This is a genomic window from Gracilibacillus xinjiangensis (genome assembly GCF_042651765.1).
GTDB lineage: Bacteria > Bacillota > Bacilli > Bacillales > Amphibacillaceae > Gracilibacillus > Gracilibacillus xinjiangensis.
This window is the reverse complement of record NZ_JBHSDT010000004.1, coordinates 1-461,373: the sequence shown is the minus strand read 5'-3', so window position 1 is coordinate 461,373 and position 461,373 is coordinate 1. Positions and strand designations below refer to the sequence as shown.

Here is a 461,373-nt window from a genome sequence, read left to right as displayed (position 1 = left end):
CTAACTCATCCTTGCCTGCTTCTCTTCTTATTAATTGGATATACGAAAGGTTATCTTCCAATATAACTTCCATCCGGATCTGATAATCATGGTTTTGCAATAAAACAAGTCCTGCTGTTTCGTTTTCTTCTTTCGGTACAAATTCCATCACGGTTTGGGCCATAAAATCAATGTGTTGTTGTCTTCTTCCAACAAATGCCGGATTCTCTTCTTCTGTCATTGTCTCTTTCTTCGCTTTTAACCTTAAGTAACCTGGTCTTTCTGTCAGTGACCAAAAATCTCCGCGTGGTGTTCTTAAGAAATTCCATCTGTCTTCAAGCACCTCAGATTCAAATGGGTCATGGGCTGGTAATGCCGGCCACTTATGTTCCTTTAATTTAGGAAAAGCCATCTCTTCTTCAATAAACCCTTTACCAGGATTCACAATTGGCCAGCCATCTTCCCAAATGAATGGAACAAGGAAAGTTTCCCGGCCTAAATTACGGTAATAACCACCATAAGGGCGAGATGCAAGACAAACCATCCACCAATCACCATCAGGTGTCTCCACAATATCAGCATGACCAACATTTACAATTGGATGATTGTTACCTAAATGGCGGTGGGTCAAAATAGGGTTGGTTTCCGTCATTTCATATGGCCCTGTTACATTTTTACTTCGGGCGATTGTCACTGCATGCGTATGGCCTGTGCCCCCCTCCGCAATGATTAAATAATACCAGCCATTGATTTTATATAAATGTGGTGCTTCCTGAGCATGGGCATTCTTTAGTGCTCCATCCCACAAGCTGTACTTCGGTCCAACTAACTGTCTCTTTTCGAGATCCAGCTCTTGCAACCAAATTTCGTTATGTTTTTTATACTTAGGTCCTTGAGGCGGTTTGCGATTTCCTGTGTAATATACCTTCCCATCATCATCAAATAATAAGGATGGATCTATTCCTGGTGCATCTTCTAACCAATTAGGGTCAGACCATGGGCCAGCAGGATCTGTCGCTGTTACATAAAAATTACGTCTTGCTCCAGTTTGACTCACAACAAATGTAGTAATCATATAGAAAATACCATCATTGTAACGAATCGTTGGTGCATAAATTCCACGTGAATTCGGTGTTTGATCTAAATTTAATTGCTCAGGTCTGTCGAGAACATGTCCTATTTGTTTCCAATTCACTAGGTCTTTACTATGAAAAATAGGTACACCTGGAAAATATTCAAAACTTGATGTGACCAAGTAATAATCTTCTCCCACTCTACATATTGACGGATCCGGATAAAAACCGGGAATAATCGGATTTTTATATGTTTTCATTTTTATTTAAGCATCCCTTCATACCTCGATAGATAACGATCCCCTAATTGTTCATATTGTGATCCGCTAATTTCTAAGTTTTCCGTATCTTTACTTGATACAACAGGTGTATCGACTGTTTCATTTTTTAATGAAAATTGATCCAGTACGATGTTTTTAGACTCTTCTACCGCTAAAGCGGGTCCCTTTCTGGTCAATACCTTTACATGATGAAGGTGCAAATCATCGACATATTTTGCAAAAATCCCTTCACCTGCCATTTCAATAACTTCCCTTACCATATCCGGTTCGCCACCTGGCACTTGTTCATCTTGGGTCATTTCGATTGTGACATGATCAATATCTACTTCTTTAACAGGCATTTCTGGAAGACCGTAAATGAATCCGGCTGCTGCACGACAGTTTCTCGCTGTAATGTTGCTGATTCGTATTTTTTCTACAACAGGAGTTTTTTCACTGACTGGAATGGCTTGCGAATCTAGTAATTCCGGATTGCTTTTACTCACACCGTGACGATAGAAGGAGTTAATTGCAATGGGACATAACACATCATCCATCCAGATGTTATTCACTAAAATATTTCGAATGTAACTGCCTCTCTCACGATTCGTTTTGATTCTGATTCCTCTATCTGTACCGTCAAATACACAGTTAGATACTGTAACATTTTCTATTCCACCTGAATTCTCACTCCCGAATACCACACCACCATGACCATGATGCATCGTACAATTGGTTACAGTAACATTTTTTGTAGGCACCCCATATTTTCGCCCATCTGCATTAATGCCTGACTTCAATACAACACAATCATCACCTACATCAAAGTGGCAATCTGAAATCCGGACATTTAAACAGGATTCAATGTCTAATCCATCACCATTCGGTGTATCAGAAGGATTTTGGAAATGAACTTGATGGATGGATACATCCTTACAGAAAACAAGATGGGTATTCCAGAATGGTGAGTTCCTAACAGTCACACCATTTATCGTTACATGTTCTGCTTCAAAAAATTGAATTAACGGCGGACGTAAAAACTGTGAGGGCCACTCAACTAAATTCGTATCAGCCGGTTCTGTGAAATCAGCATTAGCTTGTGCAATTTCTTTTGTTTTGGCAGATTCATAATGTTCTCCATTACGTAAGCGACGGTTTACCTTCCACCATTCTCGCCCATTACCATCAATAATTCCTTCCCCTTTAATTGCTACATTGGAAACATTTTGACCAAAAATTAATGGCATAAAACCATGGCAGACATAGCCTGACCATCTTGTTTTCACTACAGGATATGCCTCGAAATCATCCGTAAATGAAAGAACTGCTCCTGCATCTAAATGTAAAGTCATATTACTCTTTAATTGAATAGGCCCTGTCTGGAATGTCCCTGCTGGTACATAAACAGTTCCGCCGCCGGCAGAGGCACATGCCTCAATGGCATCTTGAATTGCTTTTGTACTATCCCCGCTTTCATCTTTACGTGCTCCATATGTTGTTATATCGAAAAAGCTCATTTTCTCACTCCTAACTTAATAAATCTTCTCTTAATGGTGTGAACACATCTAACAAACGACTTGGTATAAGTGCTTTTACCCCATGAACTGCATCTGACGGGATATGCAGGGATTCACCCTGGTTTAATAAAACTTCTTTCCCATCAATATGAAAAGCTAGTTTACCTTCTAAGCAATACGTCATCTGTTCATGCGGGTGACTGTGACTTGACCCTTCAGCACCTTCTTCAAATACCACTTCCATCATCATTATTTCTTTACCTGGACGATGAATTTTTCTTTTGACACCAGGCTCTGCTTGTTCCCATTGGTTAATAGCTCCCATCTCAATTCCTCCTTATTTTTTAATTAGTAACGGCAATAGTAATTGGATAACCATTGCTCCTACAATTACGTAAGCTACCGTCCCTGTATCAATCCCATCTGCAAACAACATAAAGCAGATTATACCGAGACCACGCCCCATATTAATAATCGTTTCCCTTAAAACAACAGACTCGACTCGGAATTCCGATTTCAATGGTATTCGATCAATCCATTGAAAATAGTATGCAGCATATGCGTTGGCTTGTAATGGTTTAAACATGTTTTGAGTAATCATGAAAATAACTACACTCCATGTTGCAATCTCCCAAGTTAAGAAAGTTCCCGAAAGTACAAAGCCAATTGCAGCAATCCATAGATAGCGCTTTGTATGCTCAATATTCGCAAACCTAGAAAAAATAAAACTGACAATGATAGAAACCGCTAAAAAACTAGCATTTAAATAACCAACAATACCTTCATTTTCAAAAATGCTGTAAATTAGTATTGGTGGAACATACATTAATATCCCTTGGGGGAAACCGATAACAAACCAACCAAACAAAGCATTTTTAAAGGCTTTTTTACGCTTAGTTATTAAAGGTAAATACTTCATATAATAATTTCGATGTCTGATAGATTCTTTCTTAATTCGAAAACTGCCAATTGTACAAACAAAAAACATTAGAAAAGCAATCGAAAAAACAATCATATATCCGGTTAATCCAGTAAAAAAACCGATAATTGCACCGGCCAATGCTGGAGCAACCAAATTACTCGTACCCATTACTACTTGATTCCATCCTAAGTACCGATGGCGATTTGTGTTAGACGATACTTCATGAACAATCGTAAAATAAGCTACCCAGTATAGTCCTTGGGCAATCCCTCTCAGTAAAGCAAACCAATAAAAATGGGTTACTATCTCATCCTGGACAATAACAATCAGCAAATAAAATAAGGCGGTCATAAATATCCCATAACGGTATATTGTTGTCCTGCCTTTTCGTTTTGACATTTTCCCAATCAAAAAAGTAGTAGCAGCTTGTGCTAAAATAGCCACTAAATTATACATTCCATTAACCCAAATACTATTCGTCAGACGCCATAAATATAAATTGACAAATATGATGGATAAAGACCCGCCAAATTGAAAGATAGCATGGTTTATCAGAATGTTCACAGCATGTTTAGACAAGCGCTTTTCTTTCTCTCCTTGTTCTGGTTGCATGAATGTTCTACACTTCTTTCTGTTCTAATTCCTGTCCCCATTCCTGCCAAAAATCATCTGCATCTACTAAGGTACTGGGTTCACACTCTAACAAATGATAGAGTTGCTTTCGTATTAATGTTGCCTGTGTTGTTGCATTCATATCCCCTTCATGCAAACCGAGCCCTATTTCTACAGGTTCAGGCATATCCGGATAATATTCATCCCCTTTAACTTGGGCGACATTAGGTGCTTTAGGAGAATGATCTAATTCACGAGAAAAGCCACCATCTGCTCTTTTAAGCTTTGTCATATTTCTGATTGTAATTTCCATAATTTCTTGCGATTCATAATCAGGTATCTCTAATGCCAAATATGAAAGCAAATCAATCGGATTCCGGATATAACACATATCTATTGCTTCTTCGTTTCTCAGACAATATAAAATGCTTTGATAAATCTTTTGCTGGTTCGGCATAGGGATTTGGAATCTCCGATAAAAAGTATGCAATTTAAACGTACCTGAAATTCTTACATATAAAGAGCCTTCTCCCCATAATCCGGTCTCTTTGTCTTGAATTTCTGCTAAATATTCTGCACATGCTTTAACAAGTGCTGCTTGTTTATCTTGAGGCATTTGCCCGATATATACTGTGGAGGATGCTAACAAGTCACATCCCCGCCAGCTATTTCTCAAATCAATACTTTCCCATTTCTTGCGATATGACGCTAACGACTTTGTATATTCGGGAGCAACATCCAAAGTAATTGGCAATGGATATAAACAGTCAGCCCCCAAGCGTTTTAATGAATTAACGGAATAGGCCATTGCACGATGAACCATAACTTCATCTTCTTTCATCGCCGGATGCTCGTCATAGAAATATCCTGTAGTTTTGTCTTGCTTTCCCTGAAAGAAGCTGACCATTTGTTGTTTAATTGGATTGGGCATCTTCTCTGCGAGCTGATGCCTTATCAGTATATTTAATGCTTGGGCTGTTGATTCGATATCAGGGGAAAACTGTTCATTATCAACGGAACTTTTCGCATAATAATAACCACCTGTTGCCGAATCATATTGATTTCTTAACCAATCAAACATCCCGCTATATAAATCATCTAATTGAGCTAAACTTTCTTCCTTCCACCCCACACTATCAAGCTTCCTCTCCCCTGCTTTTTATCCTTTAACAGAACCAAGCAATGCACCTTTTGCAAAGTACTTCTGTAAGAACGGGTAAACTAGTAATACCGGAACTGTTGCCACTACTATCGTTGCCATTTTAATTGTTGTTTCTGGCGGTGGAACATCCGTAAATGATTCACTGTCATAATTCATCCCGCTAGCAAGTACAACAATTTGTCTAAGTAACACTTGTACCGGCCATTTATCTGCATCACTCAAATATAGAATTGCGTGCATATACGTGTTCCAGTACGTAACGGCATAGAATAAAGAAATTGTTGCAATTGCCGGTAAAGAGATCGGAAGAACAATCCGGAATAAAATACTAAAATCATTCGCTCCATCAATCTTTGCTGATTCTTCTAAGCTTTCTGGTATGTTCATAAAGAAACTTCGTAAAATAATCATGTTAAATGCATTAATCGTAACAGGGACTACTAATGCCCACAGTGAGTTTAATAAACCCGTTTGCTGAACAACTAAGAATGTCGGGATCATCCCTCCATTAAATAGTAATGTGAATACAATCATAAAGTTAATGGCACGACGACCAACAAGATCTCTTCTCGATAAACCATATGCTGTCAAAGTGGAAAAAAGCATACTCCATAATGTACCACCGACAGTTACAATAATAGATACACCAAGTGCACGGAAAATAGTATCTGTCGAGAAAATATATTCATAGGCACTTAATGAAAATTCAGTTGGGAACAACAGAAATTTTGTTCTTGCTATTTCTGCACTTGTTGCAAAGGAACTACCAACAACATGAATGAATGGTAGTATTGTTATCACTGCAATTAATGTTAGTAAAAAGTAATTAAAGAAATCGAATACTCTGCTGCCTGCAGATACTTTTTGTAATTTAGCCATTTTATTCACCTCATTCGTGTTTAATAAATACCTTCTTCGTTAAATCGCTTCGCAAGCCAGTTTGCAAACATAACCATTATAAGTCCAACTATCCCTTTAAAGAATCCGACAGCTGTACTGTAACTAAACTGACCCTGCTGTAAACCAGCTACGTATACATACGTATCAAATATTTCTGCAACATTTCTATTAGATGAGTTTAGCAATAAGTAAACGTGTTCAAAACCCAGCTCTAACACATCGCCGATTTTCAAGATTAATAGAACGATAATTACACTTCTAATTGCAGGTAATGTAATATGCCACATCTGACGGAACCTGTTAGCTCCATCCATTCTTGCTGCTTCGTATAAACTTGGATCAACAGCTGTTATTGCAGCCAGAAAGATAATGGTACCCCAACCTGCTTCTCGCCATATTACTTGGAGAATATACATTGGTCTAAACCACTCATCATTTAATAAGAAGTTTATTGGCTGAAACCCTAACGTTTCTAATACAGCGTTTACAATACCGCCATCAAGCGTTAGCATAACGTAACTAATTGATACAATAACAACCCATGACATAAAGTGCGGAATATACACTAATGTTTGAACACTGCGCTTGAAAAAGTTATGTCTAACTTCATTTAGCATTAATGAAAGAATAATCGGAATCGGGAAAAATACAAATACCTGTAATCCGAATAACATTAACGTATTCTTGAAAATCATCCAGAATTCAGAACTTGTAAATAATCTTTCAAAATGGGCAAATCCTACCCACTCACTCCCGGCTATCCCTTTATATGGTTTATAGTCTTGAAATGAAATAATCAAACCATACATAGGTAAGTATTTATAAATAAGGAAATAAATTAATCCTGGTAGAATCATTAAGTAAATCAGTTTATTCTTTTTAACTTTGCGCCATGTTTCTGATCTTTTAATTTTTCTTAATTGCTTTGCTTCTTCACGTGCTGTCATTGTAGACGTTTCCATATACAGTTTCCTTTCTCTAATTTAATATTTTTCATAACTCAAATCTAAGGTATACAAGCTGTAACGTAAATAATCATTATCTTACGAGTTACTAATCTCTTCAGCTATCTAGCGGTTTCACTCATTTTATATACAGTTAATGTAACTAACATAACATAATGATCATCTCCAATTATCCCCGCGTTTTTATAGGTTGGGCTCTTATAACGTTTCCGTTTAAGAGCCCACTGATATTACATATTAGTTCGATGAATTAAATTCCTCAATGATCGCCTCTCCACCTTGGGATTTCCAATCTTCAATTGCAGCTTCAAAGCCGTCTTTATCAATTTGACCTAAAATGTATTTATAGGTTGCATCTGTAATAATTTGCTGAAGACGCGAGCCGTCTTGTGAATATGTTTCAGAATAAAGTGGCACAGTCGGGTCTTCAATCAAATAATTCTCATTATCAATATATAACTCTTCAGATTTAGCTTTAGGTTCATAATCAAAGAAACCAGTGTAGCGGCCATTTGTTTCTGGTTCACCAATTTCGAGCGCTTGGAATGGCTTTACTTCACGTTCGAATAATGCAGAATCATCTGTTACTTTGGCAGTACCGTCTACAACTTCATGGTGCTCACCTTCGATACCCCAATAAGCGTAATTTGCCACTTCTGGTGTCATCATTTTATCGAAAAATCCTAAGATTTTTTTCAAGTCTTCTTCTGATTCTACAGAACTTTTAGGGAACATCACTAAGTTACCATATCCAGGAATCGCCCAAACACCGAACTCACCATCCGGGCCTTCTACATAGTTGTGTACCTCAAATTCTGCATCAGGGTTAATAGCTACCGCATCATCTCTTAAGCTTCCAACATCCCCCATTGAACCAACATAGATACCCGCAGTACCATTTTTAATAAATTCCTGTTGATCTGTTTTACTTGTTACAGGGAAGTCTTGATTGATGTATCCGTTTTCATGCATTTCCTTGAAGAAATCCATTGTATCTACATACTCATCAAACATAAATTCTGGCAATAACTGTCCATCTTTTTCGCCCCAATAGTTTGGCGTTCCAAACCATGAAGCAACTGTTTTGAATGCTCCGTAAACTAAATCGCTACGGTCAGTTACACCAAATGTATCATCCTGGCCATTTCCATCCGGATCATCTTCTGTAAATGCTCTGGCCATTTCCATAAACTCTTCTGTATTTGTTGGAGCTTCCAATCCTAGATTATCCGCCCAGTCTTTTCTATAGATAATTCCTTGACGTGATAACGGACGGCCTGAATATAATGTATATAAATTCCCATTAATCATTGTGTTTTCTAAAACATTATCTTTCAGTTTAGACAGGTTTTCAAACTCCTCTAAGTATTGACCGATTTCCCAGAATTGCCCATCCTCAATTGCGTCACGGAATTGTACAAATGTTGTTTGATTCTTTAAGAATACGGCATCTGGTAATGAGTTAGTTGCAAAAGCTGTATTTAGTCTGTCTTCATAGTTGTTATCAGGAACCCATTGAATTTCAACCTCTGTATTTGTTGCCTCTTCAATCTTCTCTAATACTTTATCAGCAGGAACCTCTGGTGTGTGTAAGTTTGCCATCATAGAGAAAGCAAATGGTTCACCTGAATCGGATGATTCTCCTTCATTTGATCCTCCATCATCTGAAGAACTTGACCCGCTACTTTCAGATGAATTGTCGCTGCATGCTGCTGCTACTAATAATAGGAACATTAGCATCATAAATCCGAGTAATTTTTTCCAGTTACTCATATTAACCACCCTCCAAAAAATTATATTTTTTTTTACAGCTTTTGCTGCCTACATTCATATTAAATGAAATGAGGCAACTCTGTATATAATCACTTTTTCACAGTTGATGGAAACGCTTACTTAGTAAAGGTTTCTTTTGAGTATATTTTACAAAAGTAATCACTATAACTTCTTTGGTCATTTTTCATTATCTAATGATTATTTTTCTGTTACAAAAAGATTACAATCCTTACTATCACTCGGTTTCTGCCACCTTAGATAATGATCATCATATGTAAACGCTTTATAATTATTCTTTACTTATCAAGCATAAAGGGATATTCTATTTAATGAAACATAATTACTAAATAAGATAGGTGATTAAACATGGAATTCTCAGGTATATGGTCAGGTTTATATAAAGCAAGTTTATGGGTAACTCGCCTTGCATGGTTAAATATTTTATGGTTGCTGTCTACATTAATCGGCTTGATATTATTTGGGTTAATGCCTGCAACAATTGCTATGTTTACCGTTGTGCGTAAATGGATTCAGAAGGATTACGATCTGAATATTTTCTCAACTTTTCTAAAAGCTTACAAAGAAAGCTTTATACGTGCTAACCTTTTTGGTATAATTATTTATGTGGTTGGGTATATTTTGTCTATTTTCTTAAAATATACAGGATTAATGAATGAAAGTGGAATGTATCCAATACTTTTCGGTATATTTTTATTAGCAGCATTCTTTTATGCCATGTTAATTATATATATTGCCCCAGTGTATGTTCATTTTAATTTGAAGTTCTGGCAATATATCAGATATGCGGTAACAATCGGTGCGGTAAATTTACACTACTCCATTTGTATGTTAACTTTACTTGCAGGTATTTACTATTTATCATTCAGATATCCTGGATTCGGTTTATTTTTCAGCATAAGTTTAAGCGCATACATTGTTATGTTCCTTGCTAATCTCGGTTTTAACCAACTACTAAAAAAGCAGCAGGAACAAACAGATCAACAATCTGAAACCGTTTCCGCAACATGAGGTATCTTTACATTCTCCAGACAATTTAATACAAGGAAGTTGCCTATGAAAAAATTTTCAACAAAACACTATTTTAAATTAATTGCGTTTCTTATTATTTTAAGTACTGTACCGGTTATCATAACAGGCGGACTTTCTTATTGGCAGTCGTCCAAAGCAATAGTAGATTATTCCAATGATGAGAAGAAACAAAATATCTATCAAATCCAGACAAATGTGGAACAAGTACTTAAATACGTAGATTTATCAACTACCTATTTTGTCCGTTCTACCCAAACCCAGCAGTTTTTGAAGGAAAATATGAATGCAGCTTCTTTTTCCGATTTTAATAAATTAAGACGTGACCTCAATCATCTTCAGACAATTGAAACCGGAATTGAGGATATTATCTTTGTCAGCTTTGAAGAGAAATGGCTTATAAACAATGATGGCTTAGTTCGTTTGGATAACAGCACATATGAAAAGATTAACACGAGTTATATGAATATTCCTGAAACGTCTAGCTGGATTTTAGAGGAAGCGGAGAAAATTAGTTTTCCTAACGCCACGAAAAAGAGCTGTTCACACTATATAAACCTTGTAAAAAAGCTGCCAATTTTATCATCAAAATCTACTGGTATTATCGGTGTTTTAATTCCGACATGTGAATTAACCGAAATCATGGCAGGCAACAATAACAGTGAATCATTTCTTATTTTAGATGAAAATAATCAGACAATTGCCCATAGCAATACAGCATATATTGGGGAAGATAATTATATTCCTTCTTCTCTCTTTAATCAAATTGACACAGATGCAGAAGAAGGACAGTTTGAATACACAATAAATGACATCGCATATAAAATTACTTACCATACTTCTAACTACAATAATTGGACTTATTTATCATTTGTTAAGATAAGTGATTTGCATATGCGTTCAAGTTCCATCGGCTGGATTACTATGTTAATTGTTAGTATTCTGTTGATTATCTCTACTATATTTGCTGTTATTGGGAGCAGAGTGCTTTATAAGCCTGTAAAAAGATTAAAGAATGCAATCAACTCCAATCAGGGCGAGACTGATGGAAAAACGGTAAATGAGTTTGATTTAATTGAAACACATATTCAGAAACTATTAAATCAAAATAACCAATTAGAACAAAGAGTACAAAGCCAAGTAACGCAATTAAAGCAATTATTTATGATGCGATTAGTGCAAGGAAAAATAAAAAATGATGAGATTCCGTTAAAACTTCAATCATTCCATTATCAGACAAGTTGGACATGGTTAACCATATTTTCACTGAAATTTGATGCAATTGATCAAGAGAAGTTCGATAAGAATGATCAGGACTTAATCTTGTTTGCTATTAATAATTTGCTGGAAGATATTATCCCAGCAACTGAAAGGTTAACACCAGTAGTTATCAATGATACGCAAACAACCATTATTATTACAGAATGCGAAACCGATGCAGAATATACCCGTAGTATCAATGAAAAAGTACAACTTATTCAGGAGAAGGTAAAAGAACTATTCCATTTAAGTATAAGTATTGGAATTAGCCAGCGCTTCAAACACTTATATCAAGCCGATATTGCTTTTAGAGAAAGTAAAGAGGCTTTAAAATATCGTCTGAAAATGGGTGAATCCTCCATTATTTATTATGAAAATTTAAACAGACGGTACTCAAATATCGCACCATATCCTTCCGCCATCAAGAATAAGCTATTTGATGCCATTAAAGTAAGTGATAAAGAGAAAGCGAAAACAGATTTATTCAAATTATTTGAATATATTAATCGAAATGACATTCACCATCAACAATTAGAAATCATTTTATCACGCTTTCTATACGAACTTTTTGAATTAAAAGAATTGCTAGGTATTGACGTAGAAGATTTCCATTCAACTGAAATGATCACACATTATCAGAATTTAAGTTCATTAGAGGAAATAAGAGATTGGATTCTAATCAGTATTATCCATCCACTTATTGATAAGTTAGATGCGAAAGATGATAGTAAGAATAAACGGATTTCTGATAAGATGATTCGAATGATTCAAGAAAGTTTCAATCGTGACATTTCCCTTGATTTAATTGCTGCGGAACTGCATTATAATCCAAATTATTTAAGCAGTATTTTCCAGAAAGAAACTGGATATTCCTTTAGTGAGTATTTATTAAAATATCGCTTAAATAAGGCAAAGGATTGGCTAACTTCAACAAATAAATCAGTTAAAGAAATAGCAGAAGAATTACAATATAACAATTCCCAAAATTTCATTCGTTCTTTTCGAAAAATGGAAGGAATTACTCCAGGGAAATATCGTGCCCAATATAAAAGTAAAGAAGCATAAAGAAAGATCCACCAAGCACGGTGGATCTTTTCCATTAAAATTTCTTATAAATCATTATATCGATCAACTTATAAAGAAAATAAGCTACAATAAACCCACTTGCATAAGAGAAGCATGTGGCCTCGAGTACTGTAATGAAAGGGGAACTTATTATTGTATTTCCAATCCATAACCATAACACAAATAAAACTGTAGCCACAAATGCGTAACCTATTAAATAATGATGGGCAGGCAAATGGAAAATAGTTGAGTCTTTTGAAAGGCGATCAAATTCATTGATTTTAAACTGATTAATTGCCACAGCTGTTGCTTCTTTATAAGATCTGCCTTGATGAACTAAGTCTTGGGCATAGTCCTCCATGTAAGCCAGCAATTCTGTCTTTTCTTCTTTATCAAGTACCAACCTTTCCACGAATGAAGAAAGATCCTTACTTTTTCTGTATAAAACATTTACTTTTATATGTCCAATATAATTAAAAATGGCCCATACCCCGCCGATAATAATCGCAATCCCATATCCAACAAGTACATTGAATGGGGTATGTGCCGGATTATCATAATAATCTATTAATAATGTTACAACAAACACAGCGATGGAAACAAGGAGAATCCAAAAATACTTAATATCAGTAAGACTAGTTATTTTCTTTAGAAGATTCATAACATTATCTCAACCCCTTCTACTTACATAAACAGAATTACTAATATACCTACAATCACACAATAATAGGAAAAGTATTTTAAGTTACCTTTTGCCATAATGTTCATTAACCATTTAAGCGCAAAGTAAGTCGCAATAAACGATGTGAGGAATGCAATAATATATGGGATTAACAATGTATCTATGTTTGGATCTGATATAATCTCAGGTATTTCTAATAAACCTGTACCAAGACTTACTGGAATATATAATAAGAATGAGAATCTTAGTGCTGTTTCCTGTTTCATCCCAACAAGCATTGAACCAACAATGGTTGCACCTGACCTGCTAATACCAGGAGTAACAGCTACTGTTTGCGCTAGCCCAACAATAATGGCATCTTTTATGGACAAGTCACCATCATTCTTTCTGCCGCGAAGGTTGCGAATCACCCATACAGCAATAGCTGTGATCAAGAGCGTGATACCTACAACCTTTGTGTTACTCAGTGCATCGCCAATCTCATCCCCAAACAATACGCCGATAACCCCTACAGGAATTGTTGCGATAATTAAGTAGATGATAAAGTTAAAATCACTCTTGGCTTCTGTATCTTTTTTTCCAATATATTTAGCACCATTTATTACAAGTCTAACGATGTCATTCCGGTAAATAACTAAAACAGCAAGTAATGAGGCAAAGTTAACGAATATCTCAAAAGACAGCCCCTCTGCCTTAATACCAAACAGTTCTCTAAAAATTACTAAATGTCCACTAGATGATATAGGTATTGGTTCCGTAATACCTTGAACTAGTCCTAAAACAAAATACTTAATTAATATTATTAATTCTTCCATTCTCAAGCTCCTTTTTAACATTTCATTTTTAAGGGATGAATTTATTTACTATTAGTACGACATTTTTCCAGTCATTTGCAAACTGATTTAATTGTCTCCTGCCTTCTTCCGTAATAGCATAATATTTTCTCCTTCCACCTTGGCTTTTTACACCCCAATAGGAAGTTATTGCTTGATTATTCTCCAACCGCTTTAAAGATAAATACAGGGTTCCTTCCTGAATAAGAAATGTTCCTTCTGTCTTATCTTTTATTTTTTTAGAGATTTCGTAACCATAACTGTCTTCTTTTTCTAATAGGGAAAGTATGAGAAGATCTATCGTACCTTTTAACATTTCTTTATTCAATAACTCAACCCCCTATATTACTTAATAACATTAAGTAGTTTATATTAAATTACTTAATAATGCAAGGTATTTTTTTAATAATATCTGGAAATCTGGGAGTTAGGAAAAACAGGACGCCATTAAGAAAAAGCATCAGCTGTGATCCTCGCAGGATGATGTTTTTTTAAGTGCAGGCCGCGATGCCCATTAGTAAGTATGACACTGCGGAAGTGAAGCCATCTGAAGAAAAAAACTTTGAAGTGCTGTGATGATTCTCCCAAGAGAACATAGATCTGGTGAGACTGTTTAGTAACAATATCTAAAGTCCCTAAATTAGTTTATTCTAAACATTAATAACCTTACTTATAAAAAAGTAAGGCTATTATTTACATATTATATTATCCGAGAATTATACGCAGAACATTGGGGTGGTCTTTAAAAGTTTTAGTCCCTGCACCGTAACCAATTTGATTCACTGTTATATTTGGTATGGATTCCGAAAATTCTTCTGCAAGAACCTTTACAATTGCAGCTCCTGTTGGCGTCGTCAATTCGCCTTTTATATCTGTACTCTTTAATGGTACATCTTTTAATATTTCTAACGTGGCAGGAGCTGGAACAGGATAAATACCATGGTCAATTTTAATTCGTCCTGATCCAACAGGAACAGGTGATGAAATGACCTCTTCAATCTCTAGCTTATCAATTAAAATGGCGGTACCAACAATATCTACAATAGAGTCAATTGCGCCAACTTCATGAAAATGGACTTTTTCCAAATCCATACCATGAATTTTCGCTTCTGCTTCACCAATTACTTTGAATACTTTTAATGATAATTCTTTAACAGTCGCATTTAGATCACTATTTTCTATTAAAGTAACGATATCCTTGTATGTACGATGATGGTGGTCATGACCATGGCTATGGTTATGATGATGGTGATGGTGGTGATGCTGGTCATGAGTGTGCTCATGTTCGTGAGAATGCGCATGAGTATGTACATGATGATGTGGGCGTTCGTCGAATATTACATCAAATTTCAAACTTGATATCCCATTCTTATTTACCCGCTTCAATTGTAATTGATACGCTTCTTCCAGCTGTAATTTTTTTAATTCTTTCTCCAAGTATTCCATATTAATGCCTGTATCCAAAAGTGCAGCTATTGTCATATCCCCACTTATTCCTGAAAAACAATCTAAATATAGTGTCTTTCCCATCAAAAAAACTCCCTCTCTATAACTACTATACTCACATATTAAGCCTATTGTTTAATAAATGTAAAGGGAAAAGGAACCGCTTTAATTTCTATGACCAGGGCAATTAAAGGTCTGAAATTTTAGATGTTTTCTGTAACATTTTAATCTGCATTGCTCCATCTCCTATCCATCTACCAGTTGATTTCCACCTTCATTTTCTGATCGACTGAAGGCTACAGTTGTTTTCTATATAGCAAAAGCCGACAAGTTACACTCATCGGCTTTGATTCTATATTATTTTATCGAAATGGCAACAACAGATTTTGCAGGTAACTTTAAAGAAAGCTCTGTCCCATTGACTTGAAAATCTGTGTAATTAACAGGTTTTACATTATCAGGATTATCAAACGTGTTATGCGCATCTAATTCATTTGCTGTTAATACACGGGCATTAACGTCAGAAAGATTAGCACCTCTTAGGTCAATGTTAACTTCTGCCTCATTGTCTTTATCAATATTACATAATGTTATATTGATCGTACCATCTTTCGCTTTTGATGCAGATGCCGTTACTTGTGGTATTTCTTTGTCAGAGATTTTCTTAACAGCTGATTGAATATCTAAAGCAAGTTTTTCAGCATCCTGGTGCACTTTATACATCTCAAACACATGATAGGTTGGTGTCAAAATCATTTTTTCTTTATCAGTTAATACCACCGCTTGTAAGACATTAACTGTTTGAGCGATATTAGTCATTTGGACACGGTCATTATGGTCATTGAAGATGTTTAAAGAAACTCCAGCAACTAACGCATCACGGATCGTATTCTGCTGGTAAAGGAAACCAGGGTTCGTGCCTTCTTCTACATCAAACCATGTTCCCCATTCATCGATAATTAACGCAACACGTTTTTCCGGATCATATTTATCCATGATTGTACTATGTTTTTCAATTAATTCTTTAATGTGGTATGCTTTTTGCATCGTAATATCCCATTCGTCTTCAGGGAAGTTCGTTGCAGATCCTTTCCCTAACCAGAAATCACCTGGAATCGTGTAATAGTGTAAGCTTAATCCATCCATTAGATGGTGAGCTTCACGCATTAATACTTCTGTCCAATTATAGTCATCTATATTCGGACCACCTGCAATACGGTAAATTTTATTGTCACCATAGTTTCTAACATATGTTTGGAATCTGCGGTATAAATCTGCATAATATTGTGGCCGCATATTACCTCCACAACCCCAGTTTTCGTTACCAACACCAAAGTATGTTAATGGCCATGGCTCTTCCCGTCCATTTTCAATACGTAAATTAGCCATTGGTGATTCACCATCAAAGGTCATGTATTCTACCCATTCGGACATCTCTTGAACCGTTCCACTACCGACATTCCCACAAATATATGGTTCTGTTTCCAACATGTCGCATAACATCATAAATTCATGTGTTCCAAAATGGTTATTCTCAATCACACCACCCCAGTGCGTATTTACCATACGTTTCCGGTTTTCACGCGGCCCAATTCCATCTTTCCAATGATATTCATCTGCAAAACAGCCGCCAGGCCAGCGAAGAACTGGAATGTTAATATTTTTCAATGCTTCTACAACGTCATTACGGATACCATTTGTGTTTGGGATATTAGAGTCTTCACCAACCCAGATCCCTTCGTAAATACAACGGCCTAAATGCTCGGCAAAATGGCCATAAATATTCTTATTAATCGTTCCTTTTGTGACATCTGCGTTAATAACAACTTTATTACTCATTTTTCCACCTCATTTTAATTAATTATAAATTTAAACGTGTGATTCTTTGGCAATACTGTTCAGACAAATTGGTCAATTTTAAAAATTTTGCCCCATGTGGTGATATGTCAAAAGATAGTTCATGAGAAACATCATCAATATTTTCTTTGTTCCACAGGTCTCTAATCTCTATCTCCTCACCGTTTATTCCCAATTGGTCAAATGTTACAGTAATCTTGCTTGCATTATCGGTTAAGTTAAACAGAGCTACATATATGGTTTGTTTATCCCCACTAGATGTCCATACCACCTTATCATTTTCACGGTATACTTGCCTTGCGCCAAACCCATTTCGATGGGCCTCAAGCACTTCTTCATTTGTGATAAGGGATAGCGTCCAATCATCGTTATCTCTTAATTCACCACCAAACATTAATGGTGATCGGAAGATGGACCAAAGTGTCATCATTAATATCTGTTCATCTTTCGTAAACCTTGTATACCTGTCGCTAGCACCACCATCAACCGATCGAATACCAATATGCCCTAATGGCAACATGTCTGCATCAGGCCAATACCCTGGGCCAATATTCTTGCTCCATTTATAGCAACGATCAAACATGTCGTAGAGTGGCGGCCATAAATCCCAAAAGTCATCAGTCATACGCCACATATTGGCATTCTCTTCTAATAAACTTGCATGGTCGATCGGAGCAGGACCAGGTGATAAACTTAGAACCATTGGCCTGCCACATTGATCGATTGCCTTTCTAATCATTTTTATTTCCTCAGCATGGATACCATACAGTTTCGAATCTGCAATATCATCGACTTTAACAAAATCCACGCCCCATTCTGCATATAGATCAAATAATGAGTTGTAATATGCTTGGGCGCCTTCTTTCGTATGGTCAACCCCATACATATCGGTATTCCAAGGACATATTGAATTAGGCTTCGCAATATCTCTAGCACGTACATTACTGCCCAGAATTTTGGTATTCTGATGGACAGCTTGTCTGGGAATTCCTCGCATAATATGGATCCCGAATTTCAATCCTTTACCATGCACATAATCTGCCAATGGTTTAAATCCTTGGCCATCAGCTGCTGAGGGAAAACGATTCACAGCAGGAACTAATCGGGAATACTCATCCATATCTAATGGAACAAAAGGGCGATATGCTGAGGATACTGCCCCGGGTTCAGACCATTGAATGTCAACAACGACATACTCCCATCCAAACTTCTTTAAATGTTCTGCCATATAATCAGCATTACCTATTACTTCCTCTTCCGTTACGGTTGCTCCATAGCAATCCCAGCTATTCCATCCCATCGGAGGAGTCAATGCATATTGGTGGTGTTTCAATCTTTAAACTCCCTTTCTTACGTAATATGGTATGTAAAAAGGGTAGGCAAGCTATTTTAGTTGCCTCCATCTATGTTGCATTAGTTTTTCTTTCGTAAGCGGACCATGTTCCAGGAAAATTTAGGGAAGATCCCTGCAAGCTTTCCATCATCAACATAAGATTCGCCATTTGAGTGTGGTTTTACATTCTCTTGCGTTGCTGTATTAATCGCTTTTGCATCTTCATTTTCTAATACAACATGTTCTACTACGTCATATCCTTCAAATGAACGAATATCAATATCCACTTCTAAGTCCTTCTCTAAGTGTCTATTTGTTGCAAAAACTACTAATTCATCTTTTTCCTCATTATAAACAACAGAAGGATCGAGATATGGAACATCGGTAAAATCTTTACTATCATATTTAGGTGAGCTAACAACTGGGCTAAGCGCAATTCCGCGTCCATATACTGATGTATAATAATATGGATAGAATATTGTTTGCTTCCAGGCAGCTCCGCCATTTTCTGTCATGATTGGCGCGATAACGTTTACAAGCTGTGCCATACAAGCCACTTTTACACGATCCGAATGACGTAACATAGTATTTAACATACTACCAACTAATAGCGCATCTTCAAATGTGTAAACATCTTCCAGTTGAGGCGGCGCTACTGTCCATGGCTCAATTTCTTTATCTTGTTCGTTAGAGTGGAACCAAACATTCCATTCATCAAAGCTTAAGTACATCTTCTTCTTACTGCGTTTCTTCGCTTTTATATAATCACATGTGGCAATTACTGTTTGAATAAAGTTTTCCATATCCATAGATTTAGCTAGAAAGTTTGCTGTATCGTTACTTCTATTTCCGTAATATTGGTGCAGGGAGATATAGTCTGCAACTTCATACGTATGCTCTAATGTTTCTGCTTCCCAGCTAGGGAATGTAGGCATATTGGAATTTGAACTTCCACAGCTGACTAATTCAATTGTTGGGTCTACTAATCGCATTGCTTTCGCTGTTTCAAAAGCTAACCGACCATATTCGTGTGCTGTTTTCTGACCAACTTGCCATGGTCCATCCATTTCGTTTCCTAAACACCAAACTTTAATATTATGAGGGGTCTCATAACCATGTGATTTTCGAAGGTCACTCCAGTAAGTTCCGCCTGGATGATTACAGTATTCAAGCAAGTTACGGGCAGCATCTACGCCTCTAGTACCAAGGTTAACCGCCATCATAACATCAGTATTGGCTGCTTTTGCCCAATCAACAAATTCATTCGTCCCCATCTGGTTCGTTTCTGTTACACGCCATGCTAATTCTAATCTTTTAGGCCTGTCTTCTTTTGGACCTACTCCATCTTCCCAATTATAAGCAGAGACCATGTTTCCACCTGGGTAGCGAACGATAGGAACTTGCAATTCCTTAACTAAATCGAGAACATCTTGTCTAAACCCATGTTCATCTGCAGTTGGATGTTCCGGCTCATAGATCCCGCCATATACAGCCCTGCCTAAATGTTCAATAAATGAACCGTATACCCTTGGATCGATTTCAGATATTTGGAATTCCTTGTCAATTACCATTTTTGCTTTTACTGATTCTCTCGCCATTTTCTTCATCCTCCTTATTTTAATTATTAAACGCTTACAATAGACATATATTATAACCTCAATTTCTATGTGTTCCATTCCCAGCTTATTCGTACAAATATCTCAATAATCACTATTTTTAAAAAATTGTCCGTATATAAAGAGTAAGAAAAATAACCTACTTTGTCAAGATATAATGCTATAATTCTCTGTTAATCTCCAATAGAGAAACCGAGAATTTTATCTTATTTTTCGATTCCATATCCTTTTATTTGTTTTAAAAATAATAGATTTACGTGTATCCCTAATTTGTGTATCCTATAAATCAAGGTAGAACACAAAAAAGTGAATAATCCTTCAATTATAAAAGCAGGTGAGTAAAAGATGAAAAATATATCGACATGGTATATGACATTTGGCGAATGGATGTTTAAACTGTTCATTCTCAATTTCCTTTGGGTCTTATTTACAATTGCAGGGATTGGTGTACTTGGCATATTTCCCGCTACTATTGCATTATATGCGACAATCCGAAAGGAACTGCAATCAGAGCATGATATAAAAATATTCAGTTCTTTTATAAGCTATTTTAAGAGGGAATTTCTTAAAGCAAATCTATACGGCTACAGTGTGACAATCGCAGGAGCATTATTATTTTTTAATATAAGAGTATTGGCCCAGCTGCCCTCCACTGCTTTGAATGCTGCATTAACGCTATTTACATATGCCCTAATCATTGTATTATCACTGATAGCAATCTATTTACCCCCACTTTATGTACATTTTGAACTTAAATTTCTTACCTATTTTAAATATGCTATCATTCTTATAATAGGTAAACCTCTTCAAACTTTTATGATGATAGTAGTAATACTAGTATTGTTAGTAACTTTTTATTACTTACCTGTATTATTTCCTGTACTTGGTGCGAGCACTCTTTCCTATTTCATTATGAAGATATCCTTACCATTGTTCGACACAGGAGATAAGACTAGCACATCAGCATAAAAGAATGCACATTATAACAACCACAAGCTAAACTATTTTTTGCTTGTGGTTGTTTTATATTACAGTCTCCTCTACTAACCCATTTGCTTATTTTCGTCTTATCCTTCTATCCTTTCACTGAACCAATCAGCACACCTTTTTCAAAATACTTTTGAATAAACGGATAAAGGATTAATATTGGGAGGGATGAGACAATGATTACCCCATACTTTATCTGGTCAGCATAACGTTGTGCATAACCGCCTCCAGTCCCTCCGCTTCCAGCACCCTCTGCAAACACCTGATTGGAAAGCAGTATGTCCCTTAAGACTATTTGCAGTGGTTGCAGGTCATAATTACGGATATAAATCAACCCTGTAAAAAAGTCGTTCCAGTGCCACACTAAATAATAAAGCCCTATTACTGATATGACAGCTTTAGATAAAGGAAGGACAATCTTTGAAAAAAATTTAAAATGTGTACAACCATCGATGGATGCAGCCTCATACATCTCGTTCGGTATATTACTTTCAAAGAAGGTTCTCGTGATAATTAAGTTGAAAACATTTACAGTAAGCGGGTTAAATATAAACACCCAAGGCGTATCGATCATACTTAAATCCTTTAATAATAAATAAGTAGGAATTAAACCACCATTAAAAAACATAGTAAAGATAAAGAAGAACATTAAAAACCTTCGGGCACGGAATTCTTTTCTTGATAATACATATGCTGCAGGCAGAGTAAATAATAAATTTACAAATGTGCCGAAGATAGCATAGAACAGTGTATTACGATATCCAATCCATATTCGTGAGTCTTGGAATATTTGTTCATAGCCAAAAAAGCTTATACCTTGCGGGAACAGAAAAACCTTACCTGTTGAAACTAAGGTAGAATCACTAATAGAAGCTATTACAATAAAATACAGTGGGTAAGCTATAACAAAAAAGATTAAAATGCAAAGTCCGAATATTATTACATCAAATGCTATATCTGATGGCTTCTTGTTCTTTATTCGCTCTAGGGTAAATGTGCTCATCCTGGTTCCTCCTCCTAATACTCTATAACTTTTACCAAAGACTTATTTTTGCCGCTCGTTTTGCTATTGTATTTACAATGAGTAACAATGAAAAGTTTATTAGCGTGTTGAATAAGCCGATAGCAGCTGCATAACTAAATTGGTTAGAAACAATACCTATTTTATATACGTAAGTTTCTATCACTTCAGAAATAGGCAGATTCATTGAATTTTGCATTAAGAATATTTTCTCAAAACCAGTACTAATAATTGTTCCCATGTTCAAGATTAGCAAAATGACAATTGTTGGAATGATTGCTGGTATCTCTACATTACGAATGATTTGCCAGCGGTTTGCACCATCTATTTTAGCTGCATCATATAGTTGAGGATCAACACTAGCTAGCGCCGCCAAATAAATAATACTGTTCCAGCCAACATGCTGCCAGATATCTGACAATACATACACAGGAATAAATGCAGTAACAGAAGCTAATAGATTGGTACCCTCGAATCCGAGCTTACTAATTATTAATCCAATCAAACCTGTGTTGGGTGATAATAATACATTCAACAAACCCACTAATACCACAAAAGAAATGAAATGCGGCAAATAAACCGTTGTTTGCAGTATCCTCTTGCCTCGTTTCCATCTGATTTGATTGATTAATAATGCTAGAATAATAGGAGCAGGAAACCCTATAACAATGGTAGTAATACTAATCAGTAATGTATTACGAATTAAGTCTGTAAACATATGACTGTTAATAAACTGTTCAAAATACTTTAACCCTACAAATTCACCACCAGTTAATCCTGCTGTAAAATCATATTCCCTGAATGCGAGTTGCACTCCATACATCGGTATATAGTTGAAGATAATAACACAAACTACAGCAGGTAAGACCATCAACCATAATTGGTAGTCTCTTCTGAATGTATTTAATATATTTGCTTTCTTTATTTTCCTTGTTGTATCCGTTCCGGTTAATGACTTGCTTCTTGCATCAGATACCGCCACATTTACTCCCCCTTTATTTACAAAGAGATATTAGTAAGAATAACTAATATCTCTTTATATTATTTCCAAGCAATTTATTCCTGGTTATTCTTGTATTCATCATAATAGCTTTGCATAATGTCAAGATTTGTTTGTAAACCCATCGACTCTACTTCTTGTACATAATCCTCCCATTGACTGTCAATTCCACCACTAGATACCCACTCCGCAAATTTGGACATTGCTAAGTTCATAAAATCTGTATTAATTAAGCTCATTTGGTTATTATCTTCATCAGAGTATTTCAAGAACATACCAGGAAACACGTTATTTTCCTTATCTAATGTCTCGAATACTTTATCAAATGGCGCTTGCTGACCTTTAACCGCTTGCATATCTGCTCCAAGTTCCACTTCTAAATTATCTGAAATATACATTGGCCCATTATCCGCCCAAGTGGAGGTCCATTTCCATGTTCCCGGATCCATCTCTTCATCTTGTGGAGGTAAAACCTTATAGGAGCCATCTTCAGACTTTTCAACATTTGGACCAATAGATCCAAATAATATTTGCAGACTTACTTCAGGATCATACAGTTCATTAATAAATTTCATCGCTGCCTCCTTATTGGCCGTTTGAGATGATAATGCAACGAAATTCACACCATAATTTAGATTGTCATAATCATACGACCAAGAAACGTCGCCATCGTAATCAGCTGATTGTTTCATTGGCTCAAATGATGTATATTGATCAGATATATTGAGACCAAAACGATCCGTTGATTCCCATCCAAAGGTATAACCCACTGTTGCATCTTCCCCAGTACCTCGTGCAACCGACTGGTATTTGGTATAGTCTTGTGTAAACACCTCTTGATTAATTAATCCATTAGAATATAACTTGTTTAAAAATGCAACTAGTTCTTTATACCTTTCATCTACAAAGAAGTTTTTAACCTCTCCATCTTCTAAGAAATACCCTTGTCCGCCACCGCCAGTAATTGTCATACCAGTACTGCCTAATAATACGGTTGGATGAAAAAAGCCAAAGCCAGTTGTTCCAGGCGGGGCAAAGTCCATAGGGATTTCATCATTAGGATCACCATTTCCATTTGCATCTTCTTCTTTAAAGGCCATCAGTACATCGAATAACTCATCCCAATTAGTCGGCTCTTCCAATCCTAAATTGTCCAGCCATTGTTTATTTATAAATTGCATGGTAGCTGTCTGGGGCCAAAATCTTTGGTATTTCGGCAAACCAAAAATCTGTCCATCATCTTGAGATGCTAAAGCTAGTGTAGCTGGCTGTTCATCAAACATTGTTTGAATATTAGGTCCATGTTCTTCAATTAATGGCGCTAGATCTTCGAACAAGCCAGTAAATTTAGCAAAGTCAGCATCTGTAATCGCATTCGGTCCAATAATAATATCAGGAATATCGCCACCAGCTAACATCGCACCTTTTTTCTGATCCCAATCAGCTGTAACTTCCTCCCACTTAATTTCTACACCTGCTCTATCCTCCACCTCTTGAAGCCATTCCATATCTTCTAAATCCTTAGTCAATGGATGTTTCGTAATAAGACCAGTCAATACAACTTTGCCATCTTCTGTTTGCTTTTCACCTTCAGTTGCTTCCTCATTGCTGCAAGCTGCTAACATTAATACTAAGACCAGACTTGACAAAAAAAATACTAATCTAGTTTTCATGTTTTTCCCCCCTAATAACATACAATAATAAATTCTCCCTCACTGGATAACGCTTTCAAAACAATCCGTATTATAAGACAGCGCTTACATAAAACAATATTTGTATTATTAGTTCTACCAGCACCTCCTAATAAAAGTGATACTTTTTTTGATATTGATAAGTTTTTAGAGGTAACCTGTAAGCTTGAAACAAAAACACTGTTGAACGGACAAATTTTTATCATGTTTCCCTCTAACTTGTAATTATATTCTCATAAACCGTTTACACTTTGAATAGACTATTTTTCGAATATATATCTTTTTTTTGTGTCTATTCTAATCCACTACTCCAGCGGTTGATTATTCCTCTGTTTAGAAAGGTTTTCTAAAATATGACGTTCAACTATTTATCGATACCCAAACACCAAATAAAAAAAAGTTAAGGAGGGATCTGATTACAGCTACTCCTTAACTTATTTGACTTATTAATTTCTCTGATTATTTATTATATGATATTAACTCATAATCTTTCTTCTCTATCCTAACTATACTTAACCAATTAATACCTAATATTATTAAAACATTAAACAATAATGGGATTATTACAGAGAACTCTATGCTTAATATAGTAACTACACACAGCCATAAAACCATGAATACGGTTGTAACAGGACGGGTCATTGCCATCACAAATGCCAATTTAATATACTCCATTATTTTCATTTCAAACCGTGAATATATTGGGAAAAAATTCAATAAAACACCAAGAAAAACAAAGAGTAATACAAATACACCGATTAAAAGAACTTTTGCAATCATACCTTCCATTTGAATTAAGAAAGTGATGTCAACAAATAAGAATAAACCGACAACCCAAAAGGAAAGCCCAATTATGTTAGAAGATTTGAAACTGTTTTTATAATACTTCCAGAACTCCTGAAACACATTTTCTATCTCTTCGTTCTTTATCATTTTACGAACCAAAAAACTAACAGAGGCAGTGGCTGGCATAACACCCAGCACTATTCCGCCTATTAATGTGAAAATAACCCATAAACAATTCATCCAGACTAGTTTCACTGCTTTATCCAGCATTTGCATGATTGATCCTGCCCAATTAGTATCCATTCTGTCCTATCCCCTTTTTCCATAGTTAGTTGTACAAAATAAGTTATGGAAAGCAGCCTTACTTGTATTAGACCTTTTTAGAAATTACTACATTCCCTTGATCATCCTTACCCATAAATACAATTGTCTTCTTCCATCTTTCCCAGTCCCAACTCTCCATTGCTACACCATCATACTTGTAACCATTTACTGAGACGTGATAACAATTTTCCGTCAGATGCTGCCACAAATCTTTATTTAATTGTACCATTGATGCTACATCCTGTCCGTCATTATTTTGATCGACCTGAATCCACTCCCAGTCACCATACAACCTATGTTCTTCTATTAAATTATTTTCTTCCCCTGCAAATCTCTCTGGTGATACTAGCGGCCAACCATCAGTTGTCCATCCAATCTTTCTAATATGCAAGTAATGCCATCCCTTATCTTTAGGTGCACGAATATGGTGACAAACATAATAATCGCCATTATCTGTCAATATTGAATTATGACCAGGAGCAATCCAACCTTCATCTTTGATAAAACGGTAGCCACCTAACACTTTTGTTCCGATCTCATATTGGGGTTTCTCCAGATCAGTCATTTCATTACCGCGAAAATCAATATATGGACCTTCAATATTTTTCGAACGTGCCACTCTAATATTATAATTCGAGAATAAAGAATCGTAAGATACAAATAAATAAAAATAATCAAAGGTTGGATTGTAAACAATGTAAGGACCTTCTAAAGCTCTGTCTACACTATGATTCCGCTTAGCGATCAATGTTCCTCTCCCCTGCTTTGCAAGTTTGCCTGTCACAGGATCCACTTCTGCGACAAACAGCCCCCCAAAAAATGAACCATAGACCATCCAAGGTTTCCCTTCACGATCAAAAGTTATATTAGGATCAATTGCATTTGGTCCATCAGTACCCTCTTCTGACTTATAAACTTCCCCGAGATCCTGATAAGGCCCTTCAATCTGATCACTTTTTGCCACACCGATAAATGATTGTGTTTTACCAAATTGACTTGCAGCGTAATACATAAAATAAGTATCCCCATACTTTACAATTTCAGGAGCCCAAAGTCCTTCCGCACCTGTCCATTGTTTGGCAGAATCAGGAACACCTTCTGCAAAGGCTCTCCCAACCCATTGCCAATTTATTAAATCTTTGGATTTCCTTATTTGAATGCCTGCCTTAAATTCGCCGCCATTTTGTGCATCTGTTGAGAATACGTAGTACCATTCACCATCTTTTATTATTGCAGGATCATGTACATTGTTAGTTGTCCACTTCTGTTCTTGATCAATAATTGACTTATCATAAAGTTTATCTTTCGGTATTATTTTCTGATCAATCATTCTTCCCATCCTTTACTATTTATTTTACGAAGAACACTCTACTGACATAATGCCAGTAGAGTGTTTCGATTAGCCTTTCACCCCTGATATAGCAATTGATTCGATAATCTGCTTTTGGAAAATCAAGAATATAATTAGCATCGGTAGTAAGGCGATTATTGACGCTGCCATAATTAATGGATAATCTGTTTGAATGGCATAAGTTGCATTAAAGTTTGCAATAACTAATTGTATCGTTAATTTATCTGGTGAGTTTAAGTAAATAATCGGTGCCAGGTAATCATTCCATACAGCCATAAACCACAGGATAAATTGAGCCGCGATTGCTGGCTTAATTAATGGAAAAATGATTTTAGTAAAGATACCGAAAAATGATGTTCCATCAATTTTCGCTGCTTCAATTACTGCATTCGGCACATTAATTAGATATTGTCTTAAGAAGAATACCATTACTATGTTACCAAAAATAGGCGGGATGATTAATGGCAGTAATGTATCTATCCATCCAGCTCCTGCAAACATGGAAAACTGGGGAATCATCAGACTTGGATACGGAATCATCATAGCCGATAATAGTAATAAGAATAGCGCATTTTTATTTTTCAACCTTAACTTAGCAAATGCGAATGCCGCTAAACTTGATGTGAATGAGCCAACGATAGTCACCGTTAAGGAGATTATTAAACTGTTTTGTATACCTGATAAAAGCGGACCTGCTTCCCATATTTCTGAGTACTTTGAAAAATCAAACTCACTCGGAATCCAAACTGGAGGAAGAGCGAATACTTCTGATTTTGTTTTTACGGATGTGGATATCATCCAAAGCAATGGTGCAATCATGAATACAGCACCTGCTGATAATGCAACGAATATAATGCTGTCAGCGACTTTCTTTCTTTTAACTTGTGACAATATTCTCACCTCGATTTTTCTCTAATTGCTAAAATAGTTATTTAATCAATCTCAAAGGATGATCTATCATTCAGTTTAAATTGAACTAATGTAACGATAAAGATAATAATCCCTAAAACTACGGATAATGCGGAGGCATATCCCATTTGCAGGTTATCAAATGCCTTTTCCCATATATAGAATACAACTGTTGCTGAACTATACTCAGGACCGCCAGTCGGTGTCATAATGTTTATCTCTGTAAACATTTGTGCGCCATTAATAATGTTAGTGATTACTAAGAAAAATGTTACCGGTTTTACCATTGGCCATGTAATATGTCTAAACTGCTGGAAACTGTTCGCACCGTCTAAATCAGCAGCCTCATAATACATTTTCGGCACACTTTGTAATGCCGCTAAATATAGTAACATCGAATAACCTAGCCCTTTCCATATTGTCATAATAATTAGAGCCGGTTTTACTGTTGACGTATTTTGCAGCCAGTTTGGACCATCTATTCCGATTAACGCTAAAAACTGGTTGACTAAACCATAATCACCGTTATACGCCCATTGCCACAATACGGAAATTGCTGCCAGTGATGACACTACAGGGATATAATAAATGACACGGAAGGTAGTGGTACCAGGTATCCCTCTATTTAACCCCATAGCAAGTAATAGTGAGATTAACAAACCAATCGGGATACCTATCATCATAAAGAATGTATTGAAAAGGGAACTAGTGAAATAATCATCTGATAATAACCTTGTATAGTTACTTAATCCGATAAAATTCATCGTCCCTAAACCATTCCAATTTGTAAACGAAGCGTAAATCGAAAAGATAAATGGATATAATGTGAAAATTAAATATCCCACTAATGGTGCCAGGATAAATAATAATGCTGCTTGTGACTCTTTTCGGTAAAGCTTTGACTTCTTTTTCTTCGCTATTTTTAGCGTTTCTGCTTTTGCTGTTGCCATTAGAATCCTCACCTCAAATTCATTCAATCACCATAGTTGGTGTAATTTTTACTTGGAATTAAGCAAATCTTCTTTGTATATTTTTATACATAGATGATTTGCTTAAAACCATGTAAGGAGACAAATCAATAAGATATAGGAAAGGAGATAGTACCTGACATTTAGTGAAAGGTATTACCTCCCCTTTAAAATCGGTTTACATACTGCTATATTACTGTTTTGACTGCTCTTCTAATTCTCTTGCATTATCAAGATACTCTTGCATTTTTGGTTGAACTTTTTCCACATATTCTGCCGCAGTGATGTCGCCATCCAGAACTGGTTGAATATTAGTGAAGAAGTAGTCATACCATTCTGCATTATAAGTGTTATTTGCAGGCAAGGCACGGCCATAGTCTTCTACGATCTGTAAGTATTCTTCCTTGTTTTCAGGAGCCATTGAATCATCAGCTGCCCATTCTTGTGCCATATCCTTTAAGTTAGGAATTTGAATACGGGCATCCACTAATGCTTGCTGCCCTTCCTCAGATGCTGTTAAATAGTATACCAATTCTGTTGCTAAATCAGGATGTGATGTTGTTTGAGATACACCTATTCCTAATGTTCCGATCCATGTTGCTGATTCCCCAGTTTTACCAGCCGGGTATGGAATTACATCATATTCGAAATCTAATTCTGTGTCGAAAGTCGCTAAGTCCCATGGTGCTACAGGGAAGAAGGCTAATTGACCTTGCATCCAGCGTTGATACGTGTCTAATGATTGCGCATCCTCTATAGAAGGAGTTATTTCATACACATTTTGGTGATCTGCAAACCATTGCAATGCTTCTGCAAATTCTGGAGTATTAACTGTCACTTCTGTTTGCGTTTCGTCTAGGAAATCGCCTCCATTACTCCAAACAAAAGATTGCAATACCCAGTTTACGTTAAAACCAGTTCCATACTGATCAATTTTTCCGTCACCATCAGTATCTTTTACTAAGGCTTGGTTTGCTTCGATAAATTCATCCCATGTCATTGGTACATCTTTATCTGGTAATTCCAGTCCTGCTTCTTTAAACATCGTTTTATTATAACCTAGAGAGAAAGGCCCCACATCTTTCGGCATTGCATAAATGGAACCTTGCCCTTGAGTTTCTCCATCAAAGCGAAAACTATCAATACCATATTGCCAAATGTTATCTAAATTAATTCTATCATTACCTTCAACATAATCTGTTAAATCTAATAAGATATTACTATGAACATATGATCTTAATTGACCTGGTTCAATATAGAATACATCAGGCACTTGGTTACCCGTTATTGCCGCTTTCAATTTAGTAGAGTATTGATCTCCAGAGGTTACAATCATATTAACCTCTACACCTTCATTATCAGCTTCAAATTGATCAATTGCTTTTTGATAAGCTTTCTCTTCCGCCGTTCCACCTCTGAACATAAACGTCAACTTTTTCGTTCCATCTTCTGATGCCCCACCAGAATTACTTGCCCCCCCACCTGCACAGGCACTTAATACTAATACAGCTGATAAAAGCATTATCAATAGCGCATAGGACTTTCTCATTATGTTTCAACCCCCAAAAATATATTTTTTTGTGTAATAGTCATCTCAACAATACTTAAGTAAGCGTTTTTATAAAGCGCTTTAATAAAATTTAATTAATCATTGAGTGACCTTACTTGTACTAATATATTATAGTTGTTCGGACATGTCAAGCTGATTTTGCAACTTGTAATTCAATTAATAAAAATATTTTTTTATTAGCCATGTGTTCATTTCAATGATTCCTAATCCTTTCAATAAAAGTCGATTAAAATAAGTAATAGCAGCCAATTCGATCGAGAATTGACTGCCACTACTTTAATTAACATAAATGTTAATTTATATTTAATTTTAAATGTTATATCCACTTTTTCTACAACCATTCCATTTGTAATACCCATTTTTATACAGTTATATAGCTAAATCTTTATTCAAAGGTGCCGTTGAGTGACGAATTCTCAATTCTGGTTCATACAACTTTGTTCGATTTTCACCTAGTTCTATTAGACTATTCCTTTGAATCATTTGAATAATTGCTTTTGCTGCATCTCGACCTAATTCACTCTTTGGATGGATGACCGAGGTAAGCTTCACTTCTGATAATTCCGCAAGTACGGAATCATCATAACCTACAAAAGATAAATCTTCGGGGATCTTTAGCCCTTCCCCTCTTAAGAAGTCCAACAATTTCATAACCAATTGATCGTTATAACAAACTACTGCTGTAGGGCTATTTATTTTACCTTTTAATAGTTCTTTTAAATCGTGAGTAGGTTTATGATCTTCGTTTTCTGTTTGATATGTAATTATATTTTTTGGATTTAACAGAATATTATACTCTCTATGCGCTTTAATATAGCCTTTCAGCCGATCCCGCCCTTGCGAATCATCTGTTTTGTATATACAAACGATATCCCTGTGACCTAACTCAATTAAATGTTTCGTTTGAAGAAATCCTCCTTTTACATCATCTAATGAGAAACTAATTGGCTCCAGTTCCTTATATGCTGCATTAATCATAACATAAGGAACCTTCTCTTTTTCCAGGGATAAGTAATATCCTAAATTAGGATTTGCTGTTGCACTATGTGTTGGTTCGATGATCACACCCGCATAATTACTAGATAAAATCTGACTTAATATTTTCTTTTCTTGACTATACTGGTTATTCGTATTGAAAATGCTAACATTATATCCCCATTCACTTAGGTAGCTTTCCGCTCCTCTTATTATAGATGGAAAAATATATTCTGATATGAATGTGGTAACAATGGCAATGTTTTTATCCATAAAGTTATCACCTGTGAGTTGAGCTACTCCCCTGTCTGCACAGAAGGTTCCAGCTCCTTGCTCACGATATAACCATCCTTCATTTACAAGCTCTCCTATAGCTAACCTTACAGTATGACGACTAACTTTATACTTACTCATAAGTTGACTTTCTGATTGGATTTTTTGATGAGGTGTTATTAACCCTTCCAGAATGTTAGACTTTATGGATTGTTTTATCATCTTGTATTTAGCTGCTGAATAATTCATCTCTTTCTCCCCCTTTTGTCTTTCTCTTCATTTTTCAAAGACTTTCAGATAAACTTATTAAATTAATTAAATAAACTGCACAGGCGATGATATCGTTTTCAAAAATAGATTTAAGATGATAGCTGTGCAGTCTTACTCACACGTTATCCTGGAATAAGGTTATGGAAATATGTACGTACTAATATTATATCAAATGTATATAGTTTACAAAAGATTTATCTTTCCATCCAACATTCGAAGTAAGAGTATTTAGGTGTTGTTTTAATGGAGGGTTCTTTTTCCATAGAAAGACAGCGGATAACTTATTTAACATGACGACATTTCTTGCATTCTTAGGAATAGTCCATTAAGATTCACTCTTTCCCCTTCAACTCTATAGATTCTTATTTAACATTTCAGTTAATTTAATGACTTGTTTTGGTAAAATTATTGTTTATTAGTAAACAAAAATAGCTAATAATTCGGCAAAAAGGTTATTTTCGATGCATATACGTATGAATAACTGTAAAATTTAGCTTTAGTTATTGACAAGTGGTTGTTAGCATGATAGCCTTTTACTAACATCTTAAGTATTTACCCATACTTTATTTTGTCATGCATGATAGGAAAGATTATTTTTTATTCTAAACTTGAAAGCGTTTCATAAAAATCCAAGGAGGTAATTACTATGAAAAAGGGTTTATTTATTGGTATTTTAGCATTTTTGTCGATTATTCTAGCAGCTTGCGGCGGCGGAGGAGACACGTCTGGAGAAGCTGAAGAAACAGAAGTAATTGGGGATGATATCGAGGGTGCAACAGAAATAACATTCTGGACATTTGTTGGGCAGCACGTTGATCTTTATAGTGACGCTGTAGAACAATGGAACGAAGAAAACCCTGATCGTCCAATTAAATTAGTTGCAGAGACATATCCATTTGAACAAATGCACCAAAATTTATTGTTAGCAGTTCAATCTGGCCAGGGCGGTCCGGATATTGCGGATATCGAGATTGGACAATTCCCTAACTACTTACAAGGGGATATTCAGCTTGAGCCGTTGAACGAATACATTGAGCCAGTATTGGATAAAGCTGTTACTTCACGGTTTGAAAACTACGCGAAAGATGGAAACTATTATGGTGTACCAACACACGTTGGGTCTACAGTAATGTTTTACAATACTGAAATTATGGACCAGGCTGGTGTAGATATAGATTCTATACAAACATGGGATGATTTCGTAGCAGCAGGAAAAAAAGTTGTTGAGAACACCGATTCAATGATGTGGAATGTCGGAACAGAAGATTGGTTAATGGATATGTGGCCAATGATGTCCCAACAAGATTCCGATGCTTTCGATGAAAATGGTGAGTTAATTCTTGATAACCAAACAAATATAGATACCTTACAATTTTTACAGGACGTTATATACGAACATGAAATCGCTGAAGTAACCCCAGGTGGAATGAACCAATCCGAGGAGTTCTATGGATACTTCTCTGATGGTGGATCAGCATCCATATTAGCACCACTGTGGTATATGGGTAGATTTTTGGATAGTATGCCAGAATTAGAAGGAAAAATTGCTATTCGACCAATGCCAGCATGGGAAGAAGGCGGTAAACGTTCAGCCGGTATGGGAGGAACGGGTACTGTTGTAACAAATCAAGCAGAAGATGTAGAATTAGCAAAAGAATTTTTAGCTTATGCTAAGCTTAGCGAAGAAGGAAATATTAAGTTATGGACTGTATTAGGATTCGATCCTCCTCGCTGGGATACATGGGAAAGTGAAGCAGTAAAAGAAGATAACAAATATTATCAATACTTTGGAGATGGTATCTTCGAAATGCTTCTTGAAATTAGAGATGATATCAACGCATTAAACTTTACAGAGAATACACCTGATGTAATTAGTGAGTATCATACAAATGTTACACAGCAAACCCTAAGAAGTAATTCTCAAACTCCAAAAGAAGCCCTTGAGCAAGCAGCAGAAGCTGTAAGATCACAAATGGAGTAAGAATAACTATCTGGATTACTGTAGACTTTAGGAGACAGCGTACTTAAAATACCTGTCTCCTATTAAATAAATCACAAGGAGGTATTACGGTGCCCTCTCCAAATCAAGAAACTAACACAAGTTCAACTATTCAAGACAGCAGCTACAAACAACCTAATAAACTTTTAACTTTTCTAAACTCAAAAAAGGTAGTTCCCTATATTTTTGTTTCACCATTTATTCTTTCTTTCTTAGTTTTAACCTTGTACCCTGCTATTCATGGGATTATAATGAGTTTCCAAAGCATTTTACCGGGACAAGTAGAGTTTGTTGGACTTAGAAATTATGAACGAGTACTGAACCCTAATTTCTATAAAGCATTATCCAATACGACGATTTATGTTATTTTGACTGTCTTAATCTTAACAATCATCCCTATGCTCCTGGCTATTCTATTAAACTCTAAATTTGTAAAGTTTAAGACTTTTTTTAGAGCCTCTATTTTTATACCAGCTTTAACTTCAACTATTGTTGGTGGTATGATCTTTAGGTTAATGTTTAGTGAAGCAGACTCCTCTGTATCAAATCAAATTGTTGCTTTTTTAGGTTTAGAACCAATTGATTGGCGCTATAATGCATGGTCAGCCATGTTCTTAATGGTAATTTTAGCTTCTTGGCGCTGGATCGGCGTTAATGTACTTTATTTTCTGGCTCAGCTTCAGAATATATCCAGTGAATTGTACGAAGCAGCGGATATTGATGGTGCAAATGCCTTTCAAAAACTGAGATATATTACCATTCCTCATTTGAAGCCAATCACTATTTTTGTTAGTACGATAACAATAATCAATGGTTTTAGAATGTTTGAGGAGAGTTTCGTCTTTTGGGAAACTAGCTCACCAGGTAATATCGGGTTAACCGTGGTAGGTTATATCTATCAACAAGGTATAGGACAAAATGATATGGGATTCGGATCCGCAATCGGTGTAGTCCTTATGTTGATTATTTTTGTTATTAGTATTATCAATTTACTGCTGACAGGTACATTCAAAAGAGGTGATGAATAAATGGAAGCCAATAAGAAAAACAGTGGGTTAACATGGGTAGCCAGCATCGGGTTTCTGCTCGTTTCTTTAATTATCTTATTCCCTATTATCGGGTTGATCATTTCATCCTTCAGGCCTTCATCCGAGCTGATGCGAAATGGGATTACATTTAGTATAGATTTTAGCCAATTAAACTTAGATAACTATATGTTCATTTTTCAAGAGGCAGCTTCTTACTGGAGTTGGTATGGAAATAGCTTGATTATATCTGCTCTGACGATAGTTTTGTCACTATTTTTCTCTTCTATGGTTGGCTATGCTTTAGCTGTCTATGATTTTAAAGGAAGAAATCTATTTTTTGTATTAGTATTATTAATTTTAATGATTCCGTTTGAAATACTAATGCTGCCTTTATATCAAATGATGGTAGGAGCTCAGTTAGTTGATAGTTACTTTGCAGTAGTGCTTCCATTAGTTGTAGCACCAGTCGCCGTTTTTTTCTTTAGACAGTATGCTACAGGATTACCAAAAGAACTTATGGATGCAGCTAGAATGGATGGAAGCACAGAGTATGGTGTATTTTTCAAAATTATGCTGCCATTAATGGGCCCATCGATGGCTGCAATGGCTATTTTACAAGGTTTAGCAAGTTGGAATAACTTTCTTTGGCCACTCCTTGTATTACGATCAAATGATATGTTTACACTCCCAATAGGGTTAGCAACACTATTAACACCATATGGAAATAATTATGATATCTTAATAGCAGGGTCAGTCTTGACAATTATCCCAATTGTAATCCTGTTTATCTTTTTCCAACGGTACTTTGTTGCTGGATTAACGTCCGGAGGAGTGAAAGGATAAAAGAAATTTGCATGAGCAGAAAAGCCATAGTATGATACAAAGACTATGGCTTTTCTGCCGTGCTATACTAGTAGTAAAAAACAGAGGATGGCTAGATGATGAATAATAGAAACATTACAACCATATTAGATAAAGCATTCGTATGGATAACAAAACTGGCATTTTTGAATTTTCTCTGGATAGTCTTTACCTTAATAGGGTTAGGTGCTTTTGGTATTTTCCCAGCTACATCCGCCATATTGGGAGTGGTGAGAAAATGGTTAATGGGTAATCAAACTGTACCTATTCGGGCCACTTTCATAAAGATATATAAGGAAGAATTTAAATATGCGAATACTATTGGTTGGATCCTTACTATTCTGGGCTTCATACTGTTTCTCAATTATCGCAACTTACAAACAGCACAAGGAGAACTTTTATTTGTTATACCATTTGTTTTTTATCTAATATTATTCTTATATTTGACTATTGTAATATGGGCTTTTCCGCTTGTCGTACATAATTATGCTTCCATCATTCATCAATTAAAAAACGCGTTAATAATCGGGATATCGAAAATACACATTACCATCACTATAATGTTGCTTCTGTTTTCGATTATGTATTTTTCATTGGAGTTCCCTGTACTGTTATTATTTTTTAGTTTTAGTCTGCTTGCTTTGGTATGGATGTGGCTGACATTAAGAGTGTTTAAAGGGGTATTTTAATACAACTAATTGTTAACCATACTAGTTCTCCTATCTTGGAACCTTCATTTTTATCTAATTATATTACGGCCAGTAAAAATATATAATCATTAAACTCAGATTAGCAGTATAAAAACGAGTAGTTTACCATTTAAAAAAAACTAGCATTAAGAAAAATGCTAGTTTTTTTATCATTTAACCGCTGCAGTTGAATTCCGGATCACTAACTTTGGATCAAATCTTATTAAATCATTTTCTGTAATCGGCTGTTTTTTTGAACCCCTAGATTGTTTAATCATATCTAATATTACTTTTGCAGCTAATTCTCCCATCTCACTTTGAGGGTGTTTGACTGTAGTAAGTTTAACTTCTGTAATCTCAGCCATAAATGAATCGTCAAAACCTACAATGGAAAGTTCTTCAGGGATTTTCAATTGCCCTTCTCTAATAACATCCAATAGCTTAATTGCCAGTTCATCATTATAACAAACTATTCCGGTTGGTCGGCTTTCTGTATTCTCAAACAATAGCTTTTGCAGTACTTCAACTGGTTTTGTAGATTTTTCCTCCGTTGTATATGTGACAATATTATTGGGGGAAATTTCGATATTATGCTTACGGTGTGCTTTTAAATACCCCTTCATCCTTTTGGTTCCTTGAGTATCATCATTTTTAAAGAAACCAATAATATTCCTATGTCCTAATTCAATTAAATGTTCTGTTTGAAGGAAACCACCTTTCTCTTCATCCATTACAATATGAAATGGTTCTAATTCGTCATAGAATGCATTAATCATGAGATAAGGAATATTCTGGCGTTCTAAATTCAGATAATAATTTATATTCGGATTTGAGACAGCACTTTTTGTTGGTTCAATGATTACTCCGTCAAATTGTTGGGTTAAAATTTTCTCCAGAAACTTTTTTTCATTCTCATGGTCGTTATTTGTTGAAAACAGACTAACTTGATAACCACGCTGACTTAAATAGGACTCTGCACCTCTAATAATCGAGGGGAAAATATAATCAGAGATATAGGTGGTGATAATGGCAATATTCTTATGTCCAACTTGTTGCAGATTATCTTCCTTGGACCGATCCGCACAAAACGTCCCTGCTCCTTGTTCCCGATAAAGCCATCCTTGATTGACAAGATCACCGATAGCAAGTCTTACTGTGTGACGACTTACACCAAACTGTTTCATCAATTCACTTTCAGAACTGATCTTCTGATATGGCTGGTACGTACCATCCAAAATTTGAGATTTAATTGCTTGTTTTACAATGTTATATTTTGTTTGCATTTCTTACACCTCATTAAACTGACTTATACCATCACTTACATCGTACTTTATAAGCGCTTCATATTTCTATTTTACCTCAAACAACCACAAGCAACAACAACCACTATCACACTAAAAACAGAAAGAGAGATCTACAACCAGTAGATCTCTGTCTTTCCCACCTTAACGATAAATTGCTTCATTCCATTTTAATTCATTTCTAAATTGTCTTAAGTTCGTTTCCTTATCAATGACAACACATTCGATTTTTGCCATGTTTGCAAAATCGTAAAGTTGTTCTGTTGTCACATCAAAAGAGAATACAGTATGGTGAGCCCCACCGGCATAAATCCATGCTTCTGTCGCTTCACTCAGTGAAGGCTCTGGCTTCCACACTACTTTTGCAACTGGTAACTTAGGTGTTTCTTTCTTAGGCTGTTCTGCTTTCACTTCATTAATTACAAGACGATAACGTCCACCCATTTCAATTAAAGAAGCATTTACAGCATCGCCGCCACGGCCATCAAATACTAATCGTGCAGGGTCTTCCTTCCCGCCGATTCCTAATGGATTTACGATAATTTTTGGTTTAGTCGCTGAAACAGTTGGACATACCTCCAGCATATGTGAACCTAAGATCATTTCGTTACCTGGCTCAAGGTGATACGTATAATCTTCCATAAAAGAGGTACCTTTGTTATCCGCGATAATTTTCATAAAGCGAGTTAATGCAGCAGTACGCCAGTCCCCTTCACCAGCAAAACCATATCCTTCTGCCATTAAACGTTGTGCTGCAAGACCTGGTAATTGCTTCATTCCATGCAGGTCTTCGAAGTTAGTTGTAAATGCAGTATAATTTCCTTTTTGTAAGAAAGATTTTAAACCTAATTCAATCTTCCCTTGATAGAGAATCGAATCACGAACTGGTCCAGGCTCATTAGCTTCAGCTGGTAATTCATATAGTTCTTCATATTCTTTAAAAAGTGCTTCTAGTTCTTCATCTGTAACTTTTTCTATTTCTTCTACAAGATCACCAATACCATAATAATCTACTACCCAGCCAAATTTGATCTGAGCTTCTACTTTATCACCATCAGTAACTGCAACATTACGCATGTTATCACCAAAACGGGCAACACGAATATTGGATCCTTCAGAAACAGCAACTGCTGTTTTCATCCAATCTGCAACACGTTTTGTTACGTCTTCGTTTTGCCAGTGGCCTACAACTACTTTACGGGATACATCCATACGGGTACCGATAAACCCATACTCACGGTCACCATGAGCAGCTTGATTAAGATTCATAAAGTCCATATCAATGGAATCCCAAGGAATATCACGGTTATATTGTGTATGAAAATGTAATAAAGGTTTTTGTAATGTCTTTAATCCTGAAATCCACATTTTAGCTGGTGAGAATGTGTGCATCCATGTAATAATACCAGCACAATTTTCGTCAGAATTTGCCTTTAACATTAAAGAATGAATGTCATTAGCTGTTGTTAAAACTTCTTTAAATTCTATCTCAAAAGGTAAATTACCTGAGTTATTCAAACCAGAGACTACCTCTTGTGAATTTGTCTCCACTTCTTTAATTGCATCTTCCCCATATAAGTGCTGACTACCTGTAACAAACCAAAATTTGTATGGTCTAATTTTTAACATTTTCGTTCCTCCTATTAAATACATTTTTGATTTATCTTTTATTTTTACTTATCTTGGCCATAATAAGCATTTGCCCCATGCTTACGTAAATAATGCTTATCTAATAAGTATTGATCCATGTTTTGTGCATTCGGATTTATTTGGTATGTGTGTAGAGCCATTTTAGCTACTTCTTCCAGCACTACTGCATTGTGAATTGCTTCATGTGGATCTTTCCCCCAATTAAATGGTGCATGACTGTGAACAAGCACACTTGGGACTTGTACTGGGTCAATATCTTCAAATGCTTCTACAATTACTTTGCCTGTTTCCCATTCGTAATCACCTTTTACTTCTTCTTCTGTCATTCTGCGTGTACAAGGTACTTCTCCATAAAAATAATCTGCTTGTGTCGTACCTAATGCCGGAATTCCTTTACCCGCCTGGGCCCAACTCGTAGCCCATGGTGAATGTGTATGAACAACCCCACCTATTTCAGGGAATTTCTGATAGAGATACCTGTGGGTAGGTGTATCAGAGGATGGCTTTAAGTTGCCTTCAACGATATTCCCTTCCAGATCAAGGACAACGAGATCTTCTATTTTTAATTCTTCATAAGGTACACCACTCGGTTTAATGACCATCAATCCGGACTCTTTATCGAAACCGCTTACATTGCCCCAAGTAAATGTTACTAACCCATATTTCGGTAAGTCCATATTAGCTTCTAACACCTGTTGTTTTAATGATTCTAACATGTCCTAATCACCTTCCTTTGCAGAAATATAAATACCTTTTATTCCTTGTTGTACGTATGTGTAAAATGGATTAACTTAATAATAATATAATTCGTACGTACATTCAATAAAAAAATATTAATTTTTAATAAAAATTTAGAAAAAAGGAAAGCCCAAAATAAAAACACCCTTATTAAAGAGTGCCTAATCTTAAGTATTAATGATAAATTTAACATCAGGGTGTTTATAGACTACTTCAAAATCATCATTGTCCGATAACAGGGTATACAAATCTTCTGGTGAAAACCATAAGAAATCATTCTCAAATGTATAACCTGCGCCATAATGATAACTTACCCAAACCAGCTTGGAGCAATAGATATATTCCCATATATCCTCCAAGTCTTGAGATAATTGAAAAGAAAACACCGGCTTTTTCACATTATTACTTAGATTTTCTTTATATTTTAAATAGTATTCTATGGCAAATGCTGCCGCTTTTTCACCAATTTCTTTATTCTTCGGCCGGAATTGAGCGTGTATGGGATGTTTTACCCTGAATTGTTGAATGGTATCCTTAACAATGGCTGGATGACCACCAGATGCTTCAACGAGGTGCTCCCCATCTACTACAAGTGCCGAATGCCCCACATATCCCGATAACTCCTTTTTTACATTATCACTTGCTACAAGAATATCTCCAGGCTGATAATCTCGTTCTCTGAATATACCTTGGCCAGATAAAACAAAATCTTCTCTCACAATAAACGTATCATGAAAACCAACTATCGTTAACACTGTGTCCTCGCTAGTTACTGGCAAGTATAATTCTCGGTTGTCAGTAAACTGACAGAATAATTCATAATCTTTATATATTTTAGTATAGAGTGATTGTGCTGGTTTGATCACTAGATGCTCTTCATGTTTCCAAGCAGCACTCCATGGTTTCATCGATCACCACCCCCACACCCATACTATGCAAAACCTGTTAAGATGCTACAGAATGATAGATATGTGCGAAAGGTGCAGAAATCAAAAAGTTGGAAGACTAGGTCAGATTTCCGGATTAATCATCTGCTATCCAGAATAACTACCCTCTGAATATTTATACTACCGAGAAAAAAAGAGCAGACAAATTCGGTTTAAGAATCTGTCCGCCCTTTCATTAAAATACAATCGTTTTATTACCATATACAATAATCCGGTCTTCTAATTGCCACTTTACTGCACGAGCGAGGACACTTCGTTCAACTGATTGACCAATCTTCTTCATTGCCTCAGCGTTATCACGGTGATCGACCCTGCTTATATCTTGTTCAATAATCGGACCCTCATCTAAGTCATTTGTTACGTAATGAGAGGTTGCACCAATTAACTTCACCCCTCTGTTGTACGCACGTTCATAAGGTTTAGCACCAATAAACGCAGGTAAGAAAGAGTGATGAATGTTGATGATCCGATTTTTGAATGTTTCTACAAAATTAGGTGTTAGAATTTGCATATATCGAGCGAGCACAATAAAGTCAACATCATATTGTTTGATAAGCTCAATCTGTTTCTGTTCAACCTCTTTACGAATATCCTTATTAGCCGGAATATAATAATAAGGGATCCCTAATGATTCAACGATTTCCCTTGATGTCTCATGGTTGCTAATAACAAGACTAATGTCTGCCATTAAGTCACCACTTTGCCACTCCCATAATAACTCTAATAAGCAATGGGGTTCTTTTGAAACAAAAATAGCCACTTTTTTTATTTGATCAACATATTTAAAGGTAGCTTCCATTTCAAATTGATCTTTAATTGTTTCAAAACCTGCTTCTAAAGAATCTTTTTTTTCTTTCAAATTCGGCATTTCGAATTCAATACGAATAAAGAATTCTCCACCCTTTGGATTTGTTGAATACTGATTTGACTCAATAATATTAGCATTATGCTCAGATAAAAATTGCGAAACCGCTGCAACAATTCCCGGCTGATCCGGACAATTAATTAACAAGCGAGCTCTGTTTTCATTATCCATCCGAAATGTATCTATTTTTTCCTTAATATAGCTTTTCATCTTAATCCCTCTTTATTAGTTTCATTCTTTTATACTTTATCATTTTATCGCAAATGGTCAAGTTATCCTAGTACAAAATCTTGCAACTTCTTATCATCTCTTATCCTGCACGCCTTTTAGAGTCCAGATAAGTAGCTGGTACCGAATATGGAAATGTTGATGTACATATAATATCGCCAGGGAGATACTAATTATAGCGAATAATCATTTATTAGATAGAAAAGCAAAAGACACTCACTTTGCGGGCGCCTTTTGCTTATCGCTCTTTCTATATTCAACTATGGAACAGTTGTTTTAATACCTGTAAAAAGTGATCTGCTTCATCTTTATTTGTTGTAAGGGGCGGTAAGATCCGAACAACATTTGGCCCTGCTACTATAAATAAGACATTATGTTTTTCTCTAGCCTCATTAACAAATTCGATTGCGGGTTTATCTACAACTAATCCAATAAGTAAACCTTTTCCTCTCAGTTGCTTTACTGTATCAGTTGCTTCCACTAATTCCGTTAATCCAGCCCAGATATATTCTGCCATTTCATTAGCATTATCTAGTACATTTGAGTTTACTAAATGGTTAACGGTTGCGAGACCAGCCGTTGTAGCAATAGGATTGCCTCCAAATGTACTGCCATGTGTACCTGCTGAAAAGGATTTTGCAACATGCTCTTTCGCAATAATAGCACCAATCGGTATACCAGACCCTAACCCTTTTGCCAAGCTGATAACATCAGGCTCAATGCCATATTGCTCATATGCAAATAATGTACCTGTTCTGCCCATCCCTGTCTGTATTTCATCAACCATAAACAAGATATCATTTTCCTTACAGATCACAGACAACTCAGTGATCCATTTATAATCTGCCGGTACAACACCACCTTCACCTTGGATTAACTCCAAGAGTACGGCATCAGGTTTCATATTTTTCACTTGTGTTAATGCTTCCGGATCATTATATGGCAAGAATGAAAAACCTGGGGTCAGCGGGGTAAAGCCTTGGTGGATTTTCTCCTGACCCGTCGCAGACAATGTATTCATTGTTCTTCCATGGAAAGAATTTTTAAATGTGATCACTTCCGCTTGTTCTTTTTGAAAGTTATCTTTTGCATATTTCCTTGCCAGCTTTAATGCTGCTTCATTTGCTTCAGCTCCACTATTACAAAAAAATACTTGGTCACCGCAACTGTTTTCGACTAATACCTTTGCTAGTTCTTCTTGTGAAGGGATATGAAATAAATTGGAACAATGCCATAATTTACTCAATTGCTCTTGTAATGCTTTCTCGACCACCTCAGGAACATGCCCTAAATTACATGTCGCAATCCCTGATGAATAATCTAAATATCTATTTCCCTGGTCATCCCAAACATAACTGCCTTTCCCTTCAACTAATGCTAGTGGAAACCGACCGTAAGTGTCCATTACTGGACTTAGTAATTGCTTAGGCATAATGCGTTGCCTCCTTGTCTAAAGATATTCTCGTACCTACTTCTTTTCCTTGCATAAATTGCACTAACCCGTTCGGCTCGATCCCATCCACAATCGATACTTCGGGGACATTCTTATGCAATGCACTAATTGCTGATTTCACTTTCGGAATCATTCCACCAATGATCACTTCTTTTTCAATTAATTCACTAATTTGTTTTTCGTTAAGCTGATGGAAAATATGCCTTACTCCATTCTTTTCCTCATAGATACCAGGAATATCACTGATAAAACAAAGTTTTGCGCCTAAACTCTGTGCAATTGCGGAAGCCGCCATATCTGCATTAATATTATAACGCTGGCCTGATTCATCTATACCAATTGGTGAAATAACTGGCACTAATTGCTGGTTAACTAAAGTCTCGATTAACACTGTATTAACTGAAGTTACTTCCCCAACAAAACCAAGTGCATCAGTTGTCTCAACAGGCTGTGCTTTTAATAAGTGACCATCAACCCCACTCAACCCAAACGCTTTTCCATCTGCTTCCGCTATATTTCTAACAATTTCTTTATTTAATGAACCACTTAAAGCCATTTCTACTACATCTAATACCTCATTCGTTGTCACACGTAATCCGTTCACAAATGTTGTAGATACTCCAGTTTGTTCTAATAGTTTTGAGATAAGTGGTCCCCCGCCATGAACAATAATAGGCTGCCATTCTCCCTCATTCTGAATTTTTACGATATTTTGGTAAAAAGAATGGGGCAGCTGCTCAAATACACTGCCACCACATTTTATTACAACATAATTTGTATTCACTTTCTATATCCTCCTTATGTTCGGTAAGAAGCATTAATTCTTACGTATTCATAAGACAAGTCACATCCCCATGCTGTTGCCTTTCCATTACCATCGCCGAGTTTTGCTATTATTGCCACTTCATCTTGTAATAAATATTGCTTTGCTTCATCTTCATCAAACTTATGAGGCACACCGTTTTCTACCACTAAAATATCGCCTAAGTATATGCTCACTTTGTCTGGATCTAGTGACTGACCGCTATAGCCGATTGCGGTAATAATTCTTCCCCAGTTCGCATCCGCTCCATGAATAGCTGTTTTAACAAGATTCGAGGATATAATAGATTTTGCAATAGCTGCAGCAGATTCATCAGAGAATGACCCATCTACCGTTACTTCCACTAATTTACTCGCACCTTCACCATCTCTGGCTATTTCCTTTGCAAGATATTCACAGACAAACTTTAATCCTTGGTAGAATTTATCCCAGTCTTCATGTTTAGCAGATAATTTGTCGTTCCCTGCTTTTCCATTGGCTAAGACTAATACCATATCATTTGTACTTGTATCCCCATCAACGGTAATCATATTAAACGATTTGTTTGTGATCGATTTTAAAGCTGCAGAAAGTTCACTTGATTCAATGTTTGCGTCTGTTGTCACAAATCCAAGCATTGTTGCCATATTTGGGTGAATCATCCCTGATCCTTTCGCTGCACCACCGATGACAACTGATTCTCCATCAATTTCCAATTCAATTGCAATCCCTTTTGCATGTGTATCTGTTGTCAGGATTGCTGTTTCAAATTTCTCTGCACCCTGATGTTCTGTATCATTGATTTGACTAATCCCTTTATGGATACGATCCATTGGCAATAATTCTCCAATCAATCCAGTGGAAGCAACAGCTGCTAAGTGCTCTTGTACACCGACTGCCTCAGCAAAGGATTTGCGCATATCATATGCATCAACTAATCCCTGCTTTCCTGTACACGCATTCGCAATACCTGAATTAACAACAACTGCTTGCAATTTACCTTCTGTTGCAATGCTTTCTTGTGTTACCTTTAGCGGTGCTGCCTGAAATGCATTCGTTGTATAAACCCCTGCAGCATGTGCAGGAACTTCTGAGTAAAACCAACCAAAATCTATTTTTTGCTTACGAATCCCGCAATGTAACCCTCCAGCTTTAAAGCCTTTTGCTGACCCGATATTTCCGCCTTCAATTAACTTGAATTTCTCTTGTTGCTCTCCCGTTATCATCTATTTATTCACTCCTTAAGGATAAATCGGTAACTGGTTTATTCCAGTTGCTTCGTCCCATCCGTTCATAATATTCATATTTTGAATTGCCTGGCCTGAAGCGCCTTTGACTAAATTATCAATAACCGAAACAATAATTAATTTTCCTGTCCGTTCATCAGCATATAATCCAATATCACAGAAATTACTGCCATAAACTTCTTTTGTTTGGGGAATAATGCCTTCTTCCCTAACCCTGACAAACGGTTTATCTTTATAGAACTCTTTATATAAATCTAATAGCTGCTTTGTTGATTGTCTCTCTTTTAAATTAACGTAAATTGTACTCATAATTCCACGTGTCATTGGGACAACATGTGGCGTGAAAGTTACTTGAATATCCTCATTTGCTGTATCTGATAACACTTGCTCAATCTCCGGAATATGCTTATGGATGCCTAACTTATATGCTTTGAAATTCTCTTGCATTTCTGAGAAGTGGAACCCTTGTGATAAACTTCTGCCTGCACCTGTCGTACCTGTTTTTGCATCAATAACAATATTTTGATAATCCGCTAGATTATGAGATAAAACCGGAATTAATCCTAACGTTGTTGCTGTTGGATAACAACCCGGGTTGGCAATCAATAATGCATTCTCTATTGCTTTTTTATTCACTTCACTTAATCCATACACAGCTTTTTCAATATATTTTTCCGGTGCCATCTTTTCACCATAATAATTTCTATACTGCTCACCGTCTTTTAACCTGAAATCTCCTGACAGATCAATACATTTAATTCCCTTATCAATTAATTCAGGAATATAATTTTTACTTACGTTTGATGGTGTGGCAAAGAAGACAAGGTCAACCTCTTCTGCTAATGTACTGATATCCAACGATTCCATTTCCGTATCTATAAGATTGACTAGATGCGGATACACTTCTGAAAAAGGTGTTCCACTGTTTGAATGGGAAATAATTTTCGAAACAGTTACATGTGGATGATTATATAAAAATCGGAGTAATTCAACAGCACCGTATCCTGTGCCTCCTATAATTGCTACATTCACGATATATCCTCCTAAAGATTCCGTTTATGATATTTTATAATTATACTCTATTTTGTATTTTCATGCAATATTGTTTATTAAAAATTTTAAGTTTTCTGTGAACTTATAGTTGTAAAAGCTATATATTATAACATTCTTATTAAAACACTCCTTTATGCATCAATGGTATAGGACTGCATATTTTTGTTTGATATATTTATAATTGTATAAATATCCATTTGTAATTATACATTTTCCCATAGTTAATTTCGGTATCTTTTTTTCTGATATATGTAAGAAGCCCACCTCAAACAAAGGTGGGCACATTTTTACTTTTCTATTATTTTATTTTCCATTATACCGATTCCTTCAATTTCTAGTCTTACCGTATCGCCATGTTGTAAATATTGCGGCGGATCCATAGCCATTCCTACTCCGTCCGGGGTACCTGTTAAAATGATATCGCCAGGATTTAATGTAATTAATTCAGAGATAAAGCTGACCAGGAAAGGTATATCAAAGATTAAATGTTTCGTATTAGACGATTGTCTTATCTCACCATTAACAAATGATTTAATAGCAAGATTGGATGGATCCGTTATTTCGTCTTTTGTTACCAGCCATGGTCCAATCGGTGTTGTATGATCTAAGGACTTCCCTTGCAGCCATTGCACTGTCCTTTTTTGGAGGTCTCGAGCAGAAACATCATTCCCCATTGTATATCCGGCAAGATAATCATGCACATCCGTTTTATTTACATTGGAAGTCTTTTTACCTATTACCACAGCTAATTCAACCTCATAATCTAATTTCTTCGTGGCACTTATTTTATGAATATCATCCTCTGGTCCGATTAATGCATTGCTAAACTTTGAAAACACTACAGGAAATTCAGGGATCTCACTTCCCATTTCAGCAACGTGATCAGCATAATTTATCCCAATACAAATAATTTTGGATGGATTAGGTATCGGCGGACCAAGTACAACATCCTCTCTTTTGTATTGGGTTAGGGGCTCGTTTTTCTCTATATAGGCATATACTTTTTTTGCAATTTCCATACTAGCCTCACCATTTGCATAAAAGGTATCAGGATCACTCGGTAATGGGAAGGCGCTTTCTTTCGCTCCAACATTTGCAATCATTTGTTCATATGCTTGGTGCAGATCCACGACGTTATTATTTAGCATAACCCCCATTCGGCTTAGGGCAAAATCATACTTCAACTTATAATTTACCAGTTTCAATATTATCCCTCCTATCATTTTCTTTATCTTATCACGCTTAACATGCAAAAAGGAAACAACTTGACATAGATAACTCCCTCAACTCTTAACATATGTTATTGATTTTTAGAAAGAAGCATTAAAATCATCCTTCATTTCCTGGCGGCCAGTAATTGTAAGTCAAATTTTTTGTAAGGAAATATATCAATATTCTCTCCTCTTTTAGTAAAGGGAATTTTCATTCAAAAAAAGCTGTGAACAAATATGACAACAAATCAGACGTCAGCAGAAAAACATGTAAAAATAATACTAAATTTAACCTTATTCTTTCTCTGAGGAGCGTGCAAAATGACAATTACTGATTTATTCAAATTTAAAAATGAGCGTATTAAAGTATTACATTTCACTTGGTTTGCATTTTTCGTAGCTTTTTTCGCATGGTTCAGTATGGCGCCATTAGCAACAACCATGATGGCTGATATGAATTGGTTAACATCACAACATATCGCTGCATTAGGAATTTGTAATGTTGTGTTAACAATACCAGCACGGATTATTATCGGACAATTGCTTGATAAATTCGGGCCTAGAGTAGTTTATTCTGGCCTGTTAATCATAATGTCTGTTCCATCAATTATATTTGCTTTTGGTGATAGTTGGGCACAGCTTATGATATCAAGATTAGTATTAGGTAGTATTGGTGCAAGTTTTGTTATTGGTATCCGGATGGTTGCGGAGTGGTTTCCGCCGAAAAATGTTGGTTTTGCTGAAGGAATTTATGGTGGTTGGGGTAATTTTGGTTCGGCAGCTGCTGCGATGCTGCTGCCATGGTTCGCATTAACGATGCTCGGTGGCGATAACGGATATCGTTATGCCCTAGCTTTTACTGGTGTCATTTGTTTTGTCTATGGTATTATCTATTATATTTTCGTTCGAGACACACCAGATGGCAAGAAACTGATTAAGCCTAAAAAAGCAGCAGCACTTGAAGTAAGCAGCTGGGGAGATATGGTACAACTAATCCTGTGGACAATTCCTCTGGGCGGTGCGGTCGCTGTTAGTGCATGGAGGCTAGAAGGATTAGGATTCATCTCTGCTGAAACATTATACATTGTCTATGGTATCATCGGCCTTATATTAATTTATCAAATTTATGCGATATTAAAGGTGAATGTACCGATATTAAAAAGAGGTGTGCCTGAACAGGATAAATATAAATTCAGAAATGTAGCGGCATTAAACAGTACGTACTTTGCTAATTTCGGGGCAGAACTAGCGATTGTCTCGATGCTGCCAATGTTTTTCCAACTGACTTTCTCTTTATCCCCTGCACAGGCAGGGTTAATAGCTTCATCTTTCGCTTTCGTTAATCTTGTAGCAAGACCACTTGGCGGTGTTCTGTCCGATAAAATGGGAAGCAGAAGAAAAGTAATGCTTGTTTATATGGTTGGTATTTCAATCGGACTGGTCTTAATGGGCTTAATGAATTCAAACTGGCCGTTAGTTCTGGCAGTGGCAATCACTATTCTAACATCTATTTTTATCCAAGGAGCTGAGGGGGCAACATTTGCTGTTATTCCAATGATCAAAAAGCGGGTAACAGGACAAATTGCCGGAATGTCAGGAGCATACGGAAATGTTGGCTCAACCATTTATTTGACATTGTACACGTTTGTTAACCCACAGCAATTTTTCTTTATATTAGCAGGTGGTGCCTTCCTAAGTTTTGTCATTTGTTATTTCATGTTAGAAGAACCGAAGAACTCATTTGGAGAAGAATATTATTTAACGGATGAGGAATTAGAGCAGCAAAATGGTACGACGACAAAGGTGTCATTAGAAAAACAAGCATTGTAAAAGCGGGAAATTTTATTATGTTGAGAGAGGCACCCAATATGTCATTATATTGACGATTGGATCCCTTTTTTGTTCTGCTCAAATGCCACTTAACGTCACTTTCTTATTTCTTTTGGCATTGAAACGGGGGCTTAATGCCTTTTCTTCCTTTTTATCATCCTTCTTTGGCATTGAAAGGGGTGCTTAATGCCTTTTCCTTCTTTTTTTCATCCTTCTTTGGCATTGAAAGGGGTGCTTAATGCCTTTTCTTCCTTTTTATCATACTTTTTGGCATTTAAATCAATTTTAACTTCATCCCAAAAAACGCTATCTTTCTATTAAAGTAAAATAGAATAGGAAGAAATAGTATTGACAGTGAATTCCACATAATGTAAATTTAAAATAACTGGAACAAAGGGGTTATTATGTGACCTGATCTAACTATTTTTTAATCAAGGATTACTTTAAAAATAGTTCCATGAAAAGTGAAAGGAGTATTACAATGGCTGCTGAAAACAAAAAGAAACGTAATCTGGTTTTATTTGCTGTTTTAGCTGTTATCATTATTATTGCAGTAGCAGCTTATGTGTTTAACAATCAAGATCAAACAAACCCCGATGCAGATCCAGTCGCTACTACTTTTAAAAACAGGGATTCTCTAGCAGTGGAAAAGATACCAAATGGGGAAACTCACGGTTGTTATCCCGGAGAAACTACAAATGAGGGGGCAGAAGAATTTCTAGAACTTAAATCCGGAGAAAGTAAAAGCTTTGGACCAAGTGATCTGCCAAAAGGGAGCTTACTTTCGATAAACTACTCCTCTACTTTCGAGGAACTGGACATCTATTTAGCTAATCTTGAAAATCAATCACTAGAAGAAGCTACACTTTTGCAAACTCCGATCATGAAATACCAGAGGATGGGAGCTACTACTTTTTGTTAATCAATCATTCGCAAAATGAGGAAGTTAATCGTGTGAAACTGTGTACAACCACAGTAGTAACAGACGCTGATTTTCATTAACTTGTTAATCCTCCATTCCGCGAGCCTGAATACTATGAAAATAAGGCTCTTTTTTAAAGATTTGGAAAGAAAAGAGGTTGCTCCTCTTCAGAACAACCTCCCTTCATTCAATCCCTGCAAACAAAACCCTTTACAACACCTTACTCAAAAACGCTTGTGTTCTTTCATGCTGCGGGTTTTGGAATAAGCTTTTCGGATCATTTTCTTCTACAATATAGCCTTGATCCATAAAAATTACTCGGTCGCCTACTTCACGAGCAAAGCCCATTTCGTGTGTGACAACAACCATTGTCATTCCCTCTTTCGCTAGTTGCTTCATTACTTCTAATACTTCGCCAACCATTTCTGGATCTAATGCAGATGTAGGCTCATCAAACAACATTACTTTTGGTTCCATTCCTAATGCACGAGCAATAGCAACCCTTTGTTTCTGTCCACCAGATAAAGACTCAGGATAAACGCCTGCTTTATCTGCTAACCCTACTTTTGCTAACAGCTCCAGAGCTTTTTTCTCAGCGTCTTGTTTGTTCCATTTTCTCACCGTAACCATTGGTAACGTAATATTTTGCAGAACTGTTTTATGTGGGAATAAATTAAACTGCTGAAACACCATGCCGACTTCTGCACGTATTTTATTGATATCAACTTTTTTATCTGTCAGCAAATCTCCATCAATTTCTACCGTTCCTTCTGTGATTGTTTCAATTAAATTTAAGCAACGAAGAAATGTCGATTTTCCCGAACCTGAAGGACCGATCACGACGACTACTTCTTTTTGTTTAATTTCTACATTGATATCTTTTAAAACTTCTAATTCTCCAAAGGTTTTCTTTAAATGCTTTACGGTAATCATTTGACATCAAACCTTCTTTCTAAATAATTTAGTAAATAGGTTAAGGAAAGGGTGATAATTAAATACCCCACTGCAACTGTTAAGTATGGCTCCCAAAACAGATAATACTGGCCAGCAGCAGCTCTACCCCAATATAACAATTCTGGTGCAGCAATCATTGCACCAAGTGACGAGTCTTTTAATAAAACGATAAATTCATTGCCCAGCGGCGGGATCGAACGCTTAAATGCTTGCGGCAATAGTACATAACGCATTACTTGGAACTTATTCATTCCTAACGAATGGGCAGCCTCTGCTTGACCCTTATCTATTGATTGTAACCCGGCACGGAAAATCTCTGCAACATATGCAGATGAATTCAGTGAGAGTGTGACAATAACGGAAGTAACTGCTGTTGTATCACCTAATACTGTTGGTAATATAGCATAATGAAATAAAAATAATTGAACAAGTAATGGCGTACCTCTTAAAAAATTAATGTACCATACAAAAGGAATACGAATAATAGCATGCTTCGACATCTTACCAAGGGCAATAAAAAAGCCTAGCACACACCCAACTAATACGCCAATTACGGACATTAATATTGTTAACATCATTCCTTCTAAGAAAAAAGGAAAATATTCCACAATAATATCAAATCTAAAATCCATCTCTTTAACTCCTTTCCATATCCTATACTTTGCTTTTCCATTCCCAAAAATATTCACAGCAAAACAAACAGAAAAGCGCAACGAGATACCGCTACGCTCACATTCAACTTACTTTATTGTAATACTTCAATATTTGGCTCTGTACCAAACCATTCTTCATATAATTCTGTATACGTACCATTTTCAATTAATGTTTGTAATGCGGTGTTAACATCCTCTGTAACTTCACTACCTTTAGGGAACATAATTCCATAGAACTCTGACTCAAATGTATCTGGATCTTCGATCATCTCAACATTAGCATCCGGATTATTTTTTACATATTCACTTGCAACTACATTATCTGTTACTACTGCGTCCACATCACCAGATTGTAATGACATAAATGCTAATGTGTTGGCATCATATTTTGCGATATTAGGGTGATTCGCACCTAGAATCTTTTCTGCAGCTTCTGCACCTGTTGTCCCTGACTGCACCCCAACTTTTAGATCTTTAATGTCTTCACCACTTGTAATATTCTCACCTTCACGGAATACAATTTGGTGCGTTGATTCGAAATAAGGAGATGAGAAATCGTAGGATTCTTTACGATCCTCATTAATAGTTATCCCTGCAATAGCAAGATCTGCTTCACCGTTCTGAACAGATGCAAGCATTGATTCCCAGCCAACATTTTTAATATCATAATCATAACCCGCTTCTTGCAAAACAGCATCTATCAACTCGATGTCAAAGCCAGCTAGTTCTCCTTTGTCTAAGTATGAGAAAGGCATGAAACCAGCTTCGGTTACTACAGATAGTTTCCCTTTGCTGTTCTTATCATCTTGTGCACTGTCTCCACTTTGTGCATTATCTTCTCCAGTTGAACCAGTGCCACATGCAACCAATAAAGCTACAAACAAAACTGCAGCAATTTTCATTAATAATTTATACATAAATATTCACTCCAATTGTTATTTATACATTTAGTAATCATTATAATAAAGCATAATTATTCATAAAACAATGGTTTTTATTAATTTTTTTATATTAAAACAATTCTGAAAATTATAAAAATATCGAATACCCTATACATGACCATAAGAACAGGCTCCCTGGCCTTGCTAAGAAACCAAGCCTGTCCATATGTTCAACAAAGTGTCGCCTTTTTTATCACCCTATATCAGAATGAATAAAAGAATAGGTAATGTGATGAGACTTAATATTGTTGTAATTAATGTAGCACTTGATACAAAGTTCGGTCTGGCACCAAATTGCAGTGCATACATTGTTGTATTGGCTGCTGTCGGCATAGCAGCAGTTAAAATAAGAATATCCTTCACCATTTCCTCTACAGGTAATGGTATAGTGATTAAATATGCAATAATTGGCGCAATGATCAACCGAAACAGGACCGATAAGGACAATTTACCAAACTCTAGATCATTTAACTTAATCTTCGCAAGCTGCATCCCTAAAACAATCATAATGATCGGGATCGTTGCATCTGCTACCATATCGATCGCTGTCATCATTTGTTCGTTGATCACAATACCGCTTATATTTAATATTATACCCAAAACTGCCCCATAAACAATCGGTACTTTTATAACATCTTTTAAAGGCGAGATTTTAATGTTATTACCCGCTGCACCACCTTTAGCAGCAACATATATACCAATCGTACACATGATTAATGTCTGTAAAACCATAAGTATGATAGCATAATGGAAACCCTCTTCCCCAAAAACCAACAAAACAAGGGGCGTGCCATAATTTCCATTATTCATAAACACAGAAGCTAGAATAAACCCGCTTTTTTCTGATTCATCCCATCCGCGAAAATAACCGACAAGATAGCAAAATAGCAAACTTAATAGACACAATACAAGTAAAAAACCACCTAAATAAATGTAATCCATGTTTAGGTCATTTTCAAAAAATGTCCGAAAAGCAAGAACTGGGGACATTAAATACAGTGTAACGGTCGAGATGGATTTAATGTCCACATTTAAGAATTTAATGCCGATATAACCAATCGCAAAAATACTAAAGATTGGTATTAATACCCCAATGAACTGCAAAGTTATCACCTGATTTTTATGATTTCCCATATGGGAGAATATGATATAGCAATAGTAATATCACTCCTGTTGCCGACGTTGAACCCATATAAGTATACAAACTCTCTCCACCCAAATTATCCATAATTATTCCGCCAACTAATGAACCAATTATACCAGTAACACCAAACGCCACAGAAACAAAGACCAAATGACCCGTTGCCTGGAGAAATTTCGGAATTAGACTTGTTACATAGGAAAATGCGGTAAGATAAAATACTCCATAGGTGAGACCGTGTAAAAATTGCAACCCTACAATAAGCGCTGGATCTGCTAAAATTGCATAAAGAAACCAGCGGATGGAAAAGAGCAACCCTGCTCCTATAATAAATAGTAATGGGTGAAATTTTTGAAACCACTTACCAGCAGTAGCGAATACAAGTGCTTCACTAGCTACTCCTGCAAACCAGGCGAAACCTACTAATTGCTCTGAACCGCCTAGATTGGCAATATGAATCCCGATAAAACTATCATTTGCACGATGAGTGGTTGTAATGAAAAGAATTAACCCAAGAAAGATAATAAAGGGTTTCTTTTTCATTAGTGACCCCATATCTCTAATTTGAACAGGTCGAGCTTTTACATTAGCGTCAACCAACCTTGTACTCGTTAGAAATGCAGCACCTGCTAAAACTAAATAAGGCCAGACCATATACTGAATACCTGTCATTGCAAGTACTTGACCGATAATTATAGAAGAGGTAGCAAAACCTATGGACCCCCATGTTCTTATGGTGCCAAACGAAACCCGTAATTGATCTGCTCGTCTTTGCGCTAAACTGTCCCCTAATGCCCCAATTGGAGCCGCAAAGAAATAATAAGCAGCACCTAATGTTAATAACAAAGGCAATGTAGCCATTTGCAAAAAGAACGTACTACTTATTAATACTCCGATTAAACAGAGCATCAAAATCCGTTTTACTGATTGAGATTTATCACTCATATAACCCCAGAAAGGTTGAGAGAATATAGAGACAAACGGTCCTATTGCCATTACCAAGCCAATTTCAGTTCCGTCTAGTCCTCTGAATTGTAAGTATAACGGTAAGAAAGTAACAATTACAGTATTTGCTGCATGGAAGTAAAACAACAACATCTTCAAAGGTATCGTTGATTCGCCTTGTGCCACAAAAACGGCTCCCTTCCTCTATGGTGTATATTTATTCCGTGTAACAACTAGTTTCTAATTATAAGGTGTTAACATCATAATGAAAAGGGTTAAGTTTTATTAGAAATACATACATTCGTACTGCTATGTATTGTTTTCTTTCCTCAAAAGCGAGGGAGATAAACACACAAAAAAAACCGAACAATATTGTTCGGTTTAGCCAATTATTTACTAATGAACATTTGAGTCCAGTAATTCCCATCTGAATCATAACCTACACCAATGTGTGTGACTGCCGGATCAAGCATGTTTTTTCGATGACCCTCACTGTTTAGCCATCCTTGCACAACTTCTTCTGCAGATCGCTGTCCTGCAGCAATATTTTCTGATGCTTTCGTATAATCGACACCGAATGTTCTTAACATATCAAACGGCGAACCATATGTTGGCGATGTATGGGAAAAGTAATTATTTTGAGCCATATCCTCAGATTTCTTCTGTGCAACACTTGCAAGTTCTGTATCCAGTTGAACAGGGCTTGCACCATTTGCTTGTCTCGCTTCATTGGTTAAATTAATCACTTGCCGTTTCACTTGATCAATTTGCCCTTGTCCTCCGTTTATGTTCGTATCTTGCCCTGGTGAATGTTCTGTCATATTTTGGCCCTGTTGTTGGTCATTTTGTGAATTTTGCTCATTTTGATTTCGCTGTTGGTTACCTGGTCTTAAGCTGTCTTGTTGTCTCTGTTCATTTTGCTCGGTTGTCGTCTGATTCGGATTTCCATAATCAAAATTACCATCATATTGATTGTTCTCAAATATATTTTGTTCTCTGCCTGGATTTACTGGAATTCTGAATCTGGAGTCTCCTGTTATTTCTTGGTTAGTCTCCCCTTGTTCCCCACGGTAATTAACATAATTAGGTTCAATGTTCTCTTCTTCCGTTTCTGGCATTGAAGATTGATTACAAGCAACTAACAACAAACAACTACAGAATATAGCAAAGTAAATTAATCTATTGTGCATTAAGGTTACCTCCATTTTTACTAAGATTCATCCCTTACTATGCACAAATCGTTACAATTTATTCGATATCGGTTAGCAGAACTTCTCTTCCTGATTCGATCGATTTTCTTGCCGCCATTGCTACCTTAAATGATTGAAATGCATCTTGATATGATGATAAAATTTTGGAACTATCCTTATTTATCACTGCATAAATAAATGCCGCGTTTTCCTCAATATATGGATCTTTCTTAGCTGTAAAGGACTCTTTTTCATTTCCAAACAATGCTTCAAAGTTCTGTATTTGCCATGTTAATATCCCTTTATCAGTATATGCTTTTATATCAACCTCACCAATTCCATCTGGCAATACCGATGTATTAGAAACATGAACAATTAGTCCGCTTTCCATTGTTAAAGTGTAGGAGCCAACATCAGCTACAGAAATAGAACGATCTGTTTTCGCATTACCATTTTGTGTCTCTTTCGCATATACTGACACCACTTCACCGTAAACAAAACGAATTAAATCAACCAGATGTGTTGTTTGCTCATTGAATTGGCCACCTGATGAACTTTGGTCCCTCCACCAATAAACTGGCGGCATGGAGCCCATCCATCCAGCTGTGACCATACCGGTTCTCACCCGCTTGTTATAGCGCTTCCATTTTTCCACTGTATCAGAGTAACGAAATTGATATCCGACAGAAGTCAAGTGATTTCTCTCTTCAGCTAATTGATTAATTTCTTTCACTGTCTGTATGTCGTTGCCTAACGGTTTCTCAACAAAAAAAGGAATTCCTTCTTCAATTAAAAGCTTTTCATAATGGCCGTGTCCCATTGGCGGGACACAAATATAAACAGCATCCGGCCGGTCATCCGCTATCATTTCATCTAATGATCCAAAACCTTTTGTTCCCGGATAACTTGCTGCATGGTGCTCAGCTTTCTCCTTATTAGATCCCACAAATCCTACTACCACTACTTCTTCAAATCTAGCCAGAATATTCAGATGATGCTTTGTAAACCATCCCGTTCCAATTATGCCGATCTTTATTTCCAATCTTTTCACCTACTCCCTAAATATTTGCTTAGAACGCCATTTACCAAAACGATAATATAAGTATGCAATCATACTGCTTAACATAAAGCTTACACCAATTCCATAAGCAATACCATCCTCACCAAGCCATTCGGAGAAAAGATAGGACAATGGATAACGCAATATCCAAAAGGAAAGAATATTTAGGATAAGTACTTGATACATAGCACCTGAGGCGCGAACAATCCCGTTTAAAACAAAGTTAATGCCTAAAAATGGATAGAAGAAAGCAACAATAATTAAATACTTTGCACCAAATGATACTGCCGCCTCCTGTTGGATAAATAACCGGACCCCAAATTCCGCTAAGAGCACAATTAATCCAGCGAATATTAACATAATCACGGAATTATATATCGTCGCATATGCAGCAATTTTCTTCACACGACCCCATTTTCCTATACCTATGTTCTGTCCTGCCATACTATTCACGGTAGCACTTAACGCATGTGCAGGTAATAAAAATAAACTATCCAAACGTTGTGCAGCACTATAGCCTGCCACAACAGCAGAACCGTGGGATGTTACAACACTCATAATTGCTGCAGAACCTGCTGAAATCACAGCCATTTGCAATCCAGAAGGTATACCGAGCTTTAATATTAGCTTTACTTCATGCCATTTTGGTTTCCTCGGCCAATTAAGTGGAACCAGCTGCTTTTTCATTACATATAAGACACCATATACAAAGGAGAACCCTTGTGATAAAACTGTAGCCCACGCAGCACCTTGTATACCCATTTGGAAGAGAGAAATCAAAAGAGGGTCGAGTACAATATTTAAAACAACAGCGATTGCGACAAATTTTAGTGGTGTTTTGCTATCCCCTACCGCACGAAGAACTGTACTAATAAAATTGTAACCAACTAAAAACAGAATCCCTACTGCATTAATTCGCAAATATGTTATTGCACCATTCATCATTGGCTCAGGTGTTCCCAAAAGGTTAAGGATAGGCGTCGCAAAAATAAACCCGACAATCCCCATTACAACTGCCAATGTTGTCAATGTAACAATAAATGCATTAACATAACTTGCGACACCTTTTTCATTACCTTTACCTTTTTGCTGAGATAAAACCGTCAATGTTGTGTTATTGATCCCAATAATAAAAGAAAGTACCGTAAAAATCACAGTACCTGAAACCGCCACTGCTCCTAATGCATCTGCCCCTAATAAATTCCCGACCCATAAACTATCAATAAATTGGTAAGAAACTTGTAATAAATTAGCAAACATAATCGGGGAGGAGAAATAAAACAGATCAAGCCATATGTTTCCTTTTGTAAAATCTCGTTGTCGCAATATTGTTCCTCCTTTATTAATCCCCAATATAACGGGATGGGGGCATTACACCATCCCAGATACGTTTGCTAAAGGCTTCTCTTGCCTTCACGCCAGGTTCTTCTAATAATAAAAAGAAATTCTTTACTGGAAGATAACCTAAGTGATGTTTTTCTGATAATTTATCTAAATATCGCCGCATCCCATCCATATTCTTTGATTGATTATTTCCCGAGTCAGAAAAATCATATAATACACTTGCTACAGGAACCCGTTTCACACGATAAACGTCTGCAACCCTTAAGAAGAAATCCCAATCCCAGTAATTCCGCATATTTTCATCAAATAAACCAATTTGTTTATGAATAGACGCCCGATACATACTACCTGAAGGAACATAGGTAGAGAATTTCCGCATTGCTTTCAAATCCAGTTCATAGGCGAACAACCGGTGTGATACCGGAACCCTCCCCTGTTTTGTTTTACGGTAATTCACTATTTCGACATCAGAATAAATGAGATCATATCCGTGCGCTTCCTTAAGCATTATTTCAATGTGTGTTGGTGTTATAAGATCATCGTCATCCATTAACATAATCCATTCCCCCTTCACATAGGGAAGTGCTGTATTTCTTGCACGGACATGATGGCTATTCTCTTCTAAATTGATTAACCTGCTTGTCAAATCTGGATATAGTGAAACGATAGAAGAAACATCTTGTCCAGCGTCATTTACAATAATCACCTCAAAGTTTTGAAATGTTTGTTGATGTAATGAAGCTAATAGTTCAGCTAGTGCCTCCGGGCGGTTATATGTAGGTATAATAACTGAAACAACAGGTTCTAACATTGACTCACCATTCTTTCTGCTTTGTTACATAATTGTGTAAAGTATGTAATTTCTATAAAATGTATGTAAACTTTGTTGACATGCGCCATGACATCGTTAAAATGGAAGCATATAATAGAGTTATCACTACAACAAACAACCAATCAAGCAACATACCTCTATTATATATAAAACCCATCGTGCCTGAAAATAATAAGATTTATACTTCACTTTTATTACAATATTCTAACTATACCATCACAATTCGAATTCAAAGCACATACAGCTAATTTGTTTAGCATATAACAATTCTGGTAATACTTATCTTAGCAAAGTGAAAATTGATAAGGAGGATGATAATGATGGCATTTTTACGGGAAGCTGTTGAAAAACAAAAGGTTTTTTTGATAGAACAGCTTATAGCGAGTGGAGAAGTGAGGGCAGATGACACAGAAATTTATCAAAAGCCGATTAGTGAATTAGTCCATGATTATGAAAAATTTTGTATCGAATTTGAGCAAAGAAATCCGAATAGCTTTAAGTTTACTAGATATAATCCATACCAACATGAAGAAGGGAAGCCTGGTCTTCATTAGGCTTCTCTTTTTGCGTTTTTTACCGTTCTTTTTGAATACCGAATCTTGCGTTAATTTCACCACGAAGAAGTTCACGACGCATTTTCTTTTCTTTCTTCCTCTCTGCACGAAGCATATCCTGTCTTATTTCATAGGTTTGCACACCCTCTTCACGTTTGTTAGCAATATCGATTAAAAGTTCTACATCTGCAAATGAATATTTGCGATTTCCTTTCTCAGATCTTTCAGGAAATACTAATTTCCTTTCTTCATAATAGCGAATCTGCCTTTCCGATAAACCTGTTAATTCACTTACGACACCAATAGTAATTACTTTTCTTGTCTTGTATGAAGAATTTTCGGTCAATTAGAACACCACCCAGGAATACTGACGTTTCATTCAATCTCTTATTTAAAAGTATACACTGATATTTTCATAACAAATAAAGATTTGTAAGAAAATCTTACAAACATTATGACCGACCTTCTATGTAAGGATAAATAGTGGAATCTAATAAGAAAATTCTGTTATATTGGAAGTAACAATTTATAAACAAGGAGACAGAATATATGGAAATGTCAATCACTAAACCAGCCGCTAAATGGTTTATCAACGAGCTAGACTTAGAAGAAAATGATGCTATACGTTTTTTCGCAAGGTACGGGGGATTTTGCGGAGTTCACAAGGGATTTTCCCTTGCTTTAGAAAAATCCGAGCCTAATAACCCCGGTTTAAATGTGAAAGAAGAAGGGATACTTTTCTATGTAGAACAATCTGACGTATGGTATTTTGACAATAAAAATTTCCATATTAAATATTCCCGGAAATTTGATGAAATTGAATATGTGATAAAGTAGTTTGAGAAAAGTGGATAGATCAGCCTGGAACTATCCACTTTCAAAAAACCTAGTGTTTATTAGTTAGGCGTAATGCTAACACTAATAGATAAAAAGAAAACAAAACTTTTATTGCGCATTTTTCTTATCAATCGTCTCATTTATCTTCTTATTCCCTTCATCTACATACTCTCTCCACTCAGCATTTCCGTTATCTACACTCTCACCCCATAACTCATTACCTGTATCAACAGCATACTGCCATATTTCATGTGAGTAGTCTATAACCAGGTTAAAAACATCATGAGAAGGGTGATCGTAATCTTCAAATTGATCCTCTAAATATTGTTGGGCTGCTTTCAATCTTTCTTTTTCCCTGCTTGACTTTTCCTTCATTTGCTCTTTTGTCTCATATGCTAATGCTTTTTTTTCTTGCTTTAATTCATAAGATTGGGATTTTCCCGCTTCTTTCCATTCATACCAAGCTCGCTGAATAGCTTCATATTGTTCCCGCATATATTTCTTCAATTCTCGGTCTGATCCCACATAAGTAAATTCACCATTCCCAGCAACAGCGACATCGTTTAATAACTGTTCCCCTTCATTATCCACATCAAACCCTATTATATTAACAACCGTTTGGATATCTTTATCCACAAGTTGCTTTGCTGCCTGAACAGGGTCACCACCACATGTTTCAATTCCATCGCTTACAACATAGACAACGACTTCTTCTGCAGATTCCGGTATATCCTCTTCACTTGACTGTAGTGCTAGAGCTATCGGAGTGTACCCAGAAGGATATATTCTGGCTAAAGATGATTCAAACGATTCCGAATCATAGTTTCCACTGTAAATGTTTTCTGTACTAGTGCAGGAAAGCTCTTTATCTTCATAATCACTCGTACCTTCATGTCCATATACTCTTATAGACACTGTTGCATTACCAGGAAGAGCTTCAGCAAAGGTAGTAACAGCCTCTTTTGCTGATTCCCATTTCTTTTTCCCATCTATCACTTCATGCATACTGCTGCTTGCATCAATTAATATGGCATAATGAGCTGTGTTAAGTTGTGGAGTATTTACTGTTTCGTCCGGTCGCGCAATATTAACATCTATCCCTGTCTCAAAATTTACATACGTGTTTATTTCTTCATGATAGTCTTCAGCCAGGAGGTATACCAGCTCGTGTAAATATTGTTCTGCTGTCATATCTTCTGGTAATTTATCTATCGCCTTTTGCACTGCTTCTTCATCATAATTATCACCACTGAACTCACCAGGCTTACGAAGCAGTTCTTTTTCCAATTCGGTAAGCGGACGAGCTGGATCTTCTAATTCATAATAACTAAATGGACTCTCGGCGAAAGCCTCTACACTCTCCTTTTCTTTTTCTTCATTAATCATTACTTCCTCTTCTTGTTTTTCTTGACAACCAGCTAAAATTAATGATCCTGCAATTAAAGAGAATAGAACATTTTTCATTTTTTACTTTCCTTCCCTACATATTTCCAAATCAGATTTATGATAAATCAATTTTGCCGTTAAAACAATTTCATTCATACAGCTAAGCAATCAATACGTGCTAAGTATTCTTTGTATTGCTCCACTTAACAAGCTCTTTCTTAAAATCCAATTTAAGTCTCTTTTACTAACTAAAGGAAAAAAACACTTGAGAGATATGGGCAGGAAGTCCGTAACTATCCATTCTTATTATTGCAAAAGGATTAGTTTAATTTACTTTGATATATACTTCTATAATCATTCACTACTCCTATCCTCATGGCCAATGTACCTTTTTGCTTTTATCTCAATACACACAAAAAAAGAGATGTTATAAACACCTCTTTTTCCCCTCTTTATTTAACGGTTATTTTCGCTTTTGCTTTATGATTAGAAAAGTCTAAAGTATAGCCAGGTTCACCAAAGTATGGGAAACCTTCTTTCGTCCAGAATAACCGTTGAATTCTTGCATGTCGGTTATGATCGTATAGGGGATTCTCTGTATTAAATCCTTTGTACGGCCTTGCGTGATATACTATCACTTCATAACCATTTTCATCAACAGAAAAACTGTTATGTCCCGGCCCATACTCACTATTCGCATCATTTGATACCATGACAGGTTCCTTTGTTTTCTCCCAGGAATCTGGATTTAACAAATCACTATCAGTGTCTGCATACAATAAACCTACTGCATAATTTTCATCTGTAGCACTAGCAGAAAAAGCGATAAAAATTTTCTTATCATTCTTGATCATTGCAGGCCCTTCATTCACATCAAATCCAATTGTTTCCCAATCATACTCTGGTGTTGATAAGAACACTTGTTTTTTTATTGTCCAGGGATTCTCCATTTCTGCAATATACAAGTTGGAAATGGTGTCATTCTCTACTTTTTGCGCCCAAACTAAATACCGCTTATCATTGTGCTCAAAAGTTGTTGCATCTAGAGAAAAACTTTGAAATTCAGTATTTATTTGTCCTTTTTCAACCCAATCACCTTCTAATGGATTCTCAGCATCGCACTCCAAAACATATGGGCGGATTGCCCAAATGTCATCCTTATCTCCTGCGGCCACATGAACATACCACTTTCCATCAATAAAGTGAATTTCAGGTGCCCAAATGTGTTGTGACATAATCCCTGACTCATGTTTCCACCAGATTACCTTTTCCTCTGCCTGCGGTAATTCATCAATTGTCTTTGCACGGCGTAATACGATACGGTCATATAGCGGGTAAGATCCCATAAAGTAATAATACCCGTCCGTATGTTTATATAAGTATGGGTCTGCACGTTGTTCAATAAATGGTTTAGGGTAATCTTTGTGTTGAATGCTTCCTTCTATCTCAAATGTGCCAGTAACATTTACTAAATCTTCAGCTGGTGAATCCCATTTTACATCGAACGGTGCTGTAATGTTATTATTTAAATCTACGAATACGTGGTTAGGCAATTGTGGCTTTTCCCCATTGCTAACAGTTAATTCTATATCATGAATACGCTTAATCTCCATTCCTTCCATCCTCTCTCTTCTCTATAACCATATTATAAACAATCCAACTTGTACTGACAACTATTATTTAATAGCCGTTTCTACTTAACTTATCCTAACAAGAACCCGATTCTCTCTTCTCATTAAAGCATGAAACCGCCACAGTTCATAGATTCTTTCCATTTAAAAAACCAGCCGTCAATTCTCAGACTGCTGGTTTCGATCTATTGTATGTGCTTTTCTACAAAACGGGTCATTCGTTTCATCGCTTCATCTAACTGTTTAATCGATGTTGCGTATGAACAACGAATATACCCTTCTCCACTATCACCAAACACATTACCGGGAACAACTGCGACTCTTTCTTCTTCTAAAAGCTGTTCAGCAAACTCTTCCGAAGTCATGCCTGTCGCTTTTATAGAAGGGAAGACGTAAAATGCTCCACCTGGCAAATGACAACTCAAGCCCATTTCATTTAATGCTTTTACAACAAAATTCCGACGCTGACGATAACTCGTTGTCATATCATTTACACTCTCTCTGCCATTACGAAGTGCCTCTAATGCACCATGCTGAGCCATCGTCGGGGCACACATGATTGTATATTGGTGGATTTTTGTCATTGCTTGGATAATATCTACAGGACCTGCGGCATACCCCAGGCGCCAACCTGTCATCGCAAAGGACTTCGAAAAACCGGAAATGAGTATTGTCCGTTCTTTCATTCCATCAATTGCTGATAAGCTTATTGCTTTTTCATCATAAGATAGTTCTGCATAAATTTCATCAGAGATTGCAATAATATCATGTTTGCAAAGTACTTCTGCAATTTCTGCTAATTCATTTGCATCTAAGACTGCTCCTGTTGGATTATTCGGGCTGCATAAGACGATAGCTTTTGTTCTTTCTGTGATTGCTGCTTCGATTTGTTCTGCCGTAACTTTAAAAGCATTGTCACCTGTCGCACTAACAGTAACTGGTACCCCGCCTGCTAATAGGACAGCAGAACTGTATGCCACAAAACACGGCTCTACAACAATTACTTCATCTCCAGGGTTAAGAAGAGCTCTAAGTGCAATATCAATTGCTTGACTTGCCCCTACGGTCACCAAAACCTGGTCCTCTGCATCATAGGAAACAGTGAAGTATTCTTCTAGATATTCACTGATTGCTTCTCGCAATTCTAATAATCCAGCATTTGCTGTATAGGCAGTATATCCCTGCTCTAGTGAGTGATAACTTGCCTCAATTACATTCCATGGTGTAACAAAATCAGGCTCCCCCACCCCTAGTGAAACGACATTTTCCATTTTAGAAGCTAAATCAAAGAACTTTCGGATTCCTGATGGTTTTAAATCCTGTACTTGTTTTGCTAAATAGTTTGAGCTCATGGCGACACCATCATTCGTTTATCATCATCGTCATCATCAAAAATAATTCCGTCATGTTTATATTTTTTCAAGATGAAGTGAGTTGTTGTTGAGATTACTGTGTCTAATGTTGACAATTTTTCTGATACAAACCTGCTTACTTCCATCATTGTTTTCCCTTCAACGGAAACACTTAAATCATATGCTCCAGACATTAAATAAACTGCTTTCACTTCAGGAAAACGATAGATTCTTGAGGCAATTTTGTCAAAACCTACTCCTCTGACAGGGGTTACTTTTACATCAATTAATGCAGCTACCCCTTCATATTGATAGACATTAGACCAATCCACTAACGTGGAATAACCTAAAATTGCATGATCCTTCTCTAGCTTGGCAATCATTTCTTCTACTGTTTCCGGCGCTACATCGAGCATTTTACTTATAGTATTTGTATCGAGTCTTCCGTTCTTCTCTAACAGCTTCAGTAATTCTATCTCTTTTTGTTCCAATCCATTCACCTTCTTTAGACATTGAGTATACACTAACTTATAACAATTATACTTAATCTTACTACAATTCAATCCAAATATAAACCATCACTTTTTTTGCGAAAGGACGGTTAGATTTGTGCCAAGTTACATGGAATTATTAAATCAATTAGGGATGAGTCATGCCCATCCAGGCGGGAAAACGGCAACCTCTAAATGGATGGAACTGATTTCTGTTACAAATAAGAAAAACATATTAGAAGTTGGCTGTGGAATTGGGGAAACATTGCTTACTATTCATGAGAAGTCTAAAGCTAATATTACTGGTATAGATATAAACCAGCAAATGATCAAAAAAGCCCAACAAAAAACAGAAGCGATTCCTGCTGTACATGTATTAAAAGCTGATGCAGAAACATTACCTTTTGAAAATGAGCAATTTGATCTTGTCATCTGTGAGTCTGTTCTTGCATTTACAAATCTAGCTAATAGCTTGAAAGAGGTATCACGAGTCCTCATGAAAAATGGGACAGTTGTATTGCTGGAGATGGCAGCAAACCCAAAATTAGATAATCTAGATAAAACAATTATTCAAAACTTTTATGACATACCCCAACTCTTCACTCGATTTGAGTGGTTAAAGTATTTATTAGACACTGGATTTAATAAAGTTATGATCCAAAAGGTTTGCAAACATAATGAGGACAGCCTTCCAGAAAACAAACAAATTCAATGGACCGATCAGATGCTGGAAACCTTGGGAAAACACTATCAATTAAACCAGCAGTATGGCGACTCTTTGCATGCCTGCTTATTCATCGCATCAAAGGCCAGGGATGACAAATGACGGTCCAGCCAACAAGCAAATGGTTACAAAATTACTTAGACAGTCCGTTTTCTAATATGACTGACAAGATGAAACAACATAGGGATATTCTATGTAAACCGATTGAAGCATACTTTGATGAGGTAAATGCACTATCTATTCAAAATCATTTACTTCATCATGGTTTATTTCCTCCTTCACCAAGTGATGAACATATCATTAACAAATGGTTACAAAGAAAGTACGACCAATTAGTTGAAAAGCTTTATAAAAAATATCGAAAAGCCTGGAGCGGTCCTTCTGCCAATATATTTATCTTTCCTTCCAATTATCATAGCAAGGAGCTAAACGAAAGATTCTCAGGCTGCACTGGTTTAAGCTATCCAAAGAAACTTTTCCTTTTCATTAACCATCAGGCAAAAGCAAAACAAGTTGCCGCATTATTTCTTCATGAATACAGCCATACCTGCCGCTTGAATTTCTTCAAAAAGTCGGAAGCGGACTACACTTTATTGGATGCGATTATTTTAGAAGGTGTAGCGGAATATGTTGTAAGAAGTATTCTTGGTGAAGAATTTGGGAATCAATGGATTAAACACTACTCTTATGATGAAGCAAAGTGGTATATCGAAAAATGGGTCTATCCAAACTTAACTGTTACGCGAAATCAACCCAAACACGATTTAATCATGTACGGAAATATGCATGGCATTCCTCAAAACCTCGGATACCATATTGGCTATTATCTGATTCAGCAATTTACTAAAGATAAAACCTTTTCTATCAAAGAGATTCTATATATAGACAATGGAGATGCATTTAACAGCAATGACTGGTTAAAATGATGAACTTGCCTCTGACTATATGTCCATCCCAATCCGAAGGTTACTCATAACATATAGTGGACAGTAAAACGAGTTAGAGAGGAGCATGTCATTATGTCAAGACACTACGATTTTTGTTGTAAAAATATGGGTCGGCCAGTTAAAGTAATAACAAATGATGGGCAAGTACACAAAGGTGTGATTCGCCATGTTAACCGCTCAAAAGTTTTCTTAGCACCTTTAGATGGAAATCAAATGGGTGGTTACGGGATTGGATATTATGGTTATGGTCCAGGATACTATGGCAGAAGAGGATTAGGAATCGGAATCGCATTAGGAGCTATTGCTACCATTGCCTTTCTTCCATTTTTCTTTTGGTAAGATCAGCGGGAGTACCAGTTACTAACAGGTACTCCCCCCTTTTAAAGAATTGTCCCTTTAAATTTCTGCGGTTTTTTCACATAGCTTTCAATAATATATCCACAGTCTGTGCATAAGATGTATATAACATCGCTTCCAATGCTCATTTTCCCCTCTGGATACATCACACTATAGCTACTTTGTTTACCCTTTCCCAATTCACTCCCACCGCACTTCGGACATGCTTCTATATCATTATTCTTCATGGTATCATTCCTTTTTTTATAGATGTTGTTCTTTTCTATACGAATGAATGTGATCATTTGTTTCACTATAATAAAGAGACAGTAACATTAAGCTACTGCCCCTCTAATGACTTCTCCGCGCAAAGTCGACAAAACGGAACTTGTCTGGCCTGTGACGTGATTCAGTATATTGAAATAAACTTGCGTCATCCAAATAGACATAGTTCTTGATCACAACAATGTTAGAGAATCCGTCTAAGTCTAACAATAATCGATCTTCTTCAGTCGGTTCCTCAACAATGATCTCTTTCTTAGCAAAGCTAATGGTAAGCCCTAACTCTTTCTCGAGAAAAGCATAGATAGAATCCTGTGCTATTTCCCTAGACATATAAGGCACATGTTTTTCTAACAAGTAATCCTTATCAAGGATAATTTTACTGCCAGAGAATGATCTGATCCGGTTTATTTTCCATACTTGTTCTGTTTGTTTCATCTTCAATTGTTTACAAATATCAGCGGGAGCATCCATTAACTCACATGATTGAACAATGGTTACCGGCTTTTGTCCGATTTTCTCTGCAACTTCTTTAAAACTGACTAGACCTGATACAGGAAAATCAAATTTACTTCTGTCAATTACTAAAGAACCTTTCCCTCTAATTTTTTGAATATAACCATTTTGCGCTAATAACGTTAATGCCTTACGTATAGTTTCCCGCGAAGTATTATAAATAGTTGTTAATTCATTTTCCGATGGCAAAAAGTTATTTGGTTTGTATTCCCTCTGCTCGATTTGCTTCACCATTTCCTGGTATATAACCATATACTTGTTTTCCATGCTGCTTATCCTCGTTTATTTCTTTTGGTAATAGACAAATGACTCGTATGGTCGAAGTTCTGTATGATCTATCACATCTGGCTTATCATGATAATTAGACAATAAAACATCCCCTGAGCCATCCATTATATCTATTTCAGCTGGTAATCCAAACTGGACCGCCTTATCATAAAAGTTATTCACAACAAGCATCCACTCTTCTTCATTTTCCCTTATATAGGCAAAAATTGCAAGATCATCAGGCAGAAGTAATTGATACGTTCCATCCGTAACTACTTGGTATTTTTTCCTTAATGATATTAGTTTTTGGTAATGATGAAATACTGAATCATTGTCAGAAATAGCCTTCGCGGCATTAATGTCTTGATAATTATCTGCTACACCAATCCAGGGCTTGCCTGTTGTAAATCCTGCATTTTCACTGCTGTCCCACTGTATTGGTGTTCTGGAGTTATCTCTAGATTTCTCTTTTAAAATCTCAAGTATTTCTTCCTCTGGTATCCCTTCCGATTTTTTCATTTTATACATATTCAGTGATTCAACATCACGATATTGATCGATCGTTTCAAATTTAGGATTCGTCATCCCAAACTCTTCTCCTTGATAAATATATGGTGTCCCTTGCATTAAATGAATAGTCGTTGCCAACATTTTGGCTGATTCTTTATGATAAGCCCCATCATCGCCAAATCTGGAGACAACTCTTGGTTGATCATGATTGCACCAAAACAGCGCATTCCAACCGCCGCCTTGCTGCATGCCAGTCTGCCACTTTGATAAAATCTGCTTCAGTTGTAAAAAATCAAAATCAGCTTTTGCCCATTTTTCACCATTAGGGTAGTCCACTTTTAAATGATGAAAATTAAACGTCATATCCAATTCTTCATTATTTGGATTGGAGTATTGAATACAATTTTCCAGAGTTGTTGATGACATTTCACCAACTGTCATTGTTTGCCTGCCTTTAAACACATTATGGTTCATTTCACGTAAAAATTCATGTACTCTTGGACCATCTGTATAGAATTTCCGTCCATCTCCGGGCGGGATTGATCCATCATCGTTTGGATATCTTTGATCTTTAGAAATCAGGTTAATTACATCTAACCGAAAGCCATCCACCCCTTTATCTAGCCAGAAGTTCATCATTTGATATACTTCCTCACGAACCTTTTCATTTTCCCAATTCAGATCCGCCTGCGTGACATCAAACAAATGCAAATAATATTGGCCTGTCTTCTCATCTAATTGCCAAGCCGATCCACCAAATTTTGATTGCCAGTTTGTTGGAGGCTCCCCCGCTTCTCCCTCCTTCCAAATATAGAAATCCCTATAAGGATTCTGGAGGGATGATTTTGATTGTTTAAACCATTCATGCTCTGTTGATGTATGGTTGACGACAATATCCATAATGACTTTTATATTTTTACGATGTGCTTCATCTAACAATTCTTCAAAATCTCTCATTGTTCCATATTCAGGATGAATGGAGAAATAATCAGAGATATCATAACCATTATCATTCTGTGGCGAAGCATAAATAGGTGTAAGCCAAATAACATCGATACCTAATTCATTTAAGTAATCTAATTTTTCAATAATACCTTGAATATCACCTACACCATTGCCTGTTGTATCATTAAAACTTTTCGGATAGATTTGATAAACCACTGATTTTTGCCACCATTTGTCTTCCATAATAAACACCCTTTCTTTTAGATAGCGGAAAAAGAGAGGGTTATATTATCCCCTCTCTCTATTTTTGTTTAATTGTTCTTTCCAAGTCTCTTATATGCATCCTTGCCAATTTTTGTTTTTGCTAATATTACGGTCAAAATGAATGGAACAACAATCGCTATGACCATTGCTACACAGAACATTAGCATATCTGCGACTTGGATTGACAGTACGCCAGGAATACCCCCGACACCAATTGAATTGGCCATAACACCAGATCCAACAGAGATAATCGCAGCAATACCTGACCCTATAATCCCCGCAAAGAATGGAAAAAGATATTTTAAGTTAATACCATATAATGCGGGTTCTGTCACCCCAAGATAACAGGAAATGGCTGCAGGAACAGACACTTGCTTTTCTTGCTTATCTTTACGATTCAGATAAATCATTGCAACTACCGCTGACCCTTGGGCAATATTAGATAAAGCGATCATCGGCCATAATATTGTTCCATCAAAGTCACTCATTAACTGCAAATCAATCGCATTCGTCATATGGTGAAGTCCTGTAATAACCAGCGGAGCATAGGCAAATCCAAATATTGCTGCAAATAACCAGCCAAAGCCTGAAGTTAATCCAGAATAAACGACGTTAGAAATCCATGAACCAATCTCCCAACCTATCGGACCTAAGACAACGTGCGCTACTAACACTGCAGGTATAAGTGCAAAAAACGGAACAAATATCATTGAAACAACACTTGGTATTATTTTACGTAACCAGATTTCTAAATAGGCAAGTACAAACCCGGCTAAAATCGCAGGAATTACCTGTGCTTGATAACCAATCATATCAATTTGGGCAAATCCAAAATCCCAAAACGGAATCGATTCAGCCCCTGCTACATCATAGGCATTTAAAAGTTGAGGAGACACAAGTGTAATACCTAGAACAATACCTAACACCTGGGTTGTCCCCATTTTCCTCGAAATAGCCCATGTAATGGCAACAGGTAAGAATTGGAATATTGCTTCACCTATTAACCAGAGGAAATCATATAAACCTTGTAAAAATTGAGAACTATCTGCAAATGTTTGCATACCATCTTGTGCCGAATCTACATCAATTCCCCCAATTACATTTCGAAAACCCAGTATAAGACCACCGACTACTAATGCCGGAATAATTGGTGTAAAGATTTCTGCAAGGTGTGAAACCATTCTTTGTAGAAAATTCATATTTTGTTTCGCCGCTTGTTTTGCTTCATCTTTTGAACTATCACCAACACCTGCTATTTTCGTAAACTCATTATAAAAAGATGCTACCTCATTACCAATAATAACTTGAAATTGCCCGCCGGAAGTAAAAGTACCTTTTACAAGTCCAATCTCTTCAATCGCTTCCACATCTGCTTTGTCAGAATCATTTAATACAAAGCGCATTCTTGTTGCACAATGTGTAACAACAGATATATTTTCACTACCGCCAACTTTCTCCAGTAACTCTTTAGCTGGCTCTGTATACTTACTCATCCTCGTTCCTCCTCCTCATTCAGTATCATGTATATACAAGTTATTTGTTTGCGTTTTCATCTTAACTTGTATATACATGATTGTCAACAAAAAAATATGTTAGAGACTAAGGAAGCTTTATAGTAAGCTCCCTTAATTAAACTTTTAACGTTCTATTGTTTTTCTATCAATATACCCATCACTTTCCATAATCACTTTTAAAGCAGCTTCGAAATCCTCTTCCTCTACTTCAAATTCAATCGTGTAATCTCTAGGCGAATCATCACTAACTTCTTGTCCGTTATTTTTAGTGAAAGCTGCTACAATTCCGCCACCTCCTACAGTGCTAGAATTACTGGAATTATTACCTCCATATGCTAGTGGCGTTAATAGCATGGTTTGTTGTGCATCTGGCAAGTGGTCAATTCTGATACTACTTGTTTTTAATTTTACTAGGTCTGTTTTCACTGTCTCCGCATCGTCTTCTGTTTTAAAAAAAGCTTGGATAAATCTACTCACTGAAGATCTTCCTCTCCTTTTTTATTTGTTCATTTTAATGTACCCGGTTTCAGTCCATTTAAAACAGAAAGTAAATTTTCTATTAATTTTCAAATTTTAGGGAGATCTATTTTCTGCCTTTTAGTAGAATAAAGAAAAAAGGTGGTGAATTACGGGTGAAAAGTTTTAATAAACAAGAAAAAAGTTGGATGTTGTATGATTGGGGCAGTTCTGCATTTAGTATTATTATCACGACAGCAATTTTCCCCATATATTTTAAAGCACAGGCTTCTGCGGCTGGCGTAGAAAACCATGATTCAACCGCATACTTGGGCTATACCATTGCTATATTTACATTTATTTTAGCAATGGCAGGTCCAATCCTTGGTACCATTGCAGACTATCAGGGATTAAAAAAGAGATTCTTTCTTAGCTTTATGGGGTTAGGTCTATTTTCAACAGCTGCCCTGGTATTTGTTCCAGAAGGAGAGTGGTTATTGCTGCTTGTCTTCTTCACACTAGCTTCACTCGGTTCAACAGGTGCAAATGTTTTCTATGATGCCTTTTTAGTTGATGTCACGGAAGACAAAAGAATGAATAAAGTATCTGCACGAGGATTTGGCCTAGGATACATAGGTAGTACTATTCCATTTGTTTTAAGTATTTCTATCATTCTTTTAGCACAACAAGAAATACTCCCTATTTCCAGTGTGATGGCGAGTCGGATTGCATTTCTTATTACGTGTATTTGGTGGGCAGCATTCGCAATCCCCATTATGAAGAATGTAGAACAATTGCACTTTATTAAGCGAGAACCGAAACCAGTCAGACAAAGTTTTCGCCGACTGTTTCATACAATAAAGAATATAAAACAATATAAGTATTTGTCCCTTTTCTTAATAGCTTATTTCTTTTATATCGATGGGGTCGGCACCATTATCTCTATGTCAACTGCATATGGTTCTGACGTAGGTTTGGATGCAACCCTCATGCTAGTAGTATTGTTAGTTACTCAAATAGTCGCTGCTCCATTTTCCCTGTTGTACGGGAAATTAGCAGATCGCTACTCGGCGAAAACAATGATTTTAGTCGGGTCTTCGATCTATATTGTTGTTTGTGTTTATGGGTATTTCCTTGAAACAGCAGTTGACTTTTGGGTATTAGCAATGCTTGTTGCATCATCCCAAGGGGGTATTCAGGCATTAAGCAGATCATATTTTGCGAAATTAATACCTAAACAGAATGCAAATGAATTTTTTGGCTTTTACAATATTTTCGGTAAGTTCGCATCAATCACAGGACCACTTCTTTTAGGGCTTACTACTCAAATGACAGGAAGATCGAATGTAGGCATTCTCAGTTTAATCCTCCTATTTGTTATTGGCATGATTATTCTTTCGTTTGTACCCTCAGATAAAAAAATCGAAATTCCTATGGAAATCCCTCGGCGAGCGTAAGCAAATGCCGAGGGTTTTCTTTTACCATTGACCACCTATCTCAAAAAAGCATTAATTCAATCTCGCATCAGCATTGTTTATACCAAATTGATATAATAAACTTTTCTTATCGGCGAATATTCATACTATTTTGAATAAACAGGATTGGTTACCTTTTCATCTACCGTTTATTCAAAAAAGTATAAATCAATAGTCATTTGGCAAAATAAATGAGATAGATTCAAATTGGTGTCACGCTTATGCTTAACAAATATATATAAAGAAGTAAGGAGAGAACAAATAAGATATGACTAATGCAAATCAAGTTGCGCAAAATTATGTAAATGACGTTTATGAAACAGTTAAAAAACGTAATCCCAATGAAAATGAATTTCATCAAGCAGTAAAAGAGATTTTTGATTCTTTAGTTCCTGTTTTCGAAAAACACCCAGTATACATGGAACAAGGAATCTTAGAAAGAATGGTTGAACCTGAAAGAATTATTTCTTTCCGTGTACCTTGGGTAGATGATGAAGGTAAAGTTCAAGTAAATCGCGGGTTCCGCGTCCAGTTTAATAGCGCAATTGGACCATATAAAGGCGGTCTGCGGTTCCACCCATCAGTTAATGCAAGTATTATTAAATTCTTAGGCTTTGAGCAAATCTTCAAAAACTCCTTAACTGGTCAACCAATTGGCGGCGGTAAAGGCGGGTCAGACTTTGATCCTAAAGGAAAATCTGATGGTGAGATTATGCGTTTCTGCCAAAGCTTCATGAGTGAGCTTTCTAAACATATTGGTCCGGATACTGACGTTCCTGCAGGAGATATTGGTGTTGGCGGCCGTGAAATTGGCTACTTATTCGGTCAATATAAAAAAATGCGTGGCGGTAACGAAGCTGGTGTTCTAACAGGTAAAGGACTTAACTTTGGTGGTAGTTTAGCACGTACAGAAGCAACTGGTTATGGTACTGTTTATTTTGTACAGGAAATGTTGAAAGATCAAGGAGACAGCTTTAAAGGAAAGACAGTTGTTATTTCTGGTTCTGGTAATGTTTCTACTTACGCAATTGAAAAAGCTACCGAGTTAGGTGCAAAAGTTGTGGCATGCAGTGATTCCAGCGGTTACGTTTATGACAAAAACGGTATCAACTTGGAAACTGTTAAACGTCTAAAAGAAGTTGAGAGAAAACGTATCAAGGAATATGTTAACGAGCATCCTGAAGCTGAATATACTGCAGGGTTTGAAGGTATTTGGAATATCCCATGTGATATCGCTCTTCCTTGTGCTACACAAAACGAACTAAACGAAGATGCAGCGAGAACATTAGTAGCTAATGGTGTAAAAGCTGTTGGTGAAGGTGCGAACATGCCTTCAACTCTTGAGGCAATTGATGTTTTCTTAGAAAACAAAGTATTATTCGGACCTGCCAAGGCTGCTAATGCTGGTGGTGTAGCAGTTTCAGCTCTTGAGATGGCACAAAACAGTGCACGCCTTTCTTGGAAGTTTGAAGAAGTTGATGAAAAACTTCAGGAAATTATGCAAAATATTTATAAAAACAGTGTGGCTGCTTCTGAGGAATATGGTCATCCTGGAAACTTAGTTGTTGGTGCAAACATTGCTGGTTTCTTAAAAGTAGCAGATGCAATGGTAGCACAGGGTGTAATTTAATTACAGCTAATTGTTACATCTTTCTTCAATTATCCGATTATTTAATTTCCATATATTAAAGACCCCATAATTTTTTGGGGTCTTTTTATTTTCACTTATTCAAAAGCATGAATAAGTGAAATTTCAATTTCCTTGTTTTGATAGTGTTTAGTTATGCATTTACTTCCTATGCTGCTGCTATTATTACTAAAAACTATGACAGAACGAGAGGACTTGGATTTGATACATATTAAAAAGGCCTTCCCCTATTAGAGGAAGGCTTTTTTTGTTGGAAGGAGGAAGGTCTATCTTTCGTTAACTTCTCTCTTTCTCCAGTACAAACTAATAATTCCAATAAGCAGTAATATAAAACCTGCCAGGATATAATTCATATTGTTAGTAGCTGTATCTGGTAGTAATTCTCCGTCATCATTGACTTGTTCTGTCAAATAGTTTGGATTTTTTGAATGCTCCGGATCGTTATCTCCCGACTGAGCTAAACCATTATCTTTCGGTTGCTCTGGAGTGTTATCTCCAGGCTGTTCCGGATCGTTACTTCCTGGTTGTTCTGGCTCTTCTGGCTGTTCCGGATCTCCTGGCTGTTCTGGATCTCCTGGTTGTTCCGAATCTCCTGGCTGTTCTGGATCTCCTGGCTGTTCTGGATCTCCTGGCTGTTCTGGATCTCCTGGCTGTTCCGGATCTCCTGGCTGTTCCGGATCTCCTGGCTGTTCCGGATCTCCTGGCTGTTCCGGATCTCCTGGCTGTTCCGGATCTCCTGGCTGTTCCGGATCATTACCTCCAGGTCCCCCTGGTTTTCCTGGTGGAGAAGTTTTATTTTCAATCTCGATCTCTTCTCTCGCTTGTACTGGGTCCTCGATATTATCCGCCTCTACTTGTGCCACATTTTCGATTGTCTTGCCAGCTTGGCGATTTGCCACCTTCGCTTGGAATGTCACAGTGCGCCATTCCGTATCTGCTACATCACCAAAAGTTGCGGTAATCATGCCATTTTCCACATTCCCTGTACCTTCATGACTGACTTCGAGGCTTCCTTCGACATAAGTCAATCCTTCTGGTAACTTATCGGAGATCACCAAGTTTTGAGCAAGACTCTCCCGAACCGTGTTACGTGCTCGAATCGTATATAATACGGTATCGCCTACTTCGTATACTTCTTTACCTTCTGCTGTATTTTCAGCTTTCTTTTCTGATTGTATCTTCGGTTCACGCGGATAAACTAAAATCTCTTCACTTGGTTTATCTGGCTCGTCGATATTATCGCCATCTACGGTTGCGATATTTTCAATATCTTGACCTGCTTGTCCGTCCGCTACGATGACTTGGAACGTCAACGTATGCCATTCGTTATCCGTGACATCACCGAATTCACCAATGATTTCTCTGTTAATCCGATGGCCTGCGTCCTCATCTTCTGCATCCGTTACAGCTTGACCGTCTACCGCCAAGGATCCATCCACATATTCCAATCCTTCTGGAATGGAATCACTGATCGTTAAATTTTGAATCAGGCTGTTTTCCACAGTGTTTCGGGTCTGAATCGTATAAAGCAGCGTATCGCCCACTTCTGGGTGTTCCGCATCTGTATTTCCTTCCGCTTTTTGTGCAATACTAGATGTCTTTTCCGATTCTGTGACAGCTTGTTGATATGTTAATGGCGTTGTTGTTTTGTTCGTAACTGTTTCTTCTCTTTCAGTGGTTAATAAATTATCATACGCTATGGTTGCTTGATTAGTAATTTCACTTATTGCATCATTAACTAATGCTTTTACTTTAAATTGTACAGTAACCCCATTTGGTAAATTATTGGTATTTTGCAGATCTCCTAATTCTACGATGACTTTCTCTCCATCGAAGTGACCTGCGTCACCATCTGCTTCATCGGATAAATCTCCTATGCTAGGGCCTTCCATAATTTTTAATGAACCTGGTACATATTCCGCACCTTCTGGAATAGTGTCTTTTAAGACAGTATTAGAAGCAATGTCTCCACCATTATTTTTCACTGTAATTTCATAGGTTATTTCATCACCAGCAGAGACTTCTCCTTCTGGAGAAACCGTCTTTTCTCCAACAACACATGGTTCTGTTCCCAGGAAAATGTCATCCAGGAAATTACCTGCACCTAAAATTCCACCAGCAGTACTGACTGCTTCAAAGCCAAATCGTGTCATGGTCTGCCCAGCTGGAACAATATAGGTTCCAGTATAAGTTCCCCATGCGGTGTTTCCATCAGACATTTGATCGATAATTTGAGTATCATAAGGGTTATCTGTAACTCCACCAATTCGAAGTTGCATCGTATCAACACCTTGGCGCCCCATGTGCGAGAATCTCCAATAGATAATTTGGCCTGGTGTAGTCTCTACGTCTTGATATAGCAGCCCGTTATCATATGCATTTAATTCTGCATAACGATTTCCATCAGGGGGAGCAGGGAAACTGCGTACAGCAGAAGGATAGTTTCGATTATAATCCCATATCTCAATTAATTTCTCACCCTGGGAATCATCCGTTGTTAACCAGCCTGGTACTTCTGCCTCACGAAACATAAATGAACCATTATACGAGCCTCTTGCAGGCCCACCCTCAAAACTTCCATTAATCAATGCTGCTGGTGCTGCACAAGCATTTATTTCTTCTCTTGGTAGCACTGTGTTAGTTACTTGATTGGTTTCCACTTGTTCTTCTGTATTTACTAACAAATTATCATAGGATATTTGTGCTTTATTGGTAACTTGTTTCTCTATATCAGTTTCTAGCGTTCTTACTTTAAACTGAACCGTGATACCGTCTGGTAAGTCGCTCGTATTTGGCAAATCGCCTAACTCTACAATGACTTTGTCACCGTCGAACTGGCCGGCATCATCGCCTGCTACATCGGTTATATTTCCTGCTCCAGGACCATTTGTTATTTTTAATGAACCCGGGACATATTCTGTTCCTTCTGGAATAACATCTTCTAAATTTGTGTTAGCCGCAACGTCTCCACCGTTGTTTTTAATATTTACTTCATATGTTAATTCTTGTCCGGCAAAAACTTCGCCCTCCGGAGAAACTGTTTTTTCTGCAACTATACATGGCTCGGTTCCTAGGAAGATATCGTCTAAAACATTCCCCATAAATCTAAGGCCAGATGCTGCTGAAACTGCTTCAAAACCAAAACGTGTAATTAACTGACCAGCAGGAACAGTATAGGTACCTGAATAATATTGCCATCCTGTATTGTCTGTTGTAATTGTATCAACAGTGGGCAAGTCTCCTGGTGCAGAAGTATTTGGACCTATTTTTACAGCCATCGTGTCAGAGCCTGCTACACCTCTGTGGGCTAAACGCCAATAAATTGTTTGTCCCGGTGTTGTTGTAACATCCTGATACAATTGTGCTGCTTCTCTTGCGTTTAATTCTGCAAACTGTTGCCCCTCAGCAGGATCAAATGCCCAGGGATCACCAGGTGGTGAATTTTCTCTGGAATCATCTGCTAAGCTCTTATTCATGAATTCAAACAAACCAGAAGAATCAGTTGTCTTCCATCCAGGAACATCCTCTTGTTTAACCTCAAACCAAGAAGAATTAACAGAAGTTCCTCCTCTTACAAACCTAGGATCATCAGGCGAATATAGTGGTTCCTCAAAACTTCCATTAATCAATGCTACTGGTGCTGCACAAGCATTTATTTCTTCTCTTGGCAGCACTGTGTTAGTTACTTGATTGGTTTCCACTTGTTCTTCTGTATTTACTAACAGATTATCATAGGATATTTGTGCTTTATTTGTAACTTGTTTCTCTATATCAGTTTCTAGCGTTCTTACTTTAAACTGAACCGTGATACCGTCTGGTAAGTCGCTCGTATTTGGCAAATCACCTAACGCTATAATGACTTTCTCACCATCGAACTGTCCCACGTCATCATCTGCTTCATCGGTTATGTCTGCTACTCCCGGGCCATCTATTATTTTTAATGAACCAGGGACATATTCCGTACCTTTTGGAATAACATCTTCAAAAGTAGTGTCAGCTGCAATGTCACCACCGTTATTTTTAACATTTACTTCATACGTTAATTCTTGACCGGCAAAAACCTCTTCCTCTGGGGAAACGGTCTTTTCTGCAACTACGCATGGCTCGGTTCCTAGGAAGATATCGTCTAAAACATTGCCCGCATTTTGTGCCCCAGTAGACGACGTAACAGCCTCAAACCCAAAACGTGTAACAGTCTGATTTTCTGGAACAGTATAGATACCGGAATAATACTGCCACCCACCATTATCCGTTGTAATATCTTGAACTGCCGGTAAGTCTTTTGGTGCTGTTGTATTCGGGCCAATTTTTACGGCCATTGTGTCAGTTCCAACTAAACCTCTATGGGCTAAACGCCAATAAATTGTTTGACCTGGTGTTGTTTGCACCTCTTGATATAACTGTGCAAATTCCTTTGAATTTAATTCTGCAAACTGTTTACCGTTCGCTGGGTCAAATGCCCAAGCTAACTGACCGTGCGTAGGTGGATAAGTTGCCCTAGCATCGTCAGCTAGATCCTTATTCATTATTTCCAATAAATTTGAGGAATCAGTTGTTTGCCATCCCGGGACATAATCCTGTGCTACTTCAAACCATGGATAATGAGAATACCTTGTATGGTTTGGATCATCAGCTGAATAGATTGGTTCTTCGAAACTCCCATTAATCAATGCAACAGGTGCTGCACAAGCATCTATTTCTCCTTTTGAGCCGATGGTTACTTCTGTACTTGGCTCATCTGGATTAGTAACATTATCTCCACTAACAGTTGCCGTATTTTGAATACTCTTACCAGCTTGGTCTGCATTTACGGTTACTTGGAAGGTCAACGTATGCCATTCCGTGTCAGAGATATCACCGAACCGCCCAGTTATGTCACCATCTACACTATGTCCTTTATCATCACCTTCCTCATCTGTAACAGGCTCACTATCTACCATTAACGAACCTGGAATATAAGTCAGACCTTCAGGGATAGTATCGCTAATTGAAAGGTTCTTGATTAAACTGTCTTCCACTGTATTACTTGTCTGAATAGTATAAGTTAAGGTATCACCTACTTCAGGAGTGCCAGAAGATGTATTTCCCTCTGCCTTCTGGGTAATACTTACCGATTTATTTGATTGGAGGGCTGGAGCATTTGGTTCGAATTGAGGTGTCACTTCGGATGCCAAATCAAAAACAAGCTCTCCTGACATTTCTCCAATAAAAGAAACACTTAAAGTATCGGCGTTAAGCGTATAAAATTTAGGGGTACTGCCCCTTTCTCCACCAACTATCAACATATCACCGCTAGGTAAAAAGCTTAAACCCCTGCTTCCGAACTCAATGGTATCCCCCTCAGATACAGAGATAATACGAACAACCACACCGGCGCGAGGATTTAACTGGACTAAAGTTGTACCATTATAAAACCAAATGTATCCGTCACTATCAAAGACTAGATCTCCTCCCATATCCTGATATACCGGGAGACTATAATTAGTAATTTCTATTGATTCTGTTTCCCCCGTAGTTAGATTATAGGATCCAATATATGCCTGCCCATTAAGACTGTATAAATAATAATATTTCCCTTCATAAATAACCGAATTACCCGCTATACCTGTTACATCGGCAACTGCTTGAGCTGCACCACTAGCACTTATTCTATATATCTTTGAGAGATTAGTACTATAAGAATAGGTTGCTGCATATAAAGCATTTTCTTCTAGAGTTACTGCCAATCCATTAAGCCCAGTAGTTTCAGCAATCCCTGTAATAGGAACACTTGCTTTTGTTGAAATAGGGTTATTTCCATCAAATTGATAGAGAGTATCTCCTTGGATACCATATGAATCAATATCATTAATAGTAATAGCAGCAGCCGCTTCCACTTGTTCAATTGATGGGTCAGCTGAATCAGCTTCCTGATTTTCTATTACAGGCTCCTCAGGCGTTCCCTCTGTTGACTCGACAGAATCCACTTCCTGACTTTCACCCTGTACTGTTTCATTAGTATTGATTTGCTCCTCTCCCGTTGGTTCAACCGGCGTGACGACAGCAGAGTTTGTCTCTAAAAGAGTACCGCCATTAATTAAAATCTGAGCAATATTGTCAATGTTTCCTTCAGAGCTGACATCCTCTTTTATCTTCGTTGTAATTTGCAGTGTTATATCCTTTTCTGAAAGGCTGCTTAGCTGTTCAGCAGTCAATGACAAGGAAATGGTTTGACCGTTGACAACTGCTTCATATGTATCGTCTACAACCCCATTGATAAGGATAGTTGTTCCTTGAACAGCTAATCTAGCATCTAATTCATCAGTAACAGTCATCGATTCATAACCTGTTACATCTGGCAGGATTATGTTGATACGATAATTAAAGTCTTGTCCCTTGATGATCTCTTTACTCATTTCGCCATCCACATCTTTCGATACAGTTGGCTCCACTATACTTACTCCCTCTTCCGCTATGATAAAAGGAGTGGTAGAGGGCACAGCACCTGTAAAGATTACTAACATACTCATAAACATAATAAAGAATTTTTGCAAGCTCGACTTCATTTTCTTTTTTAAGGGATTTTTAGTTTTCAAACCTTTCCCCTCCTACATTAAGATATAGAATCTATAAATCATTTCACACTCCCGGATATTTCCTGTTTTCATAGCTTAAATACCTTTTTTATTTATGTTGTCAGTAACCTCCTTTATCATTTTGTTCAGAATTAATTAAAACCCTTTCATTAACACTTCCTAAGCAACTGATCTATAATGCCAGGAAAGTATTCTATTTTAAATGACTAATTGTCACAAAATAGATAAAAAATAACACAATAATCTGAAATTAAGGTAAAAAGTAATATATTATCAGTTCGAATATATCGCTTTTTGTCATGGTATCAGAATCAACTATACAAAATCTTAACAACATTTCACTTTACAACTAGTGCCTATTTCCTTATAACACAGTTCACTAGCCAGTCCTTTTAGAATTAAAAATAATAAACGCTAACACTTCATCTGTTACACTGCTGGGCTGCCGAGGTGAAGTGAATACCCGCTTATCGATATTGATATACAGAATATAAGGGTCTAGAGGTTTGATGAAACCCTTATTGATTTAGGCATCGTTAATACTTTTTGGCCTGGCCAGGGGGTAGCGTCAGAGCTTTGATGCTTACACTGAACTTATATTATTAGTGGTGAATAATGTCGATTTTCTACTAGTTTCACTTGCTGCTTCAATAAGTTCCAGTTTGTTATTTTATTCGCCGTCTTCTTCTTTTTAATAAAGAAAAGCTAACCAATTTGATCCATTTTGCTTTCTTTATAACAAAATGAAAAAGAGTCTAGCAATTCGCTAGACTCTTTTTCATCTTCTTTCCATTAAATTAATTCCAACTCCCATACATAATACCCCCATCAACAGGAGAATGGATAATGGCTGTGTAATATCCACTAAATCTTTCCCATAAACAGTGACTGTTTTTAATGCTTCCATCCCGTATGTTACCGGGATAACCTTAGAAATTGTTAAGACAATATCATTATTCACGATCTCAATTGGCCAGTAAGCTCCCCCAAGCATTGCCATACTTACAGCAACAATTGGTACAATTGCATTTAGTTGTGATGAACGATTGACTAATCCAATTAACAACATACCAAGTGAAACAATGGCAAACGTATAAACAAAACATATCAGGAAGATTTCTAGCCAATTACCTCCAATCTCAAAACCAAAGAAGTGTTGGAACATAGCGAAAACGATTAGTATCTGGGCCATTCCAATGACAAAGGCAAAACTTAAATAACCTAAGTATACTTGCCATTTTCGGACAGGTGATAATATGAGCCGGTCCCAGCTGCCTCTTTGCTTTTCTTCTGCTACCTCACCTAGACTAAAAACAATGGTATATATCGCAAAAAATAAAGTCATTCCAAACAATGCTTGCAATTGATTATTAAATAAAAATACATCTCCTTCTGATTCACCAATTTGGCTTTCAACCACTATAGGCGGCCGCTCTAGGGATTCCTTAATTGATTGACGTAACTGTTCGTTACCAGTCTGATTAACTGCTTGATCAATCCTCAACTCTTCCCAATAAGTCGAACTGATATATTGCTCAACAATCGCTTGGTTAGGGTTCTCTGTTCCAATTATAATACGGTAATCTTCCCTTGCTAGTACAACACCGAAACTGGCGATGCCCAATGCAATATTCTCCCTGGCTTTTTCATAATTAGTTTCGATAAATTGAAAACCTTCTAATTGATTTAAGTGATCAATAAATTCTTCCCTGTCTCCTTGCGGAAAATCATCAGCAAAGCTTGTTGGGATAGAAATCTTGGATTGATTGCTAGCACCGCCAATAAATATAATAAAGACAATTGTCATAGCAACCATTGCCAGGACCATGAATGGTTTTCTGCGGAGACGTTGCCATTGTAATAGGAATATATTCATCATGAGTCAGCCCTCCTTGTCGGGAATACCATGATACTTATAACAAAAATAACGAGTGCGATGATAATAAGACGATACATGTACGGCATAATGTTTGCTAATGGCATTCCTTGATTTGCCAGCATATATGCTCGCATTGTCATTCCGTTTGGAGTCCAGCTCCCAATCGTTTGAATAACTTCCGGAAAAGCGGTAATTGGTGTAAAGCTGCCTCCAAGTAATGCCATGACACTAACAACTCCACCTGAGAAGGAGCCGGCAATAGAATTCGAGTTGAAACGAACAGTCAGAGCAATAAGTAAGCTGCCTATCGCACCAACAGCTATCGCATAAAGGAGTGTAATCGCAAGAACAGTTAATGTAATATCCCATGTAAATGGTTGAAAGGATTGCATAATCAGTGATGAAAGACCGAACAAAATCAGTATTTGGATAAATGTCATCAGAATAACTGCCAGCAGTTTGCCTAATAAAAAGTAAATTGGATGTGTTCCAGACAATATAACTCTGCCCAATACCAATTGCGAGTGCTCGGTATATGCTTTTGCAGCCATGGTGGAAGCAACGAAGAACGCAAACATTACAGCCATCCCAACAGTATAATATTCCATTGAGCTGATTGGATCCCTGCTGGTAATTGTTTCCTCAACTGCAATATTTTCTATATTAAGGCCTGCTTCTATCGTTACATCAGAACCGGCAGATTTTGCAATGGCAGCTTCTATATTCAAGGAATTAGTGAACTGTTCCATAATATTCTGGAGAATATCCCCAGCAAAATAAGCGTGTTCTCCTTTCGTGATGCTTAGTGTACTGGTTGCCGGTTGACTGAGCAATATATTAGCTAACAGTTCATAAGTAAAATCTTCCGGGATCGTTAGTATGGCATCAATTTCTTGTGAGGATAATTGTTTTTCCGCCTTCTCCGCATCCATTTCCACGACTGTCAAAAAATCTAAATCCTCTTTCAATAACTGTTGCAGTATCTGGTTTGGTTGTAATTCTTCTGTTGCTTGCGTTAATCCTGCAACTGCTTCTTCTGGAAGTGATTGATCTTCTAATTGCTGGACAAATAAAGAAGTTCCTTCCTCAGGGTTATCTTCTTCCACTAAAGCAACAGTCATATCAGATGTTACCTCTTCTCCCATCACACCTTTTAAGGCAAAACCTAAAATCATCATTAATACGAACGGCATCAGGAGAATGATTAAAAGCTCGGTGCGATCACGCCATAGCAGTTTCATATCTTTTACCAAGAAATCGAACATAATCACCCCTCCTAATCTCTTAATCTTCTTCCGGTTAGATGTAAGAAGACATCCTCTAGTGACGGGACTTCGATATTAACACTATTAATAGATATTTGCTGTTGTTCTGCTAATTGAAAAATATCTGCCAGTTTACGACTGTTTTTCGGTACGATTAACTTTAGCCCTTTCTCCCACTCTGTAACCTTCAAGACTGATGACTGCTCTTTCAGCGCTTCTTCAAAAGTTATGGATGACTGATCTGTTTCAAGATGGATCGTTTCTTCACTTGATAAAATACTTGTCAGCTCATCTTTTGTACCTGTTGCAATTACCTTCCCATGATCCATTATATATATTCTGTCACATAACCTTTCTACTTCCTCCATATAGTGTGAGGTGTAAAGAACGGTCATCCCTTGTTCTTCATTTAACGTTTTCACCATTTCTAAAATATAATGACGTGACTGTGGATCAATCCCCACTGTCGGCTCATCCATAATGATGATGTCCGGGTTATGCAACAGGGCTACAGCAATATTGATTCGTCTTTGCATCCCGCCGGAATAATTTTTTACAAGTTCCTTTTGCCGATCTTCTAGTCCAACCAGTTTTAAGACTTCTTGAATTCGCTGTTCTAATTGCTTTCCTTTTAACCGATAAATCTTGCCGAAAAATTTTACATTCTCATATGCAGATAATTCCTTATACAAAGCAATCTCTTGAGGCACAACCCCTAACGTCGGACGGATAATGTTTGGATTTTTAATTACATCTTGCCCATTCCATGTTACAATCCCCGATGTTGGCTTCATTAAAGTGGCGATCATCGAGATGAATGTCGATTTCCCTGCACCATTTGGTCCCAGTAACCCAACAGATTCTCCTTGTTTTAAATATAAACTGACATCATCCACCGCTACTTGCTTTTTATATACTTTGCGCAATGCCTCTGTTTCTAGCAAAGGGTTCACCTTCCTTTAGTTCATTAATATATTCTTAGTTTAATTGAAAAAGGACAGTGCGAACACTGCCCTCAGTCATTACTTTTCATCCAAACTGTGACTTAAGTCATTTTATACATAACCATTCCGTATCGCATAGATAGCAATTTGTGTACGGTCCCTTAATTCAAGCTTATCAAGAAGTTGACTAATATGATTTTTTACCGTACCTACAGATAAAGCCAATGCCTCTGCAATTTCTTTATTACTCTTCCCTTCTCCAAGCAAACATAATATATCTGTTTCTCTTTTCGTTAATGAAACAGGATGACCTTCATTAACAGGCGCCCTTTTTTCCAGCAAATGCGGGACGACTTTCTTCGCTACCTCACCTGGTAATTGTAATCCACCAGCTAAACAATTTTTGATTGCATGGATAAGCTGGCTTGCTTCTGCATCCTTCAGCAGGTATCCATGAACACCTATTTTCAACGCCTGAACAGCATATTCTTCATCATTAAATGTTGTCAGCATCAGTACCTTCATTTCCGGAAAGCGTCTTAGCAACTCTTTTGCCGCTTGCAATCCATCCATCTCTGGCATTCTTATATCTAATATCGCCATATCATAATAATTCTGCTCACGTAATTTTAATGCTTCCTGGCCATTTTTTGCTTCACCTGTTACATGGATGGTTGGATCAGTTTCCAACATCATTTTAATTCCCTGTCTAACAATTGCTTGGTCTTCGGCTAATAATATCTTTATCACTTAGGACCCCCCTTTATTGGAAACATGCCACGAATAACAAATTGGTTACTGTATGATTGAACCTCTAATTGACCGCCAATTTGAATCAGTCGTTCCCTCATCGCCTTTAAACCAAATCCTTCTTTTATGTCTATTTCATTTTGTAATGGATTAATCACTTCAAACCGGAAATGGGTGGCACCAGGCGCTTCCAGAATGATTGTCGCCTCTTTTCCAGAACTGTGTCTCATAACATTAGTTAGTGATTCCTGAATGGCACGATAAACAACGCTAGCCTGTTCTGGACTCAATGAAATAGACAGAGCATTTTGCCGCATCGAAAATGATATTGATATGTACTGCTCTGCCTCGAGTTTACGAATTAATTGAATAATTGCTGCAATCCCTGTAATCTTATCTTCCTTTAATGCTTTCACTGCTTTTCTCGTTTCGGATAAACTTTCTTGTGCTAAACTTTTTAGCTGGCTCCACTCCTCACGATTATCCTGCAGCCTTAATATTTCAATTTGCATTAATAAATTCGTTAATGTATGACCAACACGATCATGAATTTCTCTTCCTATATAAATACGCTCTTGTTGCCTGACATGCTCATCATTCGATATCGAATCACGTTTTACCTTGCGATACGTATGCAATAGCGCCTGATAACGTTCTTCTAAGTCTGTTACATCTTTTACGTTTTTTTGAAAATAATAAGCGAATAAAATTGTAGATATAGATACTAAAAAAAGCATGAGGAGAATTATAGGTGAAAAAAACTCCATATGTATTAAATAAATGGATCCTATCACGATGATTAACAAGCTATACATCGTTTTTCCTCTGAAAAGATAAGTAATATGGACAATTAAAAAAATAAACATCATCCAAACAAATGGATTCACTACCCCATTCAATGGGATAAGAAATGTAACAGTTAGTACAATGCATAAACCGAACCAAATGATGTAATTTCCCTTTTTTATGATAGAACGAAAGAAGAATAATGAGAAAAAAATGGCTGCCATTCCAAAAAGGTATGCCGAATGAGACTCAGCATCCATCTCGACAATTAATCCACCTGTCCATGCCAACAGCCATAATAATAACCAAAGCCACATTGACCCCCGCATATGCCCCCCCCTTTCTCAATAATATACCATAATTCAGAAGATTCGAGCTTCGGAAATATTATCGTGCAAAGCACTTGTAAGACGTTAAATGAACAGAATGACATTATTAACCTACTTAACGTTTGGCAATATTACTATATAGTAAAATACTCTCAATCTATATTCTTCGTACACTTTTTCATAAATCTCTATTGACATTGCCAAAAAATAGTTATAGTATTACATTAAATGTTCATAGAAAGCAATTCTTATCCAGAGAGGTGGAGGGGCAGGCCCGGTGAATCCTCGGCAACAGGTTCGAACTTAGAACACTGTGCCAAATCCTGCGGGACAGCATATACTACGAGTACCCGGAAGATAAGAAGTAGTGATGTCAATCAAACTTCTTATCAAACCAGATAAGAGGTTTTTTATTATAAGGTAAATTGCCATCAAGTATGAGGCAAATCACGTTCTTCCAATAGGATTGTATCAAAACAAAAGGAGGATGTTTATACATGACAGAGCAGTTAATTACGTATGAACATTATCGAGAGAGTCACTGGAATGGATTTACACCAGACGCAGAGGATCAGACAAAAGGTGCTCAAGATATTATTGACTACGCTTACGGGTCTTATGGAGATTCCTTAGTGTATGCTTGCAGCTTTGGTGCAGAAAGTATGGTTTTGATTGATTTAATTTCTAAAGTAAAACCTGATGCGAAGTTAGTTTTCCTTGATACAGACCTTCACTTTCAGGAAACATATGATTTAATTGATCAAGTGAAAGAAAAGTATCCACAATTACAAATTGAGATGAAACGACCTGAATTGACGTTAGAAGAGCAGTCAGAGCAGCATGGTTCGGCTTTATGGAAACGAAATCCTGATCAATGTTGCTATATAAGGAAAATAAAACCATTAGAAGAAGTGTTGAATGGTGCGACAGCATGGATTTCAGGCTTAAGACGCGAACAATCGCCTAGTCGTGCAAACACAGAATTTTTTAATAAAGACAATCGGTTTAAATCTGTGAAAGTTTGTCCGCTAATTTATTGGACTCATGATGATGTATGGGACTATATCCGGTCGAATAATTTACCATATAATCCTTTGCACGATCAAAATTATCCTAGTATCGGTTGTATCCCATGTACAAAACCAGTAGAGCAAGGCGGGGATGAACGATCAGGAAGATGGACAAATTTCAATAAAACAGAATGCGGATTACACACCACGTAAGTTATGGTGCTTATTTTTATGACAATATCAAAGTAAATCAATAGGTTTAATTATGTAAATGGATCCTTTATCCAAAAATCTACTTAGGGGTGAGTTTTTTGACATTACAAGTTGTCAATAGTCCTTTTGACGAAAGGCAAACAGAAATCTTAAATCAGCTGTTACCAACACTAACCAATGCACAAAAAAATTGGCTTGCAGGCTATTTAGCTGCTTCTCAAGCAACAGAAGCTCCGGCAGCTCCCGGGCAACCACAGGCACAAGCGACATCAGCACCAACAAGGACGATAACCATTCTATATGGTTCCGAAACCGGGAACAGCCAAGCACTTGCGGAAAGCCTAACAGATAAATTAAAAGCAAAAAATCTAAAAGTATCTGTATCAAGCATGGATGATTTTAAGCCAAAGAAAATTAAAGAGGTAGAAGATTTATTTATCATCACAGCTACGCATGGTGAAGGAGATCCGCCAGATAATGCCATTCAGTTCCATGAATTTTTACTTGGGCGTAAAGCTCCTAAATTAGAGAACGTCCGCTTCTCTGTTCTGGCATTAGGCGATGAGTCTTATGAGCATTTTTGTCAAACAGGTAAAGACTTTGATAACCGCTTAGAAGAATTAGGAGCAACACGAATTTACAACAGAGTAGATTGTGATGTAGATTACGATGAGTTGGCAGAAGAGTGGATGAACGGAGTGTTAGCAAAGTTAGAAGAAGACCAGGGTAATCAACAGACCGTTGACATTGCAGCACCTACACCAGCTGAACAACCCATTTACTCAAAAAGCAACCCTTTCTCTGCTGAAGTTCTGGAAAATATTAATTTAAGTGGAAAAGGTTCGAATAAGGAAACGAGACATATTGAATTATCTCTGGATGGTTCAAACTTCAGTTATGAACCGGGGGATTGTCTAGCAATCTATCCAAAAAATGACCCGGACTTAGTAAAGCAAGTTATTAAACAACTAGACTGGAATCCAGAGCAAACAGTTCCGATCAATAAACAAGGAGAAATTCGCTCCATTCACGAAGCATTAACATCCATTTTTGAAATTACCAGATTGACAAAAGGCTTGCTTGATAAGGCTGTAAGTTATTTCAAAAATGATGATTTACTAAAATTAATTGCTGACAATGAGCAAATTAAGCAATACATCGATGGCAGGGATTTACTTGATTTAATTCAAGATTATCCGCCAGCAGAACTTGATCCAACAACGATGATGCATTGGCTGCGGAAGATACCGGCACGCCAATATTCCATTTCAAGCAGTTACAAGGCAAACCCTGATGAAGTTCATTTAACTATCGCAACAGTTCGTTACAATAGCTGCGGAAGAGATCGCACGGGAGTTTGTTCCGGTGAATTTGCTGAAAGAATTAAACCTGGTGATGTTGTAGAAGTATATGTTCACCGCAATCCAAACTTTAAATTCCCATTTGATGAGTCCACACCTGTTATTATGATTGGACCAGGAACAGGGGTTGCTCCATTCAGAGGATATATTGAGGAACGTGAAGAACTCGACTTAAAAGGTGACACATGGTTATTCTTTGGTGATCAGCATTTCCGTTCTGACTTTCTATACCAAGTCGATTGGCAAAATTGGCTAAAGAAAGGCTATTTATCTAAGATGGATGTAGCTTTCTCTAGAGACACAGCGGAAAAAGTTTATGTCCAAAACCGTCTGTTAGAAAACGCAAAAGATGTATTCGCTTGGTTGGAACGCGGAGCACATCTATTCGTTTGTGGCGATGAGAAGAGAATGGCGAAGGATGTTCATCAAACTCTCATTCAGATTGTCGCTGAACAAAAGGATGTTAGTCGAGAAGAAGCAGAAGCATATATCAATCAATTAAAACAAGAAAAACGTTATCAAAGAGACGTATATTAATTAGGAGGATATCCATGGCAGGCAACGACCAGAAAAAACTAGACCCAATTGAAAAGTTAAAAGAAGACAGCCGGTTTTTAAGGGGAACAATTGTTGAGGGATTAAATGATCCAATAACTGCATCTATCTCAGATGATGACACAAAACTACTGAAATTTCATGGCAGTTACCAACAGGATGACCGTGACATTCGTGATGAGCGCCGCAGACAAAAGTTAGAACCGGCATACTCATTTATGCTGCGTGTTGCGATACCAGGTGGTGTAGCAACACCAAAACAATGGTTAGCTGTTGATGACTTATCACAAAAATATGGCGACAATACAATAAAACTTACAACAAGGCAAGCATTCCAATTGCACGGTATATTGAAATGGAATTTAAAAGAAACAATAAAAACAATCAATGATGAACTGATGACAACCATCGCTGCATGTGGTGACGTGAACCGTAATGTAATGTGTAACCCCAATCCTTACCAGTCAGAAGTCCATCAGGAAATTCAAGATTGGGCCCAAAAAATTAGTGATCATCTGTCACCAAAAACAGGCGCTTATCATGAAATATGGTTAGATAGAGAAAAAATAATCGATTCCAAAGAAGAGGAAGAACCAATTTACGGAAAGACATACTTACCAAGAAAGTTCAAAATTGGTATTGCAGCACCTCCATCTAACGATATCGATGTCTTTTCACAAGACTTAGGCTTCATTGCAATTGTTGAGGATAACGAGGTGAAAGGTTTTAATGTGGTTGTTGGCGGCGGCATGGGTTCAACACACGGGAATACCAACACTTACCCGCAACTAGGTAAAGTAGCCGGATACTGTAAAAAAGAAGATGTTATTCAAGTTGCTGAAAAAGTAGTAACTATCCAACGCGATTACGGAAACCGTTCCGATCGGAAAAATGCCCGGTTTAAATATACAATTGATCGCTACGGGCTAGACTGGTTTAAAGAAGAATTAGCAAACCGTCTTGGATTTTCATTAGAAGATGCGAAAGATTATCACTTTGATCACAATGGTGACAGATATGGCTGGATCAAAGGAAATAACAGATGGCATTTCACATTATTTGTTGAAAATGGCCGTGTAAAAGATACAGATGACTATAAACTGATGACAGCATTACGGGAAATTGCCAATGTTCACACAGGGGATTTCCGCCTGACACCAAACCAAAATCTTGTTATTGCAAATGTATCACCACAAAAAAAGAAAAAGATTCAGGAAATTATTGACGCATACGGCTTAACGGATGGAAAACATTACTCTGGTTTAAGAAGAAATTCAATTGCTTGTGTTGCCTTACCAACATGTGGTCTTGCTATGGCAGAATCAGAACGGTATTTACCATCCTTAATTGGGAAAATTGAGGGCATATTAGCAGCGGAAGGTTTACAAGAACAAGAGATTGTTATCCGTATGACAGGTTGTCCAAATGGATGTGCACGTCCAGCTTTAGCTGAAATAGCGTTTATAGGCAAAGCACCTGGTAAATATAACTTATATTTAGGTGGAAGCTTTACTGGTGATAGGTTAAACCAACTATATCGCGAAAATATTGGAGAAGAAGAAATACTGGCAACATTAAAGGAAATTATCCATATATATGCTGAAGAAAGAGAAGAAAATGAACATTTCGGCGATTTTGTTGTTCGAAAAGGCTATGTCGACCCAGTGTATGACGGCCAGAATTTCCATAGAGAAACGAAAGGAGTTTTATAATGTCAACAGTTATTGAAAAGCAACGTGAAACAATTACAGCTCATGGTGGTACACTAGTTAACAGAGAATTAACTGGTGCAGATCGGGATAAAGCAATCGAGGCTGCTAAAAATCAGCCTTCCCTTACGATCAATAAGTGGGGCATTTCCGACCTAGAATTAATCGCTATTGGTGGCTTCAGCCCGCTAACAGGTTTTTTAGGTGAAAAAGATTATCTGAATGTTGTAGAAAACGTACATCTGGCAGATGGTACGGTTTGGAGTATACCCATTACACTTGCTGTAACAGAACAAGAAGCGGATCAATTAACTATTGGTGACACTGTAGCGTTATATGGTGAAGATGGTGTACTTTATGGAACGCTTGACTTACAAGAGAAATATCGATATGACAAGGAAAAAGAAGCCCAATCTGTATATGGAACAACGGATGATAGCCATCCAGGTGTAAAAAAACTATATGAAAAAGGCGAAATTTACTTAGCTGGACCAATTCAATTAGTAAACAGACCAGGGCACGAAGGATTCGAAGATTTTTATTTAGACCCAATTGAAACACGCCAGTTATTTGCAGACCTTGGCTGGAAAACAGTTGTTGGGTTTCAAACAAGAAATCCTGTTCACCGCGCACACGAATATATTCAAAAAATCGCACTAGAATCTGTTGACGGTTTATTACTGAATCCATTAGTTGGTGAAACAAAGTCGGATGACATTCCTGCAGATATTCGTATGGAAAGCTATCAAGCAATCCTAAAGCATTACTATCCAGAAAATCGCACAAGACTAGTTATTTATCCTGCAGCGATGCGCTATGCCGGACCACGTGAAGCGGTATTACATGCCCTTGTTCGTAAAAATTACGGCTGTACACATTTCATTGTAGGGCGTGACCATGCAGGTGTTGGTGATTTTTATGGCACATATGAAGCACAGGATTTCATTTCTAAATTCGAAGATGAACTTGGCATTCAAATATTCAAATTTGAGCATGCCTTCTACTGCTCCAAATGTGAAAACATGGCAACACAAAAAACATGCCCGCATGACAAATCAGAACATGTTCACTTAAGCGGAACGAAAGTCCGCGAGAAACTGCGTAACGGGGAACCACTACCCCGTCAATTCTCTCGCCCAGAAGTGGCAGAAATTTTAATCAAAGGATTACAGAGAGGAACGAAAGCATGACAAAAGCTACAAATATCATTTGGCACGAATCAGCTGTTACTAAACAAGACCGATTGCATTTAAATGAACACCAGAGTCCTGTTTTATGGTTTACTGGCTTATCAGGATCAGGGAAATCAACATTAACTGTAGCATTGGAAAAAGCCCTTTACGATCAAGGTATTCGCACCTATCGTTTAGATGGGGACAACATAAGGCATGGTTTAAATAATAATTTAGGCTTTAGTCCTGAAGATCGAAAGGAAAATATTCGTCGTATTGGTGAAGTAGCAAAACTGATGAGCGACGCTGGCCTAATCACATTAACAGCATTTATTTCCCCATATCAGGAAGATCGTGATAATGTACGTCAGCTGTTAGCAGATGGTGATTTCATTGAGATTTATGTGAAATGCAGCTTAGAAGGCTGTGAATTGCGTGATCCTAAAGGACTTTATCAAAAAGCACGTGCTGGCGAAATCAAAGGATTTACTGGAATTGATGCACCATATGAAGAACCAGTTAATCCAGAACTAACAATCGATACAGAACAAAACACAATTGATGAGTCTGTTGAACAAATAATTGATTATTTAAAAACAAGGAAATATATATAGGAATGATAAACACAATAAACCACCCTATCTTCAATGATGAGGGTGGTTTATTGAATTATATTACTGTTTTCCCCTAAAATATTTAGCCTGCTTTTTTTCCATTCTTTAAATTTGTCTAGATCATTAGATATCTGCTTAAGCGTAAAGCCAATCACTGCGGCATCATCAAGGAATCCCAATCCCAAGAGAAAGTCTGGCACTAAATCAATCGGTGTTACAAAATAGATAACTGTTGCAATAATCATAATGATAGAGCCTTTAGGTATTTCAACATAGTCTCCTTTGATCCATGCTCGAAATACTTCAAATAGTAATTGCAGTCTATCCCACACCTCTTCCAGCCTGCCACTTTTGTTATTTGCTTTTTCTGTTGCTTCTTTTAAGAGTGCTTCCGATTTTGTTTTATTCTCTAAGTATTCTTTTGCTTTTGTTACATATTTTTTGTATCCTTGTTCATAATTTTTATCTGTTACCAATCAAGCACCTCCCCATCCACCCTTTGAAAAAATTAGGTCTTTCTGTTTAATTTAACATAATAGGACAGAAATTGCATTTGTATTGCTTAGCGCTTTCCTACCATTTTGTGTCTATTAATGTCGAAGCTATAGATTAAATGGTAGCGTCATGGTATTTTATTAGTTGTATTGATTTCTGCATCTTGTTAATTTCCAAGTGAATATCTATCAATATAGTACATTATTATTACAATTTGCAGACAGATATATAAAGTACATAGAGAACATGTTTTATTTACTTAAGGAGGGACATATGATGGAAGGATCCATTCAACAAAAAGAAAGTAAGAAAAAGAACAATAAAATAATTCCTATTGTTGTTGCAGTCGCAGTCATACTAATAGCTGGAATTATTACAGTTACAGCCTTACAGAATACTTCAGGGAAAGAAGATTATTTCCTTGCCGAAAAAAATACTGTAGAGCAATTAGAATCAGCATTTAAAGAAAGATATGAAGATGAGCTCTTATGGTTAGAACATAGTGAGGAAAATGCGATCGAATCTACGTTGGAAATTACCGGTCAGGTGAATGCACCTGAATTAGCTAGTATGGGCTATGATCAAATTATCAACAATGCGAATATTACCATTGAGTCCGCAATAGATAAAAAGGAAAAGGTTTCTTCTGCTAATATTTCTGCAGGTTTTAGTGGTATTGAGTTAAGTGGAATCGAAGGGTATATTAATGGGAATGAATTATATGTTGGGTTGCCATTTTTAAATGATATTATTCAATTAAATGGCGAGGATTTAGGAAGAATTCTGCACGAAATCGACCCTTCATCCTTTACCGGAGAAGAAAAGATAGACTTTACTGATTTCTTTACTAACAGTTCCCTTGTAACAGAGGATGTCGAATACCTCAAAGAAGAGTATGTAGATTACTTGTATAAAGAAATTCCAGAAGATGCATTTGAATCAGAGAGTGAAAAAGTTTCTATTAACAGCAATGATGTTACTACAGAAAAAATCACTTTCCATTTATCTGAAGAAGAATTAAGAACTATTCTTCAAAACTTATTTAACAAAATGGCAGAAGATGAGAGATTAAGAGAAATTATTATTGATCAAGCAACATACATGAACTTTGCCAGTGTGGAATTAGCGGAAACTGAATTGGCAACATTTGAAGAAGACTTTGTTTCTGAATTAGAATTAGCTGCAGATAGAATCCAAGATGTCGCTTTCCCGGATGGATTCACCTCCGTCATTTGGGTAAATGATGGTATCATTGTTAAAAGAGATTTATCTTTAACAGCTGAAAATGTAGATAACACGACTACAGGCGGTATAAGAATTGAAGGAACAAATGCAGTCACAGATAATGAACAACAAATCGATTATACTGTCACCGTTACAGAAGATGACACAGAAGAATCCATAAATTTCTCAGCAGATCTTTCTCACCAGGATGGTGAAACAAATGATATTATTACACTTTCTATGGATGATGTAAATATTGTGATTGAAGCTAATCAAAGCGGATTAGAAGATGGCGGCAAAAGTTTCGAGCGAATGCTGTCATTTGAAGAGGCTGGAGCGAATAACATAGCCCTTCATTGGCTAGGCGAAACTAATTATGAGGAAGACCAAATGACAGCCGACCATACATTCTTTGTTGAAGATGGCATGACAATCAATCAAGATACTATTTCCATTTTCGTTAAAGAAACTGGTTCGACAATTGATAAAGTCGAGGTTCCTAGCCCTGATCAAGTAAAGAACTTAAGTGAAATGAGCGGTGATGAGATTATCGAATACTTCGAAACAGATGTGATGAGTCAGTTGGAAGGTTGGATGATGAACTTGATGGGCCCTGGAATCTAATAAATTTTGTAAATGAAGTTGGTGCTATACATGCAGTCGATTAAACATATCGCCCTGTTTACAAAAAATAACTTTATTCAGCTCGGGAGGAAGTGGATTTCACTTCCTCTTCTTTTGCTGTTGCCAATTATTTTAATTGGTCTTATTGCATTTATGATTGTGTCATTTATTGATATTGGTGATTCAGATACAATTGAAGTTGGTTTAGTTGACTTTGATCAATCTGAGGAAACGGAAATTATTGTAGAGTTATTAGAAGAATCCTCACAGCTTGGTAACATGATTACAATGAAAAGAATGAATGAAATTGAAGCCAATTCGAGAATTGAAAATGATAAGTTAAGTGCCTACATTGTTTTCCCAGCTAATTTTATACATAAATTAATGGAGGGTGAACGCTCTCAATTATCAATTATCGGTAACCCGAAGCGTCCGCTAGAGAGTCAATTAATTAATGAATTAGTCGAAACAATTACAAGACATATTCGCGGTTCTCAAGCGAACATACTGACTATCAACCATTATGCCAAACAATTAGAGATGGATAGTAAAGAGAGAAGTGACTTCTTATTTAAACAATTCACAGAATATTTTTTCTACGTATTAGGTAGTGACCAAGTACTAACAGAGGATAAACTTACAAATAACGCTACAGCTTCCCCGATTGTGTATTTCAGTTTAGCCGGCTGGTTTGCAATTGTGACAGTATGGTTATTCGTACTCTACATTATGTTATATCGTGACAGCAGTAAAAACGTAAAGCAGAGAATGAGGCTTTATGGTGTGACTAATTTTCAACAAGCTATAGCCTCCGGGATTGTGACACTAGTCGTAACAGCAATATTAGCGGTAATTTCCTTTATTGGAATGAAACATTTTATTCCATCGTTAGAAGTTGCCACAGAAAACTATTTACGTATGGGTTTGTTAATGTTAGGTCATAGCATTATCTTTATCCAATGTTTAACTCTGTTGAGCTGGTTCATTCGTTCCCAGAAGTTAACCCTCCTGATTCAGACAGGATTTACGGCAATAACTATTCTCTTTAGTGGTGCCATTATTCCCAGAATATATTTCCCTGTCTATACGGAAAAATATTCTGAATATATTTTTTCCCATCATGCATTTTATTGGATGGAACAAATTGCTTTAAATGGACGCTTTCATGCTGAATTGCAACCATTAATTGTTACAATAATTGGTGGATTTATTTTGTTGGTTGGTGCTTCGTTTTGGAAGGAGCGTGTTCGATGATGGGTGACGTTTTTTTTACACGTTTCCTGTTAATGAAGAGGAAGAAAATCAGTTTAGTTATATGGTTATTAGCTCCACTGCTCATTACCATCGGCTTCGTTGCAACAGCTGATACCGTGCAAGATGATTTTACGGTTCCTGTAGGACTTGTATTAGAAGAAGAAACTACCTCTGCTGTTGAATTATATGAAGCAGTAAATAGTTCTTCCTTTGTCACTGTCTCACTATTGTCTGAACAAAATGCCATTCGACAAGTCGAGCAACATGAGTTAGACAGTGTATTTATTGTAAAAGAAGGATACGAAAAAGCAATCCAATCAGGAAATAGAAGAAATTTGCTCGAAAGCTATTATTCTGACAGATCCTTTGCCTATAATCCTGTTAAAGAAATGATTGTCTCGATTATCCAGCAAGAGACAGGCAGATTAAAAGCAGCCAGTACGGTAATGGCACTTGAAAAAGAATTGCGCGGGTCGCAAAGTTGGAGCGAGAACGAAATTATCGCAAAGTCAAAACAAGTTCAGGCAGAGGAAGATCTATTAAATAATGAATTCCGTTATGCGGGTGGTAAGGCAACTGGCAACAAGGTTGCAATCGAATGGAATCCATGGTTGATATGGGCGTTTCCTGCAATGCTTTTTACCATTTTCTTATTTGATTGGGTTATTAAAGAGCAAAATGCCAGTGTTGCTGTCCGATTTCCTTTTACCAGGGTGAAATATCCAATCTATATGCTTTTGAATATAAGCTTTTATATTATTTTATTATTAATAATGGATCTTTTTACAGCAGGTGTCTTTTATTGGCTCTATCAAGAGAATGTTCGTTTCATCGCATTGCTCTCTTACCGTATCATGATTGGTTTATTTGCGTTTTTAATCGTTACAATTATAAAAAAAGTGTATGTCAGTTATATTCTAGCGATTGTTCTAACCATAACGATGATTGTTTTAAGTGGAGCATTATTACCATCAGGAGGCTTCGAACTCACATATGGCTGGATCAACCTGCTTAACCCATTATCGCGCTTCTTATCAGGTGAATGGACAATCGAGTGGCTTGGCATATGCCTTGCTGGTATGGTTATCTGGTATGTTCGGGAGGAGAAAAAGTATGCTTAATATTGAGTCCATAAGTAAAAGTTTTCAGCGTAAGAGAATACTCGATCATTTATCTTTCCAAGTTGAAGCTGGTGAAATTGTCGGCTTAGTCGGCGAAAACGGAGCAGGTAAATCTACTTTGTTAAATATTCTTGCAACAACAATGAAGCCATCATCCGGAGACATTTATTTTAATGAGTGGAACTATCGCAAAGATAGAAAAACAATTCGTAAGCATATTGGGTTCGTCCCACAGGATATTGCTATCTGGGAGCAGCTTACTGTTGAAGAGAATATGGTTTTTTTCGAGAAATTAGCTTGGAAAAAGAAGTCGAAGCAACAATTGAAACAAATTTGTTTGGATATGAGGTTGGATCGATGGCATGATCCTGTCAAAAATTTATCAGGCGGAATGAAACGAAAGTTGAACCTTGCTATCAGCCTGATTCATGATCCAACTGTCCTGTTATTAGATGAACCCACTGTCGGAATTGACCTAAAATCCCGTAAAGAAATTGGAGCATATTTAAGAAAACAAGCTACAGAGAATGGAAAGATTATCATCTATACATCGCATGACATGGATGAGATAAAAGAATTATGTGATCGAGTAATTACAATTGGGGAAGATCGATTTTATACAGAACTATTAAAAGAGGCTGGCAAGAAGGTATTATCCTTCTAAGCACAGCTTTTCCATTGCCATTATCTGCCTGCGAGAACGTCGGTAAATTTAATTGCACTGGTTAATCAATGGTTATTACAGCAAATTAATGGTCTTGGTAATTTAGTGTTTCTGCGGATTCCTTTGTGATCAAAATAGGAAGGAGTTTCTTCTCAGTTTCATCCACTTTTTATTTAGTCTTTTTAAAAATGGATCTAAAAAAAAAAGACTGTGTAGAGAGTAACTCCACACAGTCTTTATGAGATTGTTTATTAGTTCGGTACCTTTACATTAATAGTAGATGTAGCAAATGCCTCATTTTCACCTTCACGTGTTACAACCGCAACGATTGTACCTTCAGCTCCAGCTGATAAAGCAGAAGCTACAACAGAACCAGCTTTAACACCTAGTGAAGTAATATCTGATGCAATACCAGAGTACTCAGCAGTTAATTGTCCTAAAGTAATATCATCAGAACTATAACCAGCAACACCATCAACATCCACAAAGATAGCTCCCGAAGCATCTAATTCAGGTGTAAATTCAGAAGAAGAAAGAGTAATTCCGCTAGCTTTTAATACTGCTTCATTTACAGCACTAGTAGATGTAATATCTTCAACTTCCTCGAAATCTACACTTGTAATTACAGGAGTTGAGTCAGTAACAGTGATAGTTGCAGTAGCTCTAGTTACTGTACCTTCCTTGATAACCACTTTTGCAGTACCTTCTTTTTGGGCTTGTACAATAATACCGCCAGTTAACGCCCCATTATCGTCAGTGGCAAGGTCAACAGTCGCAACTGAAGTATCGGATGATTCTACAGAGTAAGTTGTATCAAGAGCAGTTTCAGCACCAATCAGGTATCCATCTGCATTGTAATTATTCCAGACTAGAGTAACAGCATCATCATCAGAACCCTTAACTACATCAAGTGTTAAATCAGATGATGGAGAAACTGTTTCAATTTTTCTAGAAGCAACAACAGAGTCATCAGAAACAGACATTGTTACACTCTTCAACGTAGTTGTACCACTATTCAAATCAATAGCAGTGCTCCCGTTAGCAATAGCTTTAAGAGTAGCAGTCGCTTTTCCATCAATGAATGTCAATGATGAAGCAGTACCATCAGCGATAGCCGCATCACGTGTTACTACATCAAGCTCTCCTTCAAATTCATCACCATATTGGTCAACCACTTCAAATTCAACATCTTGTGTTTTAGCTGCAAGCAATTTCACTGAAGAAGTTGTAGCTGTAGCCGTAGTTGCTTGACGAGCACCAGAAACAACTGTTAATGGAACTTCTACAGAAGCATCATCAGCAGAAGCTGTAATAGTTACAGAGCCTGCCTTGATAGGTGTAACAGCACCAGTAGTCGCGTTGACTGTAGCAACAGCAGGGTTAGAAGATTTATAAGTAACGCTTGGATTGTTTTCAGTTGCACCGCTTAACGTAGTAGCTTTTTCAGCCACAACATCAACAGTACCGTCTTGAATGGTTACTTTACCACTCTCAACAGTGACATCACCTTGAGTTACTGATACTTCGTTGACTTCTGTAAGGTATGTGTCAAAATCTAAAACTTCAACTTGAGTTAGTTCTGACTCAACAGTTTCCTCACCATTTGAAACTACAACTTTATAAGCGAAATCTGCACCAAGCTGAGCTTTATTAAGCTCACCTGTAGCTGCATCTAAAAATACAGCATCATTAGTTGCTTGGAATTCTACTTTATAGCCAGCATTCACTAGGTAATCTAAGCTTACTGACTCTCCTCCATTTACAGTAAATTCCAGGAATTGTCCATCAGTGTCATTGTCTACACGGCTTGTAGTCGCCTCTAAAGAAGTAAGTTCAAAGTTATAAGTGAAATTAAATTCTGTTTCTGTGCCTTCCACATCTACAAAAGTAATTTTTTGTTCTTCACCAGATGCGAAAGAAGTTTCAAACTTCACCAATACTTTTCCGGTCGTTTCATTATATTCAACACTTTCAACCACATTGCCATCAATTGTGATATCTTCAGCAACAAGATTCTTAAGACCAGCACCTGTTAGTTCTACAGTGTTAGCATCAATCACATTTACACTTTCCACAATGATATTCTCGTTTGGTTTCTCTAAAGTTGTACCAATTTTCCAGTCTGTGTCTGTTAATAGTTTAGCAAAGTCCGCACGTTTCACTGGTTTATCTGGTGAGAATGTTGTTAAAGTTGTACCAGCGATTAGTTCGTTAGCATAAAGTGTTTTTACATATTTCTCATACCATGCACCTTCCTTAAGATCGGTGAATGGAACTTCTGCATTTTCATCTAATTCTATTCCATAAGCATCTACAACAAGTTTCGCAAATTGCGCACGAGTTAGTGTAGCACTTGGCGCAAATTCAGTTTCACTTACCCCATCGATAAGGTTTGCTGAGTAAAGAGCATTGATATAACCTGTATACCAAGCACCTTCTTTCACATCTGCAAAGTTAGCAGATGTTGCATTCTCCGTATCTAAACCAATAATACTAGCAATCATTTTTGCTGCTTCTGCACGTGTTACATTTCCACTCAAGTCAAATGACCCATCTGGTTTTCCATGAATAATTCCTGCTTCTGCCAATGCAGTTACATAGTCATAATAGAAATTATCTGCTTGCACATCGGTAAAATTTGATGCTGCAAAACCAGTAGTAGGTGCAACGGCAGATACTACTACAGCTGTTGCCATTGTTGAAGTGAAAAACTTTTTACTTTTCATTGATGTTTGGCCCATATCTTGGTACCCCCTTGATGTTTTTTGTGAAATTGTGTACATACCGACTAGAAATACTAGTAATCTAGCATTACCTGCTTTGTACGATTAAGAAAGATATAAAATAAGTTCCCCTTATGTAATGCTTAATATAAAGGCTAGCAGAACAGCATTGTTCTCAACCATTAGGAACTCTTTCTTAATCTTATTTACATTATAGCAGTTATATGGAAGGAAAAAAAGTGTTTAGCAAACTTTCATTTTATTACCTGTATTAAGAAAGTATCCCCGCTTTTATAGTAAAATTCTATTAGATGGATAGTTTTCCATTCCCCGAACTACAAAAAAAATGAGCACCTTATAGAATAAGGCGCTCTCGATTTCCCTGAAGATACTTTATTTCAACAATCGCTCTATCATTGCAGCTGCTTCTGCTCGCGTCACATCTTTACCTGGCTGAATTTCATCTTCTTTCACACCATAAACAAGTCCAGCTTCTATTGCCCCCGCAACTTCTTGCTTTGCCCATTCAGAAATATTACCAGCATCAATAAAATTAGCAAGAATTGATTCTTGATCAACTTCAATTTCTGTACCTTTTACATATTCATAAGCACGAGTAATCACTGCGATAATTTCCTGGCGTGACATTTCCTCATTCGGACGGAATGTATTATCATTGTAACCTACTAACAGATTAGCTTTCACTACATTTTCCACGCTATCTTTATACCATGTATCTTCTACATCTTTAAAGTTTGAAGTGTTATTTGCGTTTGAATCACTATCTAAATTAAGGGCACGGTCTATTAATCCGGCCACTTCTGCACGGGTAATGCTTTTTTCCGGTCCAAATTTAGATGCTGAATAACCGAATACAATCCCTTTTGTTGCTAATGATTCAATTGCTGCTTCTGCCCAATGACCTTGAATGTCATTAAATGTTCTCACAGCGATCGTTTCTTCCTCACCATTAAATTCATAAACAGCAACTGTTCCTGAAATTTCATGTGTTGCTGCTAATAATGCATTACCTGTTGGGCTATCCTCAGCCGTAATAAACTGAAGTCCTTCTGGAGAAACATCACCCTTTACATCTTCACTGAAATCTCGACTTGAAATAAGGGAAACAAACTCAGGTGACATTGGGTTCGATAAATCATATATCATAATACCACTGAAACGTTCAAGTGCAACAAAGGCATACGTTGTACCATCAATTTGACCAGTGATTATTGTTTCCGGTTCAGGGCCCTTACTGTCACTGCGGCCATCATATTTTAATTCATCATTATTTGTATTAAAATGTTCAGGCATCGCTTCTAATATAATTTCTTCGAAATCACTTCCACTATCGTACACAAGTTCCATCGTTTCTGCATCAAAAATAGAGAAACTGCGTCCACCATAAGAATACAATGCTTCATAGATACCTTCTTCATTTTTACCTTGCTCTAAAGTAATGTCAGTACCTTTTAAATTCTCTAATAAACCATTCTCTACAGCAGCGTCCAATTCATCTTGGGTGTATCCTTCATAGTAATCTGCATTTAAATTGATCTGATCGGCGATATCCTCCACACTGCCTTCTTCAGAGTATGCTTCATAGTCACGTGCATCTCCCTCATTCGGTGTTAAAATATATGTTTTACCTTTATATTCAATCGTATCAATGGCATCCGGCATATAAAAACCAAGTAATGGCTGTTTTTCAATAACAGCTTCTCCATTGTCTATTGCGTCAAGTTCATTTCCCGGAACAGAATGGTCTTTGACACCAAGACCCTTCACATCAATAATCTCTTCCTTTACTAAGTCTACTGTCGCAATCGCATTATTTTCCTGCAGACTAACATATGCAGTAGTGCTGTCATCTGAAACCGTAATATACTCAGGCTCAAGTTGTTGTAAAATTGTTCCTTTTGAATCTACACGTACTTGGTCATCTAGGTGTGACTCAGAAAAATTCAATGTGTTGACACTTAAACCAGAATGAATGATGGAAATGGATCCCTCTGGGTCAACAGAGTAGTCATCACTTGGCTCACCCTCATTGGCCAAAATTGCTTTGTTCCCATCTGGTGTAAATGTCACCATATCCGGTAATGCACCAACTTGAACGTGAGTTATGTACTCCCCGCTTTTATCTGTAAATATAACATACCCAGGATCTGTTTTCGGATCACTTACTGCTGTAATTGCTACAACATTCATTGTTGGATTGACAGCAATGCTTGTTATATCATCAATTCCTTCAATTCCAAAGGATGAAAGCAGGACCCGCTTCGATGATGGCACGCTTACAAATTCACCAGACTTCAAATTATCAAATTGCAGAATATCAAAGCCTTTTACTGCTCCATTTGTTACAAAAGCAGTCCTGCTAGACGCGTCATAGGCCATAATTTCCGTTCCACCTTCACCCAGACCGCTGATATACTGCCCAATTTGGGAAACTCTTAACTCTTCTTCCCCATTGTATTGAAATAATGGCGGCTTTTCTGCCCATACACTAAACGGAACAGCGGCTGTGAAAATTACAGAAGCAGCTGCTAGTCCTGTGATGAACTTCTTTTTAAAATTCATGATATAATTGCCTCCTTCATTTATATTACTTGGTCAATTATACCGATGGATATTAAATTTTCTGATAATTTTATGTTAAGTTATTGTTAACTTAGAATGAATCTTTTAAAGTTTCGGTTTTACAGAAAATGAATAGAGTTCTCTCATTACCCGAGATACAGGCAATCCTACCACATTATAATAATCACCTGTAATCCGCTTTACAAACATCGCCCCAATACTTTGAATACCGTATGCACCAGCTTTATCATAAGGTTCTTCACTAGATACATAGGAATCGATTTCTTCATTTAACAGCGGCCAAAATTCCACTTCTGTTTTTTCAACAAAAATCTCTTCTGCTTTTTCGCTTCGTATCATCACACCGGTATAAACATGGTGCACCTCTCCACTTAAGGCTGTAATCACTTCTTTTGCTTCCTGTTTACTTTTCGGTTTCTCAAAGATCTTATTTTGAAATGCAACTACTGTATCAGCGGACAAAATAACTTCATTCTCCTTTTCTATTGAAACATGCCTCCCTTTTAACATGGCTAATTGTTCCACTTTTTCATATGGATCATTTGTAATAATTTGTGATTCATCTAGATTGGGAACTCTAAGTGTAAATGGAATTCTTACCTGCCTAAGAAGTTCTTGTCTCCTCGGTGAGGACGATGCTAGAATTAATTGGTTTTCCATTGGTTGCCTTCCCCCTTCATAATAGTAAATATGGACTGATCTTATTGTGATTGGAACTATTTTTTTTAGGATATCACAATGAAAATCCCCGCTGTTCTCTTTTACTTCTTATCATTTCCTGTTATAACTAAATCATAACCTTTACCCTGGGAGGCAGGCTACTGTTTTCATCAAATGAAATTCAACAGGAGCAAATGAGGAAGGAAGTGACTGCAATCGACCTTATACTTTTCGTTACATTTCTTCTCATCACAGGTTGCCTTTTTATTGGCACATCGAAGCATGAGAAAATATGGCTAGGCGGAGTTGGAGCCTCTCTTCTTATTATCTTTCTTATTGTTGGACAAATAATCAAGTGGCAAACAGGTTTTTTTGTTGAACGAACGGAGGATAATTCGGCAGCCGTCGGAAATTGGGTTGTATCCTTTTATATTATTTTAATGATCTACCTCCTAGTATTGCTTAATTATCGGATGATTAAAATGGCAATATCTAAAAGGTCTCCAGTGAAATGGAGCTTGATTGTTTTGGACATTTTGTTAAGTATCATCATTATTTTACTAGGTTATTTTGGATTGTTTTTCGTTGCATTTATGTATTTTCCTTTTGCCCCATAGGACTTTATGGAAGATAAAAAAGCTACCTTGCACTAAGAAAGGTAGCTTTTTTCATTCTTCAATTATTTTTTCTCTAAAGGTTTCTTCCAGAAACCGATCATTAACGCAGAAACTATTGCACCAATTAAAATTGCAATAATATACATAAACCAGCTTCCTTCAACTGTTGGAATGACGAATATTCCGCCATGTGGTGCCGGTAATCCTATATTAAATAATAAGGCTAATCCACCAGCAACAGCAGATCCTACAGTTAGTGATGGAATGACTCTGCCTGGGTCAGATGCAGCGAATGGAATCGCACCTTCTGTAATAAAGAAAGCTCCAAGTGCATAGTTTGTTTTCCCTGCATCCCGTTCTTCTCTCGTAAATTTATTACGGAATATGGTTGTTGCTAACGCCAAAGCTAATGGCGGAACCATTCCACCTGCCATTACCGCAGCATGTGGACCAAAGTTGCCGGCTTCAATCATTGCAATACCAAACGTAAATGCTGTTTTATTAATTGGACCACCCATATCGATCGCCATCATACCACCTAAGATAAGTCCTAACAATAAGGCATTTGCTCCAGTGAAACCGCCTAGCCAATTTTCCAAACCATTCATAACTGCTGCAATTGGCTCAATAATTACGTAATACATTAACAAACCTGTTACAAACACACTAATTACAGGGTAAAATAAAATCGTCTTAATACCATCAAAAGCTTTCGGCAAGCCTGATAATAACTTTCTCACAAGTACAACAACATAACCGCCTAAGAATCCGGCAATTAACCCGCCAAGAAAACCTGCACCACCTATTGATGCCATAAAACCGCCGATCATCGCTGGAGCAAAACCTGGACGATCTGCAATACTCATCCCGATGAAACCTGCAAGAACAGCAACCATTAAACCGAATGCATAGTCACCGCCGATGGCTTTTAATGCTGCGGCAAACTCATTATATGTTGCATGATCTGGTTCTGCAGAATGAATGCCAAAAAAGAATGAGATAGCAATTAATACCCCACCACCAACAACGAATGGCAGCATGTTGGAAACACCGTTCATTAAGTGCTTATAAAAACCGGAACGGCTTCCGCCAGAACTGACGCTTGCGCCACTGCCGTCTCCTTCATAAACAGGTGCATCACCTTTCATTGCTGTTTCAATTAATTCTTTCGGTTTACGGATACCGTCTGTTACACCTCTTCTAATTACTTTTTTACCAGCAAATCGTTCCATTTCTACTTTTGTATCTGCTGTAATAATAATTGCTTTTGCACTTTCAATTTCTTCATCTGTTAAACGGTTCTTTACACCATCAGAGCCATTTGTTTCTACTTTAATAGAAACTCCCAGCTCTTTTGCTGTATCTTTCAGTGAATCTGCTGCCATATAAGTATGGGCAATCCCTGTAGGACAGCCGGTAACAGCTAACACTTCCGGACCAGATGTTTGCGCACTTGTTTGTGCACTTGCCTCTGCCTCTTCTTTGCCAAGCTTTTCCTTCTCTTTTTCATCTATAATCGTTAGTATTTCAGTTTCAGAACCTGCGTCCATTAGCTGCTGACGAAAATCTTCATCAATTAACAATGTAGATAATCTTGATAATGTTTGTAAATGATCATTATTTGCCCCTTCACTTGCTGCAATCATAAAAAATAAGTGGGCAGGCTGTGCATCTAATGATTCATAATCAACACCCTGTTTCGAACGTCCAAATGCAATGGAAGGAGTCTTTACAGCTTTTGTTTTGGCGTGCGGAATAGCAACTCCCTCTCCAATCCCTGTACTGCTCTGATTCTCTCTGTTCCAAATCGCCTCCGCAAACGCTTCCTTATCGTGCAACCGTCCTGCTTCATCTAATTTGTTTGCCATTTCTTTTATAACATCATCTTTAGAAGCTGCATCCAGCTCTAAAATCATAATATCTTGCTTTAATAATTCTGTTATATTCATAGCCCCTCATCCTTTCTTTAAGATGTTTAGCTCTGAGACCTACTCAGAGCTTTTTATAATTTTTTTACGTGTATATCATTTAATAAACTTTCTGCTTCTTCCTTTGTACATAGCGTTTTTGAAAAAGCTGTCGCACTTCCTGAAGCTACTGCAAACTTTGCTGCATCTTCCGCATTGCTCGTTTCTTGCAATTTATAGATAAAACCAGCAACAGAAGAATCTCCGGCCCCCACTGAGTGAATAGCCTTTCCTTTCGGTGCATTCAACTTATACACACCAGTTGCGCCGACGTAGATTGCTCCTTCTTTTGCTAACGAAACAAGCACATGGTCAATATTATTTTCTTCATGTAATCGCTTCGCAAGTCTAATAATGTCATCATCCGATTTTACCTCTTCAGAAAAAAGCTCTGCCAATTCAAAATTGTTTGGTTTGATGAATGTTGGACCAGCTTGGATTGCTTCCCCCAAAGCTTTACCACTTGTATCTAATATTGTGGAGACGCCTCTTTTGTTTAGCATCGTCACTAAGGATTTGTATGTGTCTTGCGGAAGTGAAGTTGGTAAGCTTCCTGCTAACACAACGACATCACCATGCGATAAACCTTGTAACTTCTCCAAAAGATGGTTGTACGCTTTCTCTGAAATTTCTGGTGACGTTCCATTGACCTCAGATTCTTCATCACCTGATTTTAATTTCACATTGATTCTAGTATCTTCTTCTAGTGATACAAAATCATGTGCAATATTGACTTCAGATAAGTAGTCTGTAATAAATTTACCAGTAAAGCCGCCAATAAAGCCTAATGCTGTGGATGTTGCTCCAAGACGGTTAAGTACGCGTGAAACATTGATTCCTTTACCACCAGCTTCTTTATAGTCGAATTTACTTCGATTGATTGTACCTTGTTCAAAATTATCTAACTGTATGACATAATCTACTGCCGGGTTTAATGTAACAGTATAAATCATAGTGAGATCACCTCCAATGTAGTAAGTTTGGCGATTTTTTCTTGTTGATCAGCTGAAACTCCCTCTGTTGTAATAATCGTTGCTTGTTCTATATTTGCTACATTAGCAAAAGAGACTTCACCAAATTTCGCAGGATCTGCTAATACATAGCAGCTTTGTGATTGCCTTAACGCTGTTTGCTTCACCTCAGCCTCCTCAGGATCAGGCGTAGTGAAGCCCTGGGAGGCATGTATCCCATTAATCCCTAAAAAACACTTATCGAAACGGTATTCTCTAATAGCTTCAACTGCTTTTGTACCAATTAAAGCTGCTGTACCTTTTTTTGCTTTACCTGCAATCACATATGTCTCAATACCGTATTCAATTAATAATTGAACATGTGGTATACCATTTGTTACAACAACTATTGACTTTCCGGCTAAATGCGGAATCATTTGCAATGTAGAAGTTCCTGCATCTAAATAAATCGAGTCCCCGTCTTCGACGTATAAAGCAGCTCTTTTGGCAATCAACTCTTTTTCATGTTGATGTTGTGTCGTTTTCTCAAGTAATGTCGGCTCTTCTCTTTTCTTCTTTAAAAGGGAAGCACCTCCATGTACTCTTTTGATCAGTTGCTTGTTTTCCAATTCGGTCAAATCTCTGCGAATGGTCGATTCAGAGGCACCTGTTACATCACAAATCTGATGTACTGTGACAATTTCTTTTTCTTTTAATAATGTTAATATTACTTCCTGCCGTTCAATTGTTAACATCACCATATACCTCGACTTCTTTTAATCGCTTTCAATGATTATACAGTCATTTACGATCAAAGTCAATCATTTATAGTCAATATTAATCAATACCCGGTCATTTTCAACCAATTCCTTTCATATATTATTTTTACTTGATCTGCTATCATAGTAATAACTGCATGGAAAGAAGGGTTATTGTTGAAACAGGTTTACATTTTCTTTACATTCGTTTTTTTACTGCACATCATTAACATATTATCTCCAAGTGACCGCTTACAATATGTATTAGGATTATTGGCTTTGCTTATGCTTGTTTTGAGCTTTCGGTATGCATCCAATTTATTTAAAGTTCTTGGCTTCGGTTTTTCGGTAGTTGGATTTATATTTTTCTTTACAGCGGATTTACGTATTGCTGAAGTTATTCCAATGCTTGCTAACAACTTATCCTTATTGACACTTCTTGCTGTTTTGCCATGGATGAACAGTGTGGTAACTGCTGGAAGGTTCGATATATTAATGCAGAACTTATTACGTGGAAATGTGAAAGATCTCGGATCCCTTTATCAAAGAAGCACAACAGCAATGATGTCGCTTACTGCATTCTTAAATGTGTCATCAGCAACAATAGCACAACAAGTCCTTGTCGATAATTTGAAGCCTGTACAAAGGAAGGTTGCTAACAGGTTCATTATGATGACAACATTGCGCGGCTATTCATTAGCATTACTATGGAGTCCCTTAGAAGTACTTTTAGCAATGTCTATCTTTATTACGGGAGTTAATTATGGTGAATTATTGCCATGGATGGTTGTTATCACTATTTTTATGTACTTAGTTGACAGCATTTGGGGAAAATATTATTTTGGCAAAGTGGAATATCCAGCGGAGCATAAAGTTGAACTAAAAAGTGAAAACAACCGTAATCGATCAAAAATCATTCAATTAATCACTGCTCTCATCTCCTTCCTGGCAATCGTGATTCTGTTAGGTAATCTTTTGGACATGGAATTCATTTTTATTGTCACTATTTCAGTATTTCCATTTGCAGCATTATGGGCATTTTTAATTAAAAGATGGAAAAGCTTTTGGGTGATTGGGTGGAACCGGTGGAGATCAAGTGTAAATAATATGCATAATTTTATTGTTTTATTTGTTACCCTTGCGTTTTTTACAGGGAACTTGAATGAATCACCTGCATTATTAATGTTACAAGATCCGATTCTTTTCGTTGCAGATTATCCTGTTTTACTATTAATCATGATTCAATTATTGTTTATGGTTATGAGTATGTTTGGTGTCCATCCAGTAGCCACAATGGGGATCCTTGGCGGGATAAGCTCTATGTTAGTGGATATATTAAGTCCGCTTAGTTTGGCAATTATTTTAGTTACTGCAGGTGTCTCTACAGTGCCTATAGGAACATATGGACTTGTCGTAACCATTATTTCCATGAATTTAAAACAAAGCCCATATTTGATCACCTATTATAATTTAATTTATTCTATTGTGTTTGGAACTGTTGGTATATTAGTTGCCTACTGGATGATTTGAAAAAGCAGGGGAATAAAATTCCTCTGCTTAATATAGGTTTCACATTGTATCTAACACATATCTAATCCATATATTTATCAACAAAGTTCCAAATTGTTGTCCAATATAAATCCGGATTAACTTGAACACTTTCTCCATGCCCTGCCTTCGGGATAATTAATTTCTCTTTTTCCACGTTCGCCGCATTGTACACCTTATCTATCATTTCGAACGGGACAAATCTATCCCCTTCACCGTGAATAAAAAGGATTGGTACTTTACTTTGTTTTACTTTTTCTTCCGCTGAAGCTTTATTTAAATCAAATCCTGCTTTTAGCTTGGTGATTGTGTTGGCAGCATTTATAACAGGAAACTTAGGAAGCTTGAACAAGTCTGCTAACTGATATTCAAAAATCTCATCAACAGAGGAATACCCGCAATCTTCTACAATTACCTTTACATTTGCAGGCAAGTTTTCTCCGGAGACCATCATTACAGCAGCTCCTCCCATAGAAATCCCGTATAAGGCTATATTAGCATTAGGATTCTTTTTTATTATTTCATCAATCCATAACATAAGATCCATGCGATCATGCCAGCCCATCCCAATATAATCCCCTTCACTTTCTCCATGGCCACGGAGATCCGGAACAAGCACATTAAATCCTTTTTCATAAAAACCGCGAGCCCATCTCACCATATCTGCTGCTTTCGACCCGTAACCATGAACCACTATCGCCCATTTCTGATTCTGCTCATTCTGGAGATACAGATTAGCGTGTAACTTTAATTTCAGCTTATCATCGGAAGTAATGGAGAGACTTGATGTTGGTACATGCTCTCTAAACCTGTTATCCGATTCCTTTTCTGCTTTGGCCACATCTTCCAATACTGCCTCACTTCTTGCCAAATGGGGATTATCATGAACAAATGCCTTTTCCTTACGGGCATTTAATGCGAAGTTATAAAAATAATTACCTACCCAAAAGTAAGCTCCCGCTATTCCTCCAACTATCACAATCAATAATCTGATTAATTTCATTTCTAACTAAGTCCTCCTAAATCTCTTCTTTTACAAAAAATAGTATCATAAAACCTATTCCTAGCATTACTATTATTAACATAAAAATTGTAAATTGTTATGTAAATGGCAGGACAGCTTACAATTTAAATGAAGAATGGATATTATACTATCTTCTGTTTTATCTAATGATATCGCTCTCTGATTCCTATACTGCCTTTCTAAGAGTTTAGTCGATCTAAGTAATCGGATTCAATACAAAGTGAATGTACGAGAGAATGTACCTATGGAAATCTTTTAACCAAAAAGAAAAACTAGTGAAGAAAAAGGCGTTCTCTCTTCACTAGTTTCCCCAATTTATTCAACTAAACTTTCTAATGCATCATCAATCATTTGGCTATTCGCTATAGGTCCAGTGTATAACCAGCTGGAGCTTTGATCATATTCATACACATTGCCATTTTGTACAGCAGGTATGTTTTGCCAAATAGGATCTTCTAACATTGTTGCACCGTCACCTTGACTATTAACAAGGAAAATATGTTCAGCTTCCAGTTCTGCCAGTTTCTCAAGTGAAATCTCGGACCAGTTAGAAGATGAAGCAGTAGAGATTTCTTCAACAACACTTGGTGCTGTTAAGCCTAAATCATTATATAGCAGATCTCCACTAGACAAGTTTTCACTTACAATATAGAAAGTATCTGCAAATAACCAAAGTGCCGCAACAGACTCATCACCAATCGCTGACTGAATTTGCTCTTTCGCATCTTCTGCTTTCACTTCATAATCTGCTAATACTTGTTCCGCTTGATCTTCCATTGCAAAAATTTCACCAATTGTTTTTAATTCTGTACGCCAGTCCGTGTTCTCTTCTGTACCCATAACGTATGTTGGTGCAATTTTCTTATATTGTTCGTATTTATTATCTTCTACCATTGTCGCTGAATCCATAATAATTAAATCCGGCTCAAATTCCATTACCGCTTCATATGGTAATTCACTCGGAATTGTAGGTACACCTTCTAAAGAATCTTGCAAATAATCCTGTATGTCTGCACCATCTCTTACAGACCATTGAGCAACAGGTTTAATACCTAATGCTACAAGGTAGTCTTCTAAATAGGATGCAATCACCCGCATAGGTTCTGCTGGAATTGTCACTTCATTTCCCAACGCATCTGTTAATGTTCTTGTTTCTGTATCGACTTCATTTTCTGAATTGACTTCTCCTTCAGGTGCATCATTAGATTCAGTATCCTGATTATCCCCACATGCTGCCAGAATTAATAATAATAGCGCAGAGAAGATGATTGATTTATTCATAAATGGTTTCATTACCTAAAATCCTCCTTATATTCTTTAAGAGAATAATCTCAAGAAAAATGATAACAATTTTCATTATCAATTACAAGCACTTTTAACTTCATAACTTGTCATGCTATCAATTTTTCTGTAAATATTCTATACTTATGTGATAATAGTTCTCATCACTCAAAGGAGTATAGAAAATGTCTTTACATACTACTCGACAAAAAAATTCATATAGATCCAGGCCCTTAGTTGCTAGTATGATACTAGTTATTGGAGCTATTGTGCTGATTTTATCGATTGTATCATCTATATTGTATGGGGCAGCAGATATTGACATACTAACAATATGGCATAGTCTGTCACAATTCGACCCAACGCAATCCTCACACCAAATTATTCGAAATCTCCGTATTCCACGCGGGTTGGCTGCAGCATTGATTGGAGCTGCACTTGCAGTTTCAGGTGCCATTATGCAAGGAATGACTAGGAATGCTTTAGCCTCTCCTTCTATCATGGGAGTAACAGCTGGTGCAGGTTTCACCATGGCCGTTGCAATGGCAATCAATCCTCAGCCATCATCAGTGATGATGATGGTATGGGCTTTTGCGGGGGCTGGATTGGGAGCAGGTATTGTATTTGGTGTCGGCTCTATTTCCAAGAGCGGTCTAACCCCTGTTAAACTGGCATTAGCAGGTACTGCCGTAACCTCTATGTTAAGCGCATTATCTTCTGGTATTGCGATACATTTTAATATAGCGAAAGACTTAAGTTTCTGGTATGCAGGCGGGATGGCCAGTGTACAATGGATACATGTTCAGTTACTTGCACCTGTAACAATTACAGGGTTTATAATTTCCCTCTTTCTTGGAAAATCAATTACTGTTTTAAACTTAGGTGATGATGTTGCCAAAGGCCTTGGTCAACAAACAATAGTAGTGAAAGTTATCTCCATAATTGTTGTACTGCTACTAACAGGTTCAGCAGTTTCGGTTGCTGGAACAATAGGGTTTATCGGACTTGTTATCCCACATATCACACGCTTTCTTGTTGGTATGAGCTATCGTTGGATTATACCGGCTGCAGCCATTCTCGGTGCACTATTATTAGTTCTGGCAGATACAATATCGCGAATGATCAACCCACCATTTGAGACACCTGTCGGGACAGTCACAGCATTAGTAGGCGTTCCATTCTTTCTCTATTTAGCTAGAAAAGAAGGGAGAGGATTATAATGATGTCCCATACGAAAAAAGTGCGGTTTGTTACACTAGGCTTATCACTAGCCATTATCGCTACACTTCTTATCAGCTTGAATATGGGGACAATGCGAATTGCCCCCATTGATGTGTTTCAAACATTGATTGGTAATGGCACTGGGCAAAATCAGTTAATCTTATTTGATTTTCGTTTACCTCGAATGGTTATTGCCATATTGATCGGTGCAGGAATGGCGATATCTGGAGCTATTTTACAAAGTGTGACACATAACGAACTAGCAGACCCAGGTATATTAGGCATTAATAGCGGGGCAGGCTTTGCGGTTGTATTCTTTCTATATTTGACCCAGAATAATCCCGTATCAACTGTTTTTATTTTACCTTTAACTGCACTGATTGGGGCAGTTCTTGCTGCAGTTCTGATCTATAGTATTTCCTGGAAAAATGGAGTAACCCCAATTCGATTGATATTAGTAGGAATTGGGATTAATGCAGCATTTTCTGCTCTAATCATTGTTTTTCAATTACGAATGGATCCAGATAATTTCACCCAAGCAACGATCTGGCTTTCTGGGAATATCTCTGGAACGGACTGGAGTTATACATTAGCATTATTTCCATGGATACTGATTCTGGTCCCGTTTGCTATTTACAAAGCGAGTACACTTGATACACTGAACCTTGGCGATGAAACAGCACAAGGGATAGGAACTGCTGTTGAAAAGGAAAGAATTATATTGCTGTTAGTGGCAGTTGCCCTTGCCGGTGCCAGTGTATCTGTGGGCGGAGCAATCGCCTTTCTGGGTCTTGTCACACCACATTTAGCCCGGAAATTAGTTGGTGTCCGCCACCGTCATTCTTTAGTTACTGCAGCATTATTAGGTGCTCTTCTATTACTCGCAGCAGATACAATTGGACGAACTATTCTTGCACCTTCCGAAATTCCTGTAGGCTTAGTTGTTTCATTAATAGGCGGCAGTTATTTTATATATTTATTGATGAAATCTTAATAATTATTTGTTATTTTTAGAGGAGAGAAAATAAAATTTTAGGAGATGATGAAATATGTACCGCAAAGTATCGGATTTTATTTCTGACTGGGATAATAGTGTTCAAGGAACAATCAACGTATTAGAATCACTTACGGATGATAAGTTAGACCAGGCAATTGTGGAAGATCACAGTACACTTGGCTGGTTAGGCTGGCATTTAGCTACAGCTCCAGGCTTTTTTGCTGGATTGGTTGGTTTGGATGTAAAAGGAGAGGATCCTAATCATATGCCTAACACTGCTTCAACCATTGTTCAAGCATATAAAAAGGTTGCAAAAGATATTCATGTACAAGCAGAAAAGCTGTCTGATGAGCAATTATTGGAGGAAGTCGATAGTTTTGGTGCCAAGATACCGAGAGGTGCCGTGTTACGAACAATAATCGATCACCAAACACACCACCGCGGTCAAATGACTGTGCTATTACGTCAAGCAGGACTGCCTGTTCCTGGAATTATGGGACCAACAAAAGAAGAAAGCCAACAATAACAAAACGAGCACTAAAGCCAACTGGCTAAGTGCTCGTTCTTATTTATGCCTGATATTCTCTGATTGCTTCAGTCGTTAATTCAATTCCGCCTCTAGATGTTTGATAAACAGTGACTTTAACAGCTGCCGCTTCAATCGCCCACATGATATCATCAGCGATTTGTGCGGCTAATGATTCACAAAAAGCTCCATGATCACGATAGGACCATAAATAGAACTTTAATGATTTAGATTCAATACACTTGTGTCGAGGAGTATAAGAAATTTCCACTTTCCCAAAATCAGGCTGACCTGTTTTTGGACAAACTGCTGTAAATTCCAAGGCACGAAAGGTAATGTTTTGTACATTCGGTGCATCAAAGGCTTCTTGTTTTAATACATTTCTTCCTTCTTCCACACTTTCAGGCCGCGGCATTGGGCCAGACCTTGGTAAATAATAATTTTCTGACATTGCTATTCCCCCTAGTTTTGATGAGCAGGATGGTTTCGAACTGCTTCACTATTATCTAAAATGCTTGTGCATATACAATCTTTAGTAATTTTATGCCTAAGATAGTATAACAAAACTTAATGAAAATGCAAATGTGCAATTCTAGTAAGTATCTCTATTGATCGTAATTCACCGCTGCTAGAGAGAATTCATTTTAAAAAACGATTGAAAAGCACACCGTCTGGATAGTATAGTAAATATCATAAAAAAGAAGAGGAGATCTCAAATGGGCAGAAATACTAGAAATTTTGAAGCGACAACCATGGAAGCAAAGATTATAAAGGCTGGCTGCTTGAAGATTGAATAAAGCATTATTTATTATATTAATTGTCATCACAACAAGTCTAATGGGATCTTCCTTTGCAATCGGGAAAATCGGCTTAAACTATATATCTCCACTCATGCTTGTAGGAATTCGATTCACACTGGCTGGTCTTTTGATGGGAATTATGGTTCAGCTGTTTAAGCGAAATCACCCAAGCAATATACGAGAATGGGCTCGAATTATGTTGATTGGTTTATTTCAAACTACCGGAGTGATGGGGTTAATTTTTATCAGCATGAGAACAATAACGGCTGGTGAAACATCTATCTTAACATTCACCAATCCATTGCTTGTCGTTATTTTCGGCACATTATTTTTAGGAAAGAGATATCACTGGACGCAATGGTTAGGTGTTGCCATTGGGTTTGCAGGTGTATTTATCACGTTAGGTGCTAATTTGGATGTTCAGCAAATTGGGACAATCCTAGGTTTTTTAAGTGCAGTTTCCTGGGCGATCGCAACATTATTAATGAACAGATGGGGCGCCGCACTTGATGTATGGGTAGTAACCGCCTATCAAATGTTAACTGGCGGCCTTTTGTTATTATTATCAAGTGCCTTCTTTGAAGAAGTAAAAATCACTATTACAGCAAGCTCCATCTTAATTGTATTGTGGTTAGCCATTATGGCATCGATTGTACAATTTGCCATCTGGTTCTTTCTATTACAGAAAGAGAATCCCGGAAAGGTAAGTTCTTTTTTATTTCTAGCACCACTATTTGGTGTCCTATTTGGATGGCTGCTGTTGGATGAAAAATTATATATCTCCACATTTATCGGCGGATCGATTATATTAGTTGGCATATACCTTGTAAACAGACCAAAAAGTGTATCATAACTAAAACAAAATCAGGAAGTATACTTCTGCAACTTCCTGATTGATCTTTTACTTATTCTCTTCTTCAAATTTCTTCATAAATGAAACTAGTGCTTCTACCCCTTCAACAGGCATTGCGTTGTAAATACTTGCGCGCATTCCACCTACTGAACGGTGCCCCTTTAATGTTTCTAAACCTGCCTCTTTCGCTTCTTTGACAAACTGTGTATCTAAATCACGACCTGGAATAACAAAAGGGATGTTCATAATAGAACGGCTGTCCTCTGCTACAGGTGATGCATAGAAATCAGATTGAGCGATATAGTCATATAATAAATCAGCTTTTTCTTTATTACGTTTTTGAATTGCTTCAATTCCGCCCAATTCTTTGATCCATTCAAACACCAGTTTAGCCATATAAATACCATAAGTAGGCGGAGTGTTATACAATGAGCCGCTGTCACTATGTGTTTGGTAATCCAGCATTGTTGGACAAATGTCTGAAGCATTACCGATTAAATCTTCACGGATGATGACAACCGTTAAGCCGGCTGGTCCTATATTTTTTTGTGCACCAGCATAGATGATACCAAATTTGGATACATCAATTTCTTCTGAAAGAATATTCGAAGACATGTCCGCTACCAGAGGAATATTTCCTGTATCAGGTATCTCTCGGAAAGCTGTTCCTTCAATAGTGTTATTTGTTGTAATGTGCACATAATCTGCTTCTGGATCGATCATACTTGCATTCACTTTAGGAATAAAAGTGAAATTGTCGTCTTCTGATGATGCAATCACATTTACCTGGCCATATTTCTTGGCTTCTTTTATCGCTTTTTTAGACCAAGACCCTGTATTTACATAAGCTGCTTTTCCATTCTTCATTAAGTTAAGTGGTACCATGGCAAATTGTTGTGATGCCCCGCCTTGTACAAACAAAACTTTGTAATTGTCAGGAATATTCATTAACTCCCGAAGTAAACTTTCCGCTTCTGTAATAATATCTGTAAATAAACCTGACCGGTGGCTTAGCTCCATTACAGACATACCAGAATTTTTGTAATCAGGTAATTCTTTTTGTGCTTTTTCTAAAACTGCCAAAGGCAACATAGATGGACCAGCTGAAAAATTGTACACTCTCTTCATCTACAACCAACTCCTCAATTATATTAAACAGAAAGAGGTAAGGAATAATCCTTACCTTTGCCCAGGCGAGCGGCTTCGCTACCATGTGCTCCCTTACGGTTATCCGTACCTCGCCAGTTACACACAGCCTTTTTATTTGTGATAATTTTAACAATATTTCCTTCGATTTTCAATCATAAAATAATAAAACTTTTGTAAACATTCAAATAATTTCAACATCCATTTTAATGATTATACATTCCTACATTGTATAGTGGTATGATAGAATAGAAACATTACTGGGTTGGAGCTGATTAGAAACATGGAAACAATCATATTTGATGTAGATGACACACTTTATGACCAATTATTACCTTTTAAAAATGCGGTAAAAGATAAAATCGATGATTCTTTCTCCAATGAAGAAATCACCTTACTCTATCTGAAATGTCGGAAATACAGTGATGAGGTCTTTGAAAAACATATGTCTGGGGAGATTACTGCATCACAATTGCAGACATATCGTATTATCATGGCATGCAGGGATTTTGGGATTGAGTTGTCAGAAAATGAGGCTTTAGCCTTTCAGGAAGCATATCTTTCCGAACAAAAGCAGATATCCTTAATTAATGAAATAGAAACTCTATTCAATAAACTGCACGATAGCGGTAAGCAATTAGCTGTCTTAACAAATGGAGAGCATGGTCATCAGATGATGAAGGTCAAACAGTTAGGTATAGAAAAATGGGTACCTATTGATCGTATTTTTGTATCTGGTTCAATAGGGTACTCTAAGCCAGATCTAAATGTATTCCGACATATAGAAAATAAGCTTGAACTGAGTAAAGAAAACATCATATATATTGGCGATTCATTTGAAAATGACGTTGTCGGGGCAAAAACAGCTGGTTGGCAAGCTATCTGGTTTAACCATAGGAGAAGGACCGTTAATCACACAAAATGGCAAGCGGATCATGTTGTGAATAACCCGAAAGACTTGCTAGCAATTTTTCAGTAAAGAAATCATACTTGAAATACAGTCGAAAGAAACATTCCGTTAGCCATTCAGTCAACCTGTAAACAGGTAAATAGCTATTCCATATCTCCATAGACTTAGTTCAAAACAATGAAACGTTTTTCAATGGAATTAATTTGTACCCAATGGCAAGAATATTGTTTATTTGACACTGTATGGCAGTTTAAAAAGATTTATTTAAGAAAGAACAATCAATCATAATTATTACATATTTTAGTTGGAGTGACTTCATTTTGAATTCAAAAAAAGTATTAGCAGTGCTATTTGCTGTCATGTTTCTGGTAATGGTTGGGTTTGGGATCATTATACCCGTCCTGCCATTTTATGCTGAGGAGCTTGGCGCTTCTCCCACACAGCTTGGTTTATTAATGGCAGTTTATTCACTGATGCAATTTATTTTTTCACCAATGTGGGGCCGGATTTCAGACCGCATTGGCCGCAAACCTGTCTTACTGATTGGGATTGCGGGTCTTTCTTTAAGCTTTTTCTTAATGGCATTTGCCAGCCAATTATGGATGCTATTTGCCGCCCGGATCATTGGAGGTTTCCTGTCTGCTGCTAATATGCCTACAGTTATGGCATATGTAGCGGATATTACGAGTGAAGAAAACCGCAGTAAAGGAATGGGGATCATCGGTGCATCTGTTGGACTTGGTTTTATATTTGGTCCGGCAATTGGCGGGGTTTTTTCAGAGGGAAACCTTTCCACACCGTTTATATTAGCGGGCTGTTCTTCTATTTTAACTTTCCTATTAGTAATGATTGTACTGAAAGAGTCATTATCTTCTGATAGTGAAACCGCCCAAAAGAAGCGTCCGTCATTAGTACAAGCATTAAAGGAGCCTGCCTCTCCTTTATTTCTTTTGCAATGGTTTGTTTCCATTTCACTAGCTGGTTTGGAAGCAACTTTCGCCTATTTCGCTTATGATAAAGCTGGGTTAGGCACAGTTCAACTCGGCTATATTTTTATGATTATGGGCTTTGCCGGCGCACTGGTTCAAGGTGGACTTGTTGGTAAGATGACGAAGAAGTTTGGTGAAGGTAATGTCATTCAGATTGGGATCATTACCTCGATTATTGGCTTTACCTTAATACTTTTCGTCAACAATTTTCTTACCGCTGCCGTTTTCTTATCTATCTTTGGGATTGGAAACGGCTTGATCAGACCTAGTGTCTCCTCATTATTAACAAAACAAGCCAAGTCGGGTTATGGCCAAGTAACAGGTCTGCTGTCTTCCTTTGATTCACTTGGCAGAATAATCGGGCCGCCACTTGGCGGGTTATTGTATGGATTTGCCGTACACTTGCCTTATGTTTCCGGGATTATATTGTCTGTAATAGCATTAGGAATTTATTATATCTATGTAAAGAAAACGAGGGAAACATTAACTTAATCATTCAGCTGAGACAAGAATAACTGAAAGATTTTAAAATACCGAACCATTTATTCCAAAAAACAAGCATGGTTTTATTCCATGCTTGTTTTTTAAAAGGGCGGGTAAGCCATCAGTCACTCCTTTATCAACCTTCTTAAAAACTAATTCACATCTTTGGTTAGAATTCTAAGACGATAACAGTTTTTCGCTGTTACGCCAAGCTGATCTAATAAATTATAATTTGCATATGCACCTACTACCGCACCAAGCCCTGGTATCATCTGAAACAGTTTGACCAAATCGATATAATCCCGATACTCCTGTTGAAAACTGCGCCAATCCATATCGATTAACTTATCCTTTTCCTCTTCCCAATTTCGTACTAGATGATAGGTTTCACGCCGCTTATCATCATTTGAAAAAGCGAGCTGGAATACATGAAGTATGAATAAACGTTCTTCATATTTTTGGGTATCATACCCATAGGTTGCAGCAACATCAAATAAGAATTTCATTTTAATTGATAACAGTAAGGGAAAGTCAGCCAAACCTAATAGGATACCTCCTGCCCCTGTACCTGCCCCTTCCACTGCAGCTGTTTTGCGATAAGAGGCTAATTTCGTCTGAACCAGATTCTCCTTTTCTTCTAAACTTAATCCATTCGTTTTCCCTTTGGATGTTGTGATATTAGAACCCGCCAGCGTTGCTTTGACCATTTGTTTGATCGCTTCTGTTACCACTTGATGTGCTTTTTCTGGTATATAACTATTTATTTTATTTTGTGCCTTTTTCGATAACGACTGGACAAGACTTTTATTTTTTAAAATTTTCAATTCCCAATCCAGCATCTCTTGATATGCTGTTTGTTCATATCTATTCATCGACACATCTCCCATTTTTAATCATTTCATTACTTATACGAACAAGGATGAGAAAAGTTTCTAAATAGGCAAGCATTTCAAAAAACTCATCAATATGTATGATCAATCATTATCTGCACACATTAATTATTATCTATGGTTAATGGAGGTATGCGGTATGATAGAAGAACTACTGTTAGTTATATGGAGAGTTATAACCATATTACCACTCATGTTAATTATCACACTATTCATGGGTCGGCGTGCAATTGGTGAGTTACCTGTCTTTGATTTTCTTGTTATTATCACACTAGCTTCTGTTGTTGGTGCGGATATTGCCGACCCTAGTATTCATCACTTTCCTACGGTTATTGCTATTATTGCTATTGGTCTTATCCAGAAAATTGTTTCGCACTTGAAGTTAGCAAACCATAAGTTTGGTCATAAGATAACACTTGAGCCAACTGTTGTTATCCATGAAGGTATGTTAATCAAAACCAATTTAAAGAAAATCGGATTTTCCATTGACAATATATTACAAATGCTGCGTGAGAAGAGCATTTTCGATATAAGTGAAGTGGAAACAGCAATTATAGAAGCTAATGGATCCCTGAGTGTACTGAAAAAACAACCTAAAAGAGCTGTCACATTAGGAGATCTCCAGCTTTCGGGTGATAGTTCACTCCTATCATACCCAGTTGTTGTGGAGGGAGAAATCTACAGCAATGTGCTAGAAGCACTGCAACTTGACAATATATGGTTAGAAGAACAAATACAACTTGAAAATCTAACATTATCTGATATCTTCTTCGCAAGCATTAATTCTCTCCATGAATTACATATTTGTTCTTATGATGATATTCCAGAAAAGTTACCGCCAATCTACCATTAATTTAGCTAAAGCTCAATTTTAAGCAATAGGGAAGAAATATATGTTCAAGCAATTTTTTTAACATAAAATAATAAACGATACATAAATAACAATATAGCCTAATAAGAATGGAGAGAGGAATAATGGATCCATTTCATCCACCTGAAATTGTTGTTTATGGCACTAGTGTTATTGCATTATCACCAGATCTGGTCACAATAGAATTAGGAGTTGTAAAAGAAGGGAAAAGCGCTCAAGCCGTTCAACAAGAGACTAATACAATAATGGCACAAGTATATAAAGCATTATTCACTCAAAATGTTCACAAGGATAGTATTCAAACAATAGAGATCTCCATATATCCACAATATGATTATATGGATGGTAGCCAATTGTTAAAAGGATTTATTGCAGCAAATATGATATCCCTCCAAACAACTGACCTTTCTAATATTGGGGATTTATTGGATATAGCGGTTAGAAATGGAGCAAACCGGATCTCAAATATTACCTTTCGCGTACTTAATGAAGATTATTACTATCAACACGCACTGCAGTCAGCTTTACATAATGGATACCAGAAAGCATTAACTATTGCCAATCGCTCTCTTACACCTGTTAGTATAAAAGAATTAACAGCAGCAAACTCCACACTATATAAAGCTTCTCACATGGAATATTCCACTAGTTCACCGGTTCCCATTTCTCCTGGCAAAATAGAGATAGAAGCAAAAGTAGAAATGATTTACTGCATCTCTTAAGCAGATGGATAAACACTCATAACAGATGTTTCCTTCATAAAATAATCCGTTATCCCCCTCTTTTCTCTTTGATTCAACCCTCCCCATCCACATCACATTTCATCCGAATGCCCATTTCACCAATTTTTCATTTTATTTACAAATGTTTATTTGCCGTGAAATACGGTTATGGAATCTACATAAGCAAATATAAAATTCAAATGGAGGTATCTAAATGAATGTAATGAGAGCAAAAGACATTAAAGACGATCCTGTTATGAAAGAGGTTGTTCATAATGGAAAATATGTCTACATTGTTGATGTTAATGATGAAACACAAAAAGCATTGGTAAAGTATAAAAAAGAATCAGATGATACGTTTGAAGTTGATGTAACAGAACTTAAAGAAAAAGAATAAAAACAACTTAAGGAGGATATGAATGAAACCACAAGATATGCAAAATGGATCAACACCTAAACAAACACAAAGCCGTCAGCCAGGTATTGAATCAGAAATGAATCCAACACCCCATCAGCCAACGGAATATAAGGGCTCTGATAAGTTAAAAGGGAAAGTTGCTTTAATCACTGGCGGGGATAGTGGAATAGGCAAAGCTGTAGCGATTCTATATGCAAAAGAGGGTGCAAATGTTGCTATCTCTTATCTTGATGAACATGATGATGCAGAACAAACTAAGAAGTTAGTGGAACAAGAGGGCGCCCAGTGTATTTTGCTGCCAGGCGATATTAAAGACCCGAATCATTGTGAAGAATTAGTCCAGCAAACCGTTGAGCAATTTGGAAAGCTGAATATCCTTGTTAATAATGCGGCAATTCAATATGTGAAAGAAGATTTACAGGATATTTCTAATGAACAATTAGAAGAAGTATTTCGCACCAACTTCTTCTCACAGTTCTATTTAACAAAAGCGGCAGTACCACACATGAATGCTGGTGATACCATCATCAGTACATCTTCCATCAATTCTTATAAAGGGAATGCAGTATTAATTGACTATTCTGCCACAAAAGGTGCTATTACTTCATTTATTCGAAGTATTGCACAGAATCTTGCCAAAAAAGGGATTCGCGCAAATTCTGTTGCACCAGGCCCAGTGTGGACACCATTAATCCCAGCAACATTTGATGAAGATGGTGTGGAGAAATTTGGACAAGACAGTTTAATGGAAAGACCTGGACAACCATCTGAGCATGCATGGCCATACGTAATGTTAGCCTCTGATGAATCTTCCTATATGACAGGTCAGACGATTCATATTAATGGCGGTTCATGGACCTCTTCCTAATGTAATGTTACAACAACATTACATTTGATTAGTTTAGGATTGATAGAGGATACATGGGGTATTAATTAATAACCGTTTACAATCCCTGTAATGGAGTAAGGATTATCAAAGTCGTTCTCGCCATCGTTTCGTACAACTTTTTAAAAAATTTCAAAGGAGGATTTATGATGAGGTGTACAGAGTGTGATGGGGCAGGATTAGTGCGTTGTCCAGAATGTTCAGGGGAAGGTATTGATTATGGGATCCACAAATGTGAAGAATGTGCAGGCGAAGGAGAATTTGCTTGTCACACATGTGATGGCACTGGTAAAGTAGGATTAATCGAAAAAGTAAAATCAAGGCTGTAAAATGTGAAAAAGCCAAAGACCTGGGTAAGGTCTTTGGCTTTTTCTCTGCTTGCTTAAATCTCGTTTCATCCAAGTCAGATAACTTCACGTTCCCAATGCCTGTGTGCGGTAATAGCATCGATAAACTTGGGAACAAATGATTGTACATCTTCCCCAATCACCACACCAGGGCTTTTGTCCATTTCTGCTGCATCAAGAAGCTTCCTGCCTGCTCCTGTTGCTCCAATAGGCTTATAGTGAGTGAATGCTTCATAAATAAAGTGCGTTGCTTTTTTATAGAAATTCTTATCTTCTTCTTTTCCTCCGATCACGTACACTGCATCAAATAAAACAGAGTCTGCTGTTAAAAATGTATGTTTAACTTCTAATTCAGCTTTGTCTCTTCCCGTTACTGTGCCCAATTGATCACTGACGATCTCTGTTTGAATTCCTTTTCTATTTAATTCATCTAGAATTTCATTCACTTGCAAATCTTTAAAACCATCTCCTACAATTACCGCAACTTTTCTTGTTTCCGGCAATTTTATTGTATTCTCTTGGCTAAGTGCAGGAGATTTTTTTGTAACTTGATTCGGTTTTTCTGGAGGTAATTTCGCCCCAATTGCTTTAGCGAATCCTCTGGCTAAATCTGTACTCACATTTGCAAACATATCAACAACTTGCTGCTGGACAGATTTACTTTCTACTTTACCCAATTCAAAACTAAATGCTTCAATTATATGTTCCTTCTCCGGCTTTGACATACTGTTCCAAAATAGGGTGGCCTGACTGAAATGATCTTTAAAACTTTCACTACGGGCGCGAATTTTACGCCCATCTATTTTTTCTTCATAATGCTTATAACCTCCCTCTTCTTCCGTAGAAGTTGCAGGAGTATTTTGTGCTAGTGAGTTGTTATGGTAACTTACTTGGCCGCGATTAATCGTCTGTCTGCCATATCCGTCACGTTGGTTGTTATGGAATGGGCATACGGGCCGGTTAATCGGCAATTCATGAAAATTCGGACCGCCTAAACGAATTAACTGGGTATCCGTATAGGAAAATAAACGTCCTTGCAATAATGGATCATTAGTAAAATCAATTCCGGGTACGACATGTCCCGGGTGAAAAGCAACTTGCTCTGTTTCTGCAAACACGTTATCTACGTTACGGTTCAATGTCATTTTTCCAATAATTTTGACAGGTACATCTTCTTCTGGCCATATTTTAGTCGGATCTAATATATCAAAATCAAAACGGAACTCTTCTTCTTCCGGTATTATCTGAACCCCTAACTCATACTCAGGATAGTCCCCATCTTCGATCGCTTCCCAAAGGTCACGACGATGGAAATCAGGGTCCTTGCCATTAATTTTTTGTGCTTCATCCCAAACAACGGAATGGGTGCCTAAAACTGGCTTCCAATGAAATTTCACAAAATGGGATTTCCCTTCTTCATTTATAAAACGGAAAGTGTGTACACCGAACCCTTCCATCATCCTGTAACTTCTTGGTATCGCCCGGTCTGACATCGTCCACATGACCATATGTGCGGACTCTTGATTATTTGCAACAAAATCCCAAAATGTATCATGCGCAGATGCTGCTTGGGGCATTTCATTATGTGGTTCAGGTTTTAATGCATGGACTAAATCAGGGAATTTCATCGCATCCTGAATGAAAAATACCGGAATATTGTTCCCTACTAAGTCATAATTACCTTCATCGGTATAAAATTTAGTGGCAAATCCTCGCGCATCTCTTGCAAGTTCTCCTGATCCTCTGTTACCAACAACCGTTGAAAATCGGACAAATACTGGCGTTTTTTTCTCTGGATCTTGCAGAAAGGCCGCCTTTGTAAATTCTTTCATCGATTCATATACTTGAAACTCTCCATGGGCAGCGAAACCACGAGCATGTACGATCCGTTCTGGTATTCTTTCATGATCAAAATGGGTCATTTTTTCACGGAAATGGAAATCTTCCATTAATGTAGGCCCACGTTCCCCAGCTTTTAGCGAAAATTCATCTTCAGATACTTTTACACCTTGATTTGTCGTCAATTTCTGATTTCGATCATCTGTTGTAAACTGTTCTAATTGTTCCTTTTTGCTATTGCTGCCATTTACGTTTCTTTCATTACTCATAATGCCCTTCCTCCCTTTAGGAATATTTCCCCAATTCTCCTTCCCTTCCTGCGATTAACTTAAACACCATTTTCTCTAATTTTCATCTGCCTAGTACCGCTTATCATCGCCATGTAAAAGAGAATCCAGAACTATGATAGTTCTGGATTCTCTAACTAATAACAAAGACTCTAAAACCGTCCTGATCGAAAAATAGAATAAATCATCCATGCGAACATTAACATCGCGATAACAAAGCCAATTTCAATTGCGGGAATGTCCCATAATAAAGATGTTTGTCTGCCTAAAGCGGAACCAATTATTAATCCGACCATAATTAAACTGAATGCTAACAAAACAATACTAAAGGACAGCCGGTTACTAACTCTATCAAGCTTCTTAAAAAATGAATCAGCTTCCGGAACAGATACTTGAATGGGAAGCTTTCTTTTCTTCACCAATGTTGTAATTTCTTGTACAGCTACTGGTAAGTCTTTCAATACATCCCCATATTCCTGGAACTGATCCCAAAAATCTTCCGCCAACTGTTTAGGATGATACTGTTGTTTGATTAAATCGATTGCATAAGGTTCTGCTGCTTCAGCGATATTAATATTCGGGTCTAATTGTTCGACTACGCCTTCCATTGTTAGAACTGCCTTGCCCACTAATGTTAAATCTGTCGGTATAGTAATATCATGTTTATGAGCAATAGCAAACAAATCTGTCATAGACTCTCCTAATCTCAGTTCATTTCTAGGTATGTTGTCATATTTTATTAAAAATTGATCAATATCACCATAAAGCACATGCAAATTAACATCATCCGGGACAACACCCATTTTCTGAATTGCTTTTATCATTCCATCTGATTTTTGTCGTACCAATGCAATCATTAAATGGGCTAAATGTGTCTTCATGTCATGAGATAACCTGCCTACCATCCCAAAATCCATTATCGCAATTTTCTCACCAGGTAATGCTAACAAGTTTCCTGTATGCGGATCACCATGGAAGAACCCTTCCTGGAATATCTGCTGAAAAACAACCTGCATGACTCTATCTGCTAATATGCCGATATCATAACCCTTTTCCTTTAAATCTGATTTGGCATTTAGTTTGATTCCTTCTATAAACTCCATTGTTAGAACTCTTTTCGTCGTATAATCCCAGTAAATCTCCGGAACGACGATATGATCATCGGATTCGAACTGTTTTGCCATAATATCAGCATTCCGACCTTCTCTAATAAAATCTAACTCCCTAATAATTGCATTAGAAAATTCCTCGACTAATTCGCTCAATTGATATTTCCTGGCCCAGTGAGTTCGTTTTTCTGCCCTTGCTGATAACTCTTTTAGAATCTCTATATCCGTATGTATCGACTTTTTTATGTTGGGGCGTTGCAGTTTAACTGCCACACGTTTTCCGGACTTTAATTCTGCTTCATGAACTTGGCCAATAGAAGCAACCCCGACAGGATCATGGTCAAATTTCTGGAATACTTGATCTGGATGGGCTCCTAATTCCTGTTCAATTATTTGGTTAACATCCTCCATACTCATTGGGGTGAGACCATCTTGAAGCTTTTCGAGTTCCTTTATGATATCCTTTGGAATTAAATCAGGCCGCGCACTAGCCATTTGGCCTAATTTGATAAAAGTTGGACCAAGCTCTTCTAAAAAGTATCGAATTCGTTCACCAGGAGTTTTTTGGTCTTTTTGTTGATACCTTTGTACGAATATTCTGCGTGGCAATGAAAAAACCTGGTCGAGCCCTAACTCTTTTACAAAATAACCGAATCCATTCCTTGAGAACGCCACTGCAATTTCTCTGTAACGATCCATATGCCTGATTCTGCCTTTAAAAATACTGTCCACCCCCTTTTTTAGTTATTTACCTATTCTCATTGATTGGTTTTTTGCTCTAATGCCGTTAATCGTTGTTCTATTGCTCGTAAATCTTCTTTTCTCACTACCTCGAACTCATCCAGCATGTTTTCAAGTTTTTGTTTTAATTTGGCGTCCATTTTTTGCTGGCTGTCTTCACCTTTTTGTCTTAGTTGGGTAAAGATATCGTCTGAATCTTCTTTTGATAATTCGCCTTTTTTAATTAATTCATCCATTACCTTCTCTGCTTGTTCCTTACTAGCTGCCGCTAACCCTAATCCTAATGATACACCCTTTTTGAATGTGTCTTTCATTGGTCACCCTCCTTGTTTATTAACCGTTCAAATTTATTTATTGTAGTAATCTTTACCCAAAATTGCCTGTTCGAAAACAATAATAAAGGAATTCACGAGCGTAATCGCGAATACATTGATGAAAAGGAGGATTGATGGAATGAAAAATAGCCAAACGGCCGATATAAAGCTGGGATTAAGTATTCAAGTGAGGTTAGTATCTAACTTGCAAAAATCCATTGCTTATTATCGGGACATTTTAGGTTGTACTGTGGATGATTGGGGGCATGCCCAGCGTGATGAAATGATAGTCATTCTACAACAGGCAAAGACAGGAGACGACGTTAGACCAAATCCAGCATCAAAGAAAAGACTCGATTACCCCACTGAATGGCAAGGACCTGATCATGGCTGGGATACTTTTGTACATGTGGAATGGGATGATCTGGAACCTTTGATTGAAGATATTCGAGTAAAAGGAGGATTTATTAGATTGGAGCCAATTACTGACGTTCATGGCAAGTGGGAATTTAAGAATGCATATGTTCAAGACCCGGACCGTTATACCATCGTATTTGGTGCAATGCGCGAACTATAGTTAGATAAAGGAAAAATCCATGATTGTAATAAAACCATGGATTTTTATATATATTTCTATAAAGCTGTTCCCAAAACTTCACTTAATCTATCAGGATAATTAGTAAATATCCCTGTCACTCCCCACCCCAATAATTGCCGCATATCTTTTTGTTCATTTACCGTATAAGTGTGGAGTAACAAGCCGGCTTCTCGGACATCTTTAACAAATGACTCATTAATATACCGGTAATTAACACCTAATCCTACAGCATATTTCTTTATCTCCGTTAATTCCTGACTGGATATTTCCGCAGGCTGATTAAAGCTGATTAATTGTATTATTGGTAAATCGGGTTCTATCTCATGAATTTCTTGTAAACTCTCTTTACTAAACGATTGAATAATAACTGCACCCTCCCGCTCAGTTGGTATTAGCTCATACTCTTTTAAAGTGTGGATCAATGAATCTGTCATACCCGGAGATTCATTAGATTGCTTTATTTCAATATAGTAATTGGCATCTGCTCCAAATCGTTCAAACACTTCATGAAGGGTGGGTATGGTGAGTCTCTCGAAGCTCTCTTGCGCTTTATCTGGATAAGCTTGGTTAAACCATGATCCAGCATCTAATTCTTTCATATCATTTAGTGTATATTCACTCACCAGGCCAATTTCATTTGTTGTACGATTCACTTCCGGGTCATGCATCGCCACTAACTGCCCATCTTTTGTCATTTGCAAATCAATCTCTATGTAATCTGCTCCCATTCTTTCCCCCATTTCATATGCCTCTATCGTATGTTCAGGGGCGTGACCAGAGGCGCCTCTATGGGCAATGTTAACAATTCGATCAGGAGATAAGAGTGATGCTGATGAATTAGGTAAAATTGAAACTTCCTCTATCCTATTCATTTGTGATGCAGTCCAAATGACCATATAACTTGCAAAAATAAGAAAAACAGCAGCAAAAATCAGTTTTATTTTCATTTTTATCACCTACAAAGAAAAAATTATGAAACTTTTTTGAATTAAATTTCGTCTTTAAATTTAGGACATATACTTAATAAAGGGGACATTAATTTTTGTTATTTTTGTAAATATAATGAAAATAATATCAAATTTTAGTAGAATTGAATATATCCTATCATACCTTCTAGGTTATGACATTCTATTATCAGTATATGACAAAACGCTCAGTCAATCTTTATAAACTTTTTATAATCAATTAATATAATGTTAAAATTATTCAATTATACTATTTAGGAACCATTATGCATATTGTTTTCATGAGTAAAAAACTGGGGGATTACATATGAAAATTTTAATTACGACGGAATGGTATTCTCCTGTAATTAATGGAGTCGTGACTTCTATTGTTAACCTGAAGAAAGAATTACAAAAATTGGGCCATGAAGTACGTATTCTCACATTATCAAACGAAACAAAATCTTACATAGAGAATGACATAACATATATCAGTTCATTAGGTGTTGGAAAGATTTATCCTGGTGCACGTGTTACTTTATTTAAAAATTACAAATACCTTCAACAACTAATGGAATGGCGTCCAGATATAATTCACTCGCAATGTGAGTTCAGCACCTTTCGTTTAGCAAAACACTTAGCAAAATGTCTTCGTATCCCAATTATTCACACATACCATACCGTATACGAAGATTATACGCACTACTTTTCACCAAATCAAAAGTGGGGGAAAGCGATGGTGGCTGTCTTTTCCAGGAAAGTACTTAAAAATGCTACCTACGTTATCGCACCAACCGAAAAAGTCAGCAAATTATTACAGAGCTACGGGGTGAAACAACCGATTAAAGTCATACCAACTGGAATCGACTTATCCTGCTTTCAGCAAAGCAATTCGAAACAGGCAAAAACCGATATCCGTGAACGATTAAGTATTCCAATGGACGATTATTTACTAATATTTGTTGGCCGTTTAGCGAAGGAAAAGAACTTGGAGGAAATCTTAACCTATTTCTCTAAAATTAATCATAAACATATGTCTTTACTAATTGTTGGAGACGGACCCCAAAGACAATATCTCGAAAGGTATGCAAGAAAACTAAATATAGAAGATAAAGTTATCTTTACTGGGATGGTTTCGCCAGAAGAAATCCCGTCCTATTATCAATCAGCAGATATCTTTGTGAGTGCTTCAAATAGTGAAACACAGGGATTAACCTATATCGAAGCACTGGCAAGTGGTTTGCCTGCTTTATGCAGAAAAGATCCGTGTTTAGAAAGTGTTGTGGAAGATGGGGTAAATGGCTGGTTATTTGAGAACTTTCGTGAATTTGAACGTTACATAGAAAGAATACTTTTGGACCAAAATAGATATATCAATTTATCAGCAAATGCTACAAAAAAAGCCTATGAAGACTACTCTTCTGTGTCTTTTGCGAAAAATATAGAGGATGTTTATTATGATGCAATATCTTTATACCATCAATCAAAGGATATTGTTTATATAAATCAAAGTGGAATAAATCAATGACTAGAACAGCAACAGAAAAACAAAGATTAGTAAAAATAATAACGAATACCATTACAACCATTAGCTTAATAGGTTGTATTCTCTTTTTCATTTACGGGATTCAAAGTAAGCTTTTCTACTCGGAAGAGGCATTGGAGGAATTTCTCAGTCAATTTGGTGTATGGGCACCTGTTTATTTTGTAGGATTTCAATTTATTCAAGTGATTATCCCCATTGTACCTGGAGGGATTGGCTGTCTTGGCGGTATTTTAATTTTCGGTCCTGTTATGGGTTTGATCTATAATTATATTGGTATTTGCTTAGGTTCCATCGCCGCTTTTCTTATCGCAAAAAAGTATGGCGACACCGTATTGTATTATTTGTTCAAGCCGAAGTTATGGAAGAAATACCGCCGCTGGGTTGATGACCGGAGATTCGGTCTCTTTTTTACCTTGATGATTTTTTCACCGATCGCCCCAGATGATTTTTTGTGTTATTTAGCAGGAACAACAAAAATGTCGCTAACAAAGTTAACAACCATCATTTTAATAGGAAAACCACTTCCAATTATTATTTACAGTTTTGGGTTAGAGCTAATCTTCCGTTATATATTATCGTTTTTTGCTTAGCTGCAATCAGACTTAATCCAATAGGGGGAATGGAAAGTGAAAGTATTATTGTACGCAGGATCGCTGAATCTTGTGAATAAAAGCGGGATCGGGCAAGCGATACGACATCAAAAAAAGGCATTGGAACACTTAAATATTGACCACACAACCGATAGCAAAGAGGATTTTGACATCGTACATTTAAATACGATTTTCCCAAATTCCCTTTTGATGAGCTGGTGGGCAAAACGAAAAGGCAAGAAGGTTGTCTACTACGCACATTCAACAATGGAGGATTTCCGCAATTCTTTTATTGGTTCGAATATCCTTGCACCATTATTCAAAAAGTGGATTTCTTACTGCTACAACAATGGGGATATTATTATTACACCAACAGAATATTCGAAGTCCATCTTAGACACTTATGGTTTACAACGGCCTGTTTTCAGCCTTTCGAATGGTATCGATACACACTTTTTCCATAAAAATACGGAGGCAAGAAACAGGTTCCGCAAAAAATACCAAATGGACGATAATCAGAAAGTGATCATTTCTGTTGGTCATTTTATGGAACGAAAAGGCATTGATGATTTTATTGAATTAGCGAAACAGTTGCCGGAATATGAGTTTTATTGGTTTGGACATACAAGCATGAACCTTGTTCCAGCAAAAATTAAAAAAGCAATGAAGCAGGAAATACCTAATTTGCATTTTCCGGGTTTCATTAACCGTGAAGAACTGCGGGATGCTTATTGCGGCAGTGACTTATTCCTTTTTTTAACACATGAAGAGACAGAAGGAATCGTATTACTCGAAGCATTAGCGGCAAAGATACCAGTATTAGTGCGCGATATCCCTATATATGAACAATGGTTGACGGAGAATGTCCATGTTTACAAAGCAAAGCAATTTCTTTCATTCAAGGAGAAAATAGTAAAGATAGTTGAAAAAGAAGCACCTGACTTAACAGAAAATGGGTACAAGCTTGCCTTGGAAAAGGATATTCGTAATATTAGTAAAAAATTAGTGGAATTATATTATGTTGGTGAAGAGACATTCGAAGAAGTGAACTAATACCGCCTTTTCGGTTTCGTGCTTCTTTGATTTCAAATTAAAGGCATCCAATAGTCAACTAATTATTGACTGATTGGATGTTAATATGTGCCTTCATTTATTTTCTCCTCTAGATAAGCATACACTCGCTCTATTTCTTGCGCATAATCTTCCTGAATTTCAAAGAAACAAGCATTATGCGACAAACACTTCCCCCTCCATTTTTTATGTTCATGAATAAACTGGGCAATGGGGCGCTCTTCTTCTCCTCCTCTTTCTTCGATAACATTTCGGTAAGGAATAATATGGGAATCAAAGTGATTTTGTATATAATTAGCTGAAAAGGTAAGATATAGTGAGATGATTTCATTAGAATATTGTTTTCGCAATGCCTCTATCTGTTCTGGTAACAAATAGCAGCCTTCCATAATGGCATTCTGTTTGTTTTCCATCATTGTTTTGATCATTTCTCGAATGACTGGCCATAACTTCCCTGCAATCTTCTCCTCACTATCCAGTGGAGTAAATCCGCAATTCTGATCACTTCGATAAATTCCCATCTTCAAATGGTCAATCGAGAAATAAGGGATTTGATATTTTTCTAATAATTTTTGAGCCATGTTTGTTTTCCCTGTACAACTCGGACCGCCAATCAATATAATCATTGTTCCATCCCCTCAGAAATTAGTATTCTGCCCTTTGCCGTTTAACCGATCTTATCTTTTTTTTGGCTGGTTGCGCCAAATACCAAGCAAGCTCGCGATGCTAAAATCAGTTAATAATCCCTTTTTTCTAAATAATCATTGATTCTCTCATTAAATAAATGTGGTTGATCCAATTTAACATAGATTGATTTTATGCTTTTCTTGAAACCGAATAGTTGATGAATCTCAACCGGTTCATTTAATTGAAGCACATATGGAATCGGTTCTTGCTCGATACCATGGAGGGCAAGGGAAATACTCTCACGGTCTTTCGCTGCTTCTTTTGGCGATTTGTCATTTTTTCTTATTTCGCTAATTTGACCCCATTTGATAAAACCATACTGTCTAACACCTTTTTGAAAATGGATCCCTTTTTCATCCAGTACAATAGAAGAGAGACGAATCGCCTGGTAATCTGCAATAATAAACAACAAGGCATAAACATCAAATATCGTTAGAATCCATGCCGCTACATGGCTAAATTGAGCAACTAAAATATGAACAGCCACCACTTCCAAAATCATTGCATGTACCAGCATAAAAATGATACCTTGATAACCGCCGTCTTTATGGAAAGTAAATGTGTGACCATTAGCTAAAACCGGGGCTTTCTGGCGCCAGCTGAATAAACTGTAATAGATTGCAGCAATATCCGTTACAAGGAACCTTATCACTAGCCGGAATTTGTTCAATTTTTCATTTTTAAAAGAGAATGCCCTTTCGGCAGCTGCGGATAAGCTGATTAAAAAATGATAATGGTGATTCTTTTCTTTTTTATAATTTTCCAAAAGTAGTGGCAGTCTTTTCAAAATTGCCAGAAATAAAAATAACTCCAAGCAAATTATTCCTGCCTCTAAAATGATCACCGAATAATTAAAGTATGTAAGATATCCATCCGCTTCACGAGGAATAATCCAATTAGCAAGAAGCATTCCCCAGAATATAAATGCAAACAATACTAACAAGGGAACTCTCTTCTTAAATCCAAGAAAATAAATAGCTAATGGCAGAATGATTACAAGGTCAATTGCTGTCCCGATGCCAACTAAATCATCAACCGGACCAACCAATTGTACTTGCATGATGAGATAATTCGGAATAAGAGCAAGCAGTAAAAATATAATAATGCGCTTCCAATTAATATTAGTTATTGCAAAAGAACCAACCATCTTATCCCTCTTTTCTTTTTGGTTATATTTATTATAAGCGAGTATAGGGGAATTTACTTGTTTATGAATTGATTGTTCGAAAATTTTCACAAAATGATCCTGATAATTTTTAAATCCTGTGTGAGTACTTTACTCCCTTCTTTTTGGCATTGAGACAGCCTCTCAATGCCTTCTCTCTTGCTCTTCCCTCCTCTTTTGGCATTGAAACAGCCTCTTATTGCCTTTTCTCTTGCTTTTTCCTCCTCTTTTGGCATTGAAACAGCCTCTTATTGCCTTCTCTCTTGCTTTTTCCTCCTCTTTTGGCATTGAGACTGCCTCTTAATGCCTTCTCTCTTGCTCTTCCCTCCTCTTTTAGCATTGAGACAGTCTCTTAATGCCTTCTCTCTTGCTCTTCCCTCCTCTTTTGGCATTGAGACAGCCTCTTAATGCCTTTTCACTGCTTTTTCCTCCTCTTTTGGCATTTAACCGAGCTAATTCTTTTCTTAGCTTGTCCAATTCTTTTCTCGCATGCTATTTTTCCCTTTTAAAATTAGAATATTTCTCAATCATGTTGGAAATTTCATAGATTTGTAAGTTATAATAAAGGCTAGGAGTGGATGGATATGAATAAAAAAGATATTGCTGCAATTCGCAGACAATTTAAAGTAGAAAATGATTTATTAAAAATACACGATATTTATAATGTCTATATTATGAAGGAATCGAGTGATATATATCATCAGGAATTCCAGCCTTTTTCCATGCTTGAACAAGATCAGCAAGAGCTGTTTATGACAAACTTTAAAAAAGTCCTGACAGGTAATTTGGATGAAAAGCTTTTTGAACTAAAATTCCAGTCAAATATAGAAAACTCAAGTCAGCTGATTTTACATAAAGGGCTGCTAAGCAGTGAAGTAACCGAATGGCAGACACAAATGCTTGAAATAGTGGAAAAAATGCTTCATGACAAACAATATGAAATGGATATTGTTGTTACTTTTATTCGGGCAGAATACATGAAACCTATGAAACGTAGCAATGAGGAAACAGAAGAAAGTGATAGAGATGCTGTCTACTCGCACCCTTTTATCCTTTCCAGCATTAACAAAACGCAAGATCCCAAAAAAGAGCTCCATTTTGATTATGTCGAAAAGGAATTCAAATACCATGTTGTCGTGGATCCTGTGATTAATTTAAATGCACCAGTCGGTGGGTTTCTGTTCCCATGCTTTACAGATAATGCAGCTGATGTAAATCATGTCCTCTATGCAACAGGAAAGGCGAACGAGCCTGATCCTGAATTTATTGAAAATGTCCTAAATGCAGAGGAAACCTTAACAGCAAAAGATGACAAAATCGTTTTTGAAGAAGTGGTTAGAGATGCTGTTGGGCATCAAATTAGTACCTCAAAGCTTGCAAGTGTTTATGAAGAAATCAACCGTGTGATTGAAGACAATGAAGAGGAAGATACACCAAAGCTTGATTACAAGGATGTTGAGCAAGTCTTAAGAACGAGCGGGATAGAGGATGTGACTGCGGAAAAAGTAGAATCAGCTTTTAAAAACGTTATTGATGATGAGAAATATGAGTTAAAGGCACGAAATATTGTTCCTAAGTTCACCTCTAAGTCGATAAAAATTAATACAAAGGTAGCAAACATTGCTGTCAGTCCGCAAGATTTAAAATTTGTGAAGCAAATTCAATTTGATGGAAAACGTTATTTAATGATTGAAGTCGATGAAGAAACGATCGTTGATGGTTTTACAATGATTCCAGAAGTATTTTAAAAAAATTATCTATATATTGTCACAAAAAACTTCCCTGTCTCGTCTTAATTGTAAATGAGACAGGGAGGTTTTTTTATGTGTGAAAAAATATGGGATGTTGCGATTGTTGGCGGCGGCCTGGCAGGATATATTGCAGCAAACTTTTTAGCAAAAGCGGGTTTAACAGTAACTATTTTTAGAAAAAGGGGCGCAAGTTGACGGGAGAGGAAAAACAGACTGCTAAGCCGCTCCAAACGTAAGTTATCAGAAGTTGAGAATTGAATGAAAGCCTCCACTATGAAAAAAATATATCACTGATCCAACGGTTTATCCACGCATTTGAAAAAGAAAGTACAGAAGATTTATTAAAACTGGTGTCAGACCAGGTAACTCTGTATTCGGACGGCGGCGGAAAAGTAAAAGCCGCAACACGCCCAATTATCTCTTCAGCTAAGGTTCTCGCTTTCTTGTATGGTATAAATAGTAAAATGCCGTCAGATTTCCGGTCCTTACTCGAATCAGCAAATGGTCAGCCATGCATAGTCAACAATGCAGGCAATACCCTTCGCAGCACGATTAGCTTTTATATTTTTGACGACATGATTCATGAAATTTATCTTACAATAAACCCTGAAAAATTGCCTAAAACCTTAACAGGATCGCTATATTAATTCAAACGTCGATCCATTGATCATCTTTATATCGTCCCGTAATTGCACTTGTTTCATCAGTTTAATGAGTGCCGCATCTTTTTGTTTCGCTTCAATCATACAATCGATTTGCGGTACAGTTCCATTTATTTCCTTTAAAAAATCGAAGAACATATCGATATCAATATAGTCAGCATGGTGCCGTTTCTTCTCATTACTTTTCGGACTGGAAATATGCATTTTAACAGGGAGTGGAGAATGCTTCCATGTCAGCAGGATACGCTCCCAGTTCTCCGTCCATTCCCTGTTCTGATGATGAACAAGGTGGTGATGATAATCAAATACAAGCGGGATTCCTAATTTTTCACATAAAAACAGTGTGTCCTCCAATGTAAAAGAAGTATCATCATTTTCCAGCATAATCATTTTTTGTATCGCTCTAGGTACAACCATCCAATTATCTACGAACCGCTCTAATGATTTCTCTGTTTCTTTATAGTTTCCACCCACATGCATCACGCACCTGTGCTCAGGATCTATTCCCATTCCCTTTAATAATAAGTAGTGCAATTTCAATGTCATCACTGAATTTTTCAGTATTTCTTTTTTAAGAGAGTTTAGTAAAACAAAATGATCAGGATGGAAATCTATTCGCATGTCATGTTTCTTAACAAAGTCCCCAATTTCTTTTAATTTCTCGTTAAGTGGCTTCATATAATTCCAACCAGAAAGTTCTTCGTGATTAGCCAATGGAATAAGCTTTGATGTAAGACGGTAAAAGTAGATATCTGAAGCTGCATTATGCTTTAATATTCTGGATGTATTATGTAAATTACTTAACGCAATTCTTTCTAATTTACGAATAGCTGCCTCTCTGTCATGGATTTTCTCAAATTGCTTAAATGTCATCGTTTGGGATGGAGAGGCATTCTTTATATATTTGCTCATTGCAACATAACCGAGTCGGACAATGGTCATTTTTACCTCCAGATTTTAAGAAATTTGATAATAGTTTTCCTTAAAATCTTTTATTTATGTATATTCGTGCTTACAGGTTATTTTTCTCACATAAGAAATAAATGGTAATTAGGTATACCTATCCCAAAAAGCTAACTAACACAGAAAGTCAAAAGATATTCAGAAACTGAATAAAATGACTAATCCGGCCTCTAAGAATGCATTAGCGGTCTTTTACAATAACAATCCTTCTTTATTAATAGAAATTAATAACTGATTAACTTTTTCATAATCGGAAGTTGGAGGTAAAGAGGATGTTTCCCCAGCTTTCTTTAATTGATCATTATACCATTCCACCATCTCCATCGCTTCCGCTAACGTGTACTTCCCATTTCGGCAATCAAGCAGTAATTTCCGATTCGGCCTAAATGTACTGAAATCTCCCGTTTCCAATATCTCAATCGCACTTGTTAGCAGCCGAATGCTATGCATAAAAAGTTTTGTGTCATAGTCATTGCTACTATTGTCTGCACTCTTTTTTAATTTTTGTATCTGTGAATTGGCATACCCGCTAAATTTCTTCTGAATATGTTTGGATAAAAAAAGATGCCGATGGTCAATTAATACTTGTCCTAGCTCTGTCACTTTAAGATAATCTTGGGGACGGACAAACAATAGTTCAATATTGTTGGGAACACCTTGCCTCGCATCTTTCACAAATTTATTGATATGCATAATAATCATGTCTATATCATCTTTCGTATTTTTAAAATTCTTCCCACCTGTTGTATTATATTCATTAAAGGACTGCAATCCCAGATAGTAATCCACGGGCGGGATGCAAACACCTTTATAATCTCTATCAGATGTATCAATATTTGTTCCATATGCATAACTGCCTGTTGGCGCTAACAGGATTGTCCTATCCTCCAGCCAATTAATATTTGACTTTTCTGCCACTTTCACCTAACTCAACTCCTTCCTGCTCGAATTTGGTTTCATACTATCTAACAATCCTTCTCCATCTTTCCTTAACAGGTTTTTTAAAATATCCCTTATCTTTATGGTACAAAATTAGTGCAACAAATAAAATTCCTACCGCTATCCATACCGATCTATTCCCAATATAGGTTGTTGAGATCGTTCCAATAAGGGCGCCTAATAAAAATGCGAGAATAATGGACAGAAACTTCATAGACCTTTCTTTTGCTTCCTGATCGTGTTCGGTAACTGCCGAATAGGCAGCTTGAAAGGCTGTACGGAGATTACCTGTAGTCATTGTCGAATTATATTTCCACCTATCTAAATAGGTGAAAGTTGAGATCTGTACAGATGATACGAAAGAAATACATACAGTAACAATGATGTTAGGAATACTTGTGGGCAACAGGCCGACAATGATTAATACAACACATTCTAATAGCAGTATTGTTCTTCTATAACTGTACAGCCATTCTCTTAATTGAGAACGTTTAAAAAGTTCGGCGACCACTACACCGAGGAAAAAGGCAATAATAGGCGGAATGTAAATAAGCGAATTTCTCCACTCCCCACTTCCGATATGAACTGACAGCATGACGATATTTGCGGTTTGTGCATTAGCAAACACACCATCCCTGCTAATAAAGGTATATGCATCCAAAAAACCGCCGACTAATGTTAACAAAAAAGCCAAATAAACGGAATGGGACGATAATGATGGAATTATTTTATACTTCTTTGTCATAACCTTTACTCCTTTTCATGCACTTCTACCTCTCATAATCCCCGGTTTAGCCAATTTTAAATCAACTTATTGCTTGAAATCTTTGAGGTACCGTAAGAATTACACTAAGTCTTATCAGCATGAGAGGAATACTTTTTGATATAGTAATGGAGCAAGAACGGGAGGGGTTTATGGGCACTCTTTTGCGTTACAAAAAAAATAAGTCCAAGTTCGTTTCAACCTGGACTTATTTTTATTAAATATATGACATTAACGCACCGCCAATTGCACCTGTCAGCACAACCACCCATGGTGGCAATTTCCAGAAAACTAACATACTAAATAAGATAGCAGCAAAAGCGAAATCAATTGGTGACAAAATGGTACTTGTCCAAATCGGCTGATAAAAAGCAGAGATTAATATCCCGACAACTGCCGCATTTACTCCCATTAATGCACCTTTCACTTTTGGATTGTGTCTCAGACTATCCCAAAATGGCAATGTACCGAAAATAAGTAAAAATGCGGGTAAAAAGATTGCTATTGTCGCTAACAAACCGCCAGTCCAACCATTCATCAAGGCACCTAAATAGGCAGCAAATGTAAACAACGGGCCCGGGACTGCTTGAGCAGCACCATACCCTGCAAGAAAGGCTTCTTCACTTAACCAGCCAGTTGGCACAAACTCTTGTTCAAGCAATGGTAAAACAACATGTCCGCCGCCGAACACTAAAGAGCCAGAGCGGTAAAAACTATCAAACATTGCGATCCATTGACTTGTAGTTACCTCTCTTAATATCGGCAGTAAAACCAGTAAAGCAAAGAATAATACTAGACATACGATTGCAAAACCTCTTGATATCGGGAGCTTAAAATTGGTAGCAGTTTCATCCTTTTGATTACGATAAATAATAAAACCAATAAGTGCGGCTAAAAGGATCACTGCTACTTGCGTATAAGTTGCCTGCCATAAAAGTGTTCCGACCAATGCTAATAATGCGATTGCTTTTCTTTTTAAATCGGGTGTTAACTTTTGGGCCATTCCCATAATAGCATGTGCTACAACAGCAACTGCTACGATTTTAAGTCCATGGATCCAGCCTATCTCCCCAACATCCAACCCTTCCAATATGAGCGCAAAAATAATTAATGCAAAAACCGAAGGCAGTGTGAAGCCAAGAAATGAAACAAATCCCCCTAAGACGCCTGCTCGCATTGTACCTATCCCGATCCCTACCTGACTGCTGGCCGGACCAGGCAAAAACTGGCATAATGCAACAAGGTCTGCATAGCTTTTTTCATCCATCCATCTTCTTCTGCGTATGTACTCTTCATGGAAATATCCTAAGTGTGCGACAGGACCTCCAAATGATGTAAAACCTAATCTTGTTGATATCAGTAAAATTTCTATTAATGTTTTTAATAAGCCTTGCTCCTTTTTCATTTACTCATCTCCTTTCAAACTAAAATTCCATTGCTCTAAACGGATATTATCATATCCAGCATTGTTCAACATAACAATTTACAAAAACTTAATAAAATTCACTACTATCAAAAATAACAGCCCTCAATATGTTGAGGGCTGTTAAAAATTACTGCAAGTTAAGATTTATTCTTTTGAGGGTTCCGCAACTTTCACTAACAATTTTCCAATATTATTCCCTTTAAATAAATCAAGAAAAGCATCGGGAATGTTTTCAAACCCTTCTTTGATTGTTTCCTCATAAGTTAATTTGCCTTCTTGAAGCCACTTCGCCAATGCGACGGTGCCTTCATTAAAACGATCTTTAAAATCACCGACTGTAAATCCTTGCATCAAGGCACTCTTCTTAATTAATAGAGATTGCACTCTTGGACCGATATCTTTTGTTTCCAAATTATAGCTGGATATGGCACCACAAACAGAAACTCGGGCAAATTTATTCAGCAATGTAAATACAGCATCAGATATTTCCCCGCCAACATTATCAAAATATACATCAACACCATTAGGACATGCCTCTGCTAAAGCTTTTTCCATATTTTCTGTTGTTTTGTAATTAATTGCTTCATCAAAATGGAGCTCTTCTTTTAAATACTTAATTTTTTCATCTGTACCTGCAATTCCTACTACTTTTGCCCCTTTGACTTTGGCAATTTGACCGACGACAGAACCTACCGCACCAGCAGCACCTGAAATGACAACCGTTTCTCCTTCTTTCGGTTTCCCTATCTCAAGCAATCCAAAGTATGCGGTTAACCCTGTCATCCCAAGGATACCTAAATGTGTGGAAATTGGTGCAATCTCTTTATCAATCTTTCTTACTTCATCTTCTTTAGCAGTATAGTAAGTTTGCCAGCCAAATCCACCAATTACTATATCACCTTCGTTAAAGCTGGAAGATTCTGATGTAATTACCTCACCGATTGCCCCACCTCCAATCACTTCATTCAATTTATATGGAGCTACATATGATGGTGCATCAATCATTCTCCCACGCATATATGGATCAACGGAAACATATAATGTGCGAATAAGTATTTCCCCATTCTCTGGCTGTGTTATCTCTTTTTCTGTCATTTGGAATGTAGCTTGATCTGGCATTCCTTCTGGTCTTTTCGCTAAAAGAATCTGTTTATTTTTATCCATCCCTATCACTCCTTCAATTAATCCTACTCTAAAAATAACAAATAATGGTGGATAACTAAAGGAACGTGCTCATTTTTGACTACGCTTAGTATCAGCGTCTATTTCTGAATCTTGCATCGTTCGTTTTTTGGATAAGTTGTTTTATTTATGGCTCATCCTAACAAATATTTATGAAGATACCTTGCTACCGATGTAAACTTGGTCTTCGTAAAGAAACCTGTCCCTATTGCTCATTTACTATAACAATTCTCCCCTCTAATTCTGGGTGAATACTTCCTTTTTCTTTTACATACTCTGCAAAAGCATCACGCAAGAAATGCTTTGTTCGCAATACTTCTACAGTGTCTTCCTTAAGCATTGTGAATAAATCTCCACCGCCTGTCAAGAAGTCATTAGCAGCAACCGTATAGGTTTTTTCCAGATCGATTGGTTCTCCGTCAACAAGGACTTCTACCACTCTGGAGCCTTGGTTTTGGGATGCATCGATAGTATAGTTTAATCCAGAAACTTGGAGGAAACTGCCAGATGCAGATGGGTAAGAAGCCGCCCCATGCTCTAACGCTTCCCAAATCGTTTGTCCGCTTGCTTCCACCATTACTACTGTATTATCAAACGGCAGGGCTTCATATATGTTCTCTAATGCAATCTTACCTTGGGGAATACTTGCACGAACTCCCCCACCATTTTGCAATGCAATATCTGCCCCTGTTAATGCCCTTAAACTATCCGCAATCGCGTTTGCCAGATTGGATTCTTTCAACCTTACTGTTTCACGTTCTCCATTTAACTCAACGGTTGACTCGCCAATAATTTCTTTCATTTCTTCATTAATTTGACTTTCATATTTTTCAATAATCGTTTCAACAGCTGGATCATTTTCCAGATTGTGTGTCATGAAAATATGAGCAAAATTAAATCCCAACATTTCATTACCAAGCATTTGAATGTTAATCTGGTTCAATGTTTCTGAATGCTTTCCTGGAGCGATCAACCATGAATTCCCAATTTGTTTTGGAAAATCAACAATATCTTCCCCGCCACCGATTATTAAATCAAATCCATCCACTTTATTCGGTAATACTTCGTTATCTCCATGAAGATGGGATAATGCAACAACAATATCTGCATCTTCTCTAACAGCTTGGACCGTTTTTTCTGCTGCTTCAAAATGATCCTCAAAGGTGATTCCTTCCACATTTTTCGGATGAGTGAAATGGTGACTTTGATCATCTGTTACCCCAACAATGGCAATGCTTGTCCCATTAATTTCTTTCATAATATAAGGTTGAAGAAAATCGGGGTGTTCTCCATTATAAAGCGTGTTTGCAGACAAAAACGTGAATTGAGCTAATTCTTCATTTCGCTGCATTACATCAAAAGGAAAATCAAAATCATGATTACCCAGAACCATCGCATCATAGCCCATTTCGTTCATTACTTCTATTGTTGCAGCTCCTTCTGAAAGATTGGCGATATTTGTATTATAAGGAGCATCCCCTGCATCAATTAATAGTGTATTTGGGTGGGATGCACGGAACTGTTTCACGATATGACTCATTTTAGCTAAACCACCAATTTCCTGTTCCGTACCAGATGGGAGATATGGCTGTAAATGTCCGTGGATGTCAGCCGTCGCAAAGACTGTAATTATTTGAAAATCGGGGTGTGATAGAATATCATATAAACTTTGCGCTGCCTCCTCACGAGGGATTGGTTTGTTTAGTTGAACTTTCTCCTCTGTCATGAAGCCATATTCGATCATCTTTTTACTAAAATCGATGGATTGTTGGGCACCAAAAATAATCTTCCCAACCATCTCTGTCCATTCATTATATGTTACTGACACGTTAGGATCATAGTTTTCCTCGGAAGGTTCAATTGCCCGAATTCTGAATAACCCTTCCAGCTCTTCTAATGCCCAATGATTTTGTAAGTTCTTTGCAGTTGGGATAGTAAAAGATTCATCAATAGCTGTTAATGGGTCTTGATAGGTTAGCTTCTTTTCGACATTAGGGTCAATTGGCGTTGTAGGATTAATTTCTGCCAATTGAAAACCTCTGTTTAACAATACAGCAGCTTCTGCACGTGATAAAGAACGATCAGGATAAAAATTTTGATTTGGCATCCCGTTTATTATCCCCATTGATGCCAATTGATTAATTTCCCCTTTATAAGGGGAGTTCGCAATATCCTTAAATGCATGTTTTGTTTCAGCCAAAGCTGGAAAAGCAGTGAGAATACTTAAGACTAGGATCAATACAAAAGCAATTATCTTTTTCAATGCTCATTCTCCTTTATTCCTTATTTTTTTCCTATTTACGTTAATGAAAAAGCAAAAAGGCAGCCGAGAAGTTGAAATCTAGCTGCCTTTTGCTGAAGCACTTACCATATTTCCATTCGCATCAAAATAAACTTTCTGCACATCATTATAAACACGTCGTTCTGTTCGGACTAAATCATAATTATCGTCAAGAACCGGGAAAATATAAACAGGTGATAATGTCAGTGCCGTACCTGTTTCTGTCTTTTCAAAATCCATTTGTAGATGGCCATAATGTAATCCACCATCAATCAAATGTTTCACACCATTCTCATTGGTTGCCCATAACTCAGGCTCATTGCGGGTCGCACTCCATTCAGTGTATGTGTTAAAGTTTTGCGGGACATAATTCCCATCCTCATCTTTAATCATTTTCTCACCGCGTAACCCATCTGCGGCTACACCAACATCATATACATGAAAACCTATGCCATCTTCACTCAATTGATAGAGTTAATGCAGAAAGTGCCAGCTTTCGTAAAAGTGTACTTTTTCTCATAACATCTTCCTTTCTGGCATATTATAATCTCATTCTATCAGTGCAGTATTAGACTATTGATAGATTTTTGTAAATTAAATGTTAAGTATTCTCTCCTCTTCCATTTCCTCTAATAATCATATTTTCATCTATCAGTGTAAACCGACGGAGAAACTTCCTGCTGCATCTTCCCAACAACCAAATCTTATACGCATAATTAATGTTTTAACAGTAACTAAATGTACGAATGTTATTTTAGTAGTTATGCCAAAATGCCTTACTTATTGATATATCCTCTCTCAAATTCAGTCTAGACAAGCTATATACCCCAACTGGTTCGCTTAACTCCTAAGTAATATTATCCAATAAGTTGAACAAATATTTTTTATTAGCATTTGACACTTATACGTATAAGTGTTATCCTTCTACAATGTAAGAAACATAATCATTTAAGAAGAACAACATACAGGAAAGCTATTGATAATTATGAAAAGGGTTAACTCTTTTGAATTTATCGATTAATGTCTTTCTATAAAAATGACTTAGGGGTGTATAAAAATGGCAGAAGAAATTTTAAATCCAATCGTTTTACAACGTGCTGATCCTTTCGTTTATAAACATTCGGATGGTTATTACTACTTTACAGGATCTCATCCACTGTACGATCGTATTGTACTAAGAAGAGCCAAAAAGCTAAATGAACTGCATGATGCAGAAGAAGTGGCGGTTTGGTGGAAACATGAAAGCGGTCCATTGAGTGAATTGATCTGGGCACCGGAAATTCACCGCGCGAATGATAAATGGTACATTTATTTCGCAGCGGCTCCTGACACAAACATAGATGATGATACATTTAACCACAGAATGTACGTTCTTGAAAACGCATCAGAAAATCCTATGAAAGGTAACTGGGTTGAAAAAGGGGAAGTAGAAACAGGAATGTCCACGTTCGCATTAGATGCTACTGTATTTTTCCATAAAGGTGAGCAGTACTATGTATGGGCGCAACAAGATTTAGAGATTAAAGGTCACTCGAATTTGTATATTGCAAAAATGGAAAATCCTTGGACATTGAAGACAGAACCTGTAATGCTTACAAAACCTGAGTTGTCATGGGAAATTAAAGGTTTTTGGGTAAATGAAGGACCTGCCGTTTTAATAAAGAATGGAAAAGTATTCATCACATACTCAGGCAGCGCTACTGGTGTCGATTATTGTATGGGTATTCTCACAGCAAATGAAGATGCTGATCTATTAGATCCTGACTCATGGACGAAAAGCCAGGAACCTGTATTCCAAAGTGCTCCTGAGAACGGCCAGTACGGCCCAGGACATAATAGCTTTACAGAATCTGAGGATGGTAAGGATACTATCCTAATCTATCATGCTAGAAATTATACCGAAATAGTTGGAGATCCATTGTATGATCCTAATCGCCAAGCAAGAGCACAGAAGATTGAATGGGATGAAAATGGCGATCCGGTTTTCGGCAAACCTGTCCCTGATGACAGATGGACACCAAAAACACCTGATGTTTTATAAGAAAGAAGGAGCAGACAGCAATGAATAATTTAAAACAGTTAAAATTTTGGAATTTCGGGGGCATGTATTATTTTTACTTCATGGTATGGGCATTAATATTTGCCTTCCTTCCGTTTTGGTTAAACAATGTAGCAGAGCTTAGTACAAGTGTTGCCGGTTTAGTATTTTCCGCAATGGCGGTTACGGCATTAATTCTGGAGCCAATATATGGAGTTGTCCAGGATAAACTAGGTTTAAAAAAATACTTATTCGGCTTTGTCGTACTATGTCTTTTGTTTATCGGACCATTTGTCCAATATGCCTTTATACCACTTTTGGAGATTAATGCAATTTTTGGCGCAATCATTGGTGGTGCTTACTTAAGTTTATGTTTAAATGGTGGGGTTGGTGTCGTAGAGGCATATATTGAGCGCTCCACACGTGCAAGCAATTATGAATATGGACATGTTCGTTTATTCGGTTCACTAGCTGGCGGTACTGCTGCATTTGTTGGTGGTATTATGTTTGTTCGTAATCCATACAGCATTTTCTGGGCATGTACGGTATCTGCAGTAATACTTGGCGTTCTCTTATGGACACTTCGTGTGAAAAATACAGAGAATGAACCAAATGCTTCTGCAGAAAAAGAGGAAGAGACTCCCGTTACAAAAGAAAATATCATGAATGTATTTAAGAATCGAAGCTTTTGGGGATTCTGTCTTATGATGATCGGGATTGCCACAATGTTTGACGTTTTTGACCAGCAATTCCCGAACTATTTTGCAAGCTTTTTCGATGATGCATCAAGAGGGGAGTTAGTATTTAGCCGAATTGCTTCTGTTCAAGTATTCATGGAAGCAGGCTTTATGATCCTTGCGCCATGGTTTATTAATAAAATTGGTGCGAAGAACGGTCTTATTTTAGCAGGAATTGTTTTGTTCATCCGCGTTCTAGGATCAGCCTTTTTCACAGAAATCTGGATGTTGGCTTTTTGGAGATTGTTAGCAGCTGTTGAAATGCCATTAATGCTGGTTTCTATTATGAAATATATTACTGGTGTATTTGATGTTCGTTTATCGGCAACAGTTTATATGCTTGGATTTAACTTTGCAAAACAAGTCGGAATCACCGTCTTCTCTTATGTAATGGGATTATTATATGCCAGCATCGGATTCCAGAATGGGTATGTCGCGTTATCTGTTTTCATTCTGATCTTTGTGATTGCAGGTGCACTGATTATGAGAAGCGAAAGTTATTATACGAAAAACGAAAGGGACATCGCTGCTGCCTAGTTAAGCGGAATCACAAAAAGGAACTCTTTAAAACAGGGTTCCTTTTTTTATTAGAGAAATCCTATTTAGTGAACACTTGCCTACGGATTTGCTAAAACATAATGAGGTATTAACTTACAGCTAAAGTAATATATAAACATAGAATAAAAGCAACAACAGAGATTGGTGTCATCACATACCGCTCTTTCTTACTGCGCGAAATCAGGTTAGCGATTGTGTTTATCCCAAGAAAGATAGTAATAATCCATACAAATATATTGGTAGCTATAAAATCGAAACCACTTATTATGTTCGAATGCAGCAAAAACACAAAACCGAATAACAATAAAATAATAGCATTGACTGCACTGACTATCCGCAATTTCCCTGGCAATATTTTATAGTATCCCCCCATAGCAAACTCCCCGAGAGGATATCCTAGTGCAAGGAATACTTGGAATAGTGCAACAAATAAACAAATAACGGCAACAACAATGGACAACATATAAACCAATCCCACTCTTATCATCTCCGGCCGATTTTAATGTATTTCCATAATGCTTACGTCAAAAGAAGAATATGGTTTCATTTTTTAACAGCTGGATTTGACTTGTTTTTATATTGTTGGTATAGCCCGTCCCCTCTTTTGCATACATATTAGAAAAAAGGCAAGGAGGCTAATTATGCCCAGTTATTTGTCATCTTCCCATTTAATACGCTATGCAGTTGGCTATGTTTTTATTGTTTCGGCTATTATGAAATTATTTGTTGCCGATTTAACCAGTGCATTCGCTAGTTATGGGCTGCCGTACCCTGATGTGGTTGTATTAATTGTTGGAATTACCGAATTGATCTGTGGTGTGCTGATTGCAAGTAATTATTATGTAAGGAAAGCTGCTCTGCCATTATTAGTTATTATGGCCGTTGCACTTCTGTTAACGAAGGTTCCATTGCTTCATAATGGATTATTTCAATTCGCCTTCGAAGCTCGATTGGATATTGTTATGTTAATCCTTCTTTATATTCTTTGGAAAAGATAATTTAGGTAGAACAGTAAAATTAGCAAAAAGCAATGAAAAACAACCAATAATCACGGAGAATTATTGGTTGTTTTATTCCTCTGTTCTAATCGACTGATATTACAATTTTCCCTGCTGCATGGTGTGTTTCACTCAATGCATGGGCATCATACACACCTTTTTGCGACAGTGGAAAAGTATTGCCAACAATGCTTTTCATTTTTCCATTTTCTAATAGTGCGGCCAGTTTGCTTAGTTGTTTGCCATCTGGTTCAAGCCAGATGCCTTTGGCTTCCACATTTCTTTCATTTGCTTTATCTTGATTTGGTTCACCAACAATGGAAATGAGTCTCCCGGTGTTTTCTTTCAGGACATCGAAACTATTATTTTGTGTCTCGCCACCAATCGTATCAAAGACTAGGTCAATATCTTTTAAAACATCCTTAATATCCGTTGTGTGATAATCAATCACTTCATCTGCTCCTAATGATTGAAGCAGCTCATGATTCTTTGGACTGGCAGTTGTATAAACATATGCACCAGCTTCCTTCGCTAATTGAATCGCATATGTTCCAACACCGCCAGCACCTGCATGAATAAGCACCTTTTCCCCTTTTTCTAATTTTCCATGGTCAAACAATGCTTGATATGCTGTTAATCCGGCAAGTGGAACTGCTGCTGCTTCTCCAAAAGAAATGTTCGCAGGTTTTTTCGCTAATAGGTTATCATCTACAACCGTATATTCCGCATAGGTTCCAAAGCGGGTAGTGTCAGGACGAGCAAAAACTTCATCCCCTGCTTTCCAATCCGTTACTGCTGACCCTACTTCTTCAATGATTCCGGCAACATCCCAGCCAAGAATAATCGGGAACTCCCAGTCGAACATCTGCTTTAAATATCCTTCTCGTAATTTCCAATCTATCGGGTTTATGGATGTAGCTTTTTCCCGAACTAACACTTGATTGGCTCCTAGTTCAGGTAATGTGATTGTACCTTCTTCTAAGACGTCTTTGCTGCCATATTGGTTAATGATCACTGCTTTTGTTTGCATGATGTCCTCCTCTTGTGAATTCAGTATCATAAATAGTTCAACACTATCTACTGTTATTATTACCACAAAAAGCATCAAATAAATACTGAATTGCTTTCGAGAAAGATATCATGGTTCATGAATCGAGAGAAATTTCAAGTATGCTCTTCGGTTAATTCATGTACCGATATTCCATCAATTTCTTCAACATAGTAATTTCTTCTTGCAAGTCTTTCCCGACATTTGTTTCTCCAACCTTTTTCCGTTCCAATTCCTTATCAACCACTCGTTTTACTGAAAGGACATCTGCTCCATTGTTGATCACTTCTTCTTTCGAATTAAAATGCTGGTGGGCAACGAGCTGCATACCAAAGGAATTATATAGCAACGTATAGCCAGCAATTCCTGTAGTGGATTGATATGCTTTAGAAAAGCCACCATCGATGACAATCATTTTGCCATTTGCCTTAATCGGGTTCTCCCCTTCGATTTCCTTCACCGGTGTATGACCGTTAATAATATGCCCCTGGTCTGGGTCCAGGTCAAACTCTTCTAATATCCTGCGGCACACATCTTCATTTTCTCTTAAATAATAGTAATGATTTTTCACTTCTTTATGTGATGCTTTATCTTTAATAAAATACCGTTCAAATGTCGTCATCGCTCGTTTACCGAACAGGGAAGAATATTCCCCTGTCCATAGATACCACACCATGTCTGTTGCTAAATCATCTGTCTCCTCACGATGGGAAAAGGCGTATCGTAAATACTTTTCAAACTGGTCTAACAATGCACGGCCTTTGTATACCTTACCTTCAATCTCCATTTGCTCCATCTCGCCGTTTTCATTTAGCGGAATACATCCATGAATAAGGAGATTGCCATTGTAAGGCAGATAAAGATTGCCTTTTTTCATTAAAAATTTCATATGTCGAGCAAGCTTCTCTGAATGTTGCACTGACACTAATAACTTGTTAATAACCTCTTCTTCTTCCGCTAATAATTTCGCCGGATTATCTGGATCAATTGTCGCAAAACACGTATTTTCCAACGGATAGGTTTTGCCATAGATTGTTATTTCCTGATTTTCATAATCAATCTGCTCGAGAACCAAACGATCTTCCATATTAAAAAACTCGCGTCGTTTAATAATGGGACTTTCCAATTTAAACTGAATGATCGCGATTGCCTGATGAATCTTGGTAATCTGCAATGTTTCATGTTCAGATATTGGTTTATCTTTATGCTGCTTCGGACGGAATGGCTGATTATCATCATAATATTTCTCTGCTAATGTAAGCAGAGGACGAAGATTAATTCCATATACATCTTCAATAATATCCAGATTATCGTAACGGGCACAAATCCGGATAATATTAGCAAGACACACTTTGGAACCTGCATATGCACCTAACCAGAGCACATCATGATTGCCCCACTGGATATCCAGAGAGTGATAGTTTATGAGAGTATCCATGATTTTGTCCGGATCCGGACCACGGTCATAAATATCGCCAACCACATGTAAATGATCAACAATAAGGCGCTGGATTGTATAAGCGAGTCCTGTAATCAGTTTATCTGATTGTCCCAGTGTGATAATCTGTTGCGTTATTTGTTCATAATATGTTTTCTTATTGGAGTATTTATCCGATTTATAAAGCAATTCCTCAATAACAAAAACAAATTGCTCCGGCAATGCTTTACGCAGCTTAGATCTTGTATATTTAGAAGAGGCGTATGGAATCAATGTGATCATGTCACAAATCACTTTTTGGTACCATTTGTGCAGCTCATCTTTATTGGTCAATTTATTTTTCATTAATTTGATTTTATCTTCCGGGTAATACACTAGTGTGGCAAAGTCATTAATTTGTTGTTCTGTCATGGTTTCTTTAAAAATATCCTTAATTTTCTCTTTTACTTTACCCGACCCATTACGAAGCACGTGCTGGAATGCATGATACTCCCCGTGTAAGTCGCTAACAAAGTGTTCCGTTCCTTTAGGGAGATGGAGAATTGCTTCAAGATTGATGATTTCAGTGACGACTTTTTCTTCGGAATTGTATTTTTCTGATAACAGGTCTAAGTATTTTGTGTTCAAAGCAGGGGCTCCTTTCAAGCATCAGTTGATTTAATATATGGTATATTGTAACAATAAATGCAACATATATCTAGATTTAATTTCAAATAATATAACACATTTAATTTAATACAGGAATTTTCAGAGGATATAGTGTGGTTTATTTATATTTATACATATTATTAAATTGCTTTCGCTGTCAACCCGATTATTTTTGTTAATGGGTTTTATGAGTGAACCGGATATAAGAAACGTAGACTGTTGCTTCCTTCGAGGGGAAAACATTGATGAGGAAAGTATAAACAAAATAAGGTGTGCTATTTCCAATAAGGAATCAGTCGAAATACAATTGTTGAATCACAAAAAGATCGGACAGGCTTTTGACAATGACTTACCCAATGATACAGTGTGGGCAGAGGAAGAGAGAAGATGTAAAAGAAAAAAGAAAAAAGAAACAATAACAAATTTAAATCTGCTATTGATTATATTTCAACTAAATGAGCGAAAAGCTTTTATTGATTAAAAGGCTAGGTTTTTTGTGCCATGACAGCATAGTTAGCGATAGAACTATCCCCATAATATTTCCCCCCACTGAATATTTAGTGGGGGCCAAAAGTATACTGCTTTATTAATTATTCTTTCTAACAAAATAAATTGGCGATAATATAAAGGATGGCTAATTCCCCTTTATATCCGGTGATCCATCCAGTTCAGGATATCAGCAATCGTTTTTTGGTGATAACTGGGATGTAATATATGGTGAAAACCGTCATTAAAAGATAACCATTTCTTATCAACCTCTAATTTATCCAAAAAGTTCTGTATAATAACAGGCTGTATAATTGGATCTTTCTCATCATATACACAAAGTACAGGATAACGAAAGGAAGCTGAATCCCTTAAGGCATTCACCCCATTTTGCAACAGTTCCGCTAACCACTTAGGTGTAATCTCAGCAGTCATATAAGGATCATGAAGTAGTGCATTTTCCGGAGGAAGGTATGACGCCAAATGCCCCATTCTCCTGATAATGGACTGCCATTTCATTGGATTAATGGATAACGCAGGAACGAATCGCGATGAAATCTCTAATGCTTTCTTTGCAAGAATTGGGATTTTGTAACGTAAGGCGAGCGCAGGCGCTGATAAAATGACACCTTTTGTCTCATTCGCGTAAATCTGGCTGTAGCGGATTACAACTAAACCGCCCAAACTATGACCAAACAAGAAAATTGGCAAACCATCAAACCTTGTTGATACCCATTCCATCAATTTATGCAAATCATCTATATATTCCTGAAATGTGTTGATATGCCCTCGGGCTCCTTCTGATTGACCAAATCCTCTTAAATCAAAACCTACGACAGCGATATCCTGTTTCATACATTGTTCACTAAAAGGCCGGTACTTGCCAGAATGTTCACCTGCGCCATGAATAATAATGATAACAGCTTTCGGCTTGGAAGGAACCCATGTCTGATAAAAAAGCTGAAGACCGTCTTTCGCTTGAAAAAAATTGCTCGAATGCATGATATACCTCCACTTTTGGTTACAAATATTAAGTAATTGTTAAAATGTTTGACTAAAAGATCAGCAGGTAAGCGCCGTCTCTGTTACTAATTAATTTTGATAATAGTTGAAGATTTGATAAGGAGAGGCCTTGCGGAATTCTACCCAAGAGTTTATCGAGAAAAACTTGCGCATATCTTAGTCAATGCCAATGGACACAGATACAAACTTAATTCCCACTTTTTTAAATCGGTAAACGATGGTTGGTGCAGAGAATGTTTGCATATTTAAACCGATGTAATTAGCTTGGATAAAAAAAAGTAAACTATACTTTATGAATATAGTCTAGTTGAAAAAATAGCGGAAAGAAATGAGGCTAAGGGGTTCATACAAAGGAAGTTTGCATATAAGGCAGCAACTCTAACCAGGGATAGGAATAACAATCACAGGAGAGGATAAGCAAAAGTCTAGCAATAACGCTAGACTTCTCCATATCATGTATTTACACAATTTCGGGATGTATTCCTACAGTTTAATTATATCTCAGCACTGTATGAAATGGTAGGCTGTAAGTTATTACACGTTATCATTTGTCACTGCCCCATCCTAATCTCGGTTAGCCTCTCTTCCACTTGTTGTATACTTGGCATACCATGTTGTGCTCCTAAGTGCTCAATTGCTAGTGATGCAGCAATATTTGCCTTATATATAGCATCCTCTATCGGCGTATTGGAAGCTATGAAAAACGCTAATGCCCCGTTAAAAGTGTCTCCAGCTCCTGTAGTATCTACAACCTCAGACGGATAAGTGTTTATAACCTTGTTATTATATAAGGCCCCTTTAGAACCAATCGTTGTGATCAGCTTATCACGATACGTTTCATTATTATCACCGAACAGGCAGTTACCCTCTTCTTCGTTAGGTGTAATATACAAAGCCTTATCAAATACATCACTCGGTAATTTCATTGCAGGCGCTGGATTTAGAATAAAGGGAATATTGTTTTCCCCGCATAAATCAGCACACCAAATGATAGTTTGAACAGGAATCTCCATTTGCATTATCACAATATCACTATCTAAGATTTCCCTTCTCCATTTATTTACGTAATCCTCAGTGACAGCATTATTCGCACCTGGAATAATCATTATTCTATTATCTTTCTCATAAAGAATAATATTGGCAATCCCTGTGCTTAATTCCTGATCAATTTCTATACTCGATGTATCAATATTCTCATTGGCAAGATGCTTTAATAAGTCTTTCCCCAGTGCATCATTCCCCACTTTCCCAATCATAGCTACTTGAGCACCTAATCTTGATGCAGCAACAGCCTGGTTTGCACCTTTACCTCCCGGCTTCATTTCAAATGTATCCCCAACCATTGTTTCGCCTTGATTAGGTAATCTTGATACCGAAGTTAATAAATCCATATTTATACTTCCTATGACCGTTACTTTTGGTTTATCCATGGTTACACCCCCTTAGTAAAAAGTTTATGCACTGCCTTTTTTCCGCTGAATCAATTTCCTGATGACAGGAAGAATAAGGGACAGTATTGCTATAATTATTAAAACAAGTGATATGGGTCTTGTAAAAAATATGGAATAGATTCTAGGTTCGCTAGCTGTATAAGCCAATAACAGATGTATTGTGTAGAACAATAAATACCATTATTATAGCTTAAAGTATCTTTCTTTCCATTGATCTATTTCTTTTTCTAATGCTGAAATCTCATTAGCATTAATATCAAGTTGAGGCGCTTTCACGGAACCTGCCTGAATACCGCGCAGCTCTAGTGCTTTTTTAAAGTAAGATATGTTTGCTCCCCCATGCAAAATTTGAATAATTTCATCGGCAATATGCTGAATTTCCCGTGCCTTATCGACCTGGTTTTCTTGATATTGTTTGTATATTTTTACAAACGGTTCCGGAAATACTCCCGAGACCCCTGATACCACTCCATCACATCCCATGGCAAGTGCTGGTAAAAATAACGTATCTGCTCCAGTAAGAACAGAGAAATTACCTGATCTGACCTTTATATAATCCTTTAATGTATTAAAATCCGGATTGCTGTATTTAATACCTATAATGTTTGGAAATTGTTCAGCTAAACTTGCAACAACCTCTACTGATAGTTTATTCCCTGATAATTGCGGAATACTGTACAAGTAAATAGGGAAATCCTCAGGTAATCTCTTAGCAATAGTCGCGTAGTAATTCTCTATCTCTAGATCACTTACCGAGAAAAATGCCGGAGTCACCACACCAATCCCATCTGCTCCTGACTCGCAAGCATGCATTGCCAAATTTAGAGTATCTTGTGTATTCATCGTTCCTGCATGAATGAAAACATTTACTCTGTTATTCGCTGTTTTAATTACACTTTCAGCAATTTGCTTACGTTCTTCAATGGTTAATTTAAACATTTCTCCAGTAGTTCCCAATGGATAGAGACAGTCAACCCCTTTCTCAATCAGAAAATTGGTTAGCTTTTCTGTCTCTTGTAAGTTAATCGTCCCATCCTCATTCATGGGAGTAACCATAGCTGTCGTTACACCAAATAGTTTTTTCATAATAATCATTCACCCCCACAATAGTATAACGTTTCAATATGATCCTATCATGGATGCGTCTACTATGTAAGTCTTCTTAGAAACACAGATCTCTTCCAGGAGATTTAAGGAAGTATAAAACGGTAAGCAGCCATTTGCTGCCAAGTTGATTCAGTTCGAGTAATTCCAAATCGATTTGCAAGATCATCGAACGCAATGATTCATTATTGTTTAAGGTTTCGCATAGCGATTGCAGGACTGGATGATACCCACTGCTTTTTTTTGACACACGAACATGTACACTAGAGGGAAGCATGGGGGCGAAATACTGATACCAGGAGCCCGCGTATTTTAAGTTGTATAGCAATTTGGTGTCTGATTCCATTTCAGTCTCTTCTTCGGTTACAGGGAGGCAGGATGTGAATGATAAGATTAATTGTATAGTAATGATAAAGATCGGGGTATCTCTCTTTAACATAGTGAGTATTCCGATCATAGTTTGTTTATAGCAAGGGATAATCGTAAATTATTTCACAAAAATGTTTAAACTCACTGGTACGACACATATATATATAGATAATAAGAAGCAGCATTTTAACGTCAGGCCGCTGTTAGGCTTATTCCCCTTGTACCTAAAACAACGTGAAGAGGGGTTTTCTATGGACTTTCATTGCTTAATATGCAGCAGCAATAACTGCAAAGTAATACACAAGACCGTAAGAGACAGCAATGATCATAATGTAGTGTTATGTAATAATTGTCATCATTATCAACTTACACCCTTACCTCGTGTGGAGGATGATGAAAATTTTTATAACAAAAATAGTCAGGCGGAATTTGTTAGCAACATTACAGTTGAAGGAGCCCGCGAGAAAGCATTACCAGATACTAAAAGAAGAGTAGAACTTGTTAAGAATTATATAAATATGCATTCAAACATATTAGATATCGGTTGTGGATATGGATTCTTTGTTGAAAGTCTTAATAATCAAGGGTTTGAAGCAGATGGATTAGAAACAAGCATATCTAGAAGATTAATTGCCAGAGAGAATTGTAAACGCCCTATTCTGGATATTAACCTACTTTCTGAAACGACACCAAAAGATTATGTAGTAAAATATAATGTTGTTACTTTGTTTCATGTTTTAGAACATATATCTAGCCCAGTAAAATTTTTAAGAAATGTGTTCAAGTTTCTAAAAAAAGACGGTTATTTAATTATTGAGGTTCCTAATGTAGATGATCATTTGTTATCTATTTCAGAAGCTTATCATAATTTTTACTGGCAGCGTGCTCACTTATCCTATTTTAATAAGAAAAGCATAGATTTACTGCTATCAAATTTTAAGGTTCAAACAAAAGAATTTACAGGTGTCCAAAGATATTCCTTTTTAAACATGGCAAACTGGTTAATTACTAATAAACCGCAACTAAGTGATCCTATTTTTGAACCTCCGGTAGAGTTAGCATGGCTTAACGATAAATATAAAGAACAATTGGTTTCTAATTTTAAATGTGACACTATCCTCACAGTATTGAAAAAGTAGTTAAGATTACTTGACTCCTTACGTAAAGGAAGGAAGAGGAAGAGTATGAAAAGAATTAGAGCTTTGCATATCGCTAGTTTTCATGGGAATATCGGTGACAATGCTAATCATAACGGTTTTAGGCAGAACATAAAGGAAACACTGGACTGTGAAATCGATTATGAAGAAATGGAAATGAGAGAGTTTTATCAATCATGGGGTACGAGAGATTTTAATCATTTCGAATTTATCGACATATGTAACAGGTATGATCTAATCATCATTGGCGGCGGGAATTTCTTTGAATTGAAGTGGGATTACTCCATTACCGGAACTACAATAAATATCAGCAAAGATTCTTTAGATAAAATAAATACACCCATTCTGTTCAATGGATTAGGATGCGATCTAGCCAAAGGAGCTAGTGAAAGTGCTATTAGAAAATTTGGATCTTTTTTAGATACAATAACAAAAAGCAATAAGTATTTAGTAAGTGTCAGGAATGATGGCTCATACAACACTATTAAAAAACTATATGGAGAAAAATATGTTGATAGTATTCACAGGGTTCCAGATGGCGCTTTTTTCTTGAAAACAAAGAAGTTTCATTTTCCTGAATTAAATAATAATCGAAAAACGATTGGAATTAACATTGTTTCTGACATGATCGATATTCGATTTAATAAGGATTTAAAAGACGGCATTGACTATCATGACTTCATTAATGGCCTTTCCGAAGAGTTGAACACATTCTTAAAAGGAAATAGTGACTATCAAATCATATTATTTCCACATATTTATAGCGATTTAAAAGCAATTACTGATTTGCTCGAAAAAATAGATGATCGATATAGAAGGACCAGAATAGTGACAGCCCCTTGTCTGACTGGACCAGGTTCTGAGGAATATCTATTTGGACTCTATAAGGAATGCGAATTTATACTTGGTATGAGATTTCACAGTAATGTCTGCTCTATTGCTCAGAACATTCCAACGATTGCTTTAAGCAGTTATAAAAAAATTAGTGATTTGTATAATGAATTAAATCTATCTGACAGAGTTATTCAAGTTAATAAAAATGGATTTCAGAAGGAATTAACTGAGCAGCTAAAATATACTCTCAGGAATCAAGAAGCGATAAAATCAAGGTATAGAAAGATAAATGAAAATGTCAAAAATGATAGTACTTATTTTTACAACAGGATGAATGATTGGATGAAGGAAAATGGGTTAGGGTGAATAAAGACTTACCCAAAAAACCATAAGTGAGATGCCTTTTTTCTCCCCAAATCCCTTTTAAGTTGGAACAATAATGTAACTGGAAACATATTTATTTTATAAAGGATTTACAAAAATTTATCAGCTATGGACATAGATACAAGAAGAAAGTTCATACACCCCAAGGATAGTTGCAGAAGCTTAGTCACAGGGGGAGATAAGCTTGGTTAACGGCAAGGAAGTGCAATCTGAGCTAGTAAGTATAGCGGAAAATGGAACGAATCAAGCTTTTCAGTCAGGGGTATCGCTGTTACATGATCTATTTAACAGCAGCTTAAAAAGCTATAAAGGGTTATCAGAGAAATATATTATCATTCTTCTAAAATCGATGGAGCAAAGGCATAATAGTAAAAAATACCTTTTAAATTATTCCCATATGCTTTTAAAAAGCACCTTAAAACTAGACACAACATTACTGCCGCCAAATAGATGGAACCTTTTAGTGTTCCTGTGTATCCACAATGGTTTATTTATGGTTGCTAATATTGCCAGGGAAAAAGCGGTTAAAAGTGTTTATCAAGCTTTAGATAATACAAAAAGCATGGAAAACCTCATACAAGCTTTTAAAGCATATATGGACCAAGGCGAGCTAAATAAAGCCAGTCAAGCTCTTCTAAGTGTAAAGAAAAGTTCAGTAGAAGAGTCATCCTTAAACAGAATGGAGATATTCTTCTCTGTTTTAACTGGGGATAGAGAACGAACCAGTAAATTATGTAAGAGACATTTCTCAGAGCAAGATTGGACTTTTTTTCATTATATAAATGGGAAAACGGTAGCGATCGTTGGCCCTGCACCAAAAGAAGAGGATGTATCTGCTGAGATAAATTCTTTTGATATTGTGGTTAGGTTCAATTATAAAGGAGAACCCCACTTACCACACAAGGGGTCTGGTAATAGAATAAATGTTTCGTATCATAATGGTGGAAATGCAGCGGAATTAGATATGCTTGATCATACTGATTTTCTTAATGAATTAGACTTTGCTTGTTTTAAATCTGTTAAGTATGATTTTCAGAGAAAATTAGTTTCTGCTCATAAAGGCAGACAATATAGGATAGCAGGAGAATTTTTATTTAACGGGGCTGCAAATCACCTTCCAAATGTTTTATTCGATATCCTCCATTTCCATCCAAAGATGGTTAAAGTTTTTCACAGTAACTTATACCTTTCCTCCACACCCCATTACACCGGTTATCATACTATACCAAAAGAAAACCAAAGTTTATGGAATACATTTGCATATCACGAAATGATTACACAATTCAATTTTTTAAAAAACCTTTGGAATGGAAAACAGTTCAAAGCTGACAAAGCATTGGAGTCAGTACTAAAGTTAACCCCAGAAAAATATGTCGAATTAATGGAAAGAATACACGTTTATCCATATTTAAACAAGTAAGTGCGAGTAACTTTCATTACTTCTAGAAATGAAACTTTGACCTATGAAGCTAAAGTTTAGGGAGAGATAAACTTGGTAAGAAGAATTGGCAAGACAGTGGCATTTATACCTTTAAGAGAGAAGAGTAAATCTATCCCGTTTAAAAATATAAAAGACATGAATGGACGTCCGCTCGTCTATTGGGTGTTAGATGCTGCTGTTCATTGTAAGGAAATTGACATGGTTGTAGTCTCTACGGACAGCAAAGAGATAAAATCCACCGTTTATCAATATGGTTCTGAAAAAATAAAAGTAATAGGTCGCTCAGAAGAGGTATCTACAGATTCTGCAAATACGGAATCAGTCATGCTTGAATTTGCATCCAATTATGATTTTGATGATATTATCTTGATACAGGCTACTTCCCCGCTATTGACTAGTGAGGATTTAACGAAAGGTATTAAGAAATATCGCCAGATAACAGTTGACAGCGTCCTATCTGTTGTTAGGCAAAGACGGTTTATCTGGGAAAAATCTCACCATACGATGAAACCAGTAAATTATAATCCATCGAATAGGCCGCGAAGACAAGAGATTGATGGTTTTTTAGTTGAAAATGGTGCTTTTTACATTACATCAAGAAACAGCTTACTAAAAACTCAATCTCGAATTTCCGGGAATGTGGATGCCGTAGAAATGCGAGAGGAATCTTATTATGAAATAGACGAGCTTAATGATTGGATCATCGTCGAAAACTTACTCAGGAATTCTATCGATCAAAAACCGCCCGCGAATGATTAATGTCCTCATATGAAATATATATTTTTATAATGTTTTGTTCCTTATGAATAAGGGAAATATATTATCAACAATCTTTCTAGCAGCCTCATAGAATCACTCTAGCAAAGAATTCTACTTTCCTAACATAAAAAATTTACTAAAGGTGATACAATGTTCCGATCGAAAAAGGTTAATAACGCATTAAAATTACTGCTGCTCTGGTTGATTTATATAACCATTCTATACACATTTATCCAAACGAATATAGAGGGGACAATGTTTGCAGTAGCTTTCGTCATAACCACCCTAATATTTTTATTAGCAACTGTGTGGTTTGTCCGCAAAGTAATTAAAAAACCGGACTACCGTGACGGAAAACAGTAATTGATTGAACAATAAACAAGCTACCTGTCAAAAAACGTTGATAGGTGGCTGTTTTTTCCTATCTAATTGTGTTTTTACAACCATCCATCCAATTTCTTGGCAACAATCCTACCGTGAATGTAAACTGACCAAATTAAAAAGGCAACCCCTCACTGGCCACCTCTTTCATTCTAGTTATTTTGTTTTAAGCAAGTCTGACAAATCGATTTGAACACCTTTTTCCTCTTTTTGTTGTTCTTCCCGCAATTCCTTGGCAACTTTGCGATATTCGATTTCTTCATTTGTTAAAAACTCATAACCTGCACCCTCACAACTTGAACAAATAAACGTTTTTTCTGTTGGGTACCCTTGAGCATCCTCGTGTATTTCAGTATAGGCACCTTTGCCCTTGCATATAGTACATTTTGTCATCGTCAAGTTTGTCATCGTCAGTTACCGCCTTTTCAAGAAGATTATCATCTTTTCAAAAAAAATGATACGGTATCATTATATCCTTTTTGACGGGATTAATGAACCAGCGTAGGGAGAATAATAGAAAGCCGAAAAAAAACCTCCATCCATAATAGATTTAGATGGAGATTCTTGTAATCAGTTATCTATTTTATTTGGAGACCTATATTAATTAGTGAACAACAGATAAACCCGGGCCTCATATGGCTTTAATGTAACTATATCTATCACTTCTTCTTTATTGACTTCATAGTTGGATAATGCTAATTGTGCAGTATAATCTTTTAGACTCTCAGGCAAATGAAACGCGGCTTCCTGTTCAAACAAATTAATCATCATTAACGCTTTTTTGTTATGGAATGTACGTGTATATGCATAGATCTGATCATGGTCTTCTAATATCAAATCATATGTTCCATAAATAAGCGCTTCTTCTTCTTTTCGAAGTTTTATTAAAGCCTTATAGTAGTTGTAAACAGAATCCGGCTCATTTACTTGGTTTGCGACATTAATCGTTAAATAATTAGGATTAACCTTCAGCCAAGGCGTTCCAGTCGTGAATCCGGCATATTTCTCTTCATTCCACTGCATCGGGGTTCTGGAATTATCGCGGCCATTCTTCCAAATGCTTTGCATAATCTCCTCATGTGACTTTCCTTCTTCCCTTTCATTCCGGTACTTGTTTTTAATTGCTACATCGTTGTAATCATCAATCGAATCAAATTGGACATTTGTCATTCCAATTTCTTGGCCCTGATAGATAAATGGTGTTCCTTGCATTAAAAAGTATAATGTTGCAAGGCTTTTTGCTGATTTGTCCCAAAATTCCTGATCATTTCCCCAAGTTGAAACGGAACGTGGCTGGTCATGATTTTCAAGGAAAAGCGCGTTCCAGCCAATGCCTTCTAAACCTTTTTGCCACTTGGTTAACGTTTGTTTCAATGAGTGAATATCAAGTCCGCCACTAGCACTCTTGCCCCACAAACCTAAATGTTCAAATTGAAAGATCATATCGAATTTCCCGTTTTTCTCACCAACCCACTCATCAGCCTGTTCCACAGTAACACCGTTTGCTTCTCCAACTGTCATAATATCGTATTTCTCAAATGTTTTTTCTTTTAATTCTTCCAGAAACACCTGAATTCCGTCACGATTCATATGGCCGTCAAAGGATGGAACATATTTCTTCTTTTCTGGATTTGGCATATCCGGGAACCCTGGTACCTTTTTTATATGAGAAATCGCATCAACGCGGAATCCGTCAATTCCTTTGTCTAACCACCAATTAACCATTTCATACAATTCATGGCGCACCTTTTCATTCTCCCAATTTAAGTCTGGTTGTTTACGGGAGAAGACATGCATATAATATTCGTTCGTCTTTTCATCGTATTCCCAAGCAGAACCGCCAAAAATGGACTCCCAGTTGTTAGGTTCCGCTCCGTCTCCACTGCCTTGATGCCAAATATAATAATCCCTGTACGGATTGTCTTTAGAAGAACGAGATTCCACAAACCATGGATGCTCATCTGACGTATGATTGATTACAAGATCCATGATTAATTTCATCTCTCTTTGATGCACTGCTTCTAACAGTTGATCAAAATCTTCCATTGTCCCAAAATCGGACATGATCCCTTTGTAATCACTAATATCGTATCCGTTATCATCGTTCGGGGATTGATAAATCGGACAAATCCAAATAACATCAATACCTAGATCTTTTATATAATCTAATTTCGAAATAACTCCTTGAAGATCACCGATTCCGTCACCATTGGAATCCATAAAACTTCGCGGATATATTTGATAGGCTACTGCCTCTTTCCACCATATTCTCTTCATCAAGTTTTCCTCCTCGTGTCCGTTTCCAGCCAATGACAGGTCTCCACCTGCATTACAGAAAGGTGCACAGTCTCATTTGCACGTAACCATCGATAGTTTAAAAACTTACGTGCAATCGATTGCGCACCAAGCTATTCTTATCTGCCCTTGCCACAAATGGAAGGGTAATAAGAATACTCACTGTTTTTATAAATAACCTGCCATATTCCATTAAAAAAATCTCTTACCATCACTCACAGTTCTACTTTTTTTGTTGATTGGCGATACTTTATTTTATGTGGAACAATAATTCTTTTTGCAGGTTCATCCTTCATCTTTACCTTTTCAATCAGGCACTTGGATGCATGGACACCCATCAGATAAATCTGTATATCAACCGTTGTTAACGGCGGTCTGGTAATTTCTGATAAATAAACATTGTTAAAGCTTCCGATTGATATATCTTCAGGTACATGAAAATTCAATTGCTCTAACATATTGATAACACCAAGACTAATTAAATCATCGGCAATGACCAGACCTGTCGGCGGCTGGTCTAAAGAAAACAGCTCTTCCACCGCTTTATGCCCGCCAGACTCCAGAAATTCTGTCTGAACTTTATATTCGTCCCGGTCAGGTAAACCGGCGTCTTTCAGTGCAGACATATACCCTTCCATCCGATCAACAGTTACCAAGCGTTCCATAGAACCCCCAATAAAACCAATATGCTGATGTCCAAGATCGATTAAATGCTGGGTAATCTCTCTACTCGCCCTTACATTGTCATTATCTACATACGTAATTTGATTTTCATTGGTATATGGCTTACCAACAATGACGAAAGGGAAATCCTTCTCAAAAAGAAAATTCGTAACTTCATCATTTGCCCGTGAGTAAAGGAGAATGATCCCATCCACTCTGTTACCAAACACCATACGTTTCACTTCTTCAAACTGCTCTTCTTCTGTCCCGCCTGTTGATACATACAAGGAGTACTCCATTTCATGTGCAACAGAGCCAATCCCCCTTAAGATCTCTGGAAAAAAAGGATTTTGTAATGCCTTATCTGTTGATGAAGGCATTACTACACCAATAGCTTGTGAAGAACGAACTGCCAGATTACGTGCATTTATATTGGGATGATAACCTAATTCTTTCATCGCTTCCTAACACGTTTCTTTGTATCTAAACTGATTCTGGAATTATCTGCAATAACTCTAGAAACGGTAGAGGGTGCTACTCCTGCCTTTTTTGCTACATCTTTTATTGTTACTCCCATTAATTTCACCCTTTAATGTTATGAATCCCTTACTATTATTGTATTCTATTATATGTGAACAGTTACTGATATGAAATACATTTTATAAATGAAAGTCTTAACCTTTGGTACCTCCAGCTGTAAGACCAGAAATGAGATAACGCTGCAAAAACAAATAAACCGTCGCAACTGGTACAGCTATTAGGATAGAACCCGCTGCAAATCTGGTGAAATTATTAGCAAAACGATCATTTATAAAATTGAATAAACCTACAGCTAGTGTGTAGTTATCTTGACTAGATAGTACGATAGATGGTAATAAGAAATCAAAAAGCGGCATCATAAAGTTAAATAATGCAACTACTGCTAAAATTGGTTTAGCCAATGGGAGCATAATACTCCAAAATACTCTTAAATGCCCAGCGCCGTCAATTTTAGCAGCTTCATCCAATTCACGGGGTATCGTGTCAAAATATCCTTTTACTAACCACGCATTAAATGGTATCTGCCCGCCAAGATACACCAATATCAACCCTGTTAGGCTATCAAGTAAACCAATCATATTAAGAAAAATATACAATGCTACCATCGCCATCATAACCGGGAACATTTGCAGCAGCAAGAAGATATATAAAGCATTTTTTTTGCCTGCAAACTGGTACCGGGAAAAGGCATATGCTACTAATGACGTGATAATAACACTACCGAAAGCAACAGAGATGGAAACAATTAATGAATTTTTATACCATAATAAATAATCACTTTCCTCACTAAATAGCCATTTATAATGCTCCAATGAAAAGTTTTCCGGAATAATGGAAGAGGAATATAAACTGGTACTCTGGTTCAAAGACATTCCTATCGTCCAAACGAGCGGATAAAAAATTATAATACTAGTAATCAGGATAACGAGGTAAATTAGCGTTACTTCTATTTTGGATTTTTGCTTTTGATTCATTATAGTTCACCCTCTTCCTTGAATGATTTCGTTTGTCTGAATTGATAAAAGGCGAAGCCGGATATAATCAGACCCATGATCAAAGAGATTGCTGCAGCCATTGCATAGTTGTTCGTTTCAAAAGTTAATTTGTATACCCAGGAAATTAAGATGTCCGTCCCCCCAGCATTTGAATTCCTTACAGGCGGACCACTTTCATTAAACAAATAAATAATATTAAAGTTATTAAAGTTTTGTGCATATTGCATAATCAATAATGGTGCTGTTGCGAACAGGACATGCGGAAAAGTAATGTATCGGAATTTTTGTAAGCGAGAGCCGCCATCCACATCAGCAGCTTCATACCAATCTTTCGAAATACTCTGCAATACACCTGTAAACAGGGCGAAGATAAACGGGAATCCCAACCATGTTTGGATTAATATAATTGCTGTCCGGGCATAGAATGGTTCACTAAGCCATGGAATACCATCCCCGCCAAGCAGCGGAATAATTATATCCCGGTTAATCGTACCAAAGTCATCATTAAACATAGCAGAGAAAATTAAAATGGTAACAAATGCAGGAACAGCCCAAGGTAAAATCAGGATCGTACGAATCAATTTTTTAAAACGAATTCTCGGATCATTCACAATCAAGGCTAAAAATAAACCAATACCAATTTGCAGCGTTGTTGCCACAACTGTCCATACGACAGTCCAAGCTAAAACACTGATAAACGTATCCTGCCAGATTGGTACAGTAACAAGTTCTGTAAAGTTTTTAAACCCAACCCAATCGACAAGATTCCTTGGTGGTGAGTTATATAAATTATAATTGGTAAATGCCAGTAAGACAGAAAATATTAGCGGGAATATGACCACAAAAATCATTAGCAATAATCCAGGAATCGTCATTAAATATGGAAAAGCCGAATCATAAAAATGTATAATGGTGTCTTTGAAACTTTCTGGAGTCCATCCATCTTTTATCTTTTTTGCCTGGTTACGTGCATCCATCACGTTCCATACATATAATGCGATTAAAATAACGGTTGCTATTAATGCCAATACCCCAAAAACTAGTAACCGGATAGAGTGGTCTGTACCAGGTATCGTACCTAATGTACGTAACCCCCATAATCCAAAATTTATCGAATCTAGCAATGTTATTAAAAAGGCAAGTTCTAATAGAATAAAAATGGCACCTTTTAAAAATCTGCGGTTATAAAGCTGGCCTAACCCTGCAAAAATTATTGACAGAGCAGTAGCAACGTTGGGATTATGTTTTTTAAATTTGTTGGATTTATGATTCAATTTGATTACCTCCCCAATAGGACAGAAAAAATGATAGGGAAGAGTTTAATCTTCCCTATGAGTGTTTTATTGAGCACCACTTGCGTCAATATTTATTTCAATTTGCTCTACTGCTTCCGGTAATACGGAAGAAGGGTCTTCTCCTTCAGCGATGAACTGTAATGCATTATTCATCGGTTCCCAGACCTGAGACATTTGTGGTGTACTTGGCATTGGAACACCATTTTCTATCTGTTGACTAAATGTACTGAAAATTGGATTATCAATAGACTCAAGTGCATTTGTATTTGTCGGTAATTCACCAGCAACATCAAAGTAGTATTTTTGATTTTCTTCGTTCGTTATAAATAATGCTAAGTCTGTGGCCCATTCAGGATTATCAGAATAAAACGAAACCATCCATGCTTTTACCCCTACAAGTGATTGGGCTTCCTGGCCATTAATGTCAGGGAAAGGTACAAATCCCAGGCTATCACCTAAAGCTTCTGTATAACTTGGAATGCTCCAAGGACCATTAATAACAGCACCGACTTTCCCTTCAGTAAATAGACCGTCAATAACATCTGAAGTAGTAGATGTTGGAATCAATCCATTGCCAAAGAACGATTGGAATAATTCACCGCCCTCAATAGCTCCCTCATTTGCTAACCCTATATCCGTTGTATCATAGGACCCATTTTCTCCTCCAAATATATAACCACCATTCGTTTTGAAAAATGGATAGGCAAAATATAAATCATTTGGTCTCATTAAAAATCCGAATTGATCATTTGATGGATCTGTATTTTCTTCTAATGACGTTTTTAAGTCATCAATTGTCTCCGGCGCTTCCATAATATCCTTATTATAAAAGATTCCGTAAGTTTCAATTACCGCTGGCACACCATAAAAATCTGTTTTACTGTCAAATTCATACTGTACAGATTGAAGCGATGCCTCACTATATCCACTCGCATCTTCTTCAGCAATTTCGAGAGGCTGCGCTAGTCCTTGCGCTACAATATCACCTATTCGATCGTGAGGCTGGAAAAATAGATCAGGTCCTCTTCCTTCTGGTCCAGCTAGTGATAATTCATCTAATTGTTCTAACATTGATTTAGCCACTACATTAACAGTAATGTCATTCTGTTCCTCATAATCTGCTGCCAATTTTTCAATAGCTTCTAATTGTTCTTCTTCGTCATTTGCCCAAATAGTAAGTTCATCAGGTTTAGCTGCATCGGAAGAATCACTTGATCCTTCTTTGGTCTCTTCTGATGTATCTTCTCCATTAGTTTCTGTATTAGTTTCTTCTTCTCTGTCTGGAGCACACGCCGAAATGATAACGATTGCAAATAATAACATAAATAAAACTAAGAAAAATTTTGTGCTTCTCATATAATCTCTCCCCTTTTAAATATTTGCGCAATCGATTGCGCTTTATTGTGTCTAATTATACATAGGGTCAATTCTATAAGCAAGCGTTTTCTTGTAAAATTTTTAATTAATTTTTTCTACATTATATGTCTTTCTTTAAAAATTAAAATGTATTGACATAACTTTTCATTTGTTGTAATAATATTGATAACAGCTACGATAAATACAAGGATACAAATTGAGGGCGCTGCTTTTGTATTTATTACAAACAACCCCGGCTTTTATGTAAAAGCCGGGGTTGTTTGTTTTGGAAAAGGAGAATAGATGAAATAATTTGTTTACAAAACTCGGTAATTAAAGGAAAACGATTGCGCTTATTCTTGTCATCTTATTAATGATTTCCTTATTGCCATCCGAATTAATGGCTGCCCTGTTAACAAGAGGAATTGTGCCCAGGATACTATTTAGGGGCTGTTTATAAACGTACAGAAAATAACTCAAAAAAGGAGAGTCTATACCATATGTTTATCGAGGCGATTAACCACAGAGCAATTAACCAATATGTTTATGCGAGAGATAAAGAAACAATAGATATTATGTTAGAAACGAAAAAGGATGATATGGAAAGTGTTGAGCTACTATTTGCTGATCCATATGATTTTAAAGAGGACAAATGGCAATACAAAACAAAACAAATGATTAAATCCGGATCAACTAAACGGATAGATTACTGGAAAATATCCGTAACACCGGAATTTCGCCGACTTCGCTATGGTTTCCGCTGTACAGACACACAGAAAAATGAAGGTATTGTGACTGAAAGAGGCTTTTATGATTCAATCCCTGCCGATATTAGCCATTATTTTTGTTTTCCATATTTACATGAGGTAGATATTTTTCAAGCACCTGATTGGGTAAAAGATACAGTTTGGTATCAAATCTTCCCTGAACGTTTTGCTAACGGAGATTCCTTATTAAACCCAGCCGGTACATTACCATGGGGCAGTACAGATCCGACACCAACTAATCTCTTTGGTGGTGATTTTCAAGGTGTAATGGATAACTTGGATTATTTGCAGAATCTAGGTATCACCGGGATTTATTTCACACCGATATTTAAGGCATATTCGAATCATAAGTACGATACGATTGATTACTTTGAGATTGATCCTCAATTTGGGGATAAAGAAACATTTAAAAAATTGGTAAAAGAGTGCCATAAACGTGGTATTAAAGTGATGCTGGATGCTGTCTTTAATCATAGTGGATATTATTTTCAACCCTTTCAAGATGTGTTAGAGAAACAAGAAAGATCTCCGTACAAAGACTGGTTTCATCTTTGGGAATTTCCAGTAAAAGCTGGTGGGTATCCAAATTATGATGCCTTCGGATTTGTTGCATCAATGCCAAAGTTGAATACAACAAATCCAGAGGTGAAGAAATACTTATTAGATGTTGCCCGTTATTGGATTGAGGAGTTTGATATTGATGGCTGGCGATTAGATGTCGCCAATGAAGTTGATCATGCTTTTTGGCGTGATTTCCGAAAGGTGGTTAAGTCCATTAAACCTAGCACCTATATCTTAGGAGAAATCTGGCATGACTCTATGCCGTGGCTGCAAGGGGATCAGTTTGATGCCGTAATGAATTATCCATTCACGAACAGTGCTGTGGACTTCTTTGCCAAACAGAAAATAACGGCAGAAGATTTCGCTAATAACCTGACAAGCATATTGCATATGTATCCTGCCAATGTGAATGAAGTTTCGTTTAATTTACTGGACAGTCATGACACGCCAAGAATACTCACCTTGGCAAACAATAATAAAAAACTTGTTAAGCTGTTATACCTTTTCCAATTGTCGTTTATTGGTACACCGTGTATCTATTACGGGGATGAAGTGGGTATGACCGGCGGGGAAGATCCCGGTTGCCGTGCTTGTATGGTTTGGGATACAAAGCAGCAGGACCGCCAGTTATTTGCCTTTGTTCAAAACTTAATCCAACTAAGGAGAACCATCCCTGCATTTGGGAATAAAGGAACTTTCCGTTTTTTATCTGTGGATAATTTAACGAATACGATTGTTTATGAAAAAGCCACTGCTGAAGAACAACTAATATTTGTTTTAAATAATAGTAATAAAAATAGCAAAACTACCATAAGTCAGTTGGCAAACAGAACGGTTGAAGAATTGTTTACAAAGGAAAAGTCTAAATTTACGGAAGATGCGACCGTTAATGTGGAACCATTCGGGTACTATTGTTTTAGAGTGACTAATTAGAACAGAACGGCTGGGGCACAATGGAATGAGCTACTCTTACGAATGCCCCATCCCCCCCGTTTCACTCATCCGAAAAAAAGGGAATAAATCAGACCATTTATTAATCGACCGCAACGTTCCTTTTCTTCAACCCTACTAAAATCGTCACGATAATACTGCCAATACTAACAACAGCACCTGCAACTGCATTAGCGATTACCCAATAGCTGGGAATAATAAAACCTATTGGGATCATGATTAGAAAACTAAGGACGATAAAGCCTTGATAAATCGCAGAGATAACCTTCACCGCCAGATTATTAAAGAATGACAAAATCAATGGTGGTAAAAACAGCACTACTAACATTCCGGCTGATATTAACAAAGCTGCTGGCTCCTCGAACGAAACAGTGTTAGGTCCTGTTGGATGTTTAGCTGCTAATAATAAAGCAACAATAGCTAATACCATTGTCAGAAATACCATAAAAAACCTTTTAAACATAACCAAACTCCTTATCAGAATATTATTTTGACAGTCTTCCTACCTTTCCCTTTCAAAACCTAAATATCGAGTCCCTTGAAAAGATAGCGTTCCCCTATCCTCATCCGAAAGTAAACCGTATTCCTTACCAGATAAATGGAATTCTGAGCGGTCACCACTTTCAAACTCGAAAGTTACATAATATTTCGTATGGGTATGAGAGTGATGGTGTTCATTATGTATATTCGACCTTCGGGAAATATCAGTTCGCTTTGATTTTACTACTGCCGGCACACTGAACTTAGGAGACTGTTCATTCCTGTTCCTGGCCAATCCCTTTAACAGCTGTAAATATAACACCCCCTATAACGAAAACAAAAATAATAACAATAAAAACAGGAACCATATTGAACATCATATTATCCATAAGAAACGGATCAGACACGGGAATCCTCCTTCCTATCCTTCCTGGTATGTTATACGTGTGAAACGGATTAAACGTTTCATAGCAGATATAAAAAATGTAATTATTTAACATTCAACTCGTTAATGCTATAATTAGTTGTAAATTTCTTAAGACTATCTAAGGAGGATAATATGGAGATATTAGCCATTATAATAGCTACCGCCGCAATGATTTTTCTCTACTTCACTCCAAGTATTCTGGCAGCTAGAAAAAATAGCAATAACAAAATAACAATATACCTTATTAATTTTTTTCTGGGATGGTCTCTGTTCGGATGGTTAGCTGCACTCTATCTAGCATTGCAAAAAAACAACAGTAAGGTCCGTTTTTGAAACATTAGCTGAACAGAATAATCAGAAGACAATGTAGGGCAGGCCTCTCCCACTTACTATTGGCAGCAAAAAGAGAGGCCCATTTTTATATTGACTATGGTATCGAGTAAACCCTAGGAGATTACCATTTATACGTACAGCTTTTCTCGTATGGTGGAATTAAACAACTGATGGGTTTCCTTTGAACTGCACGGGCGTTTACTGTTATTCGATTTATTTGTGAGTTGGCCGTATCAACCTGCTGACCATCTGGAGCATTACTTTTTTTGGAACCAAGCGATTTAACTGAGAGACCAGGTAATTCTTACGCCCTGCAATCACATAAGAACGACTAGTCCCAAGTGAATGGAGCGCAACTTCTACGACATGTTCAGGAGTAACTTTCTTCCCGACTACTGCATCGTTGGTACCTAGCGCCTCGAAGAAGGCTGTTTCTGTTGAGCCAGGACACAAAGTAAGAAATTGCACACCTCGTTTTCGATTTTCTTCCCATAATGCTTGTGTAAATGAGAGTACAAAAGCCTTGGTTGCACCATATACAGCCATATAAGGATTAGGTTGAAATGCCGCTGTGGATGCTACATTAATGACAGCACCACTCCGGTTCTTCAGCATCTCTGGCAAAAATAAATGAGTAAGCTCTACGAGTGCTACGACATTGAGCATCATCTGATCATGGTTCCTGAGCAGGTTTTGTTCCTCGAAATATCCATGTGTAGCAAAACCAGCATTGTTCACTAATAAATCAATACTGCACCCTCGCTCCATACATTCATGATAAAGTTTTGCCGAAGCACCTGCCTGGGACAAATCAGTCACAATTACTTCTGTTTGGATGCCATACCTCTTAGTAAGTTTCTTGGCGAGTTCTGTAAGTTTATTCTCTGAGCGAGCTGTTAAAATCAAATGACTCCCTTTGTTTGCCAGTTCATGAGCAAATACTTCCCCTATTCCTGATGAAGCCCCTGTGATAAGCGCCCACTTTTCATTAACTTGTTTCATTCCATCCACCCTTTCAGTTGTCCATTTAATTAACAGAAACACTGTTTCTATTTAAAACCATTGTATCCTAAGTGGAAATTAATGTCTAGCTGTTTGACTAGCTATGTTGTATACAGTATAGTACAGTTGTGGAAACACTGTTTCTTTAAAATCCAAATGATTTGAGGGTGACATCACATGAGTTTCAAAACCTATAAGCAATCCAAATTGCAGCATGCTGAAGAACTTAAACTGACGATTGTGGAAGCCGCTGCAAAGATCCTGCAGGAACAAGGACCTGAGGCAGTCACTATCCGCAAGGTCGCTGAAAAAATGGAATGTTCGACGAAAATTATATATAACTTATTCACCAATAAGGATGGATTAATAAAGCTTCTGTATCTGGATGGATGTAAAATATTGTCGTCATCCTTCCAATCAGTAAACAGACAGGATAATATGGAATCTTGCCTTCGAGCTCTATGTGAAGCTTACTGGGATTTCAGCCGCAACTATTCGAGCTATTATCAGCTGATGTTCGGGGGAGCTTTTACTGAGTTTAAACCTGAGGAAGAAAGTATCCATGCTACCACTACAGCATTAGAGCAGTTCATTTTGGTTATTAAAGAGGCGATGGAAGCAGGCCTGATCTTGGAGAAAGACCCCCTGCAAGTTGTCCGTGTAATATGGGCATCATTACATGGGGTAATTCACCTTTATCTTGGAGGGCATATTGAAAATTTACAAACAGCAAAAGCCTTGTACGACAAATCCGTATCAAACCTCATTCAAACCTACTTGCAAAGTTCGAATGAGTAATAAGTTGAGGGGCGCAAAGGGACGGATCTGCCATTTCACCTACAGGAACACAGAATTCAGACATTCTGAAACAAGAGAACCGTCCCCTTGTTTTCCTTTTTTGTGTCGCACGACCCCCCTCCCCTTTCCTCTTCTCTAATTCTTTTAACCTAGAAAAATTAAATAAATAGTTGAAATTACCCTGCAATTGGTTAATAATGTATTGACGAACAGTTACAATAAACTTAGCTAGGGAGAAGGGGGAAGGTTATGAGAAATGAAAGGAATAAATTGATGCACTGGGTGGCTGGTGCTGCTATTTTGCTTGCCATCTTAGTGAACATTTTAGGGAGAAAGTTTCATTTATTTGATTTCTCACACGGTAGTGAAAGGTTTATTACTGCATCTGAAATAGAAGCACAATTTGGAAGCACACTTACCATCTTATTAATTATTCCGGTCGCACTGTACATACTAAGTCTTCTTTTGTATCGCAAGCATAAAAACCACCGTTTCATTCCATATTTACTAATGCTTGCTTTAACATTTGCTAGTATTGCAATTATATCCGGGGGAAGCGGAAGGGGAGAATTTCATTTTAGTGTGTTTATGATTGTAGCAGCTATCGGTTATTATCAACAAATTAAGCTTGTTATCATTATGACCATCATTTTTGCTGTCCAACATGTTGCAGGATTATTCTTTATCCCGGAGATAGTGTTTGGTGTGGAAGATTACATGTTCTCTATGTTTATATGGCATGCTGTTTTCTTAATACTTACTTCAAGTGCTGTTAGCTGGCAAATTTATAGTGGCAAAAAAATCGAGAAATATTATCAGGAAAAACAGCGAAATCAGCGAAAGATTATTATTGAAGAAATTGTTGGCAAACTTGCCACAACAACAGATCAACTATCAACAGTTTCTGATACACTATCCAACAGTACGAAGAATTCCTATAACGAAAGCTCCCAATTAACTAAAGTAATAGCAGATGTTTCCTCAAGTATTGAGCAGCAGATGAAAATTATGCAAGAAAACAGGGAGAGCATTACACAAATTAATGATGGGATCAAAAGTATTAATGACACAGCTCAAACGGTTGCCAAAGACTCCAATACAACTGCGGAAGAGGCTCACAATGGAAATGAATTGATTGAGCACCTGTTAAATCAAATGAAAGAAATTCACAACAATGTTGATGAATCTTATGAAAAAATAAAAGAACTTCTGCAACACTCTCAATCTATTGAGGGAATTATCGGTATTATTTCCGACATAGCTGACCAAACAAACTTATTGGCTTTAAATGCATCAATCGAAGCAGCCAGAGCTGGAGATTCCGGGAAAGGGTTTGCTGTTGTAGCTGATGAGGTTAGAAAACTTGCTGAGCAATCTTTGAAGTCCTCGACAAAGATATCCGAGATCATCCAGAAGATTTTATTAGAAACAGATCAATCTGTTCACTCAATGGAAAATGTCAAAAGCTCTGCAACAGATGGTTTAAAAATTGCCGAGAAGTCGAATAAGGTGTTCTCACATATTTCAGCAGCATCTAACCATGTAGCATCACAAGTGCAAGGAGTTTCATTGATAACTGAGGAATTAGCCCAATCTTCAGGAAAAGTTCACTCATCTATTCAGGAGATAACAGAATCAGCAAATCAATCTTTTACAAGAACAAAGGAAGGAATGCTATTTTCGGAGCGACAGCATGAATTAACAGAAGCTACATTTGATGTCTCTCAAAAGTTAAATAATTTAACTAGTGAGTTAGAAGATGTGATTCTAACACTTAAAAGTGAGATTAAGTAAGAGATGCAGCAAAGGGCGTTTTTTGATGAGGATAGAAAAGCAAAAGAGATCGTTCAGATGGGAAAGGGTTGAGGAGGCCTTTTCTCCTCCTTATTTCCATGTTTAGGTTCACTAGGTTAATAGTGGTGTATTCAGAAACATAAAGCGAGCCTTCTCCAAGCCAACTCTTCCATTAATTAACAAAATCAAGTGCAACAATGTTTTGTATAAAATATTCAAATTTTATGTAACCATTACATAGACATACTATTAAAAACTTACTCTATCGTATCTCTTTTACTAACCGTCACATGTTCTCTTATATCTTGTAAAGCATCATTCATCTTAAACATCAAAATTAATAATTCACAATAAATCCGAATCACCAGCGGTCCTAAAATAATTGTTAAAAGTCCAGTAAATACTTGAAAGCCACTGCCGTAATAGGAATTAAAACCTGCAATCATTGTGCCTAGACCAGTTAGTACGGTTATAGCTAACCCAATCCAGAATACCACTTTAATAATGGTAGGTGTAATCATCTTATCAAAACTTAGAAATTTCTGTATCAAATTATTCAACTCCAAATATATTTCATACACGGACATTGCTGCACTTAATTTTATCAATTAATTCAATTCCCTGCTAAGTTTGAAAGAAATTACTGAGCATAACTTCCTCATTCTAAAAACACTAACATCCATCATACATATATCCTATAAATATATCAACAATTTGGTAAATATCGCTATAGTTCTCGGGTGAAGTGGCTGATACACCAAAAGGGACGGTTCTCGTTCATCATGAGACACTTGAACCGCCCCTGTTTTTTTTTTGGATTAACGGATATAAAATTCAGAAAGCTGGTCATCTGTTAACGGGTAGCCAGGTTTATCTTCAAAACCCATTATATATGCTTTTAATTTATCGCCATCTGAAGCATTAACCGTTAAATCAGTTGTGAAGGTGACCGTTTGTGTATCTTCCAATGTATTATCAATCTGCTCATTTGCGTATGCCGTCCCTTTTAATTCTTCATTGGCCGTATAAACTTCGACTATCCCTCTTCCATATGTGGAAAGGTCGCCTTGCTTTGTTACAGACATAGATAATATGTTACCATCTTCCTCTAATTCTACATTGTCTATAGCTAACGGATATTCATTAGCCTGGGCTTCATATGGCTCAGGGTAAGCACTATTTGGTGCAGGCCCTAAATCTGTAATAGAAGAAGGAACAATATATGGCATTTCGTCTCTTGCGCCTTCCAATACATCAGCTAACACTTTTGCTTGCGGTGTGGCGGGATCGTCCTTAATGATCGCATTTGCACCATCGATGAACATTTTAGCAAAATGATCTACACCAGCATCATTTGGATGGGTGCCATCTACCTCTCCACCTTGTATTGCTCTAAAGTAATAATCCGTACTTGAAGCTTTTCTGCCCAAAATTTCGCAAAGCTCTGAAAACCATGCAAGGGAAGGTGCATTAAGATCTACAAAGGCAATATTTTCCGCACCTGCTGCAACTTTTTCTTCCACATATTGTTTTCCAATTGCAGAAAAGCCTTCTAAAGTGGAAGTCCATGTGTTTGTTGCTGGATCGTATTGATAAGCCCTGTGCCGATCTACCGGTCCTACTACAATGAAATTCGCTCCCTTGTCGCGAACATAATCATAATAATAGGAAATACCATTATAATAACCTTCCGGGCCGTCACTTTTATGGTTATGTCCAAACTCAAAAAAGACACTATCACCAGGTTTTATTCGTTCTTTAAACTGATCAAAATGCGGCTTACTGCTGTAGGCATTTAATCCGCTTTCCGCATGATTCGATACCGCAATCTCCGGTCCTACATATTTGGACAGCGCTTGCCCTACACCGGAGTAATTTTGCAGTCTGAAATAAGGAAGTGGTGCTAATTGGTCATTCACTGTGGAATCACCAAGAACCCAAAGTGTTTTCCCATGTTTCTTCTGTTGAATCCTGGCTGAAGAAATGGCTGCATTTTCACCACTGACAGCAATATTCAGCATCGTATCTTCATATGTCCCTGTTACTTTGGAGTACGTGTTTTGGACATTGACATTAAATTCATAGGTCAAACTAGTGCCGGCTGGAATAACCCTTTCTGTTAAATGAAACCGTCTTTTTTCAGAAAACAAATTGACGATAGCATCTTTGTTTTGATCTGCCCCAGTTAATGTGACTTTTACTTTGTAATAAGTATTTGGGGGGACATTTACGGCAAAGCGGATTGGCATACCTGGATCTGTTACCGCTACTGCATCATGTTTCGCATTTTTTGGATGAGGCTTGGAAACATTCTGCAGTTTTATCTCCTGCCCTTTCTGCATCACAAAGCCGTCACTTCTATTATCCTCCTTATAGCCATCAGGGCCCAATCCCAAAAACCCGTATCCATTTTCTTTTGTATATGCTAAATCAGAAGGTACGCTTATATAACCATTTGTCACATTTTCTGCAGACCCAAAGTCAAACTTCCATGTTTTGGGTTCTTTTGTTGAGGAAGTACTGAAATTAAGCGGAGCACCAAAACCATCTGTGTGTTCATTATTATGTGCAGTCATATTTTCCAAACCCTCTTCCCCTCTGTCTATCGTTTCAAAATTGCTACCACTATGATTTGATGAGATGTAATAACTTTCCGACTCTGAAGCAGCATCAGCCTGAATAGCATTTATATTCCCCGCTGCTACAAGCATACAGCTAACAATAAGTATGATACTTATTTTTTTCAATTAATTACTCTCCCCTCTTCCATTGGCAGTTCTGATCTTATTTGTTTAACAGGATGCCATGGCAATTTGTATGGACATTCACCTCCTTTAATTTATCGTGGTGAGAGATCTGGTACTCCATCCCCTCCTCGTATTCAAGCAGGAACTATTCCATTGACCTGGTGTTCAGACCTGGCAAACATCGTGTCAAAGGCTCTCAGTGAATAAAACATGCTCTTATGTATGAGATTAACGATGAAGTATGATAGCGATTACAACAATATTATTATAATGCGAGCAGCAAGTTATTTCATTGACTAGTATTGTCAGTTTATCTAAAAAATTTATCTGAGAGGTTTTGTCGCCTGCTTCCCGGCCACTCCATTGATTTATATTTGTATTCGTTACCAACCCTATTATATCAACAGGGAACCACAATATAAGCATTTCCAATTACCATTTTTTCCACAAAAACCTTTACGGAACCTTTACACTAGCTTTATTTCGACAAAATATTTATGCCTTATACTGTTGATTGTGAAGGAAATGGTTCACGTTTTTAAAATATGAAGGAAATCCAACTTTTGAGGAGTGATTAGAATTTCAAAAAAATATATATGGTTTGATTTAGGCTACACACTTGTCTATTTAAATCGAGAAAAAAAGTATCAGGAACTGCTGGAGGATTTCGGGGTCAAGCTTCCCATTGCTAATATAGCTCTTGCCTACCATTTAGCAGACAAATACTTTATGAGAGAACATCCCGGATTGCTTGGTAAAAAGCGAGAGCTGTTTATGCTCGAATACCACCGAACATTACATAACTACTTAGGCATTGATCCTATAGAAGAAATGTTACATCCAGACGGAAAAGCGGAAACTGGCAAACCGGATTGGAGAGCTTTTCCTGATACGCTTGTCACATTGCAAAAATTGAAAGAAGCTGGATTTCAAGTAGGTCTGATCTCCAATTGGGACAACACTGCCCGTGAGGTCTTAAAGCAAACAGGCATTGTCCATTATCTAGACAATACAGTGATTTCCTCTGAAATCGGGATTGAAAAACCAGATGAGCAAATTTTCCTTCATGCTTTTCAAGAAGCAGGTGTTTCCCCCGAGGAATGTTTGTATGTTGGCGATAATTATTATGATGATGTTGTCGGAAGCAAGAAGGTGGGAATGGATAGTATTTTGATTAATCCTTATGGCAACAAAGGCATTGAAGAATTATCTAATGTGGAGACAATCAGCAATGTAAAAGATCTCTATGAGAAAGTTACTGTTCTCGCATGACAACAATATATGATCAGTTACAAGAACAATTCCATTCCCTTAGCAGCTCACAGAAAAAAGTCGCACATTTTATTCTCGGCAATATGGAAGAAGTAGTCGTCCTATCTGCAGCTAAAATTGCAGAGATTTCAGAGGTTAGTGAGGCAACTGTTCACAGGTTAGCCCAAACCATCGGCTGTAAAAGTTTCTTAGAGATGAAACAGGAGATTCACTCGTATAATTGTGCGGATAACAGAGCAGTAAAGAACTTAATGGCTACAACCGTTATGCAAGAGGATACATGGCTTGAGCAACATTTCGTTCAAGAAGTAGACAACCTTATCCTTACAAGCAGAGAGTTAAGTAAGAAAGACATTAACCAAGCAGCCAGGAAATTAATTGAAGCAGAGCACATTTGGATTGGCGGATGGCGCATGAGTCTCACAGTCACCTCCTACATGCAATTTGTTCTGAAGTATATGCTTGGCAACAGTCAACTGATCCCACAAGGTGAGGTAGCAGAATATACAGCAAACTTCCAACAGCAAGATGTTATTTTTGTCTGTGCCTTTCCAAGATATGATTATCAAATAATCAAAATACTGGAGATTGCCAGAAAAAAAGGCTTGTATGTTATCGCATTGACAGATTCACCATTATCACCTGTATGCAATTATGCTGACCTCAGTCTGTTTGCAAAAAACAAATCAAAAAGCTTCCTGGATTCTTATACCGCTGCCGTTTCGATCTGTAATGCGATTGTGAATGAAATATCCTTTATAGGAGGTGAGCATGTTAAGTCAAACATTTTAGAAATGGAAGACTACTACAATATTTTCAATACAAAGTATAAGTAAAACGTCTGGAGTGAGAAGGTGGAATTAACAACAATAGGATATTGGGGCGCATACCCAGAGGCAAATGAAGCTACCTCTTGCTACTTAGTCCAAGAAGATGATACGAACATTTTACTGGATTGTGGAAGCGGCGCTCTCGCAAAATTACAAAATCAAATCAAACTCGAAGAGCTGGATGCCGTCTTTATCAGCCATACCCATACCGATCATATGGCTGATATTTACAGCCTGGAGTACGCCATGTTGATCAAGACACAATTAGGTATCCGAACAAAACCACTAGATGTATATATCTATTCAGAAGATATCGATGCCCTATCATTTGAATACCCGGAGATTATGCGGATACACCAAATTGATTTGTCGGCTTCGATAACAATAGGTCCATTACAAATTACATTCGCAGACAATCTTCACGAAATCCCTTGCTGTGCAATGAAAATTGTCAATGAAAAGAAATCTGCATTGGTTTATACCGCAGATACAGGCTATACAGACAAGATCGTGGAGTTCGCGATGGATGCAGACTTACTTTTAGTGGAATGCAGTTTTTATCAGGCACAACAGGGAGTTGTGAAAGGACATATGAATACAACAGATGTTGGTAACATTATCACTCGTTCCAAACCAGCGGAAGTAATTATCACACATTTCCCCCATTTTGGACAAATCAGCAAGCTGGCAGATGAAATTTATACGATATGTAATAAAAAAGTACAAATGGCATGTGAAGGTTTATCCATAACAATATAATTTGGAGGTCTTACCAATGAGAAAAAGTTTGTTTACTGCATTATTACTTGTTTTTACGATTGCTTGTGTTTTAGTTGGTTGTTCCGATTCACAAAATTCGGAAGGTAACGAGGCTAGCGCAAAAACGCCTGAAAGTGAAGCAACAGATACGAATGAGAATTCACCAAGTGTTGTCCGAATTGCCATGAGTACGGAAATAGACAATCTGGATCCGTATCAGTCTGCAGCAACGGATACAGGATCCATGATGGATAACGTGTTTGATGGATTGCTGGATACAGATGAAGCTGGTGAATTAGTTGGTGCTATTGCAACGTCCTATGATATCTCTGATGATGGCTTAACTTATACGTTTACATTAAATGAAGGTGTGTTATTCCACGATGGTACAGAATTAACATCTGAGGATGTTCTTTATTCTTATGAAAAGTTAGCCGGGTTAAATGGCGGAGAGCCGATCGTCTCACAATTTGAAGTGATTGAATCGATTGAAACACCGTCAGATTATGAAGTGGTCATTCATTTAAAAGAAAAAAATTCCGCATTTTTAGCAGCCAATATTCGTGCCATTGTCCCTGCTGGATATGAAGAGCAAAGCACTGAGCCAATAGGTGCTGGTCCGTTTAAATTTGCCGAGTATAAAGTTGGACAGGAATTACGTCTAGTGAAAAATGAAGATTATTACAACCTAGAAAAAGTACCGCAAATAGATGAAGTACAGTTCAAAATTATGCCTGACCAAGAATCTTCTGTTTTAGCAATGCAGGCTGGAGAGATTGATGTGATACCAGGTATCACACAACAAGCACTTCTTCAACTAGGGGACTCTGTTAACACTGTTTCAGGCCCTCAGAATATGGTGCAGATCCTTGCATTAAATAATGATGTAGAACCATACAGTGATGTGAAAGTACGTCAGGCGATCAATTTAGCTATTGATAAAGATACAATTATTGAGACAGTTTCTGAAGGTAATGGGACAAAATTAGGTTCCAATTTCAGTCCTGCAATGGAATTCTATTATGAGTCAGGATTAGAAGATTACTATGCAACCAATATCGATGAAGCAAAATCACTTTTAGCAGAAGCAGGATACGAAGAAGGTTTCCAAATGGAGCTTACCGTGCCATCTGATTATCAGTTCCATGTGGATACTGCTCAGGTTATCGCGGAACAATTGAGTCAAGTCGGCATTGATGTAGAAATCAAAATGATTGAGTTCAGTACATGGTTGGAAAATGTGTATGAGAATGAACAATATGATACTACTATTATTGGTTTTACCGGAAAGCTTGATCCATATGAAATTTTAAGAAGATATGTAAGTGACTATGGCAGCAACTTCATTAACTATAATAATGCAGCGTATGATGCAATCATCGATCAAGCGTTAGCTGCAACAGATAAGAATGAAATAGCGGACTATTACAAAGAAGCACAACGAATGCTAACAAAAGATGCCGTATCTGTATTTATCTCAGACCCGGACCGTACGATCGCTATGAGAGGTAACTTGGAAGGATTAAAAATGTATCCCATTCAAAAATTTAATTTAGAGGATCTACAATTCACGGAATAGTAATAGAGGAGGCTTGACAGTGAGATATGTTCTTTACAAACTAGCTACCTTTGCTGCAACTATTTTATTAGTATCCATGATTATCTTCTTTGTCTTCCAGCTGTTACCTGGTAATCCGGCGCATATTATTCTAGGGATAGAGGCAGAAGAAGCGCAAATTGAACAGTTGGAGCAACAATTAGGGTTAGACAGACCACCTGTTGAGCGGTATATTGATTGGATTTCCGGTCTTTTTCAAGCAGATCTTGGGGAGTCGTTAAAATACAGGTTACCAGTTAGCGAGATTTTAATCGATCGAATACCCGTCACGTTTTCCCTGACGATTCTTTCACTTACCCTTACCATTGCTATAGGTATCCCTTTAGGTATATTGATCGCCCGAACAGAAGGGAAATGGATTTCCGTTCTATTGTCTGTCATTACACAACTCGGCATTGCGATACCATCTTTCTGGTTTGGATTTATCATCATATTGGTTTTCGGTGTCATTTTAAATCTATTTCCGACCTATGGGTATGTCCCATGGTCGGAGGATTTCTTTGGAGCTTTACGGTCCCTGTTCTTACCTTCCTTGGCAATTGCGATTTCCAATATTGCAGTGATTATCCGTTATCTACGAAACACGATATTAGATCAGTCCAAAATGGAATATGTTCGAACCGCGAGATGCAAAGGATTGACAGAGAGAAAAATCATGTATGGCCATATTTTACGTAATGCCTTAATCCCTATTATCACGATTTTAGGTTTAACGATTGCAGATACATTAGGTGGCAGTATCATTATTGAAAATGTGTTCGCACTTCCGGGATTAGGAAATCTATTAATCCAGTCTATTACTTCAAGGGATTTCCCGCTGGTTCAGTCGATGGTTCTATACATTGCGGTACTTGTTATTTTTATTAATTTTATTGTCGATCTTCTGTACAGAGTGGTAGATCCGAGAATTAGAACGAAAGGGTGAGAAGATGAAACAGTTCAAGAGCATACCATTTATGATTGGCATTATCCTTGTTATTTTCTTAGTGACGATGATGTTGATAAGTATATATTATACGCCGTACGGACCTAATGAAATGAATCCAGACGTTCGGCTGTCTTCCCCTTCCTTCTCACACCCGTTTGGAACAGATAATTTCGGCAGAGATGTATTAAGCAGAGTAATGGAAGGCTCGCAAACTGCTTTTATTATTGGAATTTCTTCCGTTTCGATCGGACTATTTTTCGGCTTTATCCTAGGGGCTTGTGCTGGATACTTTGGCGGATGGATTGATGAAATAACGATGCGCTTTATTGATGCCATGCTTGCTTTTCCCGGGATTTTACTCGCCATTATGTTAATTTCTGTGTTTGAACCAGGAATGAAAAATACTGTCATTGCATTAGGGATTATGAGTATTCCATCATTCGCGAGAATCATTCGCAGCAGCTTCATACAGTACAAATCTTATGACTTTGTAAAGGCAAGTATTGCAAAAGGTGCCGGATCATTTCGGATTATTTTTCATCATATTTTGCCAAATGCCGTATCACCCATTTTAGTTGCAGCATCTTTAAGTTTTTCTGGTTCGATATTAGGTGAATCTGGATTAAGCTATTTAGGTTTAGGTGTACAGCCCCCAGACCCAAGCTGGGGGCGCATGCTGAAAGAAGCACAGCCATTTATTACATCAGCACCATGGTACGTAATTATCGTCGGAATCATTATTACCATTATGGTACTCGGTTTTAATTTACTAGGAGACGGGATCAGAGATAAACAAGATAAAAAAGCGTAGGGGGATTAAGAAGTGGCTACTCCATTATTATCAGTAGAGAATTTAGATGTTGCATTTCACTTTAAAGACAATGACTATCATGCCCTAAATGATGTATCTTTCTCCGTGTTTTCTAATGAGGTGCTGGGGATTGTCGGAGAATCGGGATGCGGGAAAAGTTTAACCTCCCAAGCCATCATGGGAATTCTGCCAAAGAATGCGAGTATACAACAAGGAACAATTGCATTCAATCAGAAGAATCTGGTAAACATGAAGGAAAAAGAGTGGCAGAAAATCCGAGGTGATGCCATTTCCATGATATCACAGGAACCGATGACATCCCTTAATCCTTTGCTGACAGTGGGAAAACAAATTGGAGAAGTATTGAAACAGCACCGTTCCTGTTCGAAAAGCGAAAGGAAAGAAAAAACCATTTCTTTAATGAAAGAAGTCGGCCTGCCAAGGGCAGAAGAGCTTTATAAGTCATACCCCCATCAACTGTCAGGCGGGATGCGGCAACGAATCGTTATAGCCATTGCGCTTATTGCTTCCCCGCAGTTAATTATTGCTGATGAGCCTACAACAGCATTGGATGTAACGATTCAAGCACAGATTTTAGAACTATTCAGAGATATTAAAAACACAAGAAACAGTTCACTCATTTTCATTTCACATGACTGGGGAGTTATTCGCCAAATTTGTGATCGGGTGGTTGTCATGTATGCCGGCCGTGTTGTCGAGCAAGGAAAAGTTTCCGACATATTATATGAACCAAAGCACCCCTATACAAAAGGATTAATTCAGTCGATTCCAGATCATACCAAAAGAGGCGAGGAATTGTATACAATCCCCGGCACAGTGCCAGGCTTGAAAGAACGCAAGGGCGGCTGTCCGTTTGTTGATCGTTGTTCCCACCGGATGGATGTCTGTCATACAATCTCCCCTGAAGAAGTACACTTAGAGAATCAATCTGTTTCCTGCCATTTATACGCAGAGGAGGAAGTAAAAAATGTCAGCACCATTAATAGAATTAGATGATGTACATAAACATTACAAGCAAAACCGAAAAAGTATTTTTTATCATCCTCCTGTTGTGAAAGCGATGAATGGTGTTTCCTTTACACTAAAAAGAGGAGAATCATTTGGCTTAGTTGGGGAAAGCGGCTCTGGCAAATCAACAACAGGACAGGTAATTTTACAATTATTAAAACAAACAAGCGGCTCCATTAAGTATAAAGGGAAAGATGTTACAACATTTACGAAAAAGCAATTAAAAGAATGGCGAAAGAATGTACAAATTGTGTTTCAGGATCCCTATTCTTCACTCAATCCGAAAAAAACGATTGAATGGATTCTTCATGAGCCATTAACCATTCATAACATTGGCGATAAAGCTTTCAGGGATAAGAGAATTCTGGAAACCATTGAAGATGTCGGACTTGATGCATCCTTTTTAGATCGATACCCCCACCAGCTTAGTGGCGGGCAAAGACAACGGGTTGCCATCGCATCTGCTCTTATACTAGAGCCTGAATTTATTGTGATCGATGAAGGTGTATCTGCATTGGACGTCTCTGTTCAGGCCCAGATTTTAAATCTTTTAAATAAGCTTAAGGATAAGTACACATTGACATACTTGTTTATCTCCCATGACCTGAATGTTGTTCAATATTTTTGCGACCGTATTGCCATCATGTATTTAGGTGAAATTGTCGAAATGGGAAAGACGGAACATATAGGTGCAAAGCCGAAGCATCCATATGCAGAGGCATTATTTTCAGCCATCCCGCACATGGAGTCTGTTCAGGGACATGTCCCATTGAAGGGGGATATCCCAGATCCGAGCAATCCGCCTCATGGCTGCCCATTTCATACCCGCTGCGTGAAAGCGACGGATATTTGTGCAGAAGTCAGACCACAACCTGTTCAATGGAACGAAAGTTATCAAGTAAAATGTCACCTGTACAAACAAGCAGAAAAAGTAAAAGTAACAAGTTAACAATCATGCACCCCCGAGGAGGATGGTAAAAGTGAGACTTGGCGTAATATCTGATTTACATATAGATGTAAACAATGAGATGGTCCCTTCTGATTCAAGCTATTTAGATATCATGAAGGAAAAAATAAGCAAAGAGCAGATTGATGTACTGCTCATCGCTGGTGATATTTCCAATGATTATAAAATCAGTATTCAATTTTTAAACGATTTAGAAAAACAGAGCAAAATAAAAGTATTCGTCGTTCCGGGAAATCATGATTATTGGTCCAAAGAAAACCAAGTAACAGATACTTGGAAAATCTATGAGGCTTTTAAACAATGGGATGGCTGTCTTTCCGGCAAGCCTTATCAGCTGAACGATGAATGGATAGTGATTGGTGATTCAGGCTGGTATGACTATTCATTTGGTGATGTTGCCTTTTCTGAAGCGGATTTTAATAAAGGCAACTATATGGATCGTACATGGCAAGACTTTATTTATACAGACTGGAATAGAACAAATATAGAAATGCATCACCATTTTTATCAGAAAATACGAGAAGAATTAGAAACCCATAAAGATAAAAAAATCATTATGATGACACATATGCTGACACATCCCAGCTTCACTGTACCAATGCCTAATCAGAAATGGGCTTATTTCAACGCATTTCTCGGCAGTAAACATTACAGCAGATTGTATGAGGATTATAATGTGAAATATGGAATTATGGGACATGTCCATTACAGGAAAATCGAACATACGGATAAAACAACCATGATTTGTGCATGTGTAGGAAACAATAATGAATGGCAAACAAAAGATCTAGCAAAAGAATTGGATGATGCATTTTATGTGATGGAGTTAGATGGGTAATCCTGCTGTGTTGGTATGGGAATGGGACGTTGCTGCTGTTTCATTCACAGAGGCCAGGTGTTAGACAACAGAAATTCTCTGCACTCTAGCTTGAAACAAAGGAACCGTCCCTATATACTCTGAAAAGCCGGTCCACTTTTCACTTATGTTACATCACCACAGACTTTTTTGAAATTCATGAGAATTTTTCACCTCAGTATTTAGAGTGCTTGTTTCGCATATACTATTGCGTGGGATTGTTTAGCATTCGTTTGTAATGGAATTGTATCTGCTATATGTTTTTTATGAATATATATATTTTGTTATCACTATTCACCATTCGCTTTCATTATTGATTTTGGCTGCTTTTAAGGTATCTTTCAACTAACATATTTCATTGATATTTCTAACCCAAAAAGACTGGATAGAATATCTACCAGTCTCCACATCTTATTCACATGATTTGGGCATCCTGCCTTTTTACTATTCGGGAAAATTTTTGGCAGTAGGCTTCGAGTTCATGATACAAAACCGTGTACAATACTAGGTTATTAACAACTGACTTAGTCGAACCTGGCAATGCACTAAATTTGGAGAAGAGCCTTTCCAAATCCTTATCACCGGCACTGGTCCAGAACTGAATTTGTTTCACACCGGGATTACCGATTTTCATTTCTTCCAGTAATGCGTTCAAACCATATAAAAACAAAAAAGAATTCCGATATTGCTTACGTAAAAAAGCAACCTCGATTTGACAAATATGTTGATCCTCATAGTCGTTTGCTCCCGTGCCATACACAAACCCTGCTGCACCAACAATTTCGTAGGGCTCATCTGACCGAACAACCATTGCCTTCCCAAACAATAAAGGACTACTGACAAAACTAAGATTTACAGCAAAGGAATAAGGCAGGTTTAGTTCATGATGATACTGAAGCATAAATTTCGTATATGCTTCAACATCCATTTCTGATTGACATGTTCGAAATTCCACATCCATTATTTCGATGCTGCTACTCTTAACGAATCATTTAATTTAACAATTCGTCCGAATCCATTGCCTTTTTGAAAATCTTTAATTTGTGGTTTTTGTGGCGCCATTCGTTTCCCCTCCTTACAAAATAAAATATATTACTCATGAATATTATATCTTATTAAATCTCTTAAGAAAAGTGCTAATATTGTTAATTTTCTGAGAAAAGATGATCTCTTTCCCCAGTTTCCCTTCTCGTGAATGGTTCACATCCATAAACTTGGAGTACAGCTTACATACATAAGTATTGTCAGCATATGCAACAAACCGGACTTCCTCTACCTCAGGATGTGACTTTGCAATATGATTGATCATATATTCCAGTCCATTAAGAAAGGCTCTAGTCCCTCTAATTTCTCTTTCAAAAACAGCAATATCCACAAAAGCTACTTCCCTATTTTCAAACTGCTGATCCGGTGTTCCATGGTAATAAACAGCAGCACCGATGACCCGATTAGCTGAATCGAGTACTTGAAGGAATTGACCTTGTGTTGCATAGGAATAAATCAGGGAAACCATATCCAGTGTGGTAAAGGAGGGGTGGAGCTCATGCCTGTTCTCAAGTAAAAATAAACTGACCATGGCAAGATCATGATCATTACTGCATCGTTCAAACTGTATCATTCTTCCTTCACTCCTTTTTGTGCTAACTTTCGATTCGTTTTTTGAGCAGCACGGCGACGTTCTGCCTTTCCCTTTGAAAGGATGCTTCCGAAACACAACTATGGAAAATTGCTCTTTTGCAAACCCTCCGGTGTTTCCCCGCGTTTCTCATCAATAGATTACTGTAGTTTCTTCTGCCTGTAAATAAAATTAAGGGAAAGATGTGCTTTAATGGAATGGGTTTAAACGAAGAAGCGCCTTTGCAATTACTCCACGAAAAAAATTAACAATATATGTTAAGATAAAAAAAGGCTGAAAAATATGGAGGTTAAAGAATGAAGAGACACTTTCAATTATTATTTATACTTATCTGTGCATTACCCATTACGTTATTAGCAGCTTGCGGAACTGATGAGGATACCGCAAGCGATAAAGCAAATGATGAAGTAACAGAAGTAGAGGATTCGACAGAAAGTAAGGAGAAAATCATTATTTCTACTGCTAAGGACTTTGTTACAGAGCAGGAAAGTGAAGCTGTAGAGCATCCTGAATCAGAACAAGATTACCAAATAGTGAAGAATGATGAGGAAGTACAGATCATCATCAGTGACTATACAGGAAGAATGTATAAAAATGTTCATTACGTTTCTGGCAGTTTTACTCAAAATGATAATCAGTATGACTATGAAATCCTATTGTCATGGGGTGATTCGGACTTTAAAGAACCACTATTGTTAAAGTATACCTCAGATACCGGGGCAAATTACACGTTAGAGGAAGCATCCATCTATTTTGTGGAAGAAGATGCAGAAAAAGATTTAGAAGAATGGGATTTCATGTTTTAGCTAACCCTTTGCTTCAATCAAGCGGCTCACAGTCCATCTATCTTCCGGGACTGTGAGCTTCCATTTATTATAGACTTTTAATAATTATGTGATCAAAACAGCGAGTGTCTAAACACCAATTGAAGAGATTCAGCCGCAACAATGTCTCTTATATCATACTTATCTATCACTCTCATGCGAAAAAAAACCAGTAAGATATTTAAATTCAGTTACTGTCGAATCCTCATCTTTTTTGATGATTCACGTGGAACATTGTCAAATTAAACAGCTTCGTATCTGTCAACTATGGAGTTTTACTTTAAGATCCATACTTACTTCATCCTCAATGATTTATTTATGGTATTTGAACATTCTTAATAAGGATATTTTCATCTTCAATTAAGCGATACACACACAAGCCTCTACGATTAGAAAAGTCTGTACAACCATGGAAGAATGATAGAGGTTAGGATGGCAGCAGCCCCCATTGCTACACTAGAGACGGCTCCTTGTAATGATCCTTCAACCATCGCCTGGCTTGTTCCGATTCCATGTGATACAGTCCCCATGCCAAGACCGCGTGAAAAGGGGTCATCTATATGAAAGATTGATAAGAGAAGCGGTCCAAAAACAGCTCCAAAAATACCCGCTGCAATAACAAACGCTGCAGCTAATGCTGGATCCCCGCCTATTATTACTACCGTCTCAATCGCAACAGGAGTAGTTACTGCTTTAACTGCAGCAGTAGCCTGAATTATTTCAGGTAATCCGAGTAACTTTGAAATCCAGACCGCGGAAGCAATCGTTGCTAGACATCCGATGGTTAACCCTATGATCACCTGTCCCCCTCTGGCCTTGATTACCCTTCGATTTATATATAGAGGGACTGCTAGAGCTACTGTAGCAGGTCCCAGCAAAAAAGTCATCCATTCCTTTGCCGGGGTATACTCTTCATAGCTAATATCCAGTCTTAACAATACAATAATGAGAATAATTGTTGCTGACAATACCGGTGTAGTTAGCGGTGTGCGCACACGAGTGGATAAAGCCTTTGCTCCCATATAGACGAGAATTGTTAAAACGATACTAAACAGTGTGAGACCGCTCATGTTTCTGCATCTCCTTTTTAGATAAATATTGGGTAAGTCCTGATGTCACCCATAGTCCAATTACCGTACTCCCGACTATCATCAACAACCATTTCCAACCACTTGTTTGAATCATTCCCCCATATTTCATTAACCCAACGGCAAATGGGATAAAGAAAAATGCGAGATGTTTAATTAAAAAAGCAGCTGCTTTTTCAATATAGTGCAACTTAATAATTCCTTTTACCAAACATATGTATAAAATGATCATACCGAGAACACTAGCAGGAATTGGTATTTGCATAATCTTAACAAATAATGAGGAGACGAGATAAATAGCAGACAGGATAGCAAGTTGGAAAAACAATAGGAGTAAATTACGCATTTCATTAACATCCCTTTCTATTAAAATGAAAATATCAACTAGCATTTATGCTAATTGATATTTTCACGGGCAAGGTTTTAACCAGCTACAAGCTGTTTCCTCATTAGGAACTCATTGCTGAAATTTTGTTACACTCCATAAGATTGTGAATTTTTTCTTATGGTGAGCAAATTTGTTTCGATGAGAAAAGCCTTTTACAATGATTCACCATTCGATTCAATTACTTGTTGATACCAATAATAACTTTTCTTTTTTATTCTACGCAGCTCTTTTTCACTTTCCTCATCCCGATCAACATAAACGAAACCGTATCGTTTCTGGTAGCCGTTTAACCAGCTTAGTAAATCAGTGAATGACCACGCACAGTAGCCCAAAACTTCTACTCCATCTGTCATCGCATCTTGAATGGCCTCTAGGTGTGACTTTATATAATTAATGCGGTAGTCATCATTAACGATGTCATTTTCTTCGAGTGTATCAAATTCCCCTAAGCCGTTTTCCGTAATAAGAACCGGCAATCCATAGCGAGTCGCGATTCTTCGTAAACCGACACGCAAGCCTTGTGGATCAATATCCCAATCCCAATTAGTCGATTCTACATGTGGATTTGCGGTTGTTTTAAACATTCCCGGGACACCAGAATCCTTCGTAGATCCTTTTTTTCCAGTCGTGTTTTTCACACCGACGCCAATTCCGCCCTCGAGCGGGTTGTGTTCCACTGTTTGCGTCCGGTAATAGTTCACACCCATGAAATCCGGCTTTGCGGATGCTAATAATTCGAAATCGCCTTCCTCAATCGTTGGCGTTAAACCATGCTCCTCAAGGTGTTTCCAGGCTGTGATCGGATACTTTCCCCATGCGTAAATGTCCATCCACAGATAGTTTTGCAGATCCTCTGCATTCTCAAAAGCAAGCATGTTATCCGGATGAGAATTGAGTGGATAGTATGGCTTATAAGCAAAGCTCGGACCAATTTTCCCGTCTGGGACATATTTTCTAAACGATTGAATCACCTTTGCATTCGCAAGGTTCGCAATGTGATTCACTTCATAAAATCGCTTGCGGTCCTTGACTCCTGGCGGATGAAGCGCCGTCTCATAGCCGTAACTTACGAAATAGTTTTGCTCATTGAGCGAAATCCAGTATTTTACACGATCTCCGTATCGTTTATACAGTGTAATCGCATAGTTGTTAAAATCCTCAATGATTTGTCTGGATTCCCAGCCACCGTATTGATCCATAAGTGCCTGTGGAACATCCCAGTGATAAAGGGTAATCATCGGCTCGATATTATTCGCAAGTAATTCATCAATTAAGCGATCATAAAAAGCTAAACCTTTTTCATTCACTTCTCCGTTACCAGTCGGATAAATCCGACTCCATGCAATCGAGAATCGATAGGTTTTTAAGCCTTGTTCCGCCATTAACTGTACGTCTTCTTTATAGCGGTGATAGTGATCGACTGCCACATCGCCGTTCGTTCCTTTATAAGTAGTGCCTTCTTTTCGTACAAAAACATCCCATACGGACGGGCCTTTGCCATCCTCGTTCCATGCACCTTCTACCTGGTATGCAGCTGAAGCCGCTCCCCATAAGAAATCTTTTGTAAATGGTACTCTTTGTTTATGCTCCATTATGCAGTCTCCTCCTATTAATCGTAGATTGATTTACCATTAGACTCAATAACTTGCTTATACCATTGGAAGCTTTTCTTCTTCGTCCTGTTTAACGTTCCTTTCCCACGGTTGTCTTTATCGACGTGAATAAAGCCATAGCGTTTTTCCATCTCTCCGGTTCCCGCACTGACAATATCGATCGGTCCCCACCAGGTGTAACCGATAATTTCACAGCCATCCATGATCGCCTCATTAATTTTGATTAAGTGCTTTTGAATATATTCAATACGGTCGCTATCCTCTATTTCACCGTTTGCATTAAACTCATCCTTGCCACCAAACCCATTTTCCACGATAAATAACGGAATGTTATAACGGTCATACAGCTCATTACAAACATAACGCAATCCCTGCGGATCGATCGGCCAGCCCCATTCTGTTTTTTCCAGGTAAGGATTATCCTTACCAATAATCCCACCTGTATTCCCCAGAATCGGCATGCCTGCTTGATGCGTGGAGCTCCGATAGTAACTGAAACCTAAATAGTCTACCGTATGTTCTTTTATAAAAGAAAGATCCCCTTCTTCCATCTCCACTTCAATGCCATGCTCGTGCCAAATCCGCTTCACATAACTCGGATAGACACCGCGAATCATCACATCTGAGTAGAACAGCGACCGCCGTCTGAGCTGATATGATTCAAAAATATCGTCCGGATGACACGTATGTGGATAGATTGGACTAAGTGACAGCATCGCACCCATCATCCCATCTGGAATAATGTCATGGCAAAGCTTCGCTGCTTTCGCACTAGCAACAAACACATGATGGGATGCCTGATAAATAGTTTGCAACTTAGTCTCTTCATCTTCTATTAAAATTCCACCAGCCGCTAACGGGATGGTATGAAAATGATTAATTTCGTTAAAGTTCATCCAATACTTTATCTTGTCTTTATATCTCGTTAATATCGTCTCGACATATCGGGTATAAAAATCTATCAGCTTACGATTCTTCCATCCACCGTATGCAGTAATTAAATGCAGAGGGATTTCAAAGTGGGAAATCGTAATCACTGGCTCAATCCCATACTTTAATAACTCATCAAATAAATCATCGTAAAACTGCAATCCTTTTTCATTGGGAACTTCGTCATCACCATTCGGGTAAATACGCGACCATGCGATTGATGTTCGGAAACACTTTAAACCAGCTTCCGCAAACAAAGCAATATCTTCTTTATAGCGGTGGTAAAAGTCTATCGCCTCATGACTGGCGTAATAATGTCCTTCCACTACTTCGCCGTCAAACTGACCACCAACTATTCCATTTCTGATTACATCACTAATGGCAGGACCTTTTCCACCTTCATTCCAAGCCCCTTCTGCCTGGTTAGCTGCGATCGCACCTCCCCATAAAAAGTCATCTGGAAAAGCTTGTCTTTCGATTGGCATTACAAATCACTCCTACTACTTCGATATTCAAAAATCAATTGATAGAATTGAACGGGCAATTTCCTTTTTAAGGGATCCCATTCCATTCCTATATCTCGGTGAGATTATCCGCGCTACTTACAAGGAAACAGTTGATAATAGTACATCTTCTTTTGTGACAGATCCTTTATCTGTTTCAATCACATCAGTATAATCATTAGAGTTTGTAATAATAATTGGTGTCGTTACGTCATAGCCTTCCGCTTTAATTGCTTCTAAATCAAACTCCAATAACAGCTGACCTTGTTCCACGTTATCATCTTGCTTAACATACGCTTCGAAATGTTTCCCATCTAATTTCACTGTATCCAAACCAACATGGATAAGCACTTCCGTCTGATCGTTAGATGTTAAACCGATCGCATGCTTTGTATGAAATAAAGTAGTTACTTTTCCAGAAACGGGTGCATATACTTTTCCGTCTGTCGGAATAATGGCTACACCTTTACCCATTGCCCCCGTCGAAAATGCCGGATCATTCACTTTGTCTAATGAAACAATGTCTCCGGTCATTGGTGAAGCGACCGTTGATCTTCCACCTTCTATACTGGAATCCTGTTTCGTTTCCCCTTTACCTTTATCTGATAACCCTTCATCGAAACCAAACACATACGTTAAAATAGTTGTTAACACGAAGGCAATGATAATACTGATTACATAGTAAGCAAATGTATCTGTCATAAATGCTGGTAATGTTGTTAATGCGGGGAATACGTATGCCATAACGGTTGTATTCATCGCTCCAGCAAATCCACCACCAATCGTACCACCAATAACTGCGGCAATCATCGGTCGTTTTAAACGAACGGATAATCCATAAACAATCGGCTCTGTTACACCTGCTAAAATTGCTGGCATCATTGAGGAAATCGCTAAAGACTTCAATTTTTTATCTTTCGCTTTTAAGAAAACACCGAATGCAACACCGGCTTGGGCAAACGTTGCGTTGGCAACCGGTGGGCGGATCGTATCATAACCAGTTGTACTTAAGTTTTGTAACATCGCAGGAACAATCCCCCAGTGAATTCCGAACATAACAAGGAATGTCCAACCTGCACCGATAATTGCGCCAGTTAACATACCACTTGTGCTGCTCATAAAGTCAATACCAGAAGCAATGCCATTACCAACATATACTCCGAACGGGCCAATTAAACCTGCTGTTAAAGGTACCATGATCAATAAGGCAAGCATAGGTACAGCAAACATTTGAATCACTTGAGGAATTACTTTGTTCAAGAATTTTTCCAAATAAGAATATAACCATATAGCTAAAATTGCAGGAATGATTTGTCCACTATAACCCATTAGTACAATGGGAAGTCCAGCAAAATCGACGATATCCCCTACTTCCGTCATTAAACCTGTGAATTTCGGCTCAAGTAAAGCACCCATAATCGCTAACGATACAAATATATTCACTCCGTACACTTTCGCGGCAGATACCGCTAATGCCAGTGGGAAGAAATAGAATACCGCATTAGCCGCAGCACTCAAGATTAAGTACGTGCTACTTTCCTCTGAAAGCCCAAAATATGTTGTTAAAATAACGAGTAGTGCTTTTAGCATACCGGATCCAGCTAATGTCGGTACGATTGGTGTAATAATACCAGACATAATGTTAAAAAGCTTGGCAACCGGGTTTTTTGTTTTCTCATTGTTTGTGTTACTCGATGATGATGCACTATTGATATCATATAAGTCCATAATTGCATCATGAACAGCTTTTACATTGTTGCCAATAACAACCTGGTACTGTCCATTACTTTCCAGCGCTGAAACAACACCATCCAGTTGCTCGATTTCACTTTTATTAAATTTGCTTCCATCCTTCAGCTTAAAGCGAAGACGTGTCATACAGTGATAAAGACTGTTAACATTGGATTCGCCGCCTACTCCTTCTATTATTTTCTTAGCTAATTGTTTTTGATCAGCCATCTTGTTTTACCCCCTAAGGTCTCTTTTTTTTTAAAAACTCAACAATCTACTGCCATACCGGCTATATTTGTTTTCTTATATATAAAAAAGACATAACCCCCATGATATAGTATTTTCGCGAAGTTCTGTCCTCGCGAGACTACATCAATTCAGGTTATGCCTTCTTCAGTAACACCCTGTTGTCATTAAATTAGTATTTATTCCGACTCGTAACACGTGCGATGTGTAACACGAGATAAACCATCTCGGCATGTGTTATTTGGGTACCATATCCATTTAACACATATGTCTCAATCCTTTTTACACATTCAAACGCTTCCGGATATTTATGATTGACCTGGTTAAACAAATCATCTTCTTCATTATCGATACGATCTTTTGCGATAATGCGCTGTGCAAAGAACTTTAAATGAGTAACAAGCCTCCCATAATTCCAAGAATCCTCATCAAAATCCATTTTGAAATGATATTTGATAATACCTAAAATATCCTGGACAATGTTCGTAATCTTGATCGTCTTATCGATCTCATTTCCTTCTACCTGTGTATTTACTAGATGCAAGGCAATGAAGCCAGCTTCATCCTCATCAAAGGCTATCCCTGTCTTTCCTTTGACGATTTCTAACGCTTTCAATCCAATTTCAAACTCTGTTTTATAAAATTTCTTTGCCTCCCACAATAATACATTGCGGATTTGTTCGCCTTGCTGATATCGTTTAATGGCAAAATAGATGTGATCGGTTAGTGTTAAAATCGTATAATCACTTATCGATACATTCATCTTATTACTAGCGTAGCTAATAATATCCTGAGCAATCTCAACATATTCAACGGGAACTTCTTTTAATAAGTTGGCAAGCTTCATCGAGATGTCTCTCGTTTGCAATGTAAAAACTTTGCTTATTTTGCTCTCATCTATCGGATCTCCTGGTTTTAATTTAAAGGAAATCCCACTACCGAAAACAACTACTTCTTGGTGAGTATCTGTTTTCGCTAATACTACATTATTATTTAAGGCCTTCTTTAATTTCATAGTCTCTCCTCCCTGCCTGTTAGATCTGTATATCATCAGGAGACTAATGTGAATTTTTAAAAAACATGGGTAACCCAGCAGTATTGATGCATGACTTAGATTACTTTGCCCATATGCATGAAATATAACTTACTATACACAAAAAAACCTGGATGAACACAAGTATAAAATAGCTTGTATTTCCATCCAGGTTATGCCTTCTTCAGTAACACCCTGATAATCATTAAATTGTGTAAAGCGTTTTCTTTTCTTTTACTAAGTTGTATTATATAATAAGGATTGAGTTACGTCAACCTGTTTTTCTGAAAATTGTTTAATTGATGCCGATATACGTAAATAAAACATTTAGAAAGTGTTTGCTTTGAGGGTATCTCACTTAATATAGACAGTTCCCGATAATGCCAATTCTATCTTTCATTCACCTAACTTCGCAATATAGTCTATTAAAAAGTGAAGAATAATCAGGGGTATTATCGAACCTGTCGAGATAAATATAATGCAAAATAAACCAGCAAAGATAGCAGTTCTAATAACCCCCATCACAAAACCTTGGTAGGTATGTGCAAGGCCAAAAGTTAGAGATGCTAATAGTATAATTATCCAAGTGGATAGGTTTGGAAATAAATAAGCGAAAGCAAAAATAGCAAAACCCCTGTATATAACCTCTTCTGTCAGCCCTGCTGTTAAAGAGACATAATTCCATCTCTTTTTCTCCTTTTCTGTAACAGGCAATAGCAGGGCAACAACGGACTTCTCCCATTCTTCCTTTTTCTTTATCGATATCTCTCTTCTAATCTTATCACTGAATTGATAGCCAATTACATAATACAAGATAGACACTATATAAATTAAACCTGTTCCAAGTCCAAGATATGTTACCCATTTGCCCAGTGGCTCTGTGTTGATGACGGGAAGTGTAAGACCGATTTCTTTGAATGTTAATTCTGTAAATAAAATCAGGAATACAATGATGATTGTTGGTACCCATAATCCAATAATTGCATTGTTATAATATTTTATTCTGGCGTTTGGGTCTGTTTTCACTCCTTGTCCAAACTTTTGAAAATCCAGATAACCAATTACAGGTTCATAGGTTAATAGAAACAATAATAGCAACCAAATAATGATATCCATTTGCATTCTCCTTATCAAAGAAATATTTGCAATGTCGGCTATTATCTCGCTTTTTCCATATAATAGTCAATAGCTTTGACAAGCCATTTCTGTTCGTCTTCAGTAAAAGGGGAAGGAGTCATGTCATTAAGCTCCTGCAATTCCTGTTCTTCCAAATTTACATTGGTTATCAGCTGGATTAAATCATCGCCAAGAAAAGCATACGTGGCTTCCACATACGTCTCCACCATTGTCTGTACTTCCCGGTCCGCTATTGGTTTGCCGTATAATTGTTTGGCTTTCTTCGTCACTTGAACAAATAGGTGATCTAACTTCATATTTTCTTCTGCTGTTTTCTGTGACAACCCTTCGGCCACATCCGTTAAATCATGGTGTTCCAGCCAATTTTTTTGCATATGTTCTGCGGGCAATCCGTTAATAAGACTGAATAATAGATTACTATCAACTTCTCCTTCCACATTCAGTAAACTGATAACCCGTCTGATTGCATTCATGGATTTTTCTATCTTCGCTTTTTCCTCTTCTAATGCATTCAAGTGATGTGCTAATGTCTCATTCAAATCGACGGAAAAACTTGATTGATGCAGTAATTGCTGAATAGCCTCCAGGCTGTACCCAAGAAATTTCAGGCTAAGAACCTTTTGCAATGTAATAATATCCTGATGCTTATATACTCGGTGACCTGAAGATGGATGTTTTTCTGGCGCCAGAAGACCTATCTCGTCATAGTAACGTAAATTACGAATCGATATTCCGGTTCTTTTTGAAAATTCGCCAATCGAAAACTCTTTCTTATCATTCATCAGCACTCCTCCCATCTAAGTTATATTTTCATTATAAGCCCTCCAGTAGGTGGAGGTTCAAGTGTTATTTCAGTAACAGCTGTAATCACGATAGTTAGATTAGTGAATGTCAACTTGATAATATTTCTGTTTTATTGAAGGCTGAGACTTATCAATTTTGTGAATATATGTAGTCATATAAAAAATAAAAGACAGCACAACATGTGGTAAATACCCCCAGTTGTGCTGTTTTGCACGCAAAAACTTGTAATTGCCCCTTTAAAAGTATCCGACCCGGTGTTTCAGATAATTAAATAAATGCAAACTATTCATTTTTCAACTTTTCCCGCTCTTCGCCTGCCTTATCACGAATTTCATTTCTCAGCTCTAAACCTTTATTCCTTAATTCCTGTCGGTATGGATAAGCAGTGTTAAATAAATATGATCTTAAATTGCGTGTTCTTTGTCTTGCTTCAAAAGGCCGTATCTCTAAATCACTATCTTCTTCGCTTAATTGTTCATTCCAGTATGTAACAATTTCCTCCATTCGCTCTCGCTCTATTCTCGCAAGTTCTCTGGCTTCTTTTTCTGTATCAAATAGAGCATTAACTCTTTCACTCTGTGATTCGATATAGTGGCTTACATTCTCATTAGACCAGCGCAGCCATTCTGAACGGAGTTCTCGTTTCGCCTGCTCAAAAAACTTTTGTAATTCTTCTTTTGAATGGACTGTCGAATATTCACCATTGCCGGCTTCTGCGACTTCCTTAAGTGCATCTTGACCTTCATCGTCTAAATCAAAGCCAATAATATTAACAACAGCCTCTACATCTGATTGGTTCAGACTTTTAGCAGTTTGGACAGGATCCCCATCACATGTTTCCATACCATCACTAACAATATAGATAATATTGTTCACATTTTCCCCTGTCTGGTCTTTTAAATCATTCAACGCTTCTTCCATAGACTTCGCTAACGGAGTCCAACCAGCTGGGGAAAATTGCTCAAGCGATGCTGTAAATTCTTCTTGATTCAATTCACTAAGTGGATAAATTTGTTCTGAACTACTACAGGATAACTCCCAATCGGCTGGATCACTTGTACCTTTATGACCGTATACACGCAAGGAAACTTGGGCTTCTTCTGGAAGCTCTTCTACAAAAGATTGGACAGCATCTTTCGCTAGTTTCATCTTACTAATACCATCTATCTCTCCTCCCATACTCCCGCTTGAGTCAAGTAAAATCTGGACATTCATTTTTGGACCGATTACCCCTTCTGGTGTACTTAGTTCCCCATCAGGTTGTGCAGTTGGTGTATCAAAGGAAGTATCGACATCTTGCATTGCTTCATAGAAAAAACGATAATCCTCTGCAATCAAAGAAATCAATCGATAATAATAGTCTTCCTTTGATTCCCCTAATGGAAATCCTTCGATCTCTTTCTTTATTGCCTCCAGATCGTAATTGTCTCCACTATAGGGGCCTGGTTCCAGTTGCACCATTTCCTCAGGATCCTCTGTGAAATACTGTAAATAATGTTCATTGGTACTATGACTAGCTTCAGAATTAGCCATTTCTATGCTTTTATTACTTGATTCCATATTTTCCGGCTGTTCATTATTCTCCTGATTACTTGTATCATTAGAACAACCTGCAAAAAAGAGAATGCTGATAATCATCCCATAACCTAATAGTCTGCCAATTTTCATCTAATACTCTCCTTTAGCGAATCATCAATAGTATTTAATATTACAAATTCCATAGTGATTTTCCGACTAGAGTATAACACAAAAACCATACATATTAGTTAAAAATGGAATAAATGGTTCCTGGCAACTAAAACACTAAAGGTAAAAGGTCTGTGTTATAGGTCTTTTCCATTATTAAATTACAATGAAGGAAGTGCATCTACCCAATAAGTTTTATCTACTATAAAATCAGGTCGGTAACCTTTTATTCCAGAATCATATTTAGTAAAAGAGGTCCTCACTTCTTCTAGCAACACTCCCACCACTGTCTCGAATTCCCTGCCTAACACCGCGACCTTTTTTAAAATTAAATTGCCACAGCCCTGTAGAAATACAGGACCGTGGCAGCATAGGTGTTTTTTTTTGCCTCATTTCCCTGGTCATTTCAGATATGAAACCAGGGTTTCTCTTGGAGAATCCCTGGTTTCACTTATATCTCCTTATCTTACTCCCAAGCATCGAGTAACATGTTCGCATGATTAATGAGGTCTGCTTTTGCTTCCTCTGTTATATTTCTTTCATTTGCCTTCCGTTCCAGATGACGTAAATATTTATCTATGAACTTCATCGCATTTTCTGTTGAACCGCGATCAAAATGATGTTTTGCTTGTTTCAACGAATTTGTCAACTGTGGTACCAAAGGCCCGGAAACTTCTCCTGCATCCACCTTTTCCTTCGTCATTTTCTCCAACACGTCCGCAGACATAACTACAGCAACATGTGCGGTTACATCACCATATTCTGTCTTGCCGTTCACTGTAAAAGATCCTAATGTGGAATATGCTTGTTCTGGTAACTCATCCCAAGCTACAGTTGTGCTTTCTATCGTATTTGTATCAAGATTTAATACTTCTATTGTTTCAGCAAGAACCGGTGTTTTATATAGATCTGTTATTAGATAGTCATTCGTCTTAGGGATATAGTTACTAAATGCGTTACGGAATATTCGTGTAGAGTCGTTTGCTTGAAACCAGTTATCACCTAATTCTGTAAACATAGACTGCCAGACCGCTGGCTCCCAAACCAATACAGTAGATACTGAATTATTAATAGTATCATTTGCTCCACGCATAACATCAATCAAAAAGTCCGCTTGCCCTTGAATAGTATTTGGATACCCAGTATCAGACGGACCTCCAGACGCTCGATGAGAAGTCTCTGATACCGCTAGCTCATATTCAGGAAACTCAGTAGCAAATGCATGAAGGTTTCTACTTAAATTTTCCATTGGTCCATGCCACTCAGGGTAATAAGAAATAGACATGATATCAAAGTCATTATTATAATCTTCTTTTAGTCTTGAAGTCAGTTGGCGCCAAAATTCTTGCGTTTTCTGCAAACTGGTTTTACCTACAATGACGTGAATTTTTGTTTTGGATTCGGGAGATGCATCTTTAGTAGCCCGAAGTCCTGCATCAATGAGTCTTGTAAAGCGATCCCATGCTGCGTCATACGCTGCCTGTTCCGCCGGGTCGTCTGATCCCCAGTACTCCCATAACAATTCACCGCCTGGTTGTGCTGTATAAGAAGGATCTTCTATCGCATATCTTGGTTCATTTCCAGTTGGAACCTTTTCATTTCCCCATAGTGTTCCGTCTATAATTTCATTTCCTACCTGAATATAATAAGGGGTAACCCCAGCATCTATATGTGCTTCTGTGACTTCATAGGTAAAGTCATATACTGCCTCAACAAGCTCATCAAAACTTAAGTCCTTCCAAGACTTTGGCTTAATCTGTTTACTTGGGTCTGCCCAGCTGTCCGAATAATGGAAATCAATACCTACCTTCATACCTATATCATTTACATATAAAGACTTATTTAATGTATCTTCTGGATTCATGCTACCATTAACATGGGTAACAGGAGTTCCTGTATTTTCACTGCGCGGCTCATTCCAAACCCTGAACCGTGCAGATGTCATCCCTAACTCATGCATGGTGCCAATCATGCGTCCATCCGAGGATGGCACATCTGTGTTGCTATTTGTAGTATATGTCCTGTTTAAAAATGCTGTATCCCAAGATAAGTCTGCACCTATCGTAAGATTTTCCTTCAATAGGTAGTTATTTGTCCGGATCTCAGCAATTCCAGCCACTGCACCATCGGAAACGTCCAATAATGTTGCTTTCAAATATCTTATATCTGGACTCTCTTGAATAAGAACGTCCTCTCCTCCAATTACCGATGCTTGTGATTGATCGGAAATAGTAAACCACTCTTCTCCGTCACTTGATGCTTCCAGCATGTATTTGTATTCAGCATCAAATGATGGGAAAACAACCTCTACTTTTTTCATTCCGGCATACGTTCCCCCAAGATCTACCATAAGCCAGCTTTTCTCTGACACAGACCCTGCATCCCAGTATGTTGTTGCATCTTGGTCGATGGCTAATTTAGCATCCCCTGTTCCAGCTTCAGCAGAAACCCAGCTTTTCGTTGTTAAATTAGTATATGCTGGAGAAATGTCTGCGCTTCCATAATAAGCTGCTGTTGGCACGCTGAAAAATAATGCTCCTACTACTAATACAGTCATCAAAAGGATAGTCACTTTCTTCACAAATAAATGCTTCTTCATGCACACATTCCCTCCTATTTGTTTTCTTGTTCAAAATAAGACGTGTTGCATAAATACCAAGGCCACTGTTTATAATTCTATGAATCTCCCTCCTTTTCTCTGATATTGGACCTTCCTTTTCTTAAAGAATGCCACTGAACATTGGAATGTAACAGAGCTCTCTCCTAAGTAAAGGTATATTGAAGCCAGAGAATATATCCAGCCTTAATATCAATTCTTTCGCATTTTTTAGTGAGACCTGTTCGAAGGATCGAATTTTATAATGAAGCCAATAGCGTTAATCTACAATTTGCAGAGCTTTGAAGAATATAAGCAATTGCGATATTAGGCGCATCCCGTGCTGAACTGTGCTCCAGACATTCAATGAAGCCTTTTTTTCATTGTAAATAAATTTTTCACTATGCTGTACAACAATGTTCTACAGAAAATATAAGAATTTGAAACTAATCAACGCAGTAAAATAGCCCACCCAGGACTATTAGTCTTTTTAGACAGAAATATTTTAAACATACTTAAACCCGGCTCCCATAATGAAAGAAACATCTTCCTATCGTAAATTTAATTATGAATTCTTTGGCATTCCCCTGTAGCTTTCGATTTCGAATAGAGACTGCTTATTCCCTGGAATTTTAAAATTTATCATTCATCGTGCAGTTATTCCTGTTTCCGGACAAATATATCCCGGTATTTCTTCGGTGTAATGCCCTCTCTCTTTTTAAAAGTTGCTACAAAATAACTAACATCATTAAATCCAGTAGAAATAGCAATATTCTTTAAGGGGAGATCCGGTTTTTCCAGCAGTATTTCTTTTGCCTTCCTTATTCTAAGTTGGATTAAAAATGTGTAGGGACTTACCTTGAACGTATGATGGAACAGGCGATTTAAGTATTGTGAACTAACATTTAACTTAGATGCCATGTCGTTTAAAGTAATGTCTTCCCCATAGGATTCCTCCAGCCACTCCACAATATGGCGCACTTTATCATATAAATGTGATAAAGGTGGCTGACTATTCATTTTTCCATACTTCTTTAATTTCACAATAAAGTTATATAAATAGATGGAGAGATCCAGCCTAGAAAACTCCGCATCTGATTCAATCTTCATTAACATTTCTTTAATGATATCCTCCGATTTTATTTCTTGTAAGTTCATATACATTTTAGAAGAATCCATATTTAAAGATTCTAAAATAGATGCTACAGATTGACCCCCAAACGTCACATAAATGGTAGACCACTCTTTACTTTTGGAAAAATAGTTATGTGGGGTAAAAGGCTTTAATAAAATTCCCCTGCCCTTTGATAAGATGTATTCCTGCCCATCATAGGAAAAACTTCCTTCTCCCTCCACAGTTTGGAGCCAGTGATAGTATGGATATCCACTTGCCCTGCTAAAATTCAATTCTTTAGTATTAAAACCAACACTCTCAACGAATAGAGGCAACGATTCTTCCACTGTAATATACTCATATCTCACCTTTTCTTTATACATAATCAACCCACCTTATCCATGTTTCTTTACTTCCCTATCCTTTAACATTCTCTTCAAACATGCCGCAAACAAGGAATTTTCTGCGTACTAAGCGTAAGTTGAACAAACACTCAATCAGAATTTTACCAGTATCAAGAAACAAAAGTGATCGTAAGTGACTTCTAGATGTGATAGTCGGAGTGAAGTGGCATCCAATAATGATTCTTTTTCTTAAAAAAATGAAATGATTTTTTTCTTAAAGTTTTTTTAGCATCTTAAAAAAAACGCTATATCGGAAAGCGTTTACAATTTGAAATAAGTTTAACTTTTAATCAGTTGAGGAGGAGACCATGTTAAAAACCAGTAAATCCAATCTAAATATACCAAAAGTAAAAGTCCGTGCCAATCCCGAAAAAAAGATGGGATTATAATCTCGTTTCAAGAAAATACGCCAAATGTCCTTAAAACGCTCTATTCAAAAACTCGTATACTTACCGTATTTTACGTCATGGATTATTTTAGGAGGGATACTTCATGACCTCTTTTCAACTTGGGGGTTAGTTAATCGATTACTGGGATTATTAACCATTGTCCTATTATGTTTCTTGGGGAAGGAAACTGATTTAGATTTACCCTCATTTTCTTAGCAGCCTTTATTGGTGACTTTTCTGATGGTGTGGTGAAAAAGCCAGCTGCTCAGACAATTTGATTTGATATTATGTATGGGAGATTCGTCTAGATATTTTATCGTATCTGTTTCCAGCACTTTTAAACTGTAATTAAACTCAAAAGCAGGCAAATAGCCGTTCTTCTTTGTTATTTGATAAAAACCTGTCATAATAAAATCATCCATTATTGATTGATGGAATTTATTATATGAGGCTCCAGACTACTCGGAAGAACGACAGTCTGAATCAAGTAGTTTGGTAAAATATAGGGAGGACATTCTCCCTTATTCTGTGGCTAGTATAATACGTTAGCAGAATTAACATATTTATAGATAAGGAATTTTTCTTCACAATATAGTATATTTATATGGAGAGGGGATATATGAAAAATGAGGTTTTTTAAATATCTTATTATAATAATTATTATTTTAGCAGGTCTCGGTTATGGTATTTATCACTTTGGAACAAAAATGGCATCTGAGAAGCTGATTGAAATAGTATCTACAGAGTTGGTTAATAGTGGCGAAATGGAAATGATCAAACAAACAATTGAGAGTGACCCCGAGTTAAAGGAGTTTATCGCTGACGCCGAATCATTTGATGAAAGTAAATTACCTTTTACCACTAAAGAAGAAGCTACGAGAGAAATAGTGAATAAGATAGGGGTAAATGGGCTTCAAGACATACAATCCAAAGTACAGCAAGGTCAAATGACGAAGGAAGATCTCATCCGGGAAGCTGAAAGGAATTTTACCCCAGAGGAAATAGCAGCATTGAAAGTAATCGCCTATAAAGAGATTTATAATAAATAAACCATAAAATATACAGAGGAAAAGACATCATATGGGGATGTCTTTTTTCTTTATACCTCTTCTCCATTAGATAAAGCGGAAGACTAGCAGCAATGCCCCATCCAATGTGATATCTCCATTAAAAAACCTCCAGTAAATGGAGGTTGAAGTGTTATTTATTCTATTATTGCTTAAGCCTGAGAGGCATGCAGTCTCTTGAATTCAGACAAAATCAGCACGAATTTCTTTTGCACACCGGTATTTCCTGGTGACTTAGCTTCAGCCAAAAGTTCGTGTTATGACTATCGATGAAATATCTCATCTCCTGCATCCGCATATTGGTTAATGTCTTCTCCCATTTGGTTAACTCTCTTTTTAAAATGTTTTTCTGAGCATCGGAGCTCTTTTTCACTCGTTTTAACATGGTCTGTAATGATATGATTCAATATTTTCATCCATAAAGCCGATATATGCTATCGCCTTATTTTTATAACGGAATGTAGTTTTATTTTAGCAGAAGGAGGAATATTGTTGAGAAGTAACAACCATCTTTCTCCCTAACATCATCCCCTATGACAATGGTATTGATCAGAACACAAGGTTACTCTTTGTCTGCTAATAGCTGAATTTTGAAAATACTTGTAATGCCCGCGCGGTCGGTTAATAGTGTAATGGAAACCAAATCACCTTCTGACAAATCAGAAAGCTGGATAACAGTATCCTGGCGATATATCGTCACTTCTCCCCATACATCATATTGAAACTCACCTTGGTAATTCTCATCATTGAGGGAAATGCCGCCAACCACTATAGATCTCTCGCCAATCTCTTTTACTTCTGCATAGTATGTCTGAATATCAGAATGCTGCATCACCCATGCATCTTCTTCGTAATCTTTATACGCATTAATATATCCTGCATAATAGCTGATCAAAATGCCAATGAGTAAAACAATTATGGTCATCACAATAGCAACTCTATGTGGAGGAACCATGGAAGTACGCTTGCCCCCGGTTGCTTCTAAAGCCTTATTGATATGCCGTTTATAGACTTGAAAATAAACAATAACAGCAGCGACTAATATAAGTAGAATTGCAAACAGTGCGTATATATAAATAGGAAAACCCATATGATTGCCTCCTCTAAATTCCGAAATATTCTTTGAAAATATGGTAATAGGTTCTTGTTACATCAACACTTTTTCCATTAGACATTGTAAGGATAAACTTTGACGAAAGAGTAGGTTTAATTCGTTTAACCTTATTTCTTGCAATAACAACAGAGTTACTTATACGCAAAAATTTTGTTGGGTCAAGCAAACTGACAATTCGATATAATCGGTCGGTAGCGTGATATAGTGCTTCTTGCGTTTGTACCTCAACTGCATGACCGAACGATTCGATACAAACAATATCCTCTACCGGTAAAATGATCCGCGCATTTGTTCCTTTTTCTCTCACAGTCAGATTATCAATGAAGCTGTTGGTTTCACTTAATACCAAGTCGGCAGCATCATCTATTTCAATTCCTCGTTCTTCGAGTACAGATTTGATTTCATCATAACGCTCATTACTAATGTCAAGTTTGATTTTCAAATTGCAACCTCCTCTCATTACTTGGGATACCTATCCATGGTTCAAAAGTAGTATATCCATTGGGTTTTCGTATTTCAATATAAGAGGAACACTTTACAGATATAGCTACATAGATTGCACAAATATGGTGGATAAACATTAGCATTTTTCTTTTGGCAGGCTTCACGGATAAAAACTCTTAAGCCAAATCCTTTATATCACCTGAACCAGCATAATAAATGAAGAATTGATATTTAATGTTAGTCTAAACCAACTTCAACAAAATAAAAAACACCCTGATTTCAGGATGTCTTTTTAAACAAGATGCTTCAATGTCTTCTTTTCAATCTCTTTTAGAATCTCTTCATAATAACTCTTCCTTGGTTCCGATAAGCTATTTAAAAAATGAGAAACATGAATAAGTTCTGTTTTTGGTGTTACCATTCTTTTAGATTCAAGCTGAGATGTTTTTCTAAGATAAATAATTGTTAGTTTCTCTACATTTGGCTCGTATTTCTGGATCGTTTCGGAATGAAACACGGTATGCTCACTTAATTTTGCATCTGCCCAATGAGTTTTATCTACTATAAAATCAGGCTGGCAACCCTTTATTCCAGAATCATATTTAGTAAAAGGGATCTTCACTTCTTCTAGCAACTCTCCCACCACTGTCTCAAATTCCCTGCCTAATTCCGAATATATTAATACTAACGGCTTTTTTCTCGGCTTCCAATGGGCATATTTACGTACCATTTTATATTCTCTGAAGAATTTCTCAGGAGTCTTAAAATATTTCACTAAATAATCAAATAACAATGGGTGTTTTTGTAGTATATCCTCGTCTGATACCTTTCCCTTTTCTTCTATGATTTCCTGGATCATTTCGGGAACAGAAATATTATTTAAGCTGGCATTTTCAAAGATTACTTGCATAATATAATGACGGCCATTCAGCTCCAGCCATTTTCGCCCAAATGGAATGGCATTATGAGGACCAATAACAACGGAAGAAAGTTCCACTACCTCATCTAAAGCCATTCGATTTACTTCATCCAATGATAGAGTTAATTCTTTAGGATCGATATGTAGGAAGCGGTTGTTAGTATATAATTCATGTGATGTATGTTCCAAATTACTCCCTCCCTAGACTTTATTATAGCATGTCTTCCCTTCATTCTTTTGAGAAATTATTTCCAATAACTGGCTTGGTCAAAATCGGTCTTTGCAATAAGTGGATGATTCATAAGTATAATGATACCGTCCGGCCCACCATGAAAAAGGTACGTTGATGATATCATCAACGTACCTTTTTTAACTTAATATTTAAATTTACCAATCACGTTCTTAAGCTCTTGCGCCATTTTGCTTAATGTCTCTGCAGAAGCGGAAACTTCCTCCATAGCTGCACTTTGCTCCTCTGCGGAGGCTGCGACAGTTTGAGTATTATCTGCAGACAGTTGGGCAGTGTCAGCCACACCATCTGCCATCTTCTCCATGTTTTCCGAACTAATATTTACTTGTTTTACTATTTCAGAAACTTCTATGACTTCCGAAGCCATCTGTTCTATTGATTTCGTAATATCATTAAATGTTTGTCCAGTTAAGTGAATCATTTCAATTCCCTCGTTAACAACAGTGTTTCCTTTCTCAATAGACTGTACTGCGTTAACTGCCTCTGACTGTACTTCTTCAATAATGCTCTTGATTTTTCCGGCAGCAGCCCCAGATTGTTCAGCCAATTTTCTCACTTCATCTGCAACAACGGCAAATCCTTTTCCTTCTGATCCAGCACGGGCTGCTTCGATAGCTGCATTCAGAGCTAAGAGATTCGTCTGGCCAGCGATGTCCGTAATTAGTGTAACAATATTGCTAATCTCACCTGTTTTTTCTCCAAGTGTTTTTACAACTTCCGATGTATTATGAACCGTATGCTGAATGACGTCCATTTGCTTGACAGTTTTCGCTACAACTTCGTTTCCATTAGCTGCTTTTTCATTCGTACTATTTGATAATTCAGTAACTTGATCAACATTTCCAGCAGCATGAGTCATTTTGCTTGAGATTTCCGTTGTTGCCTTCTGGAATTCCTTCGCATGACTTACTTGTAACTCTGTTCCAGAGGAAATTTCTTGTACAGAATGAGAAATCTGATCAGCAGTTTCCTGTGTCTGTTCAGCACTCACTGATAGTTCTTCTGATGTTGATAATACGGCATCTGAATTCTGCTGTACTTGACCAATTAAGTTTCTTAAATTCTCTGTCATCTGATTGACTGATTTAGACAATTGCCCAAGTTCATCACTGGACGAGACTATTACATTTTCTCTTAGGTCTCCATCTGCTACTTTCTTCGTAGCTTTCATTAATCTGCTAAGAGGAATATGGATAGAGCGGATAATTCCGAATACAACTAACATTCCAACTATCAATGAAGCAATAATAATAACAATCATTGTTATAAATATGCCCTCACTATGTTCTGCAATTTCGTCCTTATCAATAATACCAACAATCTTCCATCCAGTACGTTCATTCGTTGTAAAAATTGCCATTTCTGAAGTTCCATTTGATTTAAAAGATAGATTACCAGATTGCTGGTTCAGAATTTCACTAACAAATGGCTCCGTACTTTCTGTTCCAATTTCTTCTGTAGGATGAGTAAGATATTTCCCTTCCTCATCTATAATCATTACATATCCATTTTGCCCTATTACGATGTCATTAACTTGAGCGGCAAGGTTAGATAGGCTCAGAACAATACTAACGACGCCAATTCCATCCTCAGCAGACTTGGAAGGAACGACAATTACTTTTCCGTCTTGACTAATAATTGGTTTATTTACTAGTGCGGTTCCAGAGTTTGCTAATGCATCTTGATACCATGCACGTTCTGTTACATCAAAATCAGCACTGAATTCCTGCTGTGGAGAATTCAGTAATTGCCCGTCACCTGTCACATATTGAACATAATCATATTCCTTTTTAACAGCTTTAATAGGATCAATTACTTCTCTGATTGCTGGACTCTCAAACCCCTCTACCATGTCGTCAGTCAATGTTTTTGAGAGATAATCTAAATCTTCAAAACTAGTTTGAATCAAAGTGTCCAATTCATTATCAATAAACTCCACCGACTGTTTTGAATTTTCTACTATTTGTTTTGTTAATTCTTGATTAGACTTTTGAAAGGAAAAATACCCTAATATAGCAGTTGGCAAAAGTAAAATTATTAAAAAAGAAAAAATAAGACGATTTTTGATTGATAAAGCAAAACTTTTCTTTTCGCTTTTGTCTTGATTCGTCGTCCGCTTTTTCTTTATTAGTTTCTTTAAATTGCTCTTTGTTTGATTCATGGATGGTCATCCTCCTAAGTATTTTTGCATATTCCGACTAAATCCGACATTCAATAGATAATTTAACCTAGTTAATTTTAATTAAAATAAACTAAAAAGTAAAGGGTAAATTAGTAGATTCATTGAGAATGCACCCTAATAAACCAATTATATTTGTAAAGCAGCGGAACTAATGATATAATCTACCCGGTAATAATGAACTGTTACTAATTACTTATTACTTGTGACCTTATGTCATCATTGGTATTAAGCAGAAAAAGGAGGAACAAGAAAATGTTTAGAAAGCAAAGCAAGATAAAGAATATCAACAAAAAGGGGTTCCTATTATTTATCGCCTTTTTGTTAGTTCTACCAACCATTTCGATTGCAGAGACGAATGGAGTAAAAACTTTATCACCTGAAGGAGCAATTGAGCCGACAGGGACATGGGATCTCGGTACACGTGTTGGCGACTTTGTCTATATCGCTGGAATGCGTGGAATTGATCCGGAAACAAATGAATTAGTGGAAGATCCTACAGAACGAGTAAGACAAGCATTCAAGAATATGGAGCTTATTGCTGAGTCTGAAGGAGCTAGTCTTCAAGATGCCACACGTCTTGTAGTATATGTGACAGATATGTATCGTTACCGTCCTATCGTTAATGAAATACAAGAGGAATTATGGGGAGACGGTCCTTACCCGCCTCGTACTATTATCGAAGTCGATCGTCTAAATCAGGATGATATTGTGGAAGTCGAAGGAACCTTTTATGCTCCTGAGAAAAAGCAACCTAAGGGGCAATGGAAAAAGCAAGAAGACTTGTCCCCTAACGGTGTAAAAACACTTTCTCCAGAAGGGGCAATACAACCTACTGGAACGTGGAATCTCGGTACGCAAGCTGGGGACTACATTTATGTTGCAGGGATGCGTGGAATAGATCCTGAAACAAATGAATTAGTGGAAGATCCTACAGAACGAGTAAGACAAGCATTCAAAAATATGGAGCTTATTGCTGAATCTGAAGGAGCTAGTCTCCAAGATGCCACACGCCTTGTAGTATATGTGACAGATATGTATCGTTACCGTCCTATTGTTAATGAAATACAAGAGGAATTATGGGGAGACGGTCCTTACCCGCCACGTACTATTATCGAAGTGGACCGTCTAAATCAGGATGATATTGTAGAAGTCGAAGGAACCTTTTATGCTCCTGAGAAAAGTCAATCTAAGGGACAATGGAAAAAGCAAGAAGACTTGTCTCCTAACGGTGTAAAAACACTTTCTCCAGAAGGGGCAATACAACCTACTGGAACGTGGAACCTCGGAACACAAGCCGGAGATAAAATTTACGTTGCGGGAATGCGTGGAATTGATCCTGAAACGAATACGCTAGTTGAAGAACCAGAAGAACGAGTACGACAAGCATTTAAGAACATGGAATTGATTGCAGAATCGGAAGGTGCTAGTCTTCAAGATGCTGCCAGAATTGTTGTATATGTAACAGACATGTACCGCTACCGTCCCATTGTGAATCAGATTCAAGAAGAATTATGGGGAAGCGGTCCTTACCCGCCACGTACCATAGTAGAAGTGGATCGCTTAAATCAAGATGATATTGTAGAGGTCGAAGGAACGTTTTATGCACCAAGAAAATAATCGTAGTTCCGATTGCGAGAAGCCTTCTAGTTATTTGACTAGAAGGCTTTTTTGCAGTAAAAAGCGACGATGTAATCATTCAGACTTGCTTATAAAAACAAAAAAACACCCTGATAGTTATTTCAGGATGTCACAATGTCCAAATTCACAAATTTATAACTCTTTTAACCGCTGCTTTGCCTGAGTATCCCCTTTTAACGCAGCTTTTTGATACCATGATTTAGCCTTTTTTAAATTAACTTGAGTGCCGATCCCTAACTCATAACAAAGACCAAGATTAAATGCCCCATAAGAGTCACCTCTATCAGCAGCCATTTGATACCACGATATCGCTTCCTCCCCCAAGCCTAAATCCACCGCCTCATGTCCTAGGCGATTTGCTGCAAACATATCACCATGAAGGGCAGATTCCGTAAACCATCGCTTAGATTCTCCCATGTCAACTTCTGTCCCAACCCCATTTTCATACATATAGCCAAGTGTGTACATTGCTTCTGGTACACCTTTATCAGCTGCTTCCTTGAATAATTCCAGCGCTTTTTCTTCATTCTTCTCCACATATTCCCCACGTAAATACATATCCGCATAATTGTTTAGTGCGTCCCCATGTCCCATTTCCGCAGCTTCTTTATAATAAAAATAAGTTCTTTCCAAATCATGTTCCACAACTTTCCCCATAAAATATTCATTCCCTAGCCAATAAAGGGCATCCGCACTACCCGCCTCAGCCGCTACTTTGAACCAGTCAAAGGCCCATTCATCACGCTCTATTGATTTATAAAAATGACCAAGTTCGAGCTGTGTATCTAAGTCCCCATCTAAGGCTTTTTGATATAGTGAGACAACTTCCTCTTCTTCCTTTTCATTGATATAAATTACCGCAGAATCATTAGTCGGGTTAATAATTTCAGATAATATAATTTCTAAATCACGTATTAAAATATATCTATATTCCTCCTGAAAGATAGTTACATGCTCTAACTGCGTACACAAGATATGAATATCATCAGGGAGGTTACTTTTTGAAGAAACACATTCTTTTAAAATCAAAGAAAGCTCTTCAATAAAATGAGCACTTGCAGTTAGATTTCCTAGTAGTTCAGCAGCTTTCATATAACCATTTTTTGATAATTCTTGTTTTAAATCCAATTGACAGACACCTTTCTATTATCTAATTTAGGTAGAGTATCTCATATTTCATTATTTAAGCATAGTAGCTGTCTACACCAATTCAGTTATATGGAACTATACGAGTATTTAAAAGGCTTTTTAAAGTTCTGGAAGAATTTTTTCCAATGAATATCCTTCATTCCATACATGTTTCATTACTATTAATTTTATCCAGTTACTGTAATTTATTATCTGAATGATAATCAAACTGTTAATTGTAGGTTGCAGAGACTGCAAACAACATTGCAATGACTGTTCCTTTTCCCCGTATTATAACATCATTTCCATTCCCACTTAGCAACCAACCTCTCTTCTTTATCTGTACAGAAAAAAACAAGGAATCATTCTTATTCCCTGTCTCGTCTTTTACTATAATTATATTTAATGTTGGTGGGTATAGATTAGATACCGGTGGTCGGGGTCGAACCGACACTCCAGAAGGAACACGATTTTGAGTCGTATCCTAACATGATTACTATCAGGACTCAACAAAAGCAACTTATTTAAAGCCTGACCTTCATAATTATATTTCATACCACTGGCTGTTTTACAGAGACTTAAACCTTTACCTCCTAGCCCCCAAACCAAATAAATGCTATCATTAAATAAAAACAACCAAAACCGGAGGATAACCATGAAAAAAACCGTAAAAGTTGTAGCTGCCATTATAGAAAACGACCAAAGCGAAATCCTATGTGCCCTACGCTCCCACCAAATGTCCATTCCAAATAAATGGGAATTCCCAGGGGGGAAAGTGGAAGATGGTGAGAACTACCAAGAAGCTCTTGAACGGGAAATAAATGAAGAACTCAAATGTAAAATTAAAGCTGGTGATATTATCAATGATAATACGCATGAGTATGAAAAATTTATCATTAACTTAATTTCTATTGAAGCTAAAATCATTGAAGGTACACCAATTGCAACAGAACACGCAAAGCTAATCTGGTTGCCAAAAGAAAACTTAGATTCGATCATCTGGGCACCTGCAGATATCCCTGCCTTAAAGGAAATAATGCAAGCAAATGAAGGAGCACCCAAATAGTGCTCCTTTAATTAATCGCCCTACACCTTCTCTGTAAATTCAGTATACAATCTAGCTGGCACTTCATGCTCTAGTTCTATCTTAACCTGTATAGGTTGTTCTCCCTCATAATCCACTGTGTTTCCTTTTCCAATATAGATAAATGGTTCCGTCTTACCTGTTTCAATTTGCTTATATTTTCTTACAAACAAATGCAAATGGATACCACGTTCCTGATTGAATATGATATTCTTTCCCCGATCAGACGACTGCTTCGTATTATTCGGTGTTTCCCATTGGAAGAACTTCTGATCTAGAAACATATCATTATAATTAATGCTTTCTTTTATATCCTCTTCTTTATGAAGATCAACAAAAAGGAAATATTCGTTCTCATTTGCTAGTAATCCTTGACCTCTAAAAGAAGTGTGTATTTTCCGCAAATTGGATAACAATGCGGCATCAATCATCTGATATTGTTCATACAACTTAAAGGATGGCACACCATAGTATTTATTCTTAAACTCTTTTCTATATCGGAAAATACCATAGTGAATAATATCTTCAATGAACTTTTGCGTTTGATCATTTTGGGAAATCACTTGATGGAAGATATCTGTTTTTGTTAGAACTCCATCTTCATGGCTACACAGCTTAAGCTTGTTTTTAAGCTGAACACTATCATAGAAATCTTGATTTAAGCATTGGAATGCATGCCGCACACTATCATCATCTACAAATTCAATTTCTTTTAATATCTCTTGCTTTGCTTTCGACAAGGAAAGCTCATCATGGGTTAACAAGTAACGTAAAATAACGAACTCATAAATCCTTTTTAAAGGTAGCATACTGGATAACTCTTTCAGCACTCCTTCAAATGCTTCATCATACAACAATACCTTTAGCTGATCGTCCTTTTCTACTTTAGCAACAAAGCCTAAGTAGGTCTTGGCCTTATCGATAAATTTCACAGGGTCTGGTGCACCATCATATTTAAGATAATCCATTAGGTATAGTGGTGGCCTTCCACTATTTAGTTTTTTGAATTCAAAGTATTCTTCCTTCAAATATTTCATCGAGTTAAAATTTTCTTGATCAATCTGTGCTAAAATTCGCTCTTGCGATATTTCATCTAATTGAATATGCGTATTCCCAGGTATATTGGCAAACCCTGTGGAGATCGCCACTTTAATACTTTCTTTGTCATAATATCTGTTACCATTCAGAGCGAGTGCAATTAAGAAAGTTTTACTATGGTTACCGATAAAATCAAGAACGGTTAGAAAGCTTTTCATCGGATGTTTACGCAACCCTCTCCCTAACTGTTGAATAAAGACAATTGGCGAATTAGTTGGTCTTAACATTAATACTGTATTGATTGATGGGATATCGACACCTTCATTAAAGATATCTACTGTAAAAATAACCGATAATGGATCATTTTCATCTTCCAATCGTTTGATATAAGTATCACGTTTTGATATCGAATCCGTACCATCTAAGGCGACACTTTCGTATCCTCTATTATTAAACTCTTCTGCCATATAAGCAGCATGCTCTATACTTACACAGAAACCAATACATTTTCGTTTCTCTGTATCATGGCCATAGAATTCCATATTTTCGATAATAAAATCAACACGTTCATTTACCTTTAACCTTTTCGTCACTTCCGTTATATCATCAATATCGACATCACTAAGATCGATACCTTCAATATCTGTGACACCAAAATAATGAAATGGAATGACTAATTCTTCTTCTAGCGCTTCATGTAAGCGAACTTCTAATGCGACATTGTTATCAAATAAATCGAAGACGTTATGATTATCTGCACGCTCAGGGGTTGCTGTCATACCAAGTGTGAATGTCGGCTGAAAGTATTCCATCACTTTTTGATAACTAGGGCTAGTTGCATGGTGGGCCTCGTCATAGATAATATAATCAAATGTAGTCGGCTCAAATGCTAAATAGGAGTTGGACATTGTCTGAATCGTTGCAAATAAATAATCAGCATCTGTATCTTTTCGGTTTCCAGTCATTAATCCAAATGAGTTTTTTTCATTTGGGAGGAGTGACTCAAATGTTTCCTTGGCTTTGCGCAATATTTCTTCTCTATGTACGAGAAACAAGAGTCTTTTTGGCTTTACATTTTTCACATCAAAGGCTGACATGTAAGTCTTCCCTGTACCTGTCGCGGCGATAACCAATGCTTTCGTTTCGCCAAATCCTCTTAATCTATCTAAGTTTTCTATTGCTCTGCGTTGCATGTTATTAGGCACAATATAATTACCTCTTTCAGCAACGAATTGCCTTTTTGTCGTGATGATCTTATCCATGTTTTGTAGTAATTCTTCATATATTTTGATAAAGTCTGAATCCGCTTCATTACTTAGATTCCATAGATTCTCATACTCTATTAAAACTTGTTTGACAAAATCATCCTCACGCTTTGATATAATCTCCACATTCCATTCCACATTGCTCTTTAGCGCACTTTGTGTAATATTGGAAGACCCAATAATTACTTTATAAAAATTTTCATATTCAAAAATGTAAGACTTTGTATGAAAACCTATTTCTCTCTCATCTGTCACAAAGACTTTCAAATCAATATTTTCGAATGTATTAATTTTTTCTAATGATTTCGTGTCAGTGAAATTGAGATAGGTGGATGTTATAATTTTCCCTTTAATACCCTTTTTGCCTGCTTGCTTAATCGGATCAAGCAGTAACTGAAGCCCACTGAAATTAATAAACGCTACAGAAAAATAAAAACGTTCACACTCTTGAATACTTTGAACTAATTCTTTTAGTAGATTTCCTGTGTCAGAATTGGTGATTAGTCTTTTGTCTATGTTCATCTGTATGCCCCCCAAACGGAATGCGACAAGCATTCACACTTTATCTAATTAAATATGTACGTTTATCCTCTAAATTCACATAAATCTAACAACATTTCTTTTTCTTGTTCAGTAATTACCCTAGGGTTTAGTGTCTTATCTTTAATCGCTTCTAGTTCTTCAATTCCCATTGCCTTTTTCCCATCAAAATACTTATCGTCAGCATGAAATGACGTGATTTTACCTATTAGAGCCCTGTCTAATGGTAGCGGAATAGTTAAAATCTTCGAAAAAGATCTATCACCAATAAAAATTACTTCATCTTCTTTAGCACTACAGTTTAGGGCTTGGATTTCTCTATCATGCTCACTTTTTATTAGGATCTTCTCTACATAAAAATAGGCAGTAATATATCGCTTGTTACCTATCCGAGCATTAAAGAAAATATAGGATCCCGGAGTTAGGTGGTTTCTTAATTTGCGCCCATTTTTCCCACTGTTCCCATATACCATGTAAGTAAAGTTAGGATCGACGTGCCCTTCATTAGCTTTTTCGGCACTATACGTTATAAAAATGTGGTCTTTTGCCATTTCATTCATCTCCTAAATTTATATAAATTACTTAGATTTGTAACAATTCTAGGATTTATTACTTTCCATATACTCCTTACGTATCTCAGACAATGTCTTCTTTTTCTCAACATGAAAAGTAAAAGCATACGTTGCTACAGAAGACCATTCTGTTACTTCCTTTAACCATTGTTGGATAGATTTTATTTCATCATTTACCTTCACGTTTCCGGTTTCTAATAACAGAGCTGTTGAATCGTGATTTTTCACTTTTAAAATATCTCCTGTTTTAACAACACCCCATTCTAGCATCTCATTAATTCTTGGTAATGTTTTGCGCTTGATTTGTCTTTTTCGTGTGATTTTTGATGAATGTTTGCTTTCTAAATCTACATAATAATCATCATATTGTTCTAAGGGTAATATTCTCTTACTATCTATATATATATCTTCGTTAATTTTATATGGTATTAATTTATAACAGTATATTTCCACGCCATTACTATTAAGCCATGCTACTGCTGATTTTGTTTGCTCATCAAAGTCTGAGGCTATTAAAATAATTTGTTGACGCTCATTAAAATCTTCTATAGATATATTATTCTCTTGAAAGAAATTTTCTATATTTCTATTAGCTAGCTCGGTTATAGTTAACGAAATCTCCCTATTGCTATTAATATTCTTCTCTAGAAAAGGTGCGTAAATTTTGCTAATTAGATCATCAATATCCTTTATAGTTGCAAATCCAGCAGCATAACGAATAGCTTGAAATTCAAATGCCTCTTTTCTATTTTCCATATCTTTTCTGTCTCTTTTTATTTCAATTAATACCAAATCTCCATTTTGATTTATCCCAACTAGATCACAAATGCCATTGCTTGAATTTCTAACTTGTTGACCAACAATCAACATAGATTCATCTTCAGTAATTAAATTTGTATTATTTTTAATTAATTCTTCTACATCACGTTCAGTCATGTTTATATCAGAAAAGCTAGTATTCTCTACAGAAATTGCCTCTTCACTTTTTATTAAATACAAATATATCTTCTCCTTAATTTAGGTTTATTGGCACTAAAAGAACCTTAGTAACTAGATACTCTGTACCTTTCTATAGTATATTTTTACTACTATTTTACCTTTGTTCTTGTTATAAGTAAACGGGGATTTGATCATTAAAATATTCGAGAATTCTACTAGGCGTTGGTAGACATGAGATTTTAATTTATTGTTAATTCATTATTCTTATTCGCTATCCAACCTATCCTTCCACTACTCAAAACCCCCAACACCAACTTCCCAGTCTCATAACTCCCCAAATAATCCACCATCTCCCCCTCCGTATGCTCCCCAACATACCCAGCCGAAAGATTCACAGCAGGCACCCCAGCTCTCGCATAATTACGTGCATCACTGCTCCCGCCTTTTGTTACCTTCCAATCCGGCATTCCTAACTTTCTCCCAGCTTCTTCAAACAGCATGCCATATGCCTCTGGGCAAAATGACTCCACACCAGCAAATGATGTAACAATATCACGTGTATTTCTCCGGTCGACTACTATCGCTGCATCGACATCTTCGAGGAAGCTCTGGTCCATTTCACTTGATCCCACACAGCCTATTTCTTCCTTTACTGTAAAAGCGACTTTGATCGTGCCACGGAAGTTCGTTCGCTCCACTTTTCTTAAAACTTCTAAGATGATTGCGATTCCTGCCCTGTCATCTGCACCCAGGATCCCTTTTGAACTGGTTAATGTGGTACCCTCTTCGATAATCTCTCTATCTTCCACAAAAGGTTCGACAGTATCTAAATGTGCAGATAATAGAATAGTCGGTCCTTCTCCATAATAGCGATAACCTAATAGATTGCCAGCACGGTCCTGATACACATCATCGAGAATGCGGCGTAATTTATTTTTCAGATATAGGCGGATCTTTCGCTCATTTCCGCTTTCTCCGTTAATAGACAACAGTTCCAGTAATTCACGCTTTAACGTTTGTGCGGCATAATAATCAAAGTTGGATGGATCTTTGTACACTTGATAAAGCCTTCCTGCAAAATTTAGTAAGTTTTCTGAGCTTTGATAATTTAACCTCATACGTTTACCTGTGACCGTCATTCTTAATGATGGAGGCATGATTGCTTGAAGCATTTCTTTTTGCTTAAAAGTTAATGGTTTTTCTAAATAAATGGTGGCTGGCCGCTGGTTGTGTCCGTCACAGCTCATCGTCGTATAGATCCCTAGTGCATTGAACCAACGTGTGATGCCACGAATATAGGCATCCATCTCAACTAATGGCAAGTTATGTTGATGCGGATCAACACTTGCCTCTCCGCCATGCATGTAAACTTTATCGCATTCATTGATCGTTTCCATTATTTCATAGTCATTTTGCACCTCTTTTGCTACAATTAACTGGGCTATTGTTGCATAATCATTCGTCATTTCCACATCATTCATTTCAAGTCCATGTCTCACTAATAATTTTTCTACTGATTTCATTTGATCAGCTCCTTTTGATTTGTTAATGATAGTGTACCTAATGAAGTGTGCAACGCCTGCACAGTTGGAGAATGGGGGAATTTTTGATGGAACAGGTTCTTGCTCCACACCTAAAAAAGAGAGAACTGGAGAAACAGTATAAAGAAGCAATGAAAACTAAAGATAAAACTAAAAAAGAGCACTTGCGCAGCGAATTGGTGAAGTTTTACGTGCAATATGGCTCCTATTTAAAAACAGATGTGAAAAATGATCGAGAGGCATTGAAGTACCTGGAGTCTGCACTAAGATACGAAAAAGATCATGCACTAGCTAATTACCGTTACGCACACATTCTGTATAAGCAAGGGGAATTTGTTACTGCGTTAAGCCACTTTCAGAGAGCTTTAGACTCAGAAATCGAAGCCCTATCGGATACGTTAAAACAAATCACCTATATGTACATGGCAGATGCCTCATTAAAAGTGGCGAAAGAAGCCATAGAGAAGAGTGAATTGATTGAAGGAACGGCTTCCCTGGATGAGGAAAAGGTCGAGACATTACGGGGGAAACTTTCCATACCCGAATTTGACCGTTTAGAGAAGGCCTGGTTTCGTAGAATAACCGATGACCTAGAAGAGACCATTGATGAAGTGCAATATGAATCATTATGTGAGGAAGCATTTTTTGACCCTAATCTTGTCATATTAGCAAACAAAGACGCTGAAATCCGCTTGAAATATCAGCGATTTACTTCTGAACCATTAGAAAACAGTACCTACCGGGTGCTGTACTTTGTTTTAAAATCGAGGGATTTTTTAGACAACAAAACGCTGTGCGAAAAAATGAATTTAGCGATAGAGTTGGAAACAAACGAAAATGGGGTAAGAACCGCGTTTACCCGAATAAGAGAGAAGATTCCTTTCTGGGATCAGTTGATAGAGCAAAGGAAGAATGGCCGAAGAACAGAGCACCGTTTAAGAGATGGGATGAATGTTGTATTTGTTACGGAGGCTGGGGAGTTATTGCCGGATGATGTGTAATTATAATTAGCACCAATACATAGCCACGTCACTAAAGATATATTGTGTCTCACCGCGGGATCGCACCAGAAACAAGAAGGAGACACCCCGTATTGAGTAATCTCCTTCTTACTATTTATCCATAGTATACCCCGCTCAAAGAATAGATTTAATCTCATTTATCTGTTCCTTAGTCAGCTCCATTACTTCACTATTTCCCATGCTGGTATCAGCTGCTTCCATTAGTACTAGTTTCGTATTTTTTTGCGTAATGGTATTATGCCAAAGCCCTCTAGGAATGTTATATACCTTGTTTTTCTCCATATGGATTTTTTCAAAAACAAATTGACCATCCTCTTCAGTAGCATAAACAAGCGCACACTTACCATCTAAAAGAACAAATAGTTCATCTGTTTTATTATGCTTTTCTAAATTTGTAAAGCCGGCAATATCATTAGCATTCTTCCAGTTTTTAATCCCGACCATCCATTCATCGTTCGCATATACTTTGGACATACCTTCACCATCAAACTTATACTGTTCTATTTTCAAGATAATCCCCCTCTAGATCAAAAATTTATTACCCTTTAACAGATCCTGCAGTCAATCCCTCTATCAATTTCTTTTGAGCAAAGAAGAACAGAATACATACAGGTATGATTGTAATAATGCCTCCAGCAGTCAGTAAATCCCACTGTACACCTAACTGTCCTATTAGGTTCTTTAGTGTAACAGGAATCGTCCTAGTTGATTCATTGGTAAACAACACTGCATAAGTATATTCATTCCATGATTGAATAAAGATATACACACCTGTGGCAATAATAGATGGCATTAAAACCGGCAACACCACATGTATAAACGCTTTTACTCTATTGGCACCATCTATCATCGCTGCCTCTTCCAAAGAAGATGGTAAATCCTTCAGGTAGCCTGTCAACATCCAAACTGAGAATGGAATAGTAAAGGTAGCATATGCTACAACTAATGAAGTAGGTGTGTATAATAAATTGACACTACGCATGATAGCAAACAACGGAATAAGCAATAATACATTCGGAAACATATTATTGGTTAAGAAAAGACTCATTAGAATATTCTTTCCTTTAAATTCAAACCTTGTAAAAGCATAAGCTGCCAACGTAGAAGCAGTTAAGGTCACCACCGTCGTTATTGTAGCTACAAGCAAACTGTTAAACATCGGTAACAAAAAGTTAAACTCTCCAAACAGCTTTGCATAGGAAGCAAAGGTTAACTCTTCCGGCCAGTAAGTAACGGTGGGACCATATAACTCACGCTCTGGTTTGATCGATGTAACAAAGGTCCAATAGAAAGGAAAAACTAGGAAAAACAGGATAATCCCTAATGGTAGATATAAAGAGAATAATCTATTACTGAAGCTTTTCTTATGCATTTATGAGCCCTCCTTAAAGGAATTCCTTATATATGGTATTGCTACACTTGCCAGCATAAACATCAATAACAAGGCCATTCCAGATGAATATCCTAAATCAAGAACAGTTGCTTTATTAAAGATATATACACTTAGCGTTTGAGTGGAATAGGAAGGCCCTCCACCTGTCATACTGTAAATAATATCAACGGAATTAGCTACCCAGATTACACGTAAGATAATGGTAATAAAGATTACATTTTTCAAAGAAGGAATAGTAATTCTAAATAATTTCTGCATTTTTGTTGACCCATCAATATCTGAAGCTTCATACATTTCATGTGGTATACCTTGTAATCCCGCTAAAATCATAATCGCAAAGAATGGTATCCCCTGCCAGATAATAGTTACAATGACGGAGCCAAATGCAGAAGATGTCTGTGATAAAAACATGATCGGTTCATCTATTAAATGCAGTTTTAATAACATATCATTTAATACACCGTAGTTTCCGTCATAAATCCATTTCCACATTAAACCGATAAGCACCCCAGGAGTTGCCCATGGAATTAAACTGACAGCCCTTACAATTCCACGGCCTTTAAACTGCTGGTTAAGTAGTAAAGCCAGAATAAAGCCAAAGAAGAATTGCAATCCTACCCCGAAGATTACCCAAATTAATGTGTTTTTGACAGCAACCCAGAATGTTGGATCATTGAACATCGCTATATAATTCTCCAAACCAACAAATGTTATTTTATCTGGCCTTCTTAAGTCATAGTTTTGAAAACTCATAAATATAGCTTCGATAATTGGATAGAAAACAACAAATGCAACAATCAGCGATGCAGGTGATATTAATAGATACGGCCAAAAGTTAAACTTTCTTTTCTTCATTTGATTCACCTCTATCTGTTCCAAGAGCATGCATGGCATCTACTAAAAAATACCACGCATCCCTTGTATACATTACTCAGCATGCAACTCCTCTTGTAGAATCTCCATGGTTTCTTCTGCTGATCTATCACCCAAAAGTGCAGCAGCCACTGTATTGGGCCAAATGGTACTAATCCACTCAGTTGTTGTATCCTTGATTGGAACAATACCAGCATAAGGCATTCCTTCGATAGATGCTTTCATAAATTCATTGTTTTGGAAGAAATCTAATTCTTGTACAGATTTACTAACCGGTACATTACCTGTAGCTACTGTCCAGTCCTCCTGGCCTTTTTCAGCTGCCAGATAAGCAACCCATTCGAATGCTGCATCCTTATGCTCAGAAGATTCAAAAATAACATTTTCAGTATCACCCATAGAGGTCCACTGATCCTCACCAGCTGGGAATGGGAAAGCCGATACGTCATCACCAAAAGTTTCTACCATTTCTGCTGAGGAACCAGTATGATGAATTGTCATAGCTGTTTTTCCAGATTTAAAATTCGCAATTATTTCATTAAAACCATCCGTAGGCGCTGTTGGTGGAGCATATCCATTGCTATAAATATCAACAAAATCTTGCATTCCTTGAATAGATGCCTCACTTGTAAGGTCATCAAAACTTCCACCTCGTGCATATATAAAGCTTCCCCAAGGCTCTTGGCCACCAGTAGCTCCTCGCATACCGAATCCATAAACATCGGTTTTACCATCGCCATTCGTATCCATCGTCGTTTTTTCGATGGCAGTTAAGAATTCCTCATAGGTTGTTGGCACTTCTACTCCAGCTTCTTCAAAAATAGATGGTCGATAGTAAACGTATAATACCTGTGTGTTCCAAGGCATTAAATAAATGCTGCCCGTACCACTCGCCTGCTTCATAATGTCATAGATATTAGAATCAATATCGTCTTTTTTATTCCAATTTGCAATATAGTCGTCTAAATTTACGAGAAGATCGTTCGCTGTAAATAAGGGAGTAGAGGTAAGCTTAAAGGAAGCAACATCTGGACCTCCCCCGCCGATGGCCGCGGTAAATAATGTTTCACTGAATCCGCCGCCATCCCAGGGATATTCTTCACCGACAACTGTTATACCTTTACCGTTTGTCTCATTAAACTCTTTAATAATGTCCTGCATCAATTGCGAATACTCACTATTATCTGCCCAATACCAATACGTAATGGTAGCTCCTTCACTATTTCCCCCTTCTGCATTCCCATTAGAATCCTTAGGTTTTTCAGCTTCAGGGTCTGCAGAATTCCTTGCAGCAGTACATCCCAATAATACGGCACTTAACAATAAAACCATGCTTATAAATAATATCTTTTTCATCATTTCTCCCTCTTTCTTGATAAATTCTTTTAGGTAAAATGATTGTGCCTGTCATGCTACTATTCAATTGATAGACATAGCTATGTTTTTCTTTCTTTGGATTACTCTCTGTGCTGCTTCTACAATTTTCTCAGTTGTTAATCCATACTTGTTGAGCAGCTCTTCAGGCGGTCCTGATTCTCCAAAAGTATCTTTTGTACCTATTCGAATCAGCGGGACTGGAAAATATTCTGAAATAACTTCTGAAACTGCACTCCCTAAGCCTCCTATGATGGAATGTTCTTCTGCAGTTACAACACAGCCGGTTTTCTTCACTGACTCAAGGATTGCTCTCTCATCAATTGGCTTTATCGTATGCATATTAATAACTTCTGCATCCACTCCACTTTCTGAAAGAATCTCTCTAGCCTGCATAGCTCTTTCTACCATAATCCCAGTTGCAATAAGGGTAATATCTTTTCCCTCTTTCATTTTTCGTGCTTTTCCTATCTTGAACTCTCCGACTCCTTTAGTAAGCTCTGGAACCGGAGTTCTACCGAGCCTTAAGTAAACAGGGCCCTCGTACGCAGCTGCTGCTTTCGTTGCTTCGTAGGCTTCCCATGCATCTGCAGGTACTAAAACTGTCATATTAGGCATGACACGCATAGATGCTATATCTTCTAAAGCCTGGTGTGTTGCACCATCTTCACCCGTTGTTAGTCCTGCATGGCTAACTGCAATTTTCACATTCGAATTGTTGTAACAAACTGCTAACCTGATCTGTTCATTCGCTCGTTGGGCCGCAAAGACTGCATATGTTGTGGCAAAAGGAATATATCCAGATAATGCTAAACCTGCCGCTGTACCAATCATATCCTGTTCTGCAATCCCTATTTGAAAATATCTCTCAGGATATTTTTGAGCAAAATAATGTACTTTCACAGATTCAGCTAGATCAGCACATAAAGCAACTACCTTTTCATTTTCTGTCCCTAGTTCAACCATTGCTCGTCCAAACCCATCACGACCTGCTCGTTTGATTGTCATTTTTTCTCCTCCTCATAATAACGCTTACATTAAGCGCTTACATTTTTACTTTAAAACTAAGTCGTCAGCATAACCACATTCCCCGATTTCGTTTAGGGCCTGAAGAGCTTCTTCCTCTGATGGGGCTTTTCCATGCCATACCGCTTTGTGTTCCATATAAGAAATACCTTTACCGAGAATAGTTTTTGCAATGATAACTGTTGGAGAACCTACATTGTTCTCAAATTGGTCGAATGCATCCTTAATTTCTTCCAGATTGTGTCCATTAATAGAAATCACATTCCATCCAAACGCTTTAAACTTTTCATCAATAGGTTCAATATTCATTACATCCTTTACCAGCCCATCGATTTGAATGTTATTCCAATTAATGATAAGCGCTAAGTTATCTAACTTGTGATGAGCTGATGTCATCATAGCTTCCCAGATTTGACCTTCTTGAATTTCCCCGTCACCTACTAAACAATATACCTTAACATCACTTTTTCTTAGTTTTTGAGCCATTGCCATTCCATTAGCAATAGAGAGTCCTTGCCCAAGTGGGCCAGAAGCTGTTTCTACTCCAGGTAAATCCTCTCTTGATGGGTGACCTTGCAGTCTGGAGTTGATCTTACGGAATGTTGCAAGCTCCTCTAAATCAAAATAGCCTGACCTTGCTAAGGAAGAGTATAGAGCAAGGCAAATATGGCCGTTACTCAAGATAAATCTGTCACGATCTTCCCAATCTGGATTTTCCGGACTATGACGGAGACGGCTAAAATATAATTCAGCAAATAGCTCCGCTGCACCTAGCGCTCCTCCCGGGTGTCCAGTATTGGCTGAACACAATTGAATAATGTCTCTTTTTATTCTTTTTGAAACTCTTTCCAGGTATTCTACTGACTGCATGATGTTTCCTCCTTTAGTTTTTATATTAATTATCTTCTAAAGACATAAAACCTAATAACCGAGATCTTATGTCTTTAAAATGTAATTCAAGTAATTTTTCTGCTTTTTCTAAATCTTGTATCACTATAGCTTCATATAGCTTTTTGTGTAAAGCAGCTGCTTCTATTAGATTGCTTGAGCGATGAAATTCACTCATGTCGTCAAACAGATCCCAAAAAGCCGCTAAAAGCTGATCTAACAAGATATTGTCGGTTCTAGAATATATGATTCTGTGAAATAAATGATCCTCTTCCTTGAACACTTCTCCTTTGGCAGCTTTCGTTTCCATTCGGTTTACTAAATCACGCATTACCTGTAAATCTTCTAATTTTAGTGATTGTATGACAACTGGTAAGAATCCTTTTTCCAATACCAGTCTTACTTCTAATAATTCCAGGAGGGTGTTCGGTCTTGCTTTAAGTAAAATATTCCACCCATCCGCTATGGAACTGCTTACATCTGGGAGTTGCACCTCTCTTCCCTTCCCTTGTGTAGCAACAATAATACCACTTGCTTTAAATTCAATTAATAGCTCTCTTAGTCTAGGCCTGCTAACACCTAGGATCTCCTTTAACTCATTCTCAGAAGGTAATTTCTTTTCTGTGGAAAGGCAATCAATGATAATATCAAGCATTTGATTCTTTATCTCTTTTTTCTTATCTCGATTTTCTGTCAATTTTCTACCTCTCTTTAATACACTTAGTTGTTAAAATGATAATACAACATGTCTGACAAGTTGTCAAACGTGTTTTTTTCAAGATGATAAGAAATTACCTCGCTATTACCAACTAAGTAACCCTTTGATCACAGCACTAACATGTATCATCATTATTCTTATAGTCACCGAGGCGAAAATGATGTTACAGTGTCTCCAATTTATACACTAAAAAAATATCAACTTGTATGACAAGTTGATACACTTAATAACGTAATCCCAATAAAATTTTAAGGATGTCTAAATTAAAAGCTAAGTAATAATAAAAGAAAAAATCATAAACAAAAGGGGCTGTTCTTCATGACAACCCCTAGAATTTATAACTGTTTTAGAATGTGTTTGTGTCTTTGTATTTCATGTTCACCTGGTCTAACAAAAGCCTGGCGCCACTATAAATCTTCCTTCCTCGCCTGTAAATCCGCCAGTATCTTCGGATAAATTTTATCCAACTTATAGAAAAACAATATAATAAGCTGAATCACAGCAATGATAGCCGGTGCCCAAATAAACATAAATAGAATCATAGAAATAGCCGAATCAGACTGTTGTGCGGCACCACCAATATATCCGGCAAATGACAGTAACCATCCCATTACAGCAGCACCAAGTCCGGAGCCGACTTTAGTACCGAAACTTCCGGCACTGTAAACAAGACCCTCTGTTCTTACTCCTGTTTTCCACTCTCCATATTCAATCGTGTCTGCTAACATGGCGAAAAAGGACGCAGCAACCGGAACGCCGCCTATACCACGGATAACAGAGCCAATCAATACGAGCGTAAAGTTTGCAGGGTCAATCAATAAGAAAGCGGTTCCAATTAAACCAAACACTAAACCAAAGATCATGGCATTTCGTTTTCCAAACCGCTTAATAATAGGTGCAACAAAGAATAAACCAATCATTACAGGAAACAAGCCCGCAAAACCTAAAGGACCTACCAATGCCGGATTTTCCAATATATACTGGGCATAGTAAACCCCCAAGCCGCCATTCAACCCAGCACCGGTGTACGTAACCAAAGAGAAGAACACCATTAATCCCCAATATTTGTTCTGGAACAATGCTTTTAACCCTTTCTTAAGTGGTGTCTTCGATTGCTCACCATCTACCGCTTCCACCCTTTCTTTTGTAGAGAGGAAGGTGACGAAGAATAAAATACCTGCCAACACACAATCCAATGATGAGCAATTTGTATAAATTTTCTTTGTGTAATATCAAAATATTTCCCTCCTCTATAATTTACCTAAAGATTGGTTTTTATGGTATTATATTTCTATAATACTTTAAAAGGTGTGATTATTATTATTAACAAAGGAATAAATTTAATTGCTTTAGGTCTAGTCCTGATTTTTATTAGCCAAATGATTAAAGAAATTTTACGCTTCTCAGGAATTACTTACATGAGTGATGGACAATTTTTATCTGGTCCTCCTATAAGTACTTCGATATATTTTATTCCAGCAATTTTAATAGCAGGAGGGGTGGTTATTCTTTTATTATCCTTTAAAGGAAAAATTTAGCACATTTGTTAATATCATACTTTTGTTAGGATATATACATTTTTTTCTAAATATTTGTAATTTTCTAAAATTAAAAATTCAGTTATATTAAAGACCGCACTTCGTTTTTGAAGTACGGCTGTTACCTTAGTAATATTTAAGCCTAATAAATAAGTGGGTTAAGTTTCTTATATTTTACAAATGACGGGATACGTAATTTGCCGCTTTTCGTATAATTTCTAAATCTCACTTGGCACTTGACTTTATCCGGATCAATATAAATAAACTGTTTATCTTCCTTCGTTATCCACTTTGGATATTCTCTATATAGCAATTTTTTAGCTGCAGGGGTCATAAATTCCATGATACCAACAGGTACAACCTTATCTCCATTTGATTTCCCTAATAATAATCCGAATTCTTTTTTTCTTAGCCCAATGATAGAAACATTTTCAAATTGATAATTGATCACTTTTAACCAATGGGAAGATCGTTTATTAATTTGATAAGGAGAGTCAGCTTTTTTCAAAACAATTCCTTCCAACTCGTTTTGTTTAACCAAATTGAAATATGCTATTCCATTGTCATATATCCATTGAACAGATATCACATGTTCAGAAACAGGTAAAAAAGAAGATAATAATTTTTTTCTTTCATAAAGCGGCAGACTAGTAACTTTTTTTCCTTTATAATACATCACATCAAATACTGCATACTGAATAGAATGCAGGGAGTTTTTAGAATGGTATCGAGACATCATCGCTTCAAAATCCGGCTTTCCATTCGGACCAGGTACAATGATTTCTCCATCTATTATTGTTCCATTTGGAATATCTATATTATGAAGTTCTGGAAATTTCATGGTGACGTCATTGCGGTGACGTGTATATAGTTTTACTTTATTATCAAATTTAGCCAAAATTAAACGGATGCCATCCAATTTTAATTCTGTTATATATTGTACGTTATCAAATGGTTTATCTGTTTTATCAAGTAACATAGGAGATACGAACATAGCAATCACCTCTCCTCCATTTTAACATGGCAGATATAATTTAAACCTTAGTAAATAGTGGTATTAGCACTAGAATTCTCCCTAAAGGAATTATATTTTTAGCTATATAATCATTAGAAAATTGAATTCAGATGAAAACTCCAAGCTAAGGAGACTAAAGAGAAGTTAATTAATGCTGCTTTAAAATTATGATGGAAAAAAATACTGAGAGTAACACCTCAACAGTTGTGGTATAATAGAACAAACGTTCCTTAGAGGGGTGAAACCATGGATTACTCTCATTTTTCTAGACATGATGTTCTCATATACGATATGAGGTCCTTTTATGCAAGTGTTGAATGCGTAAGTCGTGGATTAGATCCAAATAAAGCGATGTTAGCTGTTGTCGGAGATCCCAATCGTTCAGGAAGTATTATTTTAGCTGCTTCGCCAGCTTTAAAGAAGAAGTACGGCATAAGTAATGTTAGTCGCTTCTTTGAGTTGCCTAACGATCCTAATATAGTGATTGCAAAAGCAAGAATGGGCACCTATGTAAATGTTTCTTCCGAAATCACTAAAATGATGATGACTTTATTTCCTAAAGAAGCAATACATGTTTACTCCATCGATGAATGTTGGATAGTTATGGATGGAATGAGCTCTCATTACGGAACTCCATTTCAAGCTGCACAATTAATTAAAGACAGAATATATGATCTATTTGGTTTACCAAGTGTAGTGGGCATTGGCGATAACAAACATCTGTATGAAGAGATAACGGTAAGTAAGCTTGCTAAGGAAACCATTTTACACCCAAATTATTTATCAAAACTATTTAAAAAGGAAGTCGGGAGCTCGATCAGTGAGTATATACAGAAACAAAAGGTAGAAGAAGCAAAAAAGCTTCTCGCCCATTCCGATTATTCCCTATCTGATATATATACATGGCTTAACTTCCATGATCAAAGCCATTTCACCAGAGTTTTCAAAAAATATGTTGGAGTTACACCGAGGAAATACAGAGTTTATCAAAGGTAAGATTCAAGGCCATTTTCCGTGTACCTATGTTTCCAACCCAAAAAACTGGGAATAGTTACACCATAGGTGGTGATGGAGTATGTCAATTGAACTGATTATAATCTTACTTGCTATTGGCTACATTGTATACACAATTGATAAAAAGAAAGATGACTTCCCTGTTCCGACCATATTAATTTTACTAGGGGTCGGATTAGCTTTTATTCCTTACTTTGACTCGGCACAATTAACGGAATATACGATTTATCACGTCTTTTTGCCTGCATTACTATTTGTGTCGGCATATCAGTTTCCAATAAAAGATCTACGTAAAAATGCGAGCATTATTCTTTCTCTTGCTACAATTGGGATCATACTGAATGTGCTTTTCCTTGGCTATTTAATTTCACTGATTTCGCCGCTTAGCTTTGTTCAGTCTGCCCTTGTTGCTGCCATTCTGACACCTACTGATCCAGTTTCTGTTGTTTCGGTAATTAAAAAAGCTACCGGAAACGAACAGATTGCCAGTATGGTTGATGGAGAGTCCATGTTGAATGACGGGACAAGTATTGTGCTTTTCACCACATTATTGTCTGTCGCTACAAGGGAAAAAGGGTTTTCTTTTACGTCCTTTCTCGGTGACTTTCTGCTTGTATCAATTGGCGGTGCTGTGATTGGACTTATCCTTGGTTATTTAGTAAGCAAAATTGTTCACTATTCTCATCATCGCAACTATCAGCTTATGCTTAGTATCATTCTGGCATATGGTTCTTTCTTAATTGCGGAGGCTGCAGGTGTTTCCGGCGTCTTAGCAACCGTTGCAAGCGGGATGATGATTTCCTTTGAATATGGCCGTGCAGTGAAAGAAGATCACTTCCGTGAATCATTGGATGGTTTCTGGGAAATTGCGGAAGGCAGTTTGCTGTCGATCTTATTTTTAGTAATCGGGATTGAACTAACCGATTATATGCAAATAAATTATTGGCTGTATGCTGGTATTATTTTTGTTTTGATGATTTTGGTTCGATTTATTACGACCTATGCCGTATCAAAGGTTTTCCATCCGCTTTCCTGGCGTTATACCACGATACTGTCATGGGCAGGATTAAAAGGATCGATGTCCGTATTTTTAATCTTAACATTACACGCCAAGAGTGCGAGTGGCATTCATAGTGACTGGATCGTTGGTGTAAGCTTTACCGTTATTTTATTATCACTGACGATACAAAGTTTAACGATGGCACCATTATCACGGTCATTGTTGAAATAGGATCATAACGGCAACTCATTTTACAGATATGTTCTACACTCTTTGATGTACATTGCAGGAAAGGAATAACAGCAATGTATCAGGGTAATTTCCGGGTTCTCCTAAATTTGAGCGGGAGAACCCAGGAAAACATTACATTTGATGTCCCTTTTTAAAAAATATTGCTGCTTGTTTATATTTTTTTCTATTGAAATAGTAATCTCCGAGAGAATTATAAATATCCGGTGTTAAGATGAGAGGATTTTCCTTCTCAAAGAAACAGACTGCATTTTCTAGTTCATGAATCATTTTATTGCTTCTATCTTGTGTTAATATGAAATCATAGAACGCAATCAGAACTTCTCTTTTATAAATGTCATCATCTTTCTCCGCTATTGCATTCTCCATTAGTTGATAATTTTCTATCTTCTTATTTTGCAGTAAATAAATATCTTTTATTGCCTTATAAATTTCAAGAATAAAGGCTTTGTTGTGGTGTTCTCTCTGCATATCTAATGCCAGAAGTAGATTCTCGACAGCTTCATCATAGTTCTGATGATATGTTTGTATCAATCCTTTAGTAAATAATACACCTGTCATTGTTTCCTTAGAATTTGTTTCTTTAATTAATTCGCCTGCTTTTCCTATGTTTTCCTTCGCTTCTTCTAAATGGTTCATTTTGATTAATTGAATAGACAAAAAAATTAAGACCTCTGCTTCATTTGCATGGTACTTTCCTAATGTTTCATACATTTTTCTTGCCTTTCTCGCCTCAACCATCATCTCATAAGTTTTTCCGATCTTTTTAAGAATTAAAGCAATTTCAAAATGTAATGCGGCTTTTACTCCTACATTTTTCGATAGGCTGGAAACTTTTTTGAGCATGTAAAGGCTCTTATCGTAACAGCAATCAACGTTATATTGTAATCCTTTAAGGCAGAGCCATGAATGACGAAGTAATGGATCCTTATTCTCGGAATAGGCTTCTTCCATCTCATTAATTAATAGATGTTTCCTTAATATATTTTTTGCTTTCCTATTTTCCCCTATTTTATAACAGTAAATACAGTACAAAAGTAAAAATATTGTTTCATTTTTAAGGGAGGTAAGAAATTGTTGGTAATTCTCTTTAATTAAATGAATCAATATTTCGGCTCGATGGATATCAAGAATATTATGATAAAATATTTGCTGCAGGATAAATCTTGTATTTGGATCTTCCTCTTTCCAATTCATTAGAAATCCAGCGTGTAAGTTAAATTTCTTCTCTAATTTTATCAACCACTTAGGATTGGGATGATACTTTTTCGATTCAACATTTTTCAGGTTGGTAATAGAAGTAATCCCTGCAGCAGTCTCTTTTAATGTCCACTCTTTCCAAAGACGTATTCTTTTCATTCGATCTCCAATGTGCAGTTCTTTATTCATATGTATTACTCCTAAATCATAATATTCACGCCATGATTAATTAGGAATTCTCATCGATTCATCTTACTGATGATATTCAATTCTTTACAATACTTCTATTCACCCAATCTGCGTTAATGGTATATATATGTAAAAATGTCTATAGATCACCTAAAATATACTATAATTATTACTAAACTTCAAATATTTAGTAGAAATATAAACTTATATAAAATGAATAAATTCTCCTAAAATGAAACAACAGGGAGAACAACCGACATGAAAAGTATCATTCTTGATTAGAAAAATATTGTCGAAAACCTTTTGCCATTTAGGAAAGAACAAAACTTTTCATACTTTGTTCCTCTTTTTCCTTTACTCTAACACATTTGACACTATATGGTTTCATTTGGTAATTTCTGTTTGAGTAAAGCAATGGGAGGTGAATAATATGGAAAAAAACTATGTAGATATCATCTCTGATAACGAACTCGAAGCACTTGTAGGCGGGGATGGCGGACTTGTTGAGACTTTAACAAAAGATTGCCCTGATGTAGTTTCTTCTGTTTGTGATCCGTGGGGAATATTCTGTAAAAATTGTGAATAATCTTCTTAGATAAAACATACTTTTTAAGCCTTCCCTAGTAATAGGGAAGGCATATTATCCCTAAAAAAGACAGGTGATCTCAGTGAATAAAGTTCTACAAAACAATGAAACTTTAATCAATCATATTCTAAAAGAAGGATTTAATATGGAACCAATAGATATACCAGAAACTTCTGGTGATATGGTTTATCATTACGTTGCAGAACTAGTAGGGTTATCAAAAAGAAGGAACGCCATAGATTTTAATAAAGAACGAAAAGGGAAACCAGAATCATTTGATAAGATATACGATACCTTAACTTTATTGGGGATGAAAGTCTTCCAGAGTAATATCTCCTGTGAAGATAAAATCGTGATAGAGGAGATTTATGATTTTGAGCAGTATTTAGCTAACATCTACTTTATTCTTTATAAAAAAATCCGTAAGTTCATGCAGTCCTCTCTTGTTTATGAAATGAATATCTTAAGAGAAGCAGGTTCATTAGGAGATCAAGATCCTCATGGTCAGTATCAGTTTTTTGAAGATTACTTTTTTCCGTATTACTGGGAAAAATTTTTAGTTAATTATCCACTTCTTGTTAGAAACATAGTTAATACATATCTATTTACATTCAATAATACTTGCTTACTGTTAAAGAGATTAAAGAAGGATTTTAATAGACTAAAAGAATCAGGGTTGATCACTCATAATCAAGCAAAAGTGGCGAAGTTAGAACTGGCTGGCGATTCTCATAACAAAGGGAATCATGTAACCATTATTCACATGAATAACGACGAAAAAATTGTCTATAAATTAGGGAACAGTGAAATATTAACAATTTACAATCAAATTTTAAGAGTTATTCAAGAAAACGCCCAGTTTAAGGTAATGCGTGCATTACAGCGAGAAGGGTATTTATGGATTGAATATATTGAATCAAAAAGTTGTTCGAAGCAAGAAGAAGTAAAGATGTATTATCAAAATATAGGTAAAGTTTTGTTTGTTGTTTATTTATTAAATGGGAATGATATCCATAATGAAAATATTATTGCACATCGTACATCTCCAGTTATTGTAGATTTTGAAACAATAACCAGCCAGTTCGTGGAAAAAGATTCGGAGTTTCTTTCAAGGCATTTATCACAATCTGTACTTCGAACTCGTATGCTGCCAATTAAATATGGCCGTAACAATGAAGGGATAAGAGACTTCAGTGCTATTGGCAGAAAACTGAAAGTTGAGATAAAGAATCGAACATTACAGAATCCATTCACTTCTGTAATGCGTGAAGTTACTACCAGCTGTGTTAAGGAGGATATTAACACCCACTTACCAGAGTGGATGGGAGAAAGAATCGATTTTGAAAATTACAGGGGAGAAATTATAAAAGGATTTGAGACTGCATATAAGAGCGCAAGTAACTATAAAGAAACATTGAAGGATATCGTAAATAATGCGCCAACTTTTACAACCAGAACCATTTTTCGAAGTACGAGAGTGTATACTGAAATTTTGAAAAAAGTAAACACACCATCATTATTAAGAAATGAACAAGAGACAAAAACTTACCTAAGAAAGCTTCTACGTTTAAATAAACAATTAAGGCTTGATTCTCTTATTATTGATCAAGAGATAGACCAATTACTAAATAATGATATCCCGTATTTTGTAACCGAATTTCAAACAGGTCGCTTAATGATAGAAAAAAGGAAATCCAATCTGGAATTTCCTGTACCAAAAGATCAAGTGATAAATAAAATGAACCGATTATCTATTAGTGATAAAATCTTCCAAATAAACTTAGTTGAAATCTCTCTAAACCCGCAGCAAGAAAAGATACAGTTTGAATTTCCAGATAAAAAGGTGGAAAAGATTACTGTTCATACTATTTTATCACTAGATAAATATAAAAAAATGAAGCTGGATCTTCTTTCAACCATTGGAAAGTCTATGTATGTAAATCGTGAGCATTCACAAGAAATTAACTTCCTTGGATTGAAGCAAGATTGGCAGGGAAACTATAGATATGATGTGCTTAATAAAGGAATTTACGATGGAACACTCGGTGTACTTTTATATTTAAATACATATGATGAGATAGAAAAACATGGAATCGATTTAGTTATGAGAAACAATCTGGCTTTACAATCCATTCAAGTGATCAATAGTGAAGATAGGAAAATTGGTTTAGTAAATGGCACAAGTGCGGTGCTGCAATTTCTTGTCCTAAACAAGCGCTTGTTTCATTCAGAACGGACCAAGATCAAAAAAGATATCTTTTATTATTATCAAAATATCCTTACCGAGAACCGATATTACGACAAGAACTTAGACCTTTTGGAAGGAACAACGGGTTTAATCGTTTCCTTATTTAGTTATTATCATAGTTTTAAAGATCCTGCTATCATTCCATTAATTGATCAGTTAGGGAAATACTTATTAAACAATAAAGAAAAAATGATGGGTACAGAAGGGATAGCAAATCCAATTGGGGAGAAACTCGATTTATTTGAATCAAAAAGAGGGCTTGTTCATGGTTATTCAGGATATCTAATTGCTTTTTATTGTTGCTATAAGATAACAAATAACCGTGAGTATTACAATGCTTTTTGCTACATGGAACAGTTGGAGGAAGAAGTGCTAAAGTATGAAAGGTCTCTCAGTTGGTGTAAGGGTTGGACAGGGATAGGTGTAGCCAGGCTAACATTATTAAAACTAGGGTTAAATCATGAAAAAACATATACACAGCTTGAACAAATCAAAACGAAGCTCATTAATGGGATCGATCAATTTAAAGATTATAGTTTGTGTCATGGATTTATTGGAGCACTGGACCTTCTTTTTATAATGGATGAGAAAGGATTTCTAACCAAAAAAGAAAAAGAAAAAGTACAAAGCTACCTTTTTACTTTTATCAAGCAATTTCATATAAATCATTATAACCCTAATAAAATTTCTTTATTTACTGGGTTATCAGGGATTGGGTATTTTTTAAATCGAATAGAATCGAAAGAACCGTCTGTTATATGCTTTGGATTGTGATGATAGGAGGAATATTATGTTTAAGAGTAAAATATCTTTTGTTCCTCAGTTAACACAATCGGATTGCGGGGTGAGTTGTTTGGCAATGATACTAAGTTACTATGGTTGTCATACAGATACCAATCATATTAAATCAAGATATCCCTCGCCGAATGTTAACGGGTGGAGTTTGTTGGATATAAAACGAGCAGCTGGGAAATTCGGGTTAGAATCAACCGGAATGCGTGTTATAAATCCTAACTACTTTTCTAAATTAAAAAAACCGGTAATATTATTTTGGAATTTTAGTCATTTTGTTGTACTTGAAAGTGTTCAAGGGGAAAATTATACCATTATTGATCCGAAGTACGGCCGTATCCTTTTAAATAAAAATGAGTTTCTCAGTAAATTTAGCGGATATGTGATGGAATTTGGTAAAAAAGAAGATTTCGTAAAAGTTAGAAAATCCTTTAAAAAAGAGTGGCAATACTTAAAAAAGTTTTATCTAGAAAAGAAATGGATTTATAAGATATTACTTTTTTCCATACTATCACAAGTAATGGTTTTTTCTACCCCGATTATGATACAGGAAATGATAAACAGATATACAGAGCAGAGCGAAATCAGTATTACTTTATCGATTACTCTTTGTTTTCTCTTAATTTTTTATTTTATCTTTAACTATATTAATGGGATTGTCAAAGCAAACTACCAGGAGAGAGTGGATTATAAAAGCACTGATTATTTTGTAAACCACCTGTTCTCCCTTCATTATTTGAATTTTCAAAAACGAAGCGCTGGTGATTTAACGGTTAGGACTTTTGGAAACCAAAATGTAAGGAATCTAATTTTAAACCACTTTGTTACACTTATTGTATCCACAATAATGATAATTGGTTCATTTGCGTACATGTTTTACATAAACTGGCAGATCTCCACCAGTTTTTTAATTCTATGTATCTTGCTGTTTTTAACCAACTTTATCTTTGTTAAAAAGCTGAATTATTTATCTTTTATGGAAAATTACTATTTAGCAGAGCAAAGAGGAAAACTTAACGAATCACTTAATGAATACTATTTTATAAAAGCAAATAATATTGTGACTTCTTTTACAAAGAATTGGTTAGAAGAATATACAAATTACCTGGATAAAGTGAAGAAAAGAATGAAGCTTCAGTTTTTGGCAGATACACTGCAAAACTTCATCAGATATGTTGCTTTGTTCGGTTTTCTTATCGCAGGCTTCCTTTTCTTTTTAAAAAGTGATCAACAAATAGGGACAATCGTAATGTTTGTTGGAATGTCCAGTTTAATCTTTGGCCCAGTAACCCAAATTTCTACAAGTATTTTAACCATTTCATCAACAAGGCCAATGTTGCTAAGGATTTTGGACATTCTCGGAGAAAGTGTAGAGGAAGATACAACGAAGTACTCAACCGGTGAATCGACCATACGTGGGGAAATATCGTTTAATGATATCTCCTTTTATTTTAATCAAGAGGAAAGAATGATAAACAACTTAAATCTTAGCCTTCGGCAAGGAGAGAATATTGCCATAATCGGGAAGACCGGATCAGGAAAAACAACACTTCTTAATTTATTATTAAGAATATATGATAGTTATGATGGATCTATAAAGATTGACAACAAAGATATTAAATCTTTCTCCTTAGGGGAACTGCGTGAACAGATCGGTCTTATCACACAAGATAGTGTTCTGTTTAATGGAACGCTTAAAGAAAATTTGGATATGTTTGGCTGTCATGTTAATGAACATGATTTAAAAGACGCGCTTGAAAAGTCTCAATTAAAGGAAGATTTAAAAAGTTGGCCTAGAAAAGTACATGTCCCGATTGTTGAAGGTGGGAAAAATTTTTCAGGTGGGCAACGCCAGCGTCTATCCATGATTAGAATATTTTTAAAGAGATATCCGATTTTATTACTAGATGAGCCTACTAATCATTTGGATGAAAGGACTTCCATGCTATTGATGAATGAGATTATCCAACTACCATCTACTAAAATATTTATCACCCATAACGATAAAATTCTGGAACGAATGGATAAGGTATATGAAATGAAAGATGGAAAACTGATATTGGTAAGAGGAGGAACAAAAAGTGCATAATTTTATTTTATTAAAAAGAGTGTGTGCATTTGCTATCGATGTTTTTATCTTAAATACTTTGGTATTTTTGTTAGCGAAAGGAATAGAGTCTATATTGGGTATCAGCACCAAAGTTAACCTGATTATTAATCCATTTCTTTTCCCTAATATAGATTTTTCTTTCATTACTTTCACCATTTTTTGTATAATAGTTATAATAAATTGGGTGCTTTTACCAAGTTCTCCCATTCAGGGTACGGTAGGTATGGCAATATTCAGACTGAAGATGATGGAAAGGTACACTTCAGCGAGAATCTCCATCCAAAAGTCCTTTATTAGATATATTATGTCTTGTATCTCATTTGCAATACTTGGCATTGGTTTTCTAATTGCATTGTTTTCAGAAAATCAACTGACACTTCATGATCGCGTGGCAAAAACAAAAGTCATTTAATCAGCGGGTAATTTCCTGTGCTGCATAATATTAAGAATAAGGATGATCAACTTTGAGTAAAAATGAAATTGAAACTTATCAAATTACAAAGTCATACAGGGGTGAAACAGTCGTTAACAACTTATCACTAACCATTCCATCAGGATGTATTTATGGTTTTTTAGGTCCGAATGGAGCGGGGAAAACAACAACAATGAGAATGTTAGTTGGACTGATTAAACCAGATAACGGGTCTATTCATTATCAAGAGAAAGAGTTAAATGATAACAAAAAAGAGTTATTAAAAAATATAGGTTGTTTTATAGATATACCTAACTATTATCCCCATTTGACAGGTTATGAAAATTTAAAATATATACAAGAAGTAACCAATCAACCCGTAACAGAGGTGAATCGAGTATTAGAGATTGTTAACTTAATCCATGCTAAGGATAAAAAGGTGAGGGAGTATTCTCTTGGCATGCGCCAGCGATTAGGGCTTGCCTTTTCACTGCTTAACAATCCAGATATTCTCATTCTTGATGAGCCTACCAATGGGTTGGATCCTGAGGGAATTCGCGAAATTAGAGAGTTGCTTATTTATTTAAGTAAAGAAGAAAGAAAAACCATTATCGTTTCCAGTCACATTTTATCTGAAATCGAATCAATGGCTACACATATAGGTATGATCAATAAAGGAAATTTGATTTACCAAGGAAGCCTTCAAGAGCTTTACGAAACAACAACCGATGCCTATACCATTACGGTAGATAACCCGGAAAAGGTAAGACAAATCCTTCAAGAACAATCGATACCCTTTAGAGGCAATCATCAGATTGTTCTGGATATAAGTCCGAATGAGGCTGCTCAGATAAACGAGATGCTGGTAAACAATGGCATCAATGTTTATGAATTGACACAATCTAAAAAAACTTTAGAAGATGTATTTTTATCTTTAACACGGAAGGATAGGGAAATATCATGAGATTCCTTTCCATTGCTAAAGGGGAATTTGTCAAAATTCCTGCATACCTGTTACTTCTATGGACAATAATTTTAGGTGTTATTCCTGTTGTAGTTGCTGTTATCGCTTATATCAAAGGTTATGAAAATTTCGCCTCTAACGGAATGGCTAACAGTTCAGGGTTATTGCTATTTTACCAGTTTGTCAATAATTATTGTGTCGTCGCTTTATCTGCTTTACTTTGGTATTTTATTTTTTCCAGAGAAAATACTTTTAACACCTGGAGCATTTTATTAACCAAAATACCTTCTAAATTCCAAATTTTAGCTGCCAAATCTGTCGTCTTTACGATATATTATTTGATATCTGTCGTCATTTGTTATGTAATCCTTCTTCTAATTTGCTTAACACAAGATATTGAATGGACGGCACGATCGTTTGTCGCATCTTTTTTAATTAGTGTGTTCATTAGCATAAGTATCGGTTTTTTACAGTTTACTTTACATATTCTTTTGAAAAACGGGTTGATAGCCTCTTCCCTGTCGATAGTTTGGGTCATTCTATTGTCCCTGTATTCCAATTTACCGGAAGTTGTTCAATCTTTGTTTCCTTTATTCATTTCAACCTATGTGGCTGAAGTGAGCAAATTGGCAGATATGTCAGCCATATTTATTTATATCCTTGGCTCATTACTATTTATTCTTTTTATTGTTATGTTATCTAGCAGAAAAAATTTGTTTAACACAGACTAGAAAGGAAATTTTTATGGATATATTAAAAGGAATAATTAATGAAATAAAAAAGTTTAAACGGACTGGAATCCTGGCGATGACGATTATGAGCAGCATCGTTTTCATATCCTTTCAGGGATTGCTTGGACTCATAGCCTCATCAGTCGATGAAACGAATATTTATGTAACGGCATTGTCCCTTTACTTCAGGCTATTTTTACCTGTCATTCTAAGTTTGTTTATCTCCATTTCTTTCTACAATGAAAAAAAGGCTTCCGGTATTTTAATGTATTATTATCATGCCGTCTCTTTAACAAAAGTATTTAGAAATAAAATCTGGACTTTTTACATTCAAGGGATTGCCGTTTATATCTTTTGTATGGGATTTGCTATGTTCTTTATCACTTTAGAAGGTGGCAACCCCTTCATTTACGTAATCAATAACTATAATGGGGTCCTTTACTCCGTCGTTGGAATTATGATATTAACTAATATTCAGTTATTATTAGTTACTCTATCAGATAACCCTATTTTATCCTTATTAGTTGCCTTGGTTTGTGCTATTGGTAACTTTTTCGTTGCTTCTACGAATCTATGGTTATTCTTTCCATGGTCATATCCATACAGGATGTTATACCACACTTCCGTCTCATCGGACCAAATTATTATACTTATTGTAATTTTAGTTATTTCCTTTCTTGCACTGCTTTTAAGCAAGCACAAGTTCGAGAAGAATATGCTTTTTGGTTAGCATACAACACAAAGCGGGAATTGCATTTCGTTGGGATAAAAGGGATATAGCTAATGTCCCTTTTATTTTCCTTTGTTTCGGTGTTAGATATGTTTCCTAACCATTCCTTCTTTTTTCATTTCTAAGATTATTCTCTTCAAGTCTGTTAATACCTTCTTTTCAACAAATAATTTCTTCATAGCTGAACAAGGTGCAAAAGAATAATAAAACGGACCTCCCATAATAATGAGGTCCGACCATTTATTATAAATCTAGCATTTCAGGCAAAAATAAACTAATTTCCGGAATATAGGTTACTGCCAACAGCAGAACGAATATCGCTACATAAAATGGTGCCAATGGTTTGATTAAATGTTCGACTTTTTCCCTTCCGACCATGGAACCGACGAATAATCCTGTTCCTACTGGCGGAGTGATTGTACCAACACATAAGTTCAGGATAAAGAAAATCCCGAAGTGAACTGGGTCAACTCCAATGCTTTCTGCGATTGGCAAGAAGATTGGTGTAAAGATCAGAATGGCTGGAGCGATATCCATAAACATGCCGATTAATAGCAAGATAACATTAATCAGTAACAAAATAACCAGTGGATTGGTTGATAACCCAAGAATAAATTCACTTAAGGCAGCTGGAATCCCAGTAAAGGCCATTGCAAATGACATGATCGATGAGGCGGCAATCAGCAGCATAACAACACCCGACATTTCCACAGCCTTGACTAATACGTCACGCAATTGCTTCAGCGTTAACGAACGATAGAAAACACAAGTTAATAGTAAGGCATACACCACACAAACAGCAGACGCTTCAATTGCGGTAAATACCCCTGTTAAAATACCGCCGATAATAATGAAGATTAATAGAATACTTGGAATCGCATCAAAAAAAATTTTCCTTTTATCAATTTTGGCAATTTCCGCCTTTTCCATTACTGGGTAGTTGCGCTTTTTGGCAATAACAAAGGCGACGGCCATAATGGTTACTGCCCATAACAATCCGACAATATAGCCGCCCATGAATAATGCTGCTACTGAAGTACCTCCACTGATCAGGGAAAAGATAATAAACCCTGTACTTGGCGGAATGACCATCCCTGATGGAGCGGAAGCAATGTTGACAGCAGCGGCGAATTTACGGTCATATCCTTCTTTCTCCTGTAACGGCACCATTACCCCGCCAATCGCTGTGGATGCGGCTATAGCAGAACTGGATATGGATCCGAACAAAGCGTTTCCAACAACATTCGAGTGAGAGAGCGATCCCGGGACTCTGCCGACAAGCATTTTTGCAAAATCGACCAGCTTTTGTGCGATTCCTCCATTATTCATAATGACACCAGACAAAATGAAGAAAGGGACAGCGATTAATGAAAAACTGTCAAGGCTTGCGACCATTTTCTGCCCTGTTGTAAATACAGCTATATCTACTGGTAACATTAAAAGAACAGTGGCTAATGAAGCGAAAACAATACATATGACAATCGGGATACCTACAGCTAGTAATACGGCAAAGACAAGAACTAACAGGATACTGGCTTCTGCAACCAAAATAAGTCACCTACTTTATTAAGAGTTTGCTTGTGGCTGTGTATGTGTCTGCTTAACCTCAAATAGGTTGAGCAGTGCATAGATAAAGATAATCATTCCTCCAACAGGGAGTGACAAATAGACATATCCCATTGGCAGATTCAGTGATGGGGAGATTTGCGCCATGGTTAACGTCATTGCATTAATACCTCCTGTTACCATGACAACAGCTAGTAAAAGAAAGCTTATATTTACCGCTATATCAATCCAGTGTTTTTTCTGCTCTGTTTTTATATAATCACGAAGAAAAGTGATCGCGATATGACTGCGCTTTCCAACAACATAAGCACCTGCCAATAAAGAGAACCAGATGAGACCATATCTTAAAAATTCATCCGTGACAGAACTTGGATTATTTAAAAGGTAACGGCTGATCACCTGCCAGCTGGTTACTGTGACCATCACCAATAATAAGACGATGGTTACTGCCTCCAACGTTTTGTCCAAATATTTTCGAATCGCTTTCATAATTCACCCTCCATCTTCGTTGTTACTTTCATTACGAATGGCTTGATAAAATTCCCCTAAATCGGGGTCTTTTTTGATTTGTTCATGGATCGGCTGAACAGCCTCAAGGAAAGGGGCTTTCTCTACCTGATTAAATTGAACATTGTATTCTTCACTTGCTTCCTCTTTTTCCGCTTCAACTGCTGCCTGGAAAACTTGCTTTTCATATTCGGTTGATTCCTTTGCCGCTTCATGAACAGCCTGCTGCTGAGATTCCGTTAATTCAGTTAACGATTTTTCATTGATAATCACTATATCAGGTACACGGGTATGTTCATCATAGGAATAATATTTTGCAACCTCGCCATGTCCAGCTGTCACGAGAACAAATTCATTATTTTCGGCACCATCTATAATGCCTTGCTGTAAGGAAGTGTAAACTTCACCACTGCCAAGCGGTACCGCTGTTCCCCCCATCAGCTCTATCATCTGGATAGCGGTTTCACTTTGCATGACACGAATCTTCTTCCCTTGAATATCCTCCGGAGTTTCAACAGGCCCATCCATCATATAGAAACTGCGCTGCCCTGAATTGTAATATGTCAGCCCGACAAATCCTAACCCTTTGGTAGATTGATAGACCGGCTCCATTATGTTCTCATTTTCCATTACACGGGTAAAATGATCCAGATCATCGAAAAGGTAAGGAATGCCAAAAACAGAATACTGTTCCGAGAAGCTTTCCAAGGCGGAACCGCTTACTTTTGTAATATCAATAGCACCTGTCTGGGTTAATTCAATCAGTTCACGTTCCCCGCCAATTTGTCCATCAGGGAAATAATCCACGCTCACTTCCCCATTCGTTTTTTCTTCCACTAACTCTCCGAACTTCGCCATAGCATCTTTCACTGGCTGGGCATTACTGGCATAGGCGAATCGCAAAACAACCTGTTCGCTTGCTTGTGTCTGTGTGCATCCGGTTACAAAAAGCAGTGTACCAAGACTAGCAAGTACCCAAAATACTGTACGCTGCAATGTCTGTCCCTCCAAGCATTAGATTTTATAAAGAAAGCATTTACATTTCATTGACTTAATATCCATTATACTTACAATTATATAGACAAACAAAAATAAAGTCAAAAAAAGTCGTTTGAATTATCTATGTAAATGTTGTTTTGTTTCCGATTCATTAAGATATTGTGTGGATTTCCGTTTACTTACAGATAGTAGATATGCATATTACCAGCTTCCCATCTATTGGATAATCGCTTAAATAAATCAACAAAATAAGTGCCAATCACTCTCAAAAAAGTGACTGGCACTGCTGCTCTATATCATCAATATTTCTTTAATATCCTCTTCCGTAAGCTTGCCTGAAGCGTTCTCCTTCGTCCCGATTATTTCCTCAACTAAGTCTCTCTTTTTCTCTTGCAATTGATTGATTTTCTCTTCAATCGTCCCGCGGGCAATCAGCTTAATCACTTCTACCGCTTTTGTCTGGCCAATTCGGTGAGCACGGTCAGCTGCCTGCTCTTCCACCGCAGGGTTCCACCACAGGTCATACAAAATCACAGTATCGGCACCTGTTAAATTAAGTCCTGTCCCGCCCGCTTTCAAGGAAATCAGAAACAAGTCGCGTTCCCCTTCATTAAACCGGTCGCATAATTCCACGCGTTCTTCTGACGGTGTTTGCCCATCCAGATAAAAAAATGGCAGCCCCTGATATGCCAATTCCTTTCCAATCAACTGCAGCATTTTGGTAAACTGGGAAAAAATTAATATCCTTCTGCCAGACTGTCTTGATTCTTCAACCATTTGCTTTAATTGCTCAAGTTTTGCGGAGCTTCCTTTATAACCATCAACAAACAATGCCGGGTGACAACAAATTTGCCGCAATCTTGTTAATCCTGCCAGAATTTTGATCCGATTCTTGCTGAGGGTATCTTTATCAAGGTGTTTCAGTGTCTCTTGTTTTAATTTCGCGAGATAAGCTGCATATAGTTTTTTCTGGTCTGGAAGCATCTCGACTGATTCTGTTGATTCTATTTTTTCCGGAAGTTCTGCAAGGACATCCTCTTTTAACCTTCGCAGCAAAAAGGGACGGATTCTGCGGGAAATCTTATCTCTTGTGAGATTACTGTATTCCTTCAACCCTAATAATAGCTCTGGGAAAACAACATGGAAAATCGACCAGAGCTCTTCCAGTGAATTCTCGACAGGCGTACCAGTCATGGCAAAGCGGTGGTCTGCTTGTATTTTTTTCACTGCTTTTGCTGTTTGGGTATAGGGATTCTTAAATGCTTGGGCCTCATCGTAAAACACCGTATGAAATGATTGCTTGTGATACCATTGGATGTCCTTCAGCAACAATGGATAGGATGTAATCAGAACATCATGCTGCATCACATCTTTTTGTAATTTGAACCGATCTGCTTTCTTGCCATCCACAATCGCTGCATTTATTTCCGGTGTATATTTGTTGATTTCACTATACCAGTTATAGGTCAAGGATGATGGGCATACAACTAGAACAGGCAGCTTCTTTTCACGGATAGCCGGAAGCTCTGATAAAATGTAGGTAATGCTCTGCAAGGTTTTGCCTAACCCCATATCATCTGCCAAAATTCCGCCAAAGCCATAGTCAGCAATTGTTTTCATCCATCTATAGCCATGTTGTTGGTAATCCCTTAACACTGTTGATAGACTTTGCGGCACTTCCCATGCCGTCTGATCTGGATGTTCAATTTTTCTCAAAAATTGACGGAATGAATCTTCTATTGTGAAAGCATCCTGATCATCCACCGTATCAAGAAGTCTCAGCCCTTTAACAAACGGTACTTGAAACCCGCTTTCCAGATCTTCCTCCTGAACTGGTACTGCATTTAGAAAACGTCTGATCTCATCGAATTCTCTTGTTTCGAGGGATAGAAGCGAACCATTACGCAAGCGATAATACTTTCGTTTCTCTTCCAATGCCTGCAAGAGCTCGCGGATATGTTTTTCATGAATTCCTTCTAATTCAAATTTGAATTCTAGCCAATTTGTTCGTTCCTTCTTAAACGCCACCCTGATTTTCGGTCGGGAGTTTGCTCTGAAGATCCGGTTCCGGACAGCTGTTGTTGCATAGATTTGGACAAGTGACTCCAATTTCGGAATGACATGATGCAAAAACTCATATTCCAATTCTTCATTATGGAGAAAATAACCGCCTTCTGTTTTCGTAAACGAGCTGTCATCCATTAGCTTCAGGATCTCTTTTTCCTTTTCTTCGTCCCTTATAATTGTCCCTGCATGGTTGTTTTCACGATTCTCTAATGGATTAATCATCACATTTTCATAATGAAATTCCAGTCCTGCAAGCAGACGGTTTTTCACTCGATCCAAGTACAGCTTGGCAACCAAAGGTGTCTTGTCGAACTGTTCTCTTATTCCTCTCGATACCCTTACTTTTCCTAATTTCCTTAAGCCAGGAACTACCTTTTCCATGAAAAAATCCAGTTGCTCTGGAGGAATCGGAATTTGGTTAGTTCCTGATGCATCCAGCAGCTGTTTTAGATTCGTCAGTTGTTCGTTTTGCTCTGCCAGCATTTTAATCAGTTTCCCATCATAGAAAACGAGGCGATAGGAATCCAGCACCAATAACCTGCTAAATCCATAGATTTCCAATCGATAGTCTTCCCTCCCTGTTTCCGTTAATTCAAACCGCAAAGGGAGCTGTTCTTCCGAAAAATGAAGACCTTCATAGGTATCCCCATCATATTCTAACTTCACCAATGGTACTTTTGTGAGTAATGAGATTATTCTTTCACTAGAAGATGGCGGAAGGAATAACAGATGGGACTCGGTCTTATCATCAAATAATTTATCATCATGATTCACTTCAACAAGCTGGCTGAGAACATCATCTGTTTCTCTCGGAAAGCAATGATGAGCAGGGTCATAAGTAAATGACTTGGATAGCTGGATAGGCTTCCCTTCATGCACTTTCTTCAAAAAACCATGAATATTCTCCACTCTGATGGGACCAATATTTACTTGAATCGCGAACACGTACTGTCCTTTATCGATAAGGACAGGTTTACATGTGAAGACCAGATTAAGGACTTGTCGATTTTCAAAGTGAGACTGATGACCACTCGAACGTTTCGGATGCTGATTAAAAATAGATATAAGGCCTTCTGTTAATGCATAATTGTTTGGAACATCTGCCTGAACAATTGGCGAAGTTCCATGAAGTTTGTGATCATATATGGCTAGTAAAACTGCCGCAATATGCTGACAGTCATTTTTGATAGAAGGCAATGTTGTACAAGTACATGCTGTCTGAATTCCATTTTCCGCATTTTCTATCGTTACATGGAAATCCTCTGCCCCTTCAACCGTTGCTTCACAACGATCAAGAGTATATTGATGAAAAGCTACTTTATTCGCTTTATAGTAGGATCTTCCTTTTTTGAAGGAGACAGTACCACACATCTCTTGGATGATTTTCTGATTCAGTTTGATGTCCATGAGCTTTGCCTCCCTACTCGGTGTTTCGTATTCCAAACTTATTACCATATTATATTATAAGGATGGGTGAATACAAAGGGACAGGCTCTCTGTCTCGTTTATTAGACAAGCCTGTCCTCCGTGTTACAATAAGGAAAGTGCATCAATGGATATAGAAAGAATGAGAAATACAGTCATCATAGTACCTGCAGCAATTCCTTTCGCTCTGCGGTCTGGACCTGATGATTGGAGGGCATATTTGAAATAAAGAAAGGCACCAATTGCTATGAGGAGAAATTCTACTAAAATACTTCCAGAAACAGATTGCCATAACCCGAAGCCGAGAAGCGGAAGATCACCTGCATTTCCAGGTAAAATAGGCAAATCTGGCCGATGAACGATCAAATCTAAAATCCAGTGACTAAATACAACAGCTCCGATAATCCCACCAGATCTTTCACCCCAAAATCTTGCAGCAAGAAGCCCAGCTATCAGAGACAGGATCAGTGCTCCCACTAAAGAATGAGTATAGAATGCATAAACCATTATTTGGGCATAACCGCCCTCCCCTATTGGCTCTATTGTTTCCAATCCAGCTAAGTTAAAGGGAATAAAAATCAAATCCAGTAATTGAGTACCCACCAGCAATGACCAAACCGGCAATTCCGGGGCTTTACTTCTCACTGCAGCAGCAACTCCAAAATGTCCAGCAAACACATTAACACCACCTTAAGGATTTTTTAATTAATATATGTGTTGTGCTTTAACATTATATCTTAGGATTGCTGCTGTAATTGTTAAGTTATTGTATAAATAATGGAGGAACAAAAGCATAATTTAGGATGAATGATGGATATTTGTGAACCTCCTCATGAAATGCAACTTGCAAGCGAATCAGCCTTACCTAACGCATTTCTGTCTGTTGCAGAACCAAGTAAACATGGCTTTTATTCATCTATTCCCCTGCTCGGACTGACAGTTTTGATGATTATACAGCTGTTTCCTCTAATGCTCGTCCTCTATTTCCACGATTTTGTTTGTAATTATGTCTTTTTCTTTTTCCGCAACTTCACCCGAAATGATATCTTCTCTTACCAAATGATTGATTGCCTCATATTGCGCATATAATGAATGTTTTAACAGGGCTGTTTCCTGTTTTTCTCTGAGACCGGGATATTTATCAAAAAGCTTATTTATATCATTTTGTAATCTCGCCCGTTGCTTTTCATATTCCTCTATAATCTCTTGGGAGACCACTTCTGTTACGAATAATTTCTTTCTTACTGTAATGATCTCCTGAATACCTGTTTCCAATCGATGGGCACGTGCCATAAGTGCTTCATATTCCTGATAGCTTTCTGCTTTTTTGTTGACACCGAACCATGAAATTAGCGGTTTGATCGATAGACCTTGGACAACAAGGGAAAACAGGACAACACTAAAAGCGAACAGCAGTATTTCTTCCCGTCCCTCAAAGTCCCTTGGCAGACTGAGAACTAACGCAATGGATAAGGAACCCTTCAGACCGCCCCAGTTCAGAATATGCTTCCAGGAGAACGGAATGTTTTTGATGAAGAAAAGACTGCCATAGACTGCGAAGCTTCTGGCAATCAGGACAATTACGATTGCGAGGAAAATGAATCCCCAGTTTTCTGCAACATCGATCCTGGTGATTTCTAATCCTACCATTAAGAAGACGAGCGAGTTGGCGAGCAGTGTTGCTACATCCCAAAAGTTATTAATATTTAACTTGGTTGCAGGACTCATTCCCGTTTTCGAACCATAGTTTCCAAATATAAGTGCTGCAACAACAACCGCAATTACCCCTGACGCATGAACGGCTTCAGCGAGTAAGAAAGAGCCGTAAAAGAGAATCATACTAAAGATAATTTCCAGCGGATAGTCATCAAAGTAACTGGTTAAACGGGAAAAACCATAGCCCATTAAACCACCGATAATCAGACCTAGTGATATAACCTTAATAAACTCCCACAATCCGTATCCGGCACCTAGCAGTCCCAGATCAAGATAGGAGATTAGCGAAAAAGCTGATATGTTAAATAAAACGACTGCGAGACCGTCATTAAACAAACTTTCTCCCTCAATGACAGTAGCAAGCCTTTTTTTCACCCCAACACTTTTGAAAATGGATAACACACTAACAGGGTCTGTTGCACTCATTAATGCCGCAAAAACAAAGGCAGCAGGAATGGAAAACCCTAAAAGCCAGATAGAAGAAAAGCCGATAATAAGAAACGATAAAAAGGTCCCGCCAAATGCCAGTGCAAGAATAGGTTTTTTATTATCATTTAAATGGGAAAAAGGCAGCTTTAATGCTGCTTCTCCTAATAATGCAGGCAGGAACAAGGTAATAATGACAAAATTAAATACTTCCCCTTCTGTAATAAAATCTTTTAATGGTTCTAATACCGGAATGTTTATAAGACCAATGATTGTCCCAACAATGACCAATGCAATCGGGTAAGGCTGTCTGAACTTTTTTGCGATTGCCGTAATACCTGCTGCAATCATAACTAAAATAAGTGCAAGTTGAAAAATATGATGTAAATCCCAATCATGCATAATTGGTTCCTCCTCTAAGTCCTGTTTTCCTTACAGTACTAATCATCTTTCCCAATTAAGCAAGAAGAAAAACGTGTTCCTACATATTTAAAGGTGACACTCTCAGCATGGGGATTCTGTATTTCCCTTACAGTAGCGGTATTACTTTTGGAGCGGCAAGCCAGATGGTTTAAGAGAGGTATTATTATTGACCTTGTGAGGATTGGTTCTTGAATAAAAAAGGGCTGTAAAGACATGGACAGGCTCTGTTTCCCTTAATGGAGCCTGTCCTCTTGTCTTCTACTGCCCTAATAAGTTTGGTAAAAATAATGTCAAGCTTGGAACGTAGGCGATAATCAGTAACGCTATTATCATCACAGTATAAAATGGAAACATACCCTTTGTCGCTTTTTCAATGGATAACTTCCCAATCGCGGATCCTACGAAAAGAACCGAACCTACAGGCGGAGTCACTAATCCAACCCCTAAAGCTAACATTAATACAACACCAAAGTGGACAGGATCCATTCCAATATTTGTAGCTACCGGTAATAGAATTGGCGTTACAATCAAGATTAGTGGTGCCATATCCATAATCATTCCGAGCGCTACTAAAATAACTAAAATCATTAACAATGTAATTGCCGCACTTGGAGAGAAGTTAATCAAACCATTTGATACGATAGAGGGAACTTCTAATAATGCCAATAACCAGCCAAAACCAGATGAAGCCGCAATCAAGAATAATACCATGGCTAATGTCTTGAACGTTCTTTGCAGAATAACTCCCATTCTTGAGATATTGATATCACGGTAAACAAAAAAGGTAATGATAAACGCATACAGTACAGCGATAGCTGCAGACTCTGTTGCAGTAAATATACCAGTTAAAATACCACCGATTATAATTACTACAGTAAAAATCCCCAAAAGGCCTTCCCGAACAATTTTAGGCACGTCTTCGCGTTTAATCACTTCTCCATGCGGATAATTTTTCTTTACTGCAATCACATAGGCCAAGATCATAATTACAAGTCCTAACAATAAACCGGGAACTAGCCCACCAATAAATAACCCGCCGATGGATACCCCGCCAGCTACTGTTGAATAGATGATCATGTTATGACTAGGGGGAATTAACACCCCTTGCACAGAACTAGAAATTGTTACAGCGATGGAATAGTCCTTATCATACTTCTGTTTTTTCATCATTGGAATCATCACAGAGCCCAGGGAAGACGTATCTGCAAGCGCTGACCCCGATATGCCGCCAAAGAAAGTACTTGCCATTATGTTAACCATGGCAAGTCCCCCTCTGATTTTACCAATCATAACATTTGCCAAATTAATTAGCCTTTTGGAAATCCCGCCTTCATTCATAATTTCTCCAGCAAGAATAAAGAAGGGGATCGCTAATAAAGAAAAGGAATTGATGCCTGATGCCATTTGTTGAATAATTGCAGCAGGGCTGATACCCATATAAATCCCTGTTGCAATGGAAGCAACAGCAAGGGAGAGTGCAATGGGAACTCTGAAGATTAACAGCAATAGGAAACCACCGATTAATAATAAAATTTCCATCATTTCACCCCTCTACTGCTGCATCATCATCGTCATATTCCTGATGCAATCCTTTTACGAATAACAATCCAATTCCATTCATTGTGATGAATAACCCAGCTACCGGAATAGCAGCATACAGAAAGCTTGAGGATATACCCAATCCTGCCATAGTAGAGTAATTCATCAATAACATAAATTCTGTTCCAAAATATATCAAAATGATACCAACAATGATGATCAGTACTTTCGTCATATAATCAATCATTCTCTTTATCTTTTCATTGAATTTCTTAACAAACAATCCTACTGCTATGTGGAGTTTTTCGTTAAAACCATAAGCTATACCCAAGAAACTGATCCACACAAATAGTAGTCTTGCAAGTTCCTCTGACCATGCCGGGGTAAAGCTCAAAAATGTTCTAGTAAATATCTGATACAGGATCGTTAAAACCATCACACCAATTAGTGTTATGGATATTATCAACAATAATTGATCGATTAAATGTTTAACCTTTTTTAGCGCTTTCATAATGAACCTCCTTTATTCGGCAAATACCTCACGTATTACTTTTCAGCTGACAATCTTTCAATCCATTCACTGAACTCATCACCATATTTATCGTAAACCGGTTGTACCGCTTCTCTCCATTCATTTATATCATCCACTTCAACTAGCTCACTTCCCGCTTCTGTTACGGTCTCTCTCGAAACTTCCGTTAGCTCTGCCCATGCCTCACGCTGTACCTCTATTGATTCGATAGCAGCTTCTTTAAATAATTTCCGATCTTCTTCACTCAGCGTATCCCATAAATCCTGTGATGCTAAAAGAACTTCAGGGGCACCTTGAAACCCATTTGTAGTAAAGTACTTCGCTATATTATAATGATTAGAAGTGTAGTAGCTTGGAAAGTTATTCTCTGCACCATCAATCACACCATTTTGCAGAGAGGAGTATACTTCTCCATAATCCATTGGCGTTGCGGAACCTCCTAGGGACTCCACAATATCTATTGCTAATTCTGATGATTGCACACGAATCTTTAAGCCTTTCATATCTTCCGGAGTCTTAATTGGTCGTACCGTATTATAAAAACTTCTTTCACCAGAATCATAGAATGCCAGACCCACTAATTTACTTCCTGCAAACGTATCCAAAAGATCATTCCCTACTTGACCAGTGAGCAGATTCCATTTTTCCTCTTCATCGTCAAATAGAAATGGCATCGCCAATACACCTATTTGATCGTTAAATTCTGTTAGCGGTGTCGTATTCACCCTAACAAAATCGATTGCACCTAATTGCGTAAGCTCTACAGCACTCTTCTCATCACCTAATTGACCCCCATGATATACCTTGATCTCATATCTTCCATCTGTCTTTTCTTCCACTAATCTAGCAAACTCCTTTGCCCCTATAGTGGTTGGATAATCAACTGGCTGATTTTCTGCCAAAATCAACGTCGTTTTCTCCTCTGAATGAAAGGCAGATTCGCTGCATCCCGCTAATAAAATAATAGCGGTGAAAAATGCCAACCAAATTGGCACCGCTTTCCTTTTCATTAAACCCACTCCCAATTTCTATTTTGAAATAAGTCACCATTAGAATATTCAAAGATTATAACAACAAAAAAAGCAGAAAAGATAACGCTGTCTTTTTCTCAACTGCAAATAACAACGTTGTTATTGTTATAATAAACGATCGGATCCATAAAATCAAGTTGAATATTTGGGGAAACGCTCTCTGTAAAGGATGGTATATTTATTGATTAGAAATGATTATAGTGGACAGCTTAATTCTTCTATTCAACGGATGTTTAGGAGGACTTTGGCACAGCTGCTGTTCTCCTGAATAAAGAAGAGAGGATTCCCTAACAATCCCCTCTCCCATTATTATGCTGCACTGCTGTCATCCACTTCAATTTTCTCTGCTTTATTCCTTCTTGCTTTCTTGAAGAATAGGAACACAATACCGATCGTACAGAATATCCCAATAATGAAGGAAAGATTTAAATCCAGATGAAAACCAATCTTTGCATTGAGAATATACACAAATACCATATATGTCATAAAAATTGCCGGTACTAAAGGAATAAAGTAATTTTTCCCTTTCACTATTAGATACATTGTAGCAATCCATAGTGCGATAACAGATGTTGCCTGGTTCGCCCAGGAAAAATATCTCCACAATATATTAAAATCAATTTTTGTTAAAATATAGCCGATCGCGAACAATGGCAATGCAATCATTAAACGGTTGACAACTTTTCTTTGGCCAATGCCAATATAATCCGCAACAATGGACCTCGCTGCCCGGAATGCCGTATCACCTGAAGTAATCGGAAGAACAATGACACCAATAACGGCAACAGTTCCAGCAATTGCTCCTAACAATGTAACAGAAATTTCGTTAACTGCTGCAGATGCTGTACCAGTTGCAATGACCTCATTTAATGTTTGGCCATTAAATACACTCATTGCTGCAGCTGCCCAAATCATTGCAATAACACCTTCTGCGATCATCATCCCATAGAAAATATAACGGCCTTGAGATTCCTTTTGAGTGGTTCTGGAGATGATTGGTGATTGTGTTGCATGGAAACCAGATAAAGCACCACAAGTAATGGTAAAGAACAGCAACGGAAATACCGGTAAATTTTCCGGGTGTAAATTCTGCAGGGTAAGCTCTGGAATGCTGTAGTCAGAAAACACTAAAGAAATCCCGATAGATACGGTTCCTATTAATAAAATAGCCCCTAACACTGGATAGATTCTCCCGATAATTTGATTTACAGGAAGAATCGTTGACAAGAAATAATAAAGAAAGATCCCTCCTAAAATAATACCAAATGCAACCTTACCATCTAACAGAATCTCTATTAATGAAGCTGGTGTAGTAACGAATACTGTACCAACTAAAACTAGTAATAATAACGAAAAAGCATTCACCAGATGACGAGAAAATTTCCCAAGAAACTTTCCTGCCAATTCCGGAATATGTGCCCCTTTATTTCGAATGGAAATCATTCCAGTTAAATAATCATGTACAGCTCCAGCAAATATGGAACCGATTACAATCCAAAGAAACGCAACAGGACCATATAATGCCCCCATAATCGGACCGAATATTGGACCAGTACCTGCAATGTTCAATAACTGAATCATCGCATTTCTTTGCTTGTGCATCGGGACATAGTCTACCCCGTCATTCATGGATGTTGCAGGTGTATCCCTTTTATCTGTTGGACCGAATACCCTTTCAACAAATTTCCCATAGGTGAAATAACCAATAATTAATAGAAAAATAGATATTAGGAAAGTGGCCATCATAAAGCCCTCCTTTTCAACAATAATGTAAACGCTTGCTTACTGTCTATTCTAACTCTTTCCCAACAATTTTCAAGTGGAAAATATATACACCCTATAGGGTAAACTGTATAGCGGTAAAGCTCGGGAACCTTCCCACCACTCGAAAAGTGTAAATCGATGAATAACCGGGAATGAGTAGTAAAAATGCGATTTTACAGGAGGGATTCTGTGCTATTCAGTGATTATAACACCATTGTGAATATCCTGATTAAGGGAGTCTTTATTTATATTTTTATTATCCTCGCCTTAAAGATATTCGGAAAAAGGAGCTTAGCAAAACTAAATGCGTTCGACTTTGTTGTTACGATTGCCCTTGGTTCGATACTTGCTTCAACGCTTACAAATAGCAAGGTAACTGTCTCGGATGGATTTGTCAGCATTCTGATCGTTTTATTTCTGCAATACTTAGTTTCGAATTTCGCTGTGACTATTCCCTTTTTAAATAAGTTGATAAAATCGGAACCAGCTCTCTTATATTATGAGGGAGAATTTCTAACAAAGGCACTGGAAAAAGAACGTGTGCAAAAAGAGGAAATCATGCAGGCAGTCAGGGAAAGCGGAGAAGATGATATGAGCCAAATCAAGCAAGTTATTTTAGAAACAAATGGTTCCTTATCTGTGATAAAGAAATAATCGTTATAGAGGGCGGCTTAATCTTAGTAAAGAAATAAGCCGCCCTCTTTTCATTGGACCACACAAAAGCTGACCAGATTATCTAATTATCCAAAATACCATAAAGAAATTTTAAATGTATTAAAATCATGTTTTGAAACCAACAAATGACAAATCTCTTCAAAAAATTATAACTTTCTAAGTTTATCTGTCACTTCCGGTGGGTATTTAATAAAAAACACGTGTTTTAAATAGGAAGATATTGGTTACATCTCTCTTTTTTTCTAATCAGAAGGAGGAATGAGTAGGTCCCTATCACAGATAAACAACAAAAATCATTACTACTATTTTCATTCATTAATAAGGTAAAGGGGAGAACAATATGAGAAGAAGTGTATTATTCATTAGTATTTTTATAATGTTGGTAATACTTACAGCATGCGGGAACTCTGATGACGGATTGCAAGCAAGCGGAGATACCGTCCAATTTTATGTTTCTGGGGATACGATTGAAGGTTCTGCACTTACGAAAATGTCAGAGAAATACACAGAAGAAACAGGTGTAGAGATTGAAGTTGTCGATGTCCCTTACAGTGATATGGTGACGAAAATCACTAATATGATTCGTTCCGGTCAACCACCAGCACTAGCAAGAGTGACAGGATTCAACCCAGCATGGAATGGGTCATTAATGGACTTAAGTGAAATAGCAGAAAAAAATAATGTGAATACAGATTTAGGGATTACTGTGGATGATAAGCTAGTTGCACCACCTCTTGACCTAACGGCAGTAGGAATGTTTATCAATACCGATTTATTTGAGGAAGCAGGGGTTACATACCCGACAAGTGAAGAAGACATCTGGACATGGGATGAGTTTATTTCTTCTTTAGAAACCATTTTAGAGAAAACAGATGCCAAATATGGAATGGTAATGGATAATTCCGAACATAGATTAAATACATTTTTGTATCAGCACGGCAGTAAAGGTTTCTATCAAGAAGGAGACCAGTATACAACAAATCCTGAAACGAAAGAGGCCCTGCAGAAATTTATTGATTTAAATGATAATACGATCATGCCTAAGGCGGTATGGACAGCTGGAGAAGATGCTGCATCCATGTTTAAAAGTGGACTAGTACCAGCATATATGTCTGGCTCTTGGCAAATTACAGATTTTGCATCAAATATTAAAGACTTTGAATGGAAATCTGTATATATGCCATATGAAGATGTGAGAGCTACCAATCTTGGCGGAAATTATTTAGTAGGATTCGAAGGCTCCGGGAAAGAAGAAGAAGCGAAGAAATTTATTGACTGGTTATATCAAAAAGAAAATTATGAAGAATTAGCAACACTAGGTGGTTATCTGCCTGTGACAAAAGATGCGGAAGTCGAATACGAACTGGCACCAGAAGCCTATGAATTATACAATAATGAAATTGCCTCCTCTGATTCGATAGCAAATGTACAACGAAATGAATTGGTTAAAAAACAACTTGTTTCGCAAAGAAGTGTTGATAATGTACTTGCAAATGAAATCATCAAAGCACTAAACGGGGAGCAAAGTATAGAAGACACAATTGAAAATGTAAAAAGCGAAATGACAGACGCCTACGTCGAATAATTGGGGAGCTGGCGACCATTGCATATGGTCGCTATTCCTAATCAAAATTATTGCAGTTACATACATAGATTTTGCCAAAGGTGGGGGAAACATGAAGGATCAGAACAAGAAATGGGCGTTTCTATTTATTGTCTTAAATTTAGTACTATTTTTACTATTCTTCGCATGGCCAGCAATCCTGGGGGTCTATTATTCGTTTACAGAGTATAACGGAAATGTAGCCACCTTTATTGGTTTAGAGAATTACATCAACTTATTTCAAGACCCTAGCTTTTATAAATCATTATCAAGAACATTTCTATACACCGCAGTAGGTGTTCCTTTTATTTATATCACCTCACTCTTGGTTTCTGTTTTGCTCGTAAGTAAACATACGAAAGGGAAAAATGTAGCGAAGGTTATCTTCTTTCTCCCATGGTTAATCTCTCCAATAGTGGTAGGCGTGTTATGGAGATGGATGTTCGGCGAAAGCTTCGGCTTCATCAACTATATTATTCAGTTAATAGGTGGTGAACCAATCGCTTGGTCATCAGACGGGAATTATGCCTTCTTAGTTGTTTTGTTTGCCACAGCTTGGATGCACCTGGCCTTTAATATGCTCATATTCATTGGGGCATTAATAAGCATACCTAAGTCTCTCTACGAAGCTGCAGAAATTGATGGTGGATCAGGATGGCAGAAGTTTCGTTATATTACACTGCCTTCCATCAGTTCCACCTCGTTTTTAGTTATCTTATTGTCTGTATTTAATCTTATGAAAGAATTTCCAATGGTACAGTCACTTACGAATGGGGGACCTGGAACAGATACAACATTTCTTGTGCAGTATATCTATGAAACTGGCTTTAACCAAATGAAAGTTGGATATGCGAGTGCTGTCTCCATGGTTCTGTTCGTTATACTCCTCGTATTTTCACTATTACAATTCAAATTTACAAGAGGAGGAAGAGTAGATGAATAAGTTAAATGATCGAGTTTCTACCGTCTTACTGACTACAGCTCTTTATATTGTAGCGATAATTTACCTTTTCCCAATCCTATGGTTATTATTGAGCACCTTGAAACCAGGCAGTGATTTATTTTCTTATCCATTGTCCATCATCCCAGAAAATCCGACTTTAGAGAATTACTCCTACTCCTGGTCAACAATGGACTTTATGAAATATTTTCTGAACACTTTATTAGTTGCTGTTTTGACTACTATATTAACGATAATAGCCAGCGCAACATGCGGTTATGCTCTGGCTAAATATAAATACAAATGGCTTAGCGTCTTTTTTATATGTATTTTAGCTACTACCATGCTCCCTACTGAAGTAATAATGAATCCAACCTTCTCCGTTATTTTAGATTTAGGGTTGTATGATAGTTTATCTGGTTTAATTATTCCATCCATCAACACAGCAACAGGGATATTTATGTTCCGCCAATACTTTATGACAGTGCCAGATGACCTGTTGGAAGCTGCACGAATTGATGGAGGAAATGAAGGCCGGATATTTTTCACACTTATGTTGCCGATCGCCAAACCTGTAGTCATAACACTTGCTATTTTCTCCTTCCAATGGAGATGGAATGACTATATTTGGCCATTAATTGTTCTAAGTGATCCTGACAAATATACGGTGCAAATTGCATTAAGAAGTATAGTTGGAGCTGACAATATCGATTGGGTTCTGCTGCTGTCCTCTTCCGTTATTTCACTCGTACCAATGCTTTTAATTTTTATTGTTTTTCAACGTTATATAATGGATACAGGTGCAACGTCAGGATTAAAAGGATAATGAAATAATAGGAAAACCTAAAAAAATCCCAATTAGCTTGAAATTACTAATTGGGATTTTTTTATGACCTATGGATTTGTTGACCATAAACCAGCAGATTTAACAAAAATACGTGGATGTAATTTTAATTGTGCGATCATAAATTCCGCTAAATCTTCGGGTTGCATTACCTTTTCCGGGTTTCCATCTGTTAAATTCTCCTTGTAGGCTAATTCTGTTGCCACGGTACTAGGAGTTAACGCTGTAACACGGATATTATGTTTACGTACTTCTAATGCAAGAGATTCCGTTAAACCCAGCATACCGAATTTCGATGCACTGTAAGCACTAGTAACTGGTGCACCTTTTTGTCCGGCAGTTGAAGAAATATTGATAATATCTCCGCCATTTTTTTCAATCAGCTGTGGCAGCACAGCACGGGTAACATAATAAACACCCATTAAATTAATATCAATAATATTCTTCCATTCTTCTGGGGAAAGCTCTAGGAATTTGCCAAACTTTCCAATCCCGGCGTTATTAATTAAAATATCTGTCGTACCTAAACTTTTTTGTATTTGATCAACAGCTTGATTAACTTGTTCCATTGAGGAGACATCTGCTGTTGCATAGGCTGCTTTTACACCTAAACCTTCTATTTCCGTAGCCACACTTTGTAAATCTGCCTCAGAACGTGCGATTAAGCCGACATTTACTCCTTCTTTAGCTAAAGCAATAGCGGTGGAACGACCAATGCCTTTTCCTGCTCCAGTAACTAATGCAACTTTTCCTTGTAATGATTGTGCCAATTTAGAAAACTCCTTCCAGTATGTATCATTCCAAAATATTATCTTACATGCAAGGAAATACTGTCAAAACTTTTGATTGAAGGTTTGTCATTTATTATGTTTTACACGAAGATTTTATGTTTGAGCTTGATGAAAATAATGGTACATTTGTTTCAAACGAAAAATTACATCTTTCCCTATTTGCATGGAGGATCGTCTAGCTGCTTAGTGAGCCTATTATGCCTCCTTATTCTTATCTTCATACATTCGCTTGTCTGCTATGCTGTATAATTGTGCGATTGTGTCGCCATCGATTGGATAATGGCTAACACCAATACTGACAGATAAACGTATTGAATCATCATTAGGCAGTTTCAATGGTGTCTCCAGCTTTTTCTGAATTTTTATGATTGTTTCCTTTGCTTCCTCTGCACCTAGTAGCAAAACGAATTCATCCCCGCCCAATCTCGCAACATGATGGTTTACTTCTGTTGCCTCTTTTAACACATTGGCAATATGCTGTATTACTTTGTCCCCAACTTGATGACCATGCGTATCATTGATCTGTTTCAATTTATTTAAATCAAGCAGCAAAAAATTAAACTCCTCACCTTTTCTTAAGAGATGTTTAATGCGTTTCTCGAATGCAGCCCGATTCGATAACCCTGTTAAGATGTCATGGTAAGCAAGATACTGCACCTTCTCTTCTTTTACTTTGGCCTCTGTTATATCTTTCACCATAACAAACTGGAGTTTCCTACCTTCTACTACAATAAAGTCGGAATCCAACACTATGGTTTTTCTTTCTCTTAATTTATTTACAAAAGTTATCTCTACATTCTCCAGCTTTAATTGCTTTTCAAATACCTCGCGATGCTCAATCATGAACCTTTGTTTGTTTATCCCGCCTAACAGTGGCAAAATAGATGACTGAACAAGTTCTTGTCTCTCGACACCAAGATACCTCGAAACTTGCGGACTTGCTTCCAGAACGATTGCATCTTTATCCATGATAAGTATCCCTAGAGGAGAGCGGTTAAATAGTATCTGGTAACGTTTTTCATATGATGCTAAATAATCGAAACGATATATACTAAGAAAAATACCAATTGCCCAAAAGAAAGACCCATGTGGAATAAAATAAAAAAAGAAATGCGTATCCGGAAAAGTTAGTGCAGCTGTTAGCATAGAGATCGTCCAAACAAAATAAACCATTAGCCCATTAAACCATAATTTTGCGGCATTACTTCCTTTTCGCATTTCCATTACTATAATGACAAAGTTAATGAAAAGGTAGAGAAAATCTATCAACCATAACAAATATAAACCAGGTCCTGGAAGAAATATTCTTTCCTCGGAATAAGCCTCCCCCCTCCACATCCATGAGTCAATTGGCATTGTTAGTAATAACAAAATCCCTGGAACAAATAGAAGTTTTAGTAATTTCCCATTTTTCTTCTCATACATATTTGCCGTTAACAACCAGAGGTGGAGTGATAATAATGCACCACTTGTTATGGCACCATTCACCCAATATATAATAATTTCATAAAAGAAATCCGGATAAACAATCAATGAAGTAAATACGCCAAAAAACCACAAGGATGTGAAAGCATACAATAGACTGCATGTAATATGCTTGGCACTATGGCGGTTATTGCTGTAAATCATCCCAGCCATGTAAATAAATAGTGATGCAGGGATTAAATATACTACACAATAAAATATTAACTTCATAAAAGTTCACCTGCCCATTTTTTATTTATTCGAAGATCGTGACACCTCTGTTTAGTAACTTCCGCACCCACAAGTATTTATCAGAATACAAAAAGGCTGTTAACACAGCAGCAGCAAAATGTAAACAGATTCTCTTGCTGTGACAGGAAAGATTAATAAGGTTAACCATTTAACTAGTACTATTCAACTATTACCATCATCATACATCTCTACTATTCTTGTGTCTATATTCTTTTAAATTTATTTAGGCAGTACCCATAATGAATGAAAGTGCTGTACTGCAATGTTTGACCTAAACCTGATGGGATTTTTCTCTTCAATGCTTTGACTAATGGCTAGTAATCTTATACCCATAGTACCATTACACCAGACATGTTGAAAACGCATCCCATCAAATTCTTCCCAGTTACCATCTCTAATGACCTCCAATATACATGATATTACTTTTATATGAAGCTTCCGTTAATAGCAGTTTCCAATACGATAAGAAAATGAATGAGGAAAAATGTCGAAAATAGTAAAGTTACAGTATATTATGTCGATATAAGCGGTAGAAGGCATCTTTTGTTGCTTTTTTGTTTAGATAGCAGATGCTTCAACTACAAAGCTTAGGGGGGAACAGAATGAAAATGCAATATAAGTTTAAAAGTATCCGAACAAAACTGATGGGATTTTTCTTACTGATTTCGATTTTGGTACTAGGCGTTTGCTCTTATTTATTTTATTCCATTAATGAAATGGCAAAAGAAACAGAGGAGTTGGCGAACAGGGAGATTCCTTTATTGGCGGTAGATTTTAATCTATTAAATATTCTAGCTGGTCACCAAAGTGAACTAAGGGGATACCTTATCCAAAGCGACGCAGGACATAGAGAAGCTATATTAGAATTAAGGGAAATTACTACCGTCTATAAAGAAGAAATAGAAAAACTAAGCAGCGAATCAATAGTGAATGAATTATTTGAAAAAATAGATCAGATTAATCAAATTGTCGATGAAGAGTATTTTCCGGCAATTGAAGCTGGGGATATAAGAGGAGCCACGCAAATATTGAATGAAGATTTAGACCCTCTCTCGAGCGATGTAGTGGGAGGATTTATGAATCTCGCCCTCGAAAGAGAAGCAGAAAGCAAGGAAAGCAGTCAAATAGCATTGGATAATTCCCAAAAAACAGCGATCTTATCCATCATTTTTGGGGCTGTTTTAATCATCATCATTTTAATCATATCATTTATTGTACCAAGGATTATTGCAAAGCCAATTGTTCAATTAAAAGAGCGAATGGATTTAATGGCGAATGGTGATTTAAGCAATGAGCCACTAGTGACAAATGAAAGAGATGAAATTGCTGAATTAATTCATGCATCCAATCGAGTAAATCAAAATTTGAAGGATATGTTGAATCAGGTTGCAAGCGTATCAAATACTCTTGCCGGCCAAAGTTACGATTTAATTGATACATCAAACAGTGTAAAGGAAGGCAGCGACCAAGTAGTTGTCACCATGCAGGAATTAGCGAATGGTTCAGAGGCACAGGCAGATACAACGAGTAATTTGGCTAATACGATGACTGGTTTTATTAACAAAATTAATGATGTCAACAATAGTGGAGAAACAGTATATGCTTCCTCCAAAGATGTGCTGCAATTAACAAATGATGGAAGCGGTTTAATGAATTCATCTATTAACCAGATGGAGAAAATTGATTCAATCGTTAAAGATGCCGTTCAGAAGGTGAGCGGGCTTGACAAACAATCACAGGAAATTAATAAACTGGTAAGTGTAATTAAAGATATTGCAGAACAAACTAACCTGCTTGCATTAAATGCGGCAATTGAAGCAGCACGCGCCGGAGAACAAGGAAAGGGATTTGCTGTAGTTGCTGATGAAGTTCGAAAGTTAGCAGAACAAGTGTCTTCCTCTATTACCGATATTACGCAAATTGTCAGCAATATTCAACAGGAAACAGGAACAGTAACAGATTCATTGCAATCCGGATATCGGGAGGTAGAGAATGGCACGAATATCATCATGAAGACAGGCAAAACATTCGATAATATCAATGAATCTTTATTAGAAATGGCGAATGGTGTAAAGTATATTTCAGAAAACCTGAAAAGTGTCACAGATAACAGCAATGAGATTAATAAATCCATTGAAGAAATAGCTGCAGTGTCTGAAGAATCCGCTGCAGGTATTGAAGAAACATCTGCAACAATCGATCAAACAAGCAGCTCGTTCCACCATGTGTCATCAAGTGCCGATCAATTAAATAAATTATCAACAGAATTGAAATCATTAGTTCAGCGATTTAAGTTGTAAAAATACATGAATGGAAGATCACAACTCTTTAACAGGAGGGGTGATCTTCATTTTTTAATTTTTTTGACTCTACTCTAAACTAGGTTCCTCATTTTGTCTTTAAAATACAAGGATAGATTATAAACCTTTCAATGATAAGCAGATACTCACTCAAACAACTCTCCAGAGAATAAATGGTAAACTATTTGAAGAAAAATAAAATGAACTTTTCCCTGCCATTACGTCTCTTACCTATAGAAAGGGGGCAGCAACTTGACTGACAAGCTCGTAAAAAAAGCGCAAAAAGGCAATAAAGATGCGCTATTAGAACTTATTTTAAATAAACAAGATGAATATTACCGTCTGGCATTGTCTTATATGAAAAATGAAGAGGATGCACTAGATGTAATGGAAGATATGATCGTTATTCTTTATGAAAAAATTAATACATTAAAAAATAGAGAATCCTTCTACAGCTGGAGTAAAACGATTCTTGTAAGATGCTGTTATGATGTATTCCGCAAAAGGAAAAAGACAGTATTTTTAGAAGATAACGCTATCGAAGAATGGAGTGACCCAGACAATGATTATCTCCAGTCAGACACTCACATTGATTTGGACAATGCCCTTGCCATGTTATCCCCACAGCAAGCAGAAATGATTCGGTTAAAGTACTTCCATGATTTGGATCTGAAAACAATTGGAGCAATAACGAACACTTCATTAGGTACCGTAAAGTCGAGAATTTATTATGGTTTAAAGAAATTACACCATTTCTATCGAGGTGAACAAGATGAGTAAGGTGAAACAGCAAATACATCACAAAAAGGACGAACTCCAAAAACTACATGCACCAGTTGAATTGGAAGGACGCTTACGCCAGAAGTTAAGCAAGCAACCAAAACGGCAACAGAAAAGGAGCGGGAAAGTCTGGCGGAGTGTTGCTGCAGGAATTATTGTTAGCCTGTTGATCGGTTATAACTATCAGAGCCTTGCCTATTATGGCAAAAAAATCACTGGATATGATCATGTCACTTCAGATACGTTGCAGCATTTGAATGATTTAGGAATGGGGCAAACGGTTAATAAGAGCATCACCTTTGAGGATAACGTTACTTTTACAATCGATGGCGTTATTGTAGATGATAACCAGCTTGTCATGTTCTATACATTAGAAAGCCCTCAATCTATTGAGGACCATCCCCAATATGATCATTTTCCTAATAAACTAACTGGCTTTTTAACAAATTCCTTACATGAAAGTGGAGTTGGAGAAATCAGTGAGGATGGGCGAGTGATGAAAGGTACACACAGCTATGAACCGCCCAATGGTTTTGCGAAAAAATTAACCGCCGAATTCTTCGATACAAATAAAACACTAACCTTCTCTTACGATCCTGCAAAAGCGATGGGCCATTCGATAAAGCAATCAATCAATGAGCAGGTCGTATTAGAAGAAGGCAGCTTAACATTTAAAACAATCACTGCTTCCCCAACCTTAACCGTGATAAGCGGAACTGGAACGAAAGCTTTGATTGATAACATAGATTTTGGTCAGTTAAAATTAGTTTCTAACGGGGAAGAAATCAGCCAATTTGGCAGTGGCTACAGCACCAATATCACTGGGACTACATTTGAAATCAAATATGATGCACTTCCAACAGATGTTGATCAAACCAATATTGAATTACATCTGCCTAATAACCAGGTAATAGAGATTTATACAGAATAGTGTGAAGAGGGGCAAGTTTTTTGTCCCCTCTTGTTCGTTTTTGCCCGATTATTTCCTGGGAAATACTACAAAGAAGTGAACGGCACTCTTCCCTTCCATTCCTTTATTTACTTTTTTCCGATACCTGTAAGAATTAGGAGAAAGACAAGCTGCCTTTTGAAAATTATTAAAAATAGCTCTTTGCTTTAAAACTTAATTCTTGTGTAATTTGTTATGATTATTTATATAAAAAACCCCCTTATTTGGTTCATTCACCAATAAGGGGGTTTTTTCCTTACTTATTCAATGCTTTATAAAGAGTAATCGTAAATTCTGCCCGGGTTAAGTTTTTGTCTGGTCGATAAGTTCCATCAGTAAACCCTGCCACAATTTGTCGCTCACGAAGTGCGGTAATTGCATCAAATGATGGGTGCGTGCTTGGTACATCCGAAAATGCTTTGACATTTCCTTGATAGGTTAAGTTGTAGATATTTGCTATTAAAATAGCAACTTCTTCCCGACTAATTGGTTGATTCGGATTTAATTTGTCACCCTCTATGTAATCCAGGTGACCTTTACTTTCAGCTGCTGCAATCTCTGCTTTAGCCCAATGGCTGTTCACATCGGTGAAGTTCGATGTAAGAGATTTATCGTAACCTGTCGCGCGCATTAACAATGCAACGGCTTGAGCACGAGTTATGTTATCATTAACACCAAATGTGTTGGCATCAAGCCCACTAATTATCTTCTGTTCATAAAGTGATTCAATAGCATCCTTTGCCCAGTGATTAGCTGGCAGATCTTTAAAGATCGCTGATGTTTTAGCTGATGCGACAGAAGTTATTTCATTACGTTTCGCTTCACTTAACACTCGTCTTGCACCGATATAACTGCTTCTCCAGTAATTCTCCGCCAGACCACTAATAATAACGCCACGGCTTGAAGACGAATGAATAAAATTATTATCTCCGATATATATTCCTGCATGTGAAACGCCTTTTCCAGAAGTATTAAAGAACACGAGATCACCAACTTCCAGATTCCCTTTTGACACCGATTTACCTTGCGCATACATGTCTCTTGTTGTGCGAGGAAGAGTTTCACCGAATTGGTTATATACATAATTTATGTACCCCGAACAATCAAATCCAGCAGTTGTCATCCCGCCCCATTTATAAGGTGTCCCTATATATTGCTTAGCTACCTTTACTAATTTACTTTCTTGTGCTTGAACTGTACTATTTGAAAACAACATTGTCCCCAAGAGTATTAGGACAATTGTCATGATTACTTTTTTCATTACCTCACCTCTTATCACGGCGATTATACCACAGAATATGACGTTTAAACATTACGTTTATGTTACAAATTAGTAAAAAGGTATTACATTTAATTGACAATTTGATCTAGGAAATTGGACACGATAAATAATTCTTTATGGAACAAATGTGCATCGCCTTCTAACTGGCTTGCGACAAAAATGTCGATCCAGTGGATAATAAACCAAAAAGAAGCCGTCTAATTGTTTAGACGGCTTCCTCAATCTATATTCCACCTCAACTCAGTAAATATGTTATCAATTATACTGGATTCTCAGCATTACTAACTTCATTTAAAGCGACTTCCTTTTTCTCTCTAACAAACAATACTTTCATTGCCGTGATCGCAAAAGTAATAAGTACAATGAAGATTAATATTTTCATTTCAGCTGCTAAATTCATTCCACCGTAAATAATAGAGAAATATCCGCTGGCTCCATAAGTGGCAGGAAATATATTACTATAGAATTGATAGGTTTCTGATAAAAGTGACCGCGGAACTAATACCCCTGCAGTGACCAGCTGAATGGAAAAGCTGATAATATTAAGCAGCATTCCCGCGATACCGAATAATACAGTAAACATTTGGGTCATACATAAAAAGGATAGGTATACGAATGTCTGAAATAAGAGAATTTCAATGATACTTACATGAATTTCAAATCCGAAAAGGACTAATAAGCTAACTGATAATATCGCTAAGGCAATCGATACGATTAATTGAATCAGCAGTCGCGAAAACAGAATCGACCATTTGTTAAAAGTCAGAGTCAGCTTTTGCGTGACTGTTAATAAATTTAAGCTTAGCAGCATACTGCCAACAAACGATGCCAGTATGATGAGAAGCGGAATCATGTTCGCAGCAAATCCTTCTGTTTCGTTTAATTTAATAATTTCCGGTCGCACACTTTGGAGTGAAAGGGACTCCATCCCACTTTTCATCATGGTCTCAGGAACATTCGATAATTGTTCTTTTTTCAACTCAAATACATGCCCATTGATCTGCTCATTTATTTGGTTTGCCGCATTTTCCATCGTTTGTTTGGTTAATGATGGCACTGCCTGATTGATATAGTATTGAATTGACCCTTCGTCTGTTGCTATGGCTGCAGTAAAATTTTCCGGAATTACAATTAACATTTGAACTTTTCTATTATTTATCTCCTCTTTACCTTTTTCAAAACTACTAAAAGAAGTAGTTGTAAAAGGCATCTGGTCGGTCAGTAAATTGGACTCAAATGCAGGATCATTATTAATAATGCCGACTTTCAGCTTATCTACTCGATCGGTAACACCGTCATATGCTGTTAACCATACGATAAAGAAAATTAGCAAAAAGGCGACCGCAATTCCAATTCCCGCAAACGTTGGTGCTGATTTAAAAAACGCTTTAAATGTTTTCATAAAAAATAGATTCCTCCTCCAATAAAAGCAAGTACTTGCTTGCATTTGTAGTAAAATTTTTTGCTAGGGCGTTAAACCTCTAGCAAAAAGAAGTATACTCTGCTCTAAAAACTCATCTTGATCAATACTTATTAATTGCTGACCAAACCGGGACTTTGAGATAAAGTACCCAAAATTAAGCCAGACGAAATTCATTGCCTGTAACTCTATATTGACATCAATTAATTTATTCTTCTCGCTCATCTCTGACAAATAGTTATATACAATTGTCTTGAATGACTTTGGAAACTTAAATATAAGATCAGTCAATTCTGGATGGTTTCCTGCTTCCTGGAAACCAATCAACACTAAATCGCTTATGGAATCTAATGTTTCATGATATTTTTTTGCGATCAAAAGCAAATCTCTTTCTAAGTCCCATGATAGATTTTCTAAAAAATCATCATTAAAGACAGTGTGGAATGTCATCGAGTCAACAATTGCCTCGAAAAGACCCCTTTTGCTTCCGAAATGGCGGAAAATCGTTACTTCGTTAACCCCTGAAGCTTTAGCAATTTCTTTTGTTGTTGTTCCTTTATACCCTTGGGAGACAAATAACGAAATCGTTGCTTCGATAATCTTCTTCTTTGTGTCATCCATAATTTCCATCCTTTGCATGCAAGTGGATACTTACATATTAACGAATTCCTTTTTACATTGCAACCATTTCTTGAAAAAACCCTCTTTTTCCAGGAAGACTCCAAGTAACTGATTCATCGTTTTTTAAAAAATGGTTGGTCCATCTATCCCTTTGGACCTGAATCTGGTAAAATAAACTTGTACGGTCAAGTGTATAAAAATTTCTTTTGCAGAAAAGGAGTATCCAAAAATGACAAAGCAGCGAAATTGGGCAGGCAATTATATATACAATACAACGAATTGGCATTACCCTGAAACTGTTGAGGAGATTCAACAATTGGTGAAGAAATGTAACCGCTTGAAAGTTGTTGGTTCCCGACATTCTTTTAATGACATTGCCGACTCAACAGAACATATGGTTTCTCTTGAAAAGCTTAATAAAGTAGTGTCTTTTAACAAGGAGGGACGCAAAATTACCATCGAAGCCGGGATGAAGTACAGTGAAGTAAGCCAATATCTCGAAGGAACTGGATTAGCGCTCCATAACCTTGCATCACTGCCACACATTTCCGTAGCAGGAGCGTGTGCGACAGCGACACACGGTTCAGGTGACAAGAATGGCAACTTGGCCACTATTGTAAATGGAATGGAATTTGTTAATGCGAGTGGGGATATCATTTCCTTATCACATGAGAAAAACGAAGAAGAGATGAAAGCTTTAGCGGTTAGTCTTGGGGCAATGGGGATTATTACTAAGCTTACACTCAATCTAGTTCCAGATTTCCAAATAAGACAAGACGTTTACGAGAATTTACCTTTCGCGGAATTTCAGGCAAATTATGATGCGATTTTCTCAAGCAGTTACAGTGTCAGTTTATTTACCAATTGGAAAAGCGAGTACTTTAACCAAGTATGGTTAAAGCGAGCTGTTACCTCTGAACAAGATTCCTTTGAAGTAAAATCAGCGTTCTTCGGTGCAAAACTGGCAACAGTTAAATTACACCCTATTTCCGGACATGGAGCAGAGCATTGTACGGATCAGTTAGGTATTGCTGGCCCGTGGCATGACCGGTTATCACACTTTCGCATGAACTTTACACCAAGCAGCGGGAAAGAATTACAAAGTGAGTATATTATCCCGCGGGAATATGTGAGTGATGCTATTAAGGCATTGGGTACAGTGAGTGATAAGATTGCTCCACTATTGTTAGTATCTGAGATTCGGAGTATTGCCGCTGATGACCTGTGGATGAGTATGAACTACAAGCAGGATTCAATAGGAATTCATTTTACATGGCAGGATAATTGGGAGGCAGTGAAGCAGGTATTACCAGAAATAGAGGCTGCACTTGAACCTTTCCATGCCCGCCCGCATTGGGGAAAACTGTTCACAATGGCACCAGACCGTGTACAGTCATTTTATGAAAAGCTGCCGCAATTCAGGGAATTAGTACAAAAATATGATCCTGAAGGAAAGTTTCGCAATGCGTTTTTAGAGAAATATATTTTTGAATAAAATAACAAAGAGCCTGTCCATTTACTTAGACAGGCTCTCTTTTACATGCATCAGCTGTAAGGAAAAGAGCCTGACACACAGGCTCTCCCTCGTTACACTCTATTCCTCAGAATTACCCAAATCCACTTTGATGATTTCCGCTAACAATTTTGGAATATCTGTATTGTCATGGAACCCGACAAACTTCTCTGATTGCGGGCCATACGCGTAAATAGCGATATCCGCACCAGTATGATTAGTGCTTGTCCAGCCAACACCCGCATGATTACTCACAACGGTATTAATTGCAATTTCTGCATTATCAGCAGCCTGAATAAATTGCACTTCTTCTTCTGTTAATCCGAATGGAATATATTGCTCTACAATCGCTTTTGTATTAGTAAGGTCTTCGTTTAATTGTGCAGCTATATATGCACCAGTTGCTGTCACTTCGTTTAAAACATCGGCATTTATCCCTGAAGAAGCACCTGATCCTGTAGTCATACCGCCAGTATCATGGTCACCAGCAACGATCACTAATGTCTTACCATCCTCTTCAGCAAATTCCAATGCTACTTGTACTGCTTCTTCAAATGCTGCTACATCAGACATTGCCCATGCTGCATCATTCGCATGTCCAGCCCAGTCGATCTGGCTTCCCTCTACCATTAGGAAAAATCCGTCCTTATCTTCTTTTAAAATATCAATAGAAGCTTTCGTCATTTCTGCTAAGCTAGGTTCTTCTGTTTCACCACGGTGTAATTCAGGAGAAAGTGCAGCCTCTGCAAATAGACCAAGTAATCTGTCTCCATCATTTACATCAATATCTTCTACACTATCTAATAGATCATCTCTAGTGTCTGTGTAAGTAAATCCAGCTTCTACAGCCTCTTCAATTAAATCTCTATCCTCTTGATTTCCACCCTCTTCTTCCGGAAGAAACATATTCTGGCCACCACCAAGAAGTACATCAACTTCACTTTCGATATACTGTCTTGCAATCTCTGTTTCGTTATTTCGACTATCTACATTAGCTATAAAAGATGCAGGTGTTGCATGTGTAATAGTAGATGTCGCTACTAAACCAGATGATTTCCCATCTTCTTCAGCGGCATCTAAAATGGATGTTAACTCGTTTCCTTCCGTGTCAAGGCCAACTACACCATTGTTCGTTTTCACTCCTGTAGCCATTGCTGTACCAGCAGCTGCAGAATCCGTAATATCAGCATTTGCAGAATATGTTGTAAACATCCCTTTTAAATGACGATCCCATACAGCCTCTTCCCCTTTGTATGTACGGTAATTCGCTGCATAGTCCGGGCTAAATCCATCAGGAATCATGTAAATAACATTTTCAACTTTCTTACCACCATTGCCGTTTCCGTTACCATTCCCTTTTCCTGGTGAGTCCGGCTTATCCGCCAAAACAGGTGTAGTCATTGCAGATAAAATCAGACCTGTACTGAGTGCAATAGCACTAATTTTTTTGAACATTCTTTACCAACTCCTTCATAGTTTTGCTTCCTCTTACAACATACTAAAAGAATGTTTAAAAACTATTAAAAGAAAGTAAATGTTCTATTAAAAAACTTCCTACTAAAATTCTATGATTTTTTCCTTATAGCTTTTTGTTTTCCTAGGCTCTGTCTATCTTTTGTACTAGTATAACCTTGGAAATCTCTTTTATTTTTATATTTAATAGAGTTTTCTTTGTATTTCGCTTTGACCTCTAGTCCCTTTGGATCATAATACAAAAAAGGCAATCAAAAAATGATTGCCTTTTTTGTTAATTCCCTTCATCTTTTTCTTAACTTTTTAGTTCCTGAAAATCCCCAGTAAATTGACATAAACTACTGCAATCGTAACAGGTACAATCCATGTCATGACAAATCTCCAGCTCTTATACCATGACTTAGAAACCCCATTCGCAAGGTGAAATTGCTTTTCAACAATGACTTTATCCATCCGGTGCATAATAAATATCGCAATTAATAGACTTCCTAAAGGCAGCAAAATATTACTCACTAAATAGTCTGTTGCATCAAACACTGTTTTGCCGAAAATCATAAATTCACTTAATGTACTCATCGATAAGGCTGCTGGAATTCCTGCAACGAACATGACAAGTCCCGCTATCCATGTCACTTTTTTCCGGGAACGTTTTCCACTTTCAGTGAATGCTGATACAATAATCTCTAATAGGCTAAACGCAGAGGTCAATGTCGCAAATAAAAATAAAAGTAAGAACAGACTGAAGAATACTTCGCCAAGCGGAATCTGGGCAAAAACTGTTGGCAATATGATAAATAATAAGCCAGGTCCTTCTGTTGGCTCCATACCGAATGCAAACACTGCTGGGAAAATTGCTAATCCTGCTAATAACGATACGAATATATTCATGATCACAACAGAAGAAGCAGACCCAGGTATGCTCACTTCTTTTCCTAAATAGGAGCTGTATGTCACCATACAGGAAAAGCCGACAGCTAATGCGAAGAAGGATTGCCCCAATGCATAAAGAATCCCTTCCCCTGTAATGCTGGAAAAATCCGGTTTAAGAATAAAGGAAATTCCCTCCATTGCCCCTTCTAATGTAAGTGAACGTACAACGAGAATAAGAAAAAAGATAAATAGTAATGGCATCATATATTTATTTGCTTTTTCAATTCCATTCTTTATCCCCAGTGATATTACCAAAACAATAACCAATAAAAAGATAGCCAAACCGATTAATGTGACAAATGGAGAAGACGTAACACTGCCGAATAGTGCCGGATAATCAGCTCCCTCTTTGATTACCTGTCCAGTAACTGACATCGCACTGTAAATTAACACCCAGCCCCCTACCACACTGTAAAAAGACAACAATAAAAAACATCCCAGCACACCTAACTGTCCAATCATCTTCCATGGACTATTCGGGGCTAATGTACTGTAGGCAGTAATTGCCTCTTTCTTCGCACCACGTCCTATGATAAATTCGGAAATCAGCATAGCTAACCCGATAACAAGGGTAAAAATAATAAAAATTAGAAAAAATGCCGCACCACCATTCATGCCTGCTACGTAAGGAAACTTCCATATCGCACCAAGACCAATCGCAGCACCTGCTGAAGCCATAATAAAACCTATTCTCGATGACCACTGCTCTCGCATTTTTTGCTCACTCCTTCCTTAGTTTTAGACTTTTATTAGATTACTCTATTTTGCTATTATACGCTTTTGATTTTTGAACATAAAGGGGGATACTGCCGAAATTGCTATTTTAATGTAAACCAGCTTATTCTTCAACAAACCCCATCTGCAATAATCGACCGTTCCTCATGTAGATTACCCATTCCTATTCCTCCACTATTCAGCATTAGAAGAGCTGAAAGTTCCATCCCCAAGAGCAACGGTATATTATAGCAACAGAAAAAGAAGCTACCTTCTATAGAAAATAGCTTCCCTTTTTCTTACTCCATCACCACATTTTTTTGTTTCACACCATATACCTGATTGATCACAATCGCACCAATCATTTGAATAATGGTTTTCGCAATAATCTGTCCTAATATCGCACCAGGTACAGCCTCCCATGGAAGCATCCCTGCTCCAAGCGGACTTAAACCAACAATAACAAAAACAACTGAGTCTAGAAATCCGCCAACAATTCCACTATAGAAAACACGCCATGCGATAGGCAGTTTTAATCTTGTATAAATTTCGGTATCAGCCGTTTCCGCGATAATGAAAGAAAGGGCAGATGCCGCTACAATCATCAACGTATCACCAAGCAGGAATGAAACAACTGCTGATAAAAATAATGCTGTAAAAATAAATAAATACGTTTTCCCTCTTCCGTATTTGTTTTGTACTAAGTCACGGAAGATAAAGGTTGCCCCAATAAAAAGCGTCCCCATCGGAATAATAAATATTCCGAGTTGTAATGGCATAAATGCTGCTGTTACAACATTTGCTGTAACAATAGATAGTAAATATAAAAATACTCGTAACATATGATTTCTCCTCTTTCTATTAGATGATGAACAAACAATCCTTTGAAAGAGACCACAGCAAAACAAAACTATACAATAACAAAAAAACCACATCCTTATGGACATGGCTTATCATCATGAATCCATAGTTTTTTATAGAGGGTTTACAGCTATGAACCTCTCCCGATCGGGTATTCAATTCCATCCTATGATATATTAGTTAAGGTTGGATGTCAATCTAGTTTCCGGAGTGATGTTAATGAATATAAGATTCCCTAAGAAACACCTTATCTATCTGTTTGTATTGATTGCTTTTGTTAGCACGATCATTTTTGTTCATAATAACTACGAACTTTACGATGGGACAATTGTGAAAGTAATGCAAACGGAAGAAACAGACAGAACAGAAATTATTGATCAATACAACAATAAAGATTACAGCATCACACAGCAAATCACAGCACTTATTCAAAATGGTGATAAAAAAGGGCAGATAATGGAACTTGAGAATCAATATTTTGCCTCACAAGCAATTAACTTTCATCTCAAGGAAGGCATGGAGTTCTTTCTCGCCAATGATGGCATTTCCGTTGGAGAGATAAAACGTGATAAATACCTGATATTGGTTTTATGGCTATTCGTTATTATCTTGCTGATTGTTGGTAAGAAACAAGGGGCATTATCTGTCGTCAGTCTCAGTGCCAATGCGATTATATTGTCCATTGCATTAGACATTTACCTGCATAATTCAAATATTAGCTTATTAATAATATGTGCGATCAGCATTATCTTTTTCACTGTTTTATCATTGTTAATGGTTAGCGGGTTTACTGAAAAAACATATACAGCTATTATTGCAACGCTAGCAGGCACTTTCCTATCATTACTTATCGCATATCTCGCTTTTTTTGTTACAGGAGAGGAAGGCTTGCGATATGAGGAAATGTCTTTTCTCAGCAGGAACCCCCAAATCATCTTTATGGGGGGATTATTGATAGGATCTTTGGGTGCAGTAATGGATGTTGCAATAACCATGTCTTCTTCTATCTTCGAGTTGTATGAAAAAAACAATCAGATTAACAGAGGCATATTGAAAAAGGCAGGCATTGAAATTGGCAAAGATATTATGGGGACAATGACGAATATTTTGTTTTTTGCTTATGTCAGCGGGTCGATCCCTGCATTGTTGTTGTACTTAAAAAATGAATCACCAATCGGATTTACTTTGACAATGAATCTATCGATTGAATTGGCACGTGCGTTAGCAGGAGGAATCGGGATTGTTCTGACCATTCCGATTACGCTCTATATTTCGATCTTCTTTATTAAAAGAAAGCAGGCAAAACTATGAATGTATTAGTATTACTAGCGGTAATCCTTTTTATTTTAATGGCATTGGTCGGTGGAAAAAAAGGGATAAAATCGTTTATTGCATTATTTCTCAATTTTATCATTATAATTGTAACTGTGTTAATTATGAACGATCCAAACGCGAATCCCGTTCTCCTGACATTAGTTGCATGTGTTTTTATTAGTGCAATTAGCCTCTTTTATATTAATGATATCAATAACAAAACAGCTTTAGCATTTGCTGCCACAATAGTAACAACTGTTTTCTTGTTGTTGTTTATTTTGATTATCACAGAAAAGTCGATGATCCAGGGATTTAGTGAAGAAGAATCTGACAGCCTGACCATTTTCTCTGTCCATATCGGTATTGATTTTGTAAAAGTAGCTGCATCTGTCATTATTATGAGTACCATTGGAGCGATTGTCGATACAGCAATCTCGATCACTTCGCCAATGCGTGAAATCCACCAGCAAAACCCGGGCATTACAAGAAAAGACCTGTTTATGTCTGGTATCCGTATTGGCAGGGATATTCTTAACACAAGCAGCAATACACTGTTTTTTGCCTTTTTCGGTGGATATTTAGGTCTGCTCATATGGTTTAAGGATTTGGATTATTCACTCGGAGAAATTATTAACTCCAAAGTGTTCAATGATGAAATGATTACGATTCTTACTGCCGGAATGGGAGTTGCTATAGTGATTCCTGTTGCCTCCGCCATTACCGCTCATCATCTTGTATTAATAAAGAAGAAAAAGAAATAGGTTTTTATCTATTCATTATAGCTTTCTCACACAAGAAATAGTTAAAGCATTAAGAGAACATGGTTACAATATTATTGCCTTAACAGTAAATAATCCGGACAGATTCAGTTGAATCGTCCAGATTACCCCATCCCCTATAACATTTTGGGAGAAAAGTTATGAACCTAAGTCATTTTTGCACAGATAATAATAAAGACCCCGAAGGTAGCGGTTTGGGCTTCTGAAGAGGCTCTAGGTGTTGCCAACTCAAAGTGAGTATTTTCCCCATCGGTGAGCTAGCATTATCTATATTCGGACATTAGTGAGTGATATACTTGTGTCTTTATTGTTCGGTTTTTTAAATTCACTATTTTTTGTTATGTCTCATCCGCTTTATAATATACTCCAAGTAAATGATGATCTTTTTTTGAATCTGATCAGCTAAATTTTTCCTGATTTAATACATCTTTTAAATTTTTTACTTTCAAAAACATTACCTTGATCTAAAACTAAAACGATATACTCTGAAATAGCGAAATAGTCAGAACAAGGGTTAATAAGGAACCTGCAGAAGTTAGTGTTACTATTTTCTTCCCATTCTGTTCCTTCGATGGCTTCATAAGCTCTCTCGACTGAGCGATCCATATAACGATTGCTGCCATGGCAATCATAAATAGAAAATTATCCGTCATACTTTATCTCCTTTCAACCAACAATCAAATCAGTTTTTCCATGCTACTCCTGATTGTGTAATACTTTATTTAACTTAACAGTGGTAATTGTTCCCTTATCCCTTTTTTATGCAAAAGATCTGTTAAAAACTCTCTACTATTATACAAGCTTTCTTTTACTTCCTGTTTCGGAACATCTAATAGTGAGCTGATAACTTCAATAGGTAATGAGCAGATATGTGTTAAGCCAAGGATCATTCTTTCTCTAATCGGAAGAAAAAGAAACGCTTCATTTATTAGAAAGTGCTCTCGGTTTACACCTTGCCTTCTGCTCCCTTTTCTTTTAACAAGTAAGGAATTTTGCAGATTAGCAACAACATGTTGATAAAGTATGTGTTGATCAGATTCTCGGAAATGGCCTTTATCATAGATTTCATTAAAAATTTGGCTTGTTATTTCCTCTGCTACTGACTGTTCATTCGTTAATAAATAACACAATCGATAGACTGTTTTCTGATTTCTTTTCAGGTATGCGTAAAATAGAAATTTATCTACAAAAGAAAGGAACATCTTACTTCTCCACAAATTCTAAGTTCTCAGCAATCTTGATTAAATCTTCCTTAGTGAGTTCCGCGTTCATTGATAGCAGGGAATAACGTATGCCCTCTTCATCCCACACGAGATTCTGGATCACATCATCCATATAAATAGCCTTCACACCACGAACGTTTATTTCTTCTTGTCCATCTAAATCTACAGCTAATGCTTCGTCTGGTGATTCAAAAGAAGATAAAGTGAATTGCTGATAGTCATCTTGCCAAAATTCTTGATCTGCTTCTGTTCTGTCAAAGTTCTCCATGTAAAATTTCTCTATTTTTGCTAGATCATACTCTTTGCTTGTTAAAATTGGCTGACCGTAAATTTCTACTAACTCAGCTAATGTGGCTTCTTCTGTTGGATCCATTTCTTCAAACGTTTTTGCTTCCACCCCTTCAGGAAGCTCGATAGTAAATGTCGTTTCATCAAATGAAGGATTAATTTCTAATACTGTAACTGTGTATTCGATGGTAAGATCATTGGATTTGGAAACAGATTTAATCACAAACCAGTTATCTTTCGCAATCCAGTATTCTTCTTCACCTCTAAGCATCCCGTCATCTTTAGGTGTTGCTTTAATATGATACGTATCAAAACCACTTATCTCTTCATTACCGACTACTTCAATATTATGTGTTTCTCTAATCTGCTTCAATGCTTCTTCCAGTTTTTCACGTTCTGTTGTTTGGCCAATTGCTCCGTCATTTATTTCGTCAGCATCCATCGTAAAGGCCTCACCCTGTAAACTGGAATAGTGAATGATCTCCTTCCCATCATTTACACTCATGGATTTTTCGCCGTTTGCAGATTCTGTAATAACTTTTGATCGGTTATTTTCTTTGTCTGTCCATTGCTCTATCATAGAATCCTCAATTTTTTCCTCCCCTTTATATACTTCAAAACCCATATTCATATAAAACCCTTTCACATCACTGCGATCTTCCACAGCTTTCGCTACGATTTGATCTGGTGAATATTGTGCGAATTCTTCCTCTGAACACGCTGCTAGAAGTAAACCCAAACTAACTATCATTATCATTTTCCAAATACCTTTCATCCTATTCGCTTCCTTTCTCTATTTGAAATTTCATTGCAATTACTGTTCCTTTATTATCGAATGACCACAGTTTCATCTCACCCTGATGTTTCTCAGCTATACGTTTGGCAATATTCAATCCAAGTCCTGTATTCTTTGTTTGATCGGTAGTTCGTGCCTCTTCCCCTTGGAAAAACGGCTTAAAAACAGATTCTTTATCCTGAATTGCCGGTCCATCATTTTGCACGAGAAGAAGACCATGTTTTTCTCGAAACTGCTCTAATTCTCCTCTTGCTTCAGCGAAGACCCAATCTGGGATACATTGAGATGGACCGATTACAGCAAGCCCTATAGTTTTGTCTTTTGGTGTAAACCGTAAAGCATTGCTCATCAAATTATCTAAGTAACGTACCATCTGTTGATCATTCATATAACAGGTTCCACTAACAGCATTACTTTTCTTCAGGTGAACCTGTTGTTTCCTTGCTAGTTCATCATAGCCTTCAAATAACATATCAAAAAATTCCTCTGCATCGACAGTTGCCAATTCCATATCATATTGAACGGACTGGAGCTTCGCATATAACGTGAGATCTTCAATCATCCCTTTTATATGGATGGATTTGTTTTTAATAATTTGTAAATATTCTTCCCTTTCTGTATCTGTTAGGTTTGGTTCATCTTTAAGTGCTTCTGCATATGCTTGAAGAGAGGTTAATGGTGTTTTAATATCATGGGAAAAGGAGGCCATCATTAACTGCTTCTCTTCTTGCTCTTGCTTCGCTTTATTTTGGGCAGCCTTAATCCGCTCCTGCATTTGTTCAAAATGTTCCATCAACTGGCCAATCTCATCCTTCTTCTTATCATGGAAGTAGGTTGGTTTATGTGTCGATGAAAATAGAGACATCCCTTTCATTAATTTATTTAACGGCCTGTTAAGTTTCCGGTTTAGCATAAGTATGGCAACAACATAAACCGTAAGGAAAAGGGAAAGGGATACAACGACCATTACATTCCTTCTGCTTTGTACACCATCTACCCATTCCGATCGATCAATACTAACTTCGTATATTCCGATAATTTGATCATTCTGATATACAGGCTTTTTTACCGTGAAAGAATCATAGGACATGTCGTACTGATAAAGGTTTTTGAATAATTGTGATCGATCTACTTTTTGTAATGATTGAACTTCTGCGTTAGATTGATAAACAAGCATCCCATCAATACGGTATAGTTTGATAATAATATCCTTCTCTTTTATCCCTTCTGATAATTGCTCTTCGAATTCACTTTCAGGACGGATCTGATATAGCTCAGGTGACTGTAATCGTTCTTCCATTGCTTCTATACGATCATATAGTTCCAAAGAATTCGTCAGACTTTTCGTTTGATCCCATTCTTGAACTAAGATAAAAAAGCCATATGTCGCAACTAGTGGTAAAAGCATTACAATTAAATAGGAAATCACTAACCATGTCCTAATTTTCATATGCTTTGTTCTCCGATAAACCGGTAGCCGGCTCCCCAAATTGTTTCAATCCACTTCGGTTCTTTCATTTGCTCACCTAGTTTATTGCGCAGACTTTTAATATGGACATTTATGGTGTTATTTCCTATGCCCTCAACTTCCCCCCATACATGCTCATATAATTCAGCTTTTGTGAAAGTACGATGAGGATGCTGAATAAACAATTGCAGCAAAGCAAACTCTTTCGTTGTTAATGAAATTTCCTCACCACTAACTGTGACAAAACGCTGTTCCATATTGATTACTAATCCATTATTAAATTTCATCTCACTAATTTGTGGTTCAGTACCTTGATATCGTTGGTACCTGCGCAAATGTGATTTTACTCTTGCCACTAATTCTTCTAAACTGAAAGGCTTCGTAATATAATCGTCTGCACCTAAATCAAGTCCTTTAATTTTAGCTTCCTCTTCTAATTTTGCACTAATAATCAGTAACGGAATGTCACTATTCAGACGAATATTTTTACATAGTTGAAATCCGTCCATCTCTGGAAGCATAAGATCAACCAGTACCAAATCGTAATCCCCGTGATTGAAATCTTCCCACCCTTCTTTTCCAGTCGATGCCCAGGTTACGTCCATCCCTTGACGAAGAAGATGATCTTTACATATACGGGCAATCTCTTTATCATCTTCAACGAGTAAAATAGAAACCATGGTAACTACCCCTCTCACACTACCAATTTTAAAACAAATTTTGGATCACTTTTAAAATTTAATAATTATTTTATAATTGTACGAATACTTAACCAATATAGTAGAGTATCAGCTAAGGATCAAACATATATTTACAGATAGGCTAATTATTTTTGCAGATGAGAAAAAGTCTAGCATTACCGCTAGACTCCCCTCGAAAAGTACTTATAGCATTAACTATATTTCCATATTCTCTTCTTCCACATAATAATAGCCGCTTTCCTCGACAAGGGGAATAGAGAAGGCAAACAAAGTACCTTCCCCCTCTGTACTCTCCACCCATATGTCTCCATTATGACAGCTGACGATCTCCTTGCTTATGGCAAGGCCGAGACCATTTCCACTCTTTTCACTTTTGGTGTAATATCTGTCAAAAACAAATGGGAGATCTGTCGGGGATATGCCTCCACCTTCGTCCTTAACAGAGAATATCGCGTGATGATTAGATTCTGAGAGGGTTAAGCTAAGCTCTATTGTCCCTGTCTCAGTATGCTTGATGGCATTGGATATTAAGTTGGCCATTACTTGTTCCATTCTGCTTACATCGACCTCTACTAACGGATATTCGTCCATTCCCCCTATTTTTAGCTCGGGATGAAAACGCAGTCCCGCTTGTCCCACCTCTAAAGCGAATATTTCGCAGAAGTGATGATACAGCTGTTCAACAGGAATTGCTTCCATGGAAAAATTCATATTACCTGATTCTAGTTTTGACAGATCAAATAAATCCTTCATCAGCTGGTTTAGTCCATTCACTCTGTTATTAATTATTTGCAAAAATTGCTTTTGTTTAACCGGATCATCAACAAGTCCATCAAGGAGTGCTCCTACATAACCTTGTACTACAGCAATAGGTGACTGTAAATCATGGGAGATATTGGACAATAAATGATTCATTTTCTCCTTTGAATTTATCAATTGCTGATTCACGTCCCTTAACTCTTGATTAGCTTTATTTAACAGATCTGTACGCTTTCTTACCTTTTCCTCCAAATCTGAATAAAGGTAAGCATTTTCCAAAGATACAGCTGCCTGTGAAGAGATTAATGTCAATAAATCCAATCGTTCCCTTGTAAATATATGTGTGGATTGATTGTTTTCCATATACAAGATAGCTACTAGTTTCTCCTGATAAATAACTGGGAGGCATAGAACAGATTTTGCCTGAACCTTACGCAGATAACTGTCTTCCGTAAAATTACCTTGCACTGTTGCATCATTTAATACAACGGTCTCCCTGCTATTCAACACATAATTAATAATAGATGGGGAAAATCTCTGATCACCCTCCGAATCTTTGTAAAACTTAGTCTCCCCATTGTAATGTTGATAGGAAACTGATTCGGCCTTCCCATTTTTGTGCAGCAAAAAGGAGGCATGTTCAGCACCAGCATATGTTAAGACTATTTCCATTAAACGGTTAATTAAATCATGTAAAACTACCTCACTGGAAATAATTCGGGCAGCTTCAAAGAATGCTTGCATATCGATTGGATCTTTCGCAGTTAAATCATCTTTGAAGCTATCCTTTGTTTGCAGCAATAAATCGGGATGGGTTTGCATGATCTGGTCTGCAATATTTCTTGCTCCCCAGTTCAAATATCCGTTATATGCTTCGGTCATATATGATTTTGCAATTTGGGGAAGGTCTATCGATAAATAAAAATTAGCAGCACAGTAATTTACAACAGCTGCATCTTGAAGAAAACCATTTGCCTGGGCTTGCTCCAATGCTTGGTGGTATAGCGTAATTGCTGCCTTCACATTCTGATTTAGTTTCTCAAACTCTGCCTGAACCAATAAATACTTATGCTGATAATTAGTTGGAGAATGATTTGCCCATGTTTTTAACTTTGCCAGATTCTTTTTTAATCCTTTATACTTGTTTCTTTTCGTTATAATATCTTCCTCCATTCGTTTTATTAACGATAATGAATGATAGAAGTAATATTCAGGTGCCACGATAAGGACAAGTGAGTTGTCAACAAGTGGTTCAAGTTCTGCCATAAGTGAGAGAGCAACAGACTGATTGTTAAGTAAGTATGCGATCTGTAAACGTGTTGTTTTATGAATAATTGCTACAGACTTATCATCAGTAATGTCAGGGAACTCCCATGTTGGCTGTTTGTTTGGTGAAGTGAGGATATCTATCCATTCTGAAAGCTCTGCAAGATAATCACTTGTAATTGCATATTCATTATTTCTAGCAAACAGTAATTGTCGTTCAATCCCTGCCTTTACCTGTTCTAAATGATCCCCTTTTATATATTGAGTCAATATGATAAAAGCCCCGTTTGCACCAGCCAAGTGCAAGTTACCTGTTTCCATACATAACTGCTGGGATCGTTCTAAATAGGTTAAATTATGACGAAGATGGTTTTGCCAATGGTTAACAAATGTACCAAAAACAAAAAACACATGTGCCTGTAGAGCTCTCTGACCAGACCTTTTCACATGTTCAATAGAGAGATTTCCAAATTGATAGCTTTGTTTATAATCACCAAAGCCTGCACTTAGTGTTAACGCATAATTGGTGTAGACGAGCGCAGATAAATCCATATCACCGACTTTTAATGTTAATCGTAATGCTCTCAGCATCAAGATCGTCGCCAGGTTTTGATTGGTAAAATAAGTTGGTGCAATCGTATTAATTAATGTACGCAATACCTCCCTTTGATCCGCATCAGTTACAGGCGTCATTTTTAGCAAATCATTTTGCTTTTTACCTAAAGCGATTCTTGTTAACAGATATTCCTTCGCAACATTTAATTTACTCGGACTGCCTTTTATATCTATCCCAAATAACCGTACACCTTCAAGCCCTGCTTCCGTTGCCTTCTCCACTTGATGAATATGAGTATATAAAGTTATTTTCAAATTATAGATATAGAGCTTTTCCTGCTTAGTTTTGGCATGTACCAATGCATCTTCAAACATTTGTTCAGCCTCTTCAAAATGCTGGGTTAAATATAGCGTCTCTCCGTATCCTGTTATTACTTTCATTGTTTCTTCATAATTTACTTGCCATTTGTTTTTCGGTAATAATTGAAACGATTTATGATAATAAGTATACGCTGTTTGGAATGCTGCAGCTTCCTTCGCTTTTGCGCCTGCTAGCCGGTTCCATTTAATTAAGTCCGTTAACTGGTTTTCAGATAACCTGGGTTGGCATATATTCAAATGGTTGACGAGTGTGAAAATATTTTCCTCAATTTCTTCCTCTGAATAATATCGCAAAAGCTCATCGGCAATTTTCAAATGTGTCCGTTCCTGCTCTTCTTTAGACATGGATGTATAAAATGCTTGTTGAATTTTATCATGCAAAAAGCGGTAGGCTGGTGGGTTTTCATTGAGTAGTTGTTCATTCTCATCAGGATATACCCATTTATAACGGGGATCCCTTGGCAAAATGACCCCCCCCTCTAACCCTTCCCACAGTTGCTTTGCCATTGTCTCAAAACTTTCCCCTGTGATGGTTTTTAATAATTTGAGGTCAAAATGATTGCCAATACAAGCAGCTATCTGCAGCAGCTGCATTGTTTGGTCCTGCAATTTGCTGATTTGCTTCATAATAAATTCAATCATGGAATCTGTGACAGGGATTTGGCTTAATTCAGCAAGTTCTACCTTCCAATTCGCTGTTCGTAAATCAAAGTGGATAATCTGCTCCTGATGCAACAATTGTAATAATTGATTGATATAAAAAGGATTGCCTTTAGTAATCCGGTAAGTGAAATCCACCAATGGTTCGTGTTCCTCTGCCTCTAGTCCCAATACTTCCATTATCCACTGGTCTGTATTTTCTTTTGATAATGGCTGAACTGAAATGCTATCAACAGCGACATCCTTTTGTTTCCATTCCTTTAAAAGTATTTCAACAGGGTGGCCAATTTCTATTTCATTATCACGGTATGATGCAATAATCAGTAAATTTCTGTTACCGGGATTTATGGTAAGGTGTTTCACCAAGTCAATTGTTGCATGATCTGCCCATTGCAGATCATCAATAAACAGGACAAGAGGATGGCCCCCTGTTGCAAACACATCCACAAAGTTTCTGACAGCTAACCGAAAACGGTTGTGGACACCCTGCGGCGGCAGCTCTGGACCTTCTTCCTGCTTCCCTATTAACCATTCTATTTCAGGCAGGAAATTAGCAATGACCCATGCATTATTTGCAAGCGATGTTTTTAGCTTGTCTGTCCATAGCTCTATGCTTTTTCTATCCTCTGTTAAGATTTGTCTGATTAATGAGCGAAAGGCTTCAATTATTGGTGCATATGGGATGTGCTTCTGGTACTGAACAAACTTTCCTTCTATAAAATATCCTCTTTTGTTTAAAAGCGGTTTCTGTAATTTTTGAACAAGAGCCGTTTTACCACTCCCTGATGGGCCAGGTATAAATACAAGCATTGGCTTTCCACTTTGTGCCTGCTCAAAGTTCATCATTAGCTGTTCCAGTTCCCTTTCTCTACCATAAAGCTTGTGCGGTTTTTCCAAAGTTGGACTCACATCATTCTCACCAAGTGGAAACAGTTCGGTTCCCCTTGAAGAGTGAAAGTTATGAAAACACTTCTCTAAATCCCGCTTTAATCCATTGGTACTTTGATAGCGCTCTTCAGGCATTTTTGCTAACAATTTCATCATTATGTTGGATAAGATAACTGGGATGGCTGGATTTATTTCATGTGGGGGTCTCGGTGTTTGTGCAAGCTGGGCATGAATCAATTCTGCTGCATCCTTGAGATCATGAAAAGGAACCTGCCCTGTGGCAATTTGATAAAGTAACACACCTAATGAATACAAATCGGTGCGAAAATCGATTGGTCGATTCATTCTGCCTGTTTGTTCTGGTGATACATAATGTAGCTCTTCGACTAGATATGGTACGATATCTGCATTCAACATCTCTTTAGCAAGCATTGTTGATTGATGAAAACCTATCAGCCTTAACTGGTCTGTTCTTTCCTCATACAAAACATGATTTGGCTGAATCGACTTATGCATCATATTTTTTTGATGGACAGAAAAGAGAATGGTCGTTAATTTTATTGCCATCTTTAAAAAGGAGCTAACATCAAATCTTTTATTTTTCCCCAGCCAATCGGTTAAACGTTCCCCTTTAAAATACTCCATGATCAAATATGGTTGTCCCTTATCCTTCTCCAAAGCTATTGGTTGAAGGATGCCGTAAGCATCTGTATGAAGCAGTGTATAATATTCATGAATTAATTCGGCTTTTGACTGCGGGTGTGCGCCTTCATTTAGTGTTTTAATTAATACTTTTCTGTTATTATGCGTGGAAACAGCACTGTATAGCAGCCATGTATCAGAAATAATAATTTTATCTAACACACGGTAGTTAGATAGATTTTTCATGATTTATCATCCCTAATTATGAAAATTTTATAATAATTTTAACTAGACTTTAGTCCCATTTTAACTTTAATGATTATACTTTTAATGGAAGAGTAAAGGAGGATCTGTATGTTAGACGCTAAGCTGCAAAACGCTTGTCACGAAATGGAATTGGATAAAGAATGGTTAGTGCTTCTCACTATCGCCAAACGACAAGGATTGTCCGTCCAACAGGTAAGGGAGTTTCTGAAAGAAAAGAGAAGAAGTAAATTAGATGCTAAGTCTGTGCGGGATTAATTGTTTAGGAATTCTCTTTCTCTATTTGATTAAATTTATAACCAATCCCTCGCACTGTCTCAATATACTTAGGATTTTCCGTATTTGTCTCTAATTTCTTCCTTAAATTGCTGATGTGTACCATGACTGTCCGATAATCTCCTAAACTATTCTCATCCCAGATTAATTCGAATAATTTTTCAACACTAAAGATTTTCTCAGGATTTTGCGCTAACAAACATAGAATTTGAAACTCTTTTGCTGATAAACGTAAAGGTTGATTATTCAATTTCACTACTGCGCTTTCAAGATTAATCACTAAGCCCGGATATTCAATGATTGATGAATTTTCTACAGTAATTTCATTGGATTTATTTTTATTGGATAAATCACGATACCTGCGTAAATGTGCCTTTATTTTTGCCAGTATTAATAGCGGGTTCGTATCCTTTTCAATAAAATCATCCCCTCCAACACCTAATGCTAGAATCTTATCTATATCATCCTGTTTAGAGCTTAAGAAAAGGATCGGTATATCCGTTGTTTTTCTAAGTTCCTGACAAAGCTCATAGCCGTCTAATCTTGGCATCATCACATCCAGCATGATTAGATCTGGCAATGTCTTCCGCACGATTGTTAACGCATCTATACCGTCTTCAGCTATTAACACTTGATAGCCATTTTCTTTTATATATAATTCTAGTAATGTGCGAATATCCGGATCATCATCGACGATTAAAATCCTTTCACTTGCCACATGAAAATCCCCCTATTTTAACAAATTTACGGAACCTTTCTGATTCCTTTTATCTATACAATTTGTATACGTTTTATCATTAGTATACCAAAGGTCTACCTAATAACAAGGGAAAACCGCTATCATATAACAACCTAATTTTAATTATCCCCCTAAGCTATTTGGAAGATGGGCCTATTTACTTATTTCTACATAGTATCTTGTATCCATTTATTGTACACATTGTGAGATATCAATACAGAGATACAAAAATCACTTCACAGCAGGCCCCTGTACAAGGAGGAATAGATGAATGTCTACTTGTTATGATTGGGTGCTCCGATGATACAAGCGGGCAGGAAGCACAGCCTCTTAATAGGGTCTTTGTATTCTTCCTCCTATTTTGCTAATTTACTGCCATGCCGCTCGATACTTTTTACTCCCAGGGCTTTTTCAGCTGAATGTTCTTTGCTAACTCTTTGCTCGCCTTCCTACGTTTTTTCCTTGCTTCCACACGTTCTTTGGCTGTTTCATGTAAATATTTCTCTTCTTCTGTTTCCGGAATGACATTTGGCACAGGTACAGGCTTACCATCATCATTTACCGCAACAAAGGTCAAAAAAGCGGTTGCTGCAATTGTTCGTTCTGCTGTAATTAAATTCTCTGCTAATACTTTCACAAACACCTCCATTGAACTTTTTCCTGTCCATGTAACAGAAGATTCTAAACAAATAGATTGATCAGTATGTATTGGTACAAGAAAGTCAACAGAGTCTGTTGATGCCGTAACAACAGGACTTCTTGCAAGTCTCATGGCCGAAATGGATGCAATGTCATCAATATAACTCATTAATTTGCCACCAAAAAGGGTACCATGATTATTAGTATCCAACGGGAACACATGACTAGTTTTCACAGCAAGCGTTTCTCTAATATAAACATCTTTCATTCCAATCACCTTTTCTTTATTAGTAACTAAACTTCATTATAATGGCAATGTCGCTCCTATTTTTCACATAAATACAGTTGTTACTCATCTTGAGGGGAATATCCCGCTAAATTGAGCGTACAGATGATGAGAGAAAATTACAAATGAGAAATAGAATGATTTCATTAAACGTTACCTGTTCATTTCATTTAAGCAAATTCGATGGACCTTTGACCCTAATTTTGGTATCGTTTTCTTATAAAATATTGATAGGAGGAATGGTTAATGGCGTTTACTTTAGAATTAGGTCAGAAAGCTCCAGATTTCTATCTTCCTGCAACAGATGGTCAGTCTTATCGTTTATCAGATTTTGATGATGCAGAAGTTTTAGTCGTTTTCTTTACATGCAATCATTGCCCTTTTGTTATCGGTTCAGACGAAGTGACACGGGCAACTGCAGACAAATTTGCCGATCAAGGTGTTCGATTTGTCGGGATAAACTCCAATAGTGTAAAGACAAACCCAAGTGATTCTTTTGAAGAAATGGTAGAACGGATGGATGAAAATAAATTTCCTTGGGTATACTTACATGATGAATCACAAGATGTTGCGAAAGTATATGGTGCATTGAGAACCCCACACTTTTATGTATTTGATCAGAATCGGGAGTTAATTTATACTGGTCGTGCGCTTGATAATCCTCGTGAATCAGAAAAAGCAACGGTTAACGATTTGGAAAACGCCCTTACACAACATTTGGCAGACAAGCCAATAACAACACCATTAACGAATCCGCTTGGTTGTAATGTCAAATGGGATGGAAAAGACGCCCATTGGATGCCTGCAGAGGCTTGTGATCTTGTCTAATATTTTCTATCTGCCAGTCTCCTGTTGACACAGACAGTGGACTGGCAATTCTCTCCCCATTAATTTCTTGAACTTCTGAGGCTTGGACAATGATGGAGCAGTCCACTCAACCACCACAACTAACGATTAAATGATCATTCCACTTAAAACCATTAGTGCATTAATAAACATATGCCATATTATAGCAGGGATTATACTTTTTGTTGTAACCGTAATAGCACCAAAGAAAAACCCTCCGAATATAAAGAAAACACAGCTAACCCAAGAGAAACCAAGTGAATAATGTTGCAAACCAAAACCGACACTCGTTAAAATTACCGCCCACTTGCTGCCAAAATCCTCCGAAAAACGACTAAGAAGGATGCCTCTCCAAATGATTTCCTCTAGTACAGCGTTCAGAATAGAGAAAATAATCATAAATAGAAATATCCCCTGAATGTATGTCCAGCCACTTTTTATCATAAATGGAGTAAACACCATCAGGTTCGTCATCATTGCTACAAAAAGAAAAATACCTGCTTTTGTTTGATGGAAACCTGCCCAAATAAATGGAATAGGAATCATCTTATTCCAATCCGGCTTCTGCCAATAGCTTATAGCAGGTGTTTTGTAAATGAAGGACAGGATAAGGAAGGGAATGATGATAAAGATCAATGACAACCTGTTTAGTATTTTTAGTAATTCTTTAGAATCCGCAGTTATATGCCAATTTGAACCCATGTATCCATATACGTAAAATCCAATTCCAAAAACCAGTGTTGTTAAAAGGAATAATCTCATGGATCTGTTCATGACGAGAAACAATAAGCATATTCCCCACATTATTAATAACCTGGTATCATTTACTTGTAAAATAACCAGTAATGCAGCAAAAAAGAATAAGGCTGTTAAATTTCGGAAAATGGCAGAAGGGTTGTAATCAGCCCTTTTCATTAGTTGGAGCCACCTTCTCTCAGTCATTATCGATTCATTTTTTTTACACGTCTTTTTGGCTTAAGACGCCTCTTTGGTCTTGATGTATTTTCGGGTTGCGTCTTATTTATTGTACTAATCGCTGATTCCATTAATTCCTCCAATGGTAATTGTTCCAAAACGGAACTTAGCGTCCGTGTCATCTTATCAGTTGATGCATTTTGTGAATCTTCTTCTCTTTCCTCCTGCTGTTGAGTATCTAATTTTTCCAGCTCTTGCTGGATATATTCTTTCAATTCGCTATCCATCATTGGACTATCGCCTGTTTTCCGTTGCATCTCGTCCATTGAACGGCAACCTCCTTTATTCCTCTTTATTCTTATTTTACGACTCTCGATATGTTTATGTGAGTTAATATTTCTAAATTGGACGGAAGTGGAATTCAGCGAATAATAGTCCATCACCTATAAACACCAGGATATTCATACATATACTGAACTATTCGGAAAAGACAGGAGGAGAGTGGATTGAAATTAAAAGAAATGGATCACAGGGACCGAATCTTGTACATTCTTGGCATGAGCTTATGTGGCGTCATTCTTTTTGTCATAACAGCAGGTGTTATCATTGCATTGCTATTATCTTCAGGAAGCCGAAAACAGAAGCAATGGCTTGACTCCCCAACACATGGTGACAATCGAATAACTGAACTTAAGCAAATTCCGGAAGAAATGACAGGAAAAGACCTGAATGGATCGAAAATATCAATCTTAAGGAGGGAAACCAATTGAAAAAGGAGGATCCAATATGGGCAGGAATTTTTGATGAAATAAAGCGTGAATTCATTTCCTTTACTGGTAATTATATGGATGCGGTAAAAAAGGGTGCCAGCATAGCCGAGAAAGAAATCCTTGATAATATAGATTCTGGGAATCAATCCACCTATATCGTGATATCGACATTCATCAGGGCAATAAAGAAAGGTATTCACTACGCTATGGAACAAATGATTATTTTCGGTGCCAATTATGTGGCACAAATGAAGGAAAAGCAAAGAAAAAAGTAGATGGCGCCCCGCTAAGCTGAAAAAGTCCAAATGGCTGACTTGCTAGCTGGTAAGCCAACCATTGCCATATTACCCTTTTTCTTTCGGATGCTCTTTAGTTGTCTCTTGTTGCAAACGGTGTGTAAGGATGTTCGGATTGAAATATTCGACCAGCTGAATTCCTGGACTTGGTCCGAAATAAACGAAATACTTCTTGTAAGGTATTTGATTATTCGAGTCAGGCAATTGGATATTAACCGGAAGTTGAAAAAGGTCGACTGCTTCCTCTTTGTTTACAAATCCACAGTCAAGAACTTCCCGATATGTGCGCATCCCTAGTGAGCTGATGGCTTTGCCAATTCCGTCCTGCTTGTTTGCAATATTCTCGAACAAAGTAGGAGGTACATTCTTTGAATAAACTAGCGCAATATTATGTGAAACGACAACACCGCTTTTTTCACCAATTAAAACGGATTCCCGAATATAGTTCCGTACACCGGAATTTTCCCCTGTCTTCTGCTCATCCGCTCCTTCTAAAAGCCCCTGTTGAATCACTTTTACCTTTACTTTCTCATTCAATAGGTGTTCTAAGATGTCTGTCGTCCGTCCATCTGTTATTAATAGAACATCGAAGATCAATTTTTTTAACAGGTTGGACTTATTCCCTTTAAAATGTGCGTCTTCCATATTCTCGCCTCCATAAAAAAACTGGGATAATTCTTTTTGCCAACAAGAAATGATTAATGGTATAACCCAGACGCAGAAAGGCCCTCCCAGAACGTATGGAATTCTTCCATATTCAGTTGCTGCTTTGAATCAGATAGAGCTGCAGATGGATCTGGATGAATCTCAACCATAATTCCATCAGCTCCTGCTGCAATGGCAGCTTTCGCACATGGGAGTAAAATATCCTTCCTTCCAGTAGAATGTGTAACATCAACAAGTACTGGGAGGTGTGTTTCCATCTTTAAAATAGGCACAGCGGAAATATCCAGTGTGTTGCGTGTCGCTTTTTCAAACGTTCTTATCCCTCTTTCGATTAACATAACCTGGTCATTCCCTTGATCCAAAATATACTCTGCTGCAAACTTAAATTCCTCCAATGTAGCCGAGAGACCACGTTTCAACAGTACTGGTTTGTCGGTTTGACCTACAGCCCTTAATAAATCGAAATTCTGCATATTTCGTGCTCCAACCTGAAAAATATCTAGATAAGGTGCTGCGATATCAATCTGGGATGGTGTCATAATTTCACTGATCGTTACCATTCCCGTTTCATCTGCAACATCCTTCATCATCTTCAGGCCTTCTTCCCCCAGCCCTTGAAAATTGTATGGTGATGTTCTCGGTTTGAATGCTCCGCCTCTTAGAACTGTAATGCCTGATTTCTTTAAAGTAGCTGCAACCGTTAGAAGCTGGTCTCTTGATTCGATCGAGCACGGTCCGGCGATTAGTGTATGAGAAGGACCCCCAATAACCGTATTCTTCACATGAATTATTGTATCCTCGCTTTTATGCTGGCGACTTACGAGAAGCCGCGGGTTTTCTTGGTTTAGTTTATCACTCATGATGTACAGTCCTTTCTTTCAGACGAATTAATTGTCATCTTCTGATTACCTCAATGAATCTCGTTTCTTTTATTTAACCTTTTAATATATAAAGGCTTTTTCGATGGAATGTTACTCATGAGCTCCACCCGATCGAGCAGTGAATGAATTTCCATGGTGACTGGCACTTGAAGACAGGAAGATAATTGAGAACAGACCGCTTCTTCTGACCATCTACTCGTTTCATGGAAATCTAGTAAAAAGTGCAAACCTTCTTCTTTTTCAATGACCTGCCATGCATCTGGTACAGGGGCCAGCGAATAGACCGCTTCCTGAATATCCAATGCATCTATCCTCTTTCTTCCAAGGCTGATGCGATCCTTGCTTCTACCATAATGAGTCAGTATCATACCAGATCGCCCACAATGACATTCAGAAGATTCTAAAGAGATAATGTCTTCATTAAAATACCGCAGTAGTGGAGAACCCTGATGAGAAAGGGTGGTAATAGCTGCAAAACCCCTTTCACCATTCGCAACCGAATTGGCACCATCTTCATCCAGCACTTCCACGAAAAAATCTTCTTCTACAATATGCATGTTGCCATATTCACACATTGTAGCGATATTACCAGTTTCTGTTGATCCGTACATATTAAATACCGGAACATTCCATCGTTTCTCGATATGCTCCCTGCGTCTTTCACTTATTAATTCACCTGCAACACAGATGGCACGCAACTTGGAAAAGTCGTTTTGTTCCAAGCCTCCAAGCCGTGCTGCCTCTGCTAACAATTCCATCTCACGGGGAAGCCCTGCTAACACTGTGACAGAAAGTTGTTTCATCAGGCTTAAGACCCTGGGATAAGGAGTAACAACTGTACGCCCGCTTGCTGGTACGACTCCTGCTCCTGTTTGCCAAGCTGCCTGCTGCATTAAGAAAGCTGGCAATGCCAAGGCATAGGGAAAGCGGACCAATACAAGATCGTCAGAAGTCAAATTAACCCCGCACTCCTTTAATTGCCTACCGCCTGTCCTCAAATCAGCTTGCGTAAACCATGAGGCAGAGGGTTCTCCTGTCGTACCTGTCGATTCATGATATTGAGCCACTTCCTTCAAATCAACGGCAAGATGGCCGAAAGCACCTGCATCCCTTAAGTCTTCTTTCGTTGTTAATGGAAAGGACCTGATCTGTTCCAATCCTGCTTCTTGTAAACTGTATCCTGATAATTTCTGCTGGTACAATGGAGATTTCTCGAGACGCCTATACATGTCTCTAAATTTACGCTCCCTGTCTCTATTCCTATCACTCATCAAGCCACCTCCTCTCTCCTGGATCATCTGTCTATATGAATACTCTGGTTGCTTTGCCGTACGTGCGAGGAATGTCATCCCTTATGACAACTTCACAATGGACCCCAATTCGGTCAGCCATATGTTTTTGAATTTTTTCTGCCAATTGCTCGTTACTTAATTTTGTACGGAACTTTTCTGCTTCTATTGTTAAAACTTCATCATCCAGCTTAAGGTGATACCATAAGCCGACTTCAGGAATCTCCATTAAAAAGTGTTCAATCATGAAAGGAGAATAGTCTTCCCCACCTAAGTGCAGCATGTGTTCCATCCGTCCCCTTAATTGCAAGACGTCCATCGTAATTCCGCAATCACATTTGGATTGCTGCAAATTACCGAGGTCGCCTGTACGATAGCGTACCATTGGCATCCCTTCACGAAGCAGTGTTGTTACGACAATTTCCCCTGTTTTTCCATATGGTAATACTTCCCCGGAATCCTGATCAACAATTTCTACTTTTACATGACCTTCCATAATATGATAACCTTGTTGTTTGCTGCATTCCACACCAATAACTCCACACTCTGTTGAGCCATAAAAAAACGATACTTCACACCCCCACCATTCTTCCAGCCGATCACGGAATACAGAAGAACATCCTTCACCAGTTAGCCAGATTTTCTTTAGGCGGATGTCTTCCCCAATTTTAATACCGAGCTTCTCACTTTCTTCTGCTAAAAGTGCTGCATAGGAAGGTGTTGTCGTAAGAACGGTTGCCTGATATTCCCTCATTAAATCCAATGACTTATCGACAGGTGCCATGTATCCGCCTTTTCCAAGCGACAGTACAGTGGTACCAAACGCAAATTGAAACAATCGCTGAAAACCGAGACCAGGCAATGCAAACTCATAAGGTAAGGCAATTGCCGTAATGTCATCAGCTGATTCCTTAAAAAGTTCCAAATACTTTGGCAGCAAATCATATACATATTGATCAGCTAATGTGTAAGAGGTATATATTGGCTTACCGGATGTTCCGCTTGTCAGGTGAACTTGGCCTATTTCTTTCGGAGGTACACATAATAGTTTCTCTTTATCCCCTCTAATAACATCTTTCCTTAACATTGGTACTGTCGATAATTGTTCCAGACTATCTATTTTGGGCTCAGTGAATCCTGCCTCTTCCAGTCTCGAACGATAGTACTCATTTTCGTTCCACACATGAGCAAGAGTGGCATTAACGGCTTTTAGCTGATAATCTTCTATTTGCTGACGAGGCAATTTTTCAATGGTTTTTCCTTCCTCATCCAATCGCTGATAAAACTGCTTGAATTGTTCCAGATGGGATGAATGCTCGTCAATAGAGACTGTCATCTTATGTGTTTGCAATTTCATCTATATCCTCCATTTCTTTTGAATCAATGATGGATGCCTAAACGGTAAGTTTAAGAACAGGGAGAGCATCCTCCCTTCCTTTACTCTTTATGAAATGCAAGTCTGGTAAACATTGATTCGGGCAAACATTGATTTTTCTGTAAGATAAGAATTTCAACCATACTGTTTGTTTACTTTGTACATACCTTAAGTAGCACCAATCGTTAATTTAAAGGAGAGGCTGAGCCCTAATGAATGGAACCCGCATGGTGTTGTGGCTTACTCCTTAGCACGGCTATCGGGTTCAGCCTTTCCTTTATTAACGTTTTGGACGCCACCGTACACCTACCATATCTTGAGGAGGAAATTAATTTGGGTAAAAAGGTTGATATTTCGAAACAATTGGCAGAAGGAAGAAAAGTTCTAATGAAGGGGGTTGCTGGTGATAAAAATGCGGTGAAGAAAGCCTATGATATTTTCTCAAAACTTAGAGACACTGAGCCAAACAATGCGGTCGTGGAAGCCTATTACGGAAGTGCACTTACCCTTCGAGGGCGTGATGCTGTGAAAACAATAGAAAAAGCGGACCTGGCACAAGAAGGATTGAATGCGTTGAACAAAGCAGTTTCCAAGGATTCGAACAATAAGGAAATACGCTTGTTGCGTGCAAATGTTTGTCTTCGGTTACCTGAATCATTCTTTAAATGTTCCCAAACAGCGATTAAAGACTATACCTTCCTGTTAGACCAGTATAAGAAAGATCCCAAATACCTTTCGAAAAACCAAATAAAAGAGGTTGTGAAAGACCTGAGTACTGCCTATAAAAATGCCGGCAAAGAAGCAAAAGCAAAAGAAGTCATGCAGCAATTAAAACAATTGTAACCATCAGGAATTTTTCAAAAAAAGGGGGAAGTGACATTTGGTAAATACAAGCGAGAAAGATATGGATGCTTTGCTTGAACAGGTTCATTCCTTACACAAGAAGGCGGTTGCAGGCAATACAAACGCTGTTCAAGATACCCATCAATTATTGGAACAATTACGATCCAACTATCCTAACCAGCCGATCCTCGATGCCTATCATGGCAGTACAATGCTTTTGATTGCCCGGGATGAAACAAAACCTCTTGATAAATTGAGGTGGGCGCAAACAGGACTGGAGCTGCTGGATGAGGCGGTAAATGCCGACCCTCATAACACTGTCATCAGATTAATACGCGGCAAGTCTTCCTTCAGGTTACCTGAAAAACATTTTCAACGTGCTCAAACAACAATTGAAGATTATACCTTTGTAATGGACGAGGAAAGGCGTGGAAATGGGTTTCTTGACAAGCAGCTATACTGGCAGCTGATGTACGAACTTGGTGAGCTTCATTATAAAATTGATCAAAAACAGACAGCAATTGATTATTGGAAGAGACTAAAGCAAGAAACATCGAATGCCGATTTTCAACGGCTTCTTCATTTAAAACTGATGCAAATAGAAGGAAAAGAGTATGTTGACCCTGATCCTACTCCCGAAATGAAGAGCCCAATATCTATTTTAATAAGTAAGGCTGCACGTGCTACAGGGAATGAACTCCAATATTGGGCAGAACAAAGAAAGTTAGCAAAAGAAGAACGTGCAGAAGAGGAAGAACCTGGTCCGAGAAATTACATCAGAAAAAGAAGGAAGAAAAGATGGAGTTATTAAAGCCTGCATCCATTTAATTATTTACCTTTGTAAAGGTGGTGAGACATTTGGAAAAACCAAATTTAAAAAGGCTTGCTGAGGATTTGAAAGAACAATCCAAGCCTATTATATCAGCAGCCTTGATCAATGGTGCTACCCATATCAGTAATAAAATGAATGATGCAGTAAGTGATGTAAATCAGTCTCCTAAGGTCCTGCTAAGAAGGATTTCAACTACGTTGAGAAATGGCGCCATGTTAGTTGGATCAGAAATAATGGCGAATAGTACAGAGATTATCAGGAAAGATCGTAAGAGAGATCGATAAGAAACGAACAAGGAAGAAGTTTAATGATCTGTACAACACTTAAAATGGTAGAAAATACTTTAAATAGAAATACCCGCATGGAAATTAATCATTCATCTCCATGCGGGTTTTATTTTCACCGGAAAATTAGCGAAGAAAACATTTTTAAAACTTTCTCCAATCTACACTAGCTGCTCTGGGTTTTATAAAGATAATTAATTATATGAGTGCACTATCGATGGCAATACGTTTCCCTGACCATGCTCTCTTCGTTGTCCATTCTTCTTCCCCTTGCCAAAAGGCGTCATCCACAGGTAACCCTAATGGCAGGAATACGGCAGCACACAAATATAAGCTGCCAGTAGAAATATAAGGTTCACCTAATTCTGGTTGGTGACCGCATAGGCCGATTTTCAACCAACCATTCTCATCGAATGTTCCCGGCATTTCAATTAATCGTTTAATGACAGCAGTTAATGCACACCGAACCTGTGCTGGTTTAAGACTATCATCCAGCCTATGCTGCAAAGCCATCTGTGCTAGATGTTGAAATGCCCCAAAACGATAAGCGATCGACCTTCCCACAATAGGAAAAGTACCTTCTGGTGAAATACTTCTTTCTTGAATGACAGCATATCTAATAGCCCGCTCATGAATTTTAGTTTGTAATATTTCCCAATCCGGGGATATTTCAGCAACAGAATCAATTATATCAACAATCATAGGCTGGATGACAAAGCTGTTATAATAATCCGCATGAAACGCTGGGCCATCTCCATACACTCCATCCCCTACATACCATTGCTCGTGTTGTTTTAATGCATAGTCAATCCTCATCTGGTCATAGTCTTCACCTAACATTAGTAATGACGTTTCAATCATTGCCGCAAACAATAACCAGTTATTAAACACCGGTTTTCTTGTTCGTGTTTGTTTTAATGCTTTAATGACATTATTTCTAACACTTGGTTCTAAGTTATGGATCAGTTCATCAGGCGCCCGTAATAAAGCATGAGCAAGGAAAGCTGTATCAACAATAGGCTGGAGCCCCTCAGTAAAATTCATATAGTCTGGTGATTGAGGATCTGTTGCCTCTTTAAGCCCATGTCTAATTAGATCAGCATACTTCTTTCTTAATAATCCTTCCTCACCGTCGACTGGACCATTCTCAATCCATGGTGCCATACCGCATATCAGTCTTGAAAATGCCTCCAAATGGCTGTAGACTGGGCGGTCCTCCAAAATTCCTTCCACTGGCATTTGCTGTTTAAGTTGCCCGTTTGCCAGGGAATGAAGAACTGGATCAGCTATCTTAAGCATTGTTGTTATCCAATATTCCCGATCACTGTTATCAAACATATTTTCTCACTCCCTTAACTGAAATTACCGTTTCTGAAAAAAGCCCTCATAATTACCCTAACTTGTCCCCTAAAGTGAAACGCTTTCTATAATGAATTATATATAACTAATCTCACAGAGTAAAATCAGAATTACCCAAAAGATTTACCATATAATGTTGAAAATCTACCATTATTACCGATATAGTGCTGTTATTTTAAAAATGGGAATAATAGGGGATATGATTTCTTATTCCATATAAGATATTATAAGTTTATCCGATCATGAAGAGGATATATAGTTAGAGAGGAGGAGTGTCGATGAGGGGGAAGGAAATGTTTGCACTACAGTTGGAATGTACCATGTTATTTCAGTCGAATCCATATATGAATGAGACAGTAGAAGGTATTGTTACGCTTCTCGGAAGTCAAAAAGAGAAAATTTTGCCTGTAATTGAATCTCTTGTAAAACAAGGTATCATCCAAAACCTTAGTGATAATGATATACCACGTTACAGTTATTGCGAGCCAGCAATAAATCCAATGGGTGAAATGGAGAAAGCATGAGCAAGAATATACACTTACTACAAGAGTTACAGGCAATGTACGCAGAGAAATACCGACTTTGTTTGTTTACAACAGATATGCAAAAAAATATTATGATAGATGTAATGGGTCAGAATACTTTATTTGAAACGTTGCATCATCAATTTAATATTTTCCAAGAAGTTGCAGACATTCACTATGAAACATGGAGTATTAATAAACCGGTTGTCTACGATATCTGGCCAGGTGTGTATGCAATTATTACTCCTGTTCATATAGATGATGGCCGTTCTTTCTATATTTGGTCAGGCTTTTTTATATCACAAGGCACTGAGGAGCTAGTTCGGGAACGGATAAATAATCCGGACATTAATTGGGATGAGGTAACAGTGCTGAATAATGAAACGAAAAGCAATCTATTAGAAGACATGAAAACAATGGCTGAGATAGCTGCTTTATGTCTTCAAGAAATAGATGAAACCGAGTTTTATCAAAAGAAAATTAAACTGTTTCAACAGATTGCCAATAAGAAGACAATTGGTGATCTTTTGGACAGTTTTATCGCCATTCACCCTGAGCTCGATTTCTTAGGGGCAGCCTCCAAGTATGATGAAGATAATTTTAAAATTATTAGTACCGTTGGAGAGAAAATGAATGTATTAACAGGGACAACGGTTGCCCCGGGAGAGGGTTTATTAGGGCGTGTCCTAGTAACCAATCATTATGAGTTTTGGGAAAGAACAGACAAAGATCCCCGCACCTCTTTATTTCATAAAGAATCCATTCATCCGAAATCTCTTTTCTGTTTTCCCATTAAACAGGAAGATGAGTTTGATATGCTATTATTTGGAGGTAGTTTTAAAACAGAGACTTTTTCTAATAAATCAGCTGAACTGATCAGGTTATTAATGACAATATTTGAAGTGGGATACTTAGTAAAGACTTTACAAAAGGAAAACACCCACCTTATAACACGCTCACAAGCATTGACAGAGATTGGAAAATTATTGACAACAACGCCTGACTACAAGCGAATTATTTACATATTAGTTGATATTAGTATGAATTTGGTAGAGGGGCTTTTCTCATTTGTTGTATTAAAGGAATCGCAAACTGGAGCAATGAAATTAATTTCAAGGGGTCAGGCAGATGGGATGGAAGAATATGCCCAAGAAGCAGCCAAACGGTACTATCATGCAGAAGAAGTCAGGCAATCTCCATCCGTGAGAGAAATTCAATCGGGACATACGGTAATTGAGTGTCCTATATTTCATCGAGACAAACTGCTAGGGGTATTATGTGTAGGAATGAGGGAAAATGAAGAAATAATAGATGAACATCTCCACTTCTTGCAAACACTGTCCATCATGGGAGGCGTGTCCCTTCAATTATTGGCACAGGAAGAAGATGGTACAGAAGATAAGCAAATACACGCACTTTTTAAAGCAGTAAAACACTTTGATGAAGCTAAGTACAGGAAAATGAAAGAAGCAGAACAACTCGCTTTTGAATTTTCCTCTATTCAAGGTTTTGCTTTGCCGATGCTTAAGACTATCACGAATGCTTGTCGATTATCCTATTATTCACCTGATTTTATAAGGGAGATTCTTCCCGACAGTAAAGTAGCGGAAATTCTCGAGACAGGAGAGGCGCTTCTAAATGGGAGTAATTCTTTATCCTGGGAGGATGCAAGCATCTGCGCACAGGTATATGCACTCGTCATAACATATGTGGAGGATAAAAGTACCGATGTATATAAAAACAGAGAGAATGGAATAGCTGCAGAGTTCGATACATTTCTTAATGAAACGAAATTTAAGGAAGTAGAGCTCACATTATCACCAGAAGAGGTAATCGCAGAACAAAAAATAGAATCGATAGAGAGTACGATTAAGGAACTCAATTTATCTCCCAGAGAACAAGAAGTGTTGGATTTAGTCATCCAGGGAAACAATAACAAAGAAATTGCCGAACAGCTTTATATCAGTAATCACACCGTAAAAAATCATGTAACGAAGATCTTCCAAAAGCTTGAAGTTCCAGACCGCGCTCATGCTATTTCAAAAGTATATCAATTAAAACATCAATCCAGTTAACCTCCTGTCAGCCTAGGAGGTTTTTTTCTGTTTACTAGAAGAGGCGTTTCGGTTGATGGTCACAGCCCCATATCCACCCACTATTTAAACATTCCTATTCATTCCTATAAGGTTTTACTATTCCTATAGAAAAAATACGCAACTAACACCGGATAGGACAGGATTCCTATTCGATCCTTTGCTGTCATAACAGGAATGGTGGGGGATATTTTTATTCATGATTTCAATGCATAATAAGGACATGAGTTGGTCAGCAAATGCAATGCCAACCAAATAGAATGAGGAGGTGCAGAACCATTCAACTAATCAATTTCCATACGGATCAGGTAATTGCTGCGGATGTTAAAAAGGCTTACTCCTTCTGGAGGAGATTTAAAGGCTTAATGGGGACAAAGAGTCTGCCAGAAAATTCCGGCCTTCATATAAAGCCTTGCACATCAATCCATACGTTCAATATGAAGTACAGCATTGATATTATCTATTTAAATAAAAACGATGAGATTGTTGGAATCGAAGAAGAGCTAGAGCGTGGGAAAATCGGAAAAAGATTTCCCAATACAACATCAGTTATTGAACTTCCGGCAGGCACTATTAAACGCACTTCATTATTCATTGGTAACAAGGTAGCATTTGAAGGATTCAACGATTAAAAATATAAAAATAAAAGGTGGAATATATAATATGTTAAACAAAATCAAAGGTTTATTTATATCAGAAAAAGGACAAGGCATGACAGAATACGGTTTAATTTTAGGTCTAATCGCAATTGGAGCAATTGCAGCACTAGTTATAGCAGGGGATGAAATCTCCGGTTTATTCAACGGCTTCCAAGGAATCTTTGACAGACCGACAACAACTACACCATAAGCAAAGAACTAAACAAAATTAAAACAAATGAGGAGAGAAAACAACATGATAAACAAGATAAAAGGCTTATTTATATCAGAAAAAGGACAAGGCATGACAGAATATGGTTTAATTTTAGGTCTTATCGCCATCGGAGCAATTGCAGCACTAGTTATAGCAGGGGATGAAATCTCTGGTTTATTTAACGGCTTCCAAGGAATTTTTGACAGACCGACAACAACAACTACACCATAAGCAAAAAACTAACAAAATTAAAACAAATGAGGAGAGAAAACAACATGATAAACAAAATTAAAGGCTTATTCATATCAGAAAAAGGACAAGGTATGACAGAATACGGATTAATTTTAGGTCTTATCGCCATCGGAGCAATTGCTGCATTAGTAATTGCAGGGGATGAAATCTCCGGTTTATTTAACGGCTTCCAAGGGATCTTTGACAGACCAGCGACAACAACTACACCGTAATAGATAGTAATTGATACTAAATGGCTGCCTTTAAATACACTTAGGCAGCCATCTTTTAAGAAAATCAAATCTCAAATGAAAGGATGGACGATGATGATTGATATTTTTCTCCTTATCATCTTAGCAATCTGTGTGATTACAGATCTAAAAAGCAGAATGATTTACAACAAGGTTATATTTCCTGCACTTTTACTAACTTTCATCTACCAGTTCACAACAGGGGGCTGGGAATCACTTAGCCATTCTTTCATTGGCTTTTTGATTGGCTTTGCTCTATTGCTTATCCCCTATTTTTTGGGAGGCATTGGTGCAGGGGACGTAAAGTTATTAGGATTAATTGGAGCAATGAAGGGTGCCATTTTTGTGTTTCAGTCATTTATATATATCGCTCTTCTTGGGGCCGTCATTGCAGTATTTATTCTATTATTTCGCAGTGAGTTATGGAAGTCGATTTATCGTTATGTCCTTTACAAACAGAGCTTTAACCAGGGAGTGTTAACCGGCACTTACCCATATGGGGTAGCAATTGCCGGCGGGGTAATGATTCAGATGCTCATGCAAGGAGGTACTCTTCTATGAAACGTATGTTACGAAAAGAAAATGGTCAATCATTAGTAGAATTTGCTCTAGTCATCCCGCTCTTTCTTATGTTAGTTGTGGGAATGATTGATTTTGGCGGTTTACTATATACCAATTTACAGATGGAAATGGTAACTCAAGAGGCGACCAGAATAGCTGGGTTAGGACAAAATGATACGATGATTCGCACCTATGCTGAGGGACAGTTTCAAGGTAATTCAGAATCATTAACTATCACCATTTCTCCGGATGAAGCCAATAGAAGTTCTGGAGAATATGTAACGGTAACCTTATCCTATCCGACTGAATTCCTCCATTTACTAGGGGACTTTGCTATACCGGTCGCGCTCGAATCTAGTTCTACCATCCGAGTGGAGTGAATCAAATGAAAACAATATTAGATAATTTATATAAAAATGAAAAAGGAAATGTACTGTTTCTAGCTGCTGCTGCCCTTGGCGTCATGCTCTTCATGGCGGGTTTGGTTATCGATGGGGGAAACCTTTTCATGAAAAAGAGCCATCTCCAGAAGACAGCTAACGCGGCGGCACTTTCAGGCGCACAGGAATTGCCTTTATCACAGGAATCTGTGAATCAAATAGTGAATGATGTGTTGAGTTCCCATAATGAATCAGAAAGCTTACTGGAGATTGTTTATGGGGAGAATTTTTCGGTAAATGTCGTACTGGAAAAAGACGTCCCACTATTTTTTTTCGCATTATTCGGAAAAGAATCAATTTCTATCCAGGTAAATGCGAAAGCCGGATTAAAGACGATGAGTTCTACAAATGGTGTTGTACCGTTGGGAATTAATGAATCCATAAATCTGGAATATGGAAAAACTTATCCGCTGAAGGTTGGACCCGGAGATTCTGTGGAAGGTTTTTTTGGAATTTTAGCTTTGGAGAAAAAGGGTGCCAAATCCTATGGGGAAACATTGAAATATGGTTATCTGGAAAACATCAGCATTGGGGAGACCTTTTTAGTTCAGACCGGAAATATTAGCGGCCCCACACAGGAGGGTATCCAATATCGTATGGATCGATGTCCGTATCCGGAAGGCCAGTATTATCATCGAGATTGTGCAAGGGTAGTAACAATAATCGTTTATAAACTGACAAGTGATAACAGCATGGTGGAAGTAACCGGTTTTGCTTACTTTTATGTTACAGAAAACCTAAATAGTAATGGGGAAATAAACGGAATTTTTATTAAACGGACAGGTCCGGGTACAACAGGTGACTTAAATGGAAAATCACCTGTTGACCGAGGTGCCTATGTTGTTACTTTAATGGAGTAAGGATGGGAAAAGATGAAACCAAAAAAACTACTATTATTAGCCATTCTTTCAGGCTTAATTACTACGATTTTATTTTATCTATTAATCAATCAATCAAGCACAGCTGCCGTACCGGAAACAGAAGAAATAAATAAAGTACAGGTTGTTGTCTCAGCAGAGGATATTTCTATTGGCCAAAAAATAACGAGTGACATGCTCACCTTACAAGAGATACCGGAAGATCAGGTGCACAACAATGCTGCTTTGAATATAGAGGAAGTTGTTGATCACTATGCCACTTCTGATATCAAGCAAGGTGAAGTGATTATGAATCACCGCATTCAATTATTAGAAGAAGAAAAAGAAGTTGTATCAAAAAAGATACAAGAAGGTTATCGGGCTGTATCCATAAATGTTGACTATGTCACAGGTATTTCCAACCTGATCCAACCTGGTGACCATGTAGACGTAGTCCTAAGCACCTTAGAACCAGTTACGACAGAGATTATTCTAGAGCGTATGCATGTATTAGCTGTTGGAGAGCGTATGGTGGAGAAAAAGGAAGATGGAACAGAAGAATACTACCAGGCAGTTACGTTAGAGTTAACGCAAGAAGATACTGTAAAAATCATTGATGCACGTCAAAAGGGTGTTTTACAGCTGGCATTGTATAGTAAGTCAGAACCAATAGAAGAAATGAGTGAAGTGAATCCTACTAACGAAAAGCATGAAGAAATAGATAAAGCAGCTAGTACTGCGATTAAATCACATATAAGAACAGCACCAAATATGAAAGCATCCGTTCTATCGATTGTTGACCAGGGAACGGTATTGAAAGTGACAGATAAACAGGTAACGGAAGGTATAACCTGGTATGAAGTCGAAACAACGGACCAGTCAAAAGGATGGATTAGCGGCCGTATCCTACTGTTTATAGAAGAATAATTGAAAGAAGGTGTACTGGTGGAAAACAAACCAAAAATGACGGTCGTTTGCAGCCCAGTTGGTGGAACCGGGAAAACTATGATCGCTGTAAACCTTGCTGTGGCATTGGCGAATAAGGGTGAAGATGTTTCTTTAATCGATAGTGATTTACAATTTGGTGATGTCGCCATGACATTAAACCTCCATCCGGCAAAAACATTAAAAGAATTGGCAGAGAACGATCACGCGGAAAATGCTGCCTTCTATTTTGTAAAGCACGAATCAGGTCTAAATGTATTAGCAGCACCTACCAGGCCTGAATATGCGGAAATCATCACACCTGCCTTTTTTAATGAGACGGTAGCTTCCCTACGGAGTAACTCAGTTCATTTAATTATCGATACTGCTGCAGGCTTAAATGAAATTAATCTCGAATTAATGGAGAATGCAGATAAAATTGTCGTTGTTACTACCCCAAACATGCATGTTTTGAAGAATACAAAATTAATGATAGAAACATTGCAAGCATTGGGACAGAAGGATAAATTAACCTTAATTGTAAATAAATCAAGTATCACCACTGCTGTTACATTAGACCAGATTCCTGTTTTAACAGAAACAGAATCAGTATTTTACCTTCCATATGATGAGAAGCATGTAAATGAATCGATGGATATGGGAATACCTCTTGTCACTCAGTTTCCGAAACTTGAAGTAACAAAAAAACTGAACGAGATAATGGATGTACCAAATGGAAAGAAACGAAAGAAGGATTCCGTCTTTCATCACTATGTATCTAAAATAATCCCGCGCAGATTGGAAGGTGATAATGGATGAGTTTGTTGGAAAGATTGCAATCAAAGAATCAGCCTATCGATGAACCGGTCACAGCAGATGGCCCTTTACTGCAAAAGGTAAAGGCTGTTGAAACCGTATCGAAACCAATATCCAAACCAGCATCAACCGTTAAAAAGAAAAGCACTGATCAAAGTCAGGCAACAGAATATCGTGAATTAAAGAATCTTATCTATAAATATATCCTTCGAGAACGCAAAGAGGAAGATGTAGAAGAAATCATCGCAGACTTAGATACTATCATTAAAGATATTTTAGAAGAAAATGAAGAATTCAAAACATTGAAAGACTGGAAATCAATTAAAGAAGAAATTACGAATGATTTAACTGGTTATGGACCGATTAATCCATTATTAAATGATGAGAGTGTATCAGAGGTTATGGTTAACGGGCCTTTCCAAGTATATGCAGAGCGTAATGGAAGACTGCAATTAACCGACATTACTTTTCGGGATAATGACCATGTGATGACAGTATTAGAGAAGATTGTTGCACCGCTTGGCAGAAGAATTGATGAAAGCAGTCCAATGGTTGATGCACGGTTGCAGGATGGCTCAAGGGTGAATGCAATCATTCCACCTTTGGCACTAAATGGTCCAACCATTACGATTCGTAAATTCTCTAAGGATCCTTTCACCGTACAAGATTTAATTCGCTTTGGAACAATGACGGAAGAAATGGCTGAATTTCTGAAAGCCTGTGTGGAATCGAAGTTAAATATGTTTGTAAGCGGGGGTACTGGTTCCGGGAAAACAACGACATTAAATGTACTGTCATCCTTCATTTCTAATGAAGATCGTATCGTAACCATTGAAGATGCGGCTGAGCTGCAATTAGGTCAGGAGCATGTGGTTTCATTAGAGACACGTCCGCCTAATATTGAAGGAAATGGTGCTATCTCCATTCGTGATCTTGTTCGTAACTCCCTTCGTATGCGTCCCGAACGAATTGTCATTGGAGAGGTACGTGGCGGAGAAGCATTAGACATGCTTCAAGCAATGAACACAGGACATGATGGTTCATTAGCGACAGGACATGCCAATAGCCCGCGTGATATGATTGCAAGACTGGAAACGATGGTATTAATGGCTGGAATGGAGCTTCCGGTTAGAGCTATTCGCGAGCAAATAGCCGGAGCATTAGATGTGATTGTACAGCAATCCCGTTTAAAGGACGGATCAAGAAGAATAACGAATATCACAGAAGTGCAAGGAATGGAAGGTGATGTTATTGTCTTGCAGGACATCTTCGCCTTTAAACAATTCGGTGTTGACGAGAATGGAAAAATAATAGGAAATCTGCTGCCAACAGGCATTCGTCCGAAGTTTTATGAAAAAATGGAAAGCGAAGGGATTCATCTGCCAGCGTCTATCTTTACGGTAAAGGGGCAATAACCTATGAAATTAATCATCTTTTTTTCCTTATTTGTTACCGTTTTTATCACGTTGATTGTCGTATTTCCTTTGAGGAAATTATCAAACGGAGATAAGGAAACTAATCCGTCTTTACTGCAGCTGTTAAAGAGTGGGAATAGCAAATTAAAATCCCTTTTAATGACGAAAAAAATCCCGAAAAAAAAGAATAGCAAACTTGCTACTCGAATAAGTATTGCTGGTTTACCAATAAAGCCAGAAGAATTAATTGCTTTCCAGTGGATGAGTGCATTAATTGCTGCAGGAACGTTCTATTTACTATCCAATCAAGTCATTTTAGCAATGGTCGGCATGATTATTGGCTATGTCATTCCAAATATTTGGTTAAAACAAAAAGAGCAAAAGAGAATAAAGCAGTTTAATGAAGAACTCCCTAACATGCTTACATCGATTATTAGTTCACTAAGAGCAGGATTCAGCTTTGTGCAAGCATTACAGCTAGTTGCAGAAGAAGCAAATTCACCTATTAAAGAAGAAGTGGAAACATTGCTGAAATCGATGCAGTATGGTACAAGCTTGGAGGATGCGATGCTGGAATGGAAAAATCGTATACCTAGTAATGACCTGGGTCTGCTGATAGAAGCTATTTTAATCCAGAGACAGGTTGGGGGAAATCTTGCATATTTATTAGGAAAAATAGTAGAAACGACCAGAGAGCGAAAAAAACTCCAAAACCAAGTCAAGTCTTTAACTGCACAGGGGAAATTATCAGGAATTGTGATCAGTGCTCTTCCTGTTGTATTAGGTCTAATAATCTATGTTATTAATCCAGAGTATATCATGACATTATTTAACCATCCAATTGGGCAAATCTTGTTGGGAGCAGCTTTGGTTGGAGGAATAATTGGATTTCTATTAGTACGAAAAATAACAACGATCGAGGTGTAACAATGGTAGCAGTAGTTAGTAGTTTCTTTTTATTTATTAGTTTGTTAACCTACACGCTTCTTATCCTATTAACAGCAAAAAGAAGCCATATTAGAAACAGAGTAGAAACTTATTTTGTCGCGCAAGCTACAGCTGGATCTGTTGAGTTGGAACAGGAAGAGGCCTCCTTTTTAACACGAGTGATCACACCTGTCTGGGGAAACTTCCAGAAAAGGTTTACGAAGAGGATAGGAAAAGAAGAAGCTTACAAGTTGGAAACATTGCTGTTACAGGCAGGACAGCCATTCCACTTAAACCCTGTTAAATTTAAAGCAGTTCAATTTTTAATAGGTATTATCCTTCCAGTAATCGGTTTAAGTTATTCAGTATTAATAGGCTTCTCATTTAATGTTTCCTTGTTAATTATCATTATTTGTTTAGGGATCGCTATTATTTCCCCTAAACGTTTTCTAAAGGCAAGAGCAGAAAAGCGCAGTAAGCAAGCCATCAAGGAATTGCCAGATTTGCTGGATTTGTTAACAATCAGCTTAGAAGCAGGTCTTGGATTTGATGCCGCCTTAAATCAGGTTGTTGCCAAAAAAGATGGAATTCTTGCAGAAGAGTTTAAAACGGTATTAGAAGAAATGCGATTAGGTAAAACAAGAAAAGAGGCATTAATTGGTCTTTCCGATAGAGTAATCTCTGAAGAGTTAAGGACGTTTGTATCCAGTATTATTCAAGCCGAGAAACTTGGGGTAGGAATGGTATCCGTATTACGGGTTCAAACAGAAGACTTGCGATTAAGCAGAAAACAAAAAGCAGAAGAAAAGGCGATGAAAGCACCGATAAAAATGATGTTCCCATTGGTACTATTTATTTTCCCAACATTATTTATCATTCTTTTGGGACCTGCCATTCTTCAATTGATGGAAAACTTTTAATGTCACGCGTATATTTTATCACGCGTGACAGATTACATATAACAAAAATGAGTTTCATAGGTTAAAGGCTGCCCCTAGGGCTTTTACCAACAAATAGATCTATCTTAACCCCCTCTGCCTACAATGGATTATTGATCCTCGATAATTTTAGCAGACATTTCATTATTAACCATAACATAATTAATCGATAACCTAATAACTTAATAAGAACATATCTGAAATTTAAATTTAATTAACTTAACAATTAATTAAATAACTTTTTTATATTTTGTGATTAACATATTTGGCATCATATGTTAAAATCACATTTAAGGAATGCGCTTTCATTCACTGTTAGTGTGTTCTAATAAAAAGGAGATGATGAGAATGAAGTTAAAAATGTATTGGCAGGTAATCTTTTTTGTTCTGGTTTTCTTTGGTGCAGGCAGTGCTTCTGTGTCAGCAGCATTCTGGGAGATGGATGAACACCCAATGATTCATGACCCTTCCATGATTAAAGAAGGAAACACATGGTGGACATTCGGTACAGGTGAAACGGATAAGAACGGCATACGTGTTATTTACTCACAAGATGGCCGAAATTGGAATGAAGCACCAGTTATTTTCCCTCAACCTTTAAGCTGGTGGAAACAATATGTACCTGACCATACAAGTGCTCAATGGGCTCCTGACATCCAATATTTTAATGGTCGCTATTGGCTATATTACTCTGTCTCTTCTTTTGGATCAAATCAGTCTCTAATAGGACTATTGTCGACAGAAAGCATTGCATCCGGAAATTGGAGAGATGATGGACTTGTCGTTCGGTCGACAACTAACGATAATTTTAATGCAATTGATGGAGATCTGGTTATTGATGAACATGGACAGCCATGGTTATCGTATGGCTCATTTTGGAGCGGTATAAAATTGACGAAATTAGATGCCCGAACCATGAAGCCTGTTGGCCAAACCTACTCCATAGCTGCTAGACCTAACCATCCTGAAGGGGCAATTGAAGCACCAAGTATTACGTATAAAGATGGATACTATTATTTATTCGTTTCATTTGATAAATGTTGTAATGGTGTAGATAGTACGTATAAAATAGTTGTTGGCCGCTCAACAGACATAACAGGGCCTTATCTGGATAAGTCCGGAAACAATATGCTTTACGGTGGCGGAACTATTTTTGATACAGGTAATGATAAGTGGGTCGCTCCAGGCCATCAAGACGTGCTAAATAATAATATCTTTATTCGGCATGCCTATGACGCTGACCGAAATGGCCTGCCAAGCCTGTTGATAAATGACCTATATTGGGACAGTCAGGGATGGCCAACGTATTAATGGATTTTTATTTATAAACAAACAAATACAATTTATGCATAGAGTCCGGAAATTTCACTACAGGATACTAGAACGGTTCTCTTCTATCTCGTTTGGACCCAGGGAACCGTTCCTGTTTTCCCTCTTCACCCCTCCTGAATGTTCATATCTGCCGGCATTTTATTTGTTTCCAGCTACATGCGTGACATTGATGCTTTTATAGACTGTTCATAATGCTTAAGAGTTAAATCATCGCTTCATATTTTTGCGGAATAGCAGGGAACTTTTAAAAAAAAGAGAGAATAGAAAAGCTATTCTCTCTAATATCCCTGGTGAGAATTAAAGTTCTTCACCATTTGTTGCAATGACGTTTTTATACCAGTAGAAGGATTTCTTTCTGCTGCGTTCAAATGATCCACTGCCATCATCCTGCTTATCTACATAGATAAAGCCGTAACGCTTGGACATTTCACCAGAAGATGCACTTACTAAGTCAATACATCCCCATGAAGTGTAGCCCATTAATTCGACGCCATCGTCCACTGCTTCACCCATTGCTCTAATATGTTCTCTTAAATAATCAATACGATAATCATCATTGATACTTCCATCTTCTTCTACCGTATCATAAGCACCTAATCCATTTTCCACTACGAATAAAGGTACCTGATAACGGCCATATAACTCATTTAAAGCGATGCGAAGACCAACCGGGTCAATTTCCCAACCCCAGTCACTAGCTTCAAGGAATGGATTCTTTACACCGCCAATTAAATTACCTTGGCCGATCTCTTCTGGAGTCTTATTCTTCTTGTCAGTACGGGACATATAGTAACTGAATGAAATGAAATCAACGGTACCTTCTTTAATTAACTGAAGGTCTCCATCTTCCATTTCGATATGGATATTATTCTCTCTGAAGTAACGGTCAATAAAGCTTGGATATTCACCGCGTACTTGTACATCCCCGCAGAAATTATTAAAAATACGTGCCTCCTGTTGTGCATACAACACATTTTCCGGGTTGCTGTCAAAAGAATAAACAGGTGCATAAATCAGCATACAGCCGATTTGGGAACCAGGAATAATTTCATGTCCAAGCTGCACTGCTTTGGCACTTGCTACAAATTGATGGTGGAGTCCCTGGAAGCTGTCCTGAAGACGTGTTTCTTCACTTTCCGGTGAAAAACCCAGTCCTAGTAAAGGCATATGTGTCGCACCATTGATTTCATTAAAAGTTAGCCAATATTTCACTTTATCTTTGTAACGATTGAAAAGCACTGATACATAACGCTCAAAGAATTCAACTAATTTGCGGTTTCTCCATCCACCATATTCTTTAATAAGATGCAACGGTGTTTCATAATGCGCGATTGTTACTAACGGTTCGATATTATATTTAGCCAGTTCGTCAAAAACGCGATCGTAAAAAGCCAGTCCTTCCTCGTTTGGCTCTAATTCATCACCATTCGGGAAAATACGAGACCATGCAATACTCAAACGAAAGGTTTTAAAGCCCATTTCTGCAAATAAAGCAATATCTTCTTTATAACGGTGATAGAAATCAATGCCTTCATGATTTGGGTAAGTATATTTTGATTTGTCAATTTCAAAATCAAATCCGGTAGATGCTAAAAGTTTCAATCTGTTTTCTTTCCCGCCTGGAAGTACATCAGCCAGATTGAGCCCTTTTCCCCCCTCCTTGTATGCACCTTCTAACTGGTTAGCTGCAGTTGCGCCGCCCCATAGAAATCCTTCTGGAAATTTTACTGCCATTATTCATCACCTCAAACTAAGATTTTTGCCTCTCTTTTAAGAGAGTAATTTGGCTGTTGCCAATAAAAAAACCTAAATTGCTCAAGAAAAATTGGAAAGACCCCTTCCCCATTTCTAAAGCAACTTAGGTTTTGCCTGTTTATCAGTAACAATCCATAAGTTATTCAATTTACATATTAAATATAGCATTTTAGCGTTAAAATGTAAAGGTTTCCGCAGTGTCATCCATAATCGCTGAAAGTTTATCAAAGCACCGCTGAACAATAGTCTCACTTTCTTCCTATTCATTTTATTACAGTCAATAAGCGGTCTCCAGTCACAGTATTCTCAGCCTCACCGCTAATGACCTCAAGGAATTCATGAGAGTTTGTAATGACAACTGGTGAAGTAATGTCAAAACCTTCCCTTGTAATCGCCTCGATATCAAATGAACCTAGCAATTGGCCCTGTACCACTTTTTCCCCATACTTTACCTTCATATCAAAATACTTGCCGTCTAATCGGACTGTTTCTATACCAATATGAATCAGAACTTTAATCCCTGCGTCTGATGTAAGACCAATACCATGGTTTGTGGGAAATACCGAAGTTACCGAACCAGAGAATGGTGCATGCAAACTTCCCTTAATTGGTATAATGGCAACACCCGGGCCAATAGCCTCAGAAGAAAACACATCATCGTCTACATCTTCTAAGCTTATGACAGGGCCTGTTAACGGACTAATTATAATCGAGTCATCGTGCTCTTTGTTTTCATTTTCAGACAGAGCTTCACTTTCCGAGATCTTTTCATCTTCTGTTTGCTCATGATAGCCGAAGAAGTATGTAGCGATCATTGCGATGAAATAGGCAAGAAAAACCCCAAATAAAAACAGCCAAAATCCTTGTCCGAAGAAAATAGGTAATGTGGTAAGGCCAGGCAAACCTACTGATTTCGAACCCGCCCCGGAGATTCCGACGATTGCTCCGCCAATGGCTCCCGCAATACAACCAATGATAAAAGGTTTCTTATATCTTAACGTAATCCCGTAAATTGCCGGCTCAGTTACACCAAATAAACCTGCGATGGTTGCTGGTGCAGCAATGGATTTAACTTTCCTTTGTTTCGTTTTCAGCCAAACACCTAAAACAGCACCTGCCTGGGCAAAAATAGCTGGTGTAATCATTGCAGTAAACGTGTCTATTTCAAACTGACTTAAATTATTCAATGCAATCGGGACAAGCCCCCAGTGCAACCCGAAAATGACCAAGATTTGCCAGGATGCCCCGATCAAAGCTCCAGCAACTATTGCACTGTTATCATAGACAAAGGAATAACCACTCGCAAGCCATTCACTAACAGTGTTTCCAATTGGACCGAAAACTAATAACGTCAATGGTACCATCAAGGCGATTAAAGTTAATGGTGTGAAAAATTTCTTTATCGTTTTTGGATAAACGTTGTTAAAAACTGTTTCCAGCTTTGCTGTCACATAAATTGCTAATATAATCGGAATAACGGATGTCGCATATTTTATTAACACAACAGGAATACCGAAAAATGATAATTCAAGCTCCTCATTATATTCCAGAGAAATATCAGGATAAAACAGAGCACACGCTATCACCACCGCCACATGCGGATCTGCTCCAAATTTTTTGGCAGCAGTAAAAGCGAGATGGATTGGCAAAAAATAAAACAGACTGTCAGCTGCTGCATGCAATATAATATATGCCCCATCAGCCTCTGTTAACATTCCCAGCGATACTGCAAGGATTAAGAGTCCTTTCAGAATCCCGGCACCAGCCAATGTTCCTAATAATGGCGTAAAAATACCTGAAATGATATCAATGGCTTCATTAAAAAGTGATCTCTTTTGACCAGTATGTTTCCTGTTCATTGTCTCTTCCAATTGCGTCTGTTTCAATATTTCCTTGTAAACATCATTTACTTCGATTCCAACAACTATTTGAAATTGACCTGCAATCATCATCACTTTTATAACACCAGGTAATTTAATCACAGAAGATTTATTTGCCAGATCATTATTTTTCAGTTTGAATCTCAGGCGAGTTGTACAATGGACTAGTGAGATAATATTGTCTTCCCCACCTATATTTTTTATAATTTCTTTCGCCAACTGAGCATAGTCCATTACCGCTCCTCCTTTTGTCTTGTTTCTATTTTAAAGCGGCAGATTTTATTTGTCACTGACATAAGAAAGAAACTAAACAGACTTGTCCAGTGAATACTGAAAACAAAGCCCAGTTTAGCTTCTCAAAAAAGTCATCCTCTAATTTCATTTGTTCGTCCATTCCTGACGGTTCGTTACACGATGAATATGCAATGTTAAATATACTTTTTCATCGTTTGATATGTCCCAATCATATGTCTTTGCAACATATTTGGAAATTTTCTCTGTGCATAAGTAAGCCTGCTCGTATTTCTTTTTCACCTGTTCAAATAAAAAGTCATCTGTCTGACTCACATGATCTGTTTCTTCGCGAACAAAACGCATTGCAAAGAAACGCAGGTGTGTTAGGAATCTTTCATAATTGATCGAATTATCATCAAGTTTCATATCAAAATGATATTTAACAATATTTAAAATATTATTGACCATTTTAGTTACCTGTATGGCAGCATCCATATTATCACCATTCAGCTGACTGTTTAGCAGGTGAAGGGCGATTAATCCCGCTTCATCTTCAGGAAACCTTACCCCTGTCTCCTCTTCGATAAAATCAAGGGCTTTTAAGGCAACCTGGAATTCATTTTTATAATATTTTCTAATTTCCCATACAAGAGGATTTTTAAGCTCTATCCCCTCTTTTTGCCTACTAACAGCAAAGTGGAGGTGATCCGTTAACGCAACGTAAAGATAATCATCGATTTTATATGATAACTGGGATTTTGCATAATCTAATATACGGTGAGAAAGCTCTAAATACACTTCCGGTGTATCTACAAGTAAATCAGCTAATTTATCTGACAGTCCCTGATCTGCTAACACAAATTTTTTCTCTATTTTTTCTATATCAACCGGCTGTCCAACCTTCTTTTGAAATGCTAATCCCTTTCCCATTACGACCATTTCCTGCTGCTGGCCATTTTCCGTCAAAACAACATTATTATTAAATACCTTTTTTATTTCCATATAATCAGCCCTTGTTAAAAGATTTATTTTTATAGAAAAAAACGCGGCATTCTCCGAGCTTACCATATACTTAGTAGTATTAGTGTTTTTAAAATAAAAAAAACCAAATAAGTATACAGAATATTGAAAAGTTAATATTCTTCTACAAATTTTGGTTTTGCCTGCCGAACAGTAACAATCCTGTATATATTAGGTTGTAAGCGATTAAATCTAACACCTTTATACCATTCATTAAAAGCAATGTCAATGACATATGTCCTATTCTACCACAAAAAAGACTGGTACAACAGAGTTTTTAACAAAGAAAAACCGGGCAATGTGGGGAAGCATTCGCGCACGCAAATACTCTACATGTCATGATTTTTCTATTATTGTGAGACCACTCCCATTGAATATACTGTGGACCACCTCAAAGCAAAAAGCCGAACGAGATCGAAAGATTCATCGTCCGGCTTTTTTATAATATATTTCTTATTGTCCCCACTTGGTTTAGTTATTTATTTAAAATGTTTGCACCGTTTGTTTGGATTACTTGCTTGTACCAGTTGAAACTTTTCTTTCTTGTTCTTTTTAATGTCCCGTTTCCTTCATTGTCACGGTCTACATAAATATAACCATAACGCTTTTTCATCTCACCAGTGCTTGCACTGACGATATCTATCGGGCCCCAGCTTGTGTATCCAATTATGTCGACACCATCTTTGATTGCCTCAGCCATTTCAATAAAATGCTGCTCAAGGTAATCAATTCTGTAGTCATCATTTATCGAACCATCTTCTTCCAATACATCGACTGCCCCTAACCCATTTTCCACAATAAATAATGGCTTTTGGTAACGGTCATGCAGCTGATTGGCAGTGATTCGGAGACCTTTCGGGTCAATTGTCCATCCCCATTCTGATGTTTTTAAGTATGGGTTACTAACTGAAGCAAATACATTTCCCTCTGTTTGATTCTCCAGTACCTCCGGATCTGTGCTTGTACATCGGCTGGCATAATAGCTGAAACCTATATAATCCACCGTGTTATCCTTTAGAATCTGTTCATCACCAGGTTCCATTTTTATATCCAGATTATGGTCTTCAAAAAATCTCTTCGCATATCCAGGGTACTCTCCTCTTGATTGTACATCGATAAAGAAAAACGACTCTCTGTCTTTATCCATTGCATCCCATACGTCATCCGGATTACTGGAATACGGGTAAGTCATACCTGCAGCCAGCATACAGCCTATCTTGGCATCAGGGATGATTTCATGACATGCTTTAACGGCTAATGCACTTCCGACTAACTGATGGTGTGCAGCCTGGTAAAGCACTTGGTTTTTATCTTCCCCTTCATTGAACACTATTCCTGCTCCGACGAATGGAAGGTGCAGAAGCATATTGATTTCATTAAATGTCATCCAGTATTTCACTTTATTTTTATAACGTTCAAAGATAGTCCGCGTATATTTTTCATAAAAATCGATCATTTTTCTATTTTTCCAGCTGCCATACTTCTCCACAAGATGGACGGGAACATCAAAGTGGCAAGTAGTTACGACAGGCTCAATATTATATTTTAACAATTCGTCAAAGACATCATCATAAAATTTAAGTCCGGCTTCGTTTGGTGTTTCTTCCTCACCAGTCGGGAAGATTCGTGACCATGCGATCGATAAGCGGAAGCTCTTAAATCCCATCTCCGCAAATAATGCAATATCTTCCTTATAGTTATGGTAAAAGTCAATTGCCTGATGGGATGGGTAATACACGCCTTCTTCCGGCTGAAAGCTGTCAATATTTCCTAACATAATATTAAATCGCTCTTTACCCGTAGGAAGCAGGTCGACAGTCGTTAATCCTTTTCCACCCTCCAAATAAGCACCCTCAGCCTGGTTGGCAGCAATGGCTCCGCCCCATAGGAAATCTTCAGGAAAAGATACTTTATTGCTTGACATAAAATCATCCCTCTCTAAATTGTATTGGAAAAAACTTAACAGAAAGGAAAGATAAATCTTTCTTACTTCCTTTCTGCAGTCATTAAACTTCTATTTTTTCTCGCTGTCTAATGTAATTATTACATCATTCACTTTTACATCTTCTGCCTCTGTAGTTAATAGTGAACCATAGTCATTGTAGTTTGTGACGATAACAGGAGTTGTTAAAATATAACCTGCTTCCTTAATTTTATCTGCATCAAATTCCACAAGTAATTGACCTGCTTCAATACGGTCACCTTGTGCCACATGAGCTGTAAAGTACTTACCTTCTAAGTTAACAGTGTCCATACCAACGTGAATTAACAGTTCAGCACCATCGTCAGTCGTAATACCAATTGCATGTTTTGTCGGGAACAATGCAGAGACAGTACCATTTGCCGGAGCAACTACCTTGCCCTCCGTCGGTTCTATTGCTACCCCTTGTCCTAACATACCTGACGCAAATGTTTCATCTTTAATGTCTGCTAATACTTTTACTTCACCTGTAAGTGGAGATAATATTTCTCCATTTTTCACGGCAACAGCTTCTGGTTTTTCTGGTTCAGCTGGTGCGACAGTTTCAGTACTTTCATTTTTATTAATGCCTCCGAACAGGAATGTTAGTACGAAAGCTAAAACCATGCCAACCCCTGCGGCAATAATTGCACCAATTACTGTCATATCTATTCCGGCATCCGGAATAAAACTAGGAAGCTGGAATACGCCAAGACCACCCATTACATATCCTGTTGTACCAAAGAATCCTAACAGCGCCCCACCAATTGCTGATGAAATAACTGTGAAAATAAACGGCTTTTTGAGTGGTAAAGCGATACCGTACATACCTGGTTCTGTAACACCAAATATAGCAGAGATAAATGCTGGTGCACTAAGTGTTTTTGTTTTTTGATTTCTCGTTTTAATCCAAACTGCCAGGATTGCACCTGCTAATGCAAAGGAGTGTGCAAAGATTAGCGCTAATATCGGATCATATCCCGGATTGGCAAAATTGTTCATAGCGATTGGAACAAGGCCCCAGTGAAGACCGAACATAACAAATACTAACCATAAACCACCAAGGAATGCTCCTGCAATAATTGGACTTAAATCATAAACTCCTACAGTTGCTGTACCTAACAATTGACTAGCCCATGTTGCGATTGGACCGATAATAATAAATGTTAAAGGAATAATAATAAGCAATGTAAACATTGGAACTAAAAACATTCTGACTACTGATGGAATAACTTTCACAAAGAACTTTTCTAATTTAGCTGCAAAAAACGCAGACACAATAATTGGTATAACAGACATAGAATATGTCATTAAAATAACTGGAATTCCAAAGAACTCAATATATACTGGTGATTCAAACATCGTTCCTGCGAACAATGTATATAATGGGTCTCCCGATGCCGGAATTCCTTCAAGCGCCGGATAAACCAGTGCCATTGCGATTACCATACCAAGGAAAGGGGTTCCTCCAAACTTTTTCATTGCAGTATATCCTAATAAGATTGGCAAGAAGTAAAATAGTCCATCCCCAATTGCGTTAAGAATCTGATAAGTTCCACCTGTGTCATCAAGCCAGCCGATTGCAACAAATAATGCATTAAAACCTTTAATCATACCAGAAGCTGCCAACACACCTAGAATTGGTGTGAATATTCCTGAGATCATATCGATAAAACGGTTAAACAGACCCGTTTTTTCTCCACCATCTTCATCAACCGGTTTAGCAGCTTCGAAACCGCCTTCCGCTACTACCGCTTTATATACGTCTGAGACATGGTTGCCAATAACGACCTGATACTGACCACCGCTCTTCATAACGGTTACAACACCGTCCATATTCTTCAACACTTCTGTTTGTGCTTTACTTTCGTCTTTCAACTTAAAACGCAAGCGAGTAATACAATGTACAACACTGTTAACGTTTTCCCTTCCGCCGACATTTTTAATAATGTCTTTAGCCAGTTGTTCATATTTCATCATGGATGCCTTCTTTCTTTTATTATTTTTACATTTAGGGGAAAGTTTTTAGGGAATAAAAAAACCTGAATGGCTGGAGAACACACATAGTGTATCTCTAGCCATTCAGGTTATGCCCGTACTTGGTAACATTCCTAAATGTTATATTTGATTAAACACATTATAGCATCAGATTAAAACGGTTTCAACACTTTTTTTCAAAAAATCTAATTGGTGGTTTCCTCCATGTTAGGAAGGGGCAGGAACACAAAAAGGGTTCTCTTATTTCCTATTTCTAATTAAAAGGAAACAAGAGAACCCTGCTATTTCACTATACTCTGCTACTTATTGGGATTTAATTTCCGGGATGAACTTCAACGCATAGATCGCACAAATCCCTACGACAATATAAATGATTCGTGAAAGTACAGCATCATCCCCGCCAAAGAGGGTTGCAACGAGATCAAACTGGAAGAGTCCAACTAAAAGCCAGTTGATTCCTCCTACAATCAGTAGATGGTTTGATTCAGATATTTACTAAATCAATATCTTGATAAAAAAAACCCAATCATCGAAAGATCGGTGATCGAGTCTATTATTTATCATTTTGGCTAGTTGAAACACTTTCTTCCTGTTTCTTCTTGATAAAGTAATAGGCAAAAAAGTAAATAGGTAAACCTAAAATGGACGTTATTCCAAAAAACAGGATAATGGGAACCCATTTATATATGATAAAAACCACTATTGAACCAATAATATGAAAGGTAATAAAACGCAGGAAATGGTTAGTTGGTAGTTTTTCTGTCATATTCATGATGGTAGAAAATATAAATACGACACCGACAAAATAACACAATAGTTCCAACACAAGCATCATTAGCCAGGATTTAAAGCCCGGACCCGATATTTGAGCATCTAAAAAATTTTGATAATCGGCATACCAGTCCAAGAACCCTATAACAATTGCCGTAATTAAGCTTGCTAAAGCATAACGTTTGTTTTCTGATAATAACTCCATGTGCCACCTCCTGCTTAGAAGTATAGCATATGCAAATGTCCTATTAATGGGTTTTTTCTACTTTACTCTTATTCATGTCATAACTATATAAACGAATCATATTGCCACAAATTAATGACAATGGTCCACCCGAAAACTATTTGACGCAGCCCTTCATTTAAAAATTTTATTAAATCCAGGGAAGGACAACTTTCTTTTCGGCTATTTATGATACGGCTTTTTTCCCGTGACATAATTAACTAAGGTCCTTCCTGGAGGTTCCTATTAGTAACACCTTCGTATTACCCAAATCTCCTTATTTCTCCGTCCGTTCTAATTTTTATTCTTCTTTTCATTGCTTCTATTCACCGTAATCATCCGCTAATACATATCAATTACTTTAATTATTAATTCTCATATTTAGAAGTAATAATTACATTTACAAACATACAGTATGTATGTTAAAGTGGGTTCATAAATAAGAAAGGGGAATTTACCCAATGGAATTAAATAGTTTTTACCCTGTTATTTTGACAAAACAAGTGGAGGAAAGTTCAAAATTTTACATTGAGTACTTTGGTTTTGATATCGTATATAAAGCAGACTGGTATGTTAGTTTAAAAAAGTTCAAGAGTAATATTCCTTTTGAATTGGCACTGCTGGATGCCTCACACCCAACAGTTCCAATTGCTTACCAAAAATCCGTGCAGGGTATGATTTTGAACTTTGAAGTGGAAGATGTTGATAAAGAGTACCATAGACTTATTATTTCTGAAAAACTCCCATTACAGCTTGATATTCGCGATGAAGAGTTTGGACAGCGGCACTTTATAACAAGTGACCCAAACGGTATCCTAATTGACGTAATAAAGATCATCCCTCCATCAGAAGAGGAAAGTATTCAATACGTCGAGACGGTATGGTCAAATAGCGGGAAAACAGATGAGTGAGAAGAAAGCGTTAAAGCATTATTTCGGGGATGAATTGGCTCACCATCTCTCTAGTATTATCACACCGCATTTTCCAAATTTTCCAACAGATTCATTTGTGCAATCTGTTGGAAATCAAGTGGAACCATTAGAATTAAAAGGGAGAGTTGCGGTTATATCTGATGAGTTACGCAACGATCTACCTGCCGATTATCCAGAGGCATTAAACATTCTCTTAAGTATTCTTGGACCAGAAAATGAAACAGAAAAAGGAATGTTTACGAATGGCTATTTTTTAATGCCCATTGCTTTTTTTGTAGAAAGGTATGGTTTACAGCATTTCGAAATATCCATGCATGCTTTGTATGAAATTACTAAGCGACATACATCAGAATATGCTATACGGCCTTATTTGAAGTGCTATCCAGATGAATGTTTAACGTATTTAAACAACTGGCTGAACGACCCTAATCCTCATATTCGCCGACTGGTTAGTGAAGGTACACGCCCACGCCTTCCTTGGGCGAAGCGGATGAAAGCAATCAAAGGAAATCCTGCCAATAATCTAGCTTTATTAGCCCCATTATTGAAGGATCCTTCTTTTTATGTAAGAAAGTCTGTAGCCAATCATCTGAACGACCTAACGAAGGACTACAGGGATACTACGCTTGATTGGATTCGCCGTTTGGATCGAAAAGAGGACGGTATTGATAGAGTTATTCGTCATGGGTTACGATCTCTAGTCAGTTCGGGAGACCCAGAGGCTTTAAGTCTATTGGAAATTCTATGACTAATAACAAGAACAGGAGAATCAATTTTCATGAAAAGAAGTAAGGAAGAAACGAACGAAACAATTAGCCAGCTCAAAAAAATAGCTAGAAAGCATTTTGCCGAGCATGGCTACTCAGCTACTGTGCTGGATGAAATAGTTAAGGAAGCTAGATTAACAAGAGGAGCAGTTTATCACCATTTTGGGAGTAAAAAAGGGCTCTTTCTCGCTGTACTAGAATCTGTTCAGAGCGAGGTTGCGGAAAAGGTTGAAGCTGAGTCAGGCAAGAGCAAGGATGTATGGGACCAGCTAATTCTTGGATGCCGTGCTTTTGTTACCACCGCTGTCGAACCAAAAAATAAACGAATCATGCTTATAGATGGACCATCAGTGCTTGGATGGGAAACTTGGCGAAGCATGGATGAACAAGGCTCTATGCAGCTATTATACGAACAACTGCAATTGATGCAGCAACAAGGGTACTTTGAATCGGTATCTATTGATGCGTTAACACATATCCTCTCAGGTGCGCTAAATGAAGCTACTCTATGGATTGCACATAGGCCAAATGTGGCAGAATCTGTTGAGGAAACGATGAAAATCATCTCTCTGTTGCTGGAAAGATTTAAATCTTGAAGAGATTGCTGCGCTGAAGACCATTCTTCAGCGCGAGCTGTCTGAAAACAGTATGATCAGCTCACATAAGGCATCTGATTAATCGGCGATAGAATACGTTCGCCTTCTATTCGTTTTACACCCTGCATTTCTGCTTGCCTCCTATTTCCAGCTGGGCAACCATAAAAGAAGCGGTACTTCAAAAAGCATCGCTTCTTATGGATAAGAATATCCCCCTAAATCAATACAGCAAGTTTTGTTCGCCTCCGCAAAGACTGATGCATGCCCGTCTTTCTATAGTCACTGCAGCTCGTTTATTTAAACAGTATGATTTATCTTTTCCAGCCGGCAGCTTGAATGCTTTAGCACTGGCTGATGGGAAAGCGGATCGACTTCATCCATTGTCATCTTGTTAGAGTTTTCTTCTCCTTCAAAATTCCCGTAATGGAACGGGACAAAGACTTCCCCTTTATTCATGATATCTCCTACTTTTGCCGGCACCTCGACCTTGCCCCTCGGGGAAACAATTCGAACCTTTTCCCCATCCTCGATTGAAAGATTTCTCGCATCTTCTGCATTTATTTCAACAAAGGCCTGGGGAGCTTTCTCTTCCATCTCTGGAATTCTTCCCGTCTTGGTACGGGTATGCCAATGCCAGATAAGTCTGCCTGTATTTAACCAGAACGGATACTCATCCCTGGGCTTTTCAGTTGGCCCGCCAAAACGGGTAACATTAAACATCGCCCGCCCGTCCGGCTGTGTCTCTTCATATTCTTCTCTCGACAATGGTCTGCCTGTATAAGGGTCCTTGCCATAGTTTTGGCAATAATCCACTGCCGTATGGAAGTGATGATCCTCATATAAACGGGTTTTCCCTTCAGGATTATCAGAAGTACAAGGCCAGCGGAGTCCGTTCTCTTTTTCCAGCCGATCATATGTCATTCCGGTCATATCACATGGACGACCTGCGGAAACCTTCTTCCATTCTTCAAAAGCCTCTTCGGGTGTAGAGTAGGATACCAGCGGGTTCCCGTCTCTATCCTTGAATTCCATTCTTCTGGCGTATTCCACCAGTATTTCGAAATCTGTTTTTACACCATTCGGCGGATCAATTGCTTTGCGGAGCACGTTTATCGTCCGATCGGCATTCTCCATCGTTCCTTCCTTTTCTCCCCACATAGCAGGTGGAAGAACCACATCTGCCACTTCAGTTGTTTCCGTTAAGAATGGATCTTGGACAACAACGAAGGGCTTCTCAAGTGCCTTTCGTGCCCGCTCCTGGTTTGGCAGTGAGACGAGCGGGTTTGTATGGATATTCCAGAAAAATTGTATCTGCCCCTTTTCCATTAATTCAAGCTGCTTGATGATACCCTTATTAGGACCGATTTCTAAATCCTCTTCCTCTACATTCCAATGTTCAGCTATTTCCTGAATATGCTTTGGATTGTTAGGATTTCGGTTTCCGGGATATGTTCCAACACCACCTACCGTCCTGTTTCCTGAAGAACTCGGCTGTCCCGCCATATGCAACGGCCCACAGCCTGGTTTCCCAATCAACCCACGCATCAAGTGGATATTATTGATGGCCAGACAAGTTGCCGTTGCGTCGCTTGACTGATATGCCCCCTGCAATGTTGTGGTCACAAGGGTTTCCGTCTTGCCCAGCTTCTCGGCAGCAAGGGCAATTTCTTCTTCCGATAATCCAGTGATCTGACTTGCTTTACCTATTGTCCATTTATAAATCTCCTGTTTAAGTTCATCCAGATGGATCGTGTGATTGTTAATGAAGACATGGTCGACCCAATCATTTTTAATTAGTTCCTTCTGTATAGAATTAAGTAATGCGAGATTTGTTCCAGGATTTAAATCAAGGTGAAGATCAGCCTCTTTGGCTGTGGGTGTCTTGCGCGGATCTACTACAATTAAGTATGGTTTCCCTGTAGTCTTTTTGCGGCTTAGAATTCTGTCCCATAAAACGGTCCCTGTCTCAGCGATATTATGACCAAACAGCATAATGGTGTCAGCTTCGTCCACGTCATCAAACGAAACCGGAACACCATCTGATCCGAATGATTCAATCAGGCACCATTCTGTTGTTGCAGTACATAAACGAGTATTGGCATCCAAGAGGTGTGTTTTCATGCCAGCTCTTCCAATCTTGCCAATAGTATAATAGTCTTCCAGAAAACCTTGTCCAGTCGAATAGATGGCAACACCATCTCCGCCTTTATTTTTCAATACTTCTTTGGATTTACGGACAATCAGATCCATCGCCTCATCCCAGCTGGCTGGTTCAAGTTCTCCTTGATCATTTCGAATCATTGGTGTGAAAAGCCGGTCCTTGCTGTTATTGGGAATCCATTGATGTTTAGCTTTCGGATCAAGTCTCCCCTTATTTATTGGATGGTCGTCAATTCCGCCAATACCAATTATTTTATTATCCTTTACGGCTATTTCTGTCCCGCAGCCAATAGAACACAGATTACATGTACTGTGCACCCATCTATCGACAGTTACATTATCTGCTAACGATTGTTCATGCATTACATTTCTATGATCCATATTTATTCTCCTTTCTGCCCTAATCCCGGTATAATGCGGGTACAATAAATCGGGTTTTTTCCCATCCACCGGCAAATTCATATAAATGTGTTACCGCTTTCGTTAATTCCTTCTTCATTTCTTCAAAGTAATCTTCCAGCTGACCCAGCTCATCTTTGTTCACATAATTATTTTGCTCAGCAACCCGTTTCCATTGCTCAAACAGAAGCTTTCCTGCCTCATCGCCTTTATATACAATATTCAGGTTTTTATGAATCTCGTCATTCATGACAGGATTCTTCTTGAGTTCGTCCAATATAATCTGAATCGCTTCCTTTTTCTCCTTAAGGAGCAGTACATATCTCTCCTCCATCGCATTTTCCCATACAGGCATTCTGTCCAGCACCCGTTCCGCCAGTCCCTGGACAATCCGCAAATGATAGGTAATTTCAGCCGCTGCGTGCATTTCATCTCCCCTCCTGCAAGATAGTTTTTGATACATTAAAAAATTCCCCTTTAGAGGGAATTAAAACATGGCGGAGTGGCAATGCTGTTCTGATTTTATTTATTTACTCCATGAGTGAATAGTGAGTGAAATTGAACATACATAAAAAGGTGAACACATTTGTCTGCCTTCACCCGTAACTTCTAGTATTTAACTGCTTTCAACAATATCGCTTCCCCTTCAAAGGATTCAACGGTCCCGTGGTTTACTTTTACACGGAATTTTTTATGGATATCAGGACCTGCTTTGATAATATAACTGTTTAATGCCTTTTTTTCTTCTTCAGGCTGCTTCATACGGTTGAACCAGCTTTCAAAAACAAAGGTTTTGCGAAAGCCGATCCACTCACTAACTTCAAATCCGTTCCGTTCAATTTTCTGCAACCATTCAGACTTTTTCCATGCTCTATGATGGCTTGGATCCCGTCTCTTTTCAATCGTATTGTAAAATTGATCCCACTCTTTATTTTCCGGCGCCACATTATCATCTAACAGGAACCGCCCTTCATGTTTTAACACACGGTAAACTTCGGCTATAAAGGAATCAATGTCCGGAAAATGATGAGGGGCAATACGGCATGTGACAATATCAAATGATTCATCAGCAAATGGCAGCTTTTCCGCATCACCTTGAACAAATGCTACATTTTTGTGCCCATTAGACACGATAAACTGTTCAGCGGCTGCTAACATTTTCTTTGTTAAATCAAAAGCTGTCACTTCTTTTGCAAAAGGAGCAAGGGCATTGGCCGTATGTCCGCCCCCCGTCGCAACGTCGAGAACTTTCTCTTCACCTGTTAAATCTGCCATCTTCACAATGAATGGGAGGTCGGTTCCATTTCGGTGAAGTTCACTTAACACGTAATCCCCTGCCGTTTTTCCAAACTGGTCTTGAACTTTTGTTTTAATATCCACATTTTCCCCTCATTTCCTGTTCTTTTTTCTAGCTTCACTCTAATGAATGTATTTAATAACACAGGGAAACCATTTCACTTTAACTTTATTTCAGTGTAGTGCACGAGTGTTCTAATCAACATAAACAATTAATTATAACAACAATCTTTTTGTTTTTTCTATCCTTAATCAGAAAAGGATGCTTATCGTCTCTGATAAAAATAGTACTTGAAAAAAAGGATAGCAGGTAGTAGAATATTCAAAGTGCTTTACTCTATAAACTAATATTACCTGTATAACCTCAGAATATGGCTGAGGGTCTCTACCAGGAACCTTAAAATCCTGATTACAGAAAAATGAACCGTTCATTTTCTGTAATCAGGATTTTTTATTTTTAACTTTCAGAAAGGGTGTAATATAACAATTGAATATAAGAGTTTTTATATTGGCATTATCAACCATTGCAGTAGGATTGGTAGAATTAATTATTGGCGGAATACTCCCAAATATTGCGAATGATTTAAACATATCTATTAGCTCTGCCGGACAACTTATTACGATTTTCGCACTTATCTATGCAGTTGCCGGTCCTGTTCTACTCGTTATAACTAGTAAGTTGGAGCGAAAAAAAATATACCTGATTTCCTTGTTTGTTTTCTTTATCGGGAATATCATGACATATTTCAGTCCAAATTTTACTTTTATGATGATTGCGAGAGTTTTAACAGCAATGAGTACAGCACTTATTGTTGTATTGTCATTGACTATTGCTGCAAAAATTGTTTCACCAGCACATCGGGCAAAAGCTCTTGGTCTTATTTATATGGGGATTAGTTCATCGCTTGTCATGGGGGTGCCACTGGGAATTCTGATCTCCGAAAACTTTGGCTGGCGTATCATTTTTCTTGGGATTGCTGTTTTATCCGTCGGTTCCTTTATTTTAATATCCATCTTTCTTGAAAAAATTCCCGGTGAAAATACGACACCACTTTCCCAGCAATTAAAGGCAGTGAGCAGCTTTAAAATAGGCAGTGCACATCTTGCCACACTGTTTATGCTCGCAGGCCATTATACGCTTTATGGGTACTTTACTCCATTTTTGGAATCAGAACTGCAGCTTAGTTCTAACTGGATCAGTCTTTGTTATCTATTGTTCGGAATTGCAGCTGTAAGTGGTGGCGCATTTGGTGGAACGCTCTCCGATTCAATTGGAACACATAAAAGCATTATTGCTGTTATTGTTTCATTTGCTGTTGTGCTGTTCGTCTTACCAATGACTACTTTTTCACTTATTGTATTTATCCCTGTTATGATGATTTGGGCGGCTCTGAGCTGGAGTCTGGCTCCGCCACAGCAGAGCTATCTGATTGAAACAGATCCTGAGACGTCTGATATTCAACAAAGCTTTAATAATTCTGCATTGCAAATTGGTATTGCTGTCGGGTCAGCATTTGGCGGAATCGTATTAAAACAAACTGGGACTGTTTCCTATTCAGCATGGTTTGGCGGTGCTCTTGTCATTATTTCATTGCTCTGTGCAGTCTTTTCTTTAAAAAGAAAAACGACTGTAAGCAAGAGTGGCATTGGTTCATCAGCTTTAAGACAATAGAATATGTGAAGGAAATGAAAGCAGCTTGGAACCAGTCTCTGAGCTGCTTTTTTTAAGAATCCAATGAAGATGATATTTGAAAGCAGTTTCCACGAATTTTACCAAGACGCCTTTACCAATGGAAATTCCCATCAAGTGAAAAAATATAGAAATTAGACATCAACATATAACTTTTCATTTATCAAGAAGGCGACCTTCGTCTGGAAGAATCGCCTTTTATAATAATATTCATCACTTAATTAATATGCAGTTGCATTTTTAATCACTGGCACGACATAACTGGATCCTTGAAAAAGCAGGAGCGATTCATATTTTTCCATTTACAAAGAGAATCCGCTCTTCCACTCAGTCATCCGTTTTTTCCTTTTTGAAGCAGATATATGTGAAGATTGCTGCAGCCAGAGTCCATATTGCCAAAACTCCCATTGGCATCCAGGATTTCGTTTCATGCATGTTGATTAACTGCATAAGTGGGAAGAGATCTGCTATTTTAATCGCGATATTGTCCTCTCCAAGACCAAGAAAACCAATCATTGGGGTGAATCCAAATAAAAACATAACAGGCATTAGATAGGCAGACGTGGCAGCAATTGACTTTGTGAATAACCCAATTCCAATACCCAGGAATAAAAAGAATAGAAATAATTGAATTAAGCCTAGGATGATCTGTACTTTCAGAAATGGCTCGATGCCGACGAACAACAGAGAGAGCGTTAATGCTATGAGAGTCATAAGTCCAACCACAAGGCTTTTACCAATAATAATATCCATAAAAGAGGCCGGTGACATCATCAGCCCACGTAATGTCTTTTTTTCATTTTCCTCCGCCATCATTGTCATCATGCAGCTTGCTGTTACAGAAGAAAAAGTGACACCGACAATCAAATATAGCATCGGAGCCGGCAGTCCTTCATCCCCGCCCAGACGACTGTAAATTAACGATAGTATAATAGGAATGGTCGGCATCGTCAAAAGCATCATATTCTTCATAAAATCTTTAAAGTCTTTTTCAAAAATGGCACCTATACGCTGTGTGTTCATTATACAAGCTCCTTCCCGGTTACTTTTAAAAATATCTGCCCAAGTGTGGGATTATCCGAATGAATGGCTTTTACTTGCCCACTGGCAATTAAATCCCTTATTTTATCTGCATTCTCTGCCTTATTTTCAATTACCAGCCACTCACTGCTAAATGTTTCCACATGAAAGGCATGTGTCGAATATTTATAACGAAGCGCATCCGGGCTGCCCAGCTCCTGAATTTTCCCATTGTTTAAAAAGGCTACCCGATCACACAATTCGGTTGCTTCCTCCATATCGTGTGTCGTTATAAAAATCGTTGTTCCAGCTTCATTCAGTTTCTGTAGCCCACGTTGGATATGTGCTGCATTTCCCGGGTCTAAAGCGGAAGTAGGTTCATCTAAAAATACGAGTTCAGGCTGGTGAATAAGTGCTTTTGCCAGCAGAACACGCTGCTTCATTCCTTTTGACAATTTTGACACTACTTTGCTGCGTGCCTCTTTTAAATTTACTTCATCCAGCATGACATCAATTCGTTCCAGTGGGGCATCATACAACTTACAAAACAATTTCAAATTATCATATACAGTAAGACGTTCATACAATGAACTATTATCAGATAAAATTCCAATTCTGGATTTAAAATCAGCCGTTCCAAATGATCCAGCATTTGTATCTAATACACTTACTTCCCCTGCTGATTGTCCAAGCTCACCTGTTAAGATTTTTATAGTTGTAGTTTTACCTGAACCACTTGGTCCAAGCAGACCAAAAATTTCTCCTGGCTTTACATCGAAACTGATATCTTCAATGGCCGTATGTTTACCAAATACCTTTCTAAGCCCAGTAACTTTAATTGCCTGTTCCAATTGAACTCCTCCTTTAATGTTCTGAGCTTATCGTATACCAGATGATCTGTGTATGCAGTAAAATCAAGGTGAGATGTACTAAATAAAGACTGAAATGTACCTGTTTTTTCTCGAATGAATCCTTTCAAACAATGGTTGAGTGCACATAAAAGCCGAATGGTACCTATTTCAGGTTAAACATATCCTGAATACCTTGTATTTTTGTCCGTGATAACGGAATCGTTGACTTGACTGGATTATCCATTCTAAGTGAATATGTATTTTTCGACCATGTAATGATTTCTCGTACTTTTTGTAAATTGACTATGTAGGATCTGTGGCAACGGTAAAACCCATATACTTCTAATTTCTTTTCTATTTCAGCCAACGTCGAATCAAGTGAAAACGATTCATGATTAATCACAATGCTTGCTTTTCCATCCTGGCTTTCAATATAATCAATTTCCATCGGATCGAATAAAATGACTTTATCCTCTATTTTTGCAGGGATCTTGAATAACTTTGCTGTAGATAAAGTAGAAGCAGGTTCGGCCTCAGGTGTAATCTCATCCTTTTCACCGGTATCCACTTCCATTTCCTGCAGTCCTTTTTCCTGCAGCTTATAGGCGACATCGCTCAAAAGCAGAGCATGTTCCATATTAGATACTAAAATAAGCGCCGGCGTTTTGTTGTCTGTTATTTTTTTTAGCATATTGATAAAGGTATTAATCGTTTTGATATCTACACCATGAATCGGTTCCTGGAATACCATCGGATGTGTATCCATCATAAAATACTTTGCATAGTATACTCGTGCCATTTCTGACTGTGAGCATTTTCTTAAAGGCTTTTTGGCACACGTCTGCAGTTCAAAGCTGACGAGAATTTCAGGCAATGGGATGGAACAACCGAACCATTTATGATAGAAAGTGACATTATCCATTACTGTCAAACGATCATATAATCCTTCCTTCCGATTAAACACGGTGATATCTCCATTATGGAGAATTCCATCGATCAATTCAGTCTGCATATCTGTGTCACTATAAATGGCAGTCGTATATGATTCATTTAAACTTAGAGAAATCGGCGGTAATGTCCCGCTTTTCACCGTTTCACAACTTAATATAAAACCTGTCATCTTGCTGACTCCTTTTTTCTGTATAATCCTTGTATTCATTTACAATAAGGTAATTGCGGTCTTCTTGTCGTTTCATTAAATACTAGTATAGCGAGATATGCGGCATTTGAACACATTAATTTGGTTCCTTTTACACAAATTTGAAAATGGGTCTCTAAAATGTATATTTATAGTGGGGTTTTTGAAAATAAAAAAGGAATGATTTATTTATCATTCCCTTTTCTCTATGAATAGAGCAAATATGTTATTTGGACGTAATTTGGTTTCTACCAATTACCTTTAATCAGTTTCTTTCATACTTTATAAGATGGATTCGTGCTATTGTCTTTCCTGACAAATCCTGCTAACGCTGGTTACCCCATTTCAATTCAACCATAGGGTATTATAATATTTATTCGTACTTAATAATCTTCAGATCATCAGCTGATCCATATTTTACCCTCCAACCCATCCACCTAAAAAATGTGTTTTCTTTTTTATTATTATTTTTATGAATGCTCATTGACTTAAATCAATGCGTGACTTTTCATAAGCAAATAAAATACAAGAAACAGGTTAATGAAGGAGGATGTTAAAAATGGTGACGAGTGAACTTAAAAACCAGCGGATAGTAACTCTTATCACTGGACTATCTTTACTAATGATGGCTTGTGCTGCATTTTTCGCCACGGGGGTTGTGAATGAAAGACTTATCGTACAAGAGGATCCTGATACAACCTATCAACTTATCGCAGCTTCTCCAGTCCTTTTTAAAATTGGAATTGCTTGTTGGCTGGTAATCCTTATTACGGATATAGTGGTTTCCTGGGGGTTTTATATTATACTAAGACCAATTGATAAATCCCTTTCCTTAGTCGGTGCATGGTTTCGGTTAATTTATACGGCTATATTAGCCATTGCAATTCTGCATTTATTAATGGTGCAGCTTTTAACAAGTAGTACAGGCTTAATAGGTGATGAGCAAACACCGCTCCACACATTGTTCTATTTAAATACTTTTGATGCCGTGTGGAACTTTGGGTTGATTATTTTTGGCTTTCATTTACTAATCGTTGGTTACATTGTGCTTCAATCGTCTGTCATACCGAAAATTATTAGCATTCTATTACTTATTGCTTCACTAGGTTATATAGTCATCCAGCTGTGTATAACCTTTTTACCAGAACTGGATGGGGTCATTCCCATTCTTGAATATATATTTACTCTGCCAATGATTATAGGAGAATTAGGATTCGGATTATGGTTATTATTCAAAGGAGGGAAGGTCTTAATATCCTAACACCTAACTGGTACGATTATTGACACGCTTTCTAATTCTACTTAAAGATTCGGGTGTCATTCCTAGATAACTTGCCAATTGATGTTGGGGCACTCGTTGAATTAATGTAGGCCGCTTCACTAAGATGGATAGATAGCGTTCCTCTGGTGATAAAGAGATGAAGGTTGCAAAATTATCCTGAGCTTGACCAAATGCTTCCTCCAACATTTTTCTAGTCATCGTTTCTAACTGATTGTACTCATTAAACATTTCCTCTTCTTCATCTAAATCACCGATGACCAGAATGGAATCTTCTACACAGGTTAAGGTGTAGGCAGAAAAGGTTGCCTCTTTATCATGATTGAACAGAGAAATAGCTTGTTCCTCTGTGTAGAAATTGGATGTCGTTTCTTTTCCCATTTGGTCCAGTGAATACTGTCTGATACATCCCTGCAAGACGAAATAACACTTGGTGGGAGTATCACCCTGTCTAAGCAGGTCTGTCCCCTTCTTCACCTCAACAATATGTAAACGATCAATAATTTTTTGCTGTTCTTCTTCTTGTAGTGAAGTAAATCGGGACATATATTTCTTTAATATTTCACTCATTTACATTCCTCCAATCTGTTGTTTCCAAAGGGCACACTTGGTAATGCCTTAAGAATGTTGTTCTATAAAAAGATTACATCGATTTGTTGGTTATGTCATCATATTTTCATTTAATCAATTACTCATTTGCCGTTATAGGGATTTTATAAGGTATAATGGGTTTAATAATATTTGATTTGTTATCAAAGAAAGGCCAATAACCAAATATGACAAAACTTAACTTGCACCCATCAGAATACCTGTACACCTACACACATGCTCTCGAAGAAAAGTCTCTCTGTGCATTGGAGCAAAGAGCTCTCTTCGGAGAAGAATCCGATAATATTATAAAAAGCACCAAAAATATTGATCCAAGCCGGAGCCCGTTTATAAAGGGGCAACTCTCGGTTCTTTTCAAAGGCGAATCTATTCAGGCAATCGCTGAAAAAGTTCACCAGTTGAGGCTTAGTGACCAAACCTTTAAGGTACTTTACATAAAAATAAATGACCTTTCTAGTGAACAGAAAATAGAATTTGATGAACAGCGGATGATTGAAAAAGAGATTGGCTGGAATGTCAACGGAAAGGCGAAAATGAAAAACCCTGATATCCTTTTCGGTATTGTACCATATAAAGGGCAATGGTATTTCGGCACTTACCAGGAAAACGAGTCTGTATGGTTGCATCATATGAAGAAACCGCAGGAATACTCGACAGCAATCAGCACACGCTTGGCCAGAGCCGTTGTCAATATCGCAGTTCCAGACCCATCAGGAGTCCGCGTCATCGATCCTTGCTGCGGAATAGGTACGGTACTTGTCGAAGCACTCTCCATGGGAATCGATATTGTTGGCTCTGACCGCAATCCCTTAGTAGTTAAAGGGTCCAGAGAAAATATCACCTATTTTAACTATGACGGAATAGTGAAAGTAAAAGATATTGCCGAGGAAGAAGGCCATTATGATGTGGCAATCATTGATATGCCTTATAACCTTTATTCTAAGGTTACTCAGGAAGAGCAATTCACTATCATTAAGCATGCGAAAAGAATAGCGGACAGAGTGGTGATTCTTACCATTGAAGACATGGATGAGATGATTTTGTCGACTGGTTTTACGATAGTCGATCGATGTGTTGCTAATAAGGGCAAAAAAGCGCTTTTCTCCAGGCAGGTTATTGTTTGTGAATAAGAGGAATCTATCCTAAAGTAAATTTTTAAAAAAGAACGGAAGGCACAAAAAAAGAGGAAGATTCTACTCCACCTCTGTTCTACATGCATCCATTCAGGATAGCTATGCTAAATTACCTTTGTTAGTAATCTCTTAAGAAGCACTTTGTTTAGCAGGTTATTACTAAACTTATTACGTGGAAGCCCCCTCCATGGGAGCTTCCTGTAAATGATTTTCTCATTCTCTTCGCTAATTTTAACTATGTTTTTAATTCTTTACTATCATCTTTTTCAGCTAAAAGCATTGCTGAAATAATTTCCAAATCACTTTCTGTACTATGAAAAAAAATATATTTTTTAGCATCTATAGTATGCAAAAGCTTCTTCAAGTCAGAGCTATCAGGATGTGATTTGTAAAAAGGAGACTGCTCATTTATATAATCACCTGTATTCACTTCTTTAAAATCGCCAACATGACTCGTTAACAGATATATTCCCGCTGTCTTTGTTCCATCATATATTGATAGGCGATCACTTTTTAAAATCTCTTCCAATTCCCCTGCTTTTTCTTTACACATGTTATCCTGGGCGATTAGATATGCTTGGAGATGCTCCCATAATAAAGGATCGAGCAAAAAATTACCCTCTGGTATAGCTTTAAACAAGAAGTAAAAGAGATCACACGCTTTACCTGAAATCGTAATTGGAATTCGATACCTCACGGTTGGATCATTTAGTACTCGTAAGAGATTGGTTATACTTTTCTCATAAGGCATTGCGTGAGCAGCATGGCCACTATCCAGCAATGCCACATCATACGAAAGCGCAGGTGGTGTGTCTGTCACCAACAAGGGGGAGGACAAAGCGATATCTCCCGAATAAAACATAGTCTGCTTTCCTAATAACAGGCTATACCAGACGCTTCCGAGCATATGTCCGCTATAACCCCAAATGATAGATAAGTGGTTGGTAATAGGTATCTTTTTGCCCCTAGTACTGTTATCGAAAAAACAAAAACGCAAGGAATGAATAAGGTTAACTGGCCATTTCTTTTCCCATTGCGGGATAATGTTAGACAATTGATGATAGCTACCTTCACTCATCCAAACTTCTCCTGTAAAACCTTTCGCCGCTAAAAGTGGCAATGCGCCAATATGATCATTATGCACATGGGAGATAAAGACAGCTTGAAGAGATACCGCTATTTCCTCCGTAATATTTGGGTATACTTCTGGATTGCCGTTTCTTACACCACAGTCCAGCATAATTTTTGTTTTGTTTAGTTGGTCCGTTACGATAAAGCAATTGCGTCCATATTCTCCTATTCCTCCAAGGGCCTCAACCTGAATCATTCGTTTGTATAGGAAGCCTTTCGTTGCAGTAATTCAATTAGGAAAATACAAATCACCGTAAGCAGTACGGTAATGACCGCCATTGCCATCCCTTTTGAAACATCACCTTGTTCAAACTGACTATAAATATAGGTGGCACTCGTTTCAATAGCAGGAGGAAGAATAAGTAAGGAACCAACTAGTTCACGCATCGAGATAATAAAGGTCATCATCCAGCCTGCTAAAATTCCTTGTCCTAATAGCGGCAGCCATACTCTTATTACTATCATCCAGTAATTTTGAGCAAATACTGCATTTGATTGCTGTATGGATGGATGGAGCTGTGACAATGCTGACTTTGTATACTGCACGGAATATGGCAAGAACAGAACAATATATGTAACAATCGGCATCCAGTTCGTATTATAGATCGTTGCTGGCAGCCATCCTGCATTCCAAAATAAAATAAGACCAACGACAAAGACAATGCCAGGAATAATATTAGATAACAAACTCACAAAATCCAGTAACTGCTGGGGCTTCGTCTTAGCATCCCTGATATACAAGGCAGCGCTAAATCCAATTACTGCTGCCACCGTAGAGGCAATAAAAGCAAAGCTAATGCTATTTGTCAGGGCAGAAAAGCTTGATGAACCGACCGTAAAAAGTTCACTATAATGCTGAAATGTTAGATTAGCCAAACTCAATGCTTCCCCTCTTATTTTTAACAGGGACGTTGCAATAATTGAAAAGTAAGGGATACCGATCGAAAGAACTAAAATGATCAACACATAGCTACTAGAAACGAGACGAATAAGCAGCGACTCCTTCGTTTGACTGGAACTAGCTGATTTTCCTGAAAGGGTACCATACGCATATTTACGGCTAATCACATTTTGAAGATACCAGACGATCATACATACACTTAACAGTACAAGAGACAAACTGGTAGCGGCAGAAATGTTAATGGGCCAACGCGATAAATACGCATGAATTTCTGTCGTAAATACATCATATCCTATTCTTTTTCCAAAGGTGGCTGGTGTACCGAATTCGGCCAATGTTTTAATGAACACTAATAAAGCTGCCATCACATAGCTCGAAATCAACAAGGGCAGCACCACACGAATCCAGTTCCATACCGGATGGTTACCATAAATCATGGTTGCATCCTGGAATGAACCATCCATTCTTATTAAGGCGTTTTTCAGCATTAAGTAAAGAAAAGGATAAAGATGCATGCTCATGATAAAGACCATTCCTGCCACACTAAAAAATGTAAAAGGAGCTTCTGCACCAAATAGTTGCTGATAATAGCCATTATGCTGCATAAAGAGGATCCAACCCATAGAACCGATATATGGCGGTGTCATAAAAGGAATAATAAACACGATATCCAGCCAATCACTTTTGACAAGAAAGGTTTTCGTTCGAATAATCGCCAATGGCAATGCAATACATGTTGTTAAAGCAATAACATAAAGACCAAGTAACAGGGAATTTTGCATCGTTTGGATGATACTATTATTTTCTAAAACCAGGCGTACCGATTCAAATGACAAATTGCCATTTTCAAAAAAAGTGTAGCCGAGCACCGCCAGAAGGGGTGCTACAGCTAAAATGCTAAGTATTATAAATAAAACTGTAAAAGGGGCGTACCTGCGTACTATCATACGTTTTCCTCCATAAGTGTTGTCAATCCAAGAGCTGTGCTTATATCCTTAATCCATTGAATTAAAGGTATCTAATGTTTCGATTTGCTTTTGTTCGATATCTTCTAAATCCAACGGAAGTGTTGGAATATCACTTAAAGCAGCACGATTATTTAATGCAATCGATTCATTAGCAGGTAAAATATAGGCATCTGCGACTAATTGTTGTGCTGTATCAGATAATAAGAAGTCAATATATTTCTGAGCACTCTCTACATTTGCTGCGTCTGCAAGGATAGCGGCAGCACGAGGGCTAATTACTGTTCCGCTTTCCGGATAATAAATATCCACTGGCTCGCCACTATCTTTTGCTTTATACGCCATATAATCGACAGCGGACACCACCACATCATTATCACCTGTAATCACAGAGTTTAATGCTTCTTTGTTAGCTCCAGCAATCAACAAGTCATTGTCCATCCAGCTTTGGATTGTATCCCAGCCGTCCTCATTTGCATTTGTTAAGCCATAAAGAAAATCGACCGCTGATCCAGAAGAAGTTGGATCAGGCATAGCAACACGTCCTTTCCATTCAGGTTTACTGAATTCGTTCCAATCTGCATTCAGTGAGTCTATTTGATTGGTATTATAGGCAACACCCAAGGCAGCGGCACTGTAGCTATAATAAAACTTATCCGGATCGCTCCATTCAGGATTAACCAAGTCATCATTACTTGATTCATATGCTTGCAGTTTGCCTTCGGATTTTAAACCTTCCATCGATGGAACGGAAGCAAGTACAACCACGTCTGCTACAGGGTTATTTGCTTCGGCCTCTAAGCGAGAAAGGATTTTACCTGTTGTACTTTGGAACATTTCAATTTCAATGCCTGTTTCTTCTTCGAATGCCTCTTGGATATTCTCTGCCAAACCGCCAGGACCCGCTGAGTAGACAGTAAGGGTATTGCCGTCAGATGATAAGCTTTCCTCCGAACCAGATGCTTCATTAGACTGCGCTCCACACGCACTTAATAGTAATGCTGAAGTGACAATTCCTGCGATTGCTGTTTGTTTTAATTTTTTCATCAATATGCCTCCTGTTTGATTAAAGAATGAATGGTATTTTCTTTCATATAAAACGTAATGCTTGCTCCTTTTTCATGGGGATGCTGATCATAGAATTTCCAGATTTGACCATCCGTCTCTACGAAAATAACATAACGGTCCCCTTCATACATGCTCTTCTGAATTACTCCTGTTCTGTAGGTCGTATCGCTGTCTGGATAAAGATGTACATGCTCAGGACGAATCATCATCTCTTTGTCCTTTATCCAGTTGGTTTTGCCAATAAAGTTAGCTACGAATGGATTAGCTGGAGTATGATAGATTGTTTCAGGTGAGCCTGTTTGAACAACCTCTCCCGTATCCATAATAATCATGCTGTCTGACATGGCCATTGCTTCTGTTTGGTCATGGGTGACAAATATAGCTTGTGAACCGATAGACTGAACAATGGTCAAGATCTCTTCTCGCATTTCTTCCCGTAAGACTGCATCAAGAGCACTAAGCGCTTCATCAAATAGGATCAGTTTCGGATTAATCGCAATCGCACGAGCCAAGGCGACACGTTGTTGCTGCCCGCCTGATAATTCACCAGGTCTCATAGCAGCTTTCGTTTCAAGCTTGACCTTTTTTAAGGCTTCATGAACAATATTCGTTCGTTTTGCTTTTGAGACTTTTCCTCGAAGGCCAAATGCAACATTTTCAAAGACTGTCATGTGCGGCCATAACCCAAAGTCTTGAAATACCATCGCAATTTCTCGCTTATTCGGCTTTACATTGATGCCCTTTGTCTTAGAAAAGATTAACTGATCATCGAAGAAAATCTCACCAGCTGTAGGTTCTGTCAGTCCAGCTAGCATTTTTAATAGAGTCGTTTTGCCACAACCTGATTGTCCAAGAATCGTCACAAAGTTTTCTTCTATCGTTAAATCTATCGGCTTAACAGCTTGTACATTGCCATATTTCTTTTCAATGCCTTTTAAGCGAATGATCATACTATCCTCTCCTCCCTTATAAGTGTAGAGAAGAATTGTTTAGAGAATATTAACTAACTGTTAACAATAAATTAAAATAAATCTGATAAAATCGATAATTAGTTAGATAATATCTAAAATGCTTTAGGGGGATAAAGTGAATATACAAAAATTGCACGTATTTATGACATTAGTGAAAACAAGAAAAATGACCGACACGGCAAATAAACTTGGATTATCTACACCTACCGTTTCGTTTCATATTAAATCGTTGGAAGAAGATTATGGTATCAGACTGTTTCGCACCAATGCTGGAGGATACCGGCTAACAGATGGCGGAGAAATGCTCTATCACTATGCGAAACAATTAATTCAGATTAATCAAGCACTCGAAAAAAGTGTAGAAGATTATAAGAATGGCAAAAATGGCGCGATTAAGTTAGGCGCAAGTGGAGTACCCGCCCATCTTTTCATGCCAGAACTGATTCATCAGCTTGCAGAACGTTATCCCCGCATCAAAGTCTCACTTGATGTGAAAACAGCCCCTGAAATTGAAAAAAGGCTCCTGTCACAGGAGCTTGATTGTGGTTTAATCATGGAAACAGGCAATATAGAACCCGATCTTGTTTATGTGCCTATAACAAAGGACAAAATTGTTCTCGCCTTCAGTAGTCAAAACCACCCTTTTGCTTTGAAAGAGGCGATAGAAGAAGAAGATATATTCAATCAAACGCTTCTCGTACACAGACTATCCAGTTCAACAGGCCATTTCTCCAAAACATGGTTACAAGAGCAAAGATTACAAATGGAGATGATCCATCTTGATTCGGTTTCGACGATCATTAAAATGCTATCCTATGGGAAAGCAGTAGCATTAATTTCAAAACGATTAATAGAAAACGAGAAGCACTTAAATTATATAGAATTTCAAAATCAAGATTTAGAAAGACAAATATACTTTGTCTATCATCGTCATCTATGGGTAAGCAATCCCTTTCGATATTTCCAGGAACTTATTCAAAAATTGCAAAGGGAAGTGGACTTCTCAAAATGATATTATGACTAAAAGCGAGGATACTCAGCCAATTGATTCAATAATCTGATGAGGAAAACATACTGTTAAAATTAACGATCCCTTCCGCAGCTAATACGTATAAAGACTCGTGAAGAAGCTAATCCAAAACTAAAAAAAATGATGGATTAATCGCCAGCTTCTCCAGAACAATAAGTCCAGCTTTTTAAATGTGAAACAAACAGGGGCAGAATTTAATGTGGCACTTAAAGAAGCTGTTGATACTCCCCATGACGCTTCTTTGAATAATAAATTTTTAGAAGATATGTTAATGAAATGAGCAACCAAGGGGAAGATTGGCACAACTGTTGCCAATCTTCCCTGTTTAGTTTAGTGAGAATCTTTACGATTTTGTTCAAGCTGCTGTTGCCCCATCTTGACTAATTCCTTGACCATATTACCCCCCAGATGCCCACCTATTTTTCCAGCATCTTTCGCTTTTATATTCCCATTATATCCTTGATTAAGTGATACCTGTTGCTCTTTTGCTACTTCAAATTTTGCCTTCTGTGGATCTTCTGTATTAGCTATTTTTGCTTTTAATTGATCTAATCCTTCTCTAGCTTCCGGAACAAGAATTCTATTTTTATTGGCCATTTTATTCATATCCCTTTCTTCGAACATCTTCGTCATGATGATTCATTACTTCAGCACTTTTATTAATAGTATCCATAATCCTGTACCACATAACTTTTTTAGCTGCTTTTTCATTATCTTACGATTATTCTGCATACCTCCTTTATTATTATGTTTTACAATTAACTAGGATTTATGAACATTCATCAGGTGACACCACGTAGAAAAGCAGCTTAGAGGTAGTTTCTAAGCTGCAGTTGTACGCTTATACTCTTCACATCCCATTTGTGGCAGCACCTAACGTTTATGTTACTTCACTAATAAATACAGTTGATATCCCATATAAATAGCCATAATCCATATAATTATTGCGGAAACTTGATTCATACGTCCTAAAAACCTACCATTATTATCGATTTGACCGATCTTCCCTCCAATAACCGCTAAGAAAAAGAACCAGATCCAGGATATCATTATACAAGCCACGGTAAATACCCATTTCTCATATCCTGTATAAGCCAATGAACTCGTTCCGATAACTCCAATTGTATCCATAATAGCATGAGGATTAAGTAATGAGACTGATGCGGCAAAAGTAACCTGACGTCGTGCAGAAAAACGGTTTTGATCTGAGTAAGCATTTATTTCAGGTGTACTTTTCCACATAACCCATCCCATATAGGCTAAGAAAAAGAATCCTGCTAGAAATAAAAAAACCTTCAAGCCTTCCAAACTAAAAACAATCACGGACACCCCTGCCACAGCTAAATAAATCAGTATCGTATCACAAACCCCTGCGGTAATAATGGCAGGTAAAGCATTGGTGAATTTATGGTGTGTTGCTCCTTGATTAAATATAAAGACATTTTGAACCCCTAAAGGCAAGATTAATCCAAATGCCAATAACATTCCATGAAATAATGCTTCCACGATGACTCCTCCCTCTTCTTCTCTAGAATAGCGAAGGATGACCATTATGTCTCCAACCAATTGGATGGCAATCTATCCAACCATTTTGTTATAATTGAAAAAAATGGTTGGAGGTATCGGTATGTCCGAATTAGAATGGGAGCCGCAAAAAAATTCACCTGTTCCTTTACATCAGCAAATATATGATTTTATGAAAAAGAAAATAATAAACGGTGAATGGACAATTGGTACCAAAATACCGCCACAAAGAAATTTAGCTAAACGATTTCAAGTAAATCGCAGTACCATCGTCACTGCACTTGATGAACTGGCTGCCGATGGGCTAATAGAATCTAAGGTTGGCAGCGGTACTACGGTGATTAACAATACATGGAGCCTGCTTGCTTCCACTCCTCCTCCAGATTGGATAAGTTATGTAAAATCCGGTATTCATAAGCCAAATACATCGATCATCCAGGAAATTAATAAAGCTGAAGCAGACCCTGATATAATCAGGCTCGGAACTGGAGAACTATCTCCAGACCTGTTACCCAACAAAAAAATGGGGCAAATACTACAAACTGATAATGAACCGTCTTTATCGCTTGGGTACACGGAGCCTAAAGGAAGTCTATCTTTACGTAAAACGGTTAGTGCCTATTTAAGTACAAAAGGAATAAAAGCATCCCCTGAATCGATTTTAATTGTTTCCGGAGGACTGCAAGCACTGCAATTAATATCACTTGGATTATTAAATAGAGGCTCAACTATTCTGCATGAAACCCCCTCCTATTTGAACTCTGTACACGTATTCCAATCGGCCGGAATGAATTTGTTAGGTATACCAATGGACAAAGAAGGAATGAAATCTGATTCAATTGGACGTCTGAAGCGGCAACACCATGCGGCTTTGCTTTATACAATCCCTACTTTTCATAATCCAACAGGTACATTAATGTCTGAAAGAAGGAGAATGGAATTAGTAGAGGCCTGCCAAAAAGCATCTGTACCTATCATTGAGGATGATGTTTATGCGGATCTATGGTTTGATTGCCCTCCACCTAAGGCTTTGAAAGCCAATGACACACAAGGAAATGTTCTGTATATAGGAAGTGTTTCCAAAACATTAAGTCCCGGATTACGAATTGGCTGGGTCGTGGGACCAGAACCTGTTATGGAACGTTTGGCAGATATAAAGATGCAAACAGATTATGGCTCAAGCTCCTTATCACAGTATGCTGTAGACAAGTGGCTTAGCAGTGGGATGTATGGAGAGTTCTTAAAGGAAACAAAAGAGGAATTAAAATTCAGAAGAGACTTTACGATTCAAATTTTAAAGAAGTACTTTTCTGAGATCGCAACATGGAGCACCCCAAAAGGCGGTTTTTATATTTGGCTTCAAATACAAACAGATCTTCCCACCAGAAAACTATTTGAGGCAGCCCTTCGAGATGGAATTTTATTAAACCCGGGAAGTGTGTATGATCCTAATGATCATCAGCACCTTCGTATTTCCTATTCGTATGCTTCAATAGAGCAATTAGAAAAAGGGCTGATTCGTTTAGCACAACTTATTAAAAATTATTCAATAAAGTGAAATTTCATCGAGGAGACCGTCATAATGAAGTACGGTATTAACTTCGAACAACTCCAATTGGCGCAGCAACAAAAGTACTCTATAGATTGCTCAGGAGCCAAATGTGACAAAAGTTGAAAAATTATATATAAAAGGAACTTTTCACTTATTATTTTTCTTGACCCGGTACTATAGAAACGGGTGTACGATATTGTTGGGAGGAGATGACAGAATTGAAAAACCTAAAAATCAGCCAGGTGGCCAAAGCAGCAAACGTAAGTGTAGAAACGATAAAATATTATGAAAAAAGAGGACTTCTTTCCAAACCAGAAAGAAACCGTTCAGGGTATAGAATGTTTTCAGAATCAGCTGTAGATGATATATTACTCATCAAAAGAGCTCAAGAAATTGGCTTTACCTTAAAAGAAATCGAGCATATATTGGCACTAATTAAACAGGATGACTATTTTCCAACAGATAAAATGTATGAATTCTCTATGGAAAAAATTAATGAAATTAACGAGGAGATTTCTAGATTGGAATATTTCAAATCATTGTTAGAACTAGCAGTCTCACGGCCTAGCCAATCCTTCCCAAGGGATAAGCAAGATTGTCCTGTATTAAAAAAACTAAAAGGGTGATAATGATGAGCAAAACTATTGAAATTTTTACAGATAGCAATCAATTTTCAAGTGAACTCGAAAATAAAGTGAAAGACTATGCTTGCTCACGATGTTCTATTCACGTTTATGATGCTAGTAACCCCAATACCAAAAGTACGATGGAAGCAAAAGTAGCAGAATATGGAGTGACGTCTTTACCTGCAGTAACGATGGATGGAAAATTAATTCCATTAGAAAAATTAAAAAAGGGCAGTCTTTCCACTCTTGTTCAAAAATTTTTGCATAAATAGTCTTTATTGTTAGATAATCTCCCCAATTTGTTCCCTCCTCCCATGTATTTACATGGAATATAAATAATTCACTCTGATTATGGTGTTAAGATTACTATAGACAAAATTGACTTCAAACTTGTTGTTCAGTACCTATACACCCCGTTAGTGCATCAGAAGTAAGCGTTTTATTCCCCTAAAGATCTGTTAGAACCTCATCGTGCATTATTAATAGAATACCTCATTTACTTATGGTACGATCACCATGCTGTCTCTGATGGAAATTTTTAAGGGCCATCCTTTACGGGCGGCCCTTCGCTATTCGGTTCTAAGCTTTAAATACCACCTGATCCGATGGCAAAAGGGAAGCGAATTGCTGTAGCAAATGATGATGATGACGTATGATCTGTTCGGCTGTTAACTCATCTGAATCAAAGGTGCTCGTACAATCACTAGCCAACTCCACTTCATACCCGTAGGAATAAGCCCTTTTCACTGTTGTATCTACACAGTAATCTGTCTGAATACCGCATATCACCAACCCCTTGATCCCATTGTTAGACAGCAGCATATGAAGATCTGTTTCATGAAAGGAGTCTGCTTGCTCAATCTTAACGTTTCAATAGTTATTTTTGCGGATAAATAATGAAACATCACGAATGCCTTAATGGAATGATGTATTATAAACAAAAATTGAAACATAAGTGGCCGGATATGAAACGTTATTTTTCGACGAATTTTTTAATCTCTGCCATTTCGATTATAATAAAAGTACGTCTTTAATACATCTCATGGAAAGAGGAAAGGAAATAGAATATATGTTTAACATCATAGGTTACCGCACACTAAAAACTGCTGTAGGTGCTGCCCTTGCCATATTCATAGCAGAGCAGCTGCAGCTTGATTTTTATGTGTCAGCAGGAATTACCGCGATACTTTGTATTTCGGTGACAAAAAAAGACTCCCTAAAAGCTTCATGGCAGAGAATCGTTGCATGTGTTATTGGATTGGCTTTAGCGACAGTCATGTTCGAATTTCTCGGTTATCATGTTATCGTGCTATGTGCATTGCTGCTTTTATTTATTCCGATAGTCGTGTATGTAAAGGCAAAAAAAGGAATTGTGACAAGCACGGTATTCATGCTCCATCTCTACACACTGGAACAAGTTACACTCGATATTCTGCTCAATGAAATCTTGCTATTATTGATTGGGGTAGGAGCGGCACTTCTAATGAATACATATATGCCAAGCAATGAAAAACAAATGCGAAACAATCAACGAGAACTTGAGCAATGTTTTCAAAAGGTCTGGTATGAATATGCACGCTATTTACGGGGAAATATCACGGATTGGGGCGGGGAGGAGCTCATAACTGCTTCCAATAAAATTGATGACGGGCTTGCAAATGCACTGAAAGCGAGTGATAACCATTTATTTCGTCATGATGATTACTACTATCATTATTTTAAAATGAGAGAAAAACAGTTTGAGATTATGGAACGTATGCTGCCATTGATATCTACGCTTGATCACACAGTCGTGCAAAGTCAAAAAATAGCTGAATTTATGGAGGAGTTGAGTAAAGCCGTTCATCCGGGCAATACCGCCATCTTTTACTTAAAACAGCTGGATGAATTGACACAGGAATTTCGGGAAATGGAGCTTCCAAGTTCCCGGAAAGAGTTCGAAGTCCGATCTGCATTATTTCATTTATTGTATGAGATAGAAAATTATTTAACCATTAAGAAAAAATTTAAACCAGTTCCGGAACGAACCAACGGTGATAAAGGCTTTAGGAATATGTGAGCCTCTATCACCTAAGAGTTAAAAGTTTATGCTATCATTATGATTATCTTTTTTTGAAACCATAGGTGGTATGTTCAATCCTCGACAAGTATTAAAGTAGGTAATTATTCACCTTGCGATTCCATCATCGCAACTTAGAATACTTTTCAATAATTTCTATGAGATCAAACGACCGTTATGTTGACCTGTTTTTTACTTAAAAGTTAAGCTATCTTTTTCTTCTAATTATTTTTTTTAGTTACATAAACTTCTCTCTATTCTTGTTTAGCCTTTTTTTAGGGTTTTATTTCAAAGTATAGAACCGTCTTTACTTATGTATGGTTCACCACGCTGTCTCTAACGGCAAATTTTAAGGGCCATCCTTTGCGGGTGACCCTTTGATATGCGGATCTAAGCTTTAAATACCACCTGATCCGATGGCAAAAGGGAAGCGAATTGCTGTAGCAAATGATGATGATGACGTATGATCTGTTCGGCTGTTAACTCATCTGAATCAAAGGTGCTCGTACAATCGCTAGCCAACTCCACTTCATACCCATAGGAATAAGCTCTTTTCACTGTTGTATCTACACAGTAATCTGTCTGAATACCGCATATCACCAACCCCTTGACCCCATTGTTACACAGCAACATGTGAAGATCCGTTTCATGAAAGGAGTCTGCATGATACTTAATAATAAAGAAATCCTCTGGCGCAGGGGCAACCGGATCTACTATTTCCCATAATGGTTGATCAACCGACCGCGGCCCTGTCGTCTCCGTGTGCAAAACATAAAATATGGGCGATTGGGCTTGCCTAGCCCTATCAATTAGAAGTCTTGTATTCACGAGTAGTCTTTCCTCATGATAAAGGGCCTTGCCTCCATAATCTTTCCAAACAAAAGGCATTGTTTGCATATCAATGATCAGTAATGCCTTTTTCACCTTTTTGCCCCCTCCTTCCCTTAGATCTCCCCACATCGTACTGAAACAATCCATGCTGAGTGCAATGGAAATATAGGGTTCCCCCATACAGCTTAGGGAAGCGTGTGTCGGCATCTTGTTCCGGATATAATTTGATGATAAGAACTCTGTCAATCGATACATAAGCCAAAAAAGAGATATAGTGATCTTTGCTCATCTCATGCTTCAGAGTGACGTAATAATCATGCTCTACTTCTTCAACCGTTATATTATGTCCTTCGTTTATCGGATTGATCTGAAGCGGTTCTAGAATTCTATCACAGCAGGAAAGATTGATTCCGCCTGTACTTGTTATCACATTACCACAGCCCTTACATGAATACCATTTCATTCGCCCCATACTTCCACTGTCTTGATCATTCGGTCGTAACTCTCCCGACAATATTTTCTCAATATTCACACCTAGTATCTCGGATAAGCTGCTCAACAATGAAATATCCGGACACCCAATACCACGCTCCCACTTGGAAATCGCTTGCTCGCTCACATTCATAAGAAGCGCTAGATTTCGTTGGGTCATCTCTTTTTCTTTTCGAAGGCTTTGTATTAACCGCCCTACCTTTGCACTATCCAATAAATTCACCTCCAGTACTAGCGTATAATGCTATCCCCAATCTCACAATAAACGCACCGTTTAGTACAGAAATAGAAACAAAAATGAAAACACTGTCACCGATGAATGATAGTATCGTACTCTTTCATGGAATAGTGAAAGTAAAAGATATGGTAAAGAAGTGCTTGTTTTATTTAAGGACTAAATATTAACCACTTTAATTGCTTTCGATAAGGAGGAATTTATGCTGATGTCATGGAAGTTCAATCCTAATTGTATCGCTGTTTGTGCAACTTCCGGACGAATACCTGATAGATGAGTTTTAACACCGATAATTGATAATGCTTCTACTAAATGGAAAATCTGATGGGCAACCATAGTATCTATAACCACAACACCTGACAGGTCTAATAATAAATGATCGATATCTAAGTGAGCACAGTCTTCTAGAGTTTTTTCAAGTAATATTCTCGCTCTGTTCGTATCTATTTCACCAACTAAAGGTAACAAAGCAATATGGTTATCTAAAGCAATTACCGGGGTACTTAATTCAAAAATTAATTCTTGTTGAGCAACAAGTTTTCTTTCAGCATTTTGGTTATATTCTTTTGTATACCACTCAATTACTTTTCCCATCATATCCGTTATCAACTTATTTAGAGAGAATATTTCATCTAAAGAATACTGACTTTTATTTAATTTGAAGTACTCATTTAACAACTCTTGATATTGGAGTTGAGTTATATGAAATTCCCTTATAATCTCATGAATGGGAGTGTGTCCATGCGCTTCATCGTGTGCAATCTTTATAATCCAATTCTCTAAGTTATTCATAAATGTACTTCTATCACGCTGGAATACTTCTATAAATAATTGGTGAAATTCATGGTTCTGTTCTTTAATAGCAGCAATAGTATCTTTTTCATCAGAAGAGTATACACCTCTTGAACCTGTTTTATCTAATCTGTCATACCATTGTTCAGTTAGTTCCCTTGTTTTACTGCTAAAGAATTCATAGATATTATTTAACTCCATTTTAATGCCTCCCGAAAAACTGAATTAATTTTTCTACATATATTCTACACTATTTCTATAACAAAGAACATTTCGAGTTCTTCTAAATTATCTAATCGATAAGAAGTCGATTGTTTTCCAGTAATTCACTCTATTATTACATCATGAATGACGCTAATAACTTATACAGCAAAGAGGACATTGAATTTTCAATGCCCTCTTAACATGCCTTCATATTGAATTGAAACTAATATACCTTATGCCACTAACAATAGAAGAATGATAGATACATCTCAACTACTTTATTTTGTTTTAATATGGGTTAATACAAACAGAGTTATTTGGTAGAAAAGACTGCGAATTAACTCAGAATATATTCCAAAAGAAATGCCATCTTACCTTTATTTATGGCTCCACCTTTATATTTCTAAAGAGGATAGCAATACCCGTCACTACCCTGCTTTCAGCTTTGAATCTAAATAGTTGCTTGCTCTTTTATGTTTAATAAGTTGCCATACAAACCAAGCGAGTACAGCTACCCAAATTACCATTCCTAAAATTAGAGAAATACCATAGTCCAGGTCAAAGCCTTCCGGTGCATAGAAGAAATACGTACTTACTACTGCTGTCATGAACAAAGCCGGAATACTGCAAATCCAATGAAACTTGTTATTTTTCACTAGGTACATGGTTGCCGTCCATAACATCACCGCAGCTACAATCTGATTCGATCCTCCAACATAGCGCCAGAGGAAGCTATAATCAATCGTAGTTAGATATAGCGTTCCACCAGTCACAGGTATGGTAAGTAAAGCTAATTGCCCCTTCCCATTAAAATCTTTCTTCGTAAGTTGAGACAATACTTCCGCCAGCATCATTCTGGAGGAACGTAATGCCGTATCACCTGTGGTAATTGGGAGAACCACAATACCTAAAATGGCGATGAATCCGCCAAATGCACCTAACGTCGTTATACTAATTTCATTAACGACCCCAGCTGGACCTCCTGCATCCAGTGCTGTTTTTAATGCACCCGTACTACCAAAAAAGGTCATCCCTGCTGCTGCCCAAACCATAGCAATTACGCCTTCACCAATCATAGCTCCATAAAAAACTTTTCTACCTTCACTTTCTTTTTTTAAGGTACGAGCTAAGATGGGACTTTGCGTACTATGAAATCCAGAAATCGCCCCACAGGATATTGTGACCATTAATAACGGCCAAATGGGCAAATCTCCTGGGTGTAAATTACTTAATGTTAAATTTGGAATTGGATGATCAAAAAAGAAGAACATTCCAATACCAATTGATACAGCCATGAAAATTAAGATAGCTCCAAATATAGGATACACTCTTCCGATTATTTTATTAATTGGTAGAATCGCCGCAAGTATTAGATACGCAAAAATAATTACCAACCAAGTAGTAGTGTTAAGTGGCGTGATTTGCGTAAGTAACTGGGCAGGTGCTGCAGTAAATGCTGCTGCCACTAAGACCATTAATATGATCGAAACAATCGTTGTAATGAATTTCATTTTACCGCCCAGATATTTACCGACAAGTGTCGGAAACTGAGCTCCATTATGTCTAAGTGATATCATTCCAGAAAAGTAGTCATGTACTGCTCCAGCAAAGATACAACCGATAACAATCCATATAAATGCGACTGGACCATATAATGCGCCCATTATGGCACCAAATATCGGACCGGTTCCAGCGATATTCAATAGTTGAATTAAACTCGCTTTCCACCAACTCATTGGCATATAATCAAGACCATCATTGTTTGTATAAGCAGGCGTTGAATCCTGGTCATTAATGCCAAAAATTCGTTCAACCACCTTACCGTAAACAATGTAGCCCACAATTAACAATACAATAGATGCTATAAAAGTAACCACCGCTGAAACCTCCTTTTTTTCATAGTGAAATATAATAATATAGTGAACGGAAGGAAAAAGCAATGGTATTTTCTAAATTTTCAGACAATAAAAAAAGAGAACGAAAATCCTTATAATACTGAATTCTATATTAGTCTTCCACATTATAGCGATAGTTTTTGCTTTGGCTGAAGTCCTCTTGTCTCAGCCACACTCTTTATTATCGAAGCTCATTTATTTATGATACGGTTCACCGTAACATTGGATAGGGTAAACTAATAAAAAAGGGTAGAGTTAATAGCACTCTGCCCATAATAATTTTTTTAAGAATGCCATCATATTTTTATATTTCAACGAATAATATAGAAAAAACTCGTTTCATTACCGTCTTATTTGGTAATAATATATTTAATAAACTTTATTATTAGGGTGATTTAAATGCCTTTTGAAATTGGAAATCAAATTTTCGTAACAGGTTTACTCCCCTTCCATTCCACATACAAAGATGTTGCTTATAAGGAAGGAACGATAATTTCAATTGATTATTTTAGATCATATCCTATCACAGTTTATATTAATGGTAGGTATATTTCTTTACCTGATGATTGTGTTAAGTTAATATAATAAATCATTATGCAAGAAGCTTAAAGCGATCCTTTATATACTTTATCTCAGTTTCATCAATATAATTTGTAATTATATTGCTAACATGTCCATGCTGAAAGTTTCCTTTGACCTTCCACAAACACTTATGGTTTACACCAGTTAAACAAAAATTACATTTATTAATATCATTATTTTCACATGCGTCCTTTAATTGTTTAATCTTAGATGTTAAATACTTACTAAAAACATGTAGTATCCATTTTCCTTTTGCAATATATTTTAAATCACCATAGGTTATGCCTTTAGATATAGCAAATTCATCTAATTCATTTTTTTTTGCATATATTTTTTCTGATAATATCGGTTTATATCCTTCAGAGAAGATACTCCCTGCTTCATCACTATAACTTACTATACCTGTATATTCTCTTTCACATGAATTCTTAAGTGCTTCTAATGAAAAATAATACAAATCCACAAAATCCCTTTTATAAAGTTCATCCTCAATATAATTAATAGTTTTTACGTCTACATGTCGATTACTAACATATGTTAGATTTGGAATTAACTCTATTAAGTTCCTTTGTGTTATAAAGTGACTTTCAAATGAATAGAATTTAAGTATTAGTAAACCTAAATAATCAGGTATTTCATTTCTATAAAACCTAGCATCCCTATCTATAATACCCAAAATATATTTTTTATTTTCATCTCTCTCATCAAACTTTTGTTGTAAATCTTTTATACAATTAATTACTCCATCAGAACCTTCATTATAGCCTTCAATATTTTCAACTGCCTCTACAACTGCATCTTTTTCCATGTCAATAATTAATCTTTCATAGAATTGAATATCATCATGTCCTTCCACTATAATTACGGGTGTATCTGCCATTATAGCTTCAGTAATCCATTCTTCTAAATCATGTTTCATACTTTATGTATCCTCAATCTAACCTTACAAGGTAGTTTGTATTTTTTTTAGCTATAGAAGGACTATGAGATGCAACAATTATTTGAGAAGTTGGAGCCAGTCTATGTAACAAAGGCAATATTTCTCTCTGCCATTTAATATTTAGGGATAGTTCGGGTTCGTCAATTATTAAAAATTGTTTATTTGCTCCCTCAATAAGGAACATTGTTAAAAAAGTAAGAAGGTGCCTTTCTCCACTAGATAACTCATTTAAACTATGACTTCCAGATTCTAATTTAATATAAACCTCATCGTTTGTAATAACAATTTTCTTATTTTTAGATAAATGACTATTAAAGATATCTTCTAAGGTACTTATTGATTCTAAAATATATTCCTCTTCTTTTAGTTCATGTATCATTCTATACAGTAAATTGGAGAGAAGATCACTTTTAGAACAGTATTCCATTATTTCCTTTAGATCATTATTTTGTAATATGTTTAATAGTTCATTTCTAAGACCATTATCTGCAGCATTTGATAATGCCTCTAATAATTTGTCTTTGTTATTTGATAATTGATTGATAAAATCTCCTTCATTCATTAAGTATTCATAACCCCCACTATTAAATTCGGGGTTTATAGCAAAAGATAATGTGTCAAAAAGAGCTTTCTGAACTCTTTCGGACGAGATCCTTTTAGCTATTGTATATCTCCTGAATATAATCTCTTGAATTGTTTCAATGTTTATATTGTCTACCAATAAATGTTTCTTATCGAATTTTGCAATCTTTCTATCAAATAAATAACTTCTCTTATTTTGAATGTCTTGATTACGTAAATACCTATTCAAATCTCTAGAGAACTCTCTTGCTATCGCACTTTCCTTAAACACATCTCTATAATAATTGCTCCTTGATATAAACCTATAAACATCGTGATCATCTATACCTAGTCTACTAGGTATTCCTCTATTTACGCCAAATAGGATAGAGGAGGTTTCCGAGAGAGAGGAATTATCAAATTCTGACCAATTATATATTGATTTCCCTTCTTCTAGCTCATCACTGTCAAGAAATTCATGCTCAAGTGATATAGTTACAGAGTTACAGATATCTCCTTCAGTAAAATAAATAGTAATATTTTTTACCTTTTCTCTTAATAGCAGCTTCTCATCTTTTGATAATAAACCATGTAGGATTTTAAGGAGTGTTGTTTTGCCGCTACCATTATCTCCATAAATGACAGATATCATTTCGTTTGAAAAATCTAACTTTAATTCCCTTGATGAATCCTTAAATCCATTAATAATAATTTTTTTGAATTTAATCACGTTTAATTCTCCTTTCACCTATATTAACTCATTATAAATATCTTAAATTTTACTCAGGCACAAACACCTTCAATAAATTGAATGTGAACTTAATAAGCCTTTATCTAACACATTAGTTTATAGGTCTTTCTCTAACATACAATAAAATGTTTAACTTTTTGTAAATCGTTTTCTACCTATTATCTCATCATAAGCGTTGCTCCTTAGTTTAGCTTCCTCAATAATCTCGGTATCAAATCCCCATTGGTCTCCATAAACTCCAACAAGGTCTTCAAGAGTTAAAAGATTTGGATATTTTAATAATGCGTCGAATATTGCACTAAGAGCATCTTGGCTTTTCACTAAACTAGTACACACATTAATTAGTTCTTTATCATTTACGGATACTATTTGCATAAATCGGGTGGGATTGTATCCTATAGACTTATTATTCTTGACTACTTCTTGAACAGCATTTCTTAAACTATTAACCTCTGGTAATTTTTCCACTTCTATCCCTCCAAACCTTAATCACTTTCTTAATTTTGATATCCCAATCGAATGTCCTCACGGAAACATCCACTTTTCTTCCATACTATGGGCTAGATTTGTTTAATTCTATCTTTTTCGTTTCAAATAAAGAGAGAAATGCACTAGTTCTGCCCAACACTACCCTCATGGTGATTTTCACCAATGTAACCTAATCTTCAATTTTTTTCATTAATTCATAGTAGGATATTATTGAGAAATCTAACTTCTTATACCTAGAAGTAAATAGTTTATTGGTTACCATGTATGGTATCACCTCATAATCCATAGCTTCTAAACCTAAAACAGATATTACTTTAGAAAAGCTATTCCTCATATAGTCAATTCTTCTCTGAAATTTTTCGTCATCTTTATGTTGGAAGAAGAAGCTTTTTTGCTGCATTTGATCCTCGTAAATTGATCCTACTTTTTGTAGAACTTTGCTTTCAATTATCCATATTTCTCTTTTTGATTGATTAACAGCAAAAACATCATAATCACCTAAGTAATCGGGGAATTCACTTTTAGGATATCTAAATGCTAGTTCAAAATCAGAAAAAACAGGGTGAAACCCCTTTTCTGTAAATGCGTTAGCTATATCCTTCACCATCTCATCTTCATATCTTTTTTTCCACTTTGTTAGTACATCTTTTACACTTTGTAAGCCTATTTCGTAAGGTGGATACCAATCTAGTAATCCACTTCTCCAAGATGTAGCTAATTGTTTAAAAGCAACTGGAGAAAATATACATTTACTGTCTTGAATTATAATAGGTTTAATATCAAATCTATCTTTACGGTTTTCTCGATCCCAAAATGGTAAAATATCATGATTTGTTCCATTCAAAAATTTTAATTTACTACAATCAAGTGTAATAAAATGTAGAGCATTTTCAACTTTTTCCATATCTTTATGCTCTATTAACAGTTTAAAGAAATCACTTATCAGATCAGCCTTTGGAGCTTCGAAAACATTTGGATATATCTCCTTTACAAATGGCTTTTCTACGACTTCTAGTTGTAGGTACTCAAGTAAAGATATTAATAAGCTCAGTTCTATTCCTGTATCTGCTAAAAAAGCTTTTGAACATTGAATTAGGTACTCTTTATCTATTTCGTCGTTTTTAATTGTGTAATCATTTTGTCCATACTTTCGCAGGATCATTTCCTCATACTGCAGACTACTATATTGAGACAAAACAGTATCGACCTTGTATTCATTATCAATTTGAATAGATACATCAAGATCCGAGAAATGGCAATTATCGGCATTGTCTTGAAGTACAACTAGCCAATCAGCAAATGCCAATAAATTTTGAAATTCAGCATTATCACAGTCAGACCTGTCGTTCTCTTGACGCTGGACTGCAAGGTTACTCTCTAAAAGATACTGAGCCGTTCTTAGATTTCGCCTATTTTCTTCCCGAATATTTCTTGTTTTCTCCTCAAATTCACTTTGAACTAAAGGATCTAAGTCTTTAAAACTTGAGTATCGTTTGAGATTAATAATTATCCCATGCAATTGAGTAGAATAATAGTTCAAAACTTTGTTGTGTAAGTTTATTTTGTCATATTGTGATATTTGATTCTCAAAAACTTTTACAATTTCTGTCTGCATTTTTCTTATTGCGCGGGTCGCTTTTCTTCCTCTATATTCTCCAGTCTCTACACCTGCTTCAAAACAAACTTTTGCAATTTCTTTCCTTGCTTTTACAAGGCTTTGAGCTTTTATTTGAATATCTGGCGCCATATCAGAATAATAGTAGTCTAGTTTTACTGTAAATACGCCCACTTCTTTTTTTAGTGAAGAGTCATTTTTGACAATCGACTCTAATTTTTCAAAGGAAGACTGCATATATTTTTTCAGAGGAGAAACTAACTCCAAAAAATATGCCGATTCTATACTTTTATCGCTAGCATTCATTATGCTCGACATTAACTTATCTATATTAACTGCATATCTAATAATTATTGTATCTGTTCCGACATAAATGTCACTAAAGACATATTTTTTATCCTTGTCTAAAGTAAATCCAGAATGGTCAACTCCTTTTGCGTAATGCATGGGCATATACATAACTTGCAGTATTCTTCCCTTTAGGAGTGATGACGAGGCAAGTATTTCTCCGTATCTATTAAAAAGACGCTGATTTAAGTCATCAATAGTTCTTAGTGCAGCATGATTATCATGCGTGAAGTCTTCTTTTATAAAAAACTCTACGTTGTGGGCAAGAAAAAGAAAAGTTGATGCTCCAATCCTCTTACCCTCTCCCCCGAAACCTCGACATCCCTTGTGATCAAAATGTGAGTATCCCAAATCCACTTCTTTAACTTTCCAATCAAGTGGGTTAGCAAACATTTCAGATTGTAAATTAAAAGGGTAATTATTCAGGTTGTTTGTAAAGTATTCAAACACGTAATGATCTGCACTTCCATATGATACAGAAATTAGACCGAACTCAATTGCGCCTGATGCAATATGTTGGTGTGCATTTTTCCAAGAAAAAAAGAGATTGCTCTTTCCACCGATGGCCATTATTTGGGCTTCTTCTGTCTGTTCATATTCAATAAAATCTAACAGCTCATTGAAATCTTCCATAAAGCCCAACATATAAAACAAATCAAGAGCAGAACATGAGAAATTTTCTGTAGCATTACCAAATAATGCTCCATGTGCAGATATATCAGTGAGCGGTTCAATCAACAAGATATATACTGGCATTTCGGCTAAAACATCAAATGCATATCCACCTTTTAGCTCTTTTCTGTATATCGTTTCACAGAAACGGAGTTGATTTCTTTCATGCAATGAATTTATTAAATTAATTTCATTGTTAATGCTATCAACATTATTAAAGTCTCCTTTATTTATCGCAACTAACACTCTGTCATTACTGACAGTCATAAATGCTAAATGATTGTCAGTGCATAGTTCCCCTGTGCTTCTATTAAAAACTTTAGGAGCAATAAGTACTCTTGACCTAGTATTATCCGAAAAATTAAAGGAATTTTCTAACAGACTCCTAAATGTCAAGTTGATATGGCGATTGTATTCCTCAGCTGTCGCCAATGAAAGAAGCCTTTTATAAAAATCTACCATTATTGAGGTATTAAAAAGCGGATAGTAATCTCCCTTATATACGAAAAAATGGCGCATTTCAATTGGGCCTTTTTGATGTCCCATTATTTGAGAAGCTTGGTTGGCGTGTTTTATAAATTCCTTTGAATTTAAAAGAGAATTCACAGCAAGCCAATACTGCTCGGAAGGAATTTCAAAAGCTATATCATAATTTTCATTAAATGAAGTGTTACTATCAGCAAGCGAATTAATTATTATACGATTATAATGTAAAATATTTTTAAGGTCAGCTGTCATTTCCGTAACTCTTGCTAATACAGGCATAAAGTGCATAACACCAAACACTTGCTCATGACCGGTACCAAGAATCACCGGAAAAGTCTCACCATCAACATTAATCTTCACTTCGCCAAAATCATTTAATGTCAAATCTTCTCTATATGTGATTGGCAAATAAATAGCAATTTCATCAAAAAACGCTTTAAACTCAGAATATTCCTTAATATCTTGTTTTCCAAACTCTTTAATATTACTCAATGACTGATTTAGCGTTAATGTTTGAGCTAACGCAGAACGATTATCTGCCCATGAATTAATACAGAAAATAGCCCTTGTTACATCTTCAATGGTATATTGAGAAATAACTTTCTCAAGTTTCTTTGAATTATCCTCAATATATTCAAAATCTGACTCAGAATTTTCAATTGGTATAGTATTTACATTGGAGATATTACGACCAGACTTATTAATACAACACTTTTTATATTTATTTCCACTTCCGCAAGGGCACAGATCATTCCTACCTACTTTTACCATTTTAATCTCCTAAACCATTAAAAATTTTTAATTTCTTTGCAACCACTACAACTTCCGCATTAATATACTTTATAATTCTTTATAATAGGATTGTGCCTCTTAAAAATCTTTAAAATAAAGCCAGCCACCATCAAGTAGACCCTTAACTTTTTTGTACTTTGAATCAGTTGTAGGAATAAAAACACAGTTGTCTCCATGAAAAGTAATTCTTTTTTTCGAATGATCAACATTCCTCCACATAATTTCACCTTCCTCACAGAGAGCTTTTTTGATTACCTCTATGCCTCTTCATTCTTGGATTATCATAAGCAATCTTAATTAACTTTTGTAACTCGTTCACATCATGTATGTAAGCAAAAGGAATGTTGATTTGGTTTATATACAGTTCCCGCTTTGGCTTTTCATACTGAACACTAAATTCATCTTTTCGTGTTAAGAGGTTATCTCTAATTTCAGGTGGAAAATGCAGTAATAGTGCATTACCATTTTCTGTCGTGATCGTAGCAAACTTTATAAAACCTTTCTTTGCAATTGAAATACATTTCCTAAGTGAGACTATTTCAATACCATCAAAATGATCGTCTATATAGGTGAAGATTTTTTCTGCCATTTTTCGGTGGTATTCATCTTTCATAAGAGGAAAAATATCTTCCACAGATTTATATTCCATAGTCTTAACTCCTCATCAATAGATTAGTAGATTAAATCCTTAAACTTATCTAATATAAGCTTTTTTCTTTCCTCTATGAACTGAGGATAGTTTTCCAACTTCCAAAGGTTTTTGTCTCTAGGTATTAAGTGCATATCTAAATAGTCATCTGATTTACCTTCAAACCATTTTTCCGGTAGAGTAGCACTCTTACCGCCTGAGCCATTCTCCTGCTGTGTTAATAACATACAATTTGCAATCTGATCCCGATCTTCTGCTCTATATGCTAAAACTTTCCTTCCTGTAGTCGAATTTACACTTTTTATTGTTTTTAATGCACTCTGCGGGAAGATGTGATCAACTTGTGGTTGATTATTTACAAATGCAGGATGGTATGAAAAGTCCTTATACCAAAGGTTAAAAATTAAATGGATGTTTTTAGATCCATAAGACAGTTCAAGAATTGTTTCTTCACCAATTTGTAAGTTTCGGCCGCTTCTTCGAATAGCGTCAAATAGATCATCTACTTTAAAATCTTGTGATTTTTTTATCGCATCAATACAACGATCTATAACTGTGTCAGGACTTCCGCTAAAAGCTCCAGTTAGTAATGTCCTTAATATATATTCATCTAGCTTTTTAACGCTATTCCACTGGTTTTTAAAATGATATCTAAAATAAATGACTGGTATTAACCCCAGATAAGATGTTAATGCTTTATCTGACCTTAAATACGTCTTACCATATAAAAAGTCCTTTACATCCTTGATTGCATTGGCAATATCATCCCACTTATCTGAAATTGCTTCTCGCGTAGTTTCATCTCTAAATTTCGAAACATTATAAGCTGCACCTTTATCAAGCAGTGATAAACATGTTTTTAACACGAAGTCACGATTGAATTTATAACCTGTGTTATTAATATCCTCTAGTAATTCTTCCATCTTCTCATCAGATTCTGACCAACTAGCAGACAAGAGAGAGAACAATAGATCGGATTTCCCCAATACAGTTCCTCCAGAATTAGCTCTTATAAAAATTTCGACGACATCATCTTCAGTATATGCTTCCTCATTATCAACACTATCTAATTCTTGATAAATCAATGTTTCATCTGAAGTGAAAATCCTTATTATTTTAGAAACGTTTCTTCTTACGCGTCTTTCCTGTTCTCTAGTTAAATCAATATGTGATCTATCAATTAGTCTTTCACTAATTTCATCATATTCTCCATTACTAAACACAATATCTTTGAACTTTATCCATGGAAATTTAACCTTTTCCTTTTCCATGAACTTGAATTTGTATCTAATATCATCTGGTTGTGTTAAATCGCCACTTAAAATATCCAAATATAATTCTTTTCCCTCGTAACTACCTTTTAAGCCAATGAACAAACTTTGTAAGCGTTGTTGCCCATCTAGTACTAACATCTTTATTTTTGAATCCTCTAATACATAAAAGTCCGACAACTTCTGTTTCTTTTTATAGTTTTGGATGAATTCTCGACGTTTAATACTGCTCTTAGTCTTCCACACAAGCAATGTACTTATGGGATATTCTCTAAGAATTGAATCAAATAGACGCTCTGTTTGCTCCTCTTTCCAAACAAATGGTCTTTGAATATTGGGCAGCCAGAAGCCGCCATCCTTTTCCTCATTATTTAAATAATTTACCATTCTACGTATCGTTTCCTTTTGGTTCTTCATTGAACGCTCCCCCTTTAGTTCAATAACTATTATATTACAATTTCTTTATCCATAGCCCTTTCTTCAACAACTCTTCCATCCTTAACAACATAAATGTATACCCACTCCAAAATCTCATGAAGATCTTCTATATAATCTTCATCAGGAAAAAAGTTCTTGTTTTCTGTTAAAATAATAAACCTTTCTTCCCCATTAAACCGCTCACTATAAAAATCTACCAGTGAGAATGGTGCATACGCTTTAACATTTCGTCGGCCATTTGCCTTCTCATATTTTTCAATAACTTCCTGATAATCTGTAGAAATTAACCTGCTATTTTTGCCATTCGGTGTTACTTCTAATTGTACAATCTGTTTTGGTGGGATCATTCCAATATTAGCTTGCCTTTCAATCAAACTAAGACGGTCTTCCTTCTTATTTTCAATATCAATTAATCTGGAATTCATCTGATTGATCAACGCACTGTTTTTATTATCAATATTGTCTCTTTGATATTCCTCAAGTTTCTGAAGTGTCTCATCGTATTGCACTCGGTACGTTTTATCTAAGAATGATTTCATTTTGTTTAATTGTTTCTCTCGTTTGTCCTTCACTTCATTCCTGCTTTTAATTGCTTTTTTAAGTGCTTCTGATTTTAATGTCGTATCTTTATCTGCGTTTAAATTAATACCTTCACCCGTAAGCTTACTTTGGAACAACCAATAAGGGTCAATTTCAATGGTTTGTCCATTTTCTCGTTTTGCTAGAAAAATAAGTTCGCTTTTTAGCATTTCACCAGTACCATCATTGATTCCTATTAGGTAACACTCAATACTTAATGGTTCTGAAACTGGATAAGCAGCCATATATCGACCTAATGCGTACTTATCTAGCTCTTTCTTTGTTAAATTCAGCCCTAATTTAAGTATAGGAGAATCAATATCGATTTGTGGTGTGTATTCATTTGCATATTCTTGGTATCCTGTAAAACGTATTGATTCAGTAAAATCAAGCTGGATATTTTCTTTTAATGCAATATCCCTGATAAACTTCGGAAACCGCTCAATTCGTTTGACAAAACCATCATTTGAATCATAAACTCGTACTTTTCTCATTTTAAATACATGATCTACAAAGTTTGCATATCCTCTTTTCGGTAAACGATGGACAGCAATATGGTTCTGTTCTCTTTTTAAATGAGGTAAATCAATAGTGTCTTCATCTAATTTTTCATCCTGTACAAGTTTTAACAGATTTTCATGTTCCTCTGATAATGATTTTTCCATATTCATGATGATCTCATCTAATTTCTCACGATTAATAATAGCTTCTTGCATTAAATTGGCTAAACTATCATACTTATCTTCCAGTACTTCACCAATAAAGTCATATACTGAATCAGAACCTAAATCAGCTCTCATCCGTTCCATTTTCTCAATCAAACGAATCATTACATTACCTTCTCTAGTATTTTCAGCTACCAAATTAAAAGCAAAGACTTCATTTTTTTGACCGATACGATGGATACGACCCATCCGTTGTTCTAATCTATTCGGGTTCCATGGAATATCGTAGTTGATCATTTGATTACAAAATTGGAGGTTAATAGACTCTCCACCTGCATCAGTAGCCAGCATAATCTGTGATTCATTCCTGAATTTCTCTACTTGTTTTCTCCTTTCGTCCATGGTAAATTCACCAATAATTTTTGCAACAGAAGGTACACGTTCAAGCAATTTTTTCTCCAAGTATTTCAGAGTATCTTTTGATTCTGTAAATATTAAAATCTTTTCATCTTCATTTAACAAACCGTTGATGCCAAACAAAGTTTCCTCAAGTTCTTTATATTTTCGTTCAACAAAATTTTGTCGAATATAGGTAGTTTGGTTAATTAATTTTTCAAGCTCACTAATTTCAACATTAATTTCTTCTGGATCTATATCATCTATTGAATAGAGTAGTTTGGTCTCTATCTCTTCTACCGTTTCCGAGGATTCCTCATTGTAGTCAGTGATATCCACCTTCTTTAATTTAGCAAGATAACTTTTTCTTTCTTTCAATGTTCGTTCCAGTAGTTTTTCCAACCTTTTCTTCCTTCGTTTAAGTGAAATATGAATAGCTTCAATAGACGAACTCAATCTACGTTGTAATAGCATCATTGCAAAGGCTGTACTGTTACTCCCTTTATTAACAGCTCGGTTAAAGTGTTCTCTGACATAGTCTGTTACTTGGTTATATAAATCCAATTCCTCATTGGATAACTGATATTTTATTGTTTTAGTTGTTCTTTTTGGGAATATAGGTGTTCCATCGAAATTAGTCATACTTTCTTTTAAACGTCGAATTATGAATGGATTACTCTTTTCTCGTAAGCTCTCATTTGCAGAAATCGAGGAAAAGATATCATCATCCAAAAGCTTCATTAGATGACGAAAGTTTTCCATATCACCTTTATGTGGGGTTGCTGTTAGTAATACAGAATGCTCCGTTTTTTTTAGAAGTGATTCCCCTAATTGATACAACCTCGTTCTTCGGGTTTTCTTCTTCAGAACACCATACGTATACGCCGCCATTTTATGTGCTTCATCTACAATAACTAAATCAAAGTCTGCTTCATTTATTAAACTTTTTATATCATCTCTGGAAGCCCAATACATAGAAGCTAGGCATTGGTCATTCACTAAAAAAGGATTTTTATTTCCATATTCCCGCACTACATTACGATTAATAATATGAAATGATTCATTAAATTTTTCTTCTAACTCTTCTTGCCATTGTTTTAATACTAAAGGTGGAACGAGAATCAAAATACGATCAACACTTTGTCTAGCTTTAAGTTCTTTTATTAACATTCCAGACATAATGGTTTTACCCGCACCTGGATCATCAGCAAGTAAATATCTGACGTTTGATGATTGCAACATTCTACTATATACTGCTTCTATTTGATGTGGCAAAGGAATTAAGTTATTTCCACCTAACGCTCTAGAGTATTTAAAACGACGTTCATTTACCAGCGCATAGTATTGTAAGAAATGTTGAATATCTTCAGGTGATATATTTTTATAGTCATGTTCCTGATTTAATATATCTAAGGATTGAATATCGTTTTCTTCCAACATCAGTTCGTAAAACTGACTGGTATCACGCCCAATAGCTTCAACAATAAAAAATTGATCATCTATTTGCTCACATTTTTTTACTTCCACTGTTTCTGGAAATTGTGCACCTCTAATAATGGAGCCATTTACCAACATTACATTCACCTCTCAACGATAGTAAAGCACCCTTATTCCAATTGAATAAGGGCTATACAACTTCTACCATGATCATATCTATACCTTGTCTGTTTACTTCGAAATTATCATTATTTAAATCAGCAGATGATACCTTGTAATCAAACGGAAAGAAAATCGGATGAGAATTTAATACATCTAGGGTTAATGATGTACCTTCTGAACAGCGAATAACTGCTTCAGCTAACCACTCTTTTAAATTAGATGATTGAACAGAGTGCTTTTCTTTAATTTTATATGTGTGATTACTCTTTCCAGGTGTAATGATTCCCCAAGCCTTTAAACTCATTAATACTGCACTAGTAGCCACTTCTACTCGTCTTCTATCACCGTATAAATTTTTCATCATACGATTTATTTGTTGAGAAGTAACTTCATCTTGTAACTTAAATAATTTTCCCATCTCTTGAACTAAATCCTTAAAAAATGGATAAGCTAATATAGTCATACTGTAATGAAAAACTATACGTTCAATTTCAGATGCATCTGGAAATAATTCAAGTGCTCGTTGACGTAAGTTTTGGTGCTCATCATCAACCAAATACCATATTTTCATCAATATTGCTTTAGCGCACCTTCTAGAAGCAGCGCCTTTTATGTCTTTTAATAAGTACTCTTCAAGTAAAGGATACATATCTTTTCTTTCGGTTCTTCTTGCTTCATTCGCAGTATAATCTAGTTGATGTAATAATATTTTTTGATCAAATCCAACTGGTTTTGACATTTGACATCCCTCATTGCTTATTTATTGGTATAACTTCTACAAATGGTACAATCACTTCTTTCAAACTGATAGACCCGTGACTTACTGCTTGTTCACCATTCGGAATAAACGCTTTATCTTCATTAGCCAATAATATGTTCATTCCTTCAGGTAAACCGATGTTCGGCCACTTTAGAAGTGAATATTCATTTGCTCTTTCATCTCTGATAGTTTTATCATTATATATTCTAACACGTTCACCTTTGGATTGAACAAGAACGCCGTCAGATATTCTCCCGATTCCTTGACATTCAGTATTTCCATGATCTGATGTTATAAAAATAGAAAAACCAGCTTCGGATAAACCATTTAATAAATTTAACAAATACCCATTTTGCAGCCAAACATCTAATTCGGCAGCCATTCCTTTATGTCCTTGTATCGCACCATGGGTTAATGCATCAACTGTATCTACAACCAATCCAGCAACTGTTATATTTTTATTAGTAAGTGCTTCAATTTGATTAATTTCGAAAGTTCCCTGCCCTAAAGCCCTTTGATATGAAACGTTTTGCTTAGGTATACCTCTATCTTCCCAGAACGTTTTCCAAAGCTTTTCTTCTTTATTTGTCGTGTGAATACTATCAGAAAACATCATTGGCATTTTTCCAGAAAAAATCGCCTGTCTAGATACGGAAGTTAAAGTAGGCACCCAAGCAAATACACCACTCTCTTCAACTTGAAATTCATGTTTAAAAAGCGATTGCTTGATCTGACTCCATTGAGTAAAATTCATTCCATCTAAAACAATTAAAGCGAGTTTATCTCTTTGCACACCTTCTAAATAATGTGGAATTCGGTCGACCATTACTGGATTTGGATAATAAGGAATGTTATATAACGTTGCATACTTTTCAAACATCCATGCCTCGAAGTTTTGATTCATTGTGTGCGATAGATCGTTAAATCTTTGATGCATATCTTCATTTAATTCATTAGCAATTTGATGATACAAATAACTTAGTTCTCCGTATAACTTAGCAATACTTGTCCATGTTTTATATGTAGATGTATTATTTAATTCTTCATTAAGCTTTTCAAGAAAATGATTGAATTTTTCCACCCTATCTGCACATTCATCAACGACAATCCCTGGCCGAACCCATATAGGCAATTCCTCTTTATTAAACCCTTTTATTGGTTGTAGTTTGTTTTCTAGAAATAAATCGTTTAATAACCTTCTTACGTCTGGATCTGAGAAGGGGTGTACAGCATGATAATAGAAGTTTGAAGAGATGGGATCCTTTATAACATCTTGTTCCTTGCGTAATTGATTAATATAATCGTGCCATTCCGCTTGAAGATACGAATAAAAAAAACGGCTAGATTGGACTAATTGCTTTACAGGTATACTCGTTAATTCCTCAATTTGATTTATCTCCTTTATTACGTATAAAACAAAGTCTTTAGGGATGTGTTTTCCTCGATAATGGTAAGACAATAAAAATTTCATAAAGTCAGTTGTATTTTCAATTGTATTTAAATGTACTTTGTACACTTTTTTTAACAAGAAATCGATTGTATCGTTATTAGACGTAGAGCCTTGATACTGTCCATAAACAGTATACAAGGCATCAATGTCAGTTATATTCAACTTCTTTATAACTGGATAAGATAACTTTGGAAAAATGGAAGATAAACCTATATTATGTTTTGATCCCGTCCTTAATAAATCATACGGAATCGAATTTAGATTATCCTTATCTGTACGTACAATTAGAGACACTTCGCGATTTTTTAATACAGTTCGATATTTTGTTTCGAAGATATATCGAAAACTAATTGTATCTTGTATATCAACAACAGCAATGTTCTTTTCTTGAAACACCGTTAATACTTTTTCATCATTGAGTAACCCATCAGGATCTGACACAATGTACAGAGGTGATAATGGTTTTTCAAAGATATATAAAATTTCTTCTCTCCAGCTACTCATAAAAACACCATACTTTCATTAAAGGCCCAAACGAATTTGTGCATTATCATAATACATTAACAACTTATCGTCCTCTTGAATAACTTTCTCTGGTAATCTCTCACCAACATTAACAATCCTTTGATATTCTTTATCGCCCCAAGCTTTTTTAAAACCTGCACGAATGGCTTCTGTTCGGAATTGTTTTAGTTTCTTTTTACTCTTATTAATTTCTTCAATATAAGACTCAAATTCACGTAGAAGTGACTTCTCACGTAACTTTTCTAAATCCGCTTGTTTGTTTGGATCAGGAACATACCAGCGATTTATAGCTTTATTTTTCATATTATGATCATCGTTATCTAAACCGCGAACATCTTTATAATTTTTCTTTAAATAACTAGCAATTTGATCTGGTACAGGGCCGTTTCCTTCATATAGTAGAAAGTTTTGCTCCAATAATTCGTCCAATTCTGGAAGTAATTCATGTTTTTCTATATGCTGGATTTCTTTCATAAAGTTAGGATGTAAGTCTTGTCTAGATTGTGGTTTATTTAATAATTGCTGACGCAACCATTCAATTGCACTATTTTCATCTGAAACAAATAAGCTCATTTGTGAAAATTCCTTAACCAAAATACGTTTCTTATCATACTCAGCCACTTGATTTTCTAAAAATACCATCCCATCTCTTGGTGTAAACCTTTGTGTTACCGCAATCTGAAAGTCGGCAGATGATACCGGTACTGATATGCCATTTTGAACATGATAAGCAACCATTCTGTCAAATAGAACTCTTGGAGTTCTTTCAACAATTTGTTGTGCTTCCCCTTTATGACCGATAAATACTGGGAGTTTTTCAAGGTGCTCTTTTAAAAAAGTCCAAACGGTATCCGAACTTCCATCATTATTCTTTATTTCTTTTATCATCTTTTTAGATGGTTTATACGCTGATATAACTAAGTCCTGTTTGACAGCTGTTGTTGTTGTGACAGCTTTAAAACTCCCTTGTTTCTTATCAAGAGCAGAAACATTAGCTATTACAAATCCAACTCTTTGTAATGATTCCTGTATACTATTCCAAACTTTTGATTGAGAGCTACTGAATTGTACAGTAATCCAGCGTCCATCTTTTAGTATTCTATAGAATTCTTTGAAACATTCCGTCATTAAATTTTGATATTCGAATAATTTTTTTGATTGAGAATTACTTATAATCGCTTCAGGACTATTATTTGTATAAATACCTAACCAACTTTCCCAAATATAATTTAACTCAGAATACATTAAATTACTTCCAAAAGGAGGATCTACAAAAATATAATCAATTGAATTTTCCTTAATTAATAGTTGCGATGAAGAACCAGTATTTATAATTGTTGTTTTATCAATTTCACTCGATAGTTTACTAAAATCTCTTAATTTATGTTGTAGTAACTTAACAGACATGTTTTCTGTCCAAAGAGATGGAATATAATAAGTTCCACTAACTGTACTCATTTTTTTATTCAGTGTAAACTTATACATTTTTGTTGTACGAATCATTGAGGAGGTTAGCCATGAATGTAAAATTGGCATATCCTTTTCCTCTTTAATTTTTTTATAAAGATATGATAATACAATTAAATTCCTTTTAGGGTAAAGGTGATGAACATGAGTATATCCAATTCGATCAGTTCGACTTGATTCATCACCTTGAACCATTCTTTGGTTTGGAAATGGTGTTTCGATTTCATACTCTTCTATTTCTTTTATTAGATTTAGATCAAAATCATCAGGTTCTTTTTCATAGCGATTATTTTGATATGTATAATTTATCAACACAGGTTGTTGTTTTATAACCCGTATAGTTTTATTAATTGCAGGGTCAAATTTTGTTTCAAAGGATTTCTCTAATTTATTCTTTGCAAGCTCTACCCCACAATTCTTACAATTAAATACCTTGTTAATTTTATTGGCCTCGACTTCAACTGCATGTTCCCAATAGTTTATATCATTACTACAGTTAGGGCATAGAAACACGTCACTCCATACAACATAATTAATTTTCCCATATTCTGTTTGGCTATTATCTTTTAAATGTATTGTTTTAAACATCCAGTCAAACTTTTCTTCTATTTCTTCCAATAGTTTTTTTGCTTTATTTTTAAATAACTCAATATTTGATGGAGTGTTGTAGTTATAACCTATATTAGATGCGATAGGAGATAAATCATTTATTATACTTTTTCTTTCACCCAACTTACTAAAAAAGTTTCCGTTGTTAAAAATCTTTTTACCGTCTAGTGAATACCCTAAGTCTTTGACAGCTTGGCTATCTCCACAATAACGTGCTGCAACACCAGTCATTCCTGTTCCACTAAAACCATCGAACACAATATCACCAGGGTTCGTATAATTTAAAATAAATCTCATTATTGATTTGTGCGGAGTCTTAGTATGATAACTGTGCGCCATGTATACAGGATGACTTCGACCGTCTCTAACATCTGAAGCAAAAGGCTCCCTCTTGTATTCAGATTCTTGTACCTCAATTTTCTCTTTTTGCCAATCCTCTATAAAATCATTTATCCACGGATTGGGACAAGCTGTGTAATAAGGAGGATCCGACAACGTAAGAATTTCGTTATCTTCGCCTAACGGAAACCCTTCATTTTTTTTTATCTCAGGAAGTTTTTTTCTAAGCTCTTCTGTAAAGTATTTTCTTCTTTCTAGATCATTTTTAAATGTAATCCCTAGTACAGTAACTGGTTTGTCTTTTTTATTATTTTCATTCCCCAGCATGGTCAATTGCTCATTATCATTTTCCAAAATACTCAACCTCCAATTTCTATTGTTTTAGCATGATTCTTATACGGTCTGATGGTGAATTACCGACTTGTTTTCTTAACATTGATTCAAACCTATCCCTTACCTCATCTAAAGTTAGAGGACTACCATTAGCAAATGTATCTTTTAAATCATTCAGCGAAACTTCAACTTTCTCAATTCCTTGAAATAATCGTTTAATTATTTGAACTAATTGGACATCGATTGGCAATGTAAATGAACCTTTGTCTAGTAATTCTTGCACTAACTTCTGCTCGGCATTACTTAATAATGAGATACTATTTCTCACTTCAGTATCATTTAAGTTTGTGACTAAAGAATCTGTCCAACTATTTAATAATTCACCTAATTCTTCTTCCAATTCTTCTAAGCTTTCTTTATTATTGTGCATTTCATCTTTAGGTCTGAAACGGCAATGTGGACACATGGGATTTTGTTCCAGATCTTCCCTCGTTAAATTCCAGCATGGCTCAAATGAATTAATTTTACTTTGCCAATCATGTAATACTTGTGAAGGTAAAATTTCAATTTCAGATAAGTCCTTCAGCGCTTGATGCCTTTTATCATTCAATAGATTACTTTTCCGGTTATCATCTGTGGCATTTAATCGATTCTCATTGTGCAATTTCATATAAACATCAATATAGTTGTTTTTCAAATTTTCTATTGCTTGATACTCTTTTTGAGCACTTTCTCCTTCTTTTAACGCGTGAATTAAATCCGTAATAGCACCTTCAACATCATCATGCCAGTCATAGTCCCTTGGTAATTGATGTTGTGCCGTTGCAAGATAAGTGATTTTCTTTCCATACTCAGTAGATTTTTCTTTTAACACCTTTAAATCATCTAACAAAGCATGTGACTTTTCTTGTTCTTCAATATCCTCAACTGAATATTTCAGGTTTTGTAATTTAGCCTTTGTATTGTAGACCTGCAAGCCTTCTAGGAATTGTTTAAAGCTACTTAATTTCTCTCTATATTCATTTATCTCTGAATCCGTTAAAAGCTTACCTTCCCCTATTGGAAACCCATCTTTAACATCATTTATCATTTTTACTGTATCTTCTAGAATATTACGTGCTTGACTATTCATTTGAGCAATTCCAACATCTAGTCTTTGTTCATTTAGAAGGTATTCTTCAATGCCAAACAAGTTAAATATTGCTCTAATAGCAGGTAAAGGTAAACCACTCGGTTTTTTGATATGGCTAAAATCGATAAATTCTCTTTGTGGAACTTTAATCAATTCTTCAATTGTCATTGCGTCATAGGTTTTCCTGTCAATTGTGATGACAATATCACCATTTTTAACTAGTGCAGCTAAAACAACCGTAAGTAATTCGGGCTCCATCTTGAATTTCCTTGTTAATTGGATATCTTTCGTGCCTTGACTTGTATATATGTCCTCAATAAATTCGGATTGGTTTACAACCTGTCCTTGTGCTTTTTTATCTAATTTTTCTATTACCCAGCTCGCATAGCCAGATTGACGGGTATTTAGTTTCCCTTGTTCATCTAATAATACTAGTCCATTTAGGATTGCTTGTCCTTGTCTTGTATTAGCACCTGCTAAATTCTTTAGAGCATCTTGTACGTAAGTTGGCAGACTTTCCTTGGTCATCGGTGTTTGTAATTTACTAAATGCAGGATAATCTGCATACACATCTTCAAATGATTGACTAAGGCATTCTGATGATACTGAATCAATTACTTCGCGTACACTAGCACCAACTGGTATGAACATACCATATTCAGCTACCCGGTCGGTTTTTCCTTTATAGGTTAATTCAAAGGCAGTTGTTAGGTTCTCCCTTAGCCACTTTACTAATTCTCTAAGGTAACCATCCGCCTTTGATTCATACAAGTTTTTTGTACTACTTGAAGCTGTTGTTGCCATTTCTTTAGCACCAGCATATAAACTTAATGATCTCATAAAATTATCGTCTTTATCGACGAGTTTAAAAAACACTTCATCGGACTTATGCTCATCTTTGAATTTTGGTGGAGCAAATGGTTGTAACAGATAGATATAGAAATCTCTTGGTGGCTGAGCTGTTGAACGCTCATTCGGGGCACCAAAAAAGATATATCCTTGTCTTGTTACTTTTCTATCATTCCATGGTAATTCATGAAGCCATATTCTGTAGTTTGTAACTGCAGTTGTGTCTGTCACTTGAGTCGCCAATTTTAAGGCTTCAAAGTAATAACGGTCTAATTGATCATCAACTAGTCCTTCAGCTTTTTGCTCAATTAAATCGTCCACAGCAACATCTTTTTTAATATCTAAAAAGTATTGTCCATTTGATTCATTTGTAGAAATGTATTGATAACTAACTGTTTTTTGAATTTCCCTCAATACCGATTCAATTGTAGTTTTAAGGAAATCGGCTGCATCATCGTCATCTAAGAGTGCAATATGCAAAAATAAATCATCTTTTAATTCTTCAGGTGTTAATCCTAACTGTGCGTAAATATCGTCAGTAGTTAAACGGAACACCGCAAGAGCTTGAACAATACGCTGTGCCATCGGTTTATATACAGGCTTTGTAAAGGCGTTTTGGATTTTATCTTGTAATATCTTAGTCTTGGACATTACCTCTTTAATATCAGGATTACTTTTTAATGAAGGGTCGTTTTCAATATACGGCCAGTAACTATCGAATGAGATTAAACCAGGATGTTCTTCAGGAATATCTTGATCCATTACTTTTTTCATTTCATTACTCAATGTTTTTAGAATGACACGCTTTTCGGCAACGGTTACCTTCTCAAATGTCGATAAATAAGAAGGGTGGATTGGAAACAGGTTGACATATTGCTCAAGTTCTTCCCCAAGGCGATCATACAAATTCGTGTATTTTTGTAAAAGTTCTCTTATTAAAGCACTTTGCTTATCATCTTTTTTGAGAAGACGTTGTGAGACTACATAAGCAATGTCTTCTCTAACTATACGCACTTGTTCAAATCTTTCCCTAACTCGACGTAGTTGTTCAGCAACAAACTGGAACTTAGGATTATCAAAAAGCATTTCTTGGACACCGGCAATAAATCTGAATTTTGTTTTACTACATATTTCACCGATTTCACGTAGAAATCCAAGGTCTAGATATAGTTCTTGTTCTTTCCTACCTCGCAAATAGTCAAGTAACTCATCAACAACTAATAATAACCCTTGATCAGGATACTCTTCATGAAAAGCTGCCATCATTTCCATTAATGCATCTTTATTGTTTCTAATTTCACTAGCTGATGGAAACGTATATGAAACACCTAACTCATCCAAACCGTCTTCAATCGCACCACAAATAATATCTCGGAAAGATGTTTGGACACTTCCAATTTCTGTTCGTATTACTTTAAACTTTCCTTCAATCTCTTTAGCTTTTGAAGCAACCCTTTCATTTTGGATTCTATCGCTAGAGCCATCTAGTTCTGCAATTGTGGATATTACACTCATCAAGTGAGATTTACCCGTTCCATAATTCCCCACAATAAGCATCCCTTTATTATCAGCAGGACGATTAAATTGAAGTTGCTCAATTACAAGTTCATCAAGAATTTCCGCCATACGTTCTGAAATTACATATGTATCCAATAAATTAAATGCACTTTCTTTTTCGTTTGCATCTGTCAATTGCACTACGGATTCGATCGGTTCAAAATGAATTAAATCACCATATTTCATGGTTATTTCCCCCTTCTATTTCATTTCAATAATTATTCCTTCAGTATTATCATGAGTAAAATACTCATCATGTTCAGGTTCACCATAAACTAGCTTTCGATTATAGTATTGACCTTTCCACCCAACAATCAACGTAAAATTTCTGCTTATATCCTCTAGCAATAAAATAGGATTTTGCTGCAACTGCGAATCAAACAAAATTTCAATATGGTCTAGAACAAGTGTGTCGGCATTTTTTTCTCTAACAATTTTTTTGAGTAACTCATTTACTTTTCTTGGCCTTCTTTTCAGTGGAAGATCTTTTAACATTTCGCTTAATTCAAAATTAATATTAACGTATGGAACATCTAAAATATCTGAAAAAAAATTAATATCCTTTTTAAAATTATTTGTAACTAATAACATTAACTGATGTCTTCTCATGTGAATATAATCTAATTCTTTGTAGACAGCTTGCATAACATCTGAGTTCAAATTCATCAACACCTTGAGTTTATTAGTAAAAATACAGAGTGGCATCCAGATTATTTCATATTCAAAACAGTATCTACAACTGCTAATCTATTCTTCCCACACTGCTGCCGAATAACTGTCGTATATTGTCCATCTTTCACCATTTTTGCCTGATTTATAGCATATAACTTTTTAATAGTTCTAATCATCGCATCTTCATCCATTTCATTCTGCCAATACCTATCAATAACTTCATTAATACACGAAGCTAGATCTCTTTGAGTTTTCTGGAATAATTTAACTTCCATTGAGAAATCACTCCTATATTCTTACTATTTTTATACTCTATTTTTATTCTATTAGTAGTGCTAGAGAATCACAATAGTTTCGACAAAATTATACATATTTTCTCTTGGCACCACAACCAATATATAGAAGGGGGTACCCTGCCGTTTCATGCCCCACCCCTTTTAAATGACCATTATTTATCTCTGAGGATAAACGATGGTCTTTTTCTATTTACAGAGAAGACATGCGTGGTGAGAGGAACGCACTTGAAAGGAGGTGATGATAGTGGATACATCATTAGCAAGAATACTAGTCAAAGCAAAGCAACTTAATAAATGGGTTCCTGTGAAGTACCTGAACAAACATGATATTCAACGAATTAACCTGATGCAATTAGAAGACGAAGGATTGGTATTGACTACACATCATAAAGATGCTGGCATTCTTTTAAAACTAACGTTAAAAGGTTACCACCATTTTAAAAACTTGTAATCAAAAAAACTATTTTAGAGGAGGAATTTCAATGAATCACAAGCAAACAATATCAGATAACTCAGCAGTAACAAAATTAACAATGGAGGATACCCATATCATTTATTCATATCTTCAACAACAATATGATGTAGTTTGTACTCAAACAAAAGAAGCTGTTCAAAACAATGATTATATTACATTACTACAATTAATCGAAGAACGACAACGTTTGGAAGCTATAATGGATGATTTCAGAACATTTCATGCAAATACAGAAACAACAACAGGGGTTGAGCAACAAAATGATCAACATACGACTGCTACCTTCCAAGCTGATAAAGATGAAGAAGCAAAGTTAATAGATAGAATGACAGTGAACTTAGAAACAGTTAATCAAAGTATGCATCAATTCATGATAAAGACAATAGATAAATCAACAGAAACTTTTACAAAAGGAAACCAACTAGGACATAAGACAACAAAAAAGCTGTTGCATAAAACGGCAAACGGATTCTCCAAAATTGCCGATATCATTAATCAGAAACTGTAAAACTTGAAAGGAGGTGATTAAGATGAACGTACCATACAATATCGTACCTTTAAATATTGATGCTGGATCTTCATACTCATTACCGAATGTCGTTGTATCATCAACCGAATCGCAACGCCGAATCAATGAACTACAGAAATTCGTAGATGATGTTATGGTAAAAGGGATAGATTATGGATTAGTGGATGGATTTTCAAAACCAACATTATTAAAACCAGGCGCAGAAAAATTATGTGACGTCTTCGGCTTCTCAAAAACTGCGGACATAATCAGTCGCATTGAAAAATGGGAAGATGGTATTTTTGCCTATGAGGTGAAGGTCACGCTTATACAAAAGGACAACAATATCGCGGAAGCAGAAGGCCTTGGCACTTGTAATAGTAAGGAAGCAACATTCCATCATCAAGATCCGTATACGATCGTCAACACCGTATTGAAGATGGCAAAAAAGCGAGCGTTAATTGATGCTGTTTTATCTGCAACAAGATCCAGTGGTATCTTCACGCAAGACATTGAAGATTTCCCAAGACAACAAATCCATCAACCTGACGATGAATTTGTAACCAAACGACAATTGCAAAAGATTCATCAGCTAGCAAAAGAAATGAAGATACGCAGTGATGTTGCAACGGAAATGTTGCAGATGAAGTTTAATGTTAATCACAGCACTAAATTAACCAAACAGCAGGCTTCTAATTTTATCAAAGACTTGTTAGCACTGAAAGATGCATTTGATGCAGATGCAGGCATTCAAACACAAAATAATATAAATGCTTGATCCAATCATCGTATATCCAATAACAATACGATGTTTTTTTATGCACAAAAAAAGATGAGCTCAACAGATATGAACTCATCAACAATTCAATTTAACAACAGTATATCGCATCCACATGGATGACTCAAATCAGAGAGGCGATCATCGTCTCTCTTTTTTCATTATTAAATTAAAATATTGGAGGAATTAATTATGACTAACTCAATCGATAAAATGACGTTCAAAAAATTATTAGCAACAACAACACGTGAGAAAGAAGACAGTTATATAGTAAATGAATTATTTACCCGCTATCCATCTATACAGGAATTGTTGGATGTGACAGAAGAAGAACTGTTACAGATCAAAGGTATCGGCAAAGTAAAAGCATCACAGATCATCGCAGCATTGCAACTTGCTCGTATGAATCCATGTCCTGTTGAAGATCGTTTTACCATCCGCTCACCTGAAGATGCATTTGAATACTTACGTGAGATGCAATATTTAAATCAAGAGCACTTTGTTGTTCTTGGGCTCAATACAAAGAATCAAGTGGTATTTCGTGAGACGATATTTATTGGATCATTGAACGCATCGATCGTACATCCAAGGGAAGTTTTTAAATCATTGATCCGTCGTAGCTGTGCAAGTGCGATTGTAGCGCATAATCATCCTAGTGGTGAGACAACACCTAGTCAAGAAGACATCCATGTTACTAAAAGATTATCTGAAGTTGGTAAAGTCACTGGGATCGAAGTACTTGATCATATCATTATCGGCCATGAACGATTTACAAGCTTAAAGGAAAAAGGATATCTGTAAAAGCAAGATTGAGAGTCGGTTTATATCGCCGACTCTTCCTAATATTTAACAATTATATTAATGGGCTTTGTTTTGAAGTATTTATACAAATTCCGCTTGGTTCCATGTTCAAGAAATCATAAACATTGATGTAGAGCGATTCAATAAACCTGTCTATTCTATAAGCAAGTCCGAGAAATGATATTTTTCTAGTTCCCTTATATATAACAGTAGATTTTTGCTAATTGTAACATTGTAGAGCAAATTTATTGAAATCATTTATGATATGGCTCGTTTTTCTGAATTCTGAAGGCACGATATACTTGCTCTAATAGAATCAGCTTCATTAGTTGGTGTGGGAATGTCATCTTTGAGAATGATAATTGTTGGTCAGACCGTTGTAATATAGAATCACTTAAACCATTTGATCCACCTATCACAAAAACAATCTGACTTTTCCCATGAATACTTAATTTCTCCATCTCTTCAGCTAGTTTTTCTGATGACCATTGATCTCCTTGGATATCCAATGCAACAACATACTGTGATGGTTTAATCTTACTGAGGATCCGCTCACCTTCTTTAATCTTCACCTGCTCCAATTCCTTTTCACTCATTTGTTCAGGTGCTTGTTCATCATTCACTTCATCCATCGTCAGATTACAATACGGTCGAAGTCGTTTCTCAAATTCAGCTATTCCTTGTTTAAGGTACTTTTCTTTGATTTTCCCTACGCTAATAATTCCAATTTGCACAAAAACACCTCCAAGTCATTTATATTATGCATATAACAACTACCATTCTGTCTGAAACATTCCTTCATTTTTGTATTAGTTCTAGTTTTTAATCTTAATACACAATTCTCCAAGATACCACTTATAGATGTAAATGTTTATAACTTATTCAAAAGAATGATGTATACCCTGTTCTGAAAGTCAATATAATCATTGTTATCAAGATGTTCATCCTTTATATATACAGTGGTTACTCTAGGATAAAATGATTATGCTATATTCCTTTTTTTAAATATGCCGTATTCTACAGAGAATGGTGGAAGTTTTATATCAGTGATTATTAGCTTTTGTATATTCAATATCTTTCTTAAAGAGGACATGTTTTTCTTATAAGTAGATGCTGCATAATATTTTTTAGCACCACTTTCCCCTTTAGTAATTAAGATTACAACAAACGCTATTAATGATGTTTTTCTTATCCTTTTTATGTTTTCACTTTCTATTTTATTAATTACTTCCTCAATTGAAGTGTACTTAATATTTTTACTCAGTCCCAATCTATATAGTTCTCGATTGATTTTTTGAGTTGCTATATCTTCCCTCAATAACTCTGATACCGTCCTCGAGGGACTAATTAATACAATCTCATCATAGGAAAGTTCAATTTCAAGTCTTAAAATACCTTCAGCCTTTTTAGTATCATCGAGTAAATGCTTTCCACGATTTTCTAATACTTCAGCAAGTTTGTCATATATTTTGACTTTGCGTGTACTACCAATCCATTCAACTGTTTGCAAATTATCTGATCCTCTTTCACAATAGGTGCTTGTCTTATGCTGCGGTAACACGCTCTTCTCAATACACCTAAGATAATTTTGCTTATATTGCCCAACATAAAAGTTTTTAGAGATATGTAACTTTTCTACTATCCAAGTATAGGATGGTGGTATTTTATTAGGATGCTTTTTAAGCAATTTACTTAGATAAAATTTTATAAATTGCCAGCAGAACGCTATATCATTCTCAGTTATTTCATAAACATTCGATCCATACAACAACTTTGGTAGTGATACTTCTACTTTAAACCACGCTTTTGTGGGATCATCCTCTTTATATGTGTATCTAATAAACGGATTACCAACGTAAGATTCATCATGGTACTCACAAAAATTAGTCTGCTCTTCAACTCCATTTCTCCTAACAGTCTTTGTACTAACCCTAGTCCAAGGAACCCCTTGTATCTCTCTTAAAGAAAGGGTTATAGGAATTCCAAGTTTTATTGTGTCAAACATTCCACATTCCTCCTCTTAAAGTACATTCGAGTAGACCAGTTCTGACGTATTACATGTTAATTTTTCTTTATTACTTCATTTAACATTCGACTTATTTTTATTACAAATTCATCTTGTCTCTCATTCTTATTTTTCTTCCACTCACTGATCGATAAATTATCATTTCTTTTATTTTTCTCATTCATGTCAAATCACCTCTTTTTTATAATATTTTTCAAAAAACAAATATATTATTGATTTTTATAATATCAACATATATAATTTATGTAAAGTACTTTCTAAATTTGAGGAGCGATAACATGCACAAAATAAACCAAATAGAGTTTGAAATCTTAAAAGTTTGGCCACTCGGGGAACGTTTACGTTTCTTCCGTTCTAAAATGCAAGAATTATATGGGAAGAGAAATTATTCAACAAAGGCATTAGGAGAACGTTTAAATGTATCACCTCAATCTATAACAGCAATAGAGAGGGGTATCTCAAAGAATCCCTCATATCATGTAATGCAAAAAATTTCGATAGAATTTAACATCCCATTAGAAGCTTTTAGTGATGAATATTATGAAAATGGATTCAGAGAATTGAGCATAGGTTCTACTGGTTCTAAGGAAAATGCGATAATAAACAATTCATTTATTGAAGAGGATTATAATGAAGCATACTTAGGTTGTATTTTATTTAAAGTTTACCATGATAATAATATGCGTATCATTTATTCCAAAACAACTGAGAATGCATTTGAAATTTTAGATTTTGCTAAGCCATTATCCCGTTTCGTACATGAAATGGAATTACTTGATCAAGATATAAAATCATTTGAATCTAAAAAAACTTCACCCATTGAGTTTTCATATGAACTATTGAGATTGATAGAAAGTAAACCTGATAAGTATCCACTTATCAAAAAGGAAAAATTGGAGGAGGCAATCAAAGGCCTTAACGACCTTAAGGGAAAAGATGGAGAAAGATGAAATATGCCTCATTTGGTTATATCAATAATCAAGGAGGTCATTAAGTCACTTAACACCAATGACATTACACAAATTATTGACAAAGATATGAATGGGAGGAATTAATATGAGTTTAAATAATAGAGCAGTAATTTACGCCCGTGTTAGTACAGAAGAACAGGCATCAAAAGGTCATAGCATTGAAGCGCAGATCGAAGAGATAAAAGAATATGCTAAGCAAAGAAATATGGAAATTGTGGAAGAATATATCGATGAAGGCGTAAGTGGGAAAAACATATCAGGACGCCCAGAAATGAAACGCTTGCTCAGAGATTTAGACTCTGGAACATTCAAAGTTGTTATTGTATATAAATTCGACCGCGTAGCACGGAGGTCAAAGGATGCAATGGAAATAGCTGATCGTTGCGAAACAGAAAATATAAGTTTGATCAGCTGTAAAGAAGACTTTGACATTACTACTCCTGAAGGGAAAATGATGTTTCAAATTATGAGTAACTTTGCAGAATTTGAACGAAATACCATCATTGATCGACTAAAAATGGGGATGAATCAACGAGCAAAAAAAGGATTATTTAATGGGGGTAGAGTATTAGGTTATGACAGCGTAAATAAACATTTAGTAGTTAATGAAGAAGAGTCGCATGTAATACGTCTGATTTTTGATTATGCGGAACAAGATTTAGGCTATAAGGCTATTGTAAGCCGAATAAATGCTATGGGCTATAAAACCAAACGAGGAAATGACTTTTCTATAAACACCATAAAAACAATTTTAGACAATCCAATTTATATTGGAGTTATAAGATACAATAAACATCAGGATTGGGCAGAAAAGCGTCGTAAGGGGAAAAATGAATATCATACTTTATCGAATGGCAAACACGAACCAATCATTTCTCCTGAGCAATGGGAAAAAGTCCAACAAATTCGCAAAAAACGCTCTGTAAAACCTGCACGATCTAATAAACCATACATATTAAATGGGCTAGTTCGTTGCCCTAAATGTGGGTATGGAATGGTTTCGGCATCCTCGAAAGGCTCAAAAGGTAAGAGGTATCGTTACTATGTATGTGGATTATTCCACAATAAAGGTAGCAAAGCATGTAGTGCACATTCCATACGCGCAGACTATGCGGAGCAGCAGGTGATGGAAGAATTAAAACGGATAGTTTCTGAACCATATGTGTTAAATAAAATAATTGATAATGTCAATGAGCAGCGTAGTGATGCAAAGACTCCAATTAATGATGAAATTAAAGTGCTTCAATCTAAGCTAAATAAGGTAGAAGTACGAATTAACAACATAACGGAGCAATTAATGGACGACCCTTCATTAGTAGCCATTTTTAAACCGAAGCTAAAAGGGCTTACCGAGGAACAGCAAGATTTTCAAAACAGGCTTGAAGCACTAAATAGTGAATTAGGAGAATGTGATACAACGCCTATAGATGCACAGGCACTTCATCACCTTTTAAGTAACTTTGAGAAAGTAATGCAAGATGCTGATCCCGAAAGACAAAAGGCGTTACTTCGCTTAATCATAAACAATATACAGATTAGTAAAGAGGCACCTCGAGGGATTGGGAGACATATAGAGAAGATAAATCTACACTTTGACTTTACAATGGAAGGTTTAGAGGAACAGTCATTGGAGCTATTGGATGCAGTTGGTATGGATTATATTGAACCAGTGGAGAGTTGGATGCTGGAAAAAAAGGATGGTAAAATGTTGAGCGAAATGATGGATTCGCTTAATATTTTACCCTTAAAAGATGTACGGTTCCCCCCGATTAATCCGAAACCCCCGATAAACCTGCTCCAACAAAATCAACCTCATCACCTGATGCGGAAACGTCATCTTTGAAAAAGACAATGCTAAATCACTCCGCTTCTGCACTTCTTCACTGATCCCCAAAGACCCTCCAATCACAAAAGCTATCTTACTTTTCCCATAAGTCGCCAGCTCGTCCATCTTTGCTGCTAGCTGCTCAGAGCTTAGCATCTTCCCATTAATCTCAAGTGTAATAACATAGGTATCCTGGCTGATATGACAGAGGATACGCTCACCCTCTTTTCGTTTCACTTCGATCATTTCTGCTTCACTCATATTTTCTGGTGCCTTTTCATCAGCTACTTCGGCGATCTCTACCTTGGCATATGTACTGAGCCTTTTCATATATTCCTGAATACCTTGTTTGAGGTATTTCTCTTTTAATTTTCCAACTGTTACAATGGTTATTTTCATTGCAGTGTCATCCTTTGCTCTTTTATCTTCTCTAGTTTACCACAATTATAATGCAGCTAATGCCGAATTTTTCCTTGAAATGATATACTAGTGATAGTAATAAAAATATGGAATATCATTTAGAAATGAAGGGGAAAACTATGAAATTAGCTAAACCAAATATACCTGCTGAATTACCACAGGGAAACTTCCAGGACATTCTCTTTGAGGAAGATCCACACTTAAGTAACATAGAAATTGAAGGTTCCTCTTTTGATAACGAGGTGCTGGATCGTGTCCACTTAAATAATATGGTAATTAAGCAATCAACGTTTCAACATACGTCATTCGAGAATATCGATATTACAGATGTACTTTTTGAGAATTGTGACCTATCCAATGCTGACTTAAGTACTGCGAGCATCCATCGGGTTGTATTCAAGAACTGTAAGCTGTTAGGGGTGCAGTTTATTGAGGGGCGATTCGGCAATGTAACTTTTGAAAATTGCGTTTTATCCATGTGCAATTTCGGTGACTCCAAGTTTGAAAGAACACAATTCATTGAATCAAATCTCCAGAATGCAGATTTCTTCAATTGTAAACTGGCAAAAACAATTTATTCTTACTGTAACCTGACTGGGTCTAGCTTCGACTCAACCAAGCTAAAAGGGATTGATATTAGTACTTCTCACTTTGAAACGCTTGTTGTCAAAATGGAGGATTTAAAAGGCTGCATCGTGTCACAAGACCAGGCGATTCACTTTGCATCCATGCTGGGGCTGGATATCAGATAGTCTCCTATTATATTGGTATGTTAAAATTTCTACTATACATAAACTTTCCAAACGGGCGAAAAAAGCGATACCCTGAAAGTATCACTCTGTCTCATATCAGCATCTCTTCCTTTTGCTTCTTGTCCATCTGCTTCATATGATGGCGGAAACATGCCATAACAAACAAATGGACATTGGCCTGGGTGTATTTATAGATAAACCACGGCAGAGATGGATGATAATCATGAATGGCGATGATCAGCTCATTTGCTTCCGGGATTTTCCTGAATTCCAAACGTCCTCTTTCATTCTTGCTTGTGTCCGTTAAGAAACCGCTGCTTATATAATAAAGGGCGCGGTCTTCTGTACTGCGGTCGGGAGCATAGGTAAGTTCAAGCAAAGGCGCTTTACTGCCAATCCAGCCGATCTGACAGTTGAGCTCATCATCAACACTTGTCCGCACCCACGGATTTAGGAAGTTTTCCAGCCATTGAACATAATATCTTGCCACTTCACCCGCACGGTAACCTTCAGGAAGCGGAATTCGCTGTACAGAGCGGACATCCCGCTTAAGTGGCCCGATTTCAGGTTTCTTAAATATCTTGTGTTTATTATTGTCTGCTTCTCTCAGGGAATATCTTGCTGCTTCTTTAAAAGTGATTTTCCCATTACTGATTCCTTCTGCTTCTCTTTCTGCTGTCAATGGGTGCTTCAGGCTGTAAAGCAGCGGATAAACAGTTTCCTTTGGTGTTTGTGTAATCAGGCTTAACCAGAGACGGGAAAAATATAAGGAGAAAAAAGGCACGTTATACATTTTTCGTTTTTTTCCTAATACTTCTGCGGTTTGTTCCATCATCTCACGGTTTGTTAAAACTTCCGGGCCGCCGAGATCATAGGAATCATTGACACTCTTATCGTCTGACACAGTTTTATCCAAGGATCGTAACACATCTTTTAAAGAAATCGGCTGTGTCCTGGTTCTTGTCCATTTTGGCAAAATCATAACAGGAAGTCGTTTGACAAGCTTTGCGAGAATCGGGAAAGAGGAACCCTTTGGCCCGACAATCAATCTGGCCCGTAATGCTGTCACTGGTGTTCCATATGCCCTTAGAATACGTTCCACTTCCAATCTGCTTTTCAGGTGGGCGGACAGCTTTTCTTCTCCTTTTGGCACAATGCCTCCGAGATAGATAATTTTCTTAACACCCTGCTTTTTAGCTGCCTGTGCGAAGTTATCAGCAAGTATAACGTCCATGTCAGAAAAGTTTCCCTGTGTAAGCTTGGCTGATGGCATCATAGAATGCACCAGATATACGGCAATGTCCGCACCCTCGAGACCTTTTTCTGCATCCTTCAAGGAAAAAAGGTCACAGGAGCGCCAGGTGACGTCTTCTGTATTTTCATGTTTATCCCCATTCCTGGAGAGTCCAATTATCTTCATGCGTCCGCTCAGTTTGGAAAGCAAATTTTGGCAAATATAGCCGCTTGCTCCAGCTATGGCGACAACAGGTTTCATTTTAGACATGTGTCCACATCCTTTTTTCTTGTAGCATACTATACCCTGATGAGTGGTAACGAATTGTTATAATCAGAAGTACTCAATTTCCCATTTAATTTCATCATTTCCAGACAGCTTATTATTTCCTGGGAAATAAATTAGGAAACATGGGGGAATTTCGACAAGATCTAGTTAGCTTCCTTTAATTGTACTGAGTTTTCCTGCTATTCTATCAGAAACTTGCTGCAGAAACGAGTGGACTCATTTGATTTTCCTGCATTTATCACTTAATCTAACAATACATGAATATAAAATAGAAATGGAGACGATTACATGGAGAAGATTATTTTCGTCGAAACAGGTACAGGAATTGATGTGCATGGACAGGATGTAACCAAAGCTTGCCTGCGCGCAGTGGAAAATGCAATACACTATAATTCAATGCCAGGAATAAAGGATTACTTGCCGGGACAGAATCTACATAACATGAAAGTCAATGTACGTCTAGCTGTTCCAATGGATAAAGACAAAGTAGACATAGAAAAAGTAAAGCAGGAAATTCCTTATGGTACCGTAACTGTTGACATCTTGGATGGAGGAATGGCAACAACATCAGGTATTCTCCTTGAAGATAAAAATGATAAAAATGATCTGATGTATATTGTAAATGCTGCGGTTGAAGTAGGCTATTAAAGAGGAGGAATGTGTATGACGTACATAGCAAATGCAGGCCGTTATAAAGAGATGGTCTACAATCGATGCGGGAATTCAGGAATTCAATTACCTGCAATCTCATTAGGTTTATGGAATAATTTCAGTGACAATGATGCCATTGAAAATCAACGCGAAATGGTATTTAAAGCATTTGATTTAGGAATTACTCATTTTGACTTAGCCAATAACTACGGCCCACCACCAGGGTCTGCTGAGAAGAATTTTGGACGGATACTAAAGGAAGATATGGCAGCATACCGTGATGAAATGATTATTTCTACAAAAGCTGGTTTTCAAATGTGGGATGGACCATATGGGGATTGGGGTTCAAAGAAATATTTAATCGCCAGTCTTGATCAAAGCCTGAAAAGAATGGGGCTTGACTATGTGGATATTTTCTATCATCACCGTCCAGATCCTGATACACCACTTGAAGAAACAATGGCAGCTCTTGACCAGATTGTACGCCAAGGTAAAGCATTATATGTAGGTATCTCCAATTATGATGCAGAGCAAACAAAAGAGGCAGTCCAGATTTTACAAGCTCAAAAGACACCATTTATTATTCACCAGGCAGCGTATTCCATGCTTAATCGGAAAATCGAGGATGGTTTAACAGAAGTATTAGAAGATAACGGTATTGGCTGTATTGCTTTTGTGCCATTAGCTCAAGGACTCCTTACCAATAAATATTTAAACGGCATTCCAAAGGAGTCCCGTGCCGCGAAAGATTATATCCCCTTCTTAAACGAAAAAGATATCTCCTCAAATGTACTACAGAAAGTAAAAAGCTTAAATGATTTAGCTGAATCCCGAGGTCAGTCTCTTGCACAGATGGCACTTGTGTGGGTGTTACAGCAGAAATCTGTCGTTTCTGCTCTGATCGGTGCAAGCCGTGCTAGTCAAATTGAAGAAAATGTGCGTGCATTACATCAGATTGATTTCACGGAAGAAGAAAAGAAAGTAATTAATGAAATCCTTCAGTAGAAGAAACACCTCATTTTAATGGGGTGTTTCTTCACTATATCCTTTTAAGTCACTTCCCTCCCCACCATCTTTCCGACTAAGGTAAACTATTATTATTAACATATAAAGGAGTAATAGATGATGGAATTTACAGATAAAGAATCCAGACAAATAAAAGAAGAGTTGACCGAAATTGAGCAGACCAGAATACTGCCACCATCCATACTTGATATTATCTATCAAAAAAAGCTATTTAAATTTATCTCCCAATCACTTGGTGGAAGGGCGATGGACCTGCCAAATGCGCTAAGGATCTTTCAAGAAACATCGTCCATTGATGGTAATTTGGGATGGGCGGTTACAATCGGAGCAGGCGGGGGTATGTTTTCCCCATGTTTTAAAGAAGATGTAGCAAAGGATTCCTTCTCTCCGGAAAATGCAGTCATAGCAGGCAGCGGATTTCCTGGGGGAAAAGCGGTAAAGATGGAGAACGGCTATCATGTGAACGGGGAATGGAAGTTTTGCAGTGGTTCCCCATATGCAACGATCTTCACCGCCAACTGTATCGTAGAAAATGAAGGAAATTCAAGGATTCTTTCTTTTATTCTAAACCCCGACCAAGTGGAGATAATGAACGATTGGAATGCATTTGGATTAGTTGGAACAAGCAGCCATTCGATTAAAGTTAGTAATCAATTTGTTCCGGCTGAACGGACTTTTTCTATTGGTGAAAAGATGAATAACTTTGAAGAAGTTGTACACCAATTTCCGTTTGTACCATTTTCGGAAGCTTCCTTTGCTTCCGTAGTACTTGGCATAGGGAAAAACTTTCTCGATCATGTAAAGATGTATATTGAAAAGAACAAACACCGCTGGGGACAAGGCGATTTTGACAAGTATCAGTTGGTTACGAGGAAATGGAAAACAGAAATGGAAAGATGGAATAACGCAGAAAGGCATTTTCATCGTATGATAGACCATGTATGGCAGGATCATCTTAAAGGAAAGCCTTTAGCTGCTGAAACATTAGAGGATTTCTCACTCGTCTGTAAAAAGGCTGCATCCACTGTATTAACATGTGCTCAAAATCTATTCCGTTACATGGGAATGGAAATGATCATGCAACATACGGAACTTAACCGAATATGGAGGGATTTACATACAGCTGCCCAGCATGCTTTCCTGATTCCCTATCAAGAAAACGAGACAATTGCCTATGAAATTAATGGAGAAAAATAAAGGAAATACCGAGCTAAGGTCGAAATACATACTAAAGGAGGAGAGATTATGTACACTGTTAATAACCTTATTACAGACTTAGATCAATTCAAGGACTGGGTTCTGTCCCTTCAACACATGGAAGAGAAGCTTTTCTTTGAACCTATTGCGGAAGGAAAATGGTCTACAGCCGAAATAATTACACACATCACTTTTTGGGATCAATACATAATGAGCGAGATGCTGCCAAAGATGACGCAGGATGCAGACATTCACAGCATTGATGTTGAAACACTTAACCAGAAATCCTCTATACATGCCAATTCGGGTATCTCCCAGCAACAAATTCTTCAGGAAAACGTTCAAGCTAGGGGAAGTCTTGTTAAGCTATTAAAAGAAATCCCGCAAGACAATTTTTTCATAACTTTTCAACTGAATGGGGAAACTATTGATGAACATTCGGGATATCCTCATTCTATATTTAATTACTTTTGCAGTTTTGTCTGGCATGATAACCACCATCGCAAGCAGATAGAGGGGTTTTTAAATGAAAAAAGTAAGATTAAATTGAAATAGATACACCTTATAATTCAAAAAAAACAGGCAGTGATTGCACTGCCTATTTTGGACCAATTATTGTACTGTCAATATAACGCGTTGGTAATGTTTTAATCCATGTTCTCCATCATCTTGTACCTCAGCGATGATATGAATCGTATCTCCTGAATTTGCATCTTCCGGAACGGTAAATGTTACCGTATCTGTTTCACTTCCGGAAAGTTCAATCGTATTTGTCCTCTCTCCTTCTGCCAATTCACGGTGATATCCAAGTAACAAGCCACCTTCTACTTGCTCTTCCACTGCTAGTGGTTCCACCTTTGTATCATCATAAGTATCTGCTTCAAAATATCTCCACCAACTGTATGATAATTCATCCCCATCAGGATCTGTTCCATTTGCATGCAAGGTCACTTCTTCGCCTTTTTCAACTTCAAGATCTAAACCTTCTTCAATTTTTAGCTCAGGGTTATGATTAGCATCTTCATAATTAGACGCTGTTACCCAATCTGCACGTGCAGCAAAGTCTGATTGAATATCATCAAACCAACGCATTAGAGAATATTCTGATTCATATCTTTCTGTATATATGTCATAATCTAAGGCAGTATTTCGATATAGCTTATCACTTTCTTTGCCAAACCGGCCTCCCCATCCACCATAAGATGGGTCTTCCATGCTTCTTAACCCATTATCAATTAAGTAGAAGAAAGATGGAGAATCACCTTCAGAAATAAAATCATATCGATTATATTGTGGGTTATTTTCTAAATATTCCTCGGTACCTCGTTGTTCTTCAAACAGTTCTCCTTCAATCATCTTACCATCACCCATTAATGCATACATTTCCATTAGCCTACCATGTCCATTTAAGATATGCTCATAGTTCCAATCACCCTGTAATTTACTATTCACTTCATCTGTATGGAATTTCCAGGCATACGCAAAATGCCAGAAATTTGATTGATCATTCAATATTCTAATATTTGGCCAATTTTTTGCAATATAGTTACTATAACTCTCATCTTGATCCAGAATAATATATAGTATCAGCTTATCACTAACCTTTTGCTTTATCTCTTCCCACTCATCTGTTCCTTCAAATTCTTCTTGAATCGATTTTAATGCTCTTGCAGTAGTATTTGTACCTCCCCATGTTTGAACATACAAATCACTGTCTTCATCATCTAAAAATAGGTCTTTTAAAAATTCAGACCCTTCCGTTACTTCTTCCATTTCACCGGCATCTGTAATGTTTCCAATCTTCGTTACTTCCCGCAAATATTCAGGCTCTGGATAACCTTCTGCATGTTGAGTTAAATTAGGATATGCTTCTTCATAAGCATCAATCATCTCATATAGCCAGTCCGTTCCTGTCCACCTGTAAGGTTCAATCCCTTTCTCTTCATCACCAGCATAATGATACATTGAACTCGTAATAACAATTCCTTCTAAATTCATTTCATTGGCATACAACAAATACCTAAGTACAGAATTCATATCATCTACCTCACCGTCCGTTGTGATGACAGTACGGGCCTTTGGGGTTCCAGATTCTGTTTCTGTGGTCTCATTTTTTGTTTTATCTGTTGCCGATTCCTCGTTATTACTGCTGCTTTCTGATTGATCGTTACTACTGCATGCACTCATTAGAAGTAAACCTAGTAACAATAATGAAATTACCCATTTTTTCAATCTTATCTTCCTCTCTCTGTATAAATTAATAGGAAATATTTCCATTAAAACAAAAAAACCTAAATCAATGCAGTAACTGCATTGATTTAGGTTATGCCCTAGACGGTTACATTCCTATTCCTTAATTATTCTATCACATAAATAGCGAATAATAAAGCGCTATCATTACTTTTTGCACACAATAAGTCATACATCCGCACTATTAAAATTGGTTATATAATTTCAAGTATGGATAAAAAAACCGCCCCGCATAACCATTGGGGCGATTATTCTTATGAAATTTATGTATGTGAAACAATAAATTCCCCATTGCCTTCCAATTTGTAATGATCAACTGTTGCCGGAATGATAAAATGATCGCCTTTTTTGCTCGTAAAGCTTTGCTCATCAACGGATAATGTTGCTTCACCACCGATAAGGCTTACTTGAAGAAAATCGCTTTCTCTTATTTTATCTACCGAACCTTCTAGTTTCCAGTGATAAACAGTAAAATAATCTTCTTCAACCAACTTTTTGCTGATTAATCCCCGGTAAACTTCTCTTGTTTGTTTCAGATGGATTGTTTCATGTGGAACTGTTGTTACTTCCTTGGCTTGTTGTAAATGTAATTCTCTTGTATTGCCTTGGGAGTCCGTACGATCATAATCATACACACGATAGGAAATGTCGCAACTTTGTTGTGTTTCAAGTATCATGATCCCCTTGCCTATTGCATGAAGCGTACCGCTCGGAACATATACAAAGTCTCCAGCCTTTACTCCTACCTTGCGCAATAATTGGTCCCATCTCCCTTGATCAATAAGCAGCTCTAATTCTTCTCTCGTTTTTGCATGGTGGCCAATAATCAGTTCCGCACCTTCTTCTGCACTTAGCACATACCAGCACTCTGTCTTCCCGTATGCTTCTTTTGCTATCTCTTGTGCATATTTATCATCTGGATGTACCTGAACAGATAAATTGTCATCTGCATCGAGTATTTTAATTAATAACGGATAGGCCTTCTTGTTATCCAGAGCTTTATTAAAGAGCTCTCCATGGTTGTTCCATGCATCTAACAAGGTTTTCCCTTCCAAGGGACCATTAACTATTTTACTCGATCCATTTGGATGGGCAGAGATTGCCCATGCTTCCCCCGTTCTTTCATATGGTATGGTGTACTGAAATTCTGTGTGTAACTTTTTCCCGCCCCAGATACGTTCATAAAAAATTGGCTGTAAAAAAATCGGTTCTTTATACATCTCCCCAACACCCCACCCAGTTTTATAATAATCTAAGGATACAATCCCCCTATGTATGAATCAAACTACATCCTATATTTTATCCACATGTGCACTCTATCTCCATCAATTATTCACATCTTAATAACGTTTTTGTTAATATATCCACAAACTTATCCACATACCCACATTTCCTTGTACATATATCGTATAGAACATAAATTCGAATACAATATATATACGGCTAATAACATCCCATCCACAGTTTGTGGATAATTATTAAAAAAGTGTGGATAAAAGCTATATAACTTTTATCCACACTTTTCAACTAATTCGACAATGTCGTTAATTCTACTGCTGTTTCTGTTCTTTTCCCATCTCGATAAAAAACAATGGTTAATTCTTCTCCTACTGTTTTCTTATCATACAAATGCTTTCTTAAATCAATAATATTTCCAACAGGTTCACCATCTAATTCTGTAATCACATCATATGCCTGCAGTCCACCTTGGTCAGCTGGTGACAATGGCTCGACACTTCGAATATAGATCCCCTGTTCCACTTCCTCAGGTAAATTTAAGCTTCTTTCCCATTCAATTTGAGCCACATCATTAAGGGAATATGCCTCTATACCTAAAAATGGCCGTGTTACTTCACCTGTTTGCTCTAATTCTTCAATTATTGGTATCGCATCATCAATCGGAATCGCAAAGCCAATCCCTTCAACAGATGATTCGGCGATTTTCATTGAGTTAATTCCAATTAATTGTCCCTGCATATTCAGAAGGGCTCCACCGCTATTCCCGGGGTTAATTGCTGCATCTGTCTGGATAACTTCTGACTGCCAATCTGCACGTCCATCTCCATTAAAATCCTGAGGAATGGCACGCTGTTTCCCACTAATAATACCTTGGGTTACTGAACCTGATAAGTACATACCAAGAGGGTTACCTATCGCAATTGCCGGTTCTCCGACATGGACATTTTCAGATGTCCCTAGTTCGATTTTCTTTCTAGCATAACTGGCATCCATTTCAATTACAGCTAAATCTGTATACATATCACTGCCAATCAGCTGTGCTTCCACATTTTCTTCATCAGATAGGACAATTTCTACAGTATCTGCTCCTTGAATCACATGGTGGTTTGTCACAATGTAAGCTTTGTCCCCATCAACTTTGTAAATAACGCCAGAGCCTGTTCCTGTTTCACCAGATTGTTCCTGGTCCCAGAAATTAGATTGGGATTGAATGTTTACAACACCAACAACTGCTGGTGATACATCTGCAACGATGTCCGTTATCGTTGAGGTAATATCAACTTGTACATTTTGGACATTTGATTCTATGCCATTATCTGTGGTTTTATTACTGCCTTGATCAGTTGATTCTACGGCCTGTTTTTCACCAACAATTACTTCATATGGTAATAAGCCATTGTTTACAAGTGCAGGTAATACAAGAGCAAATAAAAATGCTCCAAGTACCAAACCAGTAACTAAAGGAATAATCCAGTTGCTTTTCCTGCTTTTCTGTCTTGGATAATGATCATCATAATAACCCAATTTGGTCACCCTTTACGATTTTTTAGAGATAATCCTTAACAAAACATTTTCAGCTTATCCTACCTATGATTACTTCCTCTTAACCTACCTCATATAATGGTGTTGGTATTTTCGGGTCGGTATCATGCAATGTCACATGATTACCAACAGAGAAGCCGTAATCTGTTAACCCGTGTTCTACGGACATTCTTGCTAATTCTTTCATATTATTATCTTTACTTAAATGGGCTAAATAGATACGCTTTGTATTGTCTTTTATAATATCTTTGAGCGCAAGAGCACAATCCTCGTTAGAGACATGACCAGTATCTCCTAGAATTCTCCGTTTTACACTCCATGGATACCGGCCCATACGAAGCATTTCGACATCATGGTTGGCTTCAAATATGAGTACATCCGCGCCTTCAACCGTCTTCTTAATTCTCTCTGATACATAGCCTAAGTCTGTAACAAGTGCGACTTTCTTTCCATTATGGTGAAACACATAAAACATAGGATCTGCTGCATCATGTGATACCGCAAATGACTCTACATCCATATCACCAAATGTTTTGGTTTCTTCCATATTAAATAAAAACTTCTGGTCTACTGTCAGCTTACCAAGTGCATGCTCCATCGACTTCCATGTTCTCTCATTTGCATAGATAGGTAAATTATATTTTCGTGCAAAAATACCTAGACCTTTAATATGGTCACTATGTTCATGTGTTACTAATATTTTCGAAAGCTCGTTAGGATCTACTTGTACTTGTTCAAAAAGCCTTGTCAATTCTTTACCGCTCAGACCTGCATCCACTAATATTTTTTCCTTGTCTGTTCCTATATAAAAAGCATTCCCCGTACTGCCTGATGCTAAAACACTAAATTGCAAAGTCATTCCCCGTTCACTCCATCTGTTAACTCTATATTCTCTAGCAATTGATTCAAAAATTGAACAAGATCTGTTTGTTCCCAATCTGAATCTAACGATTGAATAAGATCCATATCATTTAAGGCGTATTCCTGAATATCCTGTTTCATTTCTAAAACAAATTCATGTTCATCTCTGGTGGAAATATGCCCTTCCACCGCATTTGCATAGTAGTAATCTGATTCATTTACTTCCAAACCCCATGTTGGAGTTAATACTTGTACACCATTTGGTAATGGCAATAAGTTGTGATAACCAAATTCCATTCTAGATATAGTGGAACCTGACTCGATACTCCCACGTCTGTATAAATCGGAGATTACCTTCATCGGATTGGCTAAACCATATTCCTCTTCACGCGGTTCATCCGCTTCTTCTAAAATTGTTTGAACATAATAAGTCATATCCCCATCTTCATTAACATGGATCATTAGTGTACCACTCAAATTATAGAATATTGGATCCTCCATCTTTTGGAAAAATATATAGGTGTTTGTTTTCTCATCCAATATATAATCATCTAAATCATAACTCTCGTCATTCCATATATTATCAATTATATTCTCGCCATCTTCATCAATATCGAAAGCAACTGGGTCATTAAATCTTGAGACAATCAAATGATCATCAATAACAGCAATGTCTTGGTTCGTAAAATCCTTTAGGGCACCAATGTCTTCCTCTGATAACTCCTTGCGCTGTGCATAGAGCCTTGAGGCTTCAGCTGGCTCATCCGGGATATCATCTAATCCTTCAATATTTCCTTGTATATTGTCTTCAAACGTTGTTTCAGGTAAGACGGACACTGTCTCCTGGTTATTAATAAACTGTTGCAATAAGAAAATGTCAAGCACCAGAAAGCATAAAATGAACAGTGTCTTAATTTGTCCCCATTGCATTTGTATGCCCTCCTTGATTTTCAGTCATTTCCTTCGTGATAATTTCCCAGCCATTGTATGTTTGAATACACCATGTCGGAATGAGATCAAATACTTGCTCTGCTTGCTGTTCTATACGATAACCTAATTGAATATCAAAAATTCGATCTGTTGTATATTCCCCGCTATTTTCCAGGAACTCAACCAATTCCTCTCCACTCATTAATCTCGTATCTGCTCGATCATACGACTGTGTCAGGATCATTAGCGGTCTTGTATACCTGAATAGACTGTCATTACGAAACTCCAGATACATCGTAGAGATATCTCCTTGTGTATTCAATGAGAAGATGGGATAGTTATTATAGATCATACGATATTCAATTTCCTGTAAAGAGGTATTTACATTATATAACCGATACTTAATCCCTTTTTGCTCTTGTGTTAACCACCCGTTATGTGAGTTAATGTGCTCAATTGAGAGAGTAAGCAATTGATCCCCTCTCACTTGGGAAGCCATACCTTCTGACTGATTCGTTTGTGAAATATCATCAGTGGAGAAGTCTGTGTACTCCATAAAGTATCCTTTAACGAACATTTGTCTTGTCCCATCAGAATAAGTTGTACCACCTTCAGGATTCGGTGAGCTCTTCACATCCTGAGGGTTTTGAAAGAATATACTTTGATATGTCTCTGAATCTGGACTCATACTGGTATAACCGAACTTTTTCCCCTTAATATTCGACTCTGATGGAATATAAACTAATCGGTCATTACGGACTTCCACAGGCTGATATGTGATAAAGTTCTCTTCCTTTTGAACCTTTTCGAAATAATCAATTACTGTAGGAATGTTTTGGATATTTGCTCGGATATCAATTCCATATGGGTCACTATTATCAAAAATTACTTGATTAGCCGTCCTGTTTTCATCAAGGAATAGTTTCACACTTTTAAATTGAGAATCAATAAAAATCTGCTCATCAGATGAGAAAATCTCACGGATATAGGCTGTTGGCATTGAAGTGGGAAACACTATTTCCACATAATCAACAGACTCATCTATTTCATCCTCATTTTCTTCTAACATACTAAAATCATAAAAATGAACTTTTTCTGATACTTCATCAAAAATATCCAATTCCTTTTCTTTCTCTTGAAAACCTGTTGTTGTTCCATTTGTATGAAAAAGGATTTGATATGGCTCAATCAGATTTTTCTTATTTTCTTCCACACCCGCTAACTCTGCATCTGTTGTTTGATCGTCTTCTCTCGCTACTTCATAAGCACGGTCATAATTCCATATAGCAAATGTTAATAGTAAGCTTAAGCCAATAAGAAAATAGAGTATGATTGTTTTCACTAATTCAAATTTCATCTTCTACCACCTCGCTTAAAATTCATTAGTGGTAGTGTAAAGTAGATAGTTGTTCCTTGCCCTTCTTTACTGGATGCCCAAATATGGCCATGATGTCCTTCAATAATCTCTTTGGAAATGGCAAGTCCTAAACCTGTACCACCTAATTCACGTGATCTTGCTTTATCCACACGATAAAAACGTTCAAAGATTTTTTCCACCTTTTCCCGTGCAATTCCTAATCCCTGATCTTTAATACTGATTTTAATTCGCTTTCGCTCTCGAATAAGCTGAAAGGTAATTTTGCCACCCTCTGGTGAATACTTAATTGCATTGGACATAATATTATCAATGACTTGGGTGATTTTATCTTTATCAATCCAGACATCTATCTTCTCATCCGGTATTTTTCTTTCTATACCGATTAATTCTGTTTTATTCATATCAAATCTATCTAAGATACTATGAACTAATGGCACCAGATCTGTTTTAACTTTTTTCATTGCATTCTCTTTATGGTCCATTTTTGATAACTGCAGCAAGTCATTGACTAAACGTATCATCCGTTCTGTTTCGTTTTGTGTCACTTCCAGAAATCGTGGTGCCAGTTCTTTATCTTCCCATGCACCATCTGTTAATGCTTCAATATAACTTCTCATCGTTGTCAGCGGTGTTCTTAGCTCATGAGAAACATTCGAAACGAATTCACGTCTTTCTCTTTCCACTTTCTCTTGTTCTGTTACATCACTAATAACAGTAATTAAACCAGTGAATGTCTCTGCTTCATCTTGAACAATAGAGAAGCTTGCTTTGACAAGAAACAGTTCCTCTTCTGTACTGAAATCAATCGTGAGTGAGCCTGTCTCCTCCAACTCTTTCACATCAATAACTTTGTCCTCTAATTGGAGCACCTCGACGATTTTTTGGCCTTTTGCTTCTTCTCGAGTAATTCCAATTAAATTCGAAGCTGGGCCATTAATTAATGTGATTCTCCCATGCTCATCCGTTGCAATCACACCATCTGACATGTTGGAAAGGACAGAACTGAGTTTACGTCTTTCTTCCTCTGTCGTTTGGTTAGCAAGTTTTAAACGATCATTCATATCATTGAAAGTGATGGCTAATTGGCCAATCTCATCTGTTCCATACACATTTACCTTTTTTGAAAAATCCCCTCGTGCCATAATCATTGCTTGTTTACGCATTTCGGTTATAGGTTTTGTAATTGACCGTGCAACAAGAATACCTAACACAATGGATATAACAATCGCTAATATTGTCGCATTGAGGAAAATTCGTGTGACATCCTCGAGCAGTCCATATATTTCTTCAATATTTGCATCCACCTGCAACACACCAACAGGGCTGTCATTTTGGCCATCAACAATTGGCACAATACGTCTCAATGTCCGATCATTATTATATTCATTACGGAATAACTTTTTATCTTCCTGGTTAAATTGCAGAGCTACACCGATTTCACTTTCACCTGTAATTCTTTTGCCAATTCGGTCCATTCTTCCATTTGCTCCAACGACACGTAATTGGGAGTCGATTACTTGTAAGTCTGTAAAAATATCCGTAGAATAACGATCGATAATATCTCTAACTTCTTCCTGCAGGGTAGGGCCCTCTTCATTTTCAGATCTATCTTTTGTGAAGACTTCTTCTAAATTAGCAACGAGTATTTGAATACGGTCTTGAAGATTTTCTTCAAAATTCTCATGTAAGCTATTCTCTAACTTGTTGACAAAATACGCCCCAATTACTTGAACCGCTAATAACAAAAAAAGTGTCAAGACAATTATAATTTTCAATCGGATCGATTGGAAGAAACCTACTCTATTCATAAACCATTACTCCTGTTCAGGATTTCGCAAATAATAGCCGACACCTCTTCTTGTTACAATCCATAAAGGATTACTAGGGTTATCCTCAATCTTCTCACGTAAACGTCTTACCGTAACATCTACTGTCCGGACATCTCCATAATAATCATATCCCCATACCGTCTCTAAAAGATGCTCTCTTGTCATCACTTGTCCAATATGTCGAGCTAAATAATGTAATAACTCAAACTCGCGATGAGTTAATTCTATATAATTACCATCTCTCGTTACTGTGTATGCATCTGGGTGAATCATTAAAGAACCAATTGTTATGTCATTTGTATCACGTTTCTGCTGATCAGGTTCTTGATTCTTTCTGCGCAGATTCGCCTTTACCCTTGCAATAAGTTCACGATTGCTAAAAGGTTTTGTTACATAATCATCTGCACCTAATTCAAGTCCCAGTACTTTGTCTATTTCAGAATCTTTAGCTGTTAACATAATAATTGGCATACTATGTGTCTTTCTTACCTCACGGCACACTTCATTCCCGTCTTTATTAGGCAACATGATATCTAATAAGATTAAGTCGGGATCCTCATTTAGTGCATATTCTATTGCTTGATCACCATCATATGCGCATATGACTTCATAACCTTCTTTTTCTAAGTTGAATTTTAATATATCGGCAATCGGCTTTTCATCATCCACAACTAGAATTTTTTGACTCATAAAAGCACGTCCTTTTTTAAAAAAATTTAATAGGATTTATCTTTTCCTAATTATCTATTTTACCCGAAATCTGCCCAAATGTCTTTCCATCACCATTTAATCCTTGAGGAATACCAGTTTAGCAACAATTATTTACTCCAAATGATAGATATACTCAGAGTGAAAACGAAAAACCCTCGCTACTCTTGTAACAAGGGTTTAAAATTATCATTTTAGGGTAAATAAAATCTAGAAAAGACTAGCGGGATTTACTAATGAACCATTTTTGCGAACTTCAAAATGCAGGTGGATACCTGTAGAATTACCGGTTGAACCCATTACTCCAAGTGTACTGCCCTTCTCAACAGTTTGCCCGGCAGATACACTGATTGATGACAAATGAGCATAAACGGTCTGGTATCCATTGTTATGATCTATGACTACTTTGTTGCCATAACCGCCACTATCCCATCCTGCTGAGACCACTGTTCCATTATCAGCTGCTAAGATGGAACGATTGCTGACACCGGCAATATCCATCCCTTTATGGTAAGAGCCCCATCGCTCACCCATATGGCTGGAAACATAACCACCAACAGCTGGCCAGTGGAATTGTCCCGATCCTCTTGATGGGACTACTTTCGTTCCTTTAACAATCACTTCATTAACAGGTTCTTCTGTTACGGTTTCTTCCACAACTTCTTTTGTAGCTGTTCTTCCATTTATTTTTTGAACCTGATATTTGATCTCTTTCGAACCATTGGAGCCTTCCTGCTTTACTTCTTCGTCACCTTTGTACATTGTCTCTGATTCTTCAATTTCTGTTTCAAATGCAATGGTTTCTTCCACTTTTTGTTCCTCTGTAATAATAACTTCTACAAATGGTTTTAATACAGTAACATTTAATTCATCACCAATTTGAATCAAAGAGTCTTCTGTTAAACCAGGGTTGAGCTCAAGTAATTGATCCAGTGTTAAATTATGTTTGGATGCAATGGAACCCAATACATCGCCTTCTGCTACAGTATACTTCTTATTTTCCAATGTGCCGTTCTCTAATAAAGTCAAACCCTCTTCAACAGTCAGCACATTAGATGCTAAAACTTTCTCTTCTTTCATGGACACATCTGCAGACAAGCTCACATTCGTAATACGAGATTCTCCAACAGACAATGAAACTGTTTCTGAGCTGTTTTCCAGCTTCTGGAGTTCTTCTGCACTGACGAACTTTTCTTTATATGTTTGGATAACCTGTTCTGCTTCCTTTTCGTTAGCAAAATATCCAACTGCTTGTCCGCCAACAGTTAGTGAAATTGCCTCCACTTTGACTGTTAATTCTTCGTCTAAATAATTGATTACCTCATTTTCCGTCGTTTGTACGGTAAAAACAGTTTCCGGAACATATGTAATGTTCTCATCAATCGTATATGTGAATTCATCATGTTGTGTTTGTTCTTTTAATTTTTCAATCTTCTGTTCAACAAAGTTAGCTATGGATTGCTGATCATCTACTACACCGATATGTTGTCCATCTACATAAACATGATAGATTTCTAATAGTTCTGTTTCCTCAGCAAAGATAGTCGGTGCAGAAATACCGAATCCTATTAAACTAGCTATAACCGTGTTTCTAAATACTTTTTTTACATTATGGAATTTGCTTTCTCGCATTGTGCATATCCTCCTATTTCCCTAAAATGATCCATTAATATCTCTAATTCAAATGAATCACCTTTAATAAGTTAACATATAACAATATTGCCTGGAAAGAGATTAAGCAGTAATGTAACATAACTGTATAATAACTCCCAATAATTAACAAAATAAATGTTATTTATTGCAGGAAAATGTTGTTATTAGGGAAAACGTGTTAGCTTGCTTATAGAAGGTGGAGGAAATTTAAAATGATATATGGAGAAAGCGCAGAGGCTATTGGCAGCAATCTGATTTGTTTGAATAAAAATAAGGTACAACCAGTTTTTGATTGTACCTTTTCACTGCACTTTAACTATATACACTTCTCACTACATTTGTTTGTGAACGATCTGGTCCGACAGAAAAGATCGATAACGGAATACCTGTTAATTGGGATACGCGTTCTAAATAGTGACGCGCATTTTCCGGCAGTTCATGAAGGTTTTTCACACCTGTAATATCTTCTGTCCAGCCAGGCAGCTCTTCATATACTGGTTCACATTCTGCCAAGATCTTCAAGCTAGCAGGGAACTCTTCCATAATCTCCCCTTTATACTTATAAGCCGTACAAATCTTTAATGTTTCAATGCCAGTAAGCACATCAATCGAATTTAGAGAAAGGTCCGTAATTCCACTAACACGACGGGCATGTCTTACAACAACACTATCAAACCAGCCTACACGGCGAGGGCGGCCTGTAGTTGTCCCATACTCATTACCCACTTCACGTATGCGGTCACCTGTTTCATTCTTTAACTCTGTTGGGAATGGTCCATCACCAACACGTGTCGTATATGCTTTTGATACACCAACAACATGGTTGATTTTTGATGGGCCAACACCGGAACCAATAGTTACACCACCTGCGATCGGGTTGGAAGATGTAACAAATGGATATGTCCCCTGGTCAATATCTAACATAACCCCTTGTGCCCCTTCAAATAAAACACGGCGGCCGTCATCTAGGGCGTCATTTAATACAACGGATGTATCAACAACATACTTTTTAATCTGTTGACCATATTCATAATATTCTTCCAAAACATCTTCAATCTGCATTAATTCTGTTTCATATACTTTTTCAAACAGACGATTTTTGTCTTTTAAATTGATCTCTAGCTTTTCTCTAAATGCTTCTTTGTCTAATAGATCAGCTATTCGAATTCCAACACGTGCCGCTTTATCCATATAAGCAGGACCGATTCCTTTACGTGTTGTTCCAATTTTATTAATACCTTTTTCATCTTCTTGAAGTGCGTCCAATTTTAAGTGATAAGGCAGGATAACATGGGCACGATTACTGATACGTAAATTATCTGTGCTCACATCTTTATCATGTAAATAAGCTAGTTCCTCTACAAGTGCTTTAGGGTCGATAACCATTCCATTACCTAAGACACAAATTTTATCATCAAAGAAGATCCCTGAAGGAATCAAGTGCAATTTATATGTAATTCCATCAAACTTAATTGTATGACCTGCGTTATTTCCACCTTGGTATCTTGCTACAACTTCCGCATTTTGTGAAAGAAAATCTGTAATCTTTCCTTTACCTTCGTCTCCCCATTGTGTTCCCACTACGACTACTGAAGACATATACGGCACCTCCGCCTAATCATTTTATTAATACGTTAACAATTTTATCAATCAAGACGAGCTATGTCAATTTTATTTACGAACATTTTTTTCTCTTTTCCTGTTATTGTTCGTAAAAAAAAGACCGTGTAAAAAAACTACACTGGTCTTATGCTGGTGGTATATCGCTATCCTGATAACGATGGTCTAAATCCACGAACTTGTTATATTCCTTTACAAAAGCAAGTTCTACTGTGCCAACAGGGCCATTACGTTGTTTTGCAAGAATGATTTCAATGATATTCTGTTTTTCTGATTCTTTATCATAATAGTCATCTCTGTATAAGAACCCGACAATATCGGCATCTTGCTCGATACTCCCAGACTCACGCAAATCAGACATCATTGGCCGTTTGTCCTGTCTGGATTCTACCCCCCGAGATAGCTGAGATAGTGCAATAAGTGGTACATTGAGCTCTCTTGCTAACCCCTTTAAGGAACGGGAGATTTCTGATACCTCTTGCTGGCGGTTTTCCTTTGAATTGACACTACCTTGGATAAGCTGTAAATAGTCAATTAAGATCATGCCAAGACCATGCTCTTGCTTCAACCTTCTGCATTTGGAACGGATTTCACTGACACGGATACCTGGTGTATCATCAATGAATATACCTGCATTCGATAGACTTCCCATTGCAAGAGATAGTTTACGCCAATCCTCTTCTTCTAATGCACCTGTTCTCAATCTTTGGGCATCAATATTACCTTCCGCACAAAGCATACGTGATACTAACTGATCTGCTCCCATCTCTAAACTGAAGATGGCAACATTTTCATCTGTTCGAATGGCAACGTTTTGGGCAATATTAAGAGCGAAGGCTGTTTTCCCAACAGACGGTCTCGCAGCAACAATAATTAAATCATTACGCTGAAACCCTGATGTGATTCGGTCTAAATCACGGAATCCTGTCGCAATTCCCGTTACTTCCCCTTTATTTTTGTGCAATTGATCGATATTATCATACACATCAATTAATACATCTTTTATATTTTTAAATGCGGAAGAGTTTTTACGGTTGGAAACTTCCAAAATACGGCGTTCTGATTCATTTAAGACTTCTTCTACTTCATCTTCTTTGTCAAAGCTGTCTGTAACTATATCTGTTGCCGTTCGAATTAACCTGCGTAAAATGGATTTCTCTTCAACAATTTTGCAATAATACTCAATGTTTGCTGCTGTCGGGACGGCATTGGCTAAATCACTTAAATAGGAAACTCCTCCAACATCGTCAAGTTGTTTATTATTCGACAAGCTTGTCGTTACTGTAACTATATCAATCGGTTCACCTTTATCCGCTAATGTCATCATTACACGGAAGATGATTTGATGGCTTGCCCGGTAAAAATCCTCTGGCAATAAGATCTCGGAAGCAGTTGAGAGCGCATCAGGCTCTAAAAAAATCGCACCAAGTACTGCTTGTTCTGCTTCCATATTATGCGGTGGTGTCCGGCCTTGTAATGCATCACTCATTTATTTCACCTCTCCAATGGATAAACCTACTTAAAAATACTATTATATAAATTCCTTGAAAGAAAAGCTATGGAAATTTGCTCTAATACGTTAAAAAAATGGGAAGTTTTAGCTTCCCATTTCTTTATGCTTCTACCACATGTACTTTAATCGTCCCAGAAACGTCGGGATGAATTTTAACTGGCACATTTGTATACCCTAATGAACGAATCGGCTGATCTAATTCTATTTTACGTTTGTCCATTTTTATTTGGTGAGTTTTCTTTAACTCCTCAGCAATTTGTTTACTTGTAATGGAACCGAATAAACGGCCGCCATCACCAGATTTAGCAGTGAGCTTCACTTCAATTTTTTCTAATTTCTCTTTTAATTGCCTTGCCTCATTTACTTCTTCTTCCTCTTGTTTGGCTTGTTTATTTTTCTGTGCCTTCAGTGCACTCATATTCGCCTGGTTTGCCTCAACTGCCAGGTTATTTTTGAAAAGGAAGTTTCTTGCATACCCATCAGAAACATTCTTTACTTCCCCTTTTTTTCCTTTACCTTTCACGTCTTGTGTTAAGATTACTTTCATTCTTGATCTCCTCCTTCGTAATACTCATCAATTATCTCTTTAAGCCACTCATAAGCATCAATTACAGCCATATCATCAAGCTGGGTAGCAGCATTCGTTAAATGGCCGCCACCATTCATTCTTTCCATTATTACCTGAACATTTACTTTACCAAGTGAGCGTGCACTGATACCAATTCTTCCATCTTTTCGTTCCGAAATAACGAAAGATGCCTCGACGCCTGTCATCGTTAATAATGTATCCGCAGCTTGAGCAATCACGACTGGCCCGTATGTTTCCCTGGAATTACCTACAGATATCGCCAGGTTCCCCCTGTATATATTCGTGTTCTCAATTAAGCGGCTCCGTTTAACATAAATATCCAAATCTTCTTTTAAGAATTTCTGTACGAGCACGGTGTCAGCACCTTTTGAACGTAAATAAGAGGCAGCATCAAACGTCCTCGAACCTGTTCTTAATGTGAAGCTTTTTGTATCAACAATAATACCTGCTAATAATGCTGTTGATTCTAACATATTCAGACTTAATTTGCTTGGTTGATACTCAAGCAGTTCTGTTACTAACTCCGCTGTTGAAGAAGCATATGGTTCCATGTATACGAGTGTCGGGTTCTCAATAAATTCTTCCCCCCTGCGGTGATGGTCAATGACGACAACATGCTCTGTCTTGTGAACTAACTTCTCTTCTATTGTGATCGAAGGTTTATGTGTATCCACCACAACAAGTAATGTATCTTTTGTGACAATATCTAAGGCAGACTCAGGGTCAATAATATGCGACCATAAATTCTCATCTTCCTTAATCTCATCAACTAAACGCTGTACACCTGTATCAATATCATTCTCATCAAGTACAACAAACCCTTCGACATCATTAGCTAACGCTATTTTCAATACACCAATCGACGCCCCGAGAGAGTCCATATCTGGTGCACGATGCCCCATTATTATTACTTGGTCACTTTCTTTAACCAACTCTTTCAGTGCGTGGGAAATTACTCTTGCTCTAACCCTTGTTCGCTTCTCCATCGGATTTGTTTTTCCACCATAGAAACGAACTTTACCAGACTGGTCGTCTTTTACCACTACTTGGTCTCCGCCACGCCCTAATGCAAGATCCAAACTTGATTGGGTCAGTTCACCTAATGCAGGCAGGGTCTCACTTCCCCGTCCAATACCAATACTTAATGTCAGCGGAACATTACTGTCTGTTATTAATTCCCTTACAGCATCTAATATTTCAAACTTGTTTTTTTCTAAGTTTTCAAGAATTTGCTGATTCAGTACAGCTAAAAATCGTTCCTGAGAGATTCTTTTTAAATAGATGCCATTCACATTTGACCAATTGTTCAAATGTGAGGTTACTTGTGAATTAATTTGGCTTTTAGCTGTATCATCCATATTCTGTGTTATCTCTTCATAGTTATCTAAGAAGATAATGCCAAGCACTGTTCTTTCCTGATGGTACAATTGTTGTAATTCTGTCTGCTTTGTACGATCAAAGAAATACAACAATCGCTCATCTCTTTTATTATAGATTTGATAATCCGCGTCATTGATGTGTAACCAAAAGCTTTCTTTACTCTCATCTTTCATTTGCGATAAAATTTCTGCGGACAAAATCTCCAAATTCTCGCCAACTAACGTTTCCTCTTTCGTAAACTGATTCATATATGGGTTCGCCCATTCAATTTGGTAATCCTCGCCATACAGGACAATACCAAAAGGCATCTCCAGTAAAGCTTCTTCCCCTACCTTTTTTACACGGTATGATAGCGTGGAAATATATGCCTCTGTCTGATTTACTATTTGCTCTTCTTTTTTTATACTGTAATACAAAGACACAGCATAAAAAACGGCCATTACAATACCTACAATCCAATGATAGTAAAATAACATAACTAACAAAATAAAGGATAATAGATAAATGCCTATAATATGTCTGCCTATTTTAGGTTTCTTGAAGAATTCTAACGGCATTTCTGTCAGCTCCTAACTAAAGCATACGTATCTCACTCAGAAACTCTCTTTTTTAATTCAAATCCTAAGTCAATTATACCTAAGATTCTCATCAAATAAAGCCCTATGACCGGAAAAAATATCACTACAAGAATACTAATAACAGGTAGAGCTTTTGACTTAGCTTTTACATAACTGTAGTGAAAAACGAATGACAAACCTTGCAGTATTAATAAAATACCAGCTAAATTTGATACATTTAATAATATCATTTGACTAAATCCACTGTCTCCACTAAAAAGTGAAAAAATTAATGTTAAGAAATAAATCCATAATACTAACTTCGGTAATTGAAACTTGCGGAACGGGGGAAAAGAATACTTTTCCTCCTTGTTATGATTGATCCATTTATAACACAGCCATTGTGTAATTATTGCTATGACCATTGAAACAACTACCAATACTACTGGCAATAATTGCAGAAAAGCCAGCATCTGTTCCCTGATTAAATTTAAATCTTCTGCAGAAAGCTGTGACACCCCAAGCATTTGGATGATCTGCTCTGTCATTTGAAGCGATTCATCCATTGTATTAGTATATACTTCTCTAATCGAAATACCCAATACTGCTTCTACATATGCATAGACACCGACTAGACCGAGTAAAAAGCCCATTGTTCCTTTCGACCATGTCTCATATGGATGCTGTCGCTTTTTCATAGAGAAACCAATCATTGTTCCTCCCAAAATAGCGATCAAACTATTTGGCAGCGATAATACAGGGAAAACAATGAAACTAAATAATGTTACGATCCCAATCGCAAGTAAAAATAAGCTCCGATGATATCGCAACAGTAAAAGTACAACAGGTATCGGAAGCAGCATAATCGTTAGAAGTTGCAAAAATGGAACGAATACAGTGACTAATAATATACCAATGTATAACAAAATATATAAGAAGTACTTTCTATTTAAGGTTTTTTCATTCATTACATGTCCTCCTCAATTAAACCATACACTTTAGCCATTATAAACGAAGTAAACATATGATGCTATCAGAATCCCTTTAATCGGCCATTCCTTATAATTCTAACTTTTTCCCTATACGAAGGACAGGTTGTTCCATTATAATAATGAAAGAACTGATAGGAGGAGGAAGGAAAATGGTTAAAACGATTATATTTGACCTTGATGATACGTTGTTATGGGACAAAAAAAGTGTTAAAGAAGCCTTTGTTGCGACATGCCAATTAGCAACAGATAAGTATGGTGTCGATAGTGAGAATCTTGAAGAAGCTGTAAGGGAACAAGCTAGAAAATTGTACCAGGGTTATGAGACATACGAATTTACCCAAATGATCGGGATTAATCCTTTCGAAGGTCTTTGGGGCAACTTTCTTGATGATCATACATATTTCAAAAAAATGGCAGAGATTGTGCCAACATACCGCAAAGATGCGTGGACAAATGGCTTGAAACAGCTTGGAATAGATGATCCAGAATTTGGTGCATATCTGGCCGAACAATTCCCAATCAATCGAAAAAAGAGTCCGTTTGTTTATGAAGAAACATTTGATGTATTAAGAAAGCTTCAGGGGAAATATCAATTAATTATGTTAACAAATGGCTCACCTGATCTGCAGAATACTAAACTAACCATTACACCTGAACTAAAGCCATTCTTTGATCATATCATTATTTCCGGCAGTTTTGGTAAAGGGAAGCCGGATCCAAGTATCTTCGAGCATGTACTTCAAACAGCAAACGTAGCGAAAGAAGATGCGATTATGGTCGGTGACAACTTAATGACAGATATTTTAGGTGCCAACAGAACCGGAATAAAAAGTGTCTGGATTAATCGTGAAAATAAAACACCAACAGATGTAAAACCAACATATGAGATCAAACATTTAGACGAATTGTTTGAAATAATATAAGCATTGCGCATGCCATTTTCTAATATTGTCAGTATACTGAAACTTCCCATTTTTTGAGTAATAAAAAACAAGAGCCCTTCTCTTTAAAGAATAGCTCTTGTTTTTTTCTTTATCAAAGTTCCATTGCTGTTAATTTTTCAATTTCATCAATTTGCTTTAATGCTTCAATTTCTTCATCTTCCAGGTATCTATCAACAGACAAAATCATAATAGCTTCTCCGCCAACATCTGAGCGGCCTACCTGCATTGCACCAATATTAATACCTTTTTGTGCAAACATGCTGCCTACTTTACCAATAACCCCAGGACGATCATTGTGTTTAATAACAACTAGATTACCTTCAGGCACGACATCAACACTGTATGCATCTACTTGGACAATCCGTGGTCCTAATCCATTTAGTAATGTACCAGCAATAGAGCGTGTAACATCCTTTGTTTTCACTTCTACCTTAAGTAGATTCGTAAATCCTTTCGGTGAAGAAGATTTATTTTCATTTACCTGGATGCCGCGTTTTTCTGCCAGGTATGAAGCATTCACATCATTTACATGATCACCAAGGTGGCGTTTTAAGAGACCTTTAATTGTATTTCGAGTTAATGGCGCTACTTCTAGTTCTGTTAAATCACCAGAATAAGAAATATTAATCTCTTCCACAACACCACTTGTTAAGTATGTTAAAAAGGTACCTAATTTCTCTGATAAATGGAAGTATGGTTCAATCTTGTTCAATACTTCTTTTGGTACAGAAGGTAAATTAACTGGATTGCGTGCAACACCTTCTGTTAAATATCTTGTCACATCATGGCTGACATCAATTGCTACATTTTCTTGTGCCTCCACTGTACTAGCACCTAAGTGTGGTGTTGCAATAACTTCCGGTAATTCCAGTAAACGGTGGTCAGTTGCCGGTTCTTCTTCAAACACATCTAGTGCTGCACCTGCAACTTTACCTGATTTAATGGCATCATATAAGGCTTCTTCATCAATAATACCACCGCGGGCACAGTTAATGATTCTTACGCCATCCTTCATTTTCGCAAATGCATCTTTATTGATCATATGTTTCGTTTCTTTAATAAGAGGTGTATGTACTGTAATAAAGTCGGCAACTTTAATAACATCCTCCACAGAACCAAAATCAATGCCAAGTTTATCTGCTCTTTCTTTCGTTAAAAATGGATCATAACCAATTACATTCATTCGCTGCCCTTTTGCACGTGTTGCTACTTCTACACCAATTCTACCCATACCGATAACACCTAATGTTTTACCTTTTAACTCTACACCGACATGTGTCTTACGATCCCATTTCCCATTTTTTAATGCGGCATATGCTTGAGGAATCTTACGAGCTAAAGACATTAGCATTGCAACAGTATGCTCAGCTGCTGAATTTGTATTCCCGTCTGGTGCATTCACAACAATAATTCCGAATTCTGTTGCTGCACTTAAATCAATATTATCTACACCTACACCAGCACGGCCAATGATCTTCAATTTCTTCGCCTTGCTGATAATATCTCTTGTTACTTTTGTTTGACTGCGTACAAGCAGAGCATCATATTCGCCAATCTTCTCTGCTAATTCGTCTGCAGATAAGCTTGTTTGTATATCTACTTCAATATTATCTGCTTCTCTTAATGGTTGAATTCCATCTTCACTTAATGGATCACTTATTAGTACTTTAAATGCCATAATTGTTGTCCCCTCCCGCAATTAAATAAAGCCTTTTACTATTCGTGAAACATTTCACTTTTTAACTGAACAATTAAATTACTACTTTATTATAACACCGATACAGTTAGAGGTGCGATGATAAATTGTTTGAATTAACAAAAAACTTCTTTCATTCTATTTTTAAAGAGTAATCTAAGTTTTTTCTATCATAGCAAATACAAGACATATGTCAAGGGTATAACAGAAAATATTCGGATTTGAACGTTTATTTGTATAAAAACAATCAATATCTCTCTCCCTTTTCACCAAAACACGAATATATTCGAGTATAGCTCATGATAATATATATTTTTATATGTATTAATGAACTCGTATCACATACTTGAGTGAGTAGCCTTATACTATCTCTCCGCCAGTATAAGAGAATTTGATCTATCATGTAAAGATAAAACTGAATTAGAAAACAACGAAACAGGATCATTTATTATAGCAGGAAGGAAAACAATGACAAATTGAGAATCCAATGGGAAAGCTGTACAGGGGGTGCATGGTTGATATCGCAGAAATATATTTTTGGTTAGCATCGGATTTTAGAGGCACTGCCCGTATGCTTACATATGTGCTATTTATCTAATGAGAAATAGCAAACATGGAGTATTCTTCTCATTTCTTTAGCATAAAAAAACTGCCCCAAGTTGAAAAACTGTGGGACAGTCTCTTTTTTATTCAGTTACATAAGGTAAAAGCGCCATTTGACGAGCACGCTTAATAGCTTTTGTCAGTTTACGTTGGTATTTTGCAGAAGTTCCTGTTACACGACGAGGAAGAATTTTTCCACGTTCAGAAACGAAACGTCTTAATAAGTCAACATCTTTATAGTCAATGTGTGTAATACCGTTCGCTGTGAAGAAACACACTTTACGACGCTTTGCGCGTCCACGACGAGCTGCCATTATTCATAACCTCCTTTTTTATTTTTAATTAAAATGGTAAGTCATCATCAGAAATATCAATCGGCTCTCCACTATCCTGGAATGGATTGTCTGGATTGTTATTTCCTTGATTATTTGAATTATTTTGATTGTTGTTTTGATTGTTGTTTTGATTGTATTGATTCATTTGATTTGGTTGATTCTGACTTTGGTTTTGATTATAACCACCTTGAGCTCCTTGACCGCCAGGTTGTCCTCCTTGTGAGCCACCTTTTGATTCTAAGAACTGTACAGAATCAGCAACAATTTCTGTTATAAAAACACGTTTCCCGTCAGGATCATCATAGCTACGTGTTTGAACACGACCATCCACACCAATTAGACTACCTTTACTCATAAAATTGGCCAGGTTTTCAGCTGGTCTTCTCCAAACAACACAGTTAATAAAGTCAGCTTCACGTTGTCCTTGTTGATTAGAAAAAGGGCGATTAACTGCAATAGTAAAGTTTGCTACAGCTACTCCACTCGGTGTATAACGCAAGTCTGGATCTTTCGTTAACCTGCCGACAAGTACGACACGATTCAACATCAGAACCACTCCTTATTATTGATCGTCTTCACGAATTGCCATGTAGCGAATGATATCATCAGAGAACTTCGCTTGACGATTGAATTCATTAATTGCTGCTTCATCACCTTTGAAGTTAATAACTACATAGTAACCATCACGATGATCATTGATTTCATAAGCAAGACGTTTCTTACCTACTTCTTCAACTTTTTCGATTTCCGCACCATTATCTGTAAGAATTCCGTTAAAACGCTCGATTAAAGCAGTTTGAGCTTCCTCCTCGATATTTGGGCGGATGATGTACATGATTTCATATTTATTCATCCGTTTTGCACCTCCTTTTGGTCTTAGCGGCTCCATATTATTAAATAGAGCAAGGAGTAATATATGTCATTACTCACAATAAAATATTATACCAAATACTGCATACCAATGCAAATAAAATTTTAAATAAATATGTCTACAGGCGATACAGACTATACGTTAAATCGGAAGTGCATAACATCTCCATCTTTCACCAAGTATTCCTTACCTTCTAATCGAACTTTTCCTTTTTCTTTCGCTGCTTGCATTGATCCTGCCTCAACTAAATCATCATAGGCAACGGTTTCCGCTCGAATAAAACCTTTTTCAAAGTCAGTATGAATGATACCAGCAGCCTGTGGTGCTTTAATACCCTTCTTAAACGTCCATGCGCGAACTTCCTGCTCACCAGCTGTAAAGTATGTCGCAAGCCCAAGCAATTGATACGTTGCTTTAATTAATTGATCTAAGCCAGATTCAGGAATACCTAACTCTTGTAAGAATTCTTCTTTTTCTTCTCCATCCAGTTCAGCGATTTCTGATTCTACCTTGGCACTAACCACGATTACTTTTGCCTCGTCCTTTTCTGCAAAATCCTTTACTACTTGTACATTTTCATTGCTGTCTGCATCCAGCAGTTCATCTTCCCCTACGTTTGCTACATAGAGAACAGATTTACTTGTTAACAAATGAAGACCTTTCACGAGCTTTTGCTGTTCTTCATTAAATTCTACTGCTCTTGCTGGTTTTTCCTCTTCAAAAGCATCCTTCAATTTAGATAACACTTCAAATTCTGCTACTGCTTCTTTATCCTTTTGTTTTGCTAGCTTTTCTACACGTTGAAGTCGTTTAGATACTGTCTCTAAATCAGCTAAGATTAACTCCAAGTTAATTGTTTCAATATCAGAAATCGGATCTACCTTCCCGCTAACGTGTGTAATATTATCATCCTGAAAACAGCGGACAACATGACAAATTGCATCAACCTGGCGGATATGGGAAAGAAACTGGTTACCAAGACCTTCTCCCTTGCTCGCTCCTTTTACAATCCCTGCAATATCTGTGAACTCAAATGCTGTTGGAATAGTTTTTTTCGGTTTTACTAGTTCTGTTAACTTCTGTAGTCTCGTGTCAGGTACTTCCACGATCCCTACATTAGGGTCAATCGTACAGAATGGGTAATTTGCTGATTCTGCTCCTGCTTGTGTTATTGCATTAAATAAAGTTGATTTACCCACGTTAGGTAAACCAACGATTCCTGCTGTCAATGCCATTAAACTTTCACTCCTTAAGGATTACCGTCCATATGAACGTTTCGGTCATACCAATTATAGATTTACTTGTGATGAATGACAAGTTTAAAAAACAGCCTTTTCTTATCACATACATGAAAAAAAATGATAATTTGACCGAGCATTTAAACCTGTCTAATCAATTTGTAAAACGAAAACACGAAAAATGTTTCACGTGAAACATTTTTTATTCCGCACTTTGTAACACCTTTTTCATTTTTTGCTCAAATCTCCTGCGTGGCAGCATGACACTATGGCCACATCCTTCGCATTTTATTCGAATATCCATGCCCATTCGAATAATCTTCCAGCGATTTTCTCCACATGGATGGGCTTTCTTCATCTCTACGATATCATTTAATTGAAAATCTTTCCGTTCCATTCTGTCACCTTCTTACCCTATGAATTATATCTTTTATTATAATATAGAAAATGGATAAATCATAACCTATCTTTAGTAATTCCCTTTTTATTTAATGGAAATAGGAATATGGCAGCTAATAATACTAAATTGACAATCCCGTATATTGGATAGATCCAGGCAATTAACGTTGAGAAACCAATTTGAGTCAGTGGAAGTAAGATAATTAAAGTGATTGTCGCAATTTTCCATAAATCCATTGTCACTACTGTTTGAATTCTTGTCACTATTCCTAATAGACCTGAGACTGCTGTTGTAAAAATTGCTGCCCATAATAAAATGGACATAACAATATAAGTATAAGCCGGATAATTTTTTAAAATAGCAAATAAAGGAATTTCATATAAAATAATAATTTCAGATATTTGGATCAAACTGTTATTATAAATATAAGAGATAATTCCTAATATCAGTCCACTTCCTATACTGGCAATCCATATTTCCCCTTTGGACTGAATTTTTTCCCCAACAGCCCCTAATACTGCTAATATGGACAGAATATTTAGTGCTGTAAAAGTAAAGGCAGCATACCAGTTATTTTGGTTGTCCAAATCCAGAATATAGGTTAATTTCTGATCAATTGAGTACTTAATTAAAACTGCCATTAGACCAGTAATAAGGATAGGCAATATCCATAGATTCAATGTGATCACACCATGTATGCCGCGGATAAATACCAGGATCATAATACAAACAATGAAAATAATACCAATCCATGAAGGAATAGAAACAGCTTCAAATGTAGCTCCACTCCCTGCTATCATCACAACTGTTGTAGAAACTAAATAGAAAAAGATTAAAACATCATAATATTTAGCTGTTTTCTTCCCGATTAATATTTCTAATACGGTTAAATAACTGGAAGTTTTATAGGAGTAACATATATACATAATAATATAGACGCCTGCTATAAATAACAACATAAACAGCAGAATAGCTAGTCCACTTTCATTCCCGAAAAATTGCCACAATTCCCTGCCTGAAGCATAACCTGCACCAATCATCGTTCCAATAATTAAGAACATCCATTTAAAACCAGCTCTCCACATAGCTATTCCCCCATCAATACAACATACTTTTAAGAAAAAAATGATAAATCAATTAGTATAAAAGTATGCTTCAACTACTTTAGCTATGAGGAAATGTAAATGATTCTCCTTAAAACTTAAAAAAAGGAATGATATCCATAGAAAAATAAAACAAACAATAAAATTGCCGGTAAGAAATCACCTATCTTAATCTTCGTCAATTTCAATATATTTAAACCAATCGCTAAAATTAAGAGACCACCTAGTGCAGTCATTTCTGAAATAAATAATTCAAAATATGCTTCTGGTATCCATTTATTAATTTGTACTGCAAGCAAAGCAATGGTTCCCTGGTACAACACTACGGGAATAACTGAAAAAATCACACCATAACCTAATGTAGAGGATAATACCATTGCCATAAAACCATCTAAAAATGCCTTTGTAACCAGAACTTCATGGTCACCTCTTAACCCACCATCCAATGCACCGATAATCGCCATCGCCCCAATCGCAAAAATAAGTGTTGCTGTGACAAATCCTTCCGTAATATTTCCTTTACTATCTTTGGTAACTTTACTTTCCAGCTTTTGTCCAAGCAGATTTATTTTATTTTCTAACTGAAAGGCTGTACCAATGATGGAACCAACCAATAAACTTAATAAAATCATCACAATATTTTCTGCTTGAATTGCCATTTGCAATCCAATTAATGATACAACTAAACCAATGCCCTGCAGTGCCGTATCTTTTATACGCTCAGGTATTTTAGTAAAAATAAGACCAATGCACGTACCAATAATAATAAGTGCACCATTCACTAAAGTCCCATACAATGCCATCAACTCAACCCCATTTCACTTCTTTTCACAACATGAAGAAGCCTGATCACCATATAAAATGATCAGACTGTTTTCCTTTTATTTATCCTTCCATTTTATCCAAAATACGATTTAAGTCATCTTCTGAGAAAAATTCAATTTCAATTTTACCTTTTCGTTTTCCACGATTGATTTTAACATTTGTACCAAAGTAATCTTTTAATTGATTTTCCTTTTCTTCAAGGAAGATATCTTTTTTAACTTTCTTTTCTATTTTCTTCTTATTTTGGTCATTTAATGTTTGAATAAGTGCTTCCACTTGCCTGACGTTTAATTTCTCTGTCGTAATTTTATTAGCTAATGGTATCATTTTTTCTTTATCTTTTAATCCTAATAATGCTCTGCCATGCCCCATAGATATTGCCCCATTGTTGATTTTGGCAATCACTTCTTCAGGTAAGCTCAATAACCGGATAAGATTCGCAATATGTGAACGACTTTTCCCTAAACGTTGTGCTAACAATTCCTGTGTAATACCTAATTCATTAATTAACCGGTCATAAGCATTCGCCTCTTCTATCGGCGTTAAGTCTTCCCGTTGAATGTTCTCCAGTAGAGCGAATTCCATCATTTGATCATCCGTCAATTTCTTGACGATGGCAGGGATTGTTTTTAAATTTGCTTCTTTGGCTGCTCTGTACCTGCGCTCACCGACAACAATCTCATAGCCCCGGACACTTTTCCTGACGATTACTGGCTGGAGGATTCCATGTTGTAATATGGATTCTTTTAATTCCTCGATCGCATCTGCTTCAAACACTTTACGAGGTTGATAAGGATTAGGGCGGCATTTCGCTAACGGTATTTCCTCAATTACCTCATCAGACTTTTCATCAATATCAGAAAAAAATGCATCTAATCCTTTCCCTAATCCCTTAGCCATTAGCAATCACTTCCTTTGCTAAATCTAAATACACCTCTGCCCCTTTTGATTTAGGGTCATATGTAATAATAGGCTGTCCATGACTAGGTGCTTCACCCAACCTTACATTCCTCGGAATAATCGATTGATACACTTTACTTTGGAAGTATTTTTTGACTTCTTCAATTACCTGGATCCCCAAGTTAGTTCGAGCATCTAACATTGTTAACAGAACCCCTTCAATTGCCAGATCCTGGTTCAAATGCTTTTGGACTAATCGAATCGTATTTAGTAATTGACTTAACCCTTCAAGTGCGTAATATTCACATTGGACAGGAATTAAAACGGAATCTGCTGCAGTTAATGCATTAATTGTTAATAAACCTAATGATGGTGGACAGTCAATAATCACATAATCATACTGATCTCTTACACTATCAATGGCTTTTTTTAACCGTATTTCACGTGATATAGTTGAAACTAACTCAATTTCTGCTCCAGCTAATTGGATTGTTGCAGGGATGATATCCATGTGATTAATCTGTGTTTGGACTAAAACATCAGATGCCTCAATATCATCTACTAATATATTGTAAACACATGAATCTACATCTGCCTTGTTAACCCCTAGCCCACTTGTCGAATTGCCTTGCGGATCAATATCAACAAGGAGTATTTTTTTATCTAAATGTGCCAAACATGCACTTAAATTGACAGATGAAGTAGTTTTTCCTACGCCACCTTTTTGATTCGCTATCGCAATGACTTTTCCCATGACGTCACCTACCTCTTGCAACTTTTCAAATTTTCTATTCTATTATAACACTACTATTTTTATTTTTTTCTTAAATCATAAAAATTTAATGTTTATTTTTTATATTTTCATAATAAATTCGCTAAACTTTCATTTTATCTGTGTGTCATTAATAAAAATCTGGAATCTCCACTATAAAGAAACATAAAAATTCACCCACCTTGCTGTAGATGAGTGAATGGTGATTATTTCTTCTTTGGTATTTTAATAGTAATTTGATAATAATCCTCGAGGTCTTGTTCATCCGTCTCCAAGTCTATCCCTGTTTCAGAAACCATATCCAAAGATTGTCTAATCGTGTTCATTGCAATTCTCATATCTTTATTGATCCCTTTTAATCTTGGTTTCTTTTTCGGCTTATTATTATCCAGCAATTTTTCAATATAAGCTTCTGTCTGCTTTACATTTAACTCTCGTTCTATAATATATTGCAAGACTTTCAGCTGTTGTTCTTCTTCTTTTAAAAGGATAAGTGCTCTTGCATGTCTTTCTGTTATCTTCTTTTCTAAAATTGCCTGATGTACTTCTTCAGGAAGCTTTAACAAACGCATTTTGTTAGCGATTGTTGATTGACTCTTTCCCAGCCTTTGTGCTAATGCTTCTTGTGTTAATTGATGCAATTCTATCAATCTTAAATATGCTTTCGCTTCTTCAATAACAGTCAATTCTTCACGTTGTAAATTTTCTATTAATGCAACGGAGGCAGTCTCTTTATCTGACATTTCCCGAATGATTGCCGGAATCTTGTCCCAATTTAAACTGCTTGCAGCACGCCAACGCCGTTCACCTGCGATAATTTCAAATTGATCTTCTGTGTCCGCAATCGGCCTAACTACAATTGGTTGAATAAGTCCGTGTGTCTGCAATGTTTGTGCTAATTCTTTTATTTTTTCTTCATCAAAAATCGACCTTGGCTGATATTGATTTGCTTGAATATTAGATATCGGAAGAAAAACAACTTCATCATTCTCCACTGTTACCTCTTCTTCCAAACTCTCTATTTCTTCTACTTTATCTCCCATACCAAATAACCGACCAAATGGGTGTAACATAAAAAAACACCACCTTCATAAAACTTAACCGAATAATATATATACAAATGATATTAGAAAAGCGAAAAGCGCCCGAATAGAAACATGACTATTGGACAAGAGCAATTGAGATAAAGAATTACGGTGAGTCTGCATACCAATGATAACTTTCATCCAACGGTATATGTTGGATTATACCTCTAACATGTGAGAGGAGAGTCTCCTATATTTGTAAGTTACTTTCGGGAACACGTCTCTAATCTCTAACACCTGGAGCTGCCCTTCTCCGACAGAAAAACTTGCTTCATCCAGGAAAGCAAGTCATAGAAGCCGACCCATATTCCAAATTGTTTCACGTGGAACATAGCACATATAATCTGTAATCTTATTTTATCATAAATAAAATCAAATAAGGTAGTAAAATATTCATAATATTTTACTTTTCATAACAATATTTTTAGACAAAGTTTTTAAGAGAGTGGTGTTTTACTCGGAACCCCTGGCTTACGAGGGAATTTCTTTGGTGTTTTTCTTTTTTTATCAAGAATTATAATATTTCGTTCCCCATTATCATCAGGTAATTGGAATTCTTCCACCTTATTCAATTTACCGCCAAGTAAATCGATAGCAGCATCTGCCTCCTTCAATTCCTGTGCAGCATTTGCCCCTTTCATTGCAATAAACACACCATTTGTGCGTACTAAAGGTAAGCATAATTCACTTAATACAGACATTTTTGCCACTGCCCGCGCTAATACAACATCATATCGATGGCGAAACTGTTCATCTTGGCCAAATATTTCTGCCCTATTATGATGGAATGATACCCCTTGCAATTCTAAGTTTGCTGCCAGATGATTTAAAAAGGTTATCCGTTTTTTTAATGAATCAACAATGGTGACATGAATATTTGGAAAGCAGATTTTTAATGGGATACTCGGAAACCCAGCTCCGGCACCAACATCACATAAATGAATATCTTTTGTAAAATCAAAATAAAATGCAGCGGAAATGGAATCATAAAAATGCTTAACAAACACCTCTTCTTTTTCTGTAATTGCTGTTAAGTTCATTTTTTCGTTCCATTCAACTAATATTTCATAATAATTTTCAAATTGAGCTATCTGTTGATCAGATAACTCTATACCTTTATCTCTTAATTTCTCACGAAAAGCATTTACGTTCATAGAAATATATGCTCCTTTTATTTAAATGTGTGTTCAAAAAGGAGGATAAAAAGGACCAGGAATTTCACTTGTGTTTGCTAATTACATGAGCAGACCAACAGTGAAATTCGAGGATTATTTTTACCGGACTTTTTGATTACTAATTATTCATTGGATACTTTCGCTACATTTCCTTGTTCAATATATACTAGCAAAATGGAAACATCAGCAGGATTTACTCCGGAAATTCGAGAAGCTTGGGCAACAGATAATGGACGAATCTTTTTCAATTTCTCTCTTGCCTCTGTCGCTATGCCACTTATTGCATCATAATCTATATTTTCAGGAATAAGTTTGTTTTCCATCTTCTTCATTCTTTCGACCTGTTGATTGGATTTCGTAATGTAGCCTTGATATTTAATTTGAATTTCCACTTGTTCTTTTACGTCGGAAGCTATTTCCAGCTCTGCTGGACAAACTTGATCAATCACATCATAGGTTACTTCAGGGCGCTTCAGCAGATCATATGCCAGTATACCGTCTTTCAGCCTTGTTCCCCCGATCTCTTCCATCAAAGATTGTAATTGTTCCGTTGGTTTCAAACGAATTTCCTGGAGACGTTGTTTTTCTTCCTCAATAAGACGTTTTTTCTCTTCGAATTTCTGATAACGTTCCTCTGATATTAATCCTAATTTATAGCCAATATCCGTTAGGCGCAAATCGGCATTATCATGTCTTAATAATAGACGGTATTCCGCACGGGATGTCAATAAACGATAAGGTTCGCTCGTTCCTTTTGTCACTAAGTCGTCAATTAACACACCAATATACGCTTGCGAGCGATCTAAAATTAATGTGTCCTTATTCAGAGCTTTTGCAGCAGCATTGATTCCAGCCATAATCCCCTGTCCAGCAGCTTCTTCATAACCAGAAGTACCATTAATTTGACCAGCAGTGAAGACACCTTCTACATTTTTCACTTCTAATGTCGGCCATAATTGAGTTGGGACTACTGCGTCATATTCAATTGCATATCCCGCTCTCATAATTTCTGCCTCTTCTAGGCCTGGAATACTTCTCAAGATTTCTCTTTGAACATATTCTGGTAAAGAAGTGGATAATCCTTGAACATACACTTCTTCTGTATTTCTGCCCTCAGGCTCTAAGAATATTTGGTGACGTGGTTTATCATGGAAACGAACAATTTTATCTTCGATGGACGGGCAATAACGTGGTCCTGTCCCTTTAATCATTCCAGAATACATGGCAGATAAACCTAAGTTGTCATTTATAATCCCATGTGTTTTCTCATTCGTATAAGTTAACCAGCAAGGGATCTGATCTGTAATTTCCTCTGTTGTTTCATAAGAGAAATGCTGAGGGCTTTCATCCCCTGGCTGGATTTCTGTTTTACTGTAATCAATCGAATGGTTGATAACACGTGGCGGTGTTCCGGTTTTAAAACGAACTAGTTCAAACCCAAGCTCTTCTAAGTTCTCTGCCAGCTTGATACTTGCACGCTGATTGTTTGGACCACTTTCATAAGAAATATCTCCAATAATTACACGTCCACGCATAAATGTTCCTGTCGTAATGATTACCGACTTGGCACGGTATAATGCTTTCGTTTCTGTAATCACACCTTGGCATTTTCCATCTTCTATTACTAACTTCTCGACCATTCCCTGTCTAAGGGTAAGGTTAGATTCTTTTTCTAATGCATTTTTCATTTCCTGGATATACAATGGTTTGTCAGCCTGTGCTCTTAATGCTCGAACTGCAGGCCCTTTCCCTGTATTCAACATCCGCATCTGGATATAGGTTTTATCAATTACTTTCCCCATTAATCCACCAAGTGCATCAATTTCACGTACTACTATACCTTTTGCCGGACCACCGATCGATGGATTACATGGCATAAATGCGATCATATCAAGGTTCATTGTTAACATTAATGTTTTCGCACCACGTTTCGCAGCAGCATAAGCTGCTTCTACGCCAGCATGTCCTGCACCGACAACTATTACATCATATTGACCAGCTTCATAAGTTGACATTGCTGATTCCTTCTTTCTATATCATTTATTTTCCTAAACAGAATTGTGAAAACAGTTGATCAATTAAACTATCTTGAACTGTGTCTCCAACAATTTCACCAAGCAATTCCCATGCTCTTGTCACATCAATCTGAACTAAGTCAATTGGCATATTGGCATCAATAGCATCTTTAGCCTCATCTAATGCTTTCATTGTTTCTTGCAATAACTGGATATGACGTACATTCGATACGTAAGTAAGGTCACCTGATTCAATATCGCCAGCAAAAAATGTTTCTGCAATGGCTTCTTCCAGCTGATCAATGCCCTTATCTTCTATTAATGCTGTTGTAATGACTTTTTGATCACCAGCTAATTGTTTCACTTCATCCAAATCTAATGCTTGAGGTAAATCTGTTTTATTAACGATAACAATAAACTCTAACCCTTTAACTGCTTCAAACAACTGACGATCCTCTTCAGAAAGTTCTTCTCCGTAATTTAATACAAGCAAAATCAGATCTGATTCTTTTAATACTTGTCGCGATCTTTCGACACCGATCTTTTCAACGATATCCTCTGTTTCACGGATTCCTGCAGTGTCTACAAGTCTTAGTGGAATTCCTCTAATATTCACATATTCTTCAATGACATCTCTTGTCGTACCAGGTATATCTGTAACGATCGCTTTCGTTTCATGTACCAATGCATTGAGTAAGGATGATTTCCCCACATTCGGTCGGCCTATTATTGCCGTAGCGATACCTTCACGTAATATTTTCCCTTGTCTTGCCATACTTAATAATCGCTCAACCTCTTGGTGTACTTCCTCCGTTTTCTCACGTAATAAGTGATGGGACATTTCTTCTACATCATCATATTCTGGATAATCTATATTTACTTCGACATGTGCTACTGTCTCGATTAACGATTGACGAAGTTGGTTGACTAATTTCGACAACTTTCCATCAAGCTGTTTTAAGGCGATATTCATTGCTTTGTCTGTTTTTGCACGAATTAGATCCATTACCGCTTCTGCCTGAGACAAATCAATTCTCCCATTTAAAAAAGCCCGTTTGGTAAATTCGCCCGGTTCGGCTAATCTGGCACCCCTTGACAGCACAATTTCTAATAATCGGTTTACAGAAGCTAATCCACCATGACAGTTAATTTCAATAACATCCTCTTTAGTAAAAGTCTTCGGTCCTTTCATTACTGTCACCATAACTTCCTCGACCATCTCATTTGTATGAGGATCGAGCAGCTTTCCGTAATGAATCGTATGTGAACCGACACTTTCTAAATCTTTGCCATCGAATAAAGGATTAACAATGGTTACAGCTTCTTCCCCACTTAAACGAACAATCGCAATAGCCCCTTCACCAATTGGCGTAGAAATTGCTGCAATCGTATCTTTTTCCATCACATTTCACCTCCATACCTACATTTTTGATCTATATTTAAATAAGCTCTTAACATCTTTTTTAGAAAAACTACCACTAACTTATTAGAATACCACACCACATACCCTTTTGAAAAGATATCCACACTAAAATTAGTGTTTTATATTTCTGAATAAATTATCCACATGTGAATAACTTTTTCCCGCTTCCACTCATCCAACTTTCTAATAAAATGTATTATTGGAGAAAATCCCATTCCTCTAATGGAAAACATCCACTTTCTCAAAGGGTTGTTAGCAAAATGAGAATTAGTTCTTTAATCTTGGCAATTCCACAAAAAAAAGTAATGGCCAGATCCATAAGCCATTACTTCATCGTTCCCTATTTTATTTTACTGGATGGATCACGACATATCGATTTGGTTCTGTCCCCTCTGAATCTGTCGTTACCTTTCGGTTATTTTGCAACGCTGAATGAATAATTTTTCTTTCATATGATGGCATTGGTTCAATTTTGACACTCCGGCGAGTTTGTATCGCTCTATCTGACAAGCGGTTCGCTAATTGAATCAATGTATCTTTTCTTCGAGCGCGATAACCTTCCGCATCGACTACAACTGTGTAATATTTATCCGCGAATTGGTGAATTGCCAATTGTGCCAAGTATTGAATCGCATTAAGGGTTTGTCCTCTCTTGCCAATCAACATAGCAATTTTCTCACCACTTAATTCACATGTAATTTGATTATTTTGCTCGGTTGTCTGTACTTTAAGATCTTTATCGAACTCTTGTACTATTTTACGAATATATTCTTCCAGTTTTTCAACAGGATTTTCATCTTGGATAACTTTTACAATAGCTGGTTTTGAACCAAATAAACCTAAAAGCCCTTTTTTACCTTCATCAATAATTTCTATCTTTGCTTGGTCCTCTGTGATGTTTAACTGCTGTAATGCGGATTGGACCGCTGCATCAACTGTTTGTCCAGTAGCAGTTACTTGTCTCACTTCTTAGGTCCTCCTGTAGCATTTTCATTATCCATTTTTTTCATCATCGGGTTTTTAACCAGTAATGTTTGGAAAATCATAAAAATATTACCTACTGCCCAGTATAATGCCAATGCTGCCGGGAAGAAAATCGCAAAAACACCAATCATAATTGGCATAATATATAGCATTAAAGTCATTTGCGGCATCATTGCATTTTGCTGCATATTCGTTCCTGCCATCATTAATTTCTGCTGGAAAAATGTAAATACAGCTGTTAATACTGGCAAAATATAATACGGATCCGGTGTGTCCAATTGGAACCATAAGAAATGGTGACCATCGAGCGCACCTGTACGCATAATTGCATGGTAAAATGCTAATAAGATCGGCATTTGCACAATAATCGGCAAACATCCGGCTAACGGATTCGCCCCGCTCTTTTGGAATAATTCCATAGTTTCTTGCTGTAACTTCATTTGGGTTTGTTGATCTTTTGAGCTGTATTTTTCTCTCAGTTTCTGTAACTCTGGCTGAATCTCTTGCATTGCTTTGGAACTTTTAATTTGTTTAATATTTAATGGTAATAAGATTAAACGGATTAATATAGTTACAATCACGATGGATAAACCGTATCCAAAATCAGCATTGAAAAATTCGGCTACTTTTACTAGTAACCATGATAATGGATAAACAAAATACTTATTCCAAATCCCTTCACTTTCTGCTGTAATATCCTGATCTACCTCTGTACAGCCAGAAAGCAATACTAAAACTGCTACTAAGCCTGTTAACAACAGGAGCTTCTTACGCATTTTTATCCTCCTTAAACCAACACATACTTTTTTCATACCATTTTATCATTCGTATAAATATATCTTCTAGCAAATATATGTACATATAAACAAAATTACTATTTGATTAACAATTCCGTCTTAAATAATAAATGCTGTACACTTTTCTTTACTTGATGGAAATCACAATCGGTTACCGGTTGTCTAGCAATGATAATTATATCATAACTGGCTTTTATTTCATCATTTAATTCGATAAAAGCTTGTCTTAAATATCGTTTAATTTGATTTCGGACAACTGCATTCCCAATTTTCTTACTAACTGACAAACCGACACGATAATGAGCCTGATCTTTCTTCTGTAAATAATATATTACTAATTGCCGATTTGCAAAAGAGGCGCCATTTTTGAAAACCTGTTGAAATTCTCTATTTTTCTTTATTCTAAATGTTTTCTTCATTACTACCAGCGCCTCCATTATTTATAGCAAATCTTCTTCATTAGTTATTATGTCTATTAACGCGGTCATTATAGCAGAAAAAGACCACTGAAAATATCAGTGGCCTATGCAGATAATACTTTTCTACCTTTCTTACGACGGCGAGCAAGTACTTTACGTCCATTTTTAGTGCTCATACGCACACGGAATCCATGAACTTTTTTACGTTTACGATTATTTGGTTGAAATGTTCTTTTCATTATATATGCACCTCCCTGAGGAAATTTTAAAAATCATAATCGATTAGACAGTCTTAATCATTATACTTTTTATTGTGTTAGTAGTCAATGTAAAGTTAATATTTTTTTGTTTACCTAGCAAGCTGCTATATAACAGTAAAACTCCACTATTGTTATATAACAGTTTTGCTGTGGATAATTTTTTACCCAAGTTAAACTTGTCCCTCTTTTATCGACAAATTATGCACATATTTTACCTATGAGGATAATAATTGCGCACAATCTGTCTAACTTGTGGATAAGTCAATATAAAACATTGCAATTATCGGCTTTTTTTGATAACATATATATGTTTTATATTGTTAATAAAAATTTCGTGCAGCTACATTATCCACAGAGTGTGGATAATGTGTGGACAATAATTCACACTCTGTTTAATTAATTATTCACAAGTATGTGGAAAACTGATTTTTTTAGTTTTCCTCTTTTTTGTCAGTGGAAAATTATCCACAGCTTATTATTGGCAGATTAATCATATAGGGGATCAAGAGAGGAGGGATTTCTAGTTGGAAAACATCGAAGATCTTTGGCAAAAAACCTTAGATAATATAAAGGATAAGGTTAGTAAGCCAAGCTATGACACGTGGTTGAAAAATACATTAATTGAACAAATTCAAGGGGATACTGTCATTATTTCTGCACCAAATGAATTTACTAGAGACTGGCTGGAATCCAAATATACAAATATTATTTCAGAAGTGCTGTATGAAATTACTGGTGCAAAACTAGCAGTGAAATTTATCATTCCCGAATCATCAAACGGACTAGAGACGGAACAAACACAAACACAAAAGAAAGCAGTTGTTCCCAATCAAACCAATTATACATCACCTAAATCGATGCTGAATGATAAGTATACCTTTGAAACTTTCGTTATAGGTTCAGGCAATAGATTTGCGCATGCTGCATCACTTGCTGTGGCGGAAGCCCCTGCTAAAGCCTATAATCCATTATTTATTTATGGTGGCGTTGGTTTGGGTAAAACACACTTAATGCACGCAATTGGCCATTATGTGCTAGACCACAATCCTTCAGCAAAAGTTGTTTATCTATCATCTGAGAAATTTACGAATGAATTTATTAATTCTATCAGGGATAATAAAGCCGTTAATTTCCGAAACAAGTATAGAAATGTAGATGTCTTATTAATAGATGATATTCAGTTTCTAGCTGGAAAAGAACAAACACAAGAAGAATTTTTTCATACTTTTAATACATTACATGAAGAAAATAAGCAAATTATCATTTCCAGTGACAGACCGCCGAAAGAAATACCTACATTAGAGGATCGCTTAAGATCAAGATTTGAATGGGGACTTATTACAGATATTACACCACCGGATTTAGAAACTAGAATAGCAATTTTACGTAAAAAGGCAAAAGCTGAGGGGCTGGATATACCAAATGAAGTGATGCTGTATATCGCTAATCAAATTGATACGAATATACGTGAACTGGAAGGTGCACTTATACGGGTTGTCGCATATTCTTCTTTAACCAATCAAGATATTGATGCATCTCTTGCAGCAGAAGCACTTAAAGACATTATTCCGACATCAAGACCAAAAGTAATTACAATCCAACATATCCAGGAAGCGGTCGGGAAAAGATATAATGTAAAATTAGAAGAATTCACTGCAAAGAAAAGAACGAAGTCTATTGCCTTCCCTCGACAAATAGCTATGTATCTTTCTCGTGAACTTACAGATTTCTCTCTGCCTAAAATTGGCGAAGAATTCGGAGGAAGGGACCATACAACTGTCATTCATGCGCACGAGAAGATTTCAAAATTACTAGGAACCGATCAATTATTAGGAAAAGAAATTGAAGATATCAAGGAACAACTAAAATCACTATAAGAAATTTCTTTGTGAGTTTTGTGGATAAGTAAGATAAAAGAGCTAACAGTTTATCCACATCTGGATAACTCTCTTTTAAACGTGAAATTTGAGTTATCCACATAATCACAGCACCTATTACTATTACTACGATTTTATTATTAATAATTAATATATAATATGACTTCCTCAAGGAGGATTAAAATGAAAGTAACAATCAATCGAGATAAATTAATGGAAAGTATACAACATGTAACAAAAGCAATTTCATCCAAGACAGCTATCCCTATTTTATCCGGATTAAAAATGCATGTGAAAGAGGATGGAATAAAATTAACTGGGAGCAACTCAGATATTACTATTGAATCTTTTATCCCAATCGAAGAAGAAGGCATTCAATTTATTGATGAAATTGAAATAGGAGAAATCATTGTTCATGCTAAGTATTTTCCTGAAATAATCCGCAAATCACCAAAAGATACAGTAATGATCGAATCAGATGAACAATTGCAAGTAACGATCAAATCTGGACATGCTGAATTTCACTTAAATGGACAAGATCCAGAGGAGTACCCGCAAATTGCACAAATTCAGACAGACACAAGCTTTGAATTACCAATTAATTTATTGAAAAATATGATCAAACAAACCGTTTTTGCTGTGTCTACATCTGAAACAAGGCCAATATTAACTGGTGTTAATCTAAGAGTTGAAGAGGGGCAATTGAAATTTGTTGCAACAGATTCGCATCGGCTGGCTGCCAGCAATATCCCGTTAGAGACATCATTTGATAACTTCCCTGATAGTCAAGTTGTCATTCCAGGAAAGAGCTTGAATGAGCTAAGTAAAATTTTAGATGACACGGAAGAAAAAATTTATATTAGTGTGACAGACAACCAAATTGCTTTCCAGACAAATCATCTATATTTCTTATCACGTTTGCTTGATGGGAAATACCCTGAAACTGCAAGGCTGATTCCTGAAGAAAGTAAGACAATTTTATTCGCTAACACGAAACAATTACTTCAGGCAGTGGACAGGGCATCATTATTGGCAAAAGAAAACCATAATAATGTGATTCGACTTCAAACAAAAGGAAATGCTATGATAGAAATATCAAGTAACTCACCGGAAATTGGAAAAGTAGAAGAAGAGTTAACAGTTGAAGAAATTAAAGGGGAAGAGTTAAAAATATCCTTTAGTTCTAAATATATGATAGATGCACTTAAAATAATGGAAACTGATCAAGTGAAAATTGAATTCACTGGTGCGATGCGCCCATTTATTATCAAACCAATCGACCATGAACAAATTTTACAATTAATCTTACCAGTCCGGACATTTTAAAGGAATGATTGAAGAGAGGAACAATGCTGCATTGTTCCTCTTTTCCCTTGTTCGGTGTTTTGTGTTCGCTTTTCTTCATGCAAAATGTTTAGTAATATAGATAGAAGGGCTATAATAATAAAAGGAAAGAAATGATCGGGTATTTATGCATATTACAATAGAAGATGGTGAAAAAAGATGGAAGAAAGAATCGAAATCAATACAGAATATATTCAATTAGGCCAATTTTTAAAATTAGCAAATATTCTGGAATCAGGTGGAATGGTTAAAGTATTTCTCCAAGAGACAGGTGTTTTCGTTAATGATGAATTAGAAAACCGCAGAGGGAGAAAATTGTATCCGGGTGATAAAGTAGTTGTAGAAGAGGTAGGTACTTTTATTGTTGCAGCAAGAGATTAAGTAAGTTTTTCTAAATAGAGAGGGAAACTCTGAATGTATATAAGAACACTTAAATTGGCAAATTACCGAAACTATGAAGAGTTATCAACAACGTTCGATGATAAGGTAAATGTTTTTATAGGGGAAAATGCGCAAGGCAAGACGAATCTGATGGAAGCTATCTATGTACTTGGATTTTCTAAATCACATCGGACAACAAAAGATAAAGAATTAATCCAATGGAACAAAAGTTATGCTAAAATAGAGGGTAGTGTCTATAAACGTAAACAGGAATTCCCAATAGAAATCTCCATATCCAATAAAGGGAAAAAAGCAAAATTAAATCATTTAGAACAAAGACGTCTCAGTGATTATATTGGTGCATTAAATATTGTGATGTTCGCACCAGAAGACTTAAACTTAGTAAAAGGAAGTCCTCAAATACGGAGACGTTTTATTGATATGGAAATAGGTCAAATTCAGCCAGTGTATATTTACCATTTAGGTCAATTTGTGAAAATATTAAAACAAAGAAACCATTTATTAAAGCAATTGCAGAAAAAGCAGCAAAAAGACCGAACGATGTTGCATGTATTAACAGAGCAAATGATCGAACATGCAACAATCATTGTTGAAAAACGATTTATCTTCTTAAGAAACCTGCAAAAATGGGCTGCAAACATACACAATGGGATCAGTCGAGGTTTAGAGGAGCTAATAATAGAATATGAGACCACTATACCAATTTCAGAAGATGATCCAAGAGAAATGATTAAACAGATTTTCACTGACACTTATGGAAAAATAGAAGAAAAAGAAGTGGAAAGAGGAACAACATTAGTTGGCCCGCATCGGGATGACTTACTATTTATTGTGAATGGAAAAAATGTTCAAACATATGGTTCACAAGGCCAACAAAGGACAACAGCCTTATCTTTGAAACTTGCAGAGATCGAATTAATATATCAAGAAATTGGTGACTATCCCATCTTGTTACTTGATGATGTCTTAAGTGAATTAGATGACTTTAGGCAGTCTCATTTATTGGACACGATCGAAGGAAAAGTACAGACATTTGTATCTACTACAAGTGTTGACGGGATTAATCATGAGACATTACAGAAAGCAGAAATATTTCAAGTACAAAATGGAAAAATAACAAGATAAAAGTAGGGATAAGATGTTTATTCATATTGGAGATGACCATGTTATTCAATCAGAGCATGTCGTAGCAATCATTGACTATAGTTTAATTAATTCTTCGACAATAAATGACGAGATGTTACAAGGATTAAATGATAAGAAACTGACTGTTACGACGGATGACTCTGTTACGAAATCTATTGTTGTAACAACAGATAAAGTTTACTATAGTCCATTGTCTGTTCTTACGCTGAAGAAAAGAGCGAGTATGATATCTACTATAAGTAAACTAGAAAATTACTCTGATAATAGTGAAGAAGAGATGGATTAACATAGATAATCTTGCTTTTTTCCATTATTAAATTTAGAGAATGTGGGTGAAATAGAAATGGCAATGGAAGAACAAAATGTCGAAGAACAAGCATATGATGCTGATCAGATACAAGTATTGGAAGGTCTTGAAGCAGTCAGAAAGAGACCTGGTATGTACATCGGCTCTACAAATGAAAAAGGGTTACACCACTTAGTATGGGAAATTGTTGATAATAGTATTGATGAGGCGTTAGCTGGCTATTGTGACCGTATTGAAGTATATATTGAAGAAGATAACAGTATAACGGTTGTGGATAATGGGCGTGGAATTCCTGTAAGTTTACATGAAAAAACCGGACGCCCTGCTGTAGAGACAATTATGACTGTTTTACACGCTGGCGGGAAATTCGGCGGTGGCGGTTATAAAGTGTCCGGCGGGTTGCATGGTGTTGGTGCATCTGTTGTTAATGCCCTTTCTAGTGAACTGGAAGTATATGTCCATCGAGATGGCAACTTATATCATTTGAGCTTTTCACGAGGAAAACCAAATAATGATTTACAAGTTATCGGGGAAACAGACATAACAGGTACACGAACAAGATTTAAACCAGATAATGAGATTTTTACAGAAACAACGATATACAACTATGAAACGTTAGCAACAAGATTACGTGAGCTAGCTTTTTTAAATAAAGGATTAACAATCTCCATTCAAGATAAAAGAGAACCAGAAAAAGAAACGGAGACGTTCTTTTATGAGGGCGGTATTAAATCATATGTTGAGCATTTAAATCGTTCAAAGGAAGTACTTCATGAGCCATTCTATGCGGAAAAAGAAGAGGATAATATCCAGGTAGAGGTTGCTTTGCAATACAATGATGGCTTTGCAAGCAATATTTACTCATTTGCAAATAATATTAGTACACACGAAGGCGGAACCCATGAATCTGGGTTCAAGACTGGATTAACCCGTGTTATTAATGACTATGCGAGAAGAAATAATTTATTTAAAGAAAATGACCCTAACTTGACAGGTGATGATGTTCGGGAAGGCTTAACCGCAATTATCTCTATTAAACATCCAGATCCGCAATTTGAGGGGCAAACGAAGACAAAACTCGGAAATAGTGAAGCAAGAACGATTACAGATTCAGCATTTAGTGAACTTTTTACCAAGTTTTTATTTGAAAATCCTAATACAGCACGAATTATTGTTGATAAAGGGTTAATGGCTTCCCGTGCACGAATTGCTGCAAAAAAAGCCAGGGAATTAACTAGACGTAAAGGTGCCTTGGAAGTATCAAGTTTACCAGGTAAATTAGCAGACTGTTCCTCACGTGATGCCTCTATTAGTGAATTGTATATTGTAGAGGGGGATTCTGCAGGTGGTTCCGCAAAACAAGGAAGAGACAGACATTTCCAGGCAATTCTCCCACTGAGAGGTAAGGTACTGAATGTGGAGAAAGCCAGACTGGATAAAATTCTTTCAAATAATGAAATTCGTACAATCATTACTGCTCTGGGAACAGGTATCGGTGAAGAATTTGATATCTCGAAAGCACGATACCATAAGATCGTTATTATGACAGATGCGGATGTTGATGGTGCCCATATTCGTACATTGCTTCTAACTTTCCTTTTCCGATTCATGAGACCTTTGATTGAACATGGCTATGTTTATATAGCTCAGCCACCTTTATACCAAGTGAAACAAGGAAAAGCTGTTCACTATACTTATAGTGATAAAGAGTTGGACCAATTATTAAAAGAATTGCCAAACCAGCCAAAACCAGGTCTCCAACGTTATAAGGGTCTTGGGGAAATGAATGCTGAACAGCTTTGGGATACAACAATGGATCCAGATACAAGAACATTGCTGCAAGTTAACCTGGAGGATGCGATGGAAGCTGATCAAATCTTCGATATGTTAATGGGTGATAAGGTAGAGCCAAGACGGAATTTCATTCAAGATAATGCGATATATGTTAAAAATTTAGATATTTAAGCAACCTGTAAGACGGGAGCATCATTGTAGTAAGTACTGCAATGAATAGGAGGTAATGTTGTATGGTGGATAATAAACGTCCACAAGTTCAAGAAATTAATATAGGACAAGAGATGCGTACATCTTTCTTAGATTATGCGATGAGTGTTATTGTTTCAAGGGCACTGCCTGATGTTAGAGATGGTCTAAAGCCAGTGCACAGAAGGATATTATATGCATTAAATGATCAAGGTATGCATGCAGATAAACCTTACAAAAAATCAGCACGTATTGTTGGTGATGTTATCGGTAAATATCACCCGCACGGTGATTCTGCTGTATATGAAGCGATGGTCAGGATGGCGCAGGATTTTAGTTATCGTTATATGCTTGTAGATGGACATGGTAACTTCGGTTCAGTGGACGGAGACCCGCCTGCTGCGATGCGTTATACGGAAGCAAGAATGTCGAAAATCGCGATGGAAATGTTACGGGATATTAATAAGAATACGATTGACTATACGGATAATTACGATGGTTCTGAGCGTGAGCCTAAAGTACTTCCTGCCAAGTTCCCTAACCTTCTGATTAATGGAGCATCAGGGATTGCGGTAGGGATGGCAACAAACATCCCTCCACATCAGTTAGGCGAGACAATTGACGCCATTCTGGCAGTGAGTAAAAATCCGGAAATTACGATTGCTGAATTAATGGATGATTATATCTATGGTCCAGATTTCCCTACTGCCGGTCAAATTCTTGGACGAAGTGGTATCAGAAGAGCATATGAAACAGGAAAAGGCGGGATTACAGTCCGAGCAAAATCCTCCATTGAGGAACAAGCAAACGGAAAAGCGAGGATTATCGTAACTGAATTGCCTTATCAAGTAAATAAAGCAAAACTAATTGAAAAGATAGCTGAATTAGCCAGAGAAAAACGGATCGAAGGTATTACCGACTTACGTGATGAGTCGGATCGTAACGGGATGAGAATGGTTATTGAATTAAGACGTGATGCAAATCCGAATGTAGTACTAAATAACTTATATAAGCAAACATCCCTTCAAACATCATTTGGTATTAATATGCTTGCACTTGTTGATGGGCAGCCAAAAGTTCTTAATTTAAAGCAGTGTTTAGTTTATTATCTAGATCATCAGAAAGAAATTACTAAGAGAAGAACACAATATGATTTAAATAAAGCAGAAGCAAGAGCACATATTTTAGAAGGATTAAGAATCGCACTTGATCATATAGATGCCATTATTGCCTTAATTCGTCAGTCTCAAACAACAGAAATCGCCCGTGAAGGTTTAATGAATCAGTTTAAACTTTCTGAGAAACAAGCCCAGGCTATCTTAGATATGCGTTTGCAACGTCTAACAGGACTGGAACGAGAAAAAATTGAAGACGAGTATAAACAACTTCAATCATTAATTGAAGAATTAAAAGCAATCTTAGCAGATGAGGAAAAGATATTAGAGATCATCCGTGAAGAATTGACAGAAATTAAAGAACGCTTCAATGATGAGCGCCGAACAGAAATTGTTAGTGGCGGGCTAGAAATGATTGAAGATGAAGATTTAATACCGGAAGAGAATATCGTTATAACACTAACACACCGTGGATATATTAAGAGATTGCCAGCATCTACTTACCGTGCGCAAAGAAGAGGCGGACGCGGTATCCAGGGTATGGGGACAAATGATGATGACTTTGTTGAACATCTAGTATCTTGTTCCACACATGACACGGTACTCTTCTTCTCCAATAAAGGAAAAGTATACCGTGCAAAAGGATATGAAATTCCGGAATTTAATCGAACAGCAAAAGGAATACCAATCATTAATCTGCTGGAAGTCGAACAAGGGGAATGGATTAATGCGGTTATTACAGTCAGTGAGTTTAATGAAGACTGGTATCTGTTCTTTACAACGAAATACGGGATTTCTAAGCGGACTACGCTATCACAATTTGCGAATATTCGTAAAGGTGGATTAATCGCATTGAACTTAAGGGAAGATGATGAATTAATCTCTGTTCGTTTAACAAATGGTAAAAAGGATATCTTGATTGGTACGAAAAATGGTTATGTTATCCGCTTTGAGGAAGAACAGATTAGATCAATGGGAAGAACGGCAGCCGGTGTAAAAGGAATATCTTTAAGAGATGACGATGAAGTTGTTTCAATGGAAATCCTTAATGAAGGGGATTATGTTCTCAATGTAACAGAAAATGGCTATGGGAAACGAACACCTGAAGAAGAATATCGGAAAACGAACCGTGGCGGTAAAGGAATCTTTACATGTAATGTCACTGATAAAACTGGTCGTGTTGTTGCGGTTAAAAGTGTAACAGGTGAAGAGGATATTATGATAATGACCATTTCTGGAGTACTCATTCGGATGCAAATAGAAGGTATTTCTACAACCGGAAGAAATACACAGGGAGTAAGGCTGATTCGCTTGCAAGATGAAGAGAAGGTAGCAACAGTAGCAAAAATTGATCCAGAAGAAGAAGTGGATGAAGTAATCGCTGAGCAGGAACTTGAGCAAGGACAAATAGTAGAGCAGGAACCTGATCAAACGGAAATTGACCAAAATAAAGAGTAGGGGTGTGGTCCGATTGCAGGTACATCCAAATCAATTAATTCCAGGATGTATATTACTCAAGCCGGTTGAAGGAAAAACAAAACATCCAATTATCTTTGACAATACGGTCATTGAAGAAAAGCATATAGAAGTACTACAACATTTTGGTGTAAAAGCAATAGAAGTTTCAGAGCGGCTTGTCTCTGGTGTAACATTTCAACCGGGAGATTTGAAAGAGGAATCTAAAGATGAAACTGGAACAGCAACAACTGATTTTGCAACATTATATAAAAAAGCTGTGCAAAGCTATAAAACCTTATTTAAAAAATGGCAATCAGGTTCACCCATCAATGTAAATGAGCTCCGCAGAATAGTGATTCCATTATTTAATTGTATGGAAGATATACAATTAGATGTGTTTCTATTACACAAATATGCTACAAAAGAGGATTACTTTTATCACCATGGCATATCTGTTGCATTAATTTCGGCACATTTAGCAAAAAAGGTAGGCTACCACAAAGAATGGATACAAATAGGAATAGCCGGAATACTTGCAGATTGCGGGATGGCAAAATTAGATAGTACGATTATGCAAAAAGAGCGTACATTAACTTTATCTGAGTATAATGAAATTAAAAAGCATGCAACACTATCTTATCGGTTAGTTGAGAATATTGCCGGGCTTTCTAAAGAAGTGAAGCTAAGTATTTTACAACATCATGAACGATTGGATGGCAGTGGTTATCCACTGGGAGTAAAAGACGATAAAATTCATCCATTTGCTAAAATTATTGCAATTAGTGATACCTACCATGCGATGACATCTGAACGGTGTTATCGCAAAAAGCAGTCACCATTTAAGGTCATCGAAGAAATGCTTATATTAGCATATACCAAATTTGACTATGTGCTTTTACAAACATTTGCGCAAACCTTATTAAATTATTCTATTGGTACAAGTATCTTATTATCTAATGGACAGGAAGCAATTATTGTTTATGCAAAACCGGAAACTCCAATTAGACCAATTGTCCGGCTGACTTCTACTAACGAAGTTATTTCACTTAAGGACAAACCAGCATTGTTTATTGAGAAAATTATCAGTAATAATTAAGGAAGAGAGGACAAGCAGTTCTCTCTTTTTTTTATACAGGTACATTCTATCCTCCTGGTTATTATGCAGCATACCAATTAATCTGCCATAAAATTAAATAAGAAAATTCAACAATATAATACCAGCTTTTTGCTTAGATAAAATTTGTTTACTGCCAATGTAAACTCTTACACTGCTGATTTCATTATAACCACTGATTTTCTCTAATTTTTTATTAGAAAAAAAGGTTGAAAATCCTATGAACATGTCGTATTGTAATTAACAATAGTTAAGAAGCAAAACCTCAATGATGCGTTATGTCTAACAGAGATTTGGGACAAAATAGACGTACCATTTCCTCATTTATAATGAAAGTTTTCCACTATCCTATCATTAATTTATATAAGGAGGTCTATCCGTGAGAGAAGACAAATTTGCTAAAGAAGGTTTAACATTTGATGATGTATTGCTAGTTCCTGCTGAATCCAATGTATTGCCTCGAGATGTATCAGTTAAAACAAAGCTTTCAGACAAAATTACATTGAACATACCTTTCTTAAGTGCGGGTATGGATACTGTAACAGAAGCGAAAATGGCTATTTCTATTGCAAGACAAGGTGGAATTGGTATTATTCACAAGAATATGTCCATTGAAGAGCAAGCAGAGAATGTAGATCGTGTAAAGCGTTCTGAGAGTGGTGTTATAACAAATCCGTTCTTCTTACTTCCAGATCATCAGGTGTATGATGCGGAACACTTAATGGGGAAATTCCGTATTTCAGGGGTACCAATCGTTAATAATAAGGAAGACCAAGTACTTGTTGGCATTTTAACCAATCGTGATTTGCGATTTATTGAAGACTATTCGATTAAAATTGCGGATGTAATGACAAGTGAGAATCTTGTAACAGCTCCTGTAGGAACAACTTTAGAAGAAGCTAGCAAAATTTTACAAAAACATAAAATTGAAAAGTTACCATTAGTTGATAAAAATAATGTACTAAAAGGATTAATTACCATTAAGGATATTGAAAAAGTAATTGAGTTCCCTCACTCGGCCAAAGATCAGCAAGGACGACTATTAGCTGGTGCGGCAGTTGGTGTCACTGGTGACTCTATGCTTCGTATCGAAAAGCTTGTTGATGCGGGTGTTGACGTTATCGTAATGGACACGGCACATGGTCACTCACAAGGTGTAATCGAACAAGTGAAAAAAGTCAGAGAAGCATACCCTGACCTTGATATTATTGCAGGAAATGTGGCAACCGCCGAAGCAACGAGAGCGTTAATTGAAGCAGGTGCTAATATAATTAAGGTAGGAATTGGCCCTGGATCAATCTGTACAACTCGTGTTGTTGCAGGTGTTGGTGTACCACAAATTACGGCTGTTAATGACTGTGCAACAGAAGCAAGCAAGTATAATATACCAGTTATAGCTGATGGTGGTATTAAGTATTCCGGTGATATTGCGAAAGCCATTGCTGCAGGTGCGCATGCAGTTATGCTGGGAAGTTTATTTGCAGGGGTATCTGAGAGTCCTGGAGAAACGGAAATCTTCCAAGGGCGTCGTTACAAAGTATATCGTGGCATGGGCTCTATTACTTCCATGAAATCTGGTTCCAAAGATCGCTACTTCCAAGAAACGGATGAGACGAAGAAGTTAGTTCCAGAAGGTATTGAAGGTCGCGTCGCATATAAAGGGCCACTTGCGGATACTGTTCATCAGCTTCTCGGTGGATTGCGTTCAGGTATGGGCTATTGTGGATCAAAAGATATTGAAGCATTACGTAATGATGCGAAATTTATTCGCATGACAGGGGCTGGGCTTCGTGAAAGTCATCCACATGATGTCCAAATTACAAAAGAATCACCGAATTATTCCATATCATAATTCTTATACCCGATATCCGTTTGATTTAAACAGTGAGGAATTTTGTAAAAGCCTGTTTCACTTTGTATGGAACAGGCTTTTCATTTTTTTCACGTGAAACTTTTAAATATATGTCTATTTAAAGAATGATTACATAGCGTCATTTTCTATTTTGATGAGTTATGGTAAAATATTTTCGTGCAAAAAATTGGTGGAGGTAGAAAATGTGAGAAATATGTCAAAAAAAATAAGTATACTATTTATGATTACAATACTAGCAATTGCTGCATTTGCAATAAAACCATTTGAAGGACAAGCAGCAACATCTTTAGAAGTAAGTGCAGAATCGGCTATCCTAGTCGATGCAAATACAGGGAAAATATTGTACCAGAAAAATGCGGATCAATTATTACCTCCTGCAAGTATGACAAAGATGATGACAGAATATTTAGTGCTTGAAGCGATTCATAATGGGGATATCAGCTGGGAAACAACTACACAGATAAGTAATTATCCTTATAGTATTTCAGCTGATCCAACCTTTTCCGGTATTGGATTAATACAAGATCAAAACTATACTGTTCGTCAATTATATGAAGGTATGTCCATAATATCTGATAATGCTACAACCATTGCATTAGCAGAATTGATTGCCGGATCAGAAGCAGAATTTGTTAAAATGATGAATGCTAAAGCAGAAGAGATGGGGCTGCCTGAATACGAATTCGTTAATTCAACAGGCTTATCCAATGCAGATTTAGGAGAAAATTACCCTGAAGGAACGGAACCAGATGCAGATAATTTATTATCCGCTCGTTCGGCAGCATTGCTAGCCTTTCATTTAATTAATGATTATCCAGACGTTTTAGACTTTTCCAGTACCATGCGATCAGAGTTAGATGGTCGCCCCCTGGAGAATTTAAATTGGATGTTACCATGGGAAGATAACAATTTTACGCAATATGGATATGAAGGTGTCGATGGATTAAAAACAGGTTATACTGATGAAGCAGGATATTGTTTTACAGGTACTGCTCAACAAGGTGACCGCAGAGTAATTACTGTTGTTATGAAGACAGGCAGCCAGGGAGAACGCTTTTTGGAAACAAAGAAATTAATGGAGTATGGATTTTCTCAATTTAGCCAAGTGGAATTGTTCCCTGGCGGATATCAATTAGATGAGGAGTCTGCCCTTCCTGTTACAAAGGGAAAAGAAGAGGAAGTAGATGTTGAAATGGCTGAGTCCATAACAGCGATGGTTAGGAATGGCGAAGAAGAACTATACAATATTCAATATAAAATGGACGAAAGCTTGTTAAATGAAGAAGGAGAATTAACAGCACCTATTGAAAAAGGTGATAAAATAGGTGAAGCCCTGTTAACTTACAGTGGGGAAGAAGAAATTGCTTATCTTAATGGTATCGGCACACAGCAGAAAGTCGATCTGGTTGCTTCAGCTACAGTAGAAAAAGCAAACTGGTTCATGTTAACGATGGGAGCTATTGGAGATTTCTTTGGTAATTTGTTTAGTGCAGTTGCAGGATTTGTAAAAGGCCTGTTTAGCTAATATAGTGATTTAAAGGCTGTAGTTAATTCCAATTTCACCACTTGGCATTTGTGAAATTTTTGTTATATAATATAATATAGTAGATATAATGACGATACGTTTATCATACAATAAGGGATTTTATACTTAGGAGGAAATATAGATGTCTAAAGTAGGTACAGATAGAGTAAAAAGAGGTATGGCGGAAATGCAAAAAGGCGGCGTTATTATGGACGTTGTAAATGCAGAGCAAGCTAAAATTGCCGAAGAGGCTGGTGCTGTAGCAGTAATGGCATTAGAACGAGTACCATCTGATATTCGTGCTGCCGGCGGTGTTGCTCGTATGGCAGATCCGACAATTGTCGAAGAAGTAATGAACGCTGTATCCATTCCAGTAATGGCAAAGGCACGGATTGGCCATATTGTGGAAGCACGTGTACTAGAAGCAATGGGTGTTGACTATATTGACGAGAGTGAAGTATTAACACCAGCAGATGAGGTATTTCATTTAAATAAAAACGACTATACTGTACCATTTGTCTGCGGCTGCCGTAACCTTGGGGAAGCTGCTCGCCGTATTGGAGAAGGTACAGCAATGCTTCGTACGAAAGGTGAACCAGGTACAGGGAATATTGTGGAAGCAGTTCGCCATATGCGTGAAGTAAATGCACAAGTTCGTCAATTAGTGAACATGTCTGTTGATGAAGTGATGACATATGCAAAAGATTTAGGCGCACCATATGAAGTACTTTTAGACATTAAAGAAAATGGACGTCTGCCTGTTGTAAACTTTGCTGCAGGTGGTATTGCGACACCAGCTGATGCAGCTTTAATGATGCAGTTAGGAGCTGACGGTGTATTCGTAGGTTCTGGTATTTTCAAATCTGACAACCCTGCCAACTTTGCAAGAGCAATTGTAGAAGCAACAACACATTATGAAGATTATGAGTTAATTGCTAAAGTATCGAAAGGAATCGGTACAGCAATGAAAGGGTTGGAAATTAGTACAATTGCTCCTGAACAACGTATGCAAGATCGTGGCTGGTAATATAGTGAGGAGTAAAAATAGATGGTTAGAATAGGCGTATTAGGTCTCCAAGGGGCTATTCGTGAACATATTCGTTCTGTTGAAGCTAGAGGTGCAGAAGGAATAGTGATTAAACATAAAGAACAGCTGGAAGAAGTTGATGGGCTAATCCTTCCCGGAGGAGAAAGTACAACAATGAGGCGGTTAATCGATAAATATGATTTCCTAAAACCTTTAATAGATTTTGGGAAACAAGGTAAACCAATTTTCGGTACTTGTGCCGGGTTAATTCTTCTGGCAGATGAGATTGTTGGTAAAGACAATGCCCATCTGCGTTTAATGGATATGAAAGTGGAACGTAATGCTTTTGGCCGTCAACGTGAATCATTTGAAGCAGAGTTAGAAATTAAAGGTGTTGCGAAAGATTTTGAAGCAGTTTTCATTCGTGCACCATATGTTGTAGAAGTAGGACCCGAAGTGGAAGTAATAGCAACATACAAAGATAAAATTGTTGCAGCTAAACAAGGACATTACTTATGTAGTGCGTTTCATCCAGAATTAACAGATGACCATCGCTTAACAGGCTATTTTATCGAAATGGTAGAAAAAGCGAATCAAACAGTAACACAAGGTTCATAATATCGAAAACGTTGAAAGGAAATAGTATCTCTACTATGCTTTGCAGAGAGTCAGTGGTCGGTGAAAACTGATAAGTGTATGGGGAGAATCCATCCTTGAGTGATAAGCGAATTTGTTAAAGTAAGCTTATCCGGTGGCAAGCCGTTATTTGTAAATCAAGCTGGGAGATAATCTTCTCCAATCAGGGTGGTATCGCGGGTAAACTCTCGTCCCTATCTTTTATTAGGGGTGGGAGTTTTTTTATATTGTGATGAATTATCCGCAGAATTCCGTGAAAGGTAACAGCTTGCAGCGGATATCACCTGAATAAGAGTCATTTACAGGAATATGGTTTAATTTAACTTAATGAATATAATTTTTTAGGAGGTATTTCATATGTTAGATATGAAAATGTTACGTAACAATTTTGCTGAAGTAAAACAAAAGCTGCAGCATCGAGGGGAAGACTTAGCCGATTTAGATAAATTCGGTGACTTGGACGAGAGAAGAAGAGAATTAATTAACGAAACAGAACAATTAAAAGCGAAACGAAATGAAGTGTCTAAGCAAATTTCTGTATTAAAGAAGGAAAAGAAAGACGCTGATGATATGATTGCTGAAATGAAGACAGTCGGTGACCGAATTAAAACGATTGATCAAGAATTGAAGCAAGTGGAAGAGGAATTAGAAACATTAATGCTTTCTATTCCAAATATTCCTCACGAATCTACACCAATCGGTGAAACAGAGGACGATAATGTAGAAGCACGCAAGTGGGGTGAAGTTCCTCAATTTGCTTTTGAGCAAAAGCCACATTGGGATGTTGCCACAGAATTAGATATTTTAGATTTTGAAAAAGCAGCAAAAGTAACAGGCAGCCGATTTGTTTTCTATAAAGGATTAGGTGCGAGATTAGAACGGGCACTAATGAATTTTATGATGGATTTGCATGCAGATGAGCATGGATATGAGGAAATGTTACCACCATATATGGTTAACCGCACTAGTATGACAGGAACAGGACAACTCCCTAAATTTGAGGAAGATGCCTTTAAACTTGAAGGTTGGGATTACTTCTTAGTACCAACAGCTGAAGTTCCTGTTACTAACTATTACCGTGATGAAATTTTAAAGGTGGAAGATTTGCCGCAAAAGTTCACAGCATTCAGTGGGAGCTTTCGCTCTGAAGCAGGTTCAGCAGGCCGTGACACAAGAGGTTTGATTAGACAGCACCAGTTTAATAAAGTAGAGCTTGTTCAATTCGTTAAACCGGAAGATTCTTATCAAGTATTAGAGGAATTAACAGGCCATGCTGAAAAAGTACTGCAGTTATTGAAGTTACCATACAGAGTAATGAGCATGTGTACAGCCGATTTAGGGTTTACTGCAGCGAAAAAGTATGATATTGAAGTATGGATGCCAAGTAATGATACGTACCGTGAAATATCTTCCTGTTCCAATTTTGAAGACTTTCAGGCTCGTCGTGCAGGAATCAGGTTCCGCCGTGAGGAAAAAGGGAAGCCAGAATTTGTTCATACATTAAATGGTTCCGGTTTGGCAATTGGCCGTACGGTTGCAGCCATTTTAGAAAATTACCAGCAAGAAGATGGCACTGTAAAAGTACCAGACGTATTGGTGCCATATATGGGCGGGAAAACAGTTATTTCTTAATTAATTGACTTATTTTCAAAAAAAATTAAATGAAATGTTGACGGCGAGATAATAATATGATATATTATTACTTGTCGTCAGATACGGAGGAATACCCAAGTCCGGCTGAAGGGATCGGTCTTGAAAACCGACAGGGGTGTCAAAGCCCGCGGGGGTTCGAATCCCTCTTCCTCCGCCATTATTTGCACACAAAATTGGAGATTACATATTCAAAAATCGTTATCATTGCATAACGATTTTTTTGTTTTATACTATAAGAGTGGCAAGTTTTAGTTTGATTCTATTCGCTATCAATTAGCAGAACTAAGTTTCAAATGTTAAAGAGGCTTCTATTAAGATAAAGAGGATGAACAGTGATGAAACAAACAATTACATTTCTTGGTGCAGGTTCAATGGCTGAAGCAATTATTGCCGGAATGACGGGAAATAACGTTGTGCCGTCACAGCAAATTACTGCAACAAATCATTCAAATGAAGAACGATTAGCAGAATTGGCAGGAAAATATCATATCCAAATAACTCCAAATAAACAAGCAGCAATTGAAAAAAGTGATGTTATCATTCTTGCAATGAAACCAAAAGATATAAAGACAGCTACAGAGGAAATAAGAGGCTGGTTGAGCGAAGAGCAAGTGGTTATTTCTCTATTGGCAGGAATATCGACTAGTTTTATAGAAAAACAGTTAGATACAAATAACCCTGTCATTCGTGTGATGCCAAATACTTCTGCAACCATTGGCTTATCTGCTACAACTATTACAGGAGGCCGTTTCGCGGCATCAGACCACTTAATGCTGGTAGAAACACTTATGCAATCTGTTGGTACCACTGCATTAATAAAAGAAGAGGAAATGGATGCCTTTACTGCACTTGCTGGAAGTGCTCCTGCTTTTTATTATTATATGGTAGAGGCAATGGAGCAATTTGCTGCTGCTAAGGGACTGGATATAGAAGTCGCAAAGCCCCTCATGACCCAGACAATAAAAGGTGTTGCAGAAATGTTAGAAACAAGTCCAGATTCACCCAAAGTGTTACGTGAAAAGATTACTAGCCCTGGTGGGACGACAGAGGCTGGCTTAAAAGCATTGGAATTACATGATTTTCAAGAAGCTGTTATAGCTTGCTTACATCAAGCAACAGATAAATCAGCAGAGCTGCGTAAAAACTTTGAAAAATAATGATAGGAGGAAAAACAAGGACAGACATCTTGATTTTTCCTCTAATGAACTCTTATAATAACAAAAGTACACATATTCAGGTAATGGCCCTATAGCTCAGGGGATAGAGCGTTCGTTTCCTAAACGATGCGTCGCAGGTTCGAATCCTGCTAGGGCCGTAAATAACATACGAGGAATACTTGTCAACCCCCTCAAGTATTGGGGGAAGGAAATAATAGGGATATAAACTTCTAACGAAATAAAATAATTATAATAGATGTAACCATAACAGAAAGGATAACTGAAAGAATCGCTATTCCCCCCATTTTATTCCCAGAACGAAATGTATCAATGCTATGTATGACACATCGATAAATAATGAAGATCACTAATAATACAAACAATACCTTCACCATTTTAATCCCTCACATCTTCTATGCTAGTATCATTTAGCATTTTTCCGAATTCTAATTTCTCCATCACGTAATCAATTTTTATTTCTGCATTAGGGTAAATGTTATTTGACCAATCTGCCTTTTCATAGGACGGAATATCCTTGAAGAATTTTCTTACAAACAGTGACCAATAAAAAGGTTCTAACCGATATTCTTTTTGTGTTTTCTCAATAAATGCTTCTGTTTTTTCTGTTAATCTTTTAGTAATCGTTCGTTCTAATTTTTCTCTGGCATCATTATTTGTTGAATAATCAATTACACTTGGAATTGCTACAACTTCCGCTTTAAATTTCACCTTAACATCAATGGTCGTTGGTTTATCTTTATGGTAGTTAATATTGATTCTTGGTTCTTCGGTTTGGGAATAGTTATACGTTACGCGGTAATCTGGATTAATCGGATCTGGGATTGTTGCTAAATAACTGTCCATCTCTAATGTCGTATTAAGTGTTTGTGCAATGCGTGTTTCTTCTCCATTAATAATATCAATCATTTTCCCTTCCTTAAAAACAGCTGAACCCATAAACTGTGTAGGAGATCCACCAATTTGGGGAATTTCCCCGGCGATATATTGATCTTCAAACCCGTCTTCTTCCTTCCGGTTCTCTGATTTTTCTGTTGTGGCATAAATACCAAGAAATAAATCAGCATCTCCTTCTGTTATTTGGAAAAACTGATGAACTGTTGCTTGAGGAATGATTCCTGTCTCGATAGCGCGTGATAACATTGCCTGATAATATTTATGTGGCCTTGTTTCCATAATCGGCTGATTGTTATTAATAAAGTCGGATGCCTTTTCTTTTGATACGATAAGTTCTACCTTTCTTCTTATATCTGGTGTTCGGGATGCTGATTGAATGATTCGTAGAAAATCATCTGATCTGGCCACATCCTCTGCTACAACGATTACCCTAGTATGATCTAGTGTGATTTGTTTGGAAATAATTGAGTTAGCTGTATAGGTGGCACTCAATATATCGGAGCCATTTACTGTGACATTCTCTGTCGGTGGCTCATCTGAATTAGCTGTTGAAGAATAGCCTACTTCCGGGTTAGGGAATTGGTAAGTTAATGCATAAATTCCTTTCTCGTCAGTGGAATCAATACCAATTGCAATAACATACGATTGCTGTTCCAGTTCGATGCGGTCCTGGCAGCCAACTAATACAAGCAGGAATAATAACCATAACAAGAGCTTTTTTATCATTTACGTAAACCTCCTCTTAGTAGAGCAACCAGCCATAATAAAATAGGCAGGATAATAAAGAATGGAGTCATGATAGACAGTAAGGTATCCCGAAATTGGAGTTCATTAATAACTGTATTAAATGGCAATGCCGCCACTGTTGCTGTCAGAAAACCAAATGGAAGTAATAACGGTTCAAAATTTTCAATGTTAAAGACAACACCAAAAATCCATGTAGTAAGGTACAGAAGGATCAGAAATTTTAAGTAGGCTGCAATTATCCAAAAGACCATAAAGATTGTTTCAATATTAGAGAAGAATGCACCAAAGCTGATAAATTGGGTAATATCATGGAATGGAAAAGCAATCTTAACAACAGAGTTATAATCAAATACTGTAATATAGACAAAATAAAAAACTACTATTTCGAACAAAGCAACAATTGCTGCAAGGATGCTGGCTTTATGGAAAATTTCTGTTTCCCTTGTTGATACATAAGCAATGAGGATAAAAAACAGTTCAGCAAAAATGGACGCCTTTCCAATACCCTCACTTAACAGGCTGGATAATCCTGAGCCAAAGATCGGGAATATTCTTTGAATCAGCAAGTCCCCTAATACTAGGAATACAATAAAGAAAGCAGATATCTTAATAAAGGGTAAAGCAATAAATGTCGAATACCCAATTACCTCAATTCCTCTTTTTGCCCCGAAAAAAACGATACCAAGCAGGATAACAAAGATAAGGCTAGTGGGCGCTTCCGGATAGTATAATACTTTTATTTGTTCCACATAATTACGACTGTCCAATGTCATTGACAAAAAGGCGAAAAGAAAGATAATAAAGCCGATCGCTTTTCCTAGCCCTTTTCCTAAAATTGCTTCTAATAATTGAACTAAGTTTTTATCTTTATATTTCTTTAATAAGTAAAGCATTAAAAGGAAGCTTGGAAAGATGCAGATAAAAGATATTACTGGTACAATCCAAAGTGCATTTTGTGTATTTTGAGCTAGTAAGGATGGAGTAGAATCAGATAACCTAATGCCTACAATGATTAAAATCATTGCAAATATTTCTCTTACCCGTAGAAATCCTCTATTTTGCATAAGTACATAACCCTCTTCTTAATAAAGATTGACATAACGAAAGTGGCAGACCTATTTTTCACGTTTCTGACTGTCTTTTAAATCAAGATAGCCAGGACGATAGAATTCCTTCTTCAACACTTTACGAAAAACAGTGTCCTTGGCTGATACAAAATTTGGCGTAATTGGTGAGAAAAATGGTACACCGAAAGACCTGATTGATGCTGCATACATAAAGAACAGAAGTAATGCCCCTGTAAGCCCCAGCATACCTAATGAACCTGCAGCCAGGATGAAGACAAACCGAACGATCCTTACCGTAAAATTCATGTTCAAGTCAGGAATGGCAAAGGATGATAATCCTGATAATGCGGCAACAATAACGATAATAGGACTAATAATATTGGCTTCCACAGCAGCTTGGCCTAAGATTAGTGCCCCAACTATCCCGATCGTTGGGCCAAGTGGGTTAGGTATCCTTACCCCTGCCTCTCTAATTAATTCGAAGGCTATTTCCATTAGCAAAATTTCAAACAGAAGCGGAAATGGAATTCTTTCTCTAGATGCGGTAATGGCCAACAGTAAATCTGGTGGAATCATCTCACTATGAAAATTAGCTATCGCTACATAAGTTGCGGAAATCATTGTTGTTAAATAAAAACATAATAAACGAATGCAGCGAGTAAAGTTACCATATAAAAAACGTAAATACCTGTCCTCTGGTGAATGATAAAAAGACCAAAAAGTAACAGGTACAATTAAACAGGCAGATGATGTGTTCATTAATAAGATAATATAGCCATCTTCAAGAAAGGCTGTAGCTTTATCAGGTCTTTCCGTGTATAAGATAGTAGGAATTAAAGAATAAGGGCGTTCTTCCATGTGCTGTTCTAAGATCTCAATATTACGAATGCTGTCAACAGATATATTTTCTAACCGTTTTTTTATATTTGCTAATAGATCACTATTTACTAAATCTTTGATGTATAAAAGATTCACTTCATTTACTGATCTTTGGCCGATTTGTACCCCTTCATTGACTAATTGCTGGTTATGAATTTGTTTACGAATAAGAGAGATGTTTGCATTTAACGATTCGGTAAATGCATCTTGCGGTCCTTTAATGACACTTTCATTTTCCGCTTTGGATACCGAACGATGCTCAAATTCAGCAACATCCATCGCATAGGCAGCTGGATCCTGATCGATAAATAAGATTACTTTCCCACTGTTGATATTCTGTACAGCTGTCTCCAAGTCTGTTACCTCTTGCACACTTCCGATCGTAACAATATTACTAAGTTTATCACTTGTTTGTTCGAGCAATGGTTTAATAATATGTGTATCAATTCTTTCCCCAGCGACAATGGAACTATAGTAAAAGAGACAAGCATTACTTTCATTGAATTTGGCCTTTAATGTTCGCATAGAGAAATCTTTATTCAGTCCATAGGAAAAAGCTTGCTTCATTTCCTCAATATTTACAGATAAATTATCGTGAATAGGCGACTTTTTATCTTTGCTTTTATTTTTTCTTTGCCCTTGTTCATTTTTCATTTGGCGCAATTTAAGGACACATCCTTTCCGTCTTACAAGATAGTATGTGCAAACTTTCCTTTCCTATGTAGGAAAATAATTCAGTTGTACTATCGTTTTCTTAACGTGCATTTATGATTACTTTAGATGTAATAAATGGAATTTTAAACGCTTGCATTCTGAATTCATTTCGTTACAATAGAAATAGGGGATAAACATTTCATTTCAAGTCAATGCAAGCGTTTACTAGATAAGGAGTGATGAGGATGGATATGACAAAGGTGCCGACAAGACAAGGGAATTATAATGTGACTAGTTACGAAGAGTTAAGAGAAGGTTTTGATTGGGAACATGTTAAGAAAGAATTTAGCTGGTATCAAACAGGGAAAGTAAATGCAGCATATGAGGCAATTGACAAGCATGCAGAAAACCCTCAGACAAAAGATAAAGTTGCCTTATTGTATTCATCACCGGATCGGGAAGAATCTATTACTTTTGAACAACTCAGTAAACGAAGCAACCAAGTGGCAAATGTGTTAAAGAAATATCATGTAGAAAAAGGTGACCGTGTCTTCTTATTTATGCCTAGAAGCCCGGAATTCTATGCTAGTTTTTTCGGGATATTAAAAGTTGGCGCAATCGCAGGGCCGCTATTCGAAGCATTTATGGAACAGGCGGTAAGAGACCGGCTTGAAGATAGTGAAGCAACAATGCTCATAACAACACCGGATTTATTAGAGCGTGTACCTGTAAATGAATTGCCTGCACTAAAACAAGTAGTATTAGTCGGTGCGGAGGATTTGGAAACAGGAAAATATATAAATTTTGATAAGGAGATCGAGAATGCATCTGCATCTTTCGATATGGAATGGGTAGATTTAGAAGATGGGATGTTAATTCACTATACCTCTGGATCTACTGGCAAACCAAAAGGGGTTTATCATGTTCATAATGCAATGATTCAACACTATGCAACAGGCAAATGGGTTATCGATCTAAAAAATGATGATGTTTATTGGTGTACAGCAGACCCAGGATGGGTAACTGGAACAAGTTATGGGATTTTTGCCCCATGGTTGAATGGTGTAACCAATGTCATTCGAGGTGGACGCTTTACACCGGAGTCCTGGTATGAAACGCTGGATAAATATAATGTGACAATCTGGTATACAGCCCCAACCGCATTAAGGAAATTTGTAAGTGCAGGAGAAGAGCTTGTTAAGCAATATGATTTCTCCAGCCTGCGACATATTATGAGTGTTGGGGAACCGCTAAATCCGGAGGTCATTACATGGGGGCTTAGGGTGTTAGATTTAAGAATCCATGATACATGGTGGATGACCGAAACTGGCGCCATGCTGATTGTAAATTTACCGTGCATGGAAGTACGACCAGGTTCAATGGGCAAACCTATTCCCGGTATCGAAGCAGCGATAGTTGATAATGAAGGGAATAAACTGCCACCAAATCAAATGGGGAACTTAGCAATTAAAAAAGGCTGGCCATCAATGATGCGTGCCATTTGGAATAACCCAGGTAAATATGAAAGTTATTTTATTAATGAGTGGTATGTTTCAGGGGATAGTGCATATATGGATGAAGATGGCTACTTCTGGTTCCAAGGCCGTTTGGATGATGTAATTAATACATCTGGAGAACGTGTTGGTCCATTTGAAGTGGAAAGTAAATTAATTGAACACAAAGCAGTTTCAGAAGCTGGTGTTATTGGAAAGCCTGATCCTGAGCGTGGAGAAATTATTAAGGCATTTATTACACTAAATCCCGGATATGAAGCAACAGATGAATTATTGGAAGATATCCGTTTGTTTGTGAAGACGGATTTAAGTGCACATGCTGCTCCGAGAGAAATTGAAATTACAGATAGTATTCCAAAAACACGCAGTGGTAAAATTATGCGCCGCCTCCTGAAATCATGGGAACTAGGTTTACCAACTGGTGATACGTCAACATTGGAAGAATAGAAAAAAAGCAGGGTGATAAGCTCTGCTTTTTCTTTTTTTGTTGTAATATCATCTGCTATTACAATATAGACTTCTGCCAATGATCCAGTTATTTTACCGCTTGTTACCGTTAGCGAGCATAAGATCTAACAACCTCCTTGTCAATGAAAGATGGTTATGTGTAGACTATGAATATATCAATGATAAGGGGCTTTTTATATGCGTTTAAAAAAGTATACCGACTACGCATTACGTGTGCTGATCTACACAGGAACAAAAAAAGAAGAGAAAGCTAGTATTAAAGAAATTTCTGACACTTTTTTTATTTCTACAGAACATATTCGTAAAGTAGTTCATCAATTGAGTGTGAACGGATATATAAAGACAACGAGAGGGAGAAATGGCGGGATTACACTTGCAAGGCAGGCGGAAGAGATAAACATCGGGTCTGTTATTCGTTTGATGGAGAATGAGTTTTATATGTTAGAATGCTTTGATGGAGAACATAATCAATGTGTAATCACTTCTTCATGTCATCTTCGCCATGTCGTTGGGAAAGCAATGCAGGCATTCTTTCAGGTATTAGAAGATTACACATTAGATGACCTTATTGTTAACAAAGAAGAATTGCGAGTTTTACTGGTAACAGATTAAGCAATTAGTTCTGAGAAACCTTTGCTGAAAATCCATAGAAAAAGGAACGCACTAGTTAGAGAGCGTTCCTTTTTCTTATTGTGAATTGGTCTTCTAATAAGAGCCAGTTTTGAGGAAAAGATAGACCAAGCTTCCAATAGGCAATGCCTCGTAAATTTTTTTCTTTGATCAAATCAAATTTCGCTTGAATAGATCTTGCATCTTCAAACCATACCTCATGGCGATTTCCTTCATTATCCTGATAGAAATAGTAGGGGGCTTGTGCTTCCTCATCATATAAAATCGCTTGATTGTTTTCCCGAGCTAAATCAATTGCTTGTTGCGGGCTTAAAGCTTTTGCATAGTCTCCGCCTGGCACATATGGCAATGTCCAGTCATAGCCGTATAAATTCTGCCCAAGCATGATTTTATTTGCAGGCATTTCGGTCAGGGCATATTCTATTACATCCCGGACAGGTCCGATTGGAGAAACAGCCATTGCAGGTCCGCCGCTATATCCCCATTCATATGTCATCAGTACAACAAAATCGACAATCTCCCCATGATCCCCATAATCATGAGCTTCATACCATTCCCCTGTTTGTTCTGCACTTGATTTCGGAGCTAGTGCTGTTGATACGAGTAAACCTTCCTGGTGAAGCCTCTCTGTCGCCTTGACTAAAAAGTCCCGGTAATCTTGTTTGTTTTCTGGAGGCAGAAATTCCAAATCAAAGTGCACCTCTACGTATCCGACTTCATTTGCTGTTGTGATAATTTGATCGAGTAATCGGTTTTGAACTTGTTCATTTGTCAAAATAATTCTCCCTAATTCAGCACTAAAAGCACCTTCTTCTAAATTACTGACAACAAGGGTTAATTCTGCTTCGTTTTCATTAGCAATTGATGCGAATTGGTTGAGAGGTGGAGCGATAAGAGAACCTTCTCTTGTCACCCGATAAGAGAATGGAGCCAAATAAGTGAGGTTTCTGCTGTGTTTCCTAGCAGCATTTTCTAATGTTTCGGAAACAGTCCCGCCAGTAGGTTCAATATATGCCAATACTTCAATTTCCTTATTTGTAACTTCGGGAATGTATAATTGAATGCCAACAGATAACGGCTGATATAAACTAATTTGATTAATGTTGGCTAATTCAGAAGCGGAAATACCAAATTTCTGGCCGATTGAGTATAGACTATCCCCAGATTGCACTGTATAAAACTGACCGTATATCGGAATGACAACTGCCTGACCAACAACTAATCCTTGTTCTGGATTTAATTCATTAGCAGTAGCTATTGCCTGATAGGATGTTCCAAACCGGCTGGCAATCGAATAAAGAGTATCACCTTGCTTTACGATATATGTCTGCACTGAACGTTCTCCTCTCTTTCATCATATCTTTTAATACCATATGATAATTTAGAGAGATTAGAACATTATTCCCATTCCTTTAAATCGGCTTAGTATTTGCTTTGAAAACTTTCTTCATTAATTGAAGTGCATCTTCATTATGTCTCTCTGTATTTGATGCCACACAATTTTCAGGGACATGTAATGTATACCCTCTCATATGTGCGTCATTAGCTGTGAATAATATACATATATTCCCCGCTATACCTGCCATAATAATATGTTCAATCTCTAATTCTTCTAATAGAGACCTAAGTGGTGTTTGGAAAAAGCCGGACATTTGAGGTTTCATAATAAAATAATCACCTTTTCCAGGAGTCCCCTGTTCAATAATCTCTTTATTATCTTCTGTTAAACAAACTTCGGCAATCGCCTTATAATCAGTTTCCCATGTATTATAATGGTCATTTACGTATATGACAGGCAAGTTATGTTCTTCAGCAAAATTTTTTAGTTTTTTAATATTGGGGACAATCTTTCTGGTGTGGTGCAGAAGCATTCTCCCTTCCAAGAAATCAAAGTCATTAATCATATCAATAATCATTACAGCTGCTTTTTTCATTTGCTCACCTCATTTTCATCCTGTTGAATAGATACCCTCATTCGATCAAAACATGCATCCCCTACTTGAAGTTTTTCTTCAAATTGTGCAATATAGGAGAAAAAGGATGGAATGTGGGATAGTATGGATGATCAGCAATATATGCAAATTGCGCTGGATGAGGCGAAAAAAGCCGAAGTTTTAGGGGAAGTACCAATTGGTGCTGTCATTGTCTATCAAGATGAAGTTATTGCTTCTGCCTTTAATTTAAGAGAAAAGCTTCAGACAACAGGCTCACATGCAGAGTTGTTAGCAATAGATAAGGCGAATGAAGTTATTGGCAGCTGGCGATTAGAAGAATGTACCCTTTATGTTACATTGGAACCTTGCCCAATGTGTGCTGGAGCGATCTTACAGGCGCGTATCCCGCGAGTGGTATATGGAGCAAAAGATGAAAAAGCAGGGTGTGCCGGCACACTCTTTAATTTATTGCAAGATGATCGCTTTAATCACCAGGTTGAGGTGATACCAGGCGTATTAGGAGAAGAAGCTGGGGAACTGCTTACTAACTTTTTTAAAAAGTTAAGGTTAAAGAAGAAGAAGATAAAGACTGATATGGATGAAAATGGCTAGGGATGAGCCTTGCATTTCTCTGGAGAAACGGTTATACTAATAAGTGCGCTTTAGTTGCGCAACTGAATATATTAGTAAACTTGCCGTGCTAGGTGGGGAGGTAGCGGTGCCCTGTACTCGCAATCCGCTATAGCGAGACTGAGTACCTTGCTGAGGTGTCACTGCTTTAAGGTCTGCCTTAAGGGAGTAGTGTTGACGCTCGGGTCCTGCGCAACAGGAACTCGTGAACCATGTCAGGTCCGGAAGGAAGCAGCATTAAGCGAATCTTCTTGTGTGCCGCGGGGAAGCCTGGGTCGAGCTATCAACTTAAGTAACGCTTAGGGCAGTGTCATCGAAGCTTGGTGCACGGCGTTAATACATACTATAAAACCTCTTGTTATTAAACAAGAGGTTTTTCTAATATCTTACTCGTTTTTATGAGAAGAATTTGCTACAATATAAATTAGTAAAAAAACTAAAAGGGGTCACGACAATGGGATATCAAGCATTATATCGCGTTTGGCGTCCAAGAGATTTCGAGGATGTCGTCGGACAAGTTCATATTACTCGTACACTGCAAAATGCGATTATGCAGGATAAGTTTACCCATGCCTATTTGTTTTCAGGTCCTCGCGGTACAGGGAAAACAAGTGCTGCTAAAATATTTGCTAAAGCGGTAAACTGTGAAAACGGTCCAGCATTGGAGCCGTGTAACCAATGCTCTGCATGTTTAGGTATTCAGGATGGGTCCATTTCCGATGTGGTGGAGATCGATGCTGCCTCAAATAATGGCGTAGAACAAATCCGTGATATCCGTGATAAAGTAAAATACGCCCCTAGTGCTGTTGCGTACAAAGTATATATTATTGACGAGGTACATATGTTATCAATCGGTGCATTCAATGCCCTTTTAAAAACATTGGAAGAACCGCCAAAGCATGTCATTTTTATTCTTGCAACAACAGAGCCGCATAAAATACCATTAACCATTATTTCGAGATGTCAGAGGTTTGATTTTAAACGGATTTCCCAAAAAGCGATGGTAGAAAGAATGCTTCATATAACATCTTCCGAAAATATCGATGTATCAGAAGAAGCGTTAGAAGCAGTCGCACTTTCAGCAGAAGGTGGAATGCGGGATGCGCTCAGCTTGTTGGATCAAGCGATCTCTTATAGTGAGGATCAGGTAACAATAGACGATGTACTTGCTGTTACAGGATCTGTTTCCCAGCAAAAATTAGCATCGATTGTAACTGTTATGGATGAGAAGAATGTGCAACAAGCTTTAGTAGAGGTTGATGAGCTGATTCAATCAGGGAAAGATCCAGGTCGATTTGTATTTGATTTAGTATACTTTTTACGAGACATATTGTTGTATCAAACAGCACCAGCACTTGAAAATGTTTTAGAAAGGGCAATTGTTGATGATACTTTCAAACAATTAGCACAGCAATTAAACGCAATATGGATTCAACAGGCAATTAAAGAATTAAATCAATGTCAACAAGAAATAAAGTGGACGAATAGTCCGAAGGTTTTTATTGAGATTGCCATTATGAAGATTTGTGAACAACAAACAAATAAGAACTCACCATCCAATTCGGATTACAATAATCTAATTAAAAAGATAGAAGAATTGGAAAACAAAATAAACGAAATGCCAAAACAAGTCGTACCCCAACAGGAAAGCAAACCGCAACAAACCAGAAAAAGCAGTCCTGTCAGCCGAAACAGCTATAACATTCCATATGATCGCATTCGTCATGTTTTAACAGAAGCATCAAAAGATATGTTAAAAAAAACGAAGACAGAGTGGCCTAATTTCATGGATGCACTTAAGAAGCGAAGTGCACCAGCACATGCTACTGTACAGAATAGTAAACCAAGTGCCGCATCAGGCAATGTTATTATTATTGCCTTTCGTTATGAAATACACTGTTCGCTTGCATTAGAACATAGACAAACGATAGAATTAGTATTATCTGAAATAATCGGTTCGGGGATGACTTTTATCCCAATTCCTGAGGAAAACTGGCAAACCTTGCGAGAAGATTATATTAGGAAGCAAAGGGAACAAGGCAACCCGGACGATGATCAGCCAACTGAAGAGAAAGAAGACCCGATGATTGAACAAGCAAGGAATTTAGTTGGGGATGACTTATTAGAAATACACGAATAAAAGTAATATTTATTAGGAGGGATTTCCATGCGTGGTGGAGGAAATATGAATAAAATGATGAAACAAATGCAAAAAATGCAAAAAGATATGGTAAAGGCTCAAGAGGAATTGCAAGAAATGACGTTTGAAGCTACTGCTGGTGGTGGTATGGTAAAAGTAACAGCAAACGGTAAAAAAGAAATTACAGATATCGAAATTCAAGAAGAAGTTGTAGATCCAGATGATATTGAAATGTTACAAGATTTAATTTTAGCTGCAACAAATGAAGTATTAAAAGAAGTAGAAGACAAGACAAACGATACGATGGGCAAATTTACAAAAGGGCTAAATTTACCTGGAGGTATGTTCTAGGAGGAATATCTAATGTATTATCCGGAACCAATATCCAAACTAATTGATAGTTTTACGAAATTGCCAGGGATCGGACCTAAAACTGCTGTCCGCCTGGCTTTCTTTGTCCTGAATATGAAAGAGGATGACGTGCTGGATTTTGCCAAAGCTTTAGCGAATGCGAAAAGAGAATTAACCCATTGCAGTGTGTGCGGGCATATTACAGACCAGGATCCCTGTGCAATCTGCCAGGATGATTCCCGGGACCAATCCCTGATATGTGTTGTGCAGGACCCGAAAGATGTTATTGCAATGGAGAAAATGCGAGAATTTAATGGTAAATATCATGTACTTCATGGTGCTATTTCCCCTATGGATGGAATCGGACCAGAAGACATCAATGTTCCCTCATTAATCAATCGATTAAAAGATGAAGAGGTAAAGGAACTGATATTAGCAACAAACCCGAATATTGAAGGTGAAGCAACCGCAATGTATATATCGAGACTCGTAAGACCATCAGGAATCAAAACAACACGTATCGCTCATGGTTTACCGATGGGTGGAGATTTGGAATATGCAGATGAAGTCACCTTATCAAAAGCACTAGAAGGTAGAAGAGAACTGTAAATAAGGGTGAAATAAAATGTTTCGTAAAAAGAAGATAAAAAAAGAGGTAATAGACCAAGAACTTCTTCATACTATCTATCAATTAAAAAATGAGTGGACAAACTTAGAAGATATAATGGCGCGCAGTATCGAACCTAGTGAAAGAGGCCAATTTGATTTAGCTGTTGCTAAGGCTAAATACTTTTATCTTATTCGTGAAGCTAAATATCGCAGGATCTCAGCAGGGCGGTAAAGTAAAAAAATTTCTATTCTAATTTCTTTCCTGTTTCATATAGTTATATAAATGATTATATTGTTAAAAGGGGACAAGCTTAATGAATATGTGGATTATTGGTGGATTATTGTTGTTAATTGCATTTTTATTAGTGAAAGGTATCCCGCTTAATTTTACAAAGCCATTGGGGAAAGGTGCGATAAAACTAACAATAGGAATTCTCTTTTTGTTCTTCTTTAATTTATTCGGCGCATCATTCGGTCTTCACATCCCGGTTAACATCTTTACAGCGGCAATCGTTGGATTGCTCGGAGTACCAGGTATTGCTTCATTGACAGCCATTCATGTGTTCTTAATCTAAATCCGTGCCAGAAGAACCAAATTAATCGTTGGTTCTTTTTTTCATGATTTTTTGTTGCTTTTCTTTTTTAGGTGTGTTATTCTGATTTAGTCGCTTTTTTAAGAGACATATACAAACAAAAAACATTAAAAAAACTATTGACTTAAATATTTATAAATGTTATATTTAAGAGGTCGCTTTAAAACGACGCATTAAAACATTGATCATTGAAAACTGAACAAAACAACCAGTATGATATAAAATGTAAGAACAAGCTAGCTTATAGA

Annotated in this window: 407 protein-coding genes, 2 tRNA genes, 1 other RNA gene, 3 pseudogenes, 3 riboswitches and 1 other annotated feature (1 of these 417 only partly in view); of the genes and pseudogenes, 162 read left to right on the top strand and 251 right to left on the bottom strand. The window is 37.0% G+C overall.

The window, feature by feature from the left end; all coding sequences use genetic code 11:
- From ACFOY7_RS06425 to ACFOY7_RS06390, 8 genes are all read right to left on the bottom strand, one after another.
- Positions 1 to 1,312 carry the 5' portion of a glycoside hydrolase family 43 protein gene (locus ACFOY7_RS06425; RefSeq protein WP_390250539.1) on the bottom strand. Its footprint begins 254 nt before the window's first position, so 1,312 of the gene's 1,566 nt are visible here — the first part of the coding sequence; its start codon is at positions 1,310 to 1,312; the stop codon falls past the left edge of the window.
- A 2-nt stretch (positions 1,313 to 1,314) separates the two neighbouring features.
- Complete coding sequence (locus ACFOY7_RS06420; RefSeq protein WP_390250537.1) at positions 1,315 to 2,829, bottom strand: glycoside hydrolase family 28 protein; 1,515 nt, start codon at positions 2,827 to 2,829, stop codon at positions 1,315 to 1,317.
- A gap of 10 nt (positions 2,830 to 2,839) precedes the next feature.
- Complete coding sequence (locus tag ACFOY7_RS06415; protein WP_390250535.1) at positions 2,840 to 3,154, bottom strand: cupin domain-containing protein; 315 nt, start codon at positions 3,152 to 3,154, stop codon at positions 2,840 to 2,842.
- Between the two features lie 12 nt (positions 3,155 to 3,166).
- On the bottom strand, positions 3,167 to 4,363 hold the full coding sequence (locus tag ACFOY7_RS06410) for an MFS transporter (protein ID WP_390250533.1): 1,197 nt from the start codon (positions 4,361 to 4,363) through the stop codon (positions 3,167 to 3,169).
- A 7-nt stretch (positions 4,364 to 4,370) separates the two neighbouring features.
- Positions 4,371 to 5,495 carry a prenyltransferase/squalene oxidase repeat-containing protein gene (locus ACFOY7_RS06405; RefSeq protein ID WP_390250531.1) on the bottom strand — a complete coding sequence of 375 codons (1,125 nt, stop codon included), beginning with the start codon at positions 5,493 to 5,495 and terminating at the stop codon, positions 4,371 to 4,373.
- A 27-nt stretch (positions 5,496 to 5,522) separates the two neighbouring features.
- Positions 5,523 to 6,404, bottom strand: coding sequence for a carbohydrate ABC transporter permease (locus tag ACFOY7_RS06400; protein ID WP_390250529.1), 882 nt, complete (start codon positions 6,402 to 6,404; stop codon positions 5,523 to 5,525).
- Between the two features lie 20 nt (positions 6,405 to 6,424).
- Entirely contained in the window at positions 6,425 to 7,387 is a 963-nt protein-coding gene (locus ACFOY7_RS06395) for an ABC transporter permease (protein ID WP_390250527.1), read from the bottom strand.
- Positions 7,388 to 7,627: 240 nt separating this feature from the next.
- Entirely contained in the window at positions 7,628 to 9,163 is a 1,536-nt protein-coding gene (locus tag ACFOY7_RS06390) for an extracellular solute-binding protein (RefSeq protein ID WP_390250525.1), read from the bottom strand.
- Positions 9,164 to 9,529: 366 nt separating this feature from the next.
- Here ACFOY7_RS06390 and ACFOY7_RS06385 point away from each other — a divergent pair, with 366 nt between their 5' ends.
- Both ACFOY7_RS06385 and ACFOY7_RS06380 read left to right on the top strand, forming a co-directional pair.
- The gene (locus ACFOY7_RS06385; protein ID WP_390250523.1) at positions 9,530 to 10,192 is read left to right on the top strand and encodes a YesL family protein; all 663 of its coding nucleotides are present in this window, start codon (positions 9,530 to 9,532) and stop codon (positions 10,190 to 10,192) included.
- Between the two features lie 45 nt (positions 10,193 to 10,237).
- The gene (locus ACFOY7_RS06380; RefSeq protein WP_390250521.1) at positions 10,238 to 12,535 is read left to right on the top strand and encodes an AraC family transcriptional regulator; all 2,298 of its coding nucleotides are present in this window, start codon (positions 10,238 to 10,240) and stop codon (positions 12,533 to 12,535) included.
- 34 nt (positions 12,536 to 12,569) lie between these two features.
- Here ACFOY7_RS06380 and ACFOY7_RS06375 read toward each other — a convergent pair whose 3' ends face one another.
- The 7 genes from ACFOY7_RS06375 to arfA all read right to left on the bottom strand — a co-directional run bounded on the left by ACFOY7_RS06375 (position 12,570) and on the right by arfA (position 20,284).
- A complete protein-coding gene (locus ACFOY7_RS06375) occupies positions 12,570 to 13,196 on the bottom strand; it encodes a hypothetical protein (protein ID WP_390250519.1) in 627 nt (208 codons plus the stop codon).
- Positions 13,197 to 13,219: 23 nt separating this feature from the next.
- Positions 13,220 to 14,032 (bottom strand): undecaprenyl-diphosphate phosphatase, encoded by an 813-nt coding sequence (locus tag ACFOY7_RS06370; RefSeq protein ID WP_390250517.1) that lies wholly within the window; start codon positions 14,030 to 14,032, stop codon positions 13,220 to 13,222.
- A 28-nt stretch (positions 14,033 to 14,060) separates the two neighbouring features.
- Positions 14,061 to 14,378, bottom strand: coding sequence for a PadR family transcriptional regulator (locus ACFOY7_RS06365; protein ID WP_390250515.1), 318 nt, complete (start codon positions 14,376 to 14,378; stop codon positions 14,061 to 14,063).
- A 377-nt stretch (positions 14,379 to 14,755) separates the two neighbouring features.
- Positions 14,756 to 15,580: a nickel pincer cofactor biosynthesis protein LarC gene (larC, locus tag ACFOY7_RS06360; protein ID WP_390250513.1), complete on the bottom strand. Its 825-nt coding sequence runs from the start codon at positions 15,578 to 15,580 to the stop codon at positions 14,756 to 14,758.
- A gap of 273 nt (positions 15,581 to 15,853) precedes the next feature.
- Complete coding sequence (locus tag ACFOY7_RS06355) at positions 15,854 to 17,335, bottom strand: alpha-N-arabinofuranosidase (RefSeq protein WP_390250511.1); 1,482 nt, start codon at positions 17,333 to 17,335, stop codon at positions 15,854 to 15,856.
- A 22-nt stretch (positions 17,336 to 17,357) separates the two neighbouring features.
- A complete protein-coding gene (locus tag ACFOY7_RS06350) occupies positions 17,358 to 18,686 on the bottom strand; it encodes a glycoside hydrolase family 27 protein (protein WP_390250509.1) in 1,329 nt (442 codons plus the stop codon).
- Between the two features lie 80 nt (positions 18,687 to 18,766).
- Positions 18,767 to 20,284: an arabinosylfuranosidase ArfA gene (arfA, locus tag ACFOY7_RS06345; protein ID WP_390250507.1), complete on the bottom strand. Its 1,518-nt coding sequence runs from the start codon at positions 20,282 to 20,284 to the stop codon at positions 18,767 to 18,769.
- 363 nt (positions 20,285 to 20,647) lie between these two features.
- Here arfA and ACFOY7_RS06340 point away from each other — a divergent pair, with 363 nt between their 5' ends.
- Entirely contained in the window at positions 20,648 to 21,271 is a 624-nt protein-coding gene (locus ACFOY7_RS06340; RefSeq protein ID WP_390250505.1) for a YesL family protein, read from the top strand.
- Between the two features lie 106 nt (positions 21,272 to 21,377).
- Here ACFOY7_RS06340 and ACFOY7_RS06335 read toward each other — a convergent pair whose 3' ends face one another.
- The 9 genes from ACFOY7_RS06335 to ACFOY7_RS06295 all read right to left on the bottom strand — a co-directional run bounded on the left by ACFOY7_RS06335 (position 21,378) and on the right by ACFOY7_RS06295 (position 32,406).
- Positions 21,378 to 22,292 (bottom strand): carbohydrate ABC transporter permease, encoded by a 915-nt coding sequence (locus tag ACFOY7_RS06335; RefSeq protein WP_390250503.1) that lies wholly within the window; start codon positions 22,290 to 22,292, stop codon positions 21,378 to 21,380.
- A 31-nt stretch (positions 22,293 to 22,323) separates the two neighbouring features.
- A complete protein-coding gene (locus ACFOY7_RS06330; protein WP_390252054.1) occupies positions 22,324 to 23,181 on the bottom strand; it encodes an ABC transporter permease in 858 nt (285 codons plus the stop codon).
- Between the two features lie 185 nt (positions 23,182 to 23,366).
- The gene (locus ACFOY7_RS06325; RefSeq protein ID WP_390250501.1) at positions 23,367 to 24,983 is read right to left on the bottom strand and encodes an extracellular solute-binding protein; all 1,617 of its coding nucleotides are present in this window, start codon (positions 24,981 to 24,983) and stop codon (positions 23,367 to 23,369) included.
- A 477-nt stretch (positions 24,984 to 25,460) separates the two neighbouring features.
- Complete coding sequence (locus ACFOY7_RS06320; RefSeq protein WP_390250499.1) at positions 25,461 to 26,090, bottom strand: YesL family protein; 630 nt, start codon at positions 26,088 to 26,090, stop codon at positions 25,461 to 25,463.
- A gap of 67 nt (positions 26,091 to 26,157) precedes the next feature.
- Positions 26,158 to 27,441 (bottom strand): arabinan endo-1,5-alpha-L-arabinosidase, encoded by a 1,284-nt coding sequence (locus ACFOY7_RS06315; protein WP_390250497.1) that lies wholly within the window; start codon positions 27,439 to 27,441, stop codon positions 26,158 to 26,160.
- Between the two features lie 69 nt (positions 27,442 to 27,510).
- Positions 27,511 to 28,353, bottom strand: a complete 843-nt coding sequence (locus ACFOY7_RS06310) for a carbohydrate ABC transporter permease (protein WP_390250495.1) — start codon at positions 28,351 to 28,353, stop codon at positions 27,511 to 27,513.
- Positions 28,354 to 28,394: 41 nt separating this feature from the next.
- Positions 28,395 to 29,321 carry a carbohydrate ABC transporter permease gene (locus ACFOY7_RS06305; protein ID WP_390250493.1) on the bottom strand — a complete coding sequence of 309 codons (927 nt, stop codon included), beginning with the start codon at positions 29,319 to 29,321 and terminating at the stop codon, positions 28,395 to 28,397.
- Between the two features lie 211 nt (positions 29,322 to 29,532).
- Positions 29,533 to 30,888, bottom strand: coding sequence for an ABC transporter substrate-binding protein (locus tag ACFOY7_RS06300; protein ID WP_390250491.1), 1,356 nt, complete (start codon positions 30,886 to 30,888; stop codon positions 29,533 to 29,535).
- A 390-nt stretch (positions 30,889 to 31,278) separates the two neighbouring features.
- On the bottom strand, positions 31,279 to 32,406 hold the full coding sequence (locus ACFOY7_RS06295; RefSeq protein WP_390250489.1) for a GntR family transcriptional regulator: 1,128 nt from the start codon (positions 32,404 to 32,406) through the stop codon (positions 31,279 to 31,281).
- Between the two features lie 667 nt (positions 32,407 to 33,073).
- Between ACFOY7_RS06295 and ACFOY7_RS06290 the strand changes: the two genes are divergently transcribed.
- The 4 genes from ACFOY7_RS06290 (at position 33,074) to ACFOY7_RS06275 (ending at position 37,004) form a co-directional block, all read left to right on the top strand.
- Entirely contained in the window at positions 33,074 to 34,408 is a 1,335-nt protein-coding gene (locus ACFOY7_RS06290; RefSeq protein WP_390250487.1) for an ABC transporter substrate-binding protein, read from the top strand.
- Between the two features lie 128 nt (positions 34,409 to 34,536).
- The gene (locus ACFOY7_RS06285) at positions 34,537 to 35,454 is read left to right on the top strand and encodes a carbohydrate ABC transporter permease (RefSeq protein WP_390252053.1); all 918 of its coding nucleotides are present in this window, start codon (positions 34,537 to 34,539) and stop codon (positions 35,452 to 35,454) included.
- Positions 35,455 to 36,297 carry a carbohydrate ABC transporter permease gene (locus tag ACFOY7_RS06280; RefSeq protein ID WP_390250484.1) on the top strand — a complete coding sequence of 281 codons (843 nt, stop codon included), beginning with the start codon at positions 35,455 to 35,457 and terminating at the stop codon, positions 36,295 to 36,297.
- Between the two features lie 98 nt (positions 36,298 to 36,395).
- Entirely contained in the window at positions 36,396 to 37,004 is a 609-nt protein-coding gene (locus ACFOY7_RS06275; RefSeq protein WP_390250482.1) for a YesL family protein, read from the top strand.
- 170 nt (positions 37,005 to 37,174) lie between these two features.
- On the opposite strand, the gene ACFOY7_RS06270 is transcribed toward ACFOY7_RS06275, so the two are convergent.
- From ACFOY7_RS06270 to ACFOY7_RS06225, 10 genes are all read right to left on the bottom strand, one after another.
- On the bottom strand, positions 37,175 to 38,287 hold the full coding sequence (locus ACFOY7_RS06270; RefSeq protein WP_390250480.1) for a GntR family transcriptional regulator: 1,113 nt from the start codon (positions 38,285 to 38,287) through the stop codon (positions 37,175 to 37,177).
- Positions 38,288 to 38,449: 162 nt separating this feature from the next.
- Positions 38,450 to 39,934 carry an L-arabinose isomerase gene (gene araA, locus ACFOY7_RS06265; RefSeq protein ID WP_390250478.1) on the bottom strand — a complete coding sequence of 495 codons (1,485 nt, stop codon included), beginning with the start codon at positions 39,932 to 39,934 and terminating at the stop codon, positions 38,450 to 38,452.
- Between the two features lie 44 nt (positions 39,935 to 39,978).
- Positions 39,979 to 40,671: an L-ribulose-5-phosphate 4-epimerase gene (araD, locus tag ACFOY7_RS06260; protein WP_390250476.1), complete on the bottom strand. Its 693-nt coding sequence runs from the start codon at positions 40,669 to 40,671 to the stop codon at positions 39,979 to 39,981.
- Between the two features lie 189 nt (positions 40,672 to 40,860).
- Positions 40,861 to 41,601, bottom strand: a complete 741-nt coding sequence (locus tag ACFOY7_RS06255; protein ID WP_390250474.1) for a hypothetical protein — start codon at positions 41,599 to 41,601, stop codon at positions 40,861 to 40,863.
- A 214-nt stretch (positions 41,602 to 41,815) separates the two neighbouring features.
- Positions 41,816 to 42,715 (bottom strand): formyltetrahydrofolate deformylase, encoded by a 900-nt coding sequence (gene purU, locus ACFOY7_RS06250; protein WP_390250472.1) that lies wholly within the window; start codon positions 42,713 to 42,715, stop codon positions 41,816 to 41,818.
- A gap of 274 nt (positions 42,716 to 42,989) precedes the next feature.
- Entirely contained in the window at positions 42,990 to 44,165 is a 1,176-nt protein-coding gene (locus ACFOY7_RS06245) for an aspartate aminotransferase family protein (protein ID WP_390250470.1), read from the bottom strand.
- Positions 44,158 to 44,970 carry an acetylglutamate kinase gene (argB, locus tag ACFOY7_RS06240; protein WP_390250468.1) on the bottom strand — a complete coding sequence of 271 codons (813 nt, stop codon included), beginning with the start codon at positions 44,968 to 44,970 and terminating at the stop codon, positions 44,158 to 44,160. Before argB ends, ACFOY7_RS06245 begins: the two co-directional genes overlap by 8 nt.
- Before the next feature lie 14 nt (positions 44,971 to 44,984).
- Positions 44,985 to 46,214 (bottom strand): bifunctional ornithine acetyltransferase/N-acetylglutamate synthase, encoded by a 1,230-nt coding sequence (argJ, locus tag ACFOY7_RS06235; RefSeq protein WP_390250465.1) that lies wholly within the window; start codon positions 46,212 to 46,214, stop codon positions 44,985 to 44,987.
- A 15-nt stretch (positions 46,215 to 46,229) separates the two neighbouring features.
- Positions 46,230 to 47,267, bottom strand: coding sequence for an N-acetyl-gamma-glutamyl-phosphate reductase (argC, locus tag ACFOY7_RS06230; protein ID WP_390250463.1), 1,038 nt, complete (start codon positions 47,265 to 47,267; stop codon positions 46,230 to 46,232).
- A gap of 308 nt (positions 47,268 to 47,575) precedes the next feature.
- Entirely contained in the window at positions 47,576 to 48,493 is a 918-nt protein-coding gene (locus ACFOY7_RS06225) for a fumarylacetoacetate hydrolase family protein (protein WP_390250461.1), read from the bottom strand.
- A gap of 327 nt (positions 48,494 to 48,820) precedes the next feature.
- Between ACFOY7_RS06225 and ACFOY7_RS06220 the strand changes: the two genes are divergently transcribed.
- Together ACFOY7_RS06220 and ACFOY7_RS06215 are read left to right on the top strand one after the other, a co-directional pair.
- Complete coding sequence (locus ACFOY7_RS06220) at positions 48,821 to 50,329, top strand: NarK family nitrate/nitrite MFS transporter (RefSeq protein WP_390250459.1); 1,509 nt, start codon at positions 48,821 to 48,823, stop codon at positions 50,327 to 50,329.
- Between the two features lie 481 nt (positions 50,330 to 50,810).
- A complete protein-coding gene (locus tag ACFOY7_RS06215; protein ID WP_390250457.1) occupies positions 50,811 to 51,251 on the top strand; it encodes a hypothetical protein in 441 nt (146 codons plus the stop codon).
- A 210-nt stretch (positions 51,252 to 51,461) separates the two neighbouring features.
- Here ACFOY7_RS06215 and ACFOY7_RS06210 read toward each other — a convergent pair whose 3' ends face one another.
- The 9 genes from ACFOY7_RS06210 to ACFOY7_RS06170 form a co-directional block, all read right to left on the bottom strand.
- Entirely contained in the window at positions 51,462 to 52,184 is a 723-nt protein-coding gene (locus ACFOY7_RS06210; protein WP_390250455.1) for an amino acid ABC transporter ATP-binding protein, read from the bottom strand.
- The gene (locus tag ACFOY7_RS06205; protein WP_390250453.1) at positions 52,181 to 52,837 is read right to left on the bottom strand and encodes an amino acid ABC transporter permease; all 657 of its coding nucleotides are present in this window, start codon (positions 52,835 to 52,837) and stop codon (positions 52,181 to 52,183) included. The genes ACFOY7_RS06210 and ACFOY7_RS06205 overlap by 4 nt, the downstream gene beginning before the upstream one ends.
- 113 nt (positions 52,838 to 52,950) lie before the next feature.
- Complete coding sequence (locus ACFOY7_RS06200; RefSeq protein WP_390250451.1) at positions 52,951 to 53,775, bottom strand: basic amino acid ABC transporter substrate-binding protein; 825 nt, start codon at positions 53,773 to 53,775, stop codon at positions 52,951 to 52,953.
- 222 nt (positions 53,776 to 53,997) lie between these two features.
- On the bottom strand, positions 53,998 to 54,903 hold the full coding sequence (locus tag ACFOY7_RS06195; protein WP_390252052.1) for an AEC family transporter: 906 nt from the start codon (positions 54,901 to 54,903) through the stop codon (positions 53,998 to 54,000).
- Positions 54,904 to 54,919: 16 nt separating this feature from the next.
- Positions 54,920 to 56,071 (bottom strand): MFS transporter, encoded by a 1,152-nt coding sequence (locus ACFOY7_RS06190; RefSeq protein WP_390250449.1) that lies wholly within the window; start codon positions 56,069 to 56,071, stop codon positions 54,920 to 54,922.
- Between the two features lie 203 nt (positions 56,072 to 56,274).
- Positions 56,275 to 57,075, bottom strand: coding sequence for a CAP domain-containing protein (locus ACFOY7_RS06185; protein WP_390250447.1), 801 nt, complete (start codon positions 57,073 to 57,075; stop codon positions 56,275 to 56,277).
- A 58-nt stretch (positions 57,076 to 57,133) separates the two neighbouring features.
- On the bottom strand, positions 57,134 to 58,117 hold the full coding sequence (locus ACFOY7_RS06180; RefSeq protein ID WP_390250445.1) for a Gfo/Idh/MocA family protein: 984 nt from the start codon (positions 58,115 to 58,117) through the stop codon (positions 57,134 to 57,136).
- A gap of 9 nt (positions 58,118 to 58,126) precedes the next feature.
- The gene (locus ACFOY7_RS06175; RefSeq protein ID WP_390252051.1) at positions 58,127 to 59,464 is read right to left on the bottom strand and encodes an MATE family efflux transporter; all 1,338 of its coding nucleotides are present in this window, start codon (positions 59,462 to 59,464) and stop codon (positions 58,127 to 58,129) included.
- Positions 59,465 to 59,477: 13 nt separating this feature from the next.
- Positions 59,478 to 60,290: a glycosyltransferase family 2 protein gene (locus ACFOY7_RS06170; RefSeq protein WP_390250443.1), complete on the bottom strand. Its 813-nt coding sequence runs from the start codon at positions 60,288 to 60,290 to the stop codon at positions 59,478 to 59,480.
- A gap of 338 nt (positions 60,291 to 60,628) precedes the next feature.
- Between ACFOY7_RS06170 and ACFOY7_RS06165 the strand changes: the two genes are divergently transcribed.
- Complete coding sequence (locus tag ACFOY7_RS06165) at positions 60,629 to 60,865, top strand: Fur-regulated basic protein FbpA (protein ID WP_390250441.1); 237 nt, start codon at positions 60,629 to 60,631, stop codon at positions 60,863 to 60,865.
- Between the two features lie 19 nt (positions 60,866 to 60,884).
- On the opposite strand, the gene ACFOY7_RS06160 is transcribed toward ACFOY7_RS06165, so the two are convergent.
- A complete protein-coding gene (locus tag ACFOY7_RS06160; protein WP_390250439.1) occupies positions 60,885 to 61,211 on the bottom strand; it encodes a MerR family transcriptional regulator in 327 nt (108 codons plus the stop codon).
- 203 nt (positions 61,212 to 61,414) lie between these two features.
- Between ACFOY7_RS06160 and ACFOY7_RS06155 the strand changes: the two genes are divergently transcribed.
- Positions 61,415 to 61,702, top strand: a complete 288-nt coding sequence (locus ACFOY7_RS06155; RefSeq protein WP_390250437.1) for a HesB/YadR/YfhF family protein — start codon at positions 61,415 to 61,417, stop codon at positions 61,700 to 61,702.
- 108 nt (positions 61,703 to 61,810) lie between these two features.
- Here the strand turns inward: ACFOY7_RS06155 and ACFOY7_RS06150 are convergent, their stop codons facing one another.
- The 4 genes from ACFOY7_RS06150 to ACFOY7_RS06135 form a co-directional block, all read right to left on the bottom strand.
- On the bottom strand, positions 61,811 to 63,166 hold the full coding sequence (locus ACFOY7_RS06150; RefSeq protein WP_390250435.1) for a VWA domain-containing protein: 1,356 nt from the start codon (positions 63,164 to 63,166) through the stop codon (positions 61,811 to 61,813).
- Positions 63,167 to 63,540: 374 nt separating this feature from the next.
- On the bottom strand, positions 63,541 to 64,701 hold the full coding sequence (locus tag ACFOY7_RS06145; protein ID WP_390250433.1) for a family 43 glycosylhydrolase: 1,161 nt from the start codon (positions 64,699 to 64,701) through the stop codon (positions 63,541 to 63,543).
- 203 nt (positions 64,702 to 64,904) lie between these two features.
- On the bottom strand, positions 64,905 to 66,071 hold the full coding sequence (locus ACFOY7_RS06140; RefSeq protein WP_390250431.1) for an aminotransferase: 1,167 nt from the start codon (positions 66,069 to 66,071) through the stop codon (positions 64,905 to 64,907).
- Positions 66,068 to 66,562: an Lrp/AsnC family transcriptional regulator gene (locus ACFOY7_RS06135; protein ID WP_390250429.1), complete on the bottom strand. Its 495-nt coding sequence runs from the start codon at positions 66,560 to 66,562 to the stop codon at positions 66,068 to 66,070. Before ACFOY7_RS06135 ends, ACFOY7_RS06140 begins: the two co-directional genes overlap by 4 nt.
- A gap of 118 nt (positions 66,563 to 66,680) precedes the next feature.
- Between ACFOY7_RS06135 and ACFOY7_RS06130 the strand changes: the two genes are divergently transcribed.
- The 3 genes from ACFOY7_RS06130 (at position 66,681) to ACFOY7_RS06120 (ending at position 68,572) form a co-directional block, all read left to right on the top strand.
- On the top strand, positions 66,681 to 67,388 hold the full coding sequence (locus ACFOY7_RS06130) for a class I SAM-dependent methyltransferase (RefSeq protein ID WP_390250427.1): 708 nt from the start codon (positions 66,681 to 66,683) through the stop codon (positions 67,386 to 67,388).
- Positions 67,385 to 68,212, top strand: coding sequence for a DUF2268 domain-containing putative Zn-dependent protease (locus tag ACFOY7_RS06125; protein WP_390250425.1), 828 nt, complete (start codon positions 67,385 to 67,387; stop codon positions 68,210 to 68,212). The genes ACFOY7_RS06130 and ACFOY7_RS06125 overlap by 4 nt, the downstream gene beginning before the upstream one ends.
- A 93-nt stretch (positions 68,213 to 68,305) precedes the next feature.
- Positions 68,306 to 68,572 carry a hypothetical protein gene (locus ACFOY7_RS06120; protein WP_390250423.1) on the top strand — a complete coding sequence of 89 codons (267 nt, stop codon included), beginning with the start codon at positions 68,306 to 68,308 and terminating at the stop codon, positions 68,570 to 68,572.
- A gap of 348 nt (positions 68,573 to 68,920) precedes the next feature.
- Here the strand turns inward: ACFOY7_RS06120 and treR are convergent, their stop codons facing one another.
- The 4 genes from treR to ACFOY7_RS06100 all read right to left on the bottom strand — a co-directional run bounded on the left by treR (position 68,921) and on the right by ACFOY7_RS06100 (position 73,344).
- On the bottom strand, positions 68,921 to 69,634 hold the full coding sequence (gene treR, locus ACFOY7_RS06115; RefSeq protein WP_390250421.1) for a trehalose operon repressor: 714 nt from the start codon (positions 69,632 to 69,634) through the stop codon (positions 68,921 to 68,923).
- Between the two features lie 15 nt (positions 69,635 to 69,649).
- A complete protein-coding gene (treC, locus tag ACFOY7_RS06110) occupies positions 69,650 to 71,332 on the bottom strand; it encodes an alpha,alpha-phosphotrehalase (RefSeq protein WP_390250419.1) in 1,683 nt (560 codons plus the stop codon).
- A gap of 68 nt (positions 71,333 to 71,400) precedes the next feature.
- Positions 71,401 to 72,846: a PTS system trehalose-specific EIIBC component gene (gene treP, locus ACFOY7_RS06105; RefSeq protein WP_390250417.1), complete on the bottom strand. Its 1,446-nt coding sequence runs from the start codon at positions 72,844 to 72,846 to the stop codon at positions 71,401 to 71,403.
- Positions 72,847 to 72,990: 144 nt separating this feature from the next.
- Positions 72,991 to 73,344 carry a hypothetical protein gene (locus ACFOY7_RS06100; RefSeq protein WP_390250415.1) on the bottom strand — a complete coding sequence of 118 codons (354 nt, stop codon included), beginning with the start codon at positions 73,342 to 73,344 and terminating at the stop codon, positions 72,991 to 72,993.
- 188 nt (positions 73,345 to 73,532) lie between these two features.
- Between ACFOY7_RS06100 and ACFOY7_RS06095 the strand changes: the two genes are divergently transcribed.
- Positions 73,533 to 74,780, top strand: coding sequence for an MFS transporter (locus ACFOY7_RS06095; RefSeq protein ID WP_390252050.1), 1,248 nt, complete (start codon positions 73,533 to 73,535; stop codon positions 74,778 to 74,780).
- A gap of 286 nt (positions 74,781 to 75,066) precedes the next feature.
- Positions 75,067 to 76,428 carry an NADP-specific glutamate dehydrogenase gene (gene gdhA, locus ACFOY7_RS06090; protein WP_390250413.1) on the top strand — a complete coding sequence of 454 codons (1,362 nt, stop codon included), beginning with the start codon at positions 75,067 to 75,069 and terminating at the stop codon, positions 76,426 to 76,428.
- A 284-nt stretch (positions 76,429 to 76,712) separates the two neighbouring features.
- Here the strand turns inward: gdhA and ACFOY7_RS06085 are convergent, their stop codons facing one another.
- The 6 genes from ACFOY7_RS06085 to ACFOY7_RS06060 all read right to left on the bottom strand — a co-directional run bounded on the left by ACFOY7_RS06085 (position 76,713) and on the right by ACFOY7_RS06060 (position 88,962).
- Positions 76,713 to 83,021, bottom strand: a complete 6,309-nt coding sequence (locus tag ACFOY7_RS06085) for an isopeptide-forming domain-containing fimbrial protein (RefSeq protein ID WP_390250411.1) — start codon at positions 83,019 to 83,021, stop codon at positions 76,713 to 76,715.
- A 778-nt stretch (positions 83,022 to 83,799) separates the two neighbouring features.
- Positions 83,800 to 84,900 carry an ABC transporter permease gene (locus tag ACFOY7_RS06080; RefSeq protein ID WP_390250409.1) on the bottom strand — a complete coding sequence of 367 codons (1,101 nt, stop codon included), beginning with the start codon at positions 84,898 to 84,900 and terminating at the stop codon, positions 83,800 to 83,802.
- Entirely contained in the window at positions 84,897 to 86,165 is a 1,269-nt protein-coding gene (locus ACFOY7_RS06075; protein ID WP_390250407.1) for an ABC transporter permease, read from the bottom strand. The genes ACFOY7_RS06080 and ACFOY7_RS06075 overlap by 4 nt, the downstream gene beginning before the upstream one ends.
- Positions 86,166 to 86,176: 11 nt before the next feature.
- Entirely contained in the window at positions 86,177 to 87,109 is a 933-nt protein-coding gene (locus tag ACFOY7_RS06070; protein WP_390250405.1) for an ABC transporter ATP-binding protein, read from the bottom strand.
- 111 nt (positions 87,110 to 87,220) lie between these two features.
- Positions 87,221 to 87,859 carry a response regulator gene (locus ACFOY7_RS06065; protein WP_390250404.1) on the bottom strand — a complete coding sequence of 213 codons (639 nt, stop codon included), beginning with the start codon at positions 87,857 to 87,859 and terminating at the stop codon, positions 87,221 to 87,223.
- Positions 87,856 to 88,962: a sensor histidine kinase gene (locus ACFOY7_RS06060; RefSeq protein ID WP_390250402.1), complete on the bottom strand. Its 1,107-nt coding sequence runs from the start codon at positions 88,960 to 88,962 to the stop codon at positions 87,856 to 87,858. Before ACFOY7_RS06060 ends, ACFOY7_RS06065 begins: the two co-directional genes overlap by 4 nt.
- Positions 88,963 to 89,219: 257 nt before the next feature.
- Positions 89,220 to 89,338, top strand: a riboswitch (SAM riboswitch).
- Positions 89,339 to 89,471: 133 nt separating this feature from the next.
- Between ACFOY7_RS06060 and ACFOY7_RS06055 the strand changes: the two genes are divergently transcribed.
- From ACFOY7_RS06055 to cysC, 5 genes are all read left to right on the top strand, one after another.
- Positions 89,472 to 90,197 (top strand): phosphoadenylyl-sulfate reductase, encoded by a 726-nt coding sequence (locus ACFOY7_RS06055; protein WP_390250401.1) that lies wholly within the window; start codon positions 89,472 to 89,474, stop codon positions 90,195 to 90,197.
- Positions 90,198 to 90,295: 98 nt separating this feature from the next.
- A complete protein-coding gene (locus ACFOY7_RS06050; RefSeq protein WP_390250399.1) occupies positions 90,296 to 92,095 on the top strand; it encodes an assimilatory sulfite reductase (NADPH) flavoprotein subunit in 1,800 nt (599 codons plus the stop codon).
- Positions 92,096 to 92,109: 14 nt separating this feature from the next.
- Positions 92,110 to 93,825 (top strand): assimilatory sulfite reductase (NADPH) hemoprotein subunit, encoded by a 1,716-nt coding sequence (cysI, locus tag ACFOY7_RS06045; RefSeq protein ID WP_390250397.1) that lies wholly within the window; start codon positions 92,110 to 92,112, stop codon positions 93,823 to 93,825.
- A complete protein-coding gene (gene sat / locus ACFOY7_RS06040; RefSeq protein WP_390250395.1) occupies positions 93,825 to 95,012 on the top strand; it encodes a sulfate adenylyltransferase in 1,188 nt (395 codons plus the stop codon). Before cysI ends, sat begins: the two co-directional genes overlap by 1 nt.
- The gene (gene cysC, locus ACFOY7_RS06035) at positions 95,009 to 95,608 is read left to right on the top strand and encodes an adenylyl-sulfate kinase (protein WP_390250393.1); all 600 of its coding nucleotides are present in this window, start codon (positions 95,009 to 95,011) and stop codon (positions 95,606 to 95,608) included. Before sat ends, cysC begins: the two co-directional genes overlap by 4 nt.
- 47 nt (positions 95,609 to 95,655) lie before the next feature.
- On the opposite strand, the gene ACFOY7_RS06030 is transcribed toward cysC, so the two are convergent.
- On the bottom strand, positions 95,656 to 96,084 hold the full coding sequence (locus tag ACFOY7_RS06030; RefSeq protein WP_390250391.1) for a YkvA family protein: 429 nt from the start codon (positions 96,082 to 96,084) through the stop codon (positions 95,656 to 95,658).
- 295 nt (positions 96,085 to 96,379) lie between these two features.
- On the opposite strand from ACFOY7_RS06030, the gene ACFOY7_RS06025 reads away from it, so the two are divergent.
- From ACFOY7_RS06025 to ACFOY7_RS06010, 4 genes are read left to right on the top strand one after another with little or no spacing between them, the layout of a single operon-like run.
- Positions 96,380 to 97,951, top strand: coding sequence for a hypothetical protein (locus ACFOY7_RS06025; protein ID WP_390250389.1), 1,572 nt, complete (start codon positions 96,380 to 96,382; stop codon positions 97,949 to 97,951).
- Positions 97,952 to 97,963: 12 nt separating this feature from the next.
- Positions 97,964 to 99,205 (top strand): ABC transporter permease, encoded by a 1,242-nt coding sequence (locus tag ACFOY7_RS06020; protein ID WP_390250387.1) that lies wholly within the window; start codon positions 97,964 to 97,966, stop codon positions 99,203 to 99,205.
- The gene (locus tag ACFOY7_RS06015) at positions 99,202 to 100,326 is read left to right on the top strand and encodes an ABC transporter permease (RefSeq protein WP_390250385.1); all 1,125 of its coding nucleotides are present in this window, start codon (positions 99,202 to 99,204) and stop codon (positions 100,324 to 100,326) included. The genes ACFOY7_RS06020 and ACFOY7_RS06015 overlap by 4 nt, the downstream gene beginning before the upstream one ends.
- Positions 100,319 to 100,990: an ABC transporter ATP-binding protein gene (locus ACFOY7_RS06010; protein WP_390250383.1), complete on the top strand. Its 672-nt coding sequence runs from the start codon at positions 100,319 to 100,321 to the stop codon at positions 100,988 to 100,990. Before ACFOY7_RS06015 ends, ACFOY7_RS06010 begins: the two co-directional genes overlap by 8 nt.
- A 251-nt stretch (positions 100,991 to 101,241) precedes the next feature.
- On the opposite strand, the gene ACFOY7_RS06005 is transcribed toward ACFOY7_RS06010, so the two are convergent.
- The 3 genes from ACFOY7_RS06005 to ACFOY7_RS05995 form a co-directional block, all read right to left on the bottom strand.
- Complete coding sequence (locus ACFOY7_RS06005) at positions 101,242 to 103,731, bottom strand: S-layer homology domain-containing protein (protein WP_390250381.1); 2,490 nt, start codon at positions 103,729 to 103,731, stop codon at positions 101,242 to 101,244.
- Between the two features lie 375 nt (positions 103,732 to 104,106).
- Positions 104,107 to 106,296: a choice-of-anchor I family protein gene (locus ACFOY7_RS06000; protein WP_390250379.1), complete on the bottom strand. Its 2,190-nt coding sequence runs from the start codon at positions 106,294 to 106,296 to the stop codon at positions 104,107 to 104,109.
- 105 nt (positions 106,297 to 106,401) lie between these two features.
- Complete coding sequence (locus ACFOY7_RS05995; protein WP_390250377.1) at positions 106,402 to 106,977, bottom strand: Maf family protein; 576 nt, start codon at positions 106,975 to 106,977, stop codon at positions 106,402 to 106,404.
- A 194-nt stretch (positions 106,978 to 107,171) separates the two neighbouring features.
- Here ACFOY7_RS05995 and ACFOY7_RS05990 point away from each other — a divergent pair, with 194 nt between their 5' ends.
- On the top strand, positions 107,172 to 107,594 hold the full coding sequence (locus ACFOY7_RS05990; RefSeq protein WP_390250375.1) for a hypothetical protein: 423 nt from the start codon (positions 107,172 to 107,174) through the stop codon (positions 107,592 to 107,594).
- A 62-nt stretch (positions 107,595 to 107,656) separates the two neighbouring features.
- Here ACFOY7_RS05990 and ACFOY7_RS05985 read toward each other — a convergent pair whose 3' ends face one another.
- From ACFOY7_RS05985 to ACFOY7_RS05975, 3 genes are read right to left on the bottom strand one after another with little or no spacing between them, the layout of a single operon-like run.
- Entirely contained in the window at positions 107,657 to 109,543 is a 1,887-nt protein-coding gene (locus ACFOY7_RS05985) for a PTS fructose transporter subunit IIABC (protein WP_390250373.1), read from the bottom strand.
- Positions 109,544 to 109,596: 53 nt separating this feature from the next.
- Positions 109,597 to 110,514 (bottom strand): 1-phosphofructokinase, encoded by a 918-nt coding sequence (gene pfkB / locus ACFOY7_RS05980; RefSeq protein WP_390250371.1) that lies wholly within the window; start codon positions 110,512 to 110,514, stop codon positions 109,597 to 109,599.
- On the bottom strand, positions 110,511 to 111,266 hold the full coding sequence (locus ACFOY7_RS05975; protein ID WP_390250369.1) for a DeoR/GlpR family DNA-binding transcription regulator: 756 nt from the start codon (positions 111,264 to 111,266) through the stop codon (positions 110,511 to 110,513). Before ACFOY7_RS05975 ends, pfkB begins: the two co-directional genes overlap by 4 nt.
- A gap of 180 nt (positions 111,267 to 111,446) precedes the next feature.
- Between ACFOY7_RS05975 and ACFOY7_RS05970 the strand changes: the two genes are divergently transcribed.
- On the top strand, positions 111,447 to 112,799 hold the full coding sequence (locus tag ACFOY7_RS05970; RefSeq protein WP_390250367.1) for a hypothetical protein: 1,353 nt from the start codon (positions 111,447 to 111,449) through the stop codon (positions 112,797 to 112,799).
- Positions 112,800 to 112,860: 61 nt separating this feature from the next.
- On the opposite strand, the gene ACFOY7_RS05965 is transcribed toward ACFOY7_RS05970, so the two are convergent.
- The gene (locus ACFOY7_RS05965) at positions 112,861 to 113,820 is read right to left on the bottom strand and encodes an alpha/beta hydrolase (RefSeq protein ID WP_390250365.1); all 960 of its coding nucleotides are present in this window, start codon (positions 113,818 to 113,820) and stop codon (positions 112,861 to 112,863) included.
- A gap of 336 nt (positions 113,821 to 114,156) precedes the next feature.
- Positions 114,157 to 115,134: an iron-hydroxamate ABC transporter substrate-binding protein gene (locus tag ACFOY7_RS05960; protein ID WP_390250363.1), complete on the bottom strand. Its 978-nt coding sequence runs from the start codon at positions 115,132 to 115,134 to the stop codon at positions 114,157 to 114,159.
- A 173-nt stretch (positions 115,135 to 115,307) separates the two neighbouring features.
- Between ACFOY7_RS05960 and ACFOY7_RS05955 the strand changes: the two genes are divergently transcribed.
- The 3 genes from ACFOY7_RS05955 to ACFOY7_RS05945 are packed head-to-tail and all read left to right on the top strand — an operon-like array spanning position 115,308 to position 117,866.
- The gene (locus ACFOY7_RS05955) at positions 115,308 to 116,342 is read left to right on the top strand and encodes a FecCD family ABC transporter permease (RefSeq protein WP_390250361.1); all 1,035 of its coding nucleotides are present in this window, start codon (positions 115,308 to 115,310) and stop codon (positions 116,340 to 116,342) included.
- Positions 116,343 to 116,344: 2 nt separating this feature from the next.
- Positions 116,345 to 117,337 carry a FecCD family ABC transporter permease gene (locus tag ACFOY7_RS05950; RefSeq protein ID WP_390252049.1) on the top strand — a complete coding sequence of 331 codons (993 nt, stop codon included), beginning with the start codon at positions 116,345 to 116,347 and terminating at the stop codon, positions 117,335 to 117,337.
- Positions 117,338 to 117,392: 55 nt separating this feature from the next.
- Positions 117,393 to 117,866 carry a DinB family protein gene (locus ACFOY7_RS05945; RefSeq protein WP_390250359.1) on the top strand — a complete coding sequence of 158 codons (474 nt, stop codon included), beginning with the start codon at positions 117,393 to 117,395 and terminating at the stop codon, positions 117,864 to 117,866.
- A 43-nt stretch (positions 117,867 to 117,909) separates the two neighbouring features.
- Here the strand turns inward: ACFOY7_RS05945 and queF are convergent, their stop codons facing one another.
- Positions 117,910 to 118,317, bottom strand: a complete 408-nt coding sequence (gene queF / locus ACFOY7_RS05940) for a preQ(1) synthase (protein WP_390250357.1) — start codon at positions 118,315 to 118,317, stop codon at positions 117,910 to 117,912.
- Between the two features lie 338 nt (positions 118,318 to 118,655).
- On the opposite strand from queF, the gene ACFOY7_RS05935 reads away from it, so the two are divergent.
- Entirely contained in the window at positions 118,656 to 119,519 is an 864-nt protein-coding gene (locus ACFOY7_RS05935; RefSeq protein WP_390250355.1) for a DMT family transporter, read from the top strand.
- Positions 119,520 to 119,567: 48 nt separating this feature from the next.
- Here the strand turns inward: ACFOY7_RS05935 and serC are convergent, their stop codons facing one another.
- Positions 119,568 to 120,647 (bottom strand): 3-phosphoserine/phosphohydroxythreonine transaminase, encoded by a 1,080-nt coding sequence (gene serC, locus ACFOY7_RS05930; protein ID WP_390250353.1) that lies wholly within the window; start codon positions 120,645 to 120,647, stop codon positions 119,568 to 119,570.
- A 52-nt stretch (positions 120,648 to 120,699) separates the two neighbouring features.
- Positions 120,700 to 120,778, bottom strand: a riboswitch (ZMP/ZTP riboswitch).
- Between the two features lie 170 nt (positions 120,779 to 120,948).
- Between serC and ACFOY7_RS05925 the strand changes: the two genes are divergently transcribed.
- Entirely contained in the window at positions 120,949 to 121,644 is a 696-nt protein-coding gene (locus ACFOY7_RS05925; protein ID WP_390250351.1) for an HAD family hydrolase, read from the top strand.
- Between the two features lie 251 nt (positions 121,645 to 121,895).
- Complete coding sequence (locus ACFOY7_RS05920; RefSeq protein ID WP_390250349.1) at positions 121,896 to 123,056, top strand: MFS transporter; 1,161 nt, start codon at positions 121,896 to 121,898, stop codon at positions 123,054 to 123,056.
- A 143-nt stretch (positions 123,057 to 123,199) separates the two neighbouring features.
- Here ACFOY7_RS05920 and ACFOY7_RS05915 read toward each other — a convergent pair whose 3' ends face one another.
- A complete protein-coding gene (locus ACFOY7_RS05915; RefSeq protein WP_390250347.1) occupies positions 123,200 to 123,919 on the bottom strand; it encodes an EcsC family protein in 720 nt (239 codons plus the stop codon).
- Between the two features lie 157 nt (positions 123,920 to 124,076).
- On the opposite strand from ACFOY7_RS05915, the gene ACFOY7_RS05910 reads away from it, so the two are divergent.
- The 5 genes from ACFOY7_RS05910 to ACFOY7_RS05890 all read left to right on the top strand — a co-directional run bounded on the left by ACFOY7_RS05910 (position 124,077) and on the right by ACFOY7_RS05890 (position 127,163).
- Positions 124,077 to 124,790 carry a DUF421 domain-containing protein gene (locus ACFOY7_RS05910; RefSeq protein WP_390250345.1) on the top strand — a complete coding sequence of 238 codons (714 nt, stop codon included), beginning with the start codon at positions 124,077 to 124,079 and terminating at the stop codon, positions 124,788 to 124,790.
- A gap of 122 nt (positions 124,791 to 124,912) precedes the next feature.
- Complete coding sequence (locus tag ACFOY7_RS05905) at positions 124,913 to 125,530, top strand: SIMPL domain-containing protein (RefSeq protein WP_390250343.1); 618 nt, start codon at positions 124,913 to 124,915, stop codon at positions 125,528 to 125,530.
- 214 nt (positions 125,531 to 125,744) lie between these two features.
- On the top strand, positions 125,745 to 125,927 hold the full coding sequence (locus tag ACFOY7_RS05900) for a small, acid-soluble spore protein, H family (protein WP_390250341.1): 183 nt from the start codon (positions 125,745 to 125,747) through the stop codon (positions 125,925 to 125,927).
- A gap of 22 nt (positions 125,928 to 125,949) precedes the next feature.
- Positions 125,950 to 126,816, top strand: coding sequence for an SDR family oxidoreductase (locus ACFOY7_RS05895; RefSeq protein WP_390250339.1), 867 nt, complete (start codon positions 125,950 to 125,952; stop codon positions 126,814 to 126,816).
- A gap of 167 nt (positions 126,817 to 126,983) precedes the next feature.
- The gene (locus ACFOY7_RS05890; protein WP_390250337.1) at positions 126,984 to 127,163 is read left to right on the top strand and encodes a hypothetical protein; all 180 of its coding nucleotides are present in this window, start codon (positions 126,984 to 126,986) and stop codon (positions 127,161 to 127,163) included.
- Positions 127,164 to 127,237: 74 nt separating this feature from the next.
- Here ACFOY7_RS05890 and ACFOY7_RS05885 read toward each other — a convergent pair whose 3' ends face one another.
- From ACFOY7_RS05885 to ACFOY7_RS05875, 3 genes are all read right to left on the bottom strand, one after another.
- On the bottom strand, positions 127,238 to 129,289 hold the full coding sequence (locus ACFOY7_RS05885) for a catalase (RefSeq protein ID WP_390250335.1): 2,052 nt from the start codon (positions 129,287 to 129,289) through the stop codon (positions 127,238 to 127,240).
- A 170-nt stretch (positions 129,290 to 129,459) separates the two neighbouring features.
- A complete protein-coding gene (locus ACFOY7_RS05880; RefSeq protein ID WP_390250333.1) occupies positions 129,460 to 131,115 on the bottom strand; it encodes an ABC1 kinase family protein in 1,656 nt (551 codons plus the stop codon).
- A 59-nt stretch (positions 131,116 to 131,174) separates the two neighbouring features.
- Entirely contained in the window at positions 131,175 to 131,471 is a 297-nt protein-coding gene (locus ACFOY7_RS05875) for a phasin family protein (protein ID WP_390250331.1), read from the bottom strand.
- A gap of 139 nt (positions 131,472 to 131,610) precedes the next feature.
- Here ACFOY7_RS05875 and ACFOY7_RS05870 point away from each other — a divergent pair, with 139 nt between their 5' ends.
- Positions 131,611 to 132,048, top strand: a complete 438-nt coding sequence (locus ACFOY7_RS05870) for a VOC family protein (RefSeq protein ID WP_390250329.1) — start codon at positions 131,611 to 131,613, stop codon at positions 132,046 to 132,048.
- A gap of 56 nt (positions 132,049 to 132,104) precedes the next feature.
- On the opposite strand, the gene ACFOY7_RS05865 is transcribed toward ACFOY7_RS05870, so the two are convergent.
- Positions 132,105 to 133,016, bottom strand: coding sequence for a glycerophosphodiester phosphodiesterase (locus tag ACFOY7_RS05865; protein WP_390250327.1), 912 nt, complete (start codon positions 133,014 to 133,016; stop codon positions 132,105 to 132,107).
- A 325-nt stretch (positions 133,017 to 133,341) separates the two neighbouring features.
- On the opposite strand from ACFOY7_RS05865, the gene ACFOY7_RS05860 reads away from it, so the two are divergent.
- Genes ACFOY7_RS05860 through ACFOY7_RS05850 form a run of 3 tightly spaced genes read left to right on the top strand, consistent with a single transcriptional unit; the run spans position 133,342 to position 136,202 of the window.
- Complete coding sequence (locus ACFOY7_RS05860; protein WP_390250326.1) at positions 133,342 to 134,541, top strand: glycosyltransferase family 4 protein; 1,200 nt, start codon at positions 133,342 to 133,344, stop codon at positions 134,539 to 134,541.
- Positions 134,538 to 135,149: a TVP38/TMEM64 family protein gene (locus tag ACFOY7_RS05855; protein ID WP_390250325.1), complete on the top strand. Its 612-nt coding sequence runs from the start codon at positions 134,538 to 134,540 to the stop codon at positions 135,147 to 135,149. The genes ACFOY7_RS05860 and ACFOY7_RS05855 overlap by 4 nt, the downstream gene beginning before the upstream one ends.
- Before the next feature lie 36 nt (positions 135,150 to 135,185).
- Positions 135,186 to 136,202: an LTA glycolipid anchor biosynthesis glycosyltransferase, IagA/BgsA family gene (locus ACFOY7_RS05850; protein ID WP_390250324.1), complete on the top strand. Its 1,017-nt coding sequence runs from the start codon at positions 135,186 to 135,188 to the stop codon at positions 136,200 to 136,202.
- An 80-nt stretch (positions 136,203 to 136,282) separates the two neighbouring features.
- On the opposite strand, the gene ACFOY7_RS05845 is transcribed toward ACFOY7_RS05850, so the two are convergent.
- From ACFOY7_RS05845 to ACFOY7_RS05830, 4 genes are all read right to left on the bottom strand, one after another.
- On the bottom strand, positions 136,283 to 136,846 hold the full coding sequence (locus ACFOY7_RS05845; RefSeq protein WP_390250323.1) for a 2-phosphoglycerate kinase: 564 nt from the start codon (positions 136,844 to 136,846) through the stop codon (positions 136,283 to 136,285).
- A gap of 110 nt (positions 136,847 to 136,956) precedes the next feature.
- Positions 136,957 to 138,054 carry a hypothetical protein gene (locus tag ACFOY7_RS05840; RefSeq protein WP_390250322.1) on the bottom strand — a complete coding sequence of 366 codons (1,098 nt, stop codon included), beginning with the start codon at positions 138,052 to 138,054 and terminating at the stop codon, positions 136,957 to 136,959.
- Between the two features lie 86 nt (positions 138,055 to 138,140).
- Positions 138,141 to 138,308, bottom strand: a complete 168-nt coding sequence (locus ACFOY7_RS05835) for a hypothetical protein (RefSeq protein WP_390250321.1) — start codon at positions 138,306 to 138,308, stop codon at positions 138,141 to 138,143.
- Between the two features lie 12 nt (positions 138,309 to 138,320).
- On the bottom strand, positions 138,321 to 138,464 hold the full coding sequence (locus ACFOY7_RS05830) for a hypothetical protein (RefSeq protein ID WP_390250319.1): 144 nt from the start codon (positions 138,462 to 138,464) through the stop codon (positions 138,321 to 138,323).
- Positions 138,465 to 138,656: 192 nt separating this feature from the next.
- On the opposite strand from ACFOY7_RS05830, the gene ACFOY7_RS05825 reads away from it, so the two are divergent.
- The 3 genes and pseudogenes from ACFOY7_RS05825 to ACFOY7_RS05815 all read left to right on the top strand — a co-directional run bounded on the left by ACFOY7_RS05825 (position 138,657) and on the right by ACFOY7_RS05815 (position 140,470).
- Positions 138,657 to 139,820: a DUF4317 domain-containing protein gene (locus ACFOY7_RS05825; RefSeq protein ID WP_390250317.1), complete on the top strand. Its 1,164-nt coding sequence runs from the start codon at positions 138,657 to 138,659 to the stop codon at positions 139,818 to 139,820.
- Between the two features lie 75 nt (positions 139,821 to 139,895).
- Positions 139,896 to 140,034 (top strand): annotated as a pseudogene (locus tag ACFOY7_RS05820) (FAD-dependent oxidoreductase); the annotation flags it as partial.
- Between the two features lie 43 nt (positions 140,035 to 140,077).
- Positions 140,078 to 140,470 (top strand): sigma-70 family RNA polymerase sigma factor family protein, encoded by a 393-nt coding sequence (locus ACFOY7_RS05815; RefSeq protein ID WP_390250315.1) that lies wholly within the window; start codon positions 140,078 to 140,080, stop codon positions 140,468 to 140,470.
- Here the strand turns inward: ACFOY7_RS05815 and uvsE are convergent.
- The 7 genes from uvsE to ACFOY7_RS05780 all read right to left on the bottom strand — a co-directional run bounded on the left by uvsE (position 140,462) and on the right by ACFOY7_RS05780 (position 148,504).
- The gene (gene uvsE, locus ACFOY7_RS05810) at positions 140,462 to 141,427 is read right to left on the bottom strand and encodes a UV DNA damage repair endonuclease UvsE (RefSeq protein WP_390250313.1); all 966 of its coding nucleotides are present in this window, start codon (positions 141,425 to 141,427) and stop codon (positions 140,462 to 140,464) included. The two genes, ACFOY7_RS05815 and uvsE, sit on opposite strands and share 9 nt — an antisense overlap.
- 213 nt (positions 141,428 to 141,640) lie before the next feature.
- On the bottom strand, positions 141,641 to 142,372 hold the full coding sequence (locus ACFOY7_RS05805) for a nucleotidyltransferase domain-containing protein (RefSeq protein ID WP_390250311.1): 732 nt from the start codon (positions 142,370 to 142,372) through the stop codon (positions 141,641 to 141,643).
- Between the two features lie 37 nt (positions 142,373 to 142,409).
- The gene (locus tag ACFOY7_RS05800; RefSeq protein WP_390250309.1) at positions 142,410 to 143,132 is read right to left on the bottom strand and encodes a YoaK family protein; all 723 of its coding nucleotides are present in this window, start codon (positions 143,130 to 143,132) and stop codon (positions 142,410 to 142,412) included.
- A 235-nt stretch (positions 143,133 to 143,367) separates the two neighbouring features.
- Positions 143,368 to 144,555: a chromate transporter gene (locus ACFOY7_RS05795; protein WP_390250307.1), complete on the bottom strand. Its 1,188-nt coding sequence runs from the start codon at positions 144,553 to 144,555 to the stop codon at positions 143,368 to 143,370.
- A 165-nt stretch (positions 144,556 to 144,720) separates the two neighbouring features.
- The gene (locus tag ACFOY7_RS05790; RefSeq protein WP_390250305.1) at positions 144,721 to 145,740 is read right to left on the bottom strand and encodes an NADP-dependent oxidoreductase; all 1,020 of its coding nucleotides are present in this window, start codon (positions 145,738 to 145,740) and stop codon (positions 144,721 to 144,723) included.
- 223 nt (positions 145,741 to 145,963) lie between these two features.
- Entirely contained in the window at positions 145,964 to 148,021 is a 2,058-nt protein-coding gene (locus ACFOY7_RS05785; protein ID WP_390250304.1) for a 5'-nucleotidase C-terminal domain-containing protein, read from the bottom strand.
- Positions 148,022 to 148,099: 78 nt separating this feature from the next.
- On the bottom strand, positions 148,100 to 148,504 hold the full coding sequence (locus ACFOY7_RS05780) for a hypothetical protein (RefSeq protein ID WP_390250302.1): 405 nt from the start codon (positions 148,502 to 148,504) through the stop codon (positions 148,100 to 148,102).
- 592 nt (positions 148,505 to 149,096) lie between these two features.
- Here ACFOY7_RS05780 and ACFOY7_RS05775 point away from each other — a divergent pair.
- Positions 149,097 to 150,080, top strand: coding sequence for a glycoside hydrolase family 43 protein (locus ACFOY7_RS05775; RefSeq protein ID WP_390250300.1), 984 nt, complete (start codon positions 149,097 to 149,099; stop codon positions 150,078 to 150,080).
- 20 nt (positions 150,081 to 150,100) lie between these two features.
- Complete coding sequence (locus ACFOY7_RS05770; protein ID WP_390250298.1) at positions 150,101 to 151,351, top strand: oligosaccharide MFS transporter; 1,251 nt, start codon at positions 150,101 to 150,103, stop codon at positions 151,349 to 151,351.
- Between the two features lie 109 nt (positions 151,352 to 151,460).
- Here ACFOY7_RS05770 and ACFOY7_RS05765 read toward each other — a convergent pair whose 3' ends face one another.
- Complete coding sequence (locus tag ACFOY7_RS05765) at positions 151,461 to 151,850, bottom strand: hypothetical protein (RefSeq protein WP_390250296.1); 390 nt, start codon at positions 151,848 to 151,850, stop codon at positions 151,461 to 151,463.
- A 163-nt stretch (positions 151,851 to 152,013) separates the two neighbouring features.
- On the opposite strand from ACFOY7_RS05765, the gene ACFOY7_RS05760 reads away from it, so the two are divergent.
- Positions 152,014 to 152,370: a DoxX family protein gene (locus ACFOY7_RS05760; RefSeq protein ID WP_390250294.1), complete on the top strand. Its 357-nt coding sequence runs from the start codon at positions 152,014 to 152,016 to the stop codon at positions 152,368 to 152,370.
- A gap of 85 nt (positions 152,371 to 152,455) precedes the next feature.
- Here ACFOY7_RS05760 and ACFOY7_RS05755 read toward each other — a convergent pair whose 3' ends face one another.
- Complete coding sequence (locus ACFOY7_RS05755; RefSeq protein ID WP_390250292.1) at positions 152,456 to 153,400, bottom strand: NADP-dependent oxidoreductase; 945 nt, start codon at positions 153,398 to 153,400, stop codon at positions 152,456 to 152,458.
- Positions 153,401 to 153,551: 151 nt separating this feature from the next.
- Positions 153,552 to 155,483: a fructose-1,6-bisphosphatase gene (locus ACFOY7_RS05750; RefSeq protein WP_390250290.1), complete on the bottom strand. Its 1,932-nt coding sequence runs from the start codon at positions 155,481 to 155,483 to the stop codon at positions 153,552 to 153,554.
- A gap of 331 nt (positions 155,484 to 155,814) precedes the next feature.
- On the opposite strand from ACFOY7_RS05750, the gene ACFOY7_RS05745 reads away from it, so the two are divergent.
- A complete protein-coding gene (locus ACFOY7_RS05745) occupies positions 155,815 to 155,985 on the top strand; it encodes a hypothetical protein (protein ID WP_390250288.1) in 171 nt (56 codons plus the stop codon).
- A 164-nt stretch (positions 155,986 to 156,149) separates the two neighbouring features.
- Here ACFOY7_RS05745 and ACFOY7_RS05740 read toward each other — a convergent pair whose 3' ends face one another.
- From ACFOY7_RS05740 to ACFOY7_RS05730, 3 genes are all read right to left on the bottom strand, one after another.
- Positions 156,150 to 156,992: an alpha/beta hydrolase gene (locus ACFOY7_RS05740; protein WP_390250286.1), complete on the bottom strand. Its 843-nt coding sequence runs from the start codon at positions 156,990 to 156,992 to the stop codon at positions 156,150 to 156,152.
- Positions 156,993 to 157,564: 572 nt separating this feature from the next.
- The gene (locus ACFOY7_RS05735) at positions 157,565 to 158,443 is read right to left on the bottom strand and encodes a ribokinase (protein ID WP_390250284.1); all 879 of its coding nucleotides are present in this window, start codon (positions 158,441 to 158,443) and stop codon (positions 157,565 to 157,567) included.
- A gap of 204 nt (positions 158,444 to 158,647) precedes the next feature.
- Positions 158,648 to 159,550: a dihydrodipicolinate synthase family protein gene (locus ACFOY7_RS05730; protein ID WP_390250282.1), complete on the bottom strand. Its 903-nt coding sequence runs from the start codon at positions 159,548 to 159,550 to the stop codon at positions 158,648 to 158,650.
- Positions 159,551 to 160,272: 722 nt separating this feature from the next.
- Between ACFOY7_RS05730 and ACFOY7_RS05725 the strand changes: the two genes are divergently transcribed.
- The 5 genes from ACFOY7_RS05725 (at position 160,273) to ACFOY7_RS05705 (ending at position 164,875) form a co-directional block, all read left to right on the top strand.
- Positions 160,273 to 161,076 carry a class I SAM-dependent methyltransferase gene (locus ACFOY7_RS05725; RefSeq protein WP_390250280.1) on the top strand — a complete coding sequence of 268 codons (804 nt, stop codon included), beginning with the start codon at positions 160,273 to 160,275 and terminating at the stop codon, positions 161,074 to 161,076.
- Positions 161,077 to 161,121: 45 nt separating this feature from the next.
- Complete coding sequence (locus ACFOY7_RS05720; RefSeq protein WP_390250278.1) at positions 161,122 to 162,294, top strand: polysaccharide pyruvyl transferase family protein; 1,173 nt, start codon at positions 161,122 to 161,124, stop codon at positions 162,292 to 162,294.
- Positions 162,295 to 162,496: 202 nt separating this feature from the next.
- Positions 162,497 to 163,732 (top strand): hypothetical protein, encoded by a 1,236-nt coding sequence (locus ACFOY7_RS05715; protein ID WP_390250276.1) that lies wholly within the window; start codon positions 162,497 to 162,499, stop codon positions 163,730 to 163,732.
- 72 nt (positions 163,733 to 163,804) lie between these two features.
- On the top strand, positions 163,805 to 164,512 hold the full coding sequence (locus ACFOY7_RS05710; protein WP_390250274.1) for an acylneuraminate cytidylyltransferase family protein: 708 nt from the start codon (positions 163,805 to 163,807) through the stop codon (positions 164,510 to 164,512).
- A 201-nt stretch (positions 164,513 to 164,713) separates the two neighbouring features.
- A complete protein-coding gene (locus ACFOY7_RS05705; protein ID WP_390250272.1) occupies positions 164,714 to 164,875 on the top strand; it encodes a hypothetical protein in 162 nt (53 codons plus the stop codon).
- 174 nt (positions 164,876 to 165,049) lie between these two features.
- On the opposite strand, the gene ACFOY7_RS05700 is transcribed toward ACFOY7_RS05705, so the two are convergent.
- The 6 genes and pseudogenes from ACFOY7_RS05700 to ACFOY7_RS05675 all read right to left on the bottom strand — a co-directional run bounded on the left by ACFOY7_RS05700 (position 165,050) and on the right by ACFOY7_RS05675 (position 172,037).
- Positions 165,050 to 165,301: a hypothetical protein gene (locus ACFOY7_RS05700; protein ID WP_390250270.1), complete on the bottom strand. Its 252-nt coding sequence runs from the start codon at positions 165,299 to 165,301 to the stop codon at positions 165,050 to 165,052.
- A 192-nt stretch (positions 165,302 to 165,493) separates the two neighbouring features.
- The gene (locus ACFOY7_RS05695; RefSeq protein ID WP_390250268.1) at positions 165,494 to 167,170 is read right to left on the bottom strand and encodes a glycoside hydrolase family 13 protein; all 1,677 of its coding nucleotides are present in this window, start codon (positions 167,168 to 167,170) and stop codon (positions 165,494 to 165,496) included.
- Positions 167,171 to 167,403: 233 nt separating this feature from the next.
- A pseudogene (locus tag ACFOY7_RS05690) lies at positions 167,404 to 168,428 on the bottom strand (LacI family DNA-binding transcriptional regulator).
- Positions 168,429 to 168,525: 97 nt separating this feature from the next.
- The gene (locus ACFOY7_RS05685; RefSeq protein WP_390250266.1) at positions 168,526 to 169,365 is read right to left on the bottom strand and encodes a sugar ABC transporter permease; all 840 of its coding nucleotides are present in this window, start codon (positions 169,363 to 169,365) and stop codon (positions 168,526 to 168,528) included.
- Positions 169,365 to 170,660, bottom strand: coding sequence for a carbohydrate ABC transporter permease (locus ACFOY7_RS05680; RefSeq protein WP_390250264.1), 1,296 nt, complete (start codon positions 170,658 to 170,660; stop codon positions 169,365 to 169,367). Before ACFOY7_RS05680 ends, ACFOY7_RS05685 begins: the two co-directional genes overlap by 1 nt.
- Positions 170,661 to 170,726: 66 nt before the next feature.
- Positions 170,727 to 172,037: a sugar ABC transporter substrate-binding protein gene (locus ACFOY7_RS05675; protein WP_390250262.1), complete on the bottom strand. Its 1,311-nt coding sequence runs from the start codon at positions 172,035 to 172,037 to the stop codon at positions 170,727 to 170,729.
- Between the two features lie 500 nt (positions 172,038 to 172,537).
- On the opposite strand from ACFOY7_RS05675, the gene ACFOY7_RS05670 reads away from it, so the two are divergent.
- Positions 172,538 to 174,298, top strand: coding sequence for an alpha-glycosidase (locus ACFOY7_RS05670; protein ID WP_390250260.1), 1,761 nt, complete (start codon positions 172,538 to 172,540; stop codon positions 174,296 to 174,298).
- Positions 174,299 to 174,398: 100 nt separating this feature from the next.
- Here the strand turns inward: ACFOY7_RS05670 and ACFOY7_RS05665 are convergent, their stop codons facing one another.
- The 3 genes from ACFOY7_RS05665 to ACFOY7_RS05655 are packed head-to-tail and all read right to left on the bottom strand — an operon-like array spanning position 174,399 to position 175,203.
- Positions 174,399 to 174,779 (bottom strand): hypothetical protein, encoded by a 381-nt coding sequence (locus ACFOY7_RS05665; RefSeq protein WP_390250258.1) that lies wholly within the window; start codon positions 174,777 to 174,779, stop codon positions 174,399 to 174,401.
- A gap of 39 nt (positions 174,780 to 174,818) precedes the next feature.
- Positions 174,819 to 175,052, bottom strand: coding sequence for a DUF2500 domain-containing protein (locus ACFOY7_RS05660; RefSeq protein WP_390250256.1), 234 nt, complete (start codon positions 175,050 to 175,052; stop codon positions 174,819 to 174,821).
- A 19-nt stretch (positions 175,053 to 175,071) separates the two neighbouring features.
- Entirely contained in the window at positions 175,072 to 175,203 is a 132-nt protein-coding gene (locus ACFOY7_RS05655; protein WP_390250254.1) for a hypothetical protein, read from the bottom strand.
- A 152-nt stretch (positions 175,204 to 175,355) separates the two neighbouring features.
- Between ACFOY7_RS05655 and ACFOY7_RS05650 the strand changes: the two genes are divergently transcribed.
- Positions 175,356 to 175,556 carry a superinfection immunity protein gene (locus tag ACFOY7_RS05650; RefSeq protein ID WP_390250252.1) on the top strand — a complete coding sequence of 67 codons (201 nt, stop codon included), beginning with the start codon at positions 175,356 to 175,358 and terminating at the stop codon, positions 175,554 to 175,556.
- A 213-nt stretch (positions 175,557 to 175,769) separates the two neighbouring features.
- On the opposite strand, the gene ACFOY7_RS05645 is transcribed toward ACFOY7_RS05650, so the two are convergent.
- Positions 175,770 to 176,558, bottom strand: coding sequence for an SDR family NAD(P)-dependent oxidoreductase (locus ACFOY7_RS05645; RefSeq protein ID WP_390250250.1), 789 nt, complete (start codon positions 176,556 to 176,558; stop codon positions 175,770 to 175,772).
- Between the two features lie 177 nt (positions 176,559 to 176,735).
- Here ACFOY7_RS05645 and ACFOY7_RS05640 point away from each other — a divergent pair, with 177 nt between their 5' ends.
- Positions 176,736 to 177,356 (top strand): TetR/AcrR family transcriptional regulator, encoded by a 621-nt coding sequence (locus tag ACFOY7_RS05640; RefSeq protein ID WP_390250248.1) that lies wholly within the window; start codon positions 176,736 to 176,738, stop codon positions 177,354 to 177,356.
- A gap of 249 nt (positions 177,357 to 177,605) precedes the next feature.
- Entirely contained in the window at positions 177,606 to 179,150 is a 1,545-nt protein-coding gene (locus tag ACFOY7_RS05635) for a methyl-accepting chemotaxis protein (protein WP_390250246.1), read from the top strand.
- Between the two features lie 257 nt (positions 179,151 to 179,407).
- Here the strand turns inward: ACFOY7_RS05635 and ACFOY7_RS05630 are convergent, their stop codons facing one another.
- The 3 genes from ACFOY7_RS05630 to ACFOY7_RS05620 all read right to left on the bottom strand — a co-directional run bounded on the left by ACFOY7_RS05630 (position 179,408) and on the right by ACFOY7_RS05620 (position 182,323).
- Entirely contained in the window at positions 179,408 to 179,701 is a 294-nt protein-coding gene (locus tag ACFOY7_RS05630) for a DUF4282 domain-containing protein (protein WP_390250244.1), read from the bottom strand.
- Positions 179,702 to 179,968: 267 nt separating this feature from the next.
- Positions 179,969 to 181,897 carry an SGNH/GDSL hydrolase family protein gene (locus tag ACFOY7_RS05625; RefSeq protein ID WP_390250242.1) on the bottom strand — a complete coding sequence of 643 codons (1,929 nt, stop codon included), beginning with the start codon at positions 181,895 to 181,897 and terminating at the stop codon, positions 179,969 to 179,971.
- A gap of 228 nt (positions 181,898 to 182,125) precedes the next feature.
- Entirely contained in the window at positions 182,126 to 182,323 is a 198-nt protein-coding gene (locus ACFOY7_RS05620) for a hypothetical protein (protein WP_390250240.1), read from the bottom strand.
- 144 nt (positions 182,324 to 182,467) lie between these two features.
- Here ACFOY7_RS05620 and ACFOY7_RS05615 point away from each other — a divergent pair, with 144 nt between their 5' ends.
- The 9 genes from ACFOY7_RS05615 to ACFOY7_RS05575 are packed head-to-tail and all read left to right on the top strand — an operon-like array spanning position 182,468 to position 190,949.
- Complete coding sequence (locus ACFOY7_RS05615; protein ID WP_390250238.1) at positions 182,468 to 183,169, top strand: HAD family hydrolase; 702 nt, start codon at positions 182,468 to 182,470, stop codon at positions 183,167 to 183,169.
- Positions 183,166 to 184,005, top strand: coding sequence for a MurR/RpiR family transcriptional regulator (locus ACFOY7_RS05610; protein ID WP_390250236.1), 840 nt, complete (start codon positions 183,166 to 183,168; stop codon positions 184,003 to 184,005). Before ACFOY7_RS05615 ends, ACFOY7_RS05610 begins: the two co-directional genes overlap by 4 nt.
- 18 nt (positions 184,006 to 184,023) lie before the next feature.
- Entirely contained in the window at positions 184,024 to 184,758 is a 735-nt protein-coding gene (locus ACFOY7_RS05605) for an MBL fold metallo-hydrolase (protein ID WP_390250234.1), read from the top strand.
- Between the two features lie 16 nt (positions 184,759 to 184,774).
- Positions 184,775 to 186,337: an ABC transporter substrate-binding protein gene (locus tag ACFOY7_RS05600; RefSeq protein WP_390250233.1), complete on the top strand. Its 1,563-nt coding sequence runs from the start codon at positions 184,775 to 184,777 to the stop codon at positions 186,335 to 186,337.
- A 19-nt stretch (positions 186,338 to 186,356) separates the two neighbouring features.
- Positions 186,357 to 187,301 carry an ABC transporter permease gene (locus ACFOY7_RS05595; protein WP_390250231.1) on the top strand — a complete coding sequence of 315 codons (945 nt, stop codon included), beginning with the start codon at positions 186,357 to 186,359 and terminating at the stop codon, positions 187,299 to 187,301.
- Positions 187,302 to 187,305: 4 nt separating this feature from the next.
- On the top strand, positions 187,306 to 188,115 hold the full coding sequence (locus tag ACFOY7_RS05590; protein ID WP_390250229.1) for an ABC transporter permease: 810 nt from the start codon (positions 187,306 to 187,308) through the stop codon (positions 188,113 to 188,115).
- A gap of 12 nt (positions 188,116 to 188,127) precedes the next feature.
- Positions 188,128 to 189,132: an ABC transporter ATP-binding protein gene (locus ACFOY7_RS05585; protein WP_390250227.1), complete on the top strand. Its 1,005-nt coding sequence runs from the start codon at positions 188,128 to 188,130 to the stop codon at positions 189,130 to 189,132.
- Entirely contained in the window at positions 189,104 to 190,093 is a 990-nt protein-coding gene (locus tag ACFOY7_RS05580; protein WP_390250225.1) for an ABC transporter ATP-binding protein, read from the top strand. Before ACFOY7_RS05585 ends, ACFOY7_RS05580 begins: the two co-directional genes overlap by 29 nt.
- A 31-nt stretch (positions 190,094 to 190,124) precedes the next feature.
- Complete coding sequence (locus ACFOY7_RS05575; RefSeq protein WP_390250223.1) at positions 190,125 to 190,949, top strand: metallophosphoesterase; 825 nt, start codon at positions 190,125 to 190,127, stop codon at positions 190,947 to 190,949.
- A gap of 433 nt (positions 190,950 to 191,382) precedes the next feature.
- Here the strand turns inward: ACFOY7_RS05575 and ACFOY7_RS05570 are convergent, their stop codons facing one another.
- A complete protein-coding gene (locus ACFOY7_RS05570; protein WP_390250221.1) occupies positions 191,383 to 191,928 on the bottom strand; it encodes a hypothetical protein in 546 nt (181 codons plus the stop codon).
- Between the two features lie 144 nt (positions 191,929 to 192,072).
- Positions 192,073 to 192,585 carry a hypothetical protein gene (locus ACFOY7_RS05565; RefSeq protein ID WP_390250219.1) on the bottom strand — a complete coding sequence of 171 codons (513 nt, stop codon included), beginning with the start codon at positions 192,583 to 192,585 and terminating at the stop codon, positions 192,073 to 192,075.
- 314 nt (positions 192,586 to 192,899) lie between these two features.
- On the opposite strand from ACFOY7_RS05565, the gene ACFOY7_RS05560 reads away from it, so the two are divergent.
- Positions 192,900 to 193,409, top strand: coding sequence for a hypothetical protein (locus tag ACFOY7_RS05560; protein WP_390250218.1), 510 nt, complete (start codon positions 192,900 to 192,902; stop codon positions 193,407 to 193,409).
- A 407-nt stretch (positions 193,410 to 193,816) separates the two neighbouring features.
- Here the strand turns inward: ACFOY7_RS05560 and ACFOY7_RS05555 are convergent, their stop codons facing one another.
- The 11 genes from ACFOY7_RS05555 to ACFOY7_RS05505 form a co-directional block, all read right to left on the bottom strand.
- The gene (locus ACFOY7_RS05555) at positions 193,817 to 194,497 is read right to left on the bottom strand and encodes an LrgB family protein (protein WP_390250216.1); all 681 of its coding nucleotides are present in this window, start codon (positions 194,495 to 194,497) and stop codon (positions 193,817 to 193,819) included.
- Positions 194,475 to 194,861 carry a CidA/LrgA family protein gene (locus ACFOY7_RS05550; protein ID WP_390250214.1) on the bottom strand — a complete coding sequence of 129 codons (387 nt, stop codon included), beginning with the start codon at positions 194,859 to 194,861 and terminating at the stop codon, positions 194,475 to 194,477. Before ACFOY7_RS05550 ends, ACFOY7_RS05555 begins: the two co-directional genes overlap by 23 nt.
- A gap of 194 nt (positions 194,862 to 195,055) precedes the next feature.
- Complete coding sequence (locus ACFOY7_RS05545) at positions 195,056 to 196,495, bottom strand: glycoside hydrolase family 1 protein (protein WP_390250212.1); 1,440 nt, start codon at positions 196,493 to 196,495, stop codon at positions 195,056 to 195,058.
- A 17-nt stretch (positions 196,496 to 196,512) separates the two neighbouring features.
- On the bottom strand, positions 196,513 to 197,931 hold the full coding sequence (locus tag ACFOY7_RS05540; protein WP_390250210.1) for a glycoside hydrolase family 1 protein: 1,419 nt from the start codon (positions 197,929 to 197,931) through the stop codon (positions 196,513 to 196,515).
- Positions 197,932 to 198,048: 117 nt separating this feature from the next.
- Complete coding sequence (locus ACFOY7_RS05535; RefSeq protein WP_390250208.1) at positions 198,049 to 199,908, bottom strand: beta-glucoside-specific PTS transporter subunit IIABC; 1,860 nt, start codon at positions 199,906 to 199,908, stop codon at positions 198,049 to 198,051.
- Between the two features lie 190 nt (positions 199,909 to 200,098).
- Entirely contained in the window at positions 200,099 to 200,941 is an 843-nt protein-coding gene (licT, locus tag ACFOY7_RS05530; protein WP_390250206.1) for a BglG family transcription antiterminator LicT, read from the bottom strand.
- 414 nt (positions 200,942 to 201,355) lie between these two features.
- Positions 201,356 to 202,075: a CPBP family intramembrane glutamic endopeptidase gene (locus ACFOY7_RS05525; protein WP_390250204.1), complete on the bottom strand. Its 720-nt coding sequence runs from the start codon at positions 202,073 to 202,075 to the stop codon at positions 201,356 to 201,358.
- A 41-nt stretch (positions 202,076 to 202,116) separates the two neighbouring features.
- Positions 202,117 to 202,878, bottom strand: coding sequence for a MerR family transcriptional regulator (locus ACFOY7_RS05520; protein WP_390250201.1), 762 nt, complete (start codon positions 202,876 to 202,878; stop codon positions 202,117 to 202,119).
- 304 nt (positions 202,879 to 203,182) lie between these two features.
- Positions 203,183 to 204,568: a VWA domain-containing protein gene (locus ACFOY7_RS05515; protein WP_390250199.1), complete on the bottom strand. Its 1,386-nt coding sequence runs from the start codon at positions 204,566 to 204,568 to the stop codon at positions 203,183 to 203,185.
- Positions 204,569 to 205,052: 484 nt separating this feature from the next.
- Positions 205,053 to 207,185: a glycosyl hydrolase 53 family protein gene (locus ACFOY7_RS05510; RefSeq protein WP_390250197.1), complete on the bottom strand. Its 2,133-nt coding sequence runs from the start codon at positions 207,183 to 207,185 to the stop codon at positions 205,053 to 205,055.
- Between the two features lie 654 nt (positions 207,186 to 207,839).
- The gene (locus ACFOY7_RS05505; protein ID WP_390250195.1) at positions 207,840 to 208,679 is read right to left on the bottom strand and encodes an AraC family transcriptional regulator; all 840 of its coding nucleotides are present in this window, start codon (positions 208,677 to 208,679) and stop codon (positions 207,840 to 207,842) included.
- 1,036 nt (positions 208,680 to 209,715) lie between these two features.
- Between ACFOY7_RS05505 and ACFOY7_RS05500 the strand changes: the two genes are divergently transcribed.
- A complete protein-coding gene (locus tag ACFOY7_RS05500; RefSeq protein ID WP_390250194.1) occupies positions 209,716 to 210,138 on the top strand; it encodes a hypothetical protein in 423 nt (140 codons plus the stop codon).
- A gap of 281 nt (positions 210,139 to 210,419) precedes the next feature.
- Here ACFOY7_RS05500 and ACFOY7_RS05495 read toward each other — a convergent pair whose 3' ends face one another.
- The 5 genes from ACFOY7_RS05495 to ACFOY7_RS05475 form a co-directional block, all read right to left on the bottom strand.
- The gene (locus ACFOY7_RS05495; protein WP_390250192.1) at positions 210,420 to 210,572 is read right to left on the bottom strand and encodes a hypothetical protein; all 153 of its coding nucleotides are present in this window, start codon (positions 210,570 to 210,572) and stop codon (positions 210,420 to 210,422) included.
- Between the two features lie 146 nt (positions 210,573 to 210,718).
- Positions 210,719 to 211,246 carry a hypothetical protein gene (locus ACFOY7_RS05490; protein WP_390250190.1) on the bottom strand — a complete coding sequence of 176 codons (528 nt, stop codon included), beginning with the start codon at positions 211,244 to 211,246 and terminating at the stop codon, positions 210,719 to 210,721.
- Between the two features lie 13 nt (positions 211,247 to 211,259).
- Positions 211,260 to 211,712, bottom strand: a complete 453-nt coding sequence (locus ACFOY7_RS05485; protein ID WP_390250188.1) for a LytTR family DNA-binding domain-containing protein — start codon at positions 211,710 to 211,712, stop codon at positions 211,260 to 211,262.
- 294 nt (positions 211,713 to 212,006) lie between these two features.
- Complete coding sequence (locus ACFOY7_RS05480; protein ID WP_390250186.1) at positions 212,007 to 212,822, bottom strand: hypothetical protein; 816 nt, start codon at positions 212,820 to 212,822, stop codon at positions 212,007 to 212,009.
- A gap of 185 nt (positions 212,823 to 213,007) precedes the next feature.
- A complete protein-coding gene (locus ACFOY7_RS05475; protein ID WP_390250184.1) occupies positions 213,008 to 215,044 on the bottom strand; it encodes a methyl-accepting chemotaxis protein in 2,037 nt (678 codons plus the stop codon).
- Between the two features lie 273 nt (positions 215,045 to 215,317).
- On the opposite strand from ACFOY7_RS05475, the gene ACFOY7_RS05470 reads away from it, so the two are divergent.
- A complete protein-coding gene (locus ACFOY7_RS05470) occupies positions 215,318 to 216,682 on the top strand; it encodes a RidA family protein (protein ID WP_390250182.1) in 1,365 nt (454 codons plus the stop codon).
- A gap of 153 nt (positions 216,683 to 216,835) precedes the next feature.
- On the opposite strand, the gene ACFOY7_RS05465 is transcribed toward ACFOY7_RS05470, so the two are convergent.
- A complete protein-coding gene (locus tag ACFOY7_RS05465; protein WP_390250180.1) occupies positions 216,836 to 217,831 on the bottom strand; it encodes a tetratricopeptide repeat protein in 996 nt (331 codons plus the stop codon).
- Between the two features lie 655 nt (positions 217,832 to 218,486).
- On the opposite strand from ACFOY7_RS05465, the gene ACFOY7_RS05460 reads away from it, so the two are divergent.
- Positions 218,487 to 218,897, top strand: coding sequence for a (deoxy)nucleoside triphosphate pyrophosphohydrolase (locus ACFOY7_RS05460; protein ID WP_390250178.1), 411 nt, complete (start codon positions 218,487 to 218,489; stop codon positions 218,895 to 218,897).
- Between the two features lie 20 nt (positions 218,898 to 218,917).
- Here the strand turns inward: ACFOY7_RS05460 and ACFOY7_RS05455 are convergent, their stop codons facing one another.
- From ACFOY7_RS05455 to ACFOY7_RS05440, 4 genes are all read right to left on the bottom strand, one after another.
- Positions 218,918 to 221,740: a DUF3427 domain-containing protein gene (locus tag ACFOY7_RS05455; protein ID WP_390250176.1), complete on the bottom strand. Its 2,823-nt coding sequence runs from the start codon at positions 221,738 to 221,740 to the stop codon at positions 218,918 to 218,920.
- A gap of 62 nt (positions 221,741 to 221,802) precedes the next feature.
- Positions 221,803 to 222,309 carry a hypothetical protein gene (locus ACFOY7_RS05450; protein WP_390250174.1) on the bottom strand — a complete coding sequence of 169 codons (507 nt, stop codon included), beginning with the start codon at positions 222,307 to 222,309 and terminating at the stop codon, positions 221,803 to 221,805.
- 48 nt (positions 222,310 to 222,357) lie between these two features.
- Entirely contained in the window at positions 222,358 to 223,329 is a 972-nt protein-coding gene (locus tag ACFOY7_RS05445; protein WP_390250172.1) for a hypothetical protein, read from the bottom strand.
- A 179-nt stretch (positions 223,330 to 223,508) separates the two neighbouring features.
- Positions 223,509 to 224,792, bottom strand: coding sequence for a M20/M25/M40 family metallo-hydrolase (locus ACFOY7_RS05440; RefSeq protein WP_390250170.1), 1,284 nt, complete (start codon positions 224,790 to 224,792; stop codon positions 223,509 to 223,511).
- A gap of 86 nt (positions 224,793 to 224,878) precedes the next feature.
- Here ACFOY7_RS05440 and ACFOY7_RS05435 point away from each other — a divergent pair, with 86 nt between their 5' ends.
- Positions 224,879 to 225,811, top strand: a complete 933-nt coding sequence (locus ACFOY7_RS05435) for a tetratricopeptide repeat protein (RefSeq protein WP_390250168.1) — start codon at positions 224,879 to 224,881, stop codon at positions 225,809 to 225,811.
- Positions 225,812 to 225,946: 135 nt separating this feature from the next.
- Here ACFOY7_RS05435 and ACFOY7_RS05430 read toward each other — a convergent pair whose 3' ends face one another.
- The 8 genes from ACFOY7_RS05430 to ACFOY7_RS05395 form a co-directional block, all read right to left on the bottom strand.
- On the bottom strand, positions 225,947 to 226,342 hold the full coding sequence (locus ACFOY7_RS05430) for a cupin (RefSeq protein ID WP_390250166.1): 396 nt from the start codon (positions 226,340 to 226,342) through the stop codon (positions 225,947 to 225,949).
- A gap of 28 nt (positions 226,343 to 226,370) precedes the next feature.
- Positions 226,371 to 227,204, bottom strand: coding sequence for a carbohydrate ABC transporter permease (locus ACFOY7_RS05425; RefSeq protein ID WP_390250164.1), 834 nt, complete (start codon positions 227,202 to 227,204; stop codon positions 226,371 to 226,373).
- Positions 227,205 to 228,080 carry a carbohydrate ABC transporter permease gene (locus ACFOY7_RS05420; RefSeq protein ID WP_390250162.1) on the bottom strand — a complete coding sequence of 292 codons (876 nt, stop codon included), beginning with the start codon at positions 228,078 to 228,080 and terminating at the stop codon, positions 227,205 to 227,207.
- A gap of 72 nt (positions 228,081 to 228,152) precedes the next feature.
- Entirely contained in the window at positions 228,153 to 229,454 is a 1,302-nt protein-coding gene (locus ACFOY7_RS05415; RefSeq protein WP_390250160.1) for an ABC transporter substrate-binding protein, read from the bottom strand.
- A gap of 63 nt (positions 229,455 to 229,517) precedes the next feature.
- Positions 229,518 to 230,480 (bottom strand): transketolase family protein, encoded by a 963-nt coding sequence (locus tag ACFOY7_RS05410; protein ID WP_390250158.1) that lies wholly within the window; start codon positions 230,478 to 230,480, stop codon positions 229,518 to 229,520.
- Between the two features lie 45 nt (positions 230,481 to 230,525).
- Positions 230,526 to 231,368: a transketolase gene (locus tag ACFOY7_RS05405; RefSeq protein ID WP_390250156.1), complete on the bottom strand. Its 843-nt coding sequence runs from the start codon at positions 231,366 to 231,368 to the stop codon at positions 230,526 to 230,528.
- 25 nt (positions 231,369 to 231,393) lie between these two features.
- Positions 231,394 to 232,083 carry a FadR/GntR family transcriptional regulator gene (locus ACFOY7_RS05400; RefSeq protein ID WP_390250154.1) on the bottom strand — a complete coding sequence of 230 codons (690 nt, stop codon included), beginning with the start codon at positions 232,081 to 232,083 and terminating at the stop codon, positions 231,394 to 231,396.
- A 428-nt stretch (positions 232,084 to 232,511) separates the two neighbouring features.
- Positions 232,512 to 233,321: an MFS transporter gene (locus tag ACFOY7_RS05395; protein ID WP_390252048.1), complete on the bottom strand. Its 810-nt coding sequence runs from the start codon at positions 233,319 to 233,321 to the stop codon at positions 232,512 to 232,514.
- A 60-nt stretch (positions 233,322 to 233,381) separates the two neighbouring features.
- Between ACFOY7_RS05395 and ACFOY7_RS05390 the strand changes: the two genes are divergently transcribed.
- Positions 233,382 to 233,642, top strand: coding sequence for a hypothetical protein (locus ACFOY7_RS05390; RefSeq protein ID WP_390250152.1), 261 nt, complete (start codon positions 233,382 to 233,384; stop codon positions 233,640 to 233,642).
- A gap of 142 nt (positions 233,643 to 233,784) precedes the next feature.
- On the opposite strand, the gene ACFOY7_RS05385 is transcribed toward ACFOY7_RS05390, so the two are convergent.
- Positions 233,785 to 234,636, bottom strand: coding sequence for an ATP-dependent DNA ligase (locus ACFOY7_RS05385; RefSeq protein ID WP_390250150.1), 852 nt, complete (start codon positions 234,634 to 234,636; stop codon positions 233,785 to 233,787).
- Between the two features lie 267 nt (positions 234,637 to 234,903).
- Here ACFOY7_RS05385 and ACFOY7_RS05380 point away from each other — a divergent pair, with 267 nt between their 5' ends.
- Complete coding sequence (locus ACFOY7_RS05380) at positions 234,904 to 235,653, top strand: Y-family DNA polymerase (protein WP_390250148.1); 750 nt, start codon at positions 234,904 to 234,906, stop codon at positions 235,651 to 235,653.
- A gap of 79 nt (positions 235,654 to 235,732) precedes the next feature.
- The gene (locus tag ACFOY7_RS05375; protein WP_390250146.1) at positions 235,733 to 236,902 is read left to right on the top strand and encodes a cation:proton antiporter; all 1,170 of its coding nucleotides are present in this window, start codon (positions 235,733 to 235,735) and stop codon (positions 236,900 to 236,902) included.
- A gap of 132 nt (positions 236,903 to 237,034) precedes the next feature.
- On the opposite strand, the gene ACFOY7_RS05370 is transcribed toward ACFOY7_RS05375, so the two are convergent.
- The gene (locus ACFOY7_RS05370; RefSeq protein WP_390250144.1) at positions 237,035 to 238,309 is read right to left on the bottom strand and encodes a helix-turn-helix domain-containing protein; all 1,275 of its coding nucleotides are present in this window, start codon (positions 238,307 to 238,309) and stop codon (positions 237,035 to 237,037) included.
- 430 nt (positions 238,310 to 238,739) lie between these two features.
- Here ACFOY7_RS05370 and ACFOY7_RS05365 point away from each other — a divergent pair, with 430 nt between their 5' ends.
- The 7 genes from ACFOY7_RS05365 (at position 238,740) to ACFOY7_RS05335 (ending at position 246,882) form a co-directional block, all read left to right on the top strand.
- Positions 238,740 to 238,895: a type A2 lanthipeptide gene (locus ACFOY7_RS05365; protein WP_390250142.1), complete on the top strand. Its 156-nt coding sequence runs from the start codon at positions 238,740 to 238,742 to the stop codon at positions 238,893 to 238,895.
- 82 nt (positions 238,896 to 238,977) lie between these two features.
- Positions 238,978 to 241,917 carry a type 2 lanthipeptide synthetase LanM family protein gene (locus ACFOY7_RS05360; RefSeq protein ID WP_390250140.1) on the top strand — a complete coding sequence of 980 codons (2,940 nt, stop codon included), beginning with the start codon at positions 238,978 to 238,980 and terminating at the stop codon, positions 241,915 to 241,917.
- A 16-nt stretch (positions 241,918 to 241,933) separates the two neighbouring features.
- Positions 241,934 to 244,024 (top strand): peptidase domain-containing ABC transporter, encoded by a 2,091-nt coding sequence (locus ACFOY7_RS05355; RefSeq protein WP_390250138.1) that lies wholly within the window; start codon positions 241,934 to 241,936, stop codon positions 244,022 to 244,024.
- On the top strand, positions 244,017 to 244,457 hold the full coding sequence (locus ACFOY7_RS05350) for an RDD family protein (protein ID WP_390250136.1): 441 nt from the start codon (positions 244,017 to 244,019) through the stop codon (positions 244,455 to 244,457). Before ACFOY7_RS05355 ends, ACFOY7_RS05350 begins: the two co-directional genes overlap by 8 nt.
- 52 nt (positions 244,458 to 244,509) lie before the next feature.
- Entirely contained in the window at positions 244,510 to 245,421 is a 912-nt protein-coding gene (locus ACFOY7_RS05345; RefSeq protein ID WP_390250134.1) for an ABC transporter ATP-binding protein, read from the top strand.
- Positions 245,418 to 246,152 (top strand): hypothetical protein, encoded by a 735-nt coding sequence (locus tag ACFOY7_RS05340; protein ID WP_390250132.1) that lies wholly within the window; start codon positions 245,418 to 245,420, stop codon positions 246,150 to 246,152. The genes ACFOY7_RS05345 and ACFOY7_RS05340 overlap by 4 nt, the downstream gene beginning before the upstream one ends.
- 13 nt (positions 246,153 to 246,165) lie before the next feature.
- The gene (locus ACFOY7_RS05335) at positions 246,166 to 246,882 is read left to right on the top strand and encodes an ABC transporter permease (RefSeq protein ID WP_390250130.1); all 717 of its coding nucleotides are present in this window, start codon (positions 246,166 to 246,168) and stop codon (positions 246,880 to 246,882) included.
- Between the two features lie 243 nt (positions 246,883 to 247,125).
- Here the strand turns inward: ACFOY7_RS05335 and ACFOY7_RS05330 are convergent, their stop codons facing one another.
- The 10 genes from ACFOY7_RS05330 to ACFOY7_RS05285 all read right to left on the bottom strand — a co-directional run bounded on the left by ACFOY7_RS05330 (position 247,126) and on the right by ACFOY7_RS05285 (position 260,856).
- Positions 247,126 to 248,430 (bottom strand): TRAP transporter large permease, encoded by a 1,305-nt coding sequence (locus ACFOY7_RS05330; RefSeq protein ID WP_390250128.1) that lies wholly within the window; start codon positions 248,428 to 248,430, stop codon positions 247,126 to 247,128.
- 18 nt (positions 248,431 to 248,448) lie between these two features.
- Positions 248,449 to 248,937: a TRAP transporter small permease gene (locus tag ACFOY7_RS05325; RefSeq protein WP_390250126.1), complete on the bottom strand. Its 489-nt coding sequence runs from the start codon at positions 248,935 to 248,937 to the stop codon at positions 248,449 to 248,451.
- A gap of 3 nt (positions 248,938 to 248,940) precedes the next feature.
- On the bottom strand, positions 248,941 to 249,951 hold the full coding sequence (locus tag ACFOY7_RS05320) for a TRAP transporter substrate-binding protein (protein WP_390250124.1): 1,011 nt from the start codon (positions 249,949 to 249,951) through the stop codon (positions 248,941 to 248,943).
- Positions 249,952 to 250,245: 294 nt separating this feature from the next.
- The gene (locus ACFOY7_RS05315) at positions 250,246 to 253,428 is read right to left on the bottom strand and encodes an SNF2 helicase associated domain-containing protein (RefSeq protein WP_390250122.1); all 3,183 of its coding nucleotides are present in this window, start codon (positions 253,426 to 253,428) and stop codon (positions 250,246 to 250,248) included.
- Positions 253,429 to 253,551: 123 nt separating this feature from the next.
- Entirely contained in the window at positions 253,552 to 254,124 is a 573-nt protein-coding gene (locus tag ACFOY7_RS05310) for a permease (protein WP_390250120.1), read from the bottom strand.
- A 288-nt stretch (positions 254,125 to 254,412) separates the two neighbouring features.
- Positions 254,413 to 255,990, bottom strand: coding sequence for a cation:proton antiporter (locus tag ACFOY7_RS05305; RefSeq protein WP_390250118.1), 1,578 nt, complete (start codon positions 255,988 to 255,990; stop codon positions 254,413 to 254,415).
- A 279-nt stretch (positions 255,991 to 256,269) separates the two neighbouring features.
- The gene (locus ACFOY7_RS05300) at positions 256,270 to 257,550 is read right to left on the bottom strand and encodes a TRAP transporter large permease (RefSeq protein ID WP_390250116.1); all 1,281 of its coding nucleotides are present in this window, start codon (positions 257,548 to 257,550) and stop codon (positions 256,270 to 256,272) included.
- A 4-nt stretch (positions 257,551 to 257,554) separates the two neighbouring features.
- Positions 257,555 to 258,061 carry a TRAP transporter small permease gene (locus ACFOY7_RS05295; protein ID WP_390250114.1) on the bottom strand — a complete coding sequence of 169 codons (507 nt, stop codon included), beginning with the start codon at positions 258,059 to 258,061 and terminating at the stop codon, positions 257,555 to 257,557.
- Between the two features lie 35 nt (positions 258,062 to 258,096).
- Positions 258,097 to 259,092 (bottom strand): TRAP transporter substrate-binding protein, encoded by a 996-nt coding sequence (locus ACFOY7_RS05290; RefSeq protein ID WP_390250112.1) that lies wholly within the window; start codon positions 259,090 to 259,092, stop codon positions 258,097 to 258,099.
- Positions 259,093 to 259,422: 330 nt separating this feature from the next.
- The gene (locus ACFOY7_RS05285; protein WP_390250110.1) at positions 259,423 to 260,856 is read right to left on the bottom strand and encodes a carbon starvation CstA family protein; all 1,434 of its coding nucleotides are present in this window, start codon (positions 260,854 to 260,856) and stop codon (positions 259,423 to 259,425) included.
- A 210-nt stretch (positions 260,857 to 261,066) separates the two neighbouring features.
- Here ACFOY7_RS05285 and ACFOY7_RS05280 point away from each other — a divergent pair, with 210 nt between their 5' ends.
- The 4 genes from ACFOY7_RS05280 (at position 261,067) to ACFOY7_RS05265 (ending at position 264,921) form a co-directional block, all read left to right on the top strand.
- Positions 261,067 to 261,531: a DUF421 domain-containing protein gene (locus ACFOY7_RS05280; RefSeq protein WP_390250109.1), complete on the top strand. Its 465-nt coding sequence runs from the start codon at positions 261,067 to 261,069 to the stop codon at positions 261,529 to 261,531.
- A 361-nt stretch (positions 261,532 to 261,892) separates the two neighbouring features.
- A complete protein-coding gene (locus ACFOY7_RS05275) occupies positions 261,893 to 263,137 on the top strand; it encodes an ABC transporter substrate-binding protein (protein ID WP_390250107.1) in 1,245 nt (414 codons plus the stop codon).
- Between the two features lie 91 nt (positions 263,138 to 263,228).
- Positions 263,229 to 264,098: a carbohydrate ABC transporter permease gene (locus ACFOY7_RS05270; protein ID WP_390250105.1), complete on the top strand. Its 870-nt coding sequence runs from the start codon at positions 263,229 to 263,231 to the stop codon at positions 264,096 to 264,098.
- Positions 264,091 to 264,921, top strand: a complete 831-nt coding sequence (locus ACFOY7_RS05265) for a carbohydrate ABC transporter permease (protein ID WP_390250103.1) — start codon at positions 264,091 to 264,093, stop codon at positions 264,919 to 264,921. Before ACFOY7_RS05270 ends, ACFOY7_RS05265 begins: the two co-directional genes overlap by 8 nt.
- Before the next feature lie 68 nt (positions 264,922 to 264,989).
- Here ACFOY7_RS05265 and ACFOY7_RS05260 read toward each other — a convergent pair whose 3' ends face one another.
- The 3 genes from ACFOY7_RS05260 to ACFOY7_RS05250 all read right to left on the bottom strand — a co-directional run bounded on the left by ACFOY7_RS05260 (position 264,990) and on the right by ACFOY7_RS05250 (position 267,854).
- Entirely contained in the window at positions 264,990 to 265,709 is a 720-nt protein-coding gene (locus ACFOY7_RS05260) for a 3-ketoacyl-ACP reductase (RefSeq protein ID WP_390250101.1), read from the bottom strand.
- Between the two features lie 216 nt (positions 265,710 to 265,925).
- The gene (locus ACFOY7_RS05255; RefSeq protein WP_390250099.1) at positions 265,926 to 267,425 is read right to left on the bottom strand and encodes a GGDEF domain-containing protein; all 1,500 of its coding nucleotides are present in this window, start codon (positions 267,423 to 267,425) and stop codon (positions 265,926 to 265,928) included.
- 240 nt (positions 267,426 to 267,665) lie between these two features.
- Complete coding sequence (locus ACFOY7_RS05250; RefSeq protein WP_390250097.1) at positions 267,666 to 267,854, bottom strand: hypothetical protein; 189 nt, start codon at positions 267,852 to 267,854, stop codon at positions 267,666 to 267,668.
- A gap of 194 nt (positions 267,855 to 268,048) precedes the next feature.
- Between ACFOY7_RS05250 and ACFOY7_RS05245 the strand changes: the two genes are divergently transcribed.
- The 3 genes from ACFOY7_RS05245 to ACFOY7_RS05235 all read left to right on the top strand — a co-directional run bounded on the left by ACFOY7_RS05245 (position 268,049) and on the right by ACFOY7_RS05235 (position 271,457).
- Positions 268,049 to 269,746, top strand: coding sequence for a methyl-accepting chemotaxis protein (locus ACFOY7_RS05245; RefSeq protein WP_390250095.1), 1,698 nt, complete (start codon positions 268,049 to 268,051; stop codon positions 269,744 to 269,746).
- Positions 269,747 to 269,998: 252 nt separating this feature from the next.
- Positions 269,999 to 270,526 carry an RNA polymerase sigma factor gene (locus ACFOY7_RS05240; protein WP_390250093.1) on the top strand — a complete coding sequence of 176 codons (528 nt, stop codon included), beginning with the start codon at positions 269,999 to 270,001 and terminating at the stop codon, positions 270,524 to 270,526.
- Positions 270,519 to 271,457, top strand: coding sequence for a DUF4179 domain-containing protein (locus ACFOY7_RS05235; protein ID WP_390250091.1), 939 nt, complete (start codon positions 270,519 to 270,521; stop codon positions 271,455 to 271,457). The genes ACFOY7_RS05240 and ACFOY7_RS05235 overlap by 8 nt, the downstream gene beginning before the upstream one ends.
- 274 nt (positions 271,458 to 271,731) lie before the next feature.
- Here ACFOY7_RS05235 and ACFOY7_RS05230 read toward each other — a convergent pair whose 3' ends face one another.
- From ACFOY7_RS05230 to ACFOY7_RS05220, 3 genes are all read right to left on the bottom strand, one after another.
- On the bottom strand, positions 271,732 to 272,736 hold the full coding sequence (locus ACFOY7_RS05230) for a C40 family peptidase (protein WP_390250089.1): 1,005 nt from the start codon (positions 272,734 to 272,736) through the stop codon (positions 271,732 to 271,734).
- A 280-nt stretch (positions 272,737 to 273,016) separates the two neighbouring features.
- Positions 273,017 to 274,159, bottom strand: coding sequence for a YhgE/Pip domain-containing protein (locus ACFOY7_RS05225; protein ID WP_390250087.1), 1,143 nt, complete (start codon positions 274,157 to 274,159; stop codon positions 273,017 to 273,019).
- A gap of 63 nt (positions 274,160 to 274,222) precedes the next feature.
- Positions 274,223 to 274,798 carry a TetR/AcrR family transcriptional regulator gene (locus ACFOY7_RS05220; protein WP_390250085.1) on the bottom strand — a complete coding sequence of 192 codons (576 nt, stop codon included), beginning with the start codon at positions 274,796 to 274,798 and terminating at the stop codon, positions 274,223 to 274,225.
- A 229-nt stretch (positions 274,799 to 275,027) separates the two neighbouring features.
- On the opposite strand from ACFOY7_RS05220, the gene ACFOY7_RS05215 reads away from it, so the two are divergent.
- A complete protein-coding gene (locus ACFOY7_RS05215; protein WP_390250083.1) occupies positions 275,028 to 276,293 on the top strand; it encodes an FAD-binding protein in 1,266 nt (421 codons plus the stop codon).
- Between the two features lie 99 nt (positions 276,294 to 276,392).
- Here ACFOY7_RS05215 and ACFOY7_RS05210 read toward each other — a convergent pair whose 3' ends face one another.
- From ACFOY7_RS05210 to ACFOY7_RS05200, 3 genes are all read right to left on the bottom strand, one after another.
- On the bottom strand, positions 276,393 to 277,766 hold the full coding sequence (locus tag ACFOY7_RS05210; protein ID WP_390250081.1) for an alkaline phosphatase: 1,374 nt from the start codon (positions 277,764 to 277,766) through the stop codon (positions 276,393 to 276,395).
- A 321-nt stretch (positions 277,767 to 278,087) separates the two neighbouring features.
- Positions 278,088 to 279,428, bottom strand: coding sequence for a sodium-dependent transporter (locus ACFOY7_RS05205; protein WP_390250079.1), 1,341 nt, complete (start codon positions 279,426 to 279,428; stop codon positions 278,088 to 278,090).
- A gap of 299 nt (positions 279,429 to 279,727) precedes the next feature.
- Complete coding sequence (locus tag ACFOY7_RS05200; protein ID WP_390250077.1) at positions 279,728 to 280,270, bottom strand: VUT family protein; 543 nt, start codon at positions 280,268 to 280,270, stop codon at positions 279,728 to 279,730.
- Between the two features lie 238 nt (positions 280,271 to 280,508).
- Between ACFOY7_RS05200 and ACFOY7_RS05195 the strand changes: the two genes are divergently transcribed.
- Together ACFOY7_RS05195 and ACFOY7_RS05190 are read left to right on the top strand one after the other, a co-directional pair.
- Positions 280,509 to 281,600 (top strand): YibE/F family protein, encoded by a 1,092-nt coding sequence (locus tag ACFOY7_RS05195; RefSeq protein WP_390250075.1) that lies wholly within the window; start codon positions 280,509 to 280,511, stop codon positions 281,598 to 281,600.
- Positions 281,597 to 282,364, top strand: a complete 768-nt coding sequence (locus ACFOY7_RS05190; RefSeq protein WP_390250073.1) for a YibE/F family protein — start codon at positions 281,597 to 281,599, stop codon at positions 282,362 to 282,364. Before ACFOY7_RS05195 ends, ACFOY7_RS05190 begins: the two co-directional genes overlap by 4 nt.
- Before the next feature lie 488 nt (positions 282,365 to 282,852).
- Here ACFOY7_RS05190 and ACFOY7_RS05185 read toward each other — a convergent pair whose 3' ends face one another.
- From ACFOY7_RS05185 to ACFOY7_RS05160, 6 genes are all read right to left on the bottom strand, one after another.
- On the bottom strand, positions 282,853 to 283,035 hold the full coding sequence (locus ACFOY7_RS05185) for a hypothetical protein (RefSeq protein WP_390250071.1): 183 nt from the start codon (positions 283,033 to 283,035) through the stop codon (positions 282,853 to 282,855).
- Positions 283,036 to 283,104: 69 nt separating this feature from the next.
- Positions 283,105 to 283,512: a hypothetical protein gene (locus tag ACFOY7_RS05180; protein ID WP_390250069.1), complete on the bottom strand. Its 408-nt coding sequence runs from the start codon at positions 283,510 to 283,512 to the stop codon at positions 283,105 to 283,107.
- Positions 283,513 to 283,585: 73 nt separating this feature from the next.
- Positions 283,586 to 284,668, bottom strand: coding sequence for an outer membrane lipoprotein-sorting protein (locus ACFOY7_RS05175; protein WP_390250067.1), 1,083 nt, complete (start codon positions 284,666 to 284,668; stop codon positions 283,586 to 283,588).
- Between the two features lies 1 nt (position 284,669).
- The gene (locus tag ACFOY7_RS05170) at positions 284,670 to 286,139 is read right to left on the bottom strand and encodes a HAMP domain-containing sensor histidine kinase (protein WP_390250065.1); all 1,470 of its coding nucleotides are present in this window, start codon (positions 286,137 to 286,139) and stop codon (positions 284,670 to 284,672) included.
- On the bottom strand, positions 286,136 to 286,837 hold the full coding sequence (locus ACFOY7_RS05165) for a response regulator transcription factor (protein WP_390250063.1): 702 nt from the start codon (positions 286,835 to 286,837) through the stop codon (positions 286,136 to 286,138). The genes ACFOY7_RS05170 and ACFOY7_RS05165 overlap by 4 nt, the downstream gene beginning before the upstream one ends.
- A gap of 216 nt (positions 286,838 to 287,053) precedes the next feature.
- Positions 287,054 to 292,255 carry an AAA family ATPase gene (locus ACFOY7_RS05160; RefSeq protein ID WP_390250061.1) on the bottom strand — a complete coding sequence of 1,734 codons (5,202 nt, stop codon included), beginning with the start codon at positions 292,253 to 292,255 and terminating at the stop codon, positions 287,054 to 287,056.
- A 108-nt stretch (positions 292,256 to 292,363) separates the two neighbouring features.
- Here ACFOY7_RS05160 and ACFOY7_RS05155 point away from each other — a divergent pair, with 108 nt between their 5' ends.
- Positions 292,364 to 292,531, top strand: a complete 168-nt coding sequence (locus ACFOY7_RS05155; RefSeq protein ID WP_390250059.1) for an anti-repressor SinI family protein — start codon at positions 292,364 to 292,366, stop codon at positions 292,529 to 292,531.
- Positions 292,532 to 292,535: 4 nt separating this feature from the next.
- Here the strand turns inward: ACFOY7_RS05155 and ACFOY7_RS05150 are convergent, their stop codons facing one another.
- Together ACFOY7_RS05150 and ACFOY7_RS05145 are read right to left on the bottom strand one after the other, a co-directional pair.
- Positions 292,536 to 293,267 carry a response regulator transcription factor gene (locus ACFOY7_RS05150; RefSeq protein ID WP_390250057.1) on the bottom strand — a complete coding sequence of 244 codons (732 nt, stop codon included), beginning with the start codon at positions 293,265 to 293,267 and terminating at the stop codon, positions 292,536 to 292,538.
- Between the two features lie 415 nt (positions 293,268 to 293,682).
- The gene (locus tag ACFOY7_RS05145) at positions 293,683 to 294,195 is read right to left on the bottom strand and encodes an acyl-CoA thioesterase (protein ID WP_390250055.1); all 513 of its coding nucleotides are present in this window, start codon (positions 294,193 to 294,195) and stop codon (positions 293,683 to 293,685) included.
- Positions 294,196 to 294,459: 264 nt separating this feature from the next.
- On the opposite strand from ACFOY7_RS05145, the gene ACFOY7_RS05140 reads away from it, so the two are divergent.
- The gene (locus ACFOY7_RS05140) at positions 294,460 to 295,041 is read left to right on the top strand and encodes a thioredoxin family protein (RefSeq protein ID WP_390250053.1); all 582 of its coding nucleotides are present in this window, start codon (positions 294,460 to 294,462) and stop codon (positions 295,039 to 295,041) included.
- A 126-nt stretch (positions 295,042 to 295,167) separates the two neighbouring features.
- Here ACFOY7_RS05140 and ACFOY7_RS05135 read toward each other — a convergent pair whose 3' ends face one another.
- Both ACFOY7_RS05135 and ACFOY7_RS05130 read right to left on the bottom strand, forming a co-directional pair.
- On the bottom strand, positions 295,168 to 295,974 hold the full coding sequence (locus ACFOY7_RS05135; RefSeq protein WP_390250051.1) for a CPBP family intramembrane glutamic endopeptidase: 807 nt from the start codon (positions 295,972 to 295,974) through the stop codon (positions 295,168 to 295,170).
- Between the two features lie 26 nt (positions 295,975 to 296,000).
- Positions 296,001 to 296,300, bottom strand: a complete 300-nt coding sequence (locus ACFOY7_RS05130) for a hypothetical protein (protein ID WP_390250049.1) — start codon at positions 296,298 to 296,300, stop codon at positions 296,001 to 296,003.
- A 180-nt stretch (positions 296,301 to 296,480) separates the two neighbouring features.
- On the opposite strand from ACFOY7_RS05130, the gene ACFOY7_RS05125 reads away from it, so the two are divergent.
- Positions 296,481 to 296,744 (top strand): hypothetical protein, encoded by a 264-nt coding sequence (locus ACFOY7_RS05125; RefSeq protein WP_390250047.1) that lies wholly within the window; start codon positions 296,481 to 296,483, stop codon positions 296,742 to 296,744.
- Positions 296,741 to 297,019, top strand: a complete 279-nt coding sequence (locus ACFOY7_RS05120) for a hypothetical protein (protein WP_390250044.1) — start codon at positions 296,741 to 296,743, stop codon at positions 297,017 to 297,019. Before ACFOY7_RS05125 ends, ACFOY7_RS05120 begins: the two co-directional genes overlap by 4 nt.
- 69 nt (positions 297,020 to 297,088) lie before the next feature.
- Here the strand turns inward: ACFOY7_RS05120 and ACFOY7_RS05115 are convergent, their stop codons facing one another.
- The 4 genes and pseudogenes from ACFOY7_RS05115 to ACFOY7_RS05100 form a co-directional block, all read right to left on the bottom strand.
- Positions 297,089 to 297,685 carry a chorismate pyruvate-lyase family protein gene (locus tag ACFOY7_RS05115; RefSeq protein WP_390250042.1) on the bottom strand — a complete coding sequence of 199 codons (597 nt, stop codon included), beginning with the start codon at positions 297,683 to 297,685 and terminating at the stop codon, positions 297,089 to 297,091.
- Positions 297,686 to 297,738: 53 nt separating this feature from the next.
- Positions 297,739 to 298,581, bottom strand: a pseudogene (locus ACFOY7_RS05110) (bifunctional 3-deoxy-7-phosphoheptulonate synthase/chorismate mutase); the annotation flags it as partial.
- Positions 298,582 to 298,616: 35 nt separating this feature from the next.
- Positions 298,617 to 299,858, bottom strand: a complete 1,242-nt coding sequence (locus ACFOY7_RS05105) for a phenylacetate--CoA ligase family protein (RefSeq protein WP_390250040.1) — start codon at positions 299,856 to 299,858, stop codon at positions 298,617 to 298,619.
- A 31-nt stretch (positions 299,859 to 299,889) separates the two neighbouring features.
- The gene (locus tag ACFOY7_RS05100) at positions 299,890 to 301,233 is read right to left on the bottom strand and encodes a phenylacetate--CoA ligase family protein (protein ID WP_390250038.1); all 1,344 of its coding nucleotides are present in this window, start codon (positions 301,231 to 301,233) and stop codon (positions 299,890 to 299,892) included.
- A 351-nt stretch (positions 301,234 to 301,584) separates the two neighbouring features.
- Between ACFOY7_RS05100 and ACFOY7_RS05095 the strand changes: the two genes are divergently transcribed.
- Genes ACFOY7_RS05095 through ACFOY7_RS05085 form a run of 3 tightly spaced genes read left to right on the top strand, consistent with a single transcriptional unit; the run spans position 301,585 to position 303,210 of the window.
- Complete coding sequence (locus ACFOY7_RS05095) at positions 301,585 to 302,094, top strand: tetratricopeptide repeat protein (protein ID WP_390250036.1); 510 nt, start codon at positions 301,585 to 301,587, stop codon at positions 302,092 to 302,094.
- A 37-nt stretch (positions 302,095 to 302,131) separates the two neighbouring features.
- Positions 302,132 to 302,905, top strand: a complete 774-nt coding sequence (locus tag ACFOY7_RS05090; RefSeq protein WP_390250034.1) for a hypothetical protein — start codon at positions 302,132 to 302,134, stop codon at positions 302,903 to 302,905.
- Between the two features lie 47 nt (positions 302,906 to 302,952).
- The gene (locus tag ACFOY7_RS05085) at positions 302,953 to 303,210 is read left to right on the top strand and encodes a hypothetical protein (RefSeq protein WP_390250032.1); all 258 of its coding nucleotides are present in this window, start codon (positions 302,953 to 302,955) and stop codon (positions 303,208 to 303,210) included.
- Between the two features lie 198 nt (positions 303,211 to 303,408).
- Here the strand turns inward: ACFOY7_RS05085 and ACFOY7_RS05080 are convergent, their stop codons facing one another.
- Positions 303,409 to 304,548 (bottom strand): DUF2264 domain-containing protein, encoded by a 1,140-nt coding sequence (locus ACFOY7_RS05080; RefSeq protein ID WP_390250030.1) that lies wholly within the window; start codon positions 304,546 to 304,548, stop codon positions 303,409 to 303,411.
- Between the two features lie 299 nt (positions 304,549 to 304,847).
- On the opposite strand from ACFOY7_RS05080, the gene ACFOY7_RS05075 reads away from it, so the two are divergent.
- From ACFOY7_RS05075 to ACFOY7_RS05005, 15 genes are all read left to right on the top strand, one after another.
- Positions 304,848 to 305,093 carry a hypothetical protein gene (locus ACFOY7_RS05075; protein ID WP_390250028.1) on the top strand — a complete coding sequence of 82 codons (246 nt, stop codon included), beginning with the start codon at positions 304,848 to 304,850 and terminating at the stop codon, positions 305,091 to 305,093.
- Positions 305,090 to 307,168: a LuxR C-terminal-related transcriptional regulator gene (locus tag ACFOY7_RS05070; RefSeq protein ID WP_390250026.1), complete on the top strand. Its 2,079-nt coding sequence runs from the start codon at positions 305,090 to 305,092 to the stop codon at positions 307,166 to 307,168. The genes ACFOY7_RS05075 and ACFOY7_RS05070 overlap by 4 nt, the downstream gene beginning before the upstream one ends.
- Positions 307,169 to 307,425: 257 nt before the next feature.
- Positions 307,426 to 307,818 carry a DUF192 domain-containing protein gene (locus ACFOY7_RS05065; protein ID WP_390250025.1) on the top strand — a complete coding sequence of 131 codons (393 nt, stop codon included), beginning with the start codon at positions 307,426 to 307,428 and terminating at the stop codon, positions 307,816 to 307,818.
- A gap of 31 nt (positions 307,819 to 307,849) precedes the next feature.
- A complete protein-coding gene (locus ACFOY7_RS05060) occupies positions 307,850 to 308,035 on the top strand; it encodes a Flp family type IVb pilin (protein ID WP_390250023.1) in 186 nt (61 codons plus the stop codon).
- 45 nt (positions 308,036 to 308,080) lie between these two features.
- On the top strand, positions 308,081 to 308,269 hold the full coding sequence (locus ACFOY7_RS05055) for a Flp family type IVb pilin (RefSeq protein WP_390250021.1): 189 nt from the start codon (positions 308,081 to 308,083) through the stop codon (positions 308,267 to 308,269).
- 44 nt (positions 308,270 to 308,313) lie between these two features.
- Positions 308,314 to 308,502: a Flp family type IVb pilin gene (locus ACFOY7_RS05050; RefSeq protein ID WP_390250019.1), complete on the top strand. Its 189-nt coding sequence runs from the start codon at positions 308,314 to 308,316 to the stop codon at positions 308,500 to 308,502.
- Between the two features lie 75 nt (positions 308,503 to 308,577).
- The gene (locus ACFOY7_RS05045) at positions 308,578 to 309,081 is read left to right on the top strand and encodes an A24 family peptidase (RefSeq protein WP_390250017.1); all 504 of its coding nucleotides are present in this window, start codon (positions 308,578 to 308,580) and stop codon (positions 309,079 to 309,081) included.
- The gene (locus ACFOY7_RS05040) at positions 309,078 to 309,461 is read left to right on the top strand and encodes a TadE/TadG family type IV pilus assembly protein (protein WP_390250015.1); all 384 of its coding nucleotides are present in this window, start codon (positions 309,078 to 309,080) and stop codon (positions 309,459 to 309,461) included. The genes ACFOY7_RS05045 and ACFOY7_RS05040 overlap by 4 nt, the downstream gene beginning before the upstream one ends.
- A gap of 5 nt (positions 309,462 to 309,466) precedes the next feature.
- Positions 309,467 to 310,381 carry a pilus assembly protein TadG-related protein gene (locus ACFOY7_RS05035; RefSeq protein ID WP_390250013.1) on the top strand — a complete coding sequence of 305 codons (915 nt, stop codon included), beginning with the start codon at positions 309,467 to 309,469 and terminating at the stop codon, positions 310,379 to 310,381.
- 12 nt (positions 310,382 to 310,393) lie between these two features.
- Positions 310,394 to 311,305: a Flp pilus assembly protein CpaB gene (gene cpaB / locus ACFOY7_RS05030; RefSeq protein WP_390250011.1), complete on the top strand. Its 912-nt coding sequence runs from the start codon at positions 310,394 to 310,396 to the stop codon at positions 311,303 to 311,305.
- 18 nt (positions 311,306 to 311,323) lie between these two features.
- On the top strand, positions 311,324 to 312,121 hold the full coding sequence (locus ACFOY7_RS05025) for an AAA family ATPase (protein WP_390250009.1): 798 nt from the start codon (positions 311,324 to 311,326) through the stop codon (positions 312,119 to 312,121).
- Entirely contained in the window at positions 312,118 to 313,533 is a 1,416-nt protein-coding gene (locus ACFOY7_RS05020) for a CpaF family protein (protein WP_390250007.1), read from the top strand. The genes ACFOY7_RS05025 and ACFOY7_RS05020 overlap by 4 nt, the downstream gene beginning before the upstream one ends.
- A gap of 3 nt (positions 313,534 to 313,536) precedes the next feature.
- The gene (locus ACFOY7_RS05015; RefSeq protein WP_390250005.1) at positions 313,537 to 314,460 is read left to right on the top strand and encodes a type II secretion system F family protein; all 924 of its coding nucleotides are present in this window, start codon (positions 313,537 to 313,539) and stop codon (positions 314,458 to 314,460) included.
- A 2-nt stretch (positions 314,461 to 314,462) separates the two neighbouring features.
- Positions 314,463 to 315,380 (top strand): type II secretion system F family protein, encoded by a 918-nt coding sequence (locus tag ACFOY7_RS05010; RefSeq protein ID WP_390250003.1) that lies wholly within the window; start codon positions 314,463 to 314,465, stop codon positions 315,378 to 315,380.
- Between the two features lie 378 nt (positions 315,381 to 315,758).
- A complete protein-coding gene (locus ACFOY7_RS05005; RefSeq protein ID WP_390252047.1) occupies positions 315,759 to 316,709 on the top strand; it encodes a glycoside hydrolase family 43 protein in 951 nt (316 codons plus the stop codon).
- A 318-nt stretch (positions 316,710 to 317,027) separates the two neighbouring features.
- On the opposite strand, the gene ACFOY7_RS05000 is transcribed toward ACFOY7_RS05005, so the two are convergent.
- From ACFOY7_RS05000 to ACFOY7_RS04970, 7 genes are all read right to left on the bottom strand, one after another.
- Positions 317,028 to 318,464 carry a glycoside hydrolase family 1 protein gene (locus ACFOY7_RS05000; protein WP_390250001.1) on the bottom strand — a complete coding sequence of 479 codons (1,437 nt, stop codon included), beginning with the start codon at positions 318,462 to 318,464 and terminating at the stop codon, positions 317,028 to 317,030.
- Between the two features lie 284 nt (positions 318,465 to 318,748).
- Positions 318,749 to 320,599, bottom strand: coding sequence for a beta-glucoside-specific PTS transporter subunit IIABC (locus tag ACFOY7_RS04995; RefSeq protein ID WP_390250000.1), 1,851 nt, complete (start codon positions 320,597 to 320,599; stop codon positions 318,749 to 318,751).
- 144 nt (positions 320,600 to 320,743) lie between these two features.
- A complete protein-coding gene (gene licT, locus ACFOY7_RS04990) occupies positions 320,744 to 321,601 on the bottom strand; it encodes a BglG family transcription antiterminator LicT (protein WP_390249998.1) in 858 nt (285 codons plus the stop codon).
- A gap of 493 nt (positions 321,602 to 322,094) precedes the next feature.
- Positions 322,095 to 323,543 (bottom strand): 6-phospho-beta-glucosidase, encoded by a 1,449-nt coding sequence (locus tag ACFOY7_RS04985; protein WP_390249996.1) that lies wholly within the window; start codon positions 323,541 to 323,543, stop codon positions 322,095 to 322,097.
- 90 nt (positions 323,544 to 323,633) lie between these two features.
- A complete protein-coding gene (locus tag ACFOY7_RS04980; RefSeq protein ID WP_390249994.1) occupies positions 323,634 to 325,556 on the bottom strand; it encodes a beta-glucoside-specific PTS transporter subunit IIABC in 1,923 nt (640 codons plus the stop codon).
- A gap of 324 nt (positions 325,557 to 325,880) precedes the next feature.
- A complete protein-coding gene (locus ACFOY7_RS04975) occupies positions 325,881 to 326,069 on the bottom strand; it encodes a DUF378 domain-containing protein (protein ID WP_390252046.1) in 189 nt (62 codons plus the stop codon).
- A gap of 61 nt (positions 326,070 to 326,130) precedes the next feature.
- Entirely contained in the window at positions 326,131 to 326,553 is a 423-nt protein-coding gene (locus ACFOY7_RS04970; protein WP_390249992.1) for a voltage-gated chloride channel family protein, read from the bottom strand.
- A 479-nt stretch (positions 326,554 to 327,032) separates the two neighbouring features.
- Between ACFOY7_RS04970 and ACFOY7_RS04965 the strand changes: the two genes are divergently transcribed.
- The 3 genes from ACFOY7_RS04965 to ACFOY7_RS04955 are packed head-to-tail and all read left to right on the top strand — an operon-like array spanning position 327,033 to position 328,866.
- A complete protein-coding gene (locus tag ACFOY7_RS04965; protein ID WP_390249990.1) occupies positions 327,033 to 327,482 on the top strand; it encodes a VOC family protein in 450 nt (149 codons plus the stop codon).
- Positions 327,475 to 328,251: a DNA alkylation repair protein gene (locus ACFOY7_RS04960; RefSeq protein ID WP_390249989.1), complete on the top strand. Its 777-nt coding sequence runs from the start codon at positions 327,475 to 327,477 to the stop codon at positions 328,249 to 328,251. The genes ACFOY7_RS04965 and ACFOY7_RS04960 overlap by 8 nt, the downstream gene beginning before the upstream one ends.
- Before the next feature lie 30 nt (positions 328,252 to 328,281).
- On the top strand, positions 328,282 to 328,866 hold the full coding sequence (locus ACFOY7_RS04955) for a TetR/AcrR family transcriptional regulator (RefSeq protein ID WP_390249987.1): 585 nt from the start codon (positions 328,282 to 328,284) through the stop codon (positions 328,864 to 328,866).
- A gap of 297 nt (positions 328,867 to 329,163) precedes the next feature.
- Here ACFOY7_RS04955 and ACFOY7_RS04950 read toward each other — a convergent pair whose 3' ends face one another.
- From ACFOY7_RS04950 to ACFOY7_RS04940, 3 genes are all read right to left on the bottom strand, one after another.
- Positions 329,164 to 331,407 carry a molybdopterin oxidoreductase family protein gene (locus ACFOY7_RS04950; RefSeq protein ID WP_390249985.1) on the bottom strand — a complete coding sequence of 748 codons (2,244 nt, stop codon included), beginning with the start codon at positions 331,405 to 331,407 and terminating at the stop codon, positions 329,164 to 329,166.
- 19 nt (positions 331,408 to 331,426) lie between these two features.
- On the bottom strand, positions 331,427 to 331,852 hold the full coding sequence (locus tag ACFOY7_RS04945) for a hypothetical protein (RefSeq protein WP_390249984.1): 426 nt from the start codon (positions 331,850 to 331,852) through the stop codon (positions 331,427 to 331,429).
- 182 nt (positions 331,853 to 332,034) lie between these two features.
- Positions 332,035 to 332,805: a class I SAM-dependent methyltransferase gene (locus ACFOY7_RS04940; RefSeq protein ID WP_390249982.1), complete on the bottom strand. Its 771-nt coding sequence runs from the start codon at positions 332,803 to 332,805 to the stop codon at positions 332,035 to 332,037.
- Between the two features lie 250 nt (positions 332,806 to 333,055).
- Positions 333,056 to 333,153, top strand: a riboswitch (purine riboswitch).
- A gap of 55 nt (positions 333,154 to 333,208) precedes the next feature.
- Between ACFOY7_RS04940 and ACFOY7_RS04935 the strand changes: the two genes are divergently transcribed.
- Positions 333,209 to 334,393, top strand: coding sequence for an MFS transporter (locus tag ACFOY7_RS04935; RefSeq protein WP_390249980.1), 1,185 nt, complete (start codon positions 333,209 to 333,211; stop codon positions 334,391 to 334,393).
- A gap of 345 nt (positions 334,394 to 334,738) precedes the next feature.
- On the opposite strand, the gene ACFOY7_RS04930 is transcribed toward ACFOY7_RS04935, so the two are convergent.
- The 3 genes from ACFOY7_RS04930 to ACFOY7_RS04920 form a co-directional block, all read right to left on the bottom strand.
- A complete protein-coding gene (locus ACFOY7_RS04930) occupies positions 334,739 to 335,434 on the bottom strand; it encodes an ABC transporter permease (protein WP_390249978.1) in 696 nt (231 codons plus the stop codon).
- On the bottom strand, positions 335,434 to 336,282 hold the full coding sequence (locus ACFOY7_RS04925; protein ID WP_390249976.1) for an ABC transporter ATP-binding protein: 849 nt from the start codon (positions 336,280 to 336,282) through the stop codon (positions 335,434 to 335,436). Before ACFOY7_RS04925 ends, ACFOY7_RS04930 begins: the two co-directional genes overlap by 1 nt.
- Before the next feature lie 163 nt (positions 336,283 to 336,445).
- Positions 336,446 to 337,402 carry a LytTR family transcriptional regulator DNA-binding domain-containing protein gene (locus ACFOY7_RS04920; protein WP_390249974.1) on the bottom strand — a complete coding sequence of 319 codons (957 nt, stop codon included), beginning with the start codon at positions 337,400 to 337,402 and terminating at the stop codon, positions 336,446 to 336,448.
- 577 nt (positions 337,403 to 337,979) lie between these two features.
- Between ACFOY7_RS04920 and ACFOY7_RS04915 the strand changes: the two genes are divergently transcribed.
- Positions 337,980 to 338,681, top strand: a complete 702-nt coding sequence (locus ACFOY7_RS04915; RefSeq protein ID WP_390249972.1) for a DUF4386 domain-containing protein — start codon at positions 337,980 to 337,982, stop codon at positions 338,679 to 338,681.
- Positions 338,682 to 338,684: 3 nt separating this feature from the next.
- On the opposite strand, the gene ACFOY7_RS04910 is transcribed toward ACFOY7_RS04915, so the two are convergent.
- Positions 338,685 to 339,269, bottom strand: a complete 585-nt coding sequence (locus ACFOY7_RS04910; RefSeq protein WP_390249970.1) for a Crp/Fnr family transcriptional regulator — start codon at positions 339,267 to 339,269, stop codon at positions 338,685 to 338,687.
- A 437-nt stretch (positions 339,270 to 339,706) separates the two neighbouring features.
- Here ACFOY7_RS04910 and ACFOY7_RS04905 point away from each other — a divergent pair, with 437 nt between their 5' ends.
- Positions 339,707 to 340,438: a TRM11 family SAM-dependent methyltransferase gene (locus ACFOY7_RS04905; protein ID WP_390249968.1), complete on the top strand. Its 732-nt coding sequence runs from the start codon at positions 339,707 to 339,709 to the stop codon at positions 340,436 to 340,438.
- A gap of 238 nt (positions 340,439 to 340,676) precedes the next feature.
- Here the strand turns inward: ACFOY7_RS04905 and ACFOY7_RS04900 are convergent, their stop codons facing one another.
- From ACFOY7_RS04900 to ACFOY7_RS04885, 4 genes are read right to left on the bottom strand one after another with little or no spacing between them, the layout of a single operon-like run.
- A complete protein-coding gene (locus tag ACFOY7_RS04900) occupies positions 340,677 to 341,768 on the bottom strand; it encodes an MBL fold metallo-hydrolase (protein ID WP_390249966.1) in 1,092 nt (363 codons plus the stop codon).
- Positions 341,765 to 343,420 carry an ABC transporter permease gene (locus ACFOY7_RS04895; protein ID WP_390249964.1) on the bottom strand — a complete coding sequence of 552 codons (1,656 nt, stop codon included), beginning with the start codon at positions 343,418 to 343,420 and terminating at the stop codon, positions 341,765 to 341,767. The genes ACFOY7_RS04900 and ACFOY7_RS04895 overlap by 4 nt, the downstream gene beginning before the upstream one ends.
- A gap of 48 nt (positions 343,421 to 343,468) precedes the next feature.
- Complete coding sequence (locus tag ACFOY7_RS04890) at positions 343,469 to 344,485, bottom strand: ABC transporter substrate-binding protein (protein ID WP_390249962.1); 1,017 nt, start codon at positions 344,483 to 344,485, stop codon at positions 343,469 to 343,471.
- Positions 344,485 to 345,456, bottom strand: a complete 972-nt coding sequence (locus ACFOY7_RS04885) for an ABC transporter ATP-binding protein (RefSeq protein ID WP_390249960.1) — start codon at positions 345,454 to 345,456, stop codon at positions 344,485 to 344,487. Before ACFOY7_RS04885 ends, ACFOY7_RS04890 begins: the two co-directional genes overlap by 1 nt.
- A 136-nt stretch (positions 345,457 to 345,592) precedes the next feature.
- Between ACFOY7_RS04885 and ACFOY7_RS04880 the strand changes: the two genes are divergently transcribed.
- The gene (locus ACFOY7_RS04880) at positions 345,593 to 346,489 is read left to right on the top strand and encodes a LysR family transcriptional regulator (RefSeq protein WP_390249958.1); all 897 of its coding nucleotides are present in this window, start codon (positions 345,593 to 345,595) and stop codon (positions 346,487 to 346,489) included.
- Positions 346,490 to 346,837: 348 nt separating this feature from the next.
- Here ACFOY7_RS04880 and ACFOY7_RS04875 read toward each other — a convergent pair whose 3' ends face one another.
- On the bottom strand, positions 346,838 to 347,104 hold the full coding sequence (locus ACFOY7_RS04875; RefSeq protein ID WP_390252045.1) for a small, acid-soluble spore protein, alpha/beta type: 267 nt from the start codon (positions 347,102 to 347,104) through the stop codon (positions 346,838 to 346,840).
- A gap of 288 nt (positions 347,105 to 347,392) precedes the next feature.
- The gene (locus ACFOY7_RS04870) at positions 347,393 to 348,013 is read right to left on the bottom strand and encodes a LysE/ArgO family amino acid transporter (protein WP_390249956.1); all 621 of its coding nucleotides are present in this window, start codon (positions 348,011 to 348,013) and stop codon (positions 347,393 to 347,395) included.
- Positions 348,014 to 348,134: 121 nt separating this feature from the next.
- Between ACFOY7_RS04870 and pdxR the strand changes: the two genes are divergently transcribed.
- The 3 genes from pdxR (at position 348,135) to ACFOY7_RS04855 (ending at position 350,481) form a co-directional block, all read left to right on the top strand.
- Positions 348,135 to 349,589, top strand: a complete 1,455-nt coding sequence (gene pdxR / locus ACFOY7_RS04865) for a MocR-like pyridoxine biosynthesis transcription factor PdxR (RefSeq protein WP_390249954.1) — start codon at positions 348,135 to 348,137, stop codon at positions 349,587 to 349,589.
- A 212-nt stretch (positions 349,590 to 349,801) separates the two neighbouring features.
- Positions 349,802 to 350,209: a MerR family transcriptional regulator gene (locus tag ACFOY7_RS04860; RefSeq protein WP_390249952.1), complete on the top strand. Its 408-nt coding sequence runs from the start codon at positions 349,802 to 349,804 to the stop codon at positions 350,207 to 350,209.
- A 5-nt stretch (positions 350,210 to 350,214) separates the two neighbouring features.
- A complete protein-coding gene (locus ACFOY7_RS04855) occupies positions 350,215 to 350,481 on the top strand; it encodes a hypothetical protein (RefSeq protein WP_390249950.1) in 267 nt (88 codons plus the stop codon).
- A gap of 307 nt (positions 350,482 to 350,788) precedes the next feature.
- Here the strand turns inward: ACFOY7_RS04855 and ACFOY7_RS04850 are convergent, their stop codons facing one another.
- The gene (locus ACFOY7_RS04850; RefSeq protein WP_390252044.1) at positions 350,789 to 351,070 is read right to left on the bottom strand and encodes an isochorismatase family protein; all 282 of its coding nucleotides are present in this window, start codon (positions 351,068 to 351,070) and stop codon (positions 350,789 to 350,791) included.
- A 208-nt stretch (positions 351,071 to 351,278) separates the two neighbouring features.
- Between ACFOY7_RS04850 and ACFOY7_RS04845 the strand changes: the two genes are divergently transcribed.
- A complete protein-coding gene (locus tag ACFOY7_RS04845) occupies positions 351,279 to 352,268 on the top strand; it encodes an aromatic acid exporter family protein (protein WP_390249948.1) in 990 nt (329 codons plus the stop codon).
- A 390-nt stretch (positions 352,269 to 352,658) separates the two neighbouring features.
- On the opposite strand, the gene ACFOY7_RS04840 is transcribed toward ACFOY7_RS04845, so the two are convergent.
- From ACFOY7_RS04840 to ACFOY7_RS04760, 17 genes are all read right to left on the bottom strand, one after another.
- Positions 352,659 to 353,192 (bottom strand): cysteine hydrolase family protein, encoded by a 534-nt coding sequence (locus tag ACFOY7_RS04840; protein ID WP_390249946.1) that lies wholly within the window; start codon positions 353,190 to 353,192, stop codon positions 352,659 to 352,661.
- Entirely contained in the window at positions 353,167 to 353,805 is a 639-nt protein-coding gene (locus tag ACFOY7_RS04835; protein ID WP_390249944.1) for a helix-turn-helix domain-containing protein, read from the bottom strand. The genes ACFOY7_RS04840 and ACFOY7_RS04835 overlap by 26 nt, the downstream gene beginning before the upstream one ends.
- A gap of 180 nt (positions 353,806 to 353,985) precedes the next feature.
- Positions 353,986 to 354,819 (bottom strand): STAS domain-containing protein, encoded by an 834-nt coding sequence (locus tag ACFOY7_RS04830; RefSeq protein ID WP_390249942.1) that lies wholly within the window; start codon positions 354,817 to 354,819, stop codon positions 353,986 to 353,988.
- A 431-nt stretch (positions 354,820 to 355,250) separates the two neighbouring features.
- Positions 355,251 to 356,699 (bottom strand): carbon starvation CstA family protein, encoded by a 1,449-nt coding sequence (locus ACFOY7_RS04825; protein WP_390249940.1) that lies wholly within the window; start codon positions 356,697 to 356,699, stop codon positions 355,251 to 355,253.
- A gap of 610 nt (positions 356,700 to 357,309) precedes the next feature.
- Positions 357,310 to 358,218 (bottom strand): hypothetical protein, encoded by a 909-nt coding sequence (locus ACFOY7_RS04820; RefSeq protein WP_390249938.1) that lies wholly within the window; start codon positions 358,216 to 358,218, stop codon positions 357,310 to 357,312.
- A gap of 13 nt (positions 358,219 to 358,231) precedes the next feature.
- Positions 358,232 to 359,530, bottom strand: coding sequence for an AAA family ATPase (locus ACFOY7_RS04815; protein ID WP_225002277.1), 1,299 nt, complete (start codon positions 359,528 to 359,530; stop codon positions 358,232 to 358,234).
- 150 nt (positions 359,531 to 359,680) lie between these two features.
- Positions 359,681 to 360,019 carry a hypothetical protein gene (locus tag ACFOY7_RS04810; RefSeq protein ID WP_390249936.1) on the bottom strand — a complete coding sequence of 113 codons (339 nt, stop codon included), beginning with the start codon at positions 360,017 to 360,019 and terminating at the stop codon, positions 359,681 to 359,683.
- A 190-nt stretch (positions 360,020 to 360,209) separates the two neighbouring features.
- On the bottom strand, positions 360,210 to 363,932 hold the full coding sequence (locus ACFOY7_RS04805; protein WP_390249934.1) for a YecA family protein: 3,723 nt from the start codon (positions 363,930 to 363,932) through the stop codon (positions 360,210 to 360,212).
- Positions 363,933 to 364,185: 253 nt separating this feature from the next.
- Positions 364,186 to 364,602 (bottom strand): hypothetical protein, encoded by a 417-nt coding sequence (locus ACFOY7_RS04800; protein WP_390249932.1) that lies wholly within the window; start codon positions 364,600 to 364,602, stop codon positions 364,186 to 364,188.
- Between the two features lie 23 nt (positions 364,603 to 364,625).
- Complete coding sequence (locus ACFOY7_RS04795; protein ID WP_390249930.1) at positions 364,626 to 366,290, bottom strand: GmrSD restriction endonuclease domain-containing protein; 1,665 nt, start codon at positions 366,288 to 366,290, stop codon at positions 364,626 to 364,628.
- Between the two features lie 29 nt (positions 366,291 to 366,319).
- Positions 366,320 to 369,526 carry a DEAD/DEAH box helicase gene (locus tag ACFOY7_RS04790; protein WP_390249927.1) on the bottom strand — a complete coding sequence of 1,069 codons (3,207 nt, stop codon included), beginning with the start codon at positions 369,524 to 369,526 and terminating at the stop codon, positions 366,320 to 366,322.
- Between the two features lie 52 nt (positions 369,527 to 369,578).
- Complete coding sequence (locus tag ACFOY7_RS04785; protein ID WP_390249925.1) at positions 369,579 to 370,289, bottom strand: hypothetical protein; 711 nt, start codon at positions 370,287 to 370,289, stop codon at positions 369,579 to 369,581.
- Positions 370,290 to 370,299: 10 nt separating this feature from the next.
- Positions 370,300 to 372,264, bottom strand: coding sequence for a BREX-3 system phosphatase PglZ (gene pglZ / locus ACFOY7_RS04780; RefSeq protein ID WP_390249923.1), 1,965 nt, complete (start codon positions 372,262 to 372,264; stop codon positions 370,300 to 370,302).
- Positions 372,265 to 372,282: 18 nt separating this feature from the next.
- A complete protein-coding gene (locus tag ACFOY7_RS04775) occupies positions 372,283 to 375,054 on the bottom strand; it encodes a DNA methyltransferase (protein ID WP_390249921.1) in 2,772 nt (923 codons plus the stop codon).
- Positions 375,055 to 375,073: 19 nt separating this feature from the next.
- Positions 375,074 to 378,757 (bottom strand): DUF6079 family protein, encoded by a 3,684-nt coding sequence (locus ACFOY7_RS04770; RefSeq protein WP_390249918.1) that lies wholly within the window; start codon positions 378,755 to 378,757, stop codon positions 375,074 to 375,076.
- A 15-nt stretch (positions 378,758 to 378,772) separates the two neighbouring features.
- Positions 378,773 to 379,216, bottom strand: coding sequence for a BREX-3 system P-loop-containing protein BrxF (gene brxF / locus ACFOY7_RS04765; RefSeq protein WP_390252043.1), 444 nt, complete (start codon positions 379,214 to 379,216; stop codon positions 378,773 to 378,775).
- A 65-nt stretch (positions 379,217 to 379,281) separates the two neighbouring features.
- Complete coding sequence (locus tag ACFOY7_RS04760) at positions 379,282 to 379,518, bottom strand: TIGR04540 family protein (protein WP_390249916.1); 237 nt, start codon at positions 379,516 to 379,518, stop codon at positions 379,282 to 379,284.
- Positions 379,519 to 379,783: 265 nt separating this feature from the next.
- Between ACFOY7_RS04760 and ACFOY7_RS04755 the strand changes: the two genes are divergently transcribed.
- The 4 genes from ACFOY7_RS04755 (at position 379,784) to radC (ending at position 382,101) form a co-directional block, all read left to right on the top strand.
- Positions 379,784 to 379,990, top strand: coding sequence for a hypothetical protein (locus tag ACFOY7_RS04755; protein ID WP_390249914.1), 207 nt, complete (start codon positions 379,784 to 379,786; stop codon positions 379,988 to 379,990).
- A gap of 31 nt (positions 379,991 to 380,021) precedes the next feature.
- The gene (locus ACFOY7_RS04750; protein WP_390249912.1) at positions 380,022 to 380,522 is read left to right on the top strand and encodes a hypothetical protein; all 501 of its coding nucleotides are present in this window, start codon (positions 380,022 to 380,024) and stop codon (positions 380,520 to 380,522) included.
- A 22-nt stretch (positions 380,523 to 380,544) separates the two neighbouring features.
- A complete protein-coding gene (locus ACFOY7_RS04745; RefSeq protein WP_390249910.1) occupies positions 380,545 to 381,300 on the top strand; it encodes a hypothetical protein in 756 nt (251 codons plus the stop codon).
- Positions 381,301 to 381,492: 192 nt separating this feature from the next.
- Positions 381,493 to 382,101 (top strand): RadC family protein, encoded by a 609-nt coding sequence (radC, locus tag ACFOY7_RS04740; protein ID WP_390249909.1) that lies wholly within the window; start codon positions 381,493 to 381,495, stop codon positions 382,099 to 382,101.
- Positions 382,102 to 382,355: 254 nt separating this feature from the next.
- Here radC and rlmH (ACFOY7_RS04735) read toward each other — a convergent pair whose 3' ends face one another.
- The 3 genes from rlmH (ACFOY7_RS04735) to ACFOY7_RS04725 form a co-directional block, all read right to left on the bottom strand.
- On the bottom strand, positions 382,356 to 382,835 hold the full coding sequence (gene rlmH, locus ACFOY7_RS04735; protein ID WP_390249907.1) for a 23S rRNA (pseudouridine(1915)-N(3))-methyltransferase RlmH: 480 nt from the start codon (positions 382,833 to 382,835) through the stop codon (positions 382,356 to 382,358).
- A 248-nt stretch (positions 382,836 to 383,083) separates the two neighbouring features.
- Positions 383,084 to 384,106 carry a hypothetical protein gene (locus ACFOY7_RS04730; protein ID WP_390249905.1) on the bottom strand — a complete coding sequence of 341 codons (1,023 nt, stop codon included), beginning with the start codon at positions 384,104 to 384,106 and terminating at the stop codon, positions 383,084 to 383,086.
- A 56-nt stretch (positions 384,107 to 384,162) separates the two neighbouring features.
- On the bottom strand, positions 384,163 to 384,291 hold the full coding sequence (locus ACFOY7_RS04725) for a hypothetical protein (RefSeq protein WP_390249903.1): 129 nt from the start codon (positions 384,289 to 384,291) through the stop codon (positions 384,163 to 384,165).
- Between the two features lie 114 nt (positions 384,292 to 384,405).
- Here ACFOY7_RS04725 and ACFOY7_RS04720 point away from each other — a divergent pair, with 114 nt between their 5' ends.
- Entirely contained in the window at positions 384,406 to 385,077 is a 672-nt protein-coding gene (locus ACFOY7_RS04720) for a helix-turn-helix domain-containing protein (RefSeq protein ID WP_390249901.1), read from the top strand.
- 106 nt (positions 385,078 to 385,183) lie between these two features.
- The gene (locus ACFOY7_RS04715; protein WP_390249899.1) at positions 385,184 to 386,941 is read left to right on the top strand and encodes a recombinase family protein; all 1,758 of its coding nucleotides are present in this window, start codon (positions 385,184 to 385,186) and stop codon (positions 386,939 to 386,941) included.
- Here the strand turns inward: ACFOY7_RS04715 and rlmH (ACFOY7_RS04710) are convergent.
- Positions 386,843 to 387,322 carry a 23S rRNA (pseudouridine(1915)-N(3))-methyltransferase RlmH gene (gene rlmH / locus ACFOY7_RS04710; protein ID WP_390249897.1) on the bottom strand — a complete coding sequence of 160 codons (480 nt, stop codon included), beginning with the start codon at positions 387,320 to 387,322 and terminating at the stop codon, positions 386,843 to 386,845. The genes ACFOY7_RS04715 and rlmH (ACFOY7_RS04710) overlap by 99 nt on opposite strands.
- Before the next feature lie 140 nt (positions 387,323 to 387,462).
- On the opposite strand from rlmH (ACFOY7_RS04710), the gene ACFOY7_RS04705 reads away from it, so the two are divergent.
- Positions 387,463 to 388,095 carry a pentapeptide repeat-containing protein gene (locus ACFOY7_RS04705; RefSeq protein WP_390249895.1) on the top strand — a complete coding sequence of 211 codons (633 nt, stop codon included), beginning with the start codon at positions 387,463 to 387,465 and terminating at the stop codon, positions 388,093 to 388,095.
- Positions 388,096 to 388,186: 91 nt separating this feature from the next.
- Here the strand turns inward: ACFOY7_RS04705 and ACFOY7_RS04700 are convergent, their stop codons facing one another.
- On the bottom strand, positions 388,187 to 389,590 hold the full coding sequence (locus ACFOY7_RS04700; protein WP_390252042.1) for an NAD(P)H-binding protein: 1,404 nt from the start codon (positions 389,588 to 389,590) through the stop codon (positions 388,187 to 388,189).
- 315 nt (positions 389,591 to 389,905) lie between these two features.
- On the opposite strand from ACFOY7_RS04700, the gene ACFOY7_RS04695 reads away from it, so the two are divergent.
- The 4 genes from ACFOY7_RS04695 to ACFOY7_RS04680 all read left to right on the top strand — a co-directional run bounded on the left by ACFOY7_RS04695 (position 389,906) and on the right by ACFOY7_RS04680 (position 393,046).
- Positions 389,906 to 390,265, top strand: a complete 360-nt coding sequence (locus ACFOY7_RS04695) for a Lin0512 family protein (RefSeq protein ID WP_390249892.1) — start codon at positions 389,906 to 389,908, stop codon at positions 390,263 to 390,265.
- Between the two features lie 15 nt (positions 390,266 to 390,280).
- Positions 390,281 to 391,273: an L-glyceraldehyde 3-phosphate reductase gene (gene mgrA / locus ACFOY7_RS04690; protein ID WP_390249890.1), complete on the top strand. Its 993-nt coding sequence runs from the start codon at positions 390,281 to 390,283 to the stop codon at positions 391,271 to 391,273.
- A 120-nt stretch (positions 391,274 to 391,393) separates the two neighbouring features.
- Positions 391,394 to 392,491 carry an acyl-CoA dehydrogenase family protein gene (locus ACFOY7_RS04685; RefSeq protein WP_390249888.1) on the top strand — a complete coding sequence of 366 codons (1,098 nt, stop codon included), beginning with the start codon at positions 391,394 to 391,396 and terminating at the stop codon, positions 392,489 to 392,491.
- A gap of 48 nt (positions 392,492 to 392,539) precedes the next feature.
- Positions 392,540 to 393,046 (top strand): DinB family protein, encoded by a 507-nt coding sequence (locus tag ACFOY7_RS04680; protein WP_390249886.1) that lies wholly within the window; start codon positions 392,540 to 392,542, stop codon positions 393,044 to 393,046.
- A 57-nt stretch (positions 393,047 to 393,103) separates the two neighbouring features.
- Here ACFOY7_RS04680 and ACFOY7_RS04675 read toward each other — a convergent pair whose 3' ends face one another.
- The 14 genes from ACFOY7_RS04675 to ACFOY7_RS04610 form a co-directional block, all read right to left on the bottom strand.
- Positions 393,104 to 394,729, bottom strand: a complete 1,626-nt coding sequence (locus tag ACFOY7_RS04675) for a DUF1593 domain-containing protein (protein ID WP_390252041.1) — start codon at positions 394,727 to 394,729, stop codon at positions 393,104 to 393,106.
- 275 nt (positions 394,730 to 395,004) lie between these two features.
- Complete coding sequence (gene manA, locus ACFOY7_RS04670) at positions 395,005 to 395,961, bottom strand: mannose-6-phosphate isomerase, class I (RefSeq protein WP_390249884.1); 957 nt, start codon at positions 395,959 to 395,961, stop codon at positions 395,005 to 395,007.
- 307 nt (positions 395,962 to 396,268) lie between these two features.
- A complete protein-coding gene (locus ACFOY7_RS04665) occupies positions 396,269 to 397,504 on the bottom strand; it encodes a S1C family serine protease (RefSeq protein WP_390249882.1) in 1,236 nt (411 codons plus the stop codon).
- A 79-nt stretch (positions 397,505 to 397,583) separates the two neighbouring features.
- Entirely contained in the window at positions 397,584 to 398,381 is a 798-nt protein-coding gene (locus ACFOY7_RS04660; protein WP_390249880.1) for an MBL fold metallo-hydrolase, read from the bottom strand.
- Positions 398,378 to 399,313 (bottom strand): two-component system regulatory protein YycI, encoded by a 936-nt coding sequence (locus ACFOY7_RS04655; RefSeq protein ID WP_390249878.1) that lies wholly within the window; start codon positions 399,311 to 399,313, stop codon positions 398,378 to 398,380. Before ACFOY7_RS04655 ends, ACFOY7_RS04660 begins: the two co-directional genes overlap by 4 nt.
- Complete coding sequence (locus ACFOY7_RS04650; protein ID WP_390249876.1) at positions 399,294 to 400,670, bottom strand: YycH family regulatory protein; 1,377 nt, start codon at positions 400,668 to 400,670, stop codon at positions 399,294 to 399,296. Before ACFOY7_RS04650 ends, ACFOY7_RS04655 begins: the two co-directional genes overlap by 20 nt.
- Positions 400,667 to 402,499: a cell wall metabolism sensor histidine kinase WalK gene (gene walK / locus ACFOY7_RS04645; RefSeq protein ID WP_390249874.1), complete on the bottom strand. Its 1,833-nt coding sequence runs from the start codon at positions 402,497 to 402,499 to the stop codon at positions 400,667 to 400,669. Before walK ends, ACFOY7_RS04650 begins: the two co-directional genes overlap by 4 nt.
- A gap of 6 nt (positions 402,500 to 402,505) precedes the next feature.
- Positions 402,506 to 403,210: a response regulator YycF gene (yycF, locus tag ACFOY7_RS04640; RefSeq protein WP_390249872.1), complete on the bottom strand. Its 705-nt coding sequence runs from the start codon at positions 403,208 to 403,210 to the stop codon at positions 402,506 to 402,508.
- A 228-nt stretch (positions 403,211 to 403,438) separates the two neighbouring features.
- The gene (locus tag ACFOY7_RS04635) at positions 403,439 to 404,860 is read right to left on the bottom strand and encodes a peptidoglycan DD-metalloendopeptidase family protein (protein WP_390249870.1); all 1,422 of its coding nucleotides are present in this window, start codon (positions 404,858 to 404,860) and stop codon (positions 403,439 to 403,441) included.
- Positions 404,861 to 405,193: 333 nt separating this feature from the next.
- Complete coding sequence (locus ACFOY7_RS04630; protein ID WP_390249868.1) at positions 405,194 to 406,480, bottom strand: adenylosuccinate synthase; 1,287 nt, start codon at positions 406,478 to 406,480, stop codon at positions 405,194 to 405,196.
- A gap of 148 nt (positions 406,481 to 406,628) precedes the next feature.
- Entirely contained in the window at positions 406,629 to 407,990 is a 1,362-nt protein-coding gene (dnaB, locus tag ACFOY7_RS04625) for a replicative DNA helicase (RefSeq protein WP_390249865.1), read from the bottom strand.
- A gap of 124 nt (positions 407,991 to 408,114) precedes the next feature.
- Positions 408,115 to 408,561: a 50S ribosomal protein L9 gene (gene rplI / locus ACFOY7_RS04620; RefSeq protein ID WP_390249863.1), complete on the bottom strand. Its 447-nt coding sequence runs from the start codon at positions 408,559 to 408,561 to the stop codon at positions 408,115 to 408,117.
- Positions 408,558 to 410,540 carry a DHH family phosphoesterase gene (locus tag ACFOY7_RS04615; protein WP_390249861.1) on the bottom strand — a complete coding sequence of 661 codons (1,983 nt, stop codon included), beginning with the start codon at positions 410,538 to 410,540 and terminating at the stop codon, positions 408,558 to 408,560. The genes rplI and ACFOY7_RS04615 overlap by 4 nt, the downstream gene beginning before the upstream one ends.
- 32 nt (positions 410,541 to 410,572) lie before the next feature.
- Positions 410,573 to 411,508, bottom strand: coding sequence for a DUF2232 domain-containing protein (locus tag ACFOY7_RS04610; RefSeq protein WP_390249859.1), 936 nt, complete (start codon positions 411,506 to 411,508; stop codon positions 410,573 to 410,575).
- A 173-nt stretch (positions 411,509 to 411,681) separates the two neighbouring features.
- Here ACFOY7_RS04610 and ACFOY7_RS04605 point away from each other — a divergent pair, with 173 nt between their 5' ends.
- Entirely contained in the window at positions 411,682 to 412,455 is a 774-nt protein-coding gene (locus ACFOY7_RS04605; protein ID WP_390249857.1) for an HAD family hydrolase, read from the top strand.
- A gap of 112 nt (positions 412,456 to 412,567) precedes the next feature.
- Here the strand turns inward: ACFOY7_RS04605 and serA are convergent, their stop codons facing one another.
- The 18 genes from serA to rpmH all read right to left on the bottom strand — a co-directional run bounded on the left by serA (position 412,568) and on the right by rpmH (position 429,356).
- Positions 412,568 to 414,154, bottom strand: coding sequence for a phosphoglycerate dehydrogenase (serA, locus tag ACFOY7_RS04600; protein WP_390249855.1), 1,587 nt, complete (start codon positions 414,152 to 414,154; stop codon positions 412,568 to 412,570).
- A 704-nt stretch (positions 414,155 to 414,858) separates the two neighbouring features.
- Positions 414,859 to 415,089, bottom strand: coding sequence for a 30S ribosomal protein S18 (gene rpsR / locus ACFOY7_RS04595; RefSeq protein WP_100358428.1), 231 nt, complete (start codon positions 415,087 to 415,089; stop codon positions 414,859 to 414,861).
- A 28-nt stretch (positions 415,090 to 415,117) separates the two neighbouring features.
- Positions 415,118 to 415,657, bottom strand: coding sequence for a single-stranded DNA-binding protein (gene ssb / locus ACFOY7_RS04590; RefSeq protein WP_390249853.1), 540 nt, complete (start codon positions 415,655 to 415,657; stop codon positions 415,118 to 415,120).
- A gap of 15 nt (positions 415,658 to 415,672) precedes the next feature.
- Positions 415,673 to 415,963, bottom strand: a complete 291-nt coding sequence (rpsF, locus tag ACFOY7_RS04585; RefSeq protein ID WP_390249851.1) for a 30S ribosomal protein S6 — start codon at positions 415,961 to 415,963, stop codon at positions 415,673 to 415,675.
- A 152-nt stretch (positions 415,964 to 416,115) separates the two neighbouring features.
- Complete coding sequence (ychF, locus tag ACFOY7_RS04580) at positions 416,116 to 417,216, bottom strand: redox-regulated ATPase YchF (protein ID WP_390249849.1); 1,101 nt, start codon at positions 417,214 to 417,216, stop codon at positions 416,116 to 416,118.
- Between the two features lie 205 nt (positions 417,217 to 417,421).
- A complete protein-coding gene (locus ACFOY7_RS04575; RefSeq protein ID WP_390249847.1) occupies positions 417,422 to 417,616 on the bottom strand; it encodes a DUF951 domain-containing protein in 195 nt (64 codons plus the stop codon).
- A gap of 59 nt (positions 417,617 to 417,675) precedes the next feature.
- Entirely contained in the window at positions 417,676 to 418,704 is a 1,029-nt protein-coding gene (locus ACFOY7_RS04570) for a YkvI family membrane protein (protein ID WP_390249845.1), read from the bottom strand.
- A 116-nt stretch (positions 418,705 to 418,820) separates the two neighbouring features.
- On the bottom strand, positions 418,821 to 419,525 hold the full coding sequence (locus tag ACFOY7_RS04565) for a DUF554 domain-containing protein (protein WP_390249843.1): 705 nt from the start codon (positions 419,523 to 419,525) through the stop codon (positions 418,821 to 418,823).
- A gap of 82 nt (positions 419,526 to 419,607) precedes the next feature.
- Positions 419,608 to 420,447, bottom strand: coding sequence for a ParB/RepB/Spo0J family partition protein (locus tag ACFOY7_RS04560; protein ID WP_390249841.1), 840 nt, complete (start codon positions 420,445 to 420,447; stop codon positions 419,608 to 419,610).
- The gene (locus tag ACFOY7_RS04555) at positions 420,440 to 421,201 is read right to left on the bottom strand and encodes a ParA family protein (protein ID WP_390249839.1); all 762 of its coding nucleotides are present in this window, start codon (positions 421,199 to 421,201) and stop codon (positions 420,440 to 420,442) included. The genes ACFOY7_RS04560 and ACFOY7_RS04555 overlap by 8 nt, the downstream gene beginning before the upstream one ends.
- Positions 421,202 to 421,425: 224 nt before the next feature.
- Positions 421,426 to 422,292, bottom strand: a complete 867-nt coding sequence (gene noc, locus ACFOY7_RS04550) for a nucleoid occlusion protein (protein ID WP_390249838.1) — start codon at positions 422,290 to 422,292, stop codon at positions 421,426 to 421,428.
- A 449-nt stretch (positions 422,293 to 422,741) separates the two neighbouring features.
- Positions 422,742 to 423,458 carry a 16S rRNA (guanine(527)-N(7))-methyltransferase RsmG gene (gene rsmG / locus ACFOY7_RS04545; protein ID WP_390249836.1) on the bottom strand — a complete coding sequence of 239 codons (717 nt, stop codon included), beginning with the start codon at positions 423,456 to 423,458 and terminating at the stop codon, positions 422,742 to 422,744.
- Between the two features lie 143 nt (positions 423,459 to 423,601).
- Positions 423,602 to 425,494: a tRNA uridine-5-carboxymethylaminomethyl(34) synthesis enzyme MnmG gene (mnmG, locus tag ACFOY7_RS04540; RefSeq protein WP_390249833.1), complete on the bottom strand. Its 1,893-nt coding sequence runs from the start codon at positions 425,492 to 425,494 to the stop codon at positions 423,602 to 423,604.
- Positions 425,495 to 425,519: 25 nt separating this feature from the next.
- A complete protein-coding gene (mnmE, locus tag ACFOY7_RS04535) occupies positions 425,520 to 426,896 on the bottom strand; it encodes a tRNA uridine-5-carboxymethylaminomethyl(34) synthesis GTPase MnmE (protein ID WP_390249831.1) in 1,377 nt (458 codons plus the stop codon).
- A gap of 366 nt (positions 426,897 to 427,262) precedes the next feature.
- Positions 427,263 to 427,883: an RNA-binding cell elongation regulator Jag/EloR gene (gene jag, locus ACFOY7_RS04530; protein WP_390249829.1), complete on the bottom strand. Its 621-nt coding sequence runs from the start codon at positions 427,881 to 427,883 to the stop codon at positions 427,263 to 427,265.
- A complete protein-coding gene (spoIIIJ, locus tag ACFOY7_RS04525; protein WP_390249828.1) occupies positions 427,880 to 428,677 on the bottom strand; it encodes a YidC family membrane integrase SpoIIIJ in 798 nt (265 codons plus the stop codon). The genes jag and spoIIIJ overlap by 4 nt, the downstream gene beginning before the upstream one ends.
- Before the next feature lie 98 nt (positions 428,678 to 428,775).
- Positions 428,776 to 429,117 (bottom strand): ribonuclease P protein component, encoded by a 342-nt coding sequence (gene rnpA, locus ACFOY7_RS04520; protein WP_390249826.1) that lies wholly within the window; start codon positions 429,115 to 429,117, stop codon positions 428,776 to 428,778.
- 104 nt (positions 429,118 to 429,221) lie between these two features.
- The gene (gene rpmH, locus ACFOY7_RS04515; protein ID WP_390249824.1) at positions 429,222 to 429,356 is read right to left on the bottom strand and encodes a 50S ribosomal protein L34; all 135 of its coding nucleotides are present in this window, start codon (positions 429,354 to 429,356) and stop codon (positions 429,222 to 429,224) included.
- Between the two features lie 545 nt (positions 429,357 to 429,901).
- Between rpmH and dnaA the strand changes: the two genes are divergently transcribed.
- The 16 genes from dnaA to ACFOY7_RS04435 all read left to right on the top strand — a co-directional run bounded on the left by dnaA (position 429,902) and on the right by ACFOY7_RS04435 (position 448,152).
- Positions 429,902 to 431,254: a chromosomal replication initiator protein DnaA gene (gene dnaA, locus ACFOY7_RS04510; RefSeq protein ID WP_390249822.1), complete on the top strand. Its 1,353-nt coding sequence runs from the start codon at positions 429,902 to 429,904 to the stop codon at positions 431,252 to 431,254.
- 183 nt (positions 431,255 to 431,437) lie between these two features.
- Positions 431,438 to 432,580: a DNA polymerase III subunit beta gene (gene dnaN, locus ACFOY7_RS04505; RefSeq protein WP_390249820.1), complete on the top strand. Its 1,143-nt coding sequence runs from the start codon at positions 431,438 to 431,440 to the stop codon at positions 432,578 to 432,580.
- 177 nt (positions 432,581 to 432,757) lie between these two features.
- Positions 432,758 to 432,979, top strand: a complete 222-nt coding sequence (gene yaaA, locus ACFOY7_RS04500; protein ID WP_390249818.1) for a S4 domain-containing protein YaaA — start codon at positions 432,758 to 432,760, stop codon at positions 432,977 to 432,979.
- A 33-nt stretch (positions 432,980 to 433,012) separates the two neighbouring features.
- Positions 433,013 to 434,125 (top strand): DNA replication/repair protein RecF, encoded by a 1,113-nt coding sequence (gene recF / locus ACFOY7_RS04495; RefSeq protein ID WP_390249816.1) that lies wholly within the window; start codon positions 433,013 to 433,015, stop codon positions 434,123 to 434,125.
- Positions 434,126 to 434,138: 13 nt separating this feature from the next.
- Positions 434,139 to 434,432, top strand: coding sequence for an extracellular matrix regulator RemB (gene remB / locus ACFOY7_RS04490; RefSeq protein WP_390249814.1), 294 nt, complete (start codon positions 434,139 to 434,141; stop codon positions 434,430 to 434,432).
- Positions 434,433 to 434,495: 63 nt separating this feature from the next.
- On the top strand, positions 434,496 to 436,418 hold the full coding sequence (gene gyrB / locus ACFOY7_RS04485; RefSeq protein ID WP_390252040.1) for a DNA topoisomerase (ATP-hydrolyzing) subunit B: 1,923 nt from the start codon (positions 434,496 to 434,498) through the stop codon (positions 436,416 to 436,418).
- Between the two features lie 62 nt (positions 436,419 to 436,480).
- Positions 436,481 to 439,009: a DNA gyrase subunit A gene (gene gyrA / locus ACFOY7_RS04480; RefSeq protein WP_390249812.1), complete on the top strand. Its 2,529-nt coding sequence runs from the start codon at positions 436,481 to 436,483 to the stop codon at positions 439,007 to 439,009.
- 13 nt (positions 439,010 to 439,022) lie between these two features.
- The gene (locus tag ACFOY7_RS04475) at positions 439,023 to 440,105 is read left to right on the top strand and encodes an HD-GYP domain-containing protein (protein ID WP_390249810.1); all 1,083 of its coding nucleotides are present in this window, start codon (positions 439,023 to 439,025) and stop codon (positions 440,103 to 440,105) included.
- A 397-nt stretch (positions 440,106 to 440,502) separates the two neighbouring features.
- On the top strand, positions 440,503 to 441,975 hold the full coding sequence (gene guaB, locus ACFOY7_RS04470) for an IMP dehydrogenase (protein ID WP_390249808.1): 1,473 nt from the start codon (positions 440,503 to 440,505) through the stop codon (positions 441,973 to 441,975).
- Between the two features lie 205 nt (positions 441,976 to 442,180).
- Positions 442,181 to 443,521 (top strand): serine hydrolase, encoded by a 1,341-nt coding sequence (locus ACFOY7_RS04465; protein ID WP_390249806.1) that lies wholly within the window; start codon positions 442,181 to 442,183, stop codon positions 443,519 to 443,521.
- A 142-nt stretch (positions 443,522 to 443,663) separates the two neighbouring features.
- The gene (pdxS, locus tag ACFOY7_RS04460; RefSeq protein ID WP_390249804.1) at positions 443,664 to 444,548 is read left to right on the top strand and encodes a pyridoxal 5'-phosphate synthase lyase subunit PdxS; all 885 of its coding nucleotides are present in this window, start codon (positions 443,664 to 443,666) and stop codon (positions 444,546 to 444,548) included.
- Positions 444,549 to 444,569: 21 nt separating this feature from the next.
- Complete coding sequence (gene pdxT / locus ACFOY7_RS04455) at positions 444,570 to 445,166, top strand: pyridoxal 5'-phosphate synthase glutaminase subunit PdxT (RefSeq protein ID WP_390249802.1); 597 nt, start codon at positions 444,570 to 444,572, stop codon at positions 445,164 to 445,166.
- A 2-nt stretch (positions 445,167 to 445,168) separates the two neighbouring features.
- Positions 445,169 to 445,383 (top strand) — a binding site (T-box leader).
- Positions 445,384 to 445,541: 158 nt separating this feature from the next.
- Complete coding sequence (gene serS, locus ACFOY7_RS04450) at positions 445,542 to 446,816, top strand: serine--tRNA ligase (protein WP_390249800.1); 1,275 nt, start codon at positions 445,542 to 445,544, stop codon at positions 446,814 to 446,816.
- A gap of 85 nt (positions 446,817 to 446,901) precedes the next feature.
- A tRNA-Ser gene (locus ACFOY7_RS04445) sits at positions 446,902 to 446,994 on the top strand.
- A 178-nt stretch (positions 446,995 to 447,172) separates the two neighbouring features.
- A complete protein-coding gene (gene proC / locus ACFOY7_RS04440) occupies positions 447,173 to 447,994 on the top strand; it encodes a pyrroline-5-carboxylate reductase (RefSeq protein ID WP_390249798.1) in 822 nt (273 codons plus the stop codon).
- Positions 447,995 to 448,079: 85 nt separating this feature from the next.
- Positions 448,080 to 448,152: transfer RNA gene (locus tag ACFOY7_RS04435), tRNA-Arg, on the top strand.
- A gap of 238 nt (positions 448,153 to 448,390) precedes the next feature.
- Here ACFOY7_RS04435 and ACFOY7_RS04430 read toward each other — a convergent pair.
- Genes ACFOY7_RS04430 through ACFOY7_RS04420 form a run of 3 tightly spaced genes read right to left on the bottom strand, consistent with a single transcriptional unit; the run spans position 448,391 to position 452,256 of the window.
- Positions 448,391 to 449,635 carry a Ger(x)C family spore germination protein gene (locus ACFOY7_RS04430; protein WP_390249796.1) on the bottom strand — a complete coding sequence of 415 codons (1,245 nt, stop codon included), beginning with the start codon at positions 449,633 to 449,635 and terminating at the stop codon, positions 448,391 to 448,393.
- Positions 449,632 to 450,720: a GerAB/ArcD/ProY family transporter gene (locus ACFOY7_RS04425; RefSeq protein ID WP_390249794.1), complete on the bottom strand. Its 1,089-nt coding sequence runs from the start codon at positions 450,718 to 450,720 to the stop codon at positions 449,632 to 449,634. The genes ACFOY7_RS04430 and ACFOY7_RS04425 overlap by 4 nt, the downstream gene beginning before the upstream one ends.
- 51 nt (positions 450,721 to 450,771) lie before the next feature.
- A complete protein-coding gene (locus ACFOY7_RS04420) occupies positions 450,772 to 452,256 on the bottom strand; it encodes a spore germination protein (RefSeq protein WP_390249792.1) in 1,485 nt (494 codons plus the stop codon).
- 245 nt (positions 452,257 to 452,501) lie between these two features.
- Between ACFOY7_RS04420 and acsA the strand changes: the two genes are divergently transcribed.
- Together acsA and ACFOY7_RS04410 are read left to right on the top strand one after the other, a co-directional pair.
- On the top strand, positions 452,502 to 454,217 hold the full coding sequence (gene acsA, locus ACFOY7_RS04415; RefSeq protein WP_390249790.1) for an acetate--CoA ligase: 1,716 nt from the start codon (positions 452,502 to 452,504) through the stop codon (positions 454,215 to 454,217).
- 198 nt (positions 454,218 to 454,415) lie between these two features.
- Entirely contained in the window at positions 454,416 to 454,850 is a 435-nt protein-coding gene (locus ACFOY7_RS04410) for an RrF2 family transcriptional regulator (RefSeq protein ID WP_390249788.1), read from the top strand.
- Positions 454,851 to 454,905: 55 nt separating this feature from the next.
- On the opposite strand, the gene ACFOY7_RS04405 is transcribed toward ACFOY7_RS04410, so the two are convergent.
- Together ACFOY7_RS04405 and ACFOY7_RS04400 are read right to left on the bottom strand one after the other, a co-directional pair.
- Positions 454,906 to 456,201, bottom strand: a complete 1,296-nt coding sequence (locus ACFOY7_RS04405) for a LysM peptidoglycan-binding domain-containing protein (protein WP_390249786.1) — start codon at positions 456,199 to 456,201, stop codon at positions 454,906 to 454,908.
- Between the two features lie 79 nt (positions 456,202 to 456,280).
- Positions 456,281 to 456,802: a cysteine hydrolase family protein gene (locus ACFOY7_RS04400; RefSeq protein WP_390249784.1), complete on the bottom strand. Its 522-nt coding sequence runs from the start codon at positions 456,800 to 456,802 to the stop codon at positions 456,281 to 456,283.
- Between the two features lie 123 nt (positions 456,803 to 456,925).
- Between ACFOY7_RS04400 and tadA the strand changes: the two genes are divergently transcribed.
- From tadA to ACFOY7_RS04365, 7 genes are all read left to right on the top strand, one after another.
- Positions 456,926 to 457,414 (top strand): tRNA adenosine(34) deaminase TadA, encoded by a 489-nt coding sequence (gene tadA, locus ACFOY7_RS04395; protein WP_390252039.1) that lies wholly within the window; start codon positions 456,926 to 456,928, stop codon positions 457,412 to 457,414.
- An 83-nt stretch (positions 457,415 to 457,497) separates the two neighbouring features.
- An RNA gene (gene ffs / locus ACFOY7_RS04390) (signal recognition particle sRNA large type) lies at positions 457,498 to 457,763 on the top strand.
- Between the two features lie 123 nt (positions 457,764 to 457,886).
- Entirely contained in the window at positions 457,887 to 459,572 is a 1,686-nt protein-coding gene (dnaX, locus tag ACFOY7_RS04385) for a DNA polymerase III subunit gamma/tau (RefSeq protein ID WP_390249782.1), read from the top strand.
- Between the two features lie 27 nt (positions 459,573 to 459,599).
- A complete protein-coding gene (locus ACFOY7_RS04380; protein WP_390249780.1) occupies positions 459,600 to 459,923 on the top strand; it encodes a YbaB/EbfC family nucleoid-associated protein in 324 nt (107 codons plus the stop codon).
- A gap of 12 nt (positions 459,924 to 459,935) precedes the next feature.
- Positions 459,936 to 460,532 (top strand): recombination mediator RecR, encoded by a 597-nt coding sequence (gene recR, locus ACFOY7_RS04375; RefSeq protein ID WP_390249778.1) that lies wholly within the window; start codon positions 459,936 to 459,938, stop codon positions 460,530 to 460,532.
- 16 nt (positions 460,533 to 460,548) lie between these two features.
- Complete coding sequence (locus ACFOY7_RS04370; RefSeq protein ID WP_390249775.1) at positions 460,549 to 460,764, top strand: YaaL family protein; 216 nt, start codon at positions 460,549 to 460,551, stop codon at positions 460,762 to 460,764.
- Positions 460,765 to 460,846: 82 nt separating this feature from the next.
- Positions 460,847 to 461,107, top strand: coding sequence for a pro-sigmaK processing inhibitor BofA family protein (locus tag ACFOY7_RS04365; RefSeq protein WP_390249773.1), 261 nt, complete (start codon positions 460,847 to 460,849; stop codon positions 461,105 to 461,107).
- The last annotated feature ends 266 nt before the right edge of the window (positions 461,108 to 461,373 follow it).

Coding starts and splice junctions, on each gene's coding strand:
- ACFOY7_RS05035 (WP_390250013.1), top strand. CDS start 309,467: ATGAAAACAATATTAGATAATTTATATAAAAATGAAAAAGGAAATGTA.
- cpaB (WP_390250011.1), top strand. CDS start 310,394: ATGAAACCAAAAAAACTACTATTATTAGCCATTCTTTCAGGCTTAATT.
- ACFOY7_RS05835 (WP_390250321.1), bottom strand. CDS start 138,308: ATGCCAAAAGAGGAGGAAAAAGCAAGAGAAAAGGCAATAAGAGGCTGT.
- serS (WP_390249800.1), top strand. CDS start 445,542: ATGTTAGATATGAAAATGTTACGTAACAATTTTGCTGAAGTAAAACAA.
- ACFOY7_RS06015 (WP_390250385.1), top strand. CDS start 99,202: ATGATGGGTGACGTTTTTTTTACACGTTTCCTGTTAATGAAGAGGAAG.
- ACFOY7_RS06335 (WP_390250503.1), bottom strand. CDS start 22,292: ATGAGCACATTTACCCTAGAGCGAATAAAGAACAAGAAGCCATCAGAT.
- ACFOY7_RS05290 (WP_390250112.1), bottom strand. CDS start 259,092: ATGAAAAGGAAAGCGGTGCCAATTTGGTTGGCATTTTTCACCGCTATT.
- ACFOY7_RS05650 (WP_390250252.1), top strand. CDS start 175,356: ATGGAGATATTAGCCATTATAATAGCTACCGCCGCAATGATTTTTCTC.
- ACFOY7_RS05550 (WP_390250214.1), bottom strand. CDS start 194,861: ATGCGTAATTTACTCCTATTGTTTTTCCAACTTGCTATCCTGTCTGCT.
- ACFOY7_RS05410 (WP_390250158.1), bottom strand. CDS start 230,480: ATGACAATCAAACGAGCAGGTCGTGATGGGTTTGGACGAGCAATGGTT.
- ACFOY7_RS05665 (WP_390250258.1), bottom strand. CDS start 174,779: ATGTTTAAAAGGTTTTTTATGGTATTTCTGACAATGGTATTAGCTATT.
- ACFOY7_RS05420 (WP_390250162.1), bottom strand. CDS start 228,080: ATGAAGAAAAGAAAGTTTAACTTTTGGCCGTATCTATTAATATCACCT.
- rnpA (WP_390249826.1), bottom strand. CDS start 429,117: ATGAAGAAAACATTTAGAATAAAGAAAAATAGAGAATTTCAACAGGTT.
- rpmH (WP_390249824.1), bottom strand. CDS start 429,356: ATGAAAAGAACATTTCAACCAAATAATCGTAAACGTAAAAAAGTTCAT.
- ACFOY7_RS05510 (WP_390250197.1), bottom strand. CDS start 207,185: ATGAAGAAGCATTTATTTGTGAAGAAAGTGACTATCCTTTTGATGACT.
- ACFOY7_RS04680 (WP_390249886.1), top strand. CDS start 392,540: ATGTACACTGTTAATAACCTTATTACAGACTTAGATCAATTCAAGGAC.
- ACFOY7_RS05045 (WP_390250017.1), top strand. CDS start 308,578: ATGAAAGGATGGACGATGATGATTGATATTTTTCTCCTTATCATCTTA.
- ACFOY7_RS06155 (WP_390250437.1), top strand. CDS start 61,415: ATGGAAATGTCAATCACTAAACCAGCCGCTAAATGGTTTATCAACGAG.
- rsmG (WP_390249836.1), bottom strand. CDS start 423,458: ATGAACGTAAATGCTTTTCGTGAGAAATTAAGAGATAAAGGTATAGAG.
- ACFOY7_RS06255 (WP_390250474.1), bottom strand. CDS start 41,601: ATGAAACCATGGAGTGCTGCTTGGAAACATGAAGAGCATCTAGTGATC.
- ACFOY7_RS05000 (WP_390250001.1), bottom strand. CDS start 318,464: ATGGCAGTAAAATTTCCAGAAGGATTTCTATGGGGCGGCGCAACTGCA.
- rpsF (WP_390249851.1), bottom strand. CDS start 415,963: ATGAATAAATATGAAATCATGTACATCATCCGCCCAAATATCGAGGAG.
- ACFOY7_RS05185 (WP_390250071.1), bottom strand. CDS start 283,035: ATGACGGATAATTTTCTATTTATGATTGCCATGGCAGCAATCGTTATA.
- ACFOY7_RS05415 (WP_390250160.1), bottom strand. CDS start 229,454: ATGAAAAAGATATTATTTATAAGCATGGTTTTATTGTTAAGTGCCGTA.
- ACFOY7_RS04930 (WP_390249978.1), bottom strand. CDS start 335,434: ATGAACACACAGCGTATAGGTGCCATTTTTGAAAAAGACTTTAAAGAT.
- ACFOY7_RS06210 (WP_390250455.1), bottom strand. CDS start 52,184: ATGATTACCGTAAAGCATTTAAAGAAAACCTTTGGAGAATTAGAAGTT.
- ACFOY7_RS05220 (WP_390250085.1), bottom strand. CDS start 274,798: ATGGATGACACAAAGAAGAAGATTATCGAAGCAACGATTTCGTTATTT.
- ACFOY7_RS04650 (WP_390249876.1), bottom strand. CDS start 400,670: ATGAAATTTGAATTAGTGAAAACAATCATACTCTATTTTCTTATTGGC.
- ACFOY7_RS04915 (WP_390249972.1), top strand. CDS start 337,980: ATGGTGACGAGTGAACTTAAAAACCAGCGGATAGTAACTCTTATCACT.
- ACFOY7_RS05435 (WP_390250168.1), top strand. CDS start 224,879: ATGGAACAGGTTCTTGCTCCACACCTAAAAAAGAGAGAACTGGAGAAA.
- ACFOY7_RS04785 (WP_390249925.1), bottom strand. CDS start 370,289: ATGTCAAAACCAGTTGGATTTGATCAAAAAATATTATTACATCAACTA.
- ACFOY7_RS04950 (WP_390249985.1), bottom strand. CDS start 331,407: ATGGATCATAGAAATGTAATGCATGAACAATCGTTAGCAGATAATGTA.
- ACFOY7_RS06300 (WP_390250491.1), bottom strand. CDS start 30,888: ATGAGAAAGTCCTATGCGCTATTGATAATGCTTTTATCAGCTGTATTA.
- ACFOY7_RS05015 (WP_390250005.1), top strand. CDS start 313,537: ATGAAATTAATCATCTTTTTTTCCTTATTTGTTACCGTTTTTATCACG.
- ACFOY7_RS04610 (WP_390249859.1), bottom strand. CDS start 411,508: ATGAATGAAAAAACCTTAAATAGAAAGTACTTCTTATATATTTTGTTA.
- ACFOY7_RS05540 (WP_390250210.1), bottom strand. CDS start 197,931: ATGCCAATCGAAAGACAAGCTTTTCCAGATGACTTTTTATGGGGAGGT.
- ACFOY7_RS05955 (WP_390250361.1), top strand. CDS start 115,308: ATGTCTTTACATACTACTCGACAAAAAAATTCATATAGATCCAGGCCC.
- ACFOY7_RS05355 (WP_390250138.1), top strand. CDS start 241,934: ATGTTTAAGAGTAAAATATCTTTTGTTCCTCAGTTAACACAATCGGAT.
- ACFOY7_RS05135 (WP_390250051.1), bottom strand. CDS start 295,974: ATGAAAAGGGCTGATTACAACCCTTCTGCCATTTTCCGAAATTTAACA.
- ACFOY7_RS06325 (WP_390250501.1), bottom strand. CDS start 24,983: ATGAAAACTAGATTAGTATTTTTTTTGTCAAGTCTGGTCTTAGTATTA.
- ACFOY7_RS05195 (WP_390250075.1), top strand. CDS start 280,509: ATGAATATAAGATTCCCTAAGAAACACCTTATCTATCTGTTTGTATTG.
- ACFOY7_RS05795 (WP_390250307.1), bottom strand. CDS start 144,555: ATGAAAAAGGAGCAAGGCTTATTAAAAACATTAATAGAAATTTTACTG.
- ACFOY7_RS04425 (WP_390249794.1), bottom strand. CDS start 450,720: ATGCAAAATAGAGGATTTCTACGGGTAAGAGAAATATTTGCAATGATT.
- ACFOY7_RS04430 (WP_390249796.1), bottom strand. CDS start 449,635: ATGATAAAAAAGCTCTTGTTATGGTTATTATTCCTGCTTGTATTAGTT.
- ACFOY7_RS05160 (WP_390250061.1), bottom strand. CDS start 292,255: ATGAAAAATCTATCTAACTACCGTGTGTTAGATAAAATTATTATTTCT.
- ACFOY7_RS04805 (WP_390249934.1), bottom strand. CDS start 363,932: ATGGTAAAAGTAGGTAGGAATGATCTGTGCCCTTGCGGAAGTGGAAAT.
- ACFOY7_RS05405 (WP_390250156.1), bottom strand. CDS start 231,368: ATGCAGTCAGTAGAATACCTGGAAAGAGTTTCAAAAAGAATAAAAAGA.
- ACFOY7_RS05790 (WP_390250305.1), bottom strand. CDS start 145,740: ATGGATAAAAATAAACAGATTCTTTTAGCGAAAAGACCAGAAGGAATG.
- ACFOY7_RS04960 (WP_390249989.1), top strand. CDS start 327,475: ATGAGTGAGAAGAAAGCGTTAAAGCATTATTTCGGGGATGAATTGGCT.
- serC (WP_390250353.1), bottom strand. CDS start 120,647: ATGAAGAGAGTGTACAATTTTTCAGCTGGTCCATCTATGTTGCCTTTG.
- ACFOY7_RS04885 (WP_390249960.1), bottom strand. CDS start 345,456: ATGATCATTCGCTTAAAAGGCATTGAAAAGAAATATGGCAATGTACAA.
- araD (WP_390250476.1), bottom strand. CDS start 40,671: ATGTTAGAATCATTAAAACAACAGGTGTTAGAAGCTAATATGGACTTA.
- treR (WP_390250421.1), bottom strand. CDS start 69,634: ATGGAAAACAAGTATATGGTTATATACCAGGAAATGGTGAAGCAAATC.
- ACFOY7_RS05295 (WP_390250114.1), bottom strand. CDS start 258,061: ATGAAAGCGCTAAAAAAGGTTAAACATTTAATCGATCAATTATTGTTG.
- radC (WP_390249909.1), top strand. CDS start 381,493: ATGACTAACTCAATCGATAAAATGACGTTCAAAAAATTATTAGCAACA.
- ACFOY7_RS05140 (WP_390250053.1), top strand. CDS start 294,460: ATGGCGTTTACTTTAGAATTAGGTCAGAAAGCTCCAGATTTCTATCTT.
- ACFOY7_RS05950 (WP_390252049.1), top strand. CDS start 116,345: ATGTCCCATACGAAAAAAGTGCGGTTTGTTACACTAGGCTTATCACTA.
- ACFOY7_RS06400 (WP_390250529.1), bottom strand. CDS start 6,404: ATGGCTAAATTACAAAAAGTATCTGCAGGCAGCAGAGTATTCGATTTC.
- ACFOY7_RS05560 (WP_390250218.1), top strand. CDS start 192,900: ATGAAGAGACACTTTCAATTATTATTTATACTTATCTGTGCATTACCC.
- ACFOY7_RS06385 (WP_390250523.1), top strand. CDS start 9,530: ATGGAATTCTCAGGTATATGGTCAGGTTTATATAAAGCAAGTTTATGG.
- ACFOY7_RS05875 (WP_390250331.1), bottom strand. CDS start 131,471: ATGAAAGACACATTCAAAAAGGGTGTATCATTAGGATTAGGGTTAGCG.
- ACFOY7_RS05275 (WP_390250107.1), top strand. CDS start 261,893: ATGAGAAGAAGTGTATTATTCATTAGTATTTTTATAATGTTGGTAATA.
- ychF (WP_390249849.1), bottom strand. CDS start 417,216: ATGGCATTGACAGCAGGAATCGTTGGTTTACCTAACGTGGGTAAATCA.
- pdxT (WP_390249802.1), top strand. CDS start 444,570: ATGGTTAGAATAGGCGTATTAGGTCTCCAAGGGGCTATTCGTGAACAT.
- araA (WP_390250478.1), bottom strand. CDS start 39,934: ATGTTAAAAATTAGACCATACAAATTTTGGTTTGTTACAGGTAGTCAG.
- ACFOY7_RS04635 (WP_390249870.1), bottom strand. CDS start 404,860: ATGCGAGAAAGCAAATTCCATAATGTAAAAAAAGTATTTAGAAACACG.
- ACFOY7_RS05495 (WP_390250192.1), bottom strand. CDS start 210,572: ATGAAAATATTGAATCATATCATTACAGACCATGTTAAAACGAGTGAA.
- ACFOY7_RS04560 (WP_390249841.1), bottom strand. CDS start 420,447: ATGGCTAAGGGATTAGGGAAAGGATTAGATGCATTTTTTTCTGATATT.
- ACFOY7_RS05925 (WP_390250351.1), top strand. CDS start 120,949: ATGGAAACAATCATATTTGATGTAGATGACACACTTTATGACCAATTA.
- ACFOY7_RS05105 (WP_390250040.1), bottom strand. CDS start 299,858: ATGAGTGATAGGAATAGAGACAGGGAGCGTAAATTTAGAGACATGTAT.
- ACFOY7_RS04380 (WP_390249780.1), top strand. CDS start 459,600: ATGCGTGGTGGAGGAAATATGAATAAAATGATGAAACAAATGCAAAAA.
- ACFOY7_RS05300 (WP_390250116.1), bottom strand. CDS start 257,550: ATGGAAATTTTATTATTAATCGGTGGTTTCCTATTGCTGTTAATCTTC.
- ACFOY7_RS04605 (WP_390249857.1), top strand. CDS start 411,682: ATGGTTAAAACGATTATATTTGACCTTGATGATACGTTGTTATGGGAC.
- ACFOY7_RS06295 (WP_390250489.1), bottom strand. CDS start 32,406: ATGAATTATTCAGCAGCTAAATACAAGATGATAAAACAATCCATAAAG.
- ACFOY7_RS05380 (WP_390250148.1), top strand. CDS start 234,904: ATGGATTACTCTCATTTTTCTAGACATGATGTTCTCATATACGATATG.
- purU (WP_390250472.1), bottom strand. CDS start 42,715: ATGAAAAGCTATATTAAGGAAAAAATAGATACATTTCGGATGGATAAT.
- ACFOY7_RS05340 (WP_390250132.1), top strand. CDS start 245,418: ATGAGATTCCTTTCCATTGCTAAAGGGGAATTTGTCAAAATTCCTGCA.
- ACFOY7_RS06215 (WP_390250457.1), top strand. CDS start 50,811: ATGGCTGCTGAAAACAAAAAGAAACGTAATCTGGTTTTATTTGCTGTT.
- ACFOY7_RS05695 (WP_390250268.1), bottom strand. CDS start 167,170: ATGAAGAGAATATGGTGGAAAGAGGCAGTAGCCTATCAAATATATCCG.
- ACFOY7_RS05055 (WP_390250021.1), top strand. CDS start 308,081: ATGATAAACAAGATAAAAGGCTTATTTATATCAGAAAAAGGACAAGGC.
- ACFOY7_RS04760 (WP_390249916.1), bottom strand. CDS start 379,518: ATGGAAGTTAAATTATTCCAGAAAACTCAAAGAGATCTAGCTTCGTGT.
- ACFOY7_RS06290 (WP_390250487.1), top strand. CDS start 33,074: ATGAAAAAGGGTTTATTTATTGGTATTTTAGCATTTTTGTCGATTATT.
- ACFOY7_RS04790 (WP_390249927.1), bottom strand. CDS start 369,526: ATGTTGGTAAATGGCTCCATTATTAGAGGTGCACAATTTCCAGAAACA.
- ACFOY7_RS05910 (WP_390250345.1), top strand. CDS start 124,077: ATGATAGAAGAACTACTGTTAGTTATATGGAGAGTTATAACCATATTA.
- ACFOY7_RS05175 (WP_390250067.1), bottom strand. CDS start 284,668: ATGAAAGGTATTTGGAAAATGATAATGATAGTTAGTTTGGGTTTACTT.
- ACFOY7_RS05610 (WP_390250236.1), top strand. CDS start 183,166: ATGACAACAATATATGATCAGTTACAAGAACAATTCCATTCCCTTAGC.
- ACFOY7_RS06200 (WP_390250451.1), bottom strand. CDS start 53,775: ATGTATAAATTATTAATGAAAATTGCTGCAGTTTTGTTTGTAGCTTTA.
- acsA (WP_390249790.1), top strand. CDS start 452,502: ATGGATATGACAAAGGTGCCGACAAGACAAGGGAATTATAATGTGACT.
- cysI (WP_390250397.1), top strand. CDS start 92,110: ATGGCAGGCAACGACCAGAAAAAACTAGACCCAATTGAAAAGTTAAAA.
- ACFOY7_RS05050 (WP_390250019.1), top strand. CDS start 308,314: ATGATAAACAAAATTAAAGGCTTATTCATATCAGAAAAAGGACAAGGT.
- ACFOY7_RS06185 (WP_390250447.1), bottom strand. CDS start 57,075: ATGCACAATAGATTAATTTACTTTGCTATATTCTGTAGTTGTTTGTTG.
- ACFOY7_RS06320 (WP_390250499.1), bottom strand. CDS start 26,090: ATGGATACTAATTGGGCAGGATCAATCATGCAAATGCTGGATAAAGCA.
- ACFOY7_RS05515 (WP_390250199.1), bottom strand. CDS start 204,568: ATGAAAATTGGCAGACTATTAGGTTATGGGATGATTATCAGCATTCTC.
- ACFOY7_RS05580 (WP_390250225.1), top strand. CDS start 189,104: ATGTCAGCACCATTAATAGAATTAGATGATGTACATAAACATTACAAG.
- gdhA (WP_390250413.1), top strand. CDS start 75,067: ATGACTAATGCAAATCAAGTTGCGCAAAATTATGTAAATGACGTTTAT.
- ACFOY7_RS05190 (WP_390250073.1), top strand. CDS start 281,597: ATGAATGTATTAGTATTACTAGCGGTAATCCTTTTTATTTTAATGGCA.
- ACFOY7_RS05270 (WP_390250105.1), top strand. CDS start 263,229: ATGAAGGATCAGAACAAGAAATGGGCGTTTCTATTTATTGTCTTAAAT.
- yycF (WP_390249872.1), bottom strand. CDS start 403,210: ATGAGTCAAAAAATTCTAGTTGTGGATGATGAAAAGCCGATTGCCGAT.
- ACFOY7_RS04920 (WP_390249974.1), bottom strand. CDS start 337,402: ATGACAGGTTTTATATTAAGTTGTGAAACGGTGAAAAGCGGGACATTA.
- cysC (WP_390250393.1), top strand. CDS start 95,009: ATGACAAAAGCTACAAATATCATTTGGCACGAATCAGCTGTTACTAAA.
- ACFOY7_RS05995 (WP_390250377.1), bottom strand. CDS start 106,977: ATGGAAAACCAATTAATTCTAGCATCGTCCTCACCGAGGAGACAAGAA.
- ACFOY7_RS05305 (WP_390250118.1), bottom strand. CDS start 255,990: ATGCATGATTGGGATTTACATCATATTTTTCAACTTGCACTTATTTTA.
- ACFOY7_RS05385 (WP_390250150.1), bottom strand. CDS start 234,636: ATGTTCGTATCTCCTATGTTACTTGATAAAACAGATAAACCATTTGAT.
- pfkB (WP_390250371.1), bottom strand. CDS start 110,514: ATGATTTATACTGTTACATTAAACCCGGCAGTAGATTATGTCATACAG.
- mnmE (WP_390249831.1), bottom strand. CDS start 426,896: ATGGAAAAAGATACGATTGCAGCAATTTCTACGCCAATTGGTGAAGGG.
- ACFOY7_RS05675 (WP_390250262.1), bottom strand. CDS start 172,037: ATGAGAAGCACAAAATTTTTCTTAGTTTTATTTATGTTATTATTTGCA.
- ACFOY7_RS05265 (WP_390250103.1), top strand. CDS start 264,091: ATGAATAAGTTAAATGATCGAGTTTCTACCGTCTTACTGACTACAGCT.
- ACFOY7_RS05640 (WP_390250248.1), top strand. CDS start 176,736: ATGAGTTTCAAAACCTATAAGCAATCCAAATTGCAGCATGCTGAAGAA.
- ACFOY7_RS05890 (WP_390250337.1), top strand. CDS start 126,984: ATGAGGTGTACAGAGTGTGATGGGGCAGGATTAGTGCGTTGTCCAGAA.
- ACFOY7_RS06075 (WP_390250407.1), bottom strand. CDS start 86,165: ATGTTCGATTTCTTGGTAAAAGATATGAAACTGCTATGGCGTGATCGC.
- ACFOY7_RS05570 (WP_390250221.1), bottom strand. CDS start 191,928: ATGGATGTGGAATTTCGAACATGTCAATCAGAAATGGATGTTGAAGCA.
- ACFOY7_RS05200 (WP_390250077.1), bottom strand. CDS start 280,270: ATGTTACGAGTATTTTTATATTTACTATCTATTGTTACAGCAAATGTT.
- ACFOY7_RS05165 (WP_390250063.1), bottom strand. CDS start 286,837: ATGGTTTCTATTTTACTCGTTGAAGATGATAAAGAGATTGCCCGTATA.
- ACFOY7_RS05760 (WP_390250294.1), top strand. CDS start 152,014: ATGCCCAGTTATTTGTCATCTTCCCATTTAATACGCTATGCAGTTGGC.
- ACFOY7_RS06415 (WP_390250535.1), bottom strand. CDS start 3,154: ATGGGAGCTATTAACCAATGGGAACAAGCAGAGCCTGGTGTCAAAAGA.
- ACFOY7_RS06005 (WP_390250381.1), bottom strand. CDS start 103,731: ATGGGCCAAACATCAATGAAAAGTAAAAAGTTTTTCACTTCAACAATG.
- ACFOY7_RS04660 (WP_390249880.1), bottom strand. CDS start 398,381: ATGACTTTGCAATTTAGTGTTTTAGCATCAGGCAGTACGGGGAATGCT.
- ACFOY7_RS05225 (WP_390250087.1), bottom strand. CDS start 274,159: ATGAAAACATTTAAAGCGTTTTTTAAATCAGCACCAACGTTTGCGGGA.
- serA (WP_390249855.1), bottom strand. CDS start 414,154: ATGGCATTTAAAGTACTAATAAGTGATCCATTAAGTGAAGATGGAATT.
- ACFOY7_RS05210 (WP_390250081.1), bottom strand. CDS start 277,766: ATGTTCAAAAAAATTAGTGCTATTGCACTCAGTACAGGTCTGATTTTA.
- ACFOY7_RS04745 (WP_390249910.1), top strand. CDS start 380,545: ATGAACGTACCATACAATATCGTACCTTTAAATATTGATGCTGGATCT.
- ACFOY7_RS04715 (WP_390249899.1), top strand. CDS start 385,184: ATGAGTTTAAATAATAGAGCAGTAATTTACGCCCGTGTTAGTACAGAA.
- ACFOY7_RS06390 (WP_390250525.1), bottom strand. CDS start 9,163: ATGAGTAACTGGAAAAAATTACTCGGATTTATGATGCTAATGTTCCTA.
- ACFOY7_RS05865 (WP_390250327.1), bottom strand. CDS start 133,016: ATGAAAATAAAACTGATTTTTGCTGCTGTTTTTCTTATTTTTGCAAGT.
- mgrA (WP_390249890.1), top strand. CDS start 390,281: ATGACGTACATAGCAAATGCAGGCCGTTATAAAGAGATGGTCTACAAT.
- ACFOY7_RS06370 (WP_390250517.1), bottom strand. CDS start 14,032: ATGGAAGAATTAATAATATTAATTAAGTATTTTGTTTTAGGACTAGTT.
- mnmG (WP_390249833.1), bottom strand. CDS start 425,494: ATGTCAACTTATGAAGCTGGTCAATATGATGTAATAGTTGTCGGTGCA.
- rplI (WP_390249863.1), bottom strand. CDS start 408,561: ATGAAAGTAATCTTAACACAAGACGTGAAAGGTAAAGGAAAAAAAGGG.
- ACFOY7_RS05985 (WP_390250373.1), bottom strand. CDS start 109,543: ATGAATATAACAGAATTATTAAAGCAAGATATTATGATTTTAGAGCTG.
- ACFOY7_RS05455 (WP_390250176.1), bottom strand. CDS start 221,740: ATGAACATAGACAAAAGACTAATCACCAATTCTGACACAGGAAATCTA.
- ACFOY7_RS05975 (WP_390250369.1), bottom strand. CDS start 111,266: ATGTTAACAATTGAACGGCAGGAAGTAATATTAACATTATTAAAAGAA.
- ACFOY7_RS05800 (WP_390250309.1), bottom strand. CDS start 143,132: ATGACAAAGAAGTATAAAATAATTCCATCATTATCGTCCCATTCCGTT.
- ACFOY7_RS05215 (WP_390250083.1), top strand. CDS start 275,028: ATGACAAAGCAGCGAAATTGGGCAGGCAATTATATATACAATACAACG.
- ACFOY7_RS04410 (WP_390249788.1), top strand. CDS start 454,416: ATGCGTTTAAAAAAGTATACCGACTACGCATTACGTGTGCTGATCTAC.
- ACFOY7_RS06060 (WP_390250402.1), bottom strand. CDS start 88,962: ATGTGGCTTTGGTTATTATTATGGCTGTTGGCATGGACAGGTGGATTA.
- ACFOY7_RS04400 (WP_390249784.1), bottom strand. CDS start 456,802: ATGAAAAAAGCAGCTGTAATGATTATTGATATGATTAATGACTTTGAT.
- ACFOY7_RS05825 (WP_390250317.1), top strand. CDS start 138,657: ATGAATAAAAAAGATATTGCTGCAATTCGCAGACAATTTAAAGTAGAA.
- ACFOY7_RS05500 (WP_390250194.1), top strand. CDS start 209,716: ATGAGGTTTTTTAAATATCTTATTATAATAATTATTATTTTAGCAGGT.
- larC (WP_390250513.1), bottom strand. CDS start 15,580: ATGGGAAAGACACTATATTTAGATTGTTTTTCAGGAATAAGTGGGGAT.
- ACFOY7_RS06055 (WP_390250401.1), top strand. CDS start 89,472: ATGACAGAGCAGTTAATTACGTATGAACATTATCGAGAGAGTCACTGG.
- ACFOY7_RS04720 (WP_390249901.1), top strand. CDS start 384,406: ATGCACAAAATAAACCAAATAGAGTTTGAAATCTTAAAAGTTTGGCCA.
- manA (WP_390249884.1), bottom strand. CDS start 395,961: ATGTATAAAGAACCGATTTTTTTACAGCCAATTTTTTATGAACGTATC.
- gyrB (WP_390252040.1), top strand. CDS start 434,496: ATGGAAGAACAAAATGTCGAAGAACAAGCATATGATGCTGATCAGATA.
- ACFOY7_RS05425 (WP_390250164.1), bottom strand. CDS start 227,204: ATGCATAAGAAAAGCTTCAGTAATAGATTATTCTCTTTATATCTACCA.
- gyrA (WP_390249812.1), top strand. CDS start 436,481: ATGGTGGATAATAAACGTCCACAAGTTCAAGAAATTAATATAGGACAA.
- ACFOY7_RS06170 (WP_390250443.1), bottom strand. CDS start 60,290: ATGTTAGAACCTGTTGTTTCAGTTATTATACCTACATATAACCGCCCG.
- ACFOY7_RS05880 (WP_390250333.1), bottom strand. CDS start 131,115: ATGGATCGTTACAGAGAAATTGCAGTGGCGTTCTCAAGGAATGGATTC.
- licT (WP_390250206.1), bottom strand. CDS start 200,941: ATGAAATTAAAGAAGGCCTTAAATAATAATGTAGTATTAGCGAAAACA.
- ACFOY7_RS05235 (WP_390250091.1), top strand. CDS start 270,519: ATGAGTAAGGTGAAACAGCAAATACATCACAAAAAGGACGAACTCCAA.
- ACFOY7_RS05545 (WP_390250212.1), bottom strand. CDS start 196,495: ATGGAGCATAAACAAAGAGTACCATTTACAAAAGATTTCTTATGGGGA.
- ACFOY7_RS06340 (WP_390250505.1), top strand. CDS start 20,648: ATGAAAAATATATCGACATGGTATATGACATTTGGCGAATGGATGTTT.
- ACFOY7_RS05700 (WP_390250270.1), bottom strand. CDS start 165,301: ATGACAAACTTGACGATGACAAAATGTACTATATGCAAGGGCAAAGGT.
- ACFOY7_RS04730 (WP_390249905.1), bottom strand. CDS start 384,106: ATGTTTGACACAATAAAACTTGGAATTCCTATAACCCTTTCTTTAAGA.
- ACFOY7_RS06410 (WP_390250533.1), bottom strand. CDS start 4,363: ATGCAACCAGAACAAGGAGAGAAAGAAAAGCGCTTGTCTAAACATGCT.
- ACFOY7_RS04695 (WP_390249892.1), top strand. CDS start 389,906: ATGGAGAAGATTATTTTCGTCGAAACAGGTACAGGAATTGATGTGCAT.
- ACFOY7_RS04655 (WP_390249878.1), bottom strand. CDS start 399,313: ATGCAATGGGGACAAATTAAGACACTGTTCATTTTATGCTTTCTGGTG.
- ACFOY7_RS05740 (WP_390250286.1), bottom strand. CDS start 156,992: ATGCATTCGAGCAATTTTTTTCAAGCGAAAGACGGTCTTCAGCTTTTT.
- treP (WP_390250417.1), bottom strand. CDS start 72,846: ATGAGTAAGTATACAGAGCCAGCTAAAGAGTTACTGGAGAAAGTTGGC.
- ACFOY7_RS06275 (WP_390250482.1), top strand. CDS start 36,396: ATGAATAATAGAAACATTACAACCATATTAGATAAAGCATTCGTATGG.
- ACFOY7_RS04770 (WP_390249918.1), bottom strand. CDS start 378,757: ATGAAATATGGTGATTTAATTCATTTTGAACCGATCGAATCCGTAGTG.
- ACFOY7_RS05720 (WP_390250278.1), top strand. CDS start 161,122: ATGAAAAGAATTAGAGCTTTGCATATCGCTAGTTTTCATGGGAATATC.
- uvsE (WP_390250313.1), bottom strand. CDS start 141,427: ATGACCATTGTCCGACTCGGTTATGTTGCAATGAGCAAATATATAAAG.
- ACFOY7_RS05905 (WP_390250343.1), top strand. CDS start 124,913: ATGGATCCATTTCATCCACCTGAAATTGTTGTTTATGGCACTAGTGTT.
- ACFOY7_RS04630 (WP_390249868.1), bottom strand. CDS start 406,480: ATGTCTTCAGTAGTCGTAGTGGGAACACAATGGGGAGACGAAGGTAAA.
- ACFOY7_RS04970 (WP_390249992.1), bottom strand. CDS start 326,553: ATGGAGTTATTATCAGAAAACAAACGTTATGCTTTAGCAAGCTTAATT.
- ACFOY7_RS06165 (WP_390250441.1), top strand. CDS start 60,629: ATGATGGCATTTTTACGGGAAGCTGTTGAAAAACAAAAGGTTTTTTTG.
- ACFOY7_RS05635 (WP_390250246.1), top strand. CDS start 177,606: ATGAGAAATGAAAGGAATAAATTGATGCACTGGGTGGCTGGTGCTGCT.
- ACFOY7_RS05080 (WP_390250030.1), bottom strand. CDS start 304,548: ATGTTTGATAACAGTGATCGGGAATATTGGATAACAACAATGCTTAAG.
- ACFOY7_RS06020 (WP_390250387.1), top strand. CDS start 97,964: ATGAAGTTGGTGCTATACATGCAGTCGATTAAACATATCGCCCTGTTT.
- ACFOY7_RS05155 (WP_390250059.1), top strand. CDS start 292,364: ATGTTAGACGCTAAGCTGCAAAACGCTTGTCACGAAATGGAATTGGAT.
- ACFOY7_RS05885 (WP_390250335.1), bottom strand. CDS start 129,289: ATGAGTAATGAAAGAAACGTAAATGGCAGCAATAGCAAAAAGGAACAA.
- arfA (WP_390250507.1), bottom strand. CDS start 20,284: ATGGCGAGAGAATCAGTAAAAGCAAAAATGGTAATTGACAAGGAATTC.
- ACFOY7_RS04995 (WP_390250000.1), bottom strand. CDS start 320,599: ATGGACTATGCTCAGTTGGCGAAAGAAATTATAAAAAATATAGGTGGG.
- ACFOY7_RS04795 (WP_390249930.1), bottom strand. CDS start 366,290: ATGAAGAACCAAAAGGAAACGATACGTAGAATGGTAAATTATTTAAAT.
- ACFOY7_RS06150 (WP_390250435.1), bottom strand. CDS start 63,166: ATGAAAAATGTTCTATTCTCTTTAATTGCAGGATCATTAATTTTAGCT.
- ACFOY7_RS06080 (WP_390250409.1), bottom strand. CDS start 84,900: ATGATGAATATATTCCTATTACAATGGCAACGTCTCCGCAGAAAACCA.
- dnaX (WP_390249782.1), top strand. CDS start 457,887: ATGGGATATCAAGCATTATATCGCGTTTGGCGTCCAAGAGATTTCGAG.
- ACFOY7_RS06000 (WP_390250379.1), bottom strand. CDS start 106,296: ATGAATTTTAAAAAGAAGTTCATCACAGGACTAGCAGCTGCTTCTGTA.
- ACFOY7_RS05870 (WP_390250329.1), top strand. CDS start 131,611: ATGAAAAATAGCCAAACGGCCGATATAAAGCTGGGATTAAGTATTCAA.
- brxF (WP_390252043.1), bottom strand. CDS start 379,216: ATGCAAGCTGTCTACAAAGAATTAGATTATATTCACATGAGAAGACAT.
- ACFOY7_RS06220 (WP_390250459.1), top strand. CDS start 48,821: ATGACAATTACTGATTTATTCAAATTTAAAAATGAGCGTATTAAAGTA.
- ACFOY7_RS04365 (WP_390249773.1), top strand. CDS start 460,847: ATGAATATGTGGATTATTGGTGGATTATTGTTGTTAATTGCATTTTTA.
- ACFOY7_RS05895 (WP_390250339.1), top strand. CDS start 125,950: ATGAAACCACAAGATATGCAAAATGGATCAACACCTAAACAAACACAA.
- ACFOY7_RS04615 (WP_390249861.1), bottom strand. CDS start 410,540: ATGCCGTTAGAATTCTTCAAGAAACCTAAAATAGGCAGACATATTATA.
- ACFOY7_RS05040 (WP_390250015.1), top strand. CDS start 309,078: ATGAAACGTATGTTACGAAAAGAAAATGGTCAATCATTAGTAGAATTT.
- rlmH (WP_390249897.1), bottom strand. CDS start 387,322: ATGAAAATAACCATTGTAACAGTTGGAAAATTAAAAGAGAAATACCTC.
- ACFOY7_RS06380 (WP_390250521.1), top strand. CDS start 10,238: ATGAAAAAATTTTCAACAAAACACTATTTTAAATTAATTGCGTTTCTT.
- dnaB (WP_390249865.1), bottom strand. CDS start 407,990: ATGAGTGATGCATTACAAGGCCGGACACCACCGCATAATATGGAAGCA.
- ACFOY7_RS05505 (WP_390250195.1), bottom strand. CDS start 208,679: ATGTATAAAGAAAAGGTGAGATATGAGTATATTACAGTGGAAGAATCG.
- ACFOY7_RS06245 (WP_390250470.1), bottom strand. CDS start 44,165: ATGCCTAAGCAATTACTAAGTCCAGTAATGGACACTTACGGTCGGTTT.
- ACFOY7_RS04985 (WP_390249996.1), bottom strand. CDS start 323,543: ATGTCAAGCAATAAAGTATCTTTTCCTGAAGATTTCCTATGGGGCGGA.
- ACFOY7_RS05075 (WP_390250028.1), top strand. CDS start 304,848: ATGAGGGGGAAGGAAATGTTTGCACTACAGTTGGAATGTACCATGTTA.
- ACFOY7_RS04910 (WP_390249970.1), bottom strand. CDS start 339,269: ATGAGTGAAATATTAAAGAAATATATGTCCCGATTTACTTCACTACAA.
- ACFOY7_RS05845 (WP_390250323.1), bottom strand. CDS start 136,846: ATGATTATATTGATTGGCGGTCCGAGTTGTACAGGGAAAACAAACATG.
- ACFOY7_RS04700 (WP_390252042.1), bottom strand. CDS start 389,590: ATGAAACCTGTTGTCGCCATAGCTGGAGCAAGCGGCTATATTTGCCAA.
- ACFOY7_RS05115 (WP_390250042.1), bottom strand. CDS start 297,685: ATGGAAGACGCACATTTTAAAGGGAATAAGTCCAACCTGTTAAAAAAA.
- tadA (WP_390252039.1), top strand. CDS start 456,926: ATGGATGATCAGCAATATATGCAAATTGCGCTGGATGAGGCGAAAAAA.
- ACFOY7_RS06010 (WP_390250383.1), top strand. CDS start 100,319: ATGCTTAATATTGAGTCCATAAGTAAAAGTTTTCAGCGTAAGAGAATA.
- ACFOY7_RS04705 (WP_390249895.1), top strand. CDS start 387,463: ATGAAATTAGCTAAACCAAATATACCTGCTGAATTACCACAGGGAAAC.
- ACFOY7_RS06270 (WP_390250480.1), bottom strand. CDS start 38,287: ATGCAAACAAAATATAACATTGTAAAACAAGCAATTAAATCTCAAATT.
- recR (WP_390249778.1), top strand. CDS start 459,936: ATGTATTATCCGGAACCAATATCCAAACTAATTGATAGTTTTACGAAA.
- ACFOY7_RS05555 (WP_390250216.1), bottom strand. CDS start 194,497: ATGAGCGGTCTCACACTGTTTAGTATCGTTTTAACAATTCTCGTCTAT.
- ACFOY7_RS04750 (WP_390249912.1), top strand. CDS start 380,022: ATGAATCACAAGCAAACAATATCAGATAACTCAGCAGTAACAAAATTA.
- ACFOY7_RS05685 (WP_390250266.1), bottom strand. CDS start 169,365: ATGAATCAAAAGCAAAAATCCAAAATAGAAGTAACGCTAATTTACCTC.
- ACFOY7_RS05525 (WP_390250204.1), bottom strand. CDS start 202,075: ATGGATATCATTATTTGGTTGCTATTATTGTTTCTATTAACCTATGAA.
- ACFOY7_RS05645 (WP_390250250.1), bottom strand. CDS start 176,558: ATGAAACAAGTTAATGAAAAGTGGGCGCTTATCACAGGGGCTTCATCA.
- ACFOY7_RS05070 (WP_390250026.1), top strand. CDS start 305,090: ATGAGCAAGAATATACACTTACTACAAGAGTTACAGGCAATGTACGCA.
- ssb (WP_390249853.1), bottom strand. CDS start 415,657: ATGTTGAATCGTGTCGTACTTGTCGGCAGGTTAACGAAAGATCCAGAC.
- ACFOY7_RS04820 (WP_390249938.1), bottom strand. CDS start 358,218: ATGAAACATGATTTAGAAGAATGGATTACTGAAGCTATAATGGCAGAT.
- ACFOY7_RS05100 (WP_390250038.1), bottom strand. CDS start 301,233: ATGAAATTGCAAACACATAAGATGACAGTCTCTATTGACGAGCATTCA.
- ACFOY7_RS04955 (WP_390249987.1), top strand. CDS start 328,282: ATGAAAAGAAGTAAGGAAGAAACGAACGAAACAATTAGCCAGCTCAAA.
- ACFOY7_RS04945 (WP_390249984.1), bottom strand. CDS start 331,852: ATGCACGCAGCGGCTGAAATTACCTATCATTTGCGGATTGTCCAGGGA.
- ACFOY7_RS05440 (WP_390250170.1), bottom strand. CDS start 224,792: ATGAAATCAGTAGAAAAATTATTAGTGAGACATGGACTTGAAATGAAT.
- sat (WP_390250395.1), top strand. CDS start 93,825: ATGTCAACAGTTATTGAAAAGCAACGTGAAACAATTACAGCTCATGGT.
- pdxS (WP_390249804.1), top strand. CDS start 443,664: ATGTCTAAAGTAGGTACAGATAGAGTAAAAAGAGGTATGGCGGAAATG.
- yaaA (WP_390249818.1), top strand. CDS start 432,758: ATGGAAGAAAGAATCGAAATCAATACAGAATATATTCAATTAGGCCAA.
- ACFOY7_RS05325 (WP_390250126.1), bottom strand. CDS start 248,937: ATGAAAGCGATTCGAAAATATTTGGACAAAACGTTGGAGGCAGTAACC.
- ACFOY7_RS05370 (WP_390250144.1), bottom strand. CDS start 238,309: ATGAATAAAGAACTGCACATTGGAGATCGAATGAAAAGAATACGTCTT.
- ACFOY7_RS05060 (WP_390250023.1), top strand. CDS start 307,850: ATGTTAAACAAAATCAAAGGTTTATTTATATCAGAAAAAGGACAAGGC.
- ACFOY7_RS05170 (WP_390250065.1), bottom strand. CDS start 286,139: ATGAAAATTAGGACATGGTTAGTGATTTCCTATTTAATTGTAATGCTT.
- ACFOY7_RS06025 (WP_390250389.1), top strand. CDS start 96,380: ATGGAAGGATCCATTCAACAAAAAGAAAGTAAGAAAAAGAACAATAAA.
- ACFOY7_RS04725 (WP_390249903.1), bottom strand. CDS start 384,291: ATGAATGAGAAAAATAAAAGAAATGATAATTTATCGATCAGTGAGTGG.
- ACFOY7_RS06120 (WP_390250423.1), top strand. CDS start 68,306: ATGTCAAGACACTACGATTTTTGTTGTAAAAATATGGGTCGGCCAGTT.
- ACFOY7_RS05475 (WP_390250184.1), bottom strand. CDS start 215,044: ATGAATCAAACAAAGAGCAATTTAAAGAAACTAATAAAGAAAAAGCGG.
- ACFOY7_RS05735 (WP_390250284.1), bottom strand. CDS start 158,443: ATGGATAAACCAAAAGTAACGGTCATAGGAAGTATAAATATGGATTTA.
- pglZ (WP_390249923.1), bottom strand. CDS start 372,264: ATGAGTAGCTGGAGAGAAGAAATTTTATATATCTTTGAAAAACCATTA.
- ACFOY7_RS05900 (WP_390250341.1), top strand. CDS start 125,745: ATGAATGTAATGAGAGCAAAAGACATTAAAGACGATCCTGTTATGAAA.
- ACFOY7_RS04900 (WP_390249966.1), bottom strand. CDS start 341,768: ATGATTCAGGTTGAGGCCCTTGGAGGAATAGGAGAATATGGACGCAAT.
- ACFOY7_RS05365 (WP_390250142.1), top strand. CDS start 238,740: ATGGAAAAAAACTATGTAGATATCATCTCTGATAACGAACTCGAAGCA.
- ACFOY7_RS05245 (WP_390250095.1), top strand. CDS start 268,049: ATGAAAATGCAATATAAGTTTAAAAGTATCCGAACAAAACTGATGGGA.
- ACFOY7_RS06280 (WP_390250484.1), top strand. CDS start 35,455: ATGGAAGCCAATAAGAAAAACAGTGGGTTAACATGGGTAGCCAGCATC.
- ACFOY7_RS05755 (WP_390250292.1), bottom strand. CDS start 153,400: ATGCAAACAAAAGCAGTGATCATTAACCAATATGGCAGCAAAGACGTC.
- ACFOY7_RS05065 (WP_390250025.1), top strand. CDS start 307,426: ATGCAATGCCAACCAAATAGAATGAGGAGGTGCAGAACCATTCAACTA.
- argJ (WP_390250465.1), bottom strand. CDS start 46,214: ATGATAACGGGAGAGCAACAAGAGAAATTCAAGTTAATTGAAGGCGGA.
- ACFOY7_RS05230 (WP_390250089.1), bottom strand. CDS start 272,736: ATGAAAAAAGTAATCATGACAATTGTCCTAATACTCTTGGGGACAATG.
- ACFOY7_RS04965 (WP_390249990.1), top strand. CDS start 327,033: ATGGAATTAAATAGTTTTTACCCTGTTATTTTGACAAAACAAGTGGAG.
- ACFOY7_RS05450 (WP_390250174.1), bottom strand. CDS start 222,309: ATGGCAAAAGACCACATTTTTATAACGTATAGTGCCGAAAAAGCTAAT.
- ACFOY7_RS05960 (WP_390250363.1), bottom strand. CDS start 115,134: ATGAAACCATTTATGAATAAATCAATCATCTTCTCTGCGCTATTATTA.
- ACFOY7_RS05830 (WP_390250319.1), bottom strand. CDS start 138,464: ATGCCAAAAGAGGAGGGAAGAGCAAGAGAGAAGGCATTAAGAGACTGT.
- spoIIIJ (WP_390249828.1), bottom strand. CDS start 428,677: ATGCGTAAGAAGCTCCTGTTGTTAACAGGCTTAGTAGCAGTTTTAGTA.
- ACFOY7_RS04830 (WP_390249942.1), bottom strand. CDS start 354,819: ATGGAGTTAAATAATATCTATGAATTCTTTAGCAGTAAAACAAGGGAA.
- ACFOY7_RS05590 (WP_390250229.1), top strand. CDS start 187,306: ATGAAACAGTTCAAGAGCATACCATTTATGATTGGCATTATCCTTGTT.
- ACFOY7_RS05205 (WP_390250079.1), bottom strand. CDS start 279,428: ATGCGAGAGCAGTGGTCATCGAGAATAGGTTTTATTATGGCTTCAGCA.
- recF (WP_390249816.1), top strand. CDS start 433,013: ATGTATATAAGAACACTTAAATTGGCAAATTACCGAAACTATGAAGAG.
- licT (WP_390249998.1), bottom strand. CDS start 321,601: ATGGAAATAAAAAAGGTATTTAATAATAATGTTGTTTTGACGGAAAAT.
- ACFOY7_RS05860 (WP_390250326.1), top strand. CDS start 133,342: ATGAAAATTTTAATTACGACGGAATGGTATTCTCCTGTAATTAATGGA.
- ACFOY7_RS06355 (WP_390250511.1), bottom strand. CDS start 17,335: ATGAGTAATAAAGTTGTTATTAACGCAGATGTCACAAAAGGAACGATT.
- ACFOY7_RS06315 (WP_390250497.1), bottom strand. CDS start 27,441: ATGATTGATCAGAAAATAATACCGAAAGATAAACTTTATGATAAGTCA.
- ACFOY7_RS06395 (WP_390250527.1), bottom strand. CDS start 7,387: ATGGAAACGTCTACAATGACAGCACGTGAAGAAGCAAAGCAATTAAGA.
- ACFOY7_RS06205 (WP_390250453.1), bottom strand. CDS start 52,837: ATGGATTTTAGATTTGATATTATTGTGGAATATTTTCCTTTTTTCTTA.
- ACFOY7_RS06420 (WP_390250537.1), bottom strand. CDS start 2,829: ATGAGCTTTTTCGATATAACAACATATGGAGCACGTAAAGATGAAAGC.
- ACFOY7_RS05010 (WP_390250003.1), top strand. CDS start 314,463: ATGGTAGCAGTAGTTAGTAGTTTCTTTTTATTTATTAGTTTGTTAACC.
- ACFOY7_RS06140 (WP_390250431.1), bottom strand. CDS start 66,071: ATGAGCTCAAACTATTTAGCAAAACAAGTACAGGATTTAAAACCATCA.
- ACFOY7_RS05620 (WP_390250240.1), bottom strand. CDS start 182,323: ATGCTTATATTGTGGTTCCCTGTTGATATAATAGGGTTGGTAACGAAT.
- ACFOY7_RS04855 (WP_390249950.1), top strand. CDS start 350,215: ATGAGCAAAACTATTGAAATTTTTACAGATAGCAATCAATTTTCAAGT.
- ACFOY7_RS05520 (WP_390250201.1), bottom strand. CDS start 202,878: ATGAATGATAAGAAAGAGTTTTCGATTGGCGAATTTTCAAAAAGAACC.
- ACFOY7_RS05470 (WP_390250182.1), top strand. CDS start 215,318: ATGTTTAGAAAGCAAAGCAAGATAAAGAATATCAACAAAAAGGGGTTC.
- proC (WP_390249798.1), top strand. CDS start 447,173: ATGAAACAAACAATTACATTTCTTGGTGCAGGTTCAATGGCTGAAGCA.
- ACFOY7_RS05145 (WP_390250055.1), bottom strand. CDS start 294,195: ATGAAAGATGTTTATATTAGAGAAACGCTTGCTGTGAAAACTAGTCAT.
- ACFOY7_RS04565 (WP_390249843.1), bottom strand. CDS start 419,525: ATGGCATTGTATGGGACTTTAGTGAATGGTGCACTTATTATTATTGGT.
- ACFOY7_RS05855 (WP_390250325.1), top strand. CDS start 134,538: ATGACTAGAACAGCAACAGAAAAACAAAGATTAGTAAAAATAATAACG.
- treC (WP_390250419.1), bottom strand. CDS start 71,332: ATGGAAGACAAATGGTGGCAAAAATCAGTGGTTTATCAAATCTATCCG.
- ACFOY7_RS04875 (WP_390252045.1), bottom strand. CDS start 347,104: ATGGCCAATAAAAATAGAATTCTTGTTCCGGAAGCTAGAGAAGGATTA.
- noc (WP_390249838.1), bottom strand. CDS start 422,292: ATGTTACACCCATTTGGTCGGTTATTTGGTATGGGAGATAAAGTAGAA.
- ACFOY7_RS04555 (WP_390249839.1), bottom strand. CDS start 421,201: ATGGGAAAAGTCATTGCGATAGCGAATCAAAAAGGTGGCGTAGGAAAA.
- ACFOY7_RS05130 (WP_390250049.1), bottom strand. CDS start 296,300: ATGGACGAGATGCAACGGAAAACAGGCGATAGTCCAATGATGGATAGC.
- ACFOY7_RS05255 (WP_390250099.1), bottom strand. CDS start 267,425: ATGAAGTTAATATTTTATTGTGTAGTATATTTAATCCCTGCATCACTA.
- ACFOY7_RS04895 (WP_390249964.1), bottom strand. CDS start 343,420: ATGATAGTACGCAGGTACGCCCCTTTTACAGTTTTATTTATAATACTT.
- walK (WP_390249874.1), bottom strand. CDS start 402,499: ATGAATAGAGTAGGTTTCTTCCAATCGATCCGATTGAAAATTATAATT.
- ACFOY7_RS04890 (WP_390249962.1), bottom strand. CDS start 344,485: ATGAAAAAATTAAAACAAACAGCAATCGCAGGAATTGTCACTTCAGCA.
- ACFOY7_RS05005 (WP_390252047.1), top strand. CDS start 315,759: ATGTATTGGCAGGTAATCTTTTTTGTTCTGGTTTTCTTTGGTGCAGGC.
- ACFOY7_RS05315 (WP_390250122.1), bottom strand. CDS start 253,428: ATGGACATCAAACTGAATCAGAAAATCATCCAAGAGATGTGTGGTACT.
- ACFOY7_RS04845 (WP_390249948.1), top strand. CDS start 351,279: ATGTTTAACATCATAGGTTACCGCACACTAAAAACTGCTGTAGGTGCT.
- ACFOY7_RS04980 (WP_390249994.1), bottom strand. CDS start 325,556: ATGAAATATGAACAACTGGCTAAAGACATTATTAAAAATGTCGGCGGA.
- ACFOY7_RS05990 (WP_390250375.1), top strand. CDS start 107,172: ATGAGGAAGGAAGTGACTGCAATCGACCTTATACTTTTCGTTACATTT.
- ACFOY7_RS06375 (WP_390250519.1), bottom strand. CDS start 13,196: ATGAATCTTCTAAAGAAAATAACTAGTCTTACTGATATTAAGTATTTT.
- ACFOY7_RS05565 (WP_390250219.1), bottom strand. CDS start 192,585: ATGATACAGTTTGAACGATGCAGTAATGATCATGATCTTGCCATGGTC.
- ACFOY7_RS05335 (WP_390250130.1), top strand. CDS start 246,166: ATGGATATATTAAAAGGAATAATTAATGAAATAAAAAAGTTTAAACGG.
- pdxR (WP_390249954.1), top strand. CDS start 348,135: ATGTCCGAATTAGAATGGGAGCCGCAAAAAAATTCACCTGTTCCTTTA.
- ACFOY7_RS04370 (WP_390249775.1), top strand. CDS start 460,549: ATGTTTCGTAAAAAGAAGATAAAAAAAGAGGTAATAGACCAAGAACTT.
- ACFOY7_RS05460 (WP_390250178.1), top strand. CDS start 218,487: ATGAAAAAAACCGTAAAAGTTGTAGCTGCCATTATAGAAAACGACCAA.
- ACFOY7_RS05600 (WP_390250233.1), top strand. CDS start 184,775: ATGAGAAAAAGTTTGTTTACTGCATTATTACTTGTTTTTACGATTGCT.
- remB (WP_390249814.1), top strand. CDS start 434,139: ATGTTTATTCATATTGGAGATGACCATGTTATTCAATCAGAGCATGTC.
- ACFOY7_RS05730 (WP_390250282.1), bottom strand. CDS start 159,550: ATGAAAAAACTATTTGGTGTAACGACAGCTATGGTTACTCCCATGAAT.
- ACFOY7_RS04575 (WP_390249847.1), bottom strand. CDS start 417,616: ATGGAACGGAAAGATTTTCAATTAAATGATATCGTAGAGATGAAGAAA.
- rpsR (WP_100358428.1), bottom strand. CDS start 415,089: ATGGCAGCTCGTCGTGGACGCGCAAAGCGTCGTAAAGTGTGTTTCTTC.
- ACFOY7_RS04570 (WP_390249845.1), bottom strand. CDS start 418,704: ATGTGGAGAGCTGGTTTTAAATGGATGTTCTTAATTATTGGAACGATG.
- ACFOY7_RS05390 (WP_390250152.1), top strand. CDS start 233,382: ATGGTATTATATTTCTATAATACTTTAAAAGGTGTGATTATTATTATT.
- queF (WP_390250357.1), bottom strand. CDS start 118,317: ATGTCAGAAAATTATTATTTACCAAGGTCTGGCCCAATGCCGCGGCCT.
- ACFOY7_RS06305 (WP_390250493.1), bottom strand. CDS start 29,321: ATGGCAACAGCAAAAGCAGAAACGCTAAAAATAGCGAAGAAAAAGAAG.
- ACFOY7_RS05535 (WP_390250208.1), bottom strand. CDS start 199,908: ATGGCTGATCAAAAACAATTAGCTAAGAAAATAATAGAAGGAGTAGGC.
- ACFOY7_RS04420 (WP_390249792.1), bottom strand. CDS start 452,256: ATGAAAAATGAACAAGGGCAAAGAAAAAATAAAAGCAAAGATAAAAAG.
- dnaN (WP_390249820.1), top strand. CDS start 431,438: ATGAAAGTAACAATCAATCGAGATAAATTAATGGAAAGTATACAACAT.
- ACFOY7_RS05670 (WP_390250260.1), top strand. CDS start 172,538: ATGTTTATCGAGGCGATTAACCACAGAGCAATTAACCAATATGTTTAT.
- ACFOY7_RS06095 (WP_390252050.1), top strand. CDS start 73,533: ATGTTGTATGATTGGGGCAGTTCTGCATTTAGTATTATTATCACGACA.
- ACFOY7_RS05020 (WP_390250007.1), top strand. CDS start 312,118: ATGAGTTTGTTGGAAAGATTGCAATCAAAGAATCAGCCTATCGATGAA.
- ACFOY7_RS06125 (WP_390250425.1), top strand. CDS start 67,385: ATGACGGTCCAGCCAACAAGCAAATGGTTACAAAATTACTTAGACAGT.
- ACFOY7_RS05490 (WP_390250190.1), bottom strand. CDS start 211,246: ATGGGTTTTCCTATTTATATATACGCACTGTTTGCAATTCTACTTATA.
- ACFOY7_RS05840 (WP_390250322.1), bottom strand. CDS start 138,054: ATGGTTGGTTCTTTTGCAATAACTAATATTAATTGGAAGCGCATTATT.
- ACFOY7_RS05775 (WP_390250300.1), top strand. CDS start 149,097: ATGGCAGAAGAAATTTTAAATCCAATCGTTTTACAACGTGCTGATCCT.
- ACFOY7_RS05965 (WP_390250365.1), bottom strand. CDS start 113,820: ATGAAATTAATCAGATTATTGATTGTGATAGTTGGAGGAATAGCGGGA.
- ACFOY7_RS04685 (WP_390249888.1), top strand. CDS start 391,394: ATGGAATTTACAGATAAAGAATCCAGACAAATAAAAGAAGAGTTGACC.
- ACFOY7_RS05285 (WP_390250110.1), bottom strand. CDS start 260,856: ATGGCCACTTTCCTAATATCTATTTTTCTATTAATTATTGGTTATTTC.
- ACFOY7_RS05915 (WP_390250347.1), bottom strand. CDS start 123,919: ATGAATAGATATGAACAAACAGCATATCAAGAGATGCTGGATTGGGAA.
- ACFOY7_RS04800 (WP_390249932.1), bottom strand. CDS start 364,602: ATGGAATATAAATCTGTGGAAGATATTTTTCCTCTTATGAAAGATGAA.
- ACFOY7_RS06330 (WP_390252054.1), bottom strand. CDS start 23,181: ATGGTCTTACCTGCTGTAGTTTGTGTTATTATCTTCAACTATATACCG.
- ACFOY7_RS05375 (WP_390250146.1), top strand. CDS start 235,733: ATGTCAATTGAACTGATTATAATCTTACTTGCTATTGGCTACATTGTA.
- ACFOY7_RS05770 (WP_390250298.1), top strand. CDS start 150,101: ATGAATAATTTAAAACAGTTAAAATTTTGGAATTTCGGGGGCATGTAT.
- ACFOY7_RS06145 (WP_390250433.1), bottom strand. CDS start 64,701: ATGGAGATTAAGCGTATTCATGATATAGAATTAACTGTTAGCAATGGG.
- ACFOY7_RS05945 (WP_390250359.1), top strand. CDS start 117,393: ATGTACCGCAAAGTATCGGATTTTATTTCTGACTGGGATAATAGTGTT.